Origin of the sequence: Lactiplantibacillus mudanjiangensis (genome assembly GCF_005405385.1) — a bacterium.
In the GTDB taxonomy this organism is placed as follows: Bacteria; Bacillota; Bacilli; order Lactobacillales; family Lactobacillaceae; genus Lactiplantibacillus; species Lactiplantibacillus mudanjiangensis.
In genome coordinates, this window is sequence record NZ_BJDY01000004.1 from 230,685 (window position 1) to 583,835 (window position 353,151).

Sequence of the window (353,151 nt, forward strand, 5' to 3'; positions counted from 1 at the left end):
ATTGGACGGTCGCGCAATTACAGTTTCAACAAGCCTTAATTGGTTATGTCGGTTCGGTGGAACTGTGTGATCTGTTAACAGCGTATTTACGCGACGCACAATTACAGTTGATTGTGGTTGATCCTGTTTTAGGGGATCTTGGTAAACTCTATGCGGGCTTTGACGCGGCATATGTTGACGCAATGCGGCGAATGCTAACAGTGGCTGATGTGATTTTACCTAATGTGACGGAAGCTAGCCTTTTAACCGGGGTCCCTTATCAGGCTGAACCTGATTTGGCCCGTTTGTTGACAGAACTACAGCAACAATTAAAGCTGGGCGCACATGCCATTATGACTGGCGTGACACAAGCTGATCAGATCGGTTGTGCCTGGTTAGTCGATGGACAGGTTCAGTTCGTCGGCCAGCCCCGGTTAGCGGGACACTATAATGGCACGGGCGATGCGTTAGCGGCGGTGCTAGCGGGCTTGTTGGGGCAAGGGCGTGATTTAGCGATGAGTATTCAATTAGCTAATCAGTGGCTACAGGCCGCAGTTGCGGCGACGTTAGCGTTGCCGGATCATGATGAACGCCAAGGGATTCAGTTGCGACCAATTTTACGGGCAATTTTAGCGTTAGATCCAGCTTGAAAATGGTATACTAACTAAGGTAGTTTGGTGATTCGATGAAGAAGGAGTACATGCGATGAGTACAGAAGTAGCCAGTGGTGCGGTGGTTTATCAACAAAAGGATGGCCATCCCGCTTATTTATTGTTACAAAGTGCGACCAGTGATTTTTGGGGCTTTCCTAAAGGTCATTTGGAAGGTAATGAAACTTTAGCCGCAACGGCCAAACGGGAAATTAAAGAAGAAACGCAATTAGATGTTGACTTGGATACGGACTTTAAAGTCTATACCGAATATGACTTACCTAATGGCAATTTAAAACAAGTGACCTTGTTTGTCAGTGAAGTGCCATCAGGGGTTGCTGTTACCCGCCAGACTGAAGAAATCAGTGCGATTGGCTGGTTTGATTATGCGGCAGCACGCGAACGATTGACCTACGATAATTTGAAAAAAATGTTGGATCAAGCCGATGCGTATATTACGAATAAAGGGTAAAAAAATTAAGAGTGGGGCAAAAGGCGGGTTGCTACCGAGCATAGCCTAGAGTGTCAAATGATTGGGTGTTTCAATCGTTTGACACTCGTAGCTAGGCGGAGGGAGCAGCCTTTTGTCGCACATTTCGGGGAACATCAGCTCGAACATAAAAAAATTACCGGCACCGTCGCATAAACGGTACCGGTAATTTTAAACTACCAAGTGAATCATTAATTGTTTAAGTTAAATTAGAACGATTTTTAGGCTTGCGTTTTTAAGTTAGCAACTGCATCTTCGATGGTTACGCCTTCTGCGCGTAATTCTGGATGAAGTTTGTCAGTTGCCACAAATAATTGGCGTTGCGTGTCTAAAACGACACTGAACCAGCTATCAGTTGTTTGAAATCTCATTTGACAAAACTCCCTTCATGAAAATTATTAGGTTTGCTACGAGATGTTTTTCACCATCATGAACCTTACAAGTAACTAACTATACGCTGGTCCTTGATATAATGCAAATGAAAAGCCTTACAACTCTGTGAAATAATCAGCTAAATTTTAGGAGAAAAAGTAATGACAACCCAACGAGTGTTGGTCGTAACTGGGCCAACTGGCAGCGGTAAAACGACCGTTTGCCGCTATTTATTAGAAAAATATCAAATTCCGCAAGTGATTACGCATACAACGCGTGCGCCACGAACGGGTGAGACCAATAATGTGGATTATTATTTTGAAACCCCAGCTAGTTTTGCCACCAAACATTACTTGGAGCATGTCACTTATAGTGGCAATCAATATGGATCGTCCCGCGAAGGTTTAGCCGCGGCATGGGAAAAGTCGCCACTGATTAGTATTGTTTTAGATACGGCCGGGGCGGTGACTTATGCCGAGGCGCTTGGTGATCAGGCCGTGATCGTTTATTTAGAGGTGACTGAGCAAGCAGCGTTGATCGACCGATTGACCGCGCGCGGCGATGCGGCTGAGCGGATTCAAAAACGGGTGGCTAGTGATGAATATGCTCGTGACCAACAATTGCCGGCCAGCTTAGTGGGTCACGCACAAGTGATCGTAAACGATGACTGGGCCCAGACTGCGGCCGCGCTAGATGCGTTAGTCGCCAAATATCGGATCGCGTAATATCTTTTCTGTGACCACTATGCTAAACTAAATAGTAATGATTATGATTTACAGTTCAGGGGGCGCAAACCAGATGGAATCAGCACTGGAACAAGCGGTAGCCGTATTACGCCGCAATCAATTAAAAATTACCAAGCAACGGCAAGCCCTGTTAGATTATTTAGTGACTTATCAGGACCATTACGTGGCGATTTCAGCCGTAGATGAGCACATGCGAACCTTATTTGCTGGCATGAGCCACAACACGATTTATCGCAATATTAAAGAGTTTGAAACCTTAGGCTTACTGGAACTAAAAGCCCAAGCCAACCAAACGTTAGTTAAATATCAATGTGATTTTAAGCATCAACACCATCATCACTTTGTTTGTTCAAATTGTGGTCGGGTGATGGAACTGCAAGAATGTCCATTAGATGACTATGTGGCACAGTTGCCGGGGTGTACCATTACGGGTCACCGGATTGAAATTTATGGCTTATGTGCAGATTGTACGGCTAAGTTAAAAGCTGACGCTTAGGTCGGCTTTTTTTGTAATTTAGCTTAATAAAGAGTTTATTAATTTCGGGCAGAATTGAGTGCACTTTTGGGCATTCCATGGTTAAATAGAGTTTCGAGATCAACAGAACGGTTATTAAGAATGAGAAGGGAATGACATCGATGGCTTATCGGACACCGCCATTTATATCACCATTTGCAATTGTGTCAATTGTCCTCGCGTTAGGGGCCACCAACGTGGTTGTGAACAAGACGACCCATACGGTTAATGGGGCCTCAGCAACGAGTTCTAGTGTGGTGCAATCATCGACCATGAGTGGCAGCACAAGCAGTAGTGATAAGAAACAGTCAGATGATAAATCAAGTTCTGACGACAGTAGTAAAGATAAAAGTAGCAGTGATTCATCGAGTTCAGACTCTAGCTCAGATGATAGTAGTTCGGACGAAAGCTCAAGTAGCTCAAGCGATACGACAGAAGCAAGTAGTTCATCAGCTAAGAAGAACAGTACAACTGCACAATCTAGTGCCAAGAAGACGTCAAGCAGTACTGAAGATACTACTGACAATGCAGATGAGAGCGGTACTGAAAGTGCTTCGTCTTCATCGGCCAAGCACAGTTCAACCACAGCGACGACCACTAGCGACACGACGGACGATACTAGTACCGATGACGGAGGCGAATAATCGATGTTTAGTATTTTAGATATGATTAATCATGCCTTAGGCTACGTGAACGTCAACGTTAAGATCAAAAATCAAATTTATACGCTATTGGGTGCAGCTGGGAACTGTTACTTAGGCTATGTTGCGGTTCGTCTAATGCAAAATGGTAGCTGGTTACGTGGCATTATTTATATGCTGGTCTTCCTAGCTGTTATTTACTTTTTGATGTTAAATATTATTTATTACTTTACTGAAAAGAAACCACCATTTGACTTGTCACCAAAGATTGAAAAATTATTGGGTGGAAAGCCTAAAGAGGCTATTGCGGCGGAAAAACAAGCAGCCATGGGTAATCAGAATCAACCTTATATTCCGGCTAATGGGATTTTTGATGGCCAAGAATTGTTGCCGGCAGCGGTACACACCTCGCATACAGAACAAAGCAACGTGCATCAAATTGTTGATCAACTCCAAGCTGCCAATATTATCCGCTTGGATTATGGTGGCATGAGTGATCGTGATATTATGCAACAAGTTCGTGCCACCGGCGAACCAGTACCGGCGATTGGTCAAGGCATTCAAATTCCTTATTCGCAATTAAAGCTGGAAAATCACAAGTTAGTGATTTATGCCGGGATTAATCAAATTGATCAATTACCAGTGGGACATATTACCCGAGTGGGATTAACCGATGTGCATGATGCGCATGAGGACTACAAGTTATATTTGGCATCTACCTTAATTACAGGTGGGATCGCTAAAATTGCCGGTCGGACGGCGACAATTGAACAACCAGGTGATTACCAAATTACCGCGCAAGTGGCATTTGAAGATCGTGAAGAAACCACCACGACACCGACTTATTAATGACAACAAAAACAAGCTGTGTATCCAGATAAATGGGTACACAGCTTGTTTTTGTATTTAAAGGCTAAAGGTTGAAAGTTAAGTATGACAGTAAAAGCTTTACTAGAATTGACTTAAGCCCTGCTAAATTGATCACCTACGCCAGCCAGCGATTCTGCCGACCGTGGGGACCGGCTCCAGCCAAAGTGCGGGCTTCCACCTCGCTTTTGAGTCTAGCCAAAACCACTAGCCTCAAAAGTCGTCCATATCGTAAAGTCCGGAGAAATCACCCGGACTAACGATATTTTAACGGCTGGCGCCATCACTGGCTGGCTCCGGTTGTATTGCGAATACCAATAGCAGTCACTATCATAACCGAGAGTGAGCGCACATTGAGCCCAGCCGTGGGGGCTCTTAGCGATTTATCGCTTAGAGCCAGGCGTTTTTGAAACGCGGTTTAGGCGGTTCAAAACGACGGTTCAGACCGTTTTTTGGCTGAACCGGTCCGCCCACAGCGTTCCGGCTCAAGGTGGGCGAACGGTAGGTGGCAAGTATGACTAGTTTTGATCGATAAATGCTTATCATATCAACGATTATTACTAAAAAATAGCTTTCAACCTTTAGTTTAAAGGTTGGTGTAGTTGGATCACTAAAAGACTCGTAAGATATCTAATGGATTTTCAAATCGATAAGCAGTCATCTGATGGTTGGCGTTGGGGTCCATGCCCCAAACCGCTAAGCCGAAATCAACATTGGCCGCGGCCGCCGTTTGTTCGTCACTCAAAGAGTCACCAACGAATAGCGCGTCTTGTGGCGCAACCTTGATTTTTTGTAAGGCTGTGAGTAATGGTAAAGGATCGGGTTTGCGTTTGGGCGTGTCGTCAGCGCCAATCACCACAGCCATTCGGTCCATGATGTCATATTGCGCCATGCCAGCTTCGATTTCATTACGACGTTGTGACGTCACAATCCCGATCTTGAGATCGCTAGGTAACTGACTAAACAAAGCTTCAATGCCGTCATACAAGGTAATATCAGTGAAGTGATCAGCCATTACGGCCTCGTAGCGGGCTTGAAACTGGTCAAATTGGTCAGCTGGAATACCTAAATGGGCCATGGCTTGTTCCGCCGACATTGGAAAAGTTGTTTTTGCATCAGCATCAGTAAACGATTTGCCGTATTCGGTTAAAACGGCCCGCATCACTTGGGTGTAGGCGGGTTGGCTATTGGTTAAAGTCCCATCAATATCAAAAATTAGTGCTTGGTAAGTCATAAATCAACGTCCTTTCGCCAGAAATTACTTTCAGTATAGCAAATTAGGCGTTGACAGTCAGAATTTGGATTGTTATAGTTGGATTATAAATTGATGAGGAGCAAATGCTATGACATTATCGTTAACTCAAAAACCTAAAACTAGCTTTTACTTTTGGTATTTTCGCTAGTGTTTGTGCCAGCAGCTTTGGTGCAAACACGATTCCGATGTTTGCATCGATGCGGCTTGCCAAAGGCTATTTGAGTTTGACGGCGCCCATGGATGTTTGAAAATTCCAAGGGCGGCTCCAATTTAAACCAACGTTATTTTTAACGCATCCCTTGGAAGATTTTCCGGGATGCGTTTTTTGTTGCAAACAACTGGCCGGTGCTGATGCTGTCCCATCAAAAAAATTTGGAGGCTTGTCCTATGTCTATTGATAGTCAAAGTTTAGTGCAACACATGAATAACCGTTTAGCAGAAATCCAACCATCTGATATTTTAGCGTTCAATGCGGAAATCGCGAATATTCCAGGAATTGTCCGTTTGACGTTAGGAGAACCTGATTTCAATACGCCCGACCATGTTAAAGCCGCCGCGATTGACAGTATCAAAAACAATGAAAGCCATTATGCGCCATCAAATGGGACAATGGCCTTGCGGGAAGCCGCTGCTAACTTCTTAGCGAAAAAATATGATGTTCATTACGATCCAGCTAGTGAAGTGATTATTACCGCAGGGGCAACTGGTGGGATTTACACCGCATTGAGTTCAATTTTAAATCCGGGTGACGAAGTGTTGATTCCAACGCCGATCTTCCCACTTTACATTGCGATCGCAAAGTTGGCTGGGGCGACACCGGTCTTCATGGATACTTCAAAAAATGGTTTCGTTTTGTCACCAGCACAATTAAAACAAACGTTAGCTGATCACCCTAAAGCTAAAGCTGTGGTCTTAAACTTCCCTTCGAATCCGACTGGCGTGACTTACCATGCCGATGATTTGAAGGCCTTAGCGGATGTCTTGAAAGATCAACCTGTTTTTGTGTTATCTGATGAAATTTACAGTGAACTCACCTATGACGCCACGCATGTGTCGATTGCCAACTATTTGCCTGAACAAACGATTTTACTCAATGGGGTCTCGAAGTCGCATGCGATGACCGGCTGGCGGATTGGGATCATGTGTGCACCTAAAGCGATCACGACGCAATTAGGTAAGATTCATCAATTCACGGTGACAACGACAACCGCTAATGCGCAAGCGGCCGCCGCTGAAGCATTAAGCAATGGGTTAGATGATGCGCAAGTGATGAAGCAAGAATATCAAACTCGGCGTGATTACTTATATGGCGCGTTGACTAAGTTAGGTTTTGAATCTGCTAAACCAGAAGGGGCGTTCTACTTATTCAGTAAAATCCCTGCTGGTTTACCACAAGATAGTATGGCCTTTTGTCGTGAATTAGCCCATGATGCGCGTGTTGCCTTAATTCCTGGGAGTTCATTTGGCCCTGGTGGTGAAGGATACGTTCGGATTAGTTATGCAGCTTCAATGGCTGATTTACAAACGGCGGTTGAACGAATTGGGCAATATGTCACTGAAAAAGCCACAACGGAGGCTAAGTAATGACTAAAATTTTAATGTATAGTGTGCGGGATGATGAAGAAGCGGCAATTAAAGCCTGGGCAACCAAACATGACGTACAAGTTGATACGAACGCGTTAGAATTCCATCCAAAAACTGCCAACCTTGCTAAAGGTTACGATGGTTTAGTGATTCAACAACGCAGTGCAATTGGTGACGATCCTAACGTTTATCAACAACTAGCGGACTATGGCTTGAAACAATTGACGAGTCGGACAGCTGGTGTGGATACGATCGATATTCCAGCGGCCAAAGCTGCCGGGTTAACCGTGACGAATGTTCCAGCTTACTCACCAAATTCGGTCGCCGAAATGGCGGTGACCCAAACGATGCGTTTGATTCGCAATTTAGAGTTGTTTGATCAACGGATTGCCAATCAAGATTTCCGTTGGGCTGGGTTACAGGCCCGTGAAATTCGGTCATTAACCGTTGGTGTCATTGGTGCTGGTCGGATTGGCGGAACGGTTGCCAAATTGTTCCATGGCTTAGGTGCCAAAGTTATCGCCTATGACGTGGTGCGCCGTCCAGAATTAGAATCAGTTTTAACTTATGTGGCCTCGAAAGAAGAACTGTTAAAACAGGCTGATGTCGTGACCTTGCATGTTGATCTAAATGACACGTCTAAAGCGTTGATTGATGCGGAAGCCTTAAGTCTGATGAAACCCGATGCGTTCATCATTAATGCATCGCGTGGCCCCGTGATTGTGACTAAGGCTTTAGTCGCAGCTTTAAAGGCAGGTAAATTAGCGGGGGCTGCTTTGGATACGGTTGAAGGGGAAGAAACGTTATTCAACCAAAATCATCAAGGTGAACCCTTACCGGATGCCTTGGTCAGTCAACTACTACAAATGCCTAATGTGATTTTGACGCCACATGTCGGGTTTTACACGAACTTGGCCGTGCAAAACATGGTTGATATCAGTCTTGATGATGTGTTAACCATTATTAATGGTGGTCAAACTGAACACGCTTTTTAACTAAAAATCACCCGTAACACCAATTTGGCGTTGCGGGTGATTTGTTTTAAGATTTAACTAAAGGTTGAAAGCTATTTTTAGCAATGATCGTTGATATGATAGGCGTACTTGCCACCTACCGTTCGCCCACATTGAGCCGGAACGCTGTGGACGACTTTTGAGACTAGCGGTTTTGGCTAGACTCAAAAGCGAGGTGGAAGCCCGCACTGTGGCTGGAACCGGTCCCCACAGCCGGCAGAATCGCTGGCTGGCGTAGGTGATCAATTTAGCATAACTTGAGTCAATTATAGTAAAGCTTTTACCGTCATACTTTAACTTTCAATCTTTAGGTTTAACTTGCACACAGTTGGTGCAATATGGTTGTGCGGTAAGCTTTAGATTGGCCTGGATTTCGGTGAATCCTTTGGCTGGTAAAGGCAGTTTGAAAAAGACTGGTTCATTAACTGCCAAAGGTTTACCACAACGGGTACAGGTGAATTTTGCCATGATTGTGATGCCTCATTTCAATTAATTTGCCACTTGTGGGGTATTGACTAACCAGCCATCGTCAAGTAATTGATGGTAATGTTTACCAATCGGCACCCATAAGCGGGCTTTTAAAATACTACGAAGTTCGTCCCAGAATAATGGATCGGCTTGTTCAGTCGCGGATAAGTTTAATTTTAAGTAGTCGCCGGTTTCAGTTTTAGCAATCACAAAGGGGTAGAAAACTTTGATGATTTGGGCGGCAATAATATTTTTAATTTTCATATCTTGATCTAGTAACATAATGGTAACCTCCTAGGTTGCTTTAAGTGGTTCTAGCATACGTGAAAATAGTTAAGCAAACTAGTCAAATGAATTAAGATTTAACTGAGATTTTTTAAGAAAAGGTTGGTAGTTTTTTAGCGACCGACAAACTGAAAAAAATTCAGAATTTGTTTCTTTTTTGTGAGTGGTTGGCCAAAATAAACCTCGGTATACTAGGATCATCAATTAAGTGAGGCGAGGGTTATGCCATTTAAAATTAGCGTTTTTCTTTTACATCTTTTAAGCGAGCAATCAATGCGGCCAGTGGCATCCATCTTACTGTGGATCGGCTTAGTATTAGCTGGCAGTGGTTATTTATGGCTCATTACGCGGCCACGACACCATTTTGTTCGTCGTCCTAAAAATCAAGTATAAAATTAAAAAAAATGTGAATTTGAGTTGGATTTTGTCATTCTTGACAAAATCGGCTTATTTTTTTTGCTCTGTTTCCGAATATTAAAACTGATTCTATCAGCCTTTGTTCAAGTTGGCTGACTTAATTCAGTTAAAATAACTGATAATTGTGGTTTAAATGATCATTATTATGGTTATATCGAACAATAGAATTACCATTTTTGACAGATTTACTAATTATGTATTAAACTATTTAAATAGCATTAACGAAAGATAAGGATTTATTAAGTATCCCCATTAATGCAATAATTCAAAACCATCAGTACATGTATTGATGAAGAAAGCGAAGGTGACTGCAATGTCAATGATCGAATTCCATAACGTTGAAAAGTATTATGGGGATTTTCATGCCCTGACCAATATCAACTTAACGATTAATGAAGGCGAAAAAGTGGTGTTGATCGGACCATCTGGTTCCGGGAAGAGTACCTTGATTCGAACGGTTAATGGTTTGGAACGGGTACAAGCGGGTCAATTGCTAGTCAATGGGTTTGATTTAGCGGATAAGAAAACCGATATGAACAAGATTCGGAAAAATGTCGGTATGGTTTTCCAACATTTCAACTTATATGCCAACAAAACGGTCTTAGAAAACATTATGATTGCGCCACGGCTTGTCTTGAAACGACCAGAAGCTGAAAATAAAAAGTTAGCGATGGAACTCCTTGATAGTGTTGGCTTAGCTGATAAAGCGGGTAACTTACCAAGCCAATTGTCTGGTGGTCAATCGCAACGGATCGCAATTGCGCGTTCGCTTGCGATGAAGCCAAAATGTTTATTATTTGACGAACCAACTTCAGCACTAGATCCTGAAATGATCGATGATGTGTTGAATGTTATGAAGGAAGTCGCCGAAGATTCAAGTATGACCATGCTAGTGGTTACGCATGAAATGGGCTTCGCTCGTGAAGTGGCCGATCGCGTGATCTTTATGGCTGATGGTCAAATCTTAGAAGACGACCGTAAAGAAAAGTTCTTTGAGGGTGAACCTACTAATGAACGGGCTCGTCAATTCTTGAGTAAAATTATCACACACTAAATCATCCGGGGAGGTAAATAGCGTATGAAAAAGACTTATCGTTTCCTGGGTGTCATTGGACTATTAGGGTTATTGATCGTAGGTTTAAGTGCCTGTGGGTCAAGAAAAGCCCTATCACAGCAAGATGTTTTGACTAACGATAAAGCTAGCAAAACGATTACCTGGGGTGTTAAAGCCGATACCAAATTGTTCGGTTTGATGGATGTGAAAGACAACACCATCAAAGGATTTGATGCTGATATCGCGACCGCCATTACCAAAAAGATTCTCGGTAAAGACGGGAAAGCGAAGTTCGTGCAGGTCACGAGTCAAACACGGATTCCATTACTTAAAAATGGGAATATTGATGCGATCATCGCGACGATGACCATTACACCTGAACGTGAAAAACAAGTTGATTTTTCGAATTCATACTTTGATGCGGGACAATCACTGTTAGTTAAAAAAGGTAGTAGCATCAAATCGGTTAAAGATTTGAATAAGGCTGGTACCAAAGTGATTGGGGTAACTGGGGCCAACTCAGTGGCGAATATTAAAAAGTATGCGCCTAAAGCCCAGGTCCTCGAATTATCAGATTATGCGCAAGCTATGACCGCGCTAAAGTCTGGTCAAGGGGTTGCGTTAACGACTGATAACGGGATTCTTTACGGGATGGCGTCACAAAATCCAGGCTATCAAGTTGTCGGTGGGGCCTTCACTAAGGAACCTTATGGGATTGCGATTAACAAGGGTCAAGGTCCTTTCAAGAAGGAAGTTAACCGTGCGTTAAAAGAAATTGAAGCTGATGGCACGTACAACCGCATTTTGAAAAAATGGTTCGGAAACGTGGCCGGATTCAACTATAAGGAGGCGTCGCGCTAATGCTTTATATTCTTACACATTACTGGTCAGAGTTAATTCAAGGGCTCGGCTACACCTTATTGTCGAGTATTATTGCCTTGATTTTTAGTACGATTATCGGGACCATGTTTGCGATTTTTGAAGTTTTGCCTAATCGGGCGATGCAGATCATTGGTCGCGTCTATATCGAAATTTTCCGGAACATTCCATTGTTAGTCATTGCGATGTTCTTCTACGTGATTATCCCGATGTATGTTGCAAAAATTGATGGTTTTACGGCCGGAACGATTGGGTTGACCATTTATACGTCGTCCTTTATCGCGGAAACTGTCCGGGCCGGAATTTTGGCTGTTGATGATGGTCAAATGGAAGGCGCGCGGGCTAACGGGATGAGTTACTGGCAAGCGATGCGGTTCATTGTCTTACCCCAAGCTTTTAAAATTGTGATTCCACCGTTGGGTAACCAATTCATTAACTTGGTTAAAAACTCGTCTGTGTTAGCCTTTGTGGCTGGGTTTGATTTGATGTATCAAGGGAACTCCATCGCGTCATTATCGTTAGATACGATTAATAGTTACGTGGTCGTCGGACTCTTCTACTTAGTCATTACGTTGCCACTGAGCTATTACATGCGGCATTTGGAAAAACGGTTAGCTTAAAGGGGGCGGCTAAAACATGCAAAACTTTATTGAAGCTTATTCTTGGGTCAATCTCCGGTTCTTGCTCGAAGGCCTCTGGGTGACCGTTGAAGTGTCGATCATCTCGATTATTGCCAGTTTTGTTATTGGTTCGATTCTTGGGGTCTTACGATACGTTAAAATTAAGTATTTATCCGCGGTCGTTGGTTTCATCGTGGATATCATTCGGAACTTGCCGTTGATTTTGATCATTTTCTTCACGTACTTCGGGTTGCCACATTTAGGCTTTAAACCTGGGATCATTTTCGCGGCAGTCTTAGCCATGACTATCTTTGAATCCGCTATGTTGGCTGAAATTATCCGTTCTGGGATTTTAGCGGTTGATTACGGTCAGATGGAAGGGGCCCGGGCCAACGGGATGTCTTACGTCCAAGCCTTGTGGCACATCGTCTTTCCACAAGCAATCAAAAAGACGATTCCAACGATTGTGAGTCAATTCATCTCATTGATCAAGGATACGTCTTTGGCCACGATTATCGTGTTGCCAGAACTATTGAATCATGCGCAAATCATTTACGGTCAAAATTCAGCGTACATCTTACCGATGTTCTTGATGATTGCCTTAATGTACTTCATTATTTGTTACGCCCTATCAGTCTTGTCACGGATTTTGGATAAGAAGTTAGCGTAATCTAATTAACGTCCTTGGCTCGTGCCAGGGACGTTTTTTTGTTATGCTCTAAGTAAAAAGGGGGGATCACAGTGGGAACTATTCATCGTTCGATAAAAGATCGCGTTTTTTTAGGGGTTTGTGGCGGCTTAGCTGTGGCATTGAATTTACCAAGTTGGCTAGTGCGCGGTGTGTTTGTTTTTGGTGGTGGGATTTTCTTTTGGATTTATCTCATCCTAGCTAATGTTTTGCCAGTTGAAGACTAAGGAGTTGATGACGTTGCCAGTGGTGACGTCATTTTTTAATAACGATAGAAGATGATTCAATTCGTGAATTAATTATCAAAAAAGTATTCCAATTGTAAACTCTTTCATACGTAATTATGGCATATTAAACGATTATTAATTTACTAAGGGAATGTTGAAATGTTTAGTCCAGCAGAAATTTTGTCGCAAAGTATTGAGAAAGGCACCGCTAAAACCAAGAATACGTTAATGGTTAAGTTAATTCTAGGATTCTTAGGTGGGGCGCTAATTGCACTTGGTTTTCTGGCCAATGTGTGAGTATCGGCTTCAATTCCGGCGAGTTTGGGAGGTGTGGCATCATTAGTCGGCGCTTCTGTGTTTCCAATTGGCTTGATCATTATTTTACTAGCTGGTGGCGAATTGGTGACTGGAAATGTGATGGCGGTCAGTACGGCAATGTATGCGCGCAAGATAACCGTGGGCGACTTTCTCATCAACTTATTGGAAATCACCTTGGCAAACTTTGTTGGTGCAGTGTGCGTGGCTTATTTCTTTGGACACTTTGTTGGGTTAACCCATGTGGGAATTTTCCAGAGTGCGGTCATTATGATGGCTAAAGGCAAGATCGCAACGCCATTTTGGCAGAGTTTTGTTTCTGGAATTGGTTGTAACTGGTTAGTCGGGATCGCTGTTTGGCTATCGTTTGGGGCTAAAGACGGTGCTGGGATTGTTGGCGGGCTGTATTACCTTAGTTTTGGCGCTAAAAAAGGGTGAAATGAATGACCAAATATTTCAACGCTACTAAAGTTGATTTTGATAAGTTAGACAAAGATAATAGAATCAGTTATATGTACTATTAAGTGTGAGGAGGGATGAATGATATGCTGAACTTGGATGATTCACAGCCTTTTCCAGTAGAAGATGAGACTGTTGAATATAAAGAAATATTCAATGAGAAGTGCAAGAAGGAAATTGCAGCCTTCTTAAATGGTACCCAAATTGCCTATCTTTATCTAGGTGTAAAGGATGAAACTAGATGTATGACACATGTCTATTCTGAAACAGCATTACACCATATTGAAGAACAATTAGGACGTTGGGTATCTAGTTCGATTTATTATCCAAGTCCAGTAGGATTAGTTCGACTTCATTTTAATGGCGGGCTACTTTGCATTGAAGTTCATCCTGGTAAATCTAAGCCATATTTTTTAGATGAAAGAACTTATATTAGAAATGGCTCGGAATCAATCAAAGCATCTCCGGAGCGCGTGACAAAAATGATTGCTAATCAAAATTTAGATTCATTTGATACTTCTGAATCAATTGTACAAGAATTGAAATTTGATGAAATTAGCGATTGTTTTAAAAGTCTAAATATATCTTTCAAACCTAGGGCACTTGGTTTTTATAATTCAAAATCAAAATTTACAAATGCAGCGTTATTGACTAGTAATCAAAATCCTTTTACTGTGAAAGTTGTCGTTTTTGATGGGGTAACGGTTGAACGCTTTAAAAACCGACGTGAATTTAGAGGAAGCTTGGCTAAGCAGATTAATGAGGTACTAGCATTTTTAGACTTGAATAATCCATTAGCTGCAAGAATAACGGGTCGAGCCCAAAGAATCGAACAAAGAGGGTATCCTAGTGTTGCTATTCGAGAAGCTGTCATTAATGCGATCGTTCATCGTTCTTATTTTAGTAGATCGCCAGTACAAATTGAAATATTTGATGATCGGTTAACAATTCTATCACCAGGCCCGCTACCCGGAGGTATGAAGTTGGAAGCTGTTTTGGATGGACAAACGCTACCGAGAAACCCGCAAGTGATAAAGATACTTAACAAGTTGAAGTACATTGAGGGTTACGGTACGGGAATAAGAAGAATAATAAGTAGTTACGAGAAGAGAAAAAAGTTTCTAAAGTTTGTGGCTAAAGAGGGTTACGTTGAAGTAAATTTACCTAATTTAAATTATCAAGAGCAAATGAGTGTGCCAGCTGATATTAATGTATTGTCAACAAGTGAGCATGGAATGGCGATGATGGTTTCTGATGAACAAGGGCAAATTATTGAGTATCTAAAAAATCATCGTTCAATTACAAGAGCTATTACTGAAGGGTTATTGGATATTAAGGGGACTAAGGCTAATAAAATTTTAAAACAGTTAGTAGATAATAATGTCTTGAAGAAAGTCGGTGGTGGTTCAGCCACCATGTATGTACTGGTACAACAAATTGTAAATAATAAGTAGCGGGAGATCGCGGGAGATCATGTTTTAGCTATCGATGACAAAAAAGTAACGATGAATTGGCCTGTATTTGCCCAGTTCATCGTTACTTTTTTAAGTTGATTTAGTTTTTAGTCGGATAGTGTCGTTGTTGATAGTAATAAATTGGAATCCCAATTAACACAATTACAAATGACAATAAGACGCCGGGCAGATCTGCGCTGATTTCACTAATAATGACGAACAAAGCACCAAGAATGGCGATCAATGGTGTAATCGGAAAACCAGGCGTTGAGAAGGGCCGGGCTTTCGCCGGATTGCGACGTCGTAATAAGAAGACGCCAATAAAGGTTGCTACGTAGAAACAATACACTGTAAAGATACATAAGTCCGATAACCGATCGGGATCGAAGAAGCCAATCATGATGCTGGCTAAGACTAAGACAACGACGGTTGCGACGATTGGTTCGTGCGACTTACGGTTGATGTAGCTCAGTTGTTTTGAAAATGGCAATTGATGGCGTTCGGCCATGGCATACATAATTCGTGGGAACGTCATGATTTTCCCATTTAAACAACCGACCATCGACACGATCACCCCGATATTTAACAGGCGACCACCGATAGTTCCAAATGCCGCTTGGGCAAAGTAAACGGTCGTTTGTTGACCTAAAGCCTGGATCTTAGCGGCGGGAATAAAGTGCAAAATCCCATAACTTACTAAGGTGTAGGCGATCAGGACTAACGAAATACCTAAAATAATGGCTTGTGGCAAGATTTTTTGCGGCTCTTTGATTTCGCCACCTAAGTTAGCGACTAGAATCCAGCCATCATAGGCAAATAACGTCGCTAAGACAGCTACCCCAAAGCCCCCGGTCGATTGACTGACCGTCTTTAAAGAGTGCCCAAAAGCGTTTTGATCGCCATAGAAGAGACCAAAGATAATGATAGCAGCAATCGGTAACAACTTTCCTAACGTGGTGATGATTTGAAAAGCAGCACCCCAACGATTTTCAAACATATTCAAAATACCAATCAGGGCAATGACCCCAATCGCTAAAGGTGCTTGCCAGCCGTTGTTGAGGTGGAAGAAGCCAACTAACAGGATGCCCAAGTAAGAAGCGATCGAGGCAATAATGGCAGGACCATAGATGGATACTTGCATCCAACCGGATAAGAAGCCCCAAATTTTACCGTAGATTTCTTCCATATAAACGTACAAGCCGCCGGTATGCGGCATTTGGGCGCCAACCTCGGCAATCGTTAAGCCGGCAGTTAAGGTGATCAAGCCCCCCAATAACCAAGCCAACAGCGCGTTGGTCGTTGAACCGGCACTGTCGAGCACGGACGATTGCTTGAAGAAGATGCCAGACCCGATGACGGTCCCAACGACTAAAGATAGGGCAGACCAAAAGCCTAAAGAACGGTTTAAAGTTGGTTCAGATTTTGCAGATTGCATGCAGGTGACGGCCTCGCTTTCGTGATCAAATCATTGAATGCATTTAGCATACCAGAATTTTTCATTGGAAACAATTAAGAAAACACTGAGTTTTATCATTTTTACCCTAAATAACGAACTTATCCAATCTTGATGTAAGCTAAAGTTCGATAAAATTATTTATTCGTCGTTTCGTATAAATAAAACGTTCGACTTTTACAATAAAAGTGATTTTTTGGCATGCCTATCGTTTTCCGGTATAATCTGTAAAGCAGAGAAGAGAGGCACACAGATGGTAATTATAATTGTCAGCCTACTTACAGTGAGTAGTCTAGGCCTATTTTGGCTATTAGTGCGTGGTGCTCATCGACAACAACATCACACCACCGGTCGTGAATTTGGTATCGGGATAGTGATCGGTGGCATCACTGATTTTTTAGATACGTTAGGGATTGGGAGTTTTGTGACGACAACGGCCATTTTTCAGGCCAGTCACTATTTAAAAGATGAACGTAAATTACCCGGGACACTTAATACCGTCCATGCGATTCCAACGGCAGTTGAAGCCTTGTTTTTTGTGACTACCGTAACCGTAGAGCCCATTACTTTAATTAGTTTAGTACTGGCGGCCGCGGCGGGAGCAGCCCTGGGTAGCGAAGTGATGGTCAAGCTTAACCAGCGACGGATTCAATGGATTATGGCGGTAGCCTTAGTTGTGACGGCAATTTTAATGGCCGCAAAATTATTAGGCTGGATTAGTTTGTTAGGTGTGGCCAATCAGGCGACGAGTTTACGTGGCTGGCCGTTAGTGATTGGGATCGTGGGTAACTTCATTTTAGGATTATTAATGGCAGCCGGTGTTGGGCTGTACGCGCCTTGTATGGTGATGGTCTACTTCTTAGGCTTGACGCCATTGGCCGCTTTTCCGATTATGATGTTGTCTTGTGCGCTACTCATGCCGAGTTCGGCGATTAACTTTATTCGTCGTGATCGGGTGGATTACCGCGGGTTGTTCGGCATTATTTTTGGTGGCATTATCGGAGTGATTTTAGCGGCAACGGTCGTTAAATCCTTATCGTTAACGGCGTTAAGTTGGTTAATTGTGGTGGTGAGTCTATGGACCGCTACCTCGTTAGCACGCGCTGCAAGCCGGAAAAAGGGATTAACTCAATAGATGTTAGAGTTTGGGACAAAACCCGAACTCTTTTTTGCATCTCCGAATATTTATAGTCGAAACGTGCGACAAAAGACTAACGATGCAACCGAGCTACGGAATACAAACGATTGAAAGTACACAATCATTCGTATTCCTAGGCTATGCTCGGTAGCAAATCGTCTTTTGTCCCACTCTCTTTTTTTCGAAGATTTTCTGAAAATAATGTTGGACTTTACAAAACTATACAGTGTGCTGTATAGTTTAAGCATGAGGTGAGCAGATGAATAATGATGAAATGATTGCGCGGCAGCTATTAGTATTAGCACGTAAAATTAAACAGCGTCGAAATTTACATATTCAAGATTTGAATTTAACGACCGGCCAAGCCGATGCGTTGAAGTATTTTGCTGATCATCCTAATCAAACGATTGCCATGTTTAAGGATTATCAAGAAATTACCCATCAAACCGCACGGGTTATCGTGCAACATTTGGTGACTTTAGGCGTGGTGACTTTAGCACCGAACCCTAATGATGGTCGTGCGAAATTAGTGGTGGTGACACCTTTAGGCTTGACCAAACGCGCCCAGTTAAATGAGCATGGCTGGCGAACAAGTGAAGAACTCTTTGCCGGCTTTACAGCCGAGGAGCAACAACAATTTTTAGCATTAGTGCGGCGTGCCAATGCGAATTTAGAAGGGGAATGACCTAGCGTGAGTACGCGTTTATATACCAAAGATGTGAAATTAGTTTTAGCAGCAAGTTTCTTTTATTTAATGAGTCCGATGTTGATTAATCCGGTCATTGCCGGATTTGCGGCCAATATTGGGGCCAGCAGTATTTTAGCCGGAGTCGTTGCCGGCGCGATGAACTTAACCTCGCTAGTTTTACGGCCACTAGCTGGTAATTTAACCGACCGCGTGTCTAAATATCACTTAACGTTTGCTGGTGGTGTGCTGATTTTATTAGCGAGTTTAGGCTATAGTTTGACAACCAATGTGGCATTAATCTTAGTATGTCGGGTGATTAACGGCTTGGGTTACACATTATGCTCAGTTTGCATGGCAACGTGGATGGCCAGTTTATTACCAGCTGATCGGATTGGCTCTGGAATGGGGATCTATGGGTTAGCCAATGCGTTAGGGATGGCGGTTGGCCCGGCGGTTAGTGTTTATTTGTATCAGCATTACAGTTACCAAAGTGTGTTTTGGTTAGCGGCAGCGTTTAGTTTGTTAATGTTGATCGTGATTCAATTTGTTGGCAATCGGAGTGTTCCTAGTGCTAATTATCAACAGACGACGACTAAAAAGTTACGTTTAGTTCAACTAAAGGTCGTACCAGTGGCATTAATTTTAATGTTATTCTCGTTACCGTATTTTGCCACCCAAACGTATATCGTGAGTTATATTGCACATCGCCACTTTGCTGTATCGGCCGGCATCTTTTTTCCGATTTACGCCACCATTTTGTTGGTGATGCGGTTAGTCTTACGTGATGCCTTTGATCATGTGCCATTCAAAAAGTTCATTTGGCTTTGCTTAGGGTTCAACTTGTTAGGGTTAATTGGATTAACCGATTTAAGTAATTGGTTCATGCTGTTAGTTGGAGCGTTCGGTTTGGCAGCCGGTTATGGGCTCATGTTTTCAATTTGCCAAGCTAAAGCGTTAATGCTGGTACCCGAAGCCGATCACGGTTTGGCAAATAGTACGTTTTACATTGGCGTTGATCTTGGCATGTCATGTGGGCCGATGTTGGCTGGGGTCATTACCACTGTTTTACCATGGGCCTGGTTTTATCCAGTCATGATGCTAACCTTACCATTAATTGTGATTGTTTATTGGAGCAGTCGTCGGTTACTCGCTTAATCAAATAACCCCGTTCAGCAATAGTCGGCTGAACGGGTTTTTAGTTAAACATTTAAAAGTTGGAAGTTAAGCATGACGGTAAAAGGTGTACTAGAATTGATTTAAGTCATACTAAATTGATCACCTACGCCAGTCAGCGATTCTGCCGGATGTGGGACCGGCTTCCGCCTCGCTTTTGAGCCAAGCTAAGACCGCTGCTTTCACGGCCGGCGCCATCACTGGCTGACTCCAGTTATCTTGTGGATCAATTTAGTGATTATCAGTGTAACCGTGAGTGAGCTCACATTGAGCCCAGCCGTGGAAGACTCTTAGCGATTTATCGCTTAGAGTCTGGCGCTTTTGAAACACGGGTTTGGTGGTTCAAAACGACGGTTCAGACCGCATTTTGGCTGAAGCGTTCCGCCCACAGCGTTCCGGCTCAAGGTGGGCGAACGGCAGGTGGCAAGCAAATCTACTTTTAATCAGTAGCCCCCGCCGTATCAACGATTATTACTAAAAAGTAGCTTTCAACCTTTAGATAAACATTTTAATCCCAAAATAAATAATCAATAAGCCTAAAAATGGGGTTAACACACGATTAACGCGATTTAAGTCAAGACGGCGAATGACGAGCGGGGTGGCAATGGCCCCAATAATCGCCCCAAGCATTAATAACCAACCCGCTTGCCAAGCAAAAGTACTGGTGAATAAATGTCCAACGAGACTGATTGCGGACATCGTGGTTAAGACATAAGTAGCGGTGCCGGCTGCTTGAACGGCCGTCAACCCAAGAATAGCGAGTCCAGCCGCAGTGGTCGCGCCACCACTAAGACCACCAATTCCGACCATCAAGCCACTGAGTAAGCCAAAGCCTCGTGCTGCCCAAACTGACTGATTGGCGGCAGGTTTAGTTGATTTCCGAAATGCTTTTAGTAAAACCATGCCGCCCATAATTAGGAAAATGGTGCCGACAATCCAGTTGTATAATTTTTGGGGAATGAACTGACTGCTCAGCGTTCCAACGATAATTCCGGGAATCGCGGCTAAAATCATTTGGTTACCAACATGCCAATTAATATTTTTAATGTGCATTTGGGTTAAAAAACCAAAAAACAAAGCGGGTAAGGCGACCACTAATGACGTGGGCACCGCTACGGCCGTTGCTAAACCTAGTTGACTTGTCAGGACACCTAAGTATAGTGCGGCCCCACCGCCGCCAATTAAACTAATAAAAATACCAATGGCTAAGCCGTAAATTAAAATCAACATATTGAGACCTTCTTCATGAGATGTTAGTTTAAATATAAACGGAGTCGGCTCCACTTGTCAAGCGAGTGTTTTTAGCGTATGGTAAAAAAAGAAGTTCTGGGGGTGAGGGACATGCGTAAAGATGCGCAACAAAATCGTGATAAAATTTTAACCGCAGCCGTTCACTTATTTGAAAGTCAGTCGGTTGAGACAGTGAGTATGAAAGATATTGCGACGGCGGCCGGCATTGGGCCAGGGACATTATATCGGAACTATCCGAATAAGAGTGCGTTATGTTTGGACGTCTCGTTGGTGGATATTCAGGCCTTTGTTGATGATGCTCACGACTACTTGGCTCAAACAACTGACACGGCAATCGCTCAGTTTGAACAAGTTTTAACGCGATATTTGCAATTTCGTGAACGTCGGTTACAGTTGCTGGCATCGATTGAAAATGGCGCAACGGTGATGGCAACGTATTATCAAAGTGACCTGTATCAACAATTAGTAGCGGTTTTTATGCAAGTCCTTAAGCCATTAAGTGGCGACCTAAAAATTGGCGAATTGAAATTTCGGGCGGATATGTTATTGGCGATGCTGAAGAGCAATAGTTATGCCTACCAACGGCAGCAAGGCTTGACTCGCGCAGATTTATTGGCGAATTTAAGTCGATTGATGATCAAAAAAGGTACTCAAAATTAATCACTAATTTTGAGTACCTTTTTGTTATGATTTAAGCGGGTGTCACCGCGTATTTGGCATAGCGTTGGGCATCAACGGTGTTGAGTTCAACGGTTAATTGCGTCCCGTCGGCGAGATAATCGGTTTTTAAGATGTTAGCATGGTCATTCAAGTAGGCCACGACATCACCATCATTAAATGGAATCAAGAGGGTGGTCGTCACGAAATCCTTGAAGACTTTGGCCTTGATCATCTTCGTTAAGGCTTGGATCGAGGCTTCATCGCGCGCCGCATAGATTAATTGATCATCTTGTTGGTTAGGATAGTTAGCTTCGGTCAAATCAGCTTTATTGTAAGCATAGAGCATTGGCACATCGTGAACGCCAATGGCCTTTAACGTTTCCTCAGTAGTCGCCATCATTTCTTTGTAATGTGGATCAGCGTAATCAATCACTTGAATTAAGAGATCAGCGCTGGCCGCTTCAGCTAATGTGGAACGGAAGGCGTTAATTAAGTTATGTGGCAAATTGCTGACAAACCCAACCGTATCACTTAACAATAATTGTTTGTTGTCAGGGAAAGTTAGTTGGCGAATGCTTGTATCTAAAGTGGCAAACAACATGTTCTTTTCAAACACTTGCTTGTCTTCACCTTTACCAAATAATTTAACTAAGCCATTCATGGTCGTTGATTTACCAGCATTGGTGTAACCAACTAAAGCCACATTTGGTAGGCCAGCCTTTTCACGGGCTGAACGGCGGACTTCAGCGTCCTTGTTTAATTCTTTGAGTTCATGCTTGGCATGGCTGATTCGGTCTTGGATCGTCCGGCGATTTAATTCAAGTTGGGTTTCACCAGAACCACGGTTGGTAAAGCCACCGCCACCACCAGCAGCGGCCCCAGCTTGTTGATCAAGCCGGTTAGCGATGCTGGTCCGTAGCCGTGGTAATTGGTATTGTAATTGGGCGATCTTGACTTGTAACTTGGCTTCTTTACTGCGAGCACGGTTACCAAAGATTTCCAAAATTAATCCGGTTCGGTCGATAATTTGTAAGCCAGTTTCGGTTTCCAAGTTACGGACTTGACTAGGGGTTAAATCGGCATTGACGACCATGACGTTTAAGTCTTCGGCTTCGGCCATTTCTTTGATTTCAACGACTTTCCCTTTACCGAAATAAGTGGCAGGGTTGGGTTTTTCTAAGCTTTGATCAATGCGCAGTTCCGCATGCATATTGTTCGCTTCAACTAACGCTTCTAGCTCGGACATGGCGTAGTCGTAATTAGCGACGGTTTTAGACATGCCGGCGATGATGACTGGTTGTACCATTGGTTCGGACATTCAATCACACTCCTCGTGTTATAGTTATCCTAAGTATAACATGTCTAATCTAAATATTAGTGATTTAGAGATTGTGGAGGTGAGATCAATGGGCTACGTGTTAGATTTGCGACAACAAGTTGGTCATCAACCGTTAGTGGTCGTTGGGGCCGCACTACTTGCAACGAATGCGGTGGGACAATTGTTGTTGGTTAAGCGAACGGATAATCAGTGCTGGGGACTGCCAGCTGGTTCGACCGAGCCAGGCGAAACGACTGAACAAACGGCACAACGAGAGTTACGTGAAGAAACGGGATTAACGGTAGCTAAGGTGCAGTTGGTCCAAGTTTTCAGTGGACCCAAGATGCATTATACCTATCCAAATGGTGATGTGATTGATAGCGTCACTATTTTGTATCGCGGTGTGGTTAGTGGTGGGCAGTTGATGTCGACCACGAATGAAACTTCGGCGGCCATGTTTTTTGATCGCGATCAGTTACCAACGCCATTAACGCCAATTACCGCGTATATGCTGTCAAGTCTGTGAACTTGACGGGATAATTGAGATTTGCTAAAGTAAAGTTATTCAAATAGTAAACTGTCGCCGGACAGTAGTTGGTCACTTCCATAGGTCATAGCGGAAGTGAACGCTACTGGTCGGCTTTTTTGTTTAAGGAGGATGTTTTAACATGACATGGGTTTATTTAATTGTTGCTGGTTTGTTTGAAGTTGTTTGGGCGACTACTATGAAGTTGAGTAATGGGTTTAGCCAATTTGGGTATGCGGCCGCGACTGTTATTGGCATGGTGTTGAGTTTTGGCTTTTTAGCTTTAGCAACGAAGCACTTACCGTTAAGTATTGCTTATCCAATCTGGACGGGCGTTGGCGCGGTTGGTTCAATTATTGTCGGGGTATTGTTGTTCAAAGATACGCTCGCGCCGATTACGTGGGTCTTTGTGGCCTTGCTCGTGATTGGGATTGTTGGAATTAAGGTGACTAGTTAACTAAAGATTGAAAGATAAATAGGACGGTGAAAGCTTTGCCAGAATTGACTTAAATGATGTTAAATTGGTCACCTACGCCAGTCAGTGATTCTGCCGGCTGTGGGGATCGGTTCCAGCCAAAAAGCGGGGTTCCACCTCGCTTTTAAGCCTAGCCCAAACCGCTAGTCTCAAAAGTCGTCCATATCGTAAGCTCGGGAAAACCACCCGAACTAACGATATTTTCACAGCTGGCGCCATCATTGACTGACTCCGGTTTGTGACCATTTTTGACTGTTGAACACTTGTCATGTCAACGAAGGTTGTAAAAAATAACGTTCAACCTTTAGCCGGTTAACGAAGCGTATGAAAAATGGGCTCAGCACAATGACTGAGTCCATTTTTTGTTAGACCGTAATATCGGAATATCTAGTATAGAGACCGATCAACAGGTGAGGCTCGCACCCCTTGTCAGTAAGCGTCGTGACATCAAAGGCTAGGCCATTTTGCCACACCCAATCAGGAATTCGCGCAAAGTCGAAATGATCTAGCCAGTATCTTTCGTAGGTGAATCCTTCTTCTGGATCAACCAGCGTTTCAGTTTCAATGGCAACACCTAAATCTGTTTTGACGCCATTGATCATGAGAGCTTGTCCCACCACTTTGGCTTCACGTAAGGCTGTATCTTTGAATTCTAGTTCTATTTTCATCACAATCACACACCAATCTATTGATAATGATCAGACTAAATGGCGTAACCAATTAGCTGATCATTTTGATTCTAGCACCAGAAATAAGTTGACTGGTAAAGTGTTCCGTTTATGCGCCGGTGTGTGAAAAAAGACGAGTTAACGATGAGTGATGATCAGTAGGCCCTGTCTGGTTTAGGCATGTCTATGATGATGCAACCAAGCGTTTCGGCATTGTTACCAGCCTGTTTAATATAAAAAGACATGTTGTACTTCAGCATATATTCAGGGATTCTGCCATAGTCAAAGTGGGTTATCCAATATCTGGGATAAGTATCGCCTTCATTTTTGTCAGGAATTTGTTCAGTGTCGACGGTAATTCCTAAATTATTGCCATCTATGAAGACTTTATGATCAATGACTTTGTAGTTTTCAAGTGCGAAGTTTGCGAAATCAAGCTCCATTTTCATCATGTATTCACCTGCTAAATTTATTTATAATTCTGATAGTTAACTAAAGATTGAAAGTTAATGATGGCAATGGAAACTGTACTGATACTGGCTGGATCCGATTATTTTGCAGACACTAATCAATCTAGTGATCACCGATATAACCGAGAGTGAGCTCACATTGAGCCCAGCCGTGGGAGGCTCTTAGCGATTCATCGCTTAGAGCCTGGCGTTTTTGAAACACGGGCTTGGTGGTCCAAAACGATGGTTCAGACCGCTTTTTGGCTGAACCGGTCCGCCCACAGCGTTCCGGCTCAAGGTGGGCGAACGGCAGGTGGCAAGTAAGTCTACTTTTGATCGGTGAACATTTGCCATATCAACGATTATTGCTAAAAAGTAACGTTCAACCTTCAGTGGTTAAATAAAAAGTGCACACTACCGATTAAGTCAGTTAGCGTGCACTTAGGTATTAAATTAAATCTTCTGCATAACTGACGACTTTAATTGTATCACCATCAACGTCTAAACGGGTTAAACTCCCGTTTTTGGGACCGGTAGTAATATCCATGTCAGGAGCGAAGTGTGAAACGATGCTACGAATCGTGGTACCGTGAGTGACGACTAAGACCTTGTCACCATTATCATGATGGGCTTTCAGATAATCAAAGCCTGCATTCAAACGGGTCCAATAAGTCGCATTATCTTCGGCTTCATGAGTCGGATCGATGGTTTTCATCATATCGCGGGTTTGTTCAATGTTGATGTGTTCCAGCAATTCATGCAAGCTGGTGACACCATATTGCTTACCCACAAGTGACCAAACGCGGCTACAGTCATCACCTTCGTAGTAGCCGTAAAAGACTTCCCGAAAGTTAGGTAGGGTAGTTAAGTCATCGGTAGCTTGCTTAGCTTCACGCTTAATCAAGTTAGCAGTATCCATCGCCCGTTTGGAGTCACTAGAATAGTAGTGGCTAAAAGGCACGTCAGCCAATGCTTGACCAACTTTAGTGGCGACGTTGATGCCGTTATCCGTTAAGGGTGAATCTGACCAACCTTGCATCCGATTATAAAGATTAAAGTACGTCTGGCCGTGCCGGACGAAGTAAATTGAAAATTTTGACATGTTAACTCCTATTAGTCGATGTGATCTTTTTTGCCGAGATAGTCTAACTGAATATCGTCATCGGTCACGGTAAACTTCGTGACACTCCCGTTTTGAGGGCGGGCTGGTGACGTTAAGTTTGCGATTTCCGCCGCAATACTATAAATGGTATTGCCATGACTGACGAGCAAAATTTTGTCACCGTCATGTGACTTTTCGCGTAATTCAGCTAAGCCACCGTTAACGCGTTCCCAGAATTCAGCGTTGTTTTCTGCGTGATGGAACGGATCGGCTTCTTTGGCGAAGTCCTTGGCTTTATGAATCCCATATTTTTCAATGATCTCCGATAAGCTTGGCGCTTGATGGGGCGCACCAATTTCAAACCAAGTTTGCGAGGTATCATCGCCTTCGAAGTAACCATAAAACGCTTCGCGGAAAGCGGGCATCGGGGTAACGGTTAAGCCATCGTTACCACTGTTTGGCAAAATTAACTTTGCCGTGTTCATGGCCCGGGGCATATCACTGGCGTACGCTGCATCAAAATGAACGTGTTGTAACATCTTACCAGCATTGATGGCATCTTGTTCACCAACTTCGGTGAGTGGTGAATCACACCAGCCTTGCATCCGGCGGTATTTATTAAAGTAAGTTTGACCATGACGAATCATGTAAATTGAGAAAGACATGCTTTAACTCCTTATTAGGTCGTATTTCATTAAGTTTCAAGCCAACGCTATTATTTTAGCATACTAATTGGCGGTTGCGAGTGCTTGACGAATCCGTGGGGCATCTTGCTTGCTTCCTGTGAAAATGAGGCGATCACCGTATTGAATGGTCGTACTCCCATTAGGGACAATGATTTTGCGGTTACGGATGACCTGACTGATGGTAATATCTTGGGCAAATTGTAAGTTCTTAATCTGCACATTAGTGTATAAGTGGTTCACAACTTTGACTTCGTAGATACTGTTTTCCGTGTCACGTAACATGAGCAAGGTTGATGGTGATTCAATCAATGACCGGAGTAACGTAATGTTGGCTTCGGGCGTGTTGTAAACTTCAATGCCGAGATCACGAAGTTCGTCTTCGTGTTCATTGAGCACGTTACGGTCTTCAAAGCGGACGATAATTCGTTTAACCCCATATTCTTGGGCGGCTTTAGCCAACTGATAGTTGCGTTCGGCGTCAATATGACCAAGCACTAAAATATCGGTGTCAAAGACGCTATGGTCTTCCAAATCAACGGGTGTAAAGTTTTCCATCAATTCGACCGGTACTTGGGCGTGGTAGGTCTGATAGTTTTCCGGATGGTTGGTGTACATTTGCACATCGTACCAGCCTTTACGAAGTTGTTGGGCAACGGGCACAGTACTCAAGTTTGCGCCAATAAAGTGAACCGACGTCTTAACCAAGTCTTCTTTTTCAGCCGAATAGAACTTATTGAAAAGTAGTGGCGAAATGATACAAGTCAGTAACGCGGCCAATAAGAAGGCGCCTGACTGATCGGTTGTGATCGTCTTCATGGATTTAGCGACCCGTAAAACGGCTAAGACCATCGTCATGGTCGTGGCGGTTAATGCCGTTCCAGCAAAGGCATTCTTGGCTTTGAAACGTAACTTTAAGATCCAAATACTGCCCATTTTTGCGACCATGTAAGCGATGAAGAACAATGGGATCAATAGCAATGTTTTGCCACTTGTTAGTAAGGTCCGTAAGTTTAGATCAACGCCGGTGGAAATAAAGAAGATTGGGATGAAAAAGCCGTAACCGATTGAATCTAAACGTTCACGAGTACTGTCACTAGGCTGTAGAAGTTTTAACACAATCCCAGCTACGAAAGCGCCCAAAATATTTTCGGCACCCACGGATTCAGCGACGGTGACCATCGTGACAATTAAGAAAAAGGCCAACCGAATATCTAATTGCGTGGTGGATTTATTGATATTTTGATAAAACTGGAAGAACGGTTTGAACCGCAAGAGCATCAGTGCGGCAACCGCTAAGATTAGCAGCAATAACCACAAACTCTTCGAATCACTGCCATAGACTGAGGCGTATAACGTTAACCCCATCATCGGGATCAATTCCCCGAAAACTGAGATGAGCAGGACCGTTTGACCAAAGGCTTTACTGAGCAGTTCTTTTTCTTTTAAGGCGGCAATCACGATCCCGAGTGAAATCGTGCCGAATAAAATCGTTGCGAGCCAGAAATCACTGAATAAGCCGGTAATTTTAAACATCGCTGCTAATAAGAGTGACAAGACAATCACCGTTCCATAGCCGTAAACGGCCAAGCGGACTGGTGAGTATTTTGGCAAGTTAACGGCGTGTTTCTTTTCGAGTGGCGTTAACGCAGCGCGGCGCTTTTTGAATAAACTAAAGTCAATTTCAAGTCCACTTAAGAATAAGAGGACAATCACGCCGATGGTTGAGAGCTGTGAGATGGAACTGTTCATGCTGACGATGTTAAAGACGCTGGGGCCTAACACAATCCCGATAATAATTTCCATGACTGCAGTTGGTAAACTGTTGATTTTGAATTTGGCCATGACTAGTGGTACTAGTAAGGCGGCAAATAAAATAATGACTAATGAAACTTGATCCATAACAAATACCTCAATTCATTAATAAAGCTGTAATTGGTTATCAGCGTTGCCCCAGAAAGCTTCGTTGATAGCTGGTTGGGTAAAAACTTGAAGAATTTCTGCGATTCCCGGCGCGAGTTTATCCGGTGTTAAGCTGTTTAGTGGTAGCCAGCTAATGGCGCCTTCATAAGAGCCTGGTAACAAGTCACCGGAATAATCGGTCGTTGTATATAACGTACCTAATGAGACATCACCAGCCGCATTTTCGACCCAGGTGACGGTTCCGACCAGTTGTAAGTGATTGACAGTGAGACCTGTTTCTTCTAGCACTTCCCGTTTCATCGCGTGGACTTGCGATTCGCCTGGATCAACGTGCCCACCAGGAAAGGTTAAGCCAGTCCATTTGGCGTCGATCTTGTTTTCAACAACGACCTCGTTAGTTTCCGGGTTGCGAATCAAACACATGTTAACGAGTTCAGCACGGACGGTCCGGTCGTGATGTTCGTGCTGGTCTTTAGTAGTGAGCCATTCAGTGGCTTTGTCGTTGATCCCGCTAATAAAGTCAGCTTTAGCCGCAGCTTGGTTACTTTGACGAACAACCGTATATTTACGATTATCGGTGCGATGAGCATTCAAATAATCGCGGAAATTAATCATCGTTTGATAGGCCGTGTTATCGGTGGTCAAGATCACGTGAAAGGGGTGTTCGTGCCAAGTTAGTTGATAAGTTGTGGCTGAGACCAGCGTTGCGTTTAAAGCATTGGCGGCTGTTTCAACGTCGACGACCAGCACCGCAATATCGATCATCGGTCGCGCTAAACCTTGCGGCATGGCGGTACTGCCGACATGGCTACTGGCTTTGAAGCCGGGTAGTGTGGTTAAGGTTGCTTGAAAATCAGTGGCTAACGCTTGCCACTGTGGGTCATAATTGGTTAGTTGGGGCTTGGTCATAAAAGTACACCTCCGTTGGTTAATCCTATGAAAGAATACACTTTTTAAGCGGATTTTGAAAGAATTTACATGACTTTCAGGAATAAAAAAAGTTTGAGCCATCGCCCAAACTTTGATAAATGTTATTTTCAACTTAACGTGCCATTGGTCGTTGACGCAACGCTTTAACCAAGGTAATGGTTGCCGCTGGAATTAGAGCCGCAGCCATGATGCCTAAGAAACACAGCGAAAGATGCGTTTGAACGAAACTGATTGACCCAAAGAAGTAGCCGAGTGAACAACCCACGGCGACCCAAATGCCGACACCAACGAGGTTCCAAACGGCAAAGGAACGCGCTGGCATTTTGGCACCGCCCGCTGATAGTGGGACAAACGTCCGAATTAAGGGCACGAAGCGACCGAACATAACGGCCTTACTGCCATATTTGGCAAAGAACTGCTGCGCTTTGACTTGTTTATCTTGCGGTAAGTGTCGTTGTAACCAAGGGAGTCGAATCAAATGGCGGCCAATTTCAAAGTTAACGGTATCGCCGATGACGGCGGCCACAAAAAAGACGGGTACTAAAATTTGAATGTCTAAGCTGGTATGCGTAGCGGCCATCGTGCTGGCGAGAAAAATTAGCGATTCGCCGGGTAAGAATGGGAAGATGACCATGCCGGTTTCTAAAAAGATGACGGCAAACAGCAGAATGTAGCTCCAACTGCCAAGGGTGGTCAATAATGGGCCGATAACTTGTTCTAAATGGGTGAAAATAAACATGATTTGGTCCAACGTGACCACCTCCAAATTGTTACTTTCATTTTAGCGGTAAATCGCGTTAAATAAAAGATGTAATCGCTAACATTATAGCTGATTTAATCGAATCTTACTGAAGATAATAAAATATTCATGCTTTTGTCATGTTACTGACCAAACTTGTCGAAACGTGCGCTAAAAGACTGCTTTCTCCGCTTAGCTACGGAATCTGAAGGATTGAAACCCCCAATCATTCAGGTTCCTAGGCTATGCACGAAAGCAACCCGTCTTTTAGCCCACTCTATATAATTGTGTCAGGGCGCGGATAGTGCTAAAATTATTGTTCGATATTTATGAATGGAGGACTGAAATGGCTAAGTCGATTAAAGCTTTAGAACAAGCCCATCTCGATGACGTGGTGGCTAAGATTCGGGTCGCGGAGGATCAACAAAGTGAGACGATTCAACGTTCCGAACAAGATCAAGCGGATATTAAGCAGAATTTTTATAATGATGTCAATATTAAGACCGACAGTTACGAAGGCATGATGGAAACCGGGTTGTCAGTACGTCAACAACAACAAATGTTGGATGAACGTCAAAACAGCTGGCAACATGCGACCAAGCAATTATCGACGTTGAAGAAACTCGAAAAGAATGCTTATTTTGCACGCTTGGATTTCCACGAACACGGGGAACCTAAGACTGAAACCATCTATATTGGCCTGAGTTCATTTTCAGACAGTCCTGACCATTTCTTGATTTATGACTGGCGGGCGCCAATTTCTAGTATTTATTACGATGGTGGTTTAGGTAACGTGACGTACCAAACGCCAGATGGTCCGCAAGCAGTCGACGTCAAACTCAAACGACAATTGATGATTCAAGACGGGGAACTTGTGACCGTCTATGATACGGAAGAAGCGGTTGGGGATTCGATGCTACTTGAAGTCTTGGATGAAAAATCTGACGTTAAGATGAAGAGTATCGTCACGACGATTCAAAAAGAACAAAATACGATTATTCGAGATACGAGTTCCGACTTGTTATTCGTCCAAGGGGCCGCGGGTTCCGGAAAAACGTCTTCGGTCTTACAACGGGTGGCCTACTTGCTATATCGTTACCGGGGCAATTTAACCGCGGGGCAAGTGATGCTGTTTTCACCTAACCAATTATTTAATGATTATATTAATCAAGTGTTGCCCGAATTGGGTGAACAAAACATGGTCCAAATGACGTATTACCAATATGCGTCTTATCGGTTGCCACACATGCAAGTGGAAACTTTGCAACAACGGTTTGAAACCGAAAATACCGCGGACATGGCCGCGATTACCAAAATGGAAGGTAGCCTAGCCTTCTTTAATGCAGTGACGGCTTATGGGCGGCATTTGGAACAAGCCGACATGCGTTTTCGGAATATCACGTTGAACGATGAAGTTTTGATTCCACGTGACAAGATTCGCGAAATTTATTATTCATTTAATGAAAACTATCATTTAGCAAACCGGTTATCGGCTACTAAAGAAGCGTTGATTAAAATTTTAAATCGCAAAGTCGGCGCCGAAATGCGGTCGAAGTGGGTTGAAGAAGCGGTTCAAGATTTATCACGCGAAGAAATCAATGAATTCTATGGCAATCAACCACGCGAGTTTAAGAATGGCGATGAAGAGTTTAAGTTCTTGGCGCGTAAGATTGTCATGCAACATTTGGGCAACGCCCGGACGCAGATTGTGCGGCAACGGTTCTTAAGCATTAACATGCAATACGCACACTTTTTGAAACATGTGCCAGACTTGCTGAAATTAGAAAAATACGGTGTCACACGTGACGCTTGGGACGCGGCTGTTGAAACAAAATTAGCCGCCATCAAAGAACGGCACATTTCGTTAACAACTGTGTCGGCGTATATGTATCTGTATGACTTGATGACCGGTAAACGCGGCCAACGTGACATGCGCTTTGTCTTCTTGGATGAAATTCAAGATTACAATGCGTTCCAATTAGCGTTCTTAAAATACAGTTTTCCAAATGCGCGTTTTACGATGCTCGGGGATTTAAACCAAGCGATCTTTACTAAGGAAAACAGTCATACGTTGATTGGTGAATTGGAAACGTTATTCGATCCTGAAAAGACGCGCGTCGTCCAATTGACGAAGTCTTATCGGTCAACGCAACAGATCACTGATTTCACAAAAGAAATTTTAGTTAATGGCGAAGCGGTCACGGCGTTTAACCGCCAAGGCGACTTGCCAAATGTTGAAGTCACCGCTGATTTTGAAACTGGTGTGGATCAAGTTGTGGACCAGTTGGCCTTAAACGATTCTGATCGTGATACCACCGCAATTATTGGCAAGACGTTAGCCGAATGTGAACGATTGACGGAAGCGTTGACAGCTCGCGGTGAAAAGGTCACGTTGATTCGGACTGAAAATCAACGATTAGCCCCCGGCGCGATTGTGGTGCCATCATTCTTAGCCAAAGGGCTGGAATTTGATGCGGTGATTGTTTGGAATGCGAATGCCGATAACTATCAACGTGAAGATGAACGACAATTACTCTACACGATTTGCTCACGGGCGATGCATGAATTGACCGTGGTGGCGATTGGTGAATTATCACCATTATTAAATCGCGTGGATCAAAGTTTGTATACGATGAATGAAGCGACAGTTTAGTCGTGAGAAGCGTTTGGGATAAAACCCAGACGCTTTTTTAGTTGTCGAAACGTGCGGACACTGACTGCGACCTGTGCTTAGCTACGTCAAACTAACGATTGGAAAAGCACAATCATTAGCTTGACTAGGCTATGCTCGGTCGCAACCCGTCAGTGCCCGCACTCTTGATTGGATTTATGCTATAATACGCCTATTAATTTAGTGATGGTGGCAGACAGATTATGGAAGAGCAATTAAACTATTATCGCTTCTCACGTGATCAGTGGAAGCGATTCTATCGTAATGGCCATGTGCCGTTAACCGCGGAAAATTTACGGGAGATCAAAGCCTTTAATGACCGCATTAGTATTGAAGATGTGCGTGAAATTTATTTACCAGTCGCCCATTTATTACAAGCAAAGTTTGAACATTACTTGTCATGGCGCGAGACGGAATCCGTCTTTTTACAACGACAAAATAAACAATCCCCATTTATCATTGGGGTTTCTGGGAGCGTTGCGGTCGGGAAAACCACCACGGCGCGTTTGTTAGAACTGTTATTTAAATATTTATATCCGGATCGCCGGACGCAACTGATTACGACTGATGGGTTCTTGTATCCTAACGCCGTGTTAAAAAAGAAACAGTTGATGGATCGCAAAGGGTTTCCTGAAAGTTACGATATGCCACAACTGATTCAATTTTTAAATGATGTGAAGAGTGGCAAGCCACTGGCTAAGTCGCCGGTGTATTCGCATCAAACGTATGATATCGTCCCGAATCGATTTAACGTGATTACACATCCTGATATTTTAATTATCGAAGGAATTAACGTGCTGCAATTGCCAAGTAACCAACGAATCTATATTAGTGACTTTACGGATTTTTCCGTATATGTGGATGCCGATGCGGATTTAGTGGAAACGTGGTATTTGGATCGGTTTGAGGCGCTGATGAAGACGGCCTTCCAAGATCCGAAGAACTATTTTTACCCATGGGCGATCGGGGATCATGCCGAAGCGATTCGAATGGCAAAGCGCGTTTGGCGTGATGTCGACTTGAAAAACTTGAATGATTATATCTTACCAACCCGAAATCGTGCGGATTTGATTTTGCATAAGGTGGCGCACCATGTTATCGATGCGGTCTACTTCCGTAAGTATTAAGGCGGTTAAGAATTTTCTCATAATCATTGACCGAACGTTAAGAAATCAGTATCATAGACCTATTAAGCAAGAATTAAACCAAAGGAGTGAACAACTTGGCAAAAACGAACACTGCGGCTTTTGATTCAATCTTAGTATTGGATTTTGGGAGTCAATATAACCAATTGATTACCCGCCGCATTCGTGATTTCGGTGTGTATTCAGAATTATTGCCGAATACGATTACCGCTGAAGAAATCAAAGCACGCCACCCGAAAGGGATTGTCTTTTCTGGTGGTCCGAATAGTGTTTACGATGATGGCGCCTTTCGGGTTGATCCAGAAATCTTTAAGTTGGGCTTACCAATTTTAGGGATTTGTTACGGGATGCAACTGATGACTTATTCACTGGACGGTGGGAAAGTGGAATCAGCTGATAACCGTGAATATGGGAAGGCTGATATCCAAGTAACCAACGAAAATGCGGTCCTATTCAAGGATACGCCGCGTGAACAATCCGTTTGGATGAGTCATGGTGACTTGGTAACCCAAGCACCAGATGGTTTTGATGTTGTCGCAACGTCGAAGAACTGTCCAATCGCCGCCATTCAAAATGTTGACAAAAAAATGTATGGGATTCAATTCCATGCCGAAGTTCGGAATACCGACTTTGGTAATGACATTTTGCGGCACTTTGCGTTTGATGTTTGCCAAGCGGAAGCTAACTGGTCAATGGATGATTTCATTGATATGCAAATTGACAAGATTCGCGAAAAAGTTGGCGACAAAAAAGTCTTACTCGGCCTTTCTGGTGGGGTTGACTCAAGTGTTGTTGGGGTCTTATTGCACAAGGCGATTGGCTCACAATTAACCAGTATCTTCGTTGATCATGGTTTGTTGCGTAAAGGTGAAGCTGATCAAGTCATGGCTAGTTTGGAAGGCAAGTTCGGCTTGAACATCATCAAAGTTGATGCTAAAGACCGTTTCTTGAGTAAATTAGCTGGCGTCAGTGATCCTGAAAAGAAACGTAAGATCATTGGTAACGAATTTATCCAAGTCTTCGATGCCGAAGCAACCAAGTTAAATGGGATGGAATTCTTAGCGCAAGGGACGTTGTATACCGACGTTATCGAAAGTGGGACTTCCACGGCGCAAACAATTAAATCTCATCATAACGTTGGTGGGTTGCCAGAAGACATGCAATTTAAGTTGATCGAACCATTGCGGACTTTGTTTAAAGATGAAGCGCGTGAATTGGGTGAAAAGCTAGGCATGCCTTCCGAACTCGTTTGGCGGCAACCATTCCCTGGTCCCGGTCTCGGGATTCGGGTGATTGGTGAAATTACTGAAGATAAGTTAGAAATCGTGCGCGATAGTGACTTCATCTTACGTGATGAAATCAAAAAAGCTGGCTTAGACCGCGAAATCTGGCAATACTTTACTGTCTTGCCAGGGATCAAGAGTGTCGGTGTCATGGGTGATGGTCGGACTTACGACTACACTGTCGGCATTCGGGCGGTCACCTCAATTGATGGGATGACAGCGGACTTTGCTCGCATTCCATGGGATGTCTTACAAAAGATTTCGGTACGGATCGTCAATGAAGTCGATCACGTTAACCGCATCGTGTATGACGTTACGAGTAAGCCACCTTCGACTATTGAATGGGAATAGAAGCTAAACAAATTAGAAGAGGAAAACCTAGTTTAACGGTGTTTAGTAGAACGGACCAACAGCCAATTTAGACGAAGATGTCTACTGAAAACTTGCTTTCTAACCTCACTGGAGTGTAAATTCTGGTGAGGCTTTTTTATTGAAAAATTAAATTGATTATACAAATGTATTATGAATTTGGTGATCTTATATGATTGACTATTGCATATAAGTTTGCGTGAGTGGATAATCAGTAAGTGAAGTATTCCTCTGTTAACTTCAAAAATTTATACGATACGGGCGTGTGGATGGAGAATGTGTGCCAATTTTTTTGAAACATCGGAATGCTTTCTTTATATAATGGTTTTATCCTGGTAATAATTCAATTATAGAATAGAGGTTTTTGTTGATGGATGAGATAAAAATTGACTTGTCAGAGCATCAATTTTTGGATGGAATTAGTGTGTTTAAGCAACCCGCAGTAGAAATTAAACATAAAAATTTTGTTTTTGCGAAGAATGGATCAGGTAAATCTACATTTGCGTCAATAGTTGATCAAGAACTTTCGAAAAAATTTGATGTTCGTATTTATAATGGATTCGATACTATGTTGGGAGAAAATGAGAATCTTAATGCGTTTGCTTTATCGGTTAATGCAAATGCGAACGAAAAATTGATTGAAGAAAAGCAGAAGAGCCTTAATACACAAAATATAGAATTGAGTCGAGTTCTATCAGAAATTGGCGAGTCTAGTGCTGATGATCAGGATAAGAAAAATCTGAGTAAGAGACTACAAGAGGCGAATAAACGGGTTGCTGAAAAACAAAAAGTGATTGAGGATTTTTATACAGTATCGGCGGCAGAAATAAAAAATATGAGTGATCCGCAGATCTCTGGCACAGCATATAATAAAAATAATTTTAAAAATGAAATACGTGTGGCTGCGAAATTGCAGGACGATGATATTTCTTTGCTTAAGGAGACGGTGAAGACAGATGAAAAGGTAGCTAAACGCATCACTTGGCAAGAACTGAATCTAGCTGGTTACCTGAATAGTACTAATGATATTTTGGAAAGTAAAGTTGAAGAAAAAACACGAATTTTACGTTTTAATAACGATCAAGATAAAATTAACTTTGCAGAGAGCGGTTTAAAAATTCATGAGCATAGGGAAGGGGAACTCTGCGTCTTTTGTGGAAATCCGATTTCAAAAGAAACTTTCGAGGAATTGGAAGCCTATTTTAGTGCAGATGAAGTGGAACAATTAAAGGAACGTATTGAACTTGGAAAAAAGAAAATTAGTAATTTGGTTGCTGATGTGCATAATATAAGCAACGAGTCATCGGACTTTTACCCAGATTTTCGTACAAAAGCTGTTAGTCTTTGGGATCAAGTATCAGTGCAAAAACAGGAAGTTATACATTTTTGTGAGGTCCTTGAAAATTCATTAAGTGATAAAGAAAGAAATCTTTTTGATAAACAAGAACCTGTCTCTATCTCGGTTCCAGAAAATGTTGACGTTTCGGAATATAACAGTTTAGTTGAAGAAAATAATGCGTTTGGAAAAGATCTAGATAAGGAAAAGAATGAAGCAAAAGTTAAGCTCCGAAAGAGTGCTATTAAAAGAATGCTTGACGATTTTCACTTTGATGTAAAAAAGTCTGAATTAGGTAGCATGCAGGAGATACGAAATAATGTTCAAAAAGAAATTCATGAAAAAGAGCAGGAAAAAGCATCGATTCAAAATGTAATTAAATCACTTGAGAATGAAATCGATGCTTTGAAGCCTAAGGCAGAGAAGCAGGCAATTAACCATATCAATCAAAAACTTAGTGGATCTGTGTCTTGGAAGCTAGATTATTACGAAGAAAGTGATGAGTCTGGTTATTATTGGGTTTCACAGAAGTGTGAGGACGGAAGAATTGCACATCGAGGAGTAAAGGAACTTTCTACAGGCGAAAAAAATATTATTGCTTTATTATATTTTCTAGAAAAATTAGAAGAAACAGGTGAGGCAAATGATAAATTGCCGAAAGTGATTTTATTTGATGACCCTATGAATTCAAATGATGCTGGAATGCAATATTTAATCATCACGGAGCTTCAAAAGCTTTATCAAGGAAAATTTAGCAAGCGATATAATCCTCAAAAAGATTATATTGTTATTATGACTCATAATGTTCATTTTTATCTTAATGTGCCACCTCATGGAGCATTTAAGGATGAGAATGGAAAGACCAAATATGATAAGAACAATTTTTACAGCATTAGACGAGGTCATTTTATTCAGATTGAAAATGAAAAGCAGGATTTCAAGACAAATTATGATGCTCTGTGGTCTGAACTTCAAGATTTATCCGAGAATAATTTAACTAATTCGATGCTTAACTCGATGAGAAGAATAATTGAAACATACATTGAGTTTACGGGAATTTCTCAAAACGATTTTTATAAAAACAACGAACAATATCTTAAATTATTTAATGTTAATTCACATTCTGCCATTGATAGTGTATCTGCTGAAGCGTTTACGGAAAGTTCGCAAGAATTAGTGGCTAGTTTTCATCAGATCTTTAAGGATAATAATGCTGAAGCACATTTTAAAAGTCATTGGAATGTAGAATCTAAGTAGCTTTGGTTAACGGCTTTCCGGATTCAATCTAGAAAGCCGTTTTTTACATGGAATAGTTGATAACCATGGAAGGAATAATTAATGAGAATCTTAAATATTATTGATCATATCTTGGACAAAGATTCCGGCAACGTTGTGTTATCACAAAAAGAAATTCCTAAGGACAATCTTGAGATTTCAAAGTACGTTGAAAAAGTCATCGAGAAGGTTTGGAAAAGTGAGTATCTGGAACTTGATTTGCAACGAATCCCACTATTAGAACAATTCTGGAATAGTAGTGATGATTTTCAACAGATCACTGAAAAGTTTGCACTTGATTATTTTGACTCAATCAAAGTCCATGAAGAAATTCCCGGCGGTGACTTGCTGTTCTTTAACGTTGAACTGGATGATTTAAGCCGAGTTATTGGAATTGCGAAACTAGACTATACGCAACGGTATATCCACAATGTAGAGTATGACGATGATGTCTTGGTCAACAATATCGTCAAGAATAACAGCATTCTACCGTCTCCCGGGCAAGGTGTTAAAAATGTGATTCTAATCGATAAAGAGAAAGTCAAGTTGCGTGAACAACAATACACTGGTGCTAGCGGTAAGTGGTTGATGTCCAAGGACTTTCTTCAAATAGCGGCAGTGCCTTCAAAAGTTTCCGCTGATGTTAAGCAAATCAAGAAATCTATTCAAAAAATTTCTGAAAAATATGATGACGACGATTTTGCGGTAACGTCCACGACGCAACAAGCTATTCATGATAGCATCGAAAAAGATGGCGTCATTGATAATGATTTTATTGCCAATGTGGTGTTTGAGAATAAGGAAGAGGCCAAAGAAGAGTTCAAAGATCAACTGGCTAAAAAAGCGATTGAACCAGTAGTTACCGTGCCGAATGCCAATTATTTTGAAAAGAAATATGAACGCCAAAAGATCAAATTGGATAATGGGATTGAAATCAATGTACCCATTAGTTTGTTGAAGAATCGAGATGCGATTGAGTTTGAGACCAATCCTGATGGTAGCACTTCAGTGGTGATTAAGAATGTTGGTAGTTTGAAGAGTAATTTTTAGATGATGAGTATATTTTATTTTGATTATAGCTTAAAATAACTAATTGGAGCATCATCAAAAAAGACACAACGTTAAGGGGAGTTTGACACATGAAAAAGGTATGGTTATCAGTAGCGGCAATGGCATTGTTAACACCAATGGTCGCAGAAACACAAACAGCGCAAGCGGCTAGTTGGCACAATGGAACACCAAAAGCAATGCGGGGAAAGTATCAAGCAAAGAAACACAGTGCAGCGCAAGGCTTTGGCGATATGTATCATATTACCGCTAAGACCTATACTTACGATGCATCTGGAATGCCACAAGTTAAGGCGACTAAACTACGGTATAAGAAGATTAGTGCGCATACTTGGCGGTTGCAAGGTAAGGTCAAAACGAGTGCTGCCGTTCGGTTTAGTAAATTAGATGAAAAAATTTATTGTAAAAGTAAGAAGTTCGCGGCTACTGATTATGGTAGTAAGTTTAGCAAATTAAGTTGGGCAACGAAGGTTTCTAAGTTTAAATAAACCTTGTTGCTGATAGGTTCGCAATTAACAAAATATGTAGTACGACAGAGGTTTCTAATCAAAATGTGATTAGAGGCCTTTTATTTTGTCACTGAAAGAATTGTTTTTAACGATTACTATTGAAGTGGATCGTAATCTTTTAGATAATAGTAATAATAAATACATAGAGGGGGACATAACACTTTGGATGAAACTAAATCAATTGAACCAGCAATCGATGTTAAACCAATTGTGGATGTGGTTCCTTATAATGTTGATTATAAAAAAGCCCTAGAGGAAAAAAGTGGCGACGATGAACTAATTTTTGAGTATCCTACTGTTTATGTGATTGCTGATAAGCAAGATAAAAAGAAAGACGCGGTCCCTCAGTTCACGGCTTATGTTGGTGAGACGAGTGACATCAGTCAACGTACGCGGCAACATTTAGATAGTGATACTAAAATTCGGGATGATTGGCAACAGCTAAAGGACAGCGATAATGCTGAAATGATGGTTATTGGTGATCATTACTTCAATAAGTCGCTGACCTTAGATATTGAAAATCGACTGATGATGTACTTATTGGGTGTCGATCACATCAAACATTTGAATAACCGTCGTACAAATCCACAACGTAAGTATTTTATGTCAGATCAATTTGATCAAATATTTACGAGTGTTTGGTCAGAATTACGGAAGAAAAAGCCTGAGTTATTCCCAGTACAAAGTGATGTTGAAAGTTCAGCTATTTTCAAAGCATCACCCTTTCACGCCTTAAATGAAAAACAACTCGAAGGTAAAAATAAGATTTTTAATCGTGTTGAACAAGTTTTAATAAATACGAAGCAAGTTGATAATCAAGAAGCGGCGGTTATTTTTATTGCGGGTCAAGCGGGAACTGGGAAAACTGTCTTGTTGAGTAATCTATTTAATGATTTAGTAAACAGTAATTTAACTGGCGATAATGCGGTGAATTTATTAGTTAATCATGACCAGCAGTTAATTGTTTATAAACAGATTGCGCATAAATTAGGACTAGATCGTGATAATGATGATGTGGTGTGTAAGCCAACACGTTTTATCAATGAACATCAAAAGCCAGGGGCTAGAAAAGCAGATGTCATTTTGGTTGATGAAGCGCATTTGTTATGGACCCATGGTAAACAGTCTTATCGAGGTCAAAACCAACTACAAGATTTATTGAAATTAGCCAAAGTTGTGATTATCGTGTTCGATAAATATCAGATTCTGACGACGGATGAATATTTAGACGATGAGGAGATTAATCGATTAGAACGAGTGGCTTCGCGAACTGGTAATACCATTACGTTGAAAGATCAAGAGCGAATGGATGCAAGTGTTGAGACAATCGATTGGCTACATGATTTTGCGATTAACCAGCAACTGGGATTGATTCCAGATGATGATCGATACGAATTAAAGGTTGCCCGAAATCCAGCTACCATGTATCAAAAGATTAAGGTATTGGATCAACAAAAAGGAAAGAATCCAGCTAGTCTGGCACGAATGTTGGCGACGTTTGATTGGAAATTCGTGAGCGCCAAACGACCAGATGGTGATCGCGACAAAACTTGGAATGTGACAGTGGGTGATTGGTCCTTGCCTTGGAACTTGCAATTGAAGGTGCCACGTAAACAAAAAAAGAAGAACCAGACGTTAGCGTGGGCGGAACAGTCCCAAACCATTGATGAAATTGGTTCAACTTATACCATTCAAGGTTTTGACCTTAACTATGCAGGATTGATTATTGGACCATCGGTAACCTATCGGGATGGCAAGATTGTTTTCAATCCAAGTGCTAGTATGAATAAACGGGCAACGAATAAGCGAACCTGGAAGGGTGAGAAAATTGATGTTGCTAAAGAATTGTTACGTAACGAGTTAAATGTATTATTGACACGTGGTGTGCATGGCCTATTTATTTATGCAGTCGATGAAGAATTACAACAAGCTTTATTAGCTGCGGCTGGTACGACACATATTCTGGGGGAGAATTAGATGAATTATCAAGATGTTGAACAAGCGTTAATCGCATTTCGCGATAAAAAAGGTTGGCAAAAGTATCATAACTTGAAGGATTTAGCGGTGTCGTTGAACCTAGAAGCCAGTGAAGTGTTAGAAATTTTTCAATGGCAACCAAGTGATCATGAATTGAGCGACGATGAACGGCAACATTTAGAAGAAGAGTTAGCGGATACGTTGATTTATACGTTTTACATGTGTGAAAAATTAGGTGTCAATCCGTTAGATATTGTGGCTAATAAGATGCAATTTAATAAATCACGGCATTGGAAAACTGAAGAATAATTTTGGAAGCTGTTATCACTATTTATAAGTGATAGCAGTTTTTTATTTTGGCACACCAAGGGTGCCAAAATAAAATGTAACCGCATTCATCTATCAACTAAGATAATAACTGTAAAGAAAAACAACAAGACAATTACTGGGAGGTAATTAACATGAGTAAAAATATTCTATTGATTTGTGGTTCCGGTGCTTCATCTGGTTTCATGGCAGCGAACATGCGTAAGGCGGTTAAAAAGGCCGGCTTAGATTACAAGATCAAGGCGCGGAGTGAATCTGAACTAGGGGATTACTTGGATGAAATCGATGCGTTAATGGTTGGACCACATTTAAAGGCGGAATTCGATGCGATTAAAGATCGTGTCCCTGAAAACGTTACGGCGATTCTGATGCATCCTGATTACTATTCGATCTTGGATGGTAAAGGTGCAATTGAACATTTACGATCAGAATTGGGCGATTAGTTATCGGTATCACGATTAAACAGTGAGGTGGATCAAAAATGGATAAGTTTATGGATTTCCTCAACAATAAGTTTGCACCGAAAGCACAAGTTGTTGGGAATAACCAATGGGTCGTTACATTAAAGAATTCAGTACTTGAAGTTTTACCATTTATTTTGGTTGGTTCTGTCGTCAGTCTGTTAAATATTCCAGGTAACTTCTGGAAATGGTGGCCTGATTTTACACCGGTTAGCAGTTTTACTTTTGGCTTATTATCAATCTTTGTGGCCTTCTTAGTGCCATTCAACTTTATGGAATATAAGAAGTTGAAGAAGCAGCGAATCATCGCTGGGTTAACTTCAATTGCCTTATTTCTCATGTTATTAAATCCTAAATTTTCGGCATCAGGAACGACAGCGTCATTTCAATTTAGTGAATTTGGTGCTGGTGGGATGTTTGTCGCAATCATTGTAGCTATCTTTGTTAGCTTAATTCTTGAAGCGTTTGGACGTTTCTCCTTCTTCAGTGAAGATACAGTCATTCCAGACTTTGTAACGTCTTGGTTTGACTCGATGTTACCTATTGGCATCGTCATTGCCATTGGATGGATTTTAGTGGATATTTGCCATTTTAATATGTATAACGCGATCCAAATGCTATTCTCGCCACTAGCCAATGGGGCTGAAACCATTTATGGTTTTACATTTATCTTGTTTATCGATTGTTTTATTTATTCGATGGGGATTTCTGGTTGGGTTTTGGCGCCAGTAACGCAACCGTTAATGTTAGGTGGGATTGCAGCTAACATTGCGGCGCTCGCTGCTAGCAAACCGGCGACGCATGTCTTTACGAGTGAAGTCATTTACAGTGGCTGGGCCTGGATCGGTGGTGTTGGTTGTACGATGCCATTAGTATTGATGATGTTGTTTATGGCTAAATCACAACGCTTAAAAGCATTAAGTAAAGCTTGTATCGTCCCATCGCTATTCAATATTAATGAGCCGCTAGTCTTTGGGACAATTGTTTGGAACCCCTATTTGATGATTCCATTGTGGATTAATGGGCTGGTGATTCCAATTATTACTTGGGTTGGCTTAAAAGCTGGTTTAGCAGCTATTCCAAGTGCATTAATGCAAATGTGGTATATTCCGTTTCCAATTTCGACTTGGCTAGTTAGCCCATCAGTGGGGGCGTTGATCTTAATGATCGTCATTTTCGCGGTTTCATGGGTCATTTGGTTCCCATTCTTCAAAGTTTATGATGGTCAAGTCGTTAAAGAAGAAGCCGCAACTGATTAATTTATCAAAGAGATTGAAGGGGATTAATGATGTTAGATGATGAAACACAAAACGCAGCAGTAAAAAGTACGATGGAAATTATTATTAATGCTGGGGATGCCCGGGCATTTATTGCAGCAGCCTTAGATAATGTCGGTGACTTTGATTATGACAGTGCCAAGGCCAATATGGAAAAGGCTAATGACAAACTAGTTATTGCCCACCGATTACAAACCCAAAAATTACAAACCGAAGCTGAAGGTGAAGACGTTGCTTACTCGGTGCTCTTTACTCATGCTCAAGACACTTTAATGACAATTATGAGTGAATATAACCTAACTAAAAAGTTGATTACCGTGTTTGAAAAACGTGATCAACAGTTGAACCAAACTAAGGAGGCCCACGATGAAACCAAATAAATATCCTTATTTTCCGACTGACTTTTTATGGGGTGGCGCTCAAGCAGCTAGCCAGGCTGATGGTGACTATCAAGCTGATGGTAAAGGGTTAAATTCTTCTGATGTTCAGCCTTATTTAAAAGGACTGTCGAATGCGAAAATCCAAGAACTAGAGACACAAGGGATGACGCTGGATCAAGTTAAAGCCAATCAGCATGACACGACGAACTATTATCCAAAACGGTATGGGATTGATTTTTACAATACTTATCCAGAAGACTTAAAGTTACTGGCTAAGATGGGCTTTAAGACGCTTAGAACATCATTGGATTGGTCACGAATCTTTCCTAACGGTGATGATGAAGAACCAAATGAAGCTGCTCTAAAGCACTATGATTGCATGTTAGACACGATGTTGGACTTAGGTATTGAACCAATTATTACGATGAATCATTATGAAACACCACTTAATATTACGATTAAATACGGCGGTTGGCCAAATCGACAAGTGATTCCAATGTTTGAGAAGTTTGGTAAAGTTTTGCTAGATTGGTTTGGCAGCAAAGTGAAGTATTGGATTGTGGTTAATCAGATCAATATGGTCCAAATTGAACCTTTCCTATCAGTCGGTGTCTGTGCGGATCAGTATGAGAATGAAGAAGCGGCTTTGTATCAAGCGGTGCATAATCAAATGGTCGCGGCGGCTTGGATTCAACAATATGCAAAATCATTAAAGCAACCTAACTTGCAAATTGGGACCATGGTTGCTGATGGGACCGTCTACCCAGCCAGCTGTAAACCAGATGATGTGATTCTAGCCATGCGCCAAAACCGGCTGCAATATTTCTTTACAGACGTGCAATTCCGTGGTGACTATCCGGCTTATGCGAACAACTATTTCGCCGAACGAGGCGTCAAATTAGACATTCAAGCAACCGATATGGCATTGTTAAAAGACAATCCAATGGACTTTTTGGCAATTTCTTACTATTACTCCAAGATGGTGTCAGCTGATCAGAATCAATATCGGCCAGCAGATACGACTAAGAATCCTTATTTAAAGGAAAGTCCATGGGGCTGGGCCGTTGACCCACAAGGACTATACAATACGTTAAGTCAATATTGGGATCGTTATGAGAAACCGATTATTATTGCAGAAAATGGGATTGGTATGTACGACAAAGTTGAAGATGGGCAAGTACATGACCCGTATCGCAGTGATTACCTCAGTCAACATATCGAACAAGTTGGCCGGGCAATCCATGATGGCGCGCAAGTGATTGCATACTGTGCTTGGGGACCAATTGATATTGTCAGTTGTTCGTCACAACAGATGTCAAAACGTTACGGATTTATTTATGTTGATCAAGATGATGAAGGTAATGGTAGTGGCCAGCGTTTGTTGAAAGACAGTTACCACTGGTATCAAAAAGTGATTGCCACTAATGGCGCCGAAATATAGATAACAGTAACCAGTAGCATGTTACGGGGGTTGAAAATTTTGCAAAAAGACCATAAGGCTGAATTATGGCGTTACCTGCAAGCCAATCCTGGTTGGCATACAACTAGCGAATTAGCCGTCGTACTAGGCATATCGGTACGAAGTATTCGACGCTATGCTAAAGAACTCATTGAGACTGAAGCAATCTTAACTAGTCGGCAAGGTTATCAGAGTAATCAGGCTAAGAAAAGCGAATCACCAGCGACTACAACGAGTTATACCAATATTCAACGAGTGATTGTCAACGAGCTCACTCAAAATCAGCAGTTAAATATTTACGATTTAACAGAACGTTTTTATTTAAGTGAATCGACATTAGTTAAATTACTGCATCGCATTCAAAAATATGTTCATTCATTTGATTTGAAATTAGTTCAGGCTGGTGATAACTGGTCATTGCAAGGTCGTGAATTGGATAAACGGCGTGTGATTAGTGATATTTTATATCAAGAATCGGAGCAAACCTTTATTGGGACTGAGGCAATTCAAGCTAGTTTTCCCGATGTTAGTGTCGTCAAAATTGCGACTAACTTAAAGGCATTGGCTAGACAGGCTAATATCTATTTAAATGTTTTTGACTTTAACAATATTTTATTACATGTGGCGATTGCGACTCATCGAACTAAGGAAGGCTATCAGCCGATTAGTGAGGTTGATCAGTTGAAAAAGCCAGTGGCTAAGGCGACACAATTGGCATTTACGCAACAGCTAATTGCATCAATTGAGAAAAGTGAACAAGTCCAGTTTTCGTCGGCTGAACGAGATAGCTTATGTTTAATTATTCAGTTTTCAATTACACGCCAGCACGTTGATCTGGACGATAATGTGCAGCCGACAACGATGGCGTTAGTTGATGATTTAATTAAGTATGTCAATACAATGCTCAATATTGATTTACGAGTATTGAACTTTCGGGAGCAGTTTGCGATTCATATTCAACGATTATTAGTTCGTTCGTCACAAGGTTATGTTGAGCGTAATCCAATGACGGCCCGAATTAGAAAATCTTCACCGATTATTTATGAATGTGCGGTGCTCATTTCTAATCGATTGGCTAAGCTTAATGGTGTCACGATTGAAGATGATGAAATTGCCTATATTGCGATGCATATCGGCAATGCAGTATCGGAATATATTAATGACCTACACAAGTTGTATGTCGTTGTTTTGATGCCAGATTATCAAGGTGATAATGAAAATTTTATCAGTCGATTGGAACGGTTGTTTAGCCAAGACATTGTGATTGGCAAGCTGGTCCATACTCCGGAACAGCTACAACAGTATGATTATCCACGGTCAATTGATTTTGTGGTACAGGTGAATTCTGAGTATACACTACCAGCTGTTCGTTATACGAATATCTCACAGTTTTTAACACAAGCAGACTATCGCCGAGTTGAACGACTCGTGGCAGACATCAAGCACACACAAGAAAAGTTGACGTTTACTGCTAATTTGCGCGAATTCTTTCCAGCAGATAACTTCTTGATATTAGATCAAGAATGCTCTCGTGATCAATTATTTAAGACGGTTTGCGAGCAGTTAGTTCGGAAACAAGTTGTCACTAATAGTTTCGTTCAACAATTGATTGAGCGTGAGCAACTGTCCAGTACAGCTTTTGGACGCGTTGCGATCCCACATTCCTTACAAATGAGTGCTTTAAAAACGCAGGGCTATGTTATTTTGGCGCCGAATGGCATTCAATGGGGTGACCACGGCACTGAAGTTAATGTCGTTTTCTTGTTGGCGGTGAATCAGGCTCACAAACAAGCTTATCGAAATATTTTTGATGATTTGTCACAAGTTGCGGTCGATCCTAAAAATATTGCTGAATTGATTAAGATGACTAGTTATGAGGACTTTATTGGAAGGTTAGCAGCGTTGCTGTAAAAAGTCTACTTAGTTGTGAATAGTTATTTGATCCAAATAAATAATTGATTGTGGGATAATGGTAATCAATTATAATATTGGAGGTCAAAAGCTATGTCATCAATCCAAACACAACTCGTCATCATCCGCGGCAACTCTGGCAGTGGCAAAACGACGTTAGCTAAAGCATTGCAAGATAGGTTAGGCGCTGATGCTTTAATTGTCCAACAAGATGAAATTCGCTTGCGTATGTTGCATGTCAAGGACCGACCAGATAATCTAGCCATCGATTTAATCGAGCAAATTGCGCAATATGGTAATCATCGCGTAAAAGTTGTGATTGTCGAAGGCATTCTCGCTAAGTCGATGTATCAAGTGATGTTACAACGATTAATGGCTAGTTTTGATCAAAGCTGGGTTTATTATTTTGATATACCATTGGCAGAAACGTTGAAACGGCACCAACAACGAGCTAAAGCGGTTAAATTTACATCGGCTGACCTAAAACGTTGGTGGCTAGGCGATGATCGCTTACAAGTGGTCAACGAACAGATCTTTACAAGCGCCGATACCTTACAATCAGAAATTGACCAGGTTTTGCATCAACTAAACTGAATCTGAATCAAAAAATACACGGCAACAGAATCTAAAAATTCTGCTACTGTGTATTTTTGTCATTTAAACAAGTATTACTTTAAAAAGTCCGTTGCTTCCAATACTCGTACACAAGCATCATGTTTAATCCCGCGTTGTGCCACACTCAAGTAACCAGTCTCAACATCGCGATGATACAAGATCAAATCATTGGTGTTCTGGTTGGCACAAAGCAAAAAGTCATTGTTCTTGCTCAAACTAAAGTCTCGTGGAAAGACGCCTTCAGTTTTAATCTGTTGGATCTTTTCCAAACGGCGACCACCATCTATGATCTGGTAAACGGCCAATGAGTTGTGACCACGGTTAGAAACGTATAAGAAGCGTTCATCCGCAGATAAGCGAATCGCAGCGGAACCGTTATGACCGACATAACCTTCGGGCACATTATCGTAATCGCCAAGCCAAGTAAGTTTGCCACTATCATGATCGTATTCAGCGACACCCACGCGACTGGCAACTTCACCTAAGACATAAATGTAGTTAGATTTTTGCGCAATGGCGAGTTGTCGTGGGCCAAAGCCAGGTTTCGTATCGAAGACCGAAACGGGCGTTAATTGGCCGTCGTCAGCAACATCGTAGATCAACAATTGATCACAGCCTAAGCCACAGACTATTAAGCGGCCATCTGGTAATAAGCGGGTGAAGTGAATGTGGGCATGATCTTGTTCGACTTGGGGACCATGACCTTCGATTGGATAACGGTAACTGGCTTTAATCTGCCAGTTATCGCCCAGCTTAAAGGTATGAATGGCATTGGTATTGTAGTTGGCGCCAAAGACAATCTTACGAGTGGCATCTAAGTAAACGTAAGAAGGCACCGTATAACTTAATTCATTCCAGAAATACCGGTTAGTGGCGGCATCATAAGCTTCGTAAGCGGGGGTGACGCCCGTTCGATCAAGCATCTTAGTACTTAACACCTTACCACGTTGATTAGCGTCAGCATCGATAATGGCGATGCCACCGGTATTCTCATTTTGAGTACAAACGGTCACGATCTTTTTAGCGACCGGATCAAAATTCAAAAATGCGGGATTATCGATTTGACTCATGAGTTCAATTTTGGTAATTTTAGCCTTTTCGGTGTCTAAAGTCGCAACGTAAATTCCCTCTGATTGGTTATTAGGCGTGTAATTATCACTCGTATAACCACCTAACAAAAACTGATCTAACATGACAAAGCTTCCTTTCTATTTAACGGTAAAGATTTGACATTTAGCAATGGTTTCAGGGGTCAATTCTTGGCCCAAACCGGGACGATCAGGCACTTTGAAGACGCCGCGTTCTGGTTGATAGTCATATAAACAAGTTTGACGATCGTGTTCATTCAAGGCCCGTTGATATTCTTCATGAATAACGAAGTTTGGAATTGCGGCTTCAATTTGCAACGCAGCTGCGGTCGCAATGGGACTACCACAGACATGGATTTGGGCGTTGATGTCATAGACTTCTGCCATGTCACAAATTTTCTTAGCTTCACTCAACCCACCACAGAGACAGAGGTCTGGTTGGACGACCTTAATGGCCCGTTTTTCAAAGAGTTCTCGGAAGCCCCAACGCGTGAAGACCCGTTCGCCAGCGGCAATCGGAATATTGACGTTTTGGGCAACTTCTAAAGTATTGTCTGGATTCAAGGGACTAACGGGTTCTTCGTAATACCAGATCCGCAGCGGTTCCAGCATTTTGCCGACTTGAATAGCCGCGGTAGTATCAGTGTTGGCATGCATATCAACGATAATATCGAGGTCGTCACCACCGGCATCACGCATCGCTTTAACCCGGTCATAAGTCGTTTGGAGGACTCTAGTGGTTAGTGGCCCAGTCGTTGGCCAATCACCGCCACCATCAGCTTGATTACTAAAGATGATAGGATCAAATTTCAAAGCATCAAAGCCTTCTGCCATGACCCGCTTTGTCACTTCAGCGTAATCTTCAGGCGTTAATAAACGTTCTTTTTCAATATGGGCGCCCCAGTTATACTGCAACTGACTGGCGTATGTCCGTAAGTTATCGTTAGTTTTACCACCTAATAAGTTGTAAATCGGGGTGTTATAGTATTTACCTTTGATATCCCATAAGGCAATATCAATGGCACTGATCGCCGCATTGACGGCGGTCCCGCCGGCTAGACCCCAATAGGTGGTTGTCTGTAGTTGATGCCAAATTTTTTCAATATTTAACGGATTTTCACCAATAATCACGTGACAGAAATCTTGTAACATCCCGAGACCGCCGCGCCAGCCTTTGCCGTAAGCGAGCCCAGCTTCACCAAACCCACTAATACCTTCATCCGTATTTAAGCGTAAGACGATCGGGGACCAATCTTCGGTTGAACCCTTTGAGTTACCACTAAAGCTAGGATCAGCACTTGGTACTTGCATCACATCCGCACTAATAATTTTCATTAGATAACCTCACTAGTTCTATAGTTAATTTGTTTTGGAAAACGTTTTCAATTCTGATTATAGTGAGGTTGTGAATAAGTGTACAGGTATGAAACGGACTTCAGGGGAACCAAAATGTCCTGTGTTATTTGGACTAAAGACCATAAAATTAAACTAACGGTTCAATGAACTAAACTGAGGAACTTGCCGTTAAGTCGTGGCCTAAATTTTTTTAACAATTTAAGTGAAAAAGGTCACATAGCTGAAGGAGTGGTTCAAATGCCAATTTTCATTATTGCGATCGGTGTCGTGATTCTGGTCTTATTGATTGTTAAATTAAAATTGAATACGTTCGTGTCACTGATTATTGTGTCCTTATTAGTTGGTGCTGGTCTGGGTATTCCAATGACCAAGCTGAGTGATGTTATTGAAACAGGGATTGGTGATCAGATTGGCGGGTTAGCAATTGTTTTTGGGCTTGGATCAATGCTCGGTCGTTTAATTGCTGATTCTGGGGCGGGGTATCGCATTGCGCTCGTACTTAGTCGGAAGTTTGGGCGGCGCTATATTGAGTGGGCAGTTGTTTTAGCGGCATTCATCATTGGGTTGGCATTATTCTTTGAAGTCGGTCTCGTGGTACTTTTACCGATTGTGTTTGTGATTGCTAATGAACTGGGGATTGCGATGCTTTATTTAGCGATCCCAATGGCGGCGGCATTAAATGTGGCACATGCATTTTTGCCACCACACCCAGCACCGGTTGCGATTGCGGGGATTTTAAATGCGCCACTTGGGCAAGTCTTATTATTAGGATGTTTAGCCGCGATTCCGACTGTGATTATTACTGGGCCACTATATAATCACGTGTTGTATCGTTTATACCCATCGGCCTATCACTTAGAAACGAAGAGTCGGGTGTTAGGCGACTTTAAAACCTTTGATGAGCACGAGATTCCAAGTTTTAAAATCAGCTTAGTCACTGCACTAATGCCGGTCATTTTGATCGCATTAGCCACCCTAACCAAATATGGGTTAGCGGCAACGAGTCATTTACGACAGGTGGTCGACTTTATCGGCACGCCTGATATTGCTATGATAATTTCGCTAATTCTAGCAATTTATACGTTAGGCTTGCGGCGACATGTGACGATGAAAAAGATAGGACGGTCGATGCAAGCCGCGATTAGTCAAATTGCGATGATGTTATTTATCATCGGTGGCGGTGGCGCCTTTAAACAAGTCTTGATTACTGGTGGGGTGGCTAAATATGTCAGTCAATTATTCACGAATTTAAATTGGTCACCGTTACTAGCGGCTTGGTTGATCACCGCTGTTTTACGAATCTGTATTGGCTCAACCACAGTCGCGGCGTTAACGGGTGCTGGGCTTGCAGTACCGTTGTTACAACAAGCGGGAGTTAATCCCGCTTTGATGGTTTTGGTGGTTGGTGCGGGTTCAGTCTTCTGTGACCATGTCAATGGCGCCGGTTTCTGGATGATTAAACAATATTTTGGATTAAGCTTGAAAGAGACGTTGCTTACTTGGACACCGTTAACAATGCTGATGTCCGTTGTTGGTTTAGGATGTGTATTGGGATTATCGTTGGTTTTCTAGTACTAAATAAGTTGATAAAACCGCTGTTAATCGAAACGGATTAGCAGCGGTTTTTGTCTAGCCAATTGTTGGTGTTAACATTGGGTTTAGCCGTCTAGTTTAAACCACCGTCACGTGCCAGTCAGTGGCAGTTAAAGGGTATCGGTTACCTTGGACCAATAGTCAAAAAATCGCGTTAAAACGCCAATCTAGGGCCATTTAAAATGCCAAAATTAAGCAAAAAAATACGCTAGCTACAGCTAACGCATTTTCAGTATTCGGATTAAGCTAAGCCAAGTAATTGCCAGATTGGCACGCAGAGTAGTAAGCCAACAATGTTAATAACCATGTAACCGAGCGATGATTTCGCTAAGGCGGCTTTGGACGTCATGCTGTTATTAACAGCTGCTGATCCAGTTAAGAATGGGGCATCCATGTAAGATAACATCCAAATGTTGACACTAGTGGTGACAATCAACACGATAATGGCTGGGCTGAAATTCATGGTTGAGAAGAATGGCAATAACGCAATGATAATCAAGGTCCCAGTTGAAATCAAGGAAACCACAACGAACTTACACAAGTAAATGATGATTGGTAAGGCAATCACAGTAATCCATATGTTGCCGAGGATTGGACTGATAATGGGTTTTAAGATGACTCGTAACCAAGTCGTCAAGCCGACCGTTTGCATGACATTTCCTAACGCCATGACGGTCCCAATAAAGATAATCGTGTTCCAACTCAAACGGGTCTTGAAGTCTTCTGGTGTTAAGACTTTTGTGGCAACTAAAACACTAACCCCAACTAAGGCCGTGACGGCGGCGGGGATGTTGACAGTGGATTCAAGAATCCAAAAGACGATGGACACGAGAATAACTGCGCCAGTGATCTTCTCTTCACGAGACATTGCGCCTAAATCATCTAATTGTTGTTTGATAAACGTTTTTTCGATGGTTTTATCGTTTTTAGGTTTAAATAGAAACCGAAGTAAGAAGAAGCCGGCGACTAAAACAATAATTGTCCAAGGTAACATCATAATGAACCAGTTGCCCCAACTTAAAACGGATTGCGCTTTGTGGGGAAGTAAGCCTTTAAACGCATAATTTTGCGCAGTCGCACTTAGAAAACTAGCTTCCATGACTAAGAATCCCCAGATAGCGGCTAAGAATAGTCCGGAACTCCCTTTACTCCGTGGTTTGTAGCCAAGGGCATTACTAATCCCTTGAGCAATAGGCGTACTCATCGCTGTTTTAGGATGGGCACTGGGAATCATTGGCGAAATAATGGTTCCGGCAGTAAATAACGCTAATGTTTGGCCGCTAAAGTTAGCCGGAAACCAGGACATAATTTTCAGGGCAATCCGATTAATTAACCCGGTTTTGGTGGCAGCAGCCCCTAAACCTAAGCCCCCGATGATGATCCACATGGTTGTCGTTGAGAAAATGTTGAACGCGGTCGGAAAGTCGGTGGCACCTAAGATCACCCAAGACGATAACATCAATAACCCAGTGGCAAAGCTTGGAATCACATTAAAAATCCAAAAAATATTGGCAGTAACTAATGATGCTAAGACGACCATCCCAGCATGAGCTAACCCACTAGGCGTTGGAATGGCAAATGCAATGATTAAGCCTAGAACAATTCCGACTAGGCCAGCGATTAATTTTGAATGACGCATAAGTGAGCCCCTCTTTTAGTTGTCAAAAACGGTTGGATTAACAGGAAATTCTGGCATTTGACCGTTACTAAAGTCAATAATGGCTTGTGCCGCACCGGTTCCCAATGCTGCGTTGGCTTCCTGAGTGGTACCGGCGATATGACTAGTGACAATCGTATGCTTGCTAGTGAAGAGTGGATTATCAGCGGCTGGTGGTTCTGGATTGAAGGAGTCAATGGCAGCCCCAGCTAATTGATCGGCATTTAACGCGGCTGCTAAGTCAGCTTCGTTGATAATGCCACCACGAGCAGAGTTGATAATGTAAGCTGATGACTTCATCAAGCCTAATTCTTTGCTCGTAATCATGTTCTTGGTTTCAGGCGTTAGTGGCATGTTGATTGACAAGAAATCAGCGATTGGATAAATGTCGGTTAAGCTATCATATAGCTTAACTGGCGCGTCTTTTAAGTAAGGGTCGTAACCGATGACGTTCATGCCAAATGCTTGAGCTAACTTGACGAGCACTTGTCCGATTTTACCCAAGCCTAAGATGGCTAAGGTTTTACCACGGAGTTCATGACCATTTAAGTTGTTAGCGGTAGCAAACCCAGGTAAAGAAACACCGGCTAATTCAGTTTTGTGATCGCGCAACGTTTGGTCGGTTTCGGCAATTCGACGGCTGAGCATCAACATGGTTGTCATCACATATTCAGCAACCGAAAAGGCATTGGCGCCGTTGACTTTAGCCACTAAGACATGTTGCTTGGTGGCGGCATCAACGTCGACATTATTGATCCCAGTCCCATTACGAGAAATGATTTTCAGTTGTTTACCAGCAGCAATGACTTCGGCCGGTAATTGTGATGACCGCATAATAACGGCATAGGCATCCGCAATAGCAGCTTTCATTGAGTCAACATCTGTATCTGGGGCGACGGTGACGTCAAAACCGTTTTGTTTTAAAAGATCGATCCCAGCATCGTCAATTTTTTCACTTAATAAGACTTTTTTCATGTGAAGATTCCTCCTAGATTAATGACTAATTTAAATCGCTTACAAATTCATTCTAGTGATTTACTTCACGAAAGCACAGTACCTAAATGGACAGCTGGTGAACTAATTTGTCCAAATAGGAAAAAAGAGTGTGAGAAAAGATGGGTTGCTACCGAGCATAGCCTAGGAAGACTAATGATTGTGGGCTTGCAATCGTTAGTCTTTCGTAGCTAAGCGGAGGGAGCAGTCTTTTATCACACGTTTCGACCATAAAAAAAGCGCCCGGAATCGTTATTCCAGGCGTTAAACTAACGTTGTGCCAATTGAGCAAGCAACGCTTTTAAGACTTTATTTTGATTGTTTTTTTGGTAGTAGAGCGTTGCGGCATAGGCTTTGTTAACCGCGTCCGTGATTGGTAAGAACTTAATTAACGGATTCTTTTGGCGTTCTAGGTCTAAGAACGGGCTTGGATAAAAGCCAATCCCTTGATCTGCCGCGATCAACACATCACGTAACTCTAAAGATGACACGCGGTTAATGTTTCTTTCAGGAAAAACTTCTTCAAATTTTTTGTAGAAAGTTTTCTTCAAATAGACGGAAGCATAAGGACTGTAGTAGAGAACTTGTAAGTGGCGCAGTTGTTTTAACGTGACTGTTGCTTGTTGCGATAACGGATTTAGCGTGCTGATTCCAACCATTAATTCACCTTTTAGGAGTTCAATCTTGGCTAAGGCCGTCGCCTCGTTGGTGTCTAAGTAGTAGTAAGGCGAAATCGCAATATCAATACTGCCGTGTTCCACTAAGTCTTGTAGACGTTGACCACTTTCTTGTCGAAATTCCAGTTTGATTTGGGGGTCCTTTTTGAGCAGTGGCATGAGGACTTTTTGTAAGGTGATCTCTTGATTTGAAGAGGAAAACCCAATACGGAGCTTTTGTTCTTTAGCTTGTTGCTCACTTTGAATACGAATCAACTCGTCGTTATATGTATTCACGATGTCTTCAGCAGCAACGACAAATTTACTACCCGTAAAAGTGAGTTCAGTGTTATTGTGCTTACGAATAAACAACTTAACGCCAAGTTCATTTTCCAACTGATCCATTTGCTTTGAAACCGCGCGGGGAGATAAGAAGAGCAGTTCTGCGGCAGACTTAAAACTGCCATTTTTGGCGATTACTAAAAATGTTTTTAATCGATTAATTTCCAAAAGGCGGACCTCCTTGCGTGATAAAATGCTCGCGAGTTGAACGAAAAAGTCCATTTGGTTCAGGTCGGGAACATTTTGGTACTGTTCTAATTATTAATCGAACCATATAATAAAGTCAATTCATGATTGTTACTTAAATCACAAAAAAGAGGTTATTAAAATGAGTATTCCTAAAATTGTTGAAATGTTGGTTTATCCCGTTGCAGGCTATGACAGTATGCTATTGAATTTAAGTGGTGCCCATGGGCCGTTCTTCACGCGTAACATTGTTATTTTGAAAGCGGATAACGGCCAAGTTGGGGTCGGTGAAGTTCCTGGCGGTGAAAAAATCACGGCAACCTTGGAATCAGCTAAAGAACTGGTCATCGGTGCAACGTTAGGCGAATATAAGAGCGTTCTCCAAAAGATTCAAGCGAAGTTTTCATACTTAGACCAAGGTGGTCGTGGTAACCAAACTTTTGATCAACGGATTATGGTTCATGCGCTGACCGCAGTTGAAACCGCTTTTTTGGACTTGTTGGGGAAACATTTACACGTCCCTGTAGCTGCACTATTAGGTGACGGTCAACAACGCGAAAAAGTCGGGGTTTTAGGTTACTTGTTCTGGGTTGGCGATACGAGTAAGACGGATTTACCATACTTACAAGATGATGATGATAGTAGTGATTGGGGTAAGTTGCGTCGTAAACCAACAATGGATGCCGATTCTTTGGTTAAATTAGCTCAAGCGGCGTACGACAAATACGGTTTTAAGACCTTTAAACTTAAAGGCGGCGTCTTCGATGGTGAAACCGAAGTGGCTGCGATGAAAGCTTTACACAAGGCCTTCCCAGATGCAAAGTTGGATCTTGATCCTAATGGTGCCTGGTCATTGGAACAAGCCTTACATTATGCAGACGAAATGAAAGATGTTTTACATTATATTGAAGATCCATGTGGCGCTGAAAAAGGCTTCTCTGGTCGGGAAGTGTTGGCCGAATTCCAACAATTAACTCATATGCCAACTGCCACGAACATGGTTGATACCGATTGGCGGCAAATGTCACACGCTTTGGCTTTAAATGCCGTGTCAATTCCATTAGCTGATCCACATTTCTGGACAATGGAAGGGGCCGTTCGTGTTGCGCAACTTTGCCATGAATTTAATTTAAACTGGGGTGTTCATTCTAATAATCACTTTGATATTTCATTAGCAATGGTTGCCAATGCCGCCGCAGCCGCACCTGGCAATGTCTATGATGTGGATACCCATTGGATCTGGCAAGATGGTCAAAACTTGACCAAGAATCCTTATGAAATTAAGGATGGCCAGTTGACGGTGCCAACGACTAATGAAGGTTTAGGCGTTGAAGTGGATATGGATGCGATTGAAAAAGCCCATCAATTGTATGTCGACAATAATTTAGGTGCGCGGGATGACGCCGCTGCGATGCAATTCTTGATTCCTGATTGGAAATTTGATGCTAAGAAACCGGCTTTGGTTCGGTAAAAGGTTAAATAATGTAATTTGTTTTGATATGAAACGCTTATATATGTTAGACGGATTTGTCTGATAGATACAGGCGTTTTTTCTATATTGTTATGTATTATTTTAGTTTAAATGATTTTTTGAATTTAAAAGTATTAAATGCCAGATACTTTTAAATAGTGGTTGATTTGATTATGATATATAATGAGAACGTACGTTCAAATGTGGGAGATCTTGATAGGAGAAAATTACTAATGTCAAAAGTGACTAAAACGAAAAGTATTAATTTTTTAGCTGAAAGAAATCAGCATGTTGATAAAGTAAATCCACAGTATTTTAACGAAAGTGCAAATACATTGTTTAACTTTATGAAACGTTTTGAGTTTTTAGAAATGGTGATTAGAAACCTTAGAATTGTTCCAAGATATAGTGTTGAAGATATCAGTTATTTGAATTTAAAGTCTGAAGTAAATATTTCGAATATCGCGATGCCCATGCTTTGTTTCTGTGATATTAATTTACATCAAATTCAGACTCATATTACTAGTTATGGTTCCTTTGGTATTGGCATAAGCAAACAATGGGGAAGCGAAGTATGTGGTATTCAACCAGTTAATTATATTAATCCCGCATCTCCATTAAGGGATGATATGAGATTGGGTTTACAAGAGGTTTTTCGCGAGCATTCCGCGTCGGAAGATGCTAATGCGCTATTAACGCAGTTGAAATTTTCAAAGCCATTATATGGAAAAATGAGAGGAGTAGGTGATAAAAACTTTCATGATGAACATGAATGGCGATATATTCCTAAGATAGATGGGCCGGAAGCGTATAATTTTCTTCATGATGGTGCTGAGTACTATGGTAAGTGGATGAAGGATGATAGCATTATGGACAGGCTTTCTGATGGGTTAAGAGATTTAAAAAGAGACTGTAGTATAAGACTGACCCCAGATGCGATTAATTATATATTTGTGGAGAATAATGACTTTGCTGTAAAAATAATTGAAGATATTGATGAGCTTAATATTGAAAAAGAAACAAAACATTTGTTGATGAGTAAGATTATAAATCTCGAACAATTGAAGGGAGATTGGTAACATGTTTTCAAATGCTAGAGATGAATTATTTCCAGAGAATAGAACTAATTTAATACCAAGTACAATATTGGATGGATTGCTCCCGGAAAGCTTGAGAGACACCAAGGTACACTATAAAGGGATTAGCCAGAATAGTGCAATTCTTGTTAGCGAATTAGAGAAGGTCGATTTTGAATTTGGTGGAGATATTGTTAAGAGAGTAATTGAAAAAGTAACATCCCAATATCCTAATTTATCTGAGAAAGAGGTAGCTGATAATCTAGATAAGGTCCTTTTTAGAACACAGACAAAATTGACTATAAATCCACAAGATGAAATTTATGTTGCAGGAGTAAAGATAGCAGCAAAAGATTTAGTGAAGAATGTTGTTAGCGGGGAAGGACTGATTGAGTTTGTTATCGGTCCTGGAAACTTTAGGGATCCGGTGGAAATAAAACTAACAATTTCAGGAGAACCAGTTAGTTTCATGCTACAACAACAAGTATATCCGTCTGTTGAGAAGCAGGTTTTTGATACGATAAATAGAAAAATATTAAAATTGAAGTTAATTATTCCTGATAATAAGAAGGAGGGAGTTTCGGTTCAATTTAACATAGATTTAGAGGCAGCGTCTAGTATTGAAGAAATTATTGAGATAGAACCTTTAATAACTATGCTGATTGAAAAAGGTGATGTTGCCTTGGGTGGAAAACAGCTTCCAATGAATGAAAATGGTTTATCAAGTTTAAAGCCAATCTTGGCACAATTAGAGATTTATAAAATGATGAATACAGTTGGACTAGCTTACAAGAAAGAGTTTCCTGTTAGATGGAAATTAACGGATGATGAGCTTAATAATCTTCAAATGCTGTACATTTCAATAACTAAGAATACTTTTTTTGAAATGCAGGCCTATAATTTTACTTTCCAAGCAAATGATATAGAAAAATTTAATAATAATTCAGAAGATGAGGTTAGCATAACGACAACGGGTCTAGAGAATATTAAAATTGCCCATCATCATTTTGAAGGTTTAAATATAATACGTGTTTATCATAAATATAGATTGAAAAGTGTTGATTCTGGTAAGGCCAGATTTATACGCACCCCTAACAGCAAAATATTGGTTAAAGTAATTAGGGACGATGAACGTATCGATAATAAAAAAGTAGCAGAATTAATTAATAATTATGAGAATAATGGTTCTTAAAGTGATTTAAAAATATGTTTTAGTTGTTAATTCTAATTAATTAAATATCAGTTAAACACTAAAGGATTGTAGTATCCGGGCGACGTATTACATGATAGCATGTTGCATTGTTTTTTCGTTAGAAAGATAATGCCAAGATTTGATGAAAATTTTATTCTTGAACGATCAAAGCGGCATTGACCACGCAAATGACGTATAATGAAATCATTCTAACAATTCAAGGAGAAACTCATGGCAGAATTAACCCATTTTTACCAATTGTTCCAACCAGAACATTACGATATTTATCTCGATATTAATCGTGCAACGAAGACGATCAGTGGTCAAACTAAGATCACTGGTGACGCCCAAACAGCGTCAATCGCCATTCATCAAAAGGACTTAGCCGTTTCGGCCGTTCAAGCTGATGGCCAAGACGTCCCATTCAAGCTGGACGCTGACAATGATGCGATTCGCATTGACCTAGCCAAGGCTGGGAAGACCACGTTAACAATCACTTACACTGCACCATTAACGGACACGATGATGGGGATCTATCCATCATACTACGAAGTTAACGGTGAAAAGAAACAAATCATCGGGACGCAATTTGAAACTAATGCAGCCCGCCAAGCGTTCCCAAGTGTCGATGAACCAGAAGCTAAGGCCACCTTTGACTTAGCCATCAAGTTCGACGAACAAGCTGGCGAAACGATTTTAAGCAACATGCCTGAAATCAAGACGGAAAATGGGGTGCACTACTTTGACACGACCGTTAAGATGTCGACTTATTTAATCGCTTTTGCCTTCGGGGATTTACAAGGCAAAGAAACGACGACTAAGAGTGGTGTGAAAGTTGGCGTCTTCGGGACCAAAGCGCATCAAGCTAACGAATTAGATTTCGCCTTAGATATTGCCAAACGATCAATCGAATTCTATGAAGACTTCTATCAAACACCATATCCACTCCCACATTCATGGCAACTTGCTTTACCGGACTTTTCGGCCGGCGCCATGGAAAACTGGGGCTTAGTGACTTATCGGGAAGCCTACTTATTACTTGATCCTGACAACACGGCTTTAGATATGAAGCAACGGGTTGCGACGGTCATTGCCCACGAATTGGCCCATCAATGGTTCGGGGATCTCGTTACGATGAAGTGGTGGGATGATCTCTGGTTAAACGAAAGTTTTGCCAACATGATGGAATATGTGGCGATCGATGCCTTAGAACCTGACTGGCACATTTGGGAAACGTTCCAAACTTCCGAAGCTGCGGCTGCTTTACAACGTGATGCGACCGATGGTGTGCAATCGGTTCACGTTCAAGTTGAAAATCCAGCGGAAATCGATGCCTTATTTGATGGCGCGATTGTTTACGCTAAGGGTGCGCGGATGTTAGTTATGGCGCGGGCTTTAGTTGGTGACGATGCGTTACGTAAAGGCTTGAAGGCTTACTTCAAAGCCCATCAATACGGCAATGCTCAAGGGAAAGACTTGTGGGCCGCTTTCGGCGCCGCTTCGGGGATCGACGTTGGCGCAATTATGAATTCATGGCTCGAACAACCCGGTTATCCAGTGGTCACGGCTAGTGTTGTGGATGGTCAATTGACTTTGAAACAACAACAATTCTTTATCGGCGATGGCAAGGATGCTGGCCGTCAATGGCAAATTCCATTGAATAGCAACTATGATGCCGCACCAGAAATCTTGGCTGAAACGACTGCTAAATTAGGTGATTATGCCGAATTACGTTCAGCTAATGGCAAGCCATTCCGCTTAAATGTCGGCAACAATTCTCACTTTATCGTCAAATACGATCAAACGTTATTAGATGACATTTTAGCGAACTTAGATCAATTGAATGCGATCGATCAACTCCAATTGTTGCAAGACTTACGCTTATTGGCTGAAGGTCGTCAAATTTCATACGCAACGATTGTGCCATTGCTCAGTCGGTTTGCAGCGAGTCAATCAACGGTGGTTAACGATGCGTTGTATCGGGTTGCCGGTGACTTGAAGAAGTTCGTCATGCCAGACTCTAAGGAAGAAGCTGCCTTACGCCAATTATTTGATCAATTAAGTGCCGATCAAGTGGTGCGTTTAGGTTGGGCGCCAAAGGCTAGTGATTCTAACGATGATCAATTAACACGTCCATACGTCTTGAGTGCAGCTTTGTATGCGAAGAATGCGAAGGCAATTGCCGATGCTCACCAATTGTTTGTGGACAATCGTGATCAATTAGCCACTTTACCAGCTGATACGCGGGTCTTCGTCTTACGGAATGAAGTTCAAAACTATGGTAGTGAAGACTTGTTCAATGCATTATTAGCGGAATCACGGCAAACAGCCGATGCTAGCTACAAGGCTGACATTTGCGCTGCTTTGACGAGTACGCAAGATGCCAAATTAATTGCCCAGTTGATTGAGAAATTCGAAGATGCCGATACGATCAAACCACAGGATTTACGGGCTTGGTTCCGTGGCGTGCTTGCTAATGATGCCGGTCAACAAGCTGCTTGGGACTGGATTCGTAATGACTGGGCTTGGTTAGAAGCTACGGTCGGTGGGGATATGGAATTCACCACCTACATTACGGTCATTGCCGGAATCTTCCGGACCGCTGATCGTTTGGCTGAATTCAAAGCCTTCTTTGAACCTAAGTTGAATACGCCAGGGTTAACCCGGGAAATTCAAATGGATACAAAAGTTATCACGAGTCGGGTTGCGTTAATTGAAGCTGAACAAGCTGCGGTTAATGCTGCCGTAGCGACAGTTGTTAAATAAGATAAGTGCTAATAAGACCTCCACTGACAATTGTTGTCGGTGGAGGTCTTTTTGACATCTAACGTGATTGACGTTTTGCTTTGAAAGCCTGAATTAGGTCACTTGTAGCGAATACAAGATTAATGGCGGCCATTAGAAGTTGTAGTTGATTGAATCGATGACGAAATTTTGATGATTTTTGCGTATTGAACACCTACTTTAGTTGATATTTAGCTAAAGTATGGCACAAGTTGCTTATGATTGCCTGCAAAAAGACGTTGCATGGATATTTAAATCTGTTTAAACTAAAGAAAAAGAAAGTCGATGACTGAATATGAATTTTAATTTAACTGATCAATATACGTTAAACTTTGGACGCGACGATGCCCCACACGAGCTGATTGCTATCTTAAATCTCGGTTGTGTGGATACCCAAGAATGGTGGTTGCCCAATGAAGCCGATTTATTGGCGGCCATTGATAACGGCCAGCTCAACGCACATTTTAAATTTTGGAATAAAGTCAAACCAGCATTAGCCAACGGCAATATCGCGAATGGTTATCTGGATTATCAACATCCGACCCAAGCATTAGCATGGGCGAAACAAGTTTTCCATGATCAACTGGCCTTGCGGGAGGCAACGGATGTGCCGGATTATTTGACTACGACTTATGGCATACAACCGTATGCACAAGCTGAAATCGTTAAAAAGCAGATCGATGCGGAGGTTTCCGCGAACCACATTACGAGTGTCCCCACGATTATTTTTGATGGTCAGGCGGCTGATGAGGAAAATTTGCGATCAATTAACCAATTATTGGCCTAATTTAAAATGGTGTTAAATCAAGGATTAGCGCGTATCAACCATGAGTTGATTGCGCTTTTTTAGGGGAATCCGTACGCTAGGAGTAGTTAAGCGGGGAGATGAGTGTCATGCGGTTACAAGAGTTATTAAAACAACAGCGATTACAAAATCACTATACGCAAGCCCAATTGGCCGAGAAATTATTTGTGTCAACACAGGCGGTTTCAAAATGGGAACATGGTCAGTCGGTGCCGACAATTGATAATTTATTAATGTTATCTGATCTGTATAATTTGTCGATAGATGAATTAGTTCAAGGGAGTCCATTTTTTAAGAAACCTTATGTCGTTGGTCATCGGTATCGGCGAAGTCGGGTTATCATGTTCATGATTGGCTGGCTCATCGTCAGTGTTATCTTTAGTGGACTTAATCCTAAAACGTGGTATGTTTTTGCCATTACGCTCATGTTTATTGCTGGATTTTTACTGCCATTAATGACTAAAGACTATTGGATCATTGAACGAGATGAGCTAACGATTCGGCAATATGGACAGGGATTTACGTTTCAAAAATTATTGGCTAAGGATCAACATCTACAGCACGTGCGTTATGACGATTTAGCACAAGTCACGATTAAGTACCTATCTCGTGAGCACATTACGGTCTTTGACTTTGCTCCAGACTCATTCAAAATGTGGGTAACGGCGAAGGATGGTCGTCAGTGGGCCTTAGACTTTGGGGCCCATGTTCAAGATTTTCTACCACAGTTCGTTAATTACTTGCAGCGTCAAGGTGTCACGGTCAATGATGATCAACAGATTGTGGACTTATTGTTACGGGGAGAATCGTTATACAATCATTTTAATGCGGGGAAGAGTGGCGCGACTAAGGCGAACTAACGGGGGATGTGTCTGATGCGATTACAAGACTTGTTAAAACAGCAGCGGTTACAAAATCATTACACGCAAGCGCAATTGGCCGAGAAATTATTTGTGTCAACACAGGCGGTTTCAAAATGGGAACACGGTCAGTCGGTTCCTACTATCGATAATTTATTGATGCTATCAGACCTTTATAATTTGTCGTTAGATGAATTGGTTCAAGGAAGTCCGTTTTTAAGAAACTTTATATCGTTGGTCATCGGTATCGACGGAGTCGCGTCATCATACTGCTTATTGGGTGGTTAGTAGTCAGTATTCTCGCATGTGGACTTAACTTACAAGTAGGGCTGGTCTTTGTCATGATTCCCGTATTGACCACGGGGTGTTTACTGCTGGGAATGACAAAAGATTATTGGATTATTGAGCAAGATGGTTTGACCATTCAGCAATATGGTCGGGGATTCATTTTGCCAAAACTATTGGCTAAAGATCAGCATTTACAGCATATTTGCTATGCTGATTTGGCACAGGTGACCCTTAACTATCAGGTTTATTACCATATCTCAGCTTTTGATTTTGGCCCCGACTCATTTAAGTTAGGGTTAACCGCGAAGGATGGTCGGCAATGGACTTTAGATTTCAGCACGCGCGTGAAAGACTTTTTACCACAATTCGTGAATTATTTAGAACGCCAAGGTGTGCCCGTCAATGATGACCAACAGATTATGGCTGTGGTGTTACGGGGGGAGTCGTTGTACGATCATTTTAATGAAAGTAGTAATACGACCAAAGCGAATTAGCAGTTGCGTATCAGATACCTTGGTGCTTTAGATCGATGCAAACTAGAGCTAAGTAAGTGCATTAAAGCAGTGTCTATGTTATTATCTAAAAAGTAATAATTACTATTTAGATAACGATGGGGGACAGTCAAATGGAAAAATCAGATTTAGCGAGTGCTCGGCGACGGATGCAAAGCCGTAATCTTAAAACACGTAAACGTGCTTTGAAAACCTTGCGAGATGCGCAACGCCGTCTCAACAACAAATAAAGCAACGCCCACTTCAGTGATGAAGTGGGCGTTTTTTGTTGCGATAATTGGCAACTTGTCGCTATAATTTTGGCAGCAACTAGCCGAGAAAGCTTGATGATTCAAGGCTGCTACGCGGCGTTGCGGTTATTAAAACGATTAGTAACAATTCATTGGGCCACAAATCAAAAATATCGAGTTCGTCACGATTGGTCACAGCGAGTCTTAACACCGAAACTAAATGTGACGCGGCAAACAATTTCGAAGTGGGAGTTAGATAAAAGTTATCCCGATCTTGAAAGTTTGATTCGCTTGAGTGACTTGTTTGCGGTTTCGACTAATTTTTGCTTAACATTGGTAAAACAAAATGCCAGTGACTAAGCCAACTTGGTGGATGTGGTTCTACAGGAGGAAGCAGTCGATGACAAAAGGTAAATGGTATGCTGGTGGTCAAGAACGGGCGCAAGTGGCAGTTGGATTGCTTGTGGAGTTAGTCAAAAATTTAACGGCACCCAATGAACGCCCGTTACAAGAATTATTGGCGAAATATTACCAAGAGTTAGTCGCGCAAAAATCAGGTTCTAATCTATATGTTTTTGACCGGATGGAGTTGGCCGTTTCGCAATGTATGCGGACTAATGGGATTGTCTTAAATGATGATAATCGCCAACGAATGACTGATCTGTTGGCGCTCAGTCACGTTTACTATGGTCGTTAAATCATTACAATATAAAAAGGCGATCACCGCGCAATTTGCGTGATGATCGCCTTTAACCTATTTATTTTATGAAGGGTAGTAATTGTAATTAAAGTAAATGAATCCCAGCGGCTTCACATTTTTTAACCATTTCATCAGGCCATAATGCGGTTTGAACTTCACCAACATGCGCTTTACCAAGTAATAACATGCATAAGCGTGATTGACCGATCCCACCACCGATCGTGAATGGGACGTCTTCGTTTAAGACCATTTGGTGATAAGGTAAGTCTAAGCGGTCTTCGGCATCGGCAATCTTCAATTGCTTCTTCATTGATTCAGCGTCAACCCGAATTCCCATGCTGGAGATTTCAATGGCTTGGTCTAATGGTTCGTACCAGAACATGATATCACCGTTTAATGACCAGTCATCGTAGTCGGGTGCGCGGCCATCGTGACGTTTGCCACTGAGTAATTGACCACCGATCTTCATAATGAAGACACAGCCGAGTTCTTTCGTAATGGCGTTTTCGCGTTCGCGAGGGGTCTTATCTGGCCAACGATCTTCCAATTCTTGGGTTGTGATGAAGTGAATTTCGTCAGGCAAATGATGAACAGCTTTAGGGAACTTGTACCAAACTTCGTGTTCCATATGCTTGATCACTTTGAAAATTTGTTTAACGGTTTTTTGTAAGTAGTCGATGGTCCGGTCTTCGCGAGCGATGACTTTTTCCCAATCCCATTGATCAACGTAAGCAGAATGGTAGTTGTCTAAATCTTCGTCTTTACGGATGGCGTTCATGTTCGTGTATAAGCCTTCATGCATGTCAAAGCCATAACGTTTCAAGGCAACTCGTTTCCACTTAGCTAATGAGTGGACGATTTCGATCGTTTCATCGCCCATGTCTTGCATGGTAAATGACACTGGTTTTTCAACGCCGTTCAAGTTATCGTTCAAACCGGTTTTCTTTTCAACAAACATTGGGGCTGAAATCCGTGATAAGTTCAATTGCTTCCCGAATTCTTCTTGGAACGTTTCCCGAATGTACCGAATAGCGGTTTGCGTTTCACGAACAGACAACTTTGGATCGTATGACTTTGGAATAATTAAATGCATAATATTGAGCTCCTTTGGCTTTTTAAGCCGGACGAAAAAAGTCTTCCATCCCATGAATTTATCAAGGGACGAAAGACTTTTTTCGCGGTACCACCCAAGTTGTTTACCTAAAGTAAACCAGCTTTTACAGAGTACAAACATACTCCACCGATGATAACGTACCGGTCAACGACTAATCCTACTTTCAAAAAGATTTCAGTTAGCAACTAAGAAAGTGTTTTTCAGAAATTTCAAGCACCGATTGGGTTCGCACTAGGTCCCAACTCACTGACAGGTTGAAAAGACTTACTCCTCTTTCCTACGTTTTTTATCTTGTGACATTTATATTAGCACTCATTTTAAAAATGTAAACCCTAAATTTAATTTGTTGCTCATTATTCTGTTAGGTAATAAACACTAATTACTTATTAAATGACCTGATTTTAGGTTGCAAAAAAAGAGCTAAAATAAATTAGCTCTTTAGGTGCTCGGCTCATTAATAGCCGAAACGTGAAATAAAAGGCTGCTCCCTCCGCTTAGCTACGGAAGTCGAACGATTGAAAATGCACAATCATTCGATTTCCTAGGCTATGCTCGGTAGCAACTCGCCTTTTATTTCACTCTTTTTAACTAGTCGTTCAAGTTATAACGTAATTTCATTTGTTCAGAACCAGCGATGACCATGTCACCGAGTAACTTCGTTTGACGTTTCAAAGATTCGTCAGCTAATTGATTATTCGCAGCTTCCAAATAAGCAGTCACGTCAGTGTGGTTAGCTAAGTCAGCGTCGGTATTGTTTTGAATCAAGTGGTAAGCGCCCATGGCTTCAAGTTCAAAGCTATTCCGCATATCGACGTAGAAGTCATAGTCGGTGTCGCCGAGTAGGGCAGTCGTGCAGCTTAACCAGTACATATTGTTCAAGTCAAAGGTACCAGTGGCGTTCTTGTAGCAAGCAGGGGTGTCATTAACATTGGCGTAGAATGGTACAACCGTGTTAAACGTGTTGGCACCGAAGGCTAACCAGTGAATCCCCGCAATTTCGGCAGGGACGTTGTTCCGAATTTGTAAAATATGCACATCATGGTTCCGGTTAATCCCGATTGGGCGGAACAAGGTCTTATCAGCTTCTGAGCCGCTGCCGTAAACATCATATTTGGTGTTTTCGAAGTGAGAACTCAAGACAAATTTAACGTCTTCGATTGAGATTTTCCGGTTGGCGTGGCAAATGAATGGCAAGTCTTGTTCCATTGGATCTTGATCGACGTCTGGCGTAAAGTATTTTTGACCAAACCAAGCACGGGGGTTGTTATAAACCGTATCTTTGATGGAGGCACTACCGAAGATATGGCGTAAGTTATAACCGTCAAAGTCAGGATTTAAGTGATATTGGTCGATGATTGATTGTAAGTCGGCTGAGGCCATTGTGTCATCAGCGTCAAAGTCAAAGTCATCAATATTCATCCGGTTAGGGGCAACCACGTAGGCATCATCTGGAATGCGTTTAGCGGCCCAATGATGACCACCAATAGTTTCTAACCACCAGATGCTATCGTTGTCAGAAAAGGCAATCCCGTTAGGTTCGTAAGTCCCATATTGTTCGAGGAGGGCACCTAAACGTTCGACCCCTTCTTTAGCACTGTGGATGTAAGGTAAGACCAAAGTTACCAAGTCTTCTTCACCAATTCCACCGGCGACAAGTGGGTCCATCCCGAGGACGCGAGAATTAGTCGTGATCGTTTCGGTCGCTGACATAGCGATGTTTTCACTGTTAATCCCAGCAGCAGGCCAAGTCCCATTAGTCAAAATTGAGTTAGGGATTGAAGTGTATCGCATTGGATTGTCTGGTAAATCGACCTTAACTTTACTAATCACTGATTGATAGTGCTTAGGTTGATCTGCTGGATTCACGACAACTAATCGTTCTGGATCGAGGGCTTCATGACCATCATCGTTACGTGAAATGATGGTTGACCCATCGATTGAGGCCTTTTTACCAACTAAAATTGTGGTACATGAGCCTTTTATGCGTTTATTCATGTGTAAAAAACACTCCTTTTTAGTTATTATGACCATTATACGCTTTCTGACTTAACGTCGTGGTACTAAAGGAAGTTCAGTTCTCAAAACAAGCTTTCAAACTAAGCCTATCAAGATGTGTTCACTTTTATGAATTTGTAATTGGATGCTTTTTCAAAATGTAATTAACGCCACTAATGCTAATGCCGACGGTCGCGGCAATCTCGCGATAAGTTTGCCCCGTTGATCGTAATTGATGAACGAGTTGGTATTTATGATCTTTGGTTTTAGGTGTCGGTAACGCCAAAGTTGGTGGTAGGGCGGGTGGTTGTGGTGCGGTTAAAACTTGAACGGGTTCAACCTTAAGCTGAGTTAATTTCTCAATGACATGATGGATCGTTAACGCGTCCCACAAGGCATTGTGTTGATGGGGATTAGCGATATTTAATAAGCCGGCCACACCGTTTAATGGTAAGAGATGTTGCCCTAAATTGGCCTGATGATTGGCCCGATTAATGACGGCATCGGTATAGAGTTCACTATCAAACAGCTGGAAAGGTTGTTTGATCAGGCGATGTTCGTTGGCTGTTAATCGATCGTAATAAGTCGCCATCAACCAGCGTAAGCACTTTAAATCATAACGGGCATCCCAAAAAGCCAGTGGGCGATGACTGGCTAAAACTTGATTAATAAACGCCTTCAAGACCGTGACCGGGTTAGCTTGTTGTTGATACTCAACCAGAGTTAGTCCCGTCTCAGCCAGACCAGTCAATTGTTTTTCTGGCAAGAAATACGGATTGTCTAAGTAGTGATCGAAGAGCAGTTCAGTTTGATGATGAGCATCAAAACTCAATGCACTGAGCTGATAAATGCCCGTGTTCATCCCGTGAATTAATGCTGGTTGCCAGTTGCCAACGCCATGCTTTTTGAAAAAGGGACCAAACTCACAATCGACAGTAATATAGCGACTGGGAATCCGTTTGAGTTGTTGAAAATTAGTCAGACTCGTATCTAACCGGTTTTGAAATTGTTGATCCGTGGTTAAGTGCTGATCAAAATCAGGCACAAGTTGGTAGCCGTTAGTCTTAAGTAAGCTTTCTGGGTCAAGTTGGCCAGGATTGTCGTAAGTCTGGGCGACTTTTTTCTTAGTCAAGAGGAACGGCTGATTGGCACTAAATGTAATCCGGTAACGATTTTTACTATCAAGCGTTATTTGCGTGACAATTCCAAATGACAACGCGCTGGCTAGTGGGGTCAACTGACGTTGTTCATCGACTGTACAAACGGGATAGTTCAGTAAATAAACTTGATTGGGGTGGTCAGGGATAATGCGTTCTAAAAAAGCTAACGTGGTCTGCATAAAAAACGCCTCCGAGTATGGGGTTCTATCAGTAGTTACGCAGTTAATCGCTGGAACCATTTTTTTAATGTCCTTAAATTATCCAGCTAATTCGGCCGCACTAACGCGGACCATAAATTTAGTAATCACGAATTGATGGCGTTGGTTATAATGACCATACAAGGCTAGTGGTAAGTCTGGTTTGAGTTGATAAAACAGCGTTAAGGCGTGCTTGACAATGAGACAGTTAACGAGTTGACCATCAACCGTTTTGACTCGGAGATAGAGTAGAAATGGATCATATTTTAGAATTTTCAATTGATTATCATAATAGCCAGATAAAGCTTGATTCGTCATAGTAGTCACCTCTAAAATTATTATACGAACAAACGTTCGATTTGGCTAGTAAAAAGATTTTTTAGTTAAAAGTGACGAAAATCTGTTAAATTTCAATCTTAAAGCTACAAATTAAGGCGAGATGTTGGTATGATAAAGCATGACGAAACTAACAGAGAGGGGACCTGACCATGCAACGTGGACGCCGAGCAACTTATGAAGAACGATTGGCGATTGTTGATTATACATTGACACATGCCAATAATTATCAAGAAGCTGCGGATAAATTTAATGTGTCGTATCCCCAGGTTTATACGTGGGTACGTAAATTTAAACAACAAGGCGCGGCTGGACTAGTAGACCACCGTGGCCGCCCAAAGCAAGTGAAACCAGAAAGTTAATGACTAAAAAAGCAATCGCTGATTAATCGGCGGTTGCTTTTTTAATGGGCTAACAGTGCGGGCATGACGACATCATCGACCAGTTGGGTGATGTCATCGGTCGTTAACGATTGGTCTTCAACCATAAACCGATAACGAATTAATTGAAATAAGGCTAGTTGGGCATTATCACTTGGCTGATGGGTGAGCTCACCGGTTCGCTGCGCCAGTTTGATGACATAAGCCATCATGGCTAAGTTACCGGTTGTCATATCGATTAGTAGTTTATGAATTGCTTTAGGATGATTGTGCATTTCTGCGATCATCATATGTTGAAATTCCGGCAACATGCTGTTGCGGATCTGATTGAACTGAACACCAGTATAAATGACGTTGGCACGCAAGTTCCCCTTATCAAATTCAAAGTTGGGTAAGGTCGCATTGGTTTGTCGTAAATGATTGTGCATCGCGGCAAACATAATTTCGAACGCGTTGTCCCAGTGGCGGTAAAGGACCGAGCGACTAGTATTGGCAGCGGCGGCAATTTTTGACAGCGTGACTTCTTGGTAACGATGGGTCGACAAAAGTTCATAAGCGGCGTTATAAATCGCTTGTTCTAAATCGTCGCCACGGCGGCGATTGGGTGATGTGGTCATTAAAATTCCCCCTTTAAGGAACAGTATACTCGAAAGTGCGCCTTAATTAAATAAGATACATCGTGTATGCTATTGAATTAATAGGCAACACGATGTATCTTATTTAGTAATCACCGGCTGATTAATTAAAAATTTAAAGAGGAATCAAACATGAAAATAATGATTATTGGGGCCGCACATGGCGGTCAAGCGGCGGTAACTGCGGCACAGGCACAATATCCAACGGCTGAAATTAGTTGGATCGAACAACAAGCGATGACGCATTTGATGGGCTGGTCAGCGACCAAATTAGCGACTTATCAAGCGGAGTTAAAACGTCAGCATGTCACGCTAATTGATCAAACGCAAGTCGTCAAGTTACAACCAAGCCAGCATCAAGTTAACGTGCGCAATTTAGCAACTGGCCAATCGCAGACCTTAACTTATGACAAATTGATTTTAAGCGTAGGGGCTACAGCTCGACAATTACCGGTCGTGGGCAAAGAATTAACGGGGGTTGTCGGGTTACGCAGTCAAGCTGATATGCACTGGTTACGCGAACAAGCGACTAATCCGGCCGTGCAAAATGTGGTCGTGGTAGGCGCTGGTTATATTGGTATTGGCGCAGTTGGTATTCTGTCAGCGGCTGGTAAAAACGTGACACTCGTTGATGTTAATGACCGGGTTTTAAGCAGCTATTTGGATATAGAATTAACGGAACCTTTAACAGCAACTTTGCAAGCTGAAAAGGTGACGTTAGCCTTACCGGCACAGGTCACTGCACTAACTGGTGATGCGACCGATCACGTCATTGCTGTGCAAACCGATCAGGGAAGTTATCCGGCCGACCTAGTAGTCGTCTCAGTAGGTGCCCAGCCGAATACGGCGTGGTTAGCGGACACGTTGGCATTATTAACGAATGGGAGCATTCAAACGGATGCGTATTTACAAACGAGTCAACCTGATATTTGGGCGATTGGCGATGCGGTACAAGTGCAATATGGCCCTACGGATCAACGTTTAAACGTGGCGTTAGCCAGTAACGCGCGCCGGCAAGCACGTTGGGCGGTTCAAAATTTAGTGACACCAACGAAAAAAATGGGAGCCGTGCAGGGAACGTCCGCGTTGAAATTAGGTGATTACTATTTTGCCTCAACGGGGTTAAATAGTACAACTGCGGCTCGTTGTGGGGTTGATTTAGCTAGCGTCGTGGTGACCCAACCAGTGACGATGCGTGAGGCGACCCCAGTAACCACTAAATTGTTTTATCAACCTAAGACCGGCAAGCTATTAGGTGCGCAACTGCTATCAAAAATGGATATTACCGCTAGTATCAATGTGGTGGCGTTAGCGATGCAAGCCCAGTTTACGGTAGATCAGTTAGCCGATGCCGACTTTTTCTTTCAACCGTTATTTACCACGGCAACACACTTCTTAACGGCTGCAGCATTAGCGGCCCAACAAGCACGTGTTACGGTTACTAATTAATCGGACGCAACAAAAAAAAGACGTTGGTTGGCGTCTTTTTTGATGTTTAGATTGTGATCAGCGCATAAGTGGCGCGAAACTCGGATAAAATGTTGGTCTTAACGGGTTCTAAGTCGTCGAGCTTGATGCTGCCCTGTGCATCAGGCGCTAAGATGGCGTCTAATTGGAATTGTAACGTCGCGACTAAATAAGTTTCCGCTTGGTCTAACGTTAAACTTTGATTTTCGACTTGAGTCAAGACACCGTTAATGAGCGTTTTAGCTTGGAAAATCAAATAGTCAGGTGTCAAATTAGTAACCACCATGCCGTTGGTTTGAGCGAGGGCTAAGTAAGCCTGTAAGGCCGTAAAGTATTGCGTGTACCCAGTTGCAAAACGTTGCGCTAAAGCTGGATAGGCGCGCTGTAGTTCGGTGGTAAACGTGGTGGTCGTTGAGCCCATTAATAAGAGCGCGTTCAACCAAGCTGGTAAAAATTCATCCGCAACAAAGGTTGTGGGCACCGGATATTTGTCGAAAAAGTCCAAATGTCGCTGAACTACGGCTTGGACGAGCTCGTCCTTATTTTTAAAGGATAGATATAAGGTGGCTCGACTGACGTTAACGGCTTGAGCGAGTTTGCTCATGGACAATGTCTGAAACCCTTTAATTAAAATCACGTGATTCAAGTTCATCACTAGTTGTTGTTTATCTATCATTTTTAATTACCTCGTAAAAATAGTATACAATAGTTTTACAAATTAGACAATGTGGTGTATTATTTGTCTAAATTAAAAAACAAACGAGGTTATTCAAATGAAAAAAGTAGTAGTTACCGGTGGTTCAGGTTTTGTCGCAAGTTGGGTGATTGCAGAATTCTTAAATCAAGATTATGCCGTGGCTACGAGCTTACGGTCATTGGGCAAGGCCGATGCAATTAAAGCGGGACTTAGTCGGTACGTGACTGCCGAACGGTTGTCGCATCTTAGCTTCTTTGAAGCGGATTTAACAAGTGCCGATGGCTGGCAAGCTGGTCTAGCCGATGCTGATGGCGTGATTCATGTGGCATCGCCAATGGGAAACGGAACTGAAAGCACCGCTGAATTAGTTGAAGTGGCGACTAGTGGTGTTCGTGAAGTCTTTCAAGCCGCGGCTGCTGCCGGGGTAAAACGTCTCGTCATGACGAGTTCACAGGCGGCTTCCACGCCAGCTAGTTCATTTACCGGGACCTTGGATGAAAGTTTTTGGACTGATCCTGAGAATCCTGAATTAGATGCTTATCGGATTTCCAAAGTTCGCGCTGAACAAACCGCTTGGCAATTAGCAGATGAGTTGGAGCTGGATTTGACGACCATTTTACCAGGGGCAATCTTTGGTCCAGTAATGACCAAGAATCTTAGTTCCAATGGGATTTTGTTACAATTATTGAAGGGACAACCCGCCTTGCCAAAAGTACCGTTAGAAATTAGTGACGTGCGCGACTTGGCTAACTTGCATCGCCTAGCGTTTGAACAAGATACGGCGATTGGCAAGCGTTATCTGGCCGCGTCACAAACGCTGACGATGTTAGCCGTTGGACGTTTGTATCAACAAAACTTCCCACAATTACATTTAAATGTACGACCATTACCTAACTGGGCGACGCGCTTACTAGCAAAACCAATGCCAAGTTTACGGTCATTAGTTCCGATGTTGAACCGACACTATCATCACAGTACCGCCGCTGCCGAAACTGATCTTGGGTGGCAACAACATGACCCTGAAACGACTGTGATTGACACCGCGCAACGGTTAATTAGTTTGGGACTAGTCAAGTAAATTGAAATGAAAAAGGCGATCATCAGAATTAAGCTTGGACTTAATTCTGATGATCGCCTTTTATCGGATAATGGGTTAATTTCTAATATTGTTCAAGATGGTTACTGAGAGTCTTAGAATGTTAATAATGGTCCAATAAAGAATGGCAATTATCGCAATAATACCAATGACCAAATTTTCACCGTCAAATTGGTAAATGAGCATAAAAATAATAAAGAGGGTGAGCGATAACCATTCCATGATGGTGATGACCTGATGATCGGCAAGTCGTTCGACATATTGATCACGCTCATCATCGTCAGGTTCGTTGAGATTGATTGCTTTGCTTTTAGAGATAGCAAGGAATAAACAAATGACAACTATGAGAATATCCTTGAATAGGCTAAGCCAATTTGACCAGTCGCTAAAAGCAAAATAGAGAAAGAGTAATGATAAAATGCCCCAGAATATGACACTAAGATTTTTTTTCATCTTTTTCAGCCTCCACATATGTTGCTAAATTAAACAGTGTTTCAATATCTGTGTGAAAAAGGGTAGCAAGTTTGTAGGCCAAAATTAATGATGGCTTATATTGGCCTTTTTCAATTGAGATGATGGTCCTTGACGTGACGTTGACGCGTTGGGCAACTTGAGATTGGGTTAAGTTGGCCTGTTTGCGATACTGTCGCAGTGAGTTGTTCATCCTGTCATCTCTTTTCTATGTGAAGTTAACTTCACATTAACGCTTTTAGTTAGATTTTTCAATAATGCGAAAGCAAATTGTTGATAATTAACTATTTTCCGGTAGTAGTGTAGAGCTAACAATAATAGTAACCAAAAAAATTGAAATCATTTATAAGACCGTCAGTTGTATCTCCCTTAAATTCTCGGTAGAATGGAAGCACTGATTTAATATAGAAGGAGTGGCAACGACGATGGATTTAGCGGCGGCGCAACAAGTATTAAAAACGACTTTTGGGTACGACGAGTTTCGGCCGGGACAAAAGGCCGTCATTGAACAAGTGTTAGCTGGGGAAAACACGTTGGCGGTTATGCCAACCGGTGGCGGTAAGTCGCTCTGTTATCAAATTCCAGCGTTACTATTTAATGGGTTGACGGTGGTCGTTTCGCCGTTGATTTCTTTAATGAAAGATCAAGTCGATGCGTTGAATGATAATGGGATCGCGGCGACCTTTATTAACAGTTCGCTAGATTATCAAAGCATTCAACAACGCCTCAATGAATTGCGTGCTGGGGACTACACGTTACTCTACATTGCACCAGAAAGACTAGATTCACCGCAGTTTATTCGTGATTTAGGGCAACTGCCAATTGATCTATTGGCGATTGATGAAGCGCATTGTATCTCACAATGGGGGCATGATTTCCGGCCAAGTTATTTGGCTTTAAGTACGGCAATTGAGCAATTACCAACCCATCCACAAGTTTTAGCCTTAACGGCCACCGCGACGGAACAAGTCGCGCAAGATATTTGTGAACGGTTGTCGATTGCGCCAGATGATGAAGTGAATACGGGGTTTGCTCGTGATAATTTGGATTTGGCGGTGGTCAAGGACCAAGATACGGACCGTTATATTTTGGATTATTTAAAGGCCAATCAAGGTGAAGCCGGGATTATCTATGCCAGTACGCGTAAAGAAGTCGCTCGGATTACCACTTTACTTCAACATAAGCAGATTAAAGCCACGATGTATCATGCGGGGTTAGATGACGAGGTGCGCCGGCAAAATCAAGAAGATTTCTTATTTGATCGGGTGCAAGTGATGGTCGCCACCAATGCCTTTGGGATGGGGATCGATAAAAGTAATGTGCGGTTTGTCATTCATGCCCAAGTTCCTGGGACGTTGGAAGCTTATTACCAAGAAGCCGGTCGGGCGGGACGAGATGGCTTACCAAGTGAAGCCATTTTGATGTTTCGGCCCAATGATATTCAACTCCAACATTTCTTTATTGATCAATCAGAGATGGATGATGAACATAAGCATCGAGCCTATCAAAAACTACAAGTGATGACCCAATATGCCAATACCCAAGGTTGTTTACAGCAATTTATTTTGAACTATTTTGGGGAAAAGTCAGCACCTTGCCAGCGTTGTAGCAATTGTCGGGATGATCGCGAAGCGCAGGATATTACAACGAATGCGCAAAAAGTCTTGTCCTGTGTGGTCCGGGTGCATAGCCGTTTTGGTAAAGGGGTGATTGCGCAAGTTTTGACAGGGGCCAATAATCAACGGATTCGGGATTTAGATCTTAAAGGCTTGCCAACATATGGTATTATGGCTGATCAACGGCAGAAGAGTGTTACCGAGCTGGTCGACTTTTTAACGGCCGCGGGGTATTTACAAAGTATTGGTGGTCAGTATCCGACCTTAACAGTCACGAAAACTGGGGTTGGCGTCTTAAAAGGTGAAACCAAAGTGTACCGCAAAACGGCGCAAACCGTTAAAGCGGCTGCGCCAGTTAATGATGCGTTATTTGAACAACTACGAACATTGCGGCGTCAGTTAGCTGAAGACCAACAAGTGCCACCGTTTGTGATTTTTTCAGATAAAACGTTACATTCAATGTGTGATCTATTGCCCGCGACCGATGCAGAATTTTTGAATGTTCGTGGAGTCGGTGCTAACAAGTTAGACAAATATGGTGAAACGTTTATGCAAACGATTCGCGCTTACGTTAATCAACCTGAAGCAACGACCGTTGATTAAGCTGGTTGAGTAAAGATTGAAAGCCAATGATGTACTAGCATTGGCTTGGATTATGCTACCTGCGTCAGCCAGTGATTCTGCCGGCTGTGGGGACCGGCTCCAGCCAAAGTACGGGCTTCCACCTCGCTTTTAAGCCTAGCCCAAACCGCTAGTCTTAAAAGTCGTCCACATCGTAAAGTCCGGCAAAAGCATCCGGACTAACGATGTTTTCACGGCCGGCGCCATCACTGACTGACGCCGGTTATACTGTAGATGTTAGTCATAATCATCATAACCGAGAGTGAGCTCACATTGAGCCCAGCCGTGGGAGACTCTTAGCGATTTATCGCTTAGAGCCTGGCGCTTTTGAAACGCGGTTTTGGCGGTTCAAAACGACGGTTCAGACTGCTTTTTGGCTGAGCCGGTCCGCCCACAGCGTTCCGGCTCAAGGTGGGCGAACGGTAGGTGGCAAGCCAGTCTGCTTCTAATTAGTAATGCTTGCCACATCAACGATTATTGCTAAAAGGTAGTTTTTACCCTTTAGCTTGTTGATTCAACAAAGTGTATAACTGATTGTTGACGACGCCAAATGAGCGAATATTATTTTGGACATTTGACATCAAAACGATATACGTTTTACCAGTATGGGTGAAACTGTTCGAGACATTCCAGCCACTGACAATGCCGTGACTGTTATAAGTGCCTGGATCAACGTAAAAGCCCATGCCGTAGCCTGATGAACTACCGGCGGTGAGTAATTGCTGACGCGCTTTAGTTGATAATAATTTACCTTGCATCAAGGCAGCATCAAACTTGTACATCTCGGTAACGGTCATCGCTAAGTTGCCAACGCCATAAAGTTGTGATAAATCAGGTAAGGTGGGTGTCACGTATTTGCCGTCACTACTGATGCGGTAGCCGGTTGAGCGCTTAGGATCTTTGGCAAATTTTTGGTAAGTAAGTGGTGTCGCCATGTTGGCGGGATCAAAAACACGCTGTTGCAAGTAGGTCATTAATGGCTGGTGACTAAGTTTTTCGACTAAATAGGCTAAGACGGTATAATTACTATCTAAATAGTGCCAAGTTCCTGGTTGGCTCGTAATACCTTGTTTTTCAATATCTTTGACGAGCTTAGCGGGGGTGGTGGCGGCGTTAACTTCTTGATGACCAGCCAAACCAGACGTATGATTCAAGAGATTCTTCAACTTGATCTTATTGCCGTTAGGAAAATGTGGAAAATAGCGATTCACTGGATCTGTAATTTTCAGTTTGCCAGCACTTTGTAGCTGTAAAATGGCCGTCGCGATTAACGCCTTTTCGGTTGAACCGATGTAGTAGGGTGTGGCGAGTTCATTTTTAAGCTGTTGCTTACGATTACGCCAACCATATGCTTTACGCAGAATTACATGATTTTCACGCACGATTAAGGCCGTCCCCGTAAAGTGCTGTTGGGTTAAATAGCGATCAATCGCGGTATCTTTGACGACGGTTGTGAGTGGTGTGGTAGGTTTCTTAATTGCTTTTTTCTTCGTGGGTGTTTTTTTCACGGTTAAACTAGTTTTCGGATGAGCTGGTGTGGTGGACTGTGGCCACCAGTGGATTGTTAACCAAGCGGCGCCCCCCACGCCGATGAGTATAACTAAAAATAATCGTAAATGATAAAATTTTCGATGTTGATAATGCATGTAATCTCCCCCAAGGTCTTACAATATTAGCCCTACTATACCACGTCTGTACAAAAAAGAATGTTAAGATTTTGTCGCATTTTAAAGGAGCCGCAAAAATGGAATTTAGATGGCAACACACGGGTGAACCCGTTTCAATGAAACGCTTTTTAACTAAACATGGGATCAGCATGCGGCTGATCAAGGCCATTAAGCATGGTGAGGGTGAGTTCCGGTTAGATGGGATTCCACACTTCGGTGAGATTACCGTGGAAAATGGTGATTATGCGGGTATTTGGTTACCAGCCGAAGGGGCTGACCCTGAAGTTGCCGTGAGTTCGGTGCCAATTACTGTGTTATATGAAGATGATCATTGGTTAGTGGTCAATAAACCAGCCGGCTTAACGAGTGTGCCGGGTCCTACTAACCGTGAAGATACGTTGGTTAATCGGGTCAAAGGTTATTTGATGGCACAGCAAGCTGAAAATCAAAAGCCCCATTTGATTACCCGATTGGATCGTGATACGAGTGGCTTAGTGCTGGTAGCCAAGCATCGAGTCGCGCAAAGTATGACAACTTGGGAACCTGTTGCTAAAACGTTAAGAAAGACGTATTTAGCGTGGGTCGATGGGCAATTAACCCCAGCGCAAGGGACGATCACTGCGGCAATCGGGCGAGTCGGGACGAGTCCACGGCGTGAAGTTACGCCAGCGGGTCAAGATGCCACTACTAAATATTGGGTTGAACAGACTTTTGCCACGGCCACGCAAGTCAAACTGGAGCTGGTTACTGGACGAACCCATCAAATTCGGGTACATCTAAGCCATTTGGGCCATCCGTTATTAGGCGATCAACTTTACGCGGGTCCGACGACGTTAATTCAACGGCAGGCGCTACATGCGGCGACATTGCAGTTCCATGATCCATTTACTGATCAGGATTTACAATGGCAAGCGCCACTACCTGAGGATTTAGAACAGTTAATTAATCAACTCAAATAAAGTCTTAATCAAAAACCGGCGCCAATCCTCAAAAGTAGGATGGACGCCGGTTTTGTTGATGTTAACGCCACTTACTTCGGCTGACTAGCTTCGAAGTCGGTAGTTAACGTGGTAAAGGTTGATTGTAATTGTTTTAAGGGTTCCGCTAAGGTGAGATAATAAATATGTTCCACCCCGTTGCTACGCATATCAATGACCCCAGCTTCACGCATTAAACGTAAATGATGTGAGACAGCTGGACGTGAAATGTTCACTAAAGCAGTAATTGCGGTGACGTTTAAGCCATCGCCACTATTCCCCAAGGCAATAATAATTTGTCGCCGAATGGTTTCGGCAAAAATGCCAATGAGTTGTGCACTCTCTGTTAGTGCGGTTGCTGATTTTTGATAGTTCGCCATGACTGACCTAAGTCCTTTCAAATTCAATTGGTTGGCTTGATCGGATGATGCGTCCCCTTGATATCAATCTGGCCGCCACCAGATTGATACTAACGTGATCAAAGCCTCAGTTGACAACTCCGCCTAAAACTAGGTGGCTGTGATACTATTAACTGGTACACAATTAGTTCAACGAATTGCTTCGAATGAGTGAAGCGTTTCGAGTAACTTGTTAGTCCGTAAGTTGTCTAACGGGCGGGGCCATGGGATGGTTAGAAGCTTGGCTCTTGTCCTATTAAAACAACTCTGTAATTAATTGTCAATTGTTTCTCGTTTTAACTATTCATAATTATAGTACTTAACGATTGTGGTTAGTTTAGTAAGTGCTTTTTGAATAACAATGATCGTTAACTTAATTTGATTGGAGGAGATCTGAATGTATGTGTTAGGACTCTTGGGATCGCAACGGCCAGATGGCGTTACGGCCCAAACGTTAAAGGCGGTTTTGAAAGGGGCCGCTAAAACGGCAAAAGTTGAACTGATTAATCTAAATGACTATGTTATTTTACCAGATCAGCCTAGCCAACACAACTCAGACTTAGACTTGATAGAAAACAAGCTGTTAAAGGCAGATGTTTGGGTTTTGGCGGCGCCGACTTATTTAGGTGGTCTATCTGGGGTGATGAAGAATTTTTTAGATTGTATGCGGAATCGGATTGCGCGTTTTAATGCGGTTGGTGAGGCCGTCCCAGATCGGTTTAAGAATAAACACTATGTTACTGTGACGAATTGTTACGTTGGTAGCGTTGAAAATATGGTGACCGGTATGACGGATGCGGCCTTCAAAACGATGGATAAGTTTTTGACGATGGGCGGCCTGATTAAAATTCGTGAAATTGTGGTCACGAAGACTTTTGGCATGTCACAATTGTCAGCTAAAAAACAAAGTGAGTGTGAACGCGTTGGTCAAAAAGCGGTACAAAGAAAGGAGCGCGACGATAATACGATGAAACGCTATGTAGAATTATTTTTAATGATTGCGGTGATGGCATTAATCACGATGGGGATTGAGGCTGGCATTGGTCAACTAATTCCGCTACAAAACTTTTGGGCTTATTATGGGGTGTTTGTCATTGTTTTCTATGTGCTGTTAGCCTCGATCCTACACTTTTTCACCGTGGTTAAACATCGGCGGCACTAGTTGTGAGCAAATGGATTGCCACGGAAAAGCAGACGACGTAAGCTTAGAGAAAATCGGTGAGGAGGGGTCGTTATGGCACTATCAATGGCTGAATTGACGCAACAAATAACCACTTTAATCTTAAATCCAGGGACGCGTGCTTGGGAACGACAATTATTAGTAGGTGCCAAGCAGCGGTTAACCCCAAATACCACAGCGGCTCGCGAGCTTTCTCGATTATTGGCTGACTTACGACCATTAGCACAACGGCAAAACTTAACGCCAGCAGTGGCTGACTTTTATCGGCAAATGACCGGGGAAACGGTCTTAGATTCGCGTGACTTAGTGGCGCAACACACGGCACCTGATCCACCATATCAAGAACGAGCGGTATTTGCTGGTGGCTGTTTTTGGTGTATGGTAGAACCGTTTGAAACACGCCCCGGGATCAACGCCGTCATTTCAGGTTATACGGGTGGCACGGTCGCACAGCCGACTTATGATCAAGTCATTAGTCAATCAACGGGCCATGTGGAAGCAGTTGAGATCTTGTTCGATACTCGTCAAGTGACTTATGCCGACTTATTGACGGTTTATTGGCAATTGATTGATCCAACCGATGATAGTGGGCAAGTGAATGATCGTGGTGAGTCTTATCGGCCAATTATTTTCGTGAATTCAGCGGCCCAACGTCAATTGGCGGAAGCGTCAAAACAACGGGTCATTGATCAGCGGCAATATCAAAAGCCAATTGTCGTGGCAATCGAACCGACAACGACGTTTTGGCCCGCTGAAAACTATCATCAACAGTTTTATCGGCAGCAACCTAAGCGTTACCAACGGCTAGAACGGGCGCGTCAACGGTATTTGCGCTGGCAACGTCTATGGGCCAAATGGCGACGAAAATAAAAAAATAGCTGTGGTGACGGTTTAAGCGGATTGCTTGAATCGTCACCACAGCTATTTTAAGCTTACATAGCTGCCTGATCTTGTGGTAATTTTAATAATTGTGGTTTACTAAAATAATAACCTTGTTTATACTTAATGCCTAACTTCTGACTAAGTACGTTGTCGGCGGCATTTTCCACACCTTCTAAAACTAAACGCAACCCATATTCTGTGCTCATGGCGCGCCAAAAACGGACCTTTTGCTGGATCTTAGGATCATTGAAGGCCAACTTAAAGTTTTGCAAAGCAAACTTGAGTTCTGACACTAATGGGAGTAAAGTTTGAACATCATCAAAGTAGTTATCCCCAGTCCCAACATCGTCCAACGAAATTTGAATGCCTTGGTCAACTAATGATTGTAACAAGGGTAGCATTTCGGCTACTGGATATTGTTCAGGCCCATCGTCTTCAGTTAGTTCTACAACGAGTCGAGCAGGGTAAAGCTGTTGTTGACTTTTAATAATAGCGTCGACGATCGGTGTGGTCATCAGTTGTTCACGGTTAATGTTGACGGAACAGTAATTGACCTTTAGTGCCAAGACCCTGGTGGTTGCGATTAGTAATTCCGCGATAGTTTGCGCATCGATGGCAGCAAAATTAACAGGTGGCCGCCAGCCTTCAGGTGTCAGTTGTTTCATTAATAATTCATAACCCGTAATCGTTTTTGTCTTAGTATTGATTTGGGGCTGAACAAAATAGCGATAAAATGGTTCCAAATAGTTTTCCTCCGAAAATAGTTGATGTTTATTCATTAAAAGAACGGTATACTTATAATAAGTTAAGTATAGACAGAAAGAAAGGATTAATTTTATGAAAGTTATTGTTGTTGGTTGTACGCACGCCGGAATTGCGGCCATCAAGCAGATCTTAAAAACTTATCCTGATGCAGAAATTACTGCATATGAACGTCAAGCAAGTATTTCATACCTATCATGTGCCACCTATTTACATATTGAAGGAACCGTTGAAGACTTGTCGGCCGCATTGTATGCGGAACCTGCGGATTTCGTCAAGCAGGGGGTCAACATGAAGGTTGAACATGATGTTATTCGTATTGATACTATGGCACATACGGTTCGTGTTCAAAATTTAGTGACGCGAGAAATGTTCACTGATCATTATGATAAGTTGATCATGACTACCGGGTCAATTACCGCAATCCCAGCCATTACAGGGATTGAAAATCCTAAAGTCCTTTTATGTAAGACTTATGATCAAGCAAATAATTTATGTGAATCAACTATTGATGCGAAAAAAATCGCAATTATTGGTGGTGGCTATGTCGGTGTTGAACTAGCAGAAGGCTATGCGAATACGGGACGAGAAGTCGTGTTGATTCAGCAAACCGCGCATGTGTTGGACAAATACATTGAACCGTTAATTGCCAATCAGGTGATGGATGTCTTAGCCGATCACGGTGTCAAAGTTGTGTTGAGTACGCAAGTGTCTGCTTTTGAGGATACCGAAGATGGATCGTTAATGGTTAGAACAAATTCCGGGGATTTTGAAGTGGATATGGCGGCGATGAGTGCTGGGATGATTCCGTATACCGATTTATTGGATGGTAAAGTGGATATGGCCGACAATGGGGCCATCGTTGTTGATGATTATGCCCAAACTTCAGATCCTGATATTTTAGCCGCTGGCGATGCAGCACTTAGTCATTATAATCCGACCCGTGGCATGATCTATACACCATTGGCTTCTCAAGCGGTACGCCAAGGTGCCTTGGCCGGAATTAATGTCGGTGAACGGCGGTTGCGGACATTAGGAACTCAGGCCACAACTGGGATGTTTGTTTTCAAACATACGATTGTGACAACTGGTTTAACGATGGCTGCAGCTCAGGACGCTAAATTGAATGCCGCGATGGCCGTTTATCAAGGTAATTACCGACCAGAATTCATGCCAAATGCTTATCCGGTGACTGTCGTCTTAGTTTATGATCGTAATAACCGCCATATTTTAGGGGCGCAGTTAATGAGTCAACATGATGTGTCACAAGCAGCTAATACAGTCTCCGCTTTAATTCAAACTGAAAGTACGATTGATCAACTCGCCTTCTTGGATATGTTATTTTCACCGAGTTTCAATCAGCCATTTAATTATTTGAATTTAGTTGCCCAAATCGCCGTCGAACAAGAACACGGTTATTTAAGAACTTAATTCAGCAAAAAAGGCCTCAACTTGCGATTTTGCAAGTTGAGGCCTTTTTAATGATGTTCATGGTGTGATTCGTGAACGCGTCCACCAATTAAAGTCGCCATAACCATACCTAAGAGTAAGCTGATACTGATGAGTAAAATAGCCATTAGTTTTCAACCCCATTTGTAGATTTTTACCTAACAATACTGGGTTAATGCTACCTAAACTAGCTCGTTTAGGTAAAAGTTGTGTCATGTTTTGGTAAAGCTATCAATCGATAGGAAAAACCAATCGATTCCGCGCCGTTACTGACTTAGTTGCATGTTAAGATGAAGTTAGCAATGATCGAAAGATATTTTAATTAGTAATAATCACTGAATAAAAATAGGCTAACTTGCCACCTACCGTTCGCCCACATTGAGCCGGAACGCTGTGGACGGACCGGCTCAGCCAAAGGGCGGTCTGAGCCGTCGTTTTGAACCACCAAAACCGTGTTTCAAAAGCGCCAATCTCTAAGCGATAAATCGCTAAGAGATTCCCACGGCTGGGCTCAATGTGGACTCACTCTCGGTTATAGTGGTGATCACAAACTTAATTAACAACCACAAGATAACCGGAGTCAACCAGTGATGGCGTCGGCCGTGCAAACAGCGTTAGTCCGGGTGGTTTTTCCGGACTTTACGATGTGGACGACTTTTGAGACTAGCGGTTTGGGCTAGGCTTAAAAGCGAGGTGGAAGCCCGATTTTGGGCTGGAACCGGTCCCCACAGCCGACAGAATCACTGGCTGACGGAGGTGGCCCGGCTATCTTTCAACTTTTAGTGAAATCAGTAAAAGACGAAGGGGGCTTTAAGATGGCAACGTATAAACCAGGGGCCTATCACATTGTTGGTGATGGTTACTTGCATGATTTACCATTGACGATTTCATTTACTGCGGATCAACTTGTGGGGATCGAAGTGGCGCCGGAAACCAAGTTGCATGGTTTGGAAAAAGAGGCGATTCCACAAGTGGTAACACGGTTATTAATGGCTCAAACCGTTGATATTGATGCCGTCACAGGGGCTACAGTAACGAGTGATGGCTTAGTTGATGCGGTCACCGATGTGATTGATGCGATGCCAACGACTGATCCGGATGGCCCCGCCCATAATCTGCTTGCCCAGTATCGGCATATTGCAACATCAAAATAAGTTTTAAAACGTTGTGTTGACTTTGACCGATTAGGTGAAGCCGGCGCAACGTTTTTAGTTTGTTATAATAAGACTAATGACATTAGATTAGTGGAGGTGGCGAATTTGCAAGTCGTGGGTTCATTATTATCGACAATTGGTTGGCTTGGTTTGGGACTCATTGGGAGTTTACTAGGTGCGACTTTGATTTATGAGTTTGGTCAGTGGTTGGGCAGTCGCCTGACTGGTGGCCGTGTAGTTAAAATTGCCGGATATCGGTATCAATTGGTTCATTTTGACGGCCATTGGCGTTGGCAACGGCCCATCCATTCCGAACCGCATTTGGTCATTATGCCGCCAAGTGAGTCGGAACGCTTCAATTATGCGGCGATTTGTTTTAGCGGGGGCTTGTTTAATTTGTTAGCGGTGATTTTTAGTTTGGTCACGGTACAACAATTGGCTCATGGGTTTGATTTGTGGTTGATGATTGCGATTATTTGGATTTGGGTGAATACGTTAAAAGCGCTTCAATTGTTACCTTTCGTGTGGCGTGGCCGGGCAACCGCGGCCTTAGATTTTAAAACGGCCCGGGCAATTCCGGCTGGCACAACTGCAGCTTACGTGACCATGTTAGCTACAGCAACGATGGTAGAAACGGGCAGTGTTGCGTCGTTACCAGTTGACGCGATTCAGTTAGCACCAGGCAGCACGAGTCAGAATTATTTAATTGTCCGTCAAGCTTGGGTCACGCTGCAATGGGGCCAGCAACATGGCTTACCGTTAGCTGAGTTGTTAACCGGACTAACGCGATTAACGCATAGTTTTAATGAATTGCCACCAGCGGATATGGCCGTGTACTTAGATGCGACACTCTATTGGCATCTGCTGGCAGAACAGGCCGATGCGCAGTTCATTGCCTGGGTCCAGGACCATGAGCTGCAACGCTTACGGCAACGTTATACGCCATTGACCCAGTTTAAGTTACGAGCAGTGTATCAATGGCGCGTCAGCCATCAAGCACCAACTGCTTTAGACACGATTGAGCAAGGGTTAAAATGGGCAAATCGTGAACATAATACGACCGAAGTGATGTGGTTAAAGGATTTACAAACACAAATTGAACAGGCGGAAGCTTAGATTCTGGTAAAGATTTAGTCCAAGTCACGTTATCTCGCGTGGTGCGTGCTAAGCTAGCACTAGTTTAAGTGAGAAAAGGGTGGAAATGTTGCAGCAACGAATGAAACGATCGTGGGGTTTGTGGCTAACGATTGTGGTTGTCATTGTTGGCTTGATTGGTGTTGGTTTAACACGAAAAAATGCCGCTTGGTATCAACAAACGGTGGCACAAGTGACCAAAGTACAAGCCATTCAACACACGGCGACGACTGATGAATTTCAAAATAAAGATGTTGATGCCAGCCAATGGGTGACAATCAAGGTTTTAAATCATCAGCATCAAGGTCGAACGTATCGGATCAAAAATAGTTATACGAAATCGGGAGCGATGGATCAGGCCTACCGGGTAGGCGATCAAGTCTTTGTTCGTATCCCGAAGAGTGCTAGTCGAGCAGTCACGATTCAAGGCTTGAAACGCGATACCGCGTTGGCTTTTGTCGCTTGGTTGGCGTTAGCATTACTGTTATTGATTATGCGTTTTAGCGGCTTGATGGCGTTACTGAGTGTGACGTTAAATGCAGTCTTGTTTTATGGCGCGATTCAAATTGATTTGATGACTAATGGTGGCCATTTATATACGTTATTTGGTGGGTTAGCCATTATTTTTGCGGTTTTAACGTTATGGCTGGTGCTTGGTTTTTCTCGGCAGATGCTGGTGACGTTAGGAGCAACGGTTGCTGGGACCGGATTAGCTGTCATTATTAGTTTAATTGTTTTTGCGGTGACTAAAGAACGTGGTGTCACTTATGAAGCGATGCAATACGTGACCCAAGTACCGCGACCATTATTTCTAGTAGAAACCGTGCTGGGATCATTAGGTGCGGTGATGGATGAATCGACCGATATTGTGGCTTCACTGTTCCAATTGCGTGAAGAACGACCAGATGTGACGGCGAATCAAATCTTTAAATCTGGTTTAACGATTGGTCGGTCAATCATGGGACCATTAATTAATGTGTTATTCCTGATCTTTATGGCCGATACCTTTGCGATGACGCTATTGTACTTACGGAATGGCAACAATTGGGGCTATACTTTCTCGATGAATATGTCGTTAGGGATGGTTCAAAGTTTGATTTCAGGGATTGGCATTGTTTTAGCAATTCCAGTTGCCAGCTGGTTAGCTAGTCGGTTGATGCCTAGAAAGGCGGCGCAAGCATGAGTACCATTAGTGTTTTAGGGCTCGTCTTGTTTGCGCTGATGACGTTAATCGGTGGTAAAACAGGCGCCACGGCCTTTTTGAGTTTGATTTTTAACTTTGGGTTATTGTTCTTAGCGGTTGTCTTGATTTCGTGGGGATTTCCGGCAATGGGCGTGTCACTCGTCATTGGGACGATTATTTTGGCCTTTACAATTTTCTTTGGTGAGGAAAACGAGTTGGCGGCTAAAACGGCCTATATCGCGGCTCTAATCGTGATGGTTGGTCTTATTTTAGTGATTTTTCCAGTGGAGCACTGGATTATGGCACAAGGCTTTAGTTTGGAAGATAGTGAAGACTTAGAAGGGATGTCTTTAACGATTGGGGTATCCTTTGTTGGGGTCGCTGTGACGGAAGCTATTCTTAGTACATTAGGTGCGATTGCCGAGGCCAGCATTGCAATTGCGGCGGGGCTCAGTGAGATTATTGCGCAACATCCTAAAGTCATGACCAAGCGACTTTATCTAGATGGTATTAGCATTGGCAAACAGATCATTGGAACGACATTTAATACGTTGTTTTTTGGCTTCTTTGGTGGCTTTTTAGCACTATTTATTTGGTTCTCCGGTCTGCATTATTCGTTTGGCAGTGTGATCAATAATAAAATTTTTGTTGCTGAAGTTTTGATGGTTTTGTTTGCCTTAATTGGGGTTATTCTAACGGTGCCAGTGACGACTTGGGTCATGACGTTAACCCATCGGCAATCAATGAAGCATCCTGATTGACGCGGCTTAGTGAATCTTGCTAAGCTGGATAGGAAGTTAATTAGAGGAGGAACGTGCATGCAAATTAGATTAGCGCAACCAACTGATGCGGCGCAAATTGCGCCATTAGTGGGGATGATTTATCGAGATATGGAAATGCCAGTACTGGCTAAGGTAAGTGACGCCGATTTGTTAGCCATGCTCACAACGTTGTATCAACGGCCAGAAAACTTAACGGATTTGGCGCAAACGTTAGTAGCGGTTGATGACGACCAAGTGTTAGGGGTTGCTTTTGGTCATCCGGCAGCCAATGAAGTCGCGGTTAATCAGCTATTGCGAGCCGTTTCGGCGGCTCAATCCGGTTTTGACGCCCCTCTTGAACTTGGTGGCGAAACGCAACCTGGCGAATGGTATTTAAGCATGCTAGCCGTCAGCCCCAAAGCGCAGGGGAAAGGGATTGGCAGTCAACTCCTACAAGCTTTACCAGCTGTAGCTAAGGATCAAGGACTCAGTCGACTGAGTTTGAATGTTGATGATGGCAATCCTAAGGCGGCCAAGTTATATCATCGGCAAGGGTTTGAAACGGTCGGTAAATTGGTGATTGGCGTGCATCCGTATGCCCATATGGTTAAAAAGGTATAGTTTAATTAGTCTAAGTCACGAGGCTTAGACTTTTTTTGTGACTGGATAACAGGTAAAATTAAGATATCAGTTTAGTTAGGGAGGCACATGAACCATGCAAATCTATTTTGTGCGGCACGGTCGTACACAGTTTAATCTTGAACATCGTTTTCAAGGTGGCGATTCGGATTCGCCATTAGTGGAGAGTGGCATCTTGGGTGGTAAAGCGGCTGGAAAACGGCTACAAGCGGTCCAATTCGAGGCTGTTTATAGTAGTCCGCAAAAGCGAGCGTTTGATACGGCCCAATATATTGTTGAGGCTAATCAGTGGCAACCCGACATTCAAGTGGAACCACGACTACGAGAAATGCGGTTTGGCCGTTGGGACGGTTTGCTGGAAGCCGAGGCGGAACCGAAAACGCAAGTGGATATGTTGATCAATCATCCTGAGCGTTATCAACCAGAACTTGCTGGACAAGGGGAAACTTACGCGGACTTTGTTGCGCGCACAACCGCGGCGGTACACGATGCTGTAGCGCAAGCCGGTGTTCAAAGTGATAAGCCATTATTGATGGTATCGCATGGTTTAGTCACCACAATGACGATTAAGGCGTTACTAGGAATTCCGATTGCCCAATTCCGCAAGCCTTTATATCTTGATGGTCAATTAATGTCGACGATCGGTCATGGCATTGTGGATAATGATAGCTTGACGATTCTAAAAACTGATGATAATCAAACCTTTAAAGTCAAAACTTGGAATGAGACCGATTATTTGGATGCGTAGTGTCTCGGTAATAGTGTTTTATGCTACCTCCGCCAGCCAGTGATTATGCCGGCTGTGGGACCGGCTCCAGCCCAAAGTGCGGGCTTCCACCTCGCTTTTAAGCCTAGCCCAAACCGCTTGTCTCAAAAGGCGTCCACATCGTAAGCCCGGGAAAATCATCCGGACTAACGATGTTTTCACGGCCGGCGCCATCACTGGTTGGCTCCGGCTATATCGTAAAATTAATCAATCTAGTAACTATCATAACCGAGAGTGAGCTCACATTGAGCCCAGCCGTGGGAATCTCTTAGCGATTTATCGCTTAGAGATTGGCGCTTTTGAAACACGGGTTTGGTGGTTCAAAACGATGGTTCAGACCGCTTTTTGGCTGAACCGGTCCGCCCACAGCGTTCCGGCTCAATGTGGGCGAACGGTAGGTGGCAAGTATAACTATTTTTAGTTTTAACAAGAAATGACACCAACCTGATCAGACGATCAAGTTGGTGTCATTTTTGAGTGTTGCTTATAATAAGCTAACGAGGCGTTCAGTCATCATCGTAGCCACGTCGCGTGCTTGCCAGAAGCGATCAACATGTGGCGCAAAGGCGTGATTTTGGCCTTGATATTGGACAAAGGTTGTTTCAACATCAGCTTGTGCCAGTCGTTGCGCATAGACCCAAGCTTGTGGTCGGAAGGGGTCGAATTCCCCAATGAGAATCATCGTGGCAGGGCTAGTGGCTAGGTCGGCCTGATTAAGTGGTGAAATCAGTGGCGCACCTGATTCCCAGCCAGTTGGTAAGTAATAATTAGTCATGATGGTATCTAATTGGCGGAATAGATCGTGATAGTTGTTTAAAATATCCTGTTGGGCTGGCATAATTGGAAAATTGTTCATGTCCCATAGCGCACCAGCATGATCAGCACCGGGAGCCGTCACTGGATAAAGCAAGAGCTGTTGGTTAACGGCATTATTACCGAGTTGACGATTCAAGCTAGCTGCGGCAATCGCAATGTTAGCGCCAGCTGAATCTCCTGAGATCGCAATTTTGGCATTAGGGTGCTGCGCCACAACGGCTTGAATTACCGCTAACCCATCTAAAATGCCTTCGGGTGCCGGATGCTCGGGTGCTAAACCATAGTCGACATTTAAGACTTCACAGTGACTTTGATTAGCGATGAGCTTGAGTAACACGGTGTTGTTAGCTGGGACGCCACCGTAAAAAGCACCACCATGCAAGTAGATTAATAGTTGTTCACCAATCACGGTCGTCGGGGTGAGCCAGTCAACGTTAACGGTGCGTCCAAGAGCTGTTAAGGACACTTGCCGACTAGTAACTGCATCGCCCACTGGATCAGCGATCGGCGCGTTGAGGCTACCTTCACGTAGACCATCTAAATCGGGATCGAGCGTGACCGGTTCACTAAAAGGTGCTAAATCTTGCAAAACGAGCGGATCGAATTGTCCACTTTTAATGTTTTGGGCCCACGGTTTTGTAATTTTTGTGACTTGATTTAATTTAGTCGTTGTTTCATGAATAGTTGGCATCATCGGTTCGTCTCCTCCTTTAAGGTCTTGGCAGTTTTATCAGCCTTAGGTGCGGCTGGTTCATCGACGAGTGTTTTTTCATCGAGTTTGTAGAATTGTAAGATTAAGAACATCCCTAAACCGAGAACGATTGGTAACCAGACAAAGGACCAGTTGATAGCGGTAATGGCACTGCTAGCTTGCACATGAGCTTTGGCATTGAAACCGCCCCAGGCAAGCAATTGTCCGGATAAGAAACCACCAAGACCCATCCCTAATTTAGCACCGATCATCGGTACAGCTGACAAGAAACCGGTTTCATTAAAACCAAGAATCTTATTGGAATAGTCGATCGTATCTGATAGCATCGCAAAAGCAATGGTAAAGGTGACCCCCATGGCAACCAGTGAGATCACCGCACCGGCAAAGAGGAAGAAGACACTGTTTGTCTTTTCAGCTAAAGGCAATAAGAGTTGACTGAAGATGAAAAGCACGAGTGAGGCTTGCATGATGTGCCGATTTTGAAAATGTTGTGAAAGGAATGGCACCGCTAAATTCCCAATAACTGAGACAAATGAAATCCCCAAAAAGGCTGCGGCTAAAGCTGGTTTGCCGTAAACATATTGAATAAAGAAGATAGCGGCTGAATTCCGCATAACCCAGAAAGTTTGGAGTAAGACGAAGGAGCAAGCTAAGATTAACCATGGCTTGTTACGTGCCGCACCTTTTAAAGATTGCCAGATGGACAACGATTTTGCGGGTTGTTCGGTAGTTGTTGCTGGTTCAACGATGTTAGTTTCATGCAAATTAAAGAAGGCGAAGACGAAGAGGCCGATGATAACGACACCTAAAATAATGGCCCATTGTGCGAACCCTTTAGATTGATTGCCACCACCTAAAATTTTAACAACGGGTAAGGTTCCCAGACTGACGATCGTTGCACCAATGGTGGTCATGACCATCCGGGCACTAGCTAATTTAGTCCGTTCAACGCTATCAGCGGTTAAGCTTGGCAGAATCGAGGTAATCGGTGTATTGGCACCGGAATAAATTAAACTAAATAACACATAAATAACGGTAACAAAGACGAGTTTTGACGTTTGACCACCCGCAAAAGTCGGGTTAATAAACAGAAACATGGCCAATAGTCCTAACGGAATTCCGAACCATAAAAAGTATGGTCGTGATTGCCCCCAACGAGTGTGTGTATGGTCAATTAAGTAACCATAAATCAAGGCGTCAAACGCATCAATACACCGCACGACCAAGAATAACGTGGCAACGAATGCTGGCGAAATGCCAATAACCGTTGTGTAGAAAAACAACAGATACATACTAACCATTTGCCAGATCATGTTGCCAGCCATATCGGTTGACCCATAAGCAATCCGGCGTTTCCAAATTGCAAACTGTTTCATTAATAATCCCCCCAAACTGACTATTGTTAAAACAAAAATTATTTCCTTTCAACAATTAAATTATAGGATTAGTTGAGGCCATTTATCGACTATTGTGAATAGTTAGGATAGTGACTAATCTAGCAGAGTGTTCCCTAAACCGGGTTGCGACTGAGCATAGCCTAGGCAAACAATTGATCGTGGGTTTTCGATCAGTTGTCTGCCGTAGCTAAGCGGAGGTCGCAGGTTCAGGGGACACGTTTCGACTTCAATCCTTGGTTAGACGTAGCTAAGCGGAGATCACAGGCTTGAGGAGCACGTTTCAAAGGCAAGGTGTATCAGGTTAGCTCCAATGAAAAGCATCAAACGCAAAAAAAGCGCCTAGGATTTTCTCCTAGACGCTAGTTTATATGCACAACCTAATCAATCGTTGGTTTTAACGCTAAAGCTTTAGCTGCTTCTTCACTGTCATCAAAGTGATGTTTGGTACGGCCGAGAATTTGATAATCTTCGTGGCCTTTACCAGCGATTAAGACGACATCGCCAGGTTGTGCTTGGTCGATGGCCTTGGCAATGGCTTCATGACGATCAACATAAACTGGAACGTTGGCATCAGGCACACCGGCGACCATGTCTTGTAAGATCATGTCAGGGTCTTCAGTCCGCGGATTGTCAGAAGTGAAGATTGGCTTCGTGCTGTGTTCAACGGCAATTTTAGCCATCTTTGGTCGTTTGCCTTTATCACGGTCACCACCGCAACCAACCACACAATAAATATCTTGTTTAGCAAAGTCTTGAATGGTTTCCAAGGCGTTCAATAAGCCATCTGGCGTGTGTGAATAATCGACAATGACACTGACACCGGTATGTGAAGGCACCGCTTGGAAGCGACCTTTAACCCCAGTGACTTTTTCAAGTGATTGAATGATTTGATCAGCGGGGATGCCACTTGCATAAGCCGCTGAAAAGGCAGCTAACATGTTATAGACATTGAATTGGCCGATTAGTTTCATCGTGACATGGGTGACTTCACCGAAAACGGATAAATCAAATTCTGTCCCATGACTCTTGATTTGGACGTTTTGCGCGTTGATCATGGCATCTGGCTTTAACCCAAAAGTCAAAACATGTGCGGCTGTATATTGGGCAAATTCACGCCCAACAGGGTCATCGGTGTTTAAGACTGCAACCTTAGCCGTCCCATTAGCGTCGTATTTGTTCCCTAATTGGGCAAATAACATTGCTTTAGCTTCCGCATAACTGGCCATTGTTTTGTGGAAGTCTAAATGATCTTGCGTCAAATTAGTAAAGACAGCAATATCATAGTCGATTCCCCAAACACGACCTAAGACTAGTGCGATTGAGGAGACTTCCATCGCAACCGTATCAACACCGGCATCGCGCATGGCGGCCAATGTCCGTTGCGTGGTGATTGAATCGGGTGTGGTATTAGCTGTAGGAAACTTTTCGTCTTTGATCTTCCGATACATTGTCCCGATCAAGCCAGTTGCTTGATTTTGATCCCGATAGATTTGTTCGATTAAATGGGTAACCGTGGTTTTACCGTTCGTTCCGGTAACGCCAATCATCCGCATTTTTTGACTAGGGGCACCATAGAAAACATCGGCTAAAATGGCCATTGCCCGTTCCGTGTTCGCGACATAAATCACGGGAACATCAACGTCAATTGGTTTTTGGGCGACAATGATTTTGGCACCAGCGGCAATCGCTTGTTGAACCCAATCATGACCATCCACGTGATAACCGACGACGGCGATAAACATCGCCCCAGGCTTAACTTCACGTGTATCCTGAGTCAGCATTGTGACGTCAAAATCTTCGGTGACGGCGGGGTCAACGCGTTTGAATTTTAAACTATTAATTAATTGAGTGACTTTCATTAAATTAAACGTCCTTTTCATAAATGTCGTAATGAGTTACCTCTAGGATACATGCTATCGCTGTAAAAGTCACCTGTTGACGGTAAAATAGCCTGGTCCCTTAAGACAAAAATAAAACGTGGGTTATCGGCGCTAAAAAAGCCAGCCGATAACCACACGTTAATGTGCAGTTTGAGTCGTGAATAGGCGTTGTTTAACTGTCGACCAGGCAACATGAAACCCATAAGCGGAGGCAAAAGCTAACAGCCAAGTTAACACGTAACAGCCAATAATTTGTAGCCATGGGTGACCAGTCAGTGATTGCCCACCAAGTCGCCATAGGGCTTGTAACCAAAAGACGTTGGCCAAGTAGGCGCGATAAGCGTAAGTGGCTAACCAGTGAACAACGGGTAACACCCGTGACTGTTGTCGAATCTGGTGCCAACCGATGATGGCGATAACGCTAATAATTAATAGCGCATATAGCGTCATCGATGGTTGATAGTAAGGCGCGTTGGCAAAACTTACCGGGGTGCCATGACTGAAAAGCTGTTGCGTGGTCCAACCGATCACGGCTAGTAATGCGAGCCCGATTAACCAACGACCACGATGCAACCAACGCGCGAGCACATCTTGATAACACCAAGTAAGTACACCAAAGATGCCATAGATCACAAAGCTGATGAATAACCGGTCAAGTAAGTACCAATTTTGTGTTTGGGCACCGTGCCAGACGTTCGCATCGTAGAACCATAGCCAAGCCGCATAACCAACAATCGTTAGACCAGTGACTAGCCAAGCATGGCTAGGTTGATGGTTAACCCAGCGTGCCAACAACCAAAAACAAGGCATCAGCAGAATAAATTGGAGCATCATCGTGTTGTACCACAAGTGTGGGGCGGCATTTCCGTTGATGAATTGCCAGATAAACGAACCGACACTGTGATAAGTTGTGACTTGTTGGACGTTTGGAAAAATCAGCAAGTAGGCGAATGTCCACCAAATCGTTGGGACAAACAAAGCGGACCATTGTTGGTGTAAATGTTGTGGATAGTGTGAGACAGTTTGCGGATAACTGAGCCGCGTCGAAGTGTACAGAATCCCAAAAATAAAGGCCGGTGCCGTAAATTTGACGAGATCATAAAGAACTCCCATTCCAAGTTGTGTGGCTGTACTTGGTTGGGTACTTAAAACGAGTGCTAAAACGGACTGTAACATGACCGCCGTACAAGCACACATTTTAAGATAGTCGCCGAGGTCAGCGACACTGTTTTTAGGAATGGTGAATGGACGTTGCATTGAGAGGAACCACCTTTAATTGAATTTGTGAGATCAATCAAGTGGTGATTTAACGCTTACAATCTAATCACTTTAATTTAGAAAATGCAAGTCTAAATTTTAAGGGCGGTCGTTTGATAGTTTAAAAATAATCGAATCAGTTCATTGCCAATTTCTCGTTGAATGTTGGTTTGCGATCTTTTGGGCGTGCTTAAATATAGCGTGCGTTCTAACGGTTCAGGGGTTAAGCGGGCAATGTGCAATTGACGGCCTACTTTCTGCCAAGTCACGGCCGGAATAAAGCCAACGCCAACTCCAGCTTCTAGTAAGCCCCGCACGGTAGCCGGATCATCGGCCTCATACATAAAGTTCAACGGTTGATCGATCGCAGCAAAGTAGCGATCAATCGTTTGACGCAGTGGACTTTGTGGCGTTAAGCCAATCAATTGTTTAGTGGGCAAGTCTTTCATTTGAATGAAGCGTTTATTAGTTAGCGAAGCTGCTTGACCACCGACAAAAATTTCTTCTTTCATCAAGGGAATACTGACAAAATCAGGGAGTAGTCGGCTAGTGATAATGAAGTCAGCATGTTGCAAATTGGTCGCCATCACAGAATGCTGTTTTAAGTTTAAGCGAACATTTGGAAACTTGGTTTGAATTGTCGTGACGATCTGGGGAATTAACGATGAGGCGACTTCTAACGTAATTTCTAATGGATAAACCGTCGTATCAACGCCGCCGGCCACGGCTTGAATACCACGATTGAGGCTATCTAACACCTCGGTCACGTAACTATAGAAGAGTTCACCGGCCCGGTTTAACACAATAGTGCGGCCTTGACGGTCAAACAAAGCTACAGCGAGTTCGGTTTCCAATTGATGGATCATTTTACTGACGGCTGGTTGCGAGATATAGAGCTTTTCGGCGGCACGAGTGATGCTTTGTTCTTGGGCAACCACCGCGAAACACTTTAAATGCGTTAAGTTCATATTTATTAGCCTGCTTCCATTCATAACCAAATGGTTAATAGTCTTTTCGTTTTACTATTATACATTTATATTGATCACGCTTAAAGTAAAGTCGTGAGATCAATTCAGGATGGTTTAAATGAGAAGGTGATGGTTGATGATGCAAACGTTATGGGTTTTTCCAGGCCAAGGGAGTCAACAGGCCGGCTTATTAGCGACGGTAAATCCGGCAATTTTAGCCCGAGTGACAGCCTTAACCGGCGTGACGTTAAGTGATACGACTGTAGGTTATCAAGATCCGGTTCAAATTCAATTAAGTATTTTGAGTCGCCAGCTGGATCAATTAGCGCAATGCCAACAATTGGGATGGCAACCGCAAGCTGTGGCTGGACATTCGCTGGGCGTCTTTGCCGCAGCAGTGGCGGCTGGGAGTTTGACAGTTGATACCGCCATTCAATTGGTGGCAACACGGGCACAAGCGATGCGTTCGGCCTATCCGACTGGCTATGGTATGGGTGTCGTGGTTGGGTTAACACGAACTGAACTAGCGCCATTGGTTGCCAGTGTGCATACGGAGGCCACGCCGGTGTACTTATCCAATCAAAATACGCCATTACAAACAACCTTGTCTGGGGCATTACCAGCGATCCAGCAAGTGTTAACGCTGGCACTAGCGCAAGGGGCGCAACATGCGAAGCTGTTACACGTGCCGTCACCATCACATTCGCCATTGATGGCGGCTGTTGCCCAACAGTTAACAGCGAGGTTGGCTGATTGTGACGTGCAACGGCCGCGTTGTAGTTATCTAGCCAATTGGAATGGCCGGCGCACCTTAACAGCCGATGGTGTCCGTTATGATTTGGCGAACAATTTACGTTATCCCGTTTATTGGGCCACGATGATGGCGGTAGCCGAAGAGTTAGGGACGCAAGTAGCGATGGAATTTGCACCGGGGACGGTGTTTACGAAACTTAGTCAAGCCCAACAACCGAATGTACGCACGATTGCTTTGGCACAACAATCAATTGATGATGCTGATTTTTTGTTAACAAAATGGAAAGAGGTTCTTTAAATGAGTGAAGTTGTTAAATCCTGGACGACCCGACGCGATGCAAAAGCCGCGCGGTTAACTGCCGCCCAGAGCTTATTAAATGGCAAGTTTGCCAAAACGCAAGATGCGCGAGCTGTTTTAGAAACATTAATTAAACCTGGTGATAAGGTCGTTTTGGAAGGCGACAATCAAAAACAAGCGAGCTTTTTATCGCAAACGTTAGCACAAGTTGATGCCGCGAAGGTTCATGACTTGCACATGATTATGTCGAGTATTTCGCGGCCTGAACATTTGGATATCTTTGAATTAGGGATTGCCAACAAGATGGACTTTTCGTTTGCGGGTCCGCAGAGTACCCGAGTGTCACAAATGATTGCTGATGGGACGATGCAAGTTGGTGATATTCATACTTACTTAGAATTATATGCTCGCTTGTATGTCGACTTGATTCCAAATGTCGTGCTAGTTGCGGCGGATAAAGTGGATCATGATGGGAATCTTTACACTGGAAATAATACCGAAGAAACACCGGTGATTGTTGAATCGGCCGCGTTTAAAGATGGGATTGTCATTGTTCAAGCGAATGAAGTTGTCGATCAAGTGCCACGGGTCGATATTCCTGGTGGCTGGGTTGATGTCGTGATTCCTGCCGATGAACCATATCAATTGGAACCCTTATTTACACGTGACCCCCAAAATATCACTGAATTACAAGTTTTGATGGGCATGATGGCCATTCGTGGGATTTATGAAAAGCACAATGTCCAATCTGTCAATCATGGGGTCGGTTTTAACACGGCGGCCATTGAATTATTGTTACCAACCTATGGGGAACAACTTGGTTTGAAGGGCAAAATTGTGCCTAACTGGGAAGTTAACCCCACACCAACGCTGATTCCCGCAATCGAAAGTGGCTGGATTCAATCGATTCATAGCTTTGGTGGCGAAGTCGGGATGGAACAATACATTGCGGCTCGTCCCGATATTTTCTTTGTTGGCGCTGACGGTAGCATGCGGTCTAACCGGGCCTTTGGTCAAATGGCTGGGCAATATGCGTTAGATATGTTTGTGGGATCAACTTTACAGATTGATCAATTTGGGAATTCATCAACGGTGACTGAAGGTCGCTTGTCTGGTTTCGGGGGTGCGCCTAATATGGGGAGTAACCCAACTGGACGCCGGCACTCAACGCCTGCTTGGCAAAGCTTACGGCCTGATGATGATCCATTGGGTAAAGGGCAAAAACTAGTCGTGCAAATGGTCGAAACCTTTGGGGCGAATAAGAAACCCGTTTTTGTGGATCATTTGGATGCAGAAAAAGTCCAAAACGAAGCGAAACTACAAAATGTGCCAATTATGATTTATAGCGAAGATACAACCCATATTGTGACTGAAGAAGGGATTGCTTATCTTTACAAGACCGACAGTATGGCTGAACGCCAAGCGGCCATTGAAGCCATTGCTGGGGTTACCCCAGTTGGGTTACGCAGCAATGCTAAACAATTAGCTGATTTACGGGCACGCGGCATCGTGGCGTTGCCAGAAGATCTAGGCGTGAAGCGGAGTGCGGCCAAACGGTCCTTACTAGCAGCGCAAAATATGGATGACTTAATCAGTTGGTCCAAAGGGTTATACAATCCACCAGCTAAGTTCCGGAGCTGGTCATAATTTTGAAAATGAGGTGAAAGTCGATGTTGGCAATGACACCGCCATTAACGGCGTTAACTGTGGCAGCCCAAGCGGTAGCCGCATTGAAGTGGGAAGTTCGGTTTAGTCCGAAACCAGGACTGGTCGATGCACAATCTACGGGCGTGCATACCGATATGGATCTGGCGCTGTTTTTAAAATCAGCCATGAGTTTGCAGCCGGCTTTGACGTCGGCGGCCATTGCGAGTCATGAAGCACCGGTTGATCTAACGTTACGCGCACAACTAGGGTCGATTGGCCGTCAAGCGGAACAAGCCATGTTTGCGGCAACAAATGGTGTCAATACTCATAAAGGGGCGATTTGGACGTTTAGTTTGCTTATCGCTGGTTTAATGGGTGATGAACAACCAACATTAACGACCGTGTTAACTCGCGCGCAAGCTTTGGCGCAATTGTCAGATCCTGGATTACCAATGGTGACGGCTAAGAGTCATGGACAAGTCGTCCAACAACGTTATCGGTTGCCAGGGGCCAAAGGTGAAGCGCAAGCGGGATTTCCACATTTACGGCAAGCACTAGCGATGGTTGAGGCCAATACGGGCGCTGATCGTTGGTATCGTGGGCTATTGAGTTTATTAGCAACGGTGGATGATACCAATATCGTTTACCGGAGTGACTTAGCCACGTTGCGTGCCTTTCAAACCCAAGCGGCGCAGCTTTTAACTGACCCGCAACCGGTTCTTACGAATCCGGCGTATCAGCGGCTATGTCAATTTGCCATCGATCGACGAATTTCACCCGGCGGTTCCGCAGACTTGTTTGCGGCTACTTATTTCTTAACGCAATTCGGTTTAACAAAGTGAGGTAAATCATGGAGAAATTAACATTTGAATTTAAAACGAGTCAACCCATTACGGCCCCTGTTCATGTCGGTGTGGTGGCTTCTGGGGACTTAGAAGTGATCTTAAAACCCATTACAACCAATCAAACGACGGTCGCCGTAGTGACCGGGAGTGATGGCTTTAAAACGGTTTGGGGCAACGTGTTAAATCGGTTCTTTGATCGGTACCCGATTAGCGCGGCAATCGAAATCAATGATTTTGGGGCTACACCCGGCGTGGTTAACTTACGCTTAACACAAGCAATGGAGGCCTTAGCATGAAAGATAGTTTCGTTGAATTAAGAGCGCGAGAACGCGCATTAGCGTTATTAGACGCTGGGACTGCTCGTGAATTAGTCGGTCCGTTTGATAACTTAATTTCACCACATTTGGAACCACAAGGCATTGTGCCTGAAAGTGACGATGGCGTCGTCTTAATGCGCGGTCAATTGAACGGTCAAGCTGCTTTAGTGGTTGCCATTGAAGGCGCTTTTCAAGGCGGTGGGATTGGTGAAGTTAGTGGTGCTAAAATTGTCGCTGCGTTAGAACAAGCTTTAGCTGATAATAAAGCTGGTAAAACCATTTACCCAATCTTAGTTTTGGATACTGGTGGCGTGCGGTTACAAGAAGCCAACTATGGGTTATTATCCATCTCTGAAATTCAAAATACCGTCGTGGCCTTGAAGCAATACGTGCCGGTTATCGGGGTGATTCCGGGTCGAGTAGGATCATTCGGGGGCATGTCGATTACGGCTGCAACGTTGTCGTATTTGATTACGACGAAGAAAGCGCGTGTTGGTTTGAACGGTCCCGAAGTCATTGAACAAGAAGCCGGCGTACGTGAATTCGATAGCAGCGATAAAGATTTAATTTGGAATACGTTGGGAACGACACAACGGGCGGCTACTGGAATTGTGGATGAAGTCGTGACTGACGATATTGCGACCATCAAAGCGGCGGTTAGTGCCGCGGTTGCGGAACGTAAAGATAGCCATCGGACCGATAAAGCGGACTTTTACCTCTCTTTATTGGATCAATTAGATCTGGATCAACCATTGGATACGCAAACGTATCGTGATTTATACCAACACGTGCAAATCACGAAGCATACGATTCCCGCTGCGGTTAGTGGCGATAACCCCGGGACCAAGAGTCGTGGTCGGTTGTGGTTTGAAGCCTTGACCGGCATTAAAAATGCGGAAAGTTCAGTCCCAACAGTGTTACATGCGGATAAAGGTGGAAAAGCATTTATTGCGATTACAGCTGATGAACATAATCGATTCCCACGAGTTCGTCATGGTGAAGTTGGCCTGCAAGAAGGCTTTAGCGTGGCCACGATTGTCAATGACATTGTGGCTGCTGATGCAGATAAAGCGACGAAACGGCCAATTGTGCTCATTGTCGATGTGCCTAGTCAAGCTTATGGTTATAAAGAAGAATTAATCGGGATTCACATGAGTTTAGCCGCGGCCGCGGTTGCTGAAGCTAAAGCACGGCAAGCCGGTCATCCGCTGATTGCCGTGGCAGCAGGTGATGCGGTTTCTGGTGGGTTCTTAGCCTTCGGGTTACAATCCAACCGATTGGTGGTTCTAGATGATGACTCGATCACGATTCAAGCGATGTCTAAAGCCAGTGCGGCTCGGATTACGCAACGGACGATTGCGGAATTAGAAGCGGCAACGGAACATGTGCCAGCTATGGCTTATGATGTGAAAAACTATCAAAAACTTGGTGCGATGTATCAATTCGTTGAAGGCATCGATGCCTGGCAAGCCGATGATCAGTCAGTGGCTAAATTAGCTGGTATTATTGATGACGCGATTGCCAGCACGGTTGATCAACCAACCGACTTACATTTCCGTTATGAAACCGACATTGCTAAAGCGAGTGGCCGGGTTGCCACTCGTCGGGTTCGTCAAGCGGTCGCTGATCAATGGGCCAATTAGTTGCACCACATACATTACTGCGACTAACATCATCAGCAGTGTTTCATGGTGATGCCCCCGTTCCTGATTGGGTTAATGAGCGGTTAGCTGCGTGTCCAGTCGTAGTGGTTCGCCGTGGTCCACAGACTGACGATCGATTGCCAGTCGGTGTTCGTGGGCCTGAGCGACAACAACGTTGGGCGGGAGCGGTCGCGCTGACGGATGTGACAACGGTGATCACGCCAATGGATTTAGTGGTGACACGTGCGTGGCAAAACGTGAGTTCAATACGACAAGTTTTGCCGGCAATACAAGCTTTACCAAAGCTTGCACCAATATTAAATGCGATTAGTTGGGGAATTGGCGGTAGTGTTGGTTTTGAATTAGCAACCGGGCAACCAACGGCCAAGCCAACGAGTGATCTAGATTTGATTGTGCCACAGCTGACACCAATGTCGGTGACGGCGGCACAGGAGCTACTAGCAAAATTAAACCAGTTTGGGGTGCATGTTGATTTACAAGTTGTCGCAGGGCAGAATGGCTTTTCATTGGAAGAGTATGCTCAACAACGTAGTGCAACCGTGATGCTAAAGACAATGACTGGTCCTAAGTTAGTGGCAGATCCCTGGCAAGCGGTTAATAATGGTGTCAGCCGGTGATATTGTCTCCTCCGCCAGCCAGTGATTCTGCCGGCTGTGGGACCGGCTTCAGCCCAAAGTGCGGGCTTCCAACTCGCTTTTAAGCCTAGCCCAAACCGCTAGTCTTAAAAGTCGTCCACATCGTAAAGTCCGGTAAAATCATCCGGACTAACGATGTTTTCACGGCCGGCGCCATCACTGACTGGCTTCGGTTATATCGCAGAGACTAATTAATTAGTAATCACTATCATAACCGAGAGTGAGCCCACAGCGTTCCGGCTCAAGGTGAGCGAATGGCAGGTGGCAAATAAGACTATCTTTAATTAAAAACGTCGCCAATTTGGTGGCGTTTTTGCATTGCAAGAGAGGGGGAACTAACGTGAATTTTGTAACGAGTGATGGTGTTCGCTTGGCCTACCAGGAGGCAGGTCAACCTACTTGGCCGGCGGTAGTGTTTGTTAATGGGTTTGGCGGTTATCAGGCAGTTTGGACTGCACAAATCGATTATTTAGTGGCGTTAAAGGTTCGAGTGATCACGTATGATCATCGAAATAGCGGGGCGTCACAGCACACGACACGTGGCTTGACCATTAATCGGTTGGCTCAGGATTTAGTTGAATTATGTCATCAGTGTCAGGTTACGCGGCCATTACTAGTCGGCCATTCGATGGGCGCCAGCGTCACTTGGGCGGCCTTGGCGCAGCAGCAACTGGCAATCCGGGCTATTTTGAGTGTGGATCAATCACCCAAAATGTTGAATACACCCACTTGGCCATACGGCTTTCAGCAAGTGACGACGGCAACTTTAGCTAATGCTTTAAACCAGCGCCCAACAACTTCGGAAACATTACATGGCTTAGTGCCAATCGTGGCACAACCGTTAGTGAACGCCAAAGCGGCGCATCCCTTTGACAAACAGGCTAACCAACCATTGTTGCGGGACCATTATCAACAAGATTGGCGGTCAACTTTAGTGGCTAGCACAGTGCCAGTAACCATGATTCAGGCGCAACAGAGTCCGTATTATCAATCAGGTTATGGTGAGTGGTTGCACCAACAAAATCCACATGTTACGGCTGTGACCTTACCAGATTGCGGGCATGATCCGATGGCCGAGATTCCGGTGGGGTTTAATCAAACTCTACGGCATTTTGTATTAAAAACTAAAGGTTGAAAGCTAGGTTTTAGAAATAATCGTTGATATGATAAGCATTCATCGATCAAAACTAGTCCTACTTGCCACCTACCGTTCGCCCACATTGAGTCGGAACGCTGTGGGTGGACCGGCTCAGCCAAAAGGCGGTCTGAACCGTCGTTTTGAACCGCAAAATCCGCGTTTCAAGAACGCCAGTCTCTAAGCGATAAATCGCTAAGAGCCTCCCACGGCTGGGCTCAATGTGAGCTCACTCTCAGTTATAATAGTGATCCCTAATTAACTAGCATCCGCATGATAACCGGAGTCGGCCAGTGATGGCGCCGGCCGTGATAATATCGTTAGTCCGGATGCTTTTTTTCCGGACTTTACGATGTGGACGACTTTTGAGACTAGCGGTTTGGGCTAGGCTCAAAAGCGAGGTTTCAGCCCACACTTTGGCTGAAACCGGTCCCCACAGCTGGCAGAATCACTGGCTGGCGTAGGTGGCAAATTTAACCCAACTTAAGTCAATGTTGCTAAGGTTTCGACTAATACATTTAACTTTCAACCTTTAGTTAAAAAATCGATACTAAAAAAGTTGTGCCTGGGTAAGTATCCCAAGCACAACTTTTTTGTGTTTATTTTTCGATGCCTAAAAATTCATCATGTAAGGCGTTCATGGCAACCTTTAGATCAGCTTCTTTAACGAGCACCCAAATCGTTGTGTAACTATCTGTCGATTGTAAGATGTCGATATGTTGTTGACTTAAGGCTGTCACGATCCGAGCGGTAACTCCCGGTGTTCCGGTGATTCCGGCCCCGACAACTGAGACTTTTGCACAATTGTCGATCATCGTGCAAGTGACCTGGGCCTTAGTTAATAAGGCCTTAGCCACTTTAGCATCGCCGTTAACCAAGTTAAAGACAACTTGGTGTTGGGTAATGTTAATGAAGTCCACACTCAACCCGTGTTGGGCCATTAATTGGAAGATTTCACTGGCACTTAATTTATCAGTCGGTACTGTGAACTGTGTCAAATCAGTTTGATGCGCAATCCCAGTGACCGTCCGATAATGTTCAATCTTGGTTGTCGCATGATCAGTCACTAAAGTCCCAAGTTCATCCGGTGCTTGATAAGTCGAGCGAATGCGCATTGGCACGTGGGCCTGTTCGGCAATTTCGACGGCACGGGGATGAATGACCTTGGCCCCTTCATGTGCCATGTTAGCGAGTTCTTCATAGCTAATGGCCTCAATAAAGCGAGCATGGGTGACCAAACGAGGGTCAGCAGTCATCATACCGTTAACGTCGGTGAAAATATCCACACGTTTAGCTTTAAGTGCTGCCCCGAGAATGGCGGCCGATGTATCGGACCCCCCACGACCAATTGTCGTGATTTGACCAGCTTCAGTGGCGCCTTGGAACCCAGTAACGACCACGACATCAGCGTCTTCAAAAGCCGTTTGAATAGGTTTTGGATCGACTCGCAAGATTTTAGCGTTTTGAAAGTCATCATTGGTGACAATGCCAGCATCATGACCGGTAAGGGCTAAGACATTTAACCCTTGTTCACGAGCTAATTCGGTAAAGACCGCGGTTGAAATGGTTTCGCCAACGGAAACTAACATATCCAGTTCACGGTTGGTTAACCGACTATCCTCACCATGAACTAATCCGAGTAATGAATCAGTTGCGTAAGGGGCCCCTTTACGACCAATGGCCGAGACGACCACAATGACTTTGTCACCTTGATCAACGGCATATTGGACGTGACGCAAGGCTTGTTTACGGGCATCGTCATCTTTGACCGAAGTGCCGCCAAATTTTTGTACAATAATTTCCATCAGGGTTACGACTCCTCAACTTGGTTGGCCAACGCATTTGCGGTTGGGCTATCCATTAAGTTATCAGCTTCAACGTAAATCTTATGCCACATCATAAAGGTTAAGACAGTCCATAATTTCCGTGAATTGTCACGAACGCCGTCACGATGATCAGATAAGAGTTTCAAGAAATAGTCCTTGTTAAAGTACTGATCCGTTTGGGAGTCGTTGATGATTTTTTCGGCCCAGCCGTACATTTCATCTTTTAACCAGAATCGAATCGGCACTGGGAAGCCAAGCTTCTTACGGTGTAAGACGTGTTCTGGCACGACATCTTCAACGGCTTTACGCAAGATATACTTGGTGGTGCCGTGACTGATCCGTAAGTCAGCTGGAATTTCAGCGGCCAAATTGTAAACTTCGCGATCCACAAATGGGGTTCGGAGTTCCAAACTGTGGGCCATCGTGGTCCGATCAGCATTGTGCAACAAGTCACCATTCAACCAAGTATGCATATCAATGAACTGCATCCGACTGATTGGATCGTAGTCGACGGATTCATCGTAAAGTGGTTGTGTAATTGATTGGAATGGGTGATTGTGATTGTAGTCTTTAATGAAGGCTTGTTTTTCTTGTTCGCCAAAAATAAAGGCATTCCCAACGTAACGATTTTCTAACGGTGTGGTTCCCCGTAAGAGGAAGGAACGTCCGCGCATCCCTTCAGGCATCATTAACGCAATGCGTTTCAACGCACCATTGATTGGTTTCGTATAACGGAAAGGTTTTAATGATTCAGGTTCGTGATAAATGGTGTAACCACCGAATAATTCATCGGCACCTTCACCAGTTAAGGCCACCTTGACGTGTTTCCGAGCTTCTTTAGCTAAGAAATACTGAGGAACAGCGGCCGGATCAGCCAACGGATCATCCATACTCCAAACGAAGTGTGGGAAGGCCTTCATAAAGGCTTCCGGTGTGATCGTCATGCTGTGGTTAGCAACACCGAGTTTTTCAGCCGTTTCTTGTGCAACGTCTAATTCGCTATAGCCTTCACGTTCAAAACCAACGGAGATGGTTTCGAGGTTAGGGTTAAAGTTTTTAGCAATTGCCACAATAATAGAAGAATCAATCCCACCAGATAAGAAGGAACCGACTGGCACATCAGAACGCATATGGATTTTAACGGAATCAAAGAGGGCGTCTTTGATCTTCTTAGCGTATTCTGCTTCGGTGCGTTGAACAGGATGAAATTCACGGTGATAGTAACGATCAATCCGTGGGGCTTGGCCAAGTTTTTTGGTTAAAGAACAACCAGGGGCCAACATTTTAATTTCTTTCGTTAACGTTTCCGGTTCGGGCACGAATTGGAAGGTCATGTAATCTTGTAAGGCGTCCTTATCGAAGGTCTTATCCTTTAAGATCTTATAGATCGACTTACTTTCAGAGGCATAATAGAAATCGCCGTCATGAATCGCATAGTAGAATGGTTTAATCCCAAATTGATCACGCGCTGCAAAGAAGGTTTGTTCTTGGGTATCCCAAATGACAAACGCAAACATCCCGCGTAAGTATTTTGTGGCTTGTTCATGGTATTTAGCATACATGCCCAAGATGACTTCAGAATCAGAATCCGTCTTGAATTCATAACCTTCTGCTTTAAGTTGTTCACGTAATTCAACGTAGTTATAGATTTCACCATTAAAGGTCATCCAGTAACGTTCATTTTCATATGACAGTGGTTGGTGTCCACCTTCTAAGTCAATGATACTTAGTCGACGGAACCCCATCGTAATATGATCATCATTAAAGTAGCCACTATCGTCAGGTCCCCGATGGACAATCATTTTTGTCATGTCGTGGATGGTTTGATCGTACGCCGCATTATCTGCTTTGGTCCGATCAGTTAAGCAACCAGCAAAACCGCACATGTAGGTTCATCTCTCATTCTTTATAGGTATAAGTTAATTACAATTTCGATGCGTATGATTCGTTGCTAATTTAACTGATTAACGTTAGAAAGTAAAGTTATCCCATGTTTTATAATCATTTCTTACTGTTTCTCAATAAAAATTTGACTTAGAACCAAATTAATCTCGTTTTGGGTCGTTAAATTAGCTTGAAAATGAAAATCAATCGCATACTCCCACTATTATACTTGGTTTGACATGGAAGATAAAGCTATCACAGGAATTCAAACGATTACAAAAGTAAAACAATTGTCATATAAGGATGACGCTTTCAGAAAATAAGCCCACTTATTCCAGCTTGAATGTTACAAAATATTACAAAAAGCCTCAAATATTACAAAATGACACCTAAATAGTAATAAAGTTGCTATTGGTTTGTTACATCTGGCCGGTATACTGAGTTCCTGTTGTTAAGCGCGGCGATCAATTGGTCACACCCGCTTTTGTTACTGGGATTGAAATAGGAGTGAAGAGAAGTTTTTATGAAGATTAAGAGTTTAGTATTATCAACCGTTGCAGCTGCTGGATTATTAGTATTCGGGGCAGCCGCTGCTAACGCCGACACCGTTACCGTTAAAGCCGGCGATACGGTTAGTTCAATTGCTAAGACCCACGACACCACGGTTAAGGCAATCGAAGCCGCTAACTCCTTAGACAACGTAAACTTGATTTTCGTTGGCCAAGAATTAGAAGTTAATGGTACCACGACCCAAACTTCAACAACGACTAGCAGTCAAGCCGCCGCAACGGCGACACCAGCTGCCAACACGACTACACAAACATCAACTAATACAGCAAGTACTAGCACGACTAGCTCATCAGACAGTAGTGCTAAAGCATGGATTGCCAACAAAGAATCTGGCGGTTCATACAGTGCCCGCAATGGTCAATACGTTGGGAAATACCAATTAAGTTCATCATACTTAAACGGCGATTACTCAGCTGCTAACCAAGAACGGGTCGCAAATAGCTATGTTGCTTCACGTTACGGCTCATGGGCTGCAGCACAAGCACATTGGCAAGCAAACGGCTGGTACTAAAATCAGCATCAACTTTTAAAAATTAAACGCTAAGTCAAAAAAGATCAGTCACGATTTCGTGGCTGATCTTTTTTTGTCGTCAAATCATTTCTATATTATATAGTAGAAATCTTATTTTTTAAACGGATTTGGTAAGCCATTTGCAACCTTTTCAGCTTGAATGGCACTGAGCTCAGCATTAACGAACGTGACGGCCGCGGGGTGTTGATAAATGGCCAGTTTTAAATCGAGTTCTTGCAAGCTCTGTTGAATTTGTGCCTGTTGCGCTAAAACCGCTTGGCGATGTTCGCTTAATAGTTGTTGTCGCTGCGGAATCGTGGCGGGGCCTTGCATCACCTCAGTCATATACTGGCGAATTTTAGCTAACGGCATACCCGTTGTCTTTAAACAGGTAATGGTGTGAATGAGTTGTAAATCACCATCCGTAAATTCACGATAGCCGGCGGTATTACGACTCACAAAGGGTAATAGGCCAGCTTGATCATAATAACGAAGGGTATAGATGGACAAGCCAGTCTTGGCAGCCACCTCTTTAATCGTATAAGTCATCTTTTTTCCTCGATTCGCTTGCCCTTGAGTATACTCGAGGGTTTATGATTAATCACATCTTAGATGATTAATAAAGAAAAGGCAAGGATTTAAATATGACACAACCATTAGTTTTAGTAACCGGTGGGACCGGTTTTTTAGCACAACACATTATTCAACAACTATTAATCGCCAATTACGCCGTTCGAGCAACGGTCCGTTCATTAACTAAAGGTCCGGCGCTACGTGCGAATTTTGCGAAACACAACGTTCCAAATCTAGACCAATTATCGTTTGTAACCGCGGATTTATTAAGCGATGATGGCTGGGCTGACGCGATGCAGGACGTGACGACTGTTATGAGTGTCGCAGCACCAGTCTTTGTTGATGGCGGGAGTGCTAGTACGTCTTTAAAGAAAACGGCTCAGACTGGGACGTTACGGATTTTACGAGCCGCTAAACAAGCGGGTGTTAAACGAGTTGTGATGACCGCTAATTTAGGAGCAGTTGGGTTTAGTCATTTTGATCAAAGTGACTGGGTAACTGAAACCGATTGGACTGATCCGGACCAGCCGGGATTATCGCCATATGAACAATCAAAATTACTGGCTGAACAGAGTGCTTGGCAGTCTGTGCAACAAGAGTCGGTACCGTTTACGTTAACAACAGTCAATGCTGGGGCAATGTTAGGACCGAGTTTAGATCAACATGTCACTGGGAGCTTTGGGCTGGTAGATCGACTGCTAAAAGGGCAACTCACACCAAATTTAGCCGTCAATGTAGTCGATGTTCGTGATGTCGCTACGTTGCATGTTCAAGCCATGGCTGATGCTGCTGCGGGAGAACGCTTTTTAGCGGTAGCGCCAACTAGTGTCACTATGCAACAGATTATCGCCTTGTTACAACGTGAACGGCCAGCATTAGCTGCGCGGCTACCAAAGTATTTACTGCCAAATTGGGTAGTTAATGGGCTGGCGCCATTTAATGCGACCGTTAAAGAAGCACAATTAATGATGCGACTCAATCATCGGGTTAGTACCGAAAAGGCTCAGCGCCTATTAGGTTGGCAGCCAGAATGGTCCGCAGAACAAGCAATTTTGGCGGCAACGGATCAATTAACTGAAAAATAGTCAAAAAGGTCTTGCCTTGAAGTAACTGTAAGGTTTTATGATGAATCCATACCGTGACTTAATAAGAAGGCAGGACTCAATAAATGACAAATAAGGATGTATTAGCTTTATATCGAACGTATAATCAAGCGATGGCCGCACGTGATGTTGTCACGCTAAATCACCTATTAACGCCGAGTTTTACTTTAACGCATATGACCGGGTATCAACAATCAAGAGCTGAGTGGTTATCTCAGATTAAAGATGGCACGATGGGGTATCAGGCGTCAAAGGAACATCATGTGACTATTGATCAAATTGATACTGCACACTGGCATCTGGTGGGACAAAATTTAGTGACTGCCAGTGTGTATGGGGGTGCCGTGCAGGACTGGCCATTAACTAGTGAGATGCAACTCGCTGTCGTTAATGGGCAGCTTCAAATTTTAACGGCGGTTGTCACAACATATTAACTAAAGCGTGATAACAATAATCATTGATTAATGGTCGATCGTTTTATCATCTAACGTTCGCTCGTATTGAACCGGAATGCCGTTGGCGGAACGGTTTAACCCAAAAGTGATTTTGAACCATCAAACCCGTGTTTCAAAAGCTCTAAGCGATAAATCGTTAAGAAAATTCCACGGCTGGACTCACTTTCGGTTATCATCGTGATCACTGATTCATTAATGACCGTAATCTAACCGGAGTCAGCCAGTGATGGCGCCGACTGTGAAAACATCGTAAGTCCGGACGATTTTTCCGGGCTTACGATGTGGACGACTTTTGAGACTAGCGATTTTGGCTAGGCTCAAAAGCGAGGTGGAAGCCTGTACTTTGGCTGGAGCCGGTCCCACAGTCGGCAGAATCGCTGGCTGGCGTGGGTGGCTAATTTAGGCCAGGCCCATACCAGTCATATTTTTAGGTATTAAAAAAGGACTTCCAAGTGACGGTGATTTTCATTGCCACCTTGGAGGTCCTTTAATTAATATTATGCCCAACCAAGTAACCGAATCAAGGCCATGGCAACAACACCGGTTATTACGACAGCAAGCAAGCTTTTCGTTAAAATCCCAGCACCGATTGCCGGGATCGAGGCATAGAGATTTGCCAGATTGACGGTTGGCCAATGACCAGCGTGATAAACCAATAAACTTTCAACGAAAATTGCGGTCATAATAGCAACGGGCACAAAGGATAAGAATTCAATTAACCATTTGGGAACCGTTAAGTTTTTAATGAGGACAAATGGGATGACCCGGGATAGCCAAGTCACTAAGCCACACCATAAAATCGTGCTTAAAATATAAGTTGTCATTTAGGTGTCACCACCATTCCGAATCCACAACCGAGTAAGGTCGCGATTAGTAGCGCAATATTTCCCGGGAAAAACCGCATTAAGATCGTCATTAAAATAGCCACAAATAGGACAACCAACAGCTGCGTTTGTAGTGATTTACTGCGATCGGTAATAATTTGTAGGTAAAGCAAGCCGATGAACATGCCGACAACGGCAAAATCTAACCCAAACTGGTTAGGATCGGTGATGAGCTGTCCGAGAACATCACCAATAACTGTTGCTACAGCCCAAATCGCATAGGCCAACAAATTAGCGCCATGCAGCCAACGAGGGGCTAATGTTTGTTTCGTTTGATTGAGCTTATTCATACTTAATGCAAAGGTTTCATCCGTTAGAAGACTGCCCAAGGCAACGTTGTCGAGTAAAGACGCTTTTTTGAAATATTGGGCAATTGACATGCTCATTAAAATCATGCGGGAGTTAATGAGAAAAGTTGAAAGAATAATAGCTGAAACGGGGCTCCCGGCTAACAGCATACTAATGATAATAAATTGGGCTGAGCCTGCATAGACCACGAGGGACATGATCAAGACGGCTAAGACGGAGAGGTGACTTGTATTGGCGACAATTCCCATAGCTAGGCCAACGCCAATGTAGCCAAAGAGCGTTGGTACAACGTCTTTAAGACCACTTTTAAAGGTTAATTCTGCGTTCATTTTTTCATATCCTTTCTGAGTAAAACCAGTAATTACCAGTGTACGCTTATTGGTGAAAATAATGAAGATTTTTATCATTGCATTTTAATTTGGCGGCCATGAAATTATTGCTTGCATTTATTGGAGGCTGGGCGTAACATAATCTCATTGATTTTGAGAAAGGACAAATGGTGAGAGAAAATGACTCTGGAACAATTAGCAGCCCAAAGCGGGGTCGCTGCTGATAAGATCGTGGCTTACACGAAAGCAGGTTTATTACCTTGTAAAGATGAACATGCGACGTTTAGTGCCGACGATCAATATTGGCTAGATATGGTCAATTGCTTCTTAGAAAATGGCTCATCCGTTGAGGACTTAAAAGACTTGATGCCACTGTGTGAACAGTGTGCGGCCAGTTAAGCTAACCGAGAATTATGATTTCACACGCAGGATTTTAGCAAGTTAGCTGAAATCCTGCGTTTTTTAGTAATTGTTAATGCTTAAAATAGGATCGGCACACTAATTTCGTGAATTGTGGCTAAAAGACTTGCTAGTGACGTAACGTCATTTGCTATAACTAGGTCAAGGAGGTGGCAGTTATCCCAAAATATACAACTGGCGAGTTGGCAAAACAGGCGCAAGTTTCAGTTCGAACGATTCAGTATTATGCCCAACGCGGTTTATTAATTCCGATCGAACTGGGCGCGAATGATCATCGATATTATGATCAGGCAGCGTTAGATCAATTGAAGCTGATTATCTTGTTAAAGCAGTTAGGCTTGTCACTAACCATGATCAAACAAGTGTTAACTAGCGAAGAGGCACCGGCCGTTTTAGATTTGCTATTGGTGCAACAAGCGGCTAAGCTGGCTGATCAACTGACAACGACTAAAGCACAATTAGCGCAGATTGAAGCGTTACGACCGACACTGCCAACGTTAACCACTTTGTCATTTGACGCCTTGCATGGGGTAACACAGCTTATGAAACAGTCACAATCGTTACACGTGGTCCATCGTAACTTGTTGCTTTGGGGCGGATTATTAGATCTAGTTGAAATCGGCACCTTGATTTGGGGACTATGGCGCGGCCAATGGTGGCCATTTGTTATTGGCATGGGCTTAGTGGTCATTGGTGCTGGTGTCCTTAGTTGGCGGTATTTTCAACAGGTTGCTTATCGTTGCCCGCATTGTCAGCAACAGTTTTCACCGACGTTTCGGCAAGCTTTTTTTGCTCGACATACCGCTAAAACGCGATATTTGATGTGTCCACATTGCCAGGTCAAACATTTCTGTGTCGAAGTTAGTCGGTAACTGATGACAAACAAAAAGGCCCCGTTCGCAGTGAGTTGCGAACGGGGCCTTTGACGTTAGGTCACACAGTGGGGCTATTTGGTACTTTTGGCTTCTTGGATCATGCTAGCCATAGCTTGAGCTTGATACTTAGCTGCAGCGGCTTTTTCCAATTTGGCTAACTGAGCCTTAGTCATATTCGGGTTTTTGGTCATCGCGACTTTAACTTCATTAGCGACATAGACCTTAGCTCGAGACTTTAAGGTTGCTTGTTGTTGCTTAACCAATTGGCTGAGTTTCTTGGCTTGGGTCGTACTTAGGACGATCCAGGTCTTTTTGACGTAGAACGTATTTTGCCGCTTTACCAATTCGTGGTTGTTATCGGCAATGCCAAACCAGAACTTCATCGCATTGCTCCGGTAAGTCCAACGAGTGGTTTTAGTCACCAACTTGGTGGTACCAGTCGTTTTCTTCACTTGGTTCGAAGTTTTAACACTAGCAGCGGTATGACTCACTTTTTTCTGACTAGCAGTTTGCTTATAAATGTAAACGCGATGTTTATCAGCGGTACCAACAGATTGGTACAAGAGTAAATCCATGGCTTTAGAACTACCAGCCGAAGCTAAAGTCGTGGTTTTAGTCGTGGTGACTTTTTCCATACCAAAGTGTTGGCTATCGTTAGCAACGACGGCTACTAGTGAACCGACCAAGGCCACACCAAAGATCGCGGTTAAAACCAAACGAGTCGTGGAAGACTTCATATAAACGAAGGTTAGGAATAACGCAATCGTACTAATTACTAATAAAACGAGAATCATTAGTCATTGACCTCCTTCGTCACTGGTTTAACAGAATGTGCTTTGCCTTTCATGAAGAAGGCCACGACTAAACCAACTAAACAGAATGCTACGGCTACATAGAAAGCCGCATGATAACCGTTTAAAGTGGCATTAAAGTAACTGTTTTGATAGCCTAGTGGGTTGCTCTTAATTAAATGATGAGCAGGTTTTTGGGCGGCAGTCACGTTGGATAAGACGGAGGTCAAAATCGCCGTCCCAATTGAACTTGCAATCTGGCGAGTGGTGTTGTTGACGGCAGTCCCATGACCCATCATGTCAACAGGTAAGGCATTCATCCCAGCGGTTGTTGCTGGCATCATGACCATTGAAATCCCAAACATCCGTAATGCGTATAAGACCACGATATAAATCGTTGCAGTATTCCGGGTGATAAAGATAAATGGAATGGTCCCGGCAGTTAAGAGGAACATCCCCAAAATAGCTAAGCGTTTAGCACCAAAGCGGTCAAAGGCCCGGCCAGTAATTGGACTCATAATCCCCATCATCAATGCACCGGCCAATAAGGTTAAGCCAGAATGGAACGCCGAGAAACCATGAATGATTTGCAAGTACAATGGAATAACCATTTCAGCACCGACCATGGCCATGTTGGTGACTGAACTCAAAATGGCAGCAACGGTAAATTCAGCATGTTTGAACACGCGGAATTCCAAAAATGGTTTTTCCATCGTTAATTGACGCCAAACAAAGAGGGCAATAAAGACGACTCCAATGATTAAGGTGCTTAAAACTTTAACGGAAGTCCAACCATCGTCACCGACTGATGAGAATCCGTATAGTAAACTCCCGAAGCCAAGTGTTGACATGGCTAATGAAAGAAAGTCTAGTTTTGGTTTTGAGGTTTCAAGAACGTTAGCCATAAAGAAGAACCCGGCGATTAAGACGATGGCGACGATCGGAATGATCATCCCAAATAAGTCTCGCCAGCTCATGTTATCAATGACCCAACCAGAAAGGGTCGGACCGATAGCCGGCGCGAGCCCGATGACAATCCCAGCCATCCCCATGGCAGCCCCACGTTTGTCAGCGGGGAAGATGGTTAACATAATCGTTTGAAGTAGTGGCATGGTGACCCCAACCCCAACGGCTTGGATTAACCGACCAGTGAGTAATAATTGGAAGTTGGGTGCCGTAAAGCAAATAATTGTTCCAATTTCGAAAATGGTCATCGCAGATAAGTACAACCATTTGGTACTGAACCGGGTACTGAGCCAAGCACTCACAGGAATCATGATCCCGTTAACGAGTAAGAAGCCAGTGGTTAACCACTGAACAGTTGACGTGGTGATATCGAAGGCCTTCATTAAAGTTGGGAAGGCGGTCGTTAAAATCGTTTGATTGAGAACTGTACAGAACGTCCCGATTAATAAAATGGCAATAAGCAAGCCGCGTTTGTAGGGCTTGCCGTTAGTATCAACAGCAGTTGACAAGTAAATCCCTTCTCTCTAAAAAACTACGTTGTCTAATATAATCGGATTTTATACTTTTGTCAACAAACTTGACACGAACGTTAAAAATTATATACTTAATATTGGAAATTGAAGAAAAGAGGCTATTTCGTGAATAATCAAAACGAGCTGTTTTTTAAAAACTTTAAAGCGCAACTTAATAAACATCAATTTACGGTCGGTATCAGTGACTTAGCCAAGACGACTGGTGTCTCGCAAACGCAGCTGCGTTATTGGGAACAAAAAAATTACATTCAAAGTGTAAAAACGAGTGAAAAAAATACGACCCACCGATTTTCTTATGGGACATTAATGCGAGTGCATTTTATTAAAGCAATGTTGGATGAAGGCTTTACGTTAGCCGCGGCCGCTAAAATGGCCAGTGAACGTAGCAATCAAATGGAAATGATGCGGATTTTTGTGATGAATGCGTTTCAAGGAATTGAAGAATTGGAAGGTCATCATATGATTAACCTGGGTTATTTTGATGAAGCCCATACCCAAGTACTCTATTGCTATATTGCGGATGATGAGGTTCATTATCGGGTCTTACCGGAAAATAAGTCAACGGACGGTGCCTTCTAGCTTGTGAAACCGATTAATTAATGGTAAATTTAAGGCGGTAAGAATCGGTCAATCATTCGGACAATCAAGTTTTCCGCTTGCCAATCGATCTTATGGCTGGATTGGCAGTTGTGTCATGTTGGTCGTGTTTTGACGTTTAACTTTGCAAAAGGATTTACAACAGAGCGCGAACAGGCGCTGAGAGATGCCTGGTGTTATCATCAGGTAGTGATCGTGCATAAAACAACGTGTAATTGGATTCTAGAAGTAGTGTTCAATTGTCCGGTGATGATCCTTACCAGTAGGGCCCAAGTGATGCGGGAAAGCTTGGGCCTTTTTTCTGTAGTGATTAAAATTGGATTGGCTTGCTACCTGCCGTTCGCCCACTTTGAGCCGAAACGCTGTGGGCGGACCGGATCAGCCAAAAAGCGGTCTGAACCGTCGTTTTGAACCGCAAAATCCGCGTTTCAAAAGCGCCTAGCTCTAAGCGATAAATCGCTAAGAACTCCCCCGGCTGGGCTCAATGTGGACGACTTTTGAGACTAGTGGTTTTCTAGGCTTAAAAGCGAGACGGAAGCCCGTACTTTGGCTGCAGTCGGTCCCACAGCCGGCAGAATCATTGACTGGCGTAGGTGACTAATAGGTAGTAACAAAAAAGGACCGTGACGTTAGCCACAGTCCTGGTTAATTAAAGTTAGGCGGTTGCGAGTTGTGAGAAGTGGTTGGCATACCAAGTTGCCCAAGGTTGAGCCGGGTTGCCAGTTTCAAAGTAGGCTTGATCAAGCCGAGCGATTAGATTGACGTAGTCTTGGTACGAAAAGTTAATACTGTCGGCCAAGCGTTGCGCCTTTGTCATAAAACGCGATAAGACCATGTGATCATTGATATCAGTCATATAAGTAACCACGTCAAAATTGGACATTAACTCCAGGTTATTGGCGTCAAAAAGTTGTTGATAAAAGGTTGCAAAAGTTTTAACAGCATTGTGTTGCAACGTCTCGGGTAGTTCAGTAATAGATAATTGTGCATCATTAGTCACGATGCGGTGCCTCCTTAGTATTGCACGTAAATCAGTAAAAAGTTGATTAGATTTAAAACGGTTACAACTAAAAGTAGCCGTCTTGCGCTACAATTTAATTATGGCACGATGTTAGGTCACCCGCAAGCGATTTGGCAGGTGCGGTTACTGAATTAATGATAGTGGCAAAAAAATGATAATTGTAGTACGATGGATTAACTATCAGTAATGGATGAACGAAAAATTAGTTGAGGTGAAGGATATTCATGACCCCCATGAAGGAAGATTATTTAAAAATTATTTTCGAGCTTGGCGGTACAAAGAAAAAGGTGTCCAATAAGCAGATTGCATTGAGTTTGGACATCGCAGCAGGTTCCGTAACGGAAATGGTGGGTAAGCTGGTTCAAGAAGGCTTGGCCAAGCATACACCATACGCAGGAATTTCACTGACCAAAAAAGGAATTCGTTATGCGGAAACTTTAGTTCGGAAACATCGTATTTGGGAAGATTTTTTAGTTGATAAGCTCGACTATGCTTTACCAGATGTGCATACTGAAGCTGAAGTTTTGGAACATGTAACGAGTGAACGGTTAATTGATTCATTAGAAGCTTATCTAGGGTATCCAGAACATTGCCCCCATGGTGGGACGATTCCAGATAAAGATGGGCACTATGAAGAAGACGGTCATTTGCCATTAGCGGATGCTGAAGATGGTAGTGAAGTGGTCATTGAACGGTTTATTGATAATCATGATTTATTGGTTTACTTAGACGATATTAGTTTGAAGGTTGGTCAAGCCGTACAAATCATTAAGCATGATCCGTTTGAAGGACCAATCACGATTAAGGTCCAAGCAACGGGCCAACAAATTCCGGTTAGCTATAAAGCTGCTCACAATATTTTTGTGGATTAGGTCGAAAGGTTCAGTAGGTCCCGAACAAAATAATGGTTGGACCAAGGAACCTTTCTGATTTTTAATGGCGTGATAAAGAATTTTCGGGAATTCATGTGTTTGGGTGTCTTTTTCGAAAGTAGTATGCTACAATTACTCTTGTAGCTTGGTTAGGTAATCTTGGTCAGATCGTTTCAATAAACTATCCCCATTTGCACCGAATCATGATTTACATTAATTTATATGTGCAAAAAAGCACTAGGAGGATTTTTTATTATGGAACATGGAACAGTTAAATGGTTTAACGCCGATAAGGGTTTTGGTTTTATCACTCGCGAAAACGGTAGCGATGTATTCGTACATTTCTCAGCTATCCAAGAAGACGGCTTCAAGACTCTTGAAGAAGGCCAAGCTGTAGCATTCGACGTTGAAGAAAGCGATCGTGGCCCACAAGCAGTTAACGTTACTAAAGACTAATTAACAGCTTAAACGGCTAATTTCTAATTCGTTAGAAATTATTTAGACCGATTAACGAAAGTAATTTCGTTAATCGGTTTTTTTGTCGTTTTTTTAAGTGAAAAGACTAGGCTTAACGTCACTTTTAGCTTAAAGTTAACATAGATCACGTGATTGAAGAGGTGTTAGTATGTTAACCACAGATGAGTTGATCATTGCGACGTGCTTAAAAGCTGGCCAGATTATGGTGGAGAACGGTTCTGAAATTTCACGAGTGGATGATACCATGAGTCGGATTGCGCAAAATGCAGGCGTGACCGGTGCGAATACGTATGTGACGATTACTGGCGTTATGATGTCGATTCAAGGACGCAATGCTACACAAATTGCGGCGATTAAACAACGGACCATTGATTTGGAAAAGGTCGCGCAAGTCAATCAATTGTCGCGATCTTTTGCGGTGCACGAAATTGATTTGCCAACGTTGCATGCCCAATTGGCGCAAGTCGATCAAGCAACGCGGTCATTTCCACTGTGGTTACAATTAGTGGGAGCCGCTTTAGTTAGTGGGCCGTTGATGATTATGTTTCGCCATGAAGTCGTCAATACTTGGCCAACCGTGGCGATTGGGACGTTGGGTTATCTCGTTTTTTATTTGTTGAATCGTTATTTAAAAATTAAATTTTTAAGTGAATTAGTGGCGGCTTTAGTCATTGGAATTATGGCCGAATGGGCCGTCCAGATCGGTTGGGGGACTAATATTAATGACATTATTATTGGTTCGTTAATGCCACTCGTGCCGGGGGTGCCATTAACCAACGCGGTTCGCGATATTTTGGCAGGCAATTTTGTTAGTGGTCCGGCCCGCGCAGTTGAAGCATTAATCAGTGCGGCAGCGTTGGGCTTTGGAATCGCCGTGGTGATTACGCTGTTTTAGGAGGTGGCAAAGATGTTGACAATGCTTGGACAACTGGCTTTAGCCTATGTGGCTGTGTTAGGTTTTGGCTTAATTATTAATATTCCGCGCCGCGCACTAAATGTAGCTGGATGGATCGGGACCTTGACGTGGGGCTGTTATTTAATTGTCCAGTCATTTGATGGTGGGGTCGTGTTGGGCAGTTTAATTGGGTCAATTGGGATTGGCGTGCTCGGCAACTTAGCGGCTCATTATAAAAAGATGCCTTCGATTATTTTTAACATTCCTAGTCTAGTGTCATTTGTCCCCGGCAGTCAGGCTTACCAGATGGTTCGTACCTTTGCGGTTGGCCGTTATCTAACTGCGGTAGGGTTTATGTTACAAGTGGTGATGATCACAGGCGCAATTGCGTTAGGCTTTTTGTTAGCTGAACTGATCAACCGCTTAATCACTTTTTGTTTGCAACAATGGGGACGACTTCGTCAAATTTAGGGAAAATAAAAAGCTTCGGAAATTAAATTTCCGAGGCTTTTTTGCTGATCAAACAGCTTATTTATTGGCGTACTTCTCACCAGTTGTGGCGGCCTTTAAGTTTAAAGACTTCCGTAAAACGTTGGTGACACGTTGTTTTTCAGTTTGTGAAACCACTTCGAAGGATTGACCATCAATCATTTTACCAGTCCCTTGAGCGTGGTCAGAAACGATATTCTTAGTAGCGCCACGATAACTTGTGACGATACTAGTCAAGTTACTAAAGGTTAAGTCAGTCCGAGTTTGTTTAGCCAATGACTTCAAGAAGCCTTGCTTCATTAAGTTAGTGGCATTGGTACCTTCACTAATAATTGCTGTAATCAATTGTCGTTGTCGTTGTTGACGACCATAATCACCTAATGGATCATCGTGCCTCATTCTTGCATAAGCTAATGCTTTATCACCATTCATATGTGTTTTTACACCTTTGGTAAAATGGTAGTTACCGAAAGTAAAGGTCCGGATAGGAGTGATATCAACACCACCGACTTCATCAACGACTTTCTTCATGCCACCCATGTTGATTAATGCGTAATAATCAATCGGCACATTTAACCATTTTTGAACGGTCTTGATGGTGGTTCCGGCACTACCGTAAGCATAAGCCGCATTTAACTTAGCTGGAAAATCTTGTTCGAAACCAGAAATGGCTACTTCTGAATCTCGAGGGAGACTCATTAAGGTCGTGGTTTTGGTTTTAGGATTAATCGTGGCGATAATAATGGTATCGGTCCGGCCTTTGTAGCTCCGACCTAATGCCCCAGTATCCGTCCCCAGTAAAAGAATTGAGACGGGCTTTTTCCCATTTAACACGGCGTCAGTATTCCGTGATTTTTTAATCCCGCTACTTTGATAAACGATTTTAGCAGCGTTTTTGGCGTTTAAATACGTCCGCGCGGCAAACGCACCAACCCCAACTAGCAAAACGGCAATCACAATTAAAATAACATTGCGAACCGTGTGCTTTTTCTTGGGACCCTGATTGTCGGGACCTTCCTGATGCATTTGTGACCTGCTTGGCATATCTTCCATGAACATTTTCCTCCATTGGTTATGTAAAGATTACCCATAGTTTAGCATTTTTCCCCATTAACGGAAACTTAATTTAATTCCCCAAAGTGGCCAAAAGCTTCTAAGGCAGTTCTAATCATAACCGTTTTATCGTCAAAAAGCGGCAAAAAGTTGATTTCTTTGTGATATTTTAATGTTAAGTTACGAATTAGCTGCGAAGCTGCGGTTTATTTTCGGGATATGGTATAATTTTCCTAATTGCTAAATTAATGGGGGTTCTTGTCTTGATGATCGATAAGTCGCGTAGTCGGCCGGTCAAGTTTGTGATTGCGGTTATCTTGTTCGCTTACTTAAGTTACTTTATTAGCGCGGGCGCAATCGGGATTGATTTGTTAGATGCAGGGGTGACATCTGTTGTCACCATGTCAACCAACGGCTTCTTTACGGGGCTGTTTACCGTGATCTCTTGGCTAGCATCGCCAGGACGTGATATTTTGTGGATGATTATCCTAGCATTCTTGCTATATGGCTTCAAATACAAAATTCAAGCGTTTTGGGCGTTAGCCTTACTCGCGGGTGGCAATATTTTAGCGTTTGTTTTTAAGCACTTGGTTGCTCGGGCACGGCCAATTGGTCATTTAGCCCAAGATACTGGCTATAGTTATCCGAGTGGTCATGTCTTAGGGACCTTTATGTTGGTGATGGTCATTACGATTTTTATCGTGCCGGAGTTACCAAATTATCGGTTAGCTGATACGCTCGAAGCGGTTAGCGTGATCTGGCTAGTCTTAGTGATGCTGTCACGAGTTTACTTACAAGCACATTACCCGACGGATACGCTGGGGGCGGTCTTACTCGGTTGGTGGTGGCTAGAAGTGATGGAATGGCTTTACGTGTTATATGCACGTAAATTATTGAAGTGGCAATTATTTTATCGCTCATATTTGTAAGCTAAAAAAGTCGTTACTGAATATTCAGTAGCGACTTTTTTTGTTGTGCAGTTGAAAGTTAATCAGTAGCCTTTTGAGCCTGTAACCATTCCAAGGCTAGTGATAACCAGTGAGCAACATGTGGCTGGTTGGCATCTGGTTTCCAAGCGGTTTGCGCATTAGCTAGGGCTAAGCCATGTGGGCCGTGTTGGAATAAATGAAGCTCGTAGTCAATGTTAGCCGTTGCTAACGCATTGGCATAAGCCAAGCTATTTTTGGCTGGAACTACGGGATCATCGGTCGTTGCCCAAATAAATGTCGGCCGGTTGTTTTTGTTAACGTGCTGCTCGGCGGCTAAAACGTCGGGGTCATCAGTCCATTGTGCCAGTGTTGCTTCAGTCGTTGGAAATCCAAGGAGCGGGCTAATCACTGGATAGCTCAAAATAACGTTGGCAAGTTTTAAATCCGCTGAATCAACTTGAAGTTGGGTGGCGACTTGATCATGCCAATAGTCATTATATAAGGCAACGACGTGTCCACCAGCACTAAATCCAGCCGCGGTGATCTGGTTAGGATCAATGTGCCAGTCAAGCGCATGTTGATGTAGCGTTTTAATGGCAAGACCTAGTTCGTAAACTGGATGAAGATGTAGCGGTTGGAAGTCACTAATAAATGAATAATTTAAATAGAAGGCTTGAAATCCATGGCCAGCAAAAGCGAGTGCCAAACTTTCAGCTTGTTCGATAGGTATATGCGTATAAGAACCACCGGGAACGATAACGATTACGGGCAAGTGGGTTAGGTTGGCTCGTTGATCAGGGTCGCGCAGTAAACCGACTAAATTAACATTGGGATCGGCTAATTTTTCTTGTATGACTTGCATGCAATCACCTCTATTGATATTGTTGATATAGATATTATAGCGCTAAGCAAGAGGGGGGACCAAAATGCAGTTGGTAACAACGACAGCACAAAAAGAAGCACTACAGTTACGCCCATTTACGCCGGCCGACGTGACAGATTATTTTGAGTTAGTCCAAAATAATGACATCGCGGCCAGCGCTGGTTTTACCCCGATCAATGAGTTGATGGCCGCCCAATACTTATTAAGTCGGCAATTGAACCAGCCGCAAGTGTTTGCGCTGGTGTTAGTGGCAACTGGAAAAGTTATCGGGAGTGTCGGGTTATACGAACGGATGAATCATCGTGGCGAACCGGCTCCCCAACAAATGGATCTTGGCTATATGCTGAATGAAGCTTATTGGCGTCGCGGCTACATGAGTGCGGCTGTACAATTAATCAAACGTTATGCGTTTCAAACATTAACGTTACGTCGCTTAACGGCCAGTTGTTTAGCACCCAATGTTGCATCGAGACTGATTTTGGAGCACGCCGGTTTTCAACAATATGATCAAGTCACGCATCCACAGTACGCCCAATTTGGCGCGGGACAAACGGAACTCTTTTTTGAGTGTCTACCTAATAAAGGAGATGACTAGCATGCAGCTCGCTAAATCATTTGAACAAGCGGCCTGTATTTTAGTACTGTTGGCAACCCAACGGCCAGATGTACCTTTAACTTCGGCGGCAATTCATGCGCGAATTGGTGGCTCAGAAACTTATTTGCGAAAAATCATGCATAAATTGGTGTTGGGGCAGTTGGTAGCATCGACGAGTGGTAATAATGGTGGCATGCAACTGGCACGGTCGGCCGCCGCGATTACGATTGCTGATGTTGTCGTTGCGATTGAAGGCCCTGTACATACTTTTCCTGATCGCGGGTATTTTGATCAAGTTTTTAATGATGTTGAACCGGTTGCCGATGCTGGGACTCAAGTGGTGAATGATATCTTTGCCCAGGCTGATCAACGCTGGTTGGCTTTTTTAGCACAACAGAAATTAGCGACATTAATCAAGGAATTATTAGCGGTACCGCAGATTCCCGTCTTAGACTGGAACAATCAAACCGAGGATAAAATGCAGGTTTTAAACCGATTATTGACCCGTTTACGTCAGACTAAGTGAGCAGACCTACAAAGTTGTTGAAAAATGTATGCGTTTTCGATATTTTTGAGCAGTCAAACCGGATTAGACCGCGATTGGCCGCTGGTAGTCGTGATATAAACTTTTTTCACAAGGTGCTAAAGCCTGTTATCACGGCTGTTTCTATGGTATTATTACATTAATTTTTCACAAACAGGAGCGAAACAAATGGCAGACAAAAAATATTATGGTGCCGACGCAATTGTCGACAGCCTTGCAAATCATGGTGTCAAATACGCGTTCGGAATTCCGGGTGCCAAGATCGATCGAGTCTTTGAACGGCTTGAACATCCCGTTAATCCTAAGGCGCCTAAGTTGGTCGTTACGCGGCATGAACAAAATGCGGCGTTTATTGCGGCTGGAATTGGTCGGATTACTGGCAAGCCTGGTGTCGTTTTAACGACATCTGGTCCTGGTGCAAGTAATTTAGCGACTGGGTTAGTTACGGCTACGGCTGAAGGTGATCCGGTCTTAGCGATTTCAGGTCAAGTTCAACGAGCTGACTTATTACGTTTGACCCATCAAAGCATGGATAACGCGGCGTTGTTTGAACCCATAACGAAGTATAGTGCTGAAGTGCAAGAACCAGAAAATGTTTCTGAAGTGATTGCTAACGCCTATCAGGAAGCTTCTGCTGCTAAGCAAGGGGCAAGTTTTGTCAGTGTGCCACAAGATGTGACGGATTCAATCGTGCATACACCGGTCTTACCACCAATTCAGGCACCTAAACTTGGACCAGCTAGCCCGGTTGAAGCCACATTATTGGCTCAAAAGATCAAAGCGGCCAAGTTACCGGTCTTATTAGTTGGGATGCGGGCGTCATCACCTGAAGTCACCAAAGCCATTCGGAACTTAGTAACCGCAGCCAACTTGCCGGTTGTCGAAACATTCCAAGCAGCGGGGGTTATTTCACGTGATCTTGAAGCCAAGCATTTCTTTGGCCGCGTCGGATTATTCCGCAATCAACCAGGGGACATGTTATTAAAGAAATCTGATTTAGTGATTGCGGTTGGTTATGATCCAATCGAATACGAACCACGGAACTGGAACGCCGAAGGTAAGTCACGGATCGTGGTCATTGATGCCATGCGAGCAGAATTAGATCACAACTTCCAACCTGAAACGGAATTGGTCGGTGATATTGCCCAAACGCTTGATTTCTTGTTACCATATATGCAAGGGTATGATATTAGTGACACGGCTAAGACTTATTTGAGTGACTTACAAGAACGGCTTCAAACCCGTGATTTTGTGCCTAATATTGATAAAGACTCACATCTTAATCATCCATTGTCGGTGATTGCGGCTTTGCAACAACGAGTGACGGATGAGATGACTGTGACGGTTGACGTCGGTAGTTTCTATATTTGGATGGCCCGGCATTTCCGGAGTTATGAACCACGGCACTTGTTATTCAGTAATGGGATGCAAACGCTTGGGGTTGCATTGCCTTGGGCGATTGCGGCCGCATTAGTTCGACCAAACACGCAAATCGTGTCAGTTGCCGGTGATGGGGGCTTCCTCTTCTCAGGTCAAGAACTTGAAACAGCGGTTCGTTTGAATTTAAATATCGTCCAATTGGTTTGGAACGATGGTAATTACGACATGGTTAAATTCCAAGAAGAAATGAAATACGGACAAGATGCCGCGGTTCACTTTGGGCCAGTTGATTTCGTGAAGTACGCCGAAAGTTTTGGTGCGACGGGGTTACGTGTCGATCAACCAGGCAACTTAGAAGCCGTCTTAGACAAAGCCTTTGCCACTAATGGGCCAGTAGTAGTGGATATTCCAATCGATTACTCTGATAATCAGGCACTCGGCCAAACGATGTTACCTGATCAATTTTATTAAAATGATCAAAGAAGGCTAACATAATGGCAACAATAGCATTGTATCAACACAGTACGATAACGGCGTTAAAGGCGGGCGTGACCGCTGGAAACGTTGCGCTCAGGACATTATTAAAACACGGTGACACAGGAATTGGTGCTACCGATCAACATGATGGTGACTTGACGATTTTAGCGGGGCACGCTTATCAGTCGCAAGCTAATGGCAAAACGCATGAACTAACGCCAACATCGCAAGTCCCGTTCGCGATGTTGCATGAGGCTCAGCCGACAATTGAACAAACTTTTGAAAATGTGGATTATCGCGTCTTTCAGCAACAACTTTTGGCGTTATATCCCTATCAAAACTTGTTAGTTGCGTTACAGGTCAGTGGGACCTTTACGACGATGCAATTAGCGGTGCACCGATTAGTGCCAGCGGCGGATCAAAGTCAGTATCGGTCATTTACTGCCCATAACGTGACTGGCACGTTAGTCGGGTATTATGTACCGACCGTTTATCATGGCCTCACTCAAACGGGGTTTCACTGGCACTTCCTAAATAATGAACGAACGTTAGGTGGACATGTGACCGCCTATCGAATCGATACTGGCGTAGTACAGTTGCAAGCGTTGTCTAGCTTACAAGTGGTCGTGCCGAGTCACGATCCAGCTTTTTTAAATCAATAACCATGAATCCTATATGATATGACGGCGGGTACCTCACTAGAATTGACTTAAGTCATGCTAAATTGATCACCTACGCCAGCCAGCGATTCTGCCGGCTGTGGGGACCGGTTCCAGCCAAAGTGCGGGCTTCCACCTCGCTTTTGAGCCTAGCCAAAACCACTAGTCTCAAAAGTCGTCCATATCGTAAAGTCCGGGGAAATCACCCGAACTAACGATATTTTCACGGCCGGCGCCATCACTGGCTGGCTCCGGTTATATCGCAAATGTTAAATAGTTTTGTGATCACAAATATAACCGAGAGTGAGCCCACATTGAGCCCAGCCGTGGGAGCTCTTAGCGATTTATCGCTTAGAGCTTGGCGTTTTTGAAACACGGGTTTTGTGGTTCAAAACGACGGTTCAGACCGCTCTGTGGCTGAACCGGTCCGCCCACAGTGTTTCGGCTCAAGGTGGGCGAACGGTAGGTGGCAAGTAAGGCCTATTTGGGGATTTATTAACGATTATTGCTAAGAAGTGGTTTCTAGATCAACAATAAGTGGTTGTCAAATTGAATACGGTTTTGTATAATGATTGAGTATATCGAAAGAAGAGGACGCGACTAACAATAGTAGTTCAACCAAGACGGGTAATCGTCAGGGCGGTTGAATGAACGGGGCAGTCGCCGAAATCGCGCTAGCGTTTACCAGCTAGCCGGTTGGGCCTTGGTTGAATAAATCAAGGACTGTCGCAACTCAGGAGCGAGTTGCGGGGCGCTATCGACGATGAAATCAGCATTTTAGTAATCAATCTGATTAAAGTCTTTTTGCGCAGTTTGCAAAAAGGCTTTTTATTTTGGCTACGGATCACTGAATCGGTGTGAACACTTTTAGATATAAATTAGGGTTTTGGAGGTTGCCAACATATGGCAGAAGAACAAACACATGAAGTGAAGCGGTCACTACAGACGCGCCATCTCTCCATGATTGCATTAGGTGGTAGTATCGGAACCGGGTTGTTCGTGGCATCTGGTTCTGCAATTTCAACCGCAGGGCCTGGTGGGGCTTTGCTGGCTTACGTCGGTATCGGGATTATGGTTTATTTCTTAATGACCAGTCTTGGTGAAATGGCCACGTACTTACCGGTTTCTGGATCATTTTCAACGTATTCCACGCGTTTTGTCGATCCGGCTTTAGGATTTGCGATGGGCTGGAATTATTGGTTTAACTGGGCAATTACTTTAGCGGTCGATATCAGTACGGCGGCAATTGTTATGCAATTTTGGTTGCCGTCAGTTCCCGGCTGGGTCTTTAGTCTGATTGCTTTAATCTTAATCTTTATGATTAATGCCTTGTCAGTCCGATCATTCGGGGAAACTGAGTATTGGTTGTCTTTGATTAAAGTTGTGACGGTGCTCATCTTTTTAGTTGTCGGGGTCTTAACAATTTTCGGGATTATGGGTGGTCATGCGACTGGTCTTAGTAATTTCACCACTGGTAAGGCACCATTTGTTGGTGGAATTCCAACAATCTTAAGCGTCTTCGTGGTTGCCGGGTTCTCATTTCAAGGGACCGAGTTAATCGGGATCACCGCGGGTGAATCAGCGACACCGGAAAAGAGTATTCCAGCAGCGATTAAACAAGTTTTTTGGCGGATTCTCTTATTTTATATCTTGGCCATTTTCGTGATCGCAGCGATCATTCCTTATACGTCGAAAGACTTACTAGGGTCATCAGCTAGCGATATTGCAATTAGTCCCTTTACGTTAGTCTTCAAACGGGCTGGTTTAGCGGCAGCGGCTAGTGTGATGAATGCGGTGATCTTAACGTCTGTCTTATCAGCGGCCAATTCAGGGATGTATGCTTCGACACGGATGCTTTATTCCTTATCCTTACAAGGCTATGCACCAAAGACGTTTGGTCGTGTTAACCGTCGTGGGATTCCAATTATGGCGTTACTTGGCACAACGTTTATCGGCTTGTTAACTTTCTTATCGAGCATGTTTGGGGATCGAATTTATATTTTCTTGGTTTCAGCCAGTGGGTTAACTGGGTTCATCGCTTGGCTTGGTATTGCGATCTCACATCTACGTTTCCGACAAGCTTTTGTCAAGCAAGGTCACGATTTGAGTGAGTTGCGATACCATGCTAAATGGTTCCCATTCGGGCCAATTTTTGCATTCTTACTCTGTGTGATTGTGATTATTGGGCAAGATTTGCATTCTTTTGCCACTTGGGATTGGCAAGCAATCGGCGTGACTTACATGAGTATCCCATTGTTTATTGTGCTATTTGTCTATTATAAGGTTCGACATCATACGAAGTTGATTCCGTTAGATAAAGTTGATTTATCGAAAAAACATTTAGATGATTGATTAGCTAAATGTTGAGAGCTAATTATGGTGGACTGGATTGGATAAAGTAGTCACCTACGTCAGCCAGTGATTCTGCCGGCTGTGGGACCGGCTCCAGCCAAAATGCGGGCTTCCACCTCGCTTTTGAGTCTAGCCAAACCCGCTAGTCTTAAAAGTCGTCCACATCGTAAAGTCCGGCAAAACCGTCCGGACTAACGATGTTTTCACGGCCGGCGCCATCACTGGCTGACTCCGGTTATATTAATCAATCTAGTAATCACTAATATAACCGAGAGTGAGTCCACATTGAGCCCAGCCGTGGGAGGCTCTTAGCGATTTATCGCTTAGAGCCTGGCGCTTTTGAAACACGGGCTTGGTGGTTCAAAACGATGGTTCAGACCGCTGTTTGGCTGAACCGGTCCACCCACAGCGTTCCGGCTCAATGTGGGCGAACGGTAGGTGGTAAGTCCAGTCACTTTTAATTAGTACTAAAAAGTAATTTTCAACCCTTAGTAATTGGTTAAAACGATCGACAAAACGTTGTCGGTCGTTTTTTGTTTGGTGTATGCTGGAAGCTAATTTAAGTTGAGAAGGTTTAATGATGAAGAAATCGGCAATAATGGTTATTGATGTACAGCAGGGGTCAAAATGGTTAGCTCAACATGTGTTTAAACAGATTGCACCGATTGACTTTAAAACGTTGGTGGCTCGTAATCAAGCGTTAATCGCACATGCCAGTGATGCTGGTATACCCGTGATTATGGTGACGATGCAGCCCCGTTTATTACCTCGTCAGGGACAACAATGATTTTCACGATCAATTTTAACCACCACGACTTTTAAGCAGGTGAGTTATTTTAATAAAACAAAGCCAAGCGCTTTTAGTAACGCTGATTTGGCTCCGTTTTTAAGACAAAACCAAATCCAACGGTTAGCAGTGACCGGATTCACACTCGATAATGGTATTCGTAAAACAGTGGCTGATGCTGCTAAAATTGGGATTGAAACGGTAATCCTAAAAGATGTCGTGGTGGCACGCAATTCGACTACTTTTCAAATGGTTTTACCGCAGTTTGCGCAGGTGAGTCGAATGGCCGATTTTTTAGCAGCGGATTGACGTTTACGCTTTAATGTTACAAAATACTTAAGATATCCCTAAATATTTGGCGTTACGTTAATTTAGATGTGGGGATCATAGTATGCTGAAATTGAAAGGCAGAGAGCGTGCATATGATGAGAAAGAGTGTTTTAACTGGGTTGGCCATGGTCGGCCTAGTCGGATTATTAAGTGGGTGTGCGACTTCCGATGCTAGCAGTAAGGCTAGTTCATCGAGTAGCGCCCAAACGACCAAGACGGTTAGCAAGCGGCAGAAATTGATTAATGCCTTGCCCAAAGGTGTTAAAAGTACTGATGCAGATTTAATTGTGGTCAATAAGTGGCATAAGCACAATGAATTGAGTTTCAGCAAATCCACGGTAAGCGGCATTACTGTGCGATCTTCGATTGTTAAGCCGTTGACCGCATTTTTAAATGGAGCAACGAAGGCCGGTTATCCGGCGACTTTGGTTTCAGGTTATCGATCAGTACAGTATCAAAAAGAAGTTTGGGCTGAATCGATTGAAACTTACGAAGGCCAGGGTAAGACTGAGAAGCAAGCTTTAAAGCTAACTAAAGAATATGTTGCAGTTCCGCGTGGGAGTGAACATCAAACGGGATTAGCAGCGGATATTATGAATACGACATGGTTTGATGCTCACAACAGCCAGTTATTGTCGTCGTCAGATAAAGCTAAAGGTCAACAATGGTTGATCAAACATGCCCCAGATTATGGGTTTGTTTTACGCTTTACGAAGACCGGTACTAAGTCAACAGGGATTGATTATGAATCATGGCATTTCCGGTATGTTGGTAAAAAGAGTGCGGCCTTTATGACGAAACACAACTTAACGTTGGAACAATACGTTTCCTTATTAAAGTCACGTGAGGCGGCTAAAAAGTAATTTTTAACCAGATATTGCATTTTAGCTGGTGGGTGCGTACAATATGTAGTGTTGCTTTAATAATACCGTTGAAATATGTACGTTTAAAAGGAGAGAACCCCCATGCTTGTAATGTCAGGAACAATTGGTGCTGGTAAAACGAGTTTGACCCATTTGGTTGCCGAACATTTTGGATCTCAAGCGTTTTATGAATCCGTCGATGACAATCCAATTTTGCCGTTATTTTATAAGGACCCTAAGAAATATGCTTTCTTACTCCAAATCTATTTCTTGAACAAACGACTTGATAGTATCAAGTCAACGTTTGGGAATGACTTAGACGTGTTAGACCGGTCGATCTTTGAAGATTCACTGTTATTCCATTTAAATGGTGATTTGGGTCGGGCTACGAGTACTGAAGTAGATATCTACGATTCTTTATTAACTAACATGATGCAAGAATTGCCTGAAGCTGAGCATCAAAAGAGTCCAGACTTACTAATCCATATCAACATCTCGTTTGACACGATGTTGCAACGGATTCAAAAGCGGGGCCGGTCATTTGAACAAATTGACCAAGATCCAGCGTTATATAAATACTATCAAACGTTAAATGATCGGTATACAGATTGGTATGCCAATTATGACCATAGTCCTAAGATGCAAATCGATGGCGATGAATTAGATTTCGTTGCTGATCCTGCAGCCCGGGCAACGGTTATTCAAATGATTGATGAAAAAGTAAAAAGTCTAGGCTAGTTGCCTTTTGAGGGAACATGCCTTATAGTTATAGCAGAATATAAAACACGGCGCGTTTCAAGTAGACAGTCAGAGAACCGGTGGTTGGTGTGAACCGGGTGTCGAAACTCCGACGCGACAATGTGGGCAGGTAATACTGCACGGCCGAGCCGTTATCCGTTTTAAGGGTGGGATTTTTATAATCCTGAACTTGGGTGGTACCGCGAATCACAGTCTCTTCGTCCCAATTATGGGAGGAGAGACTGTTTTTTTGACCAAATTCAAGGAGGAATCCACATGTTAGATGTTAAAATGATTCGGCAACAACCAGATTTTGTAAAAGAACAATTGGGTCATCGTGGGGTCGCTGCGGAACAAATCGATGATTTAATCAAGGCCGATGCTGATCGTCGTGACTTGATCTTAAAGAGTGAACAATTAAAATCAACCCGGAACCAAGTTTCAGGTGAAATTTCACAGTTGAAACGTAACAAGGAAGATGCCAGTGCTCAAATTGCTGAAATGCAAAAGGTCAGTGCTGAAATCAAGCAATTGGATGAAGATCGGCGTAAAGCTGATGCGCAAGTGCAAGATTTAGCGGCACATCTACCAAATATGCCACATCCAGATGTTCCGGTTAGTTTGAAAGAAGAAGACGCAGTTGAATTGCGTCGGATCGGGACACCTCGTGAATTCGATTTTGAACCAAAAGCTCACTGGGAACTTGGCGAAGACTTAGGTATCTTAGATTTTGAACGTGGTGCCAAGGTTTCTGGTAGTCGCTTCTTATACTATGTCGGTGATGGGGCCAAGTTAGAACGAGCCGTCTACAACTTCTTCTTGGATCAACATGAAGCAGAAGGCTACACTGAAGTCTTACCGCCATACATGGTAACTGATGAATCAATGTACGGTACGGGCCAATTTCCTAAGTTTAAAGACGATGCATTCCGCATTAAGACGCAAGATTTAAGCTTAATTCCAACGGCTGAAGTGCCATTGGTCAACTATTATCGTGATGAAGTCATTCCCGCTGAAAAATTACCTGTTTACTTCACTGCACTAAGTCCAGCTTTCCGGGAAGAAGCCGGGAGTGCTGGTCGTGATACTAAAGGGTTAATTCGTTTACATCAATTTAATAAGGTTGAAATGGTTAAGTTCACGAAACCCGAAGACTCATGGGATGAACTTGAAAAGCTAACCAACAATGCGGAATCATTATTGAAGAAGCTTGGATTGGCTTACCATGTCATTACCTTAACCACTGGTGATATGAGTTTTACCGCGGCGATGACGCATGACTTGGAAGTTTGGTTCCCAGAACAAAACAAGTACCGTGAAATTTCAAGTTGTTCAAACTGTACTGATTTCCAAGCACGACGGGCCCATATCCAATATCGTGATGACGATGGCAAGTTACAATTCGTCCACACGTTAAATGGGAGTGGCTTAGCTGTTGGTCGGACGGTTGCCGCAATTATGGAAAACTACCAAAACGCTGATGGCAGCATTACGATTCCAGATGTCTTAGTGCCATACATGCACGGCAAGACTAAAATTGAAAAACAAGCTTAATTCTAAATTAGGTATGAAGGCGTTAGTCAGCGATGGCTAACGCCTTTTCTGTTGGTTGCGCGTAAAATAGCCACCGAAGTCGGCCATCACTGACTTCGGTTAGTTTGTGGATACAAATTGTTCTAGCGATATAGCCGCAGAGAGTGAGGCCAGGGTGAGAACTGGTGATTAATGATAGGATATGAGTATAATTGCATATCTTAATCAATCGACTAACTAGTCGTCAGTGCGTGGATTTAGTGGGTAATAGGAAACACAAGTAAGGATTAATGGCTAATTTAATCGGCGGTGATGCAAAGACTAGAATGCTGTCAAATCAGGCATTGATTACTGTTACAATGAAAGTATCTGAATTAATTCAACTTTTTTTCAAAAAAAGGTTTGCTTAATGCGATTCCAGTGCTATAATATTTCTTGTCGGAAAAATAGACGATTTCATTCATTGAAAAAGAATATTTATCCAAAAAAATTAAAAATATGTTGACAATTATTCATCACCATGATAAAGTTAAATAGTTGTCAAAAGGCATAACGAGTAAGGCTGTTAGCGACAACAGGCATGCATGATTAAGATCATGCGGGTGTGGCGGAACTGGCAGACGCGCTAGATTTAGGTTCTAGTGTCTTACGACGTGGGGGTTCGAGTCCCTTCACCCGCACTTACATGCCGACTTAGCTCAGTTGGCAGAGCATCTCACTAGTAATGAGGAGGTCGGAGGTTCGAATCCTCTAGTCGGCATTTACAATTGAATAATACATTTGCGGAAGTAGTTCAGTGGTAGAACATCACCTTGCCATGGTGGGGGTCGCGGGTTCGAATCCCGTCTTCCGCTTTTAATTTGCCGGGGTGGCGGAATTGGCAGACGCACAGGACTTAAAATCCTGCGGTTAGTGATAACCGTACCGGTTCGATCCCGGTCCTCGGCATTTTAATTTGCACCCATAGCGCAACTGGATAGAGTGTCTGACTACGAATCAGAAGGTTGTAGGTTCGACTCCTACTGGGTGCATTAAGTATCGGGAAATAGCTCAGCTTGGTAGAGCACCTGGTTTGGGACCAGGGGGTCGCAGGTTCGAATCCTGTTTTCCCGATCGATTACGAACAGTCTTAGTTATTATAACTAGGGCTTTTTGTTTAAATTTTTAACGGGAAGTAGCTCAGCTTGGTAGAGCACTACGTTCGGGACGTAGGGGTCGCAGGTTCAAATCCTGTTTTCCCGATCGATAGTAACCGTTGACGCGATCATTGTGATCGCGTTTTTTTGTGCCGTTTGCTAAGTGGCCGATAAAATTAACTCGAATAAAGTCAGCCAATAAGCCATTGCTTGGTTCAATCAATTGAAAGCCAGCTATGAGCGTGCTATGCTGGAACAACCGTAAGGAAGCGGGTTATCGCTAGTCCTTGGGTGAAATTCTTTGCATTTTCGAATTATCCTCGTATAATGAAAGTCAATATTAGTCAAAGATAATGTAAAGGGTGATACAGATGCAAAGTCAAAATATCTCCGATATCATCGAAAAATATTTAAAAAGTATTTTGGCGGACGCTGAACACGTTGAAATTCGTCGTTCTGAAATTGCGGATCTCTTCAATGTGGTGCCTTCCCAAATTAACTATGTGATTAAAACCCGGTTTACCATTCAAAATGGTTACTTAGTTGAAAGTAAACGTGGCGGTGGGGGTTATATTCGGATTGAAAAAGTTAATTTGCTAGATGACGCTGACGTGCTGGACACCCTCATTCAAGTGATTGGGGATGCCATTACCCAGCGGGATGCTTACGCCGTTGTTCAGAGTCTTTATGAAGATGGAGTGTTAAACCGTCGAGAAGCACAATTAATTTTAGTTGCTACGGATCGAAATACCCTCGGGGTCGACGATCATGATTTAGAAAACAGCTTGCGCGCGCGAATCATTGTTGGCATTTTAAATCATTTACGCTACGAAAGCTAAAGAAAGCGAGGAATCGCACATGGATAACTTATTTACCCCGAGTGCCAAAAGTGTCTTAGTTTTGGCCCAAGAGCAGGCCAAGTACTTTAAACATCAAGCAGTTGGCACGGAACATTTATTATTAGCCCTCGCCATTGAGAAAAATGGGATTGCCAATAAGGTTTTACAGCAATACGCCGTGACTGAAGACGATATTCGCGAAGAAATCGAACGATTTACTGGTTATGGGACGTTGAGTAATGTTGGCAAGGATACGTATTTGCCATATTCACCAAAGGCCAAAGAAATTTTATCAATCGCGGGTGATGAAGCCAAACGGTTAGGTGCTAACAAGATTGGTACTGAACATTTATTATTGGCAATGCTATCTGATGAAAGCATTTTGTCCTCGCGGATTTTAATGAATTTAAACTTAGATTTGGGTCAAACTCGCAAAGTGGTTTTACGTAAACTTGGGGTGAGTGACGCGATGAATAAACGCAATAAAGGCACGCAACCAAATCGGGCTAAATCTGCTGAAGGCACGCCAACGCTAGATTCATTGGCGCGGGATTTGACGCAACTAGCCAGTGAAAAAGCAATGGATCCAGTGGTTGGTCGTTCTAAAGAAGTGAAACGGGTCATTCAGATCTTGTCACGTCGGACGAAGAACAATCCTGTCTTGATCGGTGAACCAGGTGTCGGTAAAACGGCGATTGCTGAAGGGCTTGCCCAAAAGATTGTTGCCGGTGATGTGCCAAGCGATATGGCCGACAAACGTTTGATGATGTTAGATATGGGATCATTAGTTGCTGGGACCAAGTATCGTGGTGAATTCGAAGATCGTTTGAAGAAAGTGATCGATGAAATTTACAATGATGGTCATGTCATTCTCTTTATTGATGAATTGCATACGTTGATTGGTGCCGGTGGTGCTGAAGGGGCGATTGATGCGTCAAACATCTTGAAGCCAGCTTTAGCCCGTGGTGAACTCCAAACCATTGGGGCAACCACGTTAAATGAGTACCAAAAGTATATTGAATCTGACGCAGCTTTAGAACGACGCTTTGCGACGGTAATGGTTGAAGAACCAACGCCAGATGAAGCGGTAGAAATTTTAACTGGTTTACGGCCTCGTTATGAAGCACATCATCATGTGACGATTACTGACGAAGCAGTTGAACAGGCGGTAATCTTGTCGAATCGCTACATTAGTGATCGATTCTTACCAGATAAAGCCATTGATTTAATGGATGAAGCGGGTGCTAAGGTTCGTATTGATCAAATGGATCAACCTAACAAGTTGTCTAAGAATATGGACAAGTTAGCAACGTTACGCCAGGAAAAAGAAACGGCGATTGAAGATCAAGATTTCGAACAGGCGGCTGAAATTCGTCAACAAGAAATGCGTTTGAAGCAACGTTTAGATAAGTTGCAAGCTGCACATGATGCCGAAGCTGAAGCGGGCGATGCGCCACAATACAGTTTACAGGTGACGGGCGAAGATATTGCCCAAGTCGTGGCTGAATGGACGGGTGTGCCACTAACCCAGTTACAAAAATCTGAAAGTGATCGCTTAGTGAACTTAGAAAAGATTTTACATGAACGGGTTGTTGGTCAACCTGAAGCCGTTTCGGCGGTTTCACGGGCGATTCGACGGGCGCGTAGTGGCTTGAAAGATCCAAGTCGGCCAATCGGGTCATTCATGTTCCTTGGCCCAACTGGGGTCGGGAAGACTGAATTAGCTAAGGCGTTAGCTGAAGCGATGTTTGGGTCTGAAGACAACATGATTCGGATTGATATGTCTGAATACATGGAACGCTACTCAACGAGTCGCTTGATCGGATCGGCACCTGGTTATGTTGGTTACGACGAAGGTGGCCAATTGACTGAAAAGGTTCGGCAAAAACCTTACTCAGTCGTTCTCTTCGATGAAGTTGAAAAAGCGCATCCAGATGTCTTTAACATCTTGTTACAAGTCTTAGATGATGGTTACTTAACAGATTCCAAGGGTCGCAAAGTCGACTTCCGGAATACGATTTTAATCATGACGTCTAACCTGGGTGCAACGACCTTACGTGATGAAAAATCGGTTGGGTTCGGTGCTACTGATCAAGCAAACAATTACCAAGCTGTTTCGGCAACCATTCATGCGGAATTGCGTAAAGCGTTCCGTCCTGAATTCTTGAACCGAATTGATGAAACCATTGTCTTCCATTCATTAGATAAGGAAGAATTACATGCGATTGTCAAATTGATGGCGAAAGAAATTGTTGATCGGGTTGCTGAGCAAGGTATCAAGGTTAAGATTACACCGGCCGCCATTGATGTGGTTGCTAAAGCCGGTTTTGACCCTGAATATGGGGCACGACCAATCCGTCGAGCCTTGCAGACAGAAGTTGAAGATCGCTTGAGCGAATCCTTGTTAACTGGTGAGATCAAAGTTGACGATCAAGTCACGATTGGTGCCAGCAAGGGTGTCATTACCATTAATGTTAAGAATCAACCAGAAGCTTCGGATGGCCGTTCGACGGTTTCATCGAAGTAATTGAAATAACGAAGCACTTGGGGATGATCCTCAAGTGCTTTTTTTTGTTAAAACCTAAAGGCTGAAAGCAACCTTTTTAGCAATAATCGTTGATATGATAAGCATCCATCGATCAAAACTAGTCATACTTGTCACCTACCGTTCGCCCACATTGAGCCGGAACGCTGTGGGCGGACCGGTTCAGCTAAAAAGCGGTCTGAACCGTCGTTTTGAGTCACTCAAATCGTGTCTCAAAAGCGCCGTTCTCTAAGCGATAAATCGCTAAGAGAACCCCACGGCTGGGCTCAATGTGTGCTCACTCTCGGTTATAATAGTGATTGCTAATTGATTAGTCTCTGCGATACAACCGGAGCCAGTCAGTGATGGCGCCGGCCGTGAAAATATCGTTAGTCCGGGTGATTTCCCCGGACTTTATGATATGGACGACTTTTGAGACTAGCGGTTTGGGCTAGGCTTAAAAGCGAGGTGGCAGCCCGTACTTTGGCTGGAACCGGTCCCCACAGCCGGCAGAATCGCTGGCTGGCGTAGGTGACAAATTTAATCCAACTTAAGTCAATGTAGGTAAGATTTCGACCACTATATTTAACTTTCAACCTTTAGTTAAAACTATTTTGTAAGCGCTACTCGCGTTGCTGCGCTAAATGGTGTAAATTATAATTAGGAGCAGTATTATGGAAAGAAGATGATTTTATGGCAACCCGTGCCGAACAACTAGCCAAGACGCATCAAGCTATTTTGGATGCCGCCCGCGAGTTATTTTTAAAGGGTGGGTATGCGGCAACCAGCACACGTGACATTGCTAAAGCCGTGGGGATTACGCAACCAGCTTTATATCATCACTTTGCCGATAAAGAAGTGATTTTTTTAGCCGTGATTACCACGGTCGGGGCAGAAATCAAAACCGGCATGCAAGAAATTTTGGCTGATCAAACATCATCGCCACTCGATCAATTAACGACGATTTCGATGCTGTTGACACATAAGCATCCCGCAGATATCTTTACGTTAATTCACACGAGTTTTAAGACGTTGTCGCCGGCCAATATTCGTCAATTGGGTGGTGTCTTCATGCAAGACTATGTGCAACCGCTACAAGCCTTTTTTGCTCGGGCTGATTTACCGCTGCAACCGGGAGTGACGCCGGCGATGGCCGCAAACTTTTATTTGACGAGTTTGAGTCCTTTATTCAATCGGTTCCATCAAATTGGGGATCCACATGCCGATGAACGGGCGCAGGTGCAAACGTTATTGAAATTGATTTTATACGGGGTGGCGCAAGCCCCTACAACCACTGAAAATTAAAAGGTTCATAGTTGACACGCCTGGCTGTATGTTGTATAGTATAGCTTGTCTGTAACTGTGAACTCAAACAAATGCGCAATCTATTGTCTGCGCGATTTGTTAATATAAATCCAAAAATAGTCCAACTTAAATGACTATTTTTGGTTTTTTTATGCCTAAAATTCGGGTAAATGTGCATTTGTAATACAAATGTAATATTTAAATACCTGAATTTGGGGGAGTTCCAGAATAATAAGAAGGGGTGAACAACTTGGCCGGACATTTAGTTAAATACGGTAAACACCGTACCCGTAGAAGTTATGCACGTATCAAGGAAGTTCTTGATTTGCCTAACTTGATCGAAATCCAATCTGATTCTTATCAGTGGTTCTTGGACGAAGGTCTCCGGGAAATGTTTGAAGATATTTTGCCAATCGACGATTTTGCAGGGAAACTTTCACTTGAATTTGTCGACTATCAACTATTAGAACCAAAGTACACCGTCGAAGAAGCTCGTGAACATGATGCCAACTACTCAGCACCATTGCATGTGACCTTACGCTTGACGAACCATGAAACTGGTGAAATCAAATCGCAAGATGTTTTCTTCGGTGATTTTCCATTAATGACGGAACAAGGGACCTTTATTATTAATGGTGCCGAACGGGTCATTGTTTCACAATTGGTTCGTTCACCCGGTGTTTACTTTAATGAAGAATTAGATAAAAACGGTCGTCCTAGCTATGGCACCACGGTTATTCCTAACCGAGGGGCTTGGTTAGAACTTGAAACGGATGCTAAAGGCATTTCTTATGTCCGTATTGACCGGACACGGAAGATTCCATTAACGGAATTGGTCCGGGCCTTAGGTTATGGTTCTGATGATGACATCATTGATATGTTGGGTGAAACTGACAGCTTGATGTTAACGTTGGAAAAAGATGTGCATAAGAACACTGACGATTCACGTGTCGAAGAATCCTTAAAGGACATCTACGAACGGCTACGTCCTGGTGAACCTAAGACCGCTGATAGCTCACGGAGCTTATTAACGGCACGGTTCTTTGATCCTAAACGTTATGACTTTGCCCCAGTTGGACGCTACAAAGTTAACAAGAAGTTAAGCATGAAGACCCGTTTAATGGATCAAACCTTAGCTGAAACGTTAGCTGACCCTGATACTGGTGAAGTTATCGCGCAAAAGGGTGACGTGATCGATAAGAACGTCATGGCTAAATTAGCGCCTTACTTGGAACGTGATGACTTCAAGACGGTGACATACACACCTTCTGATGAAGCTGTTGTCACGAACCCAATGGTCTTACAAGTGGTTAAAGTTTATTCCGTTAACGATCCTGAAAAGGTTGTTAATGTGATTGGTAATGCCAACATTGATATTAAGTACAAGCATATCTTGCCTGCTGATATTATTGCTTCCATTAACTACTTCTTTGATTTACGCGAAGGCCTTGGCTCAACTGATGATATTGATCACTTGGGTAACCGTCGGATTCGTTCTGTCGGTGAATTGTTGCAAAACCAATTCCGGATCGGGTTATCTCGGATGGAACGGGTAGTTCGTGAACGGATGTCAATTCAAGACGCCGCAACCGTAACGCCACAACAATTGATCAATATTCGGCCAGTTGTTGCCTCAATTAAAGAATTCTTTGGGTCTTCACAATTGTCTCAATTCATGGATCAAACGAACCCATTGGGTGAATTAACCCATAAGCGGCGTTTATCAGCCTTAGGGCCTGGTGGTTTGACTCGTGATCGGGCCGGTTATGAAGTTCGAGATGTGCACTATACCCACTACGGTCGGATGTGCCCAATCGAAACGCCTGAAGGTCCTAACATCGGTTTGATTAACAGTTTGTCATCTTATGCCAAGGTTAACCGTTATGGTTTCATCGAAACGCCTTATCGTCGTGTCGATTGGACCACTCATAAGGTTACCAACAAGATTGACTATTTAGCAGCCGACGAAGAAGATCAATTTGTAATTGCCCAAGCCAACTCCCCATTAAACGATGACGGTTCATTCGTCGAAGATACTGTTTTAGCGCGGGATAAGGAAGAAAACTTGGAAACGTCCATCGAAAATGTCGATTACATGGACGTTTCACCAAAACAAGTTGTTGCCGTTGCCACGGCATGTATTCCTTTCTTGGAAAATGATGATTCTAACCGGGCCTTGATGGGTGCCAACATGCAACGTCAAGCGGTGCCGTTAGTTGATCCACATGCCCCATTAATTGGGACTGGGATTGAATATAAAGCGGCCCATGACTCGGGGATTGCCTTAATTAACCGGCATGAAGGAACAGTTGAATACGTTGATGCACGAGAAATTCGTGTTCGTCGTGACGATGGTTCTTTAGATACCTACAAATTAATGAAATTCCGTCGTTCTAATGGTGGTAAGAACTACAACCAACGGCCAATCGTTAAAGTTGGCGACCGGGTTGATAACGACGAAGTCTTAGCCGATGGTCCAGCAATGGAAGCTGGGGAATTAGCCTTAGGGCAAAACCCATTAGTTGCGTTCATGACTTGGAACGGTTATAACTTCGAAGATGCCATCATTATTAATGAACGTTTGGTTCGTGAAGATGTTTATACGTCAATTCATATTGAAGAATATGAATCAGAAGCACGTGATACCAAACTTGGACCTGAAGAAATGACTCGTGAAATTCCTAACGTTGGGGAAGACGCTTTGAAGAACCTCGACGAAGATGGGATTATCCGCGTGGGTGCCGAAGTTAAGGATGGCGACATCTTAGTTGGTAAAGTAACGCCTAAAGGGGTTACCGAATTATCAGCCGAAGAACGTTTGCTCCATGCTATTTTCGGTGAAAAAGCGCGTGAAGTTCGTGATACGTCACTCCGTGTACCTCATGGTGGCGGCGGGATCATCCAAGATGTTAAGATCTTTACTCGTGAAAACGGGGATGAATTATCACCAGGTGTTAACATGATGGTCCGCGTTTACATTGCGCAAAAGCGGAAGATCCAAGTTGGTGACAAGATGGCCGGACGGCATGGGAACAAAGGGACCGTTTCAATCGTGGTTCCTGAAGAAGATATGCCGTACATGCCAGATGGTACCCCAATCGATATCATGTTAAGCCCAATGGGTGTGCCTTCCCGTATGAACATTGGACAAGTTTTGGAATTGCATTTAGGGATGGCTGCACGTAAGTTAGGCATCCACATGGCCACACCAGTCTTTGATGGGGCTCGTGATTCTGATATTTGGAAAGCTGTTCGTGAAGCTGGTATCGATGAAGACGGTAAGTCAATCGTCTACGATGGCCGGACCGGTGAACCATTTGACAAGCGTGTGGCCGTTGGGGTCATGCATTATATGAAACTTAGTCACATGGTTGATGATAAGATCCATGCCCGTTCAATCGGACCTTACTCGTTAGTTACGCAACAACCACTTGGTGGGAAAGCGCAATTCGGGGGTCAGCGTTTCGGTGAAATGGAAGTTTGGGCCTTAGAAGCTTACGGTGCTGCTTACACTTTACAAGAAATTTTGACTTACAAGTCTGATGACGTGGTTGGTCGGGTTAAGACCTATGAAGCCATCGTTAAGGGCGAACCAATTCCTAAGCCAGGCGTGCCAGAATCATTCCGCGTGTTGGTTAAGGAACTTCAAGCACTTGGCCTTGATATGAAGGTCTTGGATGCCGAAGATCAAGAAATTGAATTGCGGGATATGGATGAAGACGATGACGATGTTGTCAACGTTGATGCCTTGAGCAAATTCCAGCAAGAACAAGAACAAAAAGCCGCTGATAAGACAGCTAAAGCTGACAAACCAGCCGCCGATGCAACAACGAACGCTCACCAGGATAATCAATAAAAAGGGAGGTCGGTCCTTTGATCGATGTCAACAAGTTTGAAAGCATGCAAATCGGTCTGGCATCCCCAGACAAGATTCGTAGCTGGTCATATGGCGAAGTTAAAAAGCCGGAAACCATTAACTACCGGACATTGAAACCTGAAAAAGACGGTCTGTTTGACGAACGGATTTTTGGTCCTACTAAGGATTGGGAATGTGCTTGTGGTAAATACAAACGGATTCGTTATAAAGGGATTGTCTGTGACCGGTGTGGGGTCGAAGTGACTCGTAGTAAAGTACGTCGTGAACGTATGGGTCATATCGAACTCGCTGCACCAGTAACTCACATCTGGTATTTCAAGGGGATTCCTAGTCGGATGGGCTTAGTCTTAGACATGAGCCCCCGCGCCCTTGAAGAAATCATTTACTTCGCTTCATATGTCGTTATCGAATCTGGTAACACGCCACTTGAAAAGAAGCAATTGCTTTCAGAACGTGAATACCGTGAAAAGAAAGCCCAATACGGCAATGAATTTGAAGCCGCTATGGGTGCTGAAGCCATCAAGCGTTTATTAAATAACGTGGATCTTGAAAAAGAAGCGCGTGATTTGAAGGAAGCCTTGAAAGATGCTTCAGGTCAAAAACGGACCCGTGCCGTTCGGCGGTTAGATATCATCGAAGCCTTTGTGACTTCGGGGAATGAACCTGCTTGGATGGTCATGGATACGATTCCGGTAATTCCACCGGACTTACGGCCAATGGTTCAATTGGAAGGTGGGCGTTTTGCCACTTCTGACTTGAATGATTTGTACCGTCGGGTTATCAACCGTAACAACCGGTTGAAGCGTTTATTAGATTTAAACGCGCCTGGTATTATCGTCCAAAACGAAAAACGGATGCTTCAAGAAGCCGTTGATGCCTTGATCGATAACGGTCGGCGTGGCCGTCCAGTTGCCGGTCCTGGTAACCGACCATTGAAGTCGCTCTCTCACATGTTAAAAGGGAAGCAAGGGCGGTTCCGTCAAAACTTGCTTGGTAAGCGGGTTGACTATTCTGGTCGTTCAGTTATCGATGTTGGCCCATTCTTAAAGATGAACCAAATGGGATTACCTCGCCAAATGGCGTTGGAACTTTTCAAGCCATTCATCATGAAAGAATTGGTTAAACGTGAATTAGCATCAAACATCAAGAATGCTAAGCGGAAGATCGAACATGCGGATGACGATGTTTGGGGTGTTTTAGAAGACGTCATTAAAGAACATCCAGTCCTATTGAACCGGGCCCCTACGCTGCACCGTTTAGGGATTCAAGCGTTCGAACCTGTCTTGGTTAGTGGTAAAGCCATGCGTTTACATCCATTAGCATGTGAAGCTTACAATGCCGATTTCGATGGGGATCAAATGGCCATCCATTTACCTTTATCTGATGAAGCACAAGCTGAAGCACGTTTGCTGATGTTAGCTGCTCATCATATCTTGGCACCTAAGGATGGGAAACCAGTTGTGACACCATCACAAGATATGGTTATCGGTAACTACTACTTGACGACTGAAGAAGTTGGTCGTGAAGGCGAAGGCATGATCTTTAAAGACTTGAATGAAGCACAAAAAGCTTATCAATCAGGTTATGTGCACATGCACAGCCGGGTTGGGATTCAAGTGTCATCAATGCCTGACAAGCCATTTACCGATGAACAACGTCAATTGGTCTTAGTAACGACGGTTGGGAAAGCTATTTTTAACAATATCTTACCTGGCAAGTTCGCTTACTTGAACGAACCAACTAACGACAACTTAATTAATGGGACACCGGATAAGTACTTCTTGAAGCCTGGTGAAGATATTCATCAATTCTTAGATGCGCAAGATATTATCATGCCATTTAAGAAGGGCTTCTTGGCTGACATTATCGCGGAAGTCTACAAACAATACCATGTGACGGCAACGTCACTCTTGCTTGACCGGATGAAGGACTTAGGTTACAACATTTCAACTAAGTCTGGTTTGACGGTTGGGGTTGCCGATATTACTGATTTGAAAGAAAAACCAGCGATTATCGAAGACGCTCATAAGCAAGTTAACACGATTTCAAAACAATTCCGGCGTGGGTTAATTACCGACGACGAACGTTATGAACGTGTTATCGGTGTTTGGAACGATGCTAAAGACCAAATCCAACAAAAACTGATTGATAGTTTTAGCCCAGATAACCCAATCTTCATGATGAGTGATTCTGGTGCGCGTGGTAACATCTCTAACTTTACACAGTTAGCTGGGATGCGTGGTTTGATGGCCGCTCCTAATGGGAAGATCATGGAATTGCCAATTCTTTCAAACTTCCGTGAAGGTTTGTCAGTCTTGGAAATGTTTATTTCAACCCATGGGGCTCGTAAAGGGATGACCGATACGGCCTTGAAGACCGCCAACTCTGGTTACTTGACTCGTCGACTTGTCGATGTTGCGCAAGATGTCATTGTGCGTGAAAAAGATTGTGGGACCGATCGTGGCTTACGGATTAGTGCCATCATGGAAGGTAACGAAGTTATCGAACCATTGTATGACCGTATCTTAGGCCGTTACACGATGAAGACCGTCTTCGATCCAGAAACACATGACGAAATTGTTGGTCGTAACGTTTTAATTGATGAAGAATACGCGGCTAAAATTGTTGACGCCGGTGTGACTGAAGTCACGATTCGTTCAGCATTCACTTGCAACACGAAACATGGGGTTTGTGAACACTGTTATGGTCGTAACATGGCCACTGGTGACGAAGTTGAAGTCGGTGAAGCAGTCGGAACGGTTGCTGCACAATCAATCGGTGAACCTGGTACCCAATTAACCATGCGGACTTTCCATACTGGTGGGGTTGCCGGAGACGATATCACCCAAGGGTTGCCACGGGTTCAAGAAATTGTTGAATCACGTAATCCTAAAGGGCGTGCCGAAATCACGGAAGTTACTGGGGTTGTTCAATCGATTGAAGAAAATCCAGCCGAACGTTCAAAGGAAGTTACCATTAAGGGTGAAACCGATACTCGGACTTACACCTTACCATTGACGGCGCGGATGGCGGTTAGTGAAGGGGACTTCATTCATCGTGGTGCTGCGTTAAACGTTGGTTCAATTGATCCCAAAGAATTAATCCAAGTACGTGACGTCTTATCAACTGAAAACTACTTGCTCCGTGAAGTCCAACGGGTTTACCGGATGCAAGGGGTTGAAATTGGTGATAAGCACGTTGAAATCATGATTCGTCAAATGCTTCGTAAAGTTCGAATCATGGATCCAGGTGACACTGATGTCTTACCTGGGACCTTGATGGATATTGCGGACTTTAAGGATGAAAACTACAAGACCTTGATTGCTGGTGGAATTCCAGCAACGTCACGGCCAGTTATTCTTGGGATTACCAAGGCTGCCTTGGAAACAAACAGTTTCTTATCAGCAGCTTCCTTCCAAGAAACGACTCGGGTCTTAACTGATGCGGCTATCCGTGGTAAGAACGATCCATTGATCGGGCTTAAGGAAAATGTCATCATTGGTAAGATCATTCCTGCTGGGACTGGGATGCCTGCATATCGGCATATCAAGCCTAAGGAAGTCGGCAACGTGGCTGATGGGGTTTACTCAATCAGCGATCTTGAAAAACAAATGCAAGAACAAGATGCGAGCAAGTAATTAATCGCAGCTTAAAGGGACGACCAGTCAACTGGCCGTCCCTTTTTTGTTGGTCAAATAAGCTGGCTACAGATCACAAAGGCCCACGTCATGAACGGGACGAAAGGAAGTCGCTGACGCGAACGATCTAACAACAAGATAACTAATGCACCGAATGCAGCCAAGGTGAGACTACTTAACACGATCGCGGGCGAGGCAAGACAGCTTAATAGTAACAGCACATCGACATCACCTAACCCAAACTTAGTCGTCAGCCAGGCGAGCAAGTATAGTGCGATGATTAAACCGACAAGTAAGACCGTCGGCAAATTAAAACTTGGTGGTCGTTGCCAGCAACCGAGCAAGGCAGCTGGGACTAAAGTTAGCGGATAGACACTCCAGTCAAGATAGTCGGTTAAACTATTAAAGAGCAACGTACTATAACCAAGACTCAAGACGAACATGTTAAAAGGGGGCTGCATGGTCATTGTGACAAATAAAAAGCCAGTTAAAAGTTCGATGCCGGTCGATCGCCAACCGATTGGTGTATGGCAATCCCAACAGCGACCACACTGAATCAAGACACCAATGATCGGCATGAGTTGCCAAACGCGCAAGACATGTTGACAACTTGGGCAGTGAGAACGCGTTGTGTTCCAAATGGATTGCTTGGCGTGCAGACGTTCGGCCATACAGGTGATAAATGAGCCGATGATAGTCCCACTAAAAAAATAAAAACTGAGTTGAAGCATTGTGCTTACACGTCCTTTCTTATAAAATAGCTACGCCAAAAAAGTCGATTGCCATTGTTGACACAACTAGATCGACATGGTACTCTTGTAAAGGTGCTTTTTGCAGACAGATTCCTGTATAGGAATACAGACATGCTGACTGGTCGGCTAAGCGCATAATTACCATCATCTGGGCCAACTTTTTTTGCTTAAAAAAGAACCACCTGGATGTGTGGACTTAAAAACTCAAATATTTGGAAGGAGGACACTTTAGAACATGCCAACAATTAACCAATTGATCCGTAAGGGACGCAAATCTAAAGTATCAAAATCTAATTCCCCAGCTTTGAACTTCGGGTACAACAGTTACAAGAAGGTTCAAACTAACAATCCAGCCCCTCAAAAACGTGGGGTTGCAACACGTGTCGGTACCATGACTCCTAAGAAGCCTAACTCGGCTTTACGGAAATACGCTCGTGTACGTTTATCTAACTTGATCGAAGTTACCGCTTATATTCCTGGTATCGGTCATAACCTCCAAGAACATAGTGTTGTCTTGATCCGTGGGGGCCGGGTAAAGGATTTACCTGGTGTTCGTTATCACGTTATCCGTGGTACTTTAGATACTGCCGGTGTCGAAGATCGTCGCCAAGGCCGTTCTAAGTACGGTACTAAGAAACCTAAAAAATAAGGAGGTAAGTTAAATGCCAAGAAAAGGACAACCAGCAAAGCGCGAAGTTTTGCCAGACCCAATGTACGATTCTAAGTTAGTAACGCGTTTAATTAACCACTTAATGTTAGATGGTAAACGCGGTACGGCATCAACAATCTTGTATGATGCTTTTGACCAAATTAAAGAACAAACTGGTAACGAACCTTTAGAAGTCTTCGAAGAAGCTATGAAGAATGTTATGCCAGTACTTGAAGTTAAAGCTCGCCGTGTCGGTGGTTCTAACTATCAAGTGCCAATCGAAGTTCGCCCAGATCGTAAGACGACCTTAGGCCTTCGTTGGATTACACAATATGCACGTTTACGTGGTGAACACACCATGTCAGACCGGTTAGCACGCGAAATCATGGATGCTGCCAACAATACTGGTGCATCTGTTAAGAAACGTGAAGATACTCACCGTATGGCTGAAGCCAACCGTGCTTTTGCACATTATCGTTGGTAATATTTTCAAGTTTCGGTTAAAGGTTACCTTTAACTAAACGTAACAACAAGGTGGCTATTATATGTAAGCATATAGTAGTCATTTTTTGAAAAAAGTTTTTATTGTTTCCATTTAAATTGAGAGGAGTAACACATTTCTTATGGCTAACACACGAGAATTTTCACTCGATAAGACTCGTAACATTGGTATCATGGCCCACATCGATGCTGGTAAAACGACCACTACCGAACGTATCTTGTACTATACTGGTAAAATCCACAAAATTGGTGAAACCCATGATGGTGCTTCACAAATGGACTGGATGGCCCAAGAACAAGAACGTGGGATTACCATTACTTCTGCTGCGACAACTGCTCAGTGGAAAAACCACCGCATTAACATCATCGATACCCCAGGACACGTTGACTTCACGGTTGAAGTTGAACGTTCACTTCGGGTTTTAGATGGTGCCATTGCCGTATTGGATGCCCAATCTGGTGTTGAACCTCAAACTGAAACAGTTTGGCGTCAAGCATCAACTTACAACGTTCCTCGTATCGTCTTCGTTAACAAGATGGATAAGATCGGTGCTGACTTCAAGTACTCTGTAAGCACGATCAACGATCGTTTACAAGCTAACGCTCATGCGATCCAATTACCAATCGGTGCCGAAGACAATTTCGAAGGGGTCATTGACTTAATCGAAATGAAGGCTGACCTTTATGATGAAGATCAACTTGGTACTGAATGGGATACTGTTGACGTTCCTGATGAATACAAAGAAGAAGCTCAAGCTGCTCGTGATGATTTGATCGAAGCTTTGGCTGATATCGATGATAACATCATGGAAAAATACCTTGGCGGTGAAGAAATCACCAAGGATGAAATCAAGGCTGCTATCCGTAAAGGTACTTTGGCACTTGAATTCTTCCCAGTTCTTGCTGGTTCTGCCTTCAAGAACAAGGGTGTTCAAATGTTAATGGATGCGGTTGTGGACTACTTACCATCACCACTTGATGTTAAGCCTTATAAAGCCACTGATCCTGAAACTGATGAAGAAGTCGACTTAATTGCCGGTGATGACAAGCCTTTCGCTGCCTTAGCATTTAAGGTTGCTACCGACCCATTCGTTGGTCGTTTGACTTTCATCCGGGTATACCAAGGGACTTTGGAATCTGGTTCATACGTCTTAAACGCCACTAAGGATAAACGTGAACGTGTTGGTCGTTTACTTCAAATGCATTCTAACCAACGGAAAGAAATCCCAGAAGTCTTCTCTGGTGATATCGCCGCTGCGATTGGTTTGAAGAACACCACGACTGGTGATTCATTGACTTCTGTTGACCATCCATATCATTTGGAATCAATGGAATTCCCTGATCCCGTTATCCAAGTTGCCGTTGAACCTAAGACTAAAGCTGACCAAGACAAGATGAACGTTGCCTTACAAAAGCTTTCTGAAGAAGATCCTACTTTCAAGGCTGAAACTAACCCTGAAACTGGTGAAACTTTGATCGCTGGGATGGGTGAATTACATTTGGATATCATCGTTGACCGGATGCGTCGAGAATTCAACGTTGAAGCAACTGTTGGTGCCCCTCAAGTTTCTTATCGTGAATCATTCACGAAAGCAACTAAGGTCCAAGGTAAGTTCGTTCACCAATCTGGTGGTAAAGGTCAATATGGGGATGTTTGGATTGAATTTACACCTAACGAAGAAGGTAAAGGCTTCGAATTCGAAGATGCCATCGTCGGTGGGGTTGTTCCTCGCGAATACATTCCTTCAGTTGAACAAGGTTTGAAGGAAGCTATGGCTAACGGTGTGTTAGCTGGCTATCCATTGGTTGACGTTAAGGCTAAACTCTATGATGGGTCTTACCATGATGTCGATTCTAGTGAAGCTGCCTTCAAGATTGCCGCTTCATTGGCTTTACGGAATGCGGTTAAATCTGCTGGTCCAGTTATCTTGGAACCAATCATGAAAGTTGATATCGTAGCCCCAGAAGATTACTTAGGTGATGTTATGGGACATGTTACTGCTCGTCGTGGTAACATCGAAGGGATGGAAGAACGTGGGAACGCTCAAGAAGTCCATGCATTCGTACCATTAGCTGAAATGTTTGGTTATGCCACTACTTTACGTTCTGCTACTCAAGGTCGTGGGACTTTCACCATGACATTTGATCACTACGAAAAGGTACCAAAGGCTGTCCAAGAAGAAATTATCAAGAAAAATGGCGGCAACCCTGCCTAATTAACTTGAATGAGTTGAAAGACGTTGAGAATTATTCTCAACGTTTTTTTTGTCCATTTATTATAGAAGGAAATCGTTAAATTTAAGACACCGGTACCTTGTTTATCAAAAAGATTGAAGAAGTGCTTGCAAGCTGTGCCAAGTGCGTGTATAGTTCTTACTATTGTCGTGTATGAAAAATTTCGTTGGTTTTTAAGCCAATTGGTAAAGGATTACCACAGTAGTTTAAAAATCGCGATCACGGCAATCAATTAAGGTCACAAAAATGAGTTATAAAAGTAATGGTGTGCAAACCCTACTATTTTTATCAAATTTATGTTACATTAGTTGATGCTGGTTCGAAAAAAGGTAACACGGTTTACACGATGGTTTGAAAAAAGTGTGGAAACACTTGCTATTACAGAGCTTTTCAGTTATTATAGATTGTGCTTGGTATTTAGAAGGGGATAATTGTATCCCCCGGCATCAAGTAGTCGTAGTTAGCTTTGATGTGAAAGGTTGCGACACGCCCGGCCACATTGTCATGGGACGTGGCGGTAATTTTCACGGAGCTAGTCTTATTTTTCAAAATAGACGAAGGAGGTCACAACAATGGCAAAGCAAAAAATCCGTATTCGCTTAAAGGCATACGAACACCGTATTCTTGATCAATCTGCTGACAAGATTGTTGAAACGGCAAAGAGAACTGGTGCTACTATTTCAGGTCCAATTCCATTGCCTACTGAACGTACTGTGTACACGGTTCTCCGTTCACCACATAAGTTCAAGAAGTCACGCGAACAGTTCGAAATGCGGACTCACAAGCGTTTAATTGATATCGTTAACCCAACGCCAAAGACAGTCGACTCATTAATGAAGTTAGACTTGCCTAGCGGTGTGGATATCGAAATCAAGTTATAATACAAAATATATCAAATAATTGGAGGTGTACTCATGACCACTAAAGGAATCTTAGGGAAAAAGGTAGGAATGACTCAAGTCTTCACTGAAGCTGGCGAATTAATCCCAGTTACAGTTATCGAAACTCAACCCAACGTTGTGTTGCAAGTTAAAACCATCGAAAACGACGGTTACGAAGCAATTCAATTAGGTGTTGACGATAAGCGTGAAGTCTTGACTAACAAACCTGCTCAAGGTCATGCAGCAAAAGCAAAAACGACTCCTAAGCGCTTCATTCGTGAAATTCGTAATGTTGAGCTTGGAGATTACACAGTAGGTGACGAAGTCAAGGCTGATATCTTCGCAGCAGGCGAAGCAGTCGACGTTACGGGTATCACTAAAGGTCATGGTTACCAAGGTAACATCCACAAAGACGGTCAAAGTCGTGGACCAATGGCCCATGGGTCTCGTTACCATCGTCGTCCTGGTTCAATGGGTGCCATTATCAACCGTGTCTTCAAAGGTAAGAAATTACCAGGCCGGATGGGTAATCACCAACGGACGATGCAAAACTTACAAGTTGTTCGTGCCGACGTTGAAAACAATGTCTTATTAATTAAAGGGAATGTCCCTGGCGCAAACAAATCGTTTGTTACCATCAAAACATCTGTAAAGAGTAAATAAGAAAGGAGGACATAATACATGACTAGCGTAGCATTATTCAAACAAGACGGTACGCAAAATGGTGACGTTACTTTAAACGATGCTGTTTTTGCAGTTGAACCTAACGAAAATGTTGTCTTTGACGCAATCTTGATGCAACGAGCATCATTACGTCAAGGCACACATGCAGTTAAGAACCGTAGTGCTCGTCGCGGTGGTGGTCGTAAACCATGGCGTCAAAAGGGTACTGGGCGTGCTCGTCAAGGTTCTATCCGTTCACCACAATGGCGTAAAGGTGGGATTGTCTTCGGACCAACTCCACGTTCTTACAGCTATCATTTACCAAAGAAAGTTATGCGTTTAGCTTTGAAGTCCGTCCTTTCACAAAAAGTATTGGACAATAGTTTAGTTGCTGTTGAAACTTTAGCTTTCGACGCACCAAAAACTAAGGAATTCGCTAACGTATTAAACAACCTCAATGTCGATACTAAGGCACTTGTCTTAGTTGAAGACGACAACGAAAAGGCTGCTTTGGCAGGTCGGAACTTACCAAATGTTAAGATCCTCAAAGCCAATGGTGTTAACGTCTTAGACGTCGCTAATAGTGACAAATTAGTCGTTACCCAAAAAGCCCTCGAACAAATAGGGGAGGCGCTCGCATAATGGAAGCACGCGATGTAATCTTACGCCCTGTAATTACTGAAGCATCAATGGCTGACTTGGATGACAAGCGCTATACTTTTGATGTCAATGTACAGGCTACCAAGACACAAGTTAAAAAAGCAATCGAAGAAATCTTCGATGTTAAGGTCGTTAAAGTTAACATTATGAACGTTAAAGGGAAGTTAAAGCGCCAAGGTCGTTACGCTGGCTACACTAAGAAGCGTCGTAAGGCCATTGTTACCTTAACTCCTGATTCAAACGAAATTAAGTTGTTCAACGACGATCAACAATAAAATCTTATTATAGGAGGTAACTCTAGTGGGTATTAAGAAGTATAAACCAACCACTAACGGCCGTCGTAATATGACTGCTTCTGATTTCTCTGAAATCACGAAGACGAAACCAGAAAAGTCATTATTAGACTCACAAAGTCACACTGCCGGTCGTAACAGTTATGGTCACATTACTGTTCGTCATCGTGGTGGCGGTCATAAACAACAATATCGTATCGTTGACTTCAAACGTATCAAGGATGAAGTTCCAGCTACGGTTAAAGCAATCGAATATGATCCAAATCGGACAGCTAACATCGCTTTATTAGTTTACGCTGACGGTGTGAAATCATATATCTTAGCACCAAAAGGTTTGGAAGTTGGTATGCAAGTTCAATCAGGTGTCGAAGCCGATATCAAGGTTGGTAATGCATTGCCATTAACTAACATTCCAGTTGGTACTGTGATTCACAATATTGAATTGAAGCCAGGTAAGGGTGGTCAATTAGCACGTTCTGCTGGGACCTCAGCTCAATTACTTGGTAAAGAAGGCAAGTACGCTATCGTACGTTTGTCATCTGGTGAAGTTCGTTTAGTTCTTTTAACTAGCCGTGCCACTGTTGGTACTGTTGGTAATGAACAACATGAATTAATCAATTCAGGTAAAGCCGGTCGTTCACGTTGGCAAGGCAAACGCCCAACTGTTCGTGGTTCTGTAATGAACCCTAACGATCACCCTCATGGTGGTGGTGAAGGTAAGGCTCCAATCGGTCACCCATCACCAATGTCACCATGGGGTAAGAAAACCCTTGGGAAGAAGACTCGGAACAAGAAGGCTCGTTCAAACAAGCTTATCGTTCGTGGTCGTCGTCCAGGCAAGCATTAATAGTTGTTATTACTGTAGTTATCGAGAGGAGGTCACACGATGGGTCGTAGTTTAAAGAAGGGACCTTTCGCAGATGCGCATTTATTGAAAAAAATCGATGCACAATCTGATTCCGACAAGAAATCTGTCATCAAGACGTGGTCACGTCGTTCAACAATTTTCCCAAGTTTTATTGGGTATACAATCGCTGTTTATGATGGGCGCAAACATGTCCCCGTTTATGTCCAAGACGATATGGTAGGTCACAAGTTGGGCGAATTCGTTCCAACTCGTACTTTCCATGGTCATGGTTCAGACGATAAGACAACGAAATAATAGTTAGGAGGATATATAGAATGGCTGAACAAGTAACATCTGCACAAGCAACTGCAAAAACTGTTCGTATCGCCGCTCGTAAGGTCCGCCTAGTTGTCGATCTTATCAGAGGCAAAAGCGTTGCCGAAGCATTAGCAATCTTGAAGTTCACTCCACGGGGTGCTTCTCCAGTAGTTGAAAAAGTACTACTTTCTGCTGTTGCTAACGCTGAAAACAACTTTGACTTAGATCGTGAAGACTTGGTTGTAAGTGAAACCTTCGTCAATGAAGGACCAACCTTAAAACGGTTCCGTCCTCGTGCCAAGGGTTCTGCTTCACCAATCAACAAGCGGACAAGCCACATTACGATTACAGTTACTGAAAAATAGGAGGGATAACGCGTGGGTCAAAAAGTAAATCCAACCGGATTACGTGTAGGGATCATTCGTGACTGGGAAGCAAAATGGTACGCTGAAAAAGATTTTGCTGCTTATTTAAACGAAGATTTACGTATCCGTAAATTTATCGAAAAACGACTTGCCGACGCTTCCGTCTCCACCGTTGAAATCGAACGCGCTGCAAATCGTGTTAACATTTCAATCCATACCGCTAAACCAGGGATGGTTATCGGTAAGGGTGGTTCCGAAGTAGAAGCACTTCGTAAAGAATTAAACGAATTAACTGGTAAGCGAGTACACATCAACATCATCGAAATCAAGAAACCTGATTTAGATGCTAAATTAGTTGGTGAAAGTATCGCACGTCAATTGGAAGGCCGTGTTGCTTTCCGTCGTGCTATGCGTGGTGCTATGCAACGTACTATGCGTTCTGGCGCCAAAGGTATCAAAACACAAGTTGCCGGCCGTTTAAACGGTGCCGACATGTCACGTGTTGAAGCTTATTCAGATGGTACGGTTCCATTGCATACCTTACGTGCGGACATTGATTACGCATGGGTTGAAGCCACAACTACTTATGGCCAACTTGGGGTTAAGACATGGATCTACCGTGGCGAAATCTTGCCAGAAAAGAAATCTGCAGCTAAAGGAGGAAAATAAACATGCTGGTACCTAAACGGGTAAAGTATCGTCGTGTTCATCGTGGTAAAATGCGCGGTGAAGCTAAAGGCGGTAAGACAGTTGCTTTTGGTGAATTCGGTTTACAAACACTCGAATCACACTGGATTAGTAACCGACAGATTGAAGCTGCTCGTGTTGCTATGAACCGTTACATGAAGCGTGGCGGTAAAGTATGGATTAAGATTTTCCCTCACAAGTCCTACACTGAAAAAGGTGTTGGTGTGCGGATGGGTAATGGGAAAGGTACTCCTGCAGGTTGGGTTGCCCCAGTAAAACGTAACAAGGTTATGTTTGAAGTCGGTGGCGTTCCTGAAGAAGTTGCTCGCGAAGCATTGCGCTTAGCTGGCACGAAATTACCAGTAAAAACTAAGATTGTTAAGCGTGAGGAAGTAGGTGGCGAATCAGATGAAGGCTAAAGAAATTAAAGCATTGTCCACTACTGAAATGCTTGAAAAAGAAAAGTCTTACAAAGACGAACTTTTCAACTTGCGTTTTCAATTGGCCACTGGTCAGCTTGAAAACACCGCTCGTTTAAAACAAGTTCGTAAGAATATCGCGCGTATTAAAACTGCGTTGCGTGAACAAGAATTAAACAAGTAGAGTATAAAGGAGGCAATCACGAATGAGTGAAGATACTCGTAACAGCCGTAAGGTGATCCAAGGACGCGTTGTTTCAGATAAGATGGACAAAACCATCGTTGTTATCGTCGAAACTTACAAGAACCATCCAGTTTACGGCAAACGTGTTCGTTATTCAAAGAAGTTCAAGGCTCATGATGAAAAGAATGAAGCTAAGACTGGCGATATCGTTAAGATCATGGAAACTCGTCCTCTTTCAGCTACCAAGCGTTTCCGCTTAATTGAAGTTGTTCAAAAAGCTGTTATTATCTAGTTTATTAGCTGAATAAAATTACATGAAGGGAGGACACTTACTGTGATCCAACAAGAAAGTCGTTTAAAAGTTGCTGACAACTCCGGTGCCCGTGAAATCCTTACTATTAAGGTATTAGGTGGTTCTGGTCGTAAAACTGCTAACATTGGCGATATCATCGTTGCTACGGTTAAACAAGCAACGCCCGGTGGTGTTGTCAAAGCTCATGATGTTGTGAAGGCTGTTATCGTTCGGACTAAGTCTGGCGTTCATCGTGCCGATGGTTCATACATCAAATTTGACGAAAATGCTGCAGTTATTATCCGTGATGACAAGACACCTCAAGGTACTCGTATCTTTGGACCTGTCGCTCGTGAATTACGTGATAAAGACTTCATGCGTATCGTTTCATTAGCTCCAGAAGTTCTGTAATCACACACCGTAAATAAGGAGGTGCGCAACCTAATGTTGATTAAAACTGGTGATAAAGTTCGTGTAATCAGCGGTAAGGATCGTGGTCAAGAAGGTACTGTTAAAAAGGTAATCTCTGCCAAGAACCGTGTCGTTGTTGAAGGTGTTAACAAGATCAAAAAACACCAAAAACCTACGAACGTTAACCCACAAGGTGGTATCGTGGACGTCGAAGCACCATTAGATGCTTCAAACGTTATGTTCCTTGACCCATCAACTAACGAACCTACTCGTTTAGGTGTTCGTCGTGAAGATGGCAAGCGTGTTCGCTACGCCAAGAAGTCTGGCAAAGACTTAGAAAACTAATATCTCTGACTGAAAGGAGGAAGCAAGTTTCATGGAAAACCGTTTAAAAGCTCAATATGAAAAAGAAATCGTTCCAGCTTTAGTGGACAAGTTTGACTACACTTCAGTTATGCAAGTACCTAAGTTGGCAAAAATCGTTTTGAACATGGGTGTTGGTGATGCAGTTACTAACGCTAAAAACTTAGACGAAGCTGTTGAAGAATTGACTTTGATCGCCGGCCAAAAACCTTTGGTTACGCGCGCAAAGAAATCTATCGCCGGTTTCCGTCTTCGTGAAGGTATGGCAATTGGTGCCAAGGTTGACTTACGTGGTGAACGTATGTATGACTTCTTGGACAAATTGATCAACGTTTCATTACCACGTGTTCGTGACTTCCATGGTGTAAGTACTCGTTCATTTGATGGTCGCGGTAACTACACATTGGGTGTCCGTGAACAATTGATCTTCCCAGAAATCAACTATGATAATGTTAACCGTGTACGCGGTTTGGACATTGTAATTGTAACAACTGCTGAAAGTGATGAAGAATCACGCGAGTTGTTAACTCAATTTGGCATGCCATTTGCTAAATAATCCGAAGGGGGTTAATCGAAGTTGGCTAAAAAATCACTAATTGCTAAACAAAAACGTGGTGCGAAGTTTGCTGTTCAAAACTATACTCGTTGCGAACGTTGTGGTCGTCCACATTCAGTTTACCGTAAATTCCACTTGTGCCGTCTCTGCTTACGCGACCTGGCCCACAAAGGTCAAATCCCTGGCATGAAAAAGGCCAGCTGGTAAAAACGAACCCAAGTTAAAGGAGGTTAAACTTTCATGATGACTGATCCAATCGCAGATTTCTTGACTCGTATCCGTAACGCTAACATGGTACGTCACGACTCATTAGAAGTTCCTGCATCAAAAATCAAACGCAACATTGCCGAAATTTTAAAGAATGAAGGTTTTGTTCGCGACGTTGAATACATTGATGATGACAAACAAGGCATCATCCGCGTCTTCTTGAAGTATGGTAAGAACAATGAACGCGTAATCAGTGGTTTGAAACGTATTTCAAAACCTGGTTTACGTTCATACGTTAAATCTGATGCTGTTCCTAAGGTATTAAACGGCTTAGGTATTGCTATCATCTCAACTTCAGAAGGTGTCATTACTGATAAAGAAGCTCGCGCTAAGAAGCTTGGCGGCGAAGTTTTAGCTTACGTTTGGTAATAAATAATTAAGACGGGAGGTGCAAGTAAGTGAGTCGTATTGGTTATAAAGTAATTGAACTACCTACTGGGGTAGAAGTATCACAAGCTGGTGAAGACGTTACGGTTAAGGGTCCTAAAGGTACTTTAACGCGTAAGATTGCTAGTGATATCACGATGTCAGTTGAAGGCAACGAAGTTAAATTCACGCGCCCAACTGACGACTACAAGATGAAGGCATTACACGGTACTACCCGTGCTAATGTCAACAACATGGTTGAAGGGGTTACTAAAGGCTTTACTAAGAACCTTCAATTGGTCGGTGTTGGTTACCGTGCCCAATTGCAAGGTAAGAAATTAGTATTAAGCGTTGGTTACTCACATCCTGTTGAATTCGAAACGCCTGAAAACTTAACTGTTGAAGTTCCTGACAACACTCATATCAATATCTCTGGTATTGGTAAGCAAGCTGTTGGTGACTTTGCTGCTAACGTTCGTGCCGTTCGTTCACCTGAACCTTACAAGGGTAAAGGGATTCGTTACGTCGATGAATATGTTCGTCGTAAAGAAGGTAAAACTGGTAAATAATGCAGCTTAGTGCTGTCCATACTATATATTAGAGGTGACTATTGTGATTTCAAAACCAGATAAAAATAAGACACGTCAACGTCGTCACGCACGTGTCCGCGGTAAGATTTCTGGTACTGCTGAGCGCCCACGCTTAAATGTTTATCGTTCAAACAAAAACATCTACGCTCAAGTTATTGATGATGTAGAGGGTGTAACGCTCGCAAGTGCCTCAACATTAGATAGCGAAGTAACTGGCAACACCAAGAGTGAAAAAGCTGCTTCAGTTGGCGAACTTATTGCAAAGCGTGCTACTGAAAAGAAGATCGTTGACGTTGTCTTCGATCGTGGCGGTTACTTGTATCATGGTCGGGTTCAAGCTTTGGCTGAAGCCGCTCGTGAAAACGGACTTAAATTCTAACAAAGGAGGAATAATACCACATGACTTTCATTGATCCATCAAAATTAGATCTTGACGATAACGTTGTTGCCATTAATCGGATTACTAAAGTTGTCAAAGGTGGTCGTCGTCTTCGTTTTGCCGCATTGGTAATCGTTGGGGACCACAAAGGACACGTTGGTTTCGGTACTGGTAAGGCTCAAGAAGTTCCAGAAGCAATTCGGAAAGCATCTGAAGCTGCTAAAAAGAACTTGATCACTGTACCAATGGTCGGTACAACCATTCCTCATGAAACTCTCGGTGTCTTCGGCGGTGGCCGCATTTTGCTTAAGCCAGCCGTTGAAGGTTCTGGTGTTGCCGCTGGTGGCGCCGTTCGTGCCGTCATGGAATTAGCTGGTATTGATGATGTTACCAGTAAGCGTCTTGGCTCAAACACGCCAGTTAACGTTGTTCGCGCAACGTTTGAAGGCTTGAAGAGCTTAAAGAAAGCTGAACAAATTGCTGCTTTACGTGGCGTTTCAGTTGAACATTTAGCTGACTAGGAGGACAAACAACATGGCTCAATTAAAGATCACTTTAGTGCGCAGTGCGGCTCATCGTCTTCCTAAGCAACGTAAAATCGTTAAGGAATTAGGTTTAGGCCGAGTTAACAGCTCAGTTGTTAAACCTGATGACGCTGCAACTCGCGGTCAAATCTTCCACATCGCTCATTTGATCGATGTAGAAATCATTAAGTAATTAAAATATTTAAAGAGGAGGTGCCTACTAGATGAAGTTACATGAATTAACACCAAGTGAAGGTTCACGTTTTTCACGCCGTCGGATCGGTCGTGGTGACTCAAGTGGCCAAGGTAAAACTTCTGGTCGTGGTCAAAAAGGCCAAAAGGCGCGTAGTAAGGTTCGTGTAGGATTCGAAGGTGGCCAAATGCCATTGTATCGTCGGATTCCTAAACGTGGATTTACCAACATCAACCGTAAAGAATATGCGGTTGTTAACCTTGATGGCTTAAACCGCTTTGATGATGGTGCTGAAGTAACACCAGAATCATTGAAGGCTGCCGGCTTGGTTAAGAAAAGCGCTGCTGTTAAGATTCTTGGCAACGGCGAACTCACTAAAAAGTTAACGGTCAAGGCAAGCAAGTTCTCCGAATCTGCTGTTAAGGCAATCGAAGCTGCTGGCGGTAAAACTGAGGTGATCTAACTTGCTGACTACCATGAAGGACGCTCTGAAAGTTAAGGATATTCGGAATAAAATTCTGTTCACGTTGGGCGTTTTGATTGTATTTCGTCTTGGCTCTTATATCACAGTTCCAGGAGTTAATGCAAAGGCGCTTCAATCCGTTGCATCATCTGGACTTATAAGTATGTTGAATACATTCAGTGGTGGCGGGTTAACAAATTATTCCATCCTTGCTATGGGGGTATCCCCTTACATTACTGCACAAATCATTGTTCAATTGTTACAAATGGACATTGTTCCAAAATTTGTAGAATGGGGTAAACAAGGTGAAGTTGGGCGACGCAAACTTAACCAAGCAACGCGTTACTTAACTATCGTCTTAGCCTTTGTTCAGTCAATTGGGATTACTGCTGGTTTCAACTCCTTAAGTTCACTTAAATTGGTGAACAATCCAAGTGTGGCGACTTATTTAACTATCGGGATTATTTTAACCGGTGGGGCAATGTTTACGACTTGGTTAGGGGATATGATCACTGATCGTGGGATGGGTAATGGTGTTTCCATCATTATCTTTGCCGGGATCATTGCTCGGACACCAACTTCTCTTTATCAAATTTATCAAGAACAATTTGTCAATGTAGCGAAGAGTCAATGGTGGCAAAGTGCACTGTTTTGTCTTGGATTGTTAGTCTTGGTCATCTTAATTGTCATGTTTGTGACATGGGTTGAACAAGCTAATGACCGGGTACCAATTCAGTATACGCGCCGTGCAGCTGGTGCACCTGACAGTAGTTACCTACCACTTAAGGTGAATGTTGCCGGGGTTATTCCCGTAATCTTCGCGAGTTCTTTCATCGCAACGCCGCAAACGATTTTACTTGGTTTCCAGTCCAGTCATGGTGGTGAAACTTGGTACACAGTTATGAGCAGTATCTTCAATATGCAATCAACGCCCGGGGCGATCTTATATACCGTCCTGATCGTACTTTTTACTTTCTTCTATGCCTTTGTTCAGGTCAATCCTGAGAAGTTATCCAAGAATTTACAAAAGCAAGGTAGCTATATTCCTGGTGTTTGGCCAGGTAAAGATACGCAAGACTGGGTTTCTAAATTGTTAATGCGATTAAGTACAGTTGGTTCCCTTTACCTTGGATTAATTTCCTTGATTCCATTGTTAGCTTCAGATATCTGGGGCTTGGATGAATCAATTGGTTTAGGTGGGACTAGTTTACTAATCGTTGTTGGGGTTGCCCTTGAAACAATTCGTCAAATTAAAGGGTTAATGATGAAGCGTGACTACGTCGGCTTTATTCGTTAATCAAGCGAGTGTGTTGGGGAGACTCAGCACATTTGTGCATTATAGGAGGAAAAAACTATGGGAACAATGAACCTTATTTTAATGGGTTTGCCAGGTGCCGGTAAGGGTACTCAAGCACAGAAAATCCTTGAAGACTTTGATATTCCTCATATCTCAACGGGTGATATCTTCCGGGCAGCAATTAAGAATGAAACCAAAATGGGTATTGAAGCTAAAAAGTATATCGACCAAGGTAACTTGGTTCCAGACGAAGTCACTAATGGCATCGTTAAGGAACGGTTAGCTGAAAGCGATACGGCTAAAGGCTTCTTACTTGATGGTTATCCACGTAATATTGATCAAGCCCATGCGCTTCAACAAATCGGTCAAGATTTGAATAAGCCATTGGATGGTGTCATTAACATTCACGTTGAACCAAGTGTGTTAGTTGAACGGCTTTCGGGCCGGTTCATCTGCCGGACTTGTGGGGCAACGTATCACAAGTTATATAATCAACCTAAAGTTGAAGGAACTTGTGATGTTTGTGGCGGCCATGATTTCTATCAACGGGATGATGACAAGCCAGCGACGGTTAAGAATCGTTTGGATGTCAACGTTAAGTTGAACACACCATTAATTGATTTTTACGATCAAGCTAACTTGTTACACAATGTCGACGGTGACCGCGACATTGATGATGTTTATCAAGATATCAAATCGATTCTTGACAACCTTTAAAGAATTTGTCCCGCTAACAGTGGCGTCAGTTGCTTTTCAAATGGCGTTGTGATAAACTTATTCAGGTTTAGCCATTGAATAATTTAAGATTAAATTAATCGTATTTTAAACAATGACTGGTTCGAAAAGCGGACCAAAGTCGTGGCAGCACGAAACCAGATAATAAGGAGGGACAACTACTTGGCAAAGGAAGACGTCATCGAAATTTCAGGGACCATTAAAGAAACGTTACCCAACGCAATGTTTAAGGTCGAACTTGAAAACGGCGCTGAAATCTTAGCTCACGTTTCTGGTAAGATCCGGATGCATTACATTCGTATTTTACCGGGTGACAAGGTTACAGTCGAAATGTCACCTTATGATTTAACTAAGGGTCGAATTACTTATCGTTTTAAGTAGGACGGCGCTTTGTACCTTATAGGAGGTAAATATTCATGAAAGTAAGACCATCTGTAAAGCCTATGTGCGAACACTGCAAAGTTATTCGTCGTAAAGGCCGCGTGATGATTATCTGCTCTGCTAATCCAAAGCATAAGCAACGCCAAGGTAAATAATTAAAACTCAGTCGGAGGTGAAAAATTAATGGCTCGTATTGAAGGAATTGACTTACCACGTGACAAGCGTATTGTCATCGGTTTGACTTACATTTTCGGTATCGGTAATACTTCTGCAAAGAAGATTCTTGCTGAAGCCGGTGTCTCAGAAGACGTACGTGTACGCGACTTAACTCCTGAACAAGAAGATAAGATCCGTGCAGTCGTTGACGGTTACAAAACTGAAGGTGACTTACGTCGTGAAGTTAGCTTGAACATCAAGTTACTTCAAGAAATTGGTTCATACCGTGGGATGCGTCATCGTCGTGGTTTACCAGTTCGTGGTCAACACACGAAGAACAACGCCCGTACTCGTAAGGGTAAAAAAGTCAGCATTGCTGGACGTAAAAAATAATTATAAGGGAGGTTTACGAATTTTATGGCAACTAGAAAGACAACCCGTCGTCGTCGGGTAAAAAAGAACATTGAATCCGGTGTAGCTCACATCCATTCAACGTTCAACAACACACTTGTGATGATCACTGACATGCAAGGTAACGCTATTGCTTGGTCATCAGCTGGTTCATTAGGTTTCAAGGGTAGTCGTAAGTCAACTCCTTTTGCTGCTCAAATGGCTGCAGAAGCTGCTGCTAAGGCATCAATGGAACATGGCATGAAGACTGTTGAAGTCGCTGTTAAAGGTCCTGGTTCAGGTCGTGAAGCTGCAATCCGTGCTTTACAAGCTACTGGTTTGGAAGTTAGTGCAATTCGTGACGTAACGCCAGTTCCTCATAATGGTTCTCGTCCTCCAAAGCGCCGTCGTGTTTAATCTGTGACGTTCATTTTGAGGGCAAACTTCATTTTGTACGCACAACTACTAAACACCACGCGTTTTGAAAGGGGTAAAAGATAAGAATGATTGAATTTGAAAAACCTAACATTCATAAAATTGATGAAAACGACAACTATGGTAAGTTTGTTGTAGAACCACTTGAACGTGGTTATGGTACAACTTTAGGGAATTCACTTCGTCGGATTCTTCTTTCTTCTTTACCTGGCGCTGCTGTTACCAGTATCCAAATTGATGGCGTGCTTCATGAATTTTCAACGATTGAAGGCGTAACAGAAGATGTTACGGCGATTATCTTGAACGTTAAGAAGATCGCGCTTAAATTGGAATCAGACGAATCTAAGACATTAGAAATTGATGTTAAGGGTCCTGCAAACGTTACTGCCGGTGATATCATTGGTGATGCTGACGTTGAAGTCTTGAATCCGGATTTAGCAATTTGTACTGTAGCTGATGGTGCACACTTCCATATGCGTATGACTGCTAATACTGGTCGTGGTTATGTATCCGCTGAGGATAACAAACATCGTGAAGATGATATGCCAATTGGCGTTTTAGCTGTTGATTCATTGTATTCTCCAATCGAACGCGTCAACTACCAAGTTGAAAGTACTCGTGTTGGTCAACGTGATGACTTCGACAAACTAACCTTAGACGTTTGGACAAATGGTTCAATCACTCCAAGTGAAGCCATTAGTTTATCAGCCAAAATCCTGACTGATCACCTTTCAATCTTTGTAAATCTCACTGATGAAGCTAAAAACACTGACGTGATGGTTGAAAAAGAAGAAACGCATAAGGAAAAAATGTTAGAAATGACGATTGAAGAGTTAGATCTCTCTGTTCGTTCATACAATTGTTTGAAACGTGCTGGTATCAACACGGTTCAAGAATTAACTAACAAAACTGAAGCTGATATGATGAAGGTTCGTAACCTTGGACGCAAGTCACTCGAAGAAGTTAAAGCAAAATTAGCTGATCTCGGGTTATCATTACGCAAAGAAGACTAATACAAGGGAGGATATCCGTTCATGAGTTACCGTAAATTACAACGTACAAGTTCACAACGTCGTGCCTTACTTCGTGATTTGACTAGTTCATTGATCGTTAACGGCCGGATCGAAACGACTGAAGCCCGCGCTAAGGAAGTTCGTTCAACCGCTGATAAGATGATCTCATTGGCTAAGAAGGGCGATTTACACGCTCGTCGTCAAGCCGCTGCATTTATGCGCGACATTGTTGCCGATGTCAAAGAAGATGGCGACAACGTAACTGTACAAACTGCTTTGCAAAAGTTGTTTAGTGACTTAGCTCCTAAATATGCTGACCGCAATGGTGGTTATACACGAATTTACAAGACTATGCCTCGCCGTGGTGACGGTGCACAAATGGTTGTCTTGGAACTCGTTGACTAATTAAAGTTTTTACGGATCACTAAGATTGCTGGTTGACGGACGTTACGATGGTGGTTACTGCAACAGGTAACTAAGTCTAGTTCGGAAGTTATTTATGGTTAACATAGATGGCGTATCGTAGTCTTTAGTGATTTTTTTTATGACTTGATTTTGGTTAACCAAAAAGGTCTTAGATTACAGCTGATTGGCTGTGATCTAAGACCTTTTTTAGTTGGTTTAACTTAAAGGTTGAAAGCTGAATTTTAGACTTAACCATTGATAGGACAGTCATTTAACGGTCAAAAATAGTGAAACTTGCCGCCTACCGTTCGCCCAATCCGGGCCGGAACGCTGTGGATGGACAATCCAAGCCAAAGTTCGGTCTTGGATTTCGTTTTGAACCGCAAAGGTCGGCGTTTCAAAAGCGCCAGTTTCTAAGCAAAAACCGCTAAGAAACACCCACGGCTGGGTCCAGATTAAACTCACTCTCGGCTAGAATTGTGACCAAATCATTGTTTTAAACAATGATCGTCGCTTAACCGCTGTCTGTCAATGATGGCGCCAGCCGTGAAAACGTCGTTGTCCGGGTGTTTTTGTCGGACTTACGACGCGGACGTCTTGAAAGACTAGTGGTGTTTGCTAGGCTTTCAAGCGAGATTGAAGCCCGCCTTTTGGCTTGAAATCAGTCCCCACAGCTGGCAGAATCACTGACAGCCGGAGGTGACTAATTTAAGGATACTCAAGTCAGTTCTAGTAAGGTCCTACTAACGATGAGTAAGTTTCAACCTTTAGTTGGTTTAATTTTGACGATGTAATAGTTGTTCAGTTAATTGTATCAGCGCTTGCTGGGCCGGTTGTTTTGGTAGATGCTGTAGCCCTTTTAATGCCGTGTCTGTATAGTCACTAGCCAGCTTTTGAGCCTGTTGAACGCCACCAGCTTTAAGGACTAAGGATTGGACTTCAACGCGCTCGGCGGCCGTTATTTGGCCTTGTTTGCGCAACAATGGTAAGAGCTGTTGGCGATAGTCGGTTTGTAAGGCAAAAATCAACGGTGACGTGTAAACCCCTTCAGCGACATCTTCTAAGATCGGCTTACCGAGATTGGTCGCTTCAGCTTGATAGTCTAGGATATCATCTAGAATTTGGAAAGCCATCCCAATCGCCATGCCAATTTTACGCGCTTTATTTGCGAAGCGTTCATTTTGACCGGATTCGTAAGCCCCTAAGAAACAACTTAATGCGAAGAGTTCGGCCGTTTTACCTTGAATCTGTTCTTGATACTGGGCTAACGTCATATCCAAATGATAGTGGCGATCTTTTTGGTGAATTTCGCCGACCAAGATTTTTTCCATGTTACTAGCATTTAATTGAATACTCCGAAAACTACTCGAGTAATGGGCTAAAATCTTGAAGACCACAACGAACAGATAGTCACCGGCATAAACAGCGACGTCTTTGCCAAATTGTTCTTGAATACTGGCTTGATGCCGGCGTAACTTAGCGTCATCTAAAATATCGTCGTGAATAAGTGTTGCAGTATGCAATGTTTCAAGTGACGCGGCCAAGGCGATCATCCGTTGGCGGTCAGTGTCTTTAAATTGTGAAAATAACAAACAGTAAGCCGGTCGCAGCAATTTACCACCACTATGGATCATCGCTAAAATGGCGGCGGTGATCGCTGGATCGGAAAGATTAATATTGTCATCCATTAATTGCATGACTTGAGTGAGCTCAGGCTGCAAGTCTGGATAGGCTTGCCATAATGTATGTAACTTTGTGGCTTGCATGCAAACTACTCCTTTTTTTGACTAGGGTGCTGTTCGTGATTGAATCGCAAATAGTTCAGAATTGTGACGTGAGTGAACAAATAGTTGGCCGCAATGCCCAGCGCGATCCCGGCAGCAATCCCGATAATCGACAGAATCGGTAAATAGAGCATTACTGTCCATGTCTGGGCAATTAAACTGGCCATTAATAGCTGACCAACATTATGCATGACCCCGCCAGTGGCCGAAATACCGATAATACTGACGCGCTTAGGTCCGAGTTGTTTTACCAATAGCATGGCGAACAAACTGAGAAAAGCGCCGCCAAAACTATATAAGAATGTCGATAAGGTCCCGCCAATTAGCGCGGTCAAAATGAGGCGCAACCAGGTTAAGGTGATCACATCGCGCAAAGGGAGGGTGAAGATCGCCACAATCGTAATGAGGTTGGCCAACCCGAGTTTGGCACCGGGAGCGAAGGCAAATGGGAAAGGAATTAAACGTTCTAAAATCCCAATGATGACCCCTTGAGCCACTAATAGTGAAATATAAATATTGCGGTGGATACGGTTAGATAGTGCATATGATTTATTCAAGTGACTTACTCCGTAACCAGTCCATTGCCGCCAGATTTTACGTGACCGGTACTGGACTTAATTTCAATTAAGAGTTTGTGAGGTAAACAGACAATCGTTTGGCCGGGCTTACGGATCCAGCCACGGCGGACACAGACTTGATCTGAACAGTTCGCTTTTGTGATGGCGACTTGTTTAGGCTTAAACGTTATTTGATTATAATGACCGGATTTTTCACGGTACGTATAATGAATCGTTCGTTTCAGGCTAGTGAGATTGACTTTTTTGACGACCGTTCCATCATGAGAAACGACTGCAGTTAAGCTATGGGTCGCTTTCTTTTTCGTCTGTTTCGCGACCTGAGCCTCACGAGCGGCCTGTTGGCGTTGCTGCATTGAAAAGACGATTAGGGGCGTAAACGACAGCACAATTAGTGCCACGACAATGACGTAATCGAATGGTCGAATCATGCCGCCATAGCGTTTTAATGTACGGTGAATGGCTTTTAAACGGTGCATCGTTTGGCCTCCTTTTCTGTTGAATAAAAAATGGTTCAAGGTAAAAGCTACCCTTGAACCATCGGGAAACTATTCAATTAATTATAACGCATCTAGCGGGTTTTGACAGCATCGTAATGGGAGCTGACATTGCCGTACCACCAGTGTCCGAGGTGCTTTTGCATCCACGGTACAACCCAGTAGTCTAACCCAAAGGTCCGACCAGAACCGTTCATCAAGGCTAAGGCGACAAATGGCATCCAAATGTTGACCCAGTAGAACATCCCAGATAAGCAGAAGACCACGACTAAGCCGATGGTAACCGCATTAGCAAACCAAGTGAAGAGACCAAAGAAAATACATAGTGCAATGATCACTTCAACACAAGTCATGAATTTCTGGAAGAAGAGGGCCATTTGCATATTAGGGACAAAGACCTTCGTAATCGATTCAAACCAATGTGGTGACTTTTCAAAGACCATCAATGGGTCCTTACCGTACATGTACGATAAACTGAAAACGCCTTTAGTCGCTTTGGTGGCAGTTGAGGCAGCTTCACTGGCACCACTCGTTGCGGCTGCCTTGGTTGCTTGGCTAGCGCCACTCGTTGCGGCTACTTGAATCCAACTAAATGGTAATCGTAATTTATCCGTAAACCAAGATTCGGAACCTTGAACCTTCGTCCAACAGTCCCATAGCCACATAGCGCCGTAGAAGAACCGTAGTGGCACACTCCATAAGACATTCCCCATCCGAGACGTCCAACCGCGGAACACATTTCGACGGTTCCGTGTCCGGAAGAATTCGTGCATGAAGTACTGGAATAAATAATAGCCTGAGAAAATTTGAACATAGTACATCCAGTTGATCGCATGCTTCAATAAGACCGCGATAAAGCCAGAAACATTCCAGTTATCTAAGACTTGCGCAACCGCATATTTTGACCCAATTGAGTCTACGGAAGCTTGGTAAGCACCATGGAATGGTTTAAGTTCCACGTTACTGTTATCAATATTCTTGATAATCCCTTTAACGGCAGTAGCGGCTGTTTCTTCAGCCCCTTGCACGATTTGAGGGACGGGACGTGGTTGATCAGGTTCTTGATAGCTCGTTGAATCCCCAGCTAAGAAGATGTTATCTTGATCTTTAGCTTGCATGAATTCGTTAGCAACCAAACGGCCACCACGTGGGTTCGTTTCCATGTCAAAGTTCTTAACGACACTGTTGGCACGAACCCCAGCAGTCCAGATTAACGTGTAAGTTGGGATCGGTTCCTTATCTTTCAAAGTAACGTGATCTTCAAAGACTTCGGTAATCATGGAGTTGGTCATAATGTCCACGCCATGTTTGGTCATGTATTTTTCAGCTTTACCGGCTTGCGTCCGATTGAGCATATTGATGATCGTTGGCGCTGCTTCGACTAATTGTAAGGTGATTTCACTTGGATCAAGCTTGTTATCGCGTGCCAAAACATCACGATATTCGATCAATTCACCAACTAATTCGGAACCAGTAAACCCAGAACCACAGACGGTTAAGGTTAACATCGCTTTTCGTTTAGCTGGGTCTAATTCAACGGCCCCACGACGAATAACGGCAGCTAAGTGTGAACGTAAGGCCATTGCTTGTTCGAAGGACCAAAGTTCAAAGCCGTGTTCTTTAACCCCAGGGGTCCCAAAGTCATTGGATTCCCCACCGAGACTAATTAACAATTGATCATATTGATAACGACCGTGTTCCGTAATGACGGCTTGTTGATCTTTATCAATGTTGGTAACGGTGTCCGTCACTAAACGAACATTCTTGCGTCGCGCGAATAACCGTTGTAAATCGTATTGGATATGTTCCGGTTCCACCCGTTCGGTGGCAACTTCATGTAATTCCGTCATATACGTGAAGTATGAGTGCCGGTCAATCAGTGTGATTTCAACGTCAGGATTTTTCTTGAAATGCTTGGCTAATTTCTTAGTGGCATAGACCCCAGCAAAACCCGCGCCGACAACGACAATATTTTTCTTTGTCATTGCGTAACAACTCCCTTGAATAATAGTAAAAAAATAATAATTCCACAGATAATTATATAAGTTATGGAAGCGTTTGTCTATGAATTATTGACTAGAATGCATAATAAATCACATTATATCCACACCGGATTTGTTTGGTTAAGTATCAATGCAGTGAAGCGTCACCATTTGCGTTACTTACGGGCTTGAATACGATTATTTTTGTAAAATGTCATTGACTAAACTGATAATAAACGTTAAGATTAATGTGAATTTTCATACAAAAAGGTTAGGAGTGGGATATTATGAAGTTTAAGTCAGTTATTACAAGTGCATCAGTTGTTGCTATTTCAGCATTAGCATTAGCAGGGTGTGGGAGCAGCTCATCAAGTTCAAGCTCTAGTTCATCAAAGAAGAGTTCTTCTTCAAGCTCATCATCAACTACTAAGGTTGCGAAGTTAACCGCTGGGAGTAAAATGAAAGCGGGTACTTACAAACTTGCCGAAGAAAACTATTCACATGGTTACAAGACGGAATTCAGTATTACCGTTAACAAGAAAGGTAAGATCACGAAGTCCGATTACAACCAAGTGAACAAGAAGGGCAAGTCAAAAGTTGACGATGCTTCTTATAACAAACAAATGAAGAAAGTTGCTGGCACTAACCCTAAGACTTATCAACCTAAGTTGAACAAGGCCTTAGAAGGCGCAGCTGCAACTGGGAATGTTTCAACGATTGACGTCGTTTCTGGGGCAACCGAATCATCAAAGACATTCCAAAACTATGCACAACAATTGATCCAAGCTGCTCAAGCTGGAAACACCGCAACGATCAAGATCAATAACGGTGCTAAGATGAAAGATGGTACTTACAAGTTAGCTGAAAAGAACTACTCACACGGCTACCGCGATACCTTCTCAATTACGGTTAAGAACAACAAGATCACGAAGTCTGAATTTGACCAAGTTAACAAGAAGGGCAAATCAAAGACGGCTGATGCTGCTTACAACAAGCAAATGAAGAAAGTTTCAAAGACTAACCCTAAGACTTATCAACCAGCTTTAAACAAGTCATTGGTTAAATCAAGTGACCCAACTAAGGTTGATGTTGTGACTGGGGCAACGGAATCTTCAAACACCTTCGTTTTGTATGCTGAACAATTACAAAACGCTGCTCAAAAGGGCGATACGAAGACGATCTCTGTTGACAACATGGTCTTTTCTGAATAGCACTTATTTGAGTTAACACATTTTTGGAGACCTGAGACAATCTGTCTCAGGTCTTTTTCATTTTGTCGGTCGGTCAGCTTACCGGGAAAATGGCATACAGCTAGGCTAAATTTTGGTATAATGACGATTGAAATTAATTAAGGGGTCCGGAACATGAAACTGAGAAAATGGGTACAGTTAGGGTTAGTGGTCGTATTATTAGCACCGTTAGCGGCCTGTGGGAGTCAAAGTAGTAAAAAGGCGGCTAGTAGTAGTCGGCCTAAGCCAACGAAGGTTGTTCAAACACCAACAGAAGATACACAGTTTATGATGGGAACCGTTGTGACGTTACGTGTTTACAATAAAAGTAAAGATGCGGTAGTAGCGGGTGCCTTTAAACTGTTAAAACATGAAGCTAAACTAGTGACGGTTAATCAAAAAGGGTCAGAAATCGATAAAGTTAATGCGGCGGCTGGCAAACATCCAGTTGTGGTGAGCAAGTCAATCTACCCAATGCTCAAAGCCGCGTACTACTATAGTCAAAACTCTGATGAATCATTTGATATGGCGATTGGGTCGATTACGCAACTTTGGCGGATCGGTTTTTCTGATGCGCGGGTGCCTAGCAAATCAGAGATTGCCACTAATGTAAAATTGGTTGATTATACAAAAGTTAAACTTAATGATAAAAAACACTCTGTTTATCTTGAAAAGAAAGGCATGAAACTTGATTTAGGTGGGATTGCCAAAGGATATATGACTGATCAAGTGCGAACTTACTTCTTAAATCATGGGGTTTCGACGGCGATTATTGATCTTGGTGGTAATATCTTTGTGATGGGGAATAGCCCTAAAGGTACGAAGTCTGGTAATTGGACGGTTGGGATTCAAGATCCAAAACGGTCACGAGGAACGGCAATTGGCTCACTTCCAGCTAAAAATAAATCAATTGTGACTTCCGGTATTTATGAACGATATTTGAAGAAGAACGGCAAGATTTACAGTCATTTGATGGATCCCAAAACTGGGGCACCTTATCAAAACAACTTAATGGGTGTGTCAATTATTTCGAAGACGTCTACTGATGGTGATGGATTGTCCACCGCAACCTTTGATAAGGGGTTGAAGGCTGGGATGAAGTATATTAATGGTAAAGCTAACAAAGGTATTGGCGCAATCTTTGTCACCAAAGATAAAAAAGTTTACGTTTCAAACAACTTAAAAAAGCAATTTACATTATTTGGAGATACCGGTTATAAGTACGGTTCTGTCAGTGATTTGAAGTAGGCGGATATGGTATGATGTAACCCATAGTGACAAGAAATGAGGGACGATCGTGAGTCAGATTATTAACGTTGAACATTTAAATTACCGCTATCCGCAACAGGACACGGACGCGCTGACGCTGACCGATGTGTCATTTTCAGTTGCGGCCGGTGAATGGGTCGCGATTGTCGGTCATAATGGTTCTGGCAAATCAACGTTAGCAAAAAATTTAAATGGGTTATTGGCCCCCGTTTCTGGTCAAATTACGATTGACGGACAGGTGTTATCTGAAGACACGGTCTGGGATATCCGCCGTAAAATTGGGATGGTCTTTCAAAATCCAGACAACCAATTTGTCGGGGCAACCGTAGCCGATGATGTGGCCTTTAGTCTAGAAAATCAAGGGATTCCTCGCGAAACGATGTTAAAACGTGTCGATGAAGCCTTAGCTCAAGTGGATATGAGTGCTTTTAAAACACGGGAACCAGCACGTTTATCTGGTGGTCAAAAACAACGGGTCGCGTTAGCTGGGATGATTGCAGCCCGGCCCAAAATTTTGATTTTAGATGAGGCGACATCGATGCTTGATCCGGAAGGTCGAGCCGAAGTCTTAGCAACGATTCGGCAGATGAAAGCTGATTCAGATTTAACCGTCTTATCGATTACCCATGATATCGATGAAGCGGCTAGTGCGAATCGCGTACTAGTGGTTAATGACGGTCAACTCGTTGAAGAGGGTACGCCGGCTGAGATTTTTGAGCATGGGCCGGCCTTGATTAAAATGGGCTTGGATATGCCGTATCCAGAACGGTTGAAGGCGGCCTTAAAACGGCAAGGTGTTACCGTACCGACCACTTATTTAACGGAGAAAGGGATGGCAGACTGGTTATGGCAATTGATTTCAAACAAGTAGGCTTTACTTACCAACCAGGAACGCCGTTCGCGACGCAAGCCTTAACGGATATTAATGTGACGATTCCTGATGGCTCGTATACGGCGTTAATTGGCCATACCGGGAGTGGAAAGTCGACACTGTTACAACATCTAAATGCCTTATTAAAACCGACCACTGGGACGGTGACGATTGGTGATCGGGTGATTACGCCCGAAACCAGTAACAAAGACTTGAAGGCGTTACGCCAACATGTCGGTATCGTCTTTCAATTTCCTGAAAGCCAACTTTTCGAGGAAACGGTCGCTAAAGATATTGCGTTTGGACCGCAAAACTTCGGGGCTAGTGAAGCTGATGCGTTGAAAACGGCCGCAGATATGTTAGCGTTAGTGGGACTAGATGCTGAGTTACTCGATCGTTCACCGTTTGACTTATCTGGTGGACAAATGCGGCGAGTGGCGATTGCTGGGGTCCTTGCAATGGCACCACAAGTGTTAGTCTTAGATGAACCCACGGCTGGCCTTGATCCACAAGGACGCTTAGAAATGATGGAGATGTTTGCTAAATTGCGTCATGAACGTGAGCTGACAGTGGTGTTGGTCACCCATCAAATGGATGATGTGGCCAATTATGCCGATCATGTGATTGTGATGGATCAGGGGAAAATTGCCAAGACGGGGACCCCGCAAGAAATTTTCCAGGATCCACAATGGTTGGCCGAGCATCATTTGGGGCTACCGAAGACGACCGCCTTTGCGCAACAATTGATGGCTAAAGGCATTCAGTTTGACCAGTTACCATTAACTGAAGATCAACTGGCCCAAGCGTTGGCACACCAATTAGGAGGTGCCACGCAATGATGAATAAATTGATCTTTGGGCGGTATATTCCAGGTGATTCAGTCATTCATCGCATGGATCCGCGCGCTAAATTATTGTTGAGTTTTTACTTTATTGGCATTATTTTTATTGCGAATAATTGGGCTACGTATGTGCTTTTATTTGCGTTTACGTTACTGGCAATCAAACTTTCAGGGGTGAAGTGGTCATTCTTTATCAATGGGGTTAAACCGTTGATTTGGCTGATTCTATTCACCGTTATTTTACAAGTCTTATTCAGTGCTAGTGGGGGAACGGTGTACTTTAAGTGGGGAATTATTACCATTAGCCAACTCGGGCTGGTTAATGGGGTCTATATTTTCTGCCGGTTTGTGTTGATTATCTTTATGTCGACACTCCTTACCTTAACAACGCCGCCCTTGGAACTATCTGATGCGATTGAATATATCTTAATGCCGTTAAAAGTGGTGCACTTTCCAGTGTACGAAGTGGCCTTAATGTTGTCGATTGCGTTACGATTTGTCCCAACATTGATGGATGAAACTGAAAAGATCATGAATGCACAACGGGCTCGGGGTGTCGACTTTGGTGAAGGCAATATTTTTCAACAAATGCGGGCCATTGTGCCATTATTAATCCCACTCTTTGTGAGCTCCTTTAATCGTGCTGAAGATTTGGCGACAGCGATGGAAGCTCGTGGTTATCAAGGCGGCGAAGGTCGCAGTAAGTATCGCATCTTGAAGTGGCAAGCGCGTGATACGTGGGCGACTTTGGCGTTTGCTGTTTTGACAGTGGCGCTAGTCGGATTACGGCTTTACGTTTAATTAGTATTTACGGTGTGGTGTGCTTTTGAGGGCACCACCCGTTTTTTATCAGGAGGATTAGTGTGACAACCAGATATAAAATAACATTGACGTATGATGGCACCAACTTTGCGGGTTTTCAACGGCAACCACATCAACGAACGGTGGAATCGGTTTTAACCAAAGCGGTTAATAAGATGGCGAAAGACCCAGCCGAACCAATCGTGATTTATGGGGCCGGCCGCACCGATGCTGGCGTCCATGCTTTCGGCCAGGTGGTCCATTTTGATTTGCCTTATGCAATTAGTGCAGAAGGGGTCCGTCGAGGCTTGAACAGCTTGTTGCCAGTTGATGCCTTAGTTAAAACCGTCGAGATTGTCCCAGACACCTTTCATGCGCGTTATGATACGGTTGGAAAGCGGTACTGGTATCGTGCGTATTCCGATGAGTTTGTCGCACCGTTTAAACGCAATTTTACGGGCCATTTTAAGTTTGCGGCGGATATTAATCGAATTCAACAAGCCATTCCTGATTTAGTTGGGAAACACGATTTTTCCACGTTTGTGGCTTCTGGTTCGCAGGCCCATGATCATGTCCGTGAAATTTATTCGGCCAAGGCGTGGGCGTTACCCGATGAACAAGAAATTCAATTTGAATTTTGTGGAAGTGGGTTCTTGTACAATCAAGTGCGGATCATGGTGGCGGTGTTGATGGAAATTGGTCAAGGCCGTCGAGCAGTGGATTGTATCCCGCAGCTATTAGCGGCTAAAAATCGCGACCTCGCACGGGGCACGGCCCCAGCGGCTGGACTCTATATGAAAAAAGTGTATTATGAGGCTAAAGATTTACAAGCCGATCTAATTAAGGATTGACTTCTAGCACTAAGTTAGGTAAACTAATCGTTGGTATTGTTTGCCCCACGATAAGCCCCGGAATCTTATTGAGTGTCAAGCAAAACAGAAAATGGAGGAACACAACGTGCGTACAACATATATGGCTAAACCAGGTGAAATTGATCGTAAATGGTATGTAGTTGATGCTACCGATATCCCTTTGGGTCGGTTATCAACTGTCGTTGCATCAATCTTACGTGGTAAGAACAAACCAGTATTCACACCAAATGTCGATACTGGTGACAACGTAATCGTGATTAATGCAAGTAAGGTCGCTTTAACTGGTAAGAAAGCAGAACGGAAGATTTACTATCACCATACTGCTTATGCTGGTGGTTTAAAGGAACGGACTGCCGGTGACTTCTTAGCTAAAGAACCAGAAAAATTAATTGAAACTTCAGTTAAGGGTATGCTTCCTCACAACTCTTTGGGTCACAAAATGGGCTTGAAGTTGCATGTTTATGCTGGTGCAGAACATACGCAACAAGCACAAAAACCTGAAGTTTTGGATATTACGAACTTAATCTAAGGAGGAAACAACATTGGCTCAAGTACAATATCGCGGCACAGGCCGTCGTAAAGATTCAGTAGCCCGCGTACGTTTAGTACCAGGTTCTGGTAAAATTGTTATGAATGATAAGAGTGTAGAAGACTACATTCCATTTGCAGATATTCGTAAAGAATTATTGCAACCATTCGAAGTAACGGAAACAACTGAACAATATGATGTTTTAGTTAACGTCAATGGTGGTGGGTTCCACGGCCAAGCCGGTGCTACCCGTCATGGTATCGCTCGGGCATTGCTCGAAGTTGATCCAGATTTCCGCGGTCCTTTGAAGCGCGCTGGTCTTTTGACTCGTGACGCTCGTATGAAGGAACGTAAGAAGCCAGGTCTTAAGAAAGCTCGTAAGGCTGGTCAATTCTCAAAGCGTTAAAATTATTCGAAAAACGTTGTTATACCAACATTTTCAGAACGAAAAAGCACTCGTCCATTTGGGCGGGTGCTTTTATTTTTTTATTCAAAAATCAGTTAGTCACTCGCTTTGTTAGTTAACTATCCCCATTTGAAATCACAAGTTAGGTTCGAATAGGACAATTGAATCTTAAGGTTGCAACCGATTGTAACGTTATGTTCGTTAGTCTTCGTTAAAACCGGTCGTTTTTGCAAGCCTGACCTGCTACACTAATCGTTAAATTTAAATTAGAAAACTAATTATAAATTAATTTATTTGATGGGAAGTGGACTGAATGCAAGCAATTATCGCACTCGCAGTTGTGATGGGACTAATGGTCGTTGGTGAATGGGTGTCAACGCGTAGTAAAGCCTATATTCCATCGGTATTTGTGACGGGGGTCTTGTTTCTGATCGGTTTTTGGACGGTTATTCCTAAAAATATTGTGCCTGATGCATCCTTCACCAAGCCGTTTGTCGCAATTACGCAAGCCGTTTTACTCATCCATATGGGCACGTTGATGGATCTCAAATTGTTACTTAAACAATGGCGGGCTGTTTTGATCGCGTTATCTGGTGTGGTAGGAACGGTTATCCTGGCAATGGGCGTTGGCAGCTTACTTTTTAGTTGGCAAACGGTTGTTGCCAGTGTACCACCGTTAACGGGTGGATTAGTGGCCGCATTTCTGATGACCGCTGGGCTAAAGGCCCAACATATTACGTTATTAGCGGCTTTTCCGGTGGCGATGTTTGTCATGCATAGCATGATTGGCTATCCACTAACTGCCGTAATGCTTAAACGTGACAGTCGGCGGTTATTAAGCCAGTTTCATGCCCCTAATATACCAGCAGCTGTTACAGAAAATGCGGCTAAGTCGTCAGCGCAGGCAACCAATAAAACGACTGCGGTAGTCTCGTCAAATACCCCGACCAGCAAACCACACCCTTGGCGATTGAAAGTCAATGTACCAGCGGCTTACGAGACTTCAGCATTTATGTTATTTAAAGTAGCCATTGTCACGGTTCTAGCGGAAGGGACTGCGGCTTTAATGCACAATGTGATCAATCCGTATATCATTTGTTTAATCTATGGTGTTATCGCGCATCAATTGGGACTTTTAGAAGATGCTGTGTTGGAAAAAGCTGGGGTATTTCATTGGTTGATGTACGGCTTATTGGCATATATCTTTTCGAATTTGAATATTGTGAAAATGAACATGCTCGTTGGCATTGTGGTGCCGATTTTTACGTTGATTTTGCTGGGCATTTTGGGCATGTTTATTGCGTCATCGCTATTGGCTAAACCTTTAGGCTTTAGTCGTGAAATGGCATTTGCCAGTGCGTTAACGGCGTTGTTTGGTTTTCCAGCGGATTATATTGTCACCCATGAAGTGACGAACATGATGGGTAAAACTGAGGCCGAAAAACAATATTTGCTGGATCACTTATTACCAAAGATGTTGGTGGGTGGTTTTGCCACGGTATCGGTAGCTTCGGTAATTATTGCGTCAATTTTCTTGAAACTTTTGTAGGGGGGATTAGCAATGAACGACCAGGAGTTAACGACTTGGATGACGGCGATTCGTCATCGGTTACACCAACAACCAGAACTCGCTTTACACGAAATTCACACCACAGCCTTAATCAAACAAACCTTAACGCAACTAGGTATTCGTATCTTGCCCTATTCAGGAGAAACTGGGGTGGTCGCAGAAATTGGCCACGGTGAACCAACCATTGCGTTACGTGCCGATATCGATGCGTTACCCTTGCAAGAAAAATCAGGGCTAGCTTATGCTTCTAAAGTTAATGGCCGAATGCACGCGTGCGGTCATGATTTTCATACAGCGGCGCTACTCGGTGGAGCCCGATTGTTGAAGGCCCATGAGGCTGACTTAACGGGGACCGTGCGCTTGATTTTTCAACCCGGTGAAGAGGGCCATGTTGGTGCCAAGCTGATGATTAAAAATGGTGTTTTGCAGGGAGTGCAGGCGATTGCTGGGTTTCATAACATGCCTCAAATCCCAATTGGGACCTTAGCGATTAAATCTGGTGCGCTGATGGCTAGTAACGATAACTTTATCGTGACTATTCATGGAGCTGGAGCGCACGCGGCGATGCCTGATCGGAGTCAAGATGTCATTGTCACCCTGGGACAGCTTATCACGAGCTTGCAAACGATTCGAAGCCGTAATATAGCGCCAGATGCTGCGTTAGTTTTAACGATTGCCGACGTGCAAGCGGGTCACACCTTTAACGTCATTCCAGATACTGCCGAATTTAAAGGCACGATTCGAACATTTAGTGCGACTAATCGGAAATTGGCCATGGAACGGTTTTATGATCTAGTCCAAGCGACGGTTAAAGGATTTGAACAGACCGTTACGATTGATTGGGATCAAGGGCCGAGCTGTGTCACGAATGAGCCGATCTTGACGGCCTTGATTGCTAAAGCTGCCGCCGAGACATTAACGATTGTGCCGGCTTTGCCATGCAATGCAGACGATGACTTTGCTTTGTATCAAGAACGTATTCCCGGTTTTTATGGTTTTCTAGGGTCTGGTGGAACGGGGGTATTACATCAATCAACGTATTCATGTGACGATGCTGGACTCATTTATGGGGCTAAGTTTCACCTGTTAGCGGCCAAAACGATGTTGCAGGCGGTGACTCAAGGCCAATTGGCAAAATTTAAACCATCAGTCGAATCCGCAGTGGTTAACAGTTTACAGTCACTTTAAGCTAGATTGATAGAATAATTTTAAAAAATGATTTGACAATTCTATCAAACGTGAGGTATAGTCTTAGACATCAACAAATATTAAATTTTAAGGAGATTATCATTATGCGTGGATTAAGAAATGGTCAAAAATCAAATCGATTTTATTATTACTGGTTTCAGTAGTAGTGTCAGCCATTCGATGCGGGCACTACGCTCGCATCGAATGTGACCAGTAATTATCTTCGTATGATGAAAAATCTACGGGAAGTCACATAGATGTTGTCATTTAACAACTGTGTGGCTTTTCAATCAACTCGGGTCGAGGCTTTTTTGCCATCGCTCAGTTGGCAACGAAACGCTCACAGTTTAGACTGTGGGCGTTTTTTTGATAGAGAAAGGGATTGATAACATGAAATTAACCAACTTTGATGAAACCGATCAATTAGCAGTAACTAATTTACGGGTATTGAGTGCGGAAATGATTGAACAAGCCAAATCCGGTCATCCGGGATTGCCACTCGGGGCGGCACCGATGTTATGGGTGTTGTGGAGTCGTCACTTACGGCTTGATCCCCAAACACCCAAATGGTTGAATCGCGACCGATTTGTCTTATCAGCGGGTCATGGTTCTGCCTTGTTATACAGCCTGTTACATGTCAGTGGCTTTGATGTCACGATGGATGATTTGAAACATTTCCGACAGTTCGGCAGTCGGACGCCGGGGCATCCTGAATATGGTGTGGTTGATGGCGTTGAAGCTACGACCGGTCCTTTAGGCCAAGGGTTAGGTATGGCGGTTGGCATGGCTTTAGCCGAAACGCATTTAAGCGCGCAATTCGAAACGGAGCCAGCGTTGATTGATCACTACACTTACAGTTTAGTTGGCGATGGTGATTTGATGGAAGGCGTCTCACATGAGGCCGCTAGCTTTGCGGGGCAACATCAACTTGGTAAATTAATTGTCTTGTATGATGACAATTCGATTTCACTAGATGGTCCCACCAGTCGATCGTTTAAAACTGATGTCACGCAACGGTTTGAAAGTTACGGTTGGGATACTCAAGTGGTGACGGATGGTAACGATCTAGCCGCTATCGATGCCGCGATTAATCGGGCCAAGCAAACGGCGCAACCTTCTTTGATTGCCGTGAAAACCGTGATTGGATTTGGCGCACCGGGTGCTGGCACTAACGCGGTACACGGCAGTCCCTTAGGCGAAGCTGGTTTAGCAGCGTTACGCCAAAACTTAAATTGGACGGCCAAGCCATTTACGGTCGTACCAGCAGTGGCTAAACGAGCCCAAACGATGATTATGGCTCGTGGGCATCAAGCCGCTGAGCAGTGGCAACAACGCGTTGATCAATTACCATTGCCGATGCTACGGCAATTAAAACAACAATTAACGACGACGTTACCTTTAGATTTAGCGGCGCAATTACCCAGTTACGATGAAGGGGCCGAAGCATCACGGATGACCAGTCATACGATGATTCAAACGTTAGCCGCTCATTTACCAGAACTTGTCGGTGGCTCAGCGGACCTGGCGAGTTCTAATAAGACGACGATTGAAACGGATGACTTGATGACGCCGGCTCATCCAGCTGAACGAAACTTAGCGTTTGGTGTTCGTGAATTCGGCGAAGGGGCGATCTTAAATGGCATGGCGTTACATGGTGGCTTACGTGTCTTTGGTAGTACTTTCCTCGTCTTCTCGGATTACTTGCGTGGGGCGATTCGATTGGCAGCGCTGCAGCATTTACCAGTGACCTACGTCTTCACACATGACTCAATTGCGGTCGGTGAAGATGGTCCGACCCATCAACCGATTGAACAATTGATGAGTTTGCGACTCATTCCGAATGTCACAGTTTTACGACTGAGTGATCCGAATGAAACGGTCGCGGCTTGGTGGCAAGCAGTCAATGCCACCGATCATCCAACCGTCTTAATTTTGACACGTCAAAACTTAGCGGTACTGCCAAATAGCAAACGGTTAGCGATGACTGGCGTGGCTCGTGGCGGGTACGTCTTGTCCCCACAAAAAGGGCTTGAACCAACGGGAATCTTAATTGCCAGTGGTTCCGAAGTCGGGTTAGCGATTAAAGCGCAAGCAAAATTAGCGCGGTTAGGTCAAGACGTTAGCGTGGTGTCGATGCCATCGATGGACTTATTCCAACAACAATCGGCTCAATACCAAGCCAGCGTCTTACCACCACAAGTTCGTCGGCGTGTGGCTGTTGAAATGGGTGCCACGTTAGGTTGGGAACGGTTCGTCGGTTTAGACGGCACGGTGGTCGGACTCGATCACTTTGGTGCCAGCGGTCCCGCCGAAGCCGTTTTACCAGCATTAGGCTTTGCTGTTGATGCGGTAGTTCAAGCATACCAACAAACCCATGTCGAACGTGCTGGGCAACGATTAGCCGTTATTTAGAGAGGAAGACGAGTCAATGATTAATGGAAAAACAGCACTATTTGGGTTTATGGCCCATCCGGCCAAACATAGCCGGTCACCTAAAATGCATAATTTGAGTTTTGATTACTGGCATATTAATGCCCGCTACTTGGCGTTCGATGTAGCGCCAACGGATTTGACGGGCGCGGTTGCTGGGATTCGTAGTATGGGAATTTCTGGGGTTAACTTATCGATGCCTTTTAAGGAAACAGTGGTGCCAATGCTTGATGGGATGACCACACGTGCCAAACGGATCAAAGCTGTGAATACGATTAAGAATGATCATGGCAAATTGATCGGTGATAGTACTGATGGTGCTGGATTATACCAGGATTTACAACACCAAGGTTATGATCTACATGGGAAAAACGTGGTGATTTTAGGGGCCGGTGGCGCTGGCAAAGCGATCATTGCGGCTGCGTTGGATTATGATGTCGCTAGTGTCACGGTTTTCAAGCGGGCCAACGCGACTTATGCCCAAGTTGACCAGTGGTTAAACGACTTGGCTAGTCAAACGGACATCACGATGCAATTACGGCCATATGATGATTTAAAAGCGATGCAACAGGCTGTTCAAGCTAGTGATTTGATTATCAATGCGACTAATGTCGGGATGACCACGGCTGGACTCCCATTGCCACCACAAGTGATGGCTACCTTAACACCAAGTCAAACCGTCTACGATGTGATTTATCAACCACTAGAGACTGAGTTTTTACGCCAAGCCAAAGCACTTGGATGTGCCACCCATAATGGGTTGGGCATGTTGATTTGGCAAGGGGCTTTAGCTTTTAAATTTTGGACCGGCAAAGAGATGCCGATTGCTGCTGTAACTGAATCGATTATGTCGACCGCCAACTAACGAGGAGTAGATAAAAATGATTATTATTTTAAAAGAAACCACTGCCAGTGCCATGCAAGCCAGACTTGTTGCCCAATTCGGGGCTAAAACCGAAATTTTCACTCATGATAACCGGATTGCCTTACAAGGTGTCAACCCTGATGAGTTGCCAGCTGATGTGTTAGCTGCTGCCGATGAAGTCATTACCGATGTTCCCGCGGCCGTACAAAGTAGCCGGTTACTACATCCGGAAGATACGATTATTAAAACGCCGCATAGTGTCATCGGTGGGGCAGACTTAGTAATGATGGCCGGACCTTGTTCCGTTGAAAGTGCCGAACATGTGATGGCCATGGCCAAAGTTGCTAAGCAAGGTGGCGCAACGGTCGTTCGTGGTGGGGCCTTCAAACCACGGACCTCACCATACTCGTTCCAAGGGCTTGGTGAAACCGGTCTTCAATACTTACGAGCTGCCGCTGATGCCAATGGCTTAGACATGATTACCGAAGTCATGGACGATGAACACGTTGAAATGGTCGCCAAGTATACCGATATTTTCCAAATTGGTGCGCGGAACATGCAAAACTTCTCGTTGTTAAAAGCTGTTGGCCAGACGAATATTCCAGTCGCTTTAAAGCGTGGGATGTCGGCAACAATCGATGATGTGTTAAATGCGGCTGAATACATCGCTGCTGGTGGTAATCATCAAATCATGCTCCTCGAACGTGGGATTCGGACCTTCGACAATAAGTACACGCGCAACACGTTTGACTTAGGTGCCGTGCCAGTTCTGCAACAATTAACACACTACCCAGTTATTGTGGATCCTAGTCATGCGGTTGGTGAATGGGATCTCGTGACCCCAATGGCGATGGCCGGCGTCGCTGCTAGTGCCAGCGGAATGATTGTGGAAATTCATGACGATCCAACTCATGCGCTATCAGACGGGCCGCAAGCTTTGAAACCGAAGACTTACTTGAAGATGGCAAAGCAAGCGTTCCAATTACATGATTTGATGCAAACCTGGGATTAGGTGATGCCAATGACAATTATTCCAGTCAAAACGGCGACACAAGCTTATGACGTTCGCTTAGTCGATCACGGCTTAGATCAAATTGCTGAACATATTGCATCGGTTTGGACACCATGCCGTGTCGCATTAATTACGGATACAACCGTTGGGCCGTTGTATGCGGCTAAAGTAGTGACACAATTAACCAATGCCGGGTATTGTGTGAACGTCCTAACGGTGCCAGCTGGTGAAGCCAGTAAGAGTTGGACCCAAGTGGAACGATTGATTACGGCCATGAGTACGATGCATTTAACTCGGAGCGATGGGGTGATCGCACTAGGCGGGGGCGTGGTTGGCGATTTAGCCGGTTTCGTTGCGTCGATCTACTTACGCGGATTAAGTTTGATTCAAGTGCCAACCTCATTATTGGCACAAGTTGATAGTTCGGTCGGTGGTAAAACGGCGATTGATCTGCCAACCGGTAAAAACTTAGTGGGCAGTTTTTATCAACCGGCGTTGGTCTTGATTGATCCGCAAACCTTAACGACACTACCAGCGCGTAGTTTGGCCGAGGGGTATGGGGAAATTGTGAAATGTGCGGCTTTAGTTGGTGGGGCGTTTTGGGCGTTAGTGACGCAGATTAACCAGTTGGCGGATTTAATTCCGAATGCCGCGGCATTGATTACTGCCAGCGTGCAATTTAAAGCGCAAGTGGTGATGGCGGATGAAAAAGAGGGTGGCCAACGGCAGTTGTTGAACTTTGGCCATACCATTGGTCATGCGGTGGAATTGCTTGGTCAAGGTCGTTGGATGCATGGTGAAGCAGTCGCGATTGGCTTAGTTCAGGTTAGCCGGTTGTTTGAAGCGCACCAACTTACGCCAGCAGGCACCGCTGATCAATTAGCGGCACGGCTCCAAGCAGTGGGGTTACCAACATCATTACCAGATTTGCCGGTCACGCAATTGTTAGCGGCGATGCAACATGATAAAAAGGTTCATGGCAATCAACTGACGTGGGTCTATTTAACGGCGATCGGGAGGCCAGAATTACGAGCAGTACCGGTCTTACAATTGAAGGATTGGTTAGCGCCAATGATAAAGGATTAAAAAAGCGTCACGCAGGGCAAGCTGCGTGACGTTTTTTGCGACCAGTTACTGGTCAATATAATGGCTTAAAATCGTTAATAATTGGTCAAAATCTGGTGGATAAGCGCCGGTTCCACGGCGATGAATGTAATTTGTTGCATGGAGGACTTGATGATCCAGTCGATCTTGAGTGGTCCGCCAATCATCATTGGATAAAATGATTTCCCAATAATCGTGATTAGGTTTGTCGGTATCGAGCCGATCATAAACCCCTTGCCATGGTTGAATAATCGCCATTAGGTCCGCGACCAATAGTGGAATCATGGTTTTCTCGATTTTAAAATGACGGTGCCAATATTTTGGCGAAAAAAAGTGTTTCAGGGTGGGCCAATGCCGTTGGCTGACGACAAAGCGATGCGGTCCGCACTCGCATCGAAGTTGAAAATAACCATCCCGATTGCGCAACTTAAAGTACAGAGTTGCCACTGCTGTCGGTTGAGTTGACATGCCTTTTTCTCCTATTAAAATATATCCCCCATTTAGTACTTCCCGGTACTAAAAAATACCCCATTGGTGCATACCGCTATTATGACTGAAACCGATAGTTAATACAAGTGTATTAATTAAAAAAAGATTGGTCACAAACTGCGGTCCGAAGCTTTTTATAACGATTTACTTAATCAGCATTACTTTCGAAAGTCATTTCACTCATTGACAGTTCCAGGTCATCTAAAACATCGTTGGTGGTTAAAAATTGTTCCCAGGCAGCAACTGATTGATCACGAGTATGTGGTGTAATTTTTTGATGGAGATTATCAATCACGCCGTCGAGTAATTTTTCTGCCTGACGATTAATTTCAGCATCGTTATAACGCCGTGCTGGCAAGCGTTCTTGGTTCTGTTGGTTTAAAAAATCAGTCGCCTTCGTCATAAAAATGGTGACCACTTGTGAGTTATCAGCCAAGAAGGCTTTTAAAGTTGCATTATCCAAGTCAATTTCCTCCTAAATGATTCTTTTCTACTATAACATAGGTAGGGACGAGTACTGATGATTAAAGATCGTGGGTTATCGGCAATGTGAATAAATAAACAACTTAATAAAATAAAATTTTTTAGTTGATTATCAGGAACAAGTCAATAGTAGCTGATGTGAACGCTGTCAAGATAACCTCATAAGCAAAACTTATTGGTAAATAGAGATTTGACTATACTATTTTGTGAAGTTTAGAATTTGGTTGTTGATTAGTTGTTACCCATTTCACATTAAGTTAAATTTTAAAATACGGAGGGTTTCATCATGGAAAATTATCGAGTAGAATCAGACACTTTAGGCGACGTTCAAATTCCAGCTACCGCTTTATGGGGGGCACAAACCGAACGGAGTCGCAATAACTTCCCAACCGGCGCAAAAATGCCACTGGAATTAATCAAAGCGTTACTACAAATTAAGAAGGCTGCCGCAATTGCGAACAAAGAATTAGATGCAATTGCTCCAGAAAAGGCCGATTTAATTGTGACTGCGATTGATCAATTGTTGAGTTTGGATGATGAAGACCTTCGCAAAGACTTTCCATTAGTGATCTATCAAACTGGTTCTGGAACCCAAACGAATATGAACGTTAATGAAGTTGTCGCACATATGGCAGCTAAAATAAACCCAGACCTTGAAATCTTACCTAATGATGATGTGAATCACGGGCAAAGTTCCAATGATATCTTCCCAACGGCGATGAATATCACAGCCGCAGTAGCGGTGGACAATTTGGAAGCTGCTGCAGCGCATTTATTAGTCGAATTAAAAGAAAAACAAGCCAAATATTGGCGCGTGGTTAAAATCGGCCGGACCCATTTACAAGATGCCACGCCGATGACCTTTGGCCAAGAAGTGAGTGGCTGGGCTAGCATGATTGAACATGACTTAAACTTCTTAAAACAATTAAACCCAACGTTAAGCGAACTCGCCATGGGTGGGACCGCCGTTGGGACTGGCTTGAATGCTGCTCCACATTTTGCCGACATTATTGCCGAAAAGATGAGTGACCTATATGGGGTTAAATTCACCGCGGATTCTAACAAGTTCTATGGTTTAGCAGCGCACTCAGGTTTAAATGTCGTTCACGGTGCCATTAAGACATTGGCAAGTGATTTAATGAAAATTGCTAACGATGTCCGGTTCTTAGCTAGTGGTCCTCGGGCCGGATATGGTGAATTAAACATTCCAGCTAACGAACCAGGCTCATCAATTATGCCTGGGAAAGTTAATCCAACACAGGCTGAAGCAGTTACCATGGCGGCTGTTCGGGTGATGGGTAACGATGTTGTTGTTGGCATGGCTTCAAGTCAAGGTAATTTTGAAATGAACGTTTACAAGCCAGTTTTAATTAGTGCTTTCCTTGAATCCGCTGAACTATTGGCCGGGACGATGACCGGGTTTGCGGATAAGATGATTCATGGTTTATCCGTAAATGCTGATCGGATGGCTGAACTCGTTGATCGTTCCTTGATGACGGTCACGGCGTTGTCACCACATATTGGTTACCATGAAAGTGCCACGATTGCACAACAAGCCGAAAAAGATGGCACGACCTTAAAAGTAGCGGCCATTAAATCTGGCTTAGTGACTGAGGAACAATTCGATGAATGGATGGTTCCAATTGATATGACAAACATTGATGAAAAATAAGTAACCTTAGACCTTCCGGCATTTTTATGGCGGAAGGTTGTTTGAAAAGTGGAGGGAATCAAAAAATGGCTGAAAAATTTGTCGCAACTGGCTTAGCAACCTTACAAGATAACTATGACTTGATCGTCATCGGTTCTGGTGGTGCCGGCTTAACGGCTGCCATCCAAGCGCATGAATTGGGCTTGAAACCGGTAATCTTAGAAAAAATGTCAAAAATTGGTGGGAACACCACGCGGGCCTCATCTGGGATGAATGCGGCTGAAACCGATGTTCAATTAAATCACCATATTGTGGATAGTTTTGAAGAATTCTATGCCGATACCTTTAAGGGTGGCGGCCAACAAAATAATCAAGAATTATTGAAATATTTCACGGAACACAGTGCACTGGCAATTGATTGGTTGGCTGATCATCAGATTGTCTTAGATGAATTGACGATTACAGGCGGGATGAGTACCATGCGGACCCATCGGCCAAGCTCAATGGCCCCAATTGGTGGTTTCTTAGTGAGTGAATTACTCAAACAAGTGGCAACCGAAAATATTCCATTGTATACCGATGTTAAAGTTAATGAATTGGTGTTGAATGATGCGCATCAAATTAATGGTGTTAAAGTGACAACCGCTAATGGTGATCGTGAGCTCACGGCTAAAGCAGTTGTCTTAGCAACCGGTGGCTTTGGCGCTAACCAAGCCTTATTAACCAAGTATCGTGCTGATTTAAAAGGGTATAACACCACTAACCAACCTGGCGCAACGGGTGATGGGATTGAACTAGCCCAAGCCATTGGTGCAAAGTTAGTGGACATGGACCAAGTTCAAGTTCACCCAACGGTGCAACAGGATACTGATCACGCCTACTTGATTGGCGAAGCCGTTCGTGGCGAAGGTGCTATTCTCGTTAATCAAAGCGGTGCCCGTTTTGTGAATGAATTAGATACACGCAAAAATGTGACGGCGGCCATTGATGAGTTAGGCGGCACTGGTGCTTGGTTGATCTTTGATCGCGAGATTCGTGATCGGGTTAAGGCCGTTGAATTTTATGATTCAATTGGACTTGTTAAAACTGCGGATACCGTTGCCGATTTGGCGACAACGACGAAACTTGATGCGGCAACTTTAACCAGTACAGTTGCGAACTGGAATCAAGCGGTTGCTGATCAAAATGATGCTGAATTTGGGCGGTCAACGGGGATGGATCGTGATATTCAACATGGCCCATTCTATTCGATTCATATTGCACCCGCTGTTCATTACACCATGGGCGGGGTCGCGATTAATCACCTAACCCAAGTTTTAACAGCTCAAGATCAAGTGATTAATGGCTTGTTCGCAGCAGGCGAAGTTGTCGGCGGGTTGCATGGTAATAACCGAATTGGTGGGAATTCCATTGCAGAAACGGTGATCTTTGGTCGTCAAGCCGGTCAACAAGTCTTTAAGTATTTGCAACAATAATCACGTCAAAAAAGGAAGCGGAATTTGTGTCTCTTGAAAAAGTAAACTATAAAAAATTTATTGCCCCACTAGTAGTGGGCATCTTACTGTGGGTCTTATCGCCAGTACGACCGGTTGGCCTTTCGATTGGCGCCTGGCATATGTTTGCCATTTTTGTGGCAACAATTATTGGTTGTATTACGCAGCCGCTCCCCATTGGTGGGGTGGCGATTCTAGGTTTTACCATCGCAGTGCTCACGCATGAAATCCCGATTGATACAGCTATTGCTGGTTTTGGGAATAGTAGTATCTGGTTAATCGTGATGGCCTTCTTTATTTCCCGTGGATTCATTAAAACGGGACTTGGCCGGCGAATCGCGTTGGAATTTGTGGGATTATTTGGTAAACGAACTTTAGGCTTAGCGTACTCATTAATTGGGGTAGATTTGATTTTAGCACCGGCGACGCCTAGTAATACGGCGCGGGCTGGTGGGATCATGTATCCTATTATTAATTCTTTGTCAGAAGCGTTTGGCTCATCACCAAAACAAGGAACGCAACGTAAAATTGGCTCATTCTTGATGTTTGCCGAATTCCATGGGGATATGATTACGGCGGCGATGTTCTTGACGGCGATGGCTGGTAATCCACTAGCTCAATCGTTAGCGAAGAGTATGGGTGTGCACATTACGTGGATGAATTGGTTTATCGCTGGGGTTGTTCCCGGGATTATTTCATTGATTTTGGTGCCATTTATTATTTATAAAATGTTCCCACCAGAAATCAAGGAAACGCCCAATGCCAAGCAATGGTCTGAAAGTCAGTTAAAAGAAATGGGTGCCTTGTCTTTACCTGAAAAATTCATGGCTGGCATCTTTGTCATTGCATTATTACTTTGGGTCACGGGGAGTTTAACGGGAATCGATGCCACATTAACGGCTTTCATTGCGTTATCGTTATTGCTTCTTTGTGGCGTACTTTCTTGGTCAGATGTGACTCACGAAACAGGTGCTTGGAATACGTTAACTTGGTTCTCAGTCCTCGTTATGATGGCAACGCAACTCAATACGCAAGGGTTTATTCCTTGGTTGAGTAAGCAAATTGCCGGCGCGATGAGTGGGTTGAACTGGATTATCGTCTTAATCGTGTTGATTTTAGCCTACTTCTATAGCCATTATTTATTTGCCAGTGCAACGGCTCATGTGAGTGCGATGTATAGTGCGTTACTAGGGGTGGCCATCTCGGCACATGTACCAGCAATGTTAGCGGCCTTAATGCTTGGCTTCTTTAGTAACTTGTTCAGTTCAACGACTCACTACAGTAATGGGCCAGCCCCAATTTTGTTTGGTTCTGGTTATGTCAGTCAAAATGACTGGTGGCGGATGAATGCGATTTTAGCCTTTGTCTACTTTATTGTGTGGATTGGGATTGGCTCGCTTTGGATGAAACTCATCGGAATGTGGTAAAATACCGGTAACATGAAGAAATGAGTGATCGGCATGAATACACGTGATTTGGCCTATTTTCGGGCGTTGGTTGAAAAGAAAAACTATACCGTCGTGGCACAGCAGTTTAGTGTCTCACAACCGGCAGTAACGCAAGCCATTCATCGGTTGGAAAAAGAATTTGATGTGAAGTTGGTTTTACAAGATCGCAGTCATCAACGAACCGAGATTACTCGGGCCGGACAACTGTTGTATAAAAATGCACAAGCCATTCAAGCTAATATTTCATTGGCGCATCGTGAAATTGACAGTGCTAAGCAACCAGCCATTCGATTTGGCTTGCCACCAATTATTGGGACGATGTATTTCCCCAATATTGCCGGTGAGTTATTGAATCAAGGGTTCTTGAAACAATTGGCGATTACTGAAACTGGCTCCGGCGAGCTATTGACGAAGCTTCAGGCGGGGGACATTGATATTGCACTCCTGGGCTCATATGCGCCGTTAGACTTACCAACAATTCAGGCATTTCCATTAGGCGAGCGGCCTTTTAGCGTGATTGTGAGCCCCAAGCATCGGTTAGCCCAACAACCAACTGTTGCTTTTAAAGACTTGACACATGAAAAATTCATCGGTTTAACCGGTAAATTTGTCCATCCAGGCGCATTCAATGCCTATTGTCGTTTTGCTGGTGTCCAACCGGAGATTATCTATAATACGCCAGATATTGCCTGGGCTAAAGGGTTAGTCAAAGCCAACTTGGGGATTAGCCTATTAGTACGCGATATTGTTAATTCTGACGATGGGGTGGTTTGTTTAAGCATTAGTGATCCGGTGCCAACGAGCTTTCATGTCTCGGTAGCGATTAGAACCGGTTATGTGGTCACTGAACGTGAACAACAATTTATTGATGAATTACTAACCATGCCGATTCAACCAAATTAAATGCAAAAGGATCTACGATGACGTTAAAAATGTCATCGTAGATCCTTTTTTTGGTGAACGAAATTACCATTATCCTTTCAACGTGGCATGCATAATGGTTAATAACTGAAGCTGTGCCGGTGTCAAAATGTGGGACGTTCGATAGACGATGCTGGTGATAAACTCGGGCTGTTCTTCGTCCATCAATTCTAAGCGGACAACATTGTCTTGATGGTCCACAATATCGGTTAGATAAGTAATACCGACATTTTGTGCTACGAGCTTCATGATGATATGCGTGTCGTTAGACCGAAAGACAACGTCGGGGCGGAAGTGGTTCCGGCGCGTCAGTTTATTAAATGCTTGGTTATGAACGAAACTATTTTCAAATAGGACAAAATCATCGTGTCGTAGTTCGTTAAAAAAGACGCGTTTGCGATCCGCTAACGGATGATTTTTGCTAACGAAAATATAAAAGGGATGTCGGTCGAATTCGTCGGCCATCAAATTAGCGTAGGATAAAGGTTCGATTGAGCCTAACAGCGCCATATCCATATTTCCGGCTAATAAGCCTTTGCGGAGGTCCACCGAACCACCTTCAACCGTAATAATGTTACGTAATAATCGTTTAGCCTTTAATTTAGCGGCGATTTTGGGAAAGTAATAGTTTTCGATAATTGGCGGTAAACCAAGTGAGATTTGATTCTGCACCAAATTTTGAATTTCTTGGTGAGCCATCGATAAGTCGCGTAAAATACGAATCGCATGTTCCGCCAATTGTTGACCACTTGGGGTAATCGTCAAACTATGATGCACCCGGTCACGAATCACTAGTTGGGCACCGAATTCAGCTTCTAGTCGTTGGATAGCAGTGGTGATGGTTGGTTGTCGAACCTCGAAAATTTCAGCAACTTTTGAAAAGTTTTTTTGAATTGTTAATTCTTGAAAATAGGCTAAGTCTTTTGTATTCATTTTTTCTCCTGATATATCAACGTTTATAGTGGTATTATAAAATATTTTGATAACAACATTCAAGTTTGACTATAATATTTTCAGCGATTTATAGTGTTACTTGTAAATTAATAAGCGCAGATTGTTGACCGAGTGAATCAGATTCGTTAATCTGACAACCGTAGATTATTACTTGGTTAAGTCAACTGCCGAATTAAATGGAGGAATTAACAAATGACTCAAACAGCAGATCAAATTTTAAATAACCCATTCTTGAATAAAGGGACCGCGTTCACTAATGAAGAACGCCATGAACTCGGTTTAACCGGGACGTTACCTAGTCAAGTTCAAACAATCGACGAACAAACAACTCAAGCTTATGCCCAATTCCAAAGCAAGGCAACGCGCTTAGAAAAACGAATTTTCTTGATGAACTTGTTCAATGAAAACCGGACGTTGTTCTACCATTTGATGGATGAACATGTCGTTGAATTCATGCCAATCGTGTACGATCCAGTGGTTGCTGATTCAATCGAACAATATAACGAATTATTCTTAGATCCACAAAATGCAGCGTTTGTTTCAGTTGACGCACCAGAAGATATTGAAGCTACGTTGAAAAACGCCGCTGAAGGTCGTGACATTCGTTTAGTAGTTGTTACCGATGCTGAAGGTATCTTAGGTATGGGTGACTGGGGTGTCAACGGGGTTGATATCGCCGTTGGTAAATTAATGGTTTACACCGCTGCTGCTGGGATTGATCCGTCACAAGTGTTACCTGTCAGCATTGATGCTGGGACCAATAACCAAAAATTATTAGATGATCCATTGTACCTTGGTAACCGTCACAAGCGGGTTGCCGGTGAACAATATTACGAAGTTATCGACAAGTTTGTGGCTGCTGAACAAAAATTATTCCCAGAATCATTACTTCATTGGGAAGACTTTGGTCGTTCAAATGCCCAAGTGATCTTAGACAAGTACAAGGATAAGATTGCGACCTTTAACGATGATATCCAAGGAACTGGGATGGTCGTTTTAGCTGGGATCTTAGGTGCCTTAAACATCTCTAAAGAAAGTATCAAAGACCAAAAGATCTTATCATTTGGTGCTGGTACTGCTGGGATGGGGATTGCCAACCAAATCATGGATGAATTGATGCAAGCTGGATTAACTGAAGAAGAAGCTAAGCAACACTTCTACGCCGTTGATAAGCAAGGCTTGTTATTCGATGATACTGAAGACTTAACACCAGCGCAAAAGGCATTCACTCGCAAACGTAGTGAATTCAGCAACGCTGATGAATTAACAAACTTAGAAGCTGTGGTTAAAGCGGTTCATCCAACAGTGATGATCGGGACATCGACCCAACCAGGGACCTTTACAGAAAGCATCATTAAGGAAATGGCCGCACATACAGATCGCCCAATCATTTTCCCATTATCAAACCCAACGAAGTTAGCGGAAGCTAAGGCTGAAGATTTGATCAAATGGACCGATGGCCGTGCGTTAGTTGCGACTGGGATTCCAGCCGATGATGTGGAATACAAAGGTGTTACTTACCAGATCGGTCAAGGGAACAACGCCTTAATGTACCCTGGGTTAGGTTTTGGCTTGATTGCTTCAACTGCCAAGGTCTTAAACAGTGAAACGTTATCAGCTGCTTGCCATGCTTTAGGTGGCATTGTGGATACGAGCAAGCCAGGGGCTGCGGTATTACCACCAGTTTCAAAAATTACGGAATTTTCACAAACGTTAGCAACGGTCGTTGCACAAAGTGTGCTTGACCAAAAGCTTAACAAGGAACCCATTGCCAGTGCTGAAAAAGCAGTTGCTGACATGAAGTGGGTACCAGAATACTAAACGATCTATTAGTGGTCGCATAAGAGAAAAGTGCTTGCGGGTCGGTCGGCATAACTGACCTGGCAACATAAGAGAGAAAAAAATTGTAAGAGGTGGACACGAACTCATGACTGTTTTATGGAATTCGATTCAAAGCGTCTTAGTGGTCGTTTTGATCATGATTTTAGGGTATGTATTACGGCGAGCTGGTTGGTTTGATGATAAATTTGGTGGGACAATTTCGAAGTTTATTAAGAATATCGCCTTGCCAGCATCAATCTTTGTTTCAGTGTTAAGTCGCTTAACACGTGGACAGTTAGCTTCATTTTCTGGGTATTTAGCTTATGCGTTTTTAGCCGTTATTATTGGCTATATTATTGCATTTGCGTTGGTGAAAATCATGCGCATCAAACCAGGGCGTAAAGGGATCTTTATTAATGCCATGGTCAATGCCAATACGATTTTTATTGGGTTACCATTAAATATCGCGTTGTTTGGTGACAAGAGTATGACCTACTTCTTGGTTTATTATATCGTTAACACGGTTTCAACTTGGGCCTTTGGGGTCTTCCTGATCTCTAACGATGATCCAACGAAGCCAAAAGAAAAGACGCATAATAAGATTGATTGGAAGAAAGTGATTCCAATGCCATTGGTTGGTTTCTTAGTTGCCTTGGTCTTCTTATTACTCAATATTCCAATTTTGAAGGTTTCATTCGTGAACTCAACGTTGACCTATGTAGGTAACTTGGTCACGCCATTATCCTTGATCTATATCGGGATTGTGTTGGCTGATGCTGGGTTGAAGAGTATTCGATTTGATCGCGATACGATTGTGGCCTTACTTGGTCGCTTCATCTTGTCCCCAATCGTCATGATTGCCGTGATTATGGTTGCCGGTAACTTAGGTGCCAGCTTCCCAACGATGGCTTCACAAACGTTAATTGTGCAATCTGCGACACCAATGCTTGCGGTCTTGCCTATTTTGGCTAACGAAGCCCATGGTGATGTGGAATACGCCACTAATGTGGTGACAACCAGTACCGTCTTGTTCATCGTGGTTGTGCCAATCTTAATGTCCTTGATCCAATTTATCTAGGAAATTAAAATGAAATTAAAAAGATGTTGACCTAAATGGGTTAACATCTTTTTTTATGGACTGATAACTTAGCTGATTTTAATCTTTGGTTGAAATAGCTAAAATGAATGAAACCGCTTATTATCAACCTTTTACGACCAATAAATGAAAATAATATCGGTATTTGCTTGACACTTTAGGTGAAAATCAATAAAATTAACAACGTTATATTAATAAGAATTCAATTAGGAGGCAGCGACTTTATGAAAGAATCACGACGGTTATTGGTGAAAAAGCCCGTCAACCTAGCGAACTTTAATCAGGGTGGACTTGCCAAGACCCTCAATGCCTTCAGTTTAACGATGATGGGTGTCGGCGCAATTGTTGGATCTGGGATTTTTATTATGCCCGGGATTATTGCGGCTAAATATGCCGGACCGGCGGCGATGCTATCCTTTGTCATTGCCGCGGTGGTTTGTTCATTGGCGGCCTTGTGTTACGCCGAATTTTCATCAACAATTCCATTAGCCGGAAGTGCCTATACGTATGTCTATACGGTGTTTGGCGAATTTTTAGCCTGGATTTTAGGATGGGCGTTAATTTCAGAATATTTATTTTCAGTTTCATCGGTGGCAGTTAGTTGGTCGGCCTATTTCCAAAATCTGTTAAGTGGATTTGGCATTAAATTACCGGCATTTTTATCGGCCGCAGCTGGAACAGCCGGCTCACCACATGCTGGGTTTAATCTGATTGCATTTATCGTTGTTTTAGCAATCTCGTTATTATTAGTTGGCGGTTTGCAAGAATCTACCCGAGTGAACTCCATTATGGTCGTGGTGAAAATCTTAGTGATTGCCTTATTTATTGGGGTTGCGATCTTCTTTATCAGACCAGCTAATTTCCATCCGTTTATGCCTCATGGCGTGTCGGGTCTGTTCAAAGGGGCCTCCTTAGCCTTCTATGCATATATTGGTTTTGATGCCGTTTCAACGGCTTCTGAAGAAGTTAAAAATCCGAAACATGATATGCCGATTGGGATTATTGGGTCATTGATTGTGGCGTCAGTACTCTACATTGCCATGTCGATTGTGTTGGTCGGGGTTGTTCACTATACTAAGTTAAACGTTGGTGATCCGGTTGCATATGCGTTAGGGGTTATTCATCAAAATTGGGCCGCTGGGATTGTCTCATTAGGAGCCGTTGTCGGAATGACCACCGTGTTAATCGTCATGTTATATGGTGGAACCCGGTTACTCTTTGCGATTAGTCGAGATGGGTTACTACCTAAGACTTTCCAAAGTTTGAATCCACGAACGAAAGTCCCCGTTAAAAGTACGTGGATTTTCGGCGTCATTGCCAGTGTCTTTGCGGCAGTGATTCCGTTGGATAAAATTGCGGAATTGGTCAATATTGGGACACTGTTTGCTTTTGCAATGGTTTCAATTGGTGTGATTTTCTTACGTAAACATGAAACGCTACAACAAATTGATAGTTCATTTAAAGTGCCATTCTATCCAGTTTTACCAATCGTGTCCTTTTTAGCTTGCTTGTATCTCATGATTAACTTGCAAGGCTTTACTTGGGCGATGTTTGCGATTTGGGTGACGATCGGAATTATTATTTACTTCATCTATGGGTATCACCATTCCCGTGTTCGTGAAGATTTAGCAGCTAAAGAAAGAAAATAATTTTTTAACGTCTTGACGGTTGTTGAGGCGTTTTTTTGCTAAAATAGGGAGTATTAATTGTGTGCGGTTTGTTGCGGTGTAAAATCACTGCCAGTCGCCGAGGGGGAGTCTGTCTGATGCAGCGCAAGTCCAATGCTTATCAACTCAGTGTACTGGCCGTTTTGACTGCCATTGTACTGTTACAAAATTTAGTGCCATTTTTAGGATATATTCCGTTACCTGGTTTGAGTATTACCACGATTCATGTGACTGTGATTATTGCGGCCGTTATTTTAGGTCCCCGCGATGGGGCGATCATTGGTGGGGTTTGGGGATTGGTTGACTGGATTCGCGCGTTTGTGGCGCCAACGAGTCCGTTAGCGCCGATTGTCTTTACCAATCCATTAGTTTCCGTTTTACCACGAGTGCTAGTGGGATTAGTTGCTGGCTTGATCTTTTTGCATTGGGCTAAACGTCCACATCCAACAGTCGGGATGGTACTAGCTGGGGTTGTGGGTTCTTTGGTGAACACGATCTTAGTATTGGGATTAATCGGGGTGTTATATAGTCATGCCGCGGCTGGCTTCTATCAGATTAATTTGGCTAAATTAATGCCATATTTATTAACAATTGTTGGGACTAATGGGATTCCTGAGGCGATTTTAGCCGGCATCTTAACACCAATCATTGCGACACCGTTGTTACGGTTTAAACGTCGTCATCCTTAATGATCGATTGTGCTTGCTGGCCGTTCGCCCACATTGAGCCGGAACGCTGTGGGTGGACCGGTTCAGCCAAAAAGCGGTCTGAACCGTCGTTTTGAATCACCAAAACCGTGTTTCAAAAGCGCCAGTCTCTAAGCGATAAATCGCTAAGAGACTCCCACGGCTTGGCTCAATGTGGGCTCACTCTCGGCTATATTAGTGATCTGGCGTAGGTGATTAATTTAGCATGAACTCAAGCCAGTACTGGTACGGTTTCTGTCGCTATAACTATTTTTCAATCTTTAATAACGAGTAAATAAACATAAAATCGCGCCGCCATCCATGCTAGATGACGACGCGATTTTTACTTGGTTTCAGTGACTTTTTTTTGACTGATAATCACTTTATTATGATATTTATCGACAATTTCTGGATCAGTACTGGTGAACTCAATTAAATACGAGTTCGTGTAGGCCTTCGCAATGGTGCCGGTAAATGTTTGTTCTTCAAGTTTAAATGTGACGGTACTTCCAATGTCCATTTGGCGGCCTCTTCTCTAAGTAATGTTGCTAATATAGCACGGATTGGCAGAATGTCAACTAACAAACGGCAGTTGCCGGTTAATTGTGGGTCTAACGGTTAGCTGCTTTGACTATTTTGAGAATAAAAGTTGAGATTGATTGAATTTTCACTTATCACTTGATATGATAAACATGAAACTAAATGGTTCCGCTTACTTAAACGAACCAAAGCACTTATTTTGATAAGGGGGGGTTACTATGAATTTCGGCTTGAGTATTTTATCTTTAGCCCGTTTTCAATTTGCAATGACGACGGTCTTTCATTTCTTCTTTGTGCCATTATCAATTGGACTGGCTTTGATTGTTGCAATTATGGAAACCATTTATGTGGTTAAAAAGGATCAATTATATAAGCACATGGCCCAATTCTGGGGTCGGATTTTCTTACTTAGTTTTGCAGTTGGGGTTGTGACTGGGATTATTCAAGAATTCCAATTCGGGATGAACTGGTCGGACTATTCACGATTTATGGGTGACATTTTCGGGGCACCATTAGCGATTGAAGCGTTGGTGGCTTTCTTTATGGAGTCCACGTTTATTGGCTTGTGGATGTTTGGCTGGGATCGGTTCAGTGCCGGTATCCACTGTGTGTTTATTTGGTTAACCTCGATTGGGACCATGATTTCAGCAATGTGGATCTTGGCGGCCAACAGTTTCATGCAAAATCCAGTTGGGTTCATGATCAATGCGAAAACTGGTCGCGCCCAAATGACTAGTTTTGGCGCTGTTGTTAAGAACCCACAGCTATGGTATGAATTACCGCACGTGTTGTTTGGGGCCTTTGTTACTGGGGCTTTTGTCGTTGCTGGGATGTCAGCCTTTGCGTTGTTGAAAAAACGGAATATTGATTTCTTCCGTAAGTCGGTCAAAGTTAGCTTGATTGTAGGCTTAGTGGCAACCATTGGCGTTGTTGGCATGGGTGACTTACAAACGCGCTACATTATTAAAGAACAACCGATGAAGTTTGCGGCAACTGAAGGATTGTATGAGGATTCTGGTTCGCCAGCCGCTTGGTCAATCATTGAAAGTCAGAATACCAAGAAGCACAAGTCTAACTGGTCGATTGATGTCCCATACGTACTGGATATTTTAAGTTATCACAAATTATCCGGGAATGTAAAAGGCCAAAACACCTTAAATAAAGAATTGCATGCCAAGTATGACAAGAAGTTTGGTAAGGATATGAATTATTATGTGCCAGCTAAAACGCTATTCTGGAGCTTCCGGGTCATGGCAATTTCAGGTGGGCTGTTTGCTTTAATTGCGATTATCGGGCTGTTCTTTAATCGAGCAGGTACCGATTTGATTATGCGGCAACGGTGGTTCTTATGGGTCCTCGCGATCTGTACCTTCTTACCGTTTGCGGCTAATACCGCCGGCTGGTTTATTACTGAATTAGGGCGCTATCCTTGGGTTGTCTACGGCTTATTGACTATCGCGGATGCGGTTTCGCCAAATGTCAGTGTGGCGTCATTATTAACGTCTAATATTGTTTACTTCTGCTTATTCAGTGGCTTAGGTATCGTGATGATTGTCTTGTCACGGCGGGCATTACGTCAAGGACCAGATGACTTATTAAAAGCTGCCGATGATGCACCATATGACCCATATGGTAAGGGGGCCTTCAGTCATGAGTAACTTACAATTTTTGTGGTTTATCTTAGTTGGCGTTTTGTTTAGCGGTTTCTTCTTCTTGGAAGGGTTTGACTTTGGGGTCGGCATGGCGATTAAAAGCCTTGCTCAAACGTCGCATGAACGTGACGTGGTCATTGATACCATTGGCCCACACTGGGATGCTAATGAAGTTTGGCTAATCACAGCTGGTGGGGCCATGTTTGCCTCATTTCCGATGTGGTATGCGTCACTATTCTCAGGATTCTACCTCATCTTATTGTTGATTTTAGTCGCCTTGATTATGCGCGGGGTTTCCTTCGAATTTCGGAGCCGGATGTTAACTGAATCTGGCCGGAATTTCTGGGAATGGGCCGCAACATTAGGCAGTTTCTTCGCGGCTTTTCTCTTTGGTATGATGTTTACGGCCCTTGTTAAAGGGATGCCCATCAATGCCCATGGCGACATGTCAGCGCACTTTACAGACTATGTGAACTTATTTTCATTAGTTGGTGGGGTCGCAGTGACGTTACTTTGTTACTTACATGGCTTGAACTTTATTCGTCTAAAGACGACTGGTCCATTGCGTGAACGGGCTTTGAAATGGGCACGACCACTTTATTGGTTGTTGTTTGCCGGTGAAGTATTGTTTGCTGTTTTACTCTACTTCAACACCGATTTCTTTACCAAAAAGCCAGTCTCATCATTAATTCTGGTGGCTGTTTTAGTTATCTTGACGATTCTAGCAACCTGGGGTGTTTACAGCAATCACGAATGGTTGTCGTTTATTAGTAGCGGCTTGTCATTAATTGATGTCGTGGTCTTACTCTTTAACGGGTTGTTCCCACGGGTCATGGTGGCCAATAATGCCGCTAACAGCATTTTAATCAAAGATGCTTCTAATTCACCATATACGCTGCATTTGATGACCGTCATTTCACTAACGGTCTTACCAATTATGTTGGTTTACTTTATTTGGAGTTATTGGGTCTTTTACAAACGACTTGCAAGTTAAAGCAAATCGCGGTAACTGGTGGTACACTTTAGTTAGATAGCACGAGCAGGGTCGTGACTTAGCCGAGTGCAAGTCACGACTTTTTGAGTTAAAAGGGGGGCACAGTATGTTTGATCCAGCACTATTTAAATTGCCCGGAATGCGCCGCCTAGCCGTGATTTTAGCGATTTTGGCGGTCATTGAAGGAATTTGTATCATTATTCAGGCCCAATTTATGTCGGTGGCGATTGTCGGGCTATGGCATTTGCACGCATTAGGGACCGTTTTACAACCAATGCTGATCTTTGCGTTAGCCTGGACATTTCGGCAGTTGATTGTCGTTTTGAAAAATCGGTTAATGTACCCGGTGGTGGAAACGACCACGGGAGACTTGCGGCGTCAAGTTTTGCATAAATTATATGATTTAGGGCCTAGCTACGTTGCGCAAACTGGGACTGGTAATGTCGTAACTACCGCCTTGGAAGGTTTGGATAAAGTGCAAACCTACTTGATGCTAGTGGTCATTAAGGTCATTGATATGATGGTAATTCCGTGGGTCGTTTTAATTTATATCGCTTGGCTTCGTTGGCGTGAAGCGTTATTCTTATTAGCTATTTTTCCATTAATTATTTTATTTATGATTATTTTAGGTTACGCGGCTCAAGCCAAAGCAGATCGGCAATATGAAGGGTATCAACGCTTGTCGAATCACTTTGTAGATACGTTGCGGGGATTGCCAACCTTGAAACAGTTAGGGCTCAGTCATCGTTATGCGGATAATGTCTATCAGGTCAGTGAAGGTTATCGGCAACAAACACTGGCAGTAATTAAGATTGCCATGCTGTCGACGTTTGCGTTGGATTTCTTTACGACCCTCTCGATTGCGGTCGTAGCGGTATTTTTAGGCTTTGGCTTGATCAATGGCACGATTACGTTATTGCCAGCCTTGGTGATTTTGGTGTTGTCACCGGATTACTTCTTGCCATTGCGGACCTTTGCCAATGATTATCATGCGACTTTAAATGGGAAGAATGCTTTTGCGGCGGTCCAGAAAATGTTGGCGTTGCCCGTAACGACGGATCGTGATCAATTGGGGACGCACCCCTTACATTGGCAAGCTGACAGTACGTTAAGTTTGCAGCAAGTCGCTTTTAGTTATCCTGATGCGGCCCAACCAGCGTTACCTGAGATTGAGTTAACGGCGCATGGTTATCAACGAATTGGGATTATCGGGGCATCTGGTTCAGGAAAGTCGACATTGATTAACCTATTAGGCGGCTTTTTAACGCCAACGCCAAACCAAGGGACAATTACTGTTAATGGCCAGCAAGTGACACACCTGAATCAAACAGCTTGGCAGCAAAGTTTCTTCTATATTCCACAGAGTCCTTATTTATTCCATGCAACGTTAGCGGAAAATATTGCCTTTTATCAGCCGAATGCTAGTCTGAGTGCGATTGGGCAAGCGGCGGCAAAAGCTGGCTTAAGTGACTGGATTAAAACGTTGCCAGATGGATTATCAACATCGATTGGTGAAGGTGCGCGTGGCGTCAGTGGTGGGCAAGCCCAACGAATCGCACTTGCCCGGGCCTTACTGGATGACTCGCGGCGGATCTTATTGTTTGATGAACCCACGGCCCATTTGGATATTGAAACGGAAGCCGACTTGAAACAAACGATGTTGCCGGTTTTTGAAGATCATTTGGTTTTCTTTGCCACTCACCGTTTACATTGGTTGAATCAGATGGATTATGTCTTAGTGATGGATCATGGTCAGATTGTGGCACAAGGCACGCCGACTGAATTGGCCGCCCAACCGGGACCTTATCAACAATTGCGGACAGAAATGGGTGGTGAGTAAAGCATGCGGAATTTTTTTGCGACATTTAAACATGATACTTGGGTGATGCCGTATTTGCGAAAATATCGTAAGTTGTTAGCCTTGACGCTATTTTTAGGCTTAATGACTTTTTTCTGTGGATCGGCGCTGATGTTTAATTCAGGTTATTTAATTAGTAAGGCCGCTCGTCATCCATACAATATTTTGATGATTTATGTGCCAATTGTGTTAACCCGCGCATTTGGGATTGGCCGGCCAGCATTTCGCTATGCTGAACGGATTACCAGTCATAACTGGGTGTTACGGATTGTGTCAGATTTTCGCCGCAAACTCTATCAGGCGGTAGAAAAACAAGCCGTGGCGATTCGACAAAATTTTCAAACAGGTGATGTGCTGAGTTTGTTAGCCGATGATATCGATCATATTGAAAATTTATATTTACGAACAGTTTTTCCAACAGTGATTGCATTAGGGATGTATGTCTTAATTGTGATCGCACTTGGCTATTTTAGTTGGTGGTTTGGCTTATTGATGCTGTTACTCCTGGGACTCATTGTGATTGTCATGCCAATGGTTTCCGTGTTGGTCAATGGTGCTCGGGCAACCCAGAGTCGTGAGATCCAGCAGACTTTTTATACCCAATTAACCGATGCCGTGATGGGATTAGGTGACTGGTTGATTTCAGGTCGTCGACAAGCTTTTGATGATCAACAGGATGCGCCGATTCAACAAATTGCGACAATTCGGCGGGCCGATCATCGCTTCCAATGGTGGCGTGATTTTACGATTCAAGTTTTGTTTGGTGTGATTTGTTTGGCGTTAATGGTCTGGAGTAGTTTTTATTGGACCAGTGATAAAGCTAGTGCTAACTGGATAGCGGCGTTTGTATTATCGGTTTTTCCGTTAGTTGATGCGTTTCAATCAGTTAGTCAGGGTGTTAGTGAATGGCCAAGCTACCAGCGCTCTATTGAGCGGGTGAATGCGTTAGACACGACGCCAGTGGACGATCATGATCAAACTGAATTGACGGAACCGTTCCAAGTGTTACGCGTTGGTGCAATTGATTTTAGTTATCCAGCAGGGCAACGACAAATTTTTAATCAATTGAATTTGACACTAAAAGCTGGTGAAAAGGTCGCCTTGCTAGGACCATCAGGAACCGGGAAGAGTACGTTGCTTAAGTTGATTTTGGGCGATCTCAAGCCAGATGCCGGAACCGTACAGCTAAATGATGTCCCGATTGAGCGGTTGCAGCAGGAACGCGCACAACTTTTTGGTGTGCTTGATCAACAACCCTATTTATTCAATACAACGATTATGAATAATGTCCGGATGGGGAACTTGCAAGCTAGTGACGACCAGGTCAAGGCGGCGTTAAAAGCGGTCGAATTACAGGAACTGATTGAAGCTTTACCGGATGGTTATGACACCATGGTGACTGAAGGCGGCGCACGTTTTTCAGGTGGTGAACGTCAACGTTTAGCCTTAGCGCGGATCTTGTTACAAGATGCCCCAATCATTATTTTGGACGAGCCAACGGTTAGTTTGGACCCGATTACGGAGTCGCACTTGTTAGCGACGATTTTCCGAGTGTTACAAGATAAGACCATTCTGTGGGTCACACATCATTTAGCCGGAATCAATTATGTCGATCAGGTCCGGTTCTTGGAAGCCGGTCAATTTGACATGGCAGGGACGCCACAGGAACTATATGCGACGGAGCCGCGGTTTAAACGGTTATATGATTTGGATCAGGGTCGTGAATAAAAGGATGCGTGAGCGTTTATCAGTATAGGATAAGATGGTCACCTACGCCAACCAGCGATTCTGCCGGCTGTGGGGGACCGGTTTCAGCCATAGTGCGGGCTTCAACCTCGCTTTTAAGCCGAGCCAAAACCGCTAGTCTCAAAAGTCGTCCACATCGTAAAGTCCGGCAAAATCATTCGGACTAACGCTGTTTTCACAGCCGGCGCCATCGCTGGTTGACTCCGGTTATTTCGCGGCGTTCCGACTCAATGTGGGCGAACGGCAGGCGGCAAAGGTAGCGACTTTTGATCGATGAACAGTTGCCACATCAATGATTATTACTAAAAAGTAACTTTCAACTCTAGATATAAAAAAAGATGCCATTCAAGCGATGTAATTTAAAGCTTGAATGGCGTTTTTGCGTTAATGATTTCGAATTAAGAGTTGAGTAACCAACCGGCGTAATGTTTGTTGCGTGGCACCAGCTGGGAGTTGATTGATTAATCCAAGGGCCTGTTGTGTGTAGTCAGTGGCTAATTGTTGCGCTTTGGTCACACCGCCTAACGCGACAACTTGGTCACGAATGGCTAACAACTCGGCCTCAGTTATCGTCTGTCCAGGCATTGGTAATTGTCGCGCTAAGGTCGGGTCAACTTGTAAGGCATAAATGAGTGGCAGTGAGTAGACACCGTCACGAAGGTCTGTTAAGACCGGTTTGTGAGTGCGATGTTCATCGCCAGTGTAGTCTAAAATATCATCAAGCATTTGATAGGCAATTCCTAATTTCAATCCGATCTGTTGACCAAGATCGATCACTGCTTGTGGGGCGTGGGCAAGCTGGGCCCCTTGTTGGCAACTCAAACTGAACAATCGTGCTGTTTTACCAGCGGCGACTTTTAAGTAGTCGTCAAGTGTGGTTTGAGGCCGGAAGTTATGTGCCATTTGATCGAGTTCACCTTGTAAGATCGCGCGCATCGCCGCGACGTTACGGGTAATGTCGGTCGTTGTTCGTGCCGAAGCGACAACTAGATCGAAATAACAAGTAAATAATAAATCACCCGCATAAATCGCATTACGTTGGCCGTAATCTTGATGAATCGTCGTGACATTGCGGCGGGTAGGACTTTCGTCGATGACATCGTCATGAATTAACGTTGCCACATGCAATAATTCCATCGCCGCAGCCCCAGCTTGAAGTCGATCCAAATCTTGGTCATCACCAAAGCGACTGAAAAGATAGAAGAAACCGGGTCGCAAAAATTTACCCCCGGCAGTTAGTAATTGTCGGACACGCGCATTAATCGCCACATTATCGATTTGAACGTGCGCTAATAAATAGGGTTTTAAGGCCCCTAATTGGGTTTCAATTTGTGAATCTGGTTCCCAGATATTTTGAATCATGTCCCGTCACCCCATCGTTGCTAAATCACTACCCCGAATACTTGCAGTGAATCGCTTTCTAAAATACAATCTATTTTAAAGGTACAAATAATGATCAAGGTTGTCAATCAAAAAGGGGGACGTTCGCTCATGAAACCAAAAGTTTTTCTAGAATTTGTTGAGATCAAGTCGCTAATTGCCAGCGTCTTGCCATTTGTATTAGGTAGTTTGTACGCGATCTATAATTACCATCAAGTTCATTTAGGATATTTAGGGCTATTTTTCATTGCATCATCATTATTTCATATGGCGACCAATGCTAATGATAATTATCAGGATTTCCTACATGCACCGCGAGATGACAATAATCAGGAATTTTTAGAAGAGACCAATGTTGTTGGGGTCAATCAGATTTCAATCGGTCAAGCGCGCACGATTACGTTTGGCTTGGCCGGTATTTCGTTAATTCTAGGACTTTGGTTGGTCACCCGCACCGGTTTACCATTGTTATGGATGGGACTTTATTCTTATGCGGTCGGGTATTTTTATGCTGGTGGACCCAAACCAATTTCAACCGGGCCATTTGGGGAATTCTTTTCAGGCTTTACGATGGGGTTCATGATTTTTTGGATTTCAGTTTATCTCAATACGTACGATGTTGCCCCAATAACATGGATTGCTACCGGGCAAGTTTTAGTCGCATCTGGACTAGCCATTTTTGCGATTGCCAACATTATGTTAGCCAATAATATTTGCGATATGGATGAAGATATCGCACTCGGTCGCCACACGATTTTATATTATCTTGGTAAGCCAGTGATGCTACAAGTATTTGCTTGGAGCTATGTGGCTGGGTACTTGTGTTTGATTGCTGCCGTTGCTTTAAGGGTGTTGCCACCTTTAAGTTTATTGACATTGATTAGCGCGATTCCCGTGTACCGCAATACGAAACAATTTCTACGTAAACAGGTCAAACGCGAAACGTTTATCTTGTCGATTAAAAATGCGACAATCATTTGCTTGTCGTTTGCGGTCTTTATGGGACTGGGCTTGTTGATCGGATAACTTAAATCACTGAAAAAAATCAATTAATCATCCACTTATCGTTCGCTCGGAACGCTGGATCGGCCTAGCCAAAGCGTATTCCACGGCTATATTAGTGATCATCGATCAATGACCACAAGATAACCGGAGTCAGCCAGTGATGGCGCGAGCCGTGGAAACATCGTTAGTCCGGATGGTTTTGCCGGACCTTACGATGTGGACGACTTTTAAGACTAGCGGTTTTGGCTAGGCTTAAAAGCGAGGTTTCAGCCCGGTCTTTGGCTGGAACCGGTCCCCACAGCTGGCAGAATCACTGGCTGACGGAGGTGGCTTAAACAAATAAAGCGTCTGGATCAACGCATCCAGACGCTCAGAAAAATGATTATTCAAATGGATAACGGAAGTCCCATTGTTGCCGTGCCGCCGTCATGATATCCATGACATCAGTGGTTTTAACGAGACTGGTGTTAGGTTCGTGGTTGGCGATCATTTGTTGCATGGCCGCGATTTCATAGTTCATTGCGTTGGTGGTGTCACCAGCTTTGATGAGCTCAGTTGACCCATCACTAGCGGTAAATAAGGCTTGGTCGGCCCGTGGGTAAGTGTCAACGGTGAAGTACCCACCTTCGTAAGCCACTAGGCCTTGTTTGGGCATCTTAGCACGGAACGTTAAAGAAACGTTAGCGAGCTCATCGTTAGCATTACGGAGACTCAACGTTTCAGCTTCATCCACGCCACTGCTAAAGCGATGCATCGTTGTGCCAGTTAAGTAAGGTTTGGCCGTTAAAAATTCGCGGACAAATGCCAGGGCATAAACCCCAATATCTAATAACGCCCCGCCGGCTAGATCCGGATTAAAGAAACGGTTGGTTGGATCGGGTTCTTTAAAACTACCGAAGCTAGCTTGAACCATTTTAAGATCGCCCAAATGACGTTCTACAGCGAATTCGTGCAGTTTTTGATATAGTGGCATATGATATAACGTCATCGCTTCAGCGAGCACTAAGCCCTTGGTATGTGCTAATGCTTTAGCTTCAGCCAGTTGGTCACTGGTCATGGTAATGGCTTTTTCACAAAAAACGTGTTTGCCAGCAGCTAAGGCTGGTAGAATAGTTTCAATATGATAATTATGTGGGGTGGCCACGTAGACAATATCGACCTGGTCGTCAGCTAGTAAATCTGATAGCTGACTGTAGGCTTTGGCGATGTGATGTTCACTGGCAAACTGGTCAGCTTTGGCTTGTGAGCGTGAGCAGACTGCGTAGATTTCACCGTCTGGTTGATTAAAATAGGTCACAAAACTGTGTGCAATGTTGCCGAGGCCGACAATGGCCCAACGATAAGTTTTTGACATTTTAGTGCCTCCTGATTGGTTGACTTAGCCTTATTTTAACAGAAAATGTCGTGGTTGGCGGATGTCAACGGTCGGAAAGGAAGCTTACGATGGCAGCAAAGAAACGACGGCGTAAACGTCGACGGACAACTAAAACAAAGTCACACGGTGTTTTTGTGCGACAAGGTCGCGTCCAATGGCTAAACGTTGCAATCATTGTCGCCATCGGCATCGGGCTAGGCTGGATCATTAAAACGCATTGGCTCACTGATCCGGTACAGCAACAAGCTGCGCCTACTATGACAACCCACGCCGGATTTATCAAAAAGTTGGCGCCTGAAGCGCAAGCGATGCAGACTAAATACAACGTGTTGGCAAGTATCACTTTGAGTCAGGCTATTTTGGAATCCGATTGGGGCCAAAGTACCAATGCCACTGAAAATAATAATTTGTTTGGGGTTAAAGCTACTGCCAGTGAACCGGGCAAGTCAATGACCACACAAGAATATTATGATGGAGCTTATCACACGGTTAAACGCCGCTTTCGTGTTTATACGAGTTGGCATGCGTCGATGGTCGCCCACGCCAAACGACTCGCGTATGGCCCTGCTTGGAGTCCCAATCACTATCGCGCTGTGATTAAAGCGGATAATTATCAGCAAGCGGCACGTGCCTTAGCTAAAGCCGGTTATGCGACTGATCCAGATTATGCACAAAAATTGATTCAAGTTATTCAAAAATACGACTTAGAACGGTATGATAAGAAGTAGCACATTTTAAACGATTGCCACAATTTTAGGAGGGCCTTATGCGAGCACTTGAACAACGTATTTTAAAAGACGGTCGGGTTTTACCGGGCGAAGTATTGAAAGTTGATAACTTTTTAAATCATCAGATTGATCCAGATTTGATGTTTGCGATGGGCTCAGAATTTGCCCAGTTATTCCGTGAAGCTGGGATAACTAAAATTTTAACGGTAGAATCATCAGGAATTGCGCCAGCCGTGATGACCGGGTTGCAACTACATGTGCCCGTGGTCTTTGCGCGTAAGCACAAATCAGTGACATTAATTGATGATTTATATACGGCGGAAGTTTACTCATATACGAAAAAAACATCAAATCATATTTCGATTGCCAAGAAATTCTTGCAAGCGGATGATCGCGTGTTAATTATTGATGACTTCTTGGCTAACGGTCAGGCGGTACAAGGCTTATTTGATATTTGTGATGACGCTAAAGTGACGGTTGCCGGTGTGGGGATTGTGATTGAAAAAGTCTTCCAAACGGGACATAAAGTCGTGACTGATCGTGGGGTTCAATTGGAATCCTTAGCCAAAATCACGTCATTTGAAGGCGACCAAGTGCATTTTTTGACAACCGACGACTAGTGATTTAGCAGAAAGCAGGTGGCGCGATGTCAATTAATTTGGGGATGTTAGGGTTAATCTTTGGGATTAACTTGGTGTACATCACTTTAAATACGTTACGTTTCTTATTAGTGATGCGTGGCTATCGCTATTTTGCAGCTTTTACCAGTGTGTTTGAAATTACCGTGTATGTTTTAGGTCTATCTTTGGTGTTAAATCGGTTGAATAATCCATTAAATCTGGTGTTTTATGCCTTAGGTTATGGTGTCGGCGTGTATGTCGGGATGTTGATCGAAGATAAGATGGCTTTAGGTTATACGATGATTTCGGTCATTTTACCAGACCCACAATCAACCCTACCAGGTATTTTGCGTACCAATGGTTTTGGTGTCACGCAACATGTGGCTTATGGGTTGGAAGGCGAGCGACTTGAATTGGATATTTTAACGCCTAGAAAGCACGAACGCCAATTATACGATTTAATCAAGAAAACAGCCCCTAATGCCTTTGTCATTGCGTATGAGCCGCGGTATATTTCCGGTGGCTTCTGGCTTAAACGGGTTAAAAAACGAAATGCACGGCGCCATCGGTCCAACTAAAGTTTTGTAATAAACCGTTAAAAAGTGACGACAAGGCTTGCAAGCTGACGTTAGTCAACGTATGATAATTAGCGGAGAATTAATCGAATACTCATTTAATATTTATTTTAAGAAAGTAGGGACGGATGTGGACAACTCAGTTTTAAATCCAGGCGATACGCTGGGTATTATCGGGAATAGTACTAATGGCGTTGGCTTGGTAATTGCCGCCCGCAATGCTGGTATCAAGGTTGGGGTTTATGGCGATAACGAGAATACTGAGACCATGGAATTGGCAGATTTTCGCGTGGTCGGCGCCCTCAAAGATCAACAACAACTACAAAATTTTGCCGAACGATGTGACGTGGTGACCTATGAATCAGAAACGATTGATGCGGCGGTCATGAGCTTTTTAGCGGCACATACGCGGGTTCCACAAGGGACCGACGCCTTGGAAATCATGCAAGACCGTTCCCTTGAACGTGCCTTTTTTAGTCAGTTAAACTTGAACGTGGCACCTTCGGCAACCATTGTGAGCCTGGACGATGTTTATCAATCAATTGGCTCAATTGGTTATCCGAGTGTGTTAAAACCCATCCAAAAAGGATTAGGCCAAAACCGGCAGTTGGTGATTAAAACCCAAACCGATATTGTTAAGGCCGCCGATTTATTGGATTGGGGAACGTACATGTTAGAATCTTTGATTCCGTTTCAACAGGAATTGTCAGTTATCGTGGCGAAAACGCCAACAACGACGGAATTTTTCCCAATCGTCGAAAATCGGTATCGGAATCATGAGTTGATGATGACCATGGTGCCGGCCCAAATTGATCCAGCCGTTAATGATGAAATCTTGCGGATCACGCAAGAAATTTGCGACAATTTAACGTACACCGGTGTTTTTGAAGTGGCGTTCTTCTTAACGAAGAGTGGCAACTTGTATGTTAAACGGATCGTGCCAGCGATGCATGCATCTGGTTACGTGTTTGATCGGGCGACTAATATTAGTATGGCCGAGCAACACTTACGGGCAATTGCGGGCTTACCACTGACACCAGTTAAGCAGGTCTTGCCAGTGGTTGCGGTTTACTTTACGACCGCGCAAACCAATTTGATGCGGACACAATGGCAAATTAAGCCTAATTGGTTCTTCAACTTCTATCATCGGACACAATTACAAGCTGAAAAAGCGGTCATGGCTGGGCACGTTTTGTTGGAAGCTACTAGTGTCAAAGACGCTTTAGAGCAAATTGATGATACAAATATCTGGCATCAAGCTTCAGCCGAGACGTCGACTGAGACCGCGCCAGAAACAACGGATTAAAAGTTAACGTAAATTTAGAAGAGTTTGGGTCAGCCGACCTAAGCTCTTTTGTTGTTTTGAAAGCCCATGGTTTTGATCAGAACAAACATTCGAAAATGCGGTTGAAAGACCAGCAAACCGGGCTAAAATTTGCTATAATATTTGTTGACTGATTTTATGAAAGGGTGGCGAACATTGTGTCGAAAGAAAGCCTGCTAGCAGGAATGAATGACAAGCAACAAGAAGCTGTTTTAGACACGGAAGGACCGCTACTAATTATGGCCGGTGCCGGCTCTGGGAAAACCCGAGTATTGACGCATCGTGTCGTATATTTAATTGAAGAACAAGGGGTCAACCCTTGGAACGTTCTAGCGATTACATTTACGAATAAGGCCGCACGTGAAATGCGTGAACGGGTCGGTAAGTTATTGGGCGAAGATGCCCGCGACGTTTGGGTCTCGACGTTCCATGCGTTGTGTGTGCGAATTTTACGGCGTGATATTGAACAGATTGGCTACAATCGTGCCTTTACGATTGCCGGTTCTAGTGAACAACGAACCTTAGTGAAACGGATTTTGACGGATCAAAATATTGATTCAAAGAAATACGATCCACGGTCATTACTATCCGCAATTTCAAATGCCAAAAATGATTTGCAGACGCCAGCGATGTATCGTGAAAGTGCAGCTAGTCCGTTTGAAAGTATTGTCGCCGATGTTTACGATCAATATCAACGGGAACTAGCCGCTGATCAGGCCGTCGATTTCGATGATCTGATCATGTTGACCATTCAATTATTTAAACAAAATCCAGAAACGTTAGCTTGGTATCAAAATAAATTCCATTATATTCACGTGGATGAATATCAGGATACGAACAACGCACAATATACGTTAGTTAATATGTTGGCTGAAAAGTATCGTAACCTCTGTGTTGTTGGGGATGCCGACCAGTCAATCTATGGCTGGCGGGGTGCCAATATGGAAAATATCTTGAACTTTGAACAAGATTATCCAGATGCTGATAGCGTCATGTTGGAACAAAATTATCGGTCAACCAAAACCATTTTGGAAGCCGCTAATCAAGTGATTAATCACAATACAACGCGGCGGCCAAAGAAGTTATGGACCGAAAATGATGACGGTAATCAAATTGCCTATTATCGGGGTCAGAGCGAAACCGATGAAACCCATTATGTGATTGCCCAGATTCAAGAACAAATGCGTGATCACAATTATAATTATGGTGACTTTGCTGTGCTTTATCGGACCAACGCCCAATCTCGGGCAATGGAAGAATCGCTGGTTAAAGCCAACATTCCTTATACCATGGTCGGTGGCAACAAGTTCTACGATCGTAAAGAAATTCGCGATGTCTTGGCTTATTTGACCTTAGCGGTTAATGATCAAGATTCGTTGAACTTCGAACGGGTGGTTAATGAACCGAAACGTGGGATTGGTCAAACGAGTGTTGCTAAGTTACGAGCCTTTGCCGATGAGGCCGGCTATTCGATGCTAGAAGCAGCCAGTAATATCGATATGGCCAACGGTATTCCAACCCGGGCTAAAGGGGCGTTAGCGCAGTTTGCAGCGACCATGAATGAACTGCGCGCGATGCGTGAATTCTTATCGGTTACCGATTTGACGCAAGAAATCTTAGATCGTACCGGTTACATGAAAGCGTTGAAGGCTGAAAAAGCGGCTAAACCATTAGAAACGCAGACGCGGATTGAAAATATCGAAGAATTCTTGTCCGTGACGAAGCAATTTGATGACAAGTACCAACCAGAAACCGAAGATAGTGATAAGTTCGTCGACTTCTTGGCTGACTTAGCGTTAGTTTCAGATATCGATAACGTCGAAGAAGAACCTCAAGCCGTGACGTTAATGACGTTACATGCGGCTAAAGGGTTGGAATTTCCGGTCGTCTTCTTGATTGGCTTGGAAGAAGGCATCTTCCCATTATCACGTGCGATGATGGATGAAGACGAATTAGAAGAAGAACGTCGGTTGGCCTATGTTGGGATTACCCGGGCTGAAAAGCAATTATATTTAACAAATGCCTATTCACGGATGTTATATGGTCGTCGTCAAAGTAACCAAGAATCCCGGTTTGTGGCCGAAATTGATCAGAGCCTATTACGCAATGACAATACATTGGATGGGGTTCAAAGTAGCAAGTTAGATGTGCCATTTAAGACTCAAAAAGCATTGACGCCAAGATACAAGAAGAATCCAGTTGGGACTCGAGCCACGGTTAAAAAGGCCAGTGGAACGGGCGCTGACAAGAATAGTTGGCGGATTGGCGATAAAGTCACCCACCGCAAGTGGGGAACCGGAACGGTGGTTAAAGTCACCGGTGCTGGTGAAGATGCTGAGTTAGATATTGCCTTTAAGTCGGAAGGTATTAAACGCTTATTAGCGGCGTTTGCACCGATTCAAAAGGTTCAAAACTAGACGTTTAGAGGAGGCCCAAGTATGGCAACCAAACCGATTAGTGAGCTGAATTTAGCAGCTGCCAATGAAGAGGCGGCCGCATTGCGACCACAACTGAATCAGTGGCGACAAGATTATTATGATGAAGATGCGCCGAAAGTGGATGACGATGTCTATGATCGCAACTATGCGCGGTTAGTGGCGTTGGAACAAGCTTTTCCTGCAATTGTGACCCCAGACTCACCGACCCAGTTAGTGGGTGGAACGGTGAAAGCTGGATTTACCAAAGTTCAACATCCGATTCCAATGTTGTCATTGGGCGATGTTTTCTCGCAGGCCGAATTACAAGAATTTGATGATCGGTTACGACAAAATGTCGACGAACCGTTCGATTATAATTGTGAGTTAAAAATCGATGGACTAGCCTTGTCACTACGCTATGAAAATGGGCAATTAGTGCAAGGGTCGACTCGTGGTAATGGGTCAGTTGGAGAAGATATTACGAAAAATATCTTGACGATCGACTCAATTCCACACCAGCTTACGCGACCATTAACCATTGACGTGCGTGGCGAGTGTTATATGCCAAAAGCCGCCTTTGCCGCGTTAAATGAACGCCGTGAAGCGGCCGGTGAATCAGTCTTTGCGAATCCACGGAACGCGGCGGCCGGATCGTTACGTCAATTAGATCCAAAGGTGACGGCGGAACGGCAACTCAGTACATTCATGTATAATGTGGCTGATTATGAGCCGTTGAAAGCACGGACTCAAAGTGATTTGTTAACGGAATTTGATGAGTTAGGCTTATCGATCAATCCTGATTTCAAAGTGGCGCATTCAATGGATGATGTTTTTAGTTATATTGATCATTATCAAAATGAACGCCCCGACTTAGCTTATGGGATTGATGGGATTGTAATTAAAGCCAATCCATTGCCATTACAGCGTGAACTTGGCGCAACGGTGAAAGTCCCACGTTGGGCGATTGCCTTTAAGTTTCCACCTGATGAACAGCCAACTGTTTTACGTGAGGTTGAATGGACCGTTGGCCGGACTGGGGTGGTGACTCCCACGGCGGTGATGGACCCGGTTCAATTAGCTGGGACCACGGTTGCTCGGGCATCGCTTCATAATCCAGACTACGTGGCGGCCAAAGACGTCCGTTTGGGTGATACCGTCTTATTGCATAAAGCTGGCGATATTATTCCAGAAATCTCGGCAGTTGATTTAACTAAGCGTCCAGCAACAGCCGAAGTTTTACCGATTCCAACGGTTTGTCCATCATGTGGGGCTCCGTTAGTGCATTTGGAAGATGAAGTCGCGCTACGGTGTATTAATCCGACCTGTCCCGCGCAAGTTCAAGAAGGTTTAGTCCATTTTGCCTCACGGAATGCGATGAACATTGATGGCTTAGGACCAAAACTGATTGCACAACTGTATACCAATCAGTTGGTTAGCGATGTGGCGGATCTGTATCGGCTGAAACGTGAGCCATTACTGGCGTTAGATAAAATAAAAGATAAATCTGCTGAAAATCTCTTGACAGCCATTGACCGTAGTCGCAATAATTCACTTGAACGGTTATTATTCGGTCTTGGGATTCGTCACGTTGGCGCGAAAGTTGCGCGTTTAATTGCGCAACATTTTGGTACCATCGATGCCTTGATGGCGGCGGATCAGGAAGAAATTGCGGCAATCGATTCAATGGGTGATATTATTGCGAATGCGGTGGTACAGTATTTTGAAAGTACCGCGGTACAAGAATTAATCACCAAATTGAAGGCGGTTGGTGTGAATACGACCTACCAAGGTCCGAGTGAAACGGCTACGTTAGACAGTGACAGTTGGTTTGCTGGCAAGCGGGTTGTATTAACTGGTAAGTTACAAAGCTTTACTCGGTCAGACGCCACGACTTGGTTACAAGATCATGGTGCGACCGTGACTGGCAGTGTCTCGAAGAAAACCGATTTGGTGATTGCCGGGGCCGATGCCGGGAGTAAGCTACAAAAAGCGCAACAGCTGGACATTACCGTTTGGGATGAAGCACGGTTCAGCACGACAATGAGGGAGGATGCACAAGCGTGAATTTAAAACGCATACGCACGATGGGCTTAGTGGCAGTTGCCGCTGTAGCATTAGCCGCCTGCGGTAATCTAAAAAATTCGTCATTTGGTTCAAGTAGTACGAGCCAAACGACGACCACGGGGTCAAAAACGACCACCACAACTGGTTCAACCGATTCAGAATTTTATCAAGGGGTCATTAAAAAGGGCCGTTACCGGACGAGCAAGTCTCGCGGGGTTAACGTGTCACAAAATGACAACGTGATGAATTTGAAGAGTTTTGAAACAGGCTTGCTAGACGTGTCGAAAAAAGTCTTTTCAACGAGTAAGTACGTTTACCAAGAAGGTCAATACATTAATACCAGCACCGTTGAAAAATGGTTAGGTCGTAAGTCAAAGAGTAATCCGGATGGGTTAAACCCTAAGAGCAACGGGAAGACCGGTGCTAATACGCGTAATCCGATCTACTTGCAACAACTTGAAGAACAAGATTACATGATTCAAAGTGGTAGTAAGTTAAGTTTAGGCGGGGTTACGATTGGTCTCGGGATGAACTCAGTCGATTATTACACGAAGGTTGAATATGGTGCGACCTACGAAACCGACATTTCCACGACTGAATTGACGGCACAAGGTAAGAAGATGGCCAACACGGTCTTACAACGCTTGCGGAAAAAGTCAGCATTGAAGAGCGTGCCGATTGTATTAGCCCTTTACAAGCAATCGTCAAATGATAGTCTAGTAGGTGGCGATATGATTGCCTACGTGGTTTCAAAGAACGGCTCAACAACGGTTAATAATTGGACGGCGTTGAATTGGAAGAACTATGTGTTCCCAGCCACGTCTGAATCTAAGAACTCTGGGGCTAACAGTAATGATGAATCAGACTTTTCATCATTCAAGTCGCATGTGCAAAACTTCTTCCCTAACTTGTCTGGGGTAACGGCCAATGCGCACTATCAAGACAAGTCTTTGAAGAAATTGAGTGTCAACATTACCACGAAGTTCTATAGTGAAACTGAAATTATTAGCTTTACGCAATACTTGGCAACCGCAGCAAAACGTTATTTACCATCTGGGATTCCGGTGGAAATCACGGTCAAGAGTGCCAATGGCGATATTCAAAGTTTCTTAGCCCGGACTGCTAAAGGGAGTTCATACTATACTCATGTCTTTAGTGACCAAGGCGATAATTAAGTTAATGTAGCAGAATTGCAGAAAGAAGGAAATTTGATGGCTGAAGAACGCATTAATGCCGAACAAGTCAAGCATGTCGCGGAACTCGCGAAGCTCGAATTTACCACTGAACAACTGACCATGTTTACTGGTCAACTAGAAAAAATTATCGGGATGTTTGAAGATTTAAGTAAGGTTGATACGACTGATGTGCCCGTTACCTCTCGGGTAAGTGATCGTCAAAATGCCCTACGCGATGATGTGGCGGTTAAGAGTAATGATCGTGAAGCCTTATTGGCTAACGCACCACAGGCCGCTAATGGGTTAATTAAAGTGCCAGCAATCATTGATGAAAGCGGGGACGGTGAATAATGAACTTTTTTAACCAAGATTTAACGAGTTTACACGCCGATTTGGTCAGCAAAAAGATTACGGCCACGGAATTGACCCAAGCAACCTTTGATAATTTAAAGGGAACGGATGCCAAAGTCGATGCCTTCTTAAACTTAAATGAAGCAGCGGCTTTAAAACAAGCAGCTGAATTAGATGCTAAGGGAATCGATCCTGATAACTTGTTAGCTGGGATTCCAGTGGCAGTTAAGGATAACATCGTGACTAAAGGGTTAACGACCACGGCCGCTTCTAAGATGTTGGAAAACTTTGTACCTGTTTACGACGCCACGGTAGTTGAAAAGATGCAAGCACATGACATGATCATCATTGGGAAAACCAATTTGGATGAATTTGCCATGGGTGGGTCCACTGAAAACTCGGCCTTTAAGACGACGAAGAATCCTTGGGATGTTAGTCGTGTTCCCGGTGGGTCTTCAGGTGGTTCTGCCGTTGCCGTAGCAGCTGGTGAAGTGCCCGTTGCGTTCGGATCAGATACCGGTGGTTCAATTCGTCAACCAGCTTCATTTAACGGTATCGTTGGGATGAAACCAACGTATGGTCGCGTTTCTCGTTGGGGTTTGATTGCCTTTGGTTCATCCTTAGATCAAATCGGGACAATGACCCGTAACGTTAAAGATAATGCGGCTGCCTTGAATATTATTGCCGGTAATGATGTCAAAGATGGGACGTCTTCAAAGCGAGAAGTGCCCGACTTTACTGCTGGTTTGACTGGTGACATCAAAGGGATGAAGATCGCGTTACCTAAAGAATATATGGGTGACGGGATTGATCCTAAGGTTCGCGACGTGATTAAAGCGGCTGTTAAGCAGTTTGAAGACTTAGGTGCTACGGTTGAAGAAGTGTCCTTACCACATAGTCGCTATGGGGTACCGGCTTACTACATCATTGCCTCATCTGAAGCGTCATCAAACTTACAACGATTTGATGGGATTCGTTATGGCTTTCGGGCTGACGATGTGAAGAACTTGGAAGACGTTTACGTTCGAAGCCGTTCTGAAGGTTTTGGTGATGAAGTTAAACGTCGGATCATGTTAGGGACGTTCTCACTTTCAGCTGGTTATTACGATGCTTACTTCCACAAGGCTGGTCAAGTTCGGACGTTGATCATCAATGATTTCAATAAAGTCTTTGAAAACTATGATTTAATCATTGGCCCAACCGCCCCAACACCAGCTTTCAAATTGGGTGATGAAATCTCAGATCCAATTACGATGTATATGAATGATGTTTTGACGATCCCAGTTAACTTAGCAGGGCTTCCAGGGATGTCGATTCCAGCTGGCTTTGCCGACGGTATGCCAGTTGGGTTGCAATTGATTGGTAAGTCCTTCGATGAAAGTACGCTTTACAAGGCAGGTTATGCTTTTGAACAAGCCACTGACTTTCATCAAGCAACCCCAGATTTAGGAGGCGCACATTAATGAATTTTGTCACAACTATTGGGCTTGAAGTCCACGTTGAATTAAAAACCAATTCCAAAATCTTTAGTCCGTCACCGGTGCAATTTGGGTCAGAACCTAATGCCAACACGAACGTGATTGACTGGGGATATCCTGGGGTTTTACCAACGGCTAATAAAGGCGTGGTCGAAGCCGGGATTAAAGCAGCCACGGCCTTGCATGCCGAAATTGAACAATCCACTTATTTTGATCGGAAGAACTACTTCTACCCAGATAATCCAAAGGCTTACCAAATCACTCAACATGAAAAGCCATTAGCGCATGATGGTTGGCTTGAAATTGAAGTGGATGGCAAGACCAAGAAGATCGGGATCGAAGAAATGCATATCGAAGAAGACGCTGGGAAAAATACCCACGAAAGCGATTATTCGTATGTCGATTTAAACCGGCAAGGGACGCCGTTGATCGAAATTGTCTCCAAACCAGACATTGCCTCACCAGAAGAAGCTTATGCTTACTGTGAAGCATTACGTCAACGGATTCAATTTACCGGTGTTTCTGATGTGAAGATGGAAGAAGGCTCCATGCGGGTCGATGTTAATATTTCCATTCGCCCAGTTGGTTCAGACAAGTATGGGGTTAAAGCGGAAATGAAGAACTTGAACTCCTTCAACTATGTCCGTAAGTCTTTGGAATACGAAGAACAACGCCAACAACATGTCTTAATGTCAGGTGGCCAAGTGCAACAAGAAACCCGTCGTTTTGACGAAACTACTGGTAAGACGATCTTAATGCGGGTTAAGGAAGGTAGCGATGATTACCGTTACTTCCCAGAACCTGATGTACCAGCCGTTGAAATCAGTGACGAATGGATCAGTGAAATCCAAAAGACGATTCCAGAAATGCCTGGTTCACGTCGGAAACGTTATATCAACGACTTTGGCTTAACCGCCTACGATGCGGGTGTTTTGACGCAAACAAAAGAAATGTCAGACTTCTTTGATGCCACAGTTGCAGCTGGTGCCGATCCTAAGTTGGCTTCTAACTATTTGCAAGGGGACGTTAACGCCTACTTGAACGAAAACCATGTCGGCTTGTTAGCAACGAAGCTGACACCTGAAAACTTGGCTAGCATGATTAAGATGATTTCTGATGAAACCATCTCAAGTAAAATTGCTAAGAAAGTCTTCAAAGCAATCATGGAAGGTGCCGATGCGGTTGAATGGGTCAATAAGAAGGGCTTAGTTCAATTATCTGATCCTGCCCAATTGCAACCAATTATCGATCAAGTGTTGGATAACAACCAACAATCAATCGATGACTTCAAGAATGGGAAAGACCGGGCGGTTGGTTTCTTAGTGGGGCAAATTATGAAACAAACCCATGGGAAAGCCAATCCAAAGGTTGTTAACCAATTATTAATGGCGTCATTGAAGGCTAAATAAGCTTAAGAACAGAAAAAAGATAGGACGCGGAGGAAGAGTAACATGCGTAAACGGGCACGAATAATTTATAACCCGACTTCTGGACGTGAGGCACTTACTCACGATCTAGTTGAAATTTTAGGGATCTTTGAGCAAGCGGGGTACGAAACGAGTGCCTATGCGACGACACCAGCCCCAAATTCGGCGGCTGATGAAGCGCGACGTTGTGCCAAGGATGGGTTTGAATTAATTGTGGCAGCTGGTGGTGATGGGACCATCAATCAAGTTGTCAATGGGCTGGCCGGTTTGAAACGGCGTCCAAAGATGGCCATTATCCCCGCCGGAACCACGAATGACTACGCACGAGCGTTACACATTCCTCGGGATAATCCGGTCGCCGCAGCGAAGGTTGTCTTGAAAAACCAAACGGTTAAGATGGATATCGGCCAAGCTGGGGATCAATATTTCATTAACATCGCTGCTGGGGGGATGTTAACGGAACTCACTTATGACGTGCCATCACAATTAAAATCCATTTTTGGGTATGCGGCTTATTTAGCCAAAGGGGCCGAATTATTACCTCGGGTTAAGCCGGTTGAAATGGATTTGAAGTATGATGACGGGCATTTTAAGGGGAAAGCATCGATGTTTTTCTTAGCACTGACTAATTCAGTGGGTGGTTTTGAAAAGATCGTGCCAGATGCCTCACTAGATGATGGTAAATTCACAATGATTATTGTGAAGACTAGTAATCTAGCGAAAATGCTTCATTTGATGACGTTAGTGTTAAATGGTGGCAAGCACATCAACGATCCAAGTATTATCTATGTGAAGACCAGTAAAGTGGTTGCAAAACCCGTCAATGGGCGCCTGATGATTAACTTGGATGGTGAATATGGTGGCGATGCCCCAATGACGTTCCACAATTTCAAGCAACATATTGAATTTTTTGCGGATACGGATCGGATTCCAAACGAAGCGATTACGACAGCGGACCCAGAATTACAAGATGCTGAACGTAACTTCATGTCAGCCGTTGATCAATTACCAGCGGACGCGACCGATTCAGATTCTGAATAACTTGCTTAAATTACCGTTTACTTATACAATAGTGGACGGTAATTTTTTTAAGCGGGTGCTATTTGAGCAGCCCATTAGTCCGATTAATCAACCAGAAAGAAAAACGAGGAAATTCATGAAAGTTAGTTTACCAGTCTATAAAGACCAAGTCCTAGATGTCGAGATCATGGACTTAACGTATCAAGGGATGGGCGTTGCCAAAGTTGACAACTACCCAATCTTCATTGATAACACGTTACCATCTGAAAAAATCACGGTTAAAGTGACCAAGACGACGAAGAACTTTGCGTTCGGTGATGTCGTTAAAATTTTACAAGTAAGCCCTCATCGGGTTAATCCTAAAGGTCGCGTCTACCGTCAAACTGGGATCGCACCATTACAACACTTGGAATACAGCGAACAATTGAAGTTCAAACAACATCAAATCGCTGAATTATTTGCGAAAGTTCACATGGATGATGTTGAAGTCTTACCAACTATTGGGATGGATCACCCCTCACAATACCGGAATAAGGCTCAAGTGCCCGTTCGGAAAGTGCAAGGCGAATTAACGACTGGCTTCTACAAGAAGAATAGTCATCAATTAATGCCGTTAGAAGATTATTACATTCAAGATCCAGCGATTGATCACGCGATCATCGTCATTCGTGATATTTTACGTAAATATCATGAAGAAGCTTATGATGAATTCCATCATAGTGGGACCATTCGGACGATCATGGTTCGTCGTGGCTATTACAGTCACGAAATGATGGTTGTCTTAGTGACCCGGACGAAACGGTTACCAATGGCTGATGTCGTTGTTGAAGAGATTCAAGCCGCTTTACCAGAAGTGGTTAGTGTGATTCAAAATGTGAACCAAAAGCGTACTAACGTCATTTTAGGACCGGTTAACAATGTGTTAGCTGGTAAGTCAACCATGAATGACCAATTGTTAGGCTTGACGTTTGCGATTTCTGCGCAATCATTCTATCAAGTGAATCCCCAACAAACCGAAAAGTTGTATCAATTAGCCATTGATCAAGCCGGGTTAACCGGTAACGAAACCGTTATTGATGCCTATTCTGGGATTGGGACGATTTCATTAACAATGGCGCAACATGCCAAGCAAGTTTATGGTGTGGATATTGTGCCAGCTGCGATTGATAATGCCCGTCAAAATGCGGACAAGAATGGCATCAAGAATGCTGAATTCGTCTTGGGTAGTGCCGAAAAAGTTATGGCCCAATGGCAAGAAGATGGCATCAAACCAGATGTTGTCGTGGTTGATCCACCACGTAAAGGGTTGGATGAAGCGTTTATCGAAAGTGCTGCGGCCATGGGACCAAAACGAGTGGTTTACATCAGTTGTAACCCATCAACCTTAGTTCGTGACGTGCAACGTTTCGCTGAACATGGGTATCACATTAATGCGCCAGTACAACCAGTGGACCAATTCCCACAAACGCCACATATCGAAAGTGTGACGGTTTTAGAACGCGATTAGTAAGAGTGTGACCAAAAGCGGGTTGTGACTGAGCATAGCCTAGACAGGCAACTGATTGGCACTTTCAATCGGTTGCCTGTCGTAGCTAAGCGGAGGTCACAGCTTTTGGGCGCACGTTTCAACAAGTAAGGTCTAGAGCAATCCAACCCCAACTTGCAATTTCTCCAATCGTCCGGTAAGCTCGTAATAACAATTACATTAACTATCGGAAGACTTCAAAGTTAGATAAGGTACTCGTATGAGTATCGGAGGGCTGCGGCCAGATAAGATTAGCATCATAATCTTATCTGGTCGTTTTTTGTCGTCTCGGGAGGAATTGACATATGGAAAAAACGACTTATTGGCATCGAAACTTTATTTTGATTTTGATCGGTAACGCGCTGTTGTTTATGGTATACAACATGCAAGTCCCGGTGTTACCACTGTATGGTAAAAAGCTTGGGTTAACCCCCGGACAAATCGGGATCTTTGTAGGTGCGATCATGTTTGCCGCGTTGGTGACGCGGTTATTTGTGCCGTGGTTTTCGAGTCGATTTAATAAAAAGTTTTTGTTAATGGCGGGAATCATCTTGTATTTGTTGGCTTCGGTCGGTTACCCGTTGTTAAGTAGTTTCGGCTTATTAGTCTTGTTGCGGCTGTTTAATGGTCTTGGACATGGGATTACCACGACTTATTTTGCGACAGCGGCTGCTGACGAATTGCCACAACAAAAGATTGGTGAAGGGATGGGTTACTTCGGCATCGGAACGATGGTAACTGCTTCGTTAGCGCCATTATTAGCCTTGGCTGTCGTTCAACATTACGGCTTTAGTGCCTTCTTTTTGACTTGTATTGGGGTGTTGGCAGTGTCTTGGTTCGCAATTTTTGGTATTAGTAAAGCTGCGCCAGTAAACCCTAAAGCGGCTAAATCAGCACTAATATTTGATCGACAATTCTTACCGCAAAGTGGTCTGGTCTTCATTTTAGGTGTGTTAATGAGTGGGGTGATGACGTTTACGCCAATCTATGCACAACAATTACATTTAACGGGCATCTCAGGCTTTTTCTTCATCGCGGCGATAGCGGGAGTTGTGATTCGACCGATTGTTGGGCCGTTGTTTGACCGGCAAGGGCCACGGTTGATCCTCTTGGTTAATACCGTTTTGTTGACGCTCGGGATGGTGCTAATTGCGATGCTCAATCATAATTGAATGTTGCTAGTGGCAGGGGTCTTTTATGGGGTGGCTGATGGTGCGATTTATCCAACGCTACAAGCTTGGTTGTTTAAAGTAACCACCCTTGAAAATCGAGACACGGCGACGGGCATGTTTTTGAATTCGTATGATTTAGGCATGGGATTAGGTGCGGTTATTTTGGGTGTAGTTGTGGAAGTAGTCGGTTATCAAGGCATGTTTTTGGTGTTAGCGGCAGTAGCGTTAGGCTATATTGGTTTAGCGTTGTGGGGAAGCCGATCGACAAAAATCGTCTAAAAAAGTGTCGGACTAAGCTAATGCAGCTTGGTACGACACTTTTTTCAATAACGCGCTATTTTTCAGTTGCATTCAAAATCAAATGTTCATTCACAAAGGCATTCAACCCTAATTGATATAATTCGCGACCGTAGCCGGAATGCTTAACACCACCGAATGGTAGTTCCGGTGCCGTAATCCAGGCTCGATTAATCGTCGTCATCCCGGCCTCTAATTGTTGCGCAACTCGATCAGCATGTTCAGGGTCATTTGAGAAGACGGTACTACCTAGGCCGTAACTGGAATCATTAGCTAACGCGATGGCTTCAGCTTCCGAATGAACCTGGTAGACTGCGGCTACTGGACCAAACATTTCTTGATCATAAGCCGGATTGTCTTTGGTAATATCGGTTAGAATGGTTGGCTGAAAGAATTGTCCGGGTAAGTCAATTGGTTGATTACCAGCATAAACGTGAGCACCAGCCGCAATTGCTTCATCGACTTGCTTTTGGAGTTTTTGCTTCGCGCGCGCCGAGTTCATCGGTGCCAACGTGGTCGCTGGATCAAGTGGATCGCCAGGTTGTACTTTAGCAAATTCAGTCTTTAAGTAAGCCAAGAAATCATCATAACGGTCGGCCATGACAATAAACCGTTTAGAAGCTGAACAGACTTGACCAGTGTTAAAGAGGCGGGCTTGAGCGGCCACTTGTTTAACCAAGTCCCAATCGGCATCGTCTAAAATGATAAACGCATCATTACCGCCAAGTTCCATGGTCGATTTCTTTAAATTAGCCCCAGCTTCTTGAGCGACGGCGGCACCGCCACGTTCAGAGCCGGTCAGCGCCACACCGGCTACGCGTTTATCGGCAATCGCGGTTTTGACTTGGTCATAACTGATAAACAAATTGGTTAAGCTACCAGCCGGTGCGCCGGCACGGCTAACGACATCGGCAAAGGCCGCCGCGGAACTTGGGGTATTGGAAGCATGTTTTAAGATCATGGGATTACCGACCATATAATTAGGGGCAAAAACCCGCATGATTTGATAGTATGGGAAGTTCCATGGTTCGACCATCACTAAAATACCGACGGCTTGCTTGGCATAATAAGCCTTACCTGCTGAGGTTGTGAGCGATGTCGGTTGCAACATGTCGGCGCCGTGATCAGCAAAGTAGTCTGCAATATCAGCGCATAAGGTCACTTCGGCCTCGGCTTCACCGATAAGTTTCCCCATTTCAGTAGTGAGCACCTGTGCTAGCGCGTGTTTTTCTGTCCGCATTAGCGTGGCAAGTTGATGTAACGTGGCCTGACGGGTCACAGGGGCTTGCTCACGCCAAGTCTGGTACAGCTGATCACTAGTATTTAGTGCGCTTTCAAGTTCGGCGTCAGTTGCATTAGGATAGGTTTTCAATAGGTCATTAGTATAGGGATTAATCGTTTGGTAGGCCATATGGGTCACTCCTTTGATTGGCTATTAGGTTTATTGATTGGTTTTGGCCTCTAACGTAACCGTTTGCGGGGGGGAAAGTCAAGTGAAAACGCTGTTATTAAGTGATGGCCGTTAAGCTAATTGGACAAAAAAAGCTTGAGCACGGGGCTCAAGCTTTGATGATCATGGTTAATAAATTGATTGTTGTTTGGTTTGTTTAATGAGCTTAGTGATTAAGGTTGGTGCTTGTTTTTCAGCTGCTTTAGTTGCGGCAGTTTGGATCTTTTTCGTCAACGTGGCAACTTGAGTTGTGGTCATGCTAGGATCCGCTTGCCGAGCTTGTTTGACTTGTGCAGCAACGGTCTTTGCTAAGGTCACTTTAGCGGCTTTTTCTTGAGCCTTGGCCTGTTTGGCTAACCATTTTGCTTGACTAACACTTAAAGTGGTCCAAGTCTTTGGTAATTTAAACGTATTGTGCGTGCTAATTAGGGCCGAATGATGACCGGTCCAAGTATATAACCAACGCCAAAGTCCGGATTTATATTCCCAGTGCTTAGTGGTAGTTACTAATTTAGCCGATGATTGTGCAGTAGTTGTAACCGTATTTTTCGTTTTTAAACTAGTCGCGGTATGCTGCACCTTAGTATGACTAGCCTGACGATAAACGTAAACTTTTTCAGTTTTAGCGTGCTTGATCGGTTCGTATAATAACAAATCGACATAATCATTTTTGACGGCCGAAGTTAATGAAGTCGTGGTTGTTTTAGTTGTTTGGTGCATGCCCCAATGTTGGGTATCGTTACCAATCATTAACGTTGCTGCACTGACGAGCAAGATTAAGCCAATTCCACCAATGGTCCAGCGCTGCGGCTTAGTTGCCCCTGCTAGAAAACCAACGATAAATAGAATGAGGCCGAGCATTAAAATAATGAGAATCATGCTTGGTCACCCACTCTCGAGTTTTTCTTGACGAATGTCGCAAAGATTAAGCCAATAATGCCCATGGCCGTTGCCACAAGAAAGGCCGCATGAAATCCTTGCATCGCCGCGGCGGAAGTTTGATCACGATAGGCTAGCGGTGCTTGTTGCAATAGTACCGCCGCCGGTTTGTGAGTCGTTGTGACGTTGGTTAAGACACTCCCTAAAATGGCGGTCCCCATCGATGTCATAACTTGGCGCATCGTACTATTAATTGCCGTTCCATGACTAAGCTGTAAACCGTGAAGATCTACCGAACTGGCGGCAGTTAATGGCATAGCAACTAACGCTGTCCCACTCATCAAAACAATATATTCCATGATGATATAGGTATAAGGCGTCTGGCGGGTTAACATGGCGAATGGCAAAGTGCCTAACGTCAATAAGAACATCCCCATCAAAGCTAATCGGCGGCCACCGATATGATCATAAGCGCGACCACTAATTAAGCTGATGACGCCGTATAACAAGGCCCCTGGTAAAATCATTAATCCAGATTGTAGCGGGGACAAGCCACGAACGTTTTGCAGATACATCGGTAAAACCACTTGAATCCCAATCATGGCTGTATTAGCTAGCGCCGTAATTAACGAGGCAATTGTAAATGATGGGATTTTTAACAAACGGATATTGAGTAACGGATTGGCTTGGGGCCATTCCCGTCGCACGAATAAGGCAATAAAAATCAAACCGATAATAATACTGATAATGACGATTTGTGCGCCCCAACCGTATTTACCGACTGAAGAAAAGCCATAGAGTAAACTCCCAAAACCAATGGTCGATAAGGCGATGGCCACTGCATCGATGGCGCTCTTCTTCAGTGGAATCACTGGTTTAACGGTGAAAAAGGCGAGTACGAGCAAAATAGCGACTGGCGGAATCATCATCCCAAATAAATCTTGCCAACTAGCGTGGTCTAAAATGAACCCGGAAACTGTGGGCCCTAAGGCTGGTGCTAGACCAATCACAATGCCACCAAGGCCCATCATGGCGCCACGTTTTTCAGGTGGATAAATCACGAGTAAAACGGTTTGAATCGTTGGAAAGGTAATCCCAATTCCCAAGGACTGAACTAATCGACCTAGAAGAACCATCTGAAAATTAGTGGCAGTGTAACTGATAATCAATCCAATTAAAAAGCAGCTTAACGCGGCTGTATAAATTAGCCGCAAACTGAAATTATTGAGTAGCCAAGCGCTAACTGGAATCATAATCCCCATAACCAGTAATGAACCGGTCGTGAGCCACTGCACCGTTGCGCTTGAAATAGCGAATTTTGCCATTATCGTAGGGTAAGCTGTCACTAAAATGTTCGTGGTGAGCGCGGTACAAAATGTGCCTAAAACTAAGGTTACCGTCAGCCAAAGCTGGCTATAACGATGGCCGTTTTGATCAACCATAGTTGTCTCTCCTAAATTGTGGTGATAAGTTTAAACTGTTATAATCAGTTTGGCTATATTATAAAACTTTTTTCTAAAAAATTAAACAGTTTGATTGTTAGAACACAATAAAAATTATGAAAATGCGGTATAATAACTAACGAATTAACTTTAAGAGTGGGGGATTTACAATATGGTTAAAAGAAGAACGTTAACTCAAGCGAAAGTGTTGGCTACGGCTAACCAATTAATCGAAACTAAAGGGATTGATGGGCTCACAATTCGGGATTTGGCGCTCGTCTTAGATGTGCGACCACAATCGATTTATAATTATGTTGATAGTTTAAGTGACTTGTTAGACCAAGTTGGGATTCAATTTGTGCAAGGCGTCGCTGATCAGATGAATGAACGTTTGGCTGATTTAAAGGGTGATGAGGCCTTGATGGTCTTTGCTCAAGAATTACGTCAAGCTTGTCAGCGGCATCGTGGGCTGGCCCCAGTCTTACTTGATCTTAATGATTCACTTAAGATCCCTAAGACACGTAAAATGTTAGTGAAGTTATATCAAGACTTATTCAAGCCGTTGCAACTAGATGATAGCGCGCGGGTTGAAAATACCTTATATCGTTCTGCTTTATTCGGGTTTATCGTTCAAGAATTAGGCGGCTTTTTCACGTTACCCGCTGATGAATTAGATAAACGGTTTATTCAAACGATGCAATTAGCCATCGCCCAAACACATTTACCAGAAGATTAATTGATCAGAAACTCGACTCGCAATTTCGATTGCGAGTCTTTTTTTAGCTAAATTACTTTGACACACACAGTAATTGGTGTTAAATTATAGCTATTGAAATTACTGTGTGACACATAATAGTCACGGAAAGGAATTGTCGCATGCAACCAGAAATTTCCAAAGAAACCATTCGTGGGCACACGACGACGATTGTATTAAACATTTTGAGTCAAGGGGATAGTTATGGCTATGCGATTGCCAAAACGGTTAAAACGCTTAGTCATGGTGCTTATGAATTGAATGAGGCGACACTTTATACGGTCTTTCGTCGATTAATCAAGAATGGTGATATTACAAGTTATTGGGGTAATGAGACTCAAGGCGGTCGACGTAAGTACTATCAGATCACCACACAGGGGCAACAGACCTTGGCACAAAGCTTAACGGAATGGCAATTTGCCAAACAAGTCATTGATGACTTAATTTTAGGGAGGATTGATGCTGATGACAGCAACGATTGAAACATTAGTGGCCGAACAATTGGCGACTTATTTTGAGAACCAAACGATGACGGCCACACTAACCGAATTGAAGGCCGAGTTAACGGCGGATTTGAATGAAGCAGCTTTAGATCAAGTACAAGCGGGCCGAACACCAGCTGCCGCGGTGGCTAAAGCTTTTGCTGATTTTGGCGATATTGAAACGGTGATTACTCAAGTGCAAGCCGAAAATGGACCGACAACTACTGAAGTGGAACCACCAGTGATGACGGTGAACGAAAATGGGGTTTATGTGACTGGTGGTCGAACCTTAAAAGCCGATGCTAATGGCGTATCGATCGGTGATGGTGCCGTAAAAGCTGATCGTGATGGTTTGAAATTGGGTAAGCTGGTCATGAATGAAGATGGCATCAGCTATGGCGATCAGATCAAAGAAATGCCGGATTGGCAATCAACAGTGGCACCGCTTAATTTAGGGCTGGCTTACCAAGATAATTTGCGCCTAGCCAATGAACAACGATTTTCGGCGACTGAACTAACGACGCTAACGGTGTCTTACCGATCTGCGCGCGTTAAAGTGTTACCCACCAACGATGATAGCGATGACGTGATTATTCGTGAGTACATGCAGCCGAATAACCCAGCTTATTATGCACAATGTGCGGAAACGGGCACGAATTTAACCGTCACCCAAGGAAAAGTACCATTCTTAATTCCGTTACGCGTTCATGTTCAAATTTTAGTACCGGCTAGTTTTACTGGTGATGTGACGGTTGCTAGTAAGTCGGGAACGGTCTTAATTGCGGGCCTATCATCCGTGAAAACGTTAGCGCTAAAGGTAGCCAGTGGTAATGCGGAATTAGCTGACTTAACAGTGCAAACGACGACTGTTGATTTAGCCTCCGGTAGTTTGAAAATGGGACACGTCCAAGTTACTGATCAGTGTCGGTTGTTGGTTCGCAGTGGTCGCGTGCGTTTAGCCCAAGTTTCCGCGATAACTTTCACCGTGAAAGCCACTAGTGGGAGTGTGACGGGGAACGACTTGATTGGTGCGGGTGATTGGCAGGCACATTCTGGGGCCTTGCGATTAGCTTGGCAACAATTGACGGGAGATCTTAACTTAGATGCGCATAGTGGGGCGATTAAGGTATCACTACCAGCGACTGCCAGTTATCGTTACGAATTAGAATCACATAGCGGTCGGATCACGACGCCAACGCGGGCTATTCGCGATCGAGTAGCTGACGGCTATCAAACTGGGACGGTGGGAGCAAATGCGCAATATCAGATTCACGGTCGAGCTCATTCCAGTTCGATTAAATTAAGTTAATTGTGCTAGGTGATCCACCTACACCAGCCAGTGATTCTGCCGGCTGTGGGGACCGGTCTCAGCCAAAATTCGGGCTTCCACCTCGCTTGAAAGCCGAGCAAAAATCGCTAGTCTCTCAAGTCGTCCACAGCGTAAAGTCCGGCAAAAACATCCGGACTAACGATGTATTCACGGCCGGCGCCATCACTGGCTGGTTTTGGTTCAATCTGATCACTTTATAGCCGATAGTGATCCCACACTGAGCTCAGCCGTGGGCGTCTCTTAGCGATTTATCGCTTAGAGACTGGCGCTTTTGAAACGCGACTTTTGCGATTCAAAACGACGGCTAAGACCACTCTTTGGCTTAGCCGGTCCACCCACAGCGTTCCAGCTCAGTGTGGATGAACGGTAGGCGGAAAGTGCGATGATCTTTAGTTAATAAGATGAAGATTGGTATTTCAGATGTTGTTTTTTGACGCTGAAATACCAGTCTTTTTTTGACAGTTAAAAGTTATGAATGCAATTAGTAGTGTAAATAAGGTCGATTGTTTTATAATCTGATTAGCGTAGTTTAACAAAAGTAATCGGTTGCATATTGTTAGCATTTTCACGAGCAACCTTGTATGCTTTAAATACGTTAAAGCTCCCCCCGGTCAAGTTAGTTAGCGAAGGGGAACGTTTAAATTTAAAGTTAAAGCTTTGAATTAATGATCTAGTTAATCGTTGATGCCTAATTACTGAAAATAAACCAAGGAGGTCGTTATCATGAAATTTAGATCGCAACTTACACTCGTCAGTCTAATCACGTTCGGTTGGTTGCTAATGGCCGCTCAACCTAGTCAAGCGGCTACAGCCACAACAACACCGATTGCGCCATGGCGTTATTCAACGACAACTGCTAATTATCGCGATAAATCGACCTCGGCGTATTATCAAGATGTTTGGCGTCAAGCAACTAAGAATTGGCAAAAAAAGGGTTTTAAATGGAAAGCCGTTAAGGGAAACTCTAAAACTGTTTTAACGTCTTACTCAGATAATTCAGCCCAAGGTGTTGTTTACATCGGTATGAAGCAAACGAAATATACAGCTAGTGGGCGCATTATTAGTAATAAAGTCATGGTGAATCGGGCTTCATTCAAGCGATTTAACTATAATAAAGCAGAACGGGTGAAGGTCGCTGAGCATGAATTAGGACATGCATTGGGATTAGCCCATAATAATCCTGGCAGTGTCTCCGTGATGAATCCAGCTAACCGGTCGCATTCGATTAAAAATGTCGATGTGAAAGGGTTGAATTTACGTTACCGGACACCATACAAGACAGTATCTAAAGATACGGTTTATGTTACGAATTCCGCTTTAAAAGTTAGTCCGGACTTGGCCATTCAAGGAGTCTTCGGAGGACATGATGATTGTGAACATGATGAAGCCTTATCGTTATAAAATGAAAGCGATTACCGATGCCAGGTAATCGCTTTTTACGTATATTTTAAAATTGCTTTCTCACAATAATCATTGATATGGCAAGCATTCACCGATCAGAAATGGTCCTGTTTGCCACCTACCGTTCGCCCACATTGAGCCGGAACGCTGTGGGCGGCCCGATTCAGCCAAAAAGCGGTCTGAACCGTCGTTTTGAGCCACCTAACCCGTGTCTCAAAAGCGCCAGACTCTAAGCGATAAATCGCTAAGAGTCCCCACGGCTGGGCTCAATGTGGACTCACTCTCGGTTATATTCGTGATCACAAACCTAATTAACATCTGCGATATAACCGGAGTCAGCCTAACGCAAACGCCATTTAGTTAATGAAATTCAGCAAGCTGCTGGAACAAAGGCTGGTATGTTCGGGCCAACTCGGTGTATAACGGTGCCAACTTTTGATAGGTGGCAGCGGCTGTTGGATCTGGTTGAAGCGTGGTCTCGGGACCAACGAATTCGGCACTGGCAGTTAAGTCGGTGACGTCACCTAAACGTTGCCAACCTAATAGGGCTGCGCCCAGACAAGTGCTTTCAAAATTAGTGGGAATCGTTACTGGCATATCGAAAATATCCGTTAACAGTTGTCGCCAAGGGGCTGAGTTGGCAAAACCACCCGTGGCTTGCAAGCTTACGAAGGGACCAGTCAATTGTTGCACGAGTTGGGCAACGTGATACAAGTTAAAGGTGACCCCTTCTAAAGCTGCTCGAGCCATATCAGCGCGCGTATGTTGTGCGGTGAGTCCAAAATAAGCCCCGCGTGCATTAGCATCCCAAAGTGGGGCACGTTCACCGTTTAAGTAAGGGTGCATGAGTAAACCATGACTGCCAGCCGGTACTTGGGCAATGAGATCGCTTAGATAGGCCAACGTCTGTTTGCCGTAATGGTCACGTTCGGGGGTAAATAATTGATCACGGACCCAGGCGAGGACGTTACCTCCGTTGTTGACGGGGCCGCCGACAACCCACCGATCAGGCGCCAAGTAGTAACAGAATAATCGCCCGTGGGCATCTAATTGTGGTTGGTCAGTCACCACTCGTACGGCCCCTGAAGTCCCAATCGTTAAAGCGGCAACACCGGGTTGTAAGGCATTTAAACCAAGATTGGACAAACAGCCGTCACTGGCGCCAACAACGATGGGCGTCTGTGGATCAAGTTGCCATTTAGTGGCTAGTTCTGGTCGTAAGCCCGTGAGTACGGTTGTGGTATCAACTAATTGTGGTAATTGGTCGGTGGTGATGCGGGCAATCTTTAAGGCTAACGGATCCCAATTTAATTCGTGTAAGTTAAACAGACCAGTTGCGTTGGCTAACGAATAATCGAGCACGAATTGCCCGGTTAAACGGTATAGCACATAGCTCTTAATATCCGCAAACCAACGTGTGGCTTGGATTAAAGCCGGTTGTGTTTGTTGCAGCCAACAAATCTTGGCAAGTGGGGTCATTGGTTGTAACGGTGTGCCAGTACGCACGTAAAGGTCATGAGCATCTGGACGAGCACGGAAGGCGGCCGCTGCTTGTTTGGCACGGTTGTCCGCCCAAGTGTACATTCGCGTGAGTGGTTGGTAAGTGTCGTCTAATAAAATCAAGCTGTGCATGGCCGCTGAAAAACTGAGGCCGCCAACGGATAGATCAGGACAAGCGGTGATCACAGTTTGAATGCCAGTTAAGACAGCTTGATAAATGTCTGCTGGATTTTCTTCGGCCATTCCAGGCGTCGTTTGATAGAGGGGGTAGCCGTTGTTGGCACTGGCCGCGACTTGGCCGTTGCCATTATATAAGATCACTTTAGTACTTGTGGTGCCGATATCGATGCTGAGCATGGCGTGCATGACAAACGCTTCCTTTCAAAAGTCTTTAAGGATTAGTTTACAAGCAACCTGCTAGTGATGCAACTGGAGCTATCTAGGGCAATTGCCAAAGTTGTGGTAAAATTTGGACATGGAGGTGGCTGTTTTGGCAACACAAGCAACACATCGTAATCGTGTTTTGACCTTGATCCGGTCGTATTATCCTAATTTAAGCCATACTGATCGCAAGATTGCCGATTACATTATTCAAGACCCCGTCAAGACGGCGGCCCAATCAATTTCGGAACTCGCAACGGCGGTGGGCGTTTCAACAGCCACCGTGTCGCGGTTTGTTAAACGGATCAGTTTCAGCAATTTTCGTGATTTTTCGCGTGAATTGACAGCTGCTGAACCGCTCGAACAACGCAATAATGAAGTATTTCGCGATGTTGAAAAGCAAACGACCTTTAAAGGAATCGCTGAATCGACATTTAATAGCATTCGTAGTTCATTAGATCAAACGAGTCAAGTGATGACGGAGGCTGATTTAAAGCAAGCTACCGAGTTGTTGTTAAATGCGCGCACGCTAGGTTTTTATGGCCTAGGTGGGTCAGCGGTGGCGGCATTGGATGGCTACCATAAATTTGTGCGGACGGGGATCTTGTGTGTGCACAATGCAGATTATGACATGCAATTGATGCAGGCTGCTCAAATGACTAATGAAGATGTGGCCGTTGTGATTTCACATACGGGTCGCAATCAACAAACGTTACAGATTTTAAAAACCTTGGCTGAACACGATGTTCCCGTGATTGCGTTGACGAGTTTTGGTAATTCGCCGTTAGCTAAGGGGAGTACCGTGGCGTTTATTTCAGTCGCTGAAGAGATTAATTATCGTTCGGAAGGCTTAACGTCATTAATTGCGCAAATGAGTATTATTGATAGTTTATTCTTGATGACGGCGGTTCACGGTAATTTAGAAATGTCTCAAAGTTTAAGTCGCGTGCGAGCGGCCATTAGTCAGACCCGGACCGAGTTATAACGGATTTAGCTGGAGGATTGAGTTTATAGATGCCACAACAACGTTTACGACCAATATATGCACGAACCCGTGGAGCCAAGTGGCGCCATCGATTTAATGTGCTCTTAATTTTAGTCGTGGTTGCGGCTATTGGTTGGGCCGGTATTCAATGGTTTCATCTGCGTCAAGCCGCTGTCGTCAAAGGGTTCAATGTGCGCGGTATCGCCGTTAGCCAGGATGATGGCTATTTAGATTTTGACGGGTTACAAAAAGATGGATTACGATTCGTGTATTTAAAAGCGACGCAAGGAGCCAGTTATACCGATGATAATTTTGCCAGCAGCTATTCGCGAGTGCTAGGTACTAGTCTCGGTGTGGGGGTCTATCATGTCTTTAGTTTTTCAACGAGTGGTCGAGCGCAGGCTAATTATTTTGAACGTACCGTTAATGATAATGTCGGCAACTTACCGATCGCGATTCAAGTGCAATACTATGGGCAATATACCGAGAAGACGTTAGCGGTTAAAAAAGCGCAAAAGCAGTTGCGTGCTTTGGTATTACGACTAACGAATCAGTATCAGCGTAGTTGTGTGATTTGGACGACGCCCACGTTAGCCAAACAGGTCGTCAAACCGGTGATTAAAAAAACACCATTGTGGTTAGATACCACAAAGACGCATCAACGTTCTAGCCGGATTATGTTTATGCATTATTCGAACCGAGCGTTGTACCGGCAAAATGGAACGAGCCAGGAATTTACCGGGTTGATTTTTAATGGTAATGAAGATGCTTATCAAAAAGTGATTGCTAAAGGTCTAAATTAAGAGAGTGGGACAAAAGACGGTCTGCTACCGAGCATAGCCTAGAAATACGAATGATTGTGTACTTTCAATCCTTCGTATTGCGTAGCTAAGCGGAGGGAGCAGTCTTTTGTTGCACGTTTCGACTATAAAAATTCGGAGATAGCAAAAAAGTTTGGGCTTTGTCCCAAACTCTTAAATTAAGGCAATAAAAAAAGTTGGGCAAGAACCCAACTTTTTTTATTGCCCAGCGGCTTGGTTTAAGTGTGGTGACAGAATCACATAGTTGCGATTATCAGCTTCATCGAACAAGGCGACTGGCCGTTGTTCGTTAGCTTTAACTTCTAAATGAAACCCGTATTTATCAAGTAAGACTAGCTTTTCGGCTGAGATCGATTCGACCGTTGCCGGCATGGCGTGACCGTCAATCTTGATCACCATGTTAGGATCAATTTCTAACTGATGATCCCGGTGATGTGCTTCGTCACGGTACGTCCAGGTGCCTGCATAAAATACGGCTAGATCACCACTCGCTTGCTGGTGCGGGTGTTTTTTACGTAAGAATGTGCTTGAGAGTCCTGCCAGTAAGGAAAGGCCAAATAAAATAGCGCCACGTCGCTTCACCGGATCAACCTTCTTTCTTGAAGTTTATAGTTAAAATATACCACTATTTTGAAGTGTTAGTCACGCATTATGAGTTTCTTAGCAAAGCTTTTAAATGAATGTCATTTTTAGGCAATCGATGACATCTTTTTGACGCAAAACTGGTACACTGTAATTATTGGTAACGGTAACGCTTACGAAAATAAAACGAGTCAGACGCAGTGAAAGGATGTTAGGGTATGTTAAAATTAGGAATCATTGGGACAAACTGGATTACGCAACAATTCATTGATGCAGCGACGGCATCTGGTGAATGGCAGTTAAGTGCAGTGTATTCGCGGCGACTTGATCGCGCGGATGAATTTGCCAGTCAAAATGGGACGCCAGAAACCTTTGATGATCTAACGACTTTTATGACGACTGGTGATTTTGATGCTGTCTATATCGCGTCACCAAATAGCTTGCATTTTAGCCAAGCTAAGATGGCGATTGAGGCGGGCAAACATGTCATTGTAGAAAAGCCAGCTGCCGCTAATCAAGCGGAGTTTGAACAAATCGATGAAACCTTAAAAGCCCATCCAGACGTCTTGTACTTTGAAGCGGCGCGTCAGATTCATGAAGAAAACTTCAAACGCATTCAAGCCAAGCTCAAAACAATGGCACGCATTCAAGGGGCGACGTTGACTTACATGAAGTATTCGTCACGCTATGATGCTGTTTTGGCTGGGCAAGAACCGAATGTCTTTTCACTGAAGTTTGCCGGGGGTGCTTTGCAAGATTTAGGTGTTTATCTGGCCTATGACGCAGTGGCTTGGTTTGGGATGCCCGACGATGTCGCTTATTATCCAACGCTTGGACCAACAAAAGTGGATGACAAAGGGATCGCGATCTTGCGTTATCCAAGCTTTACGGTGACCTTGAATACCGGTAAATCCAGTAACTCTTATTTGCCATCCGAAATCAACGGGCTTAAAGACACCCTGGTCATGGATAATGCGGCTGAATTAGCCAAAGTCACTTATTATGATGCTGATGGTCAGGCTGAGAATCTTGGCGTGGCTCCGGATGATAATCCGATGTTGGCCGAAGCCCGTGATTTTGCGGCGGTGATTAACGATCCAGCCAAACATACGCAAACCTATCAAGCTTGGTTACAACTCAGTCGCAATGTTAATAAACTACTATTTAATTTACGGCAATCCGCACATTTGTATTTTTCCGATACAGAGCGCGACACGCCCGCTGAATAGAAACGAGGAACTATGTTAGACGTATTTAAAGAAAAATTTGCTGCGCAAGGCTTTACTGAACCATCACCAATTCAAATGGCGGTCGAAAGCCCAATGTTAGCGGGGACATCCGTGTTAGGGTTAGCCCCAACCGGATCAGGGAAGACCTTGGCCTTTACGTGGCCGATGCTTGAAAAGATTCAAGTCGGCGAAGGCACGCAAGCCTTGATTTTGGCGCCCTCACAAGAATTGGCGATGCAAACTACTGGAGTTGTCCGGGAATGGGCCCAATTGATCGATGCGAAAGTCTTAGCGTTGACCGGTGGTGCCAATGTTAAACGTCAAATGGAAAAGCTCAAAAAGCATCCTGAAATTATTGTTGGGACGCCTGGTCGAGTGACTAACTTAATTGATACTGGCAAATTAAAGTTAGGTCATTTGGAATTGATGATCATTGACGAAGCGGATGAATTATTGACCGATGAAACCTTGGATCAAATTCGTGAAATCTTAGATGCCACTTTTGCGGAATCATTACAATTAGGCTTTTTCTCAGCAACGGAAACCGAGATCTTAGACGAATTGCCACGTTGGTTCGGCCAAAACGTGGAAAAGATCGATGTTCGTGATATTGATCAAACCCAAGGCGAAGTTCGCCATCGGACGATGGAAGTCGGGAACCGTCATCGGGTTGATTTGTTAAAACGAATCAGTCGCGTTGACCGGCTACGGGCCTTGGTGTTCTTCAATAAAATGCAAGAACTGCAACATGTGGTAGTGGAATTACGGCATCAACATGTGAGCTTTGCCGCTTTGACGAGTAATCAACGCCAAGTGGATCGCGAAAAAGCATTACGTCTTTTCCGGCAAGGTAAAGTGGAATTACTGTTAACGACTGATTTAGCAGCACGAGGTCTTGATGTGCCTGAGCTACCAGCGGTTATTAACTTCCAATTGCCAAAAGATGTCACCACTTACATTCATCGGAGTGGTCGGACCGGCCGGATGGGAGCCGATGGGTTAGTCATTACCATGGGCGATGATCATGATATCCGGGACTTCAAGAAGATGATGAAGTCGACGGATTATGATGTGAAACCAGGGTATTTAGCCGGGTATCAAATTGTTGATACGAAGCCAGCTAAAGTGAAACCAACGTTAACGTTTGACCATCCAACCCATGGCACGGAAGCGACGGGTGCCCGTCATCGGGTCGCTGGTTTAGGTCATCCGGATTCAGTCCGTGAAGTGCCAACTGAAAAGCCAGTCCAAAAGCCAACGTTTGAAGCGAAGCCCAAACGTAAGAAGAGTCATAACAAGCATTCCAAGAAAAAAGGCATGCGGAAAAAGAATCGCGATCGGTCTACTGAAAAGTAGCAATTGAAAAAAATCTCAATCCGTGAGATGATATTTGACGGATTGAGTTTATGGCCTCATAGCACAACTGGATAGGGCACCCGCCTCCTAAGCGGTTGATTCCGGTTCAAGTCCGGATGAGGTCAATAAAAATAACAGCTACCAGCACAAAATCGTGTTGGTAGCTGTTATTTTTATGACTTAATTTTTAATCCAAAGTCCATTCTTTTGGTGCCATGACGCAATGGTTTTAGTGCCATATTTATAATGAACCACTTTACGCCAAGTAGTGGCAGTTGAAACCTTGTCCCCTTTTTGTATAACGATCTTGGATTTTGAGCTTGGGGCGTATGGTGAAAGCATAGTTTTGTTTTCTTTCCAAGAATTAAACTTTTGAATAGCGTTAGTATCTAGTTTGTAATAAGTCTTGCCATTAACACGAACGTATAATAGGTCTTGCTTGGCATACTTTTTATCCCAACGAATGGCAATTTTTTTGTAGATACTCTTGAGAGTGATACTTTTCCCGTTTTTGTTAAGTGCGCCTTTAGCTGTTGTATAAAGTTTCTGTGGTTTGTAGTCAGCCTGTAAATAGGCAGCAGTGTAGACGTTATCGTAAACGATATCATCAGCGTAATGATACTGTGCGGCTTTGGCACTTACCGGACTAAATTCTGCCGTGAAAGCTATTCCCAAAGCAAAGGTACTCATCCCGACCAGTAATAAATGATGTTTTTTCATAAGCAATTCCTCCAAAATAAAACGCTTTAATTAAATTAATTATATCATGGTAACGTGAATTAGTTACGTGGTTAATGTTTTTTATGGCAAGTAGTTGATTAGTGTTCATAAAAAAACTGTTACTGCCGAATAGCGGTAGTAACAGTCTTGAATGCTATTTATTAGTTGAAGCTTGAAAGGGCATCGGATAAGGCCTGACTCATGTTATAAACAGGGTCATAAAGGTCATCTGTACGAATTCCCTCTACCAAGCGATCATTAAGCGTGGCCAATCTAGCATTGGTTACAGCGTTAAAGCGACCAGCGAAAACTTGGTAAAATGATGAGAGTGCTTTGGCATCTTGTGTAGTGTGACGAAAACTAAAATCGTAAGCCGCAGATGATAAGCGATCGTAGGTGTTTTTTGTGTCAATATCAGTGAAGTCGCTGAGTACGTTGTCTTGGTCATCAGGTGTCATTGTCCGCACAGCGGCGAGAACCTTCTTAATGTCAGATTTACGTTGATTCAAGGCTTTCAAATTGATCTTACTCAAATTACCACGCCAGGCCCAACCTTTAACGGAACCTTTGCTGTTTGCGATGTAGTAGTAAACGGCTTTTTTACCGTTAGTTTTCTTAACGGTTGCGGACTTAGTCGCATAGAAAGTCGTTTTAAGGTAATTTTGACCTTTATGCGTCTTTTTAGTCAGTTTAGCACTTGAATATAAGTAGCCAGCATTAATATGATAAGTCGATTTAGTTATCGATTTTGTACTAATAACTTTAGCTGAACGGGTCTTAGCATTGGCAGTCAAGCCGGTGCTGGGTAGTACTGCAACCCCCATACTTAGTGATAATACCCCAATAGTTGTGAGTTTCCATAATTTACGCATGTTTTGCGCCTCCAAAGTAATGATTTAACGTTACAATTATATCATTATTAATTTAATTATAAACAATAAGTTTAAAAGCCCCCCACTAATTTAGTGAGGGTCCAACATGTTTGATTAAATTTAACGAATCACAATCACATTACAAGGGGCATGGTCAACGACATAACTCGTTGTTGATCCGACCGCCACGCGATGAGGTGAATCCTTACCGGTGGCGCCTAACACAATGAGGTCAATTTCAGGATGTTGTTTGGCATATTCCGAAATGGTGCGTTTTGGATTACCATAAGCCACTTCAGTTTTGAATTGCGAGACGGTGGTGGTGGCAACGAAACGCTGGCGATCACGCATATCGGCGTTGGCATGACTCGCTTCGGCTGTAAGCAGTTCATCGAGCACGGGATCTAGTGCGGGTGCATGATAGGCACTGTCATCGACCACGTACAGCGCCGTTAAAATGGCGTCGTGTCGTTGGGCGATATTTACCGCTTCATCAAATGCGGCTTGCGCTTGTGCCGAACTATCAACGGGGACTAAAACATGGGTATATGAACTTGGCATGGAAACCACCTCCGCTTAATTTTGCTTTAAGCATATCGAAATAAATAAAATTATGAAAGTTAAATGCACTTTTTTAAGCGAATATGATAGGCAATTTCCTGACCTTGGCGTATGCTTTTAGATAGTTAGGGAATAGGGGGGGATTAAACATGGTTGGACGATTCATGCAGCGACTACAACGATTTGATACGGCAGTGGCACAACAACGGTATTTCCGAACGATTCGGGATACGTTAACATTGCTATTTCCATTCGTACTCGTCGGTGCTTATATTAATGTTTTGAATCAAGCACTTTTTCAGAAAAATGGGTTTTTAAACCGCATTTATTATTTATCACATTGGGTACCGGGATTTAAATATATGGCCCAGTATACAGGTATGTTGAGTATTGGGGTGAACGACATAATCGCGGTGATCGCTGCGTTTGCCGTGGCAAACTTTGTGGTCCGGGCAACTAATCGCGATAACTTGATGGCTGGCCTTACCGCTGCAGTCAGTTTTGTGATGCTCAATGTAAATTTTGCGATCTTTAATGACCAAGGAGATAACACGAGCTCGAAATTTTTGGAAGGTAACTTGGGGTCACAAGGGATCTTTCTAGCAGTTTTGGTGGGCGTTATTACCGGGTGGTTGTTCAGTAAATTGGCTTTCAAACCGCATGAACATCAGTTGTTGGAAACCCGAACGCATTTGCTCATGCGAGCGAAAAATAACTTACTGCCGATGGTGATCACGCTGGGCTTGTTCAGTGCGATCGGGTTTGGCGTGAGCTTTATTAGTCAGATGGGATTGAATGGCTTGTTCTATACAGCTTTCAAATTACCATTTGGCAAAATTAGTCATATTATGATCACGATATTCTTAGCCACTTTGTTGAGTAACTTCTTTTGGCTGATTGGGATTATTGGACCAATTGGTTTTAGTGGCAATGGTTCAGTGACAACGGTACAAAACTTGGCTTATGCCTTGCAACATGGCTCGGCTTGGGGCGCACCTAATCCGATCACCTTGCATACCGTTTTTGACGCGTTTGCCAATGTGGGTGGCGCTGGGATGACGTTAGCGTTAGTCATTGCTATTTTGTGGAAGTCGCGTAACCAAGATTTTCGCTTAGTGGCTAAGATGAGTTGGTTCCCAACACTATTCAATTTCAATCAACCGCTACTCGTAGGGTTGCCAATCCTCTATAGTCCACTATTGGCGATACCGTTCTTATTGGCACCGATGGCTAGCATGTTGATTACTTGGATTGCGTTAAAACTCAGTTGGATGCCACCGGTGGCTTATCCGATTTATCGGACGATGCCAGGATTTTTAACCGGCTGGCTTGGTACTGGCGGTGATTGGCACGCGTTAGTGATCAGTATTTTGAATTTAGTGGTCTCGACAGCGATCTACTTACCGTTTATTTTAATCAATAATCGATTAACGACCGGGGAGGTGACCAGCGATGAAGCGTAATTGGTGGAAGTGGTTACTCGGTGTCGTTGTGTTGATTGGGATTAGTTGGCCAGCCTATACGTGGAGTCGGGCGAATATTAGAACAATGAAAAATGCCGGTCGGACTCGGATGGCGCCGGTCATTATGGTGCCGGGGTCCAGTGCGAGTCAAAATCGGTTTGATAGTTTGATCAAAGAACTAGGTAAAGAAACGCCACAAAAACACAGCGTACTGAAGTTGACTGTGGCAACGGATGGGTCGATTAAATATAGTGGCTCGATTCGACGTAATGACTATGAACCGTTTATCGTGGTTGGGTTTGAAAACAACAAGGATGGTAAGGCCAACATTGATAAGCAGGCCGTTTGGCTGAATACTGCGTTTAAAGACTTGGTGAAAACGTATCGCTTTAATCATTTTCGGGCGCTCGGTCATTCTAACGGTGGCTTAATTTGGACGTTGTTCTTAGAACGTTATCTAAAAGAATCACCAAAAGTCAGTATCGATCGCTTTATGACGATTGCCTCACCGTATAATATGGAATCGACGAGTACAACGCCATCAACGGATATGTATAAGGAACTGTATAAATATCGCGAGGGCTTACCGAACTCGTTGACAATGTATTCGATTGCCGGGACGGAAAATTATACGAGTGATGGGACCGTGCCATATAACAGCGTTAATGCTGGGAAGTACATCTTCCAAAATCAGATTAAGCATTTTACGGAAATCACGGTGACTGGGGCGAATACGACTCACTCAGATTTACCGCAAAATAAACAGATCGTTGCGTTAATTCGTCAATATCTCTTAGAGGAAAACGTTCCTAATAAGATTCGGAAACAGAATCAACGGCGCTTACAAAATCAATAATTAAATGAAGATGACAATATACCCTTCCTAATAAATAGACTAGCTTTGACCATTCGCTTGTCTATTTATTAGGAAGGGTATATTTGTTATAACCAAACATAAGATACTAACAATTGAATTACGTTTAAAAATCCTCGTTAATTCAACGTAAACATATATATATACGTTATAACGTAATGATGTTATACTGTGTATATTCTTTGATGGTAGCTTGCAAAAACCAAACTAAAAACCAAACTAAAAACCAAACTAAAAACCAAACTAAAAACCAAACTAAAAACCAAACTAAAAACTTAAGCAAAACTAATAGAGGTAACCAGCATGGAAAATACAAAAGAAGAAATTCGTAGCGCGATTCGGGTAGGTAATTCGATCGGATTCACCATTCCCGCCGATATGGCAAAGTCCTTAAGTATTGAAAAGGGAAGTCGTCTGGAAGTTAAGCTGGAGAATGGTGGATTGTCCGTAAAAAAGAAAAATGATGTGACTCAGGACTTTATGAATGATTTGAACGATACGATTTCCGAATACCATGAAGCGTTAGAAATTCTGAGGAAGAGTGACGAGTAATGGAATATCTAAACGCCGAGCAATTATTAGCAATAAACTTTGCCGTTTTAAATGAGCATGACGAACAATCAAGAGTACAAAATCTTGGAGGCCTGAAATCGATTGAAGCACTACCTAAGCAATCTTTTTTTGATGCTGATGCGTATCCCGAAGTTAATCAAAAATTGGGAATTGTGTTCATTAAAATTATCAATTTACATCCCTTTGCAGATGGCAACAAACGAACGGCTGTGATTGCGTTGATGCAAATGGCCAAACGTAATGGCTATCGCCTAACGTATACCAATCAACAAATCGCAGATATTGCGTTGAATATTGCTAAAAAACAGGACAAGGATATAGAATATAAACAGGTGTATGAGGATATTGGGCAACATCTGGTTAAATGCTAAGTTAAAAAAATTTATATGTCATGTGACATATAACGCTTTTTGAGTATACTAATTCAAAATACGTTGAAAATATCTAAGATAGCCAGTTATTCTTGAAGGGGGAAAGTCATTCCCCCTTTTTTAGTAATCGTTAACGCTGAACGTGCTAAGACGGGGGCACAACCATTGACGTTGAATGCTAATTTAACGAAGTTGGCGACTCAGCGGGCGTTAGATTGTGGCAAACAACAGGAGTTGTCACATTATGATGCTGCCGGCAATATGGCCGCGGCACAAGCGGCTGATCAGATGGGTATCAGCTACTATTTAATATCTAAATGTTTGTATTATACGAGTGCTTCTAAAGCCACGGTAGGAACGTTCGATTTTGGTAAGCAAGCGGCCAATCAATATTTGTATCATGATGCTGCTTCAGGTTGGGGCTATCGTGATAATTTGATTGAATCTGAAGCGACTCAAGTTGGCATTGGCTGATACGTCGACAGCCACAGTACGGTTTGGAATGCCGTGAATGAAACCGATTAGCGGTCAAAAAAAGACGATCAATTGATCGTCTTTTTGAATAGCGTTATTTAGTGTTGGTGCCTAATGTCACAGTCCCAATCATCGCTTTGTTGTTAGCGAGGTTACCGTAAGTAAAGAAGGCAATCCGTGAATGCTTTGTTGTGTTTGTGAAAGCACTTGGATTCATGGCAACTGCTTGCTTAACCGTCTTGGAAGCACCGGCTTTTAACGTGATGTGCGCAGACGTAACAGCTGGCTTCAAGTTTTTAGTTGGCACCGTCTTGTCAGTTAAATCGTAGACATTGAAGCGTAAGTTACTGAAGTAGAACTTAACCGTCTTCTTGGTCTTGTTTTTAAGCTTGAAACTGTAAGCATAGTAAGTCACGATCTTGCTAGTCGATTTATTTAACTTAGTCATGGCGGTTAACGGTTGTTTTTGGTTAGTTAATGCGATCGTGACCTTTTTCTTGTCTGCCGCTTTGAGCTTCCCGTATGTGACCGTCGTTGCCTTTTTGGTCGTCGTTTTCGCCGTTGTTTTTGCGTGTGCTCGTTGTTTAGATGTACTGGGCTTCGCGCGTAGTCGTAGATGGGCCTGATAAGCGTTACTGGTGGTGTCGGCGTTGGCGGTTGTGGCATTGATAGCCAAGCTACCACCAACGGCTAAAGCTAGAACTGATAAAATCATGCGATGCTTCATAATGTGTTACCCCCCGATTAATAATGTTCTTCTTAAGCTTACTGGTTGTGTACAGGTGCGTCAATGGTTGGCAATTAAAAATTAATCTTTACCTAACCTTTACGAGAAATGGATAAAGATTTAACCAAAACTGGGCAAATTTGATTGTATTATCCCGTCTTTTTCGTTATGGTAGGGGTAACACAAAAAAGGAGTTTGCCTAATGAATATTGAAATTTTAAACTCAGCTATCCAAGATTTACATTTTAAAATTGTTTACGATCGTGACGAAAGTAAAGATGAACCTGGCCAAGGCCAATTCAGCTATACACCAGCTAATGATGACGTTAAAAAGACGTTTGGCGATGATGTTGTCCAAGCCCAATTAGACGTCACTTACAAAGAAGAAATGTATGACCTTTCTGCAACCGTTTTTGCGATCATTCGTTTAAGTGGTGAAATGGTCAGCATTATCGAACGTCAATCTGGCGACAACCAATTGGAAGATGACGAACAAGACATGTTAAATGACTTGAACAACGCCGTTATCCCAGCCTTGTCATCAAAGGCGCGCGCATACGCTGCTTTGCTTTCAACTGAAGCAAGTAACTTTGCAATTATGCCAGCTGATTTTGATGGTGGTCAAACCACACAAGAAAACGCTGAAAACTAAGTTAAAAATTATCATGAGACGATCGTTGCGACGGTCGTCTTTTATATTCCCAAATTTTTTAAAGAAAATGCGGTTTATACTGGAAAACGTGGGGTAAATGACGTATATTTAAGTTGGGTTAGTAAGACTGTATTTGGGGGGATTATCATGAAAAAAATAATGAAATTATTGACTGCTGGCGTGGCTGGTTTAAGTTTCGCTGCGGTGGTACCAAGTTTTTCAGCGCAGGCAAAAACGTCAGCGCTGTCTGGTTACTATGTCAATCAAGCACAAAAATTAGTCATTCATAAGAGTGGCAAATATTTGTTAGTTGGGGATTATCAACAAGTACCCAATGGCCGGGTGAAGACGTACAAAATTGTTAGTGAACATCAAAAAGGTAATAAGGTCACGTTGAAGTATCAAAAGATGCGGTGGCGTTACGCCCATAACTTCCAAGAAGCTGCGGTCAGTCATCATTTTCTAGCAAAGAAGAAACGGACTAGTGTGATGACGGTGACAAGTTCAACGTTAAAAGTTCGGATGAGTCGTGATAAACGAGTACGTGGGTTACAGCCGAACAAGGCAAAGGCCGGTCAAACGCTCACATTTAAGGCACAAACGACTAATCCAGTTGCGTCTTGGGTGACGGCGTTTGAAACGAAGCATTTGACGGATCGTAATATGGCGTTAAAGGCGTATGCTGATGCCCAAGCGGCTAAAGGACTTGCAGTTGTTCAACCGGCATTATCAGATACACAATTGCAAGACATGATTAAACAAGCAATTGCGCACGATGTAAGTTTGGTCGAGAAACCTTATTTGGGCCAAGCCATGCCAGAACATGTTCATATGTAAATTAAATAAAGCAAGGTAATCGGGTTTTGATTATCTTGCTTTTTATGATGAATTGTTACGTTGATAATAAGTATAGACAAATAATTTAATATAGGCTTGTGTAAGCGTTAACAATTGTGCTACAATAGCGTTGGTCGGGATAGTTGCTCCAGTTAAATGTTTAATGGGCAAGGTCAAAAGGCATCATTTGGAGGTACTACAATCATCCATTAAGTTAAGGTGATGATTGGCTTAGTTGTCATGTTTGGGGGTGACGGTTGATATCAATAATTCGTCAGCACACATAGTTGAGACTTGCGATTATGCGCACATAGGATTGAGAACTAAGATGCGATCAATGAATAGTGGCGGCTGAGTTACGGGTGAGTAATTCGGTGGTCACTTTTTGTGTCTAGAGTGTTCAGGTGGTCGGGAGTTCCTGAGCATTAGCCTAGCTAGTCAATTATGACGATGGATTTGCGTCATAATTGGCTAACATAGCTAAACGGGAGGGGGCAGGGGGGCCGAACATGTTTCGGAAAGCCAACATAAATCAACACTAAAATACTGTAAAATACCCATTGAAAGCGTATACTTAATCGTGAAAGGGGTGTGATCGACATGTTTAAACCCATGGCTTCGATTTTTACGAACCATCAAATTGCCGGCCATTATCGGGCAATTGATCGCGCAAAAAAGTGTATTGTACCGTTTCACTTTGAAATTCAGGGACAAGAATATCCGGAACCAGCTAAAGAAACCAATTGGTTGCGGCGGTTGTCGGGCACGCATAGTGAAAAGCATGCGGTCGTTGAATTAACACCAAGTAAGGTGGTGCTCTGGTCACCAGAACAACGCAATTTAGGCGAAATGCAATTATCTGAAATTAAATTAATTCAAATTGGGGCGATTCGGTGGCACGCATCGGCGGGGATTGATCCACGGCATGCGTTCCGTGCAACCATTTTTGTGGTGACCGATGCGGGCAATTATTACTTTGCTAATTCGGACATGGATGTTTTGCCAGCTATTTTTAAGTTTGCGCATACGCATAACATTCCGGTAGAAGATCCATTACACTTGATTCCATTATTGAAAGTTGGTTGGCATGTAGCAGCCAAGACGCTGCATGAAACGTATCACCAATTAGTTGAGCATACCGGTTATCCCGATTCAAAAGTTTAAATCAGCTTGATTTTACGGAGTTCTCTATATAAGGAGGACTCTTTTTTTGATACCTCATCAAACGATAAGGTTGTAATTTTTTGAAATAAAGAATAAACTGTTACTTGTAAGTAACAACCGCTAGGAGCGGTTTAATGAAAAGTGACGATTTCCAGGTTGAATTGGCAATCCTGAAAATTAGACAAGATTTTTTGGAAAAACAAATTATGATTTTACTTAATCGAAAATCTAAGCAATTTATGCTACTGCATGGGTTATCATCTCAAAAGGTGTTAGCCGATGCAGTCTCAACTTTAGTCAGTGGTTATTATTATCGAAGACCGAGTAAGCAACATGGGCATGTGGATAACGATTCATCGGTTTTTGAATTTATCATGCCTTTGTATCAACATCAGATGTATATTAAATTCTTTATGACACCAACAGGAACCGAGTTTAGATCGTTACATCCAGCAGAACGTTTCCCAGATTTTACGTTTCACCAAATTAGAGGAGGCCATTAGATGTCAAAATCAGTGCCTAAAATTATTCGCCAAGTCGCTTATTATCGACCGGCATTGCAGCAACAGACGCACTATACTGAAATCGAAATTGAAGAGACTACTAAAGTTCGCAAGCATTGGGTGACAAACCCACATCTTTATTGGGTGCCGGCGGGCGTTGATCTTGAAGATCCCGATGGTTATTTGGAACCGCTTGAAGATCCTGATCTGAATATTCGTCGTGATTGGTCTCGTTATCGTGAAATCTATCAGATCTTAACACCGGCAGCGATTAAAGCTAATCGGGAACGGTACCAATTGAGTGGTCGCGAATATGCCTTAATTCTGGGTATCAGTCATAGTAGCTTATCAGAACTTGAGAATGGGTTAGTGCTGCAGTCCGATGAACAGGATAGCTTGTTAACGATGGCGGCGAATCAAACGGCTTTTTATCAGTTATTGCGGCGGCGTCAAGCGATCTTCACAACCGTTTTTAGTGATCAAAAATATGCGGCTATTTTAAAACGGGTGGAAGAGATGGTTACTAGTAAACCCAATTAAAATAAAAAACGCCAGTCAGCTAACAAAGCAATCTGCTTTGCCAACTGACTGGCGTTAACCTTATTTAATGTTTAAACTAACCCTTGTGAAATCATGGCATCAGCAACTTTCGTGAAGCCAGCAATGTTCGCGCCACTGAGATAATCACCACTAACGTCATAGTCATCCGCCGCGGCGACTGATTGGGCGAAAATTTCTTGCATGATCGCTTTCAAGCGTGTGTCAACTTCGTCAAACGTCCAGCTTAATCGGAGGCTGTTTTGACTCATCTCTAAGGCAGAAACTGCCACGCCACCAGCATTGGCGGCTTTGGCTGGGCCGTATAAGACATTGGCGTCTTGATAAGCCGCAATGGCTTCTGGTGAGCTAGGCATGTTAGCCCCTTCAGCGACGGCTTTGGCGCCGTTAGCGATGACGGTCTTCGCTTTAGCTTCATCAATTTCGTTTTGCGTGGCACATGGCAAGGCAATGTCATAAGCCAACTGTGCATCCCAAACGGACCCTTCATGATAAGTCGCACCATGAACCCGATCAGCATAATCTTTAATTCGGCCACGTTCGACTTCTTTGATTTGTTTAACGACGGCAAAATCAATCCCATTTTCATCAATGATATAGCCGTTAGAGTCGGAACAAGTGATGACTTTGCCACCAAGTGCTGTGACTTTTTGAATGGCATAGATCGCCACGTTACCGGCGCCGGAAATCGCAACCCGTTGGCCTTTGAAACTCAATTGGTGGGCCTTTAACATTTCTTCGGTGTAGTAAGCTAACCCGAAACCAGTGGCTTCGGTCCGAGCGAGGGAACCGCCGTAATTCAAGCCTTTCCCGGTTAAGACGCCGCGATCAGCGCCACGGAGTCGTTTGTATTGGCCATACAAGTAGCCGATTTCACGGCCACCGACACCAATATCACCAGCGGGAACGTCGGTGTCTAAGCCGATGTATTTGCTGAGTTCAGTCATGAAGCTTTGACAGAAGCGCATGATTTCATTGTCGGACTTACCCTTAGGATCGAAGTCCGAGCCACCTTTACCGCCACCAATTGGGAGGCCAGTTAAGGCATTTTTGAAGATCTGTTCAAAGCCTAAGAATTTAACGATACTTAAATTAACGGAAGGGTGAAGGCGTAAGCCACCTTTGTAAGGTCCGATGGCGGAGTTAAATTGCACCCGGAATCCGCGGTTAACTTGCGCATGACCGGCGTCATCTAGCCAAGGCACACGGAATTGAATCACGCGTTCTGGTTCGGTGAGTCGTTCCAAAATGTTGGCCTCGATATATTCAGGATGGCGTTCAAAAACGGGCGTCATCGTTTGGAAGAAATCGTGGATCGCTTCTAGAAATTCAACTTGGTGCGGATCGCGTTGTTCGATCACCGCATAAACGTGTTGGAGATAGTCGGTTGCTTGACTCAATATAATCATCCTTCCATTAATAAAAATTAACTATAAAACATAGTTTACTGGTTTTGTTCGGAAAATGCACTAGTTGAAATGACTAATTTTGTGTGAATTTTTGTGGATAGTGATATAGTGGAAAAAATCGCCAAAAAAGTATACTATATTGTATAGTTAATTCGGTCATAAATATTGATATATCGGCATTTGTTAAGAAAAAAGTATACAAAATTTAGCATAATTTGGAGATGAGGTATTAGCATGTTAATGTACATGAATAGTAATCTTTTTGATAGCCCGGCTAAAGTACTTGTTAACACGGTTAATACTGTTGGTGTTATGGGAAAAGGGATTGCGTTAAATTTTAAAAAAATGTATCCTGATATGTTTAAACAATATCAAAAATTTTGTGAGAATGGACAGTTAACGGTTGGTAAACTGTGGCTTTATAAAACACCTAACAAATGGATCTTAAATTTTCCAACAAAAAAGAATTGGCGAAATAAATCAAAGCTGTCTTATATAGAAGCTGGTTTGAAAAAATTTGTCGAGACCTATCGTGAAAAGGAAATCACGTCGATTGCGTTTCCACAATTAGGTGCTGGTAACGGTGGACTAGATTGGGAAAATGAGGTCAAACCCTTGATGGAACGCTATCTTGGTGATTTACCCATTCGCGTTTATATTCATATTTATCAAGCTAATGGTGCCAATCAAGAATATTCAAAACCTAAAGCGATTCGTCAGTGGTTAGATAGTAGCCCGACTGCGCTAAGTTATATGCAGGTAATTCAAGATTTAAACGATGCTTTGTTATCAGCTAATGAGGTGAATGCTAAGGTTATTGAAGTAGATCCTGCTGATGCCAACGCTAAGGCGATCCATGTTGTTCATGATGAGCTTGATTATTATTTAACAAAAAATGATATTGCGGAAAGTTGGAATAAATTGCGTAACAATGGTTTGTTGATTACGCCCGATTTTCCTAGTGTGGTTATGCGACATCAGGATGCCGACTTTTTTGAAAAGTTAATGACTTATTTGTCGTATGTTGAGTCAGCAAATGTGTCGTATGACGGTCAAACGGTCAATGGCTTGCTACTAAGTAAGGCTGAATTGCCCAAGGAAAAGATCCATGAAGCTAGTGTTCGGGAGTTAGCTTAGGGGGCCTTGAAGTTGTCTTATACGAAAACGATTAACGATTTATTGCATGGTAATATCGCAACAGGCTTAAGTCCTGCTAAGCAAAAGGTCTGGCCACGATATTGTTATCATTTTACAGATGAACAAAATCTGGCAACTATTTTGCGGACGGGTCACCTTATTTCGCGGTGGGATGCGCAACAAACCAATAGTATGGTCAATGAAAATGCTAATCCTGAAGTCATTGCCGGGACAAATGAGGCAATTAAACAGGCCGTTCGACTGTATTTTCGACCACAAACGCCAACGCTAAATAATAATGAGGGATTTAGAGCGGAATCGAAATATAAACAGGCGAAGTGTCCATTCCCAGTTTATTTACTGTTTCCGTTAGCCCAAATTTTAGCCTTACCTGATACTAAATTTAGTGCAACAAGTTTGGCTTTGCACCAGGAGCCACACCTGCTATCGGGTTCGCAGGCGTTTAGTGAATTACCTTTTGATTTAATCTATCATGATAGTGCATTTGGACCTGATGAACGTAATAATATTATTCATCATCGGCATGCGGAGATTATCGTGCCACATGAGTTGCCATTAACGCATCTTCTGTACATTATGGTCAGGAGTGTCGCTGAAAAGGAAACAATCATTAACTTACTAAAATTCAGACATTTAGAACAATATATTAGTAAAGTACGGGTTGATGAAGATAATCTTTACTTTTTCAAAAATTGGACTTATGTCGATAATGTTTTAATGGATGATGATCATGTTAATATTCAGATGCATTTGGGCGATGATGCGTATCCAGTTGAATGGGCTGATAGTGATGACCCATTAGTTCCTGAAAACCGAAAAGCTTATTTAGATTTTAATGTTCGTTTTCAAGATGCAACTAAGAAAAAATTTTTAGTTACGGGTGGCGGTCATTTAGTACCCGAGCGTCAGCTGATCAACTTAAAATCAATGGATACGTCTGCATATCGAATGATGATTGAGCTAGATGGTCACCTCGCTTACTACGGAACTTACTATGCTAGTAATAATTTGCCGTACTAACATAGTGTCACGAGATCAATTAAATAAGGTTCACACAACAGCTGGTATATTGTGCCAGCTGTTTATTTATGGGCAATTATTTGTTTAGTGTACTTAATCTTGCGTTCTCTAGTTAAACGCCGTATAGTTATGAGCGTGAAATTACAGGGGGAAAACCATGAGAATGTTTAAAAAAGTAGGGATTGTGGGATTGTTAGGTTTAGTGAGCTTGGTCGGCAGCTTGGTTGTTGGTATGCCAACCAGTTCAGCGACGACGCGCCCCGTTTATTTACAATTAAAACCATATGCGGGGAAATTAGCAGTTTATCAGCAAGTGCCAACGTCAACGCAAACACTGCAGAATGGAACTGATGCAACGGTTGCCAGTGATCAAGTTTATCGCAGTACCACCACTGGTAAGTATTTGACGTTCAAGTATCGGCATGTGCAAACTTTGGCTGGCAAAACAATCGGTTGGATCAATCAATCAGATATGAAGACGTTAACGCATGTGACTAAAGATGGTCTTTTAACCACGTTTAAAACCAAGCAATTAACTGGCCAGTTGCAACTTACCGGTAATGCTAAAAAGGTGGCCGTGACGGTTCAAGGTCCGACGGCCACCAAGGCCAAGTTAACTACTAAAAAGGTAGCGGCTAAAACGTTAACTACTAAGGCTTATACGGTGGTTAAACAAAGTTCGACTGATTTTGGCAAGTATTATCAATTACAAAAGAATCAGAAAAATTATGGTTGGGTGAAATCAACCGGATTTAAAGTCGCCACTAAAAAAGCGGCCACGACAACTGGTTTGCCCACAGCGACCACTAAAAAGATCGATGCCTTAGTAAACGCAGGTCACCTAAAAGGAACGTTATTGATGACGACAGCGACGACCAAAACACCAGTTGTTCGGTCGTACGGCTACGCTAACGCCGCGACCAAAGCAGTGAATACCGAAAAGACCATCTATCCAATCGCATCACTGCAAAAGGCGATGACGGGAACGATGATCGAACAGCTTGTTCAAAGTGGGGCCTTAACGATGACGACGCCATTGAGTAAATTCTATCCGAAAGTGCCATATGCGAAGACCATTACGATTCAAGAATTGTTGACGCATACGTCGGGAATTACGATGCCTGAGGCTAAGCCTAGCAAGGTGTTGAGTGAAACCGCGGCAATTAACTGGACGTTAACGCATTTGAAATCAACGAATCAGCATACTTGGCATTATACGAGTGCTAACTTTACGTTACTCGCAGGCATCATTCGTCAGGTTACTGGGGAATCTTATGCAGCTAATCTCAAGCAACGTATCTTAACACCCGCTAAAATGACGAAGACTTATGCGCCAGCCAAATTGCCAACCACCGGTGTTGTGACACCCTATGCCTACAAGACAACTGACTACGCGACGACTTATACCATATCCAAGCCGTTGTTGGCTAGCGAATTGGGCGCGGGCGATCTGAGTATGTCAGTGAGTGATTATTATAAATTTGTGACGGCCTTTAACGAGGGTAAAATGCTGTCAACAGCGGGGCACACTAATTTGACCAGCTTAATCACGACACACCGTTATGCCGGGGGCTTATATTATGCTGCTGATGGCCGGCAGTCAGCTACGGGGTACGATAACCATATCAGTACGTCGTACGCGCGGACTGGCGATGGAAAAGTGACGGTGATTGGGTTTTGGAATCAAGCAAACCATACAACTGCTAAAGCCACAACCAAGAAAATTGAAACGATATTAACAAAATAATTTGTGAGCGAGTTTGGGACAAAAACCAAACTCGTTTTTTGTGTCTCCGAATATTTATAGTCGAAACGTGCGACAAAAGACTAATGATGCAATCGAGCTACGGAATACAAACGATTGAAAGTACACAATCATTCGTATTCCTAGGCTATGCTCGGTAGCAAACCGTCTTTTGTCCCACTCTTGCTTGTTTGATCATCATGTTAGGCAGTTTAACAATAAAATTTAGTTTCGATGCATTTCTCTCGGGGTGGTCGTATGATGACGACAATCAAAGCCACGAGGGGGAGTTAGCGATGATGAAAATGCAACGAAGTTTAGTTGGATTGATTAGTATGGCCGTTTTATTAGGTGGCGTTGTGGGTGCGTCAGCTAGTGCTAAAGTCACGTATGTTCGGGTGAAGCCAGAACTGACTAGGTTAGCTGTTTACCCGAAGGTGCCTAAGACGGCCCATCAAGTAAAACTGGGGCATAAGCGGCAGTTGTCCGCCTATCAAGTTTACCAGGTGGTGCAACGGCGGCACGGATCAGGTGGTGAGTATGTTCAATTAAAAGGGCATGGGTGGCTGAAGCAAAATAAGACAGCCAAATTAACCCATGTGAAGTCAAATGGGACACTGGCGATTATTAAGCAGCAGGCGGCTAGGGGCACGTTAACTGCGAAGACAACCGTTAAGAAGTTAACGGTTAGTGTTAATGGGCCACAAGCGACTCAAAAGGTAATGCAGCATAAGACGTTAACCGCGGCTAAAGCTAAGGCAGCGCATTTAAAGGTTACACAAGCGGCTCAGACCGATTTTGGTCAGTATTATTATGCACAAGGTAAAAGTGGTATTCATGGCTGGATCAAAGCCACAACGGTGAATCTAAGTATCACATTACCGGCCGATGCTGATACGGTGATTACGACACCTAAGCCCGTAGCGGTTGCCGCTGCGCCAACAGTTGGTATTACCGCGCCAATTAGTGTGGTGACACCAACTACACCAGTAACGACGCCAACTAAACCCGCTAATCAGACTAGCAGTTCAAGTCAATCTAATCAGAGTAGTGTCGCCACAAGTACGACTAGTAGTTCAACAACCAGTTCGAAAACGCCAGTTGTGACTAAGCCAGCCACCGCAATTACTAGTGGGCCGTTGACTGAAGCACAAGCGATGGCGAAAATTAATGCGTTAATCACGCAAAACCATATTATGGGAACACTGTTGGTAACAAATGATGGGCCAGCTGGGGTTAAGGTAATGAACTATGGTGATGCGAATGTCACTAAAAAGATCCCAAATAGTACCAATCAACCTTATCCATTAGCATCGTTAGAAAAAGCGTTAACTGGGGCAGTGGTTCAGCACTTAATTAATGAGGGTAAATTGACGATGACCACATCATTAAGCCAATATTACCCACAAGTGCCATTTGCAAAAGATATCACGATTCGGGAATTATTAGATCATACTTCCGGGATTAGAATGGGTGAACCAATCCCAACGCCACCGTTAACCAATGAGTCGGACCAAGTGGCGTTTACGATTAGTCATTTAACATCTACAGATCAACATATTTGGAACTATTCGAACGCTAACTTCACGCTATTAGCTGGGATTATTGGTAAAGTAACTGGTAAAAGTTACATGAGTAATTTACAAAGCGATGTCTTAACACCATTGGGAATGCAGCATACTTTCTTATATAATCAGATTCCAAGTAATTTGACGAATCCATTATCGTATACAGACAATAACGGGCAGTCACAGCCTAATAATATTTCGACTGACTTGTTATCTAGCGAGTTGGGGTGTGGCAATGTTTATGCCAGCGTTGGGGATTACTATACATTTATTAATAGTCTATTTACGGGTAAATTAGATGGGCAAGCTGGTTTCCAACAGCTATCAGATGGCCAACAGATCAAGTATTCTGGTGGGGTTTATTATCGAGCTGGTAATACTGTACGGATTGGTGGCGCTGATAATGGGTTCCGTAGCTATTACTTTGGAACGAACAATGGCAAGGTTGCCGTAGTTTTGTTTGCAAATCAGGGTAATTGGAAAGGGGCAGATACGGTAGCCGAACAGATTCAAGATATTGTAAGCCAAAGTGAGAAATTTTAAATAAGTATGAGTGGTCCAGTTGGAGATATTTCTGTAACTGGACTTTTTTGTGGTTGCGTCTGCTAATAGAGTGTTACTTTGATATAATCAACGTAAAGATATTAGTGAGGGTGAATCTAAAAATGAAAAAAATAAAAGTAATGACAATTTTTGGAACACGTCCAGAAGCAATAAAAATGGCACCAATCGTGTTGCAATTACAGAAACAATCCGATAAATTTATTCCAGTAACGGTGGTTACGGCTCAACATCGAGAAATGCTGGATCAAGTTTTAGATATTTTTAAGATTAAACCAGACTATGATTTGAATATTATGAAACCAAATCAAACATTGGCGGGGATTACAAGTCGGGTATTAATGAAGCTAGATGAAATTATGGCAGAAGTTAAACCAGACATTGTTTTGGTACATGGGGATACAACGACGACTTTTGCGGCCAGCATTAGTGCATTTTATCATCAAATTCCAGTGGGTCACGTTGAAGCCGGCTTGCGGACTTGGAACAAATACTCACCATATCCAGAAGAAATGAATCGACAATTAACTGATGTGTTGGCCGATATGTATTTTGCACCAACAGAATTAAGTAAAGCTAATCTATTAAAAGAAAACCATGATGAAGCTAACATTACGGTTACTGGGAATACAGCGATTGATGCCTTAAAACAAACGATTAGTGCGGATTATCATCATGATGCGTTAGATTTAGTTGAACCAGGGCATCGGATGATCCTGTTAACGATGCATCGACGTGAAAATCAAGGTGCACCGATGGAGTCAGTGTTTGCGGCTATTAAACGAGTTGTATTAAGTCACCCCGACGTAGAAGTTGTTTATCCAGTACATTTGAGCCCAGCAGTTCAAACGGTGGCTAAGCGGATTTTAGGTGATACTGAACGGATTCATTTAATTGATCCTTTGGATGTTGTTGATTTTCATAATATGTCAGCCAGAAGTTATTTCATTATGACTGATTCTGGTGGTGTGCAGGAAGAAGCACCATCGTTGAATAAACCAGTGCTAGTCTTGAGAGATACTACTGAACGGCCAGAGGGTGTTACAGCTGGGACGCTTAAGTTAGTCGGTACTAATGGTGAAAAGGTTCAAAAAGCGATGGAAGCATTATTGGATAATCAAACTGAATATAATGAAATGGCTAAAGCTGAAAATCCTTACGGGGACGGTTATGCAGCTGGATATATTTTAGATGCGATTTTAAAAAAACTCAATTAATGATGGAACTAGCTGTGAAAAGGTAGTATCATAATAGTTGACATGTGTACAATACAATTGCTGTTAAGCCTATACAGTGAAAAAGGTAGTGTGGTTTTAAATCACACTACCTTTTTATTTTTGCTCTTTAACAATGTATTGTGGTCGATGCTTACTTTCAAGATAAATCTTACCAATATAGTTTCCGATAATTCCTAAACAAAATAGCTGAATACCACCGACAAGTAAAATAATGCAGACTAATGATGCCCAACCACCAACACTATTACCCCAGATTAACTTACGGATAATAATAAAAACGATGCCAATGACAGACATAAAAGCAAAGAAACTTCCAATAAAAGTAGCAACTTTCAAAGGCACTTCAGAAAAATCGACAATTGCTTCTACTGAATAGTTCAGTAGTTGCCAGAAGGACCAGTGTGATTTGCCAGCTGAACGTGGAGTGTTTTCAAAGGTAATGTATTTAGTATTAAAGCCAACCCAACTAAAAATACCTTTTGAGAAACGATTATATTCAGGTAATTCTAAAATGGCGTCAACCATCTGCCGAGTCATCAACCGATAATCCCGGGCATTGGGGACAATTTGAATTTTAGAGATCTTATTAATAACTGAGTAAAAGGCTCTTGAAAAGAAGGATCGAATCGCCGGTTCGCCATGGCGACTTGCTCGTAATGTTCCCACACAGTCATATTGGCTATCTGACAAGATTTGAAACATTTCGGGTAATAGTGCAGGGGGGTCTTGCAAATCAACGTCCATGACTGCGACATAGTCTCCATCCGCAACTTGCAGTCCAGCAGCCAGTCCAGCTTCTTTACCAAAATTACGGGAAAAGGACAAATAATGAACGGTTTCAGGATCAGTAGCTTGTAGTTGTTGTAATTTAGTTAATGTTTGATCGGTTGAGCCATCGTCAATGAAACGATACTCGTGAGTCACGTCTTGAAAGATGTCAGCGTGGTCACGAAAAACTTTTTCGACGGCTTGATAGAAAATATCAATGGTTAATTCCTCATTGTAACAGGGAACGATGAGGCTGATTTTAGGCATGCATTACACCTCCGATTCTATTAGTAGTTTTGTTTAATAGCTTACCATAAACGTATTTCAGATGTTTCAAAAGGCAATCCAATGTATAATTGACATTACTAAGTTAAGAGCGGAGCAGAATTATGTTGAAATTAAAAGAACGTTATCCGAGGACGATGCAATGGTTTAGCATCTTAATTCGGCGATACAATCAAGCTAATGTCAGTAATAATGCCATTGTGATGGCGTATTATGCGTTGATGTCGATTGCACCCATTATTTTGATTGTGGGAAATATCGTCGCACGTTTTAACTTAAAAACAAGTGTAATCTTATCTTATGCCCAAGAGTTCATGCCAAGTAACATTTATCAAACGTTTAAACCAATCTTAGTTTCTTTCTTATCCGGTGGGGGTAATGGAAGTTTGTCAATTGGGATTGTGGTCTCAATTTGGTCGGCATCACAGATTATTGCGGCGATTCGGCGGAGCTTGAATGAAGCGTATGGAGTTAAGAATGCTCAAGGAGCGATTGTCACGCGACTGATGGCATTTTTGTTAACTTTGGGCCTATTAGTCCTGATTGTGATGCTAGCCATCTTCTTCACGCTTAGCCAGATTATTATGGATACCATTTTAGACTTAACTAACACCTCACGATCTATTATTCCAGCTTGGTGGACCAAATTATTAGAAAATAAAAACTTGATCACATTTGTGGGGATGTTTGTATTAGCAATTCTACTTTATTATTTTGTACCGAATGCGGCCGTGAAGTTGCGCTACATTTGGGTCGGAGCGGTAGTGACGGCAGTTGGTTGGATTGTCATTTCACAAGGGTTCCGAATCTATATTGAATTATTTGCGCGTCGGGTGACAACTTATCAAACAATCGGGAGTTTGATTGTGTTGATGTTCTGGTTAAATTTTTCGGGGATGTTGTTAATGTTTGGCGGGGTTGTGAATGCGACGCTACAAGAATGGTTTGAGCATGAGATCAAACCGAAGTCGCCACGAGTAATTCGACGAATTCGACGACATTGGAAAGCACGGACGAAAAAAGACTAACTCAAGTGGCAAGTGCCAATTGGGTTAGTCTTTTTAGTTTAGAGTCGACTATTGTAGATTAAGAAGCTGATGTAACAAACATCACCATCTGGTAAATCATAGCCGGTGTTTTGGTTAGAGCCATCGTTTTCGTGTAAAACGGTGAATTCGCCATCGCCGTAGTCTTGTTTGTTCAAGTAATTGGCTAACTTTTCGTCACATTCGGCCAAAGTCTTACCTGTGACCATGCGCCGATTCCAGCCACGGTGAATTGCGGTACCTTCAAGGTTAATCATGAAAGTTTCCCCCTTACTTACAATTTTACTAACTAATTAAGTATACCGTAACTTGCGTTCAATGCTAGACCTTCACTGAAAATCGGTGGATTAATAAATAAGCGTATTAAATGTTGGACATTTTGTGTATAATGGTGTTCGTGTGAAAAAATGATCGTTACTTTCAGAAAAGATATTTAACGTGACTGGATTCAAAAAATTAATCGGCGCAAATGGCGTCAATGGAGGAGAATTATTGTGATTCATCAGCTTCTGGCAGAATTTATGGGAACCGCTTTGATGATTATATTTGGTGTGGGTGTGCACTGTAGTGAAGTTTTGAAAGGAACTAAATACCGGAATTCAGGTCATATCTTCGCGATTACAACTTGGGGTTTTGGGATTACGATTTCTTTATTTATTTTTGGTAATGTATGCATTAACCCGGCCATGGTCTTGGCGCAATGCTTACTAGGTAATATTTCTTGGGCAATGTTTATTCCTTATTCAATTGCCGAGGTTTTAGGTGGGGTTGTCGGTGCTGTGATCGTTTGGATCATGTACGCTGATCACTTTGCAGCTTCAGCTGATGAAATCTCTCCAATTACGATTCGGAACTTATTCTCAACCGCACCAGCCGTACGGAACTTACCACGGAACTTCTTCGTCGAATTCTTCGATACATTTATTTTTATTTCTGGTATTTTAGCTATTTCTCAAGTGAAGACGCCGGGGATCGTTCCGATTGGTGTTGGTCTGTTAGTTTGGGCGATTGGGATGGGTCTTGGTGGTCCTACTGGTTTCGCCATGAACCTTGCTCGAGATATGGGTCCTCGGATTGCGCATGCAATCTTACCTATTAAGAACAAAGCTGATAGCGATTGGCAATACGGGATCATCGTTCCTGGGATTGCACCATTTATTGGCGCGGCCTGTGCGGCTTTGTTTATGCATAGTTTTTTTGGTGTTTAATTTTTTTGCAAAAAAGAAGTGGATTGTTGTAAGATGATAAGCATATGTATGACCGTATAATTATTTTTGACAGTTAATCTTAGGAGGTTAAAATGAAGTCTAAAATTGTAATAAATGAAAATTTGTTAATACGTATATTGAAAAAATACTTATTAACCGCACTTTTAATTGGTGTGTTAGTTAGTGGTATCGGTGTTTATGCAAGTATGCGTCTACAGGCTAAAAGTTATACTTCTTCTGGTGAAATGGTTCAAAATGATAATAATTATAATTTGATTTCTTCGTATCAACAATTTGTCACTTCAAAGAAGTTCTTGAAAATTATGGATGGCGAAATTGCTAAGAGTCATTGGAAAAATAAAACAACAAAAAAAGATTACGATTTGACAATAACCAAGGCTGCATCAAATAGTTCTAGTTCACCGTTTTTTACGCTGAATGTTTCAAGTGATGATGCTGAATATTCAACATATTTAGCAGAGATTGGTATGAAGATGTTGGTTGCTAATATTGGTGAATATTTATCTGGTGCCAATATTTCAATTCTTTCCAACGCATCTGTAGGAAAGTTGAATACTTCGCATAAAAAAACATTTATGCTTGCAGTAATAGAATTTGTTATTGCTTTTTTAATAGCTAGTTTGTGGATGATTTACAAAGAACTGTATTTAGGAAAAGTGAAGGACGAGGAATTTATTGCAGATGTTTTCCACTTGAATAATCTAGGTGTAATAGAAATGCCGGAAAAAAAATGAAAAATACAAAGTGGGAGATTTTCTAAATGAATGCTATAAAAGAAGCAATTCGACGGATCAATATTGGCTTAGAAGGCGAATCCGTTACTAAAGTCATCACTTTTGCAACACCAAACAACGTAATGGCACAATGCACTGTAATTGCGAATCTTGCAATTATGTACGGACAGGCAAAAGAGAAGACTATAATTGTAGATACTGATTTCGGTCATAATTCGTTTTCAGAGGCGTTTAAATTAAATACTCAACAAGGGTTAGCTGACTTCCTGAATAATGAAAATATGAAAAATCAATCAGTTATTCATGAAGTACCAGGACAGAATGTCTCAATTATTACGCCCGGTAGTATTGAAGAAGGTGAAGCCGAGTTTTTAATAGGTGATCCGAAATTTAAGCATCTTATTATGGATTTATCGAAGCAATATGATCATGTTTTTATTAATTCGGCTCAATTTACGACTAAAAGTCAAAATAGCAATTTATTTGGAGTTTCCGATGGGACTATTATTGTGAGCGAGTTGAATAAGACGGCAAAGAAAGATATCTTTAGAATGATTAAATTTTTCAAAAATGAACAAATTGAAATTTTGGGATATGTTAATGCTAAGAGGTAATGATGAGAAGCGAAAAGATTAAGCATTATGTGAGTGTTTTAATACTAGTAGTTATGATTGCTGCAGTAGCTTTCTTGATTTTGAATTTGAGATCAAGTGATGATACACATTCAAAAGAAGTTGGTAAAAGCGATGTGTCTAAAAAGTCGTCATTAGATGATGCACTTACTCGCCAGACCACTATAGGTGTTAATAATTTAAAAAAAGATACCAGTCGAAAAAAGTTAAGCGATAATATTCAAGCGTTAACTAAAAAAAAGTTCATCGGAGCTTTTGTGGCGACGTCTGGAGAAAAAATAGCGTTTGCTGGACAATATGGATATGCAAATGCAACGTTGAAAAATACATTTAAGTTAAATAGTGTTTTTTTTGTTGGCGAGTATCAAAACTTTTTAAATACGGCGGCTATTTTTAAGCTTATTGAAAAGGGAAAGATTAATTCGAACGCCTCTTTAAAAAAATATATCGGAGTATCTAGTAATTTAAGCGTCAAAAGTTTTCTTGTGAATGGATCAGATTTATATTTGAAAAGACAAAATATAAATAGGGTTACGGCGAATGCTTCAACAAGGTATAATCTTAAGTATCTTCATAAGTATTCAACGAAACCAACCGGGTATGTTTCTGCAGATAGCCTTATAAAAGCTGTTCTTATATCTAAAATCATGAACATGTCTTACCAACGAGCACTAAAGGCTTTGGTAATAACGCCACTTGGATTGGCGAATACACGCGTATATACAAATACTGCAACTTATGTGAATGATGTAAAAAGTTACAAGTATTCAACTGATAATGGGACTGTTCTGCAAGATACTATTTTACCAATGGACAAAACTTATTTTGCTACAAATCAGTTGCAAATGTCGGTTTCAGATGTACTGATTTCTTCCAGCAAAATTATAAATAACTACTATTTTGCAAAAAAATATAATGTGAATTTCGAAAAAAGTATTAATAATATTAACGGTAATTACAAAATGACGACAAATGATTTTAGTTTTTATAGTAATGTAATGGGGCAAATGTTTAGTCTTAAAGCTGCAAGGAATGGTTCCAAAATGTTGTTAACCGTGACAAATTATCCTAATAGAGAGATCAATATTCAAAGCGAATCGACTAAATTGTTTGATATTTTGAAAGACGATTAAGAATATCGGATAATTTCATTCAAACACTGAAGCTTGATCCTTATTTTATTATAGAAACGTTGACAAATCTTAGGATAATGTTAAATTTTAGTTTTATGGGGATGTGATTGATCACCGGTAATAGATGTTATCGTGGGCTACTCACATTCTAAATGGTACTCTGGAAAATTTGACGTCGTCTTAGGTGTGGAAACTTAAGTAGTATGGCTTAGAATCATTCCTGCAATTTAGCACTAGTTGCTCTTAAATGGAAGAATAACCGGTTTGTAGGGACTATTGAAATACCAAAAAGCAGTGAAAGTATAAGCTATTTTAAAAGGAGTGTTACATAGTGAAAGCTTTGGTAACTGGTGGTGCTGGCTTTATCGGGTCACACTTAGTAGATCGCCTGGTAAATCAGGGGATAGAGGTAGTAGTTGTTGATGATTTATCAATGGGAAATATTAAGAATATTAAAAATCGGAATTTAGTTACTATTTATGTTGAAGATGTATGTAATGAACAATTTATGCAACGGTTGTTAAAACAAGAAAAGTTTGATTATATTTATTTTCTAGCAGCGGTGGCAAGTGTAGCTGATTCAATCGATCGTCCGAGCGAAACACATGAAATTAATCATAATGCAGTGTTACAAACGTTGGAATTTATTCGTGTTTCTAAATTAAAAATCAAACAATTTCTATTTACATCTTCCGCAGCAGTGTACGGTAATTTACCTGATCTTCCTAAAAAAGAAACTTCGTGTGTTGATCCTATATCACCATATGCTATTGATAAGTATGCTACTGAGCGCTACGTTTTAGCGTATGATGCTTTGTATAATATACCGACGGTTTGTGTGCGCTTCTTTAATGTGTATGGTCCGGGTCAAAATCCAACATCACCATATTCAGGTGTGTTATCTATTTTAACGGATTGCTTAAAAAATAATAAGTTGTTCACTCTATTTGGTGATGGATTGCAAACAAGGGATTTTATTTACGTTGAAGATGTTATTCAAGCACTTTGGTTGATTACTGAAAGTGATGCGCATCGGCAAGTCTTTAATGTTGCAAATGGTCGTGAAATAACTCTCAATGATATTATTCAAACATATGAAAAGATTGCCGGACATAAGTTATCGATATGTAAAGAAACAGGTCGAGATGGTGAGGTAAAACGTTCATTGGCCAACATTGATAAACTAACTAGTTTAGGGTACTCGGCAAAGTGGTCATTAAAAAAGGGTTTGAGTGAATATTGGAAGGGAGTTTAACATGCGACAAGTCGAAGTCATTAAGCAACCTGTTAAAGTTGGTGAAAAATTGACAGTTCAATCTAATTATAAGTTTATCAACAAAATAGGAACTCCAGTATCTGGACGTGGCTTGATTGTTAAAAGGGTTTTTGATTTGTGTGTTGGACTGGTCGGAATTGTGTTGAGTAGTCCGTTAATTATTATTTTTGCAATAGCAGTTAAAATTACGTCTGCAGGACCAGCTTTTTATAGACAAGAACGAGTTGGTCTAATGGGTAAAAATTTTAAATTAATCAAATTACGTTCTATGTATCAGGATGCGGAAGCAAGAACTGGAGCAGTTTGGGCTCGTAAAAATGATGCTAGAATCACGCCTGTTGGGCGTTTTATGCGTAAGACGCGTATTGATGAATTGCCACAATTCTTGAATGTCTTGAAGGGGGATATGAGCCTCGTAGGTCCACGTCCGGAGCGGCCAATTTTGACTGAACAGTTTAGTCAAGAATTTGTAGATTTCCCTCAACGTTTGCGGATTATTCCTGGAATAACGGGCTATGCTCAAATTAACGGTGGGTATGATATTACACCGGAAGAAAAATGTAAATTAGATAATTATTATATTGAACATTATTCACTTTGGTTTGACATCAAATTACTCATCGGTACTGTGAAAATTGTTTTTACAGGGGAAGGTGCACGGTGAAATTTGCGAATGTTTCAGTATTAATGTCTGTATACAATCTTGAAAGCCCTAAAAATTTTCGTGAAGCACTGAATAGTATGATTAATCAAACATATATTCCACGACAATTTGTCATTGTTAGAGATGGTGAATTGGGACGGGATCTAGACAAAGTTTTAAATGATTTTTTTGAGGAGTTTAAGGATTTTGTTAATATAACTATCGTTAAGCTCAATCAGCAGGTTAGTTTAGGCAATGCTTTGAATGCGGGACTACTTGTTTGTGAGTACCCTTTAATTGCACGTATGGATAGTGATGATCATGCAATTTCAAATCGGATTGAACTACAAACTCTTTTTTTTCAACAAGAAAAAAAGGTTAAAGTGTTGGGTGCGCAAATTCAAGAATTTACAGATACTTGGGAGCACCCCAATGGAAGTAGGAATGTTCCAATACATTCGGATCAAATTAAAAGGTTTTCAAAAACAAGAAATCCATTAAATCATATGACAGTTATGTTTAGAAGAGATTTTATAAAAAAAGAAATGCATGGGTATCGTGATATTGTGGGATTTGAGGATTACGATTTATGGCTCAGAGTGTTAAAGCGTCAAAGTGATGGGGTGGCTAATTTACCACAAATATTGGTGGCTGCCAGAACGAGTAGTCTGCAAAAGAGACGTGGCGGAGTAAAGTATGTTAGACAAAATGCAATAGCAAGATGGTCCTTTTATCGAGATAAACTTATCTCTTTTCGCCATTTTATTATTACTCTGAGTGTAGGTACCATTGTGGGGCTTTCTTCAAGTCGTTTCCGAATGTTCCTGTATAAGAAAGTTTTGCGCAAAAATCAACTTTATTAGATAAGTATAATATTTTGAGAAAGAGTTTAAAATGAAACTTTTGAGATCTTTAAAAAAAAATAAAATCATTCAAATGATTTTATCTTATGTCCGTATCATCTATTTTTTCCCTTATTTATATTATGTATCAAAGGAAAAGTTCGAGGTTAGTTCCCCATTAGAAACGGTAAAAAAAATAAGTAGTAAAAAAAATTCTGTAACCAGGTTTGGAGACGGAGAATTTAATATCATTTTTAGGAGCAAGGGTACTGGATTTCAAGCATACAATGAGCAATTAAGTAATGATTTAAAAAAAGTGTTAAAAGAAGATAACGATCGTTTTGTACAGGTTGCTATACCGCATGGATATAATAGTACTAAAATAGACCGATTTCGAGTAAAAACATTTTGGTGGTCTTATGTTGTGAGAAAACATAGGGATATTCAGCAATTTCAAAGTTGGACTGCTCATAAAAAGTATCTAGATGCTAGCTTTACTCGTGTAATAACTGAACTAGATGATAGAAAAGAAATCCACTTAGTTATCGATGGTATAAAAAAAATTTGGCAGAATAAGAATGTTTTGATTGTAGAAGGAAGTGGAACACGCTTTGGAAGTGGCAATGATTTATTGAAAAATGCACGTTCAGTTTCAAGAATTATTGCACCTGCGGCCAATGCCTATGATAGGATTGAGGAAATAAGAGCTAGTATTGATGAATTTATTTCACTTCAAGATGACTTGGAAAATGTAGTTATCTTAATTGCACTAGGCCCAACAGCAACGGTTTTAGCGAATGATTATAGTGTTAAAGTTCAGTCCATTGATATTGGTCATTTTGATTTGCAGTATGAATATTTACAAAAGGGATCATATGACAGAGTTGAAATTAAAGATCGTTATGATAATGAAATGTCAGGCGGAGCTGGATATAGCTCTAATACAGATTCGAAATATAAAAACGAAATTTTCAGTGTGATTAATTATTAACGGAGAAAAGTTCACCTATGAATAGACTGAAATCAAAGATTATTTATAAGATTAAAAGAAATATAAAACTGAAAGATAATATAAAAATATTTTTAATGATTATACAGTTTCCTGTGGTTTTAGCTGCTTTTATCAGTTCAAAATTTTATAAAAAAAATATATGGCTTATTGGGGAGACCGGAAATGATGCGAAAGATAATGGTCTCGCCTTTTTTAGTTTTTTGGTTAAAGAGCATGCGGAGATCAATACGATTTACTATATTTCAGGTCAAACAGCCGCGGCTGATCATGTAAGAAATTTAGGACCAACCGTTGAAACTAATTCTTTTAGGCATAAGGTTGCGTTCATGTCTGCAAAGTATGTGTTATCTACTCATGATGGGTATTCGATTCCTTTTTTTGGAGCTAATTGGAGAGAATTTAAATTGGCTTATGGTTGGTTAGTTCCAGAAAAAAAATTTGTATTTTTAAATCATGGTGTTAATAAAGATGATATGGTTGAAAATACAAAGTATAAAAGAACAAAGTTTGATTTTTACGTAACGACAACAGAGGATGAATATAGAGAGATGACTTCTTCCAAATATGGGTATCCTTTGAATGATGTTGTGAAAACCGGACTTGCTCGTTACGATTTTTTGCTGGCTAATCGGGTTTCTTCTAAAAAAAAATATATTGTATTCATGCCAACTTGGAGATATTATCTAGCGGATGTAGATGATGAGGCGTTTGTTCAATCTACGTATTATAAGACTATCTATTCGTTTTTACATGATCCTAGACTAGATACGATACTCCATGAAAAAAAGTTGCAACTTTACTTTTTCCCTCCACACCATGAAATCCAAAAAAGAATCCATCTTTTTGATTTGTCTGGGAAAACAATACAATCCATCAATACTGAAGAAACTAAGTTTAGTGATGTAGTGACGAATTGTTCAATGATGATTACTGATTATTCAAGTGTCATTTTTGATTTTGCATACTTATATAAGCGTACGGCTTATTTTCAATTTGATCTGAATGAATATCGTGAGGGGCAATACAAGCAAGGATATTTTGACTATGATGAAGATGGATTTGGCCCGATCTATTCAGAAGAGAATGATTTAGTAAATGAAATTGAGAGAGCAAGTCTTATCGATTTTAGGATTGAAGAGAAGTATAAGAATAGAATTTCAAAAACTTTTACATGGCATGACAGAAAAAATTGTGAAAGGCTGTTTAATATATTAATAAAATGAAAAAAGAAAATTTATCTTTTGTGACTGTTATTGTTACTTATGGATCAAAGGCAAGGTTTAGTAATCTATCTAGGACAATAGATTCTGCTTTCAAAGGTGGCACTACTAAAGTTTTTTTAATTAATAATGGTTGCGAATATGACTTGCATCAGTGCATTGTTGAAGATTTTCCTACAGAGAAAATTGATGTTTTTGATTTTGAAGTAAATCAAGGTTCTTTAGTTGGTTTTCGAACTGGATTAGAATTAGTATTAAAGGATTCGAAGGTTAGTAACAATGATTACGTATTAATTCTTGATGATGATGTTATTTTAGATTCACAGTTCAAAAAAAATTTTATTTTTGTTGAAAATAAATTAAATAGCGTCCAACGTCATATTTGGTCACTGTTTCGTGAAGGACGGGATGGCTCAGTCTCAGAGAAATTTGATAAGAATAGCAAATATTATCAAAATAGTATTGCTGGATTTTCAGTTTTTCAAAGGTTTACACATTCAGTAACTATGAGAAAGGATAATCTGGGGCATCCTTTTTTTATTCCTTGGGCAGGAACTTTTATCTGTAAAAAAGATTTGGCCACTATTAAAATACCGAAAGTAGATTACTTTGTTTATGAAGATGATGCAGATTTTTCATTAAACATTAGAGAACAAGGCTATGAAATTTATCGGAGCTACGATTTAAAATTACGTGAAAGCTCTAGTTCATGGTTCGAGAACGGTAGAAAAACAGAGTCAGGGTATAAGTTGTTTTATGATGTAAACAATAATCCTGGAAGATTTTTGTACAAGATTAGGAATAATGTTTTTTTAATAAAGAATAGGATGACTACTAACGGATTATTATTTTATGTTAATATATTTATTTTTATATTAGCTGGATTTATTAGGTATGGTATTTTTGCTAGGCATGGTGTATCGAGACTCTTTCAATTGTGTGCGGCGGTTAGAGATGGGATGAGCGGTCACCTGGGGGAAAATAGAAACTGGAAACTATAATGGAGGTTAATTTAAGTGCTTTATATCAGTACAATGATTATTTGTCTTGTAGCTAGTCTATTTTTGAGTAAAACTAAAGTGCTAGGTTTTCTGGCATTAATGGTGCTGGCATACTTTGCTGGAGCTGCTAATCCTCTGACTACGATTGATTATCCAGTATATTTGAACCATTACAATTTGTTAGGTAGTGAAGTATCACCATTTGAAAAAGGATATACTCAGTTATCATTGTTGTTCTTTAATCATGGATTTGATTATGCGAGTTTTAGGATTTGCTTTGCCTTTTTAGCGTGTCTAATACTATTTTTGGGTGTTAGCCTTTTTATAAAAAACATTGCTTTGTTTGCGAGTATATACGGATTAACAGTTTTTTTTAATGATGCTACCCAGATTAGAAACTTAATGATGATTTCTTTGGTTATCCTCGGAGCCGGGCTATTGACGAAAAAAAAACGATCAATAAAGTTATTAGGAATTCTAATTCTGTGGTTCTCAACACAATTTCATGATCTGGGTTTTATTTTTCTTTTGAGTTTTGTTATTCTTTATTTTATGAGTATGGCTTTACTGCATCGATTATATAAATATATAGTATTTACCTTATTCGGACTAGGTTTTATTTTTTCGGTAGCAGGTAATTCTTCAGTCGTTAAAGTTCTTGCATCTTTTTTATCGAGGTTTTCATCTAGAAGTGATTCGGCAGCTAACGTTATTAATAGTTTTGGTAGAGGAACCAGTACGCGTATTATTGTTTTTATGTGGATAGCCCTAATAATTTATTCACTAGTGTTAATGGTGTTGCTGAACGCTGCAAGTAGTCTGGATATTAATAAAGATAAGTTAAAAATATTGTTTATCGGTAGTAGCGTAAGCATGACAGTTGCATTTTTAATTGTCTTAGCTCCAGATTATTCTAGAATTTCAAGAAATGCTTTTTTATTCTTATTAATATTGCTTTGTATGGTGATCGAACATAAAAAGTTTCTTGTAATTAGTTTTAAAAATGCACCTAAAATCGTTTTGATACTGGCTCTGTTAATATCTACGACCTATGTAAATACATCGATTTGGGGATCTGTTTACTACGATTCAATACCATATTTAGCAAAAATAAAAAAATGATCATGGAGGTAATCAGATGAAAATTGGTTCTGTCATTGTAACTTTTAATCCTAATATTGAACAATTAAGACAAGTTTTAGATGCTATTTCGACGCAAGTTATACAGATCGAGGTTATTGATAATCATTCTGATAATTTTGAACCAATTTCCATGCTGATTAATTTATATGATAATGTGAATTTGCTTAGATTGGATGCTAATCGTGGTATCGCCAAGGCACAAAATGTGGGATTTGAAGTTTTAGGTCAAGATAATTGTGAATGGGTGTTAACCTTGGATCAAGACACTATAGTACCCAATAATTATATTCATCAATTAAAAGAAATTATGCCAATTGATGATGCCGGAATTATCACTGGTGCGTATGTTGACTTGAAATGGAATACTAAAAAAATTAAAGAAATTAGAAAAGTTAGACGGCCCAATATTCAAGCAGTTGACGAAGAAATTTCATCAGGGAATTTGGTATTGATGGATGCGTGGAGAAAACTTAACGGATTTGATGAAGAGTTATTTATTGATTATGTTGATTTCGATTTTGATTATAGGTTAGTTAAAAATGGGTATAAGCTTTATCGAGTAAATAGTGCTGAATTTCAACATGAAATTGGAAGTCAGATTAAAGATAGTTGGCTGACTAAAGTGCTTTTTTTGAGTAAACACGAGCTTTTTGACCATTCGTCTATGCGACTCTATTATATTAATCGCAATAGATTGATCGTTAGAAGACGATATCCAGAATTTGGATCGCCGTTCCGAATGTTTTTACGTGAATTACTAAATTTGCGTGAAATCTTTGTCATGTCATTTCCAAAGATGAAAAAAATGAAATGTGCTATTGTAGGTATTGTACATGGACTGTTTTATAGATGAGGAGCTGAGTTAGTGAAAAAAAACGGTACACGTGCTTATGCCAGTAAAAAGAATGCATTGTATGGTGTGATATTTCAGTTTTTAACGTTAGCAATGTCTTTTATTGTAAGAAGTATTTTCATTCAACATTTAGGAAATGAATTTTTGGGATTAGATAGTTTATTCAAAAATTTATTGAATTTAATGTCTTTTACGGAATTAGGTATTGGTGTGGCAATTTCATCATCGTTGTACAAACCACTTGCAGATAATAATGTTGAACTGATTAAGGCGCTAATCCATCTATTAAAAGTTTTCTATAGATGGATTATAGGAATAATCATGCTTTTTGGTGTGATTATGACAGCAATTCTTCCAAGTTTAATTAATGGTGCAATGCCTGCAGGTGCTAGGGTTGCTTTTTGTTTGTATTTTTTAAATTCTGCGGCTACATATATGTTAGTTGTAAATAGAACGCTGTTGATCGCGGATCAAAAGGCGTATATAAACTCTATTAACCAATTTGTTTTTCTATTTTTACAACAAATTTTACAAATTATAATGTTAATCATAGGGTTAAATTATATTGTATATTTGGTCATTCAATTATTGGCCACTATTTTTTCAAATTTTTCTTTAGGTATACGAAGTAAAAAGCTGTATCCATATTTAGCTAGTCCTTTAAGTACGAAGATCCCGGCTAATGTAGTCCGGGATCTTAAGCGGAATGTAATTGGTATGATTTCTGCAAAATTTGGTGGAATAGTACTAAATAGTACTGATAACGTCGTTCTCTCAATGTTTGTGAATTTAGCAACTGTGGGGAATTATACAAATTACACTACTGTGATTAATGGACTTACTACTTTGGTGAATACTGCAATATCTGCAATTACGGCTTCAGTCGGCAATTTGGGTACGGAAGAAAATTATGAAAAAGAAAAAAAAATATTTTTTCAATTATACTGGGGGAATGCGATTCTACTGATGAATATATCATTTGGAATGTACTTCTTTTTTAGTGATTTCATAAAAATATGGGTAGGATCTCAATATCAGTTGGCAGATATAACGACACTTGCAATTATTTTTCTTTTTTTTCAGAATCAATTAAGGCAAATTGCGATTACTTTTCAAATTGCACATTCTCTGTTTTGGCAACAGCGATATAAGTCTTTGTTTGAGGCAGGTATTAATCTAATATTTAGTATTTTTTTTGTGAAAGTTTGTCATCTATCCATTCTGGGTGTTGTTATGGGAACAATTGCAAGTAACTTACTTATCAATATTTGGTGGGAGCCACTTATTGTATTTAAATCAGGGCTTCGTAGCAATATGAAGCGATACTGGTATTCTTTTTTTGCTGTTAATAGTATATTCATATTGAGTTTAATCATCATATACTTTACTAAATCTCTTTTTGCTAATGTCTTTGTTTTGGCTGGCTATTATTTAGTATTTAGTTTAATCTTTAATGGACTAATGCTGATTTTTGTAGCTGATTTTAGAACATTAGTTTTAAAAGTTTTAAGAAGGTAAGAGATTTAAGTAAATGCTTTTGAATATTGTTTAGTTAAAAGAAAATATGCTTGATAGATTTTGAAAGTGAGGAAAGTTAAAATGAAAGGGATCATTTTGGCAGGGGGCTCGGGTACTCGATTGTATCCGATTACAAAATCAATATCTAAACAACTAATTCCTATTTATGATAAACCAATGATTTATTATCCAATGTCGGTCTTGATGTTGGCTGGGATTCAAGATATTTTGATCATATCAACACCACAGGATACGCCGCGTTTTAAAGATTTGTTCAATGATGGACATAATTTGGGATTAAACATTTCGTATGCAATTCAAGATCAACCAAATGGACTTGCTGAAGCGTTTATAATTGGTAAAGACTTTATTGGTGATGATTCAGTTTGCTTAATCTTGGGTGATAATATCTATTATGGTGGTGGACTTTCTAACATGTTGCAACATGCTAGTCAAAAGCCTAAAGGTGCCACTGTCTTTGGCTATCATGTTAATGATCCTGAACGTTTTGGTGTAGTAGATTTTGACAAAGACATGCATGCAAAATCAATTGTAGAGAAGCCAGAACATCCAGCTAGCAACTATGCTGTTACGGGAATGTATTTCTACGACAATCAAGTTGTTGATATTGCAGAACATATTCAACCGTCAGATCGTGGCGAACTTGAAATCACAGATATTAATAAAGTTTATCTCGAACGAGGTGAACTCGATGTTGAATTAATGGGTCGTGGTTTTGCTTGGTTAGATACAGGGACTCATGATTCATTGCAGGAAGCAAGCAGCTTCATTGCAACTGTTCAAAAGCGCCAGAATTTAAAAGTGGCATGTTTGGAAGAGGTTGCTTATCGTATGGGCTATATTAATGCAGATAAAGTGTATGAGTTAGCTCAACCATTAAAGAAAAATGATTACGGTCAATATTTGCTTAGATTAATTGGGAGGGCATAATTTTGGGTAAGTTAAAAGTAACAACAACTAAGTTACAAGATGTTAAAATTATTGAACCAGCGGTCTTTGGTGACAAGCGAGGGTTCTTTACGGAAACCTATTCTGATCGTGATTTTAAAGCGGCTGGTATTGATTTTGATTTCATTCAAGATAACCAATCGTTATCTGCGGAAGCAGGTGTTTTACGGGGATTACATTTCCAACGTGGTAAGGCTGCGCAAACGAAGCTTATTCGGGTCGTTACTGGGGCTGTTTTAGATGTTATTGTCGATGTTCGTAAAGGTTCACCTACTTACAAACAATGGGAAGGTTACATTATCTCTGAAAGTAATCATCGTCAATTATTAGTACCACGTGGCTTTGCCCATGGGTTTGTTACTTTGACAGATAATGTTAACTTCTTATACAAGTGTGATAACTACTATGACGGCAGTGCCGATGGTGGGATTACTTTCATGGATAAAGATTTGAACATTAACTGGCCAATTGATTTTGATCAGGCGATTACTTCTGAAAAGGATGCTAAACAACCAACTTTTGCAGAATTCGAAAAAGACAATCCATTTGTTTATGGTGAAATTTAAGGAGTCGTTATGAGAAATCTATTAATCACAGGTGGGGCCGGGTTTATCGGTTCTAACTTTGTTCATTATGTTTATAACCATCATCCAGAAGTTAATATTACGGTTTTAGACAAGTTAACGTATGCCGGTAATAAAGCCAATATTGCTGATATTTTAGGTGATCGGGTTAAGTTAGTTGTTGGTGATATCTGCGATGCGCCATTAGTTGATGAATTAATGCAACAAACAGATGCCGTCGTGCACTATGCTGCGGAAAGTCATAATGACAATTCATTAAAAGATCCATGGCCATTCATGGAAACGAATATTATTGGGACTTACACATTGATTCAAGCGGCGCAAAAGTATAATAAACGATTCCATCATGTTTCAACTGATGAAGTTTATGGTGATTTACCATTACGAGAAGATTTGCCAGGTCATGGCGAAGGCGTTGGCGAGAAATTCACGCCTACGAGCCCATATAAGCCATCTAGTCCTTACTCTTCAAGTAAGGCTAGCAGTGACTTGTTAGTGCGTGCCTGGGTCCGCTCGTTCGGTCTACAAGCAACCATTTCAAATTGCTCAAATAACTATGGGCCTTATCAATATATTGAGAAGTTCATTCCACGTCAAATCACCAATATTTTAAGTGGAATTCGACCAAAACTCTATGGTACTGGTAAGAATGTGCGTGATTGGATTCATACTAATGACCATTCAGCTGCCGTTTGGACGATTTTAACTAAGGGTGAAATCGGTGAAACTTACTTGATTGGTGCTGATGGCGAAATGAACAATAAAGACGTTCTTGAAATGATTCTTGAATTGATGGATCAACCTAAAGATGCCTATGATACTGTAATGGATCGTCCCGGGCATGACTTACGGTATGCTATTGATTCAACTAAGTTACGGACAGAACTCGGTTGGCAACCAGAATTTACTGATTTTCGTTCTGGTTTAGCTGATACAATTAAGTGGTATCAAGAGCATGAAGACTGGTGGAAAGCAGATAAATCTGCGGTTGAAGCCAATTATGCTAAAAACGGTCAATAAACAGTAAGTGTTAACGAGAGAAGTGTCGCTGGACAGTTCTCTTGTTTTTTTAGGAGGAAAAGTTAATGGTTAAAGCAATGATTGTTGGCGCTAGTGGTCAATTAGGACAAGAACTACAAAAACTTTTGAATGAAGTTAAGTGGGATTATGTGCCTTTAACGGTTGAAGATTTGGATATTACGGATCGTGATAAGATTGATGAAAAAATCAAAGAAATTCAACCAACTGTTATTTTAGATGCTGCGGCTTATACGGCTGTTGATAAGGCTGAAGATGAAGGCAAAGAACTTAACTGGGTTGTTAATGTTGATGGCACTAAAAACTTAGCTGAAGCCGCTAAATCACATGACATTGAACTGGTTTATATTTCAACGGATTATGTTTTCGATGGGACTAAAGAAGGTTATTATCTTGAAGATGATCCAGCCAATCCAAAGAACGAGTATGGGCGTGCTAAGTGGGCTGGAGAACAAGCTGTGCGTGAAAGTGGCGCCAAGTACTATATTGTTCGAACCAGTTGGGTGTTTGGTGAATTTGGCCATAACTTTGTATTTACGATGCAGAACTTGGCGAAGACTCACGATACGTTGACAGTGGTTAATGATCAGATCGGTCGGCCAACCTGGACTCGGACTTTAGCTGAGTTTATGATTCATTTGTTGGATGTTAAAGCACCATTTGGCACGTACCAATTAAGTAATGATAACGAAGCCACATGGTATGATTTTGCTTGTGAGATTTTAAAGGATACTAATGTGACAGTTAAACCAGTTACGTCAGACGAATTTCCACAAAAAGCCTATCGTCCACGACATTCAATTATGAGTTTGGATAAGGCCAAGAATACTGGTTTTGTGATTCCTACTTGGCAAAAAGCTTTGTCTGATTTTTTAGAATCAATTAAATAATCGATTCTTATATTTTTTCGAATAGTATCTGGTCATTTTGAATGGATTCGGTGCCATTTATTTATCTTTAGTGTTTCTATTTTAGGATTCGAATATGTAAAACTACGATTAAATACCGTTTTAGTTGGTATTTAATCGTAGTTTTTATATTCAGTGATTATTTTGTTGATACAGCTCACTAGCCTTCATCAGCAAACTAGCTCGCCAATTATAAACAGTCCGCCGGCTAACGCCATGAGTGCGCATAATGTCGGCGACAGTTTGTTCTTCCAAAAAGAACTCGGTCAGATAAATTCGTTCGCCTGGTTTACATTGATCGAGCAGTTCAGTCAACAAATCGGTCAACTCCCAATGTTGTTCGCGCGCTTGCATCGGCACGATGCTCATATCCACCGCATGATCCAGTGGAACTTGATGGTTAGTCCGCAACGTTTGTTTCCGCAAGTAATCCACGGTTCGCCATTTAATCCGACGAAAGGCAAACTTCCGAAAGTCGGCGAGATTAGCGGGTAAATCTGGTTCAAAGTTCTGGTAAGCCGACAACCAAGTCAAATGTGCCACGGTGACGCAATCATCAAAGTGGGCATGTCCACGGGTGACGTTAGCGGCTTTTAGAGCACCATAGAGTAGTCGTTGGTGTTCAGGTTGGGCTAAGAGGTCAAAAGCTGCTTTATTTTCAAAACGATCAGTTCGCATAGCATTATCCTTTGTGAGATGTATTTACCTCGGCCAAGGTTGCATTCAGTATAGCCGGATGCTAACCAAGCAAACGACTCACAAAAACGCCTAAATTGGCTAAAAAACGAACTAAAAGGATACAATTTGTAGCATTGGTAGGATTTTGGAACTTTAAAGTTGCAATTTTTAAATGATTAAGGCAATCTATAAAAATGATAAGTGTTTAACTAATTTATAATGAATGAAGATGACGAGCAAGCCAGGCAAATAAAGGAGTCAGCAACATGGATACAAAGTATGATTTTCGGCGTTACCGCAATAAACAACAATGGCCAGCAACAGAGACAAGCTATGATCTAACTGATTTAGCTGGACTAGTCAGTCGAAGCGAACGATTAGATGGGGCGCAAGTGGACTATTTACAGACTTTCTTTGTGCTTGACACGAGTCAGTTAGCAGTAGAGGTCAATGCGGTGATCCTAGATAGTCAGCGGGGCATCATCAGCACGATCCAAACCGTGCCACAATTGATGCGACAAGTCGCGTTAAAGTTACGTTTCGGAGCGCAACAACAATTACGCGAACTAGTGGATAGTTTGGGATTAACGCCATTTAAGTTACCGTTGATTTGTGGGGATATGCAGTTTATTCCGATGACGTTTCGTCATTTTGCCGGGCGTCATTGGTTTGGGGCGCATCAATTTAATTTTGCTACGACTTTGCCGACGGGCACTGGAACGCTACTACAGTTGTGGAATGGGTTGCATTTAGCGTTACCGGTTTCAAAACGAGCGTTGGGACATCAAGTTCAACGGGCCAAAGTATTACAACAGCGTTTAGCTGCGGATCGCGCGTACTATGATCGCTTTAATTATGGCGGCGCTATCGGTGGTCAGCGATTAGCGCCGGAACTAGTGCAAGCGAGTTATCGGAATTTTAGCCAACATTTGAATGTGGTTTGTTATGATGCGCCACTGGATCATCATGATTTAGAAGAGACATTGGCGGATTACTTTGTGGTTCGGGTGTGATAATTTTGATAAAGGCTTAGGCGTTAGCTAGGGGAGTAGCTGACGTTTTTTTGTTGTCAAAATGAATTATTTTTGATTGAACTGGTAAAACGACAAGTGGTGTCGGGGTGTTGTGCTAGAATAGCGTTGCTAAGCACGGGTAAGGTGATTTGATGGCTGTGTGAGTAAACGTGAAGGGAAGTTTTAGAATGTTAAAATTACCATTTAATGAATTGGATAGTTGGGCACTTTGGAATACGCCAGCAGATGATGAGATTCGGGGGAAAGATGCCAAAGCGGTTGAAGCTTTGTTTGGTGAAGCTTATCAGGAGAATCATTTTCCAAGTGAACAATTACCTAGTGATTTGAAAGAAGCTGTGGCTAGTACCAAGTATGTGTTAGTTGGTTTGAACCCAGGCAATGCAGCGGTTGAACGGAAAAGCGATGTGCCATTTTTGAATTTCCATGGTGCCAAGAAGAGCCTGGATTATCGGATGGCAGCGGCCGTTTATGGGACTGAAGTTTGGGGTGCCTTGATGACTGACTTAGATGGCACGATTGAAAGTGACAGTCGCAAGATTAAAGTTGGTCAATTACAGGTGGCGGCGTTAGAACACCATCTAGATGAATTAGGTGTGTCGAAAGATGCTAAGTTAATTGCGATGGGCAAGGCGGCCTATGAGACGTTAAGCAAATACAGTCAGCATTCGGTCTATAAGGTGGCCCATTATTCGGGTACTAACAGTGGGGCTGGGCAAGGTCGGTGGCAAGCTGATAGTGCTAAGGCAGCGGTGTTGGCGGCTGTTGCGGGATAGAATAGCAAAGTGATTATTGGAAAAGATTTTGGCGGCATGTCGGAATCTTTTTTTATTATGAAAGGACATATCGAAGGAACATGCTAAAGTAAGCTATTAAAAAATTATTTGATTTTTGTGATGAATATAGTGAAATCTAAGTAGATGGTGACAATATTCTTTGCTTGGAATACTTGACTGAAAGTTAAAAAACGTTGCAAAAATGCGACAAATCGTTTATAAGCTTGTTTGGTATGATACTACTAAAAGTAGATAAAGTGCCTTAGAAAGGCTGCTGTTCCTTTTGAGGCTATTTGATAGGTTGATTAACGTAACTATAAGTGATAGTATTACTATATGTGAAAAGCCCCATCGAATAGTTGGCCCTATTCGATGGGGTGGAACATCTTGTCATTTTAACATGACAATTGGTAAATTATATTATACACATAATACACATTTAGTATATTACCATTTAACGTATGTAATTTCAAATTTGAAATTACATACGTTAAAGTGTTCCACCCGGGGACTTTTTACAAATTCCTTTAAATTAAGGTGGAGTCGAAATATGGAACATTTTAATAATTCTTCTGATTCTAATGATCAGGAGTACTATAATGCTCGGTTGGATCAGGATGAACGAAGATTTATCAACCCCGATTTGTTTAAGAACTATCACGGTGTAAATTTCGATGCTAAAGCGGCAACGTTACAAATTAAGAACTTTTTAGCGGATGTTTTTGCACTTTATGCGAATGGAAATGTGAAAGCTGCTGCAAAGCTGCTTGCAATTCCAAAAGAAGTTAATGCGACTAGAATCGGATATGGAATTAATCCGTCTAAAGGTCGGGGAACAAGCTGGAAGATCTTAAATGATGTAATGTTGACAGTTATTAAATCTGATCTTAATTTACAGGCAGTCGAAGGTAGAATTCAAGTTATTGCACTGTTGGCACCTGATTTCGGACCTGATCGTTTATCTGATTTAATAACTAATTTAATTAGTTTACAGTTGGTACATTTTACGCAAGCGGTGTGTCGTGAAGAAAAAGTTAAAATGCCAGGTAAACAGACCATTAAGTATTATGATGTTCAGAAAAAGACTTGGAAGGAAAAAGTGGCGGAATTACCGATTGATAATTCTGGCAGAACGATTATTTTAATTCCAGTCGAGTGTGTAGTTGAATCGTATAATTTCAGTGCAATTGATTTTGTGAAAAAAACGATTCTAACAGCTAGACAGGAACAGTTGAAACTTGAGGGAAAGAAAGCCAGTAAGCAGGATTTAATTAAAAGTGAGATTGATCCTCTCGGTGTTGATAAATACAAAAAGTACGCTCTGGAAAATATCAAAAGCGATCCTGTGCTTCTTGAAGAATACTTGCATCGAATTGGATTATTTGCCTGAGTAAGAAATTTAGTTAATTTTATAAAGCACTTGTTGTGTGGTTCTAATTTTGACCATGCGGTAAGTGTTTTTTTATTAGGTAGAAATTTTTGAAAATGTTGTCATAACCGATTCATTCACGATAAAATAGTTATAAAGAGCTGACTTCTTGAACGGAGAATGTGTAATGAGAATACAAAATTTGGGTCCAATTAAAGATGCAAGGATAAAAATGAATCGAATGACTGTTCTTGTTGGTGCCAACGGGATGGGGAAGACATTAGCTGCGTATAGTTTATTTGCATTTAGAAATTGGCTTGAAACGAGTTTTAAACCTGATGTTGTTTCAACAAAGGATACTAAAAAACTATTAACAGATAAACAATTAATACTGCCAGTTGATACATGTGCTGAAAAGGTAAGGGAGCAAGTATTAGCAGAGTTTAATGAGTTGAATTCTAATAGCGATTATTTTGTGAACTTTTTTCGGGATTCAGAGGTTTATGTTAAAGGGAAAACTAAAATAGAAATTGAGAAAGCTGATGTTGATGAAAAACAGTTTCAATCAAATGCTTTGGCTGGTAGCCGATGGAGGTTGAATGATTTTAATGACTTCAATAATGTAGGTGGCCTTAATAAGAAAAACTATAATATTGTTCGAGTAGAACTAGATGAATTAAGTAGTAGTCTTGTAGCAACCTATGAGGGTATAGAAATTAACGATATTGATAATTCTATGATCAATGAATTTACTTCGTCGGTGAATGGTATTATTAAAGAAATTATTTTGGACCCAAGTTCAAGTTTTTATATGCCAGCTGAAAGAATTGGTATCAATGTTTTTAGAACTCAATTAAATAATCAAATAATAAATGATATTTTTCGAAATCCCAGCCATATAGTTGATGAGAAAACAAATTATGTTGAACGTTATCCGTATCCAATTGAAGCTTATTTGAAGTTTATCAATAATGCTTTGAGCTCAATAAGTAGTTCGGGACAAAAACAAGATTTGTCTCTATTTGTATCCGTTGATACGGCTGAGATTATCAAACGTCTGATACCTGGAGAATTTACTTATAATCGTGATACGAATACATTGGCTTATAATTTATCGGATACTAAGGAACAGAGATCAGAGCTTACTTTTAATTTGCTATCTTCTTCATTAAAATCTTTGTTTGGGATAGACTTGTTTTTGAAAAATCTTAAGGAAGGTTCGACATTGTTTATTGATGAACCCGAAATGAACTTACATGCTGCACGACAAAAAGATATTATAGATGTGTTATATACTTTAATTCCATCTGCAATTAATACGGTATTATCAACACATAGTGATTATCTTGTTAAAGCTTTGATAAATAATATGTTGAAATCTAAGCTTGAAGGTCATCCTGAGACAGCAGAGAGCGTTTCAGTCTATCAGTTTAAAGATGGTACGATTGAAGATTTAGGTGACATCAGTGATGAACAAAGCAACTTAGATAACTTCGATGCTACCACGGATGCTATAAATGATGAGTATTATGACTTAATGGAAAAGCTGGCAAATAAATCTGGTGATCAACATGAAAGATGATTACTTCAACCGATTTAATCAAGTGATTTCAGACGAAGTTTATCAACAGCAAAGTAAGGATAAGCGTTTGATTCAATCCATTCATGAAGAAGATTATGAATTTGATCTAAGTTTTATTGTTGATAGTGATCATGCGGTGGCATTTCGATTGGAAGATTTTAAGAAAGCGGCTCACTATTTAAATGGTCATGATCGAGCAGCGGGAAAAGATAATGACTGTACCGTTATTGATGATAATATTTATCAGTTTGAAGTGAAATATGTTAAGCATATTGGTAATGCGACGCCTAAACCACAATTTATTGGTGGATTGCAATGGTTACGACATTTATTATGGTTGGTTGCGGCTAGTGATGACAAGTTGTTAGATCGTATTAGTCAGTTAGCAGTATATAATATTGTGATTTTTATCCCTAGACGTAACCGTGGAATGTCTCGACATGTGAAAGGTGCCAGGTTTGAGGAGAAAGGTGATCATTTCTTGTTAACGCTAGATAGTCCTAGAGTTAAAAAAGTTGATATAACAGCTTTTAAGCAAAAAATGGGACGAACAAGAAACTGTGTCACGTTAACCGATGAACCTAGTTTAATTTAAGCAAGCTAAAAGGCCAGCCAAAGTTGAATGTTAACTTTGATGGCCTTTTTTAGTACCAAACATTATGAGGTCTAATTCGTACCCAATGCATCTAAGCGGTGTTACCGTATTTATGAGGTGAAGTTTATGTCAAATATTGGAAAAAAAGTGACAATTTCTGCCGAAGTCACCTTAACAGAAAAGCAGCGGGCCATGGAACTATTTGATGATTTAGGCCTTGATCTCTCAACGGCCATTAACATCTTCATTAAGAAGAGTATCGCTGAAGGTGGTTTGCCGTTTGAGATTGAAGATCCATTTTATAGTAAAGCTAATCAGGAAGAACTTAATCGGCGTTTTAAAAAGATAACTGGGGACTGAGATTGCTTAATTTGTGCCAAATTGTGTAATTACTAAGTTTTTAAAGAGTATTTTCCGTTACCTGGTACTATTCCGCTAACATTCACGGTACAATAACAACAGAAGGCACCAACAGACAAAAATCCAACACACAAAGGATGTTAACGACGATGGACGACAATGGTATTCAAGTTTTCCCAGCGGACTACAATTTTTCATACCATTTAATACTGCAACGCGGCACAGAACACTATGCTTATTACTACTTTAAAGTCGATAAGTTAGATCAACGGGTCATCTTCTATGATGACGTGGAGCGTAGCGGGATTTCAATTAAAACGCAGATCACGCGGACATTTATGCGCAATTTGGTCAAAGCGATTGATTGGCATCCGGTCGGTAACAGTATCATTGTTGAAATTTATAACGTTCAAAAAGAAACATCCAAACTCACGCGGTTGGCATGTGACATTTAAGTGAGGTGATAACGATGCAAGCACAGCATATTCGGAATATGTTAGTGGCAGCAATGGTCGCCGATGCTTTTGGTGTGCCAGTTGAAGGGCAACGCCGCGATACGTATCAGGTCACGACTATGACGAGTGGCGGTGTTTGGCACCAACCGGTCGGCAGTTGGTCAGACGATACGGCGATGTCACTAGCATTAATCGATCATTTAACGGTTGGTGGGACTTATGCGGATTTAATGGAACGCTTCGCAGCCTATATGTTTAAAGGTGCCTACACGCCCACTGGCAATGTATTCGGAATGGGACAGACTTGTCGCGTGGCGATTCAGCGCTATGTTCACGATCAAGTTGAACCGACCAAGGCGGGTAGTGATGATGAGCTGAGTAATGGTAACGGGGCTTTGATGCGATTGGCACCGTTAGCAATTGTGTTAGCTGATGAGCCGAGCTTAACGAAACGGTTGCAACTAACTCACGATTATACGTGTTTGACTCACCGCCATCCGCGTGCGATTTTAGCCAGTGATATTTATTTGGAATTGTTGCATGCCTTACTGAACGGCGCCACTTGGTCACAAGCATTAAAGACAGCTGCGACGGTTTTACCGGTGGCGTTACAAAAACAGTCGGCTATTTTGAACGAATGGCCAGCATTTAAACGGTTATGGCAATCTGGCTTCGGTCAATTGCCACGGACAGCGATTCGTTCAACAGCGTATGTGGTGGACACCTTGGAAGCGGCCGTTTGGGTAAATCTCAACAGTACTGAGCTATCAGCAGCCATTCAGTTGGCAGCTAATCTCGGTGGCGACACGGATACGATTGCGACCATCAGTGCCAGTTTGTTTACGGCGGTTCATCCCGCAGCGATGGTACCGCTAGCGTGGGCCCAAGCGCTAAATCATGGTGAGATTGCGGATGAATTGATCAGGCCATTTGTGGCGCGAGTGACAATGACTTAGTAATAGCTCACAAAAGATTGTTTGAACTTTAAAATTATTATAGTATTAACAATAAAAACGCGACTAATACCAATTAGCCGCGTTTTTGCTTGCTTAAATTCCCTTGAAACTAATGTTAAGAATTTAATAAATTAGGTTAAAGTTATGGTAAAGTATTAAATGGGTATTTTAAGTCTAAAAAGGGAGATAAAGGGTTATGCAACAGCAATTATATCAAGCCGCCGATGATCGTCAGGGTGGCAGTTTTTGTCCCAATTGTGGGCAGCCGGTCGCGGTGGGCGATGACTTTTGTGGTAGTTGTGGGTTTAACTTAAAGGCCGACACGACCACAACGCCAACTGAATCAGCGCCTGAAACAGCATCATCAACTGCGACGCGCAGCACCAGCCGATCACATCGGCAGTTACCGCGCTGAGCGTGGATTACGATCGGGGTCGTTGTCGTGATTTTAGTGGGGAGTTATTTATTTGGCCGCAATTATTATTCGCGCACTAATCAATTAGCACGGGATGTGGCCGCGTTGAAGAGTGGTAAGAAAGGTCTGTATCAACAATTTACGACCACCGATCCGTCACTAAAATTATCGGATAAAACGTTAAGTCCACTCGTCGATCGGTTCAAATCAAATCCGCAAGCGTTAGCGACTTTTCAACGACAACTCCAAACGGGATCGATGACCACGGATGGGTTGTTCCAATATAACGTGACCGGCAAAAAGTGGCTCTTCTTTGATCGCTATCAGATCAAGGTTAAGCCGCTCTATGCCACATTGACCACCAATCGCGTGGGTGCGCAACTTAGTGTGAATGGTAAACGTGTCGCAACGAGTCAATCGACATCATACGCCCATAAGTTTGGGCCATATGTGCCCGGCAATTACAAACTTATGGCAGTTGGCACGGTCAACAGTCAGCTATTGAAGAACACGGGCACGGTTTATTTACATGAAAACAACGCCAACTACAACTTAGATTTACGGACCATCTCATTTACCGTTAGTGGCACGCCGCAAACCAAGATTTACTTGAATCAGCATTATCAAGGCACGCTTGGGAGCAACGGGACGTTAGCGATTAAGGATGCGGCCTGGTCGAGCAACCTGGAATTAACGGGTAAATATACGGTTGGCAAGCAGACGATCACGTCCAAATCAACCAAGATTACGAGTGACGACGCTGACGAAACGGTGAGTGTTGATTTTCCGGGGACGATGAGTAAATCGGATGCGGGAGATTATTTGAACGGTTTATTCACGGCGATTAGCGGCTACACCAATGATGGTGATTTAGCTGATGCAACCGATGCCGATGACAAAGGTCTCGACAGTTACTTTGCCGATGGCACGAGCAATGCCGACTATCAAGGCTTTGCCAAGATGGCGAAAGGCTACTACGACGATGATGATGTCCTCAGTGTGACGTATACACCAACTGTATTAGCGGTCACACCGTCAACTAAGTCTCAAAGCCAGATTACTTATGATGTGAAATACGAATTTGAGAATTCTAAAGATAGTCGGATTCAAGTTTTCCGTTATACAGCCACGGTTGAAAAAGATGGCAGTGACACCAAGATCATCAAGATTACACCGGCACAAAAGATTCGGTCGTATACCTCAACTGATGACGATGATTAACACAACCAAAAAAAGGGAGTCGATTTAATATGCAAAAATTTTGTCCAAACTGCGGGGAAGAAACTGACGGGAATACACGTTTTTGTACCCATTGTGGCTATGACTTACAAGCTGATCAAGCGACAGAAACCACTGAAGCACCCAATCAAACGACCACTGATGACCAACCAACGGCTACACCAACTAATGACCGAGTGGCCCAAGTTCAAGCTTATTCAAAGAATTATTTCAAATGGTTAGTGGATTCATTCAAAAAACCAGACTTAGAAGAACCCGGTGAACGATATTTTGGGATTATCTCAATGGTTTTGAGTGCGTTGCTATTAACGTTTGCAATTGTGGCGGCATTTAACCGTTGCATCAAACAAATTAATGCTTCCGCTGCGAGTTCAGTAGTTGTGTTGAAAAACTTGTCATTTGGCATGGACTTCAAGTTCTTCATGTTAGTGCTAATCGTCATTCTGTTTTACGTGGTGATCGGCTATGGCGCTAGTGCGTTAGGAAACAATCAAGAGACACGCTTGAATTTCTTTGACTATTTAAATCGATTTGCCCATCTAACCAATATCGGCTTGATTTTAAACCTCATTCTGATTATCTCAGTGTACACGATTACCTTCAACGTCAACAGTCCATTAACGTTCTTCAAGCAACTTGGCTTTGCGATTGTTGTCTTAGCGTTAATCAGCGTGGTCTGGCAAGCTGGTTACATTATTGCGATTCATAAGTCGATCAAAACGCCAAGAATCGACAAATTCTTCATGGTGTTACTGGCTTTAATCGTGATGGCTATTGCACTTTATATTTTTGCCCGGATCGAATGGGAAAACTTGGCGTTAGATTTCGCCCAAGAATTTTCACAAGGCACGAGTGCTGGTAGTTTATTCAATTTATTTTAGGTTAGTTTTGGAGGAGTAAGCATGTTCTGTTCAAATTGTGGTAAAAAGGTGCCCACTGAGACGAAGTTTTGCCCTCATTGTGGCGCTGACTTGCGTGATAAAGCTGCGATAACTGCGACGGCAACACGTCCCACGCAGACCGTGACTGGTCAATCGTGGTGGCAACGGCTAAAGGCTTGGGTGTTAAAGTTACGTCATCCTTGGGTTGCAGGGATTGGTGTGTTGTTAGTTGTGCTAGTGATTAGTGGTGTCGTTTATCGGCATCATAGTTTTCGGGCGACGGTGGAACGTTATCCAAGTTGGGTGTTAGCGACGAAAGATGAGTTAACCAATAACAGTAGTGGCACAGCTGCTAAGTTAAGTTTCCGTGCCAATGGTCGTCTCTATGCGAATCAAGATAGTGATGGCGATAAATTAACGGATGCGTTAGCGGCTAAAGTTGAAGATTCTGGGACTTGGCACGGTGATCATAAAACAGTGACCGCTAATCTACAGTCAACCGATTCCAGTACCCCAACCAAATTAGTCTTTACACGACTAAGCAAGTTCAGCACTACTTTTAACGGGATTAAGTTTAACGGTTATCAGGTACGCATGGACATGTCTGAGTCCGGCGATCATGAAAGCGAAAACTTATATCTGATTCACAACTAATGGAGGCGTAAACATGACACACACACAACAACGTTTTTATCGGGCCGCCGATGATCAGGCCAGTGGGGCGGCGACCTTTTGTCCAAATTGTGGCGCTAAAGTCACGGCCAGCGATGAGTTCTGTGGCAGTTGTGGCTTTAACTTAGCCCAATACAATGCTGATCCAGAACATGCCACTACGACCAATACGGCGACTGCTGATGAAGGGACAACTACGACGCGTCAGGCCGCACATCAAGGATCGACTAAAGCTAAGACTACGGCACCACGAACAGGTAAAAAGTTGCCTAAGTGGGCTTGGTGGCTGATTGGGTTCATTGCAGTTCTACTGATTGGTGGTATTCTGTTTGGTCGCAACTATTACAGTCGTTCAGCGCAACTTGATCGGGCCGTGACGGCATTGAAGACGGATCAAAGTGGCGTTGCCAAATACTTTACAAGTTCTGATCCGAGTCTAAAACTCAGCGATAAGAAAATGAAGCCGCTCGTTAAATATTTCAAGAAAAATCCGCAAGCATTAGCGACGTTTAAACGTCAATTGAACACGGGTCAAACGTCTGATCAACGGTTTACGTATCAATTAAATGGTAAAGCTTGGCTATTTTTTGATAAATATCAGATTAGCATCAGGCCAGTGTACGCAACGGCGAAAACCAACCGGGTTGGTGCCAAGATTACCGTCGATGGCACCACGGTAGCGACATCAAAGAGCACCAGTTACAGCAAGCAATTAGGGCCATTGGTGCCAGGGCTTTACACGATTGCGTCATCCGGGACTGTTAGCGGTAAAAAGATGACTAACAGTGGTGATTACACGATTAAAGATGACAATCAATCGATTGACTTAGCTTTACGGACGATTTCATTTACCGTTGAAACGGCGCCGAAGACGGTTATTTATATTAATGGTAAGAAACAAGGAACGGCTGATTCAACTGGTGAACTCACTGTGAGTGAATTACCTTGGTCAGGTAACTTGGAAGTAACGGGGATTTATAAGCACGGGTCTTCAACGGTCACCTCAGAAGCCTACAAAGTGACGAGTGATGGTGAAGAAGTTGCCTTGAAATTCGCTGGGGTGATGAGTTTAGACGATGCTGACACGTACATGGATAACTTATTCTCAGCGATCCAAGATATGTCGAATAGTGGTGAAGAAAGCGATGCGACTGATCCCGATGGTCGAAGCTTGGACGACTATTACACCGATGGTACTGATAATCCGCAATACAAAGAAATGGTGCGGATGGCTAAAGGGTATTATAACGATGACGATTTGACGGGGATTGAATATGATGCCGAAGTCCGTGCAGTGGCCCCAATTAGCAAAAACAAATCAATCATCACGTATTACTTAACATATCGCTTTGCGACTGATAGCGGCACTCATTTACAAGAGTTTAGTTATGACGCCGAAACGGAAAAACAAGATGATACTTACCGGATTATCAAAGTGACTGGTGGGCAAAAGATTCGTGATACACACGAAGACGATTAGGAGACTTATAGATGTTAAATGAACGGTATCGGGTTTGCCCGAATTGCCAACATGAAAATGGCAATGACGCCAACTTTTGCTTGAGTTGTGGCACCAAACTGGATGCGGCAGCGACAATGGTTAAATTACCGCATGCTGGCGATCAGAAATTTGCACATCCAACGGTGTCTATAACACCTGAGGAACAAGCGGCGATTGATCAGTTAATGATCACGAATGGCACGATTCCAAATGGTTACACTCGTGGTGGATTGGTGTTCGCTGATGGAGATAATCATGGTGAAGGTGGCTATAAAGGCGCTTGGGAAGATTTAATGCTGAATTTATGGCGGCTATGTACAGGTAAGGACTATGCCGGTGTGGCTAATTTGACTATTGTGCCCACAGTTCGTGGTGAATACGTTCAATTATTTGCAACGGGCGATGCGCTAGTTAAGACGGTTTAAATGCGGAAGCACGATTGCTGAAAAGTGATCGTGTTTTTTTAGTTAGCTTCGATTTTTTGACGAACATATGTTCATTTTGGTGAGATTATGTTAAACTAACACTACTTTAATAACTGGAGGAGTTAACATGCAAGCTGATCAAATGCGCCAGTTTATCTATGCGGGGATTGTTGGCGATGCGATGGGGGTTCCAGTTGAATTCAATGAACGTGATACTTATCGGATTACGACAATGACAGGGCATGGGACTTGGGACCAACCACGTGGAAGTTGGTCAGATGATACGTCGATGACATTGGCTTTGATGGATAATCTGACTCATGACGGCACCTATGCAGATTTATTCGAAAAGTTTCAAGCTTATGTAATGTGGGGGGCTTATACGCCACGAGATGAAACTTTTGATATTGGTAAAACTTGTGCACATGCGATTCGTAATCGCTTCATCAATCAATTAGCACCAACTGAATGTGGTGATCCATCAGAATTTGCCAATGGTAATGGTGCCTTAATGCGACTGGCACCGTTAGCACTAGTCTTGGTTGATGAATCAGACTTAAAGACTCGCTTACAAGTAACGCGAGATTACACGGCGATGACCCATCGGCACCCCCGTACAATTCTTGGGAGCTATCTTTATTTGGAATTCTTACATGCGATGTTAAACGGACAGCCATTGCGGACGGCATTAGTGAAGGTGCCTACCTTAGTCAAATCAGCTTTGAAAAACGAACCAGCAGTATTGGCAGAATGGTCTCATTATGAGTTGTACTTAACGCCAGCTATTACTGAATTATCGCGGTCACAGATTCGGTCGACTGGCTATGTTGTTGACACTTTTGGGGCAGCTTTATGGTGTTGTGCGAAGGCCCAATCTGTTGCAGAAGCTATTTTATTAGCGGTCAACTTAGGCGGAGATGCAGACACGGTAGCGACGATTGCGGGTACATGGGCGGCAGCACGTTACCCAGCCCAGTCGATACCTAAAGAGTGGCAAGCAGCTTTATTAAATCAAACGCGACTGGCTGATTATATTGATCCTTTTATTTTAAAATTTAATGACTAAAAAAGCCCCCGCTAAGATCAATATGATCTTAACGAGGGCTAGGCAGATTTAATTAATTTTTAGGTACTTCAATAATGGGTGTTTCCACAGTTTCCACGTACTTCGCGGCGACTGGGGCGGCTAACAAATTGGCACCGTCTTTAACGAAAAGGTTGCTGGCGGCAAGGTCAGCCATGGCCTTAGCGACAACTTCTTTCGTGAGTCCGTCACTCGCATAGCGTAACTTCATATGATGGATCTTGTTGGTACTCGTTTTAAAGCTCATGTCTAAAGTTTTCATCAATTATATCCTCCTTGATTAAACGGCTGGGGTAGCGTGGTATTGGTGGTAACTGACGACGTTGGCGGTTTTAACTTGATCACCGGTTAAGGTTTCTAATGCAGTGTTAAACGTGGCGAGTTGGGCGTCAGTTGGATCTTGGGTTAAGGCGTTGAAGGCTTGCTTATGCTTTTCGCCGTCCTCGCTTAACAGTTCCATAACTAACGTTGATTTCATCCAAGTTTTATTCATGATGGTGCCTCCTGAGAAGTTTTTGGTAGGCTGGCCAGCTTACATAGATAACAACGGGGTAGGGTGCCAAATAGTGCAGATGATTAGATGAAAATTGTGCTATAGTCATTACTATGAAAGATACTAAAAGGCTTACGTATGGTAGAACCTCCGTCTATAATCTTAATCATCATATTATTTAGGTTACTAAATGCCGCAATCACGTTCTAAGAGGAAACGTTGAGCTTGTTTTGAAGAAAACATTGTTAGAAATAGCTTCAAAATATGGATTTAGTATCGAATATATGGAAATTGGTAAAGACGATCATATCCACTTATTAGTTAGCGCGTCACCAAAGTTATCTGTTACTAATATAGTACGCTGGTTAAAAGGTATTAGTGTGTGGCGACTATTTCGCGAATGTCCAGAACTGCAAAATATATTGATGACCAACGGATAAAAGAGGTGAATTTAGATGACCTTACGGGCAATTAAAACGCGAATCTACCCCAACATAACACAACAAGACAAGATTATTTCAAACTTTGGTTGTTGCCGATTTGTCTGGAATCAGTTGTTAAACATGCAGATTAAACGTCACAACAACGGTGGGTCCTACGTTAATGAATTCGGTATGAATTATCTGATTAAATGCCTAAAGCAGGAGTATTCATTTCTCAAGCAAGCTGAATCAACCAGTCTCTTGCATGTTAGTCGTGATCTTAATCAAGCTTTTCAGAAGCTATTCAAAGAACATGCTGGTTATCCAAAGTTTAAATCACGCAAGTTTCCTAAGCAGAGTTATCAATCTAATGCCGTAAATCACAATGTTACGCAAACCAATCAGTGTCATATTAGATTGCCTAAATTAGGGAATATTGCTTTTAAATCGGGACGTCAAATTACTGGTAAGATTAAGAATGTGACAATCCGTCTATCGGCTACAGGTAAATACTATGCAATTGTTTTAGTAGATAATGATGTACGAAAACTTCCCAAAACTAAGCAATCTGTAGGGATTGATATGGGGGTTTCTGATTTAATGATTACTAGTGATCAGGTAAAATACGCTACTATTCGGTTTGATAAAGCCCTATCTAGAAAGAAGCACTATTGGGAAAAACGTTTAGCTCGCAGAAGATTACAAGCTATGAAAGAAATCGCTTGGAATCATCACAACAAGGTATTGGCACCTCGTGAATTAAACGATTTTAGCAATTATCGCAAAGCTCGGACAATGGTTGCCAAGTATAACGAAAAAATAACTAATCAGCGTCGTAACTATTTGCATAATCTTACTAAGCAGTTAGTAGCGCAATACGATGTGATTAAAATTGAAGATTTGAAAACCAAGAATCTTCTTAGAAATCATAAGTTAGCTCGTGCAATTATTAATCAATCATGGCGAGAATTACGTTCTCAATTAGAGTACAAATGTGACTGGTACGGTAAACAGTTAGTCACTGTGAATCCTAGAAAAACTAGCCAGATATGTTCTAGTTGTGGTTACGATGATGGTTATCATGGGCTGTTAATTCGCCAATGGACATGCCCTAAATGCGGTGTAAGCCATGATCGTGATATTAACGCTGCTAAAAATATATTGAGTGCTTAACTGACTATCTAGGTTCGGAGCGAACCGTGGTAAATAGCTGTAACCTCTGCATGTAGTGCTAGACACTATATTGTAAGTCAGCAGTGTTCCCAGAAGCTCGGTCATTTATGGCCGAGTAGTTCACGAAAAAAGGTAAAATAAAATCGCCAGCTTGGTTTAGCTGACGATCTGATAGTTGGCATGATGCCGGTTTAGTAGTGGTACTGGGTGGTCGTTTGAAGCACAGCTGCTTCAAATGGTGCATCGATTAAGCGGTTAAAGATAGCGGTCAATTGGGCTAACTGCTGGGGTATTGGTTGAGCGGTCAAACCAGAAAAAACTTGTTTTTCGGCTTGCGGGTCGTCGGTCAGACTAAAAATCGTGAGTCGACTAGGTTGCCAAGTAGGTAACATGTCATAACCTCCTTTCTTTGGGGTTAACTGACTAACGATTTGGTGACAATTAAAGTGCAATTTAAACGTTAAAAATTTCAAGTTAAGGGAGTGTCCTAATTGGCAGATGAAGTAGCGAAAGTAACAATGATTCAGGCCCAGAAACGGTCAGGTCGGTATAATTTATATTTAGATGGAAAGTATGCCTTTCCGATTAGTGAATCGGTTATGATTAAGTTCCGTGTCTTTAAAGGTATGGAAATTACCCCTGAGTTGCAATTGCAAATGATGACCGCCGATGATATTTCGCGAGCTTACACGCGGGCACTCGATTATTTGTCCCATCAATTACGGACAGAAAAAGAAGTCCATGACAAGTTAGTCACGGAAGACATCGAAGCCACAATCATCGATGAAACCATGAAAAAATTGCGGGAAATGCATTTACTAGATGATGCGCAGTATGCGGCCGCTTATGTGCGAACGGCAAAAAATACCTCAACTAAAGGGCCGCGAGTGATTCGTCAAAACTTACGTCAAAAAGGCGTTGGCGAACAACTCATTGACGATGCTTTGGCAGAAAATTTTCAAGGCGATGACCAACTAGAAAATGCGGCTGCAATGGCCCAAAAGTTGGCCAAGCGCTATCAGCGGCAGGCTTTTAAAACCATGTTACAAAAGGTGCGACAAGGCTTAATGACTAAAGGCTTTGATAGCGAGACGATTACGGCCGCTTTAGAGACATTAGATTTAGAGCCGGACGTTGATGAGCAGTGGGAAGCCTTGGTCCAACAAGGGGATAAATTATGGCGGCGCAATCGCAAATATGCGTTCAGTGAACGTCGGATGCGCACGAAGCGAAGCTTGTATCAAAAGGGCTTTTTAATGGATGATATTAATAAATTTATTGATGAACAGCTGGCTGACGACTGAAAAGCCGGAATTTGGTACGCGCGCAAGGGTAAAATCTGTTATAATGTTTAATGAAATTCGATGAAATTTTTACCTGATGTTTTAGAAAGTTGGGCTATAACATGACGCGTGAAGCTAAAGGTCCTAAGGAAGGCGACTTCATTACGATCAAAAGCTATAAGCACGACGGAAGTTTACATCGAACTTGGCGCGATACAATGGTACTCAAAACAAGCGAAAATGTCTTAATTGGTTGCAACGATCACACCCTGGTCACCGAAGATGATGGCCGCCGGTGGGTGACCCGCGAACCGGCAATCGTTTATTTTCATAAGCATTATTGGTTTAATATCGTGGCGATGATTCGCGATAACGGCGTTTCGTATTATTGCAACTTAGCATCACCATACGTGTTAGATAAAGAGGCTTTGAAGTACATCGACTATGACTTGGACGTCAAAGTCTTCCCCGATGGTGAACGTCGCTTATTGGACGTGGATGAATACGAGGAGCACGGTGCCAAATGGCAGTACCCGGCCGCAACTGATCAAATCTTAAAGGCTAACGTTAAAGTGTTAGTTGATTGGATTAAGCAACGGAAAGGGCCGTTCTCACAAGAATACATCGACATCTGGTATAGTCGTTATCAAGAATTATCACGTCGGCAATAGTTCTGCTGGCGGACAGCCAGTAGCGTAATTTAGTTAAGAAAAAAGACACCCCGCGGGGTGTCTTTTTTTCGGCTAGAAACTGGTCAGTTGCGGGGGAAATAGCACTATGTTACAGTTAACAGCAATGAATCAAAGGAGTGAAGTTAATGAGTGTGCTTAATTGTCGAGCGCTGTCCGTTACGAAGTTTTAGCACCACAAAGGACCGACAATTCAAACGCAATTGCGATTCTCGCTTGTGGTGCGCGCAAGGAGAATTTTTTGAAACCTAAAATTAAACAATTAATCCAACTCGATCAGGTGTTAACCCAAGTTGCCAGTTATACCCACAGTCAAGTGGCGGCTGATGAGTTAATAACAACGCTTGGAAGTCATGACTTTCAAACGGTTAAAGCTGAATTGGCGTTAACGTATGAGGCTCACCAGCTGCTAGCAAATTCGGTGTTGTTAACGTTTTTTGACTTGGATCAACTTACTGTGATTAAGGCCAAACTTGATCAAGGATTGTTACTCAATGCCAGCCAATTAGGGCTATTGGGTGACTTTTTGACTAGCAGTCAACGCTTAGCAATGACGTTAGGTCAATATCAGTCGCTGGCACCGAAGCTAAATAGTCTGATTGCCCCAGTGACTGGATTACGTGGCTTACAACGGGAATTAACCCGAGTGATTCAACATGGGCAAGTCGCAGATGACGCGACGCCCGAGTTACGCCGGCTACGGCAACAACTTAAACAACAACGGCAACAAGTTAAAGCCGCGTTGACGACCTTTATTCAAAAGCATCCGCAAGCCGTTCAAAGTCGTCGATTGATTACACGAAACGATCATGTTTGCGTTCAGTTGAAAGCTAGCTATCGCCAGAAATTTGCTGGACAATTGATCGATCAATCCGGTAGTGGCTCAACGGTTTTCTTTGAACCAAAAGTTGCGGTGCAACGTGGCGCTGAATTGGCCAATTTGCAAGCGGCAGCTGATGCCGAAGTCTATCAATTATTAGCGACGCTGACGGGTGATATTCAAACGCACTGGAACCAACTCTTGCAGCAGCAACAATTGGTCAGTCGCTTGGATCAAATTATGGCGCGTGGTGAATATGGGCTAGCCATTGATGCTCACGTACCGGTCCTTAATCAAGATCAACACGTGAAGATTGTCGCAGGCCGCCATCCATTGCTCAAAACGAAAGCTGTACCGTTAACGGTGGAACTTGACTCTCAGCAAGGACTCATGATCACAGGGGCTAATTCCGGTGGTAAAACGGTTGTCTTAAAAACCATCGCGTTATTTGTGTTAATGATTCAAGTTGGCCTGGAAGTTCCCGCTGAAGCTGGGACTAGTTTGCCAGTGTTCGATCAAGTCTGGTTGGACATGGGCGACAATCAAAGCCTCGCTGCACAACTCAGTACGTTCGCGGCGGAAATGACCACGTTGGTTGAGATGACGGCTAATATTCGACCCAATGCGTTAGTCTTACTTGATGAAATAGGTAGTGGGACTGATCCAGAAGAGGGCTCAGCATTAAGTATTGCCATTATCGAATATTTACGGCAACAGCAAGCCACAATTATTGCCACGACACATTTTAGTGCTATCAAGCAATATGCGGTGACGTGCCCAACGTTGACGACGGCTACGATGGCGTTTAATCCGCAAACATTGCGGCCAACATATCAACTTGTGTTAAATCAGGTTGGGGCCAGTGAAGCAATATGGTTGGCTGAACGATTGGGATTACGACCGGATATTTTACAAGCAGCCCGGCAACGGTTGCTAGCTGATCATTAAAATAATGAGGACGATGTGTCGAAACTGACACGTCGTTTTTGGTGACTGCAAAAAATTGGGAATTGAGTACGGCTAAAGTTTGTTATAATTAACCTATTAATTCATTTCACGAGGAGGAAAGGGCATGGCAATTGCATGGGGTGTCTTGATTTTTAATACGGCACTGTTAGTTTTACTGGGTGTGATTTTAATTATTGCCAAGGTTTCTGTTCGTTATTCGGGCATTGCCAATCATGCCGATTTTTTAGATCGACTCAGTACTTTTATGGGCTATTACCGTTTTGATGATAAACGGATGCGCATCAAACTAATGCGTCATTTAGACTTGGCGTGGTTTGCGGCATTCACGGCTGAAAAGAGTCGGCGGTTTTTGCATATTCCAAGTCCGGTTCAAAATATCTTAATTGGTTTGTTATTGATTACGGGATGGTTGCAATGGATTGGGACGCTCACGGCGAGTCTAGGACTGCAACTGGCTTTGGGTTTAGGCATTGTCATTTCGTTATTGGCAGTGATTGAACAAGCCTTAAATTGGCTAGCGCTGCATCATTTTGCTGCTGCGCAACACTTACAATCGCAGTTGGTTCGTGATTGTGTGTCGATGATGTTAGCGGAACAAACCGCTGAATAAAAGATGCGATATGCCGTTTGATGGTGTACCGCATCTTTTTTATAATTATGGTTGATGTGACAAATGTTCAACGGTCAAAAATAGCAACATTTGCTGTCTAATAGTCGTTCAAAAGGCTATGAAAGGATCAGCCTAGCCAAAAAAGCTCTAGTCTGTTGTTGGAATCTACAAAAACGCTAGTCTCTAAGTAACAAATCGACAAACGATATACCGGAGTCGGCTAGTGATGGCGCCAGCTGTAAAACCATCGTTAGTCCGGGTGATTTTTCCGGTCTTACGATGTGGACGACTTTTGAGACTAGCGGTTTGAGCTAGGCTTAAAAGCGAGGTGGAAGTCCGAACTTTGGCTGAAACCGGTCCCCACAGCCGGCAGAATCACTAGCTGACGGAGGTGACTATTTCAAATGTAACTTTTAATCATATAAAAAACGCAACCGATTATAAAAATCAGTTGCGTAGCTTAAGCCAAGTTAATTAATGTGTTTACCGATGCGTTGAGGTTCAGGATAATCGGTAGCCCATTAGTTGCTTGGCAATTAATTAAGCCCCAAAGTTAACTGGTCGTGAGTAACCGACCGCGTTCCACCAAGAAACGTAAATTTTTTCTTGGGTAACGCCATTATCTTGTGCATCGATCATTTTACCATTACCGACATAAATCCCAACGTGGGTAATTGAGCCTGTACTTGAACCGAAGAAGACGAGGTCACCTTTTTTAGCGTTAGCTCGTGAAACTTTGGTTGAACTATAATATTGGCTTTGCGCCGTCCGTGGTAAGGTCTTGCTAGTAGCTTGTTTGAAAACGTATTTGGTATAACCAGAGCAGTCAAAGGTGTAAGGGCCGTTAGCACCGTAAGAGTAACGCGCACCTAATTTTGACTTTGCAACTTTATACATGTTCGTGAAAGAATTTGATTTTTTCTTTAAGTAACTGTGCCAGACCCAACCAGAAGCAGTCTTGTTAGCGTTAGTCACATAGTAGTATAAATATTTTTTACCGTTAGTTTTATAAATATACCGTTTTTTCGTAGCCATCCAAGTGGTGGATGGGTAACTTTTCAACGAATGTGTCTTGGTGAATGTAAAGTTTGTGCTACTGCCCGTCATGTTATATAGCGCACCGGCGGAACTTTTACGTGTATATGCTGTTTTACTAATGGTGCTAGTGCTGATAATACGGTTTGTCCCACTGGCTTGAGCGGTCTTGGTAGTGGTTAAGCCGGCTACAAGGCAGACAGCCAAAGTGATCATAATTGCAAACAAGCGTTTCATATATGTAAGGTTCCTCTCTCGATGTCTTTGGTTATGTGATTCAATGCTATTCATTGTAATTGAGTAATATTACAACTTGATTGCAGTCGTTTTGCTATTGCGTTAAGCATTCGTCGCAAAAATGACATCTGTCAACAAATTAGACTTGTAATTTTAGTCGATTATTTGTATATTTTAGAAAAAACAATCCCGAAACGGAGGATTAATTATGGCTTTTATGAAACTGGATAATGGGGAACTATTAAAGAATATTCGCACTTTCGCTAAGAAAAATGGCTTAACTTTGGCGGAAGTCGCAACGTTGGCTGGTTTAAGTGCCAGCGCCATTTATAGTTGGAAAAAACACACGCCATCAAAAGGAACTTTAAAAGAAGTTGCCAAAGTTTTGGGAACGAACTATCAAAAACTAGTTGGCAAGACTGAACATCAAGCTACGGAAAGGCCGGCGGTTGATTTGAAAACGGTGGTTGAGAATCGGCGGCATCAATTTGAATATGACGGCCAACCAGTTTCACCAGCACAACTAAAAATCATTCGTAATGTGTTGAAGACAATGTTTAAAAAGCCGTAACCTTAATTTTTTGTTTAATGACGGGCGAATTCAGTGCGTTTAGTTAGCCATTAGTGTAGAATAATGCCCATGTAGTTCAAGTGATTTGCAGGAGCAGGGTAAACTTGCGAAAATGCTTGACGTGCCCATAATAAAGGGGCACAATATCTTCAATCATTCAACAAGTTGGGAGATGCGAGAATGAAAAAAGTAACCAGTGCTATCGCAAAAAAGAATATTAACCAGCTATTAACCATCGTTAATCAGAGTCATGACACGATTGAGGTGGAAAATCCAAATACGCAAGATTCCGCTGTTATGGTCAGCATGAAAGATTGGCTGCAAATTGTGGCGACCTTGGGGAAACAAAATCAACATGATATGGAATTTAGCTAAATGAAAGAGTGTGATCAAAGCCGGGTTGTGACTGAGCATAGCCTAGGCCAACGATTGATTGGGGGGTTCAATCAGTCGTTGGCCGTAGCTAAGCGGAGGGCGCGGGCTTTGAGCGCACGTTTCAGCTATTAAAATAGAAAAAACCAAACTAAAAAAATCAGGCATCCAAAATTTTTGGATGCCTGATTTTTTCATGTCAAAACGCCTAATCTGCTTGGCTTTCAGCGAACTTTGTCTTGATATAATCCGCAGAAATTTGAAGCTTCTTTAATTCATCTTCAGTTAAATCTAATTGAACTTGTTCCACAATCCCATCACGACCAACAATGGCGGGATAAGAAAGGTAAACGCCGTATTCTTCACGGTAGTTGGAAACGGGGAGTTCGGTTAATGCATCGTTTAACACGGTGTTGGCTAGCCGAACCGCAGCGGTAGCCACGCCATAGCTGGTGTATTTCTTACCATGGAAGACGGTAAAACCACCACGTTTAGCTTCTTGATCGAGTTGATCTAAGTCTAAACCACGTTTTTCAGCGACTTCACTGATCGGATGACCTAAAACGCGAACCGTTGACCAAGCGGTGAATTGAGAATTACCGTGTTCACCTAAGTTGTAACCGGCAACGGAACGTGAGTCGATGTGTAATCGATCAGCGACAGCACGTTTCATCCGGGCTGAATCGAGTAACGTCCCAGTCCCAATGACATGGTTCTTAGGTAACCCAGTCACGGCTTGATAGATTGACGTGATCACGTCAACGGGGTTCGTGATGGCCACGATAATGCCGTCAAAACCGCTAGCTTTAATCTTAGTAGCGACGTCTTTAACTTGTTTGCTGGTGAAGGGTAGTTCTGCAAACCGATCGTCGTTAGGATTATCTTGAAGTTTGATATTGCCTAAAGCAGAGATAATCACATCGGCGTCTTTCAACGCGGCGTAGTCGTTAACCGTAATGTTGGTGTGGAAAGGTAAGTTAGGCATCGCGTCTTTAAAATCTAATGCATCGGCGTTAACTTTGCCTTCGTTTGGATCGATTAACACTAAGTCGTCAGCGAAGCCGTTGGCGACGATATAATGAGCGGCAGTGGATCCCACGTGGCCCATCCCGATAACTGCAATTTTTCGTGACATACGTAAAACACTCCCTTAAAATTTGTCTTCCTAACTAAATTACCATTATTCTCATCGCTTTTAAATAGTAATCTTCTTTTTAGACTGAATTTTAACCAGTTAATTATTAGCGGTTCGATGGGTACCTGTGTAAACCGTTCCGATTAGGGGCTAAATAGGTTATAATGTCCCTATCAGTATTGTGTCATAAAAAGGAGGAGCGTTTTGTGCTCAAACGTTTAAGAGAGTCACCGCTATTATTCTGGTCACTTGAAATCTTAATCGTGGCCACCTTGATTTTTGTATGTACCAAATTAGGCTTTTTGTTTCAGCCGATTGGGACCTTTCTAAGTGTGGTTTTCATGCCGATTGTGATTTCGGGTTTCTTATTCTATATGTTAAATCCCTTAGTTAAATTTTTAATGAAGATTCATTATAAACGGTTACGGATTTCACGGACTGGGGCGGTCGCGATTGTGTTCCTATTGTTAGTGGCTATTATTGCGTATGGCGCGGTTTCCTTGATTCCGCGGTTGATTACGCAGGTCACACAATTGATTACGAACTTGCCAAACTTTGCGACGGAAATTCAAAAAGTGGCCACAAAAACGATTAATAATAGTAGTCTTTTGAAAAAAGTTGATGTGAGTTCATATGTCAGCCAGTTCAATGGACAGATCAGTAAGTATGCCCAGAACTTCTTGTCATCGTTATCGACAAGCGTAGTTTCGGTGATCACGACCATTACCAGTGTCACGATCATGGCGATTACGATTCCGGTCATCTTATTCTACATGTTAAAAGACAGTGATAAGTTTGTTCCTGCAATCAGTCGCTTCTTACCGAAGAAACAGCAACCTGAAATGATCGGGTTGATGGAACAAATGAATAGCACGATTTCTAGCTATATTAGTGGTCAAGTGATTGAATGTTTGTTTGTCGGGACGTTTACGGCCATTGGCTACGTGATTATTTCGCAACCATATGGGTTATTGCTTGGGGTGATTGCCGGGATTGCTAACATTATCCCTTATGTTGGCCCTTATATTGGGATTGCGCCGTCGTTAATTGTGGCGTTTACCCAGTCACCAATGCAAGTCGTTTGGGTGGTTATCACCGTTATCATCGTGCAACAAGTTGATGGTAATTTGATTTATCCAAACATCATTGGTCGGACGTTAAAAATTCATCCGTTGACGATTATTATTTTGTTATTGGCCGCTGGAAACATTGCCGGAATTGTCGGTATGATTTTAGCGATTCCATTTTATGCCGTGGTTCGAACCGTTGTCGTTTACTTATATAGTATGGTGCAGCTGCGAAACGAAGAAGATTTACGGATGCAAACAACGGTTTACTACCCACAACCGGCTAAAGCAACTCCCACTGAACCTAAAAAAACAGCGAAAAAATAAATTTTATGTTTTTCTTACATTGACGGGCTTTCATTATATGGTAAGATTGACGGTATTGGAGTTATGAACTACTTGAATAGGAGACTAGTATCTTGAAAAAAGTAATTACGTACGGGACGTTTGATTTACTACACAAAGGCCATATTCGTTTATTGAAACGGGCCAAAGCATTGGGTGATCATTTAACAGTGTGCGTATCCTCAGACGAATTCAATGCGCTAAAAGGCAAGAAAGCTTACACGTCTTTTGAAGATCGTAAATATATTCTTGAAGCGATTAAGTATGTCGATGAAGTGATTCCTGAAAATAACTGGGATCAAAAAATTAGTGATGTTGTTGACAATAACATCGATATCTTTGTCATGGGTGATGACTGGAAAGGTAAGTTTGATTTCTTGAAGGACTACTGTGAAGTCATTTACTTACCACGGACAGAAGGTATCTCAACCACGAAGATTAAACAAGATTTAGGGATGCAAACGAAAGCTGATTAAAACGGGTCCCATCAAGTCGCTGACCGGTGGCTCGTTGTAGTGGATCAGTAAAAAGCCGGATTCAAAGCGCAGGTTTTGAACCGGCTTTTTGTGTGAGATGGGATTATTTTGAATGGAAATGATGGAGGCAACAAGATGAAGAATGCCGTTTTTTTGGTCACGGCCTTATCCGATATTAAAAAAGAAAGTTTTGGTGCCCAGTTAGCACAACTGCTAACGCAAGGGACTGCCGTGGGTGTGATCCTCGGTAACTTAGATTACGCGGAAGTCGCCACTGCTAAATGGATGATTAATAAGTTGGTTGGTAAAAATCAACAAGTTTCAGTAACCACGTTAGCGGAAATTTTTGCTGATGACAATGGGATTGAACTAGCCCCAACAGCGATGCGCCAAGTGGACGATGACACCTTAACCAAGCGTGAATTCGACGAACCAACTGGCATGCATCTAACACGTTACTTAGCGGGTGATGCTTTGCTAAAGGAAGTTCGGATGACGAGCCAAGGCCAACTCACCGATGTCACGTATTACGATGATGATCAAGTGGAACAAGTCATTTATTACGAACAAGCTAAGCCAGTGGTGATTGCAAATTATCGTGAGAATGCCTTGCAATCCTCATCGTTATTGAATGCGAATGGCCAATTGGTTTATCGATTTATCCGCCATACGAAGTCAGTCCGGCGGTTATATAACTTAAATCAAGCCTCAAGCTTACAATTAACAGATATTCGTGAAGCCCAACCGAAAGCCCCAACGACGGAACGGCAACAAGCCGCTGCTAAAAATGAAATGAGTGTCGTGACGGAACAAGCCGATTATTATCAAGTGATGAATTACGTTGATTTCCATAAGTATGAAGATATTTATGCATTCTACTACCATATCTTACAAAAAATGGCGTTAGAAACAGTTAACTTGTTCATTAACATTGATCATAATGTTGAAATGACGGCGATGATGCCTAACCAATTAATTTTTAACTACTAAACCCAAAGGAGCCGAGATTATATTATGCGTGCCATTTTATCTGGGATTCATCAAAAGAAGTCCCATCAAATTCTTGAACTAGAATTAATCGACGTACCCTTTGCGGTCGAAAATCTAGCGATTATTTTCTTAGAACAAAATTCATTAGCATCTATTAATGTGCCAATCCATCGCAATGTTCATGACAATATTATCAAGGTCGATATTGATCCAAACGACTTTATTTTTGATCAGCTGAACTTGACTGAATTTGCTTGGCAACTTTACTTCTCATTTAATGTTGAGAATGATCGTTACTTGTTGCAGGTTGAAAGTGAATACGTTTCTGACCGGCATCAATTGAGTTTGAGCAGTTACTTTGTCTTCGATTCTGATGATCAGCAACGCGCGTTGTTTAATATTCATGCGCAAGCTGGTGCTGATGAATTTGCCATTAATAGTATTAACTTAACCGATGCTGGCATTGAAGTGACGGGCTATTCAACGATTAACGGCCAACGGGTCACCGATCAAACATTAACCTTGGAAGATCGCGATACTGGCGACACATTAAGTTATACCGCTACGCCAACCACGTTACGGGGCTTGTTTGAAGTACAAGTGCCTATTGACGAGATTCGTCAAGACGGTCATTATGAATTATTTATTCAGTATAAGTATGCGGATCAACAAGTGCGGCAACGGGTGATTTTAGCGCGGTCTTTAGAAGGCCAAAGTGTCTTACAACCCAACGCAGCCGGACGTTTGGTTCAAATCAACAAGACTTATAACAATGGGATCGTCATCACCGAAATCCCAAGTTTAACGTTAGGGCAAAAATTCGGACTTGTCGGTACGAAGGCTGCTGGAGTAGGCGAGCTACTACACCAATTAAACTTGAAACTGAACTTGCAATACATGCGTCGGTTGTTCAAAGCCGGTCATCGGCCTTACGAACAAACCACGATTGTCTTTGAAAGTTTTGGTGGTCGTCAAGTCAGTGACAGTCCGTTAGCGATTTACGACTTATTCACGAAACTGTACCCTGGCTTTAACTATATTTGGTCAGTGGATAAGGAAGCGATTCCTTACTGTAAAGAACATCATATTCCATATGTGAAACGGCGAACGGCCAAATGGGTTCGTGTGTTAGAGAAATCGCAATATTGGATTAGTAACGCGCGTTTCCCAGCTTGGGTTAAAAAACCGAAGTATGTCACTTATATCCAAACGTGGCATGGGACCCCGTTGAAGAAATTAGGCTTGGATATTCAAAATGTCACGATGCCGGGGACCAATACGCAAGCGTATCATCGCAACTTCGTCAAGGAAGCTAACCGTTGGGATGCGTTAGTGTCACCTAATGATTATTCCACTCAAATCTTCCGGTCAGCCTTTGGGTTTAACAACCAGATCTTAAAGGTCGGTTATCCTCGAAATGATGAATTAATTAATTCTAAACCCGAAGATATTACGGCTTTGAAGCAAGCGATGGGGATTCCATTGGATAAGAAGGTTGTGATGTATGCGCCAACTTATCGGGATAACCAATTTGCCGAAAAAGGGAAGTATACTTTTGAATTGCCATTTAGTTTGGCGGATTTCCGTGACAAATATGGTAAAGATACGGTCTTAATCTTGCGGATGCATTACTTGATTTCTAATGCGTTAGATATTTCGCAATATAGTGATTTTGTTTATGATTTCTCAAGTTACCCAAACATTTCTGATTTATATTTGGTTTCAGACATGTTGATTACCGATTACTCGAGTGTGTTCTTCGATTATGCCTACTTACAACGGCCAATCTTGTTCTACCCTTATGATTATCATTTATATAAGGATGAACTCCGTGGTTTCTACCTGGATTATGAACAAGATTTACCAGGGAAGATTGCGCAAAATGAAGACGACTTGTTGGCCTATATTGGTGATTACTTACAAACGCCAGATATGCGCGATGATCCGAAATTCACTAAGTTCTATGAACGCTTCTGTGCTATTAACGATGGGTTGTCGTCGTTGAAGGTTGTGAATTATGTGGTTCATCAGATTGAGAATAATGGCTAGAGTGTGAGCGAGGACGGGAGTTTCTGAGCATTAGCCTAGCTAGGGGATTATGGTGGTGGTTTTCCACCATGGTCACCTAGCATAGCTAAGCGGAGGAAACTGCCCGAGCAAACACATTTCAAAAGGTGGAGCAGATTGCCGCCTACCGTTCGTCCAATCTGGGCCGGAACGCTGTGGGTGGACCGACCGAGCCAAAGACCGGTCTCAATCGTCGTTTTGAACCGCCCAAACCGCGTTTCAAAAGCGCCAGTCTCTAAGCGAAAACCGCTAAGAGACGCCCACGGCTGGGCCAGGATTGGCCGCACTCTCGGCTATAAACGCGTACTCTAGTAACTTTCAATAACTAAACATCCAAGAGACAAGCAATCACCCAAGTTAGGCTGATTGCTTGTTTTTTTGCATAAATCGCGTGCTATACTGAACATGAAATAGTCTACGAGGGGGGACTTAATATGACAGTCAAACAATGGATAACGGGGACGGTTGCTTTAGGGCTAGGCTTAATCGCTTATGGGACGCTGGCGAATGCGGCCACCGCAACTAATCCATTTGATAGTGGTTATTATCAAGCCACGAAAACATTCAAAACGCATTTATACGGAACAGCTCAAAATATTACGATTCCCAAGGGCACGATTGTACAAGCTCGGACGGGGATGAGAACAAGTAAGGTCGGGCAAGACTATCAAGTTGGCGAAATGGACTTATTAAATCTTAATTACAGCTTGCGGAAAACTTGGCCGCGGGCTAATGCGGGTGGCGTGGCAAATATGAGCGCCTTTAATAAGTCTTCTCTGAAGGCGGTCGCTGCACCGAAGTATATGCCGATTCAACAGCTGACCGCTAGTTATACGACTGGCGCAGTTATCACACGGAAGATGTCGCAAAATTGGTCAAAGGATGCGTGGCTGACGGTGACAACTGATGGCTATGTCGCACATTTTGCGGCATTGAAAAAGGCTAATACCCGGAGCCAACGCAAACCGGATAGTGTCGCTAAAGTTACCAAGACCAAGCGCAGTGGGTCAACCTTATCCTTGTATTACCGGCATCACGTTAAAGGGGTGCCTGACAAGCGGGTCGCTAAAACCGGTAAAGCGCAATATCGCTTAACTATTGTGACGAAAAAGGAAATGACAACTAACGGTGATGGGTCGAGTTTAGTGAACTATATCAATTTTAAAATTGGTGGTAAAAATTACTACACGTTCTATAACATGCCTAATTAAGGGCTAAGTCAGAAGTCGTCAACGTCATTGTTGGCGACTTTTTAGGTCTACCAGCTGACAAGACTGGATTTTTACTGTAAAAATCAGTAGAATATGTAAGGCTACGTTTTTTAGAAACCGGACTTGGGTTCCGGGACGAACGCGCGACGTTCGTTAATAATCAAGTTGTTAATGAAAGGATCTATCAATGAATAAAGCAGAACTTACGACGGCGGTCGATGAACGACGGACCTTCGCCATTATCTCTCACCCGGATGCCGGGAAAACTACGATTACTGAACAGATGTTGTTATTTGGGGGCGTTGTCCGCCAAGCTGGGACGGTTAAGGCTCGGAAGAGTGGTAACTTTGCCAAGTCTGACTGGATGGAAATTGAAAAGAAACGTGGGATTTCTGTAACGAGTTCCGTGATGCAATTCGATTATGATGGCAAACGGATCAACATTTTGGATACCCCTGGACATGAGGATTTCTCTGAAGATACGTATCGGACTTTAATGGCCGTCGATTCAGCGATCATGGTGATTGATTCCGCCAAAGGGATCGAACCCCAAACCAAAAAACTTTTCCAAATTTGTAAGATGCGCGGGATTCCGATCTTTACCTTTATGAACAAGTTAGACCGAGATGGCCGTGAACCACTTGAACTTTTGAGTGAAGTGGAAGATGTCTTAGGTATCGAAACTTACCCAATGAATTGGCCAATGGGGATGGGTAAAGGGCTGAAAGGCTTGTATGATCGGTATAACCACCGGGTCGAACTATACCATAACGAAGATAAGGGTCAAACGTTCTTACCATTGGACGAAGATGGCAAATTGGACCCTAGCAATGAGTTAACGAAAGACAGTATTTATCGGGATGTCTTAGACGAAATGGAACTCATTGAAGAAGCTGGTAACGACTTTGATGAAGCTAAAATTTTGTCAGGGGACTTAACGCCAGTCTTCTTCGGTTCAGCCTTAACGAACTTTGGGGTGGAAACCTTCTTAAAGACTTACTTGAAATATGCACCTAAGCCTGGTGCACATAAGACGCAAGCTGATCAGAAGGTCGAACCAACCGATGATCAATTCTCAGCGTTTATCTTCAAGATTCAAGCAAACATGAATCCTAATCACCGTGATCGAATTGCCTTTGTTCGAATTTGTTCCGGTGAATTTGACCGTGGGATGGATGTGACGTTACAACGGACTGGCAAGAAAATGCGGTTGAATAATTCAACTCAATTCATGGCTGATACGCGTGAAACAGTTGAAACAGCCGTGGCTGGTGATATTGTTGGGTTATATGATACGGGTAACTTCCAAATTGGGGACACCATTTATAGTGGTAAAAATGCCGTTCAATTTGAAAAATTACCACAGTTTACCCCAGAACTCTTCATGCGCGTAACGGCTAAGAATGTCATGAAACAAAAGTCATTTCATAAAGGGATCGAACAGTTGGTTCAAGAAGGGGCCGTCCAATTGTACACGTCTTACACAACCGGTGATTACATTTTAGGCGCTGTTGGACAACTCCAATTTGAAGTCTTCAAATTCCGGATGCAAAACGAATACAATTCTGAAGTTGTGATGGACCCAATGGGGAACAAGACGGCTCGTTGGATTGATCCTGAACAACTTGACGAAAAGATGTCCAGTTCACGGAACCTGTTGGTGAAGGATCGTAATGGCGACCCATTATTCTTATTTGAAAATGCGTTTGCCGAACGTTGGTTCCAAGATAAATATCCTGATGTTAAATTAACATCTAAATTATAAAAATAGGTTGTGATGGTAATCGTTTCCATTGTTGCCAATTAGTAGTTCCGCGCTTTTTGAGGTATCTTGAAAAGCGCGGAACTACTTTTTTTGTGTTTAAACTTTTTGAACAATCATGTTAGACTATTGTTATCGCTTTTTTTAGCGACCGGTAGAAGAGACTAGGAGGCAACAAGTTTTGAACATTTTGATTGCATTAATTCCCGCGATTGGTTGGGGGTTAAATCCGTTATTATTATCGAAAATTGGTGGTAAGCCCGTTAATCAGACACTCGGGACTGGACTAGGGGCATTATTAGTTGGGATTATTGTCAAAGTCATGTTTCAGCCAAGCGTAGCCAGCGGCGTTTTTTGGCTAAGTGCAGTTTCTGGTGCTTGCTGGGTGATTGGTCAGATCGGGCAATATACGTCATATGCCAAAATGGGTGTCAGTACCACGATGCCGATTTCAACTGGGTTACAGTTAATCGGGACGTCGGTCATTGGGGTTTTGATGTTTGGTGAATGGAGCGGCAGTGTCGCGAAGTTAATCGGTTTTGCAGCGATTGCCTTAATGATTATTGGGGTCGCCTTTACGGCCGTGACCGATAGTTCTGAGAGTCGTGCGGGCTTGATGAGTGGACTAACTGTCCTAGTCCCAACAACGATTGGATATTGGGCCTACAGTGCCTTACCAAAGGCCGTATCAGCCTCTAGCTTGTCGATTTTCTTCCCACAAATGTTGGGAATCTTTGTTGGCGCTATTTTGTACGTGTTGCTTAGTGGGCATGCACATGCGTTTAAGGAATCAACGAGTTGGTTAAATATCGCTGCCGGCGCCGTGTTTGGGGTTTCTGCGTTAGCGTATATTTTCTCTGCGAAGGCTAATGGAGTGGCAACGGCCTATGTGATTACCCAGTTGAGCGTGGTTATTTCTACTTTAGGTGGCATGCTCGTGCTTGGCGAAGTCAAATCACATCGTGAATTTCAACTGACGATGATGGGGTTAGCCTTGATTGTGGTCGGTAGTGTTATGACTGCCTTTCTTTAAAAATAACAAAAATGACGAACAAGGGGTTGACCGCTGATGGTTAACCCCTTGTTTTTGTAACAAATCTGTAACCTGACAAACAAATTTATTGGGAGTAACGCTTAAATGGCGACAAATCACGTCATTTTGCAAAAAAACCAGTGATTAAATTAATTATAAAAAAGGTTAATAATCCCTTAACGACAACGTTTACATAATCAATGGATGCCGATGCTAGCTGGATTACGTGGGTTTAACAGGCTTGAGATAGTTTCGTAAGCGGTTTGTAACATAAAATTGCTAAGATAGTTACTGTTGATTAATACATAAGTCAAACACACTAACTACATACAAGGGGAGCGTTTAATTAATGTCAAAAAAAGCCAGTCAATTACTTATCGGAGTACTTACGTTTGTTTTAATGTTAACTGCCGGGGTGGCAAGTAGCCAAACCGTCTTTGCAGATGATGATACTGCAGATGCCGCCACGACCACTACTACTACTACGGATAACAGTGCTAGTGATACGACCACGACAACGACTAAGAAAACAACGAAGTACGATAAGTTATACAAAGTTGCGAAACAACAACTTGGCAAACGTTACAGCTATGGCTCAACCGGCCCTAGCAGCTTCGATTGCTCTGGTTTGACAAAATACGTTTACAAAAAGGCTGTTAAGAAAACCTTACCACGGACGGCGGCTGCACAATATGCGAAGTACAAGCATGTTTCTGGCGCAAACTTAAAGAAGGGTGATTTAATCTTCTTTAACTACGGTTCAGGGATTGCGCACGTTGGGATTTACGTTGGTAACGGTCAAATGATCGATGCTCAAAACAACGGTGTTAAGAAAGAATCATTCCACGCTTCATGGTGGCACCCATATGTTTCTGGCTATGCGCGTGTATCAAACATGCAAAAAGCTGCTAAATAATCATAATCAATGACTGACGATCGATGCCTTGTGTGGGGCATCGATTTTTTTGTCTCACGTTTCAGCTCAACTTGGGCGAACGGTAGGCGGCAAGAGAAATTTATCCAAAACGAAAAAGTACCAGTTAACGTCATCACGTTAACTGGTACTTTCGTTTAATCCCAATAATCAGGTGGATCTAAATGTGTGAGGTAACGACCGGGTAGATAGCCACGATCCTGAATACGATACCAGACGACACGGTTGTCATCTACTAGTCGTTCGGTTAAGTTAACTGTGTCACCATGAGTAACGGTTGTGAGGTAACGGCCATAAGGTTCCAAGTAGGTGTGTACTTGTTTACCGGGTACAAAGCTCACAATCCCAGTTTGATGCACTTGTTTCTTATGTCGTGTTTCATAGGCTGCTGGTGTTGGTGGCAACAATTGATTGCTGTTAGTTAATTGAACATGCTTTTCAGCGATCCATTGATCTTCACCGATGGTATACCAAGTGGATTCATCGTTGAGTTGCACACGCATAAACGTCTTATAAATGGCACCCACGGGTAAGGTTAACCAGTAGTTCGTGGTTGTTGCACCCGGGTACGGATAAACTTTAGTTGCGGTTTTAATTTGGACATACCCTGTACTGAGGTCGGTTTGGCGCCAATTGGCATTACGATAGAAGAATAACACTGTTTTTGACGTGGTCGTGTATTCACCGGTCAAATCTCCGACTGACCGTAATAACTTAAAGCCAGCGACAGTAGGTGCCGTCACCTGGTAAGGATCACCTAAACGGCCTCGATGCATGACTGGTAGGCCAATTAATTGTCGTTGGTCAATATCGTAGGCATAGACCCAAATCGGCTGGCCGGCCTCACGCTCATAAGTAAGGACGATGCGCGCACGTTCAGTTGTGAACCAACGCGTTAGTCCCTGAATATCCATTAAGTGATAACCTGACAAGTTCACGTCGGGTAAATGAATTTCGTCACCAATCGTGCCGGCAATCATTTCCGGTGCTTGTAATTCTTGGCCTGCTTGATCAACATGATGGACCAGGACCAAGGCAGGTGTTTGATTCACCACCGGGGTGGTCATGTCCGGCTCGCCCGGATCTAGAACTGGGGCTTGGTTGACCGTTTTCGGCGTCTCAGTGTTACTGTCAAGGGCTTGGAGCATTCCTTTGAGTCGGTCGAAAAAGTGCATCTAGACCACTCCTTCCATAAAAATCTTCAATATCTCTAGTATAACGCATTGTTAGCGATTTCGGCGACAAGTTCACTAACAAAACTTAACTTTAAGCTAGCCTTAAATCAGGTATACTAAAAGTGAATGGGGATGGGAAAATGAATTTAAAACAATTACAGTATTTTTTAGCAGTGGCCGAAGAGGGGCAAATGACGGCAGCTGCCAAGCGGCTACATGTGGCGCAACCGCCGTTGAGCTATCAAATTAAACAATTAGAAACTGAACTTGGCGTGGCCTTGTTCAAACGGTTGCCACAAGGGGTAACGGTGACGCCGGCTGGGGAACTGCTGGTGAGTTATGCCCAACAGCTAACCCAATTGTCGGCAACGGCCGAAAATAAAGTGCGTGCATTAGCACATGGGATTACCGGGACGTTAAATCTCGGATTAATTTCGTCATCAGCGGGAGTTATGCCTAATCAGGCTTTGATGAGTTGGCTCAAGCAACATGGTGACGTTCATTTGGAAGTGACGGAAGGCAATACGTATGAATTATTAGATGACTTGCATAAACGCTTATTAGATGTGGCAATTTTACGAACACCGTTTAATCGCCAGCATTTGGTTTGCCGCTTTTTTGACAGCGAGCGGATGGTGGCTGTGTTGCCAAAACGTTACCAGCAGTTTAGTCAGCGGCGCCAGTTACGGCTAAAGGATCTAACGGCTTTACCGCTGATAAAATATCGGCGTTTTAATGAACTGTTCCACGTGGCTTTTTTAGAAGAAGCTTTTGAACCGCACTATATTATGACATGTGATGATGCCCGCACCGCCATGCACTGGGCTGATTGTCAAATTGGTGTAGCGCTAGTGCCACGGTCACTGGCGGAAACCTATGCGTCCGATCAAGTATTAGTACGTTCATTGGCTGATCGACGCTTTGATACCCAACTCGCGTTAGTGACAACAACGGAGTCTATGGCGACACCGTTAGTGGCTGGTTTTATGGATCAATTCACGCAAGCAAAAGCCATAGACTAATTTCACATTTTAGGTATCTAATTTTTTAATGGCTATAAAATGAAGAATGGTGATTTGGCGGCAATGTTGACGGTTACAGGCTGACCGAAGCGGGAGAGTCGTGGATAACCTGGAAACGGTGTATACCTTGATAACAAAGGCTTTCAACGGTATATGCGTAATGATTAGGCCCTGTCGTCTTTCAATGGTACACTAACTAGTGAAATAAAAAAGGCGAAGGTGACTAATGTGATTTATTCGTTACTATTAATGCTCGGTGTCGGGATGATTGCTGGGATTTTTGGGGCAATTCTGGGGATCGGCGGCGGGATGATTATTACCCCGATTTTAACGTTGGGAATGGGTTTGGATATTAAGTATGCGATTGGTGCTAGTATTATTGCGGTAATTGCGACTAGTTCTGGTTCAACGATTGCGTACCTCAAAGATGAGATGTTGAATTTACGAGTAGCCATGTTTTTAGAAATCGCGACGACAGTTGGGGCGGTCCTTGGGGCGGTCTTAACGGGAATCGTTCATCCAACTTTCCTCTATTTCTTGTTCGGCGCGTTGCTAGTGTTTACCACTTACAACATGATTCGCAAATTGATGAACAAGAATAGTGATGCTCAAGATGTACAGGCTGACCGTTTGGCAACCAAATTGAATTTAAATGGGACTTATTATGATAAGGCACTTGATGAACAGATTGATTATCAAGTTCAAAATGTGCCCGGTGGGTTTACGATGATGTTTGGTGCTGGCTTGGCCAGTGGTCTCCTTGGCATTGGGAGTGGGGCATTTAAAGTGTTAGCCATGGATACGATCATGCACATGCCATTAAAACCGTCTTCAGCCACATCAAACTTGATGATGGGCGTCACGGCGGCCGCTAGTGCGATGGTTTACTTCTTTAATGGGTCCATTAAAGCTGGAATTGCGGCACCACTAGCAATCGGGATTTTAATTGGCGCCTTAATTGGGACGCGGATCATGCAACACTTGAAACCACGCTTAATTCGGATGATCTTTGTACCGGTTATGTTGTACTTAGGGATTCAAATGATTATGAAAGGCTTTGGGGTGACGATCTAATGAGTGAAAAAAACAGTAAAGCCCAAGAAATGCACAAAGTTGAACTAATCATTGGTCAGATCTTACGAATTGGGGTCGTGGTCTCAGCGATTGTGATTGCCCTAGGGATCATCTTAATGTTGGTACAAGGTACTGGTGGCTATCCTAATGGAGTAGAACCTAATAGCTTTCAAGCTATCTTTGCTGGTGTGATCGCTTTGAAGCCATATGCCGTGATGATGTTAGGATTGTTTCTATTAATTCTGACACCAACATTACGAGTCGTGGTTTCTATCTATGCCTTTGCGGTTGAAAAGGATCATTTGTATGTGTGGATCACAACGGTAGTCTTAATTATTTTGATTATTGCCTCAATTATTGGCTACCTAGGTCATTAAGCACATGAATTAAAGTTTATACTATGAGATAGTTTATTTAATAAGAGGGCGCTGATAAAAAGTCAGGGCCTTTTTTTGTTGACCACGTTTTTAGCTGTTTTAACCAATCGATTTTAACGCGTAAAGACGCTGTTTTGATCGTTTTTGACTTATTTATTAAGAAAAAATGATCAAGCGACTGCTAATGTATATGACTTGCGGATTGTAACTTGAAATGCGATGATATCAACAATATAAACGTGCTTTTCTTGATGGATAAACGAGGTGAAAGTGAATAAATAACGTTAATTGTGGCGAATTCATGAAAAAAATTAGAATTTGGGATTGATTTTAATTTATTTATAATATACAATTACTTTAACTTTTCGAGGGAAAAGCACACACATTAAAAAAAGTAAGAGGGGTTGGGTTTTTATGAATTTAAAGACAGCTGCAAAAGTTACGGTCGTAGCCGGCGCATCCTTGTTGTTCTTAGCGGCCTGTGGGTCAAATAAGAGTGGTTCAACAGGATCAACGAAGCAAGTAGCCACGATCGCACAAAAATCAGAATTACCAACAATGGATATTTCGAAGTCAACGGACGTTACCAGTTCAACGGCTTTGAATAACACCAATGAAGGGTTATACCGGATTGGTAAAGATAGTGCCATTACACCAGGGATTGCTAAAGCAACCAAGATTACTAATGGTGGGAAAACATATACGTTCACTTTACGTAAAAACGCCAAATGGAGCAACGGTGACAAAGTTACTGCCCATGATTTCGTTTATGGCTGGCAACGGACCGTTAATCCTAAGACTGCATCACAATATGCATACTTATATTCCGGTATCAAAAATGCCGATGCCATTGTTAATGGTAAAAAGGCTGTCTCTACTTTAGGGATTAAAGCTGAAGGTAACTACAAGTTAGTCGTTACCTTGGATCACCCAATCTCATACTTCAAGAAATTGATGGGATTTGTTAACTTCTTCCCACAAAACGAAAAAACGGTTAAAAAGTATGGTTCTAAATATGGGACAACTAGTACGGCCATGGTTTACAACGGACCATACAAGATGTCTGGTTGGACTGGGACTAACTTAACTTGGAAGTTAACCAAGAACAAAGATTACTGGGATGCTAAGAACGTTAAGATGCAAACCATTAACTTCCAAGTGGTTAAAGACAATTCCACTGGCTTGAACCTGTTTAACTCAAACAAACTTGACGATGCGATCCTTTCAGGGACACAAGTTAAGAGTTACAAGACCAACAAGAACTTTGTTTTACGTAAGGTTGCGTCAACTTTCTATGTTGAATATAACCGTAAAGCAAGCAACTCAACGGTTGCCAAAGCCTTCAAGAATGCAAAGATTCGTGAAGCAATGTCCTTGGCTATCAACCGGAAACAATTCGTCAACGATGTTTTAGCTGATGGGTCAACAGTTTCTAAAGGTTATGTTTCAAGTGATTTAGCCAAGAGTCCAATTAACGGGAAAGACTTTGCTGATGATGCTTATGTGAAGAACAGTGTCACTTATGATATGACTAAGGCTAAGAAGTTATATAAAGAAGGCTTGAAGGAAATCGGTGCTAAGAGCTTGAATATCAAGTTATTATCCGATGATACTGATGGTGCCAAGAAGACGACTGAATATATTCAAGGTCAATGGCAAAAACTTGGTAACTTGAAAGTTACCAACCAAAACGTGCCATTCAAGACGCGTCTTCAACGGTCACAAAACGGGAACTTTGATACGGTTATCTCAGCTTGGTCAGCCGACTTTACTGATCCAATCTCATTCTTATCATTGTTCACGTCTGACAACTCATACAACAACGGTCGTTACAACAGCTCAACCTTTGACAACTACATCAAGGCTGCCGAAGGTAAGGATGCAAACGACACCAAAGCTCGTTGGACTGACATGGTTAACGCTGAAAAGACCTTAATGAAGGATACTGGCGTAGCCCCAATTTACCAACAAACTGAAGCGCACTTAGTTCGGACTAACTTGAAGGGGATCATCTACAACACTGCGGGTGTGCAATACAACTACAAGTACATGTACGTTAAATAAGCTTCAAAAAACAACGTAATCAAAATGTGTGTGTTTTAACTGAACGAATTTGAAACAAAGGGGTAAGGGTTAACGCATGTTAATCCTTGCCATTTTGTTTTATAATCAGAGATGTCATTATTTTTTAAGGCTAATTTAATAGAATGCGAGGAATTCTAATGAGAAAATATCTCCTAAAGCGGATATTTTACTTGTTTCTGACATTGTTCATCGTGGCGACCGTCACGTTCTTCTTGATGAAATTAATGCCAGGGACGCCGCTTCAAAACGAAGCCAAATTGACGGCGAGTGAAAAAGCGTCAATTTTAGCACAATACGGCTTGGACAAACCCGTCTGGCTGCAATACTTTATTTACATCGGTGGGATCTTCAAGGGTAGCCTTGGGTTATCCTTCCAATTCTCTGATCAAGCGGTTAGCTACTTGATTGGGAGTCGGATGGGCCCATCAATGCAATTAGGTGGTCAAGCGTTACTTGTCGGGGTTGTCTTAGGGATTATTCTCGGGGCAATTGGTGCCATTCGTAAAGATACATGGGCAGACCGTTTAGCCACGATCCTCTCAATTCTTGGGATTGCGGTACCAAGTTTCGTGTTAGCAATCTTGCTGCAATACTATCTCGGGTTGAAAGTGCAGTTATTCCCAGTGGCTGGTTGGTCCGGGTTTACTTACACGATCTTACCAACCTTAGCCTTAGCGGCGAGTCCGTTAGCGGAAACGGCCCGGTTTATTCGGACCGACATGGTCGACGTTTTGAGTTCGGATTATATTGAATTAGCGAAAGCTAAAGGATTATCCAAGTTTGGGATCGTTTATCATCATGCGTTACGTAACAGTTTGATTCCAATGGTCACCTTGATTGGCCCATTGGCAGCGGCATTAATGACTGGTTCAATGGTGGTTGAAAACATCTTCTCCGTTCCTGGTATCGGGGAACAATTTGTTAAGTCAATCTTAGTGAATGACTACCCAACGATCATGGGGGTCACGATCTTCTATTCAGCCTTGTTATGCTTGCTGTTATTATTGACCGATATTGTCTACGGGATCATTGATCCGCGGATTCGTTTAAGTGGAAATGGGGACTAGTTAATGGCAGATAATCCAAATAGCATTGAAATCAAGCCCGGCGACTTCGCACCGCTGGACAAACAAGCGGGCCCCGATAACGAAAAAATCGCGGCACCGTCATTAACGTTCGGCCAAGATGTTTGGCGGCGTTTGAAAGGCAACAAAACGGCCTTTACGAGTTTTATCGTCTTAATCTTGTTATTCTTAATGGCCTTTGGGGGTCAAGCGTTGTATCATCATGATCCTAACGCCCAATCACCCAAGTATGCCAACTTACCACCTAAGATTCCGGGTGTAAATATCCATGGTTTAAATGGGCATATCAAACAATCCGGGACCGATGTCGATGCCTATAAGCAAGCCGGCGCGAAGTCAAGTGTCCATTATATTTTGGGAACTGACTATTTAGGTCGGGACTTATTAGCTCGGATTATGTATGGGACGCGAGTTTCACTTGAAATCGCGTTAATTGCCACCTTTATTGACTTGACCATTGGGGTTGGGTTCGGGATACTCTCCGGTTGGAAAGGAGGGCGAGTCGATTTATTCATGCAACGTATTATTGAAATCCTCTCGTCCGTGCCTTCATTAGTTGTCATGGTCTTAATGGCCACGGCTTTCCAAAAGACCGGGATGGCCTCCATCATTGCCGCATTGGCTTTGATTAACTGGACGACCATGGCCCGACTGACCCGAGCCCAGACGCTGCAGCTGAAGAATCAAGATTTTATTTTGGCTGCACGGACGTTAGGCGAATCAGCACCGAAGATTGCTTGGAAGCATTTGCTCCCGAACTTATCGAGTGTCATCATCATTCAAACGATGTTCACGATTCCTAACGCGATCTTCTTTGAAGCGTTCTTGAGTTATATCGGGATTGGGATTAGTTCACCACAAGCCTCACTTGGGACATTGATCTCTGATGGGCAAAAGAACTTCCAATTCTTACCTTATCAAATGTGGTATCCAGCGATCGTCTTAATCATCTTGATGTTAGCCTTTAACTTATTAGGTGATGGGATGCGCGATGCCTTTGATCCAAAATCTAAACGCTAGGAGGATGGCGAATTCATGAAAAATCCAGAAAATGTCATTGAAGTGCGTAACCTGGAAATTAACTTCCATACGTACGCGGGTGAAGTTAAAGCCATCCGTGATGTGAGCTTTGATTTACGTAAAGGGGAAACCTTAGCAATCGTTGGGGAATCTGGTTCCGGTAAATCCGTAACCACGCGTTCTTTAATGGGATTACTTGCACCCAATGCGGAAATTAAAAAAGGTAGCATCATGTTCCATGGCGAAGATATTATTAAAAAGTCAGAAAAAGATATGCAACACATTCGTGGGAAAGATATTGCGATGATCTTCCAAGATCCAATGACTTCGCTTGATCCAACCATGCGGATTGGGATGCAAATCGCCGAACCATTAATGAAGCACAAGGGCTTAAAGAAAAAAGAAGCCATTGCGCAAGCCTTAGAAATGTTGAAGTTAGTTGGGATCACCAACCCAGAAGGTCGGATTAACGACTACCCTTACCAATTCTCTGGTGGGATGCGGCAACGGATCGTCATTGCGATCGCGTTGGTCTGCTACCCAGAAGTCTTAATCGCCGATGAACCAACGACTGCGTTGGACGTGACGATTCAAGCTCAAATCTTGGACTTGATGAAGGACTTACAAAACCGGATTGATACGTCGATCATCTTCATCACCCATGACTTAGGTGTCGTGGCTGGGATGGCTGATCGGGTGGCCGTTATGTATGCTGGTAAGATTGTGGAATATGGGACGGTTGATGAAATCTTCTTCAACCCACAACATCCATATACTTGGGGCTTGCTCAACTCAATGCCAACTTTAGATACTGAAGATGGGTCATTGTCCGCAATTCCTGGGACCCCACCTGATTTATTGGAACCACCTGTTGGGGATGCGTTTGCAGCGCGGAGTGACTATGCGATGAAGATCGATACTGAACAAGAACCACCATTCTTCAAAGTATCAGATACGCATTATGCCGCCACTTGGTTGTTGCATCCAGATGCGCCTAAAGTGACACCACCGGCTGAAATTGTCCGGCGGCAACAAAAGTTCGCGGAAATGGAAATGCAACGTCCCGAACCACCAATCAAAAATGCAACGAAGGAGTAATTGACGATGCCTGATGAACGTAAAAAAATTCTAGAAGTCCATCATTTAAAGCAATATTTTAATGTTGGCAAACGTGATGAAGTCCGGGCGGTCGATGACGTCTCCTTCGATATTTATGAAGGGGAAACGTTCGGGTTAGTTGGTGAGTCTGGTTCTGGTAAGACCACTGCTGGTCGGGCCATCATTCACTTGTACGAACCAACCGATGGTGAAATTCTGTTTAACGGTCGTGACGTTTCAAAGTTGCACACAAAGGCTGAAATGCATGAATTCCGGCGTGAAATGCAAATGATTTTCCAAGATCCATATGCGTCATTGAACCCACGGATGAAGGTCAAAGATATTGTGGCCGAAGGGATCGATATCCACGGCTTAGCCAAGGACGATGCCGATCGGACCAAACAAGTCGAAGATCTATTGGAAATTGTTGGCTTGAATAAAGACCATTCGAGTCGTTATCCCCATGAATTCTCTGGTGGACAACGGCAACGGATCGGGATCGCGCGGGCCCTTGCCGTAGAACCCAAGTTCATCATTGCTGATGAACCAATTTCTGCGTTGGACGTGTCAATCCAAGCCCAAGTCGTGAACTTGATGAAAGAGTTGCAAGTTAAACAAAACTTGACTTACTTGTTCATCGCCCATGACTTGTCGATGGTGAAGTATATTAGTGATCGAATTGGCGTTATGCATTATGGGAAGATTCTTGAAATCGGCCCCGCTGATGAAGTTTACAGTCATCCACTACATGCTTATACCAAGAGTTTGATTTCAGCGGTGCCCGTACCGGACCCTGAATTTGAACGGGCTCGTAAGCAAGTGGCCTACGATGAATCACTTGAAAAAGACGATAAGAAGCGTCGGATGGTCGAAATTGCCCCTGGTCACTTTGTTCGTGCCGCGGAAGACGAAGTTGCGATGTATACGCAACGCGCCGTTGACGCGGGTTTGATTACCGATTAATTTTTGAAACGACTTGCCAATTTGGTAGGTCGTTTTTTTTGAAAGGGTGAGTTGATGTTAAGAAAGCTGCGGTTAAGCGATGTCGAAGCCATTCAGCAAATTAATGCAACCGCACTGGGGTATGCGGTGTCAGTTGCTCAAGTACAGGCGTATTTAGGCCAGTTATTGGCCGATACTGACCACCAGTGTTTAATTGGTTGGGCCGATCCAACGACTGACGAGTTACAAGGTTACGTGCAAGCCGAGCTTTACCAATCGTTGTATGCGCCAGCAATGTTTAATGTGATGGGCCTAGCAGTAGCCGAGTCGGCACAACATCAAGGGATTGGTCGGGCGTTAATGACCGCATTGGAACAAACAGCTCAAGATAAGGGGTTAGCTGGTATTCGGTTGAATTCGGGAATGTCTCGTACGGGTGCCCATCAATTTTATACTCGGCTGGGCTATATTAGTAATAAAGATCAGCGACGCTTTTATAAAGAAATTTAGTTAAACATAATTGACTAAAATCAGAAAATTCAGGAAAACGGCAAAAATGATTGCCAAAACTTGTAATTTAGGTAAAACGGCAAACGTAATTGCCAAAAATCTGGGGGATTAAACAAGCTGTTATTTACTGCTATACTGAAAAGGTCAAACTAGGGAGGCATTTTTAATGAAGTTACGGGGAATTTTAGTTAGTTTGGGTGTGTTAGCGGGGCTTAGCTTAGCGATGACGAATGCTAATGCGGCAACGACCTATGTCAAGGTTGGACGGACCAATCATAATTTTGTGAAAACCCAACGGACGATCAAAGTTAATGAACAATTTAGTACAACGAAAAGTTTCACGATTCCTAAGGATACGATCGTGGAAGTCACGCAGAACAATAAGCCTAATGATAAGAGCGGCAAGCAATACGTCACCATCGATATGTCACGTTTGAGTTACCATTTACGTGGCAAACATGCCCGTTATACGACGAAGCGGATCTTGGCGTCAACGGTTAATTTTAAAAAGGTAAAAGTGCCACAATACGTCCAATACTATACGACGCAAAAAACGTATCCGACTAATATTGAACGTAACCGGACGGCCGATGGTAATTTATATCCTGGTATAAAAGTACCGGATAACTTTAATGGTAGTAAGGATAACTGGACGCAACGGGTGTATGTGACCGCTGATGGCTATTTGGAATATTACGCCAAAGCGCGACTACTCAGTACGGCGGGGGAACCAGTGCCAACAGTCTCGGCGAAGATTACCAAAGTTAAACGGGTGCCCAGTCATGGGACCACGGCACTATATACGCAAAAATCAATTGCTAGCAAACTGAATGACCGCGTTAGCAAGACGGGTACGCAACAATACGTAACGACGATTAAACGCCGGTATCGGTCTTCAGCAACGATTATTTATTCATCGGTTAATCCGACGGCGGTGGATCATATTGACATGGCTGCCCAGTATCAAATCAATGGTCATGACTTCTTCATGATGACTGACGTGGTTTATCCAAGCAATTAACCAAACAATGAACCAAACAATGAACGCGTTGGCTCAGTCTGCTGGCGCGTTTTTATTTGGCATGCTAAGCTAACCGTATCTTTTAAATTGGAGCGTGAACGGATGTTAATAGCTTATCCAGCAAGGTTGACTGATTATCCAGAATTGATTTCCCTGTGGGAACGGTCGGTATTAGCAACACATCATTTTTTACATCCGATTGATCGGCAGACGATTAAGCAGAATCTGCCACAGTACTTTGACCAAGTGACATTGTTAAAATGGCAACTAGATGACGCCATCGTTGGTTTTTCAGGTACATCAGGGACCGAACTCGTGATGTTATTTCTTGACCCGGCGTATTTTCGTCGTGGCTATGGGCAGCAGATTATCCAGCAGTTAGGAAATATCAAAAGGGTGACCGTCAATGCGCAAAATCCAGGGGCCTTAGCCTTTTATCAACGACAAGGATTCAAAATTGTGTCCCAAGCTGCCGTTGATGGTGATGGGCGACCATATCCGATTATTAATTTAGCACGATGATAACCAAAAATAGACATAATGATTGACTATTCACGGTAATATTTGGATAATAAAAGAGTTAAAAACGAAAAAACGTTTTTAAGGGAGGATCCAATGCTAGTTGATTTTAAAGTAAGTAACTATCGATCTTTTAAAAATGAACAGGATTTTTCGATGGAGACTGGTAAAAGACTACGGAAATATCAGACCGCCAATACGATTCAAACCAAGCATGAACGTTTATTAAAATCAGCGTTACTGTTTGGCGCCAATGCCAATGGGAAAACTAACTTGATCAATGCGTTAGTCATGTTGAAATGGCTGATTGTTAATCCAACTACGGATGAGCTACAACCATTGAAAACTGATACGTTTGGCTATAATCAAGCTAGTACTAGGTTTGAAATAACATTTAGTGACGCGCAATACCAATATAACTATATTTTAGACTACACTGTTGATGAAGTTGTTTATGAAGCGTTGTCTGTCGATGAACAGGTTGTATTCAAACGAAATCGGCAAAGTTTTGATCAGTTACCGCCACAGTTAGCGGTTGTGAGTGATAATATCCGTAAGAATCAACTACTGCTGTATTTTGCGCAACAGAATAATGAGCAGCAGTCAAAGCTAGCTTATAAATGGTTTGTCGAGGATCTGATCATTGTTAATACAGATAGAATCAGAAACGATAAATTTAAGTTACTGCAGGATGCGACTTTTAAAAGCAAATTTTTACACTTTCTACAAGCAGCTGATTTTAATATTCATGATGTTGAAGTCCGTGAGCGTCAGGAATCTGTTTCAATACCTGAATCAGTGATGAAGCGTCTGATTGCGACCGGTGCAGCAGATGAAGATTTTACTTTTATGAATTCAACCGCATATGATGTTTATTCGATTCATAACGCGCAACAAGGTACTTTTCCAGTCTATTTCGATAACGAGAGTACGGGGACTAAAGTGTTCATGTTTTTAGCACTCTATATTTTGAGCAATAGTGAAAAAACCTTGTTAATTGACGAATTTGATCGCTCTTATCACTTAGAATTAGCACAAGCGTTACTGTCATTAATTAACAATAAAAATCAAACCAATCAATTTATTTTGACGACGCATGAATTGTCGTTGATGGATGCTGATTTACGCCAAGACCAAATCTGGTTTGCTGAAAAAAATCGGTTTGGCGAAAGTGAACTATTCAGTATCTTTGATTTTGACGACCCAGCGTTAAAGCGGAGTGATTTTAATTATAAAAAGCGCTATTTAGAAGGCGTTTATGGGGCAACTCAACTCATCAATCAAAAGTTACTTTTGGAGGCTTTGGAGGAGAATGAGTAGAGATCGGAAAAAAAGGCAACTAAAACCGCGAATTTTTTTCTTTGTTGAGGGAAAAACAGAGAAAGTCTTTTTTGAAGCTTTGTCACAGCATTATCGATTAGCGGCCGCTAAAACTATTAAAATTATGGATGCTAGTGGTCTTGATTGGGTCGATAAAGCAAGTAGTATGATGAAAAACGATCCTAGGCTTCGACCGGATGACCATACACAAGTCTTTATTATTTTTGATAAAGATGATTTTACCAAACAAAAGATTAATCAGATGATGAAAAAAGCTGACCGGTTGAGTCAAAAGATGATGACATGTCAATTGGGCTTTTCTAACCGTTCCTTTGAAGTTTGGTTACTGGCACATTATCAAGTCATGACATCAAGAATTGAAAGCCAAGTTGTTTTGAACCAAAAGTTATCTAAAGTTTTGGGTACCACTTATATTAAGGGAAATAGTCGGCAAATGGAACATATTTTAGCTGATGATAAAGTCTATCAAGCGATTGATCATACTAAAAAAATTGTGACGATTACGACCGAGCAACAAGCGACAAATATTGGTCGTATTGTTGATACAGTGATTGCTTAATTTGTTTCGATTAGATGTCCTACGTTTGCCCGTCAAAAAAATTTGACGGGCTTTTTGTTGTCAGAATAAACGACGCTGATGATTTTGATTATTGAAAGCGTTTTAATGTCCATGCTATGATCTTAGCGGAGCTAACTAATTAATGGAGGTCGGGGAAATGAAAAAGGGGATTCAAATCGGGTTACTTGTCATCTTGTTGATATTTGGCGGTGGTCTACAAGGGCAGGCGCAAACCAAAACACTAAGGTCGATCCAACACGTAAAAGTCACGAAGCGGACGGTTACCGGTCAAACAACTGGCCGAGCTACTGTGAAGGTTTTAACCAATAAAGGACAGGTTTTAGGACATAATCGAGCAAATTCAAAGGGTAAGTTTAAAATTAAAGTCAAACGAGATCTCAGACGAACCAATTTCAAATTCAAGATTAGTAAAAAAGGGTATCAGACCAAAACGATCCCATTTAATGGTGTAGTCGATGACGTGGCACAAGCGCGCAAAGAGGTTAATCGAGGGTTGAAAAAAATTAAAAAGCTACAAAAACAACTGGATGCTAATGATGCGATGATTGCAGAAAAACGGCAAGAATTAGCATCGTTAGAAGATTCTGAATCTATGGGTGAGGCTGATCCTAATCTTAAACAGGCCCATCAAGCTTTAAATCAAGCTGTTCAGGCGAATGCCGAAGCACAACAACAGTTGAACTTATTGAAAAGTAAATATGAGGGCATGAAATTGGTCCTCGATAGTTTGCAGTAACTATCAGTGCTTGTCAAAAACTAATATTTTTGACAAGCTTTTTTTATGAAGTTGTGCGCTTTTACGTAGCTTGATATGATTAATAACTTAGGGGGGAGATAAATTTGCGAGTAATTATTGGGGGATTAATTGGCATTAGTCTAATTGGCTGGTTAGGCTGGCAAAAGCATCAACAACGACGAGTGAACCAGCCGATGCTATTGATTTTAATCGCGGTGATCACGCTGTCTTGGACTTTAGCCGAAACTAAGGTGACCTATGCCGGCGTGCCGGTAACACGGACGCAGTTGATTCAAATCAAACAACTGACTGCGGCTGAAAAAGAGTTACAACAAGTGTTAACTGGAAAGTCTCAAGTGACGGCCGCTAAAAGTCAACTGGTCACGGTACGAACGACGCTTAAGCAACTTGATGGTGAGATGAATCAAACCAGCCTACAAGCTTTGACAGGACAGTTAGGGCAATTGAAGCACAAATCTAGTCGACAATGGTTGTTTAATGTGAACGCCAAATTGGCACAGCGTTTGGGCAAAACAACTAAGCAACGACAAGCCGTTCAAAAACAGTTGAAAGTTGATGTTGGGTTGTAAGCGAGGTGATTTTGACCATTTTCGAAAATAGCAGTGGTGTTATTTAGTTGTCTGTAAAATTAGGTTAACGAAAACTCACAAAAGATTATGTCTTTTGCGAGTTTTTTTGTGCTAGAAAAAAACTTTAAAAAAAGTTTGCTTAACTAGTCTAAAACGACATAAGGTGTCGCGGTGTTTTGGTATGATAGGCCCGTTAGTTCGTGGTTGGTGTTAAGGCGTATGGGGACTGAACACGAGCAAAATGAATAGAGGTCGGTGATGTTAGGTGGCGATGATTTAGCTATGGATTTGACAGATCCGTGAGTTGGCTAGGTTGTTGTTGAAAAAACAAGTATTAAGGTAATTGGAGTAGTTTTTTGAATTTAGGATAGCTGTTGGAGCAGCTATCGAAATGGAGGAATATTGGATGAAAATTTTAAAGGTAGTTAGTGCAATGATGATTGCGACCACGTTAGGAACAACAGCAACGATGGTGACACCAGCTGTGACGGCACAGGCTAAGACGAAGATGTCGTTGAAGACGATTCCTAAGAAATTTCGTGGGACTTGGTATCATTACGAAAAAAGTAGTGGGTATATGTATCAAAAAATCTCGGCGACAACGCTCAAAACTCGAGAAAAGGGTGCTGCCTCTCATTACAATCAGAGTCTGACAATTCATCAGTTTGATTTGAGTAAAGGAATTAGTAATACTAAAACCAATATAAATAATCCACATAAATGGATGTTTGCTTATAAGTCTGGCTCAAAATATATTATGGATAGTTGGGACGCCTATTTTGAGGGACCAAAATATCGTAGTACGTATTCGATGACAACACGCAATTATAAAGGTAAAAAAGTAAAAGTTATTAAGAATACGCCAACTAATTCTGGTACTTGGTACATTTACAGTCCATCAAAAGCCATGGCAAAGCATTTATGGAATTTGGATAATAAGAAGTAGGGTTAACTTTGGAGGCGGAACTAATGAAATTAACAAAAATGATTAGTGCAATGATGGTTGCGACGAGTTTAGCTGGTGCAATGGTTGTCGCTACACCTAATCTTACAGCACAGGCTAAGACGAAGATGTCGCTAAAGACGATCCCTAAGCAATTTCGTGGGACTTGGTACCATTATGAACAAGGAAAATATCTTTCTCAAAAAATCTCAGCTAAAAAATTAATAAACCATGGTGATGGTCGTAACTATAGTTTGACGATGCATCAATTAGATTTAAATAAAAAAGCCACTGCAACGAAGGACTTTACTAAGAATCCACATAAATGGATGTTTGCTTATAAGAGTGGTAACAAGGTCGTTATGCAGGACTGGCCAGCTTATTATGCGCTTGATAAGAAAGATCGTGGGTCCTATCAAGTGACAACTAGAACTTATAAAGGGAAAAAAGTAAAGGTTTTGAAAGTAACTTTGGCTGCTAGCGGGGGTATGTGGTATATCTATAGTCCATCTAAAGTCATGGCTAAGCATTTATGGAATTTAGATAATAAGTAACCATTGTCTTTGGAGGAGCACAACAAATGAAATTCGCAAAACTAATCAGCGTGGCGATGGTGGCAACGACATTAGGCGTAACGACGACGATGCTAGCGCCATCACTGCCAGCACAAGCTAAACTGACTAAAGCGCAGAAAAAGGCCAAGCAGGCTAAGGCTGAAAGAAAACATTATACGGCTAGCCAATGGGCACAAGTGACGAGTTACCGGAATCAAGCCAAGAAGATTGGAACTAGTACCAAAGGCATGTACGCACAAAAACCAATTGTGAAAAAAAAGTTTCGTGCCGGCAAGCTTAGTTCCAGTTATGTTAATCGTACGGTCAATTGGATTAATTTTTACCGTAACATGGTTGGCTTGAGCAATGTTACGGCGAATAGTGAGTGGAATACTTCCGCGCAATATGGGGCTGCGACATTGGCCGCCGCCGATAAAGGTTTATCACATGGGCTTGTCGGGATTAAGCGCCCATCATTCATATCAAAGGCTAACTGGAAACTTGGCGCAGATGCAACTCTTCAGAGTAACTTAGCAGAAGGTGTGACCTCGCCATATGATGTCGTAACTGGTTACTTAAGTGACGATGGTAATCAGGTTAGCTTGAATCCGGGTCACCGTATGTGGTTACTTGGTGCTATTGATAAAGTTGGTGTCGGTCAGGCTGGCAAATATAATGACTTGCGAGTGTTTGATGTCGATAATAACCAAGCAACCACAACCTTGAAAAAATTAATGTTTCCACGGGCGGGTTTAATGCCCTATGGATTAGTTAAAGCAGGTGCACCATGGGCCGTTTCATATCCAGATGATCATTATGTTGGCAGTACCGGAATAAAACCAGTAATCAGTGTTTATGACAATACGGCTAAAAAGAAAGTCAAAGTATCGCATATCGGTACTGGCGATGAATCGTACGGTTATTATGGTACCACTGTATATTTTGTACCGAAGAAGAGTCAAGTAAAGGTTAATCATTCTTATACGGTCAAAATTTCTAACGTTGAAAATCAGTCAGACATTTCATATAAAACGAGATTATTTGATCTGAAAGTGCAGGGGGGCTTCTACTAATGACTAAATGGAGACAACGATTACTGATGATTGTGGTCAGTGTGAGTGCGATTGGAATTGTCACGATGAGTGAAACGACAGCACAAGCAGCCAAGATCACTACAGTAAAACGGACCGCTTATCATGCTAATAAAGGTAACATTTATACGTCAACTGCCTTAAATAAGGTACGGGCTAAGGCCAAAACTTATCAGAACACAACGCTGTATGTCACTAAACATGCGACATTGAAGCAAAATGGTAAGAAAAAGGTATTTTACTATATTGATAGTAAAAAGGTGCAAGGCTGGTTGTGGCGTGGCTATTTAAAAGCGGGGAAGATTGCCCCTTCAGTAGCGTCTATGAATTCAGCGATGGCCAACCAATTTCTTAAACAAACTAATAAGTATCGTGCAGCTAAAGGCATGAAACCCGTTAGCTTAGATCCAAATCGAATGGCGTTACTTAAGCAATATAAGGTTTGGTTTAAAAAATCTGGATCAGATTATGATGTCGACAATGATGCATTTGGGGTTGAGTCTGGAAAAGTTGGCTTACCAACTGATGAATTATTTTCAACCTTTGCACCAATTACAAGCAAGTATGACTTGAAGAGTAGTAAAAACATGTGCCAATTTGCAATTGATACATTTATGATTATTGGAAATAGGCAGGTAGATTATAAAGGCGCCGATATTTTACAACCTGAAACGTCCAAGATTGGGATTAGCTGGTTCGAAGTAAATGGGAAAACCTATACAATGTTACTGACCAATCGTTATTACTAAACATTATTCTCAATATATTGATTAGGAGTCGAAATAAATGAAAAAGCTCATGAAACGCTTAATTTTAAGTTTGACTGTTGCTGGTACATTAGCCGGAACATTATCAATAGTATCAGCAAACGCTCAAGCAAGTGCCAAAGTCTATAACATTTCCGAAACCACGTCATCCGATGGCACGCATTATTTTACGGTTGATGGAAAGTATTACACGCCAGAAGCGTACGCAGCATGGGAAGCAACATTGCCGTACAATAAGTATGGTTATGATTCAGCAAAGCTAAAGGCGACAAAAAACAAATCAGGTAAGTCAATTAAGGTTACTGGTAAAGTAAAAGTTTTAAATCCAAATTTGGCTAAAAAGCATCAGGCGACATATGTACGCATTAAAACCTATAAAGGTAATCAATATGCAAAGCTAACAAAGTCAATGACATTTAGTAAGACTGTTAAGGTACCGAAAGCCAAGAGCATCTCGGTTCAAGCCGGTTACTATAGTTCTGCTAAAAAGAATGGCAAAACCGTAAAAACATTCCATGTCACAGGATTAAGCGAAAAAGTCACTGTGAAGTAATGGCAATTATCAAAGAGAACCGTTTCAAAAACGAAACGGTTCTTTTTTATATTCATAAATTATAATTCAAACCATAAGCGTATCATTTGAATAACGCCATAGCATTCGTTATATTAAGGTTATTCAATTCACAGGAGGACACTAACCATGAAGAAAATCATACTAGGTTTAACGGCAATTGTTGTGGGTGCCGGGGGCTTGTGGCTCTGGCGCAATAAAGAACGCTTAGAAGACGAAGCGCATCGGCGTGGGCTAGATGATCAGCTTCGTGGGAAAGCCATGCAGTTTAAAGGTGATCTGACTGATGATACGAAAGCTAAAATTAAAGGTGACTTATTAAGTGGGCGCGGCGATATCAAATCAAAGTTAATGGCAGCTAAAGACGAGCTGTCAGAATAGTCACCAATATAAAACAAGCGATCAGCAATTAACGGCTGGTCGCTTGTTTTAGTGTGTGGCTAAACTTTGATGCAAAAGTGGTAACGCCGGATTGTGATTGTTAGGGTCCGTTAGTAAGACGATTTGATAGTGTTGCGCACGGGCATCATCGAGTGGCATCAACTTGATTTCATCCGTCGGGGTCACCAGACCAGCGGGATAAAAGGCGTAAGCTTGGTTCAACGCTACGAGTAGCTGCATCTGTTCACTACTGGTCACCCGTTGAATCGGTGTGTTAACCGCCATCGCCGCCAAACTAGCACGAAAACCGCGGCCGAGAAAGTCGGAACTTTCGGGGCTGTAGTATAGGATGGGACGTTGGGTTAAATCAGTCGGACTTAATTGGTCTTGTTGACTAAGCGGATTCAACCGACTAACGCCCATCAGCATCGTGTTTTCGTAAATAACAGTCGCGGATAACGGTGAGTGCGGCGTTAATGCGGGTTGACCATAATTGATCGACAACGCCGCATCAAGATTGCCTTGCAACAAGTTTTCAGTCAAATGTTCATTACTTGCTTCTTGCAAGGTGACTTGTAAGGTAGGCTGCTGCTGCAACAAATGAAAGAGCGCTGTTTGTAGCAAGGTGCCTTCAAACGCGGAGAAATACCCCAGTCGTAGTTTTTGCGTGGCTTGGGCATCAAATGTAGTTAACGCGTTGACGGCATGACTGTAACTATTGACGATATCTTGCGCGGCACTTCGGAAAAATTGACCTTGTGCCGTTAACTCAATTTGATTAGCCGATCGGACGACCAGTTTGACGCCTAGTTCAGCTTCTAACTGGGTGATCTGTTTAGAAATCGTTCGTTGTGATCGGAATTGTTGATCAGCAACTTGTTTAAAACTTCCATATTGGGCGACTTGTAAAAAAGTTTGTAGTCGATTGATATCCATGATTAAGTCCTCCTGAGCCGTCAAAAAAGTGCGCCTCACGCAATATTTAGTGCCTGTGTTTGCAATTAAAAATGGCTTACGATGAAGCTATTAAAAAATGTATCCGATTACATCAAAGGCGCACGGCGCTTAGTTCTTAGTTTAATGGAGGGTATGCAAATGTCAATGACGAAACAAACGCAATATGATGTCGTAGTTGTCGGGACTGGTGCGGCCGGCTTTTCCGCGGCCGTGACGGCTGGTCAAAGTGGAGCGAACGTCTTACTACTTGAAAAGGGCCGCAATGTCGGTGGTAGTAGTAACTATACCGAGGGGCTATTTGCGGTCGACTCTTACTTGCAAAAGGAAGCTGGGATTACGGTTAGTGGTACTGACGTCCTCAAAGAAGAAGTCACTTATTCGAAATTTAAAGCCGATGCCCGGATTTGGCGGCAATACATTGATCACAGTGCCGAGACCGTCCAATGGCTCAAAGACCAAGGTGTCGTTTACGAAGGCGTTCAGGCGATGGGTGACGGTGAAGCAACGTGGCATATTTATCAAGGAATGGGTCACGCAGTCATTCAAGATGCCTTGCAACCGCAAGCTGAAAAAGCTGGCGTTGAGCTTTTGACATCGACTAGTGCCATTGATATTCAACAAGATGCCACGGGTGCTGTGAGTGGCGTAACCATTCGGTCAGAAGCCACACAAGAAACCGCGACAGTGGCTACGAAGTCACTAATTTTAGCCACGGGTGGTTACTTGAACAATCCTGAATTATTGGCTAAGTTAACGCCGTATGATACGACCCGGTTAGTGCCAGTGAGTTCAGGTAAAGGGACCGGTGACGGATTATCAATGGCGTGGCAACTTGGTGCCAAACAATATGGGACTGGAATGGCCATGTTGTTCGGTGGTTACTTAGCAGATCCCGACGAACCCAGCTTTAAAATGATGGCGTCGCAAATGAATACCGCCGCTGGGCAACAACCGATGCTGTGGGTCAATGAACATGGTGAACGCTTTGTTGATGAATCTGTCGTTTATAATTTCTCATATGCCGGTAACGCCCTATACACGCAAAGCGCGGTTTATAGTGTACTTGATCAAGCGATGATTGATCGGATGGCGACCAAGGGCAATTGGATGGGCTTAGGTGTTTACGTTAAGCGGGGTGCGAAGATGGATCACCTGCAAGCTGAGATCGATGACGCCGTAGCCGCTAATAAGCCGTTTATCTTTAAAGCAGATTCGATTGCTGAATTGGCGGATAAGCTAGGTGTGCCAGCTGAACAACTCCAACAAACGGTTCAGGCTTATAATGCCGACTGCGCGACTGGTGAAGACCGGTTGTACGGTAAGGCCGCTGAATATATGGTACCTGCAGCTACCGGACCATTCTATGGCTTCAAATTAAACGTCGGCGCCTTTTGCACGATGGGCGGGTTACAAGTGACGCCACAAAATGAAGTTGTGGCCGCGACGAATGACGTGATTCCGGGACTTTATGCCGCGGGTAACGATGCGGCTGGCTTGACTGGCGATACTTATGGTCCAAATATGCCGGGGACTTGTGTGGGTTATGCGTTTTACTCAGGTCGTCATGCCGGACAACAAGCGGTTGATTTTACGCGAGCAACCCGTTCAGTTAAATAACGTCACTGAAACACTTGATCAGAAACTAGGATCAAGTGTTTTTTGATGAGCTTGAAATGAACATAAGATTAATTTTATCATTGAATTTTAATCTCTGAATTGCTATGCTGTAACTTAACGAGGAAACGGGGTGGCAGCATGCGGGGATCATTAGCGCAACGGCAATTAGTTCGGGCGGGCACCAGTGCGATTGTGAATGCATTGGGTGCGCAGTTATTTTCATATGCACTGGGTTACGAGTTATTGGCGCAAACGGGATCGGCACTGAGTTTTGGCTTGTCCGTCTTGATTGGCCCATTAGTGAGTCTAGTTACGGCGCCGGGAATTGCCCGCTTGATCGATAATTGGAGCCATCGAAAAACTGCATTATTGGGCAATAGTTTAACGATTGTGAGTTTGTTGGGCTTTGAGGGCTATTTAATGTTAACAGGTGGGCGTCAAGGGCTATTGCTGGCCGCAGTGGTGGTGAGCATCATGATGAATGTGGCCGAACGGTGCTTTTCCGTTGCATACTTGGCTTCGGTACAGGCGATGGTTCCGCCACGGCTGGTTCAGCGGTTAAATGCCCTACAAAGTGTCGGTAACTCGACTGCTGGAATTTTAGCACCGCCAATTGCCGGCTGGTTGTTTGCTTGGTTGCCGTTGAAATGGATCTTATTGGTGCAATTGTTAACGGAGATCGTCACGCTCTGGCTGACTTATCAGACGAGTTTTGACGCGTTCCCAGTATCCAAGTCAACCGATGATAATAGCGCGTCAACCGCCGCAAGTTTCAAAACGGCATGGCGGTTTTTATGGCAGGAACAACGACTGGGTTTTCTGGTCATTGCAGCGTGTCTGTTAAATGTGACTTACGTGGCATTTGAAGTGGGGAGTCCCTATGTTGTCATGCACAAACTCCATCAAACTGCCGCCACGTCGGGCTCGATTCAGGCATTGAGCTCAGTCGGCTTAATTCTGGGCGGCAGTATTATCACCATTGTGACATTGAAGCATATTTTCAGATTTGCGCTAGCGGTCTATGTCAGTATGGGGTTCGTCATGATTGTGGCCGGTGGGCTGATGCAACTGCCATGGCTACCATTGTTAGGGCTGTTTGCCGTGGTTAATTTTAGTACCGGCATCATGACGGCATTGAGTGATCCGCCGTTATTTGCTTATTTTCAAAAAGCGGCGCCATATGCGTTACTAGGGCATTTGACGACCTTGATGATCACCGTAGCGCAAATTTTAAATCCAATTGGTGTGCTGATCTATACAGTATTGTTTGATCATGTGGCGTATCGCAGTGTTTATCTGGGTACCGCGGTGGTCTTGCTAGTGAGTGGTGGGATCATGACGTGGTGGTTTCAGACGATCAAAAAACAGCCCGTCGTCAATGAGTGACGCGGACTGTTGGCGTTGGATTAGTGAATGTAAACCGTCACGACGGTGACAAGTCCGAAAATGATTCCGGGCAAGTTCGAAATGATTACCGGCCAGTCTTTATATGTCTTGAACCAGCCGTAGCCAACCCACAAACTGGCGTTGATCATCGCGACCAATGGTTGTAGCGGAGACACCGGGTTGCCAGAAAAATTATCGATGATTTGTGGAATATAAGAGACATACATCGAAATGCACATAATCGTGGCTAGTTTACTGAGTAACTTGAGGCGTTTAACCCGTTTTGGATCAACGGCATCTTTGCCAGACGGGTATTCACCATTATCGTATTTAATAAAACATCAACTCCCTTAACAATAGCCTAACACTGAAAAAAGGGTGATTTCAACCAAAGTGAAGTTGAATTCGTTTTCAATTACGAGTCAAAAAAACACCTGTCGACTGATTTCGGCAGGTGTTTTTGACTACATAAACCAATCACGCAAATGATCGGAAATGGTTTGATGGAATTTGTTGACCCAACTCGGATTAGCCGTTTTGATTTCATCATAAAGGCTCTCATTAATTTTCGTTAGAATAGTGGTAAATTGATCGAGTTCTTCATCGCTTAAAACTGTCAAAAAATCAGGAATCTTAGCTGACTCTTTGCTAGCCGTTTGCCGACCCAAATCAGTTAGACGAATGATGGTCACGCGGCGGTCAACGGTTGACTTTTCTTTAGTCACTAAGTGTTTTTTAACGAGTTTATTCACAAATTCGGCGGTCGATTGGGCCGTTAGATTGAGTCTAGTGGCCAACTCTTTTTGTGAAAGGCCATCGGTTTGTGATAGTGCTAATAAAATTTTGCCTTGGCCTTGAAAGATAGAGCGGTGATCATCATGTTCACGATGGGCAAGATCATCAGCGATATGGCGGACCATGCCAAACTCAATGAGCTTGCCGGCCGCGTTTTTTTGTTTAAGTAAATTTGGCATTTTTTTGTCCTCCTAGAGCCATTATACCGGCTTTGATTTAAAAATACAGTCAGGGGACCTGAATAAAGTTGTTGACAAATTAATCAGGGGACCTTATGATATTTTCATCAGGTAACCTGATTAATATTTAAAAAAGCAAAAGAGGACTTGGCAATGAGAAAGATGAATGCAATTGAAGTGAGCCATTTAACGAAACGGTTTGGTGATAAAGTCGCGGTTGATGACGTGTCGTTTACAGTCGGTACTGGTGAAGTATTCGGTTTGTTGGGTCCGAATGGTGCGGGGAAGACAACCACGCTACGAATGATCACAACATTATTGAAAATCGATCAAGGCAGTGTGACTATTTTTGGACATGATACTGCTAAAGAAGGGCGGTTAGCACGTTCAATGTTTGGGCTAACCGGTCAGTATGCATCGGTTGATGAGGATATTTCAGCCAGGGAAAACTTGATGATTTTCTCACGTTTGAATGGATTATCGCGTGCCGAATCGAAACAACGTACAACAGAATTGTTAACCGAGTTTTCATTAGTCGATTCAGCAGACAAAGCGTTGAAGGACTTTTCTGGTGGGATGCGACGCCGATTAGATTTAGCGGTGAGCTTGATTACCCGACCGGCATTGATTTTTTTAGATGAACCAACGACCGGGTTAGACCCACGAACTCGAACGCAAATGTGGGACACGATTCGTAAGTTGGTGGATCAAGGCTCGACGATTGTCTTAACCACGCAATACTTAGATGAAGCCGATGCTTTGGCCGATCGAATTGCGGTGATTGATCATGGACAGTTAGTTAAAATTGGGACACCTGCTGAATTGAAACAACAAGTTGGTGGGACGACATTGACGTTTACGGTTGATCAACCTAAGCAGGTAGCCACTGCGGTGAAATTAGTTACGACTCAGTTAAAAGCTGTGGTTCAACGTGCAGGCCAACAACTTAGCGTGACCCTAGATCAAGTTGCTCAATTAACGCCGGTATTAACGGCATTACAACAGGCTAAGGTAGCGATTAGTCATTTGACCGTTCAAGAACCATCTTTAGATGATGTCTTCATGGACTTAACTGTTGGCAAGAATTAAGAAAGTCGGAGGAAATTAATCATGGATGTACAAACGCATCGCGGTAACTTAATCATGAATACGGCCACCATGGCGTATCGTAACTTGTTGAAAACCTTGCATAATCCGGATCGCTTTATGGATGTGATCATCCAACCGGTGATGTTTATGTTATTGTTTGGGTATTTATTTGGTGGTGCCATTGCGGGTGGGGTGAGTGCTTATCTGCCAACGATCGTCCCGGGAATTTTAATTCAAACGATGCTGTCGGCGGCGTCTGGTTCGGGTTCACAAATTCGTGAAGATTTGGATTCAGGGGTCTTTGATCGTTTTAAATCATTACCGATGGCGCACATTGCACCGTTAGCGGGGCAACTATTTGCGGATGTGCTACGGTTGTTAGTTGCTGCGGTTGCCTCGTTAGCGACTGGTTATTTGATGGGATGGCACCCAGCAGCTGGGCTAGGTTGGGTGATCGTGAGCGCGGTATTAGCCATTTTTACTGGCTGGGCCTTATCCTGGATGTTTGCGTTACTTGGGTTATTGGCGAAGAGTGCCACGACGGTTCAAAGCTTTTCGATGATTTTAATGATGGGGTTGTCGTTCATGTCCAACGCCTTTATTCCAATTAAGACGTTGCCAAAGTTCATGCAAGTCATTGCAAATTTAAATCCAGTGACGTACGTGATTACGGCGATTCGACAGATCTTAGCAACGGGGAGCTTAACGCATGAAGCGTTGTTGGTCTTTGTCTTTGGGATTGGGATTGTGGTAGTTTTCGCGCCACTGACGGTCTGGGCTTATAACCGTAATTAGGTTAATAACAAGGTAAACGGCATCATTCCAGAAATATCGGAATGATGCCGTTTATAATTGGTTGTTTCAATTAGATGTATTGCTAGAAATTGTGGCGTTAATTTGAGCATCGCCACGTTTGATTTTTCTGATTAGCTGAGTATTAGTTGAAATTTTAATAGTTTCAACTAATGCATCGTAGTCTTTAATGGATAAAATGACCACATCGTTAGTGTCATCAGTTCTCACAAGCAGAGGAGTGGAATTATCGATAACGTCTTTTAAGTGTTTATCTAAATGTTTTTTTAAATCTATGACAGTAATTGTGTGCATCATTATCACCAGCCTTTAGTCAAAGTATAACTAACTACAGTCGGTACGCAATGTAAAGGCCTTGGTGATTGAAAAAGTAACTTGATCGGTGCAGTAGATTGCGAACACCAATCGATCTAGGACTCGTTATAATAACCGAGAGTGAGGTCACATCGAGCCCAGCCGTGGGGACTGTTAGCGATTTATCGCTTAGAGTCCAGCGCTTTTGAAACACGGGGCTGGTGGTTCAAAACGACGGTTCAGACCGCTTTTTGGCTGGACCGGTCTCCCCACAGCGTTCCGGCTCAATGTGGGCGAACGGTAGGTGGCAAAATCGCAGTTATTTTGTTTTTCGCTCAAAAAAACAGGCGTCTCATTGCAATTAAGCAACGAAACGTCTGTTTTAGTAGTCAATTCAATTATTCAGCTTTAGGTTCTTCAGCCGCAAGTACGATCTTGCCGTCTTCCAACTTGGCAACCATGTTCTTCACATCGCCGTGATCCAAGTAGAAGTCCGCAATCCGATCTTCAATCTGTTCTTGAATGACTCGACGAAGTGGGCGAGCCCCCATGAGTGGATTGTAACCGAGGTCAACGAGCTTTTCTTCAACTGGACCGGTGACATGGACGTGTAAGTCCTGGTTAGCCAACATTTGGTTGACATCGCCAATCATCAAGTCAACAATCTTCGTCAAGTTTTGCTTCGACAAAGCATTGAACTGGATAATGTCATCGAATCGGTTTAAGAATTCTGGCTTGAAGTATTCGGTTAACCGATCGGTAATATCATGCGTCTTACCTTGAGCAGCGGCCCCGAAACCAACATTGGCTTCGGCATCGCCGGTCCCAGCATTTGAGGTCATGATAATAATCGTATCTTTGAAGCTAACCGTCCGACCTTGTGAGTCAGTCAGGCGACCATCATCGAGGATTTGCAAGAACATATGCATCACATCAGGATGGGCCTTTTCGATTTCATCTAACAGCACAAGGCTGTATGGATGACGCCGAACTTGTTCAGTTAATTGACCAGCTTCTTCGTAGCCGACATAGCCAGGTGGTGACCCAATCAATTTAGCCACTGAATGGGGTTCCATGTATTCACTCATGTCAAAACGAATCATCGCTTCTTCTGAGCCGAAGAGTTGTTTAGCCAACTGCTTGGCCAATTCAGTCTTCCCAACCCCAGTTGGACCAACAAACATGAAGGACCCGATTGGCCGACCAGTACCGTTCAAGCCAATCCGATTACGACGAATCGCACGAGAAACAGCTTCGACAGCTTGATCTTGACCAATGACACTGCCTTCAAGATCGCTAGCTAAGGTCTTCATTTGTGCTTGTTCCTTAGCTTGAAGTTCACCAACTGGAATGCTGGTCTTTTCTTCGACGATTTGTTGCATGTCTTTGACCGTAACGGTGGCTTCATCGTTATCTTGAGCAGCGGCATCTTTATCAGGTTTCGCTTTTTCAAGTTTCGCGACTTGGTCACGATAGTAGGCAGCTTTTTCGTAATCTTCCTTCTTCAAGGCATCTTGTTTCTGCTTTTCAGCATCATCGATCTTGTCTTGAATGGTTTGTGGATCGACCGTCTTCAACGTTAAGTTTTTGCGTGAGCCCGCTTCATCTAACAAATCAATCGCTTTGTCAGGTAAGAAACGGTCTTGGATGTAACGGTTCGATAACTTAACCGCCGCGACAATCGCTTCAGCGTCATACTTAACGTGATGATAATCTTCATATTTCTTCTGAATCCCCTGTAAAATCTTGATGGATTCTTCAACGCTCGGTTCGTCAACCGTGACTGGTTGGAAACGACGGGCGAGGGCAGCATCTTTTTCAATGTCGCGATATTCGTTTAAAGTGGTTGCTCCAACTAATTGGAAATCACCACGAGCCAAGGCTGGTTTTAAGACGTTCCCAGCATCCATCCCGCCTTCAGCATTGCCGGCGCCCATGATTTCATGGATTTCGTCAATGAAGAGCACGATGTTTGGATTCGATTGAACTTCCTTCATTAACTGTTGCATCCGTTGTTCGAATTGACCACGAATACCCGTACCTTGGACGAGTGAGGCCACATCTAAACGAATAATTTCTTTATTTAATAGTTTTTGTGGAACTTGACCAGAAACGACCTTCTGAGCTAACCCTTCTACGACCGCAGTCTTACCAACACCAGCTTCACCGATGAGGACAGGATTATTCTTCGTCCGCCGGTTCAAAATCTCAATGACCCGGTTGATTTCGTTATCCCGACCAATGACGGGGTCGATCTTGCCTTGTTTGGCTTGATCCGTCAGGTTATAGCCGTATTGCCCAAGTAGGCCATCACCGCGATTGCCGCGGTTACCGCCATTATTGGGACCAGCTGGTTGGGTCGGTGGGGTTTGTTGCCGAGCAGCGTTGTCAGCATTGACACCGCCACCTTGCATTGCCCGGAAGATATCGTCAAGTCCGCCAAAACCGAATGGATCTTGTGCCATATCTGTACCTCCAACGCCATTATTTGGTTGCTGTTCCTGATTCTTTAGCAGTTGATAGCAATTTTGGCAAAGATTAATTTGCCGCCGCTGACCGTTGACGTTCGTATATAAATGAATCGTCGCTTCGTTCTTTTGGCAGTTGTCGCAAAGCATATTGCTGTCACACCTTTCATATCAGAAATATCACTAAATCGATTAAATAAATTTAGTTAAAGGTTCAAACGTCTTTGACCTTTGTTGACCTTTGACTATTAGTATAGCGATTTTTATCAGAGGTGCAAGTTAAAAGCCTCAGTTGATTTGATCGCCAAAATTGTGTTAATCAAAGTTAGTGATCGGTTAATAACTGATAGTTGTCATCGTTAGTCATCCGTTGTATATTAAATATCTGATCACGCGCCGACAAGAATCGGTAACCGTTAATGATTATTATAGGTCAAAATGGTGATTTTGCATGAGTTAGGCTTGCGATGATCAATCATTAATTTTTTGATAAAGGGGGCAACTGCTTGGCAACGGATTATACTGCTTTAATGGAAGCCCTACGCAATGGTGAACAGGACTCATTTTCGGTTGAGCCTAGTGAGTTCATGGCGTTTCACAATGCTTATATGCAATATGAGTATCGGAAACGGATCATTGGGGTGGCGGACTTAGATGGTCATGTGGTTTACCATTTTGATAAGGATGGTAAGGCTACCAATTAATCGTAATTGAATGAATGAAAGGGCTTGTATTTCAATTCGATAATTGCTATCATCAATACTAAGGGCTCTTGAGCAATCGTGTTGGCGGCAACTCGCTTGACTCGGAACCAACTAATTTACATCTTTGAAGGAGATCGAATAGTTATGGAAAAGAAAGAATTTCACGTAATCGCAGACACAGGTATCCACGCACGTCCCGCTACTTTATTGGTACAATCAGCAAGTAAGTTCAACTCAGAAATTACCTTGCAATACCAAGACAAGTCAGTTAACTTGAAGTCCATCATGGGGGTTATGTCTCTCGGTGTTGGTAAAGATGCTGATGTTACGATTTCTGCTGAAGGTGCAGACGAAGCTGATGCTATCGCTGCTTTAGCTGAAACGATGAAGAAAGAAGGATTATCTGAATAATGGCTGAAAAGGTACTCAAAGGAATCGCTGCCAGTGATGGTATCGCGATTGCTAAGGCCTATATGCTAGTTGATCCAGATTTATCATTCGAAAAGACGACCGTTACTGATGTGGAAGCTGAAGTTAAACGGTTGCATGATGCTTTTGACGCTTCTAAGGCAGAACTCCAAGTCATCAAAGACAAGGCAGTTGAAAACTTAGGCGCCGAAGAAGCTGAAGTTTTTGAAGCTCACATCACAATTCTATCTGATCCTGAAATGTTAGGACAAATTGAAGGTAAGATTAAGGATGATAAAGTCAACGCAGAAGAAGCCTTGAAGGAAGTCACAGATACTTTCATCTCAATGTTCGAAGCAATGACCGATAACGCCTACATGCAAGAACGTGCCGGCGATATTCGTGACGTTACGAAGCGGGTTTTAAGTCACTTGTTAGGGGTAACCTTACCAAGTCCCGCTTTGATTGATTCCGAAGTTATCGTGGTAGCCCACGATTTAACCCCTAGTGATACGGCCCAATTGGATCGTAAATACGTTAAAGGGTTCATCACCGATATCGGTGGTCGGACGAGTCATTCAGCCATCATGTCACGGACCCTTGAAATCCCAGCCGTTGTTGGTTCTGAAACCGCAACGACCGATCTCAAGGAAGGAACCACGTTAATTCTTGACGGGATTAATGGGGCCGCCTTAATCGATCCAACTGATGCTGAAGTCAGTGACTATCAACAACAAGCTAAAGATTTCGCCGATCAAAAGGCCGAATGGGAAAAGCTTAAGAACGAAGCCACCGTTTCTAAAGACGGCAAGCACTTCGAATTAGCTTCAAACATTGGGACTCCTGATGATATGGATGGCGTGTTGGAAGCTGGTTCTGAAGCCATTGGGTTGTTCCGTTCAGAATTCTTGTACATGAACAGTCCAGAATTACCTGATGAAGATACCCAATTCGAAGCCTACAAAAAGGTTGTCGAAGGCATGAACGGCAAACCCGTGATTGTCCGGACCATGGATATCGGTGGCGACAAGCATTTACCATACTTGCCATTACCTGATGAAATGAACCCATTCTTGGGTTACCGGGCGGTACGGATTTCATTAGACCGTGACGACATCTTCCGGACACAACTCCGGGCGTTATTACGGGCTTCCCATTATGGTCAATTACGGATTATGTTCCCAATGATTGCCACTTTGGATGAATTCCGCCAAGCTAAGGCTATCTTCGAAGAAGAAAAAGCCAAATTAGTTGCTGACGGAACGCCAGTTGCTGATGACATTAAACTTGGGATCATGATTGAAATTCCAGCCGCTGCTATTTTAGCTGACCAATTCGCTAAGGAAGTTGACTTCTTTAGTATTGGGACTAACGACTTGATTCAATATTCATTCGCTGCCGATCGTGGTAACGAACGGGTCTCATACTTGTATCAACCATACAACCCATCGTTGTTACGTTTGATCAAGCACGTTATCGACGCTGCCCATGCTAATGGCCGCATTGCGGGCATGTGTGGTGAAGTTGCCGGTGACCAAATCGCCGTACCATTATTGATGGGCTTAGGCTTAGATGAATTCTCAATGAGTTCAACTTCTGTCTTAAAGACTCGTTCATTAATGAAGACGATTGACACGACTGAGATGGCTAAGTTAGCTGACCGCGCCCTCAACGAATGTGTCACTAATGAAGAAGTTAAAGAATTAGTTGAAAAGAACGTTTTCGGTAAATAATCGAAACAAACGCTTCGATTATTAGCAGATAGTCCTTAAAGCCGCTTGGTTTTAAGGGCTATTTTTTAGCGCTAAAACGCTGGGATTTTCAGGGAACTCTTAATTTATCTTAAGAATATTTGCAAGTCGGATAGCTAACCAATATAATTGTTATAATTAATTATTGAACCTGGACGAAAGTGCTCGATTAACGGGACGGTTAGTTAGTTGAAGCAAAGGTGGTCATCGATTCATATTGGGATGACCAGAAATAAAGGGAGAATCTACGTGAATATCGGGATATTTACAGATACATACTACCCACAGGTGAGTGGGGTGGCAACGTCAATTAAGGTGCTGCGCAATCAACTCGAGCGGGCTGGTCATCAGGTCTATATTTTCACGACCACCGATCCCCATGTTGATAAGAATATTTATGAACGGAACATTTTTCGATTCACAAGTATTCCGTTTGTGTCCTTTTCTGATCGTCGAATTGCCGTACGGGGATTGTTTAAAGCGTATCAAGTCGCCAAAGACTTGGGTCTAGATATCGTGCATACCCAGACGGAGTTTTCAATGGGGGTTATTGGCAAGTTTGTGGCTAAACAATTAAAGATCCCATGCATCCATACGTATCACACGATGTATGAAGACTACTTGCATTATATTGCGAACGGTAAGCTGCTCAAACCTTATCATGTAAAAGAGGCCACGCGTGCTTATTGTTACCATTTGAATGGCGTTGTAGCGCCTAGTCAACGAGTGTCCAAGACATTAACCGGCTATGGGGTCAAAGCCCCAATTCGAATCATTCCAACGGGGATTGATATTAATCAGTATGAGCAAGAGTCAGAAGTGGATTATCGCCAAAAATTAGGCTATGCGCCCGAGACACCAGTGTTATTATCGTTGAGTCGACTAGCCTATGAGAAGAATATTCATGAAGTCATTGCAGCCTTGCCGGCAATCTTGGAACAAGTCCCAACGGCCCAATTGTTAATCGTTGGCGATGGACCAGCCCGTGAAACCTTGGAAAACCAAGTCAAGGATGCCGGTTTAACGGCACATGTGCAATTTGCTGGTGAAATTGATAATGATGAAGTCTATAATTATTATCATTTAGCTGATTTGTTTGTGTCGGCATCGAATTCTGAGTCACAAGGATTGACGTATATTGAAGCGATGGCGGCTGGTTTGAAGATGGTTGTGGCGACGAGTCCATACACGGATCAACTTTTAGATGATCCGTCACTTGGCACGACATTTAAGAGTCAAGAAGGGTTAGTGCATGATGCGTCGAGTTATTTAAATCATCCACATGCTTTTGATGATCCTAAGCCACGGCAAAAGAAACTCTATCAGATTTCGGCCGAATATTTTGGCAAGCAAATCATTAATTACTATCAAGATGTTCAGCTGAATTATTCAGAAACAAAGTCAGCGAACATCAGCAACTAAGGGGACGAATTATGCTAAACATTACCATGTTTTCGAAAGCTGACTCGGTCAAGGGTCAGGGTGTCGGTAGCGCTTATCAAGAATTGATGCGATTGCTTCAGACACATTGGCAAGCTGAATTTAACATTAAGATCAATCGGTATGGCCGGTCAACGATTTCGCACTACCATACGGTTAATCCAATGTTCTATTTATCAACCTTCATGCCGAATCGCGGTCGTAGGATTGGTTATGTGCATTTTTTGCCAGAGACACTAGAAGGTAGCTTGAAATTACCAAAACCATTTCAAGCAATCTTTAATCGTTACTTGATTTCATTTTATAAACGGATGGATCATATTGTGGTGGTTAACCCGACGTTCATTCCGAAGCTTGAGGCGTATGGGATTAGTCGTGGTGACGTGACCTATATTCCTAACTTTGTTAGTAAACGGGAATTTTACCCGATGACGGAAACAAAACAACAAAAGTTGCGGCAACAGTATGGGTTTGATCAAGACAAGTTCATGATTTTGGGAACCGGGCAGATTCAAGGCCGCAAAGGGGTTCCTGATTTTATTACGTTAGCACGTCGTAATCCAGATATTCAGTTTGTCTGGGCGGGCGGCTTTTCGTTTGGTCGGATTACCGATGGCTATGAAGACTTGAAAAAGGTCGTCGACAACCCGCCAGCCAACTTGGCTTTTCCTGGGATTGTAGACCGTGAAAAGTTGGTTGACTACTATAATATGGCGGACTTATTCTTGTTGCCGTCTTATAATGAGTTATTCCCAATGTCGGTGCTAGAAGCGTTCAGTTGTGGCACACCGGTCTTATTACGTGATCTAGATTTATACCGGGCGATTATTGACGGTTATTATGAATCAGCAGCTGATGTTGATGATATGCAACACAAAATTGACCAGTTACGAGCTAATCCAGCTGGCATGCAATTTTTGCATGACCAAGCGATTTTAGCCTCGAAAGACTATTCAGAAGAACGGTTAGCCAAAATCTGGTATGATTTCTATACGCAACAAGCAAAAGAGGGGTAGCCATGACGAGAAAAAACATATGGTCATTATTGATCATGGTGTTATTAGGGGTCGGCATTTCGTGGTATTCACTCCGCGACGTGAAACTAAGCAGTCTCATGGCGGATATCGTCACGTTAAATTGGTGGTGGCTATTGGTCGCATTGGGCTGTATTGCGCTGTATTTTGGCCTGGAAGCCGTTGTTGTTCGGAAGTTTGTTCGACACCGGTATCGGAAGTATTCGTTTCTAAGCGCCTTACGAGTACCACTAGCGGAACAGTTATTTAATGGGATTACCCCATTTTCTTCTGGGGGTCAACCAGCTCAAATTTTTGTGATGGCACAATCAGGTATTGATGCTGGCCGGGCAAGTTCGGTGGCCTTGATGAAGTTTGTCGTGTTTCAGGCCATGGTCGTCTTAAACTTCTTATTTGCCATGTTGATTGGTTTTCATTACTTGGCCGCTAAGTTAAGTTACCTATCGTTGTATGTTTTCTTCGGTTTCCTGATTCACTTTGCGGTGATCGTTGGGTTGCTGCTGGTGATGTATTGGTATAACTTTACCAAAAAGGCCGTTAAAGTTGTGTTGATTCCAGTTGGTTGGTTTATGAAGGCTGAACGTTTCGCACAATTAGAAGCAAATATTAGCATTAAAATCGATTCATTTTACGAAGAGAGTCTACGGATGACTAAAGATTGGCGAATGCTGTTGGAGGTCTGTATCGTGACCTTTTTCCAATTGTTATTTTACTATTTAATTCCGTACTTTATTATGCGGGCAATGGGGTATCATGGGATCAATATCATCATGGTGACTAGTTTAAATGTGTTGATCTTCTTGGTAACCTCGCTATTTCCAATTCCAGGTGGTGCTGGTGGAGCTGAATTTGGTTTTACGGCATTGTTTGCCAAATTTATTCCTAGTCACAGCAAGCTTATTTTGGCAATGCTGATTTGGCGGATCTTGACGTATTATCTGGGTTTGTTCTTAGGCATGTTTGCCATGGCGATGCGGCCACAGAAAGCCGAAGAAATTCCAATTGTGACACCGGAAGAATCAGTTGATGAAGTTGAATAAAGAAGCGCTAGCGCAAAGCCAGCGCTTTTTGCGATTAAAGAGGAGTTAGGTTAATGTTGAAATGGAGAACGCCAATGGTTGTTCGTTGGCTGAGTTTGATCGTTGTTTTATGGAGTGGCTTGGTTATGGGGACTACGACTGGTCAAGCGAAAACCAGCAAAGCTAATCAAGTTAAAGCAGCTTATATTATGGATGCTAAAAGTGGTCAAGCCGTGTATGCCCAAAATGCGGACGAGGCCTTACCGATTGCGTCATTGAGCAAGTTAATGACGTTGTATTTAGTGGAAGAAGCCATTGATCATGGTCAAATTAAGTGGACCGATATTGTCCCAATTCAGTCTAATGTCCAAAAGATGGCGACTAGTAGCACGTTGTCGACGATGCCAATGCCTAAGAAAACCAAGTTTACGGTACGCGAATTACTTGCGGCCACACTAGTTGGATCTTCGAATAGTAGTGCGATTGCCTTGGGTGAATATGTGGCTGGTAGCAATCCGAAGTTTATTGCTAAGATGAATGCGCAGGCTAACCAATGGGGGATTGAGGCTCATTTTGTCAGCGCCTCGGGCTTAGATAATACTGATTTAACGACGTATGACCTTAATTTAAAAGGTACCAGTGCGACGGCTCAAAATTTAGTGTCGGCTAAGGCCATCACGACTGTCGCTCAACACTTGGTTAATAAGTATCCGTCAGTTTTGAAAGTGTCGAATCAACGCTCAGTCAAGATTCATGGGTATAAGGTCCCAACCTCAGTCTTGGTTTTAAAAGGGGAGAGCTATTATGATGCGCGCGTTCCGGTTGATGGGCTAAAGACAGGGTATACGGATCAAGCGGGTGGTTGTTTGGTTGCGACCTTTACTTTGCATGGTCGTCGGATGATCGCCACCACTTTGGGCTCAAAATGGAAGTTTACGGCGAATAATAATTTGCGGTTACAGTTAAAACAACAAGGTCGCTATCAACAAGTCGCACCAACGACAATCCAATACGACGTGCCAGGGACACAAACGACGTTGCGTTTGGTTGCGCAAGGTCATACGAATGCGTGGACCTATACCGATCAAACAGTGACGACAACCAAACAGGTCGTTATTAAGGTGTTAAAGAGCCGGCCAAATTATTTGGCAGCACGAACGCCGGTCATGCAACTGAAATTAACTAATGCTAGTGCCGGGACGACCACAACCATCACCTATGTCACGCCGACGGCAACGGTGATTGGCGGGCCGATGCAGTTAGCCACTAAACCTATCGTGAAGCAATCGTTACCGCTAAATGCGGCTTTTGCCTTTGCAAATTAAAAAGCAACTTACCTTAATCACAATTGATTAGGGTAAGTTGCTTTTTTAGTGGATCAAAGTTAAGCCGTTTTGTTAGCGGGATCTTGCATGTAAGCAGTTAGTCGATCCATCGCTTTTTGTAATTTTTCCATGCTAGCAGCATAACTTAGCCGAACGTAGCCTTCGCCTTGTTCACCAAAACCAGTTCCTGGAATAATAGCAAGGTGGTTTTTAGTTGCTAAGTCTTTGCAGAAGGCCATTGAGTCTTGTTGGAACCCGGCTGGAATTTTAGCAAAGATATAGAAAGCCCCAGTTGGCCGAGCAATCTTAAAGCCAAGGTCATCCATCGTTCGATAAACAAAATCACGCCGTTTTTGATATTCGACACGCATTGGGATGGCGTCATCAATCCCATTAGTCAATGCTTCGATGCCGGCTTTTTGAGCGATAGTCGTCGCCGCTGTGACGTAGTATTGATGAACTTTCTTCATTTGGGCGGTCATTTCTTTCGAAGCGAAGAGAAACCCAATTCGCCAACCAGTCATCGCGTGTGACTTAGATAAGCCGCTAATTAAGATTGTTTCATCAGGAATAAACTTCGCCATTGAAACATGGGTGCTCCCATAAGTGAGTTCACTATAAACTTCATCGGAAACGACCCAGAGGTGATGCTTTTCGAAGCAAGCAGCTAAGGCTTTGATTTCGTCTTCCACATAGGTAACCCCAGTTGGATTGTTCGGATAGTTCATAATAATGCCCTTGAAGTGTTCATCGGGATGGGCAGCAATGAAGTCATCGACCATTTGTGGCGTGATGACGAAGTCGTTAACACCGGTATCCATGAATAATGGTTTTGCCCGTGCTTCTTGAATGATTGGAATATAAGCAGGGAAGATTGGTGATGGCACTATAATGGCATCACCTGGGTTACAGATGGTCGTTAAGGCGGTGGCGATGGCTTCGGTGGCGCCGACAGTAACTAAGACTTGGTCTTCAGCATCGTAGTGGAGGCCATATTTCTTAGCCTGGAAGTTAGCGGCAGCTTGGCGAAGCTCTAACAAGCCGGCCATCCCAGTGTAATGAGAGAAATTATCATCAATGGCTTGTTTAGCCGCTGTCTTAACGTGTTCAGGCGTGTTGAAGTCCGGTTCACCCAAAGTTAATTTAACCATATCGGGAATAGCACTAACGGATTCATCAAATTGACGAATCGTTGAAACTTGGATCTGAGCAATCGTATCATTAAGATCGTCTCTAAATAACGTCATCGGAAGGACTCCTTTGAATTTTTATAAGTTAGATTAATTTTATCACAACTTGGTAGGGACAAACGGTTGGATTGGGTTATAATTAAAAAGGCGATTTTTGGTCTTGAAGTGAGCTTTATCACTAAAAAGGGTGCTATATCAGGCAATTTTTGCTAGAATGAAAACAAAACCTAAGGAGCGAGATTATAATCATGGAAAAATCTGAATTAACTGCAATTCTCAAACGTTTAGAAGCAATGCGTAACACGGAAGCTACCGAAGTTCAATCACGGCGGTTTGAAAAGGAAGGCGTTGAACGCGGTGAAGTTGCCTATGATCCTGCAACGTCAACCTACACCTTACAAGAATTCAACCCAGATCAAACGTTTGAATTTGATAACATCGACTTAGTTGCGATTGAACTATATGACTTGTTAGCAGATAACTAGCATTTCCGCCAATTAGATATTTTATAGACTGATCCATATTATGCGTTGAATATTGAAGAATTGTTGAAGAAACCTTCAATTAATTGCGAACGAGCACTCAACCGTTATAATATGGATTTGTTAATAGTAATGACGGAGGAATTATGATGTCCAAATTTATCAAAAACACGGTTGGTAAGGTTAATACAACCTTAGGCTTTTTCACGCTAACCGTGGTCTTATTTTGGCTAAAGACGTATATTGCGTATAAAACGGAGTTTACGCTGGGGGTTAAAGGTGCTGTTCAGCAGTTCATCTTGGTTTTAAATCCATTTCCAACGGCCATCATCTTGTTGGGGATTGCGCTATACTTCCGAGGCCGGTTAAAGTATTGGATGATCATGATCATCGATGCTTTACAAACGACTTGGCTATTTGCCAATATTTTGTATTATCGTGAATTTTCAGATTTTATGTCAGCTGGGGTCATCAAGAGTTCTGGGGCTGCCAGTAATAATTTAGGGACGAGTTTAGGACAAATTATCCATGCGACTGACTTTTTAGTCTATGCTGACGTGGTTTTACTTATCTTACTCTTGGTCTTTAAAGTCATTCGGATTGATCCACGACCGTTTAAACTCCGATATGCCGCAACCATTACGATGATTGGGGTCGCCTTGTTTGCGGTTGACTTAGGGATGTCCGAGCATGATCGCTCTGACTTGTTGACTCGGACCTTTGATAATAACTATATTGTGAAGTACTTAGGGTTAAACACCTATGCTGGCTATAGTTTTTATCAGACTGAAAAGGAAAGTGCGACTCGCGCCAAAGCAAGTAGTAGCGACTTGAAGAGTGTCTTAGCCTATTTGAAGAAGAATAAGGCCGATACTAATATTAAGTATTATGGTAAAGCTAAGGGCAAGAATGTCTTTATCATTCATTTGGAAAGTTTCCAGCAATTTTTAATTGATTATAAGGTTAAAGGCAAAGCTGTAACACCTAACTTAAATAAGTTCTATCATAATAAGAGCACTTTGAGTTTTGATAACTTCTACAATCAAGTTGCACAAGGGAAGACTTCCGATGCTGAAATGATGCTCGAAAATTCTTTGTTTGGATTGCCTACGGGGTCAGCAATGACACAATATGGGACGTCTAATACGTTCCAAGCAGCACCAGCAATTTTAAGTCAGACTGAAGGCTATACTACTGCGGCGTTCCATGGGGACGTGGCTAGTTTCTGGAACCGGGATAATGCGTATAAATCTTGGGGATATAATTACTTCTTCTATTCTTCTTACTATAAGGAGAAGTCTAGTTATAATATCGGTTATGGGTTGAAAGACAAGATCTTCTTCAAGGATAGCGTTAAGTATTTAGAACAATTACCACAACCGTTCTATGCGAAGCTGATTACCTTGACGAACCATTATCCATATACCTTGGATAAACAAAACCAGAGTATCGATAAAACCACTACGGGAGACTCGACAGTTGATGGTTACGTTCAAACGGCACACTATTTGGACCAAGCTTTTGCTGAATTCGTGACTTATTTGAAGAAGGCAGGCTTATACAATAATAGTATGATCGTCTTGTATGGGGACCACTATGGGATCTCGAATAACCATCGTTCGGCGATTGCCCAACTATTAGGGAAGAAGTCAGTCACAAACTTTGATTTGGCCCAATTCCAAAAGGTACCATTCATGATTCATATGAAGGGACTTAAAGGTGGGATTAATCATACCTATGGTGGTGAAATCGATGTCTTGCCAACGTTATTGGATCTACTAGGCGTGAAGAACGACTATATTCAGTTCGGGAATGACCTACTGTCGAAAGATCGCAATCAGACCGTGGCCTTTAGAAACGGGAACTTTGTCTCGCCGACCTATACGAAGATTGGGAGTACAGTCTACAATAGTAAGACTGGCAAAGTCATCGAGAATATGACGGCGGCCCAGAAGAAGACGGTCAAGCAGATGCAAAATCATGTGACGACTGAACTCTCATTATCTGACCGAGTGATTGAAGGGGACTTACTCCGTTTCTATACGCCGAAGGGCTTTAAGAAAGTCGATAAGTCGAAGTACAGTTACAAGGTTTCAACCAGTTTGAAGTCATTAGAAGAGTTACAGAAGGAAAATAAGACAAGTGTCTTGTCGAAGCATAAGGGCAAGTCAACGGTTGATCTGTATAAAACTGATGCACCGGAACTGTCGAGCTCCAGCAGCAGTGCTGATAGTAGCTCTAGTTCTAGTAAATAATAAGCATATCTATGGAAGGTTGTCGCTAATGCGATGACCTTTTTTGTTGGATTATAGGTTAAGTTGAGATTTTTGAAATTAATTCATAAAAGTCCTTGACCTGCATACTAATCCTTGGTAAGATATTACTTGTCGCTGCGAGAGGTGCTGTGAAACAGCCAAGCCGTGGCGGTTATCGACATTATTAAGAATTAAAGCCAGTTGCATAATTATTCAATTTCTTTTAAAAAAGAGTTGACAGTTTGAAACTGATTTGTTATTCTTATTAAGTTGCGTTGAGCGCTTCTGAAACAAAACGCTTCATTAATTAGTTGAAAAAAGTTGTTGACAGATAATTGTCGTCATGATAAACTGATTAAGTTGTGTTGAGGTAATCAACTAACGGATTTAGATCTTTGAAAACTGAACAAAGTTTCGACAAATCAAATGTGTAGGGTCTGCTAACTTAGGTTAGCACAACAA

At 42.8% G+C, this 353,151-nt stretch carries 355 protein-coding genes, 8 tRNA genes, 1 pseudogene, 1 riboswitch and 1 other annotated feature (1 of these 366 cut by a window edge); of the genes and pseudogenes, 283 read left to right on the forward strand and 81 right to left on the reverse strand.

All coding sequences use genetic code 11. The features are described 5' to 3' along the window. Together FFM84_RS09270 and FFM84_RS09275 are read left to right on the forward strand one after the other, a co-directional pair. On the forward strand, window positions 1–629 hold the 3' portion of the coding sequence (locus tag FFM84_RS09270; RefSeq protein WP_130844988.1) for a PfkB family carbohydrate kinase. Its footprint begins 193 nt before the window's first position; 629 of the gene's 822 nt are visible here — the last part of the coding sequence; its start codon lies beyond the left edge, outside the window; it ends in the stop codon at window positions 627–629. A gap of 55 nt (window positions 630–684) precedes the next feature. After that, window positions 685–1,101: a bis(5'-nucleosyl)-tetraphosphatase gene (locus FFM84_RS09275; protein WP_130844989.1), complete on the forward strand. Its 417-nt coding sequence runs from the start codon at window positions 685–687 to the stop codon at window positions 1,099–1,101. Window positions 1,102–1,340: 239 nt separating this feature from the next. Here the strand turns inward: FFM84_RS09275 and FFM84_RS09280 are convergent, their stop codons facing one another. Next, window positions 1,341–1,490, reverse strand: coding sequence for a hypothetical protein (locus FFM84_RS09280; RefSeq protein ID WP_130844990.1), 150 nt, complete (start codon window positions 1,488–1,490; stop codon window positions 1,341–1,343). A 162-nt stretch (window positions 1,491–1,652) separates the two neighbouring features. Between FFM84_RS09280 and FFM84_RS09285 the strand changes: the two genes are divergently transcribed. The 4 genes from FFM84_RS09285 (at window position 1,653) to FFM84_RS09300 (ending at window position 4,241) form a co-directional block, all read left to right on the forward strand. After that, a complete protein-coding gene (locus FFM84_RS09285; RefSeq protein WP_130844991.1) occupies window positions 1,653–2,216 on the forward strand; it encodes a guanylate kinase in 564 nt (187 codons plus the stop codon). A gap of 73 nt (window positions 2,217–2,289) precedes the next feature. Then, window positions 2,290–2,733, forward strand: a complete 444-nt coding sequence (locus FFM84_RS09290; protein ID WP_130844992.1) for a Fur family transcriptional regulator — start codon at window positions 2,290–2,292, stop codon at window positions 2,731–2,733. A gap of 140 nt (window positions 2,734–2,873) precedes the next feature. Then, window positions 2,874–3,395, forward strand: coding sequence for a hypothetical protein (locus FFM84_RS09295; protein WP_130845318.1), 522 nt, complete (start codon window positions 2,874–2,876; stop codon window positions 3,393–3,395). Between the two features lie 3 nt (window positions 3,396–3,398). Then, complete coding sequence (locus FFM84_RS09300) at window positions 3,399–4,241, forward strand: DUF6681 family protein (RefSeq protein ID WP_130844993.1); 843 nt, start codon at window positions 3,399–3,401, stop codon at window positions 4,239–4,241. A 628-nt stretch (window positions 4,242–4,869) separates the two neighbouring features. Here the strand turns inward: FFM84_RS09300 and FFM84_RS09305 are convergent. Further along, complete coding sequence (locus FFM84_RS09305) at window positions 4,870–5,493, reverse strand: HAD family hydrolase (RefSeq protein ID WP_130844994.1); 624 nt, start codon at window positions 5,491–5,493, stop codon at window positions 4,870–4,872. A 408-nt stretch (window positions 5,494–5,901) separates the two neighbouring features. Here FFM84_RS09305 and FFM84_RS09310 point away from each other — a divergent pair, with 408 nt between their 5' ends. Next, the gene (locus tag FFM84_RS09310; protein ID WP_130844995.1) at window positions 5,902–7,098 is read left to right on the forward strand and encodes an aminotransferase class I/II-fold pyridoxal phosphate-dependent enzyme; all 1,197 of its coding nucleotides are present in this window, start codon (window positions 5,902–5,904) and stop codon (window positions 7,096–7,098) included. Beyond that, complete coding sequence (locus tag FFM84_RS09315) at window positions 7,098–8,093, forward strand: D-2-hydroxyacid dehydrogenase (protein WP_130844996.1); 996 nt, start codon at window positions 7,098–7,100, stop codon at window positions 8,091–8,093. Before FFM84_RS09310 ends, FFM84_RS09315 begins: the two co-directional genes overlap by 1 nt. A gap of 318 nt (window positions 8,094–8,411) precedes the next feature. Here FFM84_RS09315 and FFM84_RS16120 read toward each other — a convergent pair whose 3' ends face one another. Together FFM84_RS16120 and FFM84_RS09320 are read right to left on the reverse strand one after the other, a co-directional pair. Then, the gene (locus FFM84_RS16120) at window positions 8,412–8,579 is read right to left on the reverse strand and encodes a hypothetical protein (protein ID WP_165450038.1); all 168 of its coding nucleotides are present in this window, start codon (window positions 8,577–8,579) and stop codon (window positions 8,412–8,414) included. Window positions 8,580–8,600: 21 nt separating this feature from the next. Further along, the gene (locus FFM84_RS09320; RefSeq protein WP_130844997.1) at window positions 8,601–8,861 is read right to left on the reverse strand and encodes a hypothetical protein; all 261 of its coding nucleotides are present in this window, start codon (window positions 8,859–8,861) and stop codon (window positions 8,601–8,603) included. A 225-nt stretch (window positions 8,862–9,086) separates the two neighbouring features. Between FFM84_RS09320 and FFM84_RS16125 the strand changes: the two genes are divergently transcribed. The 9 genes from FFM84_RS16125 (at window position 9,087) to FFM84_RS09355 (ending at window position 14,977) form a co-directional block, all read left to right on the forward strand. Then, window positions 9,087–9,257 carry a hypothetical protein gene (locus tag FFM84_RS16125; protein ID WP_165444262.1) on the forward strand — a complete coding sequence of 57 codons (171 nt, stop codon included), beginning with the start codon at window positions 9,087–9,089 and terminating at the stop codon, window positions 9,255–9,257. A gap of 337 nt (window positions 9,258–9,594) precedes the next feature. Continuing rightward, a complete protein-coding gene (locus tag FFM84_RS09325; protein WP_130845319.1) occupies window positions 9,595–10,335 on the forward strand; it encodes an amino acid ABC transporter ATP-binding protein in 741 nt (246 codons plus the stop codon). Window positions 10,336–10,359: 24 nt separating this feature from the next. Further along, window positions 10,360–11,196, forward strand: a complete 837-nt coding sequence (locus tag FFM84_RS09330) for a glutamate ABC transporter substrate-binding protein (RefSeq protein ID WP_130844998.1) — start codon at window positions 10,360–10,362, stop codon at window positions 11,194–11,196. Beyond that, entirely contained in the window at window positions 11,196–11,834 is a 639-nt protein-coding gene (locus FFM84_RS09335; RefSeq protein WP_130844999.1) for an amino acid ABC transporter permease, read from the forward strand. Before FFM84_RS09330 ends, FFM84_RS09335 begins: the two co-directional genes overlap by 1 nt. Before the next feature lie 16 nt (window positions 11,835–11,850). Continuing rightward, complete coding sequence (locus tag FFM84_RS09340; protein WP_130845000.1) at window positions 11,851–12,504, forward strand: amino acid ABC transporter permease; 654 nt, start codon at window positions 11,851–11,853, stop codon at window positions 12,502–12,504. 71 nt (window positions 12,505–12,575) lie between these two features. Further along, window positions 12,576–12,749 carry a PspC domain-containing protein gene (locus tag FFM84_RS09345; protein ID WP_130845001.1) on the forward strand — a complete coding sequence of 58 codons (174 nt, stop codon included), beginning with the start codon at window positions 12,576–12,578 and terminating at the stop codon, window positions 12,747–12,749. 159 nt (window positions 12,750–12,908) lie between these two features. After that, window positions 12,909–13,046 carry a hypothetical protein gene (locus FFM84_RS16315; protein ID WP_225425289.1) on the forward strand — a complete coding sequence of 46 codons (138 nt, stop codon included), beginning with the start codon at window positions 12,909–12,911 and terminating at the stop codon, window positions 13,044–13,046. A gap of 33 nt (window positions 13,047–13,079) precedes the next feature. Continuing rightward, window positions 13,080–13,502 carry a formate/nitrite transporter family protein gene (locus tag FFM84_RS09350; protein ID WP_225425290.1) on the forward strand — a complete coding sequence of 141 codons (423 nt, stop codon included), beginning with the start codon at window positions 13,080–13,082 and terminating at the stop codon, window positions 13,500–13,502. Window positions 13,503–13,600: 98 nt separating this feature from the next. Continuing rightward, window positions 13,601–14,977: an ATP-binding protein gene (locus tag FFM84_RS09355; RefSeq protein WP_130845002.1), complete on the forward strand. Its 1,377-nt coding sequence runs from the start codon at window positions 13,601–13,603 to the stop codon at window positions 14,975–14,977. A 100-nt stretch (window positions 14,978–15,077) separates the two neighbouring features. Here FFM84_RS09355 and FFM84_RS09360 read toward each other — a convergent pair whose 3' ends face one another. Beyond that, on the reverse strand, window positions 15,078–16,412 hold the full coding sequence (locus FFM84_RS09360) for an APC family permease (RefSeq protein ID WP_130845003.1): 1,335 nt from the start codon (window positions 16,410–16,412) through the stop codon (window positions 15,078–15,080). Window positions 16,413–16,683: 271 nt separating this feature from the next. Here FFM84_RS09360 and FFM84_RS09365 point away from each other — a divergent pair, with 271 nt between their 5' ends. From FFM84_RS09365 to FFM84_RS09375, 3 genes are all read left to right on the forward strand, one after another. Then, complete coding sequence (locus FFM84_RS09365) at window positions 16,684–17,565, forward strand: TSUP family transporter (protein WP_130845004.1); 882 nt, start codon at window positions 16,684–16,686, stop codon at window positions 17,563–17,565. Between the two features lie 262 nt (window positions 17,566–17,827). Next, complete coding sequence (locus tag FFM84_RS09370) at window positions 17,828–18,253, forward strand: MarR family winged helix-turn-helix transcriptional regulator (protein WP_130845005.1); 426 nt, start codon at window positions 17,828–17,830, stop codon at window positions 18,251–18,253. A 6-nt stretch (window positions 18,254–18,259) separates the two neighbouring features. Next, on the forward strand, window positions 18,260–19,411 hold the full coding sequence (locus FFM84_RS09375) for an MFS transporter (RefSeq protein WP_130845006.1): 1,152 nt from the start codon (window positions 18,260–18,262) through the stop codon (window positions 19,409–19,411). A 513-nt stretch (window positions 19,412–19,924) separates the two neighbouring features. Here FFM84_RS09375 and FFM84_RS09380 read toward each other — a convergent pair. Further along, window positions 19,925–20,659 carry a sulfite exporter TauE/SafE family protein gene (locus tag FFM84_RS09380; RefSeq protein WP_130845007.1) on the reverse strand — a complete coding sequence of 245 codons (735 nt, stop codon included), beginning with the start codon at window positions 20,657–20,659 and terminating at the stop codon, window positions 19,925–19,927. 111 nt (window positions 20,660–20,770) lie between these two features. Here FFM84_RS09380 and FFM84_RS09385 point away from each other — a divergent pair, with 111 nt between their 5' ends. Next, window positions 20,771–21,340: a TetR/AcrR family transcriptional regulator gene (locus FFM84_RS09385; protein ID WP_165450026.1), complete on the forward strand. Its 570-nt coding sequence runs from the start codon at window positions 20,771–20,773 to the stop codon at window positions 21,338–21,340. A 31-nt stretch (window positions 21,341–21,371) separates the two neighbouring features. Here the strand turns inward: FFM84_RS09385 and hflX are convergent, their stop codons facing one another. After that, complete coding sequence (gene hflX / locus FFM84_RS09390; protein ID WP_130845009.1) at window positions 21,372–22,658, reverse strand: GTPase HflX; 1,287 nt, start codon at window positions 22,656–22,658, stop codon at window positions 21,372–21,374. 88 nt (window positions 22,659–22,746) lie between these two features. Here hflX and FFM84_RS09395 point away from each other — a divergent pair, with 88 nt between their 5' ends. Together FFM84_RS09395 and FFM84_RS09400 are read left to right on the forward strand one after the other, a co-directional pair. Next, the gene (locus tag FFM84_RS09395) at window positions 22,747–23,184 is read left to right on the forward strand and encodes an NUDIX hydrolase (protein WP_130845010.1); all 438 of its coding nucleotides are present in this window, start codon (window positions 22,747–22,749) and stop codon (window positions 23,182–23,184) included. 142 nt (window positions 23,185–23,326) lie between these two features. Then, a complete protein-coding gene (locus FFM84_RS09400) occupies window positions 23,327–23,641 on the forward strand; it encodes a DMT family transporter (protein ID WP_130845011.1) in 315 nt (104 codons plus the stop codon). 383 nt (window positions 23,642–24,024) lie between these two features. Here FFM84_RS09400 and FFM84_RS09405 read toward each other — a convergent pair whose 3' ends face one another. The 7 genes from FFM84_RS09405 to FFM84_RS09435 form a co-directional block, all read right to left on the reverse strand. After that, window positions 24,025–24,327 carry a hypothetical protein gene (locus FFM84_RS09405; protein WP_130845012.1) on the reverse strand — a complete coding sequence of 101 codons (303 nt, stop codon included), beginning with the start codon at window positions 24,325–24,327 and terminating at the stop codon, window positions 24,025–24,027. A 155-nt stretch (window positions 24,328–24,482) separates the two neighbouring features. Then, window positions 24,483–24,779 (reverse strand): hypothetical protein, encoded by a 297-nt coding sequence (locus FFM84_RS09410; protein WP_130845013.1) that lies wholly within the window; start codon window positions 24,777–24,779, stop codon window positions 24,483–24,485. Window positions 24,780–25,224: 445 nt separating this feature from the next. After that, window positions 25,225–25,878, reverse strand: coding sequence for a histidine phosphatase family protein (locus FFM84_RS09415; RefSeq protein ID WP_130845014.1), 654 nt, complete (start codon window positions 25,876–25,878; stop codon window positions 25,225–25,227). Window positions 25,879–25,889: 11 nt separating this feature from the next. Continuing rightward, a complete protein-coding gene (locus FFM84_RS09420; protein WP_130845015.1) occupies window positions 25,890–26,543 on the reverse strand; it encodes a histidine phosphatase family protein in 654 nt (217 codons plus the stop codon). Window positions 26,544–26,606: 63 nt separating this feature from the next. After that, entirely contained in the window at window positions 26,607–28,463 is a 1,857-nt protein-coding gene (locus FFM84_RS09425) for a cation:proton antiporter family protein (protein ID WP_130845016.1), read from the reverse strand. Window positions 28,464–28,481: 18 nt separating this feature from the next. Then, window positions 28,482–29,393 (reverse strand): GrpB family protein, encoded by a 912-nt coding sequence (locus FFM84_RS09430; protein ID WP_130845017.1) that lies wholly within the window; start codon window positions 29,391–29,393, stop codon window positions 28,482–28,484. 133 nt (window positions 29,394–29,526) lie between these two features. After that, complete coding sequence (locus FFM84_RS09435; protein ID WP_165450311.1) at window positions 29,527–30,153, reverse strand: DedA family protein; 627 nt, start codon at window positions 30,151–30,153, stop codon at window positions 29,527–29,529. A 346-nt stretch (window positions 30,154–30,499) separates the two neighbouring features. Between FFM84_RS09435 and helD the strand changes: the two genes are divergently transcribed. The 14 genes from helD (at window position 30,500) to FFM84_RS09505 (ending at window position 48,195) form a co-directional block, all read left to right on the forward strand. Then, window positions 30,500–32,806, forward strand: coding sequence for an RNA polymerase recycling motor HelD (gene helD, locus FFM84_RS09440; RefSeq protein ID WP_130845019.1), 2,307 nt, complete (start codon window positions 30,500–30,502; stop codon window positions 32,804–32,806). A 221-nt stretch (window positions 32,807–33,027) separates the two neighbouring features. Next, window positions 33,028–33,951 carry a type I pantothenate kinase gene (gene coaA / locus FFM84_RS09445; protein ID WP_130845020.1) on the forward strand — a complete coding sequence of 308 codons (924 nt, stop codon included), beginning with the start codon at window positions 33,028–33,030 and terminating at the stop codon, window positions 33,949–33,951. 95 nt (window positions 33,952–34,046) lie between these two features. Further along, on the forward strand, window positions 34,047–35,603 hold the full coding sequence (guaA, locus tag FFM84_RS09450; protein ID WP_130845021.1) for a glutamine-hydrolyzing GMP synthase: 1,557 nt from the start codon (window positions 34,047–34,049) through the stop codon (window positions 35,601–35,603). 388 nt (window positions 35,604–35,991) lie between these two features. Further along, window positions 35,992–38,214, forward strand: coding sequence for an AAA family ATPase (locus FFM84_RS09455; RefSeq protein ID WP_225425291.1), 2,223 nt, complete (start codon window positions 35,992–35,994; stop codon window positions 38,212–38,214). A gap of 81 nt (window positions 38,215–38,295) precedes the next feature. After that, window positions 38,296–39,282 (forward strand): nucleoid-associated protein, encoded by a 987-nt coding sequence (locus FFM84_RS09460; protein WP_130845022.1) that lies wholly within the window; start codon window positions 38,296–38,298, stop codon window positions 39,280–39,282. An 89-nt stretch (window positions 39,283–39,371) separates the two neighbouring features. Continuing rightward, window positions 39,372–39,788 (forward strand): hypothetical protein, encoded by a 417-nt coding sequence (locus tag FFM84_RS09465; RefSeq protein ID WP_130845023.1) that lies wholly within the window; start codon window positions 39,372–39,374, stop codon window positions 39,786–39,788. A gap of 183 nt (window positions 39,789–39,971) precedes the next feature. Beyond that, the gene (locus tag FFM84_RS09470; RefSeq protein WP_225425292.1) at window positions 39,972–41,786 is read left to right on the forward strand and encodes a DUF2075 domain-containing protein; all 1,815 of its coding nucleotides are present in this window, start codon (window positions 39,972–39,974) and stop codon (window positions 41,784–41,786) included. Next, on the forward strand, window positions 41,787–42,095 hold the full coding sequence (locus FFM84_RS09475; protein ID WP_130845024.1) for a nucleotide pyrophosphohydrolase: 309 nt from the start codon (window positions 41,787–41,789) through the stop codon (window positions 42,093–42,095). Between the two features lie 152 nt (window positions 42,096–42,247). Beyond that, window positions 42,248–42,556: a PTS sugar transporter subunit IIB gene (locus tag FFM84_RS09480; RefSeq protein WP_130845025.1), complete on the forward strand. Its 309-nt coding sequence runs from the start codon at window positions 42,248–42,250 to the stop codon at window positions 42,554–42,556. Between the two features lie 38 nt (window positions 42,557–42,594). After that, window positions 42,595–43,833 (forward strand): PTS sugar transporter subunit IIC, encoded by a 1,239-nt coding sequence (locus FFM84_RS09485; protein WP_130845026.1) that lies wholly within the window; start codon window positions 42,595–42,597, stop codon window positions 43,831–43,833. A 29-nt stretch (window positions 43,834–43,862) separates the two neighbouring features. Further along, the gene (locus FFM84_RS09490) at window positions 43,863–44,231 is read left to right on the forward strand and encodes a PTS lactose/cellobiose transporter subunit IIA (RefSeq protein ID WP_130845027.1); all 369 of its coding nucleotides are present in this window, start codon (window positions 43,863–43,865) and stop codon (window positions 44,229–44,231) included. Beyond that, on the forward strand, window positions 44,218–45,672 hold the full coding sequence (locus FFM84_RS09495; protein ID WP_130845028.1) for a glycoside hydrolase family 1 protein: 1,455 nt from the start codon (window positions 44,218–44,220) through the stop codon (window positions 45,670–45,672). The genes FFM84_RS09490 and FFM84_RS09495 overlap by 14 nt, the downstream gene beginning before the upstream one ends. A gap of 39 nt (window positions 45,673–45,711) precedes the next feature. After that, window positions 45,712–47,601: a BglG family transcription antiterminator gene (locus tag FFM84_RS09500; RefSeq protein WP_165450298.1), complete on the forward strand. Its 1,890-nt coding sequence runs from the start codon at window positions 45,712–45,714 to the stop codon at window positions 47,599–47,601. Between the two features lie 93 nt (window positions 47,602–47,694). Further along, entirely contained in the window at window positions 47,695–48,195 is a 501-nt protein-coding gene (locus FFM84_RS09505) for an AAA family ATPase (protein ID WP_130845030.1), read from the forward strand. A gap of 74 nt (window positions 48,196–48,269) precedes the next feature. Here FFM84_RS09505 and FFM84_RS09510 read toward each other — a convergent pair whose 3' ends face one another. Together FFM84_RS09510 and FFM84_RS09515 are read right to left on the reverse strand one after the other, a co-directional pair. Beyond that, entirely contained in the window at window positions 48,270–49,409 is a 1,140-nt protein-coding gene (locus FFM84_RS09510; RefSeq protein WP_130845031.1) for a lactonase family protein, read from the reverse strand. Between the two features lie 15 nt (window positions 49,410–49,424). Next, entirely contained in the window at window positions 49,425–50,639 is a 1,215-nt protein-coding gene (locus FFM84_RS09515) for a mandelate racemase/muconate lactonizing enzyme family protein (protein WP_130845032.1), read from the reverse strand. A gap of 258 nt (window positions 50,640–50,897) precedes the next feature. Between FFM84_RS09515 and FFM84_RS09520 the strand changes: the two genes are divergently transcribed. Continuing rightward, on the forward strand, window positions 50,898–52,232 hold the full coding sequence (locus FFM84_RS09520; protein WP_130845033.1) for a gluconate:H+ symporter: 1,335 nt from the start codon (window positions 50,898–50,900) through the stop codon (window positions 52,230–52,232). 262 nt (window positions 52,233–52,494) lie between these two features. Here the strand turns inward: FFM84_RS09520 and FFM84_RS09525 are convergent, their stop codons facing one another. From FFM84_RS09525 to FFM84_RS09535, 3 genes are all read right to left on the reverse strand, one after another. Next, window positions 52,495–53,892: an SLC13 family permease gene (locus FFM84_RS09525; protein ID WP_130845034.1), complete on the reverse strand. Its 1,398-nt coding sequence runs from the start codon at window positions 53,890–53,892 to the stop codon at window positions 52,495–52,497. Window positions 53,893–53,907: 15 nt separating this feature from the next. Further along, window positions 53,908–54,885: a hydroxyacid dehydrogenase gene (locus FFM84_RS09530; RefSeq protein WP_130845035.1), complete on the reverse strand. Its 978-nt coding sequence runs from the start codon at window positions 54,883–54,885 to the stop codon at window positions 53,908–53,910. Window positions 54,886–55,172: 287 nt separating this feature from the next. Continuing rightward, window positions 55,173–56,069, reverse strand: coding sequence for a LysR family transcriptional regulator (locus FFM84_RS09535; RefSeq protein ID WP_165450299.1), 897 nt, complete (start codon window positions 56,067–56,069; stop codon window positions 55,173–55,175). A 160-nt stretch (window positions 56,070–56,229) separates the two neighbouring features. On the opposite strand from FFM84_RS09535, the gene FFM84_RS09540 reads away from it, so the two are divergent. From FFM84_RS09540 to FFM84_RS16325, 11 genes are all read left to right on the forward strand, one after another. Then, entirely contained in the window at window positions 56,230–57,558 is a 1,329-nt protein-coding gene (locus FFM84_RS09540) for an enolase C-terminal domain-like protein (RefSeq protein ID WP_130845037.1), read from the forward strand. Window positions 57,559–57,791: 233 nt separating this feature from the next. Continuing rightward, window positions 57,792–58,637 carry an abortive infection system antitoxin AbiGi family protein gene (locus FFM84_RS09545; RefSeq protein WP_165450300.1) on the forward strand — a complete coding sequence of 282 codons (846 nt, stop codon included), beginning with the start codon at window positions 57,792–57,794 and terminating at the stop codon, window positions 58,635–58,637. A gap of 1 nt (window position 58,638) precedes the next feature. Next, window positions 58,639–59,826 (forward strand): abortive infection system toxin AbiGii family protein, encoded by a 1,188-nt coding sequence (locus tag FFM84_RS09550; RefSeq protein WP_130845039.1) that lies wholly within the window; start codon window positions 58,639–58,641, stop codon window positions 59,824–59,826. 231 nt (window positions 59,827–60,057) lie between these two features. Then, on the forward strand, window positions 60,058–62,592 hold the full coding sequence (locus FFM84_RS09555) for a M1 family metallopeptidase (RefSeq protein WP_130845040.1): 2,535 nt from the start codon (window positions 60,058–60,060) through the stop codon (window positions 62,590–62,592). Between the two features lie 313 nt (window positions 62,593–62,905). Further along, the gene (locus tag FFM84_RS09560; RefSeq protein WP_130845041.1) at window positions 62,906–63,397 is read left to right on the forward strand and encodes a thioredoxin domain-containing protein; all 492 of its coding nucleotides are present in this window, start codon (window positions 62,906–62,908) and stop codon (window positions 63,395–63,397) included. 107 nt (window positions 63,398–63,504) lie between these two features. Continuing rightward, complete coding sequence (locus FFM84_RS09565; RefSeq protein WP_165450301.1) at window positions 63,505–64,275, forward strand: helix-turn-helix domain-containing protein; 771 nt, start codon at window positions 63,505–63,507, stop codon at window positions 64,273–64,275. A gap of 15 nt (window positions 64,276–64,290) precedes the next feature. Further along, window positions 64,291–64,563: a helix-turn-helix domain-containing protein gene (locus tag FFM84_RS09570; protein ID WP_165450302.1), complete on the forward strand. Its 273-nt coding sequence runs from the start codon at window positions 64,291–64,293 to the stop codon at window positions 64,561–64,563. A 92-nt stretch (window positions 64,564–64,655) separates the two neighbouring features. Beyond that, entirely contained in the window at window positions 64,656–65,057 is a 402-nt protein-coding gene (locus tag FFM84_RS09575) for a hypothetical protein (protein WP_130845044.1), read from the forward strand. 131 nt (window positions 65,058–65,188) lie between these two features. Next, entirely contained in the window at window positions 65,189–65,305 is a 117-nt protein-coding gene (locus FFM84_RS09580) for a putative metal homeostasis protein (RefSeq protein ID WP_130845045.1), read from the forward strand. Window positions 65,306–65,374: 69 nt separating this feature from the next. After that, a complete protein-coding gene (locus FFM84_RS16320; RefSeq protein WP_225425293.1) occupies window positions 65,375–65,665 on the forward strand; it encodes a helix-turn-helix transcriptional regulator in 291 nt (96 codons plus the stop codon). Between the two features lie 40 nt (window positions 65,666–65,705). Further along, on the forward strand, window positions 65,706–66,002 hold the full coding sequence (locus tag FFM84_RS16325) for a bacteriocin immunity family protein (RefSeq protein WP_225425294.1): 297 nt from the start codon (window positions 65,706–65,708) through the stop codon (window positions 66,000–66,002). Window positions 66,003–66,090: 88 nt separating this feature from the next. Here FFM84_RS16325 and asnA read toward each other — a convergent pair whose 3' ends face one another. The 4 genes from asnA to FFM84_RS09605 all read right to left on the reverse strand — a co-directional run bounded on the left by asnA (window position 66,091) and on the right by FFM84_RS09605 (window position 70,789). Then, window positions 66,091–67,098: an aspartate--ammonia ligase gene (asnA, locus tag FFM84_RS09590; RefSeq protein ID WP_130845046.1), complete on the reverse strand. Its 1,008-nt coding sequence runs from the start codon at window positions 67,096–67,098 to the stop codon at window positions 66,091–66,093. A gap of 61 nt (window positions 67,099–67,159) precedes the next feature. Continuing rightward, window positions 67,160–67,408 (reverse strand) — a binding site (T-box leader). 299 nt (window positions 67,409–67,707) lie between these two features. Next, the gene (locus FFM84_RS09595) at window positions 67,708–69,114 is read right to left on the reverse strand and encodes a C69 family dipeptidase (RefSeq protein ID WP_130845047.1); all 1,407 of its coding nucleotides are present in this window, start codon (window positions 69,112–69,114) and stop codon (window positions 67,708–67,710) included. Window positions 69,115–69,241: 127 nt separating this feature from the next. Then, window positions 69,242–70,453 (reverse strand): hypothetical protein, encoded by a 1,212-nt coding sequence (locus tag FFM84_RS09600; protein ID WP_130845048.1) that lies wholly within the window; start codon window positions 70,451–70,453, stop codon window positions 69,242–69,244. 78 nt (window positions 70,454–70,531) lie between these two features. Next, entirely contained in the window at window positions 70,532–70,789 is a 258-nt protein-coding gene (locus tag FFM84_RS09605) for a hypothetical protein (RefSeq protein ID WP_130845049.1), read from the reverse strand. A 170-nt stretch (window positions 70,790–70,959) separates the two neighbouring features. On the opposite strand from FFM84_RS09605, the gene FFM84_RS09610 reads away from it, so the two are divergent. Beyond that, window positions 70,960–71,169, forward strand: a complete 210-nt coding sequence (locus FFM84_RS09610) for a helix-turn-helix domain-containing protein (RefSeq protein ID WP_130845050.1) — start codon at window positions 70,960–70,962, stop codon at window positions 71,167–71,169. A gap of 41 nt (window positions 71,170–71,210) precedes the next feature. Here the strand turns inward: FFM84_RS09610 and FFM84_RS09615 are convergent, their stop codons facing one another. Beyond that, complete coding sequence (locus FFM84_RS09615; protein ID WP_130845051.1) at window positions 71,211–71,804, reverse strand: TetR/AcrR family transcriptional regulator; 594 nt, start codon at window positions 71,802–71,804, stop codon at window positions 71,211–71,213. Between the two features lie 150 nt (window positions 71,805–71,954). Between FFM84_RS09615 and FFM84_RS09620 the strand changes: the two genes are divergently transcribed. Beyond that, window positions 71,955–73,271 carry an FAD-dependent oxidoreductase gene (locus FFM84_RS09620; protein ID WP_130845052.1) on the forward strand — a complete coding sequence of 439 codons (1,317 nt, stop codon included), beginning with the start codon at window positions 71,955–71,957 and terminating at the stop codon, window positions 73,269–73,271. A gap of 46 nt (window positions 73,272–73,317) precedes the next feature. Here FFM84_RS09620 and FFM84_RS09625 read toward each other — a convergent pair whose 3' ends face one another. Continuing rightward, a complete protein-coding gene (locus tag FFM84_RS09625) occupies window positions 73,318–73,965 on the reverse strand; it encodes a TetR/AcrR family transcriptional regulator (protein ID WP_130845053.1) in 648 nt (215 codons plus the stop codon). A gap of 97 nt (window positions 73,966–74,062) precedes the next feature. Between FFM84_RS09625 and FFM84_RS09630 the strand changes: the two genes are divergently transcribed. Beyond that, window positions 74,063–75,064 carry an NAD-dependent epimerase/dehydratase family protein gene (locus FFM84_RS09630; protein ID WP_130845054.1) on the forward strand — a complete coding sequence of 334 codons (1,002 nt, stop codon included), beginning with the start codon at window positions 74,063–74,065 and terminating at the stop codon, window positions 75,062–75,064. Window positions 75,065–75,139: 75 nt separating this feature from the next. On the opposite strand, the gene FFM84_RS09635 is transcribed toward FFM84_RS09630, so the two are convergent. Next, window positions 75,140–75,535, reverse strand: coding sequence for a hypothetical protein (locus tag FFM84_RS09635; protein WP_130845055.1), 396 nt, complete (start codon window positions 75,533–75,535; stop codon window positions 75,140–75,142). After that, window positions 75,519–75,746, reverse strand: coding sequence for a helix-turn-helix transcriptional regulator (locus FFM84_RS09640; RefSeq protein ID WP_130845056.1), 228 nt, complete (start codon window positions 75,744–75,746; stop codon window positions 75,519–75,521). Before FFM84_RS09640 ends, FFM84_RS09635 begins: the two co-directional genes overlap by 17 nt. 232 nt (window positions 75,747–75,978) lie before the next feature. On the opposite strand from FFM84_RS09640, the gene recQ reads away from it, so the two are divergent. Continuing rightward, window positions 75,979–77,772: a DNA helicase RecQ gene (gene recQ, locus FFM84_RS09645; RefSeq protein ID WP_130845322.1), complete on the forward strand. Its 1,794-nt coding sequence runs from the start codon at window positions 75,979–75,981 to the stop codon at window positions 77,770–77,772. 512 nt (window positions 77,773–78,284) lie between these two features. Here recQ and FFM84_RS09650 read toward each other — a convergent pair. Beyond that, on the reverse strand, window positions 78,285–79,436 hold the full coding sequence (locus tag FFM84_RS09650) for a serine hydrolase domain-containing protein (RefSeq protein WP_130845057.1): 1,152 nt from the start codon (window positions 79,434–79,436) through the stop codon (window positions 78,285–78,287). 98 nt (window positions 79,437–79,534) lie between these two features. Here FFM84_RS09650 and FFM84_RS09655 point away from each other — a divergent pair, with 98 nt between their 5' ends. Continuing rightward, window positions 79,535–80,416: an RluA family pseudouridine synthase gene (locus FFM84_RS09655; RefSeq protein ID WP_130845058.1), complete on the forward strand. Its 882-nt coding sequence runs from the start codon at window positions 79,535–79,537 to the stop codon at window positions 80,414–80,416. A gap of 71 nt (window positions 80,417–80,487) precedes the next feature. On the opposite strand, the gene FFM84_RS09660 is transcribed toward FFM84_RS09655, so the two are convergent. Then, window positions 80,488–80,814: an ArsR/SmtB family transcription factor gene (locus FFM84_RS09660; protein WP_130845059.1), complete on the reverse strand. Its 327-nt coding sequence runs from the start codon at window positions 80,812–80,814 to the stop codon at window positions 80,488–80,490. A gap of 415 nt (window positions 80,815–81,229) precedes the next feature. Here FFM84_RS09660 and FFM84_RS09665 point away from each other — a divergent pair, with 415 nt between their 5' ends. Together FFM84_RS09665 and msrA are read left to right on the forward strand one after the other, a co-directional pair. Beyond that, the gene (locus FFM84_RS09665; protein WP_130845060.1) at window positions 81,230–81,994 is read left to right on the forward strand and encodes a flavodoxin family protein; all 765 of its coding nucleotides are present in this window, start codon (window positions 81,230–81,232) and stop codon (window positions 81,992–81,994) included. A gap of 72 nt (window positions 81,995–82,066) precedes the next feature. After that, window positions 82,067–82,882 (forward strand): peptide-methionine (S)-S-oxide reductase MsrA, encoded by an 816-nt coding sequence (gene msrA, locus FFM84_RS09670; RefSeq protein WP_130845061.1) that lies wholly within the window; start codon window positions 82,067–82,069, stop codon window positions 82,880–82,882. Between the two features lie 62 nt (window positions 82,883–82,944). Here the strand turns inward: msrA and FFM84_RS09675 are convergent, their stop codons facing one another. Next, window positions 82,945–83,637, reverse strand: a complete 693-nt coding sequence (locus FFM84_RS09675) for an EAL domain-containing protein (RefSeq protein ID WP_130845323.1) — start codon at window positions 83,635–83,637, stop codon at window positions 82,945–82,947. A 94-nt stretch (window positions 83,638–83,731) separates the two neighbouring features. Here FFM84_RS09675 and FFM84_RS09680 point away from each other — a divergent pair, with 94 nt between their 5' ends. The 7 genes from FFM84_RS09680 to FFM84_RS09710 all read left to right on the forward strand — a co-directional run bounded on the left by FFM84_RS09680 (window position 83,732) and on the right by FFM84_RS09710 (window position 90,724). Next, window positions 83,732–85,087, forward strand: coding sequence for an FAD-dependent oxidoreductase (locus FFM84_RS09680; RefSeq protein WP_130845062.1), 1,356 nt, complete (start codon window positions 83,732–83,734; stop codon window positions 85,085–85,087). 833 nt (window positions 85,088–85,920) lie between these two features. Beyond that, complete coding sequence (locus FFM84_RS09685) at window positions 85,921–86,259, forward strand: FMN-binding protein (protein ID WP_130845063.1); 339 nt, start codon at window positions 85,921–85,923, stop codon at window positions 86,257–86,259. Window positions 86,260–86,373: 114 nt separating this feature from the next. Beyond that, on the forward strand, window positions 86,374–87,375 hold the full coding sequence (locus FFM84_RS09690; RefSeq protein ID WP_225425300.1) for a hypothetical protein: 1,002 nt from the start codon (window positions 86,374–86,376) through the stop codon (window positions 87,373–87,375). An 85-nt stretch (window positions 87,376–87,460) separates the two neighbouring features. Next, complete coding sequence (locus tag FFM84_RS09695) at window positions 87,461–88,576, forward strand: YibE/F family protein (protein ID WP_130845065.1); 1,116 nt, start codon at window positions 87,461–87,463, stop codon at window positions 88,574–88,576. Continuing rightward, entirely contained in the window at window positions 88,573–89,337 is a 765-nt protein-coding gene (locus FFM84_RS09700; RefSeq protein ID WP_130845066.1) for a YibE/F family protein, read from the forward strand. The genes FFM84_RS09695 and FFM84_RS09700 overlap by 4 nt, the downstream gene beginning before the upstream one ends. Window positions 89,338–89,394: 57 nt before the next feature. After that, a complete protein-coding gene (locus FFM84_RS09705) occupies window positions 89,395–89,958 on the forward strand; it encodes a GNAT family N-acetyltransferase (RefSeq protein ID WP_130845067.1) in 564 nt (187 codons plus the stop codon). 94 nt (window positions 89,959–90,052) lie between these two features. Then, window positions 90,053–90,724, forward strand: a complete 672-nt coding sequence (locus FFM84_RS09710) for a histidine phosphatase family protein (RefSeq protein ID WP_130845068.1) — start codon at window positions 90,053–90,055, stop codon at window positions 90,722–90,724. A 502-nt stretch (window positions 90,725–91,226) separates the two neighbouring features. On the opposite strand, the gene FFM84_RS09715 is transcribed toward FFM84_RS09710, so the two are convergent. The 5 genes from FFM84_RS09715 to FFM84_RS09735 form a co-directional block, all read right to left on the reverse strand. Then, window positions 91,227–92,252, reverse strand: coding sequence for an alpha/beta hydrolase (locus FFM84_RS09715; RefSeq protein ID WP_130845069.1), 1,026 nt, complete (start codon window positions 92,250–92,252; stop codon window positions 91,227–91,229). Then, the gene (locus FFM84_RS09720) at window positions 92,249–93,646 is read right to left on the reverse strand and encodes an MFS transporter (protein ID WP_130845070.1); all 1,398 of its coding nucleotides are present in this window, start codon (window positions 93,644–93,646) and stop codon (window positions 92,249–92,251) included. Before FFM84_RS09720 ends, FFM84_RS09715 begins: the two co-directional genes overlap by 4 nt. 398 nt (window positions 93,647–94,044) lie before the next feature. After that, on the reverse strand, window positions 94,045–95,526 hold the full coding sequence (locus FFM84_RS09725) for a UDP-N-acetylmuramoyl-L-alanyl-D-glutamate--2,6-diaminopimelate ligase (RefSeq protein WP_130845071.1): 1,482 nt from the start codon (window positions 95,524–95,526) through the stop codon (window positions 94,045–94,047). A 159-nt stretch (window positions 95,527–95,685) separates the two neighbouring features. Then, entirely contained in the window at window positions 95,686–96,804 is a 1,119-nt protein-coding gene (locus FFM84_RS09730; protein ID WP_130845072.1) for an acyltransferase family protein, read from the reverse strand. A gap of 92 nt (window positions 96,805–96,896) precedes the next feature. Then, window positions 96,897–97,772, reverse strand: coding sequence for a LysR family transcriptional regulator (locus tag FFM84_RS09735; protein ID WP_165444252.1), 876 nt, complete (start codon window positions 97,770–97,772; stop codon window positions 96,897–96,899). Between the two features lie 139 nt (window positions 97,773–97,911). Here FFM84_RS09735 and FFM84_RS09740 point away from each other — a divergent pair, with 139 nt between their 5' ends. The 7 genes from FFM84_RS09740 to FFM84_RS09770 all read left to right on the forward strand — a co-directional run bounded on the left by FFM84_RS09740 (window position 97,912) and on the right by FFM84_RS09770 (window position 105,066). Continuing rightward, window positions 97,912–98,823, forward strand: coding sequence for an acyltransferase domain-containing protein (locus tag FFM84_RS09740; RefSeq protein WP_130845074.1), 912 nt, complete (start codon window positions 97,912–97,914; stop codon window positions 98,821–98,823). After that, window positions 98,824–100,470, forward strand: a complete 1,647-nt coding sequence (gene mdcA, locus FFM84_RS09745; RefSeq protein WP_130845075.1) for a malonate decarboxylase subunit alpha — start codon at window positions 98,824–98,826, stop codon at window positions 100,468–100,470. Between the two features lie 23 nt (window positions 100,471–100,493). Next, window positions 100,494–101,312, forward strand: a complete 819-nt coding sequence (locus tag FFM84_RS09750) for a triphosphoribosyl-dephospho-CoA synthase (protein WP_225424561.1) — start codon at window positions 100,494–100,496, stop codon at window positions 101,310–101,312. 8 nt (window positions 101,313–101,320) lie between these two features. Then, complete coding sequence (locus FFM84_RS09755; protein WP_130845076.1) at window positions 101,321–101,611, forward strand: malonate decarboxylase subunit delta; 291 nt, start codon at window positions 101,321–101,323, stop codon at window positions 101,609–101,611. After that, window positions 101,608–103,275 carry a biotin-independent malonate decarboxylase subunit beta gene (gene mdcD, locus FFM84_RS09760; protein ID WP_130845077.1) on the forward strand — a complete coding sequence of 556 codons (1,668 nt, stop codon included), beginning with the start codon at window positions 101,608–101,610 and terminating at the stop codon, window positions 103,273–103,275. Before FFM84_RS09755 ends, mdcD begins: the two co-directional genes overlap by 4 nt. Further along, complete coding sequence (locus FFM84_RS09765) at window positions 103,263–103,913, forward strand: malonate decarboxylase holo-ACP synthase (RefSeq protein WP_130845078.1); 651 nt, start codon at window positions 103,263–103,265, stop codon at window positions 103,911–103,913. Before mdcD ends, FFM84_RS09765 begins: the two co-directional genes overlap by 13 nt. 358 nt (window positions 103,914–104,271) lie before the next feature. Beyond that, on the forward strand, window positions 104,272–105,066 hold the full coding sequence (locus FFM84_RS09770) for an alpha/beta fold hydrolase (protein WP_130845079.1): 795 nt from the start codon (window positions 104,272–104,274) through the stop codon (window positions 105,064–105,066). 599 nt (window positions 105,067–105,665) lie between these two features. Here FFM84_RS09770 and dapG read toward each other — a convergent pair. Next, entirely contained in the window at window positions 105,666–106,871 is a 1,206-nt protein-coding gene (gene dapG, locus FFM84_RS09775; protein ID WP_130845080.1) for an aspartate kinase, read from the reverse strand. Window positions 106,872–106,876: 5 nt separating this feature from the next. Continuing rightward, a complete protein-coding gene (asnB, locus tag FFM84_RS09780; protein ID WP_130845081.1) occupies window positions 106,877–108,778 on the reverse strand; it encodes an asparagine synthase (glutamine-hydrolyzing) in 1,902 nt (633 codons plus the stop codon). 521 nt (window positions 108,779–109,299) lie between these two features. Here asnB and apf point away from each other — a divergent pair. Further along, on the forward strand, window positions 109,300–109,857 hold the full coding sequence (gene apf, locus FFM84_RS09785) for an aggregation-promoting factor (RefSeq protein ID WP_130845082.1): 558 nt from the start codon (window positions 109,300–109,302) through the stop codon (window positions 109,855–109,857). A 111-nt stretch (window positions 109,858–109,968) separates the two neighbouring features. Here the strand turns inward: apf and FFM84_RS09790 are convergent, their stop codons facing one another. Further along, a complete protein-coding gene (locus tag FFM84_RS09790) occupies window positions 109,969–110,406 on the reverse strand; it encodes a MerR family transcriptional regulator (protein WP_130845083.1) in 438 nt (145 codons plus the stop codon). A 95-nt stretch (window positions 110,407–110,501) separates the two neighbouring features. On the opposite strand from FFM84_RS09790, the gene FFM84_RS09795 reads away from it, so the two are divergent. Both FFM84_RS09795 and FFM84_RS09800 read left to right on the forward strand, forming a co-directional pair. Further along, window positions 110,502–111,515, forward strand: coding sequence for an NAD-dependent epimerase/dehydratase family protein (locus FFM84_RS09795; protein ID WP_130845084.1), 1,014 nt, complete (start codon window positions 110,502–110,504; stop codon window positions 111,513–111,515). A gap of 83 nt (window positions 111,516–111,598) precedes the next feature. Beyond that, on the forward strand, window positions 111,599–111,967 hold the full coding sequence (locus FFM84_RS09800) for a nuclear transport factor 2 family protein (RefSeq protein ID WP_130845085.1): 369 nt from the start codon (window positions 111,599–111,601) through the stop codon (window positions 111,965–111,967). A 518-nt stretch (window positions 111,968–112,485) separates the two neighbouring features. On the opposite strand, the gene FFM84_RS09805 is transcribed toward FFM84_RS09800, so the two are convergent. Together FFM84_RS09805 and FFM84_RS09810 are read right to left on the reverse strand one after the other, a co-directional pair. Next, window positions 112,486–112,812, reverse strand: coding sequence for an AzlD domain-containing protein (locus tag FFM84_RS09805; RefSeq protein ID WP_130845086.1), 327 nt, complete (start codon window positions 112,810–112,812; stop codon window positions 112,486–112,488). Then, window positions 112,809–113,510 (reverse strand): AzlC family ABC transporter permease, encoded by a 702-nt coding sequence (locus FFM84_RS09810; RefSeq protein WP_130845087.1) that lies wholly within the window; start codon window positions 113,508–113,510, stop codon window positions 112,809–112,811. The genes FFM84_RS09805 and FFM84_RS09810 overlap by 4 nt, the downstream gene beginning before the upstream one ends. Before the next feature lie 180 nt (window positions 113,511–113,690). Between FFM84_RS09810 and FFM84_RS09815 the strand changes: the two genes are divergently transcribed. Continuing rightward, window positions 113,691–113,909 carry a helix-turn-helix domain-containing protein gene (locus FFM84_RS09815; RefSeq protein WP_130845088.1) on the forward strand — a complete coding sequence of 73 codons (219 nt, stop codon included), beginning with the start codon at window positions 113,691–113,693 and terminating at the stop codon, window positions 113,907–113,909. 170 nt (window positions 113,910–114,079) lie between these two features. Then, window positions 114,080–114,802, forward strand: a complete 723-nt coding sequence (locus tag FFM84_RS09820) for a MerR family transcriptional regulator (protein ID WP_130845089.1) — start codon at window positions 114,080–114,082, stop codon at window positions 114,800–114,802. Window positions 114,803–114,876: 74 nt separating this feature from the next. On the opposite strand, the gene FFM84_RS09825 is transcribed toward FFM84_RS09820, so the two are convergent. Beyond that, complete coding sequence (locus FFM84_RS09825; protein ID WP_130845090.1) at window positions 114,877–115,599, reverse strand: DUF4811 domain-containing protein; 723 nt, start codon at window positions 115,597–115,599, stop codon at window positions 114,877–114,879. After that, on the reverse strand, window positions 115,599–117,071 hold the full coding sequence (locus FFM84_RS09830; RefSeq protein WP_130845091.1) for an MDR family MFS transporter: 1,473 nt from the start codon (window positions 117,069–117,071) through the stop codon (window positions 115,599–115,601). The genes FFM84_RS09825 and FFM84_RS09830 overlap by 1 nt, the downstream gene beginning before the upstream one ends. Window positions 117,072–117,200: 129 nt before the next feature. On the opposite strand from FFM84_RS09830, the gene FFM84_RS09835 reads away from it, so the two are divergent. Then, window positions 117,201–117,674 (forward strand): MerR family transcriptional regulator, encoded by a 474-nt coding sequence (locus FFM84_RS09835; RefSeq protein ID WP_130845092.1) that lies wholly within the window; start codon window positions 117,201–117,203, stop codon window positions 117,672–117,674. A 673-nt stretch (window positions 117,675–118,347) separates the two neighbouring features. On the opposite strand, the gene FFM84_RS09840 is transcribed toward FFM84_RS09835, so the two are convergent. Continuing rightward, window positions 118,348–118,692, reverse strand: coding sequence for a hypothetical protein (locus FFM84_RS09840; protein WP_130845093.1), 345 nt, complete (start codon window positions 118,690–118,692; stop codon window positions 118,348–118,350). A gap of 245 nt (window positions 118,693–118,937) precedes the next feature. Between FFM84_RS09840 and FFM84_RS09845 the strand changes: the two genes are divergently transcribed. The 4 genes from FFM84_RS09845 to FFM84_RS09860 all read left to right on the forward strand — a co-directional run bounded on the left by FFM84_RS09845 (window position 118,938) and on the right by FFM84_RS09860 (window position 121,428). Beyond that, complete coding sequence (locus FFM84_RS09845; RefSeq protein ID WP_130845094.1) at window positions 118,938–119,585, forward strand: metal-dependent transcriptional regulator; 648 nt, start codon at window positions 118,938–118,940, stop codon at window positions 119,583–119,585. Between the two features lie 255 nt (window positions 119,586–119,840). Then, window positions 119,841–120,041: a cold-shock protein gene (locus tag FFM84_RS09850; protein ID WP_024624485.1), complete on the forward strand. Its 201-nt coding sequence runs from the start codon at window positions 119,841–119,843 to the stop codon at window positions 120,039–120,041. A 169-nt stretch (window positions 120,042–120,210) separates the two neighbouring features. Further along, the gene (locus tag FFM84_RS09855; protein WP_130845095.1) at window positions 120,211–120,957 is read left to right on the forward strand and encodes a threonine/serine exporter family protein; all 747 of its coding nucleotides are present in this window, start codon (window positions 120,211–120,213) and stop codon (window positions 120,955–120,957) included. A 12-nt stretch (window positions 120,958–120,969) separates the two neighbouring features. After that, the gene (locus tag FFM84_RS09860) at window positions 120,970–121,428 is read left to right on the forward strand and encodes a threonine/serine exporter family protein (RefSeq protein WP_130845096.1); all 459 of its coding nucleotides are present in this window, start codon (window positions 120,970–120,972) and stop codon (window positions 121,426–121,428) included. Between the two features lie 57 nt (window positions 121,429–121,485). Here the strand turns inward: FFM84_RS09860 and FFM84_RS09865 are convergent, their stop codons facing one another. Next, window positions 121,486–122,499 (reverse strand): LCP family glycopolymer transferase, encoded by a 1,014-nt coding sequence (locus tag FFM84_RS09865; protein ID WP_130845097.1) that lies wholly within the window; start codon window positions 122,497–122,499, stop codon window positions 121,486–121,488. Window positions 122,500–122,765: 266 nt separating this feature from the next. On the opposite strand from FFM84_RS09865, the gene FFM84_RS09870 reads away from it, so the two are divergent. Continuing rightward, window positions 122,766–123,428 (forward strand): phosphatase PAP2 family protein, encoded by a 663-nt coding sequence (locus FFM84_RS09870; protein ID WP_130845325.1) that lies wholly within the window; start codon window positions 122,766–122,768, stop codon window positions 123,426–123,428. Between the two features lie 58 nt (window positions 123,429–123,486). Here the strand turns inward: FFM84_RS09870 and FFM84_RS09875 are convergent, their stop codons facing one another. Further along, entirely contained in the window at window positions 123,487–124,290 is an 804-nt protein-coding gene (locus tag FFM84_RS09875; protein ID WP_130845098.1) for a lp_1002 family arylesterase, read from the reverse strand. Between the two features lie 64 nt (window positions 124,291–124,354). Between FFM84_RS09875 and FFM84_RS09880 the strand changes: the two genes are divergently transcribed. The 22 genes from FFM84_RS09880 (at window position 124,355) to rpoC (ending at window position 147,888) form a co-directional block, all read left to right on the forward strand. After that, window positions 124,355–124,906, forward strand: a complete 552-nt coding sequence (locus FFM84_RS09880) for a GNAT family N-acetyltransferase (RefSeq protein WP_130845099.1) — start codon at window positions 124,355–124,357, stop codon at window positions 124,904–124,906. A 1-nt stretch (window position 124,907) separates the two neighbouring features. Further along, window positions 124,908–125,432 carry an Rrf2 family transcriptional regulator gene (locus tag FFM84_RS09885; protein WP_130845100.1) on the forward strand — a complete coding sequence of 175 codons (525 nt, stop codon included), beginning with the start codon at window positions 124,908–124,910 and terminating at the stop codon, window positions 125,430–125,432. Between the two features lie 186 nt (window positions 125,433–125,618). Beyond that, window positions 125,619–127,301, forward strand: coding sequence for an acetolactate synthase AlsS (gene alsS, locus FFM84_RS09890; RefSeq protein ID WP_130845101.1), 1,683 nt, complete (start codon window positions 125,619–125,621; stop codon window positions 127,299–127,301). 23 nt (window positions 127,302–127,324) lie between these two features. Continuing rightward, window positions 127,325–127,969 carry an acetolactate decarboxylase gene (locus FFM84_RS09895; protein WP_130845102.1) on the forward strand — a complete coding sequence of 215 codons (645 nt, stop codon included), beginning with the start codon at window positions 127,325–127,327 and terminating at the stop codon, window positions 127,967–127,969. A gap of 577 nt (window positions 127,970–128,546) precedes the next feature. After that, a riboswitch (Lysine riboswitch) is annotated at window positions 128,547–128,731 on the forward strand. A 138-nt stretch (window positions 128,732–128,869) separates the two neighbouring features. Next, a complete protein-coding gene (locus FFM84_RS09900; RefSeq protein WP_130845103.1) occupies window positions 128,870–130,318 on the forward strand; it encodes an amino acid permease in 1,449 nt (482 codons plus the stop codon). A gap of 580 nt (window positions 130,319–130,898) precedes the next feature. Beyond that, window positions 130,899–131,105, forward strand: coding sequence for a cysteine hydrolase family protein (locus tag FFM84_RS09905; RefSeq protein WP_130845104.1), 207 nt, complete (start codon window positions 130,899–130,901; stop codon window positions 131,103–131,105). 39 nt (window positions 131,106–131,144) lie between these two features. Then, window positions 131,145–131,414 carry an isochorismatase family protein gene (locus FFM84_RS09910; protein WP_165450303.1) on the forward strand — a complete coding sequence of 90 codons (270 nt, stop codon included), beginning with the start codon at window positions 131,145–131,147 and terminating at the stop codon, window positions 131,412–131,414. 116 nt (window positions 131,415–131,530) lie between these two features. Next, on the forward strand, window positions 131,531–132,298 hold the full coding sequence (locus FFM84_RS09915; protein WP_225424560.1) for a M15 family metallopeptidase: 768 nt from the start codon (window positions 131,531–131,533) through the stop codon (window positions 132,296–132,298). A 102-nt stretch (window positions 132,299–132,400) separates the two neighbouring features. Beyond that, window positions 132,401–133,036: a deoxynucleoside kinase gene (locus tag FFM84_RS09920; RefSeq protein WP_130845107.1), complete on the forward strand. Its 636-nt coding sequence runs from the start codon at window positions 132,401–132,403 to the stop codon at window positions 133,034–133,036. A gap of 276 nt (window positions 133,037–133,312) precedes the next feature. Continuing rightward, window positions 133,313–134,590, forward strand: coding sequence for a serine--tRNA ligase (gene serS / locus FFM84_RS09925; RefSeq protein WP_130845108.1), 1,278 nt, complete (start codon window positions 133,313–133,315; stop codon window positions 134,588–134,590). A gap of 577 nt (window positions 134,591–135,167) precedes the next feature. Continuing rightward, window positions 135,168–135,249: transfer RNA gene (locus FFM84_RS09930), tRNA-Leu, on the forward strand. Between the two features lie 7 nt (window positions 135,250–135,256). Continuing rightward, window positions 135,257–135,329: transfer RNA gene (locus tag FFM84_RS09935), tRNA-Thr, on the forward strand. Between the two features lie 22 nt (window positions 135,330–135,351). Then, window positions 135,352–135,423: transfer RNA gene (locus FFM84_RS09940), tRNA-Gly, on the forward strand. Between the two features lie 8 nt (window positions 135,424–135,431). Continuing rightward, window positions 135,432–135,517, forward strand: a tRNA-Leu gene (locus tag FFM84_RS09945). Between the two features lie 9 nt (window positions 135,518–135,526). Beyond that, window positions 135,527–135,600: transfer RNA gene (locus FFM84_RS09950), tRNA-Arg, on the forward strand. 8 nt (window positions 135,601–135,608) lie between these two features. Next, window positions 135,609–135,682 (forward strand) — tRNA-Pro (locus FFM84_RS09955). A gap of 55 nt (window positions 135,683–135,737) precedes the next feature. Next, a tRNA-Pro gene (locus FFM84_RS09960) sits at window positions 135,738–135,811 on the forward strand. 265 nt (window positions 135,812–136,076) lie between these two features. Continuing rightward, window positions 136,077–136,544, forward strand: coding sequence for a CtsR family transcriptional regulator (locus FFM84_RS09965; RefSeq protein ID WP_130845109.1), 468 nt, complete (start codon window positions 136,077–136,079; stop codon window positions 136,542–136,544). Window positions 136,545–136,563: 19 nt separating this feature from the next. Then, window positions 136,564–139,071 carry an ATP-dependent Clp protease ATP-binding subunit gene (locus FFM84_RS09970; RefSeq protein WP_130845110.1) on the forward strand — a complete coding sequence of 836 codons (2,508 nt, stop codon included), beginning with the start codon at window positions 136,564–136,566 and terminating at the stop codon, window positions 139,069–139,071. Window positions 139,072–139,761: 690 nt separating this feature from the next. Next, on the forward strand, window positions 139,762–140,373 hold the full coding sequence (locus FFM84_RS09975) for a TetR/AcrR family transcriptional regulator (RefSeq protein ID WP_130845111.1): 612 nt from the start codon (window positions 139,762–139,764) through the stop codon (window positions 140,371–140,373). A gap of 250 nt (window positions 140,374–140,623) precedes the next feature. After that, a complete protein-coding gene (gene rpoB / locus FFM84_RS09980; protein WP_130845112.1) occupies window positions 140,624–144,229 on the forward strand; it encodes a DNA-directed RNA polymerase subunit beta in 3,606 nt (1,201 codons plus the stop codon). 17 nt (window positions 144,230–144,246) lie between these two features. Continuing rightward, window positions 144,247–147,888, forward strand: a complete 3,642-nt coding sequence (gene rpoC, locus FFM84_RS09985; RefSeq protein WP_130845113.1) for a DNA-directed RNA polymerase subunit beta' — start codon at window positions 144,247–144,249, stop codon at window positions 147,886–147,888. Window positions 147,889–147,941: 53 nt separating this feature from the next. Here the strand turns inward: rpoC and FFM84_RS09990 are convergent, their stop codons facing one another. Further along, on the reverse strand, window positions 147,942–148,619 hold the full coding sequence (locus FFM84_RS09990; RefSeq protein WP_130845114.1) for an A24 family peptidase: 678 nt from the start codon (window positions 148,617–148,619) through the stop codon (window positions 147,942–147,944). A gap of 256 nt (window positions 148,620–148,875) precedes the next feature. Here FFM84_RS09990 and rpsL point away from each other — a divergent pair, with 256 nt between their 5' ends. From rpsL to rplQ, 32 genes are all read left to right on the forward strand, one after another. Beyond that, on the forward strand, window positions 148,876–149,289 hold the full coding sequence (gene rpsL, locus FFM84_RS09995) for a 30S ribosomal protein S12 (protein ID WP_130845115.1): 414 nt from the start codon (window positions 148,876–148,878) through the stop codon (window positions 149,287–149,289). A gap of 13 nt (window positions 149,290–149,302) precedes the next feature. Next, entirely contained in the window at window positions 149,303–149,773 is a 471-nt protein-coding gene (gene rpsG, locus FFM84_RS10000; protein ID WP_130845116.1) for a 30S ribosomal protein S7, read from the forward strand. A gap of 139 nt (window positions 149,774–149,912) precedes the next feature. Further along, on the forward strand, window positions 149,913–152,006 hold the full coding sequence (fusA, locus tag FFM84_RS10005) for an elongation factor G (protein WP_130845117.1): 2,094 nt from the start codon (window positions 149,913–149,915) through the stop codon (window positions 152,004–152,006). Window positions 152,007–152,597: 591 nt separating this feature from the next. Further along, window positions 152,598–152,906 (forward strand): 30S ribosomal protein S10, encoded by a 309-nt coding sequence (gene rpsJ / locus FFM84_RS10010; RefSeq protein WP_024624529.1) that lies wholly within the window; start codon window positions 152,598–152,600, stop codon window positions 152,904–152,906. Between the two features lie 33 nt (window positions 152,907–152,939). Beyond that, entirely contained in the window at window positions 152,940–153,569 is a 630-nt protein-coding gene (gene rplC, locus FFM84_RS10015; RefSeq protein WP_130845118.1) for a 50S ribosomal protein L3, read from the forward strand. 18 nt (window positions 153,570–153,587) lie between these two features. Further along, window positions 153,588–154,211, forward strand: a complete 624-nt coding sequence (gene rplD, locus FFM84_RS10020; protein WP_130845119.1) for a 50S ribosomal protein L4 — start codon at window positions 153,588–153,590, stop codon at window positions 154,209–154,211. Further along, on the forward strand, window positions 154,211–154,504 hold the full coding sequence (gene rplW, locus FFM84_RS10025) for a 50S ribosomal protein L23 (protein WP_130845120.1): 294 nt from the start codon (window positions 154,211–154,213) through the stop codon (window positions 154,502–154,504). Before rplD ends, rplW begins: the two co-directional genes overlap by 1 nt. 25 nt (window positions 154,505–154,529) lie before the next feature. Further along, complete coding sequence (rplB, locus tag FFM84_RS10030; RefSeq protein WP_130845121.1) at window positions 154,530–155,369, forward strand: 50S ribosomal protein L2; 840 nt, start codon at window positions 154,530–154,532, stop codon at window positions 155,367–155,369. 39 nt (window positions 155,370–155,408) lie between these two features. Continuing rightward, window positions 155,409–155,684, forward strand: coding sequence for a 30S ribosomal protein S19 (gene rpsS, locus FFM84_RS10035; RefSeq protein WP_130845122.1), 276 nt, complete (start codon window positions 155,409–155,411; stop codon window positions 155,682–155,684). Window positions 155,685–155,704: 20 nt separating this feature from the next. Continuing rightward, complete coding sequence (rplV, locus tag FFM84_RS10040) at window positions 155,705–156,052, forward strand: 50S ribosomal protein L22 (RefSeq protein ID WP_130845123.1); 348 nt, start codon at window positions 155,705–155,707, stop codon at window positions 156,050–156,052. A gap of 12 nt (window positions 156,053–156,064) precedes the next feature. Further along, window positions 156,065–156,721 (forward strand): 30S ribosomal protein S3, encoded by a 657-nt coding sequence (rpsC, locus tag FFM84_RS10045; RefSeq protein WP_130845124.1) that lies wholly within the window; start codon window positions 156,065–156,067, stop codon window positions 156,719–156,721. A 2-nt stretch (window positions 156,722–156,723) separates the two neighbouring features. Next, a complete protein-coding gene (gene rplP, locus FFM84_RS10050) occupies window positions 156,724–157,158 on the forward strand; it encodes a 50S ribosomal protein L16 (RefSeq protein WP_130845125.1) in 435 nt (144 codons plus the stop codon). Further along, a complete protein-coding gene (gene rpmC, locus FFM84_RS10055) occupies window positions 157,148–157,342 on the forward strand; it encodes a 50S ribosomal protein L29 (RefSeq protein ID WP_003638068.1) in 195 nt (64 codons plus the stop codon). Before rplP ends, rpmC begins: the two co-directional genes overlap by 11 nt. A 22-nt stretch (window positions 157,343–157,364) precedes the next feature. Then, on the forward strand, window positions 157,365–157,634 hold the full coding sequence (gene rpsQ / locus FFM84_RS10060) for a 30S ribosomal protein S17 (protein WP_003638069.1): 270 nt from the start codon (window positions 157,365–157,367) through the stop codon (window positions 157,632–157,634). A gap of 42 nt (window positions 157,635–157,676) precedes the next feature. Then, window positions 157,677–158,045 (forward strand): 50S ribosomal protein L14, encoded by a 369-nt coding sequence (gene rplN / locus FFM84_RS10065; RefSeq protein WP_003638070.1) that lies wholly within the window; start codon window positions 157,677–157,679, stop codon window positions 158,043–158,045. Between the two features lie 33 nt (window positions 158,046–158,078). Continuing rightward, window positions 158,079–158,390, forward strand: a complete 312-nt coding sequence (rplX, locus tag FFM84_RS10070; protein WP_130845126.1) for a 50S ribosomal protein L24 — start codon at window positions 158,079–158,081, stop codon at window positions 158,388–158,390. A 31-nt stretch (window positions 158,391–158,421) separates the two neighbouring features. Continuing rightward, window positions 158,422–158,964, forward strand: coding sequence for a 50S ribosomal protein L5 (rplE, locus tag FFM84_RS10075; RefSeq protein ID WP_130845127.1), 543 nt, complete (start codon window positions 158,422–158,424; stop codon window positions 158,962–158,964). 21 nt (window positions 158,965–158,985) lie between these two features. Then, a complete protein-coding gene (locus FFM84_RS10080; RefSeq protein ID WP_130845128.1) occupies window positions 158,986–159,171 on the forward strand; it encodes a type Z 30S ribosomal protein S14 in 186 nt (61 codons plus the stop codon). A gap of 33 nt (window positions 159,172–159,204) precedes the next feature. Then, window positions 159,205–159,600, forward strand: coding sequence for a 30S ribosomal protein S8 (gene rpsH / locus FFM84_RS10085; protein ID WP_130845129.1), 396 nt, complete (start codon window positions 159,205–159,207; stop codon window positions 159,598–159,600). A 29-nt stretch (window positions 159,601–159,629) separates the two neighbouring features. After that, complete coding sequence (rplF, locus tag FFM84_RS10090; RefSeq protein ID WP_130845130.1) at window positions 159,630–160,166, forward strand: 50S ribosomal protein L6; 537 nt, start codon at window positions 159,630–159,632, stop codon at window positions 160,164–160,166. A 34-nt stretch (window positions 160,167–160,200) separates the two neighbouring features. Beyond that, complete coding sequence (gene rplR, locus FFM84_RS10095; protein WP_306418152.1) at window positions 160,201–160,566, forward strand: 50S ribosomal protein L18; 366 nt, start codon at window positions 160,201–160,203, stop codon at window positions 160,564–160,566. A gap of 20 nt (window positions 160,567–160,586) precedes the next feature. Further along, window positions 160,587–161,087, forward strand: coding sequence for a 30S ribosomal protein S5 (gene rpsE, locus FFM84_RS10100; protein ID WP_130845132.1), 501 nt, complete (start codon window positions 160,587–160,589; stop codon window positions 161,085–161,087). Window positions 161,088–161,100: 13 nt separating this feature from the next. Further along, entirely contained in the window at window positions 161,101–161,283 is a 183-nt protein-coding gene (gene rpmD, locus FFM84_RS10105) for a 50S ribosomal protein L30 (RefSeq protein WP_130845133.1), read from the forward strand. Between the two features lie 31 nt (window positions 161,284–161,314). After that, window positions 161,315–161,746, forward strand: a complete 432-nt coding sequence (gene rplO / locus FFM84_RS10110) for a 50S ribosomal protein L15 (RefSeq protein ID WP_130845134.1) — start codon at window positions 161,315–161,317, stop codon at window positions 161,744–161,746. Window position 161,747: 1 nt separating this feature from the next. Next, a complete protein-coding gene (gene secY / locus FFM84_RS10115) occupies window positions 161,748–163,043 on the forward strand; it encodes a preprotein translocase subunit SecY (RefSeq protein WP_130845135.1) in 1,296 nt (431 codons plus the stop codon). Between the two features lie 66 nt (window positions 163,044–163,109). Continuing rightward, a complete protein-coding gene (locus FFM84_RS10120; protein ID WP_306418158.1) occupies window positions 163,110–163,760 on the forward strand; it encodes an adenylate kinase in 651 nt (216 codons plus the stop codon). A 180-nt stretch (window positions 163,761–163,940) separates the two neighbouring features. After that, entirely contained in the window at window positions 163,941–164,159 is a 219-nt protein-coding gene (gene infA / locus FFM84_RS10125; RefSeq protein ID WP_130845137.1) for a translation initiation factor IF-1, read from the forward strand. Window positions 164,160–164,194: 35 nt separating this feature from the next. Further along, window positions 164,195–164,314 (forward strand): 50S ribosomal protein L36, encoded by a 120-nt coding sequence (gene rpmJ / locus FFM84_RS10130; protein WP_003638083.1) that lies wholly within the window; start codon window positions 164,195–164,197, stop codon window positions 164,312–164,314. Window positions 164,315–164,342: 28 nt separating this feature from the next. Then, window positions 164,343–164,708 carry a 30S ribosomal protein S13 gene (gene rpsM / locus FFM84_RS10135; RefSeq protein ID WP_130845138.1) on the forward strand — a complete coding sequence of 122 codons (366 nt, stop codon included), beginning with the start codon at window positions 164,343–164,345 and terminating at the stop codon, window positions 164,706–164,708. Between the two features lie 24 nt (window positions 164,709–164,732). After that, the gene (rpsK, locus tag FFM84_RS10140; RefSeq protein WP_003641266.1) at window positions 164,733–165,122 is read left to right on the forward strand and encodes a 30S ribosomal protein S11; all 390 of its coding nucleotides are present in this window, start codon (window positions 164,733–164,735) and stop codon (window positions 165,120–165,122) included. 86 nt (window positions 165,123–165,208) lie between these two features. Further along, a complete protein-coding gene (locus tag FFM84_RS10145; protein ID WP_130845139.1) occupies window positions 165,209–166,153 on the forward strand; it encodes a DNA-directed RNA polymerase subunit alpha in 945 nt (314 codons plus the stop codon). A gap of 21 nt (window positions 166,154–166,174) precedes the next feature. Continuing rightward, window positions 166,175–166,558, forward strand: a complete 384-nt coding sequence (gene rplQ / locus FFM84_RS10150) for a 50S ribosomal protein L17 (protein ID WP_130845140.1) — start codon at window positions 166,175–166,177, stop codon at window positions 166,556–166,558. A gap of 776 nt (window positions 166,559–167,334) precedes the next feature. Here rplQ and FFM84_RS10155 read toward each other — a convergent pair. The 4 genes from FFM84_RS10155 to FFM84_RS10170 all read right to left on the reverse strand — a co-directional run bounded on the left by FFM84_RS10155 (window position 167,335) and on the right by FFM84_RS10170 (window position 171,399). After that, window positions 167,335–168,324: a polyprenyl synthetase family protein gene (locus FFM84_RS10155; protein ID WP_130845141.1), complete on the reverse strand. Its 990-nt coding sequence runs from the start codon at window positions 168,322–168,324 to the stop codon at window positions 167,335–167,337. A gap of 5 nt (window positions 168,325–168,329) precedes the next feature. Further along, window positions 168,330–168,899, reverse strand: coding sequence for a Gx transporter family protein (locus FFM84_RS10160; protein WP_130845142.1), 570 nt, complete (start codon window positions 168,897–168,899; stop codon window positions 168,330–168,332). 5 nt (window positions 168,900–168,904) lie between these two features. Further along, window positions 168,905–169,396, reverse strand: coding sequence for a NusG domain II-containing protein (locus tag FFM84_RS10165; protein WP_130845143.1), 492 nt, complete (start codon window positions 169,394–169,396; stop codon window positions 168,905–168,907). A 92-nt stretch (window positions 169,397–169,488) separates the two neighbouring features. After that, window positions 169,489–171,399 (reverse strand): NAD(P)/FAD-dependent oxidoreductase, encoded by a 1,911-nt coding sequence (locus tag FFM84_RS10170; RefSeq protein WP_130845144.1) that lies wholly within the window; start codon window positions 171,397–171,399, stop codon window positions 169,489–169,491. Between the two features lie 284 nt (window positions 171,400–171,683). On the opposite strand from FFM84_RS10170, the gene pplA reads away from it, so the two are divergent. From pplA to aroB, 14 genes are all read left to right on the forward strand, one after another. Then, complete coding sequence (gene pplA, locus FFM84_RS10175; RefSeq protein ID WP_130845145.1) at window positions 171,684–172,607, forward strand: extracellular electron transfer flavoprotein PplA; 924 nt, start codon at window positions 171,684–171,686, stop codon at window positions 172,605–172,607. A gap of 153 nt (window positions 172,608–172,760) precedes the next feature. Beyond that, the gene (locus FFM84_RS10180; RefSeq protein WP_130845146.1) at window positions 172,761–173,873 is read left to right on the forward strand and encodes an FAD:protein FMN transferase; all 1,113 of its coding nucleotides are present in this window, start codon (window positions 172,761–172,763) and stop codon (window positions 173,871–173,873) included. A 58-nt stretch (window positions 173,874–173,931) separates the two neighbouring features. Continuing rightward, entirely contained in the window at window positions 173,932–174,765 is an 834-nt protein-coding gene (locus tag FFM84_RS10185) for an energy-coupling factor ABC transporter ATP-binding protein (protein ID WP_225424575.1), read from the forward strand. Continuing rightward, window positions 174,741–175,604: an energy-coupling factor ABC transporter ATP-binding protein gene (locus FFM84_RS10190; RefSeq protein WP_130845148.1), complete on the forward strand. Its 864-nt coding sequence runs from the start codon at window positions 174,741–174,743 to the stop codon at window positions 175,602–175,604. Before FFM84_RS10185 ends, FFM84_RS10190 begins: the two co-directional genes overlap by 25 nt. Then, on the forward strand, window positions 175,601–176,407 hold the full coding sequence (locus FFM84_RS10195) for an energy-coupling factor transporter transmembrane component T family protein (RefSeq protein WP_130845149.1): 807 nt from the start codon (window positions 175,601–175,603) through the stop codon (window positions 176,405–176,407). The genes FFM84_RS10190 and FFM84_RS10195 overlap by 4 nt, the downstream gene beginning before the upstream one ends. 62 nt (window positions 176,408–176,469) lie before the next feature. Then, entirely contained in the window at window positions 176,470–177,258 is a 789-nt protein-coding gene (truA, locus tag FFM84_RS10200; protein ID WP_130845150.1) for a tRNA pseudouridine(38-40) synthase TruA, read from the forward strand. A gap of 106 nt (window positions 177,259–177,364) precedes the next feature. After that, window positions 177,365–177,808 (forward strand): 50S ribosomal protein L13, encoded by a 444-nt coding sequence (gene rplM, locus FFM84_RS10205; RefSeq protein ID WP_130845151.1) that lies wholly within the window; start codon window positions 177,365–177,367, stop codon window positions 177,806–177,808. A 13-nt stretch (window positions 177,809–177,821) separates the two neighbouring features. Further along, the gene (rpsI, locus tag FFM84_RS10210) at window positions 177,822–178,214 is read left to right on the forward strand and encodes a 30S ribosomal protein S9 (RefSeq protein WP_130845152.1); all 393 of its coding nucleotides are present in this window, start codon (window positions 177,822–177,824) and stop codon (window positions 178,212–178,214) included. A gap of 313 nt (window positions 178,215–178,527) precedes the next feature. Continuing rightward, window positions 178,528–179,763, forward strand: coding sequence for a hypothetical protein (locus tag FFM84_RS10215; RefSeq protein WP_130845153.1), 1,236 nt, complete (start codon window positions 178,528–178,530; stop codon window positions 179,761–179,763). Between the two features lie 12 nt (window positions 179,764–179,775). Continuing rightward, a complete protein-coding gene (locus tag FFM84_RS10220; RefSeq protein ID WP_130845154.1) occupies window positions 179,776–180,972 on the forward strand; it encodes an amidohydrolase in 1,197 nt (398 codons plus the stop codon). Window positions 180,973–181,362: 390 nt separating this feature from the next. Continuing rightward, the gene (gene tkt, locus FFM84_RS10225) at window positions 181,363–183,384 is read left to right on the forward strand and encodes a transketolase (RefSeq protein ID WP_130845155.1); all 2,022 of its coding nucleotides are present in this window, start codon (window positions 181,363–181,365) and stop codon (window positions 183,382–183,384) included. Window positions 183,385–183,400: 16 nt separating this feature from the next. After that, window positions 183,401–184,267, forward strand: a complete 867-nt coding sequence (gene aroE / locus FFM84_RS10230; RefSeq protein ID WP_130845156.1) for a shikimate dehydrogenase — start codon at window positions 183,401–183,403, stop codon at window positions 184,265–184,267. A 16-nt stretch (window positions 184,268–184,283) separates the two neighbouring features. Continuing rightward, window positions 184,284–185,279, forward strand: a complete 996-nt coding sequence (gene aroF / locus FFM84_RS10235; protein ID WP_130845157.1) for a 3-deoxy-7-phosphoheptulonate synthase — start codon at window positions 184,284–184,286, stop codon at window positions 185,277–185,279. Window positions 185,280–185,288: 9 nt separating this feature from the next. After that, window positions 185,289–186,365 carry a 3-dehydroquinate synthase gene (aroB, locus tag FFM84_RS10240; protein WP_130845326.1) on the forward strand — a complete coding sequence of 359 codons (1,077 nt, stop codon included), beginning with the start codon at window positions 185,289–185,291 and terminating at the stop codon, window positions 186,363–186,365. Window positions 186,366–186,410: 45 nt separating this feature from the next. Here aroB and FFM84_RS10245 read toward each other — a convergent pair whose 3' ends face one another. Further along, window positions 186,411–186,641 (reverse strand): hypothetical protein, encoded by a 231-nt coding sequence (locus FFM84_RS10245; RefSeq protein WP_130846482.1) that lies wholly within the window; start codon window positions 186,639–186,641, stop codon window positions 186,411–186,413. Window positions 186,642–187,020: 379 nt separating this feature from the next. Continuing rightward, window positions 187,021–187,335, reverse strand: coding sequence for a hypothetical protein (locus FFM84_RS10250; protein WP_130845159.1), 315 nt, complete (start codon window positions 187,333–187,335; stop codon window positions 187,021–187,023). Window positions 187,336–187,641: 306 nt separating this feature from the next. On the opposite strand from FFM84_RS10250, the gene FFM84_RS10255 reads away from it, so the two are divergent. The 4 genes from FFM84_RS10255 (at window position 187,642) to FFM84_RS10270 (ending at window position 192,850) form a co-directional block, all read left to right on the forward strand. Continuing rightward, the gene (locus tag FFM84_RS10255; protein ID WP_130845160.1) at window positions 187,642–189,027 is read left to right on the forward strand and encodes a class II fumarate hydratase; all 1,386 of its coding nucleotides are present in this window, start codon (window positions 187,642–187,644) and stop codon (window positions 189,025–189,027) included. 65 nt (window positions 189,028–189,092) lie between these two features. Then, window positions 189,093–190,481 carry a flavocytochrome c gene (locus tag FFM84_RS10260; RefSeq protein WP_130845161.1) on the forward strand — a complete coding sequence of 463 codons (1,389 nt, stop codon included), beginning with the start codon at window positions 189,093–189,095 and terminating at the stop codon, window positions 190,479–190,481. Between the two features lie 26 nt (window positions 190,482–190,507). Beyond that, window positions 190,508–191,926 (forward strand): anion permease, encoded by a 1,419-nt coding sequence (locus FFM84_RS10265; protein WP_130845162.1) that lies wholly within the window; start codon window positions 190,508–190,510, stop codon window positions 191,924–191,926. Between the two features lie 33 nt (window positions 191,927–191,959). Beyond that, entirely contained in the window at window positions 191,960–192,850 is an 891-nt protein-coding gene (locus FFM84_RS10270; RefSeq protein ID WP_130845163.1) for a LysR family transcriptional regulator, read from the forward strand. A 69-nt stretch (window positions 192,851–192,919) separates the two neighbouring features. On the opposite strand, the gene FFM84_RS10275 is transcribed toward FFM84_RS10270, so the two are convergent. Continuing rightward, window positions 192,920–193,801 (reverse strand): LysR substrate-binding domain-containing protein, encoded by an 882-nt coding sequence (locus tag FFM84_RS10275; protein WP_130845164.1) that lies wholly within the window; start codon window positions 193,799–193,801, stop codon window positions 192,920–192,922. A 213-nt stretch (window positions 193,802–194,014) separates the two neighbouring features. On the opposite strand from FFM84_RS10275, the gene FFM84_RS10280 reads away from it, so the two are divergent. The 4 genes from FFM84_RS10280 to FFM84_RS10295 all read left to right on the forward strand — a co-directional run bounded on the left by FFM84_RS10280 (window position 194,015) and on the right by FFM84_RS10295 (window position 199,095). After that, complete coding sequence (locus FFM84_RS10280; RefSeq protein WP_130845165.1) at window positions 194,015–195,643, forward strand: malolactic enzyme; 1,629 nt, start codon at window positions 194,015–194,017, stop codon at window positions 195,641–195,643. A 106-nt stretch (window positions 195,644–195,749) separates the two neighbouring features. After that, window positions 195,750–196,721 carry an AEC family transporter gene (locus tag FFM84_RS10285; RefSeq protein WP_130845166.1) on the forward strand — a complete coding sequence of 324 codons (972 nt, stop codon included), beginning with the start codon at window positions 195,750–195,752 and terminating at the stop codon, window positions 196,719–196,721. A 242-nt stretch (window positions 196,722–196,963) separates the two neighbouring features. Then, window positions 196,964–198,388, forward strand: a complete 1,425-nt coding sequence (locus FFM84_RS10290) for an amino acid permease (RefSeq protein WP_130845167.1) — start codon at window positions 196,964–196,966, stop codon at window positions 198,386–198,388. Window positions 198,389–198,504: 116 nt separating this feature from the next. Continuing rightward, window positions 198,505–199,095, forward strand: coding sequence for an ECF transporter S component (locus FFM84_RS10295; protein WP_130845168.1), 591 nt, complete (start codon window positions 198,505–198,507; stop codon window positions 199,093–199,095). Between the two features lie 340 nt (window positions 199,096–199,435). Here FFM84_RS10295 and FFM84_RS10300 read toward each other — a convergent pair whose 3' ends face one another. Next, window positions 199,436–199,612 (reverse strand): DUF2187 family protein, encoded by a 177-nt coding sequence (locus FFM84_RS10300; RefSeq protein WP_130845169.1) that lies wholly within the window; start codon window positions 199,610–199,612, stop codon window positions 199,436–199,438. 238 nt (window positions 199,613–199,850) lie between these two features. On the opposite strand from FFM84_RS10300, the gene FFM84_RS10305 reads away from it, so the two are divergent. The 4 genes from FFM84_RS10305 (at window position 199,851) to cydC (ending at window position 205,864) form a co-directional block, all read left to right on the forward strand. Continuing rightward, window positions 199,851–201,290: a cytochrome ubiquinol oxidase subunit I gene (locus FFM84_RS10305; protein WP_130845170.1), complete on the forward strand. Its 1,440-nt coding sequence runs from the start codon at window positions 199,851–199,853 to the stop codon at window positions 201,288–201,290. After that, complete coding sequence (cydB, locus tag FFM84_RS10310; RefSeq protein WP_130845171.1) at window positions 201,283–202,278, forward strand: cytochrome d ubiquinol oxidase subunit II; 996 nt, start codon at window positions 201,283–201,285, stop codon at window positions 202,276–202,278. Before FFM84_RS10305 ends, cydB begins: the two co-directional genes overlap by 8 nt. 106 nt (window positions 202,279–202,384) lie before the next feature. After that, the gene (gene cydD, locus FFM84_RS10315) at window positions 202,385–204,118 is read left to right on the forward strand and encodes a thiol reductant ABC exporter subunit CydD (RefSeq protein WP_130845172.1); all 1,734 of its coding nucleotides are present in this window, start codon (window positions 202,385–202,387) and stop codon (window positions 204,116–204,118) included. A gap of 3 nt (window positions 204,119–204,121) precedes the next feature. Further along, the gene (gene cydC / locus FFM84_RS10320; RefSeq protein WP_130845173.1) at window positions 204,122–205,864 is read left to right on the forward strand and encodes a thiol reductant ABC exporter subunit CydC; all 1,743 of its coding nucleotides are present in this window, start codon (window positions 204,122–204,124) and stop codon (window positions 205,862–205,864) included. 402 nt (window positions 205,865–206,266) lie between these two features. On the opposite strand, the gene FFM84_RS10325 is transcribed toward cydC, so the two are convergent. Next, window positions 206,267–207,244 (reverse strand): polyprenyl synthetase family protein, encoded by a 978-nt coding sequence (locus FFM84_RS10325; protein WP_130845174.1) that lies wholly within the window; start codon window positions 207,242–207,244, stop codon window positions 206,267–206,269. 129 nt (window positions 207,245–207,373) lie between these two features. On the opposite strand from FFM84_RS10325, the gene FFM84_RS10330 reads away from it, so the two are divergent. Continuing rightward, window positions 207,374–208,288 carry a 1,4-dihydroxy-2-naphthoate polyprenyltransferase gene (locus FFM84_RS10330; protein ID WP_130845175.1) on the forward strand — a complete coding sequence of 305 codons (915 nt, stop codon included), beginning with the start codon at window positions 207,374–207,376 and terminating at the stop codon, window positions 208,286–208,288. A gap of 361 nt (window positions 208,289–208,649) precedes the next feature. Here FFM84_RS10330 and FFM84_RS10335 read toward each other — a convergent pair whose 3' ends face one another. Continuing rightward, window positions 208,650–209,621, reverse strand: coding sequence for a Gfo/Idh/MocA family protein (locus FFM84_RS10335; protein WP_130845176.1), 972 nt, complete (start codon window positions 209,619–209,621; stop codon window positions 208,650–208,652). Between the two features lie 89 nt (window positions 209,622–209,710). On the opposite strand from FFM84_RS10335, the gene FFM84_RS10340 reads away from it, so the two are divergent. The 14 genes from FFM84_RS10340 (at window position 209,711) to FFM84_RS10405 (ending at window position 225,797) form a co-directional block, all read left to right on the forward strand. Next, window positions 209,711–210,370, forward strand: a complete 660-nt coding sequence (locus FFM84_RS10340; RefSeq protein WP_130845177.1) for a glycoside hydrolase family 73 protein — start codon at window positions 209,711–209,713, stop codon at window positions 210,368–210,370. A 38-nt stretch (window positions 210,371–210,408) separates the two neighbouring features. Then, the gene (locus FFM84_RS10345) at window positions 210,409–210,990 is read left to right on the forward strand and encodes a xanthine phosphoribosyltransferase (RefSeq protein ID WP_130845178.1); all 582 of its coding nucleotides are present in this window, start codon (window positions 210,409–210,411) and stop codon (window positions 210,988–210,990) included. Between the two features lie 26 nt (window positions 210,991–211,016). Continuing rightward, window positions 211,017–211,568, forward strand: a complete 552-nt coding sequence (locus FFM84_RS10350) for a DUF2179 domain-containing protein (RefSeq protein WP_130845179.1) — start codon at window positions 211,017–211,019, stop codon at window positions 211,566–211,568. 127 nt (window positions 211,569–211,695) lie between these two features. Next, window positions 211,696–212,871 (forward strand): 5-(carboxyamino)imidazole ribonucleotide synthase, encoded by a 1,176-nt coding sequence (locus tag FFM84_RS10355; RefSeq protein ID WP_130845327.1) that lies wholly within the window; start codon window positions 211,696–211,698, stop codon window positions 212,869–212,871. 176 nt (window positions 212,872–213,047) lie between these two features. Further along, on the forward strand, window positions 213,048–215,306 hold the full coding sequence (gene pcrA, locus FFM84_RS10360) for a DNA helicase PcrA (RefSeq protein WP_130845180.1): 2,259 nt from the start codon (window positions 213,048–213,050) through the stop codon (window positions 215,304–215,306). A gap of 21 nt (window positions 215,307–215,327) precedes the next feature. After that, the gene (gene ligA / locus FFM84_RS10365) at window positions 215,328–217,370 is read left to right on the forward strand and encodes an NAD-dependent DNA ligase LigA (protein WP_130845181.1); all 2,043 of its coding nucleotides are present in this window, start codon (window positions 215,328–215,330) and stop codon (window positions 217,368–217,370) included. After that, window positions 217,367–218,545, forward strand: a complete 1,179-nt coding sequence (locus tag FFM84_RS10370; protein WP_130845182.1) for a CamS family sex pheromone protein — start codon at window positions 217,367–217,369, stop codon at window positions 218,543–218,545. The genes ligA and FFM84_RS10370 overlap by 4 nt, the downstream gene beginning before the upstream one ends. A 36-nt stretch (window positions 218,546–218,581) precedes the next feature. Beyond that, window positions 218,582–218,896: an Asp-tRNA(Asn)/Glu-tRNA(Gln) amidotransferase subunit GatC gene (gene gatC, locus FFM84_RS10375; RefSeq protein ID WP_130845183.1), complete on the forward strand. Its 315-nt coding sequence runs from the start codon at window positions 218,582–218,584 to the stop codon at window positions 218,894–218,896. Then, entirely contained in the window at window positions 218,896–220,359 is a 1,464-nt protein-coding gene (gene gatA / locus FFM84_RS10380; RefSeq protein WP_130845184.1) for an Asp-tRNA(Asn)/Glu-tRNA(Gln) amidotransferase subunit GatA, read from the forward strand. The genes gatC and gatA overlap by 1 nt, the downstream gene beginning before the upstream one ends. Then, complete coding sequence (gene gatB, locus FFM84_RS10385; protein WP_130845185.1) at window positions 220,359–221,783, forward strand: Asp-tRNA(Asn)/Glu-tRNA(Gln) amidotransferase subunit GatB; 1,425 nt, start codon at window positions 220,359–220,361, stop codon at window positions 221,781–221,783. Before gatA ends, gatB begins: the two co-directional genes overlap by 1 nt. A gap of 42 nt (window positions 221,784–221,825) precedes the next feature. Continuing rightward, the gene (locus FFM84_RS10390; protein WP_130845186.1) at window positions 221,826–222,842 is read left to right on the forward strand and encodes a diacylglycerol kinase; all 1,017 of its coding nucleotides are present in this window, start codon (window positions 221,826–221,828) and stop codon (window positions 222,840–222,842) included. Between the two features lie 115 nt (window positions 222,843–222,957). Further along, window positions 222,958–224,328: a 23S rRNA (uracil(1939)-C(5))-methyltransferase RlmD gene (gene rlmD, locus FFM84_RS10395; protein ID WP_130845187.1), complete on the forward strand. Its 1,371-nt coding sequence runs from the start codon at window positions 222,958–222,960 to the stop codon at window positions 224,326–224,328. Window positions 224,329–224,651: 323 nt separating this feature from the next. After that, window positions 224,652–225,518: an MFS transporter gene (locus FFM84_RS10400; RefSeq protein ID WP_130845188.1), complete on the forward strand. Its 867-nt coding sequence runs from the start codon at window positions 224,652–224,654 to the stop codon at window positions 225,516–225,518. Between the two features lie 9 nt (window positions 225,519–225,527). Continuing rightward, window positions 225,528–225,797, forward strand: coding sequence for an MFS transporter (locus FFM84_RS10405; protein WP_170179870.1), 270 nt, complete (start codon window positions 225,528–225,530; stop codon window positions 225,795–225,797). A 55-nt stretch (window positions 225,798–225,852) separates the two neighbouring features. Here the strand turns inward: FFM84_RS10405 and FFM84_RS10410 are convergent, their stop codons facing one another. The 3 genes from FFM84_RS10410 to FFM84_RS10420 form a co-directional block, all read right to left on the reverse strand. After that, window positions 225,853–227,226, reverse strand: coding sequence for an NAD-dependent succinate-semialdehyde dehydrogenase (locus tag FFM84_RS10410; RefSeq protein WP_130845190.1), 1,374 nt, complete (start codon window positions 227,224–227,226; stop codon window positions 225,853–225,855). Between the two features lie 168 nt (window positions 227,227–227,394). After that, window positions 227,395–228,144 (reverse strand): DUF4811 domain-containing protein, encoded by a 750-nt coding sequence (locus tag FFM84_RS10415; RefSeq protein WP_130845191.1) that lies wholly within the window; start codon window positions 228,142–228,144, stop codon window positions 227,395–227,397. Further along, a complete protein-coding gene (locus tag FFM84_RS10420) occupies window positions 228,141–229,586 on the reverse strand; it encodes an MDR family MFS transporter (protein WP_130845192.1) in 1,446 nt (481 codons plus the stop codon). Before FFM84_RS10420 ends, FFM84_RS10415 begins: the two co-directional genes overlap by 4 nt. Before the next feature lie 172 nt (window positions 229,587–229,758). On the opposite strand from FFM84_RS10420, the gene FFM84_RS10425 reads away from it, so the two are divergent. The 4 genes from FFM84_RS10425 (at window position 229,759) to FFM84_RS10440 (ending at window position 233,553) form a co-directional block, all read left to right on the forward strand. Further along, window positions 229,759–230,322 (forward strand): TetR/AcrR family transcriptional regulator, encoded by a 564-nt coding sequence (locus FFM84_RS10425; protein ID WP_130845193.1) that lies wholly within the window; start codon window positions 229,759–229,761, stop codon window positions 230,320–230,322. A gap of 140 nt (window positions 230,323–230,462) precedes the next feature. Next, window positions 230,463–230,822 carry a PadR family transcriptional regulator gene (locus FFM84_RS10430; protein WP_130845194.1) on the forward strand — a complete coding sequence of 120 codons (360 nt, stop codon included), beginning with the start codon at window positions 230,463–230,465 and terminating at the stop codon, window positions 230,820–230,822. After that, window positions 230,806–232,131, forward strand: a complete 1,326-nt coding sequence (locus tag FFM84_RS10435) for a DUF4097 family beta strand repeat-containing protein (protein ID WP_165450305.1) — start codon at window positions 230,806–230,808, stop codon at window positions 232,129–232,131. The genes FFM84_RS10430 and FFM84_RS10435 overlap by 17 nt, the downstream gene beginning before the upstream one ends. A gap of 744 nt (window positions 232,132–232,875) precedes the next feature. Continuing rightward, window positions 232,876–233,553, forward strand: coding sequence for a matrixin family metalloprotease (locus tag FFM84_RS10440; protein WP_130845196.1), 678 nt, complete (start codon window positions 232,876–232,878; stop codon window positions 233,551–233,553). A gap of 360 nt (window positions 233,554–233,913) precedes the next feature. Here the strand turns inward: FFM84_RS10440 and FFM84_RS10445 are convergent, their stop codons facing one another. Further along, window positions 233,914–235,419, reverse strand: a complete 1,506-nt coding sequence (locus FFM84_RS10445; RefSeq protein WP_130845197.1) for a gluconokinase — start codon at window positions 235,417–235,419, stop codon at window positions 233,914–233,916. Between the two features lie 109 nt (window positions 235,420–235,528). On the opposite strand from FFM84_RS10445, the gene FFM84_RS10450 reads away from it, so the two are divergent. Both FFM84_RS10450 and FFM84_RS10455 read left to right on the forward strand, forming a co-directional pair. After that, entirely contained in the window at window positions 235,529–236,419 is an 891-nt protein-coding gene (locus tag FFM84_RS10450) for a MurR/RpiR family transcriptional regulator (RefSeq protein WP_371852224.1), read from the forward strand. Between the two features lie 29 nt (window positions 236,420–236,448). Further along, window positions 236,449–237,222 (forward strand): GH25 family lysozyme, encoded by a 774-nt coding sequence (locus FFM84_RS10455; RefSeq protein ID WP_130845199.1) that lies wholly within the window; start codon window positions 236,449–236,451, stop codon window positions 237,220–237,222. A gap of 216 nt (window positions 237,223–237,438) precedes the next feature. On the opposite strand, the gene FFM84_RS10460 is transcribed toward FFM84_RS10455, so the two are convergent. Continuing rightward, on the reverse strand, window positions 237,439–237,822 hold the full coding sequence (locus FFM84_RS10460; RefSeq protein ID WP_130845200.1) for a DUF4828 domain-containing protein: 384 nt from the start codon (window positions 237,820–237,822) through the stop codon (window positions 237,439–237,441). A gap of 218 nt (window positions 237,823–238,040) precedes the next feature. Here FFM84_RS10460 and FFM84_RS10465 point away from each other — a divergent pair, with 218 nt between their 5' ends. The 3 genes from FFM84_RS10465 (at window position 238,041) to FFM84_RS10475 (ending at window position 240,532) form a co-directional block, all read left to right on the forward strand. Beyond that, on the forward strand, window positions 238,041–239,051 hold the full coding sequence (locus FFM84_RS10465) for a Gfo/Idh/MocA family protein (protein WP_130845201.1): 1,011 nt from the start codon (window positions 238,041–238,043) through the stop codon (window positions 239,049–239,051). A gap of 12 nt (window positions 239,052–239,063) precedes the next feature. Then, on the forward strand, window positions 239,064–240,407 hold the full coding sequence (locus FFM84_RS10470) for a DEAD/DEAH box helicase (RefSeq protein ID WP_130845202.1): 1,344 nt from the start codon (window positions 239,064–239,066) through the stop codon (window positions 240,405–240,407). Between the two features lie 52 nt (window positions 240,408–240,459). Continuing rightward, window positions 240,460–240,532, forward strand: a tRNA-Arg gene (locus tag FFM84_RS10475). 55 nt (window positions 240,533–240,587) lie between these two features. Here FFM84_RS10475 and FFM84_RS10480 read toward each other — a convergent pair. From FFM84_RS10480 to FFM84_RS10490, 3 genes are all read right to left on the reverse strand, one after another. Further along, window positions 240,588–241,127 carry a hypothetical protein gene (locus FFM84_RS10480; protein ID WP_130845203.1) on the reverse strand — a complete coding sequence of 180 codons (540 nt, stop codon included), beginning with the start codon at window positions 241,125–241,127 and terminating at the stop codon, window positions 240,588–240,590. Window positions 241,128–241,288: 161 nt separating this feature from the next. Continuing rightward, window positions 241,289–241,999, reverse strand: coding sequence for a hypothetical protein (locus FFM84_RS10485; RefSeq protein ID WP_130845204.1), 711 nt, complete (start codon window positions 241,997–241,999; stop codon window positions 241,289–241,291). A 120-nt stretch (window positions 242,000–242,119) separates the two neighbouring features. Next, entirely contained in the window at window positions 242,120–242,560 is a 441-nt protein-coding gene (locus FFM84_RS10490; RefSeq protein WP_130845205.1) for a universal stress protein, read from the reverse strand. Window positions 242,561–242,709: 149 nt separating this feature from the next. Here FFM84_RS10490 and FFM84_RS10495 point away from each other — a divergent pair, with 149 nt between their 5' ends. The 5 genes from FFM84_RS10495 (at window position 242,710) to FFM84_RS10515 (ending at window position 246,315) form a co-directional block, all read left to right on the forward strand. After that, window positions 242,710–244,023 (forward strand): PTS transporter subunit EIIC, encoded by a 1,314-nt coding sequence (locus FFM84_RS10495; RefSeq protein ID WP_130845206.1) that lies wholly within the window; start codon window positions 242,710–242,712, stop codon window positions 244,021–244,023. After that, window positions 244,013–244,879 carry an alpha/beta hydrolase gene (locus tag FFM84_RS10500; protein ID WP_130845207.1) on the forward strand — a complete coding sequence of 289 codons (867 nt, stop codon included), beginning with the start codon at window positions 244,013–244,015 and terminating at the stop codon, window positions 244,877–244,879. Before FFM84_RS10495 ends, FFM84_RS10500 begins: the two co-directional genes overlap by 11 nt. Window positions 244,880–245,200: 321 nt before the next feature. After that, the gene (locus FFM84_RS10505) at window positions 245,201–245,449 is read left to right on the forward strand and encodes an AbrB/MazE/SpoVT family DNA-binding domain-containing protein (protein WP_130845208.1); all 249 of its coding nucleotides are present in this window, start codon (window positions 245,201–245,203) and stop codon (window positions 245,447–245,449) included. After that, window positions 245,449–245,841 (forward strand): type II toxin-antitoxin system death-on-curing family toxin, encoded by a 393-nt coding sequence (locus tag FFM84_RS10510; RefSeq protein WP_130845209.1) that lies wholly within the window; start codon window positions 245,449–245,451, stop codon window positions 245,839–245,841. The genes FFM84_RS10505 and FFM84_RS10510 overlap by 1 nt, the downstream gene beginning before the upstream one ends. Window positions 245,842–245,967: 126 nt before the next feature. Next, on the forward strand, window positions 245,968–246,315 hold the full coding sequence (locus FFM84_RS10515; protein WP_225425302.1) for a CAP domain-containing protein: 348 nt from the start codon (window positions 245,968–245,970) through the stop codon (window positions 246,313–246,315). Between the two features lie 94 nt (window positions 246,316–246,409). Here the strand turns inward: FFM84_RS10515 and FFM84_RS10520 are convergent, their stop codons facing one another. Continuing rightward, window positions 246,410–247,042 (reverse strand): hypothetical protein, encoded by a 633-nt coding sequence (locus FFM84_RS10520; RefSeq protein ID WP_130845211.1) that lies wholly within the window; start codon window positions 247,040–247,042, stop codon window positions 246,410–246,412. A 202-nt stretch (window positions 247,043–247,244) separates the two neighbouring features. Between FFM84_RS10520 and FFM84_RS10525 the strand changes: the two genes are divergently transcribed. The 5 genes from FFM84_RS10525 to FFM84_RS10545 all read left to right on the forward strand — a co-directional run bounded on the left by FFM84_RS10525 (window position 247,245) and on the right by FFM84_RS10545 (window position 250,738). Continuing rightward, the gene (locus FFM84_RS10525; RefSeq protein ID WP_130845212.1) at window positions 247,245–247,694 is read left to right on the forward strand and encodes a hypothetical protein; all 450 of its coding nucleotides are present in this window, start codon (window positions 247,245–247,247) and stop codon (window positions 247,692–247,694) included. A gap of 147 nt (window positions 247,695–247,841) precedes the next feature. Further along, entirely contained in the window at window positions 247,842–248,531 is a 690-nt protein-coding gene (locus FFM84_RS10530; RefSeq protein ID WP_130845213.1) for a hypothetical protein, read from the forward strand. 600 nt (window positions 248,532–249,131) lie between these two features. Continuing rightward, complete coding sequence (locus tag FFM84_RS10535; RefSeq protein ID WP_130845214.1) at window positions 249,132–249,695, forward strand: hypothetical protein; 564 nt, start codon at window positions 249,132–249,134, stop codon at window positions 249,693–249,695. 134 nt (window positions 249,696–249,829) lie between these two features. Continuing rightward, entirely contained in the window at window positions 249,830–250,198 is a 369-nt protein-coding gene (locus FFM84_RS10540; RefSeq protein WP_130845215.1) for a hypothetical protein, read from the forward strand. Beyond that, window positions 250,199–250,738, forward strand: coding sequence for a hypothetical protein (locus FFM84_RS10545; RefSeq protein WP_130845216.1), 540 nt, complete (start codon window positions 250,199–250,201; stop codon window positions 250,736–250,738). Between the two features lie 71 nt (window positions 250,739–250,809). On the opposite strand, the gene gdhA is transcribed toward FFM84_RS10545, so the two are convergent. Beyond that, window positions 250,810–252,165: an NADP-specific glutamate dehydrogenase gene (gene gdhA / locus FFM84_RS10550; protein WP_165444249.1), complete on the reverse strand. Its 1,356-nt coding sequence runs from the start codon at window positions 252,163–252,165 to the stop codon at window positions 250,810–250,812. A gap of 234 nt (window positions 252,166–252,399) precedes the next feature. On the opposite strand from gdhA, the gene FFM84_RS10555 reads away from it, so the two are divergent. The 5 genes from FFM84_RS10555 to wecB all read left to right on the forward strand — a co-directional run bounded on the left by FFM84_RS10555 (window position 252,400) and on the right by wecB (window position 259,433). Further along, window positions 252,400–253,302: a macro domain-containing protein gene (locus tag FFM84_RS10555; RefSeq protein ID WP_130845218.1), complete on the forward strand. Its 903-nt coding sequence runs from the start codon at window positions 252,400–252,402 to the stop codon at window positions 253,300–253,302. A 12-nt stretch (window positions 253,303–253,314) separates the two neighbouring features. Next, a complete protein-coding gene (locus FFM84_RS10560) occupies window positions 253,315–254,343 on the forward strand; it encodes a DarT ssDNA thymidine ADP-ribosyltransferase family protein (RefSeq protein ID WP_165450306.1) in 1,029 nt (342 codons plus the stop codon). Window positions 254,344–254,506: 163 nt separating this feature from the next. Continuing rightward, complete coding sequence (locus FFM84_RS10565; RefSeq protein ID WP_165450307.1) at window positions 254,507–256,090, forward strand: serine hydrolase; 1,584 nt, start codon at window positions 254,507–254,509, stop codon at window positions 256,088–256,090. Window positions 256,091–256,386: 296 nt separating this feature from the next. Then, window positions 256,387–258,198 (forward strand): serine hydrolase domain-containing protein, encoded by a 1,812-nt coding sequence (locus FFM84_RS10570; protein ID WP_170179871.1) that lies wholly within the window; start codon window positions 256,387–256,389, stop codon window positions 258,196–258,198. 122 nt (window positions 258,199–258,320) lie between these two features. Beyond that, window positions 258,321–259,433, forward strand: coding sequence for a non-hydrolyzing UDP-N-acetylglucosamine 2-epimerase (gene wecB / locus FFM84_RS10575; RefSeq protein ID WP_130845222.1), 1,113 nt, complete (start codon window positions 258,321–258,323; stop codon window positions 259,431–259,433). Window positions 259,434–259,547: 114 nt separating this feature from the next. Here the strand turns inward: wecB and FFM84_RS10580 are convergent, their stop codons facing one another. Then, window positions 259,548–260,489 (reverse strand): glycosyltransferase family 2 protein, encoded by a 942-nt coding sequence (locus FFM84_RS10580; protein WP_130845223.1) that lies wholly within the window; start codon window positions 260,487–260,489, stop codon window positions 259,548–259,550. A gap of 122 nt (window positions 260,490–260,611) precedes the next feature. On the opposite strand from FFM84_RS10580, the gene FFM84_RS10585 reads away from it, so the two are divergent. Beyond that, the gene (locus FFM84_RS10585; RefSeq protein ID WP_225425296.1) at window positions 260,612–261,535 is read left to right on the forward strand and encodes a YihY/virulence factor BrkB family protein; all 924 of its coding nucleotides are present in this window, start codon (window positions 260,612–260,614) and stop codon (window positions 261,533–261,535) included. A gap of 38 nt (window positions 261,536–261,573) precedes the next feature. Here the strand turns inward: FFM84_RS10585 and FFM84_RS10590 are convergent, their stop codons facing one another. Continuing rightward, the gene (locus FFM84_RS10590) at window positions 261,574–261,810 is read right to left on the reverse strand and encodes a hypothetical protein (RefSeq protein WP_130845224.1); all 237 of its coding nucleotides are present in this window, start codon (window positions 261,808–261,810) and stop codon (window positions 261,574–261,576) included. 234 nt (window positions 261,811–262,044) lie between these two features. Here FFM84_RS10590 and larD point away from each other — a divergent pair, with 234 nt between their 5' ends. From larD to rfbD, 17 genes are all read left to right on the forward strand, one after another. Then, window positions 262,045–262,761 (forward strand): D/L-lactic acid transporter LarD, encoded by a 717-nt coding sequence (larD, locus tag FFM84_RS10595; protein WP_263854472.1) that lies wholly within the window; start codon window positions 262,045–262,047, stop codon window positions 262,759–262,761. 92 nt (window positions 262,762–262,853) lie between these two features. Further along, on the forward strand, window positions 262,854–263,516 hold the full coding sequence (locus tag FFM84_RS10600; RefSeq protein ID WP_130845226.1) for a hypothetical protein: 663 nt from the start codon (window positions 262,854–262,856) through the stop codon (window positions 263,514–263,516). 26 nt (window positions 263,517–263,542) lie between these two features. Beyond that, window positions 263,543–264,130, forward strand: a complete 588-nt coding sequence (locus FFM84_RS10605) for a tyrosine-protein kinase family protein (RefSeq protein WP_130845227.1) — start codon at window positions 263,543–263,545, stop codon at window positions 264,128–264,130. 2 nt (window positions 264,131–264,132) lie between these two features. Continuing rightward, on the forward strand, window positions 264,133–265,281 hold the full coding sequence (locus FFM84_RS10610; protein WP_165450309.1) for a serine hydrolase domain-containing protein: 1,149 nt from the start codon (window positions 264,133–264,135) through the stop codon (window positions 265,279–265,281). A gap of 331 nt (window positions 265,282–265,612) precedes the next feature. After that, on the forward strand, window positions 265,613–266,536 hold the full coding sequence (locus FFM84_RS10615) for an NAD-dependent epimerase/dehydratase family protein (RefSeq protein ID WP_130845229.1): 924 nt from the start codon (window positions 265,613–265,615) through the stop codon (window positions 266,534–266,536). A gap of 1 nt (window position 266,537) precedes the next feature. Further along, complete coding sequence (locus FFM84_RS10620) at window positions 266,538–267,221, forward strand: sugar transferase (protein ID WP_130845230.1); 684 nt, start codon at window positions 266,538–266,540, stop codon at window positions 267,219–267,221. Beyond that, on the forward strand, window positions 267,218–268,063 hold the full coding sequence (locus tag FFM84_RS10625; protein ID WP_130845231.1) for a glycosyltransferase: 846 nt from the start codon (window positions 267,218–267,220) through the stop codon (window positions 268,061–268,063). The genes FFM84_RS10620 and FFM84_RS10625 overlap by 4 nt, the downstream gene beginning before the upstream one ends. Before the next feature lie 31 nt (window positions 268,064–268,094). Continuing rightward, window positions 268,095–269,033 (forward strand): GT-D fold domain-containing glycosyltransferase, encoded by a 939-nt coding sequence (locus FFM84_RS10630; protein ID WP_130845232.1) that lies wholly within the window; start codon window positions 268,095–268,097, stop codon window positions 269,031–269,033. A gap of 17 nt (window positions 269,034–269,050) precedes the next feature. Further along, window positions 269,051–270,277, forward strand: a complete 1,227-nt coding sequence (locus FFM84_RS10635; protein ID WP_130845233.1) for a CDP-glycerol glycerophosphotransferase family protein — start codon at window positions 269,051–269,053, stop codon at window positions 270,275–270,277. Beyond that, a complete protein-coding gene (locus FFM84_RS10640; protein ID WP_130845234.1) occupies window positions 270,274–271,275 on the forward strand; it encodes a glycosyltransferase family 2 protein in 1,002 nt (333 codons plus the stop codon). Before FFM84_RS10635 ends, FFM84_RS10640 begins: the two co-directional genes overlap by 4 nt. A gap of 15 nt (window positions 271,276–271,290) precedes the next feature. Further along, complete coding sequence (locus FFM84_RS10645; protein ID WP_130845235.1) at window positions 271,291–272,397, forward strand: EpsG family protein; 1,107 nt, start codon at window positions 271,291–271,293, stop codon at window positions 272,395–272,397. A gap of 16 nt (window positions 272,398–272,413) precedes the next feature. Further along, window positions 272,414–273,271 carry a glycosyltransferase family 2 protein gene (locus FFM84_RS10650; RefSeq protein WP_130845236.1) on the forward strand — a complete coding sequence of 286 codons (858 nt, stop codon included), beginning with the start codon at window positions 272,414–272,416 and terminating at the stop codon, window positions 273,269–273,271. Window positions 273,272–273,283: 12 nt separating this feature from the next. After that, complete coding sequence (locus FFM84_RS10655; RefSeq protein WP_130845237.1) at window positions 273,284–274,789, forward strand: lipopolysaccharide biosynthesis protein; 1,506 nt, start codon at window positions 273,284–273,286, stop codon at window positions 274,787–274,789. A gap of 81 nt (window positions 274,790–274,870) precedes the next feature. Beyond that, complete coding sequence (gene rfbA / locus FFM84_RS10660; protein ID WP_130845238.1) at window positions 274,871–275,740, forward strand: glucose-1-phosphate thymidylyltransferase RfbA; 870 nt, start codon at window positions 274,871–274,873, stop codon at window positions 275,738–275,740. 2 nt (window positions 275,741–275,742) lie between these two features. Further along, entirely contained in the window at window positions 275,743–276,324 is a 582-nt protein-coding gene (rfbC, locus tag FFM84_RS10665; protein ID WP_130845239.1) for a dTDP-4-dehydrorhamnose 3,5-epimerase, read from the forward strand. Between the two features lie 9 nt (window positions 276,325–276,333). Further along, the gene (rfbB, locus tag FFM84_RS10670; RefSeq protein WP_130845240.1) at window positions 276,334–277,362 is read left to right on the forward strand and encodes a dTDP-glucose 4,6-dehydratase; all 1,029 of its coding nucleotides are present in this window, start codon (window positions 276,334–276,336) and stop codon (window positions 277,360–277,362) included. 65 nt (window positions 277,363–277,427) lie between these two features. Beyond that, window positions 277,428–278,270 carry a dTDP-4-dehydrorhamnose reductase gene (gene rfbD / locus FFM84_RS10675; RefSeq protein WP_130845241.1) on the forward strand — a complete coding sequence of 281 codons (843 nt, stop codon included), beginning with the start codon at window positions 277,428–277,430 and terminating at the stop codon, window positions 278,268–278,270. 150 nt (window positions 278,271–278,420) lie between these two features. On the opposite strand, the gene FFM84_RS10680 is transcribed toward rfbD, so the two are convergent. Then, complete coding sequence (locus tag FFM84_RS10680; RefSeq protein WP_130845242.1) at window positions 278,421–278,966, reverse strand: sigma-70 family RNA polymerase sigma factor; 546 nt, start codon at window positions 278,964–278,966, stop codon at window positions 278,421–278,423. Window positions 278,967–279,232: 266 nt separating this feature from the next. Between FFM84_RS10680 and FFM84_RS10685 the strand changes: the two genes are divergently transcribed. The 15 genes from FFM84_RS10685 (at window position 279,233) to FFM84_RS10750 (ending at window position 292,289) form a co-directional block, all read left to right on the forward strand. Beyond that, window positions 279,233–279,979: a hypothetical protein gene (locus FFM84_RS10685; RefSeq protein WP_130845243.1), complete on the forward strand. Its 747-nt coding sequence runs from the start codon at window positions 279,233–279,235 to the stop codon at window positions 279,977–279,979. A 188-nt stretch (window positions 279,980–280,167) separates the two neighbouring features. Next, on the forward strand, window positions 280,168–280,773 hold the full coding sequence (locus FFM84_RS10690; RefSeq protein WP_130845244.1) for a hypothetical protein: 606 nt from the start codon (window positions 280,168–280,170) through the stop codon (window positions 280,771–280,773). Between the two features lie 550 nt (window positions 280,774–281,323). Further along, window positions 281,324–282,163 (forward strand): DUF8370 family protein, encoded by an 840-nt coding sequence (locus FFM84_RS10695; RefSeq protein ID WP_130845245.1) that lies wholly within the window; start codon window positions 281,324–281,326, stop codon window positions 282,161–282,163. Between the two features lie 166 nt (window positions 282,164–282,329). Further along, window positions 282,330–283,724 (forward strand): AAA family ATPase, encoded by a 1,395-nt coding sequence (locus FFM84_RS10700; protein WP_130845246.1) that lies wholly within the window; start codon window positions 282,330–282,332, stop codon window positions 283,722–283,724. Beyond that, window positions 283,714–284,319 (forward strand): hypothetical protein, encoded by a 606-nt coding sequence (locus FFM84_RS10705; protein ID WP_130845247.1) that lies wholly within the window; start codon window positions 283,714–283,716, stop codon window positions 284,317–284,319. Before FFM84_RS10700 ends, FFM84_RS10705 begins: the two co-directional genes overlap by 11 nt. A gap of 126 nt (window positions 284,320–284,445) precedes the next feature. Then, window positions 284,446–284,679, forward strand: a complete 234-nt coding sequence (locus FFM84_RS10710; protein WP_130845248.1) for a type II toxin-antitoxin system RelB/DinJ family antitoxin — start codon at window positions 284,446–284,448, stop codon at window positions 284,677–284,679. 149 nt (window positions 284,680–284,828) lie between these two features. Beyond that, a complete protein-coding gene (locus tag FFM84_RS10715) occupies window positions 284,829–285,134 on the forward strand; it encodes a hypothetical protein (RefSeq protein ID WP_130845329.1) in 306 nt (101 codons plus the stop codon). A 14-nt stretch (window positions 285,135–285,148) separates the two neighbouring features. Further along, on the forward strand, window positions 285,149–286,090 hold the full coding sequence (locus FFM84_RS10720; RefSeq protein WP_130845249.1) for an ADP-ribosylglycohydrolase family protein: 942 nt from the start codon (window positions 285,149–285,151) through the stop codon (window positions 286,088–286,090). Between the two features lie 196 nt (window positions 286,091–286,286). Beyond that, complete coding sequence (locus FFM84_RS16330; protein ID WP_225425297.1) at window positions 286,287–286,505, forward strand: zinc-ribbon domain-containing protein; 219 nt, start codon at window positions 286,287–286,289, stop codon at window positions 286,503–286,505. Between the two features lie 27 nt (window positions 286,506–286,532). Then, window positions 286,533–287,726, forward strand: coding sequence for a zinc ribbon domain-containing protein (locus FFM84_RS10725; protein WP_225425298.1), 1,194 nt, complete (start codon window positions 286,533–286,535; stop codon window positions 287,724–287,726). A gap of 29 nt (window positions 287,727–287,755) precedes the next feature. Then, window positions 287,756–288,625, forward strand: coding sequence for a zinc ribbon domain-containing protein (locus FFM84_RS10730; protein WP_130845250.1), 870 nt, complete (start codon window positions 287,756–287,758; stop codon window positions 288,623–288,625). Window positions 288,626–288,646: 21 nt separating this feature from the next. Beyond that, window positions 288,647–289,279 (forward strand): zinc-ribbon domain-containing protein, encoded by a 633-nt coding sequence (locus tag FFM84_RS10735; RefSeq protein ID WP_130845251.1) that lies wholly within the window; start codon window positions 288,647–288,649, stop codon window positions 289,277–289,279. 13 nt (window positions 289,280–289,292) lie between these two features. Next, on the forward strand, window positions 289,293–290,777 hold the full coding sequence (locus FFM84_RS10740; protein ID WP_130845252.1) for a zinc ribbon domain-containing protein: 1,485 nt from the start codon (window positions 289,293–289,295) through the stop codon (window positions 290,775–290,777). An 11-nt stretch (window positions 290,778–290,788) separates the two neighbouring features. After that, window positions 290,789–291,223: a zinc ribbon domain-containing protein gene (locus FFM84_RS10745; RefSeq protein WP_130845253.1), complete on the forward strand. Its 435-nt coding sequence runs from the start codon at window positions 290,789–290,791 to the stop codon at window positions 291,221–291,223. A gap of 127 nt (window positions 291,224–291,350) precedes the next feature. Continuing rightward, entirely contained in the window at window positions 291,351–292,289 is a 939-nt protein-coding gene (locus FFM84_RS10750; protein WP_130845254.1) for an ADP-ribosylglycohydrolase family protein, read from the forward strand. A gap of 52 nt (window positions 292,290–292,341) precedes the next feature. On the opposite strand, the gene FFM84_RS10755 is transcribed toward FFM84_RS10750, so the two are convergent. Then, window positions 292,342–292,569, reverse strand: a complete 228-nt coding sequence (locus FFM84_RS10755) for a DUF2922 domain-containing protein (protein ID WP_130845255.1) — start codon at window positions 292,567–292,569, stop codon at window positions 292,342–292,344. A gap of 18 nt (window positions 292,570–292,587) precedes the next feature. Next, window positions 292,588–292,800, reverse strand: a complete 213-nt coding sequence (locus tag FFM84_RS10760) for a DUF1659 domain-containing protein (RefSeq protein WP_130845256.1) — start codon at window positions 292,798–292,800, stop codon at window positions 292,588–292,590. 113 nt (window positions 292,801–292,913) lie between these two features. On the opposite strand from FFM84_RS10760, the pseudogene tnpA reads away from it, so the two are divergent. Continuing rightward, window positions 292,914–293,216, forward strand: a pseudogene (gene tnpA, locus FFM84_RS16440) (IS200/IS605 family transposase); the annotation flags it as partial. Window positions 293,217–293,255: 39 nt separating this feature from the next. Further along, a complete protein-coding gene (locus FFM84_RS10770) occupies window positions 293,256–294,395 on the forward strand; it encodes an RNA-guided endonuclease TnpB family protein (RefSeq protein WP_130845257.1) in 1,140 nt (379 codons plus the stop codon). 191 nt (window positions 294,396–294,586) lie between these two features. Here the strand turns inward: FFM84_RS10770 and FFM84_RS10775 are convergent, their stop codons facing one another. Then, window positions 294,587–294,787: a hypothetical protein gene (locus FFM84_RS10775; RefSeq protein WP_130845258.1), complete on the reverse strand. Its 201-nt coding sequence runs from the start codon at window positions 294,785–294,787 to the stop codon at window positions 294,587–294,589. Between the two features lie 126 nt (window positions 294,788–294,913). Between FFM84_RS10775 and recX the strand changes: the two genes are divergently transcribed. The 4 genes from recX (at window position 294,914) to FFM84_RS10795 (ending at window position 298,766) form a co-directional block, all read left to right on the forward strand. Next, the gene (gene recX, locus FFM84_RS10780; RefSeq protein WP_130845330.1) at window positions 294,914–295,699 is read left to right on the forward strand and encodes a recombination regulator RecX; all 786 of its coding nucleotides are present in this window, start codon (window positions 294,914–294,916) and stop codon (window positions 295,697–295,699) included. A 101-nt stretch (window positions 295,700–295,800) separates the two neighbouring features. Then, the gene (gene ntdP, locus FFM84_RS10785) at window positions 295,801–296,349 is read left to right on the forward strand and encodes a nucleoside tri-diphosphate phosphatase (RefSeq protein WP_130845259.1); all 549 of its coding nucleotides are present in this window, start codon (window positions 295,801–295,803) and stop codon (window positions 296,347–296,349) included. Window positions 296,350–296,608: 259 nt separating this feature from the next. After that, complete coding sequence (locus tag FFM84_RS10790; RefSeq protein WP_130845260.1) at window positions 296,609–298,135, forward strand: endonuclease MutS2; 1,527 nt, start codon at window positions 296,609–296,611, stop codon at window positions 298,133–298,135. Between the two features lie 124 nt (window positions 298,136–298,259). Then, window positions 298,260–298,766 carry a hypothetical protein gene (locus FFM84_RS10795; protein ID WP_130845261.1) on the forward strand — a complete coding sequence of 169 codons (507 nt, stop codon included), beginning with the start codon at window positions 298,260–298,262 and terminating at the stop codon, window positions 298,764–298,766. A 540-nt stretch (window positions 298,767–299,306) separates the two neighbouring features. Here the strand turns inward: FFM84_RS10795 and FFM84_RS10800 are convergent. Beyond that, window positions 299,307–300,038 (reverse strand): C40 family peptidase, encoded by a 732-nt coding sequence (locus tag FFM84_RS10800; protein ID WP_130845262.1) that lies wholly within the window; start codon window positions 300,036–300,038, stop codon window positions 299,307–299,309. Between the two features lie 208 nt (window positions 300,039–300,246). Here FFM84_RS10800 and FFM84_RS10805 point away from each other — a divergent pair, with 208 nt between their 5' ends. Then, window positions 300,247–300,609 carry a helix-turn-helix domain-containing protein gene (locus FFM84_RS10805; protein WP_130845263.1) on the forward strand — a complete coding sequence of 121 codons (363 nt, stop codon included), beginning with the start codon at window positions 300,247–300,249 and terminating at the stop codon, window positions 300,607–300,609. Window positions 300,610–300,789: 180 nt separating this feature from the next. Continuing rightward, window positions 300,790–300,984: a type II toxin-antitoxin system Phd/YefM family antitoxin gene (locus tag FFM84_RS10810; RefSeq protein WP_130845264.1), complete on the forward strand. Its 195-nt coding sequence runs from the start codon at window positions 300,790–300,792 to the stop codon at window positions 300,982–300,984. 205 nt (window positions 300,985–301,189) lie between these two features. Here FFM84_RS10810 and FFM84_RS10815 read toward each other — a convergent pair whose 3' ends face one another. Further along, window positions 301,190–302,116, reverse strand: coding sequence for an L-lactate dehydrogenase (locus FFM84_RS10815; RefSeq protein ID WP_130845265.1), 927 nt, complete (start codon window positions 302,114–302,116; stop codon window positions 301,190–301,192). A 206-nt stretch (window positions 302,117–302,322) separates the two neighbouring features. Here FFM84_RS10815 and FFM84_RS10820 point away from each other — a divergent pair, with 206 nt between their 5' ends. The 8 genes from FFM84_RS10820 (at window position 302,323) to FFM84_RS10855 (ending at window position 311,983) form a co-directional block, all read left to right on the forward strand. Beyond that, on the forward strand, window positions 302,323–303,510 hold the full coding sequence (locus FFM84_RS10820) for an AI-2E family transporter (protein ID WP_130845266.1): 1,188 nt from the start codon (window positions 302,323–302,325) through the stop codon (window positions 303,508–303,510). A 92-nt stretch (window positions 303,511–303,602) separates the two neighbouring features. Next, entirely contained in the window at window positions 303,603–304,004 is a 402-nt protein-coding gene (tagD, locus tag FFM84_RS10825; RefSeq protein ID WP_130845267.1) for a glycerol-3-phosphate cytidylyltransferase, read from the forward strand. Window positions 304,005–304,139: 135 nt separating this feature from the next. Continuing rightward, complete coding sequence (locus FFM84_RS10830; RefSeq protein WP_130845268.1) at window positions 304,140–304,994, forward strand: hypothetical protein; 855 nt, start codon at window positions 304,140–304,142, stop codon at window positions 304,992–304,994. Between the two features lie 24 nt (window positions 304,995–305,018). Beyond that, on the forward strand, window positions 305,019–307,043 hold the full coding sequence (locus FFM84_RS10835) for a CDP-glycerol glycerophosphotransferase family protein (RefSeq protein WP_130845269.1): 2,025 nt from the start codon (window positions 305,019–305,021) through the stop codon (window positions 307,041–307,043). A gap of 452 nt (window positions 307,044–307,495) precedes the next feature. After that, window positions 307,496–308,272 carry a hypothetical protein gene (locus FFM84_RS10840; RefSeq protein WP_130845270.1) on the forward strand — a complete coding sequence of 259 codons (777 nt, stop codon included), beginning with the start codon at window positions 307,496–307,498 and terminating at the stop codon, window positions 308,270–308,272. Between the two features lie 187 nt (window positions 308,273–308,459). Then, a complete protein-coding gene (locus tag FFM84_RS10845; protein ID WP_130845271.1) occupies window positions 308,460–310,037 on the forward strand; it encodes a peptide chain release factor 3 in 1,578 nt (525 codons plus the stop codon). 178 nt (window positions 310,038–310,215) lie between these two features. Further along, window positions 310,216–311,067, forward strand: coding sequence for a GRP family sugar transporter (locus FFM84_RS10850; protein ID WP_130845272.1), 852 nt, complete (start codon window positions 310,216–310,218; stop codon window positions 311,065–311,067). A 349-nt stretch (window positions 311,068–311,416) separates the two neighbouring features. After that, window positions 311,417–311,983: an NlpC/P60 family protein gene (locus tag FFM84_RS10855; protein ID WP_130845273.1), complete on the forward strand. Its 567-nt coding sequence runs from the start codon at window positions 311,417–311,419 to the stop codon at window positions 311,981–311,983. A gap of 155 nt (window positions 311,984–312,138) precedes the next feature. Here FFM84_RS10855 and FFM84_RS10860 read toward each other — a convergent pair whose 3' ends face one another. Beyond that, complete coding sequence (locus tag FFM84_RS10860; RefSeq protein WP_130845274.1) at window positions 312,139–313,176, reverse strand: MucBP domain-containing protein; 1,038 nt, start codon at window positions 313,174–313,176, stop codon at window positions 312,139–312,141. Window positions 313,177–313,316: 140 nt separating this feature from the next. Here FFM84_RS10860 and FFM84_RS10865 point away from each other — a divergent pair, with 140 nt between their 5' ends. From FFM84_RS10865 to FFM84_RS10965, 21 genes are all read left to right on the forward strand, one after another. Continuing rightward, window positions 313,317–314,198, forward strand: coding sequence for a LysR family transcriptional regulator (locus tag FFM84_RS10865; protein ID WP_130845275.1), 882 nt, complete (start codon window positions 313,317–313,319; stop codon window positions 314,196–314,198). A 228-nt stretch (window positions 314,199–314,426) separates the two neighbouring features. Next, a complete protein-coding gene (locus FFM84_RS10870; protein ID WP_130845331.1) occupies window positions 314,427–315,272 on the forward strand; it encodes a sulfite exporter TauE/SafE family protein in 846 nt (281 codons plus the stop codon). Beyond that, on the forward strand, window positions 315,272–315,649 hold the full coding sequence (locus FFM84_RS10875; RefSeq protein WP_130845276.1) for a DUF1634 domain-containing protein: 378 nt from the start codon (window positions 315,272–315,274) through the stop codon (window positions 315,647–315,649). The genes FFM84_RS10870 and FFM84_RS10875 overlap by 1 nt, the downstream gene beginning before the upstream one ends. Before the next feature lie 414 nt (window positions 315,650–316,063). Then, window positions 316,064–317,713 (forward strand): peptide ABC transporter substrate-binding protein, encoded by a 1,650-nt coding sequence (locus tag FFM84_RS10880; RefSeq protein WP_130845277.1) that lies wholly within the window; start codon window positions 316,064–316,066, stop codon window positions 317,711–317,713. Window positions 317,714–317,871: 158 nt separating this feature from the next. Continuing rightward, a complete protein-coding gene (gene opp3b / locus FFM84_RS10885; RefSeq protein WP_130845278.1) occupies window positions 317,872–318,801 on the forward strand; it encodes an oligopeptide ABC transporter permease in 930 nt (309 codons plus the stop codon). 3 nt (window positions 318,802–318,804) lie between these two features. Continuing rightward, window positions 318,805–319,839, forward strand: coding sequence for an ABC transporter permease (locus tag FFM84_RS10890; RefSeq protein WP_130845279.1), 1,035 nt, complete (start codon window positions 318,805–318,807; stop codon window positions 319,837–319,839). A gap of 15 nt (window positions 319,840–319,854) precedes the next feature. After that, window positions 319,855–320,937 (forward strand): ABC transporter ATP-binding protein, encoded by a 1,083-nt coding sequence (locus tag FFM84_RS10895; protein ID WP_130845280.1) that lies wholly within the window; start codon window positions 319,855–319,857, stop codon window positions 320,935–320,937. Window positions 320,938–320,943: 6 nt separating this feature from the next. Next, window positions 320,944–321,900, forward strand: coding sequence for an ABC transporter ATP-binding protein (locus FFM84_RS10900; RefSeq protein WP_130845281.1), 957 nt, complete (start codon window positions 320,944–320,946; stop codon window positions 321,898–321,900). Window positions 321,901–321,954: 54 nt separating this feature from the next. Next, window positions 321,955–322,389, forward strand: coding sequence for a GNAT family N-acetyltransferase (locus tag FFM84_RS10905; protein ID WP_130845282.1), 435 nt, complete (start codon window positions 321,955–321,957; stop codon window positions 322,387–322,389). Window positions 322,390–322,555: 166 nt separating this feature from the next. Beyond that, complete coding sequence (locus FFM84_RS10910; RefSeq protein WP_130845283.1) at window positions 322,556–323,410, forward strand: hypothetical protein; 855 nt, start codon at window positions 322,556–322,558, stop codon at window positions 323,408–323,410. Window positions 323,411–323,512: 102 nt separating this feature from the next. After that, window positions 323,513–323,932 carry a GNAT family N-acetyltransferase gene (locus tag FFM84_RS10915; RefSeq protein WP_130845284.1) on the forward strand — a complete coding sequence of 140 codons (420 nt, stop codon included), beginning with the start codon at window positions 323,513–323,515 and terminating at the stop codon, window positions 323,930–323,932. A gap of 93 nt (window positions 323,933–324,025) precedes the next feature. Then, complete coding sequence (locus FFM84_RS10920) at window positions 324,026–325,249, forward strand: AAA family ATPase (protein WP_130845285.1); 1,224 nt, start codon at window positions 324,026–324,028, stop codon at window positions 325,247–325,249. Beyond that, on the forward strand, window positions 325,242–325,829 hold the full coding sequence (locus FFM84_RS10925) for an RloB family protein (protein ID WP_165444241.1): 588 nt from the start codon (window positions 325,242–325,244) through the stop codon (window positions 325,827–325,829). The genes FFM84_RS10920 and FFM84_RS10925 overlap by 8 nt, the downstream gene beginning before the upstream one ends. A gap of 157 nt (window positions 325,830–325,986) precedes the next feature. Beyond that, window positions 325,987–326,586, forward strand: a complete 600-nt coding sequence (locus FFM84_RS10930; protein WP_130845287.1) for an Ig-like domain-containing protein — start codon at window positions 325,987–325,989, stop codon at window positions 326,584–326,586. 104 nt (window positions 326,587–326,690) lie between these two features. Beyond that, window positions 326,691–327,176, forward strand: coding sequence for a hypothetical protein (locus FFM84_RS10935; RefSeq protein ID WP_130845288.1), 486 nt, complete (start codon window positions 326,691–326,693; stop codon window positions 327,174–327,176). A gap of 406 nt (window positions 327,177–327,582) precedes the next feature. Next, window positions 327,583–328,122 carry a hypothetical protein gene (locus FFM84_RS10940; RefSeq protein WP_130845289.1) on the forward strand — a complete coding sequence of 180 codons (540 nt, stop codon included), beginning with the start codon at window positions 327,583–327,585 and terminating at the stop codon, window positions 328,120–328,122. 23 nt (window positions 328,123–328,145) lie between these two features. Further along, window positions 328,146–328,673, forward strand: a complete 528-nt coding sequence (locus FFM84_RS10945) for a hypothetical protein (protein WP_130845290.1) — start codon at window positions 328,146–328,148, stop codon at window positions 328,671–328,673. A 26-nt stretch (window positions 328,674–328,699) separates the two neighbouring features. Next, a complete protein-coding gene (locus FFM84_RS10950) occupies window positions 328,700–329,746 on the forward strand; it encodes a CAP domain-containing protein (RefSeq protein ID WP_130845291.1) in 1,047 nt (348 codons plus the stop codon). Beyond that, complete coding sequence (locus FFM84_RS10955) at window positions 329,746–330,513, forward strand: spore germination YkwD domain-containing protein (RefSeq protein WP_130845292.1); 768 nt, start codon at window positions 329,746–329,748, stop codon at window positions 330,511–330,513. The genes FFM84_RS10950 and FFM84_RS10955 overlap by 1 nt, the downstream gene beginning before the upstream one ends. 37 nt (window positions 330,514–330,550) lie before the next feature. Continuing rightward, window positions 330,551–331,084, forward strand: coding sequence for a hypothetical protein (locus FFM84_RS10960; RefSeq protein ID WP_130845293.1), 534 nt, complete (start codon window positions 330,551–330,553; stop codon window positions 331,082–331,084). 147 nt (window positions 331,085–331,231) lie between these two features. Beyond that, window positions 331,232–331,483, forward strand: a complete 252-nt coding sequence (locus FFM84_RS10965) for a CsbD family protein (protein WP_130845294.1) — start codon at window positions 331,232–331,234, stop codon at window positions 331,481–331,483. Window positions 331,484–331,531: 48 nt separating this feature from the next. On the opposite strand, the gene FFM84_RS10970 is transcribed toward FFM84_RS10965, so the two are convergent. Beyond that, a complete protein-coding gene (locus FFM84_RS10970) occupies window positions 331,532–332,419 on the reverse strand; it encodes a LysR family transcriptional regulator (protein ID WP_130845295.1) in 888 nt (295 codons plus the stop codon). A gap of 159 nt (window positions 332,420–332,578) precedes the next feature. Between FFM84_RS10970 and vprA the strand changes: the two genes are divergently transcribed. Then, entirely contained in the window at window positions 332,579–334,057 is a 1,479-nt protein-coding gene (vprA, locus tag FFM84_RS10975; protein ID WP_130845296.1) for a vinyl phenol reductase, read from the forward strand. Between the two features lie 138 nt (window positions 334,058–334,195). Further along, window positions 334,196–335,443, forward strand: a complete 1,248-nt coding sequence (locus FFM84_RS10980) for an MFS transporter (protein WP_130845297.1) — start codon at window positions 334,196–334,198, stop codon at window positions 335,441–335,443. A gap of 20 nt (window positions 335,444–335,463) precedes the next feature. Here the strand turns inward: FFM84_RS10980 and FFM84_RS10985 are convergent, their stop codons facing one another. Continuing rightward, window positions 335,464–335,778 (reverse strand): SemiSWEET family transporter, encoded by a 315-nt coding sequence (locus FFM84_RS10985; protein WP_130845298.1) that lies wholly within the window; start codon window positions 335,776–335,778, stop codon window positions 335,464–335,466. A 129-nt stretch (window positions 335,779–335,907) separates the two neighbouring features. Then, on the reverse strand, window positions 335,908–336,417 hold the full coding sequence (locus FFM84_RS10990; RefSeq protein WP_130845299.1) for a MarR family winged helix-turn-helix transcriptional regulator: 510 nt from the start codon (window positions 336,415–336,417) through the stop codon (window positions 335,908–335,910). A 153-nt stretch (window positions 336,418–336,570) separates the two neighbouring features. Between FFM84_RS10990 and FFM84_RS10995 the strand changes: the two genes are divergently transcribed. Together FFM84_RS10995 and FFM84_RS11000 are read left to right on the forward strand one after the other, a co-directional pair. Next, entirely contained in the window at window positions 336,571–337,506 is a 936-nt protein-coding gene (locus FFM84_RS10995; protein ID WP_130845300.1) for an ATP-binding cassette domain-containing protein, read from the forward strand. A 21-nt stretch (window positions 337,507–337,527) separates the two neighbouring features. Continuing rightward, entirely contained in the window at window positions 337,528–338,301 is a 774-nt protein-coding gene (locus FFM84_RS11000) for an ABC transporter permease (protein WP_130845301.1), read from the forward strand. A 66-nt stretch (window positions 338,302–338,367) separates the two neighbouring features. Here the strand turns inward: FFM84_RS11000 and FFM84_RS11005 are convergent, their stop codons facing one another. Both FFM84_RS11005 and FFM84_RS11010 read right to left on the reverse strand, forming a co-directional pair. Further along, window positions 338,368–338,613, reverse strand: coding sequence for a type II toxin-antitoxin system Phd/YefM family antitoxin (locus FFM84_RS11005; RefSeq protein ID WP_165444240.1), 246 nt, complete (start codon window positions 338,611–338,613; stop codon window positions 338,368–338,370). Window positions 338,614–339,011: 398 nt separating this feature from the next. Next, on the reverse strand, window positions 339,012–341,231 hold the full coding sequence (locus tag FFM84_RS11010) for an ATP-dependent Clp protease ATP-binding subunit (RefSeq protein ID WP_130845303.1): 2,220 nt from the start codon (window positions 341,229–341,231) through the stop codon (window positions 339,012–339,014). A 356-nt stretch (window positions 341,232–341,587) separates the two neighbouring features. Between FFM84_RS11010 and ykzS the strand changes: the two genes are divergently transcribed. The 7 genes from ykzS to FFM84_RS11045 all read left to right on the forward strand — a co-directional run bounded on the left by ykzS (window position 341,588) and on the right by FFM84_RS11045 (window position 348,762). Next, complete coding sequence (gene ykzS / locus FFM84_RS11015) at window positions 341,588–341,785, forward strand: protein YkzS (RefSeq protein ID WP_130845304.1); 198 nt, start codon at window positions 341,588–341,590, stop codon at window positions 341,783–341,785. A gap of 144 nt (window positions 341,786–341,929) precedes the next feature. Beyond that, window positions 341,930–342,196, forward strand: coding sequence for a phosphocarrier protein HPr (locus tag FFM84_RS11020; RefSeq protein WP_057705283.1), 267 nt, complete (start codon window positions 341,930–341,932; stop codon window positions 342,194–342,196). Further along, complete coding sequence (ptsP, locus tag FFM84_RS11025) at window positions 342,196–343,926, forward strand: phosphoenolpyruvate--protein phosphotransferase (protein ID WP_130845305.1); 1,731 nt, start codon at window positions 342,196–342,198, stop codon at window positions 343,924–343,926. The genes FFM84_RS11020 and ptsP overlap by 1 nt, the downstream gene beginning before the upstream one ends. Window positions 343,927–344,193: 267 nt before the next feature. Next, the gene (locus FFM84_RS11030; protein WP_130845332.1) at window positions 344,194–345,366 is read left to right on the forward strand and encodes a glycosyltransferase family 4 protein; all 1,173 of its coding nucleotides are present in this window, start codon (window positions 344,194–344,196) and stop codon (window positions 345,364–345,366) included. Window positions 345,367–345,377: 11 nt separating this feature from the next. After that, window positions 345,378–346,400 carry a glycosyltransferase family 4 protein gene (locus FFM84_RS11035; protein WP_130845306.1) on the forward strand — a complete coding sequence of 341 codons (1,023 nt, stop codon included), beginning with the start codon at window positions 345,378–345,380 and terminating at the stop codon, window positions 346,398–346,400. Window positions 346,401–346,402: 2 nt separating this feature from the next. Continuing rightward, complete coding sequence (locus tag FFM84_RS11040) at window positions 346,403–347,458, forward strand: lysylphosphatidylglycerol synthase transmembrane domain-containing protein (protein WP_130845307.1); 1,056 nt, start codon at window positions 346,403–346,405, stop codon at window positions 347,456–347,458. A gap of 53 nt (window positions 347,459–347,511) precedes the next feature. Continuing rightward, complete coding sequence (locus tag FFM84_RS11045; RefSeq protein ID WP_130845308.1) at window positions 347,512–348,762, forward strand: D-alanyl-D-alanine carboxypeptidase family protein; 1,251 nt, start codon at window positions 347,512–347,514, stop codon at window positions 348,760–348,762. 59 nt (window positions 348,763–348,821) lie between these two features. On the opposite strand, the gene FFM84_RS11050 is transcribed toward FFM84_RS11045, so the two are convergent. Next, window positions 348,822–350,009: a pyridoxal phosphate-dependent aminotransferase gene (locus tag FFM84_RS11050; RefSeq protein ID WP_130845309.1), complete on the reverse strand. Its 1,188-nt coding sequence runs from the start codon at window positions 350,007–350,009 to the stop codon at window positions 348,822–348,824. Between the two features lie 191 nt (window positions 350,010–350,200). Here FFM84_RS11050 and FFM84_RS11055 point away from each other — a divergent pair, with 191 nt between their 5' ends. Together FFM84_RS11055 and FFM84_RS11060 are read left to right on the forward strand one after the other, a co-directional pair. Then, a complete protein-coding gene (locus FFM84_RS11055) occupies window positions 350,201–350,437 on the forward strand; it encodes a YkuJ family protein (RefSeq protein WP_130845310.1) in 237 nt (78 codons plus the stop codon). Window positions 350,438–350,583: 146 nt separating this feature from the next. Next, on the forward strand, window positions 350,584–352,689 hold the full coding sequence (locus FFM84_RS11060) for an LTA synthase family protein (protein WP_130845311.1): 2,106 nt from the start codon (window positions 350,584–350,586) through the stop codon (window positions 352,687–352,689). The last annotated feature ends 462 nt before the right edge of the window (window positions 352,690–353,151 follow it).

What these genes read in the sequence shown, in the direction of transcription:
- FFM84_RS09275 (WP_130844989.1), top strand. Translation starts at nt 685, where the DNA reads ATGAGTACAGAAGTAGCCAGTGGTGCGGTGGTTTATCAACAAAAGGAT.
- FFM84_RS09280 (WP_130844990.1), bottom strand. Translation starts at nt 1,490, where the DNA reads ATGAGATTTCAAACAACTGATAGCTGGTTCAGTGTCGTTTTAGACACG.
- FFM84_RS09285 (WP_130844991.1), top strand. Translation starts at nt 1,653, where the DNA reads ATGACAACCCAACGAGTGTTGGTCGTAACTGGGCCAACTGGCAGCGGT.
- FFM84_RS09290 (WP_130844992.1), top strand. Translation starts at nt 2,290, where the DNA reads ATGGAATCAGCACTGGAACAAGCGGTAGCCGTATTACGCCGCAATCAA.
- FFM84_RS09295 (WP_130845318.1), top strand. Translation starts at nt 2,874, where the DNA reads ATGGCTTATCGGACACCGCCATTTATATCACCATTTGCAATTGTGTCA.
- FFM84_RS09300 (WP_130844993.1), top strand. Translation starts at nt 3,399, where the DNA reads ATGTTTAGTATTTTAGATATGATTAATCATGCCTTAGGCTACGTGAAC.
- FFM84_RS09305 (WP_130844994.1), bottom strand. Translation starts at nt 5,493, where the DNA reads ATGACTTACCAAGCACTAATTTTTGATATTGATGGGACTTTAACCAAT.
- FFM84_RS09310 (WP_130844995.1), top strand. Translation starts at nt 5,902, where the DNA reads ATGTCTATTGATAGTCAAAGTTTAGTGCAACACATGAATAACCGTTTA.
- FFM84_RS09315 (WP_130844996.1), top strand. Translation starts at nt 7,098, where the DNA reads ATGACTAAAATTTTAATGTATAGTGTGCGGGATGATGAAGAAGCGGCA.
- FFM84_RS16120 (WP_165450038.1), bottom strand. Translation starts at nt 8,579, where the DNA reads ATGGCAAAATTCACCTGTACCCGTTGTGGTAAACCTTTGGCAGTTAAT.
- FFM84_RS09320 (WP_130844997.1), bottom strand. Translation starts at nt 8,861, where the DNA reads ATGTTACTAGATCAAGATATGAAAATTAAAAATATTATTGCCGCCCAA.
- FFM84_RS16125 (WP_165444262.1), top strand. Translation starts at nt 9,087, where the DNA reads ATGCCATTTAAAATTAGCGTTTTTCTTTTACATCTTTTAAGCGAGCAA.
- FFM84_RS09325 (WP_130845319.1), top strand. Translation starts at nt 9,595, where the DNA reads ATGTCAATGATCGAATTCCATAACGTTGAAAAGTATTATGGGGATTTT.
- FFM84_RS09330 (WP_130844998.1), top strand. Translation starts at nt 10,360, where the DNA reads ATGAAAAAGACTTATCGTTTCCTGGGTGTCATTGGACTATTAGGGTTA.
- FFM84_RS09335 (WP_130844999.1), top strand. Translation starts at nt 11,196, where the DNA reads ATGCTTTATATTCTTACACATTACTGGTCAGAGTTAATTCAAGGGCTC.
- FFM84_RS09340 (WP_130845000.1), top strand. Translation starts at nt 11,851, where the DNA reads ATGCAAAACTTTATTGAAGCTTATTCTTGGGTCAATCTCCGGTTCTTG.
- FFM84_RS16315 (WP_225425289.1), top strand. Translation starts at nt 12,909, where the DNA reads ATGTTTAGTCCAGCAGAAATTTTGTCGCAAAGTATTGAGAAAGGCACC.
- FFM84_RS09355 (WP_130845002.1), top strand. Translation starts at nt 13,601, where the DNA reads ATGAATGATATGCTGAACTTGGATGATTCACAGCCTTTTCCAGTAGAA.
- FFM84_RS09360 (WP_130845003.1), bottom strand. Translation starts at nt 16,412, where the DNA reads ATGCAATCTGCAAAATCTGAACCAACTTTAAACCGTTCTTTAGGCTTT.
- FFM84_RS09365 (WP_130845004.1), top strand. Translation starts at nt 16,684, where the DNA reads ATGGTAATTATAATTGTCAGCCTACTTACAGTGAGTAGTCTAGGCCTA.
- FFM84_RS09370 (WP_130845005.1), top strand. Translation starts at nt 17,828, where the DNA reads ATGAATAATGATGAAATGATTGCGCGGCAGCTATTAGTATTAGCACGT.
- FFM84_RS09380 (WP_130845007.1), bottom strand. Translation starts at nt 20,659, where the DNA reads ATGTTGATTTTAATTTACGGCTTAGCCATTGGTATTTTTATTAGTTTA.
- FFM84_RS09385 (WP_165450026.1), top strand. Translation starts at nt 20,771, where the DNA reads ATGCGTAAAGATGCGCAACAAAATCGTGATAAAATTTTAACCGCAGCC.
- hflX (WP_130845009.1), bottom strand. Translation starts at nt 22,658, where the DNA reads ATGTCCGAACCAATGGTACAACCAGTCATCATCGCCGGCATGTCTAAA.
- FFM84_RS09395 (WP_130845010.1), top strand. Translation starts at nt 22,747, where the DNA reads ATGGGCTACGTGTTAGATTTGCGACAACAAGTTGGTCATCAACCGTTA.
- FFM84_RS09400 (WP_130845011.1), top strand. Translation starts at nt 23,327, where the DNA reads ATGACATGGGTTTATTTAATTGTTGCTGGTTTGTTTGAAGTTGTTTGG.
- FFM84_RS09405 (WP_130845012.1), bottom strand. Translation starts at nt 24,327, where the DNA reads ATGAAAATAGAACTAGAATTCAAAGATACAGCCTTACGTGAAGCCAAA.
- FFM84_RS09410 (WP_130845013.1), bottom strand. Translation starts at nt 24,779, where the DNA reads ATGATGAAAATGGAGCTTGATTTCGCAAACTTCGCACTTGAAAACTAC.
- FFM84_RS09415 (WP_130845014.1), bottom strand. Translation starts at nt 25,878, where the DNA reads ATGTCAAAATTTTCAATTTACTTCGTCCGGCACGGCCAGACGTACTTT.
- FFM84_RS09420 (WP_130845015.1), bottom strand. Translation starts at nt 26,543, where the DNA reads ATGTCTTTCTCAATTTACATGATTCGTCATGGTCAAACTTACTTTAAT.
- FFM84_RS09425 (WP_130845016.1), bottom strand. Translation starts at nt 28,463, where the DNA reads ATGGATCAAGTTTCATTAGTCATTATTTTATTTGCCGCCTTACTAGTA.
- FFM84_RS09430 (WP_130845017.1), bottom strand. Translation starts at nt 29,393, where the DNA reads ATGACCAAGCCCCAACTAACCAATTATGACCCACAGTGGCAAGCGTTA.
- FFM84_RS09435 (WP_165450311.1), bottom strand. Translation starts at nt 30,153, where the DNA reads ATGTTTATTTTCACCCATTTAGAACAAGTTATCGGCCCATTATTGACC.
- helD (WP_130845019.1), top strand. Translation starts at nt 30,500, where the DNA reads ATGGCTAAGTCGATTAAAGCTTTAGAACAAGCCCATCTCGATGACGTG.
- coaA (WP_130845020.1), top strand. Translation starts at nt 33,028, where the DNA reads ATGGAAGAGCAATTAAACTATTATCGCTTCTCACGTGATCAGTGGAAG.
- FFM84_RS09455 (WP_225425291.1), top strand. Translation starts at nt 35,992, where the DNA reads ATGGATGAGATAAAAATTGACTTGTCAGAGCATCAATTTTTGGATGGA.
- FFM84_RS09460 (WP_130845022.1), top strand. Translation starts at nt 38,296, where the DNA reads ATGAGAATCTTAAATATTATTGATCATATCTTGGACAAAGATTCCGGC.
- FFM84_RS09465 (WP_130845023.1), top strand. Translation starts at nt 39,372, where the DNA reads ATGAAAAAGGTATGGTTATCAGTAGCGGCAATGGCATTGTTAACACCA.
- FFM84_RS09475 (WP_130845024.1), top strand. Translation starts at nt 41,787, where the DNA reads ATGAATTATCAAGATGTTGAACAAGCGTTAATCGCATTTCGCGATAAA.
- FFM84_RS09480 (WP_130845025.1), top strand. Translation starts at nt 42,248, where the DNA reads ATGAGTAAAAATATTCTATTGATTTGTGGTTCCGGTGCTTCATCTGGT.
- FFM84_RS09485 (WP_130845026.1), top strand. Translation starts at nt 42,595, where the DNA reads ATGGATAAGTTTATGGATTTCCTCAACAATAAGTTTGCACCGAAAGCA.
- FFM84_RS09490 (WP_130845027.1), top strand. Translation starts at nt 43,863, where the DNA reads ATGTTAGATGATGAAACACAAAACGCAGCAGTAAAAAGTACGATGGAA.
- FFM84_RS09495 (WP_130845028.1), top strand. Translation starts at nt 44,218, where the DNA reads ATGAAACCAAATAAATATCCTTATTTTCCGACTGACTTTTTATGGGGT.
- FFM84_RS09505 (WP_130845030.1), top strand. Translation starts at nt 47,695, where the DNA reads ATGTCATCAATCCAAACACAACTCGTCATCATCCGCGGCAACTCTGGC.
- FFM84_RS09510 (WP_130845031.1), bottom strand. Translation starts at nt 49,409, where the DNA reads ATGTTAGATCAGTTTTTGTTAGGTGGTTATACGAGTGATAATTACACG.
- FFM84_RS09515 (WP_130845032.1), bottom strand. Translation starts at nt 50,639, where the DNA reads ATGAAAATTATTAGTGCGGATGTGATGCAAGTACCAAGTGCTGATCCT.
- FFM84_RS09520 (WP_130845033.1), top strand. Translation starts at nt 50,898, where the DNA reads ATGCCAATTTTCATTATTGCGATCGGTGTCGTGATTCTGGTCTTATTG.
- FFM84_RS09525 (WP_130845034.1), bottom strand. Translation starts at nt 53,892, where the DNA reads ATGCGTCATTCAAAATTAATCGCTGGCCTAGTCGGAATTGTTCTAGGC.
- FFM84_RS09530 (WP_130845035.1), bottom strand. Translation starts at nt 54,885, where the DNA reads ATGAAAAAAGTCTTATTAAGTGAAAAAATTGACGATGCTGGGATCGAT.
- FFM84_RS09540 (WP_130845037.1), top strand. Translation starts at nt 56,230, where the DNA reads ATGAGTATTCCTAAAATTGTTGAAATGTTGGTTTATCCCGTTGCAGGC.
- FFM84_RS09545 (WP_165450300.1), top strand. Translation starts at nt 57,792, where the DNA reads ATGTCAAAAGTGACTAAAACGAAAAGTATTAATTTTTTAGCTGAAAGA.
- FFM84_RS09550 (WP_130845039.1), top strand. Translation starts at nt 58,639, where the DNA reads ATGTTTTCAAATGCTAGAGATGAATTATTTCCAGAGAATAGAACTAAT.
- FFM84_RS09555 (WP_130845040.1), top strand. Translation starts at nt 60,058, where the DNA reads ATGGCAGAATTAACCCATTTTTACCAATTGTTCCAACCAGAACATTAC.
- FFM84_RS09560 (WP_130845041.1), top strand. Translation starts at nt 62,906, where the DNA reads ATGAATTTTAATTTAACTGATCAATATACGTTAAACTTTGGACGCGAC.
- FFM84_RS09565 (WP_165450301.1), top strand. Translation starts at nt 63,505, where the DNA reads ATGCGGTTACAAGAGTTATTAAAACAACAGCGATTACAAAATCACTAT.
- FFM84_RS09570 (WP_165450302.1), top strand. Translation starts at nt 64,291, where the DNA reads ATGCGATTACAAGACTTGTTAAAACAGCAGCGGTTACAAAATCATTAC.
- FFM84_RS09575 (WP_130845044.1), top strand. Translation starts at nt 64,656, where the DNA reads ATGACAAAAGATTATTGGATTATTGAGCAAGATGGTTTGACCATTCAG.
- FFM84_RS09580 (WP_130845045.1), top strand. Translation starts at nt 65,189, where the DNA reads ATGGAAAAATCAGATTTAGCGAGTGCTCGGCGACGGATGCAAAGCCGT.
- FFM84_RS16325 (WP_225425294.1), top strand. Translation starts at nt 65,706, where the DNA reads ATGACAAAAGGTAAATGGTATGCTGGTGGTCAAGAACGGGCGCAAGTG.
- asnA (WP_130845046.1), bottom strand. Translation starts at nt 67,098, where the DNA reads ATGCATTTAATTATTCCAAAGTCATACGATCCAAAGTTGTCTGTTCGT.
- FFM84_RS09595 (WP_130845047.1), bottom strand. Translation starts at nt 69,114, where the DNA reads ATGAATAAACGCATAAAAGGCTCATGTACCACAATTTTAGTTGGTAAA.
- FFM84_RS09600 (WP_130845048.1), bottom strand. Translation starts at nt 70,453, where the DNA reads ATGCAGACCACGTTAGCTTTTTTAGAACGCATTATCCCTGACCACCCC.
- FFM84_RS09605 (WP_130845049.1), bottom strand. Translation starts at nt 70,789, where the DNA reads ATGACGAATCAAGCTTTATCTGGCTATTATGATAATCAATTGAAAATT.
- FFM84_RS09610 (WP_130845050.1), top strand. Translation starts at nt 70,960, where the DNA reads ATGCAACGTGGACGCCGAGCAACTTATGAAGAACGATTGGCGATTGTT.
- FFM84_RS09615 (WP_130845051.1), bottom strand. Translation starts at nt 71,804, where the DNA reads ATGACCACATCACCCAATCGCCGCCGTGGCGACGATTTAGAACAAGCG.
- FFM84_RS09620 (WP_130845052.1), top strand. Translation starts at nt 71,955, where the DNA reads ATGAAAATAATGATTATTGGGGCCGCACATGGCGGTCAAGCGGCGGTA.
- FFM84_RS09625 (WP_130845053.1), bottom strand. Translation starts at nt 73,965, where the DNA reads ATGATAGATAAACAACAACTAGTGATGAACTTGAATCACGTGATTTTA.
- FFM84_RS09630 (WP_130845054.1), top strand. Translation starts at nt 74,063, where the DNA reads ATGAAAAAAGTAGTAGTTACCGGTGGTTCAGGTTTTGTCGCAAGTTGG.
- FFM84_RS09635 (WP_130845055.1), bottom strand. Translation starts at nt 75,535, where the DNA reads ATGAAAAAAAATCTTAGTGTCATATTCTGGGGCATTTTATCATTACTC.
- FFM84_RS09640 (WP_130845056.1), bottom strand. Translation starts at nt 75,746, where the DNA reads ATGAACAACTCACTGCGACAGTATCGCAAACAGGCCAACTTAACCCAA.
- recQ (WP_130845322.1), top strand. Translation starts at nt 75,979, where the DNA reads ATGGATTTAGCGGCGGCGCAACAAGTATTAAAAACGACTTTTGGGTAC.
- FFM84_RS09650 (WP_130845057.1), bottom strand. Translation starts at nt 79,436, where the DNA reads ATGCATTATCAACATCGAAAATTTTATCATTTACGATTATTTTTAGTT.
- FFM84_RS09655 (WP_130845058.1), top strand. Translation starts at nt 79,535, where the DNA reads ATGGAATTTAGATGGCAACACACGGGTGAACCCGTTTCAATGAAACGC.
- FFM84_RS09660 (WP_130845059.1), bottom strand. Translation starts at nt 80,814, where the DNA reads ATGGCGAACTATCAAAAATCAGCAACCGCACTAACAGAGAGTGCACAA.
- FFM84_RS09665 (WP_130845060.1), top strand. Translation starts at nt 81,230, where the DNA reads ATGTATGTGTTAGGACTCTTGGGATCGCAACGGCCAGATGGCGTTACG.
- msrA (WP_130845061.1), top strand. Translation starts at nt 82,067, where the DNA reads ATGGCACTATCAATGGCTGAATTGACGCAACAAATAACCACTTTAATC.
- FFM84_RS09680 (WP_130845062.1), top strand. Translation starts at nt 83,732, where the DNA reads ATGAAAGTTATTGTTGTTGGTTGTACGCACGCCGGAATTGCGGCCATC.
- FFM84_RS09685 (WP_130845063.1), top strand. Translation starts at nt 85,921, where the DNA reads ATGGCAACGTATAAACCAGGGGCCTATCACATTGTTGGTGATGGTTAC.
- FFM84_RS09695 (WP_130845065.1), top strand. Translation starts at nt 87,461, where the DNA reads ATGTTGCAGCAACGAATGAAACGATCGTGGGGTTTGTGGCTAACGATT.
- FFM84_RS09700 (WP_130845066.1), top strand. Translation starts at nt 88,573, where the DNA reads ATGAGTACCATTAGTGTTTTAGGGCTCGTCTTGTTTGCGCTGATGACG.
- FFM84_RS09705 (WP_130845067.1), top strand. Translation starts at nt 89,395, where the DNA reads ATGCAAATTAGATTAGCGCAACCAACTGATGCGGCGCAAATTGCGCCA.
- FFM84_RS09710 (WP_130845068.1), top strand. Translation starts at nt 90,053, where the DNA reads ATGCAAATCTATTTTGTGCGGCACGGTCGTACACAGTTTAATCTTGAA.
- FFM84_RS09715 (WP_130845069.1), bottom strand. Translation starts at nt 92,252, where the DNA reads ATGATGCCAACTATTCATGAAACAACGACTAAATTAAATCAAGTCACA.
- FFM84_RS09720 (WP_130845070.1), bottom strand. Translation starts at nt 93,646, where the DNA reads ATGAAACAGTTTGCAATTTGGAAACGCCGGATTGCTTATGGGTCAACC.
- FFM84_RS09725 (WP_130845071.1), bottom strand. Translation starts at nt 95,526, where the DNA reads ATGAAAGTCACTCAATTAATTAATAGTTTAAAATTCAAACGCGTTGAC.
- FFM84_RS09730 (WP_130845072.1), bottom strand. Translation starts at nt 96,804, where the DNA reads ATGCAACGTCCATTCACCATTCCTAAAAACAGTGTCGCTGACCTCGGC.
- FFM84_RS09735 (WP_165444252.1), bottom strand. Translation starts at nt 97,772, where the DNA reads ATGAACTTAACGCATTTAAAGTGTTTCGCGGTGGTTGCCCAAGAACAA.
- FFM84_RS09740 (WP_130845074.1), top strand. Translation starts at nt 97,912, where the DNA reads ATGCAAACGTTATGGGTTTTTCCAGGCCAAGGGAGTCAACAGGCCGGC.
- mdcA (WP_130845075.1), top strand. Translation starts at nt 98,824, where the DNA reads ATGAGTGAAGTTGTTAAATCCTGGACGACCCGACGCGATGCAAAAGCC.
- FFM84_RS09750 (WP_225424561.1), top strand. Translation starts at nt 100,494, where the DNA reads ATGTTGGCAATGACACCGCCATTAACGGCGTTAACTGTGGCAGCCCAA.
- FFM84_RS09755 (WP_130845076.1), top strand. Translation starts at nt 101,321, where the DNA reads ATGGAGAAATTAACATTTGAATTTAAAACGAGTCAACCCATTACGGCC.
- mdcD (WP_130845077.1), top strand. Translation starts at nt 101,608, where the DNA reads ATGAAAGATAGTTTCGTTGAATTAAGAGCGCGAGAACGCGCATTAGCG.
- FFM84_RS09765 (WP_130845078.1), top strand. Translation starts at nt 103,263, where the DNA reads ATGGGCCAATTAGTTGCACCACATACATTACTGCGACTAACATCATCA.
- dapG (WP_130845080.1), bottom strand. Translation starts at nt 106,871, where the DNA reads ATGGAAATTATTGTACAAAAATTTGGCGGCACTTCGGTCAAAGATGAC.
- asnB (WP_130845081.1), bottom strand. Translation starts at nt 108,778, where the DNA reads ATGTGCGGTTTTGCTGGTTGCTTAACTGATCGGACCAAAGCAGATAAT.
- apf (WP_130845082.1), top strand. Translation starts at nt 109,300, where the DNA reads ATGAAGATTAAGAGTTTAGTATTATCAACCGTTGCAGCTGCTGGATTA.
- FFM84_RS09790 (WP_130845083.1), bottom strand. Translation starts at nt 110,406, where the DNA reads ATGACTTATACGATTAAAGAGGTGGCTGCCAAGACTGGCTTGTCCATC.
- FFM84_RS09795 (WP_130845084.1), top strand. Translation starts at nt 110,502, where the DNA reads ATGACACAACCATTAGTTTTAGTAACCGGTGGGACCGGTTTTTTAGCA.
- FFM84_RS09800 (WP_130845085.1), top strand. Translation starts at nt 111,599, where the DNA reads ATGACAAATAAGGATGTATTAGCTTTATATCGAACGTATAATCAAGCG.
- FFM84_RS09805 (WP_130845086.1), bottom strand. Translation starts at nt 112,812, where the DNA reads ATGACAACTTATATTTTAAGCACGATTTTATGGTGTGGCTTAGTGACT.
- FFM84_RS09810 (WP_130845087.1), bottom strand. Translation starts at nt 113,510, where the DNA reads ATGAACGCAGAATTAACCTTTAAAAGTGGTCTTAAAGACGTTGTACCA.
- FFM84_RS09815 (WP_130845088.1), top strand. Translation starts at nt 113,691, where the DNA reads ATGACTCTGGAACAATTAGCAGCCCAAAGCGGGGTCGCTGCTGATAAG.
- FFM84_RS09825 (WP_130845090.1), bottom strand. Translation starts at nt 115,599, where the DNA reads ATGATTCTCGTTTTATTAGTAATTAGTACGATTGCGTTATTCCTAACC.
- FFM84_RS09845 (WP_130845094.1), top strand. Translation starts at nt 118,938, where the DNA reads ATGACCCCCATGAAGGAAGATTATTTAAAAATTATTTTCGAGCTTGGC.
- FFM84_RS09850 (WP_024624485.1), top strand. Translation starts at nt 119,841, where the DNA reads ATGGAACATGGAACAGTTAAATGGTTTAACGCCGATAAGGGTTTTGGT.
- FFM84_RS09855 (WP_130845095.1), top strand. Translation starts at nt 120,211, where the DNA reads ATGTTAACCACAGATGAGTTGATCATTGCGACGTGCTTAAAAGCTGGC.
- FFM84_RS09860 (WP_130845096.1), top strand. Translation starts at nt 120,970, where the DNA reads ATGTTGACAATGCTTGGACAACTGGCTTTAGCCTATGTGGCTGTGTTA.
- FFM84_RS09865 (WP_130845097.1), bottom strand. Translation starts at nt 122,499, where the DNA reads ATGGAAGATATGCCAAGCAGGTCACAAATGCATCAGGAAGGTCCCGAC.
- FFM84_RS09870 (WP_130845325.1), top strand. Translation starts at nt 122,766, where the DNA reads ATGATCGATAAGTCGCGTAGTCGGCCGGTCAAGTTTGTGATTGCGGTT.
- FFM84_RS09875 (WP_130845098.1), bottom strand. Translation starts at nt 124,290, where the DNA reads ATGCAAGTCATACAAGAAAAATTAGCCGATCCCAATGTTAATTTAGTC.
- FFM84_RS09880 (WP_130845099.1), top strand. Translation starts at nt 124,355, where the DNA reads ATGCAGTTGGTAACAACGACAGCACAAAAAGAAGCACTACAGTTACGC.
- FFM84_RS09885 (WP_130845100.1), top strand. Translation starts at nt 124,908, where the DNA reads ATGCAGCTCGCTAAATCATTTGAACAAGCGGCCTGTATTTTAGTACTG.
- alsS (WP_130845101.1), top strand. Translation starts at nt 125,619, where the DNA reads ATGGCAGACAAAAAATATTATGGTGCCGACGCAATTGTCGACAGCCTT.
- FFM84_RS09895 (WP_130845102.1), top strand. Translation starts at nt 127,325, where the DNA reads ATGGCAACAATAGCATTGTATCAACACAGTACGATAACGGCGTTAAAG.
- FFM84_RS09900 (WP_130845103.1), top strand. Translation starts at nt 128,870, where the DNA reads ATGGCAGAAGAACAAACACATGAAGTGAAGCGGTCACTACAGACGCGC.
- FFM84_RS09905 (WP_130845104.1), top strand. Translation starts at nt 130,899, where the DNA reads ATGAAGAAATCGGCAATAATGGTTATTGATGTACAGCAGGGGTCAAAA.
- FFM84_RS09915 (WP_225424560.1), top strand. Translation starts at nt 131,531, where the DNA reads ATGAGAAAGAGTGTTTTAACTGGGTTGGCCATGGTCGGCCTAGTCGGA.
- FFM84_RS09920 (WP_130845107.1), top strand. Translation starts at nt 132,401, where the DNA reads ATGCTTGTAATGTCAGGAACAATTGGTGCTGGTAAAACGAGTTTGACC.
- serS (WP_130845108.1), top strand. Translation starts at nt 133,313, where the DNA reads ATGTTAGATGTTAAAATGATTCGGCAACAACCAGATTTTGTAAAAGAA.
- FFM84_RS09965 (WP_130845109.1), top strand. Translation starts at nt 136,077, where the DNA reads ATGCAAAGTCAAAATATCTCCGATATCATCGAAAAATATTTAAAAAGT.
- FFM84_RS09970 (WP_130845110.1), top strand. Translation starts at nt 136,564, where the DNA reads ATGGATAACTTATTTACCCCGAGTGCCAAAAGTGTCTTAGTTTTGGCC.
- FFM84_RS09975 (WP_130845111.1), top strand. Translation starts at nt 139,762, where the DNA reads ATGGCAACCCGTGCCGAACAACTAGCCAAGACGCATCAAGCTATTTTG.
- FFM84_RS09990 (WP_130845114.1), bottom strand. Translation starts at nt 148,619, where the DNA reads ATGCTTCAACTCAGTTTTTATTTTTTTAGTGGGACTATCATCGGCTCA.
- rpsL (WP_130845115.1), top strand. Translation starts at nt 148,876, where the DNA reads ATGCCAACAATTAACCAATTGATCCGTAAGGGACGCAAATCTAAAGTA.
- rpsG (WP_130845116.1), top strand. Translation starts at nt 149,303, where the DNA reads ATGCCAAGAAAAGGACAACCAGCAAAGCGCGAAGTTTTGCCAGACCCA.
- fusA (WP_130845117.1), top strand. Translation starts at nt 149,913, where the DNA reads ATGGCTAACACACGAGAATTTTCACTCGATAAGACTCGTAACATTGGT.
- rpsJ (WP_024624529.1), top strand. Translation starts at nt 152,598, where the DNA reads ATGGCAAAGCAAAAAATCCGTATTCGCTTAAAGGCATACGAACACCGT.
- rplC (WP_130845118.1), top strand. Translation starts at nt 152,940, where the DNA reads ATGACCACTAAAGGAATCTTAGGGAAAAAGGTAGGAATGACTCAAGTC.
- rplD (WP_130845119.1), top strand. Translation starts at nt 153,588, where the DNA reads ATGACTAGCGTAGCATTATTCAAACAAGACGGTACGCAAAATGGTGAC.
- rplW (WP_130845120.1), top strand. Translation starts at nt 154,211, where the DNA reads ATGGAAGCACGCGATGTAATCTTACGCCCTGTAATTACTGAAGCATCA.
- rpsS (WP_130845122.1), top strand. Translation starts at nt 155,409, where the DNA reads ATGGGTCGTAGTTTAAAGAAGGGACCTTTCGCAGATGCGCATTTATTG.
- rplV (WP_130845123.1), top strand. Translation starts at nt 155,705, where the DNA reads ATGGCTGAACAAGTAACATCTGCACAAGCAACTGCAAAAACTGTTCGT.
- rplP (WP_130845125.1), top strand. Translation starts at nt 156,724, where the DNA reads ATGCTGGTACCTAAACGGGTAAAGTATCGTCGTGTTCATCGTGGTAAA.
- rpmC (WP_003638068.1), top strand. Translation starts at nt 157,148, where the DNA reads ATGAAGGCTAAAGAAATTAAAGCATTGTCCACTACTGAAATGCTTGAA.
- rpsQ (WP_003638069.1), top strand. Translation starts at nt 157,365, where the DNA reads ATGAGTGAAGATACTCGTAACAGCCGTAAGGTGATCCAAGGACGCGTT.
- rplX (WP_130845126.1), top strand. Translation starts at nt 158,079, where the DNA reads ATGTTGATTAAAACTGGTGATAAAGTTCGTGTAATCAGCGGTAAGGAT.
- rplE (WP_130845127.1), top strand. Translation starts at nt 158,422, where the DNA reads ATGGAAAACCGTTTAAAAGCTCAATATGAAAAAGAAATCGTTCCAGCT.
- rpsH (WP_130845129.1), top strand. Translation starts at nt 159,205, where the DNA reads ATGATGACTGATCCAATCGCAGATTTCTTGACTCGTATCCGTAACGCT.
- rpsE (WP_130845132.1), top strand. Translation starts at nt 160,587, where the DNA reads ATGACTTTCATTGATCCATCAAAATTAGATCTTGACGATAACGTTGTT.
- rpmD (WP_130845133.1), top strand. Translation starts at nt 161,101, where the DNA reads ATGGCTCAATTAAAGATCACTTTAGTGCGCAGTGCGGCTCATCGTCTT.
- rplO (WP_130845134.1), top strand. Translation starts at nt 161,315, where the DNA reads ATGAAGTTACATGAATTAACACCAAGTGAAGGTTCACGTTTTTCACGC.
- FFM84_RS10120 (WP_306418158.1), top strand. Translation starts at nt 163,110, where the DNA reads ATGAACCTTATTTTAATGGGTTTGCCAGGTGCCGGTAAGGGTACTCAA.
- rpmJ (WP_003638083.1), top strand. Translation starts at nt 164,195, where the DNA reads ATGAAAGTAAGACCATCTGTAAAGCCTATGTGCGAACACTGCAAAGTT.
- rpsM (WP_130845138.1), top strand. Translation starts at nt 164,343, where the DNA reads ATGGCTCGTATTGAAGGAATTGACTTACCACGTGACAAGCGTATTGTC.
- rpsK (WP_003641266.1), top strand. Translation starts at nt 164,733, where the DNA reads ATGGCAACTAGAAAGACAACCCGTCGTCGTCGGGTAAAAAAGAACATT.
- FFM84_RS10145 (WP_130845139.1), top strand. Translation starts at nt 165,209, where the DNA reads ATGATTGAATTTGAAAAACCTAACATTCATAAAATTGATGAAAACGAC.
- rplQ (WP_130845140.1), top strand. Translation starts at nt 166,175, where the DNA reads ATGAGTTACCGTAAATTACAACGTACAAGTTCACAACGTCGTGCCTTA.
- FFM84_RS10155 (WP_130845141.1), bottom strand. Translation starts at nt 168,324, where the DNA reads ATGCAAGCCACAAAGTTACATACATTATGGCAAGCCTATCCAGACTTG.
- FFM84_RS10165 (WP_130845143.1), bottom strand. Translation starts at nt 169,396, where the DNA reads ATGCACCGTTTAAAAGCCATTCACCGTACATTAAAACGCTATGGCGGC.
- FFM84_RS10170 (WP_130845144.1), bottom strand. Translation starts at nt 171,399, where the DNA reads ATGACAAAGAAAAATATTGTCGTTGTCGGCGCGGGTTTTGCTGGGGTC.
- pplA (WP_130845145.1), top strand. Translation starts at nt 171,684, where the DNA reads ATGAAGTTTAAGTCAGTTATTACAAGTGCATCAGTTGTTGCTATTTCA.
- FFM84_RS10180 (WP_130845146.1), top strand. Translation starts at nt 172,761, where the DNA reads ATGAAACTGAGAAAATGGGTACAGTTAGGGTTAGTGGTCGTATTATTA.
- FFM84_RS10190 (WP_130845148.1), top strand. Translation starts at nt 174,741, where the DNA reads ATGGCAATTGATTTCAAACAAGTAGGCTTTACTTACCAACCAGGAACG.
- FFM84_RS10195 (WP_130845149.1), top strand. Translation starts at nt 175,601, where the DNA reads ATGATGAATAAATTGATCTTTGGGCGGTATATTCCAGGTGATTCAGTC.
- FFM84_RS10215 (WP_130845153.1), top strand. Translation starts at nt 178,528, where the DNA reads ATGCAAGCAATTATCGCACTCGCAGTTGTGATGGGACTAATGGTCGTT.
- FFM84_RS10220 (WP_130845154.1), top strand. Translation starts at nt 179,776, where the DNA reads ATGAACGACCAGGAGTTAACGACTTGGATGACGGCGATTCGTCATCGG.
- tkt (WP_130845155.1), top strand. Translation starts at nt 181,363, where the DNA reads ATGAAATTAACCAACTTTGATGAAACCGATCAATTAGCAGTAACTAAT.
- aroE (WP_130845156.1), top strand. Translation starts at nt 183,401, where the DNA reads ATGATTAATGGAAAAACAGCACTATTTGGGTTTATGGCCCATCCGGCC.
- aroF (WP_130845157.1), top strand. Translation starts at nt 184,284, where the DNA reads ATGATTATTATTTTAAAAGAAACCACTGCCAGTGCCATGCAAGCCAGA.
- aroB (WP_130845326.1), top strand. Translation starts at nt 185,289, where the DNA reads ATGACAATTATTCCAGTCAAAACGGCGACACAAGCTTATGACGTTCGC.
- FFM84_RS10245 (WP_130846482.1), bottom strand. Translation starts at nt 186,641, where the DNA reads ATGGCGATTATTCAACCATGGCAAGGGGTTTATGATCGGCTCGATACC.
- FFM84_RS10255 (WP_130845160.1), top strand. Translation starts at nt 187,642, where the DNA reads ATGGAAAATTATCGAGTAGAATCAGACACTTTAGGCGACGTTCAAATT.
- FFM84_RS10260 (WP_130845161.1), top strand. Translation starts at nt 189,093, where the DNA reads ATGGCTGAAAAATTTGTCGCAACTGGCTTAGCAACCTTACAAGATAAC.
- FFM84_RS10270 (WP_130845163.1), top strand. Translation starts at nt 191,960, where the DNA reads ATGAATACACGTGATTTGGCCTATTTTCGGGCGTTGGTTGAAAAGAAA.
- FFM84_RS10275 (WP_130845164.1), bottom strand. Translation starts at nt 193,801, where the DNA reads ATGAATACAAAAGACTTAGCCTATTTTCAAGAATTAACAATTCAAAAA.
- FFM84_RS10280 (WP_130845165.1), top strand. Translation starts at nt 194,015, where the DNA reads ATGACTCAAACAGCAGATCAAATTTTAAATAACCCATTCTTGAATAAA.
- FFM84_RS10285 (WP_130845166.1), top strand. Translation starts at nt 195,750, where the DNA reads ATGACTGTTTTATGGAATTCGATTCAAAGCGTCTTAGTGGTCGTTTTG.
- FFM84_RS10290 (WP_130845167.1), top strand. Translation starts at nt 196,964, where the DNA reads ATGAAAGAATCACGACGGTTATTGGTGAAAAAGCCCGTCAACCTAGCG.
- FFM84_RS10295 (WP_130845168.1), top strand. Translation starts at nt 198,505, where the DNA reads ATGCAGCGCAAGTCCAATGCTTATCAACTCAGTGTACTGGCCGTTTTG.
- FFM84_RS10300 (WP_130845169.1), bottom strand. Translation starts at nt 199,612, where the DNA reads ATGGACATTGGAAGTACCGTCACATTTAAACTTGAAGAACAAACATTT.
- FFM84_RS10305 (WP_130845170.1), top strand. Translation starts at nt 199,851, where the DNA reads ATGAATTTCGGCTTGAGTATTTTATCTTTAGCCCGTTTTCAATTTGCA.
- cydB (WP_130845171.1), top strand. Translation starts at nt 201,283, where the DNA reads ATGAGTAACTTACAATTTTTGTGGTTTATCTTAGTTGGCGTTTTGTTT.
- cydD (WP_130845172.1), top strand. Translation starts at nt 202,385, where the DNA reads ATGTTTGATCCAGCACTATTTAAATTGCCCGGAATGCGCCGCCTAGCC.
- cydC (WP_130845173.1), top strand. Translation starts at nt 204,122, where the DNA reads ATGCGGAATTTTTTTGCGACATTTAAACATGATACTTGGGTGATGCCG.
- FFM84_RS10325 (WP_130845174.1), bottom strand. Translation starts at nt 207,244, where the DNA reads ATGATTCAAAATATCTGGGAACCAGATTCACAAATTGAAACCCAATTA.
- FFM84_RS10330 (WP_130845175.1), top strand. Translation starts at nt 207,374, where the DNA reads ATGAAACCAAAAGTTTTTCTAGAATTTGTTGAGATCAAGTCGCTAATT.
- FFM84_RS10335 (WP_130845176.1), bottom strand. Translation starts at nt 209,621, where the DNA reads ATGTCAAAAACTTATCGTTGGGCCATTGTCGGCCTCGGCAACATTGCA.
- FFM84_RS10340 (WP_130845177.1), top strand. Translation starts at nt 209,711, where the DNA reads ATGGCAGCAAAGAAACGACGGCGTAAACGTCGACGGACAACTAAAACA.
- FFM84_RS10345 (WP_130845178.1), top strand. Translation starts at nt 210,409, where the DNA reads ATGCGAGCACTTGAACAACGTATTTTAAAAGACGGTCGGGTTTTACCG.
- FFM84_RS10350 (WP_130845179.1), top strand. Translation starts at nt 211,017, where the DNA reads ATGTCAATTAATTTGGGGATGTTAGGGTTAATCTTTGGGATTAACTTG.
- ligA (WP_130845181.1), top strand. Translation starts at nt 215,328, where the DNA reads ATGGCAACCAAACCGATTAGTGAGCTGAATTTAGCAGCTGCCAATGAA.
- gatC (WP_130845183.1), top strand. Translation starts at nt 218,582, where the DNA reads ATGGCTGAAGAACGCATTAATGCCGAACAAGTCAAGCATGTCGCGGAA.
- gatA (WP_130845184.1), top strand. Translation starts at nt 218,896, where the DNA reads ATGAACTTTTTTAACCAAGATTTAACGAGTTTACACGCCGATTTGGTC.
- gatB (WP_130845185.1), top strand. Translation starts at nt 220,359, where the DNA reads ATGAATTTTGTCACAACTATTGGGCTTGAAGTCCACGTTGAATTAAAA.
- FFM84_RS10390 (WP_130845186.1), top strand. Translation starts at nt 221,826, where the DNA reads ATGCGTAAACGGGCACGAATAATTTATAACCCGACTTCTGGACGTGAG.
- rlmD (WP_130845187.1), top strand. Translation starts at nt 222,958, where the DNA reads ATGAAAGTTAGTTTACCAGTCTATAAAGACCAAGTCCTAGATGTCGAG.
- FFM84_RS10400 (WP_130845188.1), top strand. Translation starts at nt 224,652, where the DNA reads ATGGAAAAAACGACTTATTGGCATCGAAACTTTATTTTGATTTTGATC.
- FFM84_RS10410 (WP_130845190.1), bottom strand. Translation starts at nt 227,226, where the DNA reads ATGGCCTACCAAACGATTAATCCCTATACTAATGACCTATTGAAAACC.
- FFM84_RS10415 (WP_130845191.1), bottom strand. Translation starts at nt 228,144, where the DNA reads ATGATTCTCATTATTTTAATGCTCGGCCTCATTCTATTTATCGTTGGT.
- FFM84_RS10420 (WP_130845192.1), bottom strand. Translation starts at nt 229,586, where the DNA reads ATGGTTGATCAAAACGGCCATCGTTATAGCCAGCTTTGGCTGACGGTA.
- FFM84_RS10425 (WP_130845193.1), top strand. Translation starts at nt 229,759, where the DNA reads ATGGTTAAAAGAAGAACGTTAACTCAAGCGAAAGTGTTGGCTACGGCT.
- FFM84_RS10430 (WP_130845194.1), top strand. Translation starts at nt 230,463, where the DNA reads ATGCAACCAGAAATTTCCAAAGAAACCATTCGTGGGCACACGACGACG.
- FFM84_RS10435 (WP_165450305.1), top strand. Translation starts at nt 230,806, where the DNA reads ATGACAGCAACGATTGAAACATTAGTGGCCGAACAATTGGCGACTTAT.
- FFM84_RS10440 (WP_130845196.1), top strand. Translation starts at nt 232,876, where the DNA reads ATGAAATTTAGATCGCAACTTACACTCGTCAGTCTAATCACGTTCGGT.
- FFM84_RS10445 (WP_130845197.1), bottom strand. Translation starts at nt 235,419, where the DNA reads ATGCACGCCATGCTCAGCATCGATATCGGCACCACAAGTACTAAAGTG.
- FFM84_RS10450 (WP_371852224.1), top strand. Translation starts at nt 235,529, where the DNA reads ATGGAGGTGGCTGTTTTGGCAACACAAGCAACACATCGTAATCGTGTT.
- FFM84_RS10455 (WP_130845199.1), top strand. Translation starts at nt 236,449, where the DNA reads ATGCCACAACAACGTTTACGACCAATATATGCACGAACCCGTGGAGCC.
- FFM84_RS10465 (WP_130845201.1), top strand. Translation starts at nt 238,041, where the DNA reads ATGTTAAAATTAGGAATCATTGGGACAAACTGGATTACGCAACAATTC.
- FFM84_RS10470 (WP_130845202.1), top strand. Translation starts at nt 239,064, where the DNA reads ATGTTAGACGTATTTAAAGAAAAATTTGCTGCGCAAGGCTTTACTGAA.
- FFM84_RS10480 (WP_130845203.1), bottom strand. Translation starts at nt 241,127, where the DNA reads ATGAAAAAACATCATTTATTACTGGTCGGGATGAGTACCTTTGCTTTG.
- FFM84_RS10485 (WP_130845204.1), bottom strand. Translation starts at nt 241,999, where the DNA reads ATGCGTAAATTATGGAAACTCACAACTATTGGGGTATTATCACTAAGT.
- FFM84_RS10490 (WP_130845205.1), bottom strand. Translation starts at nt 242,560, where the DNA reads ATGCCAAGTTCATATACCCATGTTTTAGTCCCCGTTGATAGTTCGGCA.
- FFM84_RS10495 (WP_130845206.1), top strand. Translation starts at nt 242,710, where the DNA reads ATGGTTGGACGATTCATGCAGCGACTACAACGATTTGATACGGCAGTG.
- FFM84_RS10500 (WP_130845207.1), top strand. Translation starts at nt 244,013, where the DNA reads ATGAAGCGTAATTGGTGGAAGTGGTTACTCGGTGTCGTTGTGTTGATT.
- FFM84_RS10505 (WP_130845208.1), top strand. Translation starts at nt 245,201, where the DNA reads ATGGAAAATACAAAAGAAGAAATTCGTAGCGCGATTCGGGTAGGTAAT.
- FFM84_RS10510 (WP_130845209.1), top strand. Translation starts at nt 245,449, where the DNA reads ATGGAATATCTAAACGCCGAGCAATTATTAGCAATAAACTTTGCCGTT.
- FFM84_RS10520 (WP_130845211.1), bottom strand. Translation starts at nt 247,042, where the DNA reads ATGAAGCATCGCATGATTTTATCAGTTCTAGCTTTAGCCGTTGGTGGT.
- FFM84_RS10525 (WP_130845212.1), top strand. Translation starts at nt 247,245, where the DNA reads ATGAATATTGAAATTTTAAACTCAGCTATCCAAGATTTACATTTTAAA.
- FFM84_RS10530 (WP_130845213.1), top strand. Translation starts at nt 247,842, where the DNA reads ATGAAAAAAATAATGAAATTATTGACTGCTGGCGTGGCTGGTTTAAGT.
- FFM84_RS10535 (WP_130845214.1), top strand. Translation starts at nt 249,132, where the DNA reads ATGTTTAAACCCATGGCTTCGATTTTTACGAACCATCAAATTGCCGGC.
- FFM84_RS10540 (WP_130845215.1), top strand. Translation starts at nt 249,830, where the DNA reads ATGAAAAGTGACGATTTCCAGGTTGAATTGGCAATCCTGAAAATTAGA.
- FFM84_RS10545 (WP_130845216.1), top strand. Translation starts at nt 250,199, where the DNA reads ATGTCAAAATCAGTGCCTAAAATTATTCGCCAAGTCGCTTATTATCGA.
- gdhA (WP_165444249.1), bottom strand. Translation starts at nt 252,165, where the DNA reads ATGATTATATTGAGTCAAGCAACCGACTATCTCCAACACGTTTATGCG.
- FFM84_RS10555 (WP_130845218.1), top strand. Translation starts at nt 252,400, where the DNA reads ATGTTAATGTACATGAATAGTAATCTTTTTGATAGCCCGGCTAAAGTA.
- FFM84_RS10565 (WP_165450307.1), top strand. Translation starts at nt 254,507, where the DNA reads ATGTTTAAAAAAGTAGGGATTGTGGGATTGTTAGGTTTAGTGAGCTTG.
- FFM84_RS10570 (WP_170179871.1), top strand. Translation starts at nt 256,387, where the DNA reads ATGAAAATGCAACGAAGTTTAGTTGGATTGATTAGTATGGCCGTTTTA.
- wecB (WP_130845222.1), top strand. Translation starts at nt 258,321, where the DNA reads ATGAAAAAAATAAAAGTAATGACAATTTTTGGAACACGTCCAGAAGCA.
- FFM84_RS10580 (WP_130845223.1), bottom strand. Translation starts at nt 260,489, where the DNA reads ATGCCTAAAATCAGCCTCATCGTTCCCTGTTACAATGAGGAATTAACC.
- FFM84_RS10585 (WP_225425296.1), top strand. Translation starts at nt 260,612, where the DNA reads ATGTTGAAATTAAAAGAACGTTATCCGAGGACGATGCAATGGTTTAGC.
- FFM84_RS10590 (WP_130845224.1), bottom strand. Translation starts at nt 261,810, where the DNA reads ATGATTAACCTTGAAGGTACCGCAATTCACCGTGGCTGGAATCGGCGC.
- FFM84_RS10600 (WP_130845226.1), top strand. Translation starts at nt 262,854, where the DNA reads ATGAAGTCTAAAATTGTAATAAATGAAAATTTGTTAATACGTATATTG.
- FFM84_RS10605 (WP_130845227.1), top strand. Translation starts at nt 263,543, where the DNA reads ATGAATGCTATAAAAGAAGCAATTCGACGGATCAATATTGGCTTAGAA.
- FFM84_RS10610 (WP_165450309.1), top strand. Translation starts at nt 264,133, where the DNA reads ATGAGAAGCGAAAAGATTAAGCATTATGTGAGTGTTTTAATACTAGTA.
- FFM84_RS10620 (WP_130845230.1), top strand. Translation starts at nt 266,538, where the DNA reads ATGCGACAAGTCGAAGTCATTAAGCAACCTGTTAAAGTTGGTGAAAAA.
- FFM84_RS10630 (WP_130845232.1), top strand. Translation starts at nt 268,095, where the DNA reads ATGAAACTTTTGAGATCTTTAAAAAAAAATAAAATCATTCAAATGATT.
- FFM84_RS10635 (WP_130845233.1), top strand. Translation starts at nt 269,051, where the DNA reads ATGAATAGACTGAAATCAAAGATTATTTATAAGATTAAAAGAAATATA.
- FFM84_RS10640 (WP_130845234.1), top strand. Translation starts at nt 270,274, where the DNA reads ATGAAAAAAGAAAATTTATCTTTTGTGACTGTTATTGTTACTTATGGA.
- FFM84_RS10650 (WP_130845236.1), top strand. Translation starts at nt 272,414, where the DNA reads ATGAAAATTGGTTCTGTCATTGTAACTTTTAATCCTAATATTGAACAA.
- rfbA (WP_130845238.1), top strand. Translation starts at nt 274,871, where the DNA reads ATGAAAGGGATCATTTTGGCAGGGGGCTCGGGTACTCGATTGTATCCG.
- rfbB (WP_130845240.1), top strand. Translation starts at nt 276,334, where the DNA reads ATGAGAAATCTATTAATCACAGGTGGGGCCGGGTTTATCGGTTCTAAC.
- rfbD (WP_130845241.1), top strand. Translation starts at nt 277,428, where the DNA reads ATGGTTAAAGCAATGATTGTTGGCGCTAGTGGTCAATTAGGACAAGAA.
- FFM84_RS10680 (WP_130845242.1), bottom strand. Translation starts at nt 278,966, where the DNA reads ATGCGAACTGATCGTTTTGAAAATAAAGCAGCTTTTGACCTCTTAGCC.
- FFM84_RS10685 (WP_130845243.1), top strand. Translation starts at nt 279,233, where the DNA reads ATGGATACAAAGTATGATTTTCGGCGTTACCGCAATAAACAACAATGG.
- FFM84_RS10690 (WP_130845244.1), top strand. Translation starts at nt 280,168, where the DNA reads ATGTTAAAATTACCATTTAATGAATTGGATAGTTGGGCACTTTGGAAT.
- FFM84_RS10695 (WP_130845245.1), top strand. Translation starts at nt 281,324, where the DNA reads ATGGAACATTTTAATAATTCTTCTGATTCTAATGATCAGGAGTACTAT.
- FFM84_RS10700 (WP_130845246.1), top strand. Translation starts at nt 282,330, where the DNA reads ATGAGAATACAAAATTTGGGTCCAATTAAAGATGCAAGGATAAAAATG.
- FFM84_RS10705 (WP_130845247.1), top strand. Translation starts at nt 283,714, where the DNA reads ATGAAAGATGATTACTTCAACCGATTTAATCAAGTGATTTCAGACGAA.
- FFM84_RS10710 (WP_130845248.1), top strand. Translation starts at nt 284,446, where the DNA reads ATGTCAAATATTGGAAAAAAAGTGACAATTTCTGCCGAAGTCACCTTA.
- FFM84_RS10715 (WP_130845329.1), top strand. Translation starts at nt 284,829, where the DNA reads ATGGACGACAATGGTATTCAAGTTTTCCCAGCGGACTACAATTTTTCA.
- FFM84_RS10720 (WP_130845249.1), top strand. Translation starts at nt 285,149, where the DNA reads ATGCAAGCACAGCATATTCGGAATATGTTAGTGGCAGCAATGGTCGCC.
- FFM84_RS16330 (WP_225425297.1), top strand. Translation starts at nt 286,287, where the DNA reads ATGCAACAGCAATTATATCAAGCCGCCGATGATCGTCAGGGTGGCAGT.
- FFM84_RS10730 (WP_130845250.1), top strand. Translation starts at nt 287,756, where the DNA reads ATGCAAAAATTTTGTCCAAACTGCGGGGAAGAAACTGACGGGAATACA.
- FFM84_RS10735 (WP_130845251.1), top strand. Translation starts at nt 288,647, where the DNA reads ATGTTCTGTTCAAATTGTGGTAAAAAGGTGCCCACTGAGACGAAGTTT.
- FFM84_RS10740 (WP_130845252.1), top strand. Translation starts at nt 289,293, where the DNA reads ATGACACACACACAACAACGTTTTTATCGGGCCGCCGATGATCAGGCC.
- FFM84_RS10745 (WP_130845253.1), top strand. Translation starts at nt 290,789, where the DNA reads ATGTTAAATGAACGGTATCGGGTTTGCCCGAATTGCCAACATGAAAAT.
- FFM84_RS10750 (WP_130845254.1), top strand. Translation starts at nt 291,351, where the DNA reads ATGCAAGCTGATCAAATGCGCCAGTTTATCTATGCGGGGATTGTTGGC.
- FFM84_RS10755 (WP_130845255.1), bottom strand. Translation starts at nt 292,569, where the DNA reads ATGAAAACTTTAGACATGAGCTTTAAAACGAGTACCAACAAGATCCAT.
- FFM84_RS10760 (WP_130845256.1), bottom strand. Translation starts at nt 292,800, where the DNA reads ATGAATAAAACTTGGATGAAATCAACGTTAGTTATGGAACTGTTAAGC.
- FFM84_RS10770 (WP_130845257.1), top strand. Translation starts at nt 293,256, where the DNA reads ATGACCTTACGGGCAATTAAAACGCGAATCTACCCCAACATAACACAA.
- FFM84_RS10775 (WP_130845258.1), bottom strand. Translation starts at nt 294,787, where the DNA reads ATGTTACCTACTTGGCAACCTAGTCGACTCACGATTTTTAGTCTGACC.
- recX (WP_130845330.1), top strand. Translation starts at nt 294,914, where the DNA reads ATGATTCAGGCCCAGAAACGGTCAGGTCGGTATAATTTATATTTAGAT.
- ntdP (WP_130845259.1), top strand. Translation starts at nt 295,801, where the DNA reads ATGACGCGTGAAGCTAAAGGTCCTAAGGAAGGCGACTTCATTACGATC.
- FFM84_RS10795 (WP_130845261.1), top strand. Translation starts at nt 298,260, where the DNA reads ATGGCAATTGCATGGGGTGTCTTGATTTTTAATACGGCACTGTTAGTT.
- FFM84_RS10800 (WP_130845262.1), bottom strand. Translation starts at nt 300,038, where the DNA reads ATGAAACGCTTGTTTGCAATTATGATCACTTTGGCTGTCTGCCTTGTA.
- FFM84_RS10805 (WP_130845263.1), top strand. Translation starts at nt 300,247, where the DNA reads ATGGCTTTTATGAAACTGGATAATGGGGAACTATTAAAGAATATTCGC.
- FFM84_RS10810 (WP_130845264.1), top strand. Translation starts at nt 300,790, where the DNA reads ATGAAAAAAGTAACCAGTGCTATCGCAAAAAAGAATATTAACCAGCTA.
- FFM84_RS10815 (WP_130845265.1), bottom strand. Translation starts at nt 302,116, where the DNA reads ATGTCACGAAAAATTGCAGTTATCGGGATGGGCCACGTGGGATCCACT.
- FFM84_RS10830 (WP_130845268.1), top strand. Translation starts at nt 304,140, where the DNA reads ATGAAGAATGCCGTTTTTTTGGTCACGGCCTTATCCGATATTAAAAAA.
- FFM84_RS10835 (WP_130845269.1), top strand. Translation starts at nt 305,019, where the DNA reads ATGCGTGCCATTTTATCTGGGATTCATCAAAAGAAGTCCCATCAAATT.
- FFM84_RS10840 (WP_130845270.1), top strand. Translation starts at nt 307,496, where the DNA reads ATGACAGTCAAACAATGGATAACGGGGACGGTTGCTTTAGGGCTAGGC.
- FFM84_RS10845 (WP_130845271.1), top strand. Translation starts at nt 308,460, where the DNA reads ATGAATAAAGCAGAACTTACGACGGCGGTCGATGAACGACGGACCTTC.
- FFM84_RS10855 (WP_130845273.1), top strand. Translation starts at nt 311,417, where the DNA reads ATGTCAAAAAAAGCCAGTCAATTACTTATCGGAGTACTTACGTTTGTT.
- FFM84_RS10860 (WP_130845274.1), bottom strand. Translation starts at nt 313,176, where the DNA reads ATGCACTTTTTCGACCGACTCAAAGGAATGCTCCAAGCCCTTGACAGT.
- FFM84_RS10865 (WP_130845275.1), top strand. Translation starts at nt 313,317, where the DNA reads ATGAATTTAAAACAATTACAGTATTTTTTAGCAGTGGCCGAAGAGGGG.
- FFM84_RS10875 (WP_130845276.1), top strand. Translation starts at nt 315,272, where the DNA reads ATGAGTGAAAAAAACAGTAAAGCCCAAGAAATGCACAAAGTTGAACTA.
- FFM84_RS10880 (WP_130845277.1), top strand. Translation starts at nt 316,064, where the DNA reads ATGAATTTAAAGACAGCTGCAAAAGTTACGGTCGTAGCCGGCGCATCC.
- opp3b (WP_130845278.1), top strand. Translation starts at nt 317,872, where the DNA reads ATGAGAAAATATCTCCTAAAGCGGATATTTTACTTGTTTCTGACATTG.
- FFM84_RS10890 (WP_130845279.1), top strand. Translation starts at nt 318,805, where the DNA reads ATGGCAGATAATCCAAATAGCATTGAAATCAAGCCCGGCGACTTCGCA.
- FFM84_RS10895 (WP_130845280.1), top strand. Translation starts at nt 319,855, where the DNA reads ATGAAAAATCCAGAAAATGTCATTGAAGTGCGTAACCTGGAAATTAAC.
- FFM84_RS10900 (WP_130845281.1), top strand. Translation starts at nt 320,944, where the DNA reads ATGCCTGATGAACGTAAAAAAATTCTAGAAGTCCATCATTTAAAGCAA.
- FFM84_RS10905 (WP_130845282.1), top strand. Translation starts at nt 321,955, where the DNA reads ATGTTAAGAAAGCTGCGGTTAAGCGATGTCGAAGCCATTCAGCAAATT.
- FFM84_RS10910 (WP_130845283.1), top strand. Translation starts at nt 322,556, where the DNA reads ATGAAGTTACGGGGAATTTTAGTTAGTTTGGGTGTGTTAGCGGGGCTT.
- FFM84_RS10915 (WP_130845284.1), top strand. Translation starts at nt 323,513, where the DNA reads ATGTTAATAGCTTATCCAGCAAGGTTGACTGATTATCCAGAATTGATT.
- FFM84_RS10920 (WP_130845285.1), top strand. Translation starts at nt 324,026, where the DNA reads ATGCTAGTTGATTTTAAAGTAAGTAACTATCGATCTTTTAAAAATGAA.
- FFM84_RS10925 (WP_165444241.1), top strand. Translation starts at nt 325,242, where the DNA reads ATGAGTAGAGATCGGAAAAAAAGGCAACTAAAACCGCGAATTTTTTTC.
- FFM84_RS10930 (WP_130845287.1), top strand. Translation starts at nt 325,987, where the DNA reads ATGAAAAAGGGGATTCAAATCGGGTTACTTGTCATCTTGTTGATATTT.
- FFM84_RS10940 (WP_130845289.1), top strand. Translation starts at nt 327,583, where the DNA reads ATGAAAATTTTAAAGGTAGTTAGTGCAATGATGATTGCGACCACGTTA.
- FFM84_RS10945 (WP_130845290.1), top strand. Translation starts at nt 328,146, where the DNA reads ATGAAATTAACAAAAATGATTAGTGCAATGATGGTTGCGACGAGTTTA.
- FFM84_RS10950 (WP_130845291.1), top strand. Translation starts at nt 328,700, where the DNA reads ATGAAATTCGCAAAACTAATCAGCGTGGCGATGGTGGCAACGACATTA.
- FFM84_RS10955 (WP_130845292.1), top strand. Translation starts at nt 329,746, where the DNA reads ATGACTAAATGGAGACAACGATTACTGATGATTGTGGTCAGTGTGAGT.
- FFM84_RS10960 (WP_130845293.1), top strand. Translation starts at nt 330,551, where the DNA reads ATGAAAAAGCTCATGAAACGCTTAATTTTAAGTTTGACTGTTGCTGGT.
- FFM84_RS10965 (WP_130845294.1), top strand. Translation starts at nt 331,232, where the DNA reads ATGAAGAAAATCATACTAGGTTTAACGGCAATTGTTGTGGGTGCCGGG.
- FFM84_RS10970 (WP_130845295.1), bottom strand. Translation starts at nt 332,419, where the DNA reads ATGGATATCAATCGACTACAAACTTTTTTACAAGTCGCCCAATATGGA.
- vprA (WP_130845296.1), top strand. Translation starts at nt 332,579, where the DNA reads ATGTCAATGACGAAACAAACGCAATATGATGTCGTAGTTGTCGGGACT.
- FFM84_RS10980 (WP_130845297.1), top strand. Translation starts at nt 334,196, where the DNA reads ATGCGGGGATCATTAGCGCAACGGCAATTAGTTCGGGCGGGCACCAGT.
- FFM84_RS10990 (WP_130845299.1), bottom strand. Translation starts at nt 336,417, where the DNA reads ATGCCAAATTTACTTAAACAAAAAAACGCGGCCGGCAAGCTCATTGAG.
- FFM84_RS10995 (WP_130845300.1), top strand. Translation starts at nt 336,571, where the DNA reads ATGAGAAAGATGAATGCAATTGAAGTGAGCCATTTAACGAAACGGTTT.
- FFM84_RS11000 (WP_130845301.1), top strand. Translation starts at nt 337,528, where the DNA reads ATGGATGTACAAACGCATCGCGGTAACTTAATCATGAATACGGCCACC.
- FFM84_RS11005 (WP_165444240.1), bottom strand. Translation starts at nt 338,613, where the DNA reads ATGCACACAATTACTGTCATAGATTTAAAAAAACATTTAGATAAACAC.
- FFM84_RS11010 (WP_130845303.1), bottom strand. Translation starts at nt 341,231, where the DNA reads ATGCTTTGCGACAACTGCCAAAAGAACGAAGCGACGATTCATTTATAT.
- FFM84_RS11020 (WP_057705283.1), top strand. Translation starts at nt 341,930, where the DNA reads ATGGAAAAGAAAGAATTTCACGTAATCGCAGACACAGGTATCCACGCA.
- ptsP (WP_130845305.1), top strand. Translation starts at nt 342,196, where the DNA reads ATGGCTGAAAAGGTACTCAAAGGAATCGCTGCCAGTGATGGTATCGCG.
- FFM84_RS11035 (WP_130845306.1), top strand. Translation starts at nt 345,378, where the DNA reads ATGCTAAACATTACCATGTTTTCGAAAGCTGACTCGGTCAAGGGTCAG.
- FFM84_RS11040 (WP_130845307.1), top strand. Translation starts at nt 346,403, where the DNA reads ATGACGAGAAAAAACATATGGTCATTATTGATCATGGTGTTATTAGGG.
- FFM84_RS11045 (WP_130845308.1), top strand. Translation starts at nt 347,512, where the DNA reads ATGTTGAAATGGAGAACGCCAATGGTTGTTCGTTGGCTGAGTTTGATC.
- FFM84_RS11050 (WP_130845309.1), bottom strand. Translation starts at nt 350,009, where the DNA reads ATGACGTTATTTAGAGACGATCTTAATGATACGATTGCTCAGATCCAA.
- FFM84_RS11055 (WP_130845310.1), top strand. Translation starts at nt 350,201, where the DNA reads ATGGAAAAATCTGAATTAACTGCAATTCTCAAACGTTTAGAAGCAATG.
- FFM84_RS11060 (WP_130845311.1), top strand. Translation starts at nt 350,584, where the DNA reads ATGTCCAAATTTATCAAAAACACGGTTGGTAAGGTTAATACAACCTTA.